At 66.3% G+C, this 449,897-nt stretch carries 425 protein-coding genes, 15 tRNA genes, 1 other RNA gene, 4 pseudogenes and 1 riboswitch (2 of these 446 cut by a window edge); of the genes and pseudogenes, 270 read left to right on the top strand and 175 right to left on the bottom strand.

The genetic code is table 11. The features are described 5' to 3' along the window. The 5 genes from pstB to pstS (E5790_RS02480) form a co-directional block, all read right to left on the bottom strand. Positions 1-708, bottom strand: the 5' portion of a protein-coding gene (gene pstB, locus E5790_RS02500; RefSeq protein ID WP_005408788.1) for a phosphate ABC transporter ATP-binding protein PstB. It extends 123 nt beyond the left edge of the window; only the first 708 of its 831 coding nucleotides appear in the window; its start codon is at positions 706-708; its stop codon lies beyond the left edge, outside the window. A 19-nt stretch (positions 709-727) separates the two neighbouring features. Continuing rightward, complete coding sequence (gene pstA, locus E5790_RS02495; protein WP_014646538.1) at positions 728-1,591, bottom strand: phosphate ABC transporter permease PstA; 864 nt, start codon at positions 1,589-1,591, stop codon at positions 728-730. After that, the gene (gene pstC / locus E5790_RS02490; RefSeq protein ID WP_005412771.1) at positions 1,591-2,559 is read right to left on the bottom strand and encodes a phosphate ABC transporter permease subunit PstC; all 969 of its coding nucleotides are present in this window, start codon (positions 2,557-2,559) and stop codon (positions 1,591-1,593) included. The genes pstA and pstC overlap by 1 nt, the downstream gene beginning before the upstream one ends. Before the next feature lie 79 nt (positions 2,560-2,638). Beyond that, positions 2,639-3,727, bottom strand: a complete 1,089-nt coding sequence (gene pstS, locus E5790_RS02485) for a phosphate ABC transporter substrate-binding protein PstS (protein WP_111205935.1) — start codon at positions 3,725-3,727, stop codon at positions 2,639-2,641. A 416-nt stretch (positions 3,728-4,143) separates the two neighbouring features. After that, positions 4,144-5,160, bottom strand: a complete 1,017-nt coding sequence (gene pstS / locus E5790_RS02480) for a phosphate ABC transporter substrate-binding protein PstS (protein ID WP_014646540.1) — start codon at positions 5,158-5,160, stop codon at positions 4,144-4,146. A gap of 554 nt (positions 5,161-5,714) precedes the next feature. Here pstS (E5790_RS02480) and E5790_RS02475 point away from each other — a divergent pair. Continuing rightward, the gene (locus E5790_RS02475; RefSeq protein ID WP_014646541.1) at positions 5,715-6,947 is read left to right on the top strand and encodes a porin; all 1,233 of its coding nucleotides are present in this window, start codon (positions 5,715-5,717) and stop codon (positions 6,945-6,947) included. Positions 6,948-7,028: 81 nt separating this feature from the next. On the opposite strand, the gene nth is transcribed toward E5790_RS02475, so the two are convergent. From nth to E5790_RS02460, 3 genes are read right to left on the bottom strand one after another with little or no spacing between them, the layout of a single operon-like run. Beyond that, on the bottom strand, positions 7,029-7,721 hold the full coding sequence (gene nth / locus E5790_RS02470) for an endonuclease III (protein WP_111205936.1): 693 nt from the start codon (positions 7,719-7,721) through the stop codon (positions 7,029-7,031). Further along, the gene (locus E5790_RS02465; RefSeq protein WP_049442206.1) at positions 7,721-8,074 is read right to left on the bottom strand and encodes a hypothetical protein; all 354 of its coding nucleotides are present in this window, start codon (positions 8,072-8,074) and stop codon (positions 7,721-7,723) included. The genes nth and E5790_RS02465 overlap by 1 nt, the downstream gene beginning before the upstream one ends. 4 nt (positions 8,075-8,078) lie before the next feature. Next, complete coding sequence (locus tag E5790_RS02460) at positions 8,079-8,861, bottom strand: enoyl-CoA hydratase-related protein (RefSeq protein ID WP_049407492.1); 783 nt, start codon at positions 8,859-8,861, stop codon at positions 8,079-8,081. A gap of 167 nt (positions 8,862-9,028) precedes the next feature. Here E5790_RS02460 and E5790_RS02455 point away from each other — a divergent pair, with 167 nt between their 5' ends. From E5790_RS02455 to E5790_RS02445, 3 genes are all read left to right on the top strand, one after another. Continuing rightward, complete coding sequence (locus E5790_RS02455; RefSeq protein ID WP_014646545.1) at positions 9,029-9,730, top strand: FKBP-type peptidyl-prolyl cis-trans isomerase N-terminal domain-containing protein; 702 nt, start codon at positions 9,029-9,031, stop codon at positions 9,728-9,730. A gap of 166 nt (positions 9,731-9,896) precedes the next feature. Continuing rightward, on the top strand, positions 9,897-10,700 hold the full coding sequence (locus E5790_RS02450) for a CoA pyrophosphatase (RefSeq protein WP_053495261.1): 804 nt from the start codon (positions 9,897-9,899) through the stop codon (positions 10,698-10,700). Continuing rightward, complete coding sequence (locus E5790_RS02445) at positions 10,697-11,599, top strand: sulfurtransferase (protein WP_032960239.1); 903 nt, start codon at positions 10,697-10,699, stop codon at positions 11,597-11,599. The genes E5790_RS02450 and E5790_RS02445 overlap by 4 nt, the downstream gene beginning before the upstream one ends. Positions 11,600-11,849: 250 nt before the next feature. Here E5790_RS02445 and E5790_RS02440 read toward each other — a convergent pair whose 3' ends face one another. Next, positions 11,850-12,416, bottom strand: a complete 567-nt coding sequence (locus E5790_RS02440) for an N-acetylmuramoyl-L-alanine amidase (RefSeq protein WP_032961607.1) — start codon at positions 12,414-12,416, stop codon at positions 11,850-11,852. 72 nt (positions 12,417-12,488) lie between these two features. Here E5790_RS02440 and E5790_RS02435 point away from each other — a divergent pair, with 72 nt between their 5' ends. Both E5790_RS02435 and rlmKL read left to right on the top strand, forming a co-directional pair. Continuing rightward, positions 12,489-13,016, top strand: coding sequence for an alpha/beta hydrolase (locus E5790_RS02435; RefSeq protein WP_032961606.1), 528 nt, complete (start codon positions 12,489-12,491; stop codon positions 13,014-13,016). A gap of 145 nt (positions 13,017-13,161) precedes the next feature. Continuing rightward, positions 13,162-15,300, top strand: a complete 2,139-nt coding sequence (rlmKL, locus tag E5790_RS02430; RefSeq protein WP_111205938.1) for a bifunctional 23S rRNA (guanine(2069)-N(7))-methyltransferase RlmK/23S rRNA (guanine(2445)-N(2))-methyltransferase RlmL — start codon at positions 13,162-13,164, stop codon at positions 15,298-15,300. Positions 15,301-15,420: 120 nt separating this feature from the next. Here rlmKL and E5790_RS02425 read toward each other — a convergent pair whose 3' ends face one another. From E5790_RS02425 to E5790_RS02400, 6 genes are all read right to left on the bottom strand, one after another. Beyond that, on the bottom strand, positions 15,421-15,750 hold the full coding sequence (locus E5790_RS02425) for a DUF3325 domain-containing protein (protein WP_046429772.1): 330 nt from the start codon (positions 15,748-15,750) through the stop codon (positions 15,421-15,423). Next, positions 15,747-17,384 (bottom strand): PepSY-associated TM helix domain-containing protein, encoded by a 1,638-nt coding sequence (locus tag E5790_RS02420; RefSeq protein ID WP_111205939.1) that lies wholly within the window; start codon positions 17,382-17,384, stop codon positions 15,747-15,749. Before E5790_RS02420 ends, E5790_RS02425 begins: the two co-directional genes overlap by 4 nt. Beyond that, complete coding sequence (locus E5790_RS02415; protein ID WP_111205940.1) at positions 17,381-17,695, bottom strand: DUF3649 domain-containing protein; 315 nt, start codon at positions 17,693-17,695, stop codon at positions 17,381-17,383. Before E5790_RS02415 ends, E5790_RS02420 begins: the two co-directional genes overlap by 4 nt. Before the next feature lie 245 nt (positions 17,696-17,940). After that, the gene (locus tag E5790_RS02410; protein ID WP_014646554.1) at positions 17,941-19,227 is read right to left on the bottom strand and encodes a DUF445 family protein; all 1,287 of its coding nucleotides are present in this window, start codon (positions 19,225-19,227) and stop codon (positions 17,941-17,943) included. Between the two features lie 124 nt (positions 19,228-19,351). Next, on the bottom strand, positions 19,352-20,230 hold the full coding sequence (locus E5790_RS02405) for a hypothetical protein (protein ID WP_014646555.1): 879 nt from the start codon (positions 20,228-20,230) through the stop codon (positions 19,352-19,354). Positions 20,231-20,293: 63 nt separating this feature from the next. After that, the gene (locus E5790_RS02400) at positions 20,294-21,646 is read right to left on the bottom strand and encodes an aspartate aminotransferase family protein (RefSeq protein WP_014646556.1); all 1,353 of its coding nucleotides are present in this window, start codon (positions 21,644-21,646) and stop codon (positions 20,294-20,296) included. Positions 21,647-21,749: 103 nt separating this feature from the next. On the opposite strand from E5790_RS02400, the gene E5790_RS02395 reads away from it, so the two are divergent. Both E5790_RS02395 and E5790_RS02390 read left to right on the top strand, forming a co-directional pair. Continuing rightward, positions 21,750-23,246 carry an aldehyde dehydrogenase gene (locus E5790_RS02395; RefSeq protein ID WP_032961594.1) on the top strand — a complete coding sequence of 499 codons (1,497 nt, stop codon included), beginning with the start codon at positions 21,750-21,752 and terminating at the stop codon, positions 23,244-23,246. 200 nt (positions 23,247-23,446) lie between these two features. Further along, a complete protein-coding gene (locus E5790_RS02390; protein ID WP_032961593.1) occupies positions 23,447-24,748 on the top strand; it encodes an MFS transporter in 1,302 nt (433 codons plus the stop codon). Here the strand turns inward: E5790_RS02390 and E5790_RS02385 are convergent. The 4 genes from E5790_RS02385 to E5790_RS02370 all read right to left on the bottom strand — a co-directional run bounded on the left by E5790_RS02385 (position 24,729) and on the right by E5790_RS02370 (position 28,679). Then, on the bottom strand, positions 24,729-25,190 hold the full coding sequence (locus E5790_RS02385) for a bacteriohemerythrin (protein ID WP_004151683.1): 462 nt from the start codon (positions 25,188-25,190) through the stop codon (positions 24,729-24,731). The genes E5790_RS02390 and E5790_RS02385 overlap by 20 nt on opposite strands. Positions 25,191-25,275: 85 nt before the next feature. Then, entirely contained in the window at positions 25,276-26,619 is a 1,344-nt protein-coding gene (locus E5790_RS02380) for a diguanylate cyclase (RefSeq protein ID WP_041863220.1), read from the bottom strand. Positions 26,620-26,715: 96 nt separating this feature from the next. Next, on the bottom strand, positions 26,716-28,278 hold the full coding sequence (locus E5790_RS02375; protein ID WP_049442224.1) for an MASE1 domain-containing protein: 1,563 nt from the start codon (positions 28,276-28,278) through the stop codon (positions 26,716-26,718). Between the two features lie 134 nt (positions 28,279-28,412). Beyond that, a complete protein-coding gene (locus E5790_RS02370; protein WP_136191675.1) occupies positions 28,413-28,679 on the bottom strand; it encodes a hypothetical protein in 267 nt (88 codons plus the stop codon). 88 nt (positions 28,680-28,767) lie between these two features. On the opposite strand from E5790_RS02370, the gene E5790_RS02365 reads away from it, so the two are divergent. Further along, positions 28,768-29,226: a hypothetical protein gene (locus E5790_RS02365; protein ID WP_229767378.1), complete on the top strand. Its 459-nt coding sequence runs from the start codon at positions 28,768-28,770 to the stop codon at positions 29,224-29,226. Positions 29,227-29,384: 158 nt separating this feature from the next. Here E5790_RS02365 and E5790_RS02360 read toward each other — a convergent pair whose 3' ends face one another. Both E5790_RS02360 and E5790_RS02355 read right to left on the bottom strand, forming a co-directional pair. After that, positions 29,385-30,977, bottom strand: a complete 1,593-nt coding sequence (locus E5790_RS02360; RefSeq protein WP_046429789.1) for an MASE1 domain-containing protein — start codon at positions 30,975-30,977, stop codon at positions 29,385-29,387. Positions 30,978-31,202: 225 nt separating this feature from the next. Further along, complete coding sequence (locus E5790_RS02355) at positions 31,203-32,480, bottom strand: FAD-binding oxidoreductase (protein WP_111205941.1); 1,278 nt, start codon at positions 32,478-32,480, stop codon at positions 31,203-31,205. 161 nt (positions 32,481-32,641) lie between these two features. On the opposite strand from E5790_RS02355, the gene E5790_RS02350 reads away from it, so the two are divergent. From E5790_RS02350 to E5790_RS02320, 7 genes are all read left to right on the top strand, one after another. Beyond that, positions 32,642-33,403 carry a gamma-glutamyl-gamma-aminobutyrate hydrolase family protein gene (locus E5790_RS02350; protein ID WP_136191674.1) on the top strand — a complete coding sequence of 254 codons (762 nt, stop codon included), beginning with the start codon at positions 32,642-32,644 and terminating at the stop codon, positions 33,401-33,403. Then, complete coding sequence (locus E5790_RS02345; protein WP_046429791.1) at positions 33,400-34,797, top strand: glutamine synthetase family protein; 1,398 nt, start codon at positions 33,400-33,402, stop codon at positions 34,795-34,797. The genes E5790_RS02350 and E5790_RS02345 overlap by 4 nt, the downstream gene beginning before the upstream one ends. Positions 34,798-34,889: 92 nt before the next feature. Then, positions 34,890-35,999: a polyamine ABC transporter substrate-binding protein gene (locus E5790_RS02340; RefSeq protein WP_014646565.1), complete on the top strand. Its 1,110-nt coding sequence runs from the start codon at positions 34,890-34,892 to the stop codon at positions 35,997-35,999. Between the two features lie 188 nt (positions 36,000-36,187). Further along, the gene (gene potA / locus E5790_RS02335) at positions 36,188-37,324 is read left to right on the top strand and encodes a polyamine ABC transporter ATP-binding protein (protein WP_014646566.1); all 1,137 of its coding nucleotides are present in this window, start codon (positions 36,188-36,190) and stop codon (positions 37,322-37,324) included. Then, a complete protein-coding gene (locus tag E5790_RS02330) occupies positions 37,321-38,253 on the top strand; it encodes an ABC transporter permease subunit (RefSeq protein WP_014646567.1) in 933 nt (310 codons plus the stop codon). The genes potA and E5790_RS02330 overlap by 4 nt, the downstream gene beginning before the upstream one ends. Next, positions 38,250-39,092 (top strand): ABC transporter permease subunit, encoded by an 843-nt coding sequence (locus E5790_RS02325; RefSeq protein ID WP_005415928.1) that lies wholly within the window; start codon positions 38,250-38,252, stop codon positions 39,090-39,092. Before E5790_RS02330 ends, E5790_RS02325 begins: the two co-directional genes overlap by 4 nt. A gap of 83 nt (positions 39,093-39,175) precedes the next feature. Continuing rightward, a complete protein-coding gene (locus tag E5790_RS02320) occupies positions 39,176-40,540 on the top strand; it encodes an NAD-dependent succinate-semialdehyde dehydrogenase (RefSeq protein WP_136191673.1) in 1,365 nt (454 codons plus the stop codon). 166 nt (positions 40,541-40,706) lie between these two features. Here E5790_RS02320 and E5790_RS02315 read toward each other — a convergent pair whose 3' ends face one another. From E5790_RS02315 to E5790_RS02285, 7 genes are all read right to left on the bottom strand, one after another. Continuing rightward, positions 40,707-41,729 carry a magnesium and cobalt transport protein CorA gene (locus tag E5790_RS02315; protein WP_014646569.1) on the bottom strand — a complete coding sequence of 341 codons (1,023 nt, stop codon included), beginning with the start codon at positions 41,727-41,729 and terminating at the stop codon, positions 40,707-40,709. 6 nt (positions 41,730-41,735) lie between these two features. After that, a complete protein-coding gene (locus tag E5790_RS02310; protein ID WP_111205943.1) occupies positions 41,736-42,995 on the bottom strand; it encodes a DUF4105 domain-containing protein in 1,260 nt (419 codons plus the stop codon). Then, the gene (locus E5790_RS02305) at positions 42,992-43,873 is read right to left on the bottom strand and encodes a transporter associated domain-containing protein (protein ID WP_014036584.1); all 882 of its coding nucleotides are present in this window, start codon (positions 43,871-43,873) and stop codon (positions 42,992-42,994) included. The genes E5790_RS02310 and E5790_RS02305 overlap by 4 nt, the downstream gene beginning before the upstream one ends. Positions 43,874-43,937: 64 nt before the next feature. Continuing rightward, a complete protein-coding gene (locus E5790_RS02300; RefSeq protein ID WP_014646571.1) occupies positions 43,938-44,504 on the bottom strand; it encodes a hypothetical protein in 567 nt (188 codons plus the stop codon). Positions 44,505-44,581: 77 nt separating this feature from the next. Beyond that, positions 44,582-45,157, bottom strand: coding sequence for a hypothetical protein (locus tag E5790_RS02295; protein ID WP_227863814.1), 576 nt, complete (start codon positions 45,155-45,157; stop codon positions 44,582-44,584). 77 nt (positions 45,158-45,234) lie between these two features. Beyond that, entirely contained in the window at positions 45,235-45,720 is a 486-nt protein-coding gene (gene ybeY / locus E5790_RS02290) for an rRNA maturation RNase YbeY (RefSeq protein WP_014036587.1), read from the bottom strand. Beyond that, on the bottom strand, positions 45,717-46,703 hold the full coding sequence (locus E5790_RS02285; protein ID WP_032960924.1) for a PhoH family protein: 987 nt from the start codon (positions 46,701-46,703) through the stop codon (positions 45,717-45,719). The genes ybeY and E5790_RS02285 overlap by 4 nt, the downstream gene beginning before the upstream one ends. Before the next feature lie 524 nt (positions 46,704-47,227). Between E5790_RS02285 and E5790_RS02280 the strand changes: the two genes are divergently transcribed. Genes E5790_RS02280 through E5790_RS02270 form a run of 3 tightly spaced genes read left to right on the top strand, consistent with a single transcriptional unit; the run spans position 47,228 to position 50,237 of the window. Then, positions 47,228-48,184 carry an HlyD family efflux transporter periplasmic adaptor subunit gene (locus tag E5790_RS02280; protein ID WP_111205945.1) on the top strand — a complete coding sequence of 319 codons (957 nt, stop codon included), beginning with the start codon at positions 47,228-47,230 and terminating at the stop codon, positions 48,182-48,184. A 20-nt stretch (positions 48,185-48,204) separates the two neighbouring features. Further along, entirely contained in the window at positions 48,205-49,128 is a 924-nt protein-coding gene (locus E5790_RS02275; RefSeq protein ID WP_111205946.1) for an ABC transporter ATP-binding protein, read from the top strand. After that, a complete protein-coding gene (locus tag E5790_RS02270; protein ID WP_032960915.1) occupies positions 49,125-50,237 on the top strand; it encodes an ABC transporter permease in 1,113 nt (370 codons plus the stop codon). The genes E5790_RS02275 and E5790_RS02270 overlap by 4 nt, the downstream gene beginning before the upstream one ends. Before the next feature lie 88 nt (positions 50,238-50,325). Here E5790_RS02270 and miaB read toward each other — a convergent pair whose 3' ends face one another. Both miaB and E5790_RS02260 read right to left on the bottom strand, forming a co-directional pair. Further along, entirely contained in the window at positions 50,326-51,744 is a 1,419-nt protein-coding gene (gene miaB / locus E5790_RS02265) for a tRNA (N6-isopentenyl adenosine(37)-C2)-methylthiotransferase MiaB (protein ID WP_111205947.1), read from the bottom strand. A gap of 187 nt (positions 51,745-51,931) precedes the next feature. Beyond that, positions 51,932-52,549, bottom strand: a complete 618-nt coding sequence (locus E5790_RS02260; protein ID WP_014646578.1) for a glutathione S-transferase — start codon at positions 52,547-52,549, stop codon at positions 51,932-51,934. A gap of 80 nt (positions 52,550-52,629) precedes the next feature. On the opposite strand from E5790_RS02260, the gene E5790_RS02255 reads away from it, so the two are divergent. The 7 genes from E5790_RS02255 (at position 52,630) to E5790_RS02225 (ending at position 58,678) form a co-directional block, all read left to right on the top strand. Further along, a complete protein-coding gene (locus tag E5790_RS02255) occupies positions 52,630-53,598 on the top strand; it encodes a WYL domain-containing protein (protein ID WP_014646579.1) in 969 nt (322 codons plus the stop codon). Positions 53,599-53,644: 46 nt separating this feature from the next. After that, entirely contained in the window at positions 53,645-54,550 is a 906-nt protein-coding gene (locus E5790_RS02250; protein ID WP_111205949.1) for a lytic transglycosylase domain-containing protein, read from the top strand. A gap of 199 nt (positions 54,551-54,749) precedes the next feature. Further along, positions 54,750-55,370 (top strand): ubiquinol-cytochrome c reductase iron-sulfur subunit, encoded by a 621-nt coding sequence (gene petA, locus E5790_RS02245; RefSeq protein ID WP_004151998.1) that lies wholly within the window; start codon positions 54,750-54,752, stop codon positions 55,368-55,370. Next, positions 55,370-56,629 (top strand): cytochrome bc complex cytochrome b subunit, encoded by a 1,260-nt coding sequence (locus E5790_RS02240; RefSeq protein ID WP_111205950.1) that lies wholly within the window; start codon positions 55,370-55,372, stop codon positions 56,627-56,629. The genes petA and E5790_RS02240 overlap by 1 nt, the downstream gene beginning before the upstream one ends. Beyond that, positions 56,622-57,371, top strand: a complete 750-nt coding sequence (locus E5790_RS02235; protein WP_032960911.1) for a cytochrome c1 — start codon at positions 56,622-56,624, stop codon at positions 57,369-57,371. The genes E5790_RS02240 and E5790_RS02235 overlap by 8 nt, the downstream gene beginning before the upstream one ends. Positions 57,372-57,505: 134 nt before the next feature. Next, the gene (locus E5790_RS02230; RefSeq protein WP_005408842.1) at positions 57,506-58,141 is read left to right on the top strand and encodes a glutathione S-transferase N-terminal domain-containing protein; all 636 of its coding nucleotides are present in this window, start codon (positions 57,506-57,508) and stop codon (positions 58,139-58,141) included. Positions 58,142-58,225: 84 nt separating this feature from the next. Further along, on the top strand, positions 58,226-58,678 hold the full coding sequence (locus E5790_RS02225; RefSeq protein WP_014646584.1) for a ClpXP protease specificity-enhancing factor: 453 nt from the start codon (positions 58,226-58,228) through the stop codon (positions 58,676-58,678). Positions 58,679-58,782: 104 nt separating this feature from the next. On the opposite strand, the gene E5790_RS02220 is transcribed toward E5790_RS02225, so the two are convergent. The 4 genes from E5790_RS02220 to E5790_RS02205 form a co-directional block, all read right to left on the bottom strand. Continuing rightward, positions 58,783-59,133 carry a DUF3301 domain-containing protein gene (locus E5790_RS02220; RefSeq protein ID WP_005415950.1) on the bottom strand — a complete coding sequence of 117 codons (351 nt, stop codon included), beginning with the start codon at positions 59,131-59,133 and terminating at the stop codon, positions 58,783-58,785. 67 nt (positions 59,134-59,200) lie between these two features. Continuing rightward, positions 59,201-60,202: a DUF2272 domain-containing protein gene (locus E5790_RS02215; RefSeq protein ID WP_111205951.1), complete on the bottom strand. Its 1,002-nt coding sequence runs from the start codon at positions 60,200-60,202 to the stop codon at positions 59,201-59,203. A 180-nt stretch (positions 60,203-60,382) separates the two neighbouring features. Next, positions 60,383-61,234 carry a carboxylating nicotinate-nucleotide diphosphorylase gene (nadC, locus tag E5790_RS02210; protein WP_014646586.1) on the bottom strand — a complete coding sequence of 284 codons (852 nt, stop codon included), beginning with the start codon at positions 61,232-61,234 and terminating at the stop codon, positions 60,383-60,385. After that, positions 61,231-61,500, bottom strand: coding sequence for a Trm112 family protein (locus E5790_RS02205; protein ID WP_014036599.1), 270 nt, complete (start codon positions 61,498-61,500; stop codon positions 61,231-61,233). Before E5790_RS02205 ends, nadC begins: the two co-directional genes overlap by 4 nt. A gap of 58 nt (positions 61,501-61,558) precedes the next feature. On the opposite strand from E5790_RS02205, the gene purE reads away from it, so the two are divergent. The 3 genes from purE (at position 61,559) to E5790_RS02190 (ending at position 63,674) form a co-directional block, all read left to right on the top strand. Continuing rightward, positions 61,559-62,062 (top strand): 5-(carboxyamino)imidazole ribonucleotide mutase, encoded by a 504-nt coding sequence (gene purE / locus E5790_RS02200; protein ID WP_005412808.1) that lies wholly within the window; start codon positions 61,559-61,561, stop codon positions 62,060-62,062. Next, entirely contained in the window at positions 62,059-63,207 is a 1,149-nt protein-coding gene (locus E5790_RS02195) for a 5-(carboxyamino)imidazole ribonucleotide synthase (protein ID WP_049442243.1), read from the top strand. The genes purE and E5790_RS02195 overlap by 4 nt, the downstream gene beginning before the upstream one ends. 125 nt (positions 63,208-63,332) lie before the next feature. Beyond that, entirely contained in the window at positions 63,333-63,674 is a 342-nt protein-coding gene (locus tag E5790_RS02190) for a carboxymuconolactone decarboxylase family protein (protein ID WP_004152082.1), read from the top strand. Positions 63,675-63,749: 75 nt separating this feature from the next. Here the strand turns inward: E5790_RS02190 and E5790_RS02185 are convergent, their stop codons facing one another. Continuing rightward, positions 63,750-64,328: a superoxide dismutase gene (locus E5790_RS02185; RefSeq protein WP_111205952.1), complete on the bottom strand. Its 579-nt coding sequence runs from the start codon at positions 64,326-64,328 to the stop codon at positions 63,750-63,752. Positions 64,329-64,448: 120 nt separating this feature from the next. On the opposite strand from E5790_RS02185, the gene grxD reads away from it, so the two are divergent. The 11 genes from grxD to E5790_RS02130 all read left to right on the top strand — a co-directional run bounded on the left by grxD (position 64,449) and on the right by E5790_RS02130 (position 77,828). Then, positions 64,449-64,769 (top strand): Grx4 family monothiol glutaredoxin, encoded by a 321-nt coding sequence (gene grxD, locus E5790_RS02180; protein ID WP_111205953.1) that lies wholly within the window; start codon positions 64,449-64,451, stop codon positions 64,767-64,769. Then, the gene (locus E5790_RS02175) at positions 64,766-65,542 is read left to right on the top strand and encodes an SDR family NAD(P)-dependent oxidoreductase (protein WP_111205954.1); all 777 of its coding nucleotides are present in this window, start codon (positions 64,766-64,768) and stop codon (positions 65,540-65,542) included. The genes grxD and E5790_RS02175 overlap by 4 nt, the downstream gene beginning before the upstream one ends. Before the next feature lie 233 nt (positions 65,543-65,775). After that, positions 65,776-68,982, top strand: a complete 3,207-nt coding sequence (locus E5790_RS02170; RefSeq protein WP_229653743.1) for a TonB-dependent receptor — start codon at positions 65,776-65,778, stop codon at positions 68,980-68,982. A gap of 253 nt (positions 68,983-69,235) precedes the next feature. Continuing rightward, positions 69,236-70,624, top strand: a complete 1,389-nt coding sequence (ppnN, locus tag E5790_RS02165; RefSeq protein WP_014036604.1) for a nucleotide 5'-monophosphate nucleosidase PpnN — start codon at positions 69,236-69,238, stop codon at positions 70,622-70,624. A 161-nt stretch (positions 70,625-70,785) separates the two neighbouring features. Continuing rightward, positions 70,786-71,301: a GspH/FimT family pseudopilin gene (locus E5790_RS02160; RefSeq protein WP_111205955.1), complete on the top strand. Its 516-nt coding sequence runs from the start codon at positions 70,786-70,788 to the stop codon at positions 71,299-71,301. Then, on the top strand, positions 71,298-71,771 hold the full coding sequence (gene pilV, locus E5790_RS02155) for a type IV pilus modification protein PilV (RefSeq protein ID WP_032960895.1): 474 nt from the start codon (positions 71,298-71,300) through the stop codon (positions 71,769-71,771). The genes E5790_RS02160 and pilV overlap by 4 nt, the downstream gene beginning before the upstream one ends. 2 nt (positions 71,772-71,773) lie before the next feature. Next, a complete protein-coding gene (locus E5790_RS02150; protein ID WP_032960892.1) occupies positions 71,774-72,934 on the top strand; it encodes a PilW family protein in 1,161 nt (386 codons plus the stop codon). Positions 72,935-72,936: 2 nt separating this feature from the next. After that, positions 72,937-73,452: a PilX N-terminal domain-containing pilus assembly protein gene (locus E5790_RS02145; protein WP_032960888.1), complete on the top strand. Its 516-nt coding sequence runs from the start codon at positions 72,937-72,939 to the stop codon at positions 73,450-73,452. Between the two features lie 11 nt (positions 73,453-73,463). After that, complete coding sequence (locus tag E5790_RS02140) at positions 73,464-77,210, top strand: PilC/PilY family type IV pilus protein (protein ID WP_032960885.1); 3,747 nt, start codon at positions 73,464-73,466, stop codon at positions 77,208-77,210. Positions 77,211-77,248: 38 nt separating this feature from the next. After that, complete coding sequence (locus E5790_RS02135) at positions 77,249-77,671, top strand: type IV pilin protein (RefSeq protein ID WP_049416370.1); 423 nt, start codon at positions 77,249-77,251, stop codon at positions 77,669-77,671. Between the two features lie 80 nt (positions 77,672-77,751). Then, positions 77,752-77,828, top strand: a tRNA-Asn gene (locus tag E5790_RS02130). 72 nt (positions 77,829-77,900) lie between these two features. Here E5790_RS02130 and E5790_RS02125 read toward each other — a convergent pair. After that, positions 77,901-78,473: a GspH/FimT family pseudopilin gene (locus E5790_RS02125; protein ID WP_321186135.1), complete on the bottom strand. Its 573-nt coding sequence runs from the start codon at positions 78,471-78,473 to the stop codon at positions 77,901-77,903. 92 nt (positions 78,474-78,565) lie between these two features. Between E5790_RS02125 and uvrB the strand changes: the two genes are divergently transcribed. The 3 genes from uvrB (at position 78,566) to E5790_RS02110 (ending at position 80,944) form a co-directional block, all read left to right on the top strand. Continuing rightward, positions 78,566-80,590, top strand: coding sequence for an excinuclease ABC subunit UvrB (gene uvrB / locus E5790_RS02120; protein ID WP_014646599.1), 2,025 nt, complete (start codon positions 78,566-78,568; stop codon positions 80,588-80,590). 106 nt (positions 80,591-80,696) lie between these two features. Continuing rightward, a tRNA-Val gene (locus E5790_RS02115) sits at positions 80,697-80,771 on the top strand. 98 nt (positions 80,772-80,869) lie between these two features. Continuing rightward, positions 80,870-80,944: transfer RNA gene (locus E5790_RS02110), tRNA-Val, on the top strand. 132 nt (positions 80,945-81,076) lie between these two features. On the opposite strand, the gene E5790_RS02105 is transcribed toward E5790_RS02110, so the two are convergent. Further along, positions 81,077-81,379: a hypothetical protein gene (locus E5790_RS02105; RefSeq protein ID WP_111205956.1), complete on the bottom strand. Its 303-nt coding sequence runs from the start codon at positions 81,377-81,379 to the stop codon at positions 81,077-81,079. A gap of 182 nt (positions 81,380-81,561) precedes the next feature. On the opposite strand from E5790_RS02105, the gene E5790_RS21895 reads away from it, so the two are divergent. Continuing rightward, positions 81,562-81,702, top strand: coding sequence for a hypothetical protein (locus E5790_RS21895; protein WP_162838510.1), 141 nt, complete (start codon positions 81,562-81,564; stop codon positions 81,700-81,702). An 87-nt stretch (positions 81,703-81,789) separates the two neighbouring features. Here E5790_RS21895 and E5790_RS02100 read toward each other — a convergent pair whose 3' ends face one another. Together E5790_RS02100 and E5790_RS02095 are read right to left on the bottom strand one after the other, a co-directional pair. Continuing rightward, entirely contained in the window at positions 81,790-82,074 is a 285-nt protein-coding gene (locus E5790_RS02100; RefSeq protein ID WP_014646601.1) for a hypothetical protein, read from the bottom strand. Positions 82,075-82,103: 29 nt separating this feature from the next. Further along, positions 82,104-82,871, bottom strand: a complete 768-nt coding sequence (locus E5790_RS02095; protein WP_049442249.1) for a MipA/OmpV family protein — start codon at positions 82,869-82,871, stop codon at positions 82,104-82,106. Between the two features lie 145 nt (positions 82,872-83,016). Between E5790_RS02095 and E5790_RS02090 the strand changes: the two genes are divergently transcribed. The 13 genes from E5790_RS02090 to E5790_RS02030 all read left to right on the top strand — a co-directional run bounded on the left by E5790_RS02090 (position 83,017) and on the right by E5790_RS02030 (position 96,905). Continuing rightward, entirely contained in the window at positions 83,017-83,688 is a 672-nt protein-coding gene (locus tag E5790_RS02090) for a response regulator transcription factor (protein ID WP_005415973.1), read from the top strand. 1 nt (position 83,689) lies between these two features. Next, the gene (locus E5790_RS02085; protein WP_014646603.1) at positions 83,690-85,033 is read left to right on the top strand and encodes a HAMP domain-containing sensor histidine kinase; all 1,344 of its coding nucleotides are present in this window, start codon (positions 83,690-83,692) and stop codon (positions 85,031-85,033) included. A gap of 59 nt (positions 85,034-85,092) precedes the next feature. Then, the gene (locus E5790_RS02080) at positions 85,093-87,492 is read left to right on the top strand and encodes a DNA internalization-related competence protein ComEC/Rec2 (protein ID WP_111205957.1); all 2,400 of its coding nucleotides are present in this window, start codon (positions 85,093-85,095) and stop codon (positions 87,490-87,492) included. Between the two features lie 3 nt (positions 87,493-87,495). Further along, positions 87,496-88,158, top strand: coding sequence for a MotA/TolQ/ExbB proton channel family protein (locus E5790_RS02075; RefSeq protein ID WP_014646605.1), 663 nt, complete (start codon positions 87,496-87,498; stop codon positions 88,156-88,158). Between the two features lie 3 nt (positions 88,159-88,161). After that, on the top strand, positions 88,162-88,584 hold the full coding sequence (locus tag E5790_RS02070; protein ID WP_014036620.1) for a biopolymer transporter ExbD: 423 nt from the start codon (positions 88,162-88,164) through the stop codon (positions 88,582-88,584). Beyond that, a complete protein-coding gene (gene msbA / locus E5790_RS02065) occupies positions 88,581-90,329 on the top strand; it encodes a lipid A export permease/ATP-binding protein MsbA (RefSeq protein WP_014646606.1) in 1,749 nt (582 codons plus the stop codon). The genes E5790_RS02070 and msbA overlap by 4 nt, the downstream gene beginning before the upstream one ends. Beyond that, positions 90,329-91,348, top strand: coding sequence for a tetraacyldisaccharide 4'-kinase (lpxK, locus tag E5790_RS02060; protein WP_032960871.1), 1,020 nt, complete (start codon positions 90,329-90,331; stop codon positions 91,346-91,348). Before msbA ends, lpxK begins: the two co-directional genes overlap by 1 nt. A 75-nt stretch (positions 91,349-91,423) precedes the next feature. After that, complete coding sequence (gene kdsB, locus E5790_RS02055) at positions 91,424-92,197, top strand: 3-deoxy-manno-octulosonate cytidylyltransferase (RefSeq protein WP_111205958.1); 774 nt, start codon at positions 91,424-91,426, stop codon at positions 92,195-92,197. Beyond that, positions 92,194-92,682, top strand: coding sequence for a low molecular weight protein-tyrosine-phosphatase (locus E5790_RS02050; RefSeq protein WP_014646609.1), 489 nt, complete (start codon positions 92,194-92,196; stop codon positions 92,680-92,682). The genes kdsB and E5790_RS02050 overlap by 4 nt, the downstream gene beginning before the upstream one ends. Next, a complete protein-coding gene (locus E5790_RS02045) occupies positions 92,679-94,091 on the top strand; it encodes a hypothetical protein (RefSeq protein ID WP_111205959.1) in 1,413 nt (470 codons plus the stop codon). Before E5790_RS02050 ends, E5790_RS02045 begins: the two co-directional genes overlap by 4 nt. Then, the gene (gene uvrC / locus E5790_RS02040) at positions 94,088-95,932 is read left to right on the top strand and encodes an excinuclease ABC subunit UvrC (protein ID WP_014646611.1); all 1,845 of its coding nucleotides are present in this window, start codon (positions 94,088-94,090) and stop codon (positions 95,930-95,932) included. The genes E5790_RS02045 and uvrC overlap by 4 nt, the downstream gene beginning before the upstream one ends. Before the next feature lie 18 nt (positions 95,933-95,950). Continuing rightward, positions 95,951-96,577 (top strand): CDP-diacylglycerol--glycerol-3-phosphate 3-phosphatidyltransferase, encoded by a 627-nt coding sequence (pgsA, locus tag E5790_RS02035; RefSeq protein WP_012510614.1) that lies wholly within the window; start codon positions 95,951-95,953, stop codon positions 96,575-96,577. A 252-nt stretch (positions 96,578-96,829) separates the two neighbouring features. Beyond that, positions 96,830-96,905: transfer RNA gene (locus E5790_RS02030), tRNA-Gly, on the top strand. Positions 96,906-96,972: 67 nt separating this feature from the next. On the opposite strand, the gene E5790_RS02025 is transcribed toward E5790_RS02030, so the two are convergent. Further along, positions 96,973-97,749, bottom strand: a complete 777-nt coding sequence (locus E5790_RS02025) for a hypothetical protein (RefSeq protein WP_136191672.1) — start codon at positions 97,747-97,749, stop codon at positions 96,973-96,975. Between the two features lie 294 nt (positions 97,750-98,043). Here E5790_RS02025 and E5790_RS02020 point away from each other — a divergent pair, with 294 nt between their 5' ends. The 6 genes from E5790_RS02020 (at position 98,044) to E5790_RS01995 (ending at position 103,957) form a co-directional block, all read left to right on the top strand. Next, positions 98,044-99,150: an NAD(P)/FAD-dependent oxidoreductase gene (locus tag E5790_RS02020; RefSeq protein ID WP_136191671.1), complete on the top strand. Its 1,107-nt coding sequence runs from the start codon at positions 98,044-98,046 to the stop codon at positions 99,148-99,150. Between the two features lie 114 nt (positions 99,151-99,264). Continuing rightward, positions 99,265-99,340: transfer RNA gene (locus E5790_RS02015), tRNA-Gly, on the top strand. 367 nt (positions 99,341-99,707) lie between these two features. Further along, positions 99,708-101,171 carry an efflux transporter outer membrane subunit gene (locus E5790_RS02010; protein WP_049442258.1) on the top strand — a complete coding sequence of 488 codons (1,464 nt, stop codon included), beginning with the start codon at positions 99,708-99,710 and terminating at the stop codon, positions 101,169-101,171. Beyond that, positions 101,168-102,307, top strand: coding sequence for an ABC transporter permease (locus E5790_RS02005; protein WP_111205961.1), 1,140 nt, complete (start codon positions 101,168-101,170; stop codon positions 102,305-102,307). Before E5790_RS02010 ends, E5790_RS02005 begins: the two co-directional genes overlap by 4 nt. Positions 102,308-102,317: 10 nt before the next feature. Continuing rightward, positions 102,318-103,046, top strand: coding sequence for an ABC transporter ATP-binding protein (locus E5790_RS02000; RefSeq protein WP_049404602.1), 729 nt, complete (start codon positions 102,318-102,320; stop codon positions 103,044-103,046). Then, positions 103,043-103,957: an HlyD family efflux transporter periplasmic adaptor subunit gene (locus tag E5790_RS01995; RefSeq protein ID WP_111205962.1), complete on the top strand. Its 915-nt coding sequence runs from the start codon at positions 103,043-103,045 to the stop codon at positions 103,955-103,957. The genes E5790_RS02000 and E5790_RS01995 overlap by 4 nt, the downstream gene beginning before the upstream one ends. Before the next feature lie 2 nt (positions 103,958-103,959). Here the strand turns inward: E5790_RS01995 and E5790_RS01990 are convergent, their stop codons facing one another. Then, positions 103,960-104,409: a hypothetical protein gene (locus tag E5790_RS01990; protein ID WP_014646638.1), complete on the bottom strand. Its 450-nt coding sequence runs from the start codon at positions 104,407-104,409 to the stop codon at positions 103,960-103,962. Beyond that, the gene (locus tag E5790_RS01985) at positions 104,402-104,803 is read right to left on the bottom strand and encodes a hypothetical protein (RefSeq protein WP_046429875.1); all 402 of its coding nucleotides are present in this window, start codon (positions 104,801-104,803) and stop codon (positions 104,402-104,404) included. Before E5790_RS01985 ends, E5790_RS01990 begins: the two co-directional genes overlap by 8 nt. 130 nt (positions 104,804-104,933) lie before the next feature. Here E5790_RS01985 and E5790_RS01980 point away from each other — a divergent pair. The 5 genes from E5790_RS01980 to E5790_RS01960 all read left to right on the top strand — a co-directional run bounded on the left by E5790_RS01980 (position 104,934) and on the right by E5790_RS01960 (position 106,890). Next, positions 104,934-105,009, top strand: a tRNA-Gly gene (locus E5790_RS01980). A gap of 142 nt (positions 105,010-105,151) precedes the next feature. Next, a tRNA-Gly gene (locus tag E5790_RS01975) sits at positions 105,152-105,227 on the top strand. 66 nt (positions 105,228-105,293) lie between these two features. Continuing rightward, a tRNA-Cys gene (locus E5790_RS01970) sits at positions 105,294-105,367 on the top strand. Between the two features lie 121 nt (positions 105,368-105,488). After that, positions 105,489-106,403, top strand: a complete 915-nt coding sequence (locus E5790_RS01965; protein WP_111205963.1) for an ADP-ribosylglycohydrolase family protein — start codon at positions 105,489-105,491, stop codon at positions 106,401-106,403. Positions 106,404-106,620: 217 nt separating this feature from the next. Further along, positions 106,621-106,890: a hypothetical protein gene (locus E5790_RS01960; RefSeq protein ID WP_032959304.1), complete on the top strand. Its 270-nt coding sequence runs from the start codon at positions 106,621-106,623 to the stop codon at positions 106,888-106,890. Between the two features lie 174 nt (positions 106,891-107,064). On the opposite strand, the gene E5790_RS01950 is transcribed toward E5790_RS01960, so the two are convergent. Further along, on the bottom strand, positions 107,065-108,138 hold the full coding sequence (locus E5790_RS01950) for a hypothetical protein (protein WP_111205964.1): 1,074 nt from the start codon (positions 108,136-108,138) through the stop codon (positions 107,065-107,067). Between the two features lie 260 nt (positions 108,139-108,398). Between E5790_RS01950 and E5790_RS01940 the strand changes: the two genes are divergently transcribed. Together E5790_RS01940 and E5790_RS01935 are read left to right on the top strand one after the other, a co-directional pair. Next, complete coding sequence (locus E5790_RS01940; protein ID WP_111205971.1) at positions 108,399-108,917, top strand: ATP-binding protein; 519 nt, start codon at positions 108,399-108,401, stop codon at positions 108,915-108,917. Positions 108,918-109,058: 141 nt separating this feature from the next. Further along, complete coding sequence (locus E5790_RS01935; RefSeq protein WP_111205966.1) at positions 109,059-109,892, top strand: AraC family transcriptional regulator; 834 nt, start codon at positions 109,059-109,061, stop codon at positions 109,890-109,892. A 3-nt stretch (positions 109,893-109,895) separates the two neighbouring features. Here E5790_RS01935 and crcB read toward each other — a convergent pair whose 3' ends face one another. Beyond that, positions 109,896-110,288 (bottom strand): fluoride efflux transporter CrcB, encoded by a 393-nt coding sequence (gene crcB, locus E5790_RS01930; protein WP_014646672.1) that lies wholly within the window; start codon positions 110,286-110,288, stop codon positions 109,896-109,898. Between the two features lie 81 nt (positions 110,289-110,369). Beyond that, positions 110,370-110,433, bottom strand: a riboswitch (Fluoride riboswitch). A 22-nt stretch (positions 110,434-110,455) separates the two neighbouring features. Beyond that, entirely contained in the window at positions 110,456-110,857 is a 402-nt protein-coding gene (locus E5790_RS01925; protein WP_005415999.1) for a helix-turn-helix transcriptional regulator, read from the bottom strand. Between the two features lie 111 nt (positions 110,858-110,968). On the opposite strand from E5790_RS01925, the gene E5790_RS01920 reads away from it, so the two are divergent. Together E5790_RS01920 and E5790_RS01915 are read left to right on the top strand one after the other, a co-directional pair. Beyond that, positions 110,969-111,172 (top strand): hypothetical protein, encoded by a 204-nt coding sequence (locus E5790_RS01920; RefSeq protein WP_014646673.1) that lies wholly within the window; start codon positions 110,969-110,971, stop codon positions 111,170-111,172. Between the two features lie 359 nt (positions 111,173-111,531). Next, on the top strand, positions 111,532-111,768 hold the full coding sequence (locus E5790_RS01915) for a hypothetical protein (RefSeq protein WP_005416001.1): 237 nt from the start codon (positions 111,532-111,534) through the stop codon (positions 111,766-111,768). Between the two features lie 9 nt (positions 111,769-111,777). Here E5790_RS01915 and E5790_RS01910 read toward each other — a convergent pair whose 3' ends face one another. Both E5790_RS01910 and E5790_RS01905 read right to left on the bottom strand, forming a co-directional pair. Further along, the gene (locus tag E5790_RS01910; protein ID WP_111205967.1) at positions 111,778-112,833 is read right to left on the bottom strand and encodes a 4Fe-4S dicluster domain-containing protein; all 1,056 of its coding nucleotides are present in this window, start codon (positions 112,831-112,833) and stop codon (positions 111,778-111,780) included. After that, a complete protein-coding gene (locus E5790_RS01905) occupies positions 112,830-113,117 on the bottom strand; it encodes a hypothetical protein (RefSeq protein ID WP_111205968.1) in 288 nt (95 codons plus the stop codon). Before E5790_RS01905 ends, E5790_RS01910 begins: the two co-directional genes overlap by 4 nt. A 179-nt stretch (positions 113,118-113,296) precedes the next feature. On the opposite strand from E5790_RS01905, the gene E5790_RS01900 reads away from it, so the two are divergent. Together E5790_RS01900 and hemN are read left to right on the top strand one after the other, a co-directional pair. Next, positions 113,297-113,737 carry a group III truncated hemoglobin gene (locus E5790_RS01900; protein WP_041863293.1) on the top strand — a complete coding sequence of 147 codons (441 nt, stop codon included), beginning with the start codon at positions 113,297-113,299 and terminating at the stop codon, positions 113,735-113,737. 44 nt (positions 113,738-113,781) lie between these two features. Further along, positions 113,782-115,191 carry an oxygen-independent coproporphyrinogen III oxidase gene (hemN, locus tag E5790_RS01895; RefSeq protein WP_111205972.1) on the top strand — a complete coding sequence of 470 codons (1,410 nt, stop codon included), beginning with the start codon at positions 113,782-113,784 and terminating at the stop codon, positions 115,189-115,191. 21 nt (positions 115,192-115,212) lie between these two features. Here hemN and E5790_RS01890 read toward each other — a convergent pair. After that, positions 115,213-115,299, bottom strand: a tRNA-Leu gene (locus E5790_RS01890). 132 nt (positions 115,300-115,431) lie between these two features. On the opposite strand from E5790_RS01890, the gene E5790_RS01885 reads away from it, so the two are divergent. From E5790_RS01885 to E5790_RS01870, 4 genes are all read left to right on the top strand, one after another. Next, on the top strand, positions 115,432-115,866 hold the full coding sequence (locus E5790_RS01885) for a BLUF domain-containing protein (protein WP_014646679.1): 435 nt from the start codon (positions 115,432-115,434) through the stop codon (positions 115,864-115,866). A 134-nt stretch (positions 115,867-116,000) separates the two neighbouring features. Continuing rightward, positions 116,001-117,287 (top strand): nucleotide sugar dehydrogenase, encoded by a 1,287-nt coding sequence (locus tag E5790_RS01880; protein WP_111205973.1) that lies wholly within the window; start codon positions 116,001-116,003, stop codon positions 117,285-117,287. A 55-nt stretch (positions 117,288-117,342) separates the two neighbouring features. After that, entirely contained in the window at positions 117,343-118,965 is a 1,623-nt protein-coding gene (locus tag E5790_RS01875) for an FMN-binding glutamate synthase family protein (protein ID WP_049442295.1), read from the top strand. 105 nt (positions 118,966-119,070) lie between these two features. Then, on the top strand, positions 119,071-119,532 hold the full coding sequence (locus tag E5790_RS01870) for a GNAT family N-acetyltransferase (RefSeq protein ID WP_032959291.1): 462 nt from the start codon (positions 119,071-119,073) through the stop codon (positions 119,530-119,532). A 91-nt stretch (positions 119,533-119,623) separates the two neighbouring features. Here E5790_RS01870 and E5790_RS01865 read toward each other — a convergent pair whose 3' ends face one another. Next, positions 119,624-120,871 carry a TIGR03862 family flavoprotein gene (locus E5790_RS01865; RefSeq protein WP_111205970.1) on the bottom strand — a complete coding sequence of 416 codons (1,248 nt, stop codon included), beginning with the start codon at positions 120,869-120,871 and terminating at the stop codon, positions 119,624-119,626. After that, on the bottom strand, positions 120,858-121,292 hold the full coding sequence (locus E5790_RS01860) for an FKBP-type peptidyl-prolyl cis-trans isomerase (protein ID WP_014646684.1): 435 nt from the start codon (positions 121,290-121,292) through the stop codon (positions 120,858-120,860). Before E5790_RS01860 ends, E5790_RS01865 begins: the two co-directional genes overlap by 14 nt. 70 nt (positions 121,293-121,362) lie before the next feature. Here E5790_RS01860 and E5790_RS01855 point away from each other — a divergent pair, with 70 nt between their 5' ends. From E5790_RS01855 to E5790_RS01840, 4 genes are all read left to right on the top strand, one after another. Continuing rightward, the gene (locus E5790_RS01855) at positions 121,363-121,728 is read left to right on the top strand and encodes a DUF6164 family protein (RefSeq protein ID WP_032959288.1); all 366 of its coding nucleotides are present in this window, start codon (positions 121,363-121,365) and stop codon (positions 121,726-121,728) included. Between the two features lie 292 nt (positions 121,729-122,020). Next, positions 122,021-122,788 (top strand): sulfurtransferase, encoded by a 768-nt coding sequence (locus E5790_RS01850; protein ID WP_046429896.1) that lies wholly within the window; start codon positions 122,021-122,023, stop codon positions 122,786-122,788. A 190-nt stretch (positions 122,789-122,978) separates the two neighbouring features. Beyond that, entirely contained in the window at positions 122,979-123,974 is a 996-nt protein-coding gene (locus E5790_RS01845) for an LLM class flavin-dependent oxidoreductase (RefSeq protein ID WP_049442297.1), read from the top strand. 67 nt (positions 123,975-124,041) lie between these two features. Next, entirely contained in the window at positions 124,042-124,539 is a 498-nt protein-coding gene (locus tag E5790_RS01840) for a pyridoxamine 5'-phosphate oxidase family protein (protein ID WP_014646688.1), read from the top strand. 92 nt (positions 124,540-124,631) lie between these two features. On the opposite strand, the gene E5790_RS01835 is transcribed toward E5790_RS01840, so the two are convergent. Further along, complete coding sequence (locus tag E5790_RS01835) at positions 124,632-125,291, bottom strand: exopolysaccharide biosynthesis protein (protein WP_014646689.1); 660 nt, start codon at positions 125,289-125,291, stop codon at positions 124,632-124,634. Then, entirely contained in the window at positions 125,275-126,579 is a 1,305-nt protein-coding gene (locus tag E5790_RS01830) for a hemolysin family protein (RefSeq protein WP_032959200.1), read from the bottom strand. The genes E5790_RS01835 and E5790_RS01830 overlap by 17 nt, the downstream gene beginning before the upstream one ends. A gap of 293 nt (positions 126,580-126,872) precedes the next feature. Here E5790_RS01830 and E5790_RS01825 point away from each other — a divergent pair, with 293 nt between their 5' ends. Beyond that, positions 126,873-127,499, top strand: coding sequence for a DUF47 family protein (locus tag E5790_RS01825; RefSeq protein ID WP_004152833.1), 627 nt, complete (start codon positions 126,873-126,875; stop codon positions 127,497-127,499). 13 nt (positions 127,500-127,512) lie between these two features. Next, positions 127,513-128,634 (top strand): inorganic phosphate transporter, encoded by a 1,122-nt coding sequence (locus E5790_RS01820; RefSeq protein WP_014646691.1) that lies wholly within the window; start codon positions 127,513-127,515, stop codon positions 128,632-128,634. Positions 128,635-128,898: 264 nt separating this feature from the next. Here the strand turns inward: E5790_RS01820 and E5790_RS01815 are convergent, their stop codons facing one another. The 3 genes from E5790_RS01815 to parE form a co-directional block, all read right to left on the bottom strand. Further along, a complete protein-coding gene (locus E5790_RS01815; RefSeq protein ID WP_046429900.1) occupies positions 128,899-130,395 on the bottom strand; it encodes a S10 family peptidase in 1,497 nt (498 codons plus the stop codon). A 110-nt stretch (positions 130,396-130,505) separates the two neighbouring features. Beyond that, positions 130,506-131,084, bottom strand: a complete 579-nt coding sequence (locus tag E5790_RS01810) for a GNAT family N-acetyltransferase (RefSeq protein WP_111205705.1) — start codon at positions 131,082-131,084, stop codon at positions 130,506-130,508. A gap of 178 nt (positions 131,085-131,262) precedes the next feature. Beyond that, on the bottom strand, positions 131,263-133,152 hold the full coding sequence (gene parE, locus E5790_RS01805) for a DNA topoisomerase IV subunit B (protein WP_032959196.1): 1,890 nt from the start codon (positions 133,150-133,152) through the stop codon (positions 131,263-131,265). A 171-nt stretch (positions 133,153-133,323) separates the two neighbouring features. Between parE and E5790_RS01800 the strand changes: the two genes are divergently transcribed. From E5790_RS01800 to truD, 10 genes are all read left to right on the top strand, one after another. Continuing rightward, positions 133,324-133,557 (top strand): hypothetical protein, encoded by a 234-nt coding sequence (locus E5790_RS01800; RefSeq protein WP_014646695.1) that lies wholly within the window; start codon positions 133,324-133,326, stop codon positions 133,555-133,557. A 400-nt stretch (positions 133,558-133,957) separates the two neighbouring features. After that, complete coding sequence (locus E5790_RS01795; RefSeq protein ID WP_014646697.1) at positions 133,958-135,622, top strand: CTP synthase; 1,665 nt, start codon at positions 133,958-133,960, stop codon at positions 135,620-135,622. Positions 135,623-135,711: 89 nt separating this feature from the next. Further along, positions 135,712-136,542 carry a 3-deoxy-8-phosphooctulonate synthase gene (kdsA, locus tag E5790_RS01790; RefSeq protein ID WP_005408999.1) on the top strand — a complete coding sequence of 277 codons (831 nt, stop codon included), beginning with the start codon at positions 135,712-135,714 and terminating at the stop codon, positions 136,540-136,542. Next, entirely contained in the window at positions 136,539-136,886 is a 348-nt protein-coding gene (locus E5790_RS01785) for a hypothetical protein (protein ID WP_032959194.1), read from the top strand. Before kdsA ends, E5790_RS01785 begins: the two co-directional genes overlap by 4 nt. Further along, entirely contained in the window at positions 136,886-137,215 is a 330-nt protein-coding gene (locus E5790_RS01780) for a hypothetical protein (protein ID WP_069117247.1), read from the top strand. Before E5790_RS01785 ends, E5790_RS01780 begins: the two co-directional genes overlap by 1 nt. 96 nt (positions 137,216-137,311) lie before the next feature. Further along, complete coding sequence (gene eno, locus E5790_RS01775; RefSeq protein WP_014646700.1) at positions 137,312-138,604, top strand: phosphopyruvate hydratase; 1,293 nt, start codon at positions 137,312-137,314, stop codon at positions 138,602-138,604. Between the two features lie 4 nt (positions 138,605-138,608). Then, a complete protein-coding gene (gene ftsB, locus E5790_RS01770) occupies positions 138,609-138,962 on the top strand; it encodes a cell division protein FtsB (RefSeq protein ID WP_005412924.1) in 354 nt (117 codons plus the stop codon). Continuing rightward, a complete protein-coding gene (ispD, locus tag E5790_RS01765; protein ID WP_111205682.1) occupies positions 138,959-139,657 on the top strand; it encodes a 2-C-methyl-D-erythritol 4-phosphate cytidylyltransferase in 699 nt (232 codons plus the stop codon). Before ftsB ends, ispD begins: the two co-directional genes overlap by 4 nt. Positions 139,658-139,691: 34 nt before the next feature. Next, positions 139,692-140,189 carry a 2-C-methyl-D-erythritol 2,4-cyclodiphosphate synthase gene (gene ispF / locus E5790_RS01760; RefSeq protein ID WP_014646702.1) on the top strand — a complete coding sequence of 166 codons (498 nt, stop codon included), beginning with the start codon at positions 139,692-139,694 and terminating at the stop codon, positions 140,187-140,189. Beyond that, positions 140,186-141,217: a tRNA pseudouridine(13) synthase TruD gene (gene truD, locus E5790_RS01755; RefSeq protein WP_014646703.1), complete on the top strand. Its 1,032-nt coding sequence runs from the start codon at positions 140,186-140,188 to the stop codon at positions 141,215-141,217. The genes ispF and truD overlap by 4 nt, the downstream gene beginning before the upstream one ends. Before the next feature lie 70 nt (positions 141,218-141,287). Here truD and E5790_RS01750 read toward each other — a convergent pair whose 3' ends face one another. Further along, a complete protein-coding gene (locus tag E5790_RS01750) occupies positions 141,288-141,827 on the bottom strand; it encodes a Smr/MutS family protein (RefSeq protein WP_032959185.1) in 540 nt (179 codons plus the stop codon). Positions 141,828-142,036: 209 nt separating this feature from the next. Here E5790_RS01750 and surE point away from each other — a divergent pair, with 209 nt between their 5' ends. The 5 genes from surE to E5790_RS01725 all read left to right on the top strand — a co-directional run bounded on the left by surE (position 142,037) and on the right by E5790_RS01725 (position 145,731). Further along, complete coding sequence (gene surE, locus E5790_RS01745; RefSeq protein WP_032959183.1) at positions 142,037-142,816, top strand: 5'/3'-nucleotidase SurE; 780 nt, start codon at positions 142,037-142,039, stop codon at positions 142,814-142,816. Beyond that, entirely contained in the window at positions 142,813-143,490 is a 678-nt protein-coding gene (locus E5790_RS01740; RefSeq protein WP_014646706.1) for a protein-L-isoaspartate(D-aspartate) O-methyltransferase, read from the top strand. The genes surE and E5790_RS01740 overlap by 4 nt, the downstream gene beginning before the upstream one ends. Positions 143,491-143,508: 18 nt before the next feature. After that, positions 143,509-144,123: a YqaA family protein gene (locus tag E5790_RS01735; protein ID WP_014646707.1), complete on the top strand. Its 615-nt coding sequence runs from the start codon at positions 143,509-143,511 to the stop codon at positions 144,121-144,123. After that, complete coding sequence (locus tag E5790_RS01730) at positions 144,120-144,905, top strand: peptidoglycan DD-metalloendopeptidase family protein (RefSeq protein WP_046429908.1); 786 nt, start codon at positions 144,120-144,122, stop codon at positions 144,903-144,905. Before E5790_RS01735 ends, E5790_RS01730 begins: the two co-directional genes overlap by 4 nt. 337 nt (positions 144,906-145,242) lie before the next feature. Then, positions 145,243-145,731, top strand: coding sequence for a hypothetical protein (locus E5790_RS01725; RefSeq protein ID WP_046429909.1), 489 nt, complete (start codon positions 145,243-145,245; stop codon positions 145,729-145,731). Positions 145,732-145,758: 27 nt separating this feature from the next. Here E5790_RS01725 and E5790_RS01720 read toward each other — a convergent pair whose 3' ends face one another. Both E5790_RS01720 and yhbY read right to left on the bottom strand, forming a co-directional pair. Continuing rightward, positions 145,759-146,133, bottom strand: coding sequence for an Mth938-like domain-containing protein (locus E5790_RS01720; RefSeq protein ID WP_111205683.1), 375 nt, complete (start codon positions 146,131-146,133; stop codon positions 145,759-145,761). A 13-nt stretch (positions 146,134-146,146) separates the two neighbouring features. Next, a complete protein-coding gene (gene yhbY / locus E5790_RS01715; RefSeq protein WP_111205684.1) occupies positions 146,147-146,452 on the bottom strand; it encodes a ribosome assembly RNA-binding protein YhbY in 306 nt (101 codons plus the stop codon). 65 nt (positions 146,453-146,517) lie between these two features. Here yhbY and rlmE point away from each other — a divergent pair, with 65 nt between their 5' ends. The 15 genes from rlmE (at position 146,518) to E5790_RS01640 (ending at position 161,768) form a co-directional block, all read left to right on the top strand. Further along, a complete protein-coding gene (gene rlmE / locus E5790_RS01710) occupies positions 146,518-147,150 on the top strand; it encodes a 23S rRNA (uridine(2552)-2'-O)-methyltransferase RlmE (protein WP_005409014.1) in 633 nt (210 codons plus the stop codon). Between the two features lie 69 nt (positions 147,151-147,219). After that, complete coding sequence (gene ftsH, locus E5790_RS01705; RefSeq protein WP_005409015.1) at positions 147,220-149,154, top strand: ATP-dependent zinc metalloprotease FtsH; 1,935 nt, start codon at positions 147,220-147,222, stop codon at positions 149,152-149,154. Between the two features lie 99 nt (positions 149,155-149,253). Beyond that, on the top strand, positions 149,254-149,439 hold the full coding sequence (locus E5790_RS01700) for a hypothetical protein (RefSeq protein ID WP_014646713.1): 186 nt from the start codon (positions 149,254-149,256) through the stop codon (positions 149,437-149,439). Between the two features lie 469 nt (positions 149,440-149,908). Next, positions 149,909-150,805 (top strand): dihydropteroate synthase, encoded by an 897-nt coding sequence (gene folP / locus E5790_RS01695; RefSeq protein WP_049442300.1) that lies wholly within the window; start codon positions 149,909-149,911, stop codon positions 150,803-150,805. Beyond that, on the top strand, positions 150,805-151,758 hold the full coding sequence (gene miaA / locus E5790_RS01690) for a tRNA (adenosine(37)-N6)-dimethylallyltransferase MiaA (RefSeq protein WP_014646715.1): 954 nt from the start codon (positions 150,805-150,807) through the stop codon (positions 151,756-151,758). The genes folP and miaA overlap by 1 nt, the downstream gene beginning before the upstream one ends. A 96-nt stretch (positions 151,759-151,854) precedes the next feature. Continuing rightward, complete coding sequence (gene hfq, locus E5790_RS01685) at positions 151,855-152,130, top strand: RNA chaperone Hfq (RefSeq protein WP_004152891.1); 276 nt, start codon at positions 151,855-151,857, stop codon at positions 152,128-152,130. Positions 152,131-152,144: 14 nt separating this feature from the next. Then, the gene (hflX, locus tag E5790_RS01680) at positions 152,145-153,455 is read left to right on the top strand and encodes a ribosome rescue GTPase HflX (protein WP_032962191.1); all 1,311 of its coding nucleotides are present in this window, start codon (positions 152,145-152,147) and stop codon (positions 153,453-153,455) included. Positions 153,456-153,574: 119 nt separating this feature from the next. Then, positions 153,575-154,069 (top strand): nicotinamide-nucleotide amidohydrolase family protein, encoded by a 495-nt coding sequence (locus tag E5790_RS01675; RefSeq protein WP_005409020.1) that lies wholly within the window; start codon positions 153,575-153,577, stop codon positions 154,067-154,069. 34 nt (positions 154,070-154,103) lie between these two features. Further along, on the top strand, positions 154,104-155,786 hold the full coding sequence (gene ubiB, locus E5790_RS01670; protein WP_032962195.1) for a 2-polyprenylphenol 6-hydroxylase: 1,683 nt from the start codon (positions 154,104-154,106) through the stop codon (positions 155,784-155,786). A 222-nt stretch (positions 155,787-156,008) separates the two neighbouring features. Beyond that, positions 156,009-156,644 (top strand): transcriptional repressor LexA, encoded by a 636-nt coding sequence (gene lexA / locus E5790_RS01665; protein ID WP_032962190.1) that lies wholly within the window; start codon positions 156,009-156,011, stop codon positions 156,642-156,644. Between the two features lie 204 nt (positions 156,645-156,848). Further along, positions 156,849-157,886 carry a recombinase RecA gene (gene recA, locus E5790_RS01660; RefSeq protein WP_005412937.1) on the top strand — a complete coding sequence of 346 codons (1,038 nt, stop codon included), beginning with the start codon at positions 156,849-156,851 and terminating at the stop codon, positions 157,884-157,886. Positions 157,887-157,996: 110 nt separating this feature from the next. Next, positions 157,997-158,488 carry a recombination regulator RecX gene (recX, locus tag E5790_RS01655; protein ID WP_005409024.1) on the top strand — a complete coding sequence of 164 codons (492 nt, stop codon included), beginning with the start codon at positions 157,997-157,999 and terminating at the stop codon, positions 158,486-158,488. A 109-nt stretch (positions 158,489-158,597) separates the two neighbouring features. Beyond that, on the top strand, positions 158,598-161,246 hold the full coding sequence (gene alaS, locus E5790_RS01650; RefSeq protein WP_014646721.1) for an alanine--tRNA ligase: 2,649 nt from the start codon (positions 158,598-158,600) through the stop codon (positions 161,244-161,246). 147 nt (positions 161,247-161,393) lie between these two features. Next, positions 161,394-161,597: a carbon storage regulator CsrA gene (gene csrA, locus E5790_RS01645; RefSeq protein WP_004152909.1), complete on the top strand. Its 204-nt coding sequence runs from the start codon at positions 161,394-161,396 to the stop codon at positions 161,595-161,597. A gap of 78 nt (positions 161,598-161,675) precedes the next feature. After that, positions 161,676-161,768 (top strand) — tRNA-Ser (locus E5790_RS01640). Positions 161,769-161,827: 59 nt separating this feature from the next. Here E5790_RS01640 and E5790_RS01635 read toward each other — a convergent pair. Next, a complete protein-coding gene (locus tag E5790_RS01635) occupies positions 161,828-164,158 on the bottom strand; it encodes a TonB-dependent receptor (RefSeq protein WP_111205685.1) in 2,331 nt (776 codons plus the stop codon). Between the two features lie 221 nt (positions 164,159-164,379). Between E5790_RS01635 and E5790_RS01630 the strand changes: the two genes are divergently transcribed. Further along, on the top strand, positions 164,380-164,862 hold the full coding sequence (locus tag E5790_RS01630) for a hypothetical protein (RefSeq protein WP_014646723.1): 483 nt from the start codon (positions 164,380-164,382) through the stop codon (positions 164,860-164,862). A gap of 51 nt (positions 164,863-164,913) precedes the next feature. Here E5790_RS01630 and aceE read toward each other — a convergent pair whose 3' ends face one another. Next, complete coding sequence (gene aceE, locus E5790_RS01625; RefSeq protein WP_111205686.1) at positions 164,914-167,589, bottom strand: pyruvate dehydrogenase (acetyl-transferring), homodimeric type; 2,676 nt, start codon at positions 167,587-167,589, stop codon at positions 164,914-164,916. Positions 167,590-167,909: 320 nt separating this feature from the next. On the opposite strand from aceE, the gene E5790_RS01620 reads away from it, so the two are divergent. From E5790_RS01620 to E5790_RS01605, 4 genes are all read left to right on the top strand, one after another. Next, on the top strand, positions 167,910-168,425 hold the full coding sequence (locus E5790_RS01620) for a sigma-70 family RNA polymerase sigma factor (protein ID WP_041863300.1): 516 nt from the start codon (positions 167,910-167,912) through the stop codon (positions 168,423-168,425). Beyond that, complete coding sequence (locus E5790_RS01615) at positions 168,422-169,444, top strand: FecR domain-containing protein (RefSeq protein ID WP_111205687.1); 1,023 nt, start codon at positions 168,422-168,424, stop codon at positions 169,442-169,444. Before E5790_RS01620 ends, E5790_RS01615 begins: the two co-directional genes overlap by 4 nt. A gap of 141 nt (positions 169,445-169,585) precedes the next feature. Then, entirely contained in the window at positions 169,586-172,519 is a 2,934-nt protein-coding gene (locus E5790_RS01610; RefSeq protein ID WP_111205688.1) for a TonB-dependent receptor, read from the top strand. A 10-nt stretch (positions 172,520-172,529) separates the two neighbouring features. After that, entirely contained in the window at positions 172,530-174,125 is a 1,596-nt protein-coding gene (locus E5790_RS01605) for an alkaline phosphatase D family protein (RefSeq protein WP_053495078.1), read from the top strand. Between the two features lie 108 nt (positions 174,126-174,233). On the opposite strand, the gene E5790_RS01600 is transcribed toward E5790_RS01605, so the two are convergent. The 4 genes from E5790_RS01600 to E5790_RS01585 form a co-directional block, all read right to left on the bottom strand. Next, positions 174,234-176,342 (bottom strand): phospholipase C, phosphocholine-specific, encoded by a 2,109-nt coding sequence (locus tag E5790_RS01600; protein ID WP_069117229.1) that lies wholly within the window; start codon positions 176,340-176,342, stop codon positions 174,234-174,236. 8 nt (positions 176,343-176,350) lie between these two features. Then, positions 176,351-178,729 carry a TonB-dependent receptor gene (locus E5790_RS01595; RefSeq protein WP_111205689.1) on the bottom strand — a complete coding sequence of 793 codons (2,379 nt, stop codon included), beginning with the start codon at positions 178,727-178,729 and terminating at the stop codon, positions 176,351-176,353. Between the two features lie 115 nt (positions 178,730-178,844). Continuing rightward, entirely contained in the window at positions 178,845-179,771 is a 927-nt protein-coding gene (locus E5790_RS01590; RefSeq protein WP_014646731.1) for a c-type cytochrome, read from the bottom strand. Beyond that, positions 179,768-181,114 carry a cytochrome c gene (locus E5790_RS01585; RefSeq protein ID WP_049442311.1) on the bottom strand — a complete coding sequence of 449 codons (1,347 nt, stop codon included), beginning with the start codon at positions 181,112-181,114 and terminating at the stop codon, positions 179,768-179,770. The genes E5790_RS01590 and E5790_RS01585 overlap by 4 nt, the downstream gene beginning before the upstream one ends. 184 nt (positions 181,115-181,298) lie before the next feature. Between E5790_RS01585 and E5790_RS01580 the strand changes: the two genes are divergently transcribed. Beyond that, positions 181,299-182,417: an alpha/beta fold hydrolase gene (locus tag E5790_RS01580; RefSeq protein ID WP_014646733.1), complete on the top strand. Its 1,119-nt coding sequence runs from the start codon at positions 181,299-181,301 to the stop codon at positions 182,415-182,417. Positions 182,418-182,499: 82 nt separating this feature from the next. Here E5790_RS01580 and E5790_RS01575 read toward each other — a convergent pair whose 3' ends face one another. Continuing rightward, entirely contained in the window at positions 182,500-183,639 is a 1,140-nt protein-coding gene (locus E5790_RS01575) for an MFS transporter (RefSeq protein WP_032957729.1), read from the bottom strand. Between the two features lie 184 nt (positions 183,640-183,823). On the opposite strand from E5790_RS01575, the gene E5790_RS01570 reads away from it, so the two are divergent. Together E5790_RS01570 and E5790_RS01565 are read left to right on the top strand one after the other, a co-directional pair. Continuing rightward, a complete protein-coding gene (locus E5790_RS01570; RefSeq protein WP_014646735.1) occupies positions 183,824-184,519 on the top strand; it encodes an alpha/beta hydrolase in 696 nt (231 codons plus the stop codon). Between the two features lie 21 nt (positions 184,520-184,540). Next, positions 184,541-184,786 (top strand): annotated as a pseudogene (locus E5790_RS01565) (TonB-dependent receptor); the annotation flags it as partial. A gap of 115 nt (positions 184,787-184,901) precedes the next feature. Here the strand turns inward: E5790_RS01565 and E5790_RS01560 are convergent. Continuing rightward, entirely contained in the window at positions 184,902-185,603 is a 702-nt protein-coding gene (locus tag E5790_RS01560) for a pirin family protein (protein ID WP_014646736.1), read from the bottom strand. Positions 185,604-185,743: 140 nt separating this feature from the next. On the opposite strand from E5790_RS01560, the gene E5790_RS01555 reads away from it, so the two are divergent. Beyond that, on the top strand, positions 185,744-186,664 hold the full coding sequence (locus E5790_RS01555; RefSeq protein ID WP_111205690.1) for a LysR family transcriptional regulator: 921 nt from the start codon (positions 185,744-185,746) through the stop codon (positions 186,662-186,664). Positions 186,665-187,450: 786 nt separating this feature from the next. Here E5790_RS01555 and E5790_RS01550 read toward each other — a convergent pair. From E5790_RS01550 to E5790_RS01505, 10 genes are all read right to left on the bottom strand, one after another. Beyond that, positions 187,451-187,527: transfer RNA gene (locus E5790_RS01550), tRNA-Arg, on the bottom strand. Between the two features lie 32 nt (positions 187,528-187,559). Next, positions 187,560-187,636: transfer RNA gene (locus E5790_RS01545), tRNA-Arg, on the bottom strand. A gap of 58 nt (positions 187,637-187,694) precedes the next feature. Continuing rightward, positions 187,695-187,771, bottom strand: a tRNA-Arg gene (locus tag E5790_RS01540). Beyond that, positions 187,762-188,688 (bottom strand): alpha/beta fold hydrolase, encoded by a 927-nt coding sequence (locus tag E5790_RS01535; protein ID WP_111205691.1) that lies wholly within the window; start codon positions 188,686-188,688, stop codon positions 187,762-187,764. The genes E5790_RS01540 and E5790_RS01535 overlap by 10 nt, the downstream gene beginning before the upstream one ends. After that, entirely contained in the window at positions 188,685-189,494 is an 810-nt protein-coding gene (thiD, locus tag E5790_RS01530; RefSeq protein ID WP_046429932.1) for a bifunctional hydroxymethylpyrimidine kinase/phosphomethylpyrimidine kinase, read from the bottom strand. The genes E5790_RS01535 and thiD overlap by 4 nt, the downstream gene beginning before the upstream one ends. A 108-nt stretch (positions 189,495-189,602) precedes the next feature. After that, a complete protein-coding gene (locus tag E5790_RS01525; RefSeq protein ID WP_032957720.1) occupies positions 189,603-190,271 on the bottom strand; it encodes a YoaK family protein in 669 nt (222 codons plus the stop codon). Between the two features lie 12 nt (positions 190,272-190,283). Next, positions 190,284-190,790, bottom strand: a complete 507-nt coding sequence (locus E5790_RS01520; RefSeq protein WP_014646741.1) for a hypothetical protein — start codon at positions 190,788-190,790, stop codon at positions 190,284-190,286. Next, the gene (locus tag E5790_RS01515; protein ID WP_014646742.1) at positions 190,787-192,187 is read right to left on the bottom strand and encodes a PhoH family protein; all 1,401 of its coding nucleotides are present in this window, start codon (positions 192,185-192,187) and stop codon (positions 190,787-190,789) included. The genes E5790_RS01520 and E5790_RS01515 overlap by 4 nt, the downstream gene beginning before the upstream one ends. Positions 192,188-192,271: 84 nt before the next feature. Further along, the gene (locus tag E5790_RS01510) at positions 192,272-192,751 is read right to left on the bottom strand and encodes a peroxiredoxin (RefSeq protein ID WP_014646743.1); all 480 of its coding nucleotides are present in this window, start codon (positions 192,749-192,751) and stop codon (positions 192,272-192,274) included. Between the two features lie 91 nt (positions 192,752-192,842). Then, positions 192,843-193,403 (bottom strand): glycine cleavage system protein R, encoded by a 561-nt coding sequence (locus tag E5790_RS01505; protein ID WP_005409051.1) that lies wholly within the window; start codon positions 193,401-193,403, stop codon positions 192,843-192,845. A gap of 163 nt (positions 193,404-193,566) precedes the next feature. On the opposite strand from E5790_RS01505, the gene dapA reads away from it, so the two are divergent. Continuing rightward, positions 193,567-194,460: a 4-hydroxy-tetrahydrodipicolinate synthase gene (gene dapA / locus E5790_RS01500; protein WP_014646744.1), complete on the top strand. Its 894-nt coding sequence runs from the start codon at positions 193,567-193,569 to the stop codon at positions 194,458-194,460. Between the two features lie 32 nt (positions 194,461-194,492). Then, positions 194,493-195,008: a hypothetical protein gene (locus E5790_RS01495; protein WP_111205692.1), complete on the top strand. Its 516-nt coding sequence runs from the start codon at positions 194,493-194,495 to the stop codon at positions 195,006-195,008. A gap of 187 nt (positions 195,009-195,195) precedes the next feature. Here the strand turns inward: E5790_RS01495 and fdxA are convergent, their stop codons facing one another. Further along, positions 195,196-195,519, bottom strand: a complete 324-nt coding sequence (fdxA, locus tag E5790_RS01490) for a ferredoxin FdxA (RefSeq protein ID WP_005409054.1) — start codon at positions 195,517-195,519, stop codon at positions 195,196-195,198. 180 nt (positions 195,520-195,699) lie between these two features. On the opposite strand from fdxA, the gene E5790_RS01485 reads away from it, so the two are divergent. Continuing rightward, the gene (locus E5790_RS01485; protein ID WP_111205693.1) at positions 195,700-197,124 is read left to right on the top strand and encodes a sugar porter family MFS transporter; all 1,425 of its coding nucleotides are present in this window, start codon (positions 195,700-195,702) and stop codon (positions 197,122-197,124) included. A 525-nt stretch (positions 197,125-197,649) separates the two neighbouring features. Here the strand turns inward: E5790_RS01485 and E5790_RS01480 are convergent. After that, positions 197,650-197,724: transfer RNA gene (locus E5790_RS01480), tRNA-Glu, on the bottom strand. A 52-nt stretch (positions 197,725-197,776) separates the two neighbouring features. Here E5790_RS01480 and pcnB point away from each other — a divergent pair. The 6 genes from pcnB (at position 197,777) to pgi (ending at position 203,384) form a co-directional block, all read left to right on the top strand. Beyond that, on the top strand, positions 197,777-199,156 hold the full coding sequence (gene pcnB / locus E5790_RS01475) for a polynucleotide adenylyltransferase PcnB (protein WP_032960826.1): 1,380 nt from the start codon (positions 197,777-197,779) through the stop codon (positions 199,154-199,156). 3 nt (positions 199,157-199,159) lie between these two features. Beyond that, positions 199,160-199,645, top strand: a complete 486-nt coding sequence (folK, locus tag E5790_RS01470) for a 2-amino-4-hydroxy-6-hydroxymethyldihydropteridine diphosphokinase (protein WP_032960824.1) — start codon at positions 199,160-199,162, stop codon at positions 199,643-199,645. 34 nt (positions 199,646-199,679) lie between these two features. Continuing rightward, the gene (panB, locus tag E5790_RS01465; RefSeq protein ID WP_014646749.1) at positions 199,680-200,495 is read left to right on the top strand and encodes a 3-methyl-2-oxobutanoate hydroxymethyltransferase; all 816 of its coding nucleotides are present in this window, start codon (positions 199,680-199,682) and stop codon (positions 200,493-200,495) included. Then, positions 200,492-201,331: a pantoate--beta-alanine ligase gene (gene panC / locus E5790_RS01460; RefSeq protein WP_111205694.1), complete on the top strand. Its 840-nt coding sequence runs from the start codon at positions 200,492-200,494 to the stop codon at positions 201,329-201,331. Before panB ends, panC begins: the two co-directional genes overlap by 4 nt. Before the next feature lie 161 nt (positions 201,332-201,492). Further along, positions 201,493-201,873 carry an aspartate 1-decarboxylase gene (panD, locus tag E5790_RS01455; protein WP_014646751.1) on the top strand — a complete coding sequence of 127 codons (381 nt, stop codon included), beginning with the start codon at positions 201,493-201,495 and terminating at the stop codon, positions 201,871-201,873. After that, the gene (gene pgi / locus E5790_RS01450; RefSeq protein WP_136191670.1) at positions 201,870-203,384 is read left to right on the top strand and encodes a glucose-6-phosphate isomerase; all 1,515 of its coding nucleotides are present in this window, start codon (positions 201,870-201,872) and stop codon (positions 203,382-203,384) included. The genes panD and pgi overlap by 4 nt, the downstream gene beginning before the upstream one ends. A gap of 161 nt (positions 203,385-203,545) precedes the next feature. Here pgi and E5790_RS01445 read toward each other — a convergent pair whose 3' ends face one another. Together E5790_RS01445 and E5790_RS01440 are read right to left on the bottom strand one after the other, a co-directional pair. After that, entirely contained in the window at positions 203,546-204,115 is a 570-nt protein-coding gene (locus E5790_RS01445; protein ID WP_012510702.1) for a response regulator transcription factor, read from the bottom strand. Continuing rightward, positions 204,112-205,338, bottom strand: coding sequence for an ATP-binding protein (locus E5790_RS01440; RefSeq protein WP_032960817.1), 1,227 nt, complete (start codon positions 205,336-205,338; stop codon positions 204,112-204,114). Before E5790_RS01440 ends, E5790_RS01445 begins: the two co-directional genes overlap by 4 nt. Before the next feature lie 114 nt (positions 205,339-205,452). On the opposite strand from E5790_RS01440, the gene ispG reads away from it, so the two are divergent. The 3 genes from ispG (at position 205,453) to E5790_RS01425 (ending at position 208,297) form a co-directional block, all read left to right on the top strand. Then, positions 205,453-206,718, top strand: coding sequence for a flavodoxin-dependent (E)-4-hydroxy-3-methylbut-2-enyl-diphosphate synthase (ispG, locus tag E5790_RS01435; protein WP_041863307.1), 1,266 nt, complete (start codon positions 205,453-205,455; stop codon positions 206,716-206,718). Beyond that, positions 206,699-207,448 (top strand): phosphatase PAP2 family protein, encoded by a 750-nt coding sequence (locus E5790_RS01430; RefSeq protein WP_014646755.1) that lies wholly within the window; start codon positions 206,699-206,701, stop codon positions 207,446-207,448. Before ispG ends, E5790_RS01430 begins: the two co-directional genes overlap by 20 nt. A gap of 201 nt (positions 207,449-207,649) precedes the next feature. Then, the gene (locus E5790_RS01425; RefSeq protein WP_005416124.1) at positions 207,650-208,297 is read left to right on the top strand and encodes a response regulator; all 648 of its coding nucleotides are present in this window, start codon (positions 207,650-207,652) and stop codon (positions 208,295-208,297) included. A 159-nt stretch (positions 208,298-208,456) separates the two neighbouring features. Here the strand turns inward: E5790_RS01425 and E5790_RS01420 are convergent, their stop codons facing one another. The 5 genes from E5790_RS01420 to zwf all read right to left on the bottom strand — a co-directional run bounded on the left by E5790_RS01420 (position 208,457) and on the right by zwf (position 214,370). Then, positions 208,457-209,116, bottom strand: a complete 660-nt coding sequence (locus tag E5790_RS01420; protein ID WP_004153124.1) for a bifunctional 4-hydroxy-2-oxoglutarate aldolase/2-dehydro-3-deoxy-phosphogluconate aldolase — start codon at positions 209,114-209,116, stop codon at positions 208,457-208,459. 116 nt (positions 209,117-209,232) lie between these two features. After that, complete coding sequence (edd, locus tag E5790_RS01415) at positions 209,233-211,149, bottom strand: phosphogluconate dehydratase (protein ID WP_111205696.1); 1,917 nt, start codon at positions 211,147-211,149, stop codon at positions 209,233-209,235. Positions 211,150-211,207: 58 nt separating this feature from the next. Then, positions 211,208-211,933, bottom strand: a complete 726-nt coding sequence (gene pgl / locus E5790_RS01410) for a 6-phosphogluconolactonase (protein ID WP_014646759.1) — start codon at positions 211,931-211,933, stop codon at positions 211,208-211,210. Continuing rightward, positions 211,930-212,937 carry a glucokinase gene (glk, locus tag E5790_RS01405; protein ID WP_014646760.1) on the bottom strand — a complete coding sequence of 336 codons (1,008 nt, stop codon included), beginning with the start codon at positions 212,935-212,937 and terminating at the stop codon, positions 211,930-211,932. Before glk ends, pgl begins: the two co-directional genes overlap by 4 nt. Further along, the gene (gene zwf, locus E5790_RS01400; RefSeq protein ID WP_111205697.1) at positions 212,934-214,370 is read right to left on the bottom strand and encodes a glucose-6-phosphate dehydrogenase; all 1,437 of its coding nucleotides are present in this window, start codon (positions 214,368-214,370) and stop codon (positions 212,934-212,936) included. Before zwf ends, glk begins: the two co-directional genes overlap by 4 nt. Before the next feature lie 352 nt (positions 214,371-214,722). Between zwf and ugpC the strand changes: the two genes are divergently transcribed. Beyond that, positions 214,723-215,805, top strand: coding sequence for a sn-glycerol-3-phosphate ABC transporter ATP-binding protein UgpC (gene ugpC / locus E5790_RS01395; RefSeq protein WP_111205698.1), 1,083 nt, complete (start codon positions 214,723-214,725; stop codon positions 215,803-215,805). Between the two features lie 151 nt (positions 215,806-215,956). Here ugpC and E5790_RS01390 read toward each other — a convergent pair whose 3' ends face one another. Then, a complete protein-coding gene (locus tag E5790_RS01390; protein ID WP_111205699.1) occupies positions 215,957-216,832 on the bottom strand; it encodes a folate-binding protein YgfZ in 876 nt (291 codons plus the stop codon). 39 nt (positions 216,833-216,871) lie between these two features. Here E5790_RS01390 and E5790_RS22170 point away from each other — a divergent pair, with 39 nt between their 5' ends. The 10 genes from E5790_RS22170 to E5790_RS01340 all read left to right on the top strand — a co-directional run bounded on the left by E5790_RS22170 (position 216,872) and on the right by E5790_RS01340 (position 223,800). Continuing rightward, the gene (locus E5790_RS22170) at positions 216,872-217,042 is read left to right on the top strand and encodes a DUF1674 domain-containing protein (RefSeq protein ID WP_005409075.1); all 171 of its coding nucleotides are present in this window, start codon (positions 216,872-216,874) and stop codon (positions 217,040-217,042) included. 56 nt (positions 217,043-217,098) lie between these two features. Beyond that, a complete protein-coding gene (sdhC, locus tag E5790_RS01380) occupies positions 217,099-217,491 on the top strand; it encodes a succinate dehydrogenase, cytochrome b556 subunit (RefSeq protein WP_024958620.1) in 393 nt (130 codons plus the stop codon). Then, positions 217,488-217,874 carry a succinate dehydrogenase, hydrophobic membrane anchor protein gene (sdhD, locus tag E5790_RS01375; protein ID WP_005409077.1) on the top strand — a complete coding sequence of 129 codons (387 nt, stop codon included), beginning with the start codon at positions 217,488-217,490 and terminating at the stop codon, positions 217,872-217,874. The genes sdhC and sdhD overlap by 4 nt, the downstream gene beginning before the upstream one ends. A 31-nt stretch (positions 217,875-217,905) precedes the next feature. Next, positions 217,906-219,696, top strand: a complete 1,791-nt coding sequence (sdhA, locus tag E5790_RS01370) for a succinate dehydrogenase flavoprotein subunit (protein WP_014646765.1) — start codon at positions 217,906-217,908, stop codon at positions 219,694-219,696. A gap of 66 nt (positions 219,697-219,762) precedes the next feature. Beyond that, positions 219,763-220,548 carry a succinate dehydrogenase iron-sulfur subunit gene (locus E5790_RS01365; RefSeq protein WP_005409079.1) on the top strand — a complete coding sequence of 262 codons (786 nt, stop codon included), beginning with the start codon at positions 219,763-219,765 and terminating at the stop codon, positions 220,546-220,548. Between the two features lie 75 nt (positions 220,549-220,623). Next, positions 220,624-220,872, top strand: a complete 249-nt coding sequence (locus E5790_RS01360; protein ID WP_005409080.1) for a succinate dehydrogenase assembly factor 2 — start codon at positions 220,624-220,626, stop codon at positions 220,870-220,872. Then, a complete protein-coding gene (locus E5790_RS01355) occupies positions 220,823-221,272 on the top strand; it encodes a hypothetical protein (protein WP_111205700.1) in 450 nt (149 codons plus the stop codon). Before E5790_RS01360 ends, E5790_RS01355 begins: the two co-directional genes overlap by 50 nt. Before the next feature lie 23 nt (positions 221,273-221,295). Next, complete coding sequence (locus E5790_RS01350) at positions 221,296-222,537, top strand: lipoprotein-releasing ABC transporter permease subunit (RefSeq protein WP_032958619.1); 1,242 nt, start codon at positions 221,296-221,298, stop codon at positions 222,535-222,537. Further along, entirely contained in the window at positions 222,530-223,243 is a 714-nt protein-coding gene (gene lolD, locus E5790_RS01345) for a lipoprotein-releasing ABC transporter ATP-binding protein LolD (RefSeq protein ID WP_005409083.1), read from the top strand. Before E5790_RS01350 ends, lolD begins: the two co-directional genes overlap by 8 nt. Positions 223,244-223,350: 107 nt before the next feature. After that, entirely contained in the window at positions 223,351-223,800 is a 450-nt protein-coding gene (locus tag E5790_RS01340; RefSeq protein WP_032958624.1) for a DUF6491 family protein, read from the top strand. Between the two features lie 74 nt (positions 223,801-223,874). On the opposite strand, the gene E5790_RS01335 is transcribed toward E5790_RS01340, so the two are convergent. From E5790_RS01335 to ftsY, 3 genes are all read right to left on the bottom strand, one after another. Continuing rightward, positions 223,875-224,144: an oxidative damage protection protein gene (locus E5790_RS01335; protein ID WP_049442323.1), complete on the bottom strand. Its 270-nt coding sequence runs from the start codon at positions 224,142-224,144 to the stop codon at positions 223,875-223,877. Positions 224,145-224,149: 5 nt separating this feature from the next. Further along, positions 224,150-225,274 carry an A/G-specific adenine glycosylase gene (mutY, locus tag E5790_RS01330; RefSeq protein WP_111205701.1) on the bottom strand — a complete coding sequence of 375 codons (1,125 nt, stop codon included), beginning with the start codon at positions 225,272-225,274 and terminating at the stop codon, positions 224,150-224,152. Between the two features lie 82 nt (positions 225,275-225,356). Then, positions 225,357-226,688, bottom strand: coding sequence for a signal recognition particle-docking protein FtsY (gene ftsY, locus E5790_RS01325; RefSeq protein WP_111205702.1), 1,332 nt, complete (start codon positions 226,686-226,688; stop codon positions 225,357-225,359). Between the two features lie 129 nt (positions 226,689-226,817). Between ftsY and E5790_RS01320 the strand changes: the two genes are divergently transcribed. Continuing rightward, complete coding sequence (locus tag E5790_RS01320) at positions 226,818-227,117, top strand: hypothetical protein (RefSeq protein WP_014646771.1); 300 nt, start codon at positions 226,818-226,820, stop codon at positions 227,115-227,117. Between the two features lie 216 nt (positions 227,118-227,333). Here E5790_RS01320 and htpG read toward each other — a convergent pair whose 3' ends face one another. Next, complete coding sequence (gene htpG, locus E5790_RS01315) at positions 227,334-229,223, bottom strand: molecular chaperone HtpG (RefSeq protein WP_111205703.1); 1,890 nt, start codon at positions 229,221-229,223, stop codon at positions 227,334-227,336. Between the two features lie 819 nt (positions 229,224-230,042). On the opposite strand from htpG, the gene rsmD reads away from it, so the two are divergent. The 6 genes from rsmD (at position 230,043) to E5790_RS01285 (ending at position 234,858) form a co-directional block, all read left to right on the top strand. After that, entirely contained in the window at positions 230,043-230,621 is a 579-nt protein-coding gene (rsmD, locus tag E5790_RS01310; RefSeq protein WP_014646773.1) for a 16S rRNA (guanine(966)-N(2))-methyltransferase RsmD, read from the top strand. 26 nt (positions 230,622-230,647) lie between these two features. Further along, on the top strand, positions 230,648-231,157 hold the full coding sequence (gene coaD, locus E5790_RS01305; protein WP_014036814.1) for a pantetheine-phosphate adenylyltransferase: 510 nt from the start codon (positions 230,648-230,650) through the stop codon (positions 231,155-231,157). 60 nt (positions 231,158-231,217) lie between these two features. Beyond that, positions 231,218-231,709 (top strand): hypothetical protein, encoded by a 492-nt coding sequence (locus tag E5790_RS01300; RefSeq protein WP_005409092.1) that lies wholly within the window; start codon positions 231,218-231,220, stop codon positions 231,707-231,709. Between the two features lie 132 nt (positions 231,710-231,841). Beyond that, on the top strand, positions 231,842-232,123 hold the full coding sequence (locus E5790_RS01295) for a YfhL family 4Fe-4S dicluster ferredoxin (protein ID WP_004153175.1): 282 nt from the start codon (positions 231,842-231,844) through the stop codon (positions 232,121-232,123). Next, positions 232,120-233,850 carry a gamma-glutamyltransferase gene (gene ggt / locus E5790_RS01290; RefSeq protein ID WP_014646774.1) on the top strand — a complete coding sequence of 577 codons (1,731 nt, stop codon included), beginning with the start codon at positions 232,120-232,122 and terminating at the stop codon, positions 233,848-233,850. Before E5790_RS01295 ends, ggt begins: the two co-directional genes overlap by 4 nt. Positions 233,851-233,970: 120 nt before the next feature. Further along, positions 233,971-234,858 (top strand): MBL fold metallo-hydrolase, encoded by an 888-nt coding sequence (locus tag E5790_RS01285; protein WP_019338337.1) that lies wholly within the window; start codon positions 233,971-233,973, stop codon positions 234,856-234,858. Positions 234,859-234,943: 85 nt separating this feature from the next. On the opposite strand, the gene E5790_RS01280 is transcribed toward E5790_RS01285, so the two are convergent. After that, positions 234,944-235,237 (bottom strand): PsiF family protein, encoded by a 294-nt coding sequence (locus E5790_RS01280; protein WP_046430010.1) that lies wholly within the window; start codon positions 235,235-235,237, stop codon positions 234,944-234,946. A gap of 57 nt (positions 235,238-235,294) precedes the next feature. On the opposite strand from E5790_RS01280, the gene E5790_RS01275 reads away from it, so the two are divergent. Both E5790_RS01275 and E5790_RS01270 read left to right on the top strand, forming a co-directional pair. Next, positions 235,295-235,720: a metalloregulator ArsR/SmtB family transcription factor gene (locus tag E5790_RS01275; protein ID WP_229653747.1), complete on the top strand. Its 426-nt coding sequence runs from the start codon at positions 235,295-235,297 to the stop codon at positions 235,718-235,720. After that, the gene (locus E5790_RS01270; RefSeq protein WP_111206157.1) at positions 235,701-236,180 is read left to right on the top strand and encodes an SRPBCC family protein; all 480 of its coding nucleotides are present in this window, start codon (positions 235,701-235,703) and stop codon (positions 236,178-236,180) included. Before E5790_RS01275 ends, E5790_RS01270 begins: the two co-directional genes overlap by 20 nt. A 114-nt stretch (positions 236,181-236,294) precedes the next feature. Here the strand turns inward: E5790_RS01270 and upp are convergent, their stop codons facing one another. After that, positions 236,295-236,927, bottom strand: a complete 633-nt coding sequence (gene upp, locus E5790_RS01265; protein ID WP_005409099.1) for a uracil phosphoribosyltransferase — start codon at positions 236,925-236,927, stop codon at positions 236,295-236,297. A gap of 169 nt (positions 236,928-237,096) precedes the next feature. Between upp and E5790_RS01260 the strand changes: the two genes are divergently transcribed. The 6 genes from E5790_RS01260 to E5790_RS01235 all read left to right on the top strand — a co-directional run bounded on the left by E5790_RS01260 (position 237,097) and on the right by E5790_RS01235 (position 245,103). After that, on the top strand, positions 237,097-239,658 hold the full coding sequence (locus E5790_RS01260; protein ID WP_111206158.1) for a TonB-dependent receptor: 2,562 nt from the start codon (positions 237,097-237,099) through the stop codon (positions 239,656-239,658). Continuing rightward, the gene (locus tag E5790_RS01255) at positions 239,658-240,773 is read left to right on the top strand and encodes a phytase (protein WP_111206159.1); all 1,116 of its coding nucleotides are present in this window, start codon (positions 239,658-239,660) and stop codon (positions 240,771-240,773) included. Before E5790_RS01260 ends, E5790_RS01255 begins: the two co-directional genes overlap by 1 nt. Continuing rightward, entirely contained in the window at positions 240,770-242,137 is a 1,368-nt protein-coding gene (locus E5790_RS01250; RefSeq protein ID WP_014646781.1) for a metallophosphoesterase family protein, read from the top strand. The genes E5790_RS01255 and E5790_RS01250 overlap by 4 nt, the downstream gene beginning before the upstream one ends. A gap of 10 nt (positions 242,138-242,147) precedes the next feature. After that, positions 242,148-242,762, top strand: coding sequence for an inorganic diphosphatase (locus tag E5790_RS01245; protein ID WP_111206160.1), 615 nt, complete (start codon positions 242,148-242,150; stop codon positions 242,760-242,762). Between the two features lie 89 nt (positions 242,763-242,851). Then, complete coding sequence (locus E5790_RS01240; RefSeq protein ID WP_111206161.1) at positions 242,852-244,267, top strand: deoxyribodipyrimidine photo-lyase; 1,416 nt, start codon at positions 242,852-242,854, stop codon at positions 244,265-244,267. A gap of 140 nt (positions 244,268-244,407) precedes the next feature. Further along, a complete protein-coding gene (locus tag E5790_RS01235) occupies positions 244,408-245,103 on the top strand; it encodes an OmpA family protein (RefSeq protein WP_014646784.1) in 696 nt (231 codons plus the stop codon). A gap of 398 nt (positions 245,104-245,501) precedes the next feature. Here E5790_RS01235 and E5790_RS01230 read toward each other — a convergent pair whose 3' ends face one another. Next, a complete protein-coding gene (locus E5790_RS01230) occupies positions 245,502-246,533 on the bottom strand; it encodes a LysR family transcriptional regulator (RefSeq protein ID WP_032959145.1) in 1,032 nt (343 codons plus the stop codon). Between the two features lie 147 nt (positions 246,534-246,680). Here E5790_RS01230 and E5790_RS01225 point away from each other — a divergent pair, with 147 nt between their 5' ends. From E5790_RS01225 to E5790_RS01200, 6 genes are all read left to right on the top strand, one after another. Beyond that, positions 246,681-246,908 carry a hypothetical protein gene (locus E5790_RS01225; RefSeq protein ID WP_041863314.1) on the top strand — a complete coding sequence of 76 codons (228 nt, stop codon included), beginning with the start codon at positions 246,681-246,683 and terminating at the stop codon, positions 246,906-246,908. Beyond that, the gene (locus E5790_RS01220; protein WP_111206162.1) at positions 246,905-247,675 is read left to right on the top strand and encodes an SDR family NAD(P)-dependent oxidoreductase; all 771 of its coding nucleotides are present in this window, start codon (positions 246,905-246,907) and stop codon (positions 247,673-247,675) included. Before E5790_RS01225 ends, E5790_RS01220 begins: the two co-directional genes overlap by 4 nt. Before the next feature lie 91 nt (positions 247,676-247,766). Beyond that, entirely contained in the window at positions 247,767-248,990 is a 1,224-nt protein-coding gene (locus E5790_RS01215; RefSeq protein ID WP_111206163.1) for an efflux RND transporter periplasmic adaptor subunit, read from the top strand. Between the two features lie 127 nt (positions 248,991-249,117). Then, entirely contained in the window at positions 249,118-252,288 is a 3,171-nt protein-coding gene (locus E5790_RS01210; RefSeq protein ID WP_014646788.1) for a multidrug efflux RND transporter permease subunit, read from the top strand. A gap of 64 nt (positions 252,289-252,352) precedes the next feature. Next, positions 252,353-253,090, top strand: coding sequence for an SDR family oxidoreductase (locus tag E5790_RS01205; RefSeq protein ID WP_049439198.1), 738 nt, complete (start codon positions 252,353-252,355; stop codon positions 253,088-253,090). Beyond that, positions 253,084-254,505, top strand: a complete 1,422-nt coding sequence (locus E5790_RS01200; protein WP_111206164.1) for an efflux transporter outer membrane subunit — start codon at positions 253,084-253,086, stop codon at positions 254,503-254,505. The genes E5790_RS01205 and E5790_RS01200 overlap by 7 nt, the downstream gene beginning before the upstream one ends. 41 nt (positions 254,506-254,546) lie before the next feature. Here the strand turns inward: E5790_RS01200 and E5790_RS01195 are convergent, their stop codons facing one another. After that, entirely contained in the window at positions 254,547-254,924 is a 378-nt protein-coding gene (locus E5790_RS01195; RefSeq protein ID WP_014646791.1) for a VOC family protein, read from the bottom strand. Between the two features lie 140 nt (positions 254,925-255,064). Between E5790_RS01195 and E5790_RS01190 the strand changes: the two genes are divergently transcribed. After that, on the top strand, positions 255,065-255,328 hold the full coding sequence (locus E5790_RS01190; protein WP_032959134.1) for a hypothetical protein: 264 nt from the start codon (positions 255,065-255,067) through the stop codon (positions 255,326-255,328). 19 nt (positions 255,329-255,347) lie between these two features. Here the strand turns inward: E5790_RS01190 and E5790_RS01185 are convergent, their stop codons facing one another. Further along, positions 255,348-256,205: an endonuclease/exonuclease/phosphatase family protein gene (locus tag E5790_RS01185; protein WP_111206165.1), complete on the bottom strand. Its 858-nt coding sequence runs from the start codon at positions 256,203-256,205 to the stop codon at positions 255,348-255,350. 400 nt (positions 256,206-256,605) lie between these two features. On the opposite strand from E5790_RS01185, the gene E5790_RS01180 reads away from it, so the two are divergent. Continuing rightward, entirely contained in the window at positions 256,606-257,832 is a 1,227-nt protein-coding gene (locus E5790_RS01180; RefSeq protein ID WP_111206166.1) for a cytochrome P450, read from the top strand. Between the two features lie 20 nt (positions 257,833-257,852). Here the strand turns inward: E5790_RS01180 and E5790_RS01175 are convergent, their stop codons facing one another. Then, positions 257,853-258,557 (bottom strand): PA1136 family autoinducer-binding transcriptional regulator, encoded by a 705-nt coding sequence (locus E5790_RS01175; protein ID WP_111206167.1) that lies wholly within the window; start codon positions 258,555-258,557, stop codon positions 257,853-257,855. Between the two features lie 4 nt (positions 258,558-258,561). Beyond that, entirely contained in the window at positions 258,562-259,434 is an 873-nt protein-coding gene (hchA, locus tag E5790_RS01170) for a glyoxalase III HchA (RefSeq protein ID WP_111206256.1), read from the bottom strand. A 379-nt stretch (positions 259,435-259,813) separates the two neighbouring features. On the opposite strand from hchA, the gene E5790_RS01165 reads away from it, so the two are divergent. After that, positions 259,814-261,037: a cytochrome P450 gene (locus E5790_RS01165; protein ID WP_229653748.1), complete on the top strand. Its 1,224-nt coding sequence runs from the start codon at positions 259,814-259,816 to the stop codon at positions 261,035-261,037. A gap of 18 nt (positions 261,038-261,055) precedes the next feature. On the opposite strand, the gene E5790_RS01160 is transcribed toward E5790_RS01165, so the two are convergent. Next, a complete protein-coding gene (locus E5790_RS01160; RefSeq protein WP_111206169.1) occupies positions 261,056-263,077 on the bottom strand; it encodes an alpha/beta fold hydrolase in 2,022 nt (673 codons plus the stop codon). A 146-nt stretch (positions 263,078-263,223) separates the two neighbouring features. Here E5790_RS01160 and E5790_RS01155 point away from each other — a divergent pair, with 146 nt between their 5' ends. Continuing rightward, positions 263,224-263,685 (top strand): isoprenylcysteine carboxylmethyltransferase family protein, encoded by a 462-nt coding sequence (locus tag E5790_RS01155; protein WP_049420521.1) that lies wholly within the window; start codon positions 263,224-263,226, stop codon positions 263,683-263,685. A gap of 14 nt (positions 263,686-263,699) precedes the next feature. Here E5790_RS01155 and E5790_RS01150 read toward each other — a convergent pair whose 3' ends face one another. Both E5790_RS01150 and ssrA read right to left on the bottom strand, forming a co-directional pair. Then, positions 263,700-264,185 (bottom strand): hypothetical protein, encoded by a 486-nt coding sequence (locus E5790_RS01150; RefSeq protein WP_032959123.1) that lies wholly within the window; start codon positions 264,183-264,185, stop codon positions 263,700-263,702. Positions 264,186-264,347: 162 nt separating this feature from the next. After that, positions 264,348-264,701, bottom strand: a transfer-messenger RNA (tmRNA) gene (ssrA, locus tag E5790_RS01145). 216 nt (positions 264,702-264,917) lie between these two features. Here ssrA and E5790_RS01140 point away from each other — a divergent pair. Next, a complete protein-coding gene (locus E5790_RS01140) occupies positions 264,918-265,670 on the top strand; it encodes a HipA family kinase (protein ID WP_111206234.1) in 753 nt (250 codons plus the stop codon). Beyond that, positions 265,654-266,544 carry a hypothetical protein gene (locus E5790_RS01135; RefSeq protein WP_111206235.1) on the top strand — a complete coding sequence of 297 codons (891 nt, stop codon included), beginning with the start codon at positions 265,654-265,656 and terminating at the stop codon, positions 266,542-266,544. The genes E5790_RS01140 and E5790_RS01135 overlap by 17 nt, the downstream gene beginning before the upstream one ends. Positions 266,545-266,572: 28 nt before the next feature. Here E5790_RS01135 and E5790_RS01130 read toward each other — a convergent pair whose 3' ends face one another. Beyond that, a complete protein-coding gene (locus E5790_RS01130; RefSeq protein ID WP_229653749.1) occupies positions 266,573-266,866 on the bottom strand; it encodes a tyrosine-type recombinase/integrase in 294 nt (97 codons plus the stop codon). A gap of 84 nt (positions 266,867-266,950) precedes the next feature. Here E5790_RS01130 and E5790_RS22045 point away from each other — a divergent pair, with 84 nt between their 5' ends. Continuing rightward, on the top strand, positions 266,951-267,241 hold the full coding sequence (locus E5790_RS22045; protein ID WP_247594919.1) for a hypothetical protein: 291 nt from the start codon (positions 266,951-266,953) through the stop codon (positions 267,239-267,241). Positions 267,242-267,591: 350 nt separating this feature from the next. On the opposite strand, the gene E5790_RS21890 is transcribed toward E5790_RS22045, so the two are convergent. Next, positions 267,592-268,089 (bottom strand): hypothetical protein, encoded by a 498-nt coding sequence (locus tag E5790_RS21890; RefSeq protein ID WP_111206236.1) that lies wholly within the window; start codon positions 268,087-268,089, stop codon positions 267,592-267,594. 90 nt (positions 268,090-268,179) lie between these two features. On the opposite strand from E5790_RS21890, the gene E5790_RS01115 reads away from it, so the two are divergent. The 3 genes from E5790_RS01115 to E5790_RS22040 all read left to right on the top strand — a co-directional run bounded on the left by E5790_RS01115 (position 268,180) and on the right by E5790_RS22040 (position 269,674). After that, positions 268,180-268,737 (top strand): hypothetical protein, encoded by a 558-nt coding sequence (locus E5790_RS01115; protein ID WP_111206237.1) that lies wholly within the window; start codon positions 268,180-268,182, stop codon positions 268,735-268,737. A gap of 243 nt (positions 268,738-268,980) precedes the next feature. Further along, positions 268,981-269,265, top strand: coding sequence for a hypothetical protein (locus E5790_RS01105; RefSeq protein WP_227864506.1), 285 nt, complete (start codon positions 268,981-268,983; stop codon positions 269,263-269,265). Beyond that, positions 269,225-269,674: a hypothetical protein gene (locus E5790_RS22040; RefSeq protein WP_229653750.1), complete on the top strand. Its 450-nt coding sequence runs from the start codon at positions 269,225-269,227 to the stop codon at positions 269,672-269,674. The genes E5790_RS01105 and E5790_RS22040 overlap by 41 nt, the downstream gene beginning before the upstream one ends. 84 nt (positions 269,675-269,758) lie before the next feature. Here the strand turns inward: E5790_RS22040 and E5790_RS01095 are convergent, their stop codons facing one another. Continuing rightward, the gene (locus E5790_RS01095; protein ID WP_080469275.1) at positions 269,759-271,306 is read right to left on the bottom strand and encodes an N-acetylmuramoyl-L-alanine amidase; all 1,548 of its coding nucleotides are present in this window, start codon (positions 271,304-271,306) and stop codon (positions 269,759-269,761) included. Positions 271,307-271,709: 403 nt separating this feature from the next. On the opposite strand from E5790_RS01095, the gene E5790_RS01090 reads away from it, so the two are divergent. Continuing rightward, on the top strand, positions 271,710-272,327 hold the full coding sequence (locus tag E5790_RS01090) for a hypothetical protein (RefSeq protein ID WP_111206238.1): 618 nt from the start codon (positions 271,710-271,712) through the stop codon (positions 272,325-272,327). Positions 272,328-272,559: 232 nt separating this feature from the next. On the opposite strand, the gene E5790_RS01085 is transcribed toward E5790_RS01090, so the two are convergent. Next, positions 272,560-273,261, bottom strand: a complete 702-nt coding sequence (locus E5790_RS01085) for a response regulator transcription factor (protein WP_168708227.1) — start codon at positions 273,259-273,261, stop codon at positions 272,560-272,562. Then, complete coding sequence (locus tag E5790_RS01080) at positions 273,236-273,511, bottom strand: hypothetical protein (RefSeq protein ID WP_111206240.1); 276 nt, start codon at positions 273,509-273,511, stop codon at positions 273,236-273,238. The genes E5790_RS01085 and E5790_RS01080 overlap by 26 nt, the downstream gene beginning before the upstream one ends. A gap of 633 nt (positions 273,512-274,144) precedes the next feature. Here E5790_RS01080 and E5790_RS01075 point away from each other — a divergent pair. Then, positions 274,145-274,606 carry a hypothetical protein gene (locus E5790_RS01075; protein WP_136191668.1) on the top strand — a complete coding sequence of 154 codons (462 nt, stop codon included), beginning with the start codon at positions 274,145-274,147 and terminating at the stop codon, positions 274,604-274,606. A gap of 169 nt (positions 274,607-274,775) precedes the next feature. Continuing rightward, on the top strand, positions 274,776-275,348 hold the full coding sequence (locus tag E5790_RS01070) for a hypothetical protein (RefSeq protein ID WP_111206250.1): 573 nt from the start codon (positions 274,776-274,778) through the stop codon (positions 275,346-275,348). A 26-nt stretch (positions 275,349-275,374) separates the two neighbouring features. Here E5790_RS01070 and E5790_RS01065 read toward each other — a convergent pair whose 3' ends face one another. After that, positions 275,375-275,806 (bottom strand): GNAT family N-acetyltransferase, encoded by a 432-nt coding sequence (locus tag E5790_RS01065; protein ID WP_014646804.1) that lies wholly within the window; start codon positions 275,804-275,806, stop codon positions 275,375-275,377. Continuing rightward, positions 275,803-276,306: an SsrA-binding protein SmpB gene (smpB, locus tag E5790_RS01060; protein WP_005409231.1), complete on the bottom strand. Its 504-nt coding sequence runs from the start codon at positions 276,304-276,306 to the stop codon at positions 275,803-275,805. The genes E5790_RS01065 and smpB overlap by 4 nt, the downstream gene beginning before the upstream one ends. 57 nt (positions 276,307-276,363) lie before the next feature. Here smpB and E5790_RS01055 point away from each other — a divergent pair, with 57 nt between their 5' ends. Together E5790_RS01055 and E5790_RS01050 are read left to right on the top strand one after the other, a co-directional pair. Continuing rightward, positions 276,364-276,789, top strand: coding sequence for a type II toxin-antitoxin system RatA family toxin (locus E5790_RS01055; protein WP_032959119.1), 426 nt, complete (start codon positions 276,364-276,366; stop codon positions 276,787-276,789). Positions 276,790-276,792: 3 nt separating this feature from the next. Further along, complete coding sequence (locus E5790_RS01050) at positions 276,793-277,050, top strand: RnfH family protein (RefSeq protein WP_014646806.1); 258 nt, start codon at positions 276,793-276,795, stop codon at positions 277,048-277,050. Between the two features lie 33 nt (positions 277,051-277,083). Here the strand turns inward: E5790_RS01050 and bamE are convergent, their stop codons facing one another. Continuing rightward, positions 277,084-277,476: an outer membrane protein assembly factor BamE gene (gene bamE, locus E5790_RS01045; RefSeq protein ID WP_014036847.1), complete on the bottom strand. Its 393-nt coding sequence runs from the start codon at positions 277,474-277,476 to the stop codon at positions 277,084-277,086. Positions 277,477-277,579: 103 nt separating this feature from the next. Between bamE and fur the strand changes: the two genes are divergently transcribed. Continuing rightward, positions 277,580-277,996: a ferric iron uptake transcriptional regulator gene (gene fur, locus E5790_RS01040; protein WP_014646807.1), complete on the top strand. Its 417-nt coding sequence runs from the start codon at positions 277,580-277,582 to the stop codon at positions 277,994-277,996. A 63-nt stretch (positions 277,997-278,059) separates the two neighbouring features. Here the strand turns inward: fur and E5790_RS01035 are convergent, their stop codons facing one another. Further along, the gene (locus E5790_RS01035) at positions 278,060-279,367 is read right to left on the bottom strand and encodes an SGNH/GDSL hydrolase family protein (RefSeq protein ID WP_111206252.1); all 1,308 of its coding nucleotides are present in this window, start codon (positions 279,365-279,367) and stop codon (positions 278,060-278,062) included. Between the two features lie 97 nt (positions 279,368-279,464). Between E5790_RS01035 and E5790_RS01030 the strand changes: the two genes are divergently transcribed. Further along, entirely contained in the window at positions 279,465-280,382 is a 918-nt protein-coding gene (locus E5790_RS01030) for a LysR family transcriptional regulator (RefSeq protein ID WP_032959114.1), read from the top strand. Positions 280,383-280,492: 110 nt separating this feature from the next. On the opposite strand, the gene recN is transcribed toward E5790_RS01030, so the two are convergent. Next, positions 280,493-282,154: a DNA repair protein RecN gene (recN, locus tag E5790_RS01025; RefSeq protein WP_111206254.1), complete on the bottom strand. Its 1,662-nt coding sequence runs from the start codon at positions 282,152-282,154 to the stop codon at positions 280,493-280,495. A gap of 115 nt (positions 282,155-282,269) precedes the next feature. Between recN and hrcA the strand changes: the two genes are divergently transcribed. From hrcA to dnaJ, 4 genes are all read left to right on the top strand, one after another. Further along, positions 282,270-283,334 carry a heat-inducible transcriptional repressor HrcA gene (gene hrcA / locus E5790_RS01020; protein WP_010484463.1) on the top strand — a complete coding sequence of 355 codons (1,065 nt, stop codon included), beginning with the start codon at positions 282,270-282,272 and terminating at the stop codon, positions 283,332-283,334. 63 nt (positions 283,335-283,397) lie between these two features. Then, a complete protein-coding gene (grpE, locus tag E5790_RS01015) occupies positions 283,398-283,913 on the top strand; it encodes a nucleotide exchange factor GrpE (protein ID WP_014646812.1) in 516 nt (171 codons plus the stop codon). 182 nt (positions 283,914-284,095) lie between these two features. Further along, positions 284,096-286,018 (top strand): molecular chaperone DnaK, encoded by a 1,923-nt coding sequence (gene dnaK / locus E5790_RS01010; RefSeq protein ID WP_014646813.1) that lies wholly within the window; start codon positions 284,096-284,098, stop codon positions 286,016-286,018. A gap of 154 nt (positions 286,019-286,172) precedes the next feature. Continuing rightward, entirely contained in the window at positions 286,173-287,297 is a 1,125-nt protein-coding gene (gene dnaJ, locus E5790_RS01005) for a molecular chaperone DnaJ (protein WP_014036853.1), read from the top strand. 60 nt (positions 287,298-287,357) lie between these two features. On the opposite strand, the gene E5790_RS01000 is transcribed toward dnaJ, so the two are convergent. After that, positions 287,358-288,155, bottom strand: coding sequence for a helix-turn-helix transcriptional regulator (locus E5790_RS01000; RefSeq protein ID WP_014646814.1), 798 nt, complete (start codon positions 288,153-288,155; stop codon positions 287,358-287,360). Between the two features lie 72 nt (positions 288,156-288,227). Here E5790_RS01000 and E5790_RS00995 point away from each other — a divergent pair, with 72 nt between their 5' ends. From E5790_RS00995 to E5790_RS00985, 3 genes are all read left to right on the top strand, one after another. Next, positions 288,228-289,427 (top strand): MFS transporter, encoded by a 1,200-nt coding sequence (locus E5790_RS00995; protein WP_041863321.1) that lies wholly within the window; start codon positions 288,228-288,230, stop codon positions 289,425-289,427. Between the two features lie 619 nt (positions 289,428-290,046). Beyond that, the gene (gene pdxY, locus E5790_RS00990) at positions 290,047-290,955 is read left to right on the top strand and encodes a pyridoxal kinase (RefSeq protein ID WP_014646816.1); all 909 of its coding nucleotides are present in this window, start codon (positions 290,047-290,049) and stop codon (positions 290,953-290,955) included. Continuing rightward, the gene (locus E5790_RS00985; RefSeq protein ID WP_111205974.1) at positions 290,952-292,076 is read left to right on the top strand and encodes a prephenate dehydrogenase; all 1,125 of its coding nucleotides are present in this window, start codon (positions 290,952-290,954) and stop codon (positions 292,074-292,076) included. The genes pdxY and E5790_RS00985 overlap by 4 nt, the downstream gene beginning before the upstream one ends. 219 nt (positions 292,077-292,295) lie before the next feature. On the opposite strand, the gene E5790_RS00980 is transcribed toward E5790_RS00985, so the two are convergent. The 5 genes from E5790_RS00980 to E5790_RS00960 all read right to left on the bottom strand — a co-directional run bounded on the left by E5790_RS00980 (position 292,296) and on the right by E5790_RS00960 (position 296,476). Next, positions 292,296-292,490: a hypothetical protein gene (locus tag E5790_RS00980; protein ID WP_014646818.1), complete on the bottom strand. Its 195-nt coding sequence runs from the start codon at positions 292,488-292,490 to the stop codon at positions 292,296-292,298. Positions 292,491-292,560: 70 nt separating this feature from the next. Beyond that, complete coding sequence (locus tag E5790_RS00975) at positions 292,561-294,333, bottom strand: ABC transporter transmembrane domain-containing protein (protein ID WP_111205975.1); 1,773 nt, start codon at positions 294,331-294,333, stop codon at positions 292,561-292,563. Then, complete coding sequence (locus E5790_RS00970; RefSeq protein WP_032960562.1) at positions 294,326-294,922, bottom strand: YigZ family protein; 597 nt, start codon at positions 294,920-294,922, stop codon at positions 294,326-294,328. Before E5790_RS00970 ends, E5790_RS00975 begins: the two co-directional genes overlap by 8 nt. A gap of 40 nt (positions 294,923-294,962) precedes the next feature. Continuing rightward, positions 294,963-295,961 (bottom strand): hypothetical protein, encoded by a 999-nt coding sequence (locus E5790_RS00965; protein WP_069117164.1) that lies wholly within the window; start codon positions 295,959-295,961, stop codon positions 294,963-294,965. Next, entirely contained in the window at positions 295,958-296,476 is a 519-nt protein-coding gene (locus tag E5790_RS00960; RefSeq protein ID WP_229653773.1) for an RNA polymerase sigma factor, read from the bottom strand. The genes E5790_RS00965 and E5790_RS00960 overlap by 4 nt, the downstream gene beginning before the upstream one ends. Positions 296,477-296,723: 247 nt before the next feature. Here E5790_RS00960 and E5790_RS00955 point away from each other — a divergent pair, with 247 nt between their 5' ends. Further along, positions 296,724-299,564, top strand: a complete 2,841-nt coding sequence (locus tag E5790_RS00955; protein ID WP_053495809.1) for an EAL domain-containing protein — start codon at positions 296,724-296,726, stop codon at positions 299,562-299,564. A 19-nt stretch (positions 299,565-299,583) separates the two neighbouring features. On the opposite strand, the gene E5790_RS00950 is transcribed toward E5790_RS00955, so the two are convergent. Then, positions 299,584-300,177 carry a TIGR00730 family Rossman fold protein gene (locus E5790_RS00950; protein ID WP_111205976.1) on the bottom strand — a complete coding sequence of 198 codons (594 nt, stop codon included), beginning with the start codon at positions 300,175-300,177 and terminating at the stop codon, positions 299,584-299,586. Between the two features lie 193 nt (positions 300,178-300,370). Continuing rightward, positions 300,371-301,867: an aminotransferase class III-fold pyridoxal phosphate-dependent enzyme gene (locus tag E5790_RS00945; RefSeq protein WP_049408221.1), complete on the bottom strand. Its 1,497-nt coding sequence runs from the start codon at positions 301,865-301,867 to the stop codon at positions 300,371-300,373. A 209-nt stretch (positions 301,868-302,076) separates the two neighbouring features. Here E5790_RS00945 and queA point away from each other — a divergent pair, with 209 nt between their 5' ends. The 6 genes from queA (at position 302,077) to fabV (ending at position 309,747) form a co-directional block, all read left to right on the top strand. Continuing rightward, the gene (gene queA, locus E5790_RS00940) at positions 302,077-303,144 is read left to right on the top strand and encodes a tRNA preQ1(34) S-adenosylmethionine ribosyltransferase-isomerase QueA (protein WP_014646825.1); all 1,068 of its coding nucleotides are present in this window, start codon (positions 302,077-302,079) and stop codon (positions 303,142-303,144) included. A 98-nt stretch (positions 303,145-303,242) separates the two neighbouring features. Then, on the top strand, positions 303,243-304,373 hold the full coding sequence (tgt, locus tag E5790_RS00935; RefSeq protein WP_014646826.1) for a tRNA guanosine(34) transglycosylase Tgt: 1,131 nt from the start codon (positions 303,243-303,245) through the stop codon (positions 304,371-304,373). Between the two features lie 133 nt (positions 304,374-304,506). Beyond that, the gene (yajC, locus tag E5790_RS00930) at positions 304,507-304,851 is read left to right on the top strand and encodes a preprotein translocase subunit YajC (protein WP_014036867.1); all 345 of its coding nucleotides are present in this window, start codon (positions 304,507-304,509) and stop codon (positions 304,849-304,851) included. A 61-nt stretch (positions 304,852-304,912) separates the two neighbouring features. Further along, entirely contained in the window at positions 304,913-306,769 is a 1,857-nt protein-coding gene (gene secD, locus E5790_RS00925) for a protein translocase subunit SecD (RefSeq protein WP_014646827.1), read from the top strand. 16 nt (positions 306,770-306,785) lie between these two features. After that, positions 306,786-307,766 (top strand): protein translocase subunit SecF, encoded by a 981-nt coding sequence (secF, locus tag E5790_RS00920; RefSeq protein ID WP_014646828.1) that lies wholly within the window; start codon positions 306,786-306,788, stop codon positions 307,764-307,766. Between the two features lie 721 nt (positions 307,767-308,487). After that, a complete protein-coding gene (gene fabV / locus E5790_RS00915) occupies positions 308,488-309,747 on the top strand; it encodes an enoyl-ACP reductase FabV (protein WP_111205978.1) in 1,260 nt (419 codons plus the stop codon). Positions 309,748-309,861: 114 nt separating this feature from the next. Here fabV and E5790_RS00910 read toward each other — a convergent pair whose 3' ends face one another. From E5790_RS00910 to E5790_RS00900, 3 genes are all read right to left on the bottom strand, one after another. Beyond that, entirely contained in the window at positions 309,862-311,931 is a 2,070-nt protein-coding gene (locus E5790_RS00910; protein WP_111205985.1) for an EAL domain-containing protein, read from the bottom strand. A 91-nt stretch (positions 311,932-312,022) separates the two neighbouring features. Next, a complete protein-coding gene (locus E5790_RS00905) occupies positions 312,023-313,207 on the bottom strand; it encodes an NAD(P)/FAD-dependent oxidoreductase (protein ID WP_032960467.1) in 1,185 nt (394 codons plus the stop codon). After that, positions 313,204-313,752, bottom strand: a complete 549-nt coding sequence (locus tag E5790_RS00900; RefSeq protein ID WP_049441891.1) for a YaeQ family protein — start codon at positions 313,750-313,752, stop codon at positions 313,204-313,206. The genes E5790_RS00905 and E5790_RS00900 overlap by 4 nt, the downstream gene beginning before the upstream one ends. Before the next feature lie 124 nt (positions 313,753-313,876). Here E5790_RS00900 and E5790_RS00895 point away from each other — a divergent pair, with 124 nt between their 5' ends. Next, positions 313,877-314,746, top strand: a complete 870-nt coding sequence (locus E5790_RS00895; protein WP_014646833.1) for a pseudouridine synthase — start codon at positions 313,877-313,879, stop codon at positions 314,744-314,746. 13 nt (positions 314,747-314,759) lie between these two features. Here E5790_RS00895 and E5790_RS00890 read toward each other — a convergent pair whose 3' ends face one another. Continuing rightward, positions 314,760-315,248, bottom strand: a complete 489-nt coding sequence (locus E5790_RS00890; protein ID WP_111205979.1) for a YaiI/YqxD family protein — start codon at positions 315,246-315,248, stop codon at positions 314,760-314,762. A gap of 303 nt (positions 315,249-315,551) precedes the next feature. On the opposite strand from E5790_RS00890, the gene E5790_RS00885 reads away from it, so the two are divergent. The 4 genes from E5790_RS00885 (at position 315,552) to E5790_RS00865 (ending at position 319,388) form a co-directional block, all read left to right on the top strand. Continuing rightward, positions 315,552-315,761 (top strand): cold-shock protein, encoded by a 210-nt coding sequence (locus E5790_RS00885; protein WP_005416210.1) that lies wholly within the window; start codon positions 315,552-315,554, stop codon positions 315,759-315,761. A 188-nt stretch (positions 315,762-315,949) separates the two neighbouring features. After that, on the top strand, positions 315,950-316,639 hold the full coding sequence (locus E5790_RS00880; RefSeq protein WP_111205980.1) for a glutathione S-transferase: 690 nt from the start codon (positions 315,950-315,952) through the stop codon (positions 316,637-316,639). Between the two features lie 32 nt (positions 316,640-316,671). Beyond that, a complete protein-coding gene (locus E5790_RS00875) occupies positions 316,672-318,237 on the top strand; it encodes a YdiU family protein (protein ID WP_111205981.1) in 1,566 nt (521 codons plus the stop codon). 614 nt (positions 318,238-318,851) lie between these two features. Beyond that, positions 318,852-319,388 carry an adenine phosphoribosyltransferase gene (locus tag E5790_RS00865; RefSeq protein WP_049405272.1) on the top strand — a complete coding sequence of 179 codons (537 nt, stop codon included), beginning with the start codon at positions 318,852-318,854 and terminating at the stop codon, positions 319,386-319,388. Between the two features lie 174 nt (positions 319,389-319,562). On the opposite strand, the gene dbpA is transcribed toward E5790_RS00865, so the two are convergent. Both dbpA and E5790_RS00855 read right to left on the bottom strand, forming a co-directional pair. Continuing rightward, positions 319,563-320,939, bottom strand: a complete 1,377-nt coding sequence (gene dbpA / locus E5790_RS00860; RefSeq protein ID WP_014646838.1) for an ATP-dependent RNA helicase DbpA — start codon at positions 320,937-320,939, stop codon at positions 319,563-319,565. 184 nt (positions 320,940-321,123) lie between these two features. Next, on the bottom strand, positions 321,124-322,203 hold the full coding sequence (locus E5790_RS00855; RefSeq protein WP_111205983.1) for a YeiH family protein: 1,080 nt from the start codon (positions 322,201-322,203) through the stop codon (positions 321,124-321,126). Between the two features lie 101 nt (positions 322,204-322,304). Here E5790_RS00855 and E5790_RS00850 point away from each other — a divergent pair, with 101 nt between their 5' ends. Together E5790_RS00850 and E5790_RS00845 are read left to right on the top strand one after the other, a co-directional pair. Beyond that, complete coding sequence (locus E5790_RS00850; RefSeq protein ID WP_111205984.1) at positions 322,305-323,180, top strand: LysR substrate-binding domain-containing protein; 876 nt, start codon at positions 322,305-322,307, stop codon at positions 323,178-323,180. 356 nt (positions 323,181-323,536) lie between these two features. After that, positions 323,537-325,435 (top strand): ATP-binding cassette domain-containing protein, encoded by a 1,899-nt coding sequence (locus tag E5790_RS00845; RefSeq protein ID WP_111206119.1) that lies wholly within the window; start codon positions 323,537-323,539, stop codon positions 325,433-325,435. Positions 325,436-325,595: 160 nt separating this feature from the next. On the opposite strand, the gene E5790_RS00840 is transcribed toward E5790_RS00845, so the two are convergent. Together E5790_RS00840 and E5790_RS00835 are read right to left on the bottom strand one after the other, a co-directional pair. Beyond that, on the bottom strand, positions 325,596-326,057 hold the full coding sequence (locus E5790_RS00840; protein ID WP_111206120.1) for a cytochrome c: 462 nt from the start codon (positions 326,055-326,057) through the stop codon (positions 325,596-325,598). A 9-nt stretch (positions 326,058-326,066) separates the two neighbouring features. Continuing rightward, a complete protein-coding gene (locus tag E5790_RS00835; protein WP_111206121.1) occupies positions 326,067-326,456 on the bottom strand; it encodes a c-type cytochrome in 390 nt (129 codons plus the stop codon). 205 nt (positions 326,457-326,661) lie between these two features. Here E5790_RS00835 and E5790_RS00830 point away from each other — a divergent pair, with 205 nt between their 5' ends. The 3 genes and pseudogenes from E5790_RS00830 to E5790_RS00820 all read left to right on the top strand — a co-directional run bounded on the left by E5790_RS00830 (position 326,662) and on the right by E5790_RS00820 (position 334,408). Continuing rightward, positions 326,662-327,807 carry an efflux RND transporter periplasmic adaptor subunit gene (locus E5790_RS00830; protein WP_168708226.1) on the top strand — a complete coding sequence of 382 codons (1,146 nt, stop codon included), beginning with the start codon at positions 326,662-326,664 and terminating at the stop codon, positions 327,805-327,807. 62 nt (positions 327,808-327,869) lie between these two features. Beyond that, positions 327,870-331,325 (top strand): annotated as a pseudogene (locus E5790_RS00825) (efflux RND transporter permease subunit); the annotation flags it as partial. Further along, complete coding sequence (locus tag E5790_RS00820; protein WP_111206123.1) at positions 331,322-334,408, top strand: efflux RND transporter permease subunit; 3,087 nt, start codon at positions 331,322-331,324, stop codon at positions 334,406-334,408. The pseudogene E5790_RS00825 and the gene E5790_RS00820, both read left to right, overlap by 4 nt. Positions 334,409-334,543: 135 nt before the next feature. On the opposite strand, the gene E5790_RS00815 is transcribed toward E5790_RS00820, so the two are convergent. The 6 genes from E5790_RS00815 to ykgO all read right to left on the bottom strand — a co-directional run bounded on the left by E5790_RS00815 (position 334,544) and on the right by ykgO (position 339,039). Further along, positions 334,544-335,776: a TraB/GumN family protein gene (locus E5790_RS00815; protein WP_041863327.1), complete on the bottom strand. Its 1,233-nt coding sequence runs from the start codon at positions 335,774-335,776 to the stop codon at positions 334,544-334,546. Next, positions 335,769-336,299 carry a GNAT family N-acetyltransferase gene (locus tag E5790_RS00810; RefSeq protein ID WP_014646846.1) on the bottom strand — a complete coding sequence of 177 codons (531 nt, stop codon included), beginning with the start codon at positions 336,297-336,299 and terminating at the stop codon, positions 335,769-335,771. Before E5790_RS00810 ends, E5790_RS00815 begins: the two co-directional genes overlap by 8 nt. Positions 336,300-336,313: 14 nt before the next feature. Then, positions 336,314-337,201 carry a carbon-nitrogen hydrolase gene (locus tag E5790_RS00805; protein ID WP_008267821.1) on the bottom strand — a complete coding sequence of 296 codons (888 nt, stop codon included), beginning with the start codon at positions 337,199-337,201 and terminating at the stop codon, positions 336,314-336,316. 160 nt (positions 337,202-337,361) lie between these two features. After that, a complete protein-coding gene (locus tag E5790_RS00800; RefSeq protein ID WP_032960746.1) occupies positions 337,362-338,399 on the bottom strand; it encodes an agmatine deiminase family protein in 1,038 nt (345 codons plus the stop codon). A gap of 39 nt (positions 338,400-338,438) precedes the next feature. Next, on the bottom strand, positions 338,439-338,768 hold the full coding sequence (locus E5790_RS00795) for a hypothetical protein (protein WP_005416228.1): 330 nt from the start codon (positions 338,766-338,768) through the stop codon (positions 338,439-338,441). Between the two features lie 145 nt (positions 338,769-338,913). Continuing rightward, positions 338,914-339,039 carry a type B 50S ribosomal protein L36 gene (gene ykgO / locus E5790_RS00790; protein WP_005409283.1) on the bottom strand — a complete coding sequence of 42 codons (126 nt, stop codon included), beginning with the start codon at positions 339,037-339,039 and terminating at the stop codon, positions 338,914-338,916. A gap of 197 nt (positions 339,040-339,236) precedes the next feature. Between ykgO and cmk the strand changes: the two genes are divergently transcribed. The 8 genes from cmk (at position 339,237) to galU (ending at position 347,523) form a co-directional block, all read left to right on the top strand. Further along, positions 339,237-339,914 (top strand): (d)CMP kinase, encoded by a 678-nt coding sequence (gene cmk, locus E5790_RS00785; protein WP_111206124.1) that lies wholly within the window; start codon positions 339,237-339,239, stop codon positions 339,912-339,914. 198 nt (positions 339,915-340,112) lie between these two features. Further along, positions 340,113-341,798: a 30S ribosomal protein S1 gene (gene rpsA, locus E5790_RS00780; protein ID WP_005416230.1), complete on the top strand. Its 1,686-nt coding sequence runs from the start codon at positions 340,113-340,115 to the stop codon at positions 341,796-341,798. A gap of 87 nt (positions 341,799-341,885) precedes the next feature. After that, on the top strand, positions 341,886-342,191 hold the full coding sequence (locus tag E5790_RS00775; protein WP_005409286.1) for an integration host factor subunit beta: 306 nt from the start codon (positions 341,886-341,888) through the stop codon (positions 342,189-342,191). 77 nt (positions 342,192-342,268) lie between these two features. Next, complete coding sequence (locus tag E5790_RS00770) at positions 342,269-342,553, top strand: LapA family protein (RefSeq protein ID WP_014646849.1); 285 nt, start codon at positions 342,269-342,271, stop codon at positions 342,551-342,553. Positions 342,554-342,559: 6 nt separating this feature from the next. Continuing rightward, entirely contained in the window at positions 342,560-343,738 is a 1,179-nt protein-coding gene (gene lapB, locus E5790_RS00765) for a lipopolysaccharide assembly protein LapB (protein ID WP_014646850.1), read from the top strand. A gap of 3 nt (positions 343,739-343,741) precedes the next feature. Next, positions 343,742-344,731 (top strand): glycosyltransferase family 4 protein, encoded by a 990-nt coding sequence (locus tag E5790_RS00760; protein WP_046430191.1) that lies wholly within the window; start codon positions 343,742-343,744, stop codon positions 344,729-344,731. Between the two features lie 3 nt (positions 344,732-344,734). Continuing rightward, positions 344,735-346,648: a nucleoside-diphosphate sugar epimerase/dehydratase gene (locus E5790_RS00755; RefSeq protein ID WP_014646852.1), complete on the top strand. Its 1,914-nt coding sequence runs from the start codon at positions 344,735-344,737 to the stop codon at positions 346,646-346,648. Continuing rightward, the gene (gene galU / locus E5790_RS00750) at positions 346,645-347,523 is read left to right on the top strand and encodes a UTP--glucose-1-phosphate uridylyltransferase GalU (RefSeq protein WP_032960751.1); all 879 of its coding nucleotides are present in this window, start codon (positions 346,645-346,647) and stop codon (positions 347,521-347,523) included. The genes E5790_RS00755 and galU overlap by 4 nt, the downstream gene beginning before the upstream one ends. A 475-nt stretch (positions 347,524-347,998) precedes the next feature. On the opposite strand, the gene E5790_RS00745 is transcribed toward galU, so the two are convergent. The 3 genes from E5790_RS00745 to E5790_RS00735 form a co-directional block, all read right to left on the bottom strand. Next, positions 347,999-349,207 carry an acetyl-CoA C-acyltransferase gene (locus tag E5790_RS00745; protein WP_019661304.1) on the bottom strand — a complete coding sequence of 403 codons (1,209 nt, stop codon included), beginning with the start codon at positions 349,205-349,207 and terminating at the stop codon, positions 347,999-348,001. A gap of 74 nt (positions 349,208-349,281) precedes the next feature. Next, a complete protein-coding gene (locus E5790_RS00740; RefSeq protein ID WP_111206125.1) occupies positions 349,282-351,654 on the bottom strand; it encodes a 3-hydroxyacyl-CoA dehydrogenase/enoyl-CoA hydratase family protein in 2,373 nt (790 codons plus the stop codon). 39 nt (positions 351,655-351,693) lie between these two features. Beyond that, positions 351,694-352,347 carry a TetR family transcriptional regulator gene (locus E5790_RS00735; RefSeq protein WP_014646856.1) on the bottom strand — a complete coding sequence of 218 codons (654 nt, stop codon included), beginning with the start codon at positions 352,345-352,347 and terminating at the stop codon, positions 351,694-351,696. Between the two features lie 361 nt (positions 352,348-352,708). On the opposite strand from E5790_RS00735, the gene ndk reads away from it, so the two are divergent. From ndk to E5790_RS00655, 16 genes and pseudogenes are all read left to right on the top strand, one after another. Further along, positions 352,709-353,134, top strand: a complete 426-nt coding sequence (gene ndk / locus E5790_RS00730) for a nucleoside-diphosphate kinase (protein ID WP_005409295.1) — start codon at positions 352,709-352,711, stop codon at positions 353,132-353,134. Positions 353,135-353,144: 10 nt separating this feature from the next. Further along, positions 353,145-354,350 carry a 23S rRNA (adenine(2503)-C(2))-methyltransferase RlmN gene (gene rlmN, locus E5790_RS00725; RefSeq protein ID WP_005409296.1) on the top strand — a complete coding sequence of 402 codons (1,206 nt, stop codon included), beginning with the start codon at positions 353,145-353,147 and terminating at the stop codon, positions 354,348-354,350. Continuing rightward, positions 354,337-355,122 carry a type IV pilus biogenesis/stability protein PilW gene (gene pilW, locus E5790_RS00720; protein ID WP_041863329.1) on the top strand — a complete coding sequence of 262 codons (786 nt, stop codon included), beginning with the start codon at positions 354,337-354,339 and terminating at the stop codon, positions 355,120-355,122. Before rlmN ends, pilW begins: the two co-directional genes overlap by 14 nt. Positions 355,123-355,140: 18 nt before the next feature. Further along, positions 355,141-356,013: a RodZ domain-containing protein gene (locus E5790_RS00715; protein ID WP_111206126.1), complete on the top strand. Its 873-nt coding sequence runs from the start codon at positions 355,141-355,143 to the stop codon at positions 356,011-356,013. Between the two features lie 64 nt (positions 356,014-356,077). Then, positions 356,078-356,716 carry a tetratricopeptide repeat protein gene (locus tag E5790_RS00710; RefSeq protein WP_014646859.1) on the top strand — a complete coding sequence of 213 codons (639 nt, stop codon included), beginning with the start codon at positions 356,078-356,080 and terminating at the stop codon, positions 356,714-356,716. After that, positions 356,716-357,924 carry an outer membrane protein assembly factor BamB gene (gene bamB, locus E5790_RS00705; RefSeq protein WP_111206127.1) on the top strand — a complete coding sequence of 403 codons (1,209 nt, stop codon included), beginning with the start codon at positions 356,716-356,718 and terminating at the stop codon, positions 357,922-357,924. Before E5790_RS00710 ends, bamB begins: the two co-directional genes overlap by 1 nt. Before the next feature lie 17 nt (positions 357,925-357,941). Further along, entirely contained in the window at positions 357,942-359,339 is a 1,398-nt protein-coding gene (der, locus tag E5790_RS00700) for a ribosome biogenesis GTPase Der (protein WP_014646861.1), read from the top strand. A 202-nt stretch (positions 359,340-359,541) separates the two neighbouring features. Beyond that, the gene (moeB, locus tag E5790_RS00695; protein ID WP_136191667.1) at positions 359,542-360,678 is read left to right on the top strand and encodes a molybdopterin-synthase adenylyltransferase MoeB; all 1,137 of its coding nucleotides are present in this window, start codon (positions 359,542-359,544) and stop codon (positions 360,676-360,678) included. 297 nt (positions 360,679-360,975) lie between these two features. Next, positions 360,976-362,808 (top strand): monovalent cation:proton antiporter-2 (CPA2) family protein, encoded by a 1,833-nt coding sequence (locus E5790_RS00690; RefSeq protein ID WP_069117135.1) that lies wholly within the window; start codon positions 360,976-360,978, stop codon positions 362,806-362,808. A gap of 177 nt (positions 362,809-362,985) precedes the next feature. Further along, entirely contained in the window at positions 362,986-363,864 is an 879-nt protein-coding gene (gene folD / locus E5790_RS00685; RefSeq protein WP_005416247.1) for a bifunctional methylenetetrahydrofolate dehydrogenase/methenyltetrahydrofolate cyclohydrolase FolD, read from the top strand. A 291-nt stretch (positions 363,865-364,155) separates the two neighbouring features. Beyond that, a complete protein-coding gene (gene guaB / locus E5790_RS00680; RefSeq protein WP_005416248.1) occupies positions 364,156-365,613 on the top strand; it encodes an IMP dehydrogenase in 1,458 nt (485 codons plus the stop codon). A gap of 107 nt (positions 365,614-365,720) precedes the next feature. Further along, the gene (locus E5790_RS00675; protein ID WP_099487872.1) at positions 365,721-366,200 is read left to right on the top strand and encodes a hypothetical protein; all 480 of its coding nucleotides are present in this window, start codon (positions 365,721-365,723) and stop codon (positions 366,198-366,200) included. Further along, positions 366,197-367,762, top strand: a complete 1,566-nt coding sequence (gene guaA / locus E5790_RS00670; protein WP_005413109.1) for a glutamine-hydrolyzing GMP synthase — start codon at positions 366,197-366,199, stop codon at positions 367,760-367,762. The genes E5790_RS00675 and guaA overlap by 4 nt, the downstream gene beginning before the upstream one ends. 299 nt (positions 367,763-368,061) lie before the next feature. Further along, a pseudogene (locus tag E5790_RS00665) lies at positions 368,062-368,715 on the top strand (integrase arm-type DNA-binding domain-containing protein); the annotation flags it as partial. A 416-nt stretch (positions 368,716-369,131) separates the two neighbouring features. Next, the gene (locus tag E5790_RS00660) at positions 369,132-369,818 is read left to right on the top strand and encodes a hypothetical protein (protein ID WP_136191666.1); all 687 of its coding nucleotides are present in this window, start codon (positions 369,132-369,134) and stop codon (positions 369,816-369,818) included. 298 nt (positions 369,819-370,116) lie between these two features. Further along, a complete protein-coding gene (locus E5790_RS00655; protein ID WP_247594923.1) occupies positions 370,117-370,953 on the top strand; it encodes an aminoglycoside phosphotransferase family protein in 837 nt (278 codons plus the stop codon). 204 nt (positions 370,954-371,157) lie between these two features. Here E5790_RS00655 and E5790_RS00650 read toward each other — a convergent pair whose 3' ends face one another. The 3 genes and pseudogenes from E5790_RS00650 to E5790_RS22035 form a co-directional block, all read right to left on the bottom strand. Continuing rightward, complete coding sequence (locus E5790_RS00650) at positions 371,158-371,382, bottom strand: hypothetical protein (protein ID WP_111206129.1); 225 nt, start codon at positions 371,380-371,382, stop codon at positions 371,158-371,160. Further along, positions 371,366-372,037, bottom strand: coding sequence for a hypothetical protein (locus E5790_RS00645; protein WP_181454189.1), 672 nt, complete (start codon positions 372,035-372,037; stop codon positions 371,366-371,368). The genes E5790_RS00650 and E5790_RS00645 overlap by 17 nt, the downstream gene beginning before the upstream one ends. 511 nt (positions 372,038-372,548) lie before the next feature. After that, positions 372,549-372,698, bottom strand: a pseudogene (locus E5790_RS22035) (entry exclusion lipoprotein TrbK); the annotation flags it as partial. Positions 372,699-372,838: 140 nt separating this feature from the next. Here E5790_RS22035 and E5790_RS00635 point away from each other — a divergent pair. Together E5790_RS00635 and E5790_RS00630 are read left to right on the top strand one after the other, a co-directional pair. After that, positions 372,839-374,077: a TrbI/VirB10 family protein gene (locus E5790_RS00635; RefSeq protein WP_111206835.1), complete on the top strand. Its 1,239-nt coding sequence runs from the start codon at positions 372,839-372,841 to the stop codon at positions 374,075-374,077. Continuing rightward, complete coding sequence (locus tag E5790_RS00630) at positions 374,074-374,292, top strand: DUF2274 domain-containing protein (RefSeq protein ID WP_111206833.1); 219 nt, start codon at positions 374,074-374,076, stop codon at positions 374,290-374,292. Before E5790_RS00635 ends, E5790_RS00630 begins: the two co-directional genes overlap by 4 nt. 8 nt (positions 374,293-374,300) lie before the next feature. Here the strand turns inward: E5790_RS00630 and E5790_RS00625 are convergent, their stop codons facing one another. The 4 genes from E5790_RS00625 to E5790_RS00610 all read right to left on the bottom strand — a co-directional run bounded on the left by E5790_RS00625 (position 374,301) and on the right by E5790_RS00610 (position 379,032). Continuing rightward, positions 374,301-375,038, bottom strand: a complete 738-nt coding sequence (locus E5790_RS00625; protein WP_111206834.1) for a hypothetical protein — start codon at positions 375,036-375,038, stop codon at positions 374,301-374,303. A gap of 261 nt (positions 375,039-375,299) precedes the next feature. After that, a complete protein-coding gene (locus E5790_RS00620; protein ID WP_111206832.1) occupies positions 375,300-377,183 on the bottom strand; it encodes an AAA family ATPase in 1,884 nt (627 codons plus the stop codon). Positions 377,184-377,236: 53 nt separating this feature from the next. After that, positions 377,237-377,785: an ABC-three component system middle component 4 gene (locus tag E5790_RS00615; protein WP_111206831.1), complete on the bottom strand. Its 549-nt coding sequence runs from the start codon at positions 377,783-377,785 to the stop codon at positions 377,237-377,239. Next, complete coding sequence (locus E5790_RS00610; RefSeq protein ID WP_111206830.1) at positions 377,785-379,032, bottom strand: dsDNA nuclease domain-containing protein; 1,248 nt, start codon at positions 379,030-379,032, stop codon at positions 377,785-377,787. Before E5790_RS00610 ends, E5790_RS00615 begins: the two co-directional genes overlap by 1 nt. A 760-nt stretch (positions 379,033-379,792) precedes the next feature. Here E5790_RS00610 and E5790_RS00605 point away from each other — a divergent pair. The 3 genes from E5790_RS00605 (at position 379,793) to E5790_RS00590 (ending at position 384,839) form a co-directional block, all read left to right on the top strand. Further along, positions 379,793-381,508, top strand: a complete 1,716-nt coding sequence (locus E5790_RS00605; RefSeq protein ID WP_136191665.1) for a hypothetical protein — start codon at positions 379,793-379,795, stop codon at positions 381,506-381,508. Between the two features lie 690 nt (positions 381,509-382,198). Then, the gene (locus tag E5790_RS00595) at positions 382,199-383,485 is read left to right on the top strand and encodes a type II toxin-antitoxin system HipA family toxin (protein WP_111207087.1); all 1,287 of its coding nucleotides are present in this window, start codon (positions 382,199-382,201) and stop codon (positions 383,483-383,485) included. 376 nt (positions 383,486-383,861) lie between these two features. Next, complete coding sequence (locus E5790_RS00590) at positions 383,862-384,839, top strand: hypothetical protein (protein ID WP_136191664.1); 978 nt, start codon at positions 383,862-383,864, stop codon at positions 384,837-384,839. 66 nt (positions 384,840-384,905) lie between these two features. Here the strand turns inward: E5790_RS00590 and E5790_RS00585 are convergent, their stop codons facing one another. The 4 genes from E5790_RS00585 to E5790_RS00570 form a co-directional block, all read right to left on the bottom strand. Beyond that, a complete protein-coding gene (locus E5790_RS00585; RefSeq protein ID WP_111205408.1) occupies positions 384,906-386,270 on the bottom strand; it encodes a reverse transcriptase domain-containing protein in 1,365 nt (454 codons plus the stop codon). Further along, positions 386,267-386,809: an SLATT domain-containing protein gene (locus tag E5790_RS00580; protein ID WP_136191663.1), complete on the bottom strand. Its 543-nt coding sequence runs from the start codon at positions 386,807-386,809 to the stop codon at positions 386,267-386,269. Before E5790_RS00580 ends, E5790_RS00585 begins: the two co-directional genes overlap by 4 nt. A 347-nt stretch (positions 386,810-387,156) precedes the next feature. Next, the gene (locus tag E5790_RS00575; protein WP_136191662.1) at positions 387,157-387,513 is read right to left on the bottom strand and encodes a hypothetical protein; all 357 of its coding nucleotides are present in this window, start codon (positions 387,511-387,513) and stop codon (positions 387,157-387,159) included. Between the two features lie 551 nt (positions 387,514-388,064). Further along, positions 388,065-388,982: a LysR family transcriptional regulator gene (locus tag E5790_RS00570; protein ID WP_136191661.1), complete on the bottom strand. Its 918-nt coding sequence runs from the start codon at positions 388,980-388,982 to the stop codon at positions 388,065-388,067. A 96-nt stretch (positions 388,983-389,078) separates the two neighbouring features. Here E5790_RS00570 and E5790_RS00565 point away from each other — a divergent pair, with 96 nt between their 5' ends. The 3 genes from E5790_RS00565 (at position 389,079) to E5790_RS00555 (ending at position 391,307) form a co-directional block, all read left to right on the top strand. After that, positions 389,079-389,918, top strand: coding sequence for a type 1 glutamine amidotransferase domain-containing protein (locus E5790_RS00565; RefSeq protein WP_136191660.1), 840 nt, complete (start codon positions 389,079-389,081; stop codon positions 389,916-389,918). Positions 389,919-390,016: 98 nt separating this feature from the next. Then, a complete protein-coding gene (locus tag E5790_RS00560; RefSeq protein ID WP_111205455.1) occupies positions 390,017-390,748 on the top strand; it encodes a hypothetical protein in 732 nt (243 codons plus the stop codon). Between the two features lie 79 nt (positions 390,749-390,827). Further along, on the top strand, positions 390,828-391,307 hold the full coding sequence (locus tag E5790_RS00555) for a hypothetical protein (protein ID WP_247594918.1): 480 nt from the start codon (positions 390,828-390,830) through the stop codon (positions 391,305-391,307). A gap of 126 nt (positions 391,308-391,433) precedes the next feature. Here E5790_RS00555 and E5790_RS00550 read toward each other — a convergent pair whose 3' ends face one another. After that, positions 391,434-392,810: a M1 family metallopeptidase gene (locus E5790_RS00550; RefSeq protein ID WP_136191659.1), complete on the bottom strand. Its 1,377-nt coding sequence runs from the start codon at positions 392,808-392,810 to the stop codon at positions 391,434-391,436. A gap of 136 nt (positions 392,811-392,946) precedes the next feature. On the opposite strand from E5790_RS00550, the gene E5790_RS00545 reads away from it, so the two are divergent. Together E5790_RS00545 and E5790_RS00540 are read left to right on the top strand one after the other, a co-directional pair. After that, positions 392,947-393,456 (top strand): SEL1-like repeat protein, encoded by a 510-nt coding sequence (locus tag E5790_RS00545; protein WP_111205478.1) that lies wholly within the window; start codon positions 392,947-392,949, stop codon positions 393,454-393,456. 61 nt (positions 393,457-393,517) lie between these two features. Next, a complete protein-coding gene (locus E5790_RS00540) occupies positions 393,518-394,300 on the top strand; it encodes a 3-hydroxybutyrate dehydrogenase (RefSeq protein WP_136191802.1) in 783 nt (260 codons plus the stop codon). On the opposite strand, the gene E5790_RS00535 is transcribed toward E5790_RS00540, so the two are convergent. Together E5790_RS00535 and E5790_RS22030 are read right to left on the bottom strand one after the other, a co-directional pair. After that, positions 394,297-395,061: a hypothetical protein gene (locus E5790_RS00535; protein ID WP_136191658.1), complete on the bottom strand. Its 765-nt coding sequence runs from the start codon at positions 395,059-395,061 to the stop codon at positions 394,297-394,299. The two genes, E5790_RS00540 and E5790_RS00535, sit on opposite strands and share 4 nt — an antisense overlap. Before the next feature lie 97 nt (positions 395,062-395,158). Beyond that, a complete protein-coding gene (locus tag E5790_RS22030; protein ID WP_229653753.1) occupies positions 395,159-395,398 on the bottom strand; it encodes a DUF4180 domain-containing protein in 240 nt (79 codons plus the stop codon). Between the two features lie 283 nt (positions 395,399-395,681). Between E5790_RS22030 and E5790_RS00525 the strand changes: the two genes are divergently transcribed. Then, complete coding sequence (locus tag E5790_RS00525) at positions 395,682-396,968, top strand: alpha/beta hydrolase (RefSeq protein ID WP_136191657.1); 1,287 nt, start codon at positions 395,682-395,684, stop codon at positions 396,966-396,968. A gap of 54 nt (positions 396,969-397,022) precedes the next feature. Here E5790_RS00525 and E5790_RS00520 read toward each other — a convergent pair whose 3' ends face one another. From E5790_RS00520 to E5790_RS00505, 4 genes are all read right to left on the bottom strand, one after another. Next, positions 397,023-397,481, bottom strand: coding sequence for an SRPBCC family protein (locus E5790_RS00520; protein ID WP_049440748.1), 459 nt, complete (start codon positions 397,479-397,481; stop codon positions 397,023-397,025). Positions 397,482-397,483: 2 nt separating this feature from the next. After that, positions 397,484-397,816 (bottom strand): metalloregulator ArsR/SmtB family transcription factor, encoded by a 333-nt coding sequence (locus E5790_RS00515; RefSeq protein ID WP_014646883.1) that lies wholly within the window; start codon positions 397,814-397,816, stop codon positions 397,484-397,486. Between the two features lie 10 nt (positions 397,817-397,826). Further along, positions 397,827-398,282, bottom strand: a complete 456-nt coding sequence (locus tag E5790_RS00510) for an SRPBCC domain-containing protein (RefSeq protein WP_111205497.1) — start codon at positions 398,280-398,282, stop codon at positions 397,827-397,829. Positions 398,283-398,465: 183 nt separating this feature from the next. Continuing rightward, a complete protein-coding gene (locus E5790_RS00505; RefSeq protein ID WP_229653754.1) occupies positions 398,466-398,864 on the bottom strand; it encodes a MarR family transcriptional regulator in 399 nt (132 codons plus the stop codon). A gap of 137 nt (positions 398,865-399,001) precedes the next feature. Between E5790_RS00505 and E5790_RS00500 the strand changes: the two genes are divergently transcribed. The 3 genes from E5790_RS00500 to E5790_RS00490 all read left to right on the top strand — a co-directional run bounded on the left by E5790_RS00500 (position 399,002) and on the right by E5790_RS00490 (position 402,732). Next, positions 399,002-400,096, top strand: coding sequence for an NAD(P)/FAD-dependent oxidoreductase (locus tag E5790_RS00500; protein ID WP_136191656.1), 1,095 nt, complete (start codon positions 399,002-399,004; stop codon positions 400,094-400,096). A 199-nt stretch (positions 400,097-400,295) separates the two neighbouring features. After that, the gene (locus tag E5790_RS00495; RefSeq protein ID WP_136191655.1) at positions 400,296-400,820 is read left to right on the top strand and encodes a GNAT family N-acetyltransferase; all 525 of its coding nucleotides are present in this window, start codon (positions 400,296-400,298) and stop codon (positions 400,818-400,820) included. Positions 400,821-400,962: 142 nt separating this feature from the next. Continuing rightward, positions 400,963-402,732, top strand: a complete 1,770-nt coding sequence (locus E5790_RS00490) for an oleate hydratase (protein WP_136191654.1) — start codon at positions 400,963-400,965, stop codon at positions 402,730-402,732. 47 nt (positions 402,733-402,779) lie between these two features. On the opposite strand, the gene E5790_RS00485 is transcribed toward E5790_RS00490, so the two are convergent. Next, entirely contained in the window at positions 402,780-403,619 is an 840-nt protein-coding gene (locus tag E5790_RS00485; RefSeq protein WP_134966714.1) for an oxidoreductase, read from the bottom strand. A 108-nt stretch (positions 403,620-403,727) separates the two neighbouring features. Between E5790_RS00485 and E5790_RS00480 the strand changes: the two genes are divergently transcribed. From E5790_RS00480 to E5790_RS00470, 3 genes are all read left to right on the top strand, one after another. Next, complete coding sequence (locus E5790_RS00480) at positions 403,728-404,672, top strand: AraC family transcriptional regulator (protein WP_136191653.1); 945 nt, start codon at positions 403,728-403,730, stop codon at positions 404,670-404,672. Between the two features lie 122 nt (positions 404,673-404,794). Next, positions 404,795-405,382: a TetR/AcrR family transcriptional regulator gene (locus E5790_RS00475; RefSeq protein WP_049440761.1), complete on the top strand. Its 588-nt coding sequence runs from the start codon at positions 404,795-404,797 to the stop codon at positions 405,380-405,382. Between the two features lie 92 nt (positions 405,383-405,474). Continuing rightward, a complete protein-coding gene (locus E5790_RS00470; protein WP_049440764.1) occupies positions 405,475-405,975 on the top strand; it encodes a hypothetical protein in 501 nt (166 codons plus the stop codon). Between the two features lie 11 nt (positions 405,976-405,986). Here the strand turns inward: E5790_RS00470 and E5790_RS00465 are convergent, their stop codons facing one another. The 3 genes from E5790_RS00465 to ftrA all read right to left on the bottom strand — a co-directional run bounded on the left by E5790_RS00465 (position 405,987) and on the right by ftrA (position 408,092). Continuing rightward, entirely contained in the window at positions 405,987-406,454 is a 468-nt protein-coding gene (locus E5790_RS00465; protein WP_049440767.1) for a chemotaxis protein CheW, read from the bottom strand. Positions 406,455-406,561: 107 nt separating this feature from the next. Next, positions 406,562-406,996, bottom strand: a complete 435-nt coding sequence (locus E5790_RS00460; RefSeq protein ID WP_053494832.1) for a BLUF domain-containing protein — start codon at positions 406,994-406,996, stop codon at positions 406,562-406,564. Positions 406,997-407,090: 94 nt separating this feature from the next. Next, positions 407,091-408,092: a transcriptional regulator FtrA gene (gene ftrA / locus E5790_RS00455; protein WP_014646895.1), complete on the bottom strand. Its 1,002-nt coding sequence runs from the start codon at positions 408,090-408,092 to the stop codon at positions 407,091-407,093. A 330-nt stretch (positions 408,093-408,422) separates the two neighbouring features. On the opposite strand from ftrA, the gene E5790_RS00450 reads away from it, so the two are divergent. The 9 genes from E5790_RS00450 to E5790_RS00410 all read left to right on the top strand — a co-directional run bounded on the left by E5790_RS00450 (position 408,423) and on the right by E5790_RS00410 (position 419,074). Then, the gene (locus tag E5790_RS00450; protein ID WP_111206781.1) at positions 408,423-410,999 is read left to right on the top strand and encodes a TonB-dependent receptor; all 2,577 of its coding nucleotides are present in this window, start codon (positions 408,423-408,425) and stop codon (positions 410,997-410,999) included. Positions 411,000-411,116: 117 nt separating this feature from the next. Continuing rightward, on the top strand, positions 411,117-411,698 hold the full coding sequence (gene msuE, locus E5790_RS00445; RefSeq protein ID WP_032960012.1) for an FMN reductase: 582 nt from the start codon (positions 411,117-411,119) through the stop codon (positions 411,696-411,698). A gap of 153 nt (positions 411,699-411,851) precedes the next feature. Beyond that, positions 411,852-412,211: a DUF3088 family protein gene (locus E5790_RS00440; protein WP_049440770.1), complete on the top strand. Its 360-nt coding sequence runs from the start codon at positions 411,852-411,854 to the stop codon at positions 412,209-412,211. Positions 412,212-412,225: 14 nt separating this feature from the next. Then, the gene (locus E5790_RS00435) at positions 412,226-413,203 is read left to right on the top strand and encodes an MsnO8 family LLM class oxidoreductase (RefSeq protein WP_049440771.1); all 978 of its coding nucleotides are present in this window, start codon (positions 412,226-412,228) and stop codon (positions 413,201-413,203) included. Between the two features lie 18 nt (positions 413,204-413,221). After that, positions 413,222-414,565, top strand: a complete 1,344-nt coding sequence (locus E5790_RS00430; protein ID WP_049440772.1) for an LLM class flavin-dependent oxidoreductase — start codon at positions 413,222-413,224, stop codon at positions 414,563-414,565. 4 nt (positions 414,566-414,569) lie between these two features. Then, complete coding sequence (locus E5790_RS00425; protein WP_080355768.1) at positions 414,570-415,790, top strand: M20 aminoacylase family protein; 1,221 nt, start codon at positions 414,570-414,572, stop codon at positions 415,788-415,790. Further along, entirely contained in the window at positions 415,787-416,338 is a 552-nt protein-coding gene (locus E5790_RS00420; protein WP_014646902.1) for a GNAT family N-acetyltransferase, read from the top strand. Before E5790_RS00425 ends, E5790_RS00420 begins: the two co-directional genes overlap by 4 nt. After that, positions 416,335-418,080, top strand: coding sequence for an amino acid ABC transporter permease/ATP-binding protein (locus tag E5790_RS22165; protein ID WP_111206782.1), 1,746 nt, complete (start codon positions 416,335-416,337; stop codon positions 418,078-418,080). Before E5790_RS00420 ends, E5790_RS22165 begins: the two co-directional genes overlap by 4 nt. A 16-nt stretch (positions 418,081-418,096) precedes the next feature. Further along, positions 418,097-419,074: an ABC transporter substrate-binding protein gene (locus E5790_RS00410; RefSeq protein WP_111206783.1), complete on the top strand. Its 978-nt coding sequence runs from the start codon at positions 418,097-418,099 to the stop codon at positions 419,072-419,074. A 59-nt stretch (positions 419,075-419,133) separates the two neighbouring features. Here the strand turns inward: E5790_RS00410 and E5790_RS00405 are convergent, their stop codons facing one another. After that, on the bottom strand, positions 419,134-422,253 hold the full coding sequence (locus tag E5790_RS00405; protein ID WP_136191652.1) for a discoidin domain-containing protein: 3,120 nt from the start codon (positions 422,251-422,253) through the stop codon (positions 419,134-419,136). 166 nt (positions 422,254-422,419) lie between these two features. Further along, complete coding sequence (locus E5790_RS00400) at positions 422,420-423,496, bottom strand: MBL fold metallo-hydrolase (RefSeq protein WP_111206785.1); 1,077 nt, start codon at positions 423,494-423,496, stop codon at positions 422,420-422,422. 104 nt (positions 423,497-423,600) lie between these two features. Here E5790_RS00400 and E5790_RS00395 point away from each other — a divergent pair, with 104 nt between their 5' ends. Further along, entirely contained in the window at positions 423,601-424,212 is a 612-nt protein-coding gene (locus tag E5790_RS00395) for a TetR/AcrR family transcriptional regulator (RefSeq protein WP_014646907.1), read from the top strand. Here the strand turns inward: E5790_RS00395 and E5790_RS00390 are convergent. From E5790_RS00390 to E5790_RS00375, 4 genes are all read right to left on the bottom strand, one after another. Beyond that, on the bottom strand, positions 424,209-426,155 hold the full coding sequence (locus E5790_RS00390; RefSeq protein ID WP_111206786.1) for an EAL domain-containing protein: 1,947 nt from the start codon (positions 426,153-426,155) through the stop codon (positions 424,209-424,211). The two genes, E5790_RS00395 and E5790_RS00390, sit on opposite strands and share 4 nt — an antisense overlap. A 94-nt stretch (positions 426,156-426,249) precedes the next feature. Continuing rightward, positions 426,250-426,966 carry an SDR family oxidoreductase gene (locus tag E5790_RS00385; RefSeq protein ID WP_111206787.1) on the bottom strand — a complete coding sequence of 239 codons (717 nt, stop codon included), beginning with the start codon at positions 426,964-426,966 and terminating at the stop codon, positions 426,250-426,252. A gap of 28 nt (positions 426,967-426,994) precedes the next feature. Further along, entirely contained in the window at positions 426,995-427,723 is a 729-nt protein-coding gene (locus E5790_RS00380; RefSeq protein WP_111206788.1) for a GNAT family N-acetyltransferase, read from the bottom strand. A 14-nt stretch (positions 427,724-427,737) separates the two neighbouring features. Continuing rightward, on the bottom strand, positions 427,738-428,403 hold the full coding sequence (locus tag E5790_RS00375) for a metalloregulator ArsR/SmtB family transcription factor (protein ID WP_111206789.1): 666 nt from the start codon (positions 428,401-428,403) through the stop codon (positions 427,738-427,740). Between the two features lie 55 nt (positions 428,404-428,458). On the opposite strand from E5790_RS00375, the gene E5790_RS00370 reads away from it, so the two are divergent. From E5790_RS00370 to E5790_RS00350, 5 genes are all read left to right on the top strand, one after another. Continuing rightward, positions 428,459-428,965: a DUF2938 domain-containing protein gene (locus E5790_RS00370; protein ID WP_049440782.1), complete on the top strand. Its 507-nt coding sequence runs from the start codon at positions 428,459-428,461 to the stop codon at positions 428,963-428,965. 41 nt (positions 428,966-429,006) lie between these two features. After that, on the top strand, positions 429,007-429,810 hold the full coding sequence (locus E5790_RS00365; protein ID WP_111206790.1) for an APH(3')-II family aminoglycoside O-phosphotransferase: 804 nt from the start codon (positions 429,007-429,009) through the stop codon (positions 429,808-429,810). A 96-nt stretch (positions 429,811-429,906) separates the two neighbouring features. Then, positions 429,907-430,497: a TetR/AcrR family transcriptional regulator gene (locus tag E5790_RS00360; RefSeq protein ID WP_014646914.1), complete on the top strand. Its 591-nt coding sequence runs from the start codon at positions 429,907-429,909 to the stop codon at positions 430,495-430,497. After that, on the top strand, positions 430,494-431,528 hold the full coding sequence (locus E5790_RS00355; protein ID WP_111206791.1) for a heparan-alpha-glucosaminide N-acetyltransferase domain-containing protein: 1,035 nt from the start codon (positions 430,494-430,496) through the stop codon (positions 431,526-431,528). Before E5790_RS00360 ends, E5790_RS00355 begins: the two co-directional genes overlap by 4 nt. Before the next feature lie 99 nt (positions 431,529-431,627). Then, on the top strand, positions 431,628-432,632 hold the full coding sequence (locus E5790_RS00350; RefSeq protein ID WP_032959991.1) for an aminoglycoside phosphotransferase family protein: 1,005 nt from the start codon (positions 431,628-431,630) through the stop codon (positions 432,630-432,632). 110 nt (positions 432,633-432,742) lie between these two features. Here the strand turns inward: E5790_RS00350 and E5790_RS00345 are convergent, their stop codons facing one another. From E5790_RS00345 to E5790_RS00315, 7 genes are all read right to left on the bottom strand, one after another. Further along, positions 432,743-433,630, bottom strand: a complete 888-nt coding sequence (locus tag E5790_RS00345) for a DMT family transporter (protein ID WP_049406338.1) — start codon at positions 433,628-433,630, stop codon at positions 432,743-432,745. 32 nt (positions 433,631-433,662) lie between these two features. Then, positions 433,663-434,724: a UDP-N-acetylmuramate dehydrogenase gene (gene murB / locus E5790_RS00340; RefSeq protein WP_111206792.1), complete on the bottom strand. Its 1,062-nt coding sequence runs from the start codon at positions 434,722-434,724 to the stop codon at positions 433,663-433,665. An 8-nt stretch (positions 434,725-434,732) separates the two neighbouring features. After that, entirely contained in the window at positions 434,733-435,788 is a 1,056-nt protein-coding gene (locus E5790_RS00335; protein ID WP_032962331.1) for a quinone-dependent dihydroorotate dehydrogenase, read from the bottom strand. 8 nt (positions 435,789-435,796) lie between these two features. Next, the gene (locus tag E5790_RS00330; RefSeq protein ID WP_049440796.1) at positions 435,797-436,567 is read right to left on the bottom strand and encodes a class I SAM-dependent methyltransferase; all 771 of its coding nucleotides are present in this window, start codon (positions 436,565-436,567) and stop codon (positions 435,797-435,799) included. Between the two features lie 4 nt (positions 436,568-436,571). Beyond that, positions 436,572-436,856 carry a DUF4190 domain-containing protein gene (locus E5790_RS00325; RefSeq protein WP_014646921.1) on the bottom strand — a complete coding sequence of 95 codons (285 nt, stop codon included), beginning with the start codon at positions 436,854-436,856 and terminating at the stop codon, positions 436,572-436,574. A gap of 260 nt (positions 436,857-437,116) precedes the next feature. Continuing rightward, the gene (locus E5790_RS00320) at positions 437,117-437,956 is read right to left on the bottom strand and encodes an SDR family NAD(P)-dependent oxidoreductase (protein ID WP_049440798.1); all 840 of its coding nucleotides are present in this window, start codon (positions 437,954-437,956) and stop codon (positions 437,117-437,119) included. Continuing rightward, positions 437,956-439,488 (bottom strand): aldehyde dehydrogenase family protein, encoded by a 1,533-nt coding sequence (locus tag E5790_RS00315; RefSeq protein WP_049440800.1) that lies wholly within the window; start codon positions 439,486-439,488, stop codon positions 437,956-437,958. The genes E5790_RS00320 and E5790_RS00315 overlap by 1 nt, the downstream gene beginning before the upstream one ends. Before the next feature lie 183 nt (positions 439,489-439,671). Here E5790_RS00315 and E5790_RS00310 point away from each other — a divergent pair. After that, a tRNA-Arg gene (locus E5790_RS00310) sits at positions 439,672-439,748 on the top strand. A 45-nt stretch (positions 439,749-439,793) separates the two neighbouring features. On the opposite strand, the gene E5790_RS00305 is transcribed toward E5790_RS00310, so the two are convergent. Both E5790_RS00305 and E5790_RS00300 read right to left on the bottom strand, forming a co-directional pair. Next, positions 439,794-440,285, bottom strand: coding sequence for a hypothetical protein (locus E5790_RS00305; RefSeq protein WP_111206793.1), 492 nt, complete (start codon positions 440,283-440,285; stop codon positions 439,794-439,796). Positions 440,286-440,298: 13 nt separating this feature from the next. Continuing rightward, positions 440,299-441,198 (bottom strand): hypothetical protein, encoded by a 900-nt coding sequence (locus E5790_RS00300; protein WP_136191651.1) that lies wholly within the window; start codon positions 441,196-441,198, stop codon positions 440,299-440,301. A gap of 662 nt (positions 441,199-441,860) precedes the next feature. Between E5790_RS00300 and E5790_RS00290 the strand changes: the two genes are divergently transcribed. Continuing rightward, positions 441,861-442,325, top strand: coding sequence for a GNAT family N-acetyltransferase (locus E5790_RS00290; RefSeq protein WP_041863362.1), 465 nt, complete (start codon positions 441,861-441,863; stop codon positions 442,323-442,325). A 7-nt stretch (positions 442,326-442,332) separates the two neighbouring features. Here E5790_RS00290 and E5790_RS00285 read toward each other — a convergent pair whose 3' ends face one another. Then, a complete protein-coding gene (locus E5790_RS00285) occupies positions 442,333-442,893 on the bottom strand; it encodes a GNAT family N-acetyltransferase (RefSeq protein WP_111206794.1) in 561 nt (186 codons plus the stop codon). A 146-nt stretch (positions 442,894-443,039) separates the two neighbouring features. Here E5790_RS00285 and E5790_RS00280 point away from each other — a divergent pair, with 146 nt between their 5' ends. Then, positions 443,040-443,933: a helix-turn-helix domain-containing protein gene (locus tag E5790_RS00280; RefSeq protein ID WP_111206795.1), complete on the top strand. Its 894-nt coding sequence runs from the start codon at positions 443,040-443,042 to the stop codon at positions 443,931-443,933. An 85-nt stretch (positions 443,934-444,018) separates the two neighbouring features. On the opposite strand, the gene E5790_RS00270 is transcribed toward E5790_RS00280, so the two are convergent. Then, positions 444,019-444,378, bottom strand: a complete 360-nt coding sequence (locus E5790_RS00270) for a response regulator (RefSeq protein WP_014646927.1) — start codon at positions 444,376-444,378, stop codon at positions 444,019-444,021. Next, positions 444,368-445,504 carry a PAS domain-containing sensor histidine kinase gene (locus E5790_RS00265; protein WP_032957663.1) on the bottom strand — a complete coding sequence of 379 codons (1,137 nt, stop codon included), beginning with the start codon at positions 445,502-445,504 and terminating at the stop codon, positions 444,368-444,370. Before E5790_RS00265 ends, E5790_RS00270 begins: the two co-directional genes overlap by 11 nt. 178 nt (positions 445,505-445,682) lie before the next feature. On the opposite strand from E5790_RS00265, the gene E5790_RS00260 reads away from it, so the two are divergent. The 3 genes in view from E5790_RS00260 to E5790_RS00250 are tightly spaced (each overlapping or abutting the next) and all read left to right on the top strand, a layout consistent with a single transcriptional unit that may run on beyond the window. Continuing rightward, the gene (locus tag E5790_RS00260; protein ID WP_111206796.1) at positions 445,683-448,796 is read left to right on the top strand and encodes a response regulator; all 3,114 of its coding nucleotides are present in this window, start codon (positions 445,683-445,685) and stop codon (positions 448,794-448,796) included. Next, positions 448,793-449,617 (top strand): CheR family methyltransferase, encoded by an 825-nt coding sequence (locus E5790_RS00255; RefSeq protein WP_075076806.1) that lies wholly within the window; start codon positions 448,793-448,795, stop codon positions 449,615-449,617. Before E5790_RS00260 ends, E5790_RS00255 begins: the two co-directional genes overlap by 4 nt. Further along, positions 449,617-449,897: the beginning of a chemotaxis protein CheB gene (locus E5790_RS00250; protein WP_046430340.1), read on the top strand. The gene runs 295 nt beyond the window's last position; only the first 281 of its 576 coding nucleotides appear in the window; the start codon lies at positions 449,617-449,619; the stop codon falls past the right edge of the window. The genes E5790_RS00255 and E5790_RS00250 overlap by 1 nt, the downstream gene beginning before the upstream one ends.

The raw sequence follows: 449,897 nt of genomic DNA, 5'->3' as shown, positions 1-449,897 counted from the left end.
GCGAGCGGCCTGCTGCATGTTGTGGGTGACGATCACGATGGTGTACTCGTGCTTGAGTTCTTCCACCAGCTGCTCGATGCGGCTGGTCGAGATCGGATCCAGCGCCGAGGTCGGCTCGTCCAGCAGCAGCACCGACGGGCGCAGGGCCACGGCACGGGCGATGCACAGGCGCTGCTGCTGGCCGCCGGACAGGCCCAGTGCGCTCTGCCCCAGCTTGTCCTTCACTTCGTCCCACAGCGCGCCCTGGCGCAGCGCCTGCTCGACGCGGTCGGCCATGTCGGCCTTGCTCAGCTTCTCGTGGTGGCGGATGCCGTAGGCCACGTTCTCGAAGATGGTCATCGGGAACGGCACCGGCTTCTGGAACACCATGCCGACCTTGCTGCGCAGGCGGTTCATCGGGTACTTCGGCGACAGGATGTTCTCGCCGTCCAGCAGCACTTCACCGCGCGCTTCCAGCTTCGGGTACAGCGCGTAGATGCGGTTGAAGATGCGCAGCAGGGTCGACTTGCCGCAACCGGAAGGACCGATCAGCGCGGTCACGCGCTTTTCCGGGATTTCCAGGTTGATGCCCTTCAGGGCGTGGAACTTGTCGTAGTAGAAGTCCAGTCCACGCGCAGCCAGCTTCACCGGCGACGGCGTGTGCAGGCTCTCGTGCGAGGACGGCACGGCGATGCGCTGCATCGGCACGGCGTTGGAAAGGTCGTTCATGGCGTTATCCACGGAAAGGTCAGTCATGGGAGATACGGTTGCGCAGCAGGATGCCGCGGGCGGCAAGGCTGACCAGCAACACGAAGACAGTCAGCACCAGGGCACCGGCCCAGGCCAGCACCTGCCAGGATTCATACGGGCTGCCGGCGAACTGGTTCATCACCACCGGCACCGAGGCCATCGGCTGGAAGATGTTGTTGTTCCAGTACTGGTTGCCGAAGGCGGTGAACAGCAGCGGTGCGGTCTCGCCGGAGATGCGGGCCAGTGCCAGCAGGATGCCGGTGATGATGCCGGCCGAGGCACTGCGGTACAGCACCTGCACGATCACCTTCCACTGCGGGATGCCCAGCGACAGGGCCGCTTCGCGCATCTGCGAGGGCACCAGGCGCAGCATCTCGTCGGTGGTGCGTACCACCACCGGCAGCACGATGAAGGCCAGCGACAGCGCACCGGCGAACGCCGAGAAGTTGCCGCCGGTCTGCATCACGTACAGGGTGTAGACGAACAGGCCGAGCACGATGGACGGGGCCGACAGCAGGATGTCGTTGACGAAGCGGACCACGGTGCCGGCCTTGCGGGCGTTGCCGTACTCGGCCAGCCAGGTGCCCGCCAATACGCCCAGCGGGGTGCCGATGCCGATGGCCAGCGCACACATCACGGCGCTGCCGAAGAACGCGTTGGCGAGGCCGCCTTCCTGCATCGGCGGCGGCGTCATCTTGGTGAACAGATCCAGGTTGATGCCGGCCAGGCCCTTGGAGGCCAGGGTGAACAGGATCCAGCCCAGGAAGAACAAACCGAACAGCGCGGTGGCGCAGGAGGCGGTGATCGCAACGACATTGCCGATGCGGCGGCGCAGGTACAGGGAGTCAGCGGTGCTGGACATCAGTTGCCCTCCTTGCGGGACAGGCGCATCAGCATCAGGCGGGCGATGGCGAGCACCACGAAGGTGACGATGAAGAGGACGAAGCCGAGCAGCAGCAGGGCCGAACGGTAGGTTTCAGTGGCTTCACCGAAATCGTTGGCGATCAGCGCAGCAATGGTGGTGCCCGGTTCCAGCAGCGACGGCGACAGGCGCACGCTGTTGCCGATCACGAAGGCCACCGCCATCGTCTCGCCGAGGGCGCGGCCGAGGCCGAGGAAGATGCCGCCGATCACCGCCGAGCGGGTGTAGGGCAGCACGATGTCCCAGCTCACTTCCCACTTGGTGGAGCCCAGCGCATAGGCCGATTCCTTCAGGCGGGTCGGCACGGTCAGGAACACTTCGCGCATCACCGAGGAGATGAACGGAATGACCATGATCGCCAGCACGAAACCGGCGGTGAGCATGCCGATGCCCAGCGGCGGGCCCTGGAACATCGGGCCGATGATCGGCCATTCGCCCAGGGTCTCGTTGAGGAACGGCGTGACGTACTCGGTCATCACCGGCACCAGCACGAACAGGCCCCACATGCCGTAGATGATCGAGGGAATGCCGGCCAGCAGTTCGATGGCTGTGCCGACCGGGCCACGCAGCCAGCGTGGCGCGACTTCGGTGAGGAAGAAGGCGATGCCGAAGCTGACCGGCACGGCGATGACCATCGCGATGACGGCGGTGACCAGGGTGCCGTAGATCGGGGCGAGCGCGCCGAACTTGTTTTCGACCGGATTCCAGTCGGCGGAGAAGAAGAAGCTCAGGCCCTGCATCTGCAGGGCATGGCGGCCGCCCCACAGCATCGACAGCGCGGCGCAGGCCAGGGCGATCAGGACGAAGATGACGGTGCCGACCAGCACCCATCGGAACAGTTTGTCGTTGCGGGCATCACGCGCATCACGCGTGGACGGGGCGGCTACAGGCTGGGCGATGGCATTCATGGGGACGGCAGGGCCAGGAAGGGGCGGGGCGGCACGGCGTGGAAGCGGTGCCCGCGCGGGGCGGGCACCGTCGAGTCCGTCACTTCAGGTCGGTCGCCCAGTAGGCCTCGATCTGCTTGACCAGTTTGGCCGGCAGCGGCACGTAGTGAAGTTCGTTGGCCTGGGCCTGGCCGTTCTCGAAGGCCCACTTGAAGAAGGCCAGGGTGTCCTGGTTGCGCTTGGCGTCCTTCGGCTGCTTCTGCATCAGCATGAAGTTGGTGGCGGTGATCGGCCACGCCTGCTCGCCCGGGGCGTTGGTGATGACCAGGTTGAAGTCCTTGGCGCTGGCCCAGTCGGCGCTGGCGGCCGCCGCGGCGAAGGTTTCCGCGCTGGGCTCGACCCAGTTGCCGGCGGCGTTCTGCATGGCGGTGTACGGCATGCCGTTCTGCAGCGCGTAGGCCAGCTCGACGTAGCCGATGGAGCCCTTGATCTGCTTCACGTACGAAGCGACGCCTTCATTGCCCTTGCCACCGACGCCGTCCGGCCACTGCACCGAGGTGCCTTCGCCGACCTTGCTCTTCCACTCCGGGCTGACTTTGGACAGGTAGTTGGAGAAGTTGAAGGTGGTGCCCGAACCGTCCGAACGGTGGACCAGGGTGATCTTGCCGTCCGGCAGCTTCACGCCCGGGTTGGCGGCGACGATGGCCGGATCGTTCCAGGTCTTGACCTTGCCCAGGAAGATGTCGGCCAGCAGGGCGCCGCTCAGGCGCAGCTTGCCGGCTTCCAGGCCTTCGATGTTGACCACCGGCACCACGCCGCCGATGGCCGACGGGAACTGGGCCAGGCCGGCCTGTGCCAGCTCTTCGCTGCTCAGCGGCTTGTCGGAGGAGCCGAAGTCGACGGTGCCGGCCTTGATCTGGGCGATGCCGCCGCCGGAGCCGATCGACTGGTAGTTGATCTTGGCCCCGGTGGTGGCGTTGTAGTCGGCCGACCACTTGGAGACCAGCGGGAAGATGAAGGACGCGCCCGCGCCGGACACTTCGGCGGTCACCTTGGCACCGGCAGCGGCCGGGGCAGCGGCACCGTCGGCCGCCGGCTGCTGCGCGGCCTGCTTGTCGCCACCGCAGGCCGACAGGCCCAGGGCGATGGCCAGGGAAAGGGCGGCAAGGCCGGCCGAGTGCAGTTTCATGGTCACTCCATAGCGGGGAAGAGCCGACGTGGTCGGCGGATGCGGCTATGAAATGATGTTTTTGTTACAGCCGTATTACGACCATGACAGAGGTGTCCTGGATCACGTTCTGACAAGGGTTTCACCGGGTTGGCCCCCATCCGGCAGAGCCCCGGAGACCCCGGATCTGCGCACCGGTATGGCGGCCGGTTGGCCCTTGTGGAGTCAAGCCATGTTCGATAGCTCCCTGCCCTCGGTAGGTGCGGACCGTCGGTCCGCACGCTCCAGCACCCAGCCGAGCGTGGGCTCGGCGCTGCAGAGGCAGATGCATGCATCCCCGAAAACAAGAAGAGCGCGAGATCTCGAGGATCTCGCGCCCGGTTGGGGCCGGCGGGGGAGAGAGGACCCGCCGGCCCCGTTCCTGCGGGGGAACGTGCTTACTTCAGGTTCTGCGACCAGTAGGTCTCGATCTGGCGGACCAGGCTGTCCGGCAGCGGCACGTAGTCCAGCTGGCGGGCCTGGGCGTCGCCGCTCTTGTAGACCCAGCGGAAGAACTCCTGGGTGGCCTTGCCGTTGGCAGCGTTCTTCGGCTTCTTGTGCACCAGGATGAAGTTGGTGGCGGTGATCGGCCAGGACTCGGCGCCCGGGGCGTTGGTCATCACCAGGTAGAAGTCCTTGGCGCTGGCCCAGTCGGCGCTGGCGGCAGCGGCGGCGAACGATGCATCGCTCGGCTGCACGAACCTGCCGGCAGCGTTCTTCATCGCCGTGTACGACAGCTTGTTCTGCAGTGCGTAGGACAGTTCGACGTAGCCGATGCCGCCCTTGATCTGCTTCACGTAGGCAGCAACGCCTTCGTTGCCCTTGCCGCCGATGCCGGCCGGCCACTGGACCGAGGTGCCTTCACCGACCGAGCTCTTCCACTCCGGGCTGACCTTGGACAGGTAGTTGACGAAGTTGAAGGTGGTGCCCGAACCATCCGAGCGGTGCACGACGGTGATCTTGGCGCTCGGCAGGGTCACGCCCGGGTTCAGCGCGGCGATGGCCGGGTCGTTCCAGGTCTTGATCTTGCCCAGGAAGATGTTGGCCAGCACGGTGCCGTCCAGCTTGAGTGCGCCCGGGGCGATGCCGGCCACGTTGACCACCGGCACCACGCCGCCGATCACCGACGGGAACTGGGCCAGGCCCGAGGCGGCCAGTTCTTCCGGCTTCAGCGGTGCATCGGAAGAGCCGAAATCAACGGTCTTGGCCTTGATCTGCGCAATGCCGCCGCCGGAACCGATCGACTGGTAGTTGACCTTGTTGCTGGTGGCAGCGTTGTAGTCGGCCGACCACTTCGACATCACCGGGTAGATGAACGAGGCGCCCGCGCCGGTGATTTCAGCGGCGTTGGCGGCGAACACGGACGACGCTGCGAAGACGGCAACGGCAACGCGCGACTTGAAGGCGTGGATCACGGGGTGGCTCCTGGGTTGATTGGAATGCGGGGTTACCCGCCCGGCGCACATTCCATAACGGTTCGATGACAGCGCGGGGACCGTTGTATGACGCATCCGTTACAGCGCTGGCTGGCGCTTGCGCAGCGCGGGCCGTGAAGGTTTTGCGCAGCGGCTGAGGCGGTCGTGCGGGCACAAGGGAGGTGCGCCGGCGCCGGCTGCGGTCACCTTGCATAGGTGGCCGATGAGGTGACGGCTGCCTCCCTTCGCGCGGTCTGCGCCTGGCGTTGCGCAGGGATTCCGCGTCATCCGCGCGAAGCCGGGCGGTGCGGACCAGGGTGACCCGGCGGCTTGCCCGCGTGTCGGTGCCGATACACCACGCCATGGGGCGCAACGGATCGATAAGCATGTGCGCGCAAATGAGTCGTACGCATGACCGCACGAAGAAATCTGGGGTTGGTGCTCAATCTGTCATTCGGCTGTCATGGTTTTAACGGAACGTTCGCAAAACGCTTGACCGGCCTGCCGGCGTGGCGTTCTGCCCAAGCCATTCCAACCCTCTGGAGAAATCCAAAATGCGTTCCCATTTGCTCGCCGCCGCGGTCGTTGCAAGCCTCGGTCTGGTTTCCGCCGACGCCTTCGCAGCCCCCGCCAGCTCGGGCGTGTCCCAGGCACAGTTGCAGCAGCTGCAGGCACAGATCGCTGCGCTGCAGGCCCAGGTCCAGCAGTTGCAGAACGATTCGCAGGCGCTGCAGGCGCAGTCCGACGCGCAGTCCGAAGTGAACATCACCCAGGCGCAGGCCCTGGAAGGTGCGCAGAAGACCCAGACCAGCGTCGACAAGCTGGCCAAGCTGGTCAATGACAACAAGATTGGCGGTCGCATGTTCTTCGACCTGACCAACATCGACAAGACCAGCAACGGCAAGGACACCGCCGCCAGCGGCACCGGCCTGGACGTCAAGCGCTTCTACCTGACCGTCGACCACAAGTTCAACGACATCTGGTCGGCCAACCTGACCACCGACTTCCAGTACAGCTCGGCCATCGGCAACACCGAACTGTTCGTCAAGAAGGCCTACGTGCAGGGCAGCTTCGACCCGGCCTTCAACCTGCGCGTCGGTGCCGCCGACATGCCGTGGATCCCGTACGTCGAGAAGTTCTACGGCATGCGCTATGTCGAGAACACCCTGACCGACCGCCTGAAGTACGGCAACTCGTCCGACTGGGGCCTGCATGGCTTCGGCAACCTGGGCAACAACTTCAACTACGCCGTCTCGGTCGTGTCCGGCGCCGGCTACAAGAACCCGACCCGCAGCAAGGGCATGGACGTGGAAGGCCGCGTGGCCTACACCCCGAACGAGAACTTCGTGGTCGCCGTCGGCGGCTACAGCGGCAAGCTGGGCAAGGAAACCGACATCCAGAGCGCCGAGAACACCTACACCCGCGCCAACGCGATGGTGGCCTACGCCGACAGCAACTTCCGCGTCGGCGGCGAGTACTTCCAGGCCAAGAACCTCAACAACGTGCTGACCGTTGCCACCGACAAGACCAGTGGCTGGTCGGTGTGGGGCAGCGTGCGCGTGACCGACGGCGGCATCAACGTGTTCGGTCGTTACGATGACACCGACGTCAGCAAGACCCTGGACCCGACCCTGAGCGACAAGTACTGGAACGTCGGCGTCGAGTTCCCGGTCATGAAGAACCTCAAGCTGTCGACCGTGTACAAGTACACGCACCTGGCCAACGCCAGCGACAAGAAGAACGACAAGACCAAGGAATTCGGCGTCTGGGGCGACCTGTCGTTCTGATCTCCTGAAGCACCCTTGTCCATACACGCGGACGGCGGGCCTGGTGCCCGCCGTCTTCGTTTCGTCACAACACGATCCGCGTCACGTCTCGGCTGTGGTCTTTTCCTTGAACCGGCACAGGTCGGCGATCACGCAGCCCGGGCAATCCGGCTTGCGCGCCTTGCACACGTAGCGGCCATGCAGGATCAGCCAATGGTGCGCGTCGAGCAGGAACTCGGCCGGAATCACCTTCACCAGCGTGTCCTCCACTTCGCGCACGTTCTTGCCGGGGGCCAGGCCGGTACGGTTGGAGACGCGGAAGATATGCGTATCCACCGCTATCACCGGCTCGCCGAAGGCGGTGTTGAGCACCACGTTGGCGGTCTTGCGGCCCACACCGGGCAGCGCTTCCAGCGCTTCGCGGTCGCGCGGCACTTCGCCGCCGTACTTCTGCAGCAGGATCGCGCAGGTGGCGATCACGTTCTTCGCCTTGGCGTTGAACAGCCCGATGGTGGCGATGTACGGCTTCAGGCCATCCTCACCGAGCGCGAGGATCTTCGCCGGCGTGTTGGCGACCGGGAACAGGCGGCGGGTGGCCTTGTTGACGCCGACGTCGGTGGCCTGGGCGGACAGCGCCACGGCCACCAGCAGTTCGAACGGCGAGCTGTACTCAAGCTCGGTCTTCGGGTGCGGATTGAGCTCGCGCAGGCGGGTGAACATTTCCACCACGTCGGCGCGCGGCATGCGGCCGCCGCGCCGCGCCGGTGCGCGGGCAGTCTTCTTCGCGGTGGCCATTACGGCTCCTTGCCGGTGACGCGGGCCTTGGCCCGGGCGAGAATCGCGGCCGCCGCGGCGGGCAGGGGGGGCTTCACGTCCGGCGCCGGGGGCGGGGTGCGACGTGCATCGCGCTCGGCTTCGCGGCGGGCCAGGCGCACCGCGCGGGCGCGATAGCGTTCGCGTGCGGCCCAGGCCGTACGCAGTTGCTGCTGGGCCTGCTGCAGCCGCTGCGGAAGGTCCGGGTGGCCAGGCAGCAGCTGTTCGTCGCCGGCTCGGGCGACGTAGTCCATCAGCCCCGCCTGCAGGGCGCCATCGAGATCGTCTGCCTGGACCCGGGCGAACAACTGCGCGGGGTTGGGTCGGGATGCCATGGCGTCAGCGGTTCTGGAAGGCCGGCGGGCGGCGCTGCAGGAAGGCACTGGTGCCTTCACGCATGTCCTCGGTGGCGAACAGCAGGCCGAACTGCGCACTTTCGTATTCCAGCCCGGCCTCCAGGCTGCACTCGCCGCCCACGTGCACCGCGTCGAGCAGGCCACGCAGGGCCAGCGGCGCTGAGCGTGCCAGCTGGCGGGCGACGTCCTGTACACGGTTGTCCAGCGCGTCGGCCGGCACGACTTCGTTGACGATGCCCAGTTCCAGCGCACGCGCGGCGTTGATCGGCGCCCCCAGCAGGCACAGCTCCAGGGTGGCGGCGCGGCCACACAGGCGCAGCAGGCGCTGGCTGCCGCCGAAGCCGGGAATCAGGCCGAGATTGATTTCCGGTTGGCCGACCTTGGCGGTATCGGCGGCGATGCGCAGGTGGCACGCCATCGCCAGCTCAAGCCCGCCGCCCAGCGCGAATCCGTTCACGCGCGCGATGACCGGCTTGGGCATGCGTTCGATCTGGCGCATCAGGGCCTGGCCCAGCAGCGAGAAATCACGTCCCTGAACGGCGCTGAGGGTGTTCATTTCCGCGATGTCGGCACCGGCCACGAAGGCCTTCGGGCCCGCCCCGGTCAACACCACCACGCGCACCTCCGGATCGGCAGCGGCGTCCCTGAAGGCATCGGCCAGCGCCTGCAGGGTCGCGGCGTTCAGGGCATTGAGCTTGTCCGGGCGCTGGACGGTCACGGTGCGGATGGCGCCTTCGTCGGCAACGGCGATCAGGGCATCGGCCACGGGGAAACTCCTGGAACGTTAAAAAAAAGTGATATTGAACTCTGCAAACGCAGACGGGTCATAGCCTGCATCGTGAGTAGCGGTTACACGTTGCGCCCGTTATCCTAACCCGTCGCCTCAGGGCGGCGAAGAACGTCCCTGAGTTACCACCCCTGGAGAACTGTTTGATGAAGTTGCGTTCTATCGCGGTCGCCGTCGCGGCCCTGGCCCTGACGGGCAATGCCTTCGCCCAGGACATCGCGTCCGAGAAGGGCAAGCTGAGTTATTACTTCGGTTACGACTACGGCAACAACCTGGCGGAGCTGACCGGTCGCGGTGAGCAGCTGGACATCAACTCGGTGGTGAAGGGCCTGCAGGATGCCTACGCCAAGAAGCAGCCGGCGATCACCGCCGAGCAGCTGAAGCCGGCCGTTGAAGCGTTCCAGAAGCGCGAGCAGGGCCGTGCCCAGGCTGCCAAGGCCGAGTACGAAAAGGCGGCTGCCGAAAACAAGACCAAGAGCGATCAGTTCATCGCGGCGAACAAGGCCAAGGCCGGCGTGCAGTCCCTGCCGAGCGGCGTCCAGTACCGCGTGATCGAAGCCGGCAAGGGCGCCAAGCCGACCCAGGCCAGCACCGTGCAGCTGGAGGTGGCCGGTCCGTTCCCGTACGGCCAGCGCCCGACCGAAGCCCGCCCTGCCCAGCAGATCCCGTCGATCAAGGTCAGCGAAGTTGAAATGAAGGCCATGCGCGAGACCCTGCTGCAGATGCCGGCCGGCTCGAAGTGGGAAGTCACCCTGCCGCCGGACCAGGCCTACGGTGCCGACCCGCGCACCCCGTTCCCGCCGAACGTGGCTGTGCAGTTCGAGATCAAGCTGGTCAGCGTCAAGTAAATCGAAACAGCAAACGAAACGCGCCGGTGATCCCACCGGCGCGTTTCTGTTTGTGCAGCCCCTGGCGGTGAAACGCCCGCGCTGCGCGCGAGCGTCGACTCTACCGTTGGGCCGGGCCACCCGCGCAAATTCAGCCCGATCGCGCTACTGTTGCCGGGTGCAAACAATGGAAGAAACGGCGCGTGTTGTCGCAAGTCCCTGCATCGGAGTGTGCACGCTGGATCCGCACCGGCAATGCACCGGCTGCGCGCGGCATATCGATGAGATCGCGCGGTGGTCGTCGATGAGCAACGAGGAACGCAGCCGCATCCTGCACCGCGTGCAGCCCCTGCGCGAACAACTGCAGCAATCGCTGCGTGGCTCGCTGGCCGACCACGAGCGACTGATGCGCGCGCTGCACCCCTTGGCCCAACCGCCGGCCGGCGACGGCTGGAACCGCAGTGAGCTGATCGACCTGCTGCCGCCCGGGCCTCCGGTGGAGGCTGCGGTGCTGGCCGGCATCGTCCCGCGCGCCAACGGCGCACAGGTGATCCTGACCCGCCGCACCGAAACCCTGCGCACGCACGGGGGCCAGGTCGGATTCCCCGGCGGCCGCACCGAGCCCGATGACCGTGACGCATTGGCGGCCGCGCTGCGCGAGAGCCAGGAAGAAATCGCATTGGCGCCCGGCCAGGTGCAGGCGCTGGGGTATCTCGATCCCTTCGTCACCATCACCGGCTACCGGGTCACGCCGGTGGTGGCGGTGGTGGATCCGGATTTCGTGCCGGTGCCGCAGCCCAGCGAAGTGGCCGAAGTGTTCGAGGTGCCGCTGGATTATCTGATGGCGCCCGACAGCCTGCGCCAGGTCGAAATCACTCATCGCGGCCGGGTCCGCCACGTCCTGGAGTATGGCTGGCCGGGGCAGCGCATCTGGGGCGCGACCGCCGCCATTCTCTACAACCTGCGTCGTCGCCTGGAGCAAGTGCAATGAAGCCGATCGATCCGCCGTGGACCACCCTGGTCGATGTCACCACCCTTGCCGCTGCGCTGGGCGCAGGCGTGCGCGTCGTCGACGCGCGTGCCACCGCCAGCACCGCCGTGCGCGTGGTCGATGCGCGTGCTTCGCTGGCCGATCCGCAGGCTGCGGGCGGCCAGTATCTGGCAGGGCACATACCGACTGCGGTGCATGCCGATCTCAACCGTGATCTGTCGGATCTGACCCGAAGCGGCCATGGCCGGCACCCGCTGCCGGACAGCGATGCGTTCGCCGCGAAGCTCGGTACGTGGGGCATCGGTCCCGAAACCCAGGTGGTGGTCTACGACGGCAGCGACGGCAGCATGGCCGCCTCGCGCCTGTGGTGGCTGCTGCGGCTGATCGGGCACACCCGGGTGGCCGTGCTCGACGGCGGTATTGCCGCCTGGCAGGCCGCCGGTCACGCGCTGGCGAGCGGGCCGACTGAAGTGACGGTGTTACCTGCCTACCCGGGCCGTTTCGACACCACCCAGATCGCCAACGCCGATGAAATCAGCGCACGGCTGAAGCACGCGCCGGGCTGGTTGGTCGACGCGCGCGCGGGTGAGCGCTTCCGCGGTGACGTCGAGCCGCTGGACCCGGTCGCCGGCCATGTGCCGGGCGCGGTCAACCGCCCGTTCGCCTTGAACGTACTCGATGGCCACCTGCGCGACCCACAGGCGCTGCGCGCCGAACTGCAGGGCGTGATCGGCAACCGCGATCCGCAGCAGGTGGTGCTGATGTGCGGCTCCGGCGTGACCGCCTGCCATCTGCTGCTGGCGATGGAAACGGCGGGCCTGTCCGGCGCGCGCATCTACGCCGACTCCTGGAGCGGGTGGGTCAGCGACAGCAGCCGCCCGGTGGCGACCGGCGCCTGAGCCGCGCGGGGTCGGATCCGTTTTCCAACGGAGAACGGTTCTGACCCCATCAACCGAAAATCGGGTCAGAGCCCGTTGCGTAGCAACGGGATCCGACCCCGTGTCGATTCGAAGGATCGCGGAGAACTGTCGAAGGCGGGGTGGGGCCGGTTGCGGGGGTGTCTGCAACCGGACCCACCCCGCCATCCCTCGGAATGCCAGCTCTTGACGTTGACGTTGCCTCTGCGGGTGCAGGGCGCAGCCCTGCCGCTTACCCAACCGGCTGCAACGGCACCTTCGCCAGCACCCGCGCCCACGGGAACAGCGGCCCCGGATCGCGCTTGCGCGCCACCGTCAACGTCGCATCGTCGCTGGCCGGCACCCGTTCCAGGTCCAGCTGGTCATGCCCGGCAATCCGTCGCAGCGACGGGTAGTGCGCCACCAGCGCCAGCAGCAGCTGTTCCAGCGCCTGCAGCTGTGCCTCGGTGTACGCCTCGTCCATCGCCTGGTGGCGGCTGTCGAACCAGTCCGGATAGCGCCCGGTATTGACCAGCTCGATGCCCAGCGTATGCGCGTTCATGCCGCGCACGTGATGGGCCACGCGTTCCGGTGCCACGTACTGCACCACGCTGCCATCGCGGTCGATGTAGAAGTGCCCGCTGTTGCCGGCGCCGCTGTCGTACAGCACGCGCTCGCCGTACTCGCGGGCCGTCGCCAGATCGGGCAGCTCGGTGCAGTGGATCACCACCATCTCCAGCGTGGCCGGGTCGCGCAGCGGCAGTCGGTCGTGGTAGGGCAGGGGCTGCAGCTGCAGGCCGGGCAGGAGCGGGTTGGGCATCCGGCGATGCTAGCATTGCGGCATGAACCTGCCTTCTCTTTCCTCGTTGGCCCGCTCGCACGGAGCACGTGCATGAGCCGCGGCCACTGCATCCTGTCGCATGGCTTCGAGAGCGGCCCGGAAGCGACCAAGGTCACCGCGCTGGCCGACGTGGCGCAGCGCCTGGGCTGGACCCATGAGCGCCCGGACTACACCGACCTGGACGCGATGAGCGAGGTCAGCCGGGTAGGCGACGTGCCGACCCGCCTGCGCCGCCTGGTCGAGCGCGCCGCCATCGCGGCCCGGCAGGGGCCGGTGGTGCTGGCCGGCTCCAGCCTGGGCGCCTACATCTCCGCCATCGCCTCGTTGCAGGTACCGGTGGCCGGCCTGTTCCTGATGGTGCCGCCGACCACGATGGGCCCGATGCCGGCGCTGGATGCCGCCGCCGTGCCGACCACCGTGGTCCAGGCCTGGCATGACGACGTGGTGCCAGCAGCGGGAGTGATCGCGTGGGCGCAGGCGCGCTCGGCGCAGCTGCTGCTGGTCGACGACGGCCACCGCCTCGAGCGCCACGTGGAGGCTTCCGCGCAGGCCTTCGAGCGCTTGCTGCGGCAACTGTGAAGCCCGGGCGCACGGCGCGCCCGCCCGCATTGACTACAATGGCAGCCCCGCCGCCCCCGGCGCGGGCCTGCCGGCCGTGCCTACGGCCCTCCTTTCCGACCGGCCCGGCCCCTGTGCCGCGCCCGACCACCTGCGAACCGATCCCGTGAAATTCTTCGTCTCCTGCGCCAAGGGCCTGGAATACCTGCTTGCCGATGAACTGTCGGCCCTGGGCCTTGGCAAGGCCACTGCCACCATTGCCGGCGTCAACGCCGAGGGCGAACTGGCGCAGGCGCTGCGGATCGTGATGTGGTCGCGCCTGGCCAGCCGCGTGCTGTGGCCCATCGACGAGTTCGAGTGCCCGGGTGAGCAGGCCCTGTATGACGGCGTGCGTGCGCTGCCGTGGCACGAGCACATCACGCCGGAGATGACCCTGGCGGTGGACGCGCACGTGTCCGGCGACAAGATCACCCACGCCCGCTTCGCCGCGCAGCGGATCAAGGACGCCATCGTCGACCGCATGCGCGATGAAGGCCTGGAACGCCCCTCGGTCAACACCGATCTGCCCGACGTGCGCGTCAACCTGTCGCTGCGCAAGGGCCGTGCCTCGTTGTCGATCGATCTCGGCGGCGGCCCGCTGCATCGCCGTGGCTGGCGTGGTGCCGCCCACGAGGCACCGCTGAAGGAAAACCTGGCCGCCGCGCTGCTGCTGCGCGCGCAATGGCCGCGCCTGCACGCTGCCGGTGGTGGCCTGCTGGATCCGATGTGCGGCAGCGGTACCCTGCTGATCGAAGGTGCGCTGATGGCCGCCGACGTCGCTCCCGGCCTGATGCGTCATGGCAGCCTGCCGCCGAGCCGCTGGCTGGGCTTCGACAAGGCCGCCTGGAAGTCCATCCAGAGCGAAGCACGTGAGCGCGAAGCGGCCGGCCTGGCCGCGCTGAAGCCAGTCATCCACGGCAGCGACATCGATCCGACCGCGATCCAGGCGGCACGCGAGAACGCCGAGGTCGCGGGCGTCGCCCACGCGATCCGCTTCACCCGCGCCGATGTGGCCGACCTGGCCGCGCCCGAACAGGAGATCGGCGCGGTGGTCTGCAACCCGCCGTACGACGAACGCCTGGCCGCCGATCCGGCGCTGTACCGCGCGCTGGGCAACGCCCTGCAGAAGGCGGTGCCGCAGTGGCGCGCCAGCCTGCTGTGCGGCAACGACGAACTGGCCTTCGCCACCGGCCTGCGCGCCGGCAAGAAGTACCAGATGTTCAATGGTGCCTTGGAATGTGCGCTGATCGTCTGCGACCCGATCGCCGTGCCGGGCCGTGACCCGGCGCAGCCGCGCGAGCTGAGCGAAGGCGCGCAGATGGTGGCCAACCGCCTGCGCAAGAACCTGAAGAAGTTCAAGAGCTGGCGTGCCCGCGAAGACATCACCTGCTTCCGCGCCTATGACGCCGACCTGCCGGAGTACGCGGCCGCCATCGACGTCTACGAGGAAGACGGCGGCAAGCGCCGTACCTTCCTGCACGTGCAGGAATACGCCGCACCGGCTGCCATTCCCGAGAACGACGTGCGCCGCCGCCGCAACGAGCTGCTGGCCGCTGCGCGCGAAGTGTTCGGCGTGCCGCCCGAGCAGGTCTCGATGAAGTCGCGCGAGCGCGGCAAGGGCGGCAGCAAGTACGGCCGCTTCGAGCAGCGTGACGAATTCATCGTGGTGCGCGAGAACAATGCACTGCTGCAGGTGAATCTGTTCGACTACCTGGACACCGGCCTGTTCCTCGACCACCGCCCGCTGCGCCGGATGATGGCCGAGCAGGTACGTGGCAAGCGCTTCCTCAACCTGTTCTGCTACACCGGCGTGGCCAGCGTGCAGGCGGCGGTGGCCGGTGCCGCCAGCACCACCAGCGTCGATCTGTCGGCGACCTACCTGCAGTGGTGCTACGACAACCTGGCGTTGAACGGGCAGGGCGGCAACCAGCACCTGCTGGTGCAGGCCGACGCGATGGCGTGGCTGGAGGGCGACCGTGGCCAGTACGACGTGATCTTCTGTGACCCGCCGACCTTCTCCAACTCCGCGCGCGCCGATGACTTCGACGTGCAGCGCGAGCAGATCAAGCTGCTCCGTGCAGCCGTGGCGCGGCTGGCGCCGGGCGGCGTGCTGTACTTCTCCAACAATTTCCGCCGCTTCAAGCTGGAAGAGAACGCCATCGCCGAATTCGCCCAGTGCCGCGAGATCACCGCGCGCACCATCGGCCCGGACTTCGAGCGCAACGCGCGCATCCACCGCGCGTGGGAATTGAAGCGGTTGGGGTAACGCGACGCCCGGGGTCGGATCCCCTGCGCGAAGCGCAGGGGCTCTGACCCCATCCGGATTTACGCACCAGGGGTCAGAGCCCTTGCGCTTCGCGAAAGGGATCCGACCCCGGTGGCCCGGCTACAGCACCGCCACCACCAGCCCCAGCACCGGCAGCACGATCGCCAACGCCGCGATCCACTTCGGCCGGTACGGGTACAGCCCGAACGACAGCGCCAGACCGCCCAGTGTCATCGTGCCCAGCCACAGCACCGGGCCCATCGCCCAGCCGTGGTCGATCACGCACAGCGCGAACGCCACCGTCAGCAGGGCCCAGCCCAGCACGCGCCACTGGGTGCGCCGTGCGGGCGTGGCTGCGGCGCTGCCGTGCAGGTCGTGCTGGTGCTTTTCCATCGCCAGCGACAACGCGGTGAACGCGGAGAACGACAGGGCCAGTGCCAGCAGCATCATGCGCTGGCCTCCGCTTCGGCGGTTTCCGCAGCGTCCACCGGGGCCCTGGGTGCTGCTGCTGCGGCGGCGCGCTTCTTCTTCTCGGCCGCGCTCAGCGGTGGCGTCCAGCGCTGCATGCGCCAGCCGCACAGCGCCAGCATCGCACCGAACGCGATCATCGACAGATCGACGCCAGCCAGTACCCAGTCACCGCTGCGCAGTGTGATGCCAAGATGCGCGTGCGTGGTCAGCGCGTTGACCACCGGTACCAGCGCGAACGCAGCCGCACCCAGGTACAGCTGCCACGCCCACATCATCCGCTTCGGCCAGATGAAGGCGGCCAGCAGCGCGCCGCCCCAGGCGTAGAAGAACACGTTGGCCTCCGCACTCGCGCGCCCGGCGATGTCCAGCGGCAGCAGGCGGTTGCCCCAGAAGTAGGCCGCGAAAGCGATCGGCAGGCCGGCCACGGTGCCGATGTTCAGCGCATCGACCAGGCGCAGGCCGAAGCCGGTGCGGCCGCTCTTGGCATGCCTGGGCCGTTCCTTCACCGCCCACAGCACCACGCCGCTGGCGACCATCAGGCAGCCGACCAGGCCGGACAGGAAGAACAGTGCACGCAGGCCCCAATCGGCGAAGCGCGCCAGGTGCAGGCCGTACAGCACGCCACGGGTGGCGGTGGCACCGCCGGACGGCGGCGTCTCTTCCAGCAGCGCGCCGTTGACCATGTTGTAGCGAACGGCGGGAGTGTCGGTGGACAGGCGCTTGCCGTCGCGTTGGCGGATGTCGATCACCGCATTGGCCGCCCCCGGGTTGGACACGGTGAAGCCGGCCACTTCCACGCCGTGCCAGTGCGCACGTGCGCTGTCCAGCAGCTGCGCGATCGGCAGCGGCGTGGCGCGGCCTTCGGCCGGCGCGGTCACCTCCGGCATGCCACCGAAGGCTTCGCTGAAGAACTTGTCTTCGTCCTGCGGGTAGGCGACTTTCACCCCCCACGGCAGGTACATGACCATCAGGGTGACGATGCCGGTGTAGGTGATCATCGCGTGGTAGGGCAGGGCCATCACCGCGCTGACGTTGTGGAAATCGAGCCAGGAACGCAGGCCCTTGTCCTTGCGGAAGGTGAAGAAGTCCTTGAAGATTTTCTTGTGGGTGATGACGCCGGTGATGATCGCCACCAGCATGAACATCGCGCAGAAGCCGACCAGGTAGCGCGCCCACAGCACCGGGATGTAGTGCAGGTCGAAATGCAGGCGGTAGAAGAAATCACCGCCCCGCGTTTCGCGTGCCTTCAGTGCCTGGCCGGTATTCGGGTCCAGCGTGGCTTCGCCGAAGCCACCGCGACGGCCGCGACTGGGATCGGCCAGCTCCGGTGGCAACCGCCAGAACATCTGCATGGCCGGGTTGCGCGGCTGCGGCAGGGTGACGAACCAGTTCCCGGCCTGCGCCGCATTGGCCTGCAGGTAATCCACGGCGCGCTGCGCGGCGACATCGATGCTGACCTGGTTGGACGGAAGTTCCGGTCGCATCCAGCGGCTGATTTCCTCGCGATAGTAGCTGGCGGTGCCCGCCATGAAGATCAGCAGCAGCAACCAGCCGACCAGCAGGCCGGTCCAGGTATGCAGCCAGGCCATCGACTGGCGGAACCCGTTCTTCATGCCCAGGCCCCCAGCAGGCGCGCAATGGCGGCCACCAGCAGCGCGGGCGCGAGGATGCCCACCCAGGCGCGCAGCGCGCTGCGGGTCGCGAACGCCCACAGCGCTGCGCAGGCGGCCACCAGGATGGCCAGCAGCATGCCGGTCAGCACGGCCTGGCCGCGCGCACCGGGCAGCGCCACCGCGCAGAACACGCTGGTGGCCGAAGCCAGCGCGTAGCCGCCGAAGATCGCGGCCAGCGAGCGTGACAGCACGCCCCAGCATGGATTGGAGAAGAAGGTGCGGGGGCTGGCGGTTGCGGGCGAGCGGTCCACGGCGTTCCTGCAGGTAGGGGAGGGGATGGAACGCGTCCGCGGCCCCCTTGCGCCCTGCGCATGTCGCCCAGCGTGTCCCATCGACGAAGCACTGCCCGCGCAGGCGGGCAATCCAGAGGTCGGGGATGTACACGGGCGATGGGCGCGTCTTCCGCGCCCGCTTGGCTAAGCGTACAACCGATCAGTAAATGATAGGCATTCGCATTTTATGAATCAAGCATGATGATCCGGGGGCGCACCGAGGCCTAGAACCTGAACACCACTGTCGCCGCATGCAGCAACAGGCCGATCAGCCCACCCACCAGCGTGCCGTTGAAGCGGATGAACTGCAGGTCGCGGCCCACGCTCAGTTCCAGCTGTTCGACCAGATGGCGCTCGTCCCAGCCCTTCACGGTCTGCGCGATATGCGTGGTCACACCCTCGCGCAGGCGGCCGGTCAGGCGTTGCGCACCTTCCAGCAGGTGCTGGTTGAGGGCCTCGCGCAGGGCCGGGTCCGCCTGCAGGCTGGCGCCCAGCGAGGCGAGGCTGCGCTGCAGGTGCCCGACCAGCGCCGAGTCCTCGCGCTGCAGGTCGTCGCGCAGGCTGGCGTGGATGCGCGCCCACAGCCCCTGCACGTAGTCCTGCAGGGCGGGGTGGTCGATCATTTCCCGCTTGAGCTGTTCGATGCGCTCGTCCAGGGCCGGGTCCTCGCGCAGGCGCTGCACGTAGTTCTGCAGCCAGGTCTCGTAGTCCTGGCGCAGCGGATGCTGCGGCTCGGCCAATACCTGCTGCAGTTCTTCCAGCACCGCCCGCGCCAGGCGCTCGGCCAGGCTGTCGCCGATCTCATCGATCGGCTTCACCCAGTTCACCGTGCTCGACAGCGTCGGCCATTCGCGCTGGATGTAGCGCACGATCAGCTGCGAGGCGCGTTCCTTTACTTCTGGCTGTTCCAGCCAGCGGCCGAGCCGCTGCAGGCCCTCGTCCAGCACGCGCTGGTGGCGCCCGTCGGCGGTCAGCAGGGCCAGCAGCTCACCGGCGGTGGCGGCGGCATTCCACTGCCGCAGCTGCTGCACCACGAACGCATGCAGCTGCCGGCGCACCGCTGTCTCGTCGAAGAAGTCCAGTGCCTGCAGGGCCCAGCCGCGTGCCATGTCGGCCAGCATCCGCGAGCGCGCCGGGTCGGCCAGCCAACTGCCGAGGCGGCTGGCCGGATCGAACACCTGCAGCTTGGCCAGCAGCACCTGCGGTTCCAGGAACTGGTCACGCACGAACAGGGCGAGGCTGTCGCCGATGCGTTCCTTGCTGCGCGGGATGATCGCAGTGTGCGGAATCGGCAGGCCCATCGGGCGCCGGAACAGCGCGACGACGGCGAACCAGTCGGCCAGTGCGCCCACGGCTGCGGCCTCGCAGAACGCCGACACCCAGGCCCAGATGCCGCGTTCGCCCTGCCAGTGGCTGACCGCGAATCCGGCCAGCATCAACAGCAGCAGGCCCAGTGCGAGGGCTTTCAGGCGTCGCAGCTGAGCGCGGCGCGGATCGTGGGCAGGCGTCATGCCGGAAGTCTAACCGCAGCCCGGTGACGCCTGCCTGTAGAGCCGAGCCCATGCTCGGCTGCCTTGCGCGTGGCAAAGAGCAGCCGAGCATGGGCTCGGCTCCACAGAAGCGCGTCGAGAGCGCTTACAGCGCTTCCAGTTGCTTGCGCAACGCAGCCAGCTGCGCGCGCAGGGTGTCGTTCTCGCGGGTCAGCGCGACGACGCGGCGGCGCAGTGCCGGGGCATCCTCGCCCAGTTGTTCCAGCGCCGACAGCACCTCGGCGTCGCGGCTGGCGATCTGCTCCTCGTCCGGTTCCTCGAAGTCCATCTCGGCCGCTTCCGGCTTCGGTGCGCGCGGCTTGCGCTTGGACTCGCGCACGCGCTTGGCGGCCTGCTTCAGCTCGTCCTTGCCACCGGCGGCGGCGGCGCGCTGCTCTTCTTCCGGCAGGTCGGCCACGGCGGCGGCGGCGCTGATCGAGATCACGCCGGCCTTGACCGCTTCCACCACCTCGGCGGCGGCCTGGGCGTGGATGCGCTCGATCATGCCGACCTGGCTGGTGCTCAGCTTGGCTTCGCGCGCCAGCTCGGCGCGGCTGATCTTCGGTGCCGGTTCCCACGGCGGACTGTCTTCACCGGTCTCATCGGCGACGTCGGCGGTGCCATCGCTCTCGCGCTGCAGCTGCGCCTGCTCGACCTGCTTGCGGGCGGCCAGGATGTCGCGCTTGCGCAGCGCCAGCACGCCGCGCTGGAAGTCGGACACGCTGCGGCGGCCCAGATGCTGTTCGATCATCCACAGGTGCACGTCTTCCATGCTCTGGAAGCGGGTGTTCTGCACGGTATTGAAGGGCAGGCCATGCTTCTGGCAGATGCCGAAACGGTTATGGCCATCGACCAGTACATTCCCCCACAACACCAGCGCATCGCGGCAGCCTTCGGCCAGGATGCTGCGCTCCAGCGCGTCATGTTCGTCCGCGGTCAGCGGGTCGATGTAGGCCTTGAGTTCTTCTTTGACGACGATATCCATGGGCACGGCAGCGAGCAGGAGCGGAACCGCCCATTGTACCCGCTCGCCACCACCGGCCCGGGCTCAGGCGGTGGCCCGGATCATCTCGCCCAGCGTGCCGGTGATCTGGTCGATCTGCGCCTTGTCCACGATCAGCGGCGGCGACAGCGCGATGATGTCGCCGGTGCAGCGCACCAGCAGTCGGCCGTCGTGGAAGCAGCGCCGGTAGACCTCGTAGCCCCGGCTGCCCGGCGCATCGCGGCGAGGCGCCAGCTCAACCGCGCCGACCAGGCCGAAGTTGCGGATGTCGATCACGTTGGGCAGGCCCTGCAGCGCATGCAGTCGTTCCTGCCAGTACTCGCCCAGCTCGATGGCGCGCTCGAACAGACGCTCCTCGGCATAGACCTCCAGCGTCGCCAGCGCCGCGGCGCAGGCCAGCGGGTGCCCCGAACAGGTATAGCCATGGAAAAGCTCGATGGCCTGTGGCGGTGCCTGCATCAGGGTTGCATGCACGGCGTCGCTGGCCAGCACGCCACCCAGCGGTACCGCGCCGTTGCTGACCGCCTTGGCGAAGGTCAGCAGGTCCGGGGTGACCCCGAAGCGCTGCGCGGCGAAGGGCATCCCAACCCGGCCGAAACCGGTGATGACCTCGTCGAACACCAGCAGGATGCCGTGCTGGTCGCACAGTTCGCGCAGGCGCTGCAGGTAACCCGGTGCGGGCAGGATCACCCCGGCTGAGCCGGCAATGGGTTCAACGAATACGGCGGCAATCGTCGAGGCATCATGCAGCGCGATCAGCCGTTCCAGGTCATCGGCCAGCTCCGCGCCCTGGCGTGGCAGGCCCCTGCTGAACGCATTGCGCGGCAGGTCCAGGGTGTGGCGCAGGTAGTCGACGCCGCCCAGCTGCAGGCCGAACGGCTTGCGGTTGTTGGGCAGCCCGCCCAGCGCCATGCCGCCGAAACCCACCCCGTGGTAGGCCTTCTCGCGGCTGATGAAGCGGGTGCGCTGGCCCTCGCCGCGCTGGCGGTGGTAGGCCAGCACGATCTTCATCGCGGTATCCACCGCCTCGGAACCGGAGCTGGTGAAGAACACATGGTTGAGCGGGCCCGGCGCCAAGGCGGCCAGCCGCTGCGCCAGCGCGAAGGCCGGCGGCGAGCCCATCTGGAAGGCCGGCGAATAGTCGAGCGTGCGCGCCTGCTCGACGATGGCCTCGACGATGCGCGGCCGTGCATGGCCCGCGTTGCAGCACCAGAGGCCGGCGGTGCCATCGAGGATCTGGCGGCCGTCGACATCCTCGTAGTGCATGCCCTCGGCACGCACCAGCACACGCGGCGCGGCCTTGAACTGGCGGTTGGCGGTGAACGGCATCCAGTACGCCTCCAATGACTCCGGGCGTCGGGTGGCCAGATCGTGCAGGTCGCTCGCGGAACGCTTCATGCCAGCTCCATCGGGTCCGATGGGGGAAATGTAGCGCAGCCACGTCACGGTGGAGTCGCGGCCGCGCCGGTATAACCGGGGAAACTGTTCCGAGGAGCCCGACATGGCCGACTTTCCCGACCGCAGCCACTGGCAGGCGCTGGCCCAGCAGCTTTCGATACCCGGACAGGCCTTTATCGAGGGTCGTTACACCGACGCTGCCAGCGGCGCGCGCTTCGACTGCATCAGCCCGATTGATGGTCGCGTGCTGGGGGTGGTCGCCGACTGCGATGCACAGGACGTGGAGCGCGCAGTGGGCGCGGCGCGGCGTGCCTTCGATGCGGGCCACTGGTCACAGGCCAGCCCGGCCCATCGCAAGCGCGTGCTGCTGGCGTTGGCGGCGTTGGTGGAAAAACACGCGGACGAGCTGGCCCTGCTGGAAACCCTGGACATGGGCAAGCCGGTGCGTGATGCGCGTCGTATCGACCTGCCCGGCGCGGTGCGCTGCCTGCGCTGGACGGCCGAAGCGGTGGACAAGCTGTACGGTGAGGTCGCGCCCACCGGCCCGCATGAGCTGGGCTTGGTCACGCGCGAGCCCGCCGGCGTGGTGGCGGCGATCGTGCCGTGGAATTTCCCGTTGCTGATGGCGTGCTGGAAGATCGCGCCTGCATTGGCCATGGGCAACTCGGTGGTGCTCAAGCCTTCCGAGCGCTCGCCCCTGAGTGCGTTGCGGCTGGCGGCGCTGGCCGCCGAAGCGGGCCTGCCGGAGGGCGTGCTGAACGTGCTGCCGGGCCACGGTGCGCGCGTCGGTGAGCCGTTGGCCCTGCACATGGATGTGGACGTGCTGGCGTTCACCGGCTCCACGGCCACCGGCGCGCGGCTGCTGCAGTATTCAGGGCGGTCCAACCTCAAGCGGGTCTGGCTGGAGTGTGGTGGCAAGAGCCCGCACGTGGTGTTTGCCGATGCCCCCGATCTGGATGCCGCTGCGAAGGCCGTGGCACGGGGCATCTTCTTCAACCAGGGCGAGGTCTGTACTGCCGGGTCACGGCTGCTGGTGCAGCGCTCGATCCGCGAGGATTTCGTGCACCAGGTGGTTGCCTACGGCCAGCACATGCAGCCGCGCCACCCGCTTGACGCCGACGCACCGATGGGCGCGCTGGTGGATGCCGCGCATCTGGACAAGGTGATGGGGGATATCGTGCGTGCCGAAAGCGAGGGCGCCCGCCTGCTGCTGGGCGGTCATCGCGCCGATGTCGAGGCGGGCGGTTGTTATGTGCAGCCCACGGTGTTCGATCAGGTGAGCCCCGACCAGGCATTGGCGCGCGAGGAAGTATTCGGGCCGGTGCTGGCGGTGCTCGGCTTTGACGACGAAGCCGAAGCGGTGCGCCTGGCCAATGACAGCCGCTACGGCCTCGCCGCCGGCCTGTGGACGCGCGATCTGGGCCGCGCCCACCGCGTCGCACGCCAGCTGCGCGCCGGCAGCGTCTGGGTGAACGGCTGGGATGGCGGTGACATGACCGCCCCGTTCGGTGGCTACAAGCAGTCCGGCAATGGGCGCGACAAATCGCTGCATGCGTTCGACAAGTACAGCGAGATCAAGGCCACCTGGATCCAGCTGTAACGGCGTCGGGGCTTGCGCCCACATGTAGAGCCGAGCCGATGCTCGGCTGCATTTCGTGGAATGTGGTCGAGCAGGGGCGAGAACCTGCAGAACAATGGCGCCTGCCACCCTCGTTGGCATCGGTGTCGGCTGAAACCATCGTCCCGTGCGGCCACCGGCCCGTGGCAGAATCGGGCGATCCGCCGTTACCCGTGTTGCCGATGTCGACGATCACCGCTGCCGCACCGCCCGTGAACTCTCCCCGCCGCGTCCTGTTGGCCAGCCTGATCGGCACCACCATCGAATTCTTCGATTTCTACATCTACGCCACGGCCGCAGTGCTGGTGTTCCCGCACCTGTTCTTCCCGGACAGCAGCGAACAGGCGGCGCTGTTGCAGTCACTGGCGACCTTCGCGGTGGCGTTCATCGCACGGCCGGTCGGCTCGGCGGTGTTCGGCCATTTCGGCGACCGCATCGGCCGCAAGGCCACCCTGGTCGCCGCGTTGCTGACCATGGGCCTGTCCACGGTGCTGATCGGTCTGCTGCCGACCCACGCGCAGATTGGCCTGTGGGCGCCCGCGCTGCTGGCGCTGTGCCGCTTCGGCCAGGGCCTGGGGCTGGGCGGCGAGTGGGGTGGGGCGGTGCTGCTGGCCACCGAGAACGCGCCGCCGGGCAAGCGCGCCTGGTACGGCATGTTCCCGCAGCTGGGCGCGCCGATCGGTTTCCTGTTGTCGGCGGGCATTTTCCTGGCGCTCGGCCGCTGCCTGAGCCAGGACGACTTCCTGCAGTGGGGCTGGCGTATTCCGTTCGTGGCCAGCGCGCTGCTGGTCGGCCTGGGCCTGTGGGTGCGCCTGAACATCCATGAGACGCCCGACTTCAAGCAGGCACTGGAGCGCAAGGCGCCGGTGCGGCTGCCGATGTGGACGGTGCTGCGTGACCATCCGGTGGCGATGCTGCTGGGCACGCTGGGGGCGTTCGCCACCTTCGTGCTGTTCTACCTGATGACCGTGTTCAGCCTCGGCCATGGCACCGCCGTGCTGGGCTACAGCCGCGAGCAGTTCCTGCTGATGCAGATGGCCGGCATGCTGTTCTTCGCGCTGGGCATCCCGTTGTCGGCGCGCTATGGCGACCGCTGGGGCACGCGTCGCACGATGATCGTGGCCAGCGTGCTGATCATCGGCTTCGGCGTGCTGTTCGCTCCGCTGTTCCAGCCGCACAGTCCCTGGCTGGTCACGGCGTTCCTGTGCCTGGGCCTGTTCCTGATGGGGCTGACCTACGGCCCCTGCGGCACCTTCCTGGCCGAGATCTACCCGGTGGAAGTGCGCTACACCGGCGCCTCGCTGTCATTCAACCTGGCCGGCATTCTGGGTGCGGCGCCGGCGCCGTACCTGGCCACCTGGCTGGCGGAACGCTTCGGCCTGGTCGCGGTCGGCTACTACCTGTGCCTGACTGCGGCAGCGACCCTGTGCGCGCTGGTGGCCCTGCACCGGCGCGCGCTGCGGCTCAGCCAAAGAAGCGCTTGAGCGTGCGCCCCAGCCAACCGCCGCCCTGGTGTTCGCGGGCGAACTGGTTCAAGTGCGCCTTGACCTGTTCGGCGTAGGCCTGGTCATCGCCGCGGATGTGGTTGAACAACCAGCGCGAGAGCATGGTGCGCAGTTCATCGCTGATGTCCTCGCCGGCCTGGAAGCGCATGCGGTACTCCGATACCCGCTTGATGAAGACTTCATGCACGCGCTTGTGCGCGGCACAGAACGGATAGCCCGCTTCCTCCATCAGTTCTTCCTCGAACGCGAAGTGCGACATGGTGTAGTCCACCACTTCGTCGATCACCTCGCCCACTGCCGCACGCTGCATGCTGGCCTGGGCCACGTGCAAATGGTTGAGCATCTCGATGATGCGGCGGTGTTGTTGGTCGATCACATCGATGCCGATGTTCAGATCGTCCTGCCAGACCAGTAGTGCCATCCCCGGCTCCCCTTCATGCGTATGTCGGGGCTGACTGTAGAGCTGCCGCGCTGGCGCGGCGTTGATCTGGATCAAGGCTGCCCGGTCAGGTCAGCGCGGGCTCGCGCGGGCGCAGCGGGCTGGCCACCGTGGTGCAGCTGACCCGGTTGCGGCCGCCGGCCTTGGCCAGGTACAGCTGGCGGTCGGCTTCAGAGATCAGCCGGTGCAGTGCATCGCGCTGCGGGCGCAGGCAGCACAGGCCGATGCTCACCGTCATGCGCAGGCTGGCGGTGCCGATGTCCACTTCCAGCGCGGCGATGCGCTGGCGCAGTTCCTCGAAGTACAGCAGGGCCTCGTCCTGCTCCATGTCCGGCACCAGCAGGCAGAACTCCTCGCCGCCGAAGCGGGCGGTCAGGTCGTGGCTGCGGGCATGCGCGGCCACCGCACCGGCCACCGCGCGCAGCGCGTCATCGCCGGCTTCGTGACCGTAGGTGTCGTTGATGTGCTTGAAGTGGTCGATGTCGATCATTGCCACCGCCACGCACTGGCCATGCAGCTGCAGTTGCGGCAGCTGGCGCTGGCTCTGTTCCAGGAAGCAGCGACGGTTGGGCAGGCCGGTGAGGAAGTCGCGGGTGGCCAGGTCCTGCAGCGTGCCGATCAGCTCCAGCTGATCCACGTTCTGCGAGACCCGGCAGAAGAACTCCTCGCGCGAGAACGGCTTGCGCAGGAAGTCGTTGGCGCCGTTCTTCAGGAAGCGCGGGATCAGCGAAGCGTCGGTGTTACCGGAAATGCCGATCACCGCCACCTTGTCGCGCGAGCGCAGGGTGCGCAGGCGGCGGGTGAACTCCACGCCCTGCATGCCGGGCATTTCCTGGTCGACCACGGCCAGGCGGATCGCAGGATGCGCGTCGATCGCGGCCAGGCCCTCGTTGCCGTCAGCGGCCTCGTGCACCTCGTGGCCGTACATGCGCAGCAGGGCGGCGGCATAGCCGCGCGCGGACGGCGAGTCGTCCACCACCAGTGCCGCAATGCGCCGGTTGCGCTCCAGGCGCTGCACCAGCCACACCAGGTAGTCGATGCTGCCCGGCGTGTTCTTCAGCACGTAGTCGATGATCTGCTGCTGCAGTACGCGCTTGCGCAGATCCTCGTCGTAGACGCTGCTGACCACCACGGTGGGCAGGCCGCGCCTGAGGAAGAACTCGACCACCGCGTCGCGGTCGCCGTCGGCCAGCACCAGCCCGGTCAGTACCAGGAACCAGCCCCCATCCTCGCTCAGCAGGCGATCGGCCTCGGCCAGGGTGGAAGCGATCACCACCGGCAGTTCCAGGCGCTGCTCGATGGCCTCGCGCAGCATGCCGGTGAACGCACGGGAGTTTTCGACCAGCAGGATCCGCTGCGGCAGCGGATCGGCCAGGTCGCCATCGACGGCGGCCTGCGGCAGGACGGGCATGATGCGGTGGCTCACGAGGGAGGGACTCGGCACGGATAGCGGCGGTTTCGGGTGCAACTTTAGCCGGAGCAGCGTGCCCTGCGCGTCGTTCACCGATCAGGCAGGCGATGCGAATGCCGCCGCTGTACCCGCAAGCGATTCGTGCAGGACGAGCCGGAGCCGGTTGCCACGGCAATGCACCGTGCCGCCGTAGGCCATTATCCGGCCGGCCAGACGCTCGATGGCCTGCTGAACGGTCCGGTTCGACAGCGTGCGACCGCGGTCAAGCAGGCCAACGACCACCACGATGCCGCGCCGGTCGCCCGCCTGGCCGCTCCGGGCGCGCACGCTGACCTGTCCCGACTCCAGTTCCAGCAGCAGCGACACCGCCTCGATCAGCGAGCGATAGATGGCGAGCTGCAGGTCGACAGTCAGCAGGCAGGGGTTGCCCTCCAGCCGGGGCGGAATCACGCGATGGGAGTTGTCCCAGCTTTCGCATGCGCCGCTAACCCGCAGCGCGATATACAGCCCAACCTGCTCCAGCCCCGTGGGGTAGACCAGACTGGCCTGTTCACGGAACAGCCGCGAGTGCACGGATGAGGCGTGCTGCAGGCTGTTGGCCACCGCATGATGCCCCTGCGCCTTCAGCCAGCTGACCATCTCGCCGAGCGAGCTGTCCATGCCTTCGCCGAGTTGCTTGAGATGGGAGGCGCGCTCGCGAAGCTCACGCTCACGGGTCTGGTGCGAACTACGTGCCAGGCGCAACGTGGTTTCCTCTGCCAGTCCACGGCACCGTGCACGCTCATGGTGATAGCTGATGCTGGACCCCAGGGCGAGCAGTGCGACACTCATCACGGCCATGTTCTGCTGGGTGGCGAAGGTGCCCAGGTCGAACGAGGACGGTAGGCCGGTGCTGGGTGTGGCGAAATGGAGTGGAAGGTTCAACAGCGGAATCGCGATGGCAGCGCCACGCCACCCATGCATGAAGGTCAGGGCGATCGCTGGGAGGGAGGACAGCAGTACCAGGTGGGTGCGTGTGGTGTGGGCGCTGATGGCCGTAAGCTGCATGCACAGGCCCAGGACCAGCATCACCAGGATGGCCGTGACCGTAGGCGCAGCAAAGCGGCGCGTCCAATTGGGGGCCGCGTGTCGTCGCGACCAGAGGAATGCCAACGGCACGAGGGTGATGATGGCGGCGAAGTGGCCAAAGATCGTGCGATCAACTGCGCTAAGCAGGTTGCTCGGCGGTGGGTTCGACCACAGAGCAAATGAAATGCCCATATTGAGAGCCGGGACGAACAACGCCGTGCAGAAGGTCAACGACAGCAACCAGAGGCCGGTGGCGGACTCCGATGGCATTCTAATGCGATGCAGGTAGACCACCAGCATCGCCACCGGCATCAGCAGCGTCGAGGCCAGGATGACCCAGGCCAGGCCGTAGCTGTCGATCATGGGAATGCGCAAGGTTGCGAAGTACGCGTACTCGCCAAGCAGCAGGTAGGGCCACAGGCGGGTCGGGACGATCAGTAGTGCCGCTGCCCGGATGCCCGCGGGCAGGAAGAACTGATCCAGCGAGAACTGACGCGAGGCAAGGCAGCCCAAGGCGTAGACGGCCGCGAGTGCGATTCCGACGGGTCGGATCCGGAAGCTCAGTTCAATTGCTTCTTTGAATCGGTCCAAGCCCGCGCCTCTCGTCTCCCGGCCAATGATGACTGACCACTTCCGCAGACACTATCGACAGTTGGAGATGGGTGCAATCGAGGTGTCTGGCCTCCCTTTGCGCTGCAATCGGCGGCTTCCCATGCTTCGAGGCCCTACATGCCCGGCAGTGCGGCGGCATAGCCACCAGAGGACGGTGAATCATCCACAATCAGTGCGCCCATGTGTCGATCGCGTTTCAGCCGTTGCACCCGCCACATTCGGCGGTTGATGCTGTCCGCTGTGTTCGCCGTCACACAATCGACGACATCCTGCTGTTGCACGCGCCTGTCCAGGTCCTTGTCGCAGATGCCGCTGACCCGCACCGTGCGCGGGTTTCGCCGCGGGTATTGGCGATTTCGGAGGCAGATTCGGCGTGGCATGGGTTTGCATCGATCCAGTGGATTATCTCCGACAGGCACTGCGGAGTCCGCCCGGTATATGCTGATGCGATTGGCGGTAGCATCCTTCTTGATCCGTATTGCATCCAACCTGGAGGTCAGTGTGAGAAGTTTCCGAATTCATGCATTTGCTGGTGCATTGATGTTGGTGCCGGTATCCGTTTTTGCTTTTGCCCCGAGTGACGACCATGGAATCAAGTTGGCCGGCCAAGGACTCGGCCAGTCGATTCCGCAGGCACAAGACCTCAGCGTGGATCCCGGCTGGTTGGTCTATGGGTTCGAGCGCGATGGCATGGATTATTTCCAGGTAAACGATCTCGCAGGGCACGTGCACATCGTGATCGGCAATGCTGCCGGCACGTTCTGGGTGCTGCCGGCAGGTGACCCGTCTGCGAAGGTGTCGTTGCCGGAGCAGCGCCTGCCTGTTCCCGCCAAGGCCACCAGAACGGTTGTCTATCGGGCCCCCGCATTCACGCTGGTCAGATATGCAAGCGGAGCTGATGTGTTGTGGGCAGTAGAGGCACCCTGATACTGACAGTTGCCGGGATATCGGCCAGCTTCAGTATCAGACTGCATGGGCACCCGGTGTTCGCCGGGTGCCCATGACGCCCTGGGCCAGGGGGACGAGCGGGACGTTATGCGATTCTGCTGTGTTGGTTCGATCCGGTCGCTTGACTGTGAAATGCACTACTGCAGCGCAGAGGGTGCGGGGCAGCCGTACCGCGATGGAGTACTGGCTACTGCCTCCAGTCTGGTTTCGCGGTCGAGGAACAGAATCCTGACCCGGTTGCGATAGCAGTCAACGGTCCCGTCATAGGGGAGGGTTCGCCCGGTCAGTCGCTCGAACGCTGCCATCGTTGTCTGCTTGGAAAGGCGTCTGCGCTGTTCCAGCAGTGACACGACCATGAGGATTCCGCGCCTGGAGCCCATTCCGCCGCACCTTGCACGAATGCGAATCTGACCACCTTCATGCTTGAGAAGAATGGAGACCGCATCAATCAGTGTCCGGTAAGCGGCCAATTGCAGTTCCACGCTCAGGTTGCAGGGGTCGCCTTTCAGATCCGGGCGGAGAACGCGCTCCGTCAGCTTCCACGACTCACGGATGCCACCCGCCTGCAGGGCCACGTAAAGCCCAAGATGCTCCAGGCCCGAGGGATAGACCATGCTTGTCTGTTCGCGAAAGAGCCGCGAATGTACATTCGAGGTATGCAGAAGGCTGTTGGCCACTGCGTGATGTCCCTGGGCCTTGAGCCATTCGGCCAGCTCAACCAGCGACGTATCAATGCCGTCGCCGAGCTTGCGAAGGTGCAGGGCACGTTCACGCAGCTCCATCTCGCTGGCCAATTGCGAGCTCCTCGCCAGATGGATGGCGTCCCTTTCCCCCATCTCGCGCAGCCTGTAACGGTGGTAGAAGTGGGTGATGCGTGATCCGAGCAGCAGCAATACGATGCCGCTGATCGCCATGATCTGCTGGGTGATGAAGGCCGCTGGATCGAATGCGGTGGGATGGGTGTTGGGCGTGGTCAGGCCGATGACCATGTTGAGCACCGGCACTGCAAGGGCAGCCCCCTTCCAGCCATACAGGCAGGTAAGCGCGGCCGCGGGGAGTGCCAACAGCAGCAGGAACGTTGCCTTCAATGCAATCCAGTCTGCGGGCAGTTGAGTCGCTGCTATCCCGATCAGCAGCATCGATGAAAGTGCTGCCAGCATCGGGGTCTTTCGTCGAGCGTTCCACTCCTGCCCCACGTCCTGCCGCGCCCACAGCATGGCGATGGGGGCCACCGTCAGAATGCCGATGAAATCACCCACGCTGAAGCGCGCGGCATTGGTCAGGAAGGGTGTGGAAGGAGGTGTTGGCCAGAGCAGATGGGAAAAGCTGAGGTTGAGCAGAGTAATAACGACGCTGGAAGCGGCGGCAATCAACAAGAGGCCGATCGTCTGCGACTCCGCCATCAGTCGCCGTTGCAGCTTCACAATCAGCATCACCGCTGGCATGAGGAATGCGGAGGCAACAATGACCCATGTCAGGCCGTACTTCTCGATCATCGGCACGCGGGACTGTGCAAAGTACGCATATTCGCCCAGCAGCAGGTAGGGCCACAGGCGCGGCGGGCACAACAGCACGGCTGCCACCCGGATGCCGGCTGGCAAATAGAACTGATCCAGCGACAGCTGTCGGGTTGCCCAATAGGCCACTGCATAAAGCAAGGCAATCATCAGGCCAGCCGGACGAATGCGCACCTTCAGCAACAATCCTTCTTTCCACCAGTCCAATCGCACGTCCCCCTCTCCTACGTGTCCCCTGTCAGCATCCATTCGCCGCGGGGCCCGGTTTCTCAGGACGGTATCGGTCTGCGAACGATTATGCAATTGCATAGCTGCGCATTTAGGAAATTGTCCAGCCATCCATCACAGATGTCGCGTGAAAATCTGTGACGTGTGCAGCACGATCAGCGCTGCGGTACGTTTGTCAGAACGTTCAATACAGGTGGAGATGCAGAATCTTCACCACAACGCATCCCGCAGCTTGTACCAGGACATCGCCGCCACCAGCAGCGGCGTGCGCAGCAGCCGGCCGCCGGGGAAGGGCGCATGCCGCAGGCGCTGGAATACGTCCAGGCGCTCGCTCTGGCCCTCGATGGCGGCCGCGATGACCTCGCCGGCCAGCCCGGCGGCGGCCACCCCATGGCCGGAGAAGCCCTGCGCGAAGTACAGGTTGCCGTCAAGCCGGCCCCAATGCGGGGCGCGGTTGCGGGTGATGTCCACATAGCCGCCCCAGACCTGGTCCAGGGCCACGTCGGCCAGCTGTGGGAACACCTGGTGCATGCGCCGCTGCATCACCCCGCGCAGGCCGGGTGGGGGCAGCGCCGAGTAGCTGGCGCGCCCCCCGAACAGCAGCCGATGGTCATGGCTGAGGCGGAAATAGTCCAATGCCCAGGCGGTGTCGGCCACGGCCATGTCGTTGCCGATCAGGGCGCGGGCGCGCTCGGCCCCCAGCGGCGCGCTGGCGCCGATATAGGTGCCGACCGGCATGATCCGCCGTTCCAGCTCGGGCAACAGGCCCTGCAGCCAGGCATTTCCGGCCACCACCAGATGCGCGGCGCGTACGCTGCCCTGCGCGGTGTGCAGGGTGGGCTGCGGTCCGCGCTGCACGCGGGTTACCGCCGAATCCTCGTGGATCACCACGCCGGCCGCGCGCGCCGCATCGGCCAGACCGCGCGCATAGGCCAGCGGGTGCAGGTGCGCGCTGAGCGGATCGAACATCGCGGCACGATAGCGCGGGCTGTCCAGCTGCGCGCGCAGGGCGTCACGGTCCCACCACTGCATGGGGTAGTCGTAATGGCGTTGCAGGTGCTCGCAGTTGGCCCGCAGCTCGCGCTCATGGCGTTCGCGGATGGCGACGCTGGCGTGGCCTTCCACCCAATGGCAGTCAATGCCGTGGCGATTGATGCGGGCGCGCATCGCCTGCACCGCGTCGCGCGACCAGTCGAACAGGTGGCGCGCATCATCACGACCGAGCTGACGCTCCAGCTCATCCACCTCGCAGCCGTAGCCGACCAGCGCCTGGCCACCATTGCGGCCGGACGCGCCCCAGCCGATCCGCTGCGCTTCCAGCACTACCACGCGCCGGCCACGCGCGGCCAGTTCCAGGGCTGCGGTCAGGCCGGTATAGCCGGCGCCCAGCACCGCAACGTCGGCCTGCACATTACCCTGCAGCGGGGGCAGTGCGGGCGGTTCGGGCAGGCTGGCGGCGTACCAGCTGGGCGGGAACGCGGCGCTCACTGCAGGCCTCGCGGGTGCAGGGCGGGAGGGCGGAGCGGGGCAGGTCGATCGGCGTTCACCCCGGTAGTTTCGCCGATGCGTGACGGCTGTGGTGTGACGGCACCGACTTGCCGGCTTCGCCGGGCGACGGGTAACGTGTCGGCACGCCAAGGAGTTTTCCCATGCGCCGCCTGCCCTGGGTGGGCCTGCCCACCGACAGCACCGTGCTCGGCCATCACCGTTTCGCGGTGGCCGGCGAGAAGTACGTGCGCGCGCTGGCCGAGGCGGCCGAGGTGACTCCGGTAGTGTTGCCGAGCCTGCAGCCACCGCTGCCGGCCGGCGACTGGCTGCAGGGGCTGGATGGCCTGCTGCTGACCGGCGCGGTCAGCAATATCGAACCGCAGCACTACGAAGGTGGCCGCAGCTGGCCAGGCAATCCACATGACCCGGCCCGCGATGCCAATGCCTTTGCGTTGCTGCACGAGGCACTGGCGCTGGACCTGCCGGTGCTGGCGATCTGCCGCGGCTTCCAGGAGTTGAACGTCGCGCTGGGCGGCAGCCTGCATCCGCAGGTGCACGCGGTGCCTGGCCTGGCCGACCATCGCGAAGAACCGCAGGCGCCGGTGGAGGTGCAGTATGGGCCGGCGCACGCGGTCACGCTGGCCGCCGATGGCTGGCTGGCGCAGTGGCACGGCAGTGGCCGCGCGCAGGTCAATTCGGTACACGGGCAGGGTGTCGCCCGCCTGGCGCAGGGGCTGCAGGTCGAGGCCGTGGCCGACGATGGGCTGGTCGAAGCGGCACGCAGCCTGCACCATCGTTTCGTGCTCGGCGTACAGTGGCACCCGGAGTGGCGTGTCATGCAGGCGCCGTTCTATCACGCTATTTTCCGTGCGTTCGGCCAGGTTTGCCGGCAGCACCAACAGAACCGACTGGATTCCCGATGAGTTCCCGAACGCGCCCGCGCAAGACGGCCACGCCCCCCGCACCGCAGGAAAGCACGCTGCTGCGCTGGCTGAAGGAGCGGCGCATCACCGAGGTGGAATGCCTGGTGCCGGACATCACCGGAAACGCGCGCGGCAAGATCATTCCCGCCGACAAGTTCTCGCACGACTACGGCACGCGCCTGCCTGAGGGCATCTTCGCCACCACCGTCACCGGCGAGTTCCCTGACGATTATTACGAGCTGACCTCGCCGTCGGACTCGGACATGATGCTGCGCCCCGATCCGGACACGGTGCGCATGGTGCCGTGGGCGGCCGACGCCACCGCGCAGGTCATCCACGATTGCTACACCAAGAGCGGTGAGCCGCACGAACTGGCGCCGCGCAACGTGCTGCGCCGCGTGCTGGCAGCCTACGCCGAGCTGGGCCTGCGCCCGGTGGTGGCGCCGGAACTGGAGTTCTTCCTGGTGCAGAAGAACACCGACCCGGACTTCCCGCTGCTGCCACCGGCCGGCCGCTCCGGGCGCCCGGAGACCGCGCGGCAGTCGTACTCGATCGATGCGGTCAACGAGTTCGACCCGATCCTCGACCTGATGTACGACTACGCCGATGCGATGAAGCTGGACGTGGACACGCTGATCCACGAGTCCGGCGCGGCGCAGCTGGAGGTCAACTTCACTCATGCCGATGCGATGGACCTGGCCGACCAGGTGTTCCTGTTCAAGCGCACCATGCGCGAAGCGGCGATGCGCCACGGGGTGTATGCCACGTTCCTGGCCAAGCCGATGGAAAACGAGCCGGGCAGTGCCATGCACATCCACCAGAGCCTGGTGCGGGTGAGCGATGGCAGCAACGTGTTCGCTGGCGAGACCGATGCCGAGGGCGAGTTCAGCCCGGTGTTCGGCCACTACCTGGGCGGCCTGCAGAAGTACGCACCGCAGGCGATGGCGTTCTTCGCGCCGAACGTGAACTCTTACCGCCGGCTGGTGTTCGGCGAAGTCTCGCCGAGCAACGTCCACTGGGGCTTCGACAACCGCACCTGCGGCCTGCGCGTGCCGCTGGATACGCCGGAGAACATGCGCGTGGAGAGCCGTTTCGCCGGGTCCGATGCCAATCCCTACCTGGCGATGGCCGCGACCCTGGCCTGCGGCCTGCTGGGCATCCGCGAGCGGCTGGCACCGGATGCGCCGGTGACCGGCAGCGCCAAGGAACTGGGCTACGACCTGCCGCGCTCGCTGGGCGAGGCGCTGGACGGGCTGGAGCGGTGCAGCGAGCTGCAGGCCCTGCTGGGTGAGCGCTTCTGCCGGGCCTACATCTCGGTCAAGCGCAAGGAATACGAGACCTTTTTCCGCGTCATCAGCTCGTGGGAGCGCGAGTTCCTGCTGCTGAACGTCTGAGCATCCGGAATAGAAAAATCCGCCGCCGGGGGGTAGGCTGGCACCCGTCGCCGGCCCCGCCGGCCCCCCCTTCCCGCATTCTGGAGCACCCGATGAAGCTGCGTATCCTCACGCTCGGCCTGGCCTCCGCCATGCTCGCCGCCTGTGGCGGTGGCAATGGCGGCGCGCAGGACAGCCAGGTCCTGAACGTCTACAACTACAGCGATTACATCGCCGAGGACACCATTCCGACCTTCGAGAAGGAGAGCGGGATCAAGGTGACCTACGATGTGTTCGACAGTGACGAGATGGTCGAGACCAAACTGCTGGCCGGCAACAGCGGCTATGACGTGGTGGTGCCGACCCTGAACTTCTTCGGTCGCCAGATCCAGGCCGGTGTGTTCCTGCCGCTGGACAAGAGCAAGATCCCGAACCTGGCCAACCTCGATCCGGCGGTGATGAAGCGCATCGCCACCCAGGACCCGGGCAACCAGTACGGCGTGCCGTACATGATCGGCACCACCGGCATCGGCTACAACGTGGACATGCTGAAGCAGCGCTTCGGCGGCAGCGCCGACATCGCCAACAGCTGGGACCTGGTGTTCAAGCCGGAGAACATCAGCAAGATGAAGGACTGCGGCGTGACCATCCTGGACACGCCAGCGGACATGATCCCGATCGCACTGCATTACCTGGGCCTGGACCCGCACAGCGGCGACCCGGCCGAGCTGCAGAAGGCCGCCGACCTGCTGAAGTCGATCCGCCCGTACGTGCAGAACTTCCACTCCTCGCAGTACGTGGGTTCGCTGGCCAACGGTGGTACCTGCCTGGTGGTCGGCTGGTCGGGTGACATCATCCAGGCCCGCGACCGCGCCGAGGAAGCCAGCAATGGCGTGCACGTGGCCTATTCGATCCCGAAGGAAGGCGCACCGCAGTGGTTCGACATGCTGGCGATCCCGAAGGACGCCAAGCATCCGGAAGCCGCGTACGCCTTCATCAACTACCTGCTGCAGCCGAAGGTTGCCGCGGCCAACACCAACTTCATCCACTACGCAAACCCGGTGCCGACCGCGACCCCGCTGGTGGACGAGGCGATCCGTACCGACCCGACCATCTACCCGCCGGCCGACGTGGCCGAGAAGATGTTCACCTACTCGATCAACACGCCGGAGACCGACAAGCTCTACACCCGGCTGTGGACCGAGGTGAAGACCGGGCGCTAAGGGCTGGCTGGCAGGTGGGTGCCGACCGTTGGTCGGCATGCTTTTCCGGCAGGGCCGACCAACGGTCGGCCCCCACCAGATCTGCAGATCCCCCCGGCCCGGTGGTGCCACCCGTTGCCGTCATATCCCCTGCAGCCCCCGGCCGTTAGAATGGCGGCCGCTGTCCACCGCCCGCTCCCGGAGCCCCCATGCCCGTTGAAGCCCAGCCGGTAGCCGCCGTCGTCGACACGACCGGTGCGCCCGGCTATCTCTCCATTCGTGACCTGCGCAAGGAATTCGACGGTTTCGTCGCCGTCGACGACGTCAATCTGGACGTGCGCAAGGGCGAGATCTTTGCCCTGCTCGGAGGCTCCGGCAGCGGCAAATCGACCCTGCTGCGCTGCCTGGGCGGCTTCGAGACGCCCACCAAGGGCAGCATCACCGTCGATGGCCAGCGCCTGGACGCGCTGCCGCCGTACCAGCGGCCGGTCAACATGATGTTCCAGTCCTATGCGCTGTTCCCGCACATGACGGTGGAGCAGAACATTGCCTTCGGCCTGAAGCAGGATGGCCTGGGCAAGGACGCGATCAGCAAGCGCGTCGGCGAGATGCTCGACCTGGTGCAGATGGGCCACCTGGGCAAGCGCAAGCCGCACCAGCTGTCCGGTGGCCAGCAGCAGCGCGTGGCGCTGGCGCGGTCGCTGGCCAAGGGGCCGAAGCTGCTGCTGCTGGACGAGCCGATGGGCGCACTGGACAAGAAGCTGCGCTCGCAGATGCAGCTGGAACTGGTCAGCATCATCGAGTCGTCGGGCGTGACCTGCGTGATGGTCACCCACGACCAGGAAGAAGCGATGACCATGGCTACCCGCATCGCGGTGATGGATGCCGGCTGGATCCAGCAGGTCGGCAAGCCGGACGAGGTCTACGAGCAGCCGGCCAACCGCTTCGTCGCCGAGTTCATCGGTTCGGTCAACCTGTTTGACGGGGTGATCGACGAGGACCTGCCCGAGTACGTGACCGTGCGCTCGCCGCTGTTCCCGGCACCGATCTACATCGCCCATGGCATCACCTGTTACGAAGGGCAGCCGGTCGCATTCGCGCTGCGCCCGGAAAAGGTGATGATCGGCAAGGACGAGCCGGAAGGGCACACCAACAAAGCGCAGGGCGTGATCGAGGACATCGCCTATTTCGGCAGCCATTCGGTCTACCACGTGCGGCTGCCCAGCGGCGCCAAGGTGCTGGCCAACTTCGCCAACTCGCAGCGCTGGGCCAGCGACGGCCTGACCTGGGGTGACAGCGTATGGGTGCACTGGCGTGACAACGACGGCGTGGTGCTGACCTCATGAGCGTCGCCGGCCTGAAGCGCTGGCTGCCGGGGCTGCGTGCCACGGTGATCGGCATTCCGTACCTGTGGCTGCTGCTGTTCTTCGCAGTGCCGTTCCTGATCGTGCTGATGATCAGCTTCTCGCTCAGCCGGGTCGGCTCGCCGCCGTATACCTGGCTGCTGCAGTACGCCGACGGCGGCTTCTCGCTGAAGCTGAACCTGGAGAACTACCTGGCGCTGTTCCGCGATTCGATCTATGCGCAGGCGTTCCTGAGCTCGATCAAGATCGCGGCGATCTCCACCTTCTTCACCCTGCTGATCGGCTATCCGATGGCCTATGCCATCGCGCGCCTGTCGCCGGCCGCACGCAATGTGGCGATGATGCTGGTGGTGCTGCCGTCGTGGACCTCGTTCCTGATCCGCGTGTATGCGTGGAAGGCAATCCTGGACCGCAATGGCCTGCTTGACCAGTTCCTGCAGTTCACTGGCCTGCAGACGCTGATGACGTCGATGGGGCTGCCGAAACTGCAGCTGATCGATACGCCGACCGCCGCCTATATCGGCATCGTCTACTGCTACCTGCCGTTCATGGTGCTGCCGCTGTACGCCAACCTGGTCAAGCATGACCACCGCCTGCTGGAAGCGGCCTACGACCTCGGCGCCAAGCCGTGGCAGGCGTTCCTGCGCATCACGTTGCCGCTGTCGAAGGCCGGCATCATCGCCGGCTGCATGCTGGTGATGATCCCGGCGGTGGGTGAGTTCGTGATCCCGGAAATGCTCGGTGGTTCGGAGACGCTGATGGTCGGCCGCCAGCTGTGGAACGAGTTCTTCAACAACCGCAACTGGCCGGGCGCTTCGGCGATGGCGGTGGCGATGATCCTGTTGCTGCTGGTGCCAATCCTGCTGTTCAACCGTTCCCAGCAGCGCCTGCTGGAAGGGAAGCAGGCATGAGCCCGCGTACCGCCAAGGGCCTGGGGCTGGGCGTGCTGCTGCTCGGCTTCGCCTTCCTGTACCTGCCGATCCTGTTGTTGATGTTCTACTCGTTCAACAGCTCGCGGCTGGCGATGGTCTGGGCCGGGTTCTCCACCCGCGCCTACAGCGACCTGTTCGCCGACCGCGCGCTGATGGACGCGATGTGGACCAGCCTGGTGGTGGCGTTCTGGACCGCCTGTACCGCCACCGTGCTGGGTACGCTGGCGGCGATGGTGATGACCCGCTTCAAGCGATTCCGTGGCAAGCCACTGTTCGGCGCGCTGGTGACCGCGCCGCTGGTGATGCCGGACGTGATCCTGGGCTTCTCGCTGATGGCGCTGCTGGCATCGATGGGCGCGATTCCCGGCTTCCCGGCGCGTGGCCTGGCCACCATCTGGATCGCGCACGTGACCTTCACCCTCTGCTTCGTCACCGTGGTGGTGTCCTCGCGCCTGCAGGAAATGGACCTGTCGCTGGAAGAAGCGGCGATGGACCTGGGCGCCAGCCGGTTGACCGTGTTCACCCGCATCACCCTGCCCATCATCGCGCCGGCGCTGGTGGCGGGTTGGCTGCTGGCCTTCACCCTGTCGCTGGATGACGTGGTGGTGGCCAGCTTCGTGGCCACGCCGGGCTCGACCACGCTGCCGATGAAGGTGTTCGCTTCGGTGCGCATGGGCATCAGTCCGAAGATCAACGCGTTGGCCACGCTGCTGGTGTCGGCGGTGTCGATCGCTGCGGTGATCGGCTGGTACATCAACGCCCGCGCCGAGAAGCGGCGCCAGCGCGACCTGCAGCTGGCGCGGCAGGACAACGGCTGAGTACACGGCCTGTCGACAGTGCCGGCAACATCCGGCTCACGGACAGCGGCGCACAATGGGGGTCTTCCAGATGGAGATCCCCCATGACCGTCGAGATCATCGACCCGGCCACCGGCCAGGTGACCTACCGCCATGAACTGATGGGCGCTGCTGACATCGAGCAGCGCCTGCAGGCTGCCGCCGATGCCTTCCCCGGCTGGGCCGATCGCTCGCTGCAGGATCGCGGTGCCGTCCTTCGCCAGATCGCCGCGCAGCTGCGCACGCGTCGCGACGACCTGCAGCAGGCGATGACCCATGAGATGGGCAAGCTCAAGGCCGAGTCGCTGGCCGAGGTCGACAAGTGCGCTGCCGCCTGCGAGTACTACGCCGACCACGCGGCCGACTATCTCAAGCCGCAGCTGATCGATACCGAAGCCCAGCGCAGCTACGTGCGTTACGAGCCGATCGGCTGCGTGTTCGCGGTGATGCCATGGAATTTCCCGGTCTGGCAGGTGTTCCGTTTCCTGGCCCCGGCGTTCATGGCTGGCAACGTGGCCCTGCTCAAGCACGCCAGCAACGTGCCGCAGTGCGCCGACCTGATCCTGGCGGTGTGTCGTGACGGAGGCCTGCCTGAGGGCGTGTTCGACGTGCTGCACATCGACAACGACCAGGCTGCCGAGGTGCTGCGCGACGCACGGGTGAAGGCGGTGACGCTGACCGGCAGCGAACGGGCAGGGCGCTCGATCGCCTCCAATGCCGGCAGCCAGCTGAAGAAGTCGGTGATGGAGCTGGGTGGCAGCGATGCCTTCGTGGTACTCGACGATGCCGACCTCGACAAGGCCGTGGCGGCGGCGGTGAAGTCGCGTTTCGACAACAGCGGGCAGACCTGCATTGCGGCCAAGCGCTTCATCGTGGTCGATGCGGTGGCCGATGACTTCACCCGAAGCTTCGTTGAAGCCGCGGGCCAGCGCCAGTATGGCGATCCCAGTGAGCGTGGCACCACGCTGGCGCCGATGGCCCGTGCCGATCTGCGCGACGAACTGCACAAGCAGGTGCAGGCCAGCGTCGCCAAGGGCGCGCGCGTTCTGGTCGGCGGCGAGCCCATTGCCGGCACCCATGCGGGCTATCCGGCGACCGTGCTCGATCAGGTCGGCCCAGGCATGCCTGCCTACGACGAGGAGCTGTTCGGGCCGGTGGCTGCGGTGATCCGGGTCAAGGATGAGGCCGAGGCGCTGCGCGTGGCCAACGACACCCGCTTCGGCCTGGGCGGCAGCGTGTGGACGCGCGACCCGGTGCGCGGCGAAGCCTTCGCGCAGCGCATGGAATGCGGCGCCGCGTTCGTCAACGCCATCGTCAAGAGCGACGCTCGGCTGCCGTTCGGTGGCAGCAAGCAGTCCGGCTTCGGCCGGGAGCTGGCCGACCACGGCATCCACGAGTTCATGAACATCAAGACCGTCTACGTGGCTTGATGCCGAACGGTAGTGCCGGCCACTGGCCGGCATTGCCCTGGTTGCCGGCCAGCGGCCGGCACTACCAGAAGCGGGGCATGTGCCACGACCAACGGTCGCGGCCTACCGGATTGCTGGGTATCGACACCCCCGTGCATGGTGCGTATCGACCGTTGGTCGATACGCGCTACAACCACTTCGCGCGCTTGAACAACCGGTACAGGCCCACGCACACACCGCCCACGCCGACAATCATCAGCGGATACGACCACGGCTGGCTCAGCTCGGGCATGTGGCTGAAGTTCATGCCGTACCAGCTGGTGATCAGCGTCGGCGCTGCCAGTAGTGCGGCCCATGCACCCAGGCGCTTGACCGTCTCGCCCTGCGCCAGCGTCACCAGCGACAGGTTCACGCTCAGTGCGGTGCCCAGCATCTCGCGCAGGGTGTCGATCACATCGCTGATGCGTACCGCGTGGTCATGCACGTCGCGCACGTAGAGCTTCACTTCATCGGGAATCAGGTCACCCTGGTAGCGGCGCAGCTGCGCCAGCACATCCTGCAGCGGTGCCACCGCCATCCGCATCTTGTTCAGTTCGCGCTTGAGCTCGTAAAGCCGTACCACCGTGCTGCGCTTGTAGCTGTCGGCAAAGATGTCCTTTTCCAGCAGGTCCAGGGTGTCGCGGAAGCGGTGCACGATCGGCAGGTAGTTGTCGACCACGAAGTCGGTCACCGCGTACAGGCAGTACGACGGGCCCATCTTCAGCAGCTGCGGTTCACGCTCGACCCGTGCACGCACCGGGGCGTAGGACAGCGAGGCGCCGTGGCGCACCGTAACCAGGAAACGCGGGCCGAGGAAGGCGTGGGTTTCGCCGTACTGGATGCGTTCGTCCACCATCTGCGCGGTGGTCACCACCACGAACAGCGAATTGCCGTAGGTCTCGACCTTGGGCCGCTGGTGCGCATTGCGCGCGTCCTCGATGGCCAGGTCGTGCAGGCAGAACTCTTCCTGCAGTTTCAGCAGCACATCGTCGTTGGGGTCGTACAGGCCGACCCAGACGAAGCCGTTGCCACTGGCAATGACATCGCTGATGGCATCCAGGCTGATGTCGTGGCGTTTGCCGTCGTCATCGTAGTGGACGCAGTTGATGACGCAGGCGGGATTGGCCGAGGCAGGGGCGGAAGCGGAGGCGGGCAATGACATGCCCGCCATCGTGCGTCAGTGCCGTGTTTCGGACAAGTGAGGACGGCGCCCCAGTACCCATGCCAGCGCGACGTGGACGGGCAGCAGAAGCACGATCCACTGCACGTTGTACTGCGCCTGCAGGCTCAGCCAGTGCAGCACCAGCGCCGCCACGGCCTGCACCGCCAGCAGCCACAGCACGACCCTGAACATGCGGCCCGGCGCGCGCCGGCGCAGCAGCGCGATCGCGCCTGGCAGCAACAGCACGGCCAGTGGCGAAAGCAGCAGCAGGTTGCGGTTGGCCCAGGCGGCGTAGTGGGTGCTGAAGCCCCACAGGAACACCAGCAGGCTGCCGGCGATGGCACACAGCAGCCAGAACGGCAGGGCCAGCCCGGCCAGCAGGCGCGGGCGGTTGCGCAGCGCCAGCACGCCGCCGGCCACGACCAGCCCAAGCAGCAGCCACGGCCACCAGCGGCGTGCGAATTCCTTCGGCTCCGGGTCGATGCGGTGCGGCAGCAGTTCCTGTTCGGACTGCACCAGCGGCCGGCCATCGCTGTTGCGCGCCTGGCGCAGCGCATCGGCCAGGCGCATCGGCACGAAGGCTTCCTGCCAGCGCGACAGCGGCTGGTCGGCGAACGGCCCGAGGCCGACATCGAAGCCCAGCCACATCCATGGTGCCGGCGAGGCCAGGCGCACCGATTCACTGCGGTAGGTATTGCCGCGCGAGCGCCCCGACAGCTGCGACTGCAGGCCGCCACCCAGCGCCTTGTCCACCGTGTCGCGTACCATCGTGGCGCAGTTGGCGGTGTAGTAGTCGTAGTGGTAGCGCGCGTTTTCCGGCTTGGCCCGCTCGGCCAGGTCGGCGGCCAGTGCACGTGCCTGCTCCGGGCGCAGGTCCAGCCACTGCACGCTGGCGCCACGGCCGGTCTCGTCGTAGTACGACAGATCCTGCTGCAGCGGCAGCGCCACCAGGTAGTACATCATGTCGCCGCGCACGAAGCGGCTGATGAAGTCGTCCTCGGACGGATCGAAGTAGCCGAAGTTGTACGAGGTCGCTTCGCCACTGAGCGGATCGATCACGACGATGGCGTCATGGCCGAAGCGCTCGAAGAACACGGTGCCCGGCTGCATGGTCACCACCCCGATGCGCGGGGCGGGAGCCTCGGCGCTGGTGGCGGGTGCAGCAGGTTCGGGTGCCGCCGGCTGCGCGAAGGCGGCCAGCGGCAGGGCCGTGGCCAGCACGCACAGTGCCAGCCACAGCCTCAGGCGCAGTGCCAGGAGGGAGCCGCGCTTCAAGCGTCGTCCTGCGCGTCCGGCGGCAGCACGGTCACGTGGAAGGCCTGGACCCGGCGCGCATCGGCGCGGGCCACGCGGAACATGAAGCGGTCCAACGCCAGCTCGTCACCGACTTCCGGCAGGTGGCCCACGGCCTCGGTGACCAGGCCACCGATGGTGTCGTAGTCCTCGTCGGAGAAGGTAGCGCCGAAGCGTTCGTTGAAGTCGCCGATCGGGGTCAGCGCGTCGACCACGTACTGGCCGTCGGACTGGATGGCGATCTGCGCCGACGGATCCTCGGCCTCGTCATGCTCGTCGTCGATCTCGCCGACGATCTGTTCCAGCACGTCCTCGATGGTGACCAGGCCGGCGACACCGCCGTACTCGTCGACCACGATGGCCATGTGGTTGCGTGACAGGCGGAATTCCTTCAGCAGCACGTTGAGCTTCTTCGCCTCCGGGATCAGCACTGCCGGGCGCAGCAGCTCGCGCACGTTGGCCGGGCCGTTGTCGGCGACCACGCCGCGCAGCAGGTCCTTGGCCAGCAGGATGCCAAGGATGTCGTCCTTGTTCTCGCCGTGCACCGGGAAGCGCGAATGGCCGGATTCGACCACCTGCTTCATCAGTTCCAGGAAGGGCGCTTCGACCGGCAGCGAAACCATCTGCGAGCGCGAGATCATCACGTCGCCCACGGTCAGCTCGGCCACCGAAATGGCGCCTTCCATCATCTTCAGGGTATCGGCGGCGATCAGGCCCTCTTCCTGCGCGGTGTGCAGGACAGCGACCAGCTCGTCGCGGGTATGGGGTTCGCCGGAGAAGGCGGAGGTCAGGCGTTCAAGCCAGCCGCGCTTCTTTTCACTGGGCTCCTGTGCGGAGCTACTACTGTCGTCTTCTGACATCTCTGGAAAAAGGGCACCCGGCAAGCCGGGCGTTGGCCCAAGTCTAGCAGGATGTGGCGGCCTGTCAGTGACCGTCGCTGCCCGGTCCGGTGATCGGCGGCGGGGCCAGTTCAGGCCGGGCGGGGGCTTCTTCCTCGGGCAGGTCCAGGCTGTAGGTGCAGCCGGCCAGGGTTTTGCCGGGATGGGAGGCCACGGTGGAGACGCTGAGGATGATCGACTCGATCCGGGCCTCGCCGGTCTTCGGATCGGTCACGTCGCGGCTGACCAGCTCGCGGCCGGCCATGAACTTGCCGTCCTGGTCGTAGCCGGTCTCCAGCCCCAGCTGCCTGGCCAGCGGCCGCGGATCGGCCTGGTCGAGGATCGCCATGACGCTGGACCCGGCCACGGCGACCCGTTCGGTGCGGGCGCCGAACACGCTGATCGGCTGGGCCAGCCGGTACTCGCTCATGAACTGGTTGCCCTGCGGCAGCGGCTGCAGGCCGTGGGCGACGGCTTTCAGTGGATCAGCCAGCAGGGGCGCCAACGCGGCCTGCTCGGCCACGCCCTGGCGGCATTCAATCAGGGCCGGCAGGTCCAGGGCAGCGGCCGGGGCGGACACGGCGAGCAGCAGGGGCAGGGCAATACGCAGCACGGGCACGGGATCCGCAACGGGAGGCAGGCCGGTGATCGTACCGGTCCCGGCCAGCCATCGCGAGCGCCCCAAGGCAATCAGGGCGGATACCGGCGCGTGGTCGCAGGGTACCAGCGCAGCCTGACCGGATAGCCCAGTTGCACCTGCAGGTGATCGCGCACGGCCGCCGCCGTCGCGCGGTTGGCCGGGGTATCGCGCAGCTCAACCTCCAGTTCCCCGGTCGTGACATCCAGGCTATAGCCGAACAGGTCGGGCAGCTGGGCCAGCAGCCAGTCCCGCTGTGCGTGCAGGCGGCGCTGCATCTCCGCTTCGGTCATCGCGGCGCCGGTGATGTAGCGCACGCGTTGCGGGCCATCCGCCCCTGGATGTGTCTCATCGGCCGCGGGTGCTGGGCCAGTCAGTCGAACGACGACGTTCCAACCTGCCGCGTTGTCCACCCAGATTCCGGCGAGGCGTGCCGCGTGGCGCGCTTTCAAACGTTCCATCAATGCGTGCTGCTGCGCCTCGGCGACCGCCTGACGCGCCGTCTGTTGGCTGACGTCAAAGAACGCCTGCACCTCGGCGACCTTGGCGGCAATGTCGGCGGCGCTGTCGCTGGCCGGGAACGGCGACGGTCGTTCCCGACCGGGGTCGATGCCCGGGGCAGTGGTCACCTGCAGAAGAGCGGCGATGAGTGCGGGCAGCAGCGCGATGGGCGCGTCCTCCGTGAAGATCCCGGTGTGCGTGGGCCTCAGCGCTCGCCGGCGTAGGGGTCGGCGATGCCGAGCTCGGCCAGGATCTCGCGCTCCAGCTGTTCCATGGCGTCGGCTTCCTTGTCGTCCTCGTGGTCCCAGCCGAGCAGGTGCAGCACGCCGTGCACGGTCAGGTGTGCGTAGTGGGCGTTGAGCGCCTTGCCCTGTTCATCGGCCTCGCGGGCCACCACCGGTGCGCAGATCACCAGGTCGCCCAGCAGCGGAAACTTCACGCCCTTGGGCAGCCCTTCGGGCACTTCGGCCGGGAAGCTGAGCACGTTGGTCGCGTAATCCTTGCCGCGATAATGGCGGTTCAGTGACTGCCCTTCCTTGGCATCGACCACGCGGATGGCCAGGTCGGCCTCGCGGATGCGGCCTTTCAGCGCAGCAGCCACCCACTTGCGGAAGCTGACCGCCGCCGGCAGGCCGGTGCGCGGCAGGGCATAACTGACGGCGACGTCCAGTCGCACGGGACCACGGGTCATGGAGTTGCTCCAGGTTGGATCTGATGCAGGTCACGGCGATCGTAGGCGCTGACGATGCGCGCCACCAGCGGGTGGCGGACCACGTCGCGCGACTCGAAGAAGGTGAAGCTGACGCCCTCGACCTCGCGCAGCACGTCGATGGCATCGCGCAGGCCGGACTTCACGTGCTTGGGGAGATCGGTCTGGGTCAGGTCGCCGGTGACCACGGCGGTGGAACCGTAGCCGAGGCGGGTCAGGAACATCTTCATCTGCTCGATGGTGGTGTTCTGTGCTTCGTCCAGGATCACGAAGGCATCGTTGAGCGTGCGGCCACGCATGTAGGCCAGCGGCGCGATTTCGATGACGTTCTTTTCCAGCAGCTTGACCACCTTCTCCACGCCCATCATCTCGTAGAGGGCGTCGTACAGCGGTCGCAGGTAGGGGTCGACCTTCTGGCTCAGGTCACCGGGCAGGAAGCCCAGCTTCTCGCCGGCCTCCACCGCCGGGCGCACCAGGATCAGGCGCTGCACCCGTGATTCGTTCAGCGCTTCGACCGCGCTGGCCACGGCCAGGAAGGTCTTGCCGGTGCCGGCCGGGCCGATGCCGAAGTTGATGTCATGCGTGGCGATCTGGTGCAGGTAGCGGCCCTGGTTGGCACCGCGGCCGCGCACCGTGCCGCGCTTGACCTTGATCGCCACCTCCTGCGCTTCGTAGGAGCGTTCGGCGATCTGCTCGACGTTGGCCTGCGCCAGGCGCAGGTGGATGGCGTGGTTGTCGAAGGTGGTTTCGCCGGCTTCGGCGTACAGCGCTTCAACCAGCTTCTGCGCCTCGACGATGGCTTCGTTGGGCCCGCTGATGCGGAACACGAAACCGCGGTTGGCGATCTCCACGCCGAGCTTCAGCTCGATCTGGCGCAGGTGCCCATCGAAGGGGCCGCACAGGTTGGCCAGCCGCTCGGTGTCTTCCGGCGACAGGGTGAAGTCTCGATGTTCGATGCTTTTCATTGCCTTGGGTGGGGCGGAAGCCTTCCACCGCAGTGTATTCAGGGAGGACAAGGGTAGCGCGCGCAGCGGGCGCGCGGCCAGCACGGGGTCGATACATGCTTTTCCACACCCGGTGTGGACGGGGGCTGCGGAAACCTGTGGATAGACCTCTACAGTGCTTGTGCCACAAGCGTCATGAGGGGGTGGTGAAAAAATCGTCACGGACCCGGGCGTGCCGGCACCCGCAGGACGGGCGGACCGGGAGGGAGGGCACGTCGCAGCGCGTGGCCGAGAACTTCCCGGGCACGCCGGCGTTCTTCGTGATCGCAGCGCAGGTTCCGCTGCCAGGCGAGCAACAGGATGCCGTGTTGCCGGTTTTCCACACCGGTTGTGGAATGATGCCGAATCAACCTGTGGATAGGTGGCGCGGAGCCTTGCAGCCAAAGGCTCGCCAACGCGTGGTGAAAAAACCGTCAGGGCTGATCGTAATCATAGAGGGTGCACGGGGCGGATGGCACCGTGGCGCCGTCGCAGGAGGGGATGGCATGGGCATCGGCAATGGGATGCGTGGAATCGGATTGGTGGGTATCGGCCTGCTGGCCGGGTGTGGGCAGGCGCCGCCTGCAGCGCTCGGCACGCTGGAGTGGGACCGGATCACGGTGCCGGCGCCGGCGGCCGAAGTGATCGCCACGGTGGAGGTACGCGAGGGGCAGCAGGTCAAGGCCGGAGCAGTGCTGATGCAGCTCGACCCCGCCCGCGGCGACGCGCAGTTCGCCGCGGCGCAGGCCGACACGGTGCGCGCGCAGGCCCAGTTGGAAGAACTGAAGATCGGCCCGCGCCAGGAACAGATCGCGCAGGCCCAGGCGCAGCTGGCCGCGTTGCGCGCGCAGTCTGCTGAAGCCACGGCCTACTACCGTCGGGTGCAACCGCTGGCACGCCAGCGCCTGATCGCCGCCTCCGAGCTGGACCGTGCACGGGCGGCTGCCGGCAGTGCCGAGGCCAGCGTGCGGGCCGCCGAGCAGGCCTGGCTGGAACTGGTGCACGGCAGCCGCGCGCAGGACATCGCCCAGGGCCAGGCGGCCGCCGATGCCGCGCAGGCGCAGCAGGTGGTGCAGGGCGTCAACCTGCAGAAGCTGCAGCTGCGCGCGCCGCGCGATGGTGTTGTCGATGCCCTGCCTTACCGGCAGGGTGACCAGGCGCCGATCGGGGCGCCACTGGCGGTGATGCTGGTCGGCGAGCGCCCCTATGCACGCGTCTACCTGCCGCAGCCGCTGCGCCTGCAGGTCAAGGTCGGGCAGGCTGCGCAGGTGCAGCTGGAAGACGGCAGCACCGTGCTGAAGGGGCACGTGCGCTCAATCCGCAGCGAGCCCTCGTTCACCCCGTACTACGCACTGACCGGTGATGACGTCGAGCGCCTGAGCTATCTGGCCGAGATCGAAGTGGACACGGCCACCGACATGCAGAAGCTTCCGGCCGGACTGCCGGTGCAGGTGCGCTTCTGAACACCGGCGACGACATCGCGGTGCATGCGCAGGGCTTGACCCGCCGCTTCGGCGATCTTCTGGCCGTGGACAATGTCGACCTGACCGTGCCGCGCGGGCAGGTGTACGGCTTCCTGGGGCCCAATGGATCCGGAAAGTCGACCACCATCCGCATGCTGTGCGGCCTGCTGGAACCGAGCGCTGGGCAGATCCAGGTGCTGGGGCTGGCGGTTCCCGAGCAGGCCGAAGCACTGCGCCGGCGCATCGGCTACATGACCCAGCGCTTCTCGTTGTATGAGGACCTGTCGGTGCGCGAGAACCTGGAATTCCTCGCCGCCATCCAGGATCTGCCACGCGCGCAGGCCCGGCAGCGGGTCGACGAGCTGCTGGAGCAGTACCATCTCCTGGACCGTCAGCCACAACTGGCCGGAACCCTCAGCGGTGGCCAGAAGCAGCGCCTCGCCCTGGCCGGCGCCGTCGTGCACGCGCCCGAGCTGCTGTTCCTGGACGAGCCGACCAGCGCGGTCGATCCGGAATCGCGCCGTGATTTCTGGGAAGCCCTGTTTGAACTTGCCAACGCCGGTACCACCGTGCTGGTGTCGACCCACTACATGGACGAGGCCGAGCGCTGCCACCGGCTGGCAATCCTGGACCGTGGTGCGCTGGTCGCCGATGGCACGCCGGCTGAGCTGTGCGCACGGCTGGACGGCCGCACGTTGCAGGTCACGTCGTCGCAGCCGCGGCAGGCCAGCCGCGCACTGTCTGAGCTGCCCGGTGTGCTGAGCGTGGCGCAGATCGGCACCCAGCTGCGCGTGCTGTGCAATGAGGGCGCAGCGGACGTCGCAGTGCTGGCCCGTGCACTTGCCAACGCTGACCCGCAGGCCCGTATCCAGACGGTGGCGCCGAACCTGGAAGATGTGTTCGTGGCCGCCACCCGTGGCCGCGGCCGGGAGCCGGCGGGATGAACCTGCGCCGGCTGTGGGCGATCATGCTCAAGGAGCTGCGGCAGCTGCGCCGCGACCGCATCACGCTGGCGATGATCGTTGGCATTCCGGTGATGCAGCTGTTGCTGTTCGGCTATGCGATCAACCTCAACCTGCGTCATCTCGATGCGGGTGTCGCCGATCAGGCCAACAGCGCCGCTTCGCGCGCGCTGGTGCAGGACATGGTGGCCACCGGCGTGATCACGCCGCGCAGCGAAGCCTACACGCCTGCCCAGCTGATGCAGGCGCTGCGCCGTGGCGAGATCAGTGTCGGCATCGTGGTGCCGGCCGACTTCGAGCGTCGCCGCTTCGATGGACGCGAGGCGGTGCAGGTGCTGGTCGATGGCAGCGACACCGTGGTGCAGAGCGCGGCGATCCAGCTGGCGCAGGTGCCGCTGGACACGCGCCCGACCAGCAACACCCGTCCCCTGCGCGAAGGCAGCATCGCCAGTGGTCCGGTCAGCGTGACCAGCTTCTACAACCCGCAGCGGCGCTCGGCGGTGAACATCGTACCGGGCCTGATCGGGGTGATCCTGACCATGACCCTGGTGATGTTCACGGCGGTAGCGGTGGTGCGCGAACGCGAGCGCGGCAACATGGAACTGCTGATCGCCACGCCGGTGTCGCGCAGCGAGCTGATGGTCGGCAAGGTGCTGCCCTATGCGGCCATCGGCCTGCTGCAGACCACGCTGGTGCTGGTGCTGGGCACCTGGCTGTTCCAGGTACCCATTCGCGGCAGCCTGCTGGACATCTATCTGGCCGCGGTGCTGCTGGTGCTGGCCAACCTGGCGCTGGGCCTGCTGATCTCCACGCGTGCGCGCTCGCAGTTCCAGGCGATGCAGATGACGCTGTTCCTGTTCCTGCCGTCGATCCTGCTGTCGGGCTTCATGTTCCCGTTCGCTGGCATGCCGCGGCCGGTGCAGTGGCTGGCCGAGGTGCTGCCGCTGACCCACTTCCTGCGCCTGGTGCGCGGCATCATGCTGCGCGGCGCCTCGTTGTGGGAGCTGTGGCACGACGCGCTGGCGCTGCTGGCCTTCATCGTGGTGATGATGACCCTGGCCATCCTGCGTTTCCGCAAGCGCCTGGATTGAAGGCAGGGGGTCGGATCCCCGCAGGGGCTCCGACCCCAATTTATCGGGCCGGCGGGTCGGAGCCCCTTTGGGGCTCCGACCCGAAGATTCATTCCGTCACCACCCGCGCGCGCAGCGAATTGGTCAGCGCTTCGGTGATCACCACATCCACGAACTGGCCGATCAGGCGCGCCGGCGCCGGGAAGTTCACCGAACGCATGTTCTCGGTCTTGCCGGTCAGCTCGTTCGGGTTCTTGCGCGAGGGCCCTTCCACCAGCACGGTCTGCACGGTGCCGACCATCTTCTCGGAAATGCCGGCGGCATGCGCATTGATGCGCTCCTGCAGGCGCGACAGGCGCGCGTGCTTCTCGGCATCGCTGATCGTGTCCTCCAGGTCCGCGGCCGGCGTGCCGGGGCGGCGTGAATAGATGAAGGAGAAGCTGTGGTCGAAGCCGATGTCCTCGATCAGCTTCATGGTCTTCTCGAAATCGGCGTCGGTCTCGCCGGGGAAGCCGACGATGAAGTCCGAGCTGATCGAGATGTCCGGGCGCACCGCCCGCAGCTTGCGGATCTTCGACTTGAACTCCAGCGCGGTGTAGCCGCGTTTCATCGCCGACAGCACGCGGTCGCTGCCGGCCTGTACCGGCAGGTGCAGGAAGTTGGCCAGCTGTGGCACGTCACGGAACGCATCGATCAGCGAATCGCTGAACTCCAGCGGATGCGAGGTGGTGAAGCGGATGCGGCCGACGCCATCGATCTCGGCGATGGTGCGGATCAGCAGGCCGAGGTCGGCGAACTCACCGTCACCATAGGGCCCGCGATACGCGTTGACGTTCTGCCCGAGCAGGTTGATCTCGCGCACGCCCTGTGCGGCCAGCTGCGCCACCTCCACCACCACGTCCTCGAACGGGCGGCTGACTTCGGTGCCGCGGGTGTAGGGCACCACGCAGAACGAACAGTACTTGGAACAGCCTTCCATGATCGACACGAATGCCGAGGGTCCTTCGGCGCGCGGCTCGGGCAGGCGATCGAATTTCTCGATCTCGGGGAAGCTGATGTCGACCTGCGGGCGCTTCTGTTCGCGGCGTGCGCGGATCAGCTCCGGCAGCCGGTGCAGGGTCTGCGGGCCGAACACCAGGTCGACGAACGGCGCACGCTTGATGATCGCTTCGCCTTCCTGCGAGGCGACGCAGCCGCCGACGCCGATGATGACTTCACGGCCCTTGTTCTTCAGCCCCTTCCACACGCCCAGCTGGCTGAACACCTTCTCCTGCGCCTTCTCGCGGATGGAGCAGGTGTTGACCAGGATGACGTCGGCGTCGTCCGGGCTGTCGGTCAGTTCCAGGCCATCGCTGGCGGCAAGCACGTCGGCCATCTTGGCCGAGTCGTACTCGTTCATCTGGCAACCGTGGGTCTTGATGTACAGCTTGCCTTTCACCTGGTCGGGCTTGCGCGGACCAGCGGGCAGGGCAACGAGGGGGGTACCGCCCGGTGTGGTGGGCGGAAAGACGTCTGGCGTCCCGGTCATGGCGCTTAATCCATTCGGGTGGCGGGAAAGCGGGTAATTCTACCCGCATCCCGCGCCAGCCGCCGCGCCCGTGCAACCGAGCCCATGCCCAGCGTGGCCATCACTGTAGAGCCGAGCCCGTGCTCGGCTACCTTTGCAAGGCGGAGGAGCAGCCGAGCGTGGGCTCGGCTCTACAAGGGGCCGCTGCTTACGCCGCCAGCTCCGCATCGATCTGCCGCGAACGGTCGAAGGCGGTCATCGCGCTCATCCGTGCGATGTAATCGGCCGTGGCCGGCGCGGGCTGCACCAGGCCGAAGGCCGTGGTCCAGGCCAGCGCATTGCCCCACAGCACGTCGGCGGCGCTCATCGTCTCGCCGAGCAGGTAGGGGCCCTGCGCCAGCTGGGCCTCGATCACCTGCAGCACGGTCTCGGCGTCGTTGTACGGCGACATCAGGCGCGGCGGCGGCTCGCGGTGCATCGCCTTGTCGATCATCGCCGGCTCGAAACAGGCGCCATAGAAGGCCATCCAGCGCAGGTAGGGCCCGCGCAGGGCGTCGCCGATCGGCGGTGCCAGGCCGGCCTCCGGATACAGGTCGGCCAGGTACAGATAGATCGCCACCTGCTCGGTCACCAGCGCACCGTTGTGGACGATCGCCGGCACCTTGCCCATCGGGTTGATGGCCAGGTAGGCCGGGGCCAGGTTGGCGCCCGCCTTCAGGTCCAGCACCTGCATGCGGTAGTCGGCACCCAGTGCTTCGAGCAGGGCCACGGCGCCGCTCGAGCGGGAACGGGCGGCGTGGTACAGGGTGATCTGGCGTGAATTCATGGCATTGCTCCTTGCGGTGGGTGGTGAACTGGAGGCCATCCTGGGGCACTATTGCGGACGACTTCTGTCCTCGATCCTTCATGCGCCATACCGCCCATCGACTGCTGCGCCTGATCGCCCTGCTGCAGGCCCGTCGCCAGTGGTCCGGGGCCGAGCTCGCCGAGCGCATGGGCGTGGACCGGCGCAGCATCCGCCGTGACGTCGAGCGCCTGCGCGAGCTGGGTTATCCGGTCCGGGCCTCGTCCGGGGTTGGCGGCGGCTACCAGCTGGGGGCAGGGGCGCCGGTGCTGCCGATGCTGCTGGACGAGGAGGAGGCGACTACCCTGGCCATCGCCCTGCGCGCGGCCTCTGCGACCGTCGCCGGCATCGACGACACCGCGCGCGGCCTGTTGTCCAAGCTCGATCCGCTGGTGCCGACCCGTCGCCGCCAGCAGGCCGGCGAGGTGCATGCCGCCACCGCCACCCTGTCCGACCTTCCGTCCACCGACGCACGCCTGCTTGGGCAGCTGGCCCAGCACTGCCGGCAGGCGTCACGGCTGGCCTTCGAATACCGCAGTGCCCAGGAAGCGGTGACCCAGCGCGAGGTCGAGGCGCAGCACCTGGTCAACTACGGGCGGCGCTGGTACCTGCTGGCCTGGGACCTGGGCCGGCAGGACTGGCGCACCCTGCGCGTGGACCGGATGGGCGCGGTGCGCGAATGCGCCGAGCCGGGCATGCACCGCCGTACGCCCGCACCGCCGGATGTGATGGTGCGGCAGGCGGTCAGCCAGGCCCCGTTCGCCCTGCAGGCCATCGTCCGCCTGGCCGGCAGCCGCGCCGAGCTGGAAGGCCGCATCCCGCCCTGGTGTGGTGTGCTGGAGGACGATGGGCCCGACCATTGCCTGCTGCGCATGGGCGCCGAGAGCCGCGGCATGATGCTGGCGCAGATCCTCAGCCTGGACCGGGTGCCGGTGGCGGTGTGGACCACGCCGCCGGGCCTGCGCGATGAACTGGCACAGCGCCTGGCCGGATTGGGGCAGGTGCTGGCTGTGCCGCCCGTCACAGGCTGAGCCGCGTCGCTTGGCAAGCCCCGGCGAAGCTGGGACACTCGCCGGCATGAAGGGGATACTGGGGACAACGGCGATCATCATCGCTGCGCTGACCGCTGCGCCGGCCAGCGCGGGCACCCTGTTCAAGTGCCAGGGCGCCGACGGGGTCACCAGCTATGTCAGCAAGCGCCTGGCCGGGGCCCGCTGCAGCGCCATCAGCTACAGCCGCGACCTCCGCCCGGCACCGCGCCCGGTGGTGGCCGCGCCGAAGCCGGCGCCGACCACCGTGGCCAGCATCGAGCGCAACCCGGTGGCGGTGGCGGCCAGCGCTGCGACGCCGGCGGCTGCGCCAGCCGCCGTACCCGCGCCCCCGGTTGCCTCGCGCAGCGGGCGCATGGTCAGCGGCCAGGTCTATTCCTTCATGAAGGACGGCGTGCGCCACTACACCAGTGCGCGCCCGACCCAGGTCGCCAACCTCGGCCCGGTGCGCACCATCCGGTACAGTTTCATGGAGCGCTGCTACGCCTGTGGCGTCAACCCGCGCGTGGACTTCGGTTCGGTGCGGTTGAACACCACCGCGTTCCAGACCGAGATCAGCTCGGCCGCGCGCGAGTTCGGCGTCGACGAAGCCGTGGTGCGCGCCATCATCCACGCCGAGTCGGCCTACAACCCGACCGCGCTCAGCCGCGCCGGCGCGCAGGGCCTGATGCAGCTGATGCCGCCAACCGCGGCCCGTTTCGGAGTCAGCGATTCCTACGATGCCGGGCAGAACATCCGCGGTGGCGTGCAGTATCTTGCGTGGTTGTTGAAGCGTTTCAATGGCGACCTGACCCTGGCCGCGGCTGGCTACAACGCGGGCGAAGGCGCGGTTGACCGCCACGGTGGCGTGCCGCCCTACAGCGAGACCCAGTACTACGTGCGCCGGGTCGGGCAGCTGGCCGAGCGTTACCGCACCGCATTGACGCACCAGTAGTGCCGGCCGCTGGCCGGCAACCTTGGGCAATGGCCGGCACCGACCGGCCACTGGCTGGCAGCCCCGTAATCAATGTTGTTGCAATGCGTTGTGTGGCGCTCGACGGTTCCGCTACACTCGCCCATGATTCAATGCGGCTCTGGCCCCCACCGGATCCGCTGGCAGCCTTAAAGCTACCTAATCAATATCGGAGTGCCGGATGGCCAACGATGGGGTACACGATCCAGTCAACACCGGACGTCGGCGTTTTCTTTCTGCCACCACAGCCGTGGTGGGCGCCGTCGGCGTCGGATTCACCGCTGTTCCTTTCATCAAATCCTGGAACCCCAGTGCCCGTGCCAAGCTTGCCGGCGCACCGGTGGTGGCCGACATCAGCGCCCTGCAGGAAGGCCAACGCCTGATCGTGGAATGGCGTGGCCAGCCGATCTGGATCGTCAAGCGGTCCAAGGCGATCCTCGATGCACTGCACGGGCTCGATGGCCGCCTCAAGGACCCCGAGTCCGGCGAGAAGGACCAGCAGCCGGACTACGTGCTGAAGCAGAACCCCGAGCTGCGCTCGATCAAGCCGGACATTTCCGTGCTGGTCGGCCTGTGCACGCACCTGGGCTGTTCGCCGGAAATGGTCGCCGAGATCCGGCCTGAACCCTATGACCCGCAGTGGAAGGGCGGCTACTTCTGCCCCTGCCACAAGTCGCGCTTCGACATGTCCGGCCGCGTCTTCAAGGACGTGCCGGCGCCGATCAACCTGAAGGTGCCCGCGCACCATTACCAGGACGACAACACCATCATCATCGGTGTCGATCCGCAGGGGGCAGCCTGATGGCCAATATCCTCGCTCGTACCGCCAGCGGCGTGGCCGACTGGGTCAATGCCCGCGCGCCGGGCCTGATGCCGGTCTACCGCAAGCACGTCACCGAGTACTACGCGCCGAAGAACTTCAACATCTGGTACTACTTCGGTTCGCTGGCGCTGCTGGTGCTGGTCAACCAGATCGTCACCGGCATCTTCCTGACGATGCACTACAAGACCAACGCCGCCGAGGCGTTCGGCTCCATCGAATACATCATGCGTGATGTGGAGTGGGGCTGGCTGATCCGCTACATGCACTCCACCGGGGCCTCGCTGTTCTTCATCGTGGTCTACCTGCACATGTTCCGCGGCCTGCTGTACGGCAGTTACCAGAAGCCGCGCGAACTGGTGTGGATCCTGGGCATGCTGATCTACCTGGTGCTGATGGCCGAAGCTTTCATGGGCTACGTGCTGCCGTGGGGCCAGATGTCGTTCTGGGGCGCCAAGGTGATCATTTCGCTGTTCGGCGCGATACCGGTGATCGGCAACGGCCTGACCGAGTGGATCATGGGCGACTACCTGCCCAGTGACGCCACGCTCAACCGCTTCTTCGCGCTGCACGTCATCGCACTGCCGCTGGTGCTGCTGTTGCTGGTGGTGCTGCACCTGGGCGCGCTGCACGAGGTGGGGTCGAACAACCCCGATGGCGTGGAGATCAAGAAGGGGCCCAAGGGCAACCGCTGGTCGCCGAACGCCCCGGCCGACGGCATTCCGTTCCATCCGTACTACACGCTCAAGGATGGCGTCGGTGCCGGCTTCCTGCTGATCATCGCCGCCTTCATCATCTTCTTCGCCCCCGGTTTCGGCGGCCTGTTCCTGGAGCACGACAACTTCACCGAAGCCAACCGCCTGGTGACCCCGGAACACATCAAGCCGGTCTGGTACTACACGCCGTACTACGCGATGTTGCGCGTGGTGCCGAACAAGCTGGGCGGCGTGCTGGTGATGTTCTCGGCCATCGCGATCCTGTTCCTGGTGCCGTGGCTGGACAAGGCGAATGTGAAATCGGTGCGCTACCGCGGCTGGATCTCGAAGGTGATGCTGGGCGTGCTGGCGGTGTGCTTCGTGTGGCTGGGCGTGATTGGTTCCGGCCCGGGCACCGATGTGCACGAGACCTACATCGGGCGGGTGTTGACCTTCCTGTACTTCGCGTTCTTCATCACCATGCCGCTATGGACAAGGTTGGACAGGACCAAGCCGGTACCGGAGAGGGTGACCACGCATGACTGAGCGCTGGATGGTCCGGCTGGCCCTGGCGGCCACCCTGATGCTGGGCAGTTTCCTGGCCTCCGCCGCCGAAGGCGGCACCCCGCTGCTGCAGGCCGGCAACGACCTCGGTGACCGCGCCTCGCTGCAGCGCGGCGCGCAGCTGTACATGAATTACTGCTCCGGCTGCCACGCATTGAAGTACCTGCGCTATTCGCGGATGGCGCAGGACCTCGGCCTGACCGAGGAAGAGGTGATGAACAACCTCAACTTCACCGGCTCGGCGATCGGCGACCCGATCCCGGTGGCGATGCCCAAGGAGAACGCGGAGAAGTGGTTCGGCAAGATGCCGCCCGATCTCAGCCTGATCTCGCGCGTGCGGGGCAGTGACTGGGTCTACACCTATCTCAAGTCGTTCTATCTGGACAGCAGCCGCCCGCTGGGCTGGAACAACGCGCTGTTCGCCAATGCCTCCATGCCCAACCCGCTGTGGGAGATGCAGGGCCTGCAGCATGCGGTGCACGGCAAGGCGGAAGCGCCTGGCATGGACCCGCCGGTGACCGGCCTGAAAATCGAAACGCCCGGGTCGGTCGATGCCGGCCAGTACGATCAGGCCGTTCGGGACATCACCAACTTCCTCGAATACGCCGGTGAACCGGCCGCGCTCAAGCGGCAGCAGCTGGGCGTATGGGTGATCCTGTTCCTGGCCCTGCTGACTTTCCTGCTGTACCTGCTGAAGAAGGAATACTGGAAGGACGTCCACTGATTCTGCCGCCGGCCATCGCCCGGGCCTATTGGCTTTTGTGATGGTCGGTTGCACACTCGGGGTGGAGTCGACCGCTGGCACGGTGCCGGCGGCGCCGATGCGGCAGGCGGTCTCCTGTCGTGGGAGAGCCTTTGATGGCGGCGAGCGTACGCATGCGCAATACACTGACGCTGTTTTCCTCGAACGACGACGTACTGTGCCACCGGGTACGCCTGGTGCTGGCGGCCAAGGGGGTCACCTTCGACTTTGTCCCGGTCGATCCGCAGAACCCGCCTGAAGACCTGATCGATCTCAATCCGTACCACTCGGTGCCGACCCTGGTCGAGCGCGAGCTGGTGCTGTACGCCGCGTCGGTGGTCAGCGAATACTTGGACGAACGCTACCCGCATCCTCCGCTGATGCCGGTCGATCCGCTCTCGCGTGCGCGTATCCGCTTGGCCATGCTGCGCATCGAGCACGACTGGGTACCGCAGGTGCAGGCCATCCAGCTGGGCAACAAGACCCAGGCCGAGGCCGGCCGCAAGCGCCTGAAGGAACTGCTGACCGCCTCGCTGCCGCTGTTCAAGGCCAGCAAGTTCTTCCTCAATCCGGAAATGAGCCTGGCCGACTGTGCAATGGCACCGATCATCTGGCGCCTGCAGTCGCTGGACGTGCCGCTGCCGAAGGACGGCAAGGCGATCGAGGACTACGGCAACCGCATCTTCCGTCACCCGGGTTTCGTCCGCAGCCTGACCGACCAGGAAAAGAAGCTGCGCGATCTGCCGGTCTGATCCGACCTTGCGTAACCCGTCTGCACGCCGACCGGCGTGCAGGCGATCCGCCCCGGCGGGGCGCCGGGCGCGTACACTTCACGCATGACCGAAGACTTCTTCCACATGACCAGCCACCGCCCGTACCTGCTGCGGGCGCTGGTGGAATGGATCAACGACAACCAGCTGACCCCGCACATCCTGGTCGACGCCGGCGTCCCCGGCGTGCAGGTGCCGCCTTCGGCGGTCAAGGATGGCCGGGTCGTGCTCAACATCGCCGAACGCGCCGTCGTGCGGCTGATGATCGACAACGAAATGGTGAGCTTCTCGGCCCGCTTCTCCGGCACCAGCTACCCGGTGCAGGTACCGATCAGCGCCGTGCTGGCGGTCTATGCCCGCGAGACCGGGCAGGGCATGGCGCTGCCGGATGACATTCCGGGCAGCGAGACCGCGCCGACCAGTGACGAACTGCTGCACGAGGACGGCACGCCGCCGGACGATACGCCACCGGCCAGTCCGCCGCCCAAGGGCCGCCCGAACCTGCGCGTGGTCAAGTAACCATTCCGACGCCGCCCCGATGGGCGGCGTCTTCCTTTGCAGGTTTTACCGGTGGGTGCCGGAATTGTGTGGGTGCCGACCGTTGGTCGGCACACCTTCAGTTCTTACACATCCTCGGCATCCTCCACATCCGGCCGGATCTGGCTGATCCGCGCGGCACCGGGGCCGGTGAACGAGATCAGCTGGTCGCCGCGCAGCACCATGCGGCCCACGTGGCGATCGATGCCATCGTAGGAATACTCGAACTTGAAGGTGCGCTCGAAACCGAGCCGTCCGTCCTCGCCACGCGACAGTCGCAGGCCGGTGGCATGTACCGCCTGATCCAGCCACTGCACGTCGGCAGCGCGGCAGGCATTGCGGCCCAGCTCGACCGCGCGCTCGGCGGCCGAACGCGCCGCATTCCAGAAGAAATAGATGATTCCGCCGGCAATCAGCAACAACAGCAGGGTGGGCATGGCGTCAGCCGTCAGAGGTGGATCCGGCAAAGATGGCGGCGAACGCGCGCTGGATCAAGCGCTGCACTCACCGCCGTGGCTGCGGTTCGCTGGACATCGGTGATGCGGGCACGTTAGACGGCGCCGTCGCCGGCACCGTCTGCATCGGCGCGGCGGAGGGCGAAGGCATCACCAATGGCGCGGTCGCCGTCAGCTGCAGCAGCGCTGCCCAGTCCTGGCGGTTGAAGCTGCATTCGTCCTCGCGGCCCGGCGTGCAGCTGGGCTCGATGCCGGTGCTGTTGCGTTCGCGCGCCGGCGGCAGCTTGATCAACCCGGTGCGGTCCAGCGGCAGCAGTCGCATCGCCACCGTGTTCATCACGTTGCCGCCCACCAGGTACAGGGTCTGGTCGCCCCCCAGGTTGGCGGCCACCACTACTTCGCAATGTGATTTCCAGTGGCCCACCGAACCGTTGCCCAGTGCCTGCACCAGCCCACTGTAGCTGAGCGTGGTGCTGCGATCGCGCAGGAAGCACAGCAGGTCGCCCGGTGCGGGCTTTGCGGTCGCGGGATCGACCAGCCGGTACGGCACGCCCGAGGGTCCGCCCTGGTACGCGGCACGGATGTAGTCGATGTGGCGTGGCGACGCGTTGAAGCCGGGGACGCCGGACTGCACCATCACCCAGGAAATGAACGCGGCCGACCACGGGTTGTCGATCAGGAAGGTGCGGCAGTCGCTGTCGGTGTAGCGCGTGCCCAGTGGTGCCAGACAGCTGCTGGCGCCGGCGATGCTGCCCATCGCGTTGAGCGTGCCGCTGTTGCGCCAGTAGCCGGCCACGCGTTGCCAGGCAATCAGCCCGTTGTCGGTCAGATGTTCGTTCTCAGCCTCGGTGACACTCAGGCTCGCCGCGCGGCCATCGCGATCGATGAAAGGCCGGAACCAGAGCCGGTGTTCATTGCAGGCAGTATTGCGGATGGCCACCGCCAATGGGCTCAGGCCGAAACGCGGTGGCACATCGCAGGCTTCGGCCGCCGCTGCGGACAGGGGGGCCGCGGCCAGCAGCAGACAGGCAGGCAAGAGCATCCGGCGCATGCGCGGCTCCTGTGGGGGATGCCGGCAGCGTCGCAGAGGCGGCCGTAGCCGAGCCGTGAAGGCGTCCCGGGTCGTGTAGAGCCGAGCCCATGCTCGGCTCATCGCGCGAAGCGCGCGCAGGGCGTGCCGCAAATCGACAAGCAGCCGAGCGTAGGCTCGGCTCTACAAGTCCTGCAGGCCTCAGCCCGGCGGTGGGCCGAGCTTCAACGACAGATCGATGGCCTGCACGTGCTTGGTCAGGCCGCCGATGGAGATGCAGTCGACGCCATCCTCGGCGATCGAGCGCAGGCCACCCAGGCCGACGCTGCCGGACACTTCCAGCGGAATGCGGCCGGCCGTGATGCGTACCGCCTCGCGGCGCAGGTCGGGGCTGAAGTCGTCCAGCAGGATGCGTTCGCAACCAGCGTCGAGCGCCTGGCGCAGCTGCGCCAGATCCTCGACCTCGACCACCAGCGGCAGCGCAGGCCACTGCCGGCGTGCGCCCGCCACGGCGTCGGCCAGTGAACCGGCAGCGCGGATGTGGTTTTCCTTCAGCATCACCGTGTCGTACAGGCCGAAACGATGGTTCTCGCCACCGCCGCAGCGCACCGCGTACTTCTGAGCCAGGCGCAGGCCGGGCAGGGTCTTGCGGGTGTCGAGGATGCGCGTGCCGGTACCGGCCACCGCCGCCACGTAGCGGGCGGTGGTGGTTGCCGTACCGGACAGCGTCTGCAGGAAGTTGAGCGAGGTGCGTTCGGCGCTGACCAGGCTGCGGCTGCGCCCATGCAGCAGGGCCAGCACGGTGCCTGCGGTAACCGCGTCGCCGTCGGAAACCTGCCATTCGATGCGTACGTCCGGGTCGAGCGCGCGGTGGGTGGCGTCGAACCAGGGGCGGCCGGCGATCACCCCGTCCTGCTTGCACAGCAGGTAGGCGCTGTCGGCCTGGTCGGGCAGCAGGGCGGCGGTGACATCACCGCTGCCCAGGTCCTCGGCCAGTGCACGCGCGACATCGGCGGCGACAACGGCCGCATCCGGCGTCGGCAGCGTGCTCATGCGGTCGGGAAATCGGCGATCTGGGCGGTCGGGATGGCTTCCTCGGCCAGCAGCACCGGGATGCCGTCGTCGACGCGGAAGACCTGCTTGCGGTCGCGGGTGACCAGCGCTTCGCGCAGCGGCTGCGCCAGCGGGTTGCCATCGGCCTTGTTCACCGCGCCGGCGGAAATGGCCTTGTTGAGGGCTTCCAGGCCCTTGCCATCCAGCAGGGACAGGGGCTGGCGGGTGTCAGGCGACACCAGCAGGTCGAGCAGCTTGCGATCCATGGTTCTTCGTCTTGCGTGGAAGATGGCTAGAATACGTCTTTAAGGCAGGTGACGGCCAATGACCCCCAACCCGATCGCGCCGCTTGTCGGCATCGTCATGGGTTCCCGTTCCGACTGGGAAACCATGCAGCACGCCGCCCAGAAGCTTGAAGCCCTGGGTGTTCCGTTCGAAGTGAAGGTGGTGTCCGCGCATCGGACGCCGGATGTGTTGTTCAGTTACGCCGAGCAGGCGGGCCCGCGTGGCCTGCGCGCGATCATCGCCGGTGCCGGCGGGGCCGCCCACCTGCCGGGCATGATCGCCGCCAAGACCGCCGTGCCGGTGCTGGGCGTGCCGGTGCAGTCCAAGGCCCTCAACGGCATGGATTCGCTGCTGTCGATCGTGCAGATGCCGGCCGGTATCCCGGTCGCCACCTTCGCCATCGGCAATGCCGGCGCGTCCAACGCGGCGCTGTTCGCCGCCGCGATGCTGGCCAGCGACCAGCCGGCGATCGGCCAGGCGCTCGACGCCTTCCGTGCACGCCAGACCGAAGACGTGATGGCCCACGACGATCCGCGCCAATGAGCCTGACCGTCGGCATCCTGGGCGGCGGCCAGCTCGCCCGCATGATGGTCCTGGCCGGTGCGCCGCTGGGGCTGCGCTTCGAACTGTATGACCCGGCGGCCGACGCCTGCAGCGGCCCGCTGGCGCCGCTCACCGTCGGTGCCTTCGACGACCGCCAGGCGCTGGCGGACTTCGCTGCCAAGGTCGATGTGGTCACCTTCGATTTCGAGAATGTGCCCGCCGACAGTGCACAGTTCCTGGCCGACCGCGTGCCGGTCTACCCGCCGCCGGCCGCGCTGGCGGTGGCCCAGGACCGGTTGAGCGAGAAGACCCTGTTCCAGCAGCTGGGCATCCCGCTGCCGGCCTTCGCTGATATCCGCAGCCGCGACGAGCTGGCGGCGAAGGCCGCCGAATTCGGCCTGCCGTGCATCCTCAAGACCCGCCGCCTGGGCTACGACGGCAAGGGCCAGTTCCGCCTGCGCAGCGAAGCCGACATTGATGCCGCCTGGGATGCGCTGGGTGCACAGGTCGAGCGCACCGGACTGATCCTGGAGGGCTTCGTGGCCTTCCAGCGCGAGGTCAGCGTGGTGGCCGTGCGTGGCCGCGATGGCAGTTTCGAAGCCTGGCCGATCACCGGCAACTGGCATGTCGACGGTGTGCTGTCGGCCAGCGTGGCCCCGGCCGTGCTGTCCGCCGCCGAGCAGCAGGCAGCCATCGGCTATGCACGCTGTGTCGCCGAACACCTGCAGTACGTCGGCGTGTTCGCGCTGGAACTGTTCTGCCGCGATGGCGAGCTGCTGGCCAACGAGATGGCGCCACGCGTGCACAACTCCGGGCACTGGACCATCGAAGGCAGCGAGACCTCGCAGTTCGAGAACCACCTGCGCGCCGTGCTGGGCCTGCCGCTGGGCAGCACCCGCATGCTCGGCCATGCCTGCATGCTGAATTGGCTGGGCCGGATGCCCGACCCGTTGCCGGTGCTGGCCCAGGCCAGTGGCCACTGGCATGACTATGGCAAGGAGTCGCGCGAAGGCCGCAAGGTCGGCCATGCCACATTGCGCGATGACGATGCCGCAGCACTGGCCGACGCGTTGGACCAGGTGGGCCTGGAACTGGACCGCCAGGCCCAGGTGGCACCGGCGGTGCACGCGCTGCGCAACCGCTGAACGCGGGCGTGCCGGCGTGCTGCCGGCAGACGCCTGTATGGCTGCAACGGTGTGGCGCACCGGTGCAGCCATCGGCGCAACATTCCCGGTGGTAGCGTGGAGCTCCTTTCACAGGAGTCACGACCATGCTCGACTGGAATGCCTACCGCAAGGAACTGAAGGGCCGCATCGGCGAGATCGGCAAGCTCTCGCCGGATACGGTCAAGGGCTACGCCACCCTGGCCAATGCCGGTGCCCAGACCAACCACCTGGATGCCAAGACCCGGGAGTTGATCGCGCTGGCGGTGGCGGTGACCACCCGCTGTGACGGCTGCATCACCGTGCACGTGGACGCGGCGCTGAAGCATGGCGCCAGCCGCGAGGAAATCGCCGAGGCGCTGGGCGTGGCGGTCTCGCTCAACGCCGGCGCCGCGCTGGTGTACTCGGCGCGGGTGATGGATGCGGTGGCCGCGCACGAGAGCGCATGAAGCTTCATCTGTAGAGCCGAGGCCATGCTCGGCTGCTGTCCGGCCAGCCGAGCATGGGCTCGGCTCTACAGGGGGTCAGCGCAGCTGGCTCTCGGCGAATTCCCAGTTGACCATCTGCCAGAACGCGTCCAGGTAACGCGCGCGGTCATTCTGGTAGTCGGTGTAGTACGCGTGCTCCCACACGTCGCAGCACAGCAGCGGGGTGCTGTCGCCGGTCAGGGGCGTGCCGGCGTTGCGGGTGGCCTGGATGCCCAGCTGGCCCCCCGGGTGCTGCACCAGCCACACCCAGCCCGAGCCGAACAGGCCCAGTGCAGTGCGGTTGAATTCCTCGCGCAGGCGCTGCGCGTCACCGAACTGGCGCTTGACCAGTTCGCCCAGCCGGCCCTGCGGTTCGCCGCCGCCGCGCGGGCGCAGGCACTGCCAGTAGAAACCGTGGTTCCAGGCCTGGGCGGCCGCATCGAACAGCGTGCCCTGGGCATGGCGCACGATCTCTTCCAGCGACGCCTCCTCCCACTCGGTGCCGAGGGTGCCGGCGTTGACCGCGTCGACATAGTCGCGGTGGTGGCGGCCGTGATGCAGTTCCACGGTCTGCGCGGACAGGTGGGGCTGCAGGGAGCCGGAGAGGTAGGGCAGGGCGGGCAATTCGACGGGCATGTGCAGGTTCGTGGCCAGGGGACGACGGCAGCCTGTTCCATCCGCTTACAATGGCGGCTACCGTGGGCAGTCTAGCCGACCATCACGGTCGGGTTGTCCGGCGAAGCAAGGAGTGTGGTTGTGGCGGTAATGCAGCAAATCCAGGCCGAGGTCGATCGTTACCCGCTCGTGCTGTTCATGAAGGGTACCCCGCAGTACCCGATGTGCGGCTTTTCCAGCCGCGCCGTGCAGGCGTTGATGGCTGCCGGCGCCGTCAGCCTGCGCACCGTCAACGTGCTCGAAGAACCGGAGATCCGCGCCAACCTGCCGCGCTTCTCCAACCTGCCGACCTTCCCGCAGCTGTTCATCAACGGCGAGTTGATCGGCGGCTGCGACATCGTCATGGAACTGTTTGAATCCGGCGAGCTCAAGCGCATCGTCGAAGAGGCGACCCAGGGATGAGTGCCTGGCCGTCGACGTCACCGACTGACGGGGCGCTCGATGGCCGCCCGCTGCAGGACCGCGTGGTGCTGGTTGCCGGTGCCGGCGGCGGGCTGGGCAGTGCGGCGGCGATTGCCGCTGCGGCGGCCGGGGCTACCGTGGTCCTGCTGGGGCGCAAGCCGCGCCGGCTGGACCGGGTCTATGCCCAGGTCCAGGCGGTCGGCCCGGAACCCCTGCTGTACCCGATGGACCTGGAGGGTGCCGGCCCCGATGACTATGCCGAACTGGCCCAGGCCCTGCAGCGTGAGCTGGGGCGGCTGGATGGCCTGCTGGTCTGCGCCGCGCATTTCCCCGGCCTGACCCCGTTCGAGCTGGCCGACCCGGCCAGTTTCGCCCGTGCGGTCCATGTCACCCTGACCGCCCCGGCCTGGCTGGCCCAGGCCTGCCTGCCGCTGCTGCGGCAGCGCGAGGATGCTGCCCTGGTGTTCGCGGTCGATGCCCCCGAACGGGTGGGGCAGGCCTACTGGGGCGGGTATGGCGTGGCCCAGCACGGCCTGCGTGGCCTGATCGCGAGCCTGCACGATGAGCTGGGCCGCAGCCCGGTCCGGGTCAGTGGCCTGTACCCGGGGCCCCTGCGCACGGCCCTGCGCGCCCGCGCCTATTCCGTCGACCAGGACCCGGCCGCGCAAGGGCCCGAAGCGGCCGCCGCTGCGGCCGTCACCCTGTTGTCCCGGGCCGGCCATGCCTGGCGGGGGACGATTCTCGATGCCAGCGAGGCAGTTCCCCGCGAGTGAGCCCCGGGGAAAGGCGGAGTGAAGAACCCGTCACGATTGCGTTGCGAACCGGTGCCGTTTGTCGCACAACCGTCACATTGATGGCGTAGCGTGTTAATCTAGTGTTAACCGTTATGGCTGCCTTCAGCCAAGCGGTAGGGAACCCCAGATAACTCTCCGACCAGCCACCCGCAGGGCTGTTTGGATGCGCTTTTTTTTCCGCCATCGCCAACTCGCATCGAGGCTACCGAAAAATGACCCACCCACTCCGGATGTCCAAGCTTACCCTTGGTCTCGTGGCTGCACTTGCTGCCGCTCCCGCCTTCGCCCAGAGCACCTCCGCTGGTGTCGGTGGCCAGGTCGTGACCCGCGGCGGCCAGCCCGTCGCTGGTGCTGAAGTCACCATCACCCACACCGAGTCGGGCACGGTTTCGCGTGCTACCACCGATGCGGCCGGTCGCTACAACGCACGCGGCCTGCGCGTGGGTGGCCCGTACAGCATCACCATCACCAAGCCGGGTGAAGGCACCAAGACCGAAGATGGCGTCTACCTGGGCGTGAACCAGACCGGCACCATCAACGCGACGCTGACCGGCGATCTGGCCGGCGCGACCAATCTGGACACCGTGCAGGTCACCGCCGTCGGCGGCGGCTCGGAAGTGTTCAGCGCCACCAAGATGGGCTCGGGCACCAACATCAGCCAGCAGCAGATCGAAGTTGCGCCGTCCGTCGGCGGCAACATCCAGGATCTGATGCGCCTGGATCCGCGCGTCACCTTCATCGATCGCGCCTCGGGCTCGATCTCGGCCGGCGGCCAGAACCCGCGCTTCAACTCGATCAACATCGACGGCGTCTCGGCCAGCGACACCTTCGGCCTGGAAGGCAACAACATGCCGACCCGCCGCCAGCCGGTCGCGATGGAAGCCATCGAAGCGCTGGACATCAACCTGTCCAACTACGACGTCAGCATCGCTGCCGCCGCCGGTGCCACCGTCAACGCGGTGACCAAGTCGGGTACCAATGAATTCCACGGCTCGGTGTACGGCACCTACCGTGATGGCGACTGGTTCGGCGACAACCCGGAAGGCCAGCCGTTCAAGGGCTTCACCAAGGAAGAAACCTACGGCATGACCCTGGGCGGCCCGATCGTCAAGGACAAGCTGTTCTTCTTCGCCAACTACGAAAAGTTCAAGCAGGCCGCCCCGGGCGCCGACCTGAGCGGCACCGCGCTGGGCAAGGCCAACCCGCAGTTCACCCTGGCCGACGTGACCCGCGCGCAGCAGATCGCGCAGGGCTACGGCATCAACGCCGGTGGCCTGGAAAGCAACGGCGACACGGAGATGGAAGAGTACGCGCTGAAGCTGGACTGGAACATCAGCGAGAACCACCGTGCCAACATCCGCTACAGCAAGATCGACCAGAGCAAGCTGCGCATCAACGGCATGGCCACCAGTTCGGCCTCGCTGAGCTCGTACTGGTACCAGCATGACAAGACCAACGAGAGCTACGTCGCCCAGCTGTTCAGCGACTGGACCCCGAACTTCTCGACCGAATTGAAGGCGTCGTACCGCGAGTACTCGGCGATCCGCAACGTGTCCACCGACGCACCGAGCATCCGCATCTTCTTCGGCGGCAACGAGGCTGCACCGTCGGGTGACTCGCTGTACCTGGGTACCGAAGTCAACTCGCAGAACAACATCCTGGAAACCAAGGCGTGGAACTACTACGCCGCAGCTACCTGGACCCTGGGTGACCATGACGTCAAGTTCGGTGCGTCGTACGACACCAACGACATCTACAACTACTTCGGCGCCAACTCGTGGGGTGCCTACACCTTCTACGGCCTGGACAACTTCGCCGCTGGCCGCTGGAGCAGCTACAACTACAATCCGGAGCGCACCCCGGGCTCGATTCCGGCTGACTACAAGTACAGCAACCTGGCCCTGTTCGTGCAGGACACCTGGTATGTCAACAACAATCTGACCCTGACCCTGGGTGTGCGTGCCGACCGTGCCGACACCAGCCCGGCCCCGGCCTACAACGCTGCGGCGTCGACCTTCTTCGGTCGCGATAACAGCGAAGTGCTGAGCAACAAGTTCCTGATCCAGCCGCGCGTCGGTTTCAACTACACCTTCGACAGCGAGCGTCCGACGCAGCTGCGCGGCGGCGTGGGCCTGTTCCAGGGTGATGCGCCGCAGGTGTGGCTGAGCAACAGCTACTCGGCCACCGGCTTCAACAATTCGGTGTACGCCTACACTGCCTACGATCGCACGCTGCCGTTCAACCCGAACAAGGACAGCCAGCCGGTCCCGACCACCCCGGGCTCGAACCGTCAGAACGTCAACTTCGTCGGCAGCGACTTCAAGATGCCGTCGGTGTACAAGGCCAACCTGGCCTTCGATCATGAAACGCCGTGGTACGGCATCGTGGCTTCGGCAGAGCTGCTGGTCACCAAGGTCAAGGATGCCCTGTACTACAGGAACCTGAACCTGGGCCCGGTGCAGCAGCTGGGTCCGGACGGTCGTGAGCTCTATTACGCTGCGTCGCGCAACGGCAACCTGTGGACCAACAACGATGCCCGCTTCGGGCGGAACCGCGGCTACGACGCCGTCTACGAAATCGCCAACACCGACAAGGGCCGCACCTCGCAGTTCACCGTGTCGCTGAGCAAGCCGTGGTCGGACGCCAGTGACTGGTCCTGGAACATCGGTTACACCTACACCGACGCGACCGAAGTGGGCTCGCTGACCAGCTCCACCGCAAGCTCGGGTTGGAACTACCAGTACGCCTTCAACGCCAACAGCGAAACCGAGAACACCTCGCGCTACCAGATCCGTGACCGCCTGTCGGGCTCGCTGAACTGGAAGCACAAGTTCTTCGGCGACTACGAAACCAAGGTCGGTCTGGTGTATGAGGGCCGTAGCGGCCGTCCGTACAGCTACGTGTACTCGAACGATGCCAACGGCGACGGCCGCTCCGCGAATGACCTGTTCTACGTGCCGAACCCGGGCGAGGTTCTGTTCGGCAATCTGGCGGGCAGCACCTTCACCCCGGATGCGGAAATGGAGAAGTCGTTCTACGCATGGCTGGCCGCCAACCCGCAGCTGGCCAAGTACGCAGGTGGCTACGCTCCGGCGAACCAGTTCCGTACCGGCTGGATCAACACCTTCGATATCCGCATCAGCCAGCAGCTGCCGGGCTTCATGAAGGGTCACAAGTCGGAAGTGTGGCTGGACATCCAGAACGTCGGCAACATGCTCAACAAGAAGTGGGGCAACATCTACGACTACGGCTTCTTCGCCGATGCGCGTGTGGCTACCCTGCAGGGCATGAAGGACGGCAAGTACGTCTACAACTTCCGCGGTGCTGACCTGCCGACGGTGGCCAACAACGACGCAGACGGCTTCGACGTCGGTGTCTCGCAGTGGTCGCTGCAGCTGGGCTTCCGCTACCAGTTCTGATGCACTGACGTAGCGCTGCTGTAAACGGAAACGGCCGGGGAAACCCGGCCGTTTCCCGTTCAGGCGAAAGTCCTTGCGGGGCGCTGGGCAACGGCGTAGCATCTGGAAATGTGCGCGGCGTCAACGCCGCCCAGGCGGTCCCGGACAGGCGAACGCGGGCAGCACACATCCAACGGTCGGGCTTCCCGGCCGTTTTGCTTTTTAAGGGGGCGGCAGTACAGTCGGAAACCTTGAAGGAAGCGAAAAATTGGATATGACCACGAACGAAAAATCAGCCCGTGCACTGCCGGTGCAGGATGCGCGGATCTACCCGCGCGGTGGGCTGGATGTGCTGTCGCGCGCCGAGGTCGCACGCCTGCGCGATGCCTCCGCCGGCGGCATGCATGAGCTGCTGCGCCGCTGCGCGCTGGCTGTGCTGACCAGCGGCAGCGCTTCGGACGATCCGCGCGCGGCGCGCGACCTCTACCCTGATTTCGACATCCAGGTGGCGCAGCAGGATCGCGGCGTGCGCATCGACCTGGTCAACGCACCGGCGATGGCCTTCGTCGACGGCGAGATCATCCGCGGTGTCGCCGAACTGCTGTTCGCCGTCGTGCGCGACCTGGCCTACATGGCCATCGAGATGGGCCCGGCCTACGCGGCCGAGCTGGAGTCGTCCGAGGGCATCACCAACGCGGTGTTCGGCCTGCTGCGCAATGCGCGCATCCTCAACCCGGGCGATCCGAACCTGGTGGTGTGCTGGGGCGGCCATTCGATCTCGCGCGACGAGTACCTGTACACCAAGCAGGTGGGTTACGAGCTGGGCCTGCGCGGCCTGGACATCTGCACCGGCTGCGGCCCGGGCGCGATGAAGGGCCCGATGAAGGGTGCGACCATCGCCCATGCCAAGCAGCGCCGCACCGTCACGCGCTACATCGGCCTCACCGAGCCGGGCATCATTGCGGCCGAGTCGCCGAACCCGATCGTCAACCACCTGGTGATCATGCCGGACATCGAGAAGCGCCTTGAGGCCTTCGTCCGCATCGGCCACGGCATCATCGTGTTCGCCGGCGGCGTCGGCACTGCCGAAGAGATCCTGTACCTGCTCGGCATCCTGCTGCGCGAGGAGAACAAGGACCTGCCGTTCCCGCTGATCCTGACCGGCCCGACCGTGGCGGCGCCGTACTTCGAGCAGATCGACCGCTTCATCCGCCTGACCCTGGGTGATGAGGCTGCCGAGCGCTACGAGATCATCATCGGTGACCCGGTCGCGGTGGCCAAGAAGATGGCCAACGGCATCAAGCGCGTGCGCGAGCACCGCCTGGCGCAGAAGGACTCGTTCTTCTTCAACTGGTCGATCGAGATCCCGTGGGAGTACCAGCAGCCGTTCGTGCCGACCCACGAGGCGATGGCCGCGCTGGACCTGCACCACGGGCGTGCGCCGCACGCGCTGGCGGCCGATCTGCGCCGGGCGTTCTCGGGCATCGTCGCCGGCAACGTGAAGGAGGACGGCATGCGCCGCATCGAGCAGTTCGGGCCGTTCCAGATCCACGGGGATCCGGACATGATGCAGGCGCTGGATGCGCTGCTGCGCGCCTTCGTCGAGCAGCGCCGGATGAAGATCTCCGGCGAATACCAGCCCTGCTACCAAGTGCTGGCCTGAACCCGGGCCGGCGCGATGGGGATCGCGCCGGCACGGGCAGGGGAGGGCGGGTCGTCAAGCCTTTGACGCCCGTCGCCCCGGATTGACCGTTCATCCTGCCGCCGCTTGCCGGTGGCGGGACGATGGCCCATCGTGGTCACCAACACGCTGGGGAGCGTCCAATGTCTTTGCGCCGGGAAAGCGGCTTCACCTTGATCGAGCTGATGGTCACCATTGCCGTGGTGGCGATCCTGGCTGCGATCGCCTTTCCAAGTTTCCAGGGCACGATTCGTTCGAGCCGGGTGAGCTCGACCAACAACGAGGTCCTGGGCCTGCTCAGTCTTGCCCGCAGCGAGGCGATCCGCAGCAACCGCGGTGGCGGCGTCTGTGGAAGCAGCGACGGTGCCAGCTGTGATGGTGGCTGGTCGGGCGGCATGCTGGCCTTTGCCGATGCCAATGGCGACGGTGCGCTGTCGGCAGGTGAAACCGTCCTGCGCTTCGTCAGTGGCAATCCCAAGCTGAAGATCACTGGGCCGGCCACGGAGATCGCCTTCGACGGGCGCGGCCGTCGCCGCGCCAGCGCCGAGCAGGAGGTACGGCTGGAGCCGGACGTCTGCAGCAGGGGCGCACTGCACAAGCGCACACTGACAGTGAACGCCTCCGGGCAGATCCGCAGCACCAAGGAAGCCTGTCCATGACCACCCGTACCTTCCGCGCGCGCCAGGCCGGGGGCTTCACCCTGCTGGAAGTACTGATCGCCATCATCGTGCTGGCGTTCGGCCTGCTGGGTTTTGCCCTCTTGCAGACCCTGAACGTCCGCTTCGTGCAGAGCGCCAATTATCGAACCCAGGCCACCAACCTGGCTTACGACCTGACCGAGCAGATGCGCAGCAACCGCTTCCAGGCGGCCTGGTACACCGGCGCGTCGTTCGCGGCAGGCAGCAAGACCGCCGCCACTGCGTGCACCAGCGATACCGGCGACGTCTCCATTGAAAAGAAGATCGCGCGCTGGCAATGCCAGGTGGTGAAGGCGCTGGGCGACGATGCAGGCGCCAATGTCACCTTCAGTGGTGGCGTGGTCAATGTGGCCATTACCTGGGGCGACCAGCGCTGGGATCCGGATGACCCGGACAAGGCCACCACCTTTGCACTGGCTACGGAGCTGTGAGCATGCGCCTGAACCGACGTGCCACCATGGCCGGCCTGTCGCTGGTGGAACTGATGATCGCCCTGGTGATCAGCCTGGTGCTGATGCTGGGCGTGGTGCAGGTCTTCATGGCCTCGCAGGCTGCCTCGCGCCTGTCCGAGGGGGCCTCGCGCGTGCAGGAGAACGCCCGTTTCGCGCTGGATTTCCTTGAGCGCGACATCCGCATGGCCGGGCACATGGGCTGCGTGAACGACCAGGCCCACGTGGTGAAGAACCAGGGCGATCCGGTATCGCACCTGGGTGCATCCTCGGGCGATGGCAGCCCGCTTGATTTCAGCGTTTCCATCCAGGGCTTCGATGCACCGGGAACCGCGCCGGGCGGGAGGCTCGCACTCGGGGCGACATGGTCCGCACCGTCAGCGCTGCCGGCAGCGATCACCCGGCTCAGCCCCGCGCCGGCAGGCGGAAGCGATGTGCTGGTGCTGCGCTACCTGGCGCCTGAGGGGGTGCCGGTGACCGGCATTTCGTCCAGCGGCGGCAATGCGCTTCTGGACATGGACAGCACCCGGGTGGCCCGACTCACCTCGGGGGGCGTGGCGGCACCGACCTTGTTCGGCATCGCCGACTGTGCCCACGCGGACATCTTCGCCGGTACGTTGAGTGCGGCCCGTGTGACCGCGCCCTCGCTGGACCTGTCGCGCTATGCCGCGCAGCCGACCGGGCAGACGATGCTCTACCGGGCCGAGTCGATGGTCTATTACGTCGGCATCAATCCGGAGACCGGACAGCCGGGCCTGCGCCGTGCCCGCGCCAACAGTGCTGGCGCCTATGCGGTCAATGAAGAACTCGTGGAAGGCATCGAAAGCCTGCAGCTGCTGTATGGCCTGGACAGTACCGCCAACATCAGCCTGGGCACGCCACCGGCCGGCAACATCACCAACCTGGCCGCCGCAACTGGCGTCAGCACCAACGCGAACGCGTCCGGTGCCGCGCAGTGGCTGCGGGTCGGGCAGGTGCAGGTGGGGCTGCTGGCACGCAGCCCGACGCCGTCGTCTTCGAGCACACCTGCCAACCCGCTGTCGGTACTCGGCGTGGGCTTTGTCAGCAGCGACAGACCTGACGGCCGCTACCGCTCCAGCTATGAAGTCTCGATTGCACTGCGCAATCGCCTGTTCGGGAACTGACCATGACGACCTTTTCACGTTCGTTCAGGCCCGCCCCCGCTCGCACCCAGCGCGGCGCCGTGCTCTATGTCGCGTTGATCATGCTCATCCTGCTGGCGCTGTTGGGCATTGCGGGCATGCAGGTGGCCGGCATGCAGGAGAAGATGGCTGCGAACTACCGCGCCGCCAACCGGGCCTTCCAGAACTCCGAGGGCGTGGTGCGTGCGGCCGAACGCTCGGTGGAGAAAATCGCCAACCGCCAGGATGTGGGGAGCGGCAGCCTGGTGCAGTCCAGCACTCTGTCGCGGGCCTGCGATGACGGCTTCGATCCGGTTATGTGGGCGGAAAATCGCCGCAACCAGACGCGTCCTGCGGTCAATGTCCGCCAGATCGACAGCTGTGTGATGGGCGAATCGTCGCTCGACATGGGCCGTCCGCTGGAAGACGTCACGCCGATTTACCAGATTACCGGCTTCGCGACCGACGATGCCGATGCGAGCTCGTCGTCGGTGGTCATCGATACCGTATTCAAACTCTGAGGACGCAGGCCATGGCTTCGCGCAAATTCCGTTTCATGGCCGCAGGCAGCGTCGCATTGGCGCTGGGGGGGGGCTATGTCATCTACAGCCTGATGGCGGCCCAGGCCCAGGGCACGCTGGCGCAGGCACCGCTGAACATCCAGGTACAGACGCCGCCGGCCTTCCTGATGGCGCTGGATGATTCCGGCTCGATGTTGTGGGAGACGTTGAACAACACGCGCGATGGCGTGTACCGCTGGGATGGCAGTGGCTTCTACAACCAGGGTGCCGTCAACGGCTACGATGGGTCCGGGCAGCGCTACCTGTACGTCTTCCCCAGCTATGGGCGCGACGACCAGGCAGCCATTCCGCCGCTTGACAGCTTTGGTTTCGCCCGATCACCTGACGTCAACTCGTCCTACTACGATCCGCGTGAGATCTATCCTGGCTGGAAGACGGGCTTGTCCGATACAGCCCTCGCCAACTATCTGGACATCAGGGCGTCCAGTGCGCCGCTGGACCCGCGTCCGGACAATGCACCGAACAAGATCGCCGGCGCCCTGGACCTGACTGTGGACTCGCTGTTGACCAGCATGGACACCGGCGGGCGGACCGGCGCGAACTGGCGCTTCCGCTTTCGTTCCGGCATGACGCTGCCGGTCGGAACCCGTATTGAGCGTGGGCGATGCAACCTGAGCGGGGGGGCTGTCCGGCAGGAAGGCTCGTTCGACAACGTGACGCGCCAGACCACCATCAGCAGCTCAAGCTGCGATGCTGCCGTCGCCTTCTATCCGGCCACGTTCTTCCTGGCAGATCCGTCTACACTGCCGGCGGAATATGGGTACACCGCGGCACCTGTTGCCGTTGCAAATCCTCCGGGCGGCCGTCCAGGTACGTTGTACAAGTACGAAATCAAGATTGCGAACTTCGGCAACAATCAAGCGAAGTACAACGCTGCCATGCAGAGCTTCGCCAACTGGTTCAGCCTGTATCGGACGCGACGCGAAGCGCTGATCGGTGCGGCCACGAACGCGCTGTACGACACTACCAATCTGCGCGTGGGCTGGTTCCGTATCAATGGCCGCCGCGCGGTGACCATGTTCAACATGACCAACGAGCCGGAGAAGCAGCAGCTGCTCAGCCAGATCATCGGCGAAATGCGGGCCAGCAGCAGTACGCCCAATCGTTCCGCCGCACAGTACCTTGGCGAACAATTCCAGCGCACGGATCAGAACGCGCCGGTACTCCTGTCATGCCAGAAGAACGCGGGCATGCTGTTCACCGATGGCTATATCAATGAGTCCGGCAACACGACGCTGATGAAGGATCTCGTGGCGCCGTACTACAACAGTTCTCTCGTGCCGGGCAAGGAGACCAATTCCGTGCCGGTGCCGGCCGAGTGCAAGGGGCCGAATCCAAATCCGTCGCTGGATTGCAAGACCCACCTGCACATGAATTTCTACGGCGTGACGCTGGGCACGCAGGGCAAGGAGTTCGGCGTCCGGTACCTGCCGGATCCGCTGCGCCCGTGGGTGCTCAGCCCCGACCCGTACGTCGTCAAGCCCAACTTCCCGACGACGACGCAGGACCTCAAGCCCGAGGCCGTTGATGAGCTGTGGAACGCGGTCTATGACACCCGCGGTGAAATGGTCAACGCCACGCGCCCGGCCGAAATCACCGCAGCCATGCGCCGCATCATCAGCAACGTCGCCCAGGGCGCCACGCCGTCCGGCTCGCGTTCGCTGACCGGCGCACGCATCGGCGTCGGCTCGTTGTCGGTGGAGCCGTTCTACGAGGCCACCAACAACGGCACCGACTGGTACAGCAAGTTGCGCGCCTTCAAGCTGAGCGTCGAGCCGTCCACCCGCAAGATCGTTTCGGAAGAGGCCTGGGAAGCATCTGCGAAGATGCCGGCGCCTGCATCACGCCGCATCCGGTTCTGGCGCAACGGCGCGCTGGAAGACTTCACCGGCAGCAATGTCAGCCTGGCCAATCTGTGCACCAAGTCATCGACGCTGTATCCGGGCATCCTGATCTGCAGCGCGTCCGAGCTGGCCGGCCTGACAACGGATTCCACCACGGCCGTGGCCTACCTGCGTGGTGAAACCTCCGGCGAGAAGCGCAACGGCGGCAAGCTGCGTGATCGCAGCACGGTACTGGGCGACATCATCACCTCCACCCCGGTGCTGAGTTCGCCTCTGGATGACTATGGGTTTGGCCGCCTCCCGGGCACGATGGGCAGCAGTTACGCCGCCTACATGACCACCAAGCGCAATGGTCGCCGCTACATGGTCTACGCCGGCGCCAACGACGGCATGTTGCATGCCTTCGATGGTGGCATGGGCGCCGACGGCCAGATGGACGCTGACGGTGGCAAGGAGCGGTTCGCCTACATTCCCTCGACCGCGTTGGGCCACATGGGCAACCTGTTGTTGCCCAACGACCCGACCAACCAGAACGCCCAGCGTTTCCAGCACCGTTACTACGTCGATGGCCCGGTGACGATCAGCGACACCTACGGCAGCAACGGGTGGACCACGTCACTGGTGGGCACGGCCGGTGCCGGCGGCCGCAGTGTGTTCGCGCTGGATGTGTCCGATCCGGGCAACTTCGGCGCCACCGGCTCCCTGCTGTGGGAGATCAGTGACCTCGATGCTTCGCTTGACGATGCTGTGCGCGCCAACATCGGCCATGTGCTGGGCAAGCCGGTGATCGTGCCGGTGAAGAATGCCGACGGTTCGGTGGGCTTCAAGGCGATCTTCGGCAACGGCTACGAGAGCAGGAGTGGCAAGGCGGTACTGTTCGTGGTTGACATGGTGGCAGGCCGCACGCCGACCATCCGCATGATCGAGGCGATCGAGTCGGGTACCAACCTGCCGTCGGGCAGCAACGGGCTGGGCAACATCGTGGTGGTTGATCGCTGGGGCGGAACCGGGCAGAACGCGCGGGTGCGCGATGGCCTGGCGGATACGGTCTATGGCGCCGACAAGCGTGGCGTTATCTGGAAGTTCGACCTGCGCGGGACCACCGCGCCGACCGTACCGTTGTTCACCACCAATACCCATGTCGATCCCGCCGACCGCCGGACCTACCGTCAGCCGATCACCGGTGGCATGACGGTGACCACCGGACCGTCCGGTGGCGTGATGCTGATCTTCGGCACCGGCAGCTTCTCCTACTACGGTGACGAGAGCGATACGGCGGTGCAGGCGTTGTACGGTATCAACGACACCGCAGCGGGCCAGCCGACGACGACGCTGACCTCGGCAAACCTGAGCTCGTATACGGCCGAGATCGGTTCCGGCGTGCGGACGTTGCGTGCCGGAACCGTGCCTACGGTCAGCCGCGGCTGGACCGTGGTGCTGGCCAACAAGGAGCGTGCCGTCGGTAATCCGAGGATCGTGTCCGGCGTGGTCTTCTTCCCGACCTATATTCCGTCCGACGCTCAGGGTTGCTCGGTGGACGGTGCGAACTGGTTGCTTGGCCTGCAGGCCAGCACCGGGCAGGCAGCGATGTCGCAGGTGCGCTTCGGTGCCCCCGACGGCCGGTCGCCGGGAGCGGGTACTGCCGGCGTTGCTCTCAACACTGGCGGCAACGCGCCGGTGAGGGATGTGACGACGTCGGTGGTGCCGCGCCTGGCGCCGCCGGACAGCACTCCCGGCAACCCGCCGCCGCAGCCGCCAGGTGAGGCGTGCCTGATGCAGATCTCGGTGGCCGGTGCTGATCCGATGTACCTGCCGTACCCCTGTGGCCGCCAATCCTGGAGGCAGATCCAGTGACCGGCGTCGATCCTTCTCCGGCAGCAGGAGCCCGTGCAATGCGCCAATCTTTCGCGGCGGGTCGCCTGGCCCGCGGTTTCACCCTGATCGAGCTGATGATTGTGGTCGCGGTCGTGGCAATCCTCGCCGCGATCGCATACCCGAGCTACAGCGAACATGTGCGCAAGTCGCGCCGGGCCCAAGCCAAGGCCGATCTGGTGGAATACGCACAGTTGGCCGAGCGCTTCCACACGGTCAACAACACCTACGTCGGTTTCAAGTTCCCGGGCAATGCCGATTCGATCAACTCCCCGCGCGAGGGCGGCACGGCGGCCTACACCCTGTCCATGCAGACTGCGCAGTCCACATTCACCTTCACCGCCACAGCCGTCAACGCACAGGCGAAGGACAAGTGTGGAAATCTGACGCTCAACCAGGCCAACGTGAAGACCGCCAAGACCACGCTGTCCGAGTGCTGGTGACACTGCTGGAAACAGACGACGCAAGCATGTGAACGGGAGTGTTGCACTCCCTGTTCGACGTGATTACAATGCGCCTCCCCGCCCGAATAGCTCAGCCGGTTAGAGCACTTGACTGTTAATCAGGGGGTCGTTGGTTCGAGTCCAACTTCGGGCGCCAAATGTTACACATCAAAGGCTTGTGGACTTCCGCAAGCCTTTTTTGTTGTCTGCTTGAAGGCCAGGGCATCGTTCAGCAGGCTTGCCCGGCCCGCAGGGTGGACGAACGCGCCCGCCCACTGTTGCTGACGATGACCCGCGCGTGCTCGCGTCCCCGCACGCAGATTTGCAGTGTCAGGTTGCTGCCGGGACTGCGGCCATCCGGTTGGAAATAGAGTTGCGGTCGCCCGCTGCTGCTGGCGGCACTGATCGTGACATCCGGGCGGCCGGCCTGATGCAGGACAATGGCATCGGCCGTGGATGGGGGCTGCCACGCGGCTGCGGCCCGGTAGGCAATCCAGCCCTGGCTCCAGTCGTCCCCGCAGCGGTGGCCGTCCGCGCTGGCGCAGAGGCCGATCAGTTCGCGACGCATGATGGCCTGGCTGCGTGCCGTTGCCAAGGCGGTTTGCAGGCTGAACCGGGTGGCTTCCGCGCGCTGGTGCAACAGCAGCGCTCGCAGCGAGGGCCAGCCGGCGGCCAGCAGCACGGCCAGTACCACCGTGATGACCAGGATCTCGATCAGGTGCATGCCGCGCGACGCGGCGCGGCTGGAAGTGTGGTCAGGGTGCATGCATCCAGCCTCCGCGCCCGGCTGCGCGGCCGCCATCGGGAATCCCCGTGGCGGGCTGCCCGGCCACTCCTCAGCCAGCCGTCACCCCTCGCCCCGTATACTCATCCTTCCCGGGAACTGGCAACACCATGAGCGACAGTTTTGAACTTGTCTCGCCGTATTCGCCGGCGGGCGACCAGCCCGATGCCATCGCGAAGCTGACCAGCAACTTCGAGGCCGGCATCGCCAAGCAGACCCTGCTGGGCGTGACCGGCTCGGGCAAGACCTACACCATCGCCAACGTCATCCAGAACATTCAGAAGCCGACGCTGATCATGGCGCCGAACAAGACGCTGGCGGCGCAGCTGTATGGCGAATTCAAGGCGTTCTTCCCGCACAACGCGGTGGAGTATTTCGTCAGCTATTACGACTACTACCAGCCGGAAGCCTACGTGCCGTCGTCGGACACCTTCATCGAGAAGGACAGTTCGATCAATGAACATATCGAGCAGATGCGGCTGGCCGCGACCAAGACCCTGCTGTCGCGCCCGGACGCGATCGTGGTGGCGACGGTGTCGGCGATCTATGGCCTGGGCGCGCCGGAAGACTACCTGTCGCTGCGCCTGATCCTGTCCAAGGGCGAGCGCATCGACCAGCGCGACCTGATCAACCACCTGACCCAGCTGCAGTACACGCGCAATGAGTACGAACTGCAGCGCGGCACCTTCCGCGTGCGCGGCGAAGTGATCGACGTGTTCCCGGCCGAGTCGGACAGTGAAGCGCTGCGCCTCGAGCTGTTCGATGGCGAGGTCGAGAAGATCACCCTGTTCGATCCGCTGACCGGCGAGACGCTGCGCAACATGCAGCGCTTCACCGTGTATCCGAAGACCCACTATGCGACCACGCGCGAACGCGTGCTGGCGGCGATCGAGACGATCAAGGTGGAGCTGAAGGAGCGGCTGGAGCAGCTGTACGCGCAGAACAAGCTGGTGGAGGCGCAGCGTTTGGCGCAGCGCACCCAGTTCGACCTGGAGATGATGGCCGAGGTCGGTTACTGCAACGGCATCGAGAACTACTCCCGGCACCTGACCGGCAAGGCCGCCGGCGAGCCGCCGCCGACCCTGTTCGACTACCTGCCGGCCGATGCGCTGCTGGTCATCGACGAATCGCATGTGACCATTCCGCAGATCGGCGCCATGTTCAAGGGCGATCGCTCGCGCAAGGAAACCCTGGTCGAGTTCGGCTTCCGCCTGCCGTCCGCGCTGGACAATCGTCCGCTGCGTTTCGAGGAATGGGAGGAGCGTTGCCCGCGCAGCATCTACGTGTCGGCCACGCCGGGTCCGTATGAATACCGCGAGGCCGGAGACGAGATCACCGAACTGGTGGTGCGCCCGACCGGCCTGATCGACCCGGTGGTGGAGATCCGGCCGGTGGGTACCCAGGTCGACGACCTGATGAGCGAGGCCAACGCGCGCATCAAGGCGGGCGACCGCGTGCTGGTCACCACGCTGACCAAGCGCATGGCTGAAAACCTCACTGAGTACCTCACCGAGCATGGCATCCGCGTGCGTTACCTGCACTCGGACGTGGACACTGTCGAGCGTGTGGAGATCATCCGCGACCTGCGCCTGGGCAAGTTCGACGTTCTGGTCGGCATCAACCTGCTGCGCGAAGGCCTGGACATGCCCGAGGTATCGCTGGTGGCGATCCTGGACGCCGACAAGGAGGGTTTCCTGCGCTCCACCGGCTCGCTGATCCAGACCATCGGCCGCGCCGCCCGCAACGTGCGCGGCAAGGCGATCCTGTATGCCGACCGGATCACCCGTTCGATGCAGGCGGCGATCGATGAAACCGACCGCCGCCGCGCCAAGCAGGTCGAGTACAACGAAGAACATGGCATCGTGCCGCGTTCGGTGGCGCGCCCGATCGTCGACGTCCTCGAGGGCGCGCGTTCGGATGCCGCGGAGAAGGAAGCCAAGAAGGGCAAGGGCAAGGGCCGGGCGGGCGTGGCCGAAGAGGCGACCGACTATCGTTCGCTGTCGCCGGCGCAGCTGGCTGTCCGTCTCAAGGCGCTGGAACAGCAGATGTACCAGCACGCCAAGGATCTGGAATTCGAGGATGCCGCGCGCGTGCGTGACCAGATCCGCCAGCTGAAGGAAGCCAGCCTGGGCTGAACGCGGCAGTGCAGCATCATCTTCACAAAAGTGTTGCGCTTCCCTGCCGGCATCCGTAATATACGCGGCCTGCACCGACGCAATCGCGGAAATGCAGAAGCAAAACGGGCGGTTAGCTCAGCGGTAGAGCACTACCTTGACATGGTAGGGGTCACAGGTTCGAACCCTGTACCGCCCACCACGAAGTCCTCGCAAAAGGGCTCTCGTGAACTGCAAAGCCCGGCCCTGGCGCCGGGTTTTTACGTAACAAGGCCAGCCTTCGGGCGGCAAGAACAAGATGGGCGGTTAGCTCAGCGGTAGAGCACTACCTTGACATGGTAGGGGTCACAGGTTCGAACCCTGTACCGCCCACCACCTGTTCCCGGCGTTGCCGGTGAAGCGGTGGAAACGATGAAAGCCGGCCCTGGGGCCGGCTTTTTTTCTTTCCAGGGGCAGGACCCCGGCGTTCCCGCGAAGCCACATTCCTGCAGGTTCAGTGGCGTGAAATCAGTGGGTGATGGTGATCGAACGCTGGATCCGCCAGTGGCCATCGACGCGTTCCCACAGCTGCGCTACACCTGCCCGGGCCAGCGCAGCATTCGGGCTGCCGCCATGGTCGCCTGCCAGTTGCTGGCTGCCCAGGCGCAGCACGCGGTCCTGGCGCAGGTGATAGAGCTGCAGGGGCAGCGCTTCATGCGTGTCCTGCGGTCCTTCGGTGCGCAGGATCTGGCTGCGCAGGGCATCCTCGGTGGGCCCGCTGCCGTCGCCGAACAGGCTGGAGAACAGCAGGACCAGGGCAAGCATCGGCATGGCACGGTGCTCCAGCGGGAAAGTGCGTGCAGGCTGGCATGGCCGGCCGGGCACCGCAGCCGGCCTGCGACGAAGACGGGGATTGCGCCGCCAAAGGCGGGCAGGCGGCGATGAATCCGGGACGCGCAGGCGTAGACTCGGCGCTACCGCGCAACCGCGCCGTCACTTCAGCGAGCTGCCGCATGAGCGATCACGTCCCGGTGTCCAGGCCCAATCCGTTCCTGGAACGCCTGTTCGGCGGCAACATGCTGGAAGGCACGTTCAAGGCAGTGATCTGGGTGGCGATCCTGTGCGCGCTGCTGGCGTGGACCACGCTGCGCTGAGCGACGCTACCGCGTGGGCTTGGCTGCTGATGCAGTGAATACGGGTGCCGCGGCAAGTGTGCGGCGGCAGTGTCCGTGCATGTGCCGTCAGGCGCTGAAGGCCTGGCGCAGGCTGCGCAGGGTTGCCTGGCGGTGCTCCCTGGCCGTCGGCTCGCCCATCTCCAGTTCCTGCAGGCGCAGTCCAACCAGGGTCATCGACAACGCATAGCCGCGTGCCGCGTCGGCAACGCGTGACAGGCCCACTGCACGGCGTGCCAGTGCATTCACATGTTCAAGGTCGGGCATCAGTCCCAGATAGACGCGCTCGGCGCTGTCCAGGTCGGGCGCGCGCAGGATCGCGTGGGCTTCGGTGGCGGAGGAGACGGAGGCCATGGGGGTCCTTGTCCGTAGGGGGCGCTCGCTCAGAACGAGCGCATCAGGGAAACGAAGGCCGACGTCTGCGTGCCACGTCGTGCCATCGGGCTGTCCTTCACTGCATCACCGAACCACTGGTTGGCCACCACGCCGGTGGCGCGCCATTTGGTGCCCAGTGGCGTGCTGACCGCGATCTGCAGGCTCGGCGACGTGGTGCTGCCGGGGCGGTAGGCGGCAAGGCCCGAGCGCAGGGCTTCTTCATCGCTGATGCCGTAGTAGTAGTCGAGCAGCCGTGCACTGGAGTGCACCACGCCCGCCCGCGGCACCCAGGTGAAGCGACCCGCCTGGATCGGGTAGCTGTAATGCAGGCGCGACTGGAAACCGCCGCCATGGCCGGTCACTTCGCGCATCACGCTGGCCTCGACCATGCCCCAGTCGGCGCTGTATTCGCCGTTGATGCCGGCCATGGCCGACATCTGCCGGCTGTGCAGGCGGCGCAGCTGAGCATCGTTCACGTCGTTGGTCTTGAAGCGCAGCGTGTAGGGTGTGACCGCTGCCGACAGGCGCAGTCCCTGGCCCTTGTAGAGGTACATGCCCAGCGAGCCGGGGCTGGCGAAGAAGCGCTCGCCCTGCCAGGCAATGGCCGGTACCACCAGCGGTTTGACGTCGTAGTGCGCGTACGCACCGGAGGTCGCGCCAGCGCTGATGCCGGCCTGTACGCCCGGGTTCTGCTCGGCAGCGTGGGCGAGCAACGGCACGCCGAGGGCAGCGGTGAACAGCAGCGGGCGCAGCAGGGTCGGGGACAGCGACGGCATCGATCAGCCACGTTGCGGAGGATGGCTGCGCATGGTGAGGGGGCAACATTGTCAGAACATTGCGCCCGCGTGATCGGCACGCATGGGCGCAAAACCCTGGCGCCAGGCACTATGATCGGCAGCGTTTCCGGCAGACGAGTTCCTGATGCGCATCCTCCTGGTCGAAGACGATCCTGATCTGTCCCGCGCCCTGCAATCGGGCCTGGAGCGGCAGGGCGTGGTCGCCGACGTGGTCGGCAGCCTGGCCGAGGCCGCGCTCGCGTTGCGCGAACCGGTGCACCAGCTGCTGCTGCTCGATCGCCAGCTGCCCGATGGCGATGGCGCCGGATTCGTCGCGACGGCGCGTGCGCTGCGGCCGAACCTGGCGGTGATCATGCTGACCGCCAAGGGCACGCTGTCGGACAAGGTCGAAGGCCTGGACGTCGGTGCCGATGACTATCTGGTCAAGCCGGTGGCGATCGAGGAACTGATGGCGCGCATCCGCGCGGTATCGCGCAGGCCTTCGGCGATGGTGACACCGAGCCTGCGGCTGGGGCGGCTCGAGTTCGATTTCGAATCGCTGCAGGCGCAGGTGGAGGGCCAGCCTCTGGCGCTGCCACGTCGGCAGGTACTGGTGCTGCAGGCATTGGCGATGCGGCAGGGGCGCACGGTCACCCGCAGTGCGTTGGAGGCTGCGGTGTACGGTTTCGACGATGAGATCCAGTCCAATGCGCTCGACGCGCACATCTCCAAGCTGCGCAAGGCACTGCAGCAGGCCGGTGCCGGCGTCGAGATCCACGTGATACGGGGCGTCGGCTACCTGCTGGCGGAGGCCTGAGATGGCCCGTCCGATCCGTTCGATCACCCTTGGCCTGGCCTGGCGCCTGTTCCTGGCGCAGGCCTTCACCGTACTGTTCGCGGTGGTCGCGCTGATCCTGACCTGGGGTGACAAGGACTCCTGGGGCATGGACATGTTCGTTGCCGAGGCGGTGGCCAAGGCGGTGCACAGCGAAGACGGCCGCCTGGTGCTGGACCAGGCGCGCTGGGACAAGCTCGATGCCAACGCCGGGGGAAATCTCTGGTTCGCCGCGGTGGATGACAAGGGTATGTGGCTCGAGCGCGGCACCATCCCCGCGATCCACGCGCCGATGCTCGCGCGGCTGCCGACCGTGGGTGCCACCGAGCTGGGTTCGCTGGTACCGCCCTACCTGGACGTGGCGCGGGTGATGATCCGCAACGAGGATGGGCGCCGCATCACCGTGATGGTCGGTGGAGCACCCAAGGGCGGGCTGCTGGACGGTGCGCTGATGGTGTTGCGCCTGATCGGCCTGTGGTTCTTCCTGCCACTGATCGTGGTCACCCTGCTGGTGATGCCGACCGTGATCCACCGTGCCATGCGCGGTGTGCGCCGTTCCGCGCAGCAGGCCAAGGAGCTGGACATCGGCCAGCCCGGTGCGCGGCTGGATGCGCGGCTGGTCTCCACGGAAGTGGCGCCGCTGGTGGAAGCGTTCAACGATGCCATCGACAAGGTGCAGCAGGGCTACGCCGCGCGCGACAAGTTCCTTGCCGACGCAGCGCACGAGCTGCGCGTGCCGATCGCCGTGGTGCAGGCGCGCCTGTCGCAGCTGCCGCAGGGCGAGCTGAAATCGCAGTTGCTGACCGACGTGGCGCGGCTGGGCAATGTTGCCGAGCACCTGCTTGATCTGCAGCGGCTTGACCGCAATGTCGGCGCATTGCAGCGGCTGGACCTGGCCCTGCTGGTGCGTGAGGCAGCCGCGGACCTGGCGCCGTTGGTGGTGGGCGCCGGCTATGGATTCGAAGTGGACGCGCCGGAAGCGCCGGTGTGGATCCACGGTGACAGCCTGGCGCTGGGGCGGGTGATTGCCAATCTGGTACACAACGCGATCGTGCATGGTGGTGGCCGTGGCACCATCTGTGTGCGGTTGGACACGCGCGGGTTGCTGGAAGTCAGCGACCAGGGCGCGGGCATTCCAGTAGGCGACCGCGAGGCGATCTTCGAGCCGTTCCATCGCCTGCGCGCGGCGGGCAGCGGCAGTGGCCTTGGCCTGCACCTGGTGAAGGAGATCGTGCAGCACCATGGCGGCTCGGTCAGTGTCGGTGAGGCCGCGGGCGGCGGCGCAAGCTTCCGGGTCAATTTCCATCGCGGCAGCGCGCGGCGCTGACGCGTTTGCGGGGCAAGTCCCGATAGGCAACCTGCCGCCGGCAGCGGCAGGCTGGCCTCATGGCCATCGAGCGCTCCCCGTCTCCCTTGCTGGGCAGTGGCACCGCTGGGGCGCTCACACTGGGGGCGTTGGGCTGCGTGCAGCTGTCGCAGCTGCCGCCGCTGTGGGTCTGCACGGTGATGATCGTGCTTGGCATGGCCGGGTGGGGCCTGCGATGGCGGGGGCGCCTGCCGGCGGTCATGCTGCTCGGTGCCGGATGGACGTCGATGCACGGGCACTGGGCAATGCAGGACCAGCTGCCACCGGGCCAACCGGCTCGGGATGTAGTGGTCAGTGGCCGGGTCATCGATCTGCCGGATCATCGGGCCGCGCACACCCGCTTCCTGCTGCAGGTCAGCGAGAGCCGCGAACTGCCATCGCTGCGCGGCAAGCGCCTGCAGGTCACCTGGAACGACGGCTGGCAAGGCAGGTCCAGCGCCGCTGCCGAGGGGCGGCGCAGGCAGGTCCTGGCCGGTGCGCAGTGGCAGCTGGCGCTGCGTGTGCGGGCCCCTCGCTCGCGGATCAATCCCGGGGGTTTTGACAGTGAGCGTCATGCGCTGCTGCGTGGCGTAGCCGGCACTGGAACGGTGAGGGCGCCGGCCAGCGCGCGTGAGCTGCAGGCCGGACATGGCCTGCCGGCATGGCGTGAGCGCACCAGCGCCGCCATCGCGCTGCAAGTGGCCCATCCGGCCGCCCGTTTCGTGCAGGCGCTCGCCCTGGGCGACACGCGTGGCCTGTCCGACACCGATTGGGATCAGCTGCGGGCGCTGGGGCTGACCCATCTGGTGGCCATTTCCGGATTTCATGTCGGGGTGGTGGCGGGGCTGGGGGCGTTGCTGTGCCGAGGGCTGTGGTGGCTGTGCCCCCTGCTGGCCCGGCATTGGCCACGTCCACAGGCGGCGGCCTGCGCCGCGGCGCTGTCCGCAGCGGGCTATGCGGTGCTGGCCGGTGGTGAGTTGCCGACCGTGCGCACGGCACTGATGATCGGGCTGGTGGCCCTGGCGCGCAGCGGGCGGCGCCCGCTCGGTCTCGTGCAGGGGCTTGCGCTGGCGGCGCTGGCGCTGCTGCTGCCGGCGCCCCTGTCGGTGCTGTCAGCGGGCTTCTGGCTCAGCTTCGGCGGCGTACTGTGGCTGGTGTGGTGCTTGCCGCAGGGACGTCCGCGCGGGGTGGCCGCCAACCTGCGCGGGTTCCTGGCCGCACAAGGGGTGGCCAGCGTCGGCCTGTTGCCGCTGGGCATCGCCTTGTTCGGTGGCACCGCCTGGCTGGGGCCGCTGGTGAACCTGCCGGTCATCCCGTGGTGGACATTGCTGGTGGTGCCCCTGTCGCTGCTGGGCACCGCCCTGCAGGCGCTGCACGACGGCGCTGGGCGCTGGGCGTGGCGCGCGGCGGCGTGGCTGTTCGAGATCAGCTGGCAGGCCCTGCAGCCACTGGCGGCGCACCCGCAGGCGATGTGGTGGCTGGCCGAGGCGCCGGCCTGGGCGGTGCCGGCGGCGCTGCTGGGGGTGTTCTGGTGGCTGCTGCCACGGGGGGCCGGGGGCTGGCTGGCTGGCCTGCTGCTGTGCCTGCCGCTGCTGTGGCCGGCGCGTGAGCGCCCGGCCGAGGGGGAGCTGGAGCTGCTGGTGCATGACGTCGGCCAGGGCACGGCGGTGTTGCTGCGTACTGCGCGGCATGCCCTCTGGTACGACGTGGGGCCGCCGAACGGGGGCGAGGGCAGCGAGCGGGTCCTGGTTCCGTCACTGCGGGCCCTGGGCCAGGCGCCGCCCGAGCGGGTGCTGCTCAGCCACGACGATCTCGATCATGCCGGCAACCTGCCGAGCCTGCGTCTTCAGCTGCCGGGGCTGCCATTGCTGGCGCCGCCGGGAAGTACGATCGCCGGGGCCGGCCGTTGCCAGCGCGGCCTGCGCTGGCACTGGGATGGCGTCGATTTCCAGGTGCTGCACCCGGATGCCGGCAGCCAGCGGGCCGAAAACGAAGACAGCTGCGTGCTGCGCGTGGCCGGTGCCCATGGCGTGGTCCTGTTGCCGGGGGACATCGGCCGTCCGGCCGAACAGGCGCTGTTGCGGGCGTCTGCGGCGGCGCTGAAGGCGGATGTGGTGCTGGTGCCGCACCATGGCAGCGGCGGCAGTTCCAGCGCGCCCTGGGTGGCGGCGGTGTCAGCCCGGCTGGCACTGGTCTCCGCCGGCCACCAGAACCGTTTCGGCCACCCGCGCCAGGACGTGGTCCGGCGCTGGCAGGGACAGGGCGCCGAGGTGGTGTCCACTGCGGAGTCCGGGGCGATCCGCGTATGGCTTGGCGCACAAGGGCTGCAGCTGCGTGAACAGCGCATCCATGCATCCCGGTGGTGGGATGCCGCTGGGCGGGCGCGGTCGGCTGCTATCCTATCGCCGATCGAACAAGCGGCCGTTGGGCCGGAGGGTTGAAACGTGTGGGAACTGGTCAAGGCCGGTGGCTGGCCGATGGTGCCGCTGCTGCTGTTGGGCGTACTGGCTTTGGCGATCATCCTGGAGCGTTTCTGGTCCCTGCGGCGAACGGAGGTGCTGCCGCCCGGTCTCGGCCAGGAAGTGCGCAACTGGGCCGCGCGCGGCAAGCTTGACCCCGCGCACCTGCAGACCCTGCGTGCCAACTCGCCGTTGGGTGCGCTGCTGGCGGCCGCGCTGGAAGCCCGCAACCGCCCGCGCGACCAGATCCGCGAGCGCATCGAGGATACCGGCCGCCACCTGGTGCACCGCATGGAGCGGTTCCTCAACGCGCTGGGCACCATCGCTTCGGCCGGCCCGCTGCTGGGCCTGCTCGGCACCGTGATCGGCATGATCCAGATGTTCCTGGGCATCCTCGACCATGGCGTGGGTGATGTGAACCAGCTGGCCGGTGGCATCGGCAAGGCCCTGGTGTGCACCGCCACCGGCATGATCGTGGCCATCCCGGCACTGATGTTCCATCGCTACTTCAAGGGCCGCATCCACGGCTACGTGGTGGAGATGGAACAGGAGGCCAGCGCCCTGCTGGATACGCTCGACGGCCGCCCGGGGGTGATGAACCCGTCCCCGTCGGCGCGCCCGGCCAACGCCGCTGCGGCGAAGGCCTGATCGATGCGTATCGGCAATGACCGATCCCAGGATGAGCCGCATATCGATCTGGTCCCGCTGATCGACGTCATCCTGGTGCTGATCATCTTCTTCGTGGTCACCACCACCTTCGATGCGCGCTCGACGTTGCAGGTGCAGCTGCCCACCGCCAGCCAGCAGCCCAACAACGAACCGCCGCGTTCGCTCAGCGTGCTGATCAACGCCGAAGGCCGTTATTTCATCAATGACCAGGAAGTGCTGCGCAGCGATGTCGAGTCCGTCAAGCAGACCATCGCCGCCGTCGCCGGCAGTGATCGCAGCCAGCCCGTGCTGCTGCGCGCCGACGCGCGTACTCCCTACCAGGCCGTGGTGACTGCGCAGGACGCGCTCGGTCAGCTCGGTTTCCGTCGTATCGCCATTGCAACTGCGCCAGAGGTGCGTCCATGAGTTCCCATCACGCGCCGGTGTGGCCGATCTACAAACGTCTGCTGGGCTACACCCGCACCTACTGGGTGTTCATGGTCGGCGCGGTCATCGCCATGGTGGTCGAAGCCCTCGCCGGCTACCACTTCACCAAGCTGATGGAGCCGCTGGTCAACGAAGGTTTCGTCGATCCGCAGCCGCGCGCGGCCGTGGTGCTGCCGCTGACCATCCTCGGCCTGTTCCTGATGCGCAGCCTGGCCACCTGGGTCAGCGACTACACGCTGGCCAAGACCGGCCGCAGCGTGGTCCGCGACCTGCGTGAGCAGGTGCTGCAGAAGTACCTGCACCTGCCGTCGTCGCACTTCGATACCGAAGCGACGCCGGTAATGGTCAGCCGCCTCAACTTCGATACGGAACAGGTCACCCAGGCCAGTGCCGACGCGCTGAAGACCGTGGTCGCCGATACCCTCACCATCATCGCGATGCTGGCGGTGATGCTGCAGATGAGCGTCAAGGTGACCCTGGCGATGCTGCTGGTGGTGCCGCTGATCGGCGGCATCGTGTCCTACGTGGGCAAGCGCTACCGTCGCATCAGCCGCGGCATCCAGGACGGCATGGGCACGATGGCGCAGACTGCCGAGCAGTCGCTGGCCGCGCAGCAGGAAGTGAAGGTGCACGGCACCCAGCAGCATGAGATCTCGCGCTACTCGCGCCTGGCCAACCGCATGCTGGCGCTGAACATGAAGGTCGAGGTCACCCGCGCCGCCGCGTCCAGCGTGGTGCAGTTCCTGGCCGCACTGGCGCTGGCGGTGATCGTCTGGGTGTCGACCCGCGAAGCCCTGGCCGGCCGCCTCAATGCCGGCCAGTTCATGGGCCTGATGACCTCGATGATGGCCATCATTCCCTCGCTGCGCCGACTGACCAGCGTACAGACCTCGATTTCGCGCGGCGTCTCCGCCGCCGAGCGCCTGTTCGGCATCCTCGACATGCCGGTGGAGCGTGATGAGGGCCAGCACCGCGTGCAGCGCGTGCGCGGCGAACTGGCGTTCGACCACGTCATGCTGCGCTACCGCGAAGACAGCGGCATTGCCCTGGACGACATCAGTTTCGTTGCCAGGCCGGGCACGGTGACGGCCATCGTCGGCCGTTCCGGCAGCGGCAAGACCAGCCTGATCCGGCTGGTTCCGCGCTTCTACGAGCCCAGTGGCGGCGTCATCACCCTCGATGGCGTGGCCCTGGATGACTATCCGCTGGCCGACCTGCGCCGGCAGGTGGCGATCGTCGGGCAGAAGGTGATGCTGTTCGATGACACCATCGCGGCCAACATTGCCTACGGCATGGAGGCGACCGATGAGCAGATCCGTGCGGCGGCCGAAGCGGCCAATGCCTGGGAGTTCATCGCACGCATGCCGCAGCAGCTGCAGACCCCGGTCGGCGAGAATGGCGCGCTGCTGTCCGGTGGCCAGCGCCAGCGCCTGGCGATTGCCCGCGCGATCCTGCGCGACGCGCCGATCCTGATCCTCGACGAAGCCACTGCGGCGCTGGACAACGAATCCGAGCGCCTGGTGCAGGATGCGCTGCAGCGCCTGATGCCGGAACGCACCACGCTGGTCATCGCGCACCGCCTGTCGACCATCGAGCATGCCGACCAGGTGCTGGTGATGGACCATGGCCGCATCGTTGAACGTGGCACCCACAAGGAGCTGCTCGAACTGGGCGGCCTTTACCAGCATCTGCACAGCATGCAGTTCCGCGAAAGGCAGGACTGATGGCCGGCAAGGGTACCCAGACCCCGGCGTACTGGTACGACGGCAGCCCCGTTCCGTGGACGATGCGCCTGCTGGCGCCGCTGTACGCAGGTGTCACCGCGCTGCGTCGGCGCGCCTATCGGCGTGGCTGGCGCAAGCGCCACTCGCTGCCGGTGCCGGTCATCGTGGTCGGCAACATCACCGCCGGTGGTACCGGCAAGACGCCGCTGACCATTGCCCTGGTCGAGCGCCTGCGCGCGGCCGGCTGGAAGCCGGGCGTGGCCAGCCGTGGTTATGGTCGCGAAGACGCCGACAAGCCGCTGTGGGTGCAGGCCGATACGCCAACTGCCAAGGGCGGTGACGAGCCGGTGCTGATCGCCTGGAAGACCGGTGTGCCGGTGCGCGTGGACCGCGACCGTGTCGCCGCCGGCAAGGCGCTGATCGAGGCCGGCTGCGATGTGATCGTCTGCGACGATGGCCTGCAGCACTACCGCCTGGCGCGCGACATCGAGATCGAAGTGGTCGATGCGCAGCGTCGCTACGGCAATGGCCGGATGATTCCGGCCGGGCCGTTGCGCGAGCCCGTCAGCCGCGCCAGCGAATGCGATTTCCGGGTGGTCAACCTCGGCCAGGCCGATGAGGAAACCGCAGCGCAGGCCTGTGGCTTCGGCCAGTGGCCGATGGCGCTGCACATCGACAGTGCACAGCCGCTGGCCGGTGGTCGCGCTCGCCCGCTGGCGTACTTCAAGGGCCAGCGCGTGCATGCGGTGGCCGGCATTGCCCATCCCCAGCGCTTCTTCGACATGTTGCGCGCGCGCGGGATCGGCGTGGTGCCGCATGCGTTCGCCGACCACCAGGCCTACCAGCCGCAGGACCTGTCCTTCGGCAGCCAGCTGCCGGTATTGATGACCGAGAAGGACGCGGTGAAATGCCGTGCGTTCGGCAACGACTGGCACTACGCGGTTCCGTTGCGCGCCGAGCTGCCCGCGGCGTTCTGGGTGGCGCTGACCGATCGCCTGGACAAGCTGCGGCCGAACTGAGTGGTGCGGCGGCGCTTGCATTCACGCGCTGCTGCCCGCATTCCCGTTGTAACGAGCCTGCCGAGTACCGCCTGCATGACTGAATTCGTCGTCGCCATTCCGGCCCGCTATGCCGCCTCGCGGCTGCCGGGCAAGCCGTTGCGCCCGCTGGGCGGCGAGCCGCTGGTGCTGCATGTGGCGCGCCGCGCGCTGCAGGCCGGTGCCCGTGAAGTCTGGGTAGCGACCGACGATCAGCGCATTGCCGATGCGCTGTCCGGGCTGGCCGAAGTGAAGGTGGCGATGACCGCGACCGCGCACGCCTCCGGCACTGATCGCCTGGCCGAATGCGCACGCATTGCCGGCTGGGCCGATGACACGGTGGTGGTCAACCTGCAGGGCGACGAACCGTTCGCACCGGCGGCCGGTATCCGTGCGGTGGCCGATGCGCTGGTCGCAGGCACTGCGACGATGTCGACTCTCGCCACGACCGTCGAGGACGCGCACACCCTGTTCGACCCGAACGTGGTGAAGCTGGTGCGCAACGTGCGCAACGAGGCGATGTACTTCAGCCGCGCGCCGATCGCCTGGCACCGCGACGGCTTCGCACGCAGCCGCGACACGCTGCCGGACGGCCACCACTGGTTGCGCCACATCGGCATCTACGGCTATCGCGCCGGCTTCCTGCAGCAGTTCGCGGCGATGCCGCCGGGCCAGCTGGAGCAGGTCGAATCGCTGGAGCAGCTGCGCGTGCTGGAAGCGGGCTATCCGATCAGCGTGGCGATCTCGCCCGAGCCGTTCCCGCCGGGCATCGACACGCCCGAGGACCTGGAGCGCGCCGAGGGGCTGCTGCAGGCGATGGCGCCGCGATGAGGCTGCTGGTCGTCTGCCTCGGCAACATCTGCCGTTCGCCGATGGCCGAAGGCGCGCTGCGCGCACGCCTGGATGCCTCGCCGCTGGCCGGGCGGGTGCAGGTTGATTCGGCTGGCACCGGCGACTGGCACGTGGGCGAGCCGCCGGACCGCCGCGCGATCGCCTGCGCGGCCGGGCACGGCGTGGACATCGGCGGCCTGCGCGCACGCCAGCTGCAGGCCGTGGATTTCGACCGTTTCGACTGGATCCTGTGTGCCGACGAGGCCAACCTGCGTGATGCAGGGCGCCTGGCGTCGGCGGCCCAGCGTGAACGGCTGGCGTTGTACCTGCCCTGGTCGGGCGTTCAGGGGCGGGTAGCCATCCCCGACCCCTACACCGGCGGCAGCGATCATTTCGAACAGGTCTGGTCGCTGGTCGACGATGCGGCAAAACGTGCGGTGGCACGACTGTTGCATGACGCCGACTCCGGCATAATCGGGTCATGAACGTCCAGCCCGTCCCGGACCTGCCCGAGTTCGCCACCTGGCTCAATGCCACCCCTTGCACCCTGACCGAGCTGCGCGGCCGGCCGGTCGCGCTGCTGTTCGTCAATGCGGCCTCCGCCTGGAGTGCGCAACGCCTGGCCGAGTTCGGCCAATGGCTCTCGCGCCACCCCGGCAAGCTGCAGCCGCTGGTGCTGCAGGTGCCGCGCTTCGATTTCGAGCGCGACGCCAGTGCCGCACTGAAGCTGCTGCGCCGCCAGGGTCTGACCATGCCCGTACTGCTCGATGCCGATTGGGATGGCTGGCGCCGCTTCGGCGTTACCGCCTGGCCGACCGTGGTGCTGCTGGACGCGCAGGGTCGCGAGCAGCAGCGGCTGGTCGGGCAGGGAGCACCCGGTGAACTGGAGCGCGCCCTGAACACGCTGTGCCAGGGCGCGCCTTCGGCGCCGCCGCGCGGCGGCAGCGAACTGCATCCGGAACCACGCCAGGCGCTGCGGTTCCCGCTGGGCCTGGCGGTCAGCACCGAACGCCTGTACATCGCCGACAGTGGCCATCACCGCATTCTCGAATGCAGCCATGGCGGCCGCATCCTGCGCCAGTTCGGCCTCGGTACCGCCGATTTCATGGACGGCAACCTGGCCGAAGCGGCGTTCCACCGCCCACAGGCGCTGGTGCTGGAGCGCGATTCGCTGTACGTGGCCGATACCGGCAACCATGCCGTGCGCCGCATCAATCTGCTGACCGGCATCGTCGACACGCTGTGTGGCAACGGGCGTCCCGGCGCGCCGGTGGAAGGGCCGGTGGCGCAGGCGCGGCAGGTCTCGCTGGACCATCCGGTCGGCCTTGCCATCGCCGACAACCAGCTGCACATTGCGATGGCTGGCGACAACCGCATCTGGAGCTACCACCTCGGCCAGCGCAGCCTGCAGTGGCGCGCCGGCAGCGGCGCCATCGACGAGCGCGACGGCAGCGGCCATCTGGCGGCCTTCGCCCAGCCGACTGCGCTGGCCGTGGTGCAGCAGGTGTTGTACGTCGCCGACGCCTTGGGATCCTCGATCCGTGCACTGCAACTGCGCGGCGACCTGGTGCAGACGCTGGTCGGGCAGGGGCCCTGGCGCTTCGGCAGCGAAGACGGCCCGCGTGCGCAGGCCAGCCTGCAGTATCCGCAGGCGATCGCATTGAGCGCGGACGCTCCGCTGCTGTGGATTGCCGATACCGGCAACGGTCGCCTGCGCACGCTGCGCCTGGGCGGCGGTGAACTGACCACCCAGCCGCTGCCGCGCCGCCTGCATGGCCCGGCCGGATTGGCGGTGGGCGCCGGTGCGGTGTGGATCGCCGAGACTGACGCCCATGCCGTGCTGCGATTCGACCCCGACAGCGGCGTGCTCAGCGAAGTCCCGATCAGCGAATGACCGACGTTCCCGCCCCGGCCTTCGACGGCAAGGCCTTCGCGGCCCAGCTCAGCACCGCCCCTGGCGTGTACCGCATGTACGCCGCCGACGACACCCTGCTGTACGTGGGCAAGGCGCGCGCGCTGCGCAACCGTGTCGGCAGCTATTTCAACGGCAGCCCGAAGAACGCGCGGATCATGTCGATGATCTCGCAGATCACGCGCATGGACGTGACCGTGACGCGCTCGGAAGCCGAGGCGTTGCTGCTGGAAAACCAGTTGATCAAGTCGCTGTCGCCGCGTTACAACGTCTCACTGCGCGATGACAAGACCTATCCGCATGTGCTGCTGACCCGCGAGGACTGGCCACGCATCGCGCTGCATCGTGGCCCGCGTGCCATTCCTGGGCGCTACTTCGGGCCGTATCCCGGCGTCACCGCCGTGCGCGAGACGCTGAACCTGATGCACAAGCTGTTCAAGCTGCGCAGCTGCGAGGACAGCGTGTTCCGCAACCGCTCGCGGCCGTGCCTGCAATACCAGATCGGGCGTTGCAGCGCGCCGTGCGTGGAGCTGGTCCCGGCGCCGGAGTACGCCGAGTCGGTGCGCCGCGCCGCCCTGTTCCTGGAAGGCAAGAGTGACGAGCTGACCCGCGAACTGGGCGAGCAGATGCAGGCCGCCAGCGAGGCGCTGGAGTTCGAGCAGGCCGCGCGCCTGCGCGACCTGATCTCCTCGCTGCGCAGCATGCAGACCCGCCAGTACGTGGATGGCCGCGCCGCGGACCTCGATGTGCTGGCCGTGGCCATGCAGGGCTCGCAGGCCTGCGTGCTGCTGCTGGCCTTCCGTGATGGCCGCAACCTCGGTACCCGCCCGTTCTTCCCGCGCACCAATGGCGAGGAAAGCCCGGAGGAAGTGCTGGCGGCCTTCGTTTCGCAGTACTACATCGAATTCGAGCCACCGCGCGAAATCCTGCTGGATCGCGAGATTCCCGATGCCGACCTCCTTGTCGCCGCGCTGTCGGCCTCGGCCGAGCGCAAGGTGCAGCTGAAGTGGAACGTGCGCGGCGAGCGCGCCGGCTATGTGGAACTGGCCAGCCGCAACGCGCAGCTGACCCTGGCCACCGAACTCAACAGCCGCAATGCGCAGCACGCGCGCAGCGACGCGCTGCGCGAGATGCTGGGCCTGGCCGAGCCGGTCAAGCGTGTCGAGTGTTTTGATATCAGCCACACCCTGGGCGAGGCCACCGTAGCCTCGTGCGTGGTGTTCGACGCCGCCGGCCCGGTGCGCGCGCAGTACCGCCGCTTCAACATCAGCGGCATCGAGCCGGGCGACGACTACGCCGCCATGCGCCAGGCCATCGACCGCCGTTTCCGCCGCGCAGTGGAAGAGCAGGGCGTGCTGCCGGACGTGCTGCTGATCGACGGTGGCGCCGGCCAGCTGTCGCAGGCCCAGGCCGCACTGGCCGATCTGGGCGTGGAAGGCGTGCTGCTGGTGGGCGTGGCCAAGGGCGTGGAGCGCCGTGCCGGCCACGAGGCGCTGGTGATGCCCGATGGCCGCGAGCTGCGCCCGGGCGCGGCCAGCCCGGCGCTGCAGTTCATCCAGCAGGTGCGCGACGAGGCGCATCGCTTCGCCATCACCGGCCACAGGGGGCGCCGCCAGAAGGCGCGGATGACCAGCAAACTGGAGGATATCCCCGGCATCGGGCCGCGCCGCCGCGCCAGCCTGCTCAAGCATTTCGGCGGCCTGGTGGGCCTGAAAGCCGCTGGCGAAGCGGAAATCGCCAAGGTGGAAGGCATCAATGACGCCCTCGCGGCACGTATCTACGCTAACCTGCACGGGTTGGCCACGCCTGATGCGGCCGAGTAGAGAGAGAAGCACGCAAGCATGAAGTTGACCCTGCCCACCTGGCTGACGCTGTTGCGGATCGTGATGATCCCGGTGCTGGTGCTGGTGTTCTACCTGCCCTACACCTGGACCAACTTCGCTTCGGCGGCGATCTTCGGCCTGGCCGCGATCACCGACTGGCTCGATGGCTGGATCGCACGCCGTTACCAGCTGGAGTCGGCCTTTGGCGCCTTCCTCGACCCGGTCGCGGACAAGCTGATGGTGGCGGTGGCGCTGTTCCTGATCGTGCAGGGTCATCCGACGCCGTGGATGGCGTTCTGGGCGGCGGTCATCGTCGGCCGCGAGATCGCGGTGTCGGCGCTGCGCGAATGGATGGCCGAGCTGGGCCAGCGCGCGAAGGTGCGCGTGGCGATGATCGGCAAGGTCAAGACCACCGCGCAGATGGTCGCGCTGCTGTGCCTGCTGTACTCGGTGGCCCCGAACGTGCCGGTGGAAGACATCTGGATGGGCTGGCCGGTGTTCCATATCGGCGACTGGACTCTGGCCATTGCCGCGGTGCTGACCCTGTGGTCGGGCCTGCAGTACCTGCACGCCGCGTGGCCGAGCCTGCGCGACGATGAGCGTGCGGCTCGCGAGCGTGCGCGGCAGAAGAAGCTGGGCAACTGAGCCCGGGGTCTGAGCCCCGGGGTCGGATCCCTTTCCGAAGGAAAGGGCTCTGACCCCACGGTTGCTGCCATCCACGCATGGCGTGGATCTACCCTGGAAATGCCGCATCCACGGAGGGGGCGTATCCATCAGTTTGCGGAGACGCCGTAGTAGATCCACGCCATGCGTGGATGGGCGGTGCAAGACGCCTCGCAGACCCTGAAAAAAAGCGCTTGACGCCATGCTTGGAATAGGTAAAATTTCGCCTCCCAAGCGGGAATAGCTCAGTTGGTAGAGCGCAACCTTGCCAAGGTTGAGGTCGCGAGTTCGAGTCTCGTTTCCCGCTCCAGATTCAAGAAGAACGCTCCCGGAAAGGAGCGTTTTTCGTTCTGGTTTGAATCTGTCCTTTCAACGTTCTAGATCGCCGCAAGGATCTGATCGATGTGACCAGCGGCGTCAGCATCGCGATCGTCCAGCCTCAAGTGCGCCTCGGTCGCGATGAACTTGCTGATCAGTCCAAAGCAGGCTTCGCCAAGTCGCGCTCTCCACAGTGAGAGAAAATCGAATCGAACAGTGAATGCCTGCACGTCGTTAAACACGTACACGGGCGCATCGTCAATTCCATCCATCAACGAAGCAATGTAACGATCCTGCTCGGACTGCGAATGGGTCCAGGCTGCATGCCAATCCACGCAGGGCGGCTCGCGTTGCAGGCCAAGCGGTTCTATCACGGCGATCGCATCAACGAGCTCCGCTGTAATCGGATTGCATAGAGCCTTGCTTTCCAGCCAGAAGAGGTAGCTGGCGATGGACGTGATCGTATCGCACGCGCGGATCGTTGCTGCTCCGGGAGTTGGTAGTGCTTGAATCACAAGTGCAACGTGGTTCTGTAATCGGGCGGAGGCGCCAAGCGAGCGAAGATCGTCGAAGAATGCATCATGAGTGCTTCCTATCCTTGCTTCGCTGAAGCTGGCGCACAGGTAGTAGTTATCTCCTCCATCGACCAGCTGGCTCACTGTCCGCTGTGCTGCAAGCCGCGCAGCTTCAGCATCGCTTCTCGGAAATGTTGAAAGGAGGACCTCCCTGAAACAGTCGGTGGCCAGCAGAAACACGATTTGATCGACTGGAATCGCCATCGTTGAATGCGCGAGGAAGGGGCATGCACCATCAGGCTTTGATGTGGCGCGGTCCATGCAATTTTTCCGAAATGGAAGCAGTGGCTTGGTATTCCTGCCGGAGCTGGCCGCTGGTTTGGGTGACGGTGCCACTCATACATTACGCAGTCAGCTGCTTCAACCGCTACCTTGCCAAGGTTGGGACCGTGGATTCGAGTCTCGTTTCCCGCTCCAGATTCAAGAAGAACGCTCCCGCAAGGGGGCGTTTCTCGTTTGCGTGTTCTACGCTTCATCCCCACTTCACCGCCACCCCATCACCCCGCCACGCTACCGTTCGAAGCTGCATCTCCGTTCCTCCAGGACGATGCAGCAATGCCTCACACTCCCTCCGCCTACGACCACGATGTGGTCATCGTCGGCGCCAGTTTCGCTGGTGCCGCCTGCGCCTTGGCCGCCGCGCAGTACGGTCTGCGCGTCTGCGTGCTGGAACGCAAGGTCGACCCCGGCGAGCGCCTGCACACCACCGGTATCGTGGTGAAAGAAGCGATGGAGGAGACCTGGTTGGGGCGCATGCCCGAACATCTGGTGGACCGGGTCGCAAACGTGCGCCTGTATGCGCCGAACCTGCGCAGCGTGTTGCTGGCCGCACCGGGCTATTACTTCCTCACCACCGATACGCCGAACCTGATGCGCTGGCTGGCCCGTGAGCTGCGCGCGAATGGCGTCGACCTTCGCCTGCAACAGTCCTTCACCGACGCCCATCGCAGTGGTGACGGCTGGCAGGTGGAAGGGGCAGGGCGCTGCGCCTATCTGGTTGGCGCTGACGGCGCACGCTCACGCGTGGCACAACGCACCGGGCTTGGCCAGGTGCGTGACAACCTCTACGGCGTCGAGCGTGAGTTCGCCGGCCTCCAGGTGTCGCAGGGCGATGCACTGCATTGCTTCGTCAGCAAGCGCTACGCACCGGGCTACATCGGCTGGGTCGCGCAGAATCCGACCGGGCTGCAGGTGGGATTGGCGCTGCGTCATGACCCGCAACAGGTACGGCCGCCGGATATCGATGGCTTCCTCGACCACGTGCGCAATGTGGTCGGCATTCCGCCTTCGGCGCGTCCCTCGGCCACCCGCGCCGGCTTGGTCCCGTGCGGCCGGCCGGATGGGCCCTTCACCGGCCAACGCGTGATCCTGACCGGCGACGCGGCAGGCATCGTCTCGCCGCTGTCCGCCGGCGGCATCCACTCCTCGTGGCGGCACGGCTGGGCGGTCGGCGAGGCGATTTCCCGCCATCTGCGTGGGCAAGGGCCGGAAGCGGAACGGGTGGCGGGGCAGGTGGCGCCGGCATTCCATGGCAAGCGCCTGCTGCGCTGGGCGATGGACCATCTGCAGGCCGACTGGCCGCTCAACGCACTGCTGCACACGGGGGCCACGCGGCGCATCGCCGAGCAGGTCTACTTCCACCGCCGTGGCCTGCGAACCTGAGGTGTCGGTCCTGAGGGCCTGAACGCCTCCCGCAATGCCGGTGAAAATTCCTGTTGACGCCGTGCAGCAATATCGACACAATAGCGCTCCTTCGACGCAGGTCGAACGGAATCTGCGGGAATAGCTCAGTTGGTAGAGCGCAACCTTGCCAAGGTTGAGGTCGCGAGTTCGAGTCTCGTTTCCCGCTCCAGATTCAAGAAAAACGCTCCCGCAAGGGGGCGTTTTTCGTTTGTCATGACGTTGGCCAGGCGGGTCGCTACAGGCGGGCCACGACATTTTCATGGTGGGCGTGGTAAGTCTGCAGCTGGGGGGCGATTCCGACATTGGTGTCGCAATCGGCATGACGGGGGCGCAGCGATCGTGGGGACGATCGGAAGCACCTGGCACGAGGGGCTGCAACAGACGCAATGACCTGGAATCCGCACCAGTGTTCCACCTGCTGCAGGCACTGAAAGGCTGGCGAAAGGCCTGCGCCGGCGTTGCCTGAACCGCACGCGTGCTGTGACCTTTTTCGGACCATTTCTCCATGTTCGCTCCACAATCGCACGGTAGCCTTCATGCTCCTTCTACACGTTGGCGGGCTGGTGGTCAGGCGTATCACTTCAGTGGCAGTGCCCAGGACGGGGCGCGGACTCTCCCTGCAGGCAGTGCTGCGACCCGGCGCGCTGCTCGCAAGTCTCGCATTGGCGGGCTGCATGTCGGTGCCGGTTCCGGATCTGCCTGATCGCACGCCCAGCACCTGGACCCAGGTGCCGCAGGGCCAGGGCGTGGCGGTGGACGCCAAACAGTGGTGGAAAGTGTTGTCCGACCCAGCGCTGGATGGACTGGTCGATCAGGCCATCGCCGGCAACCTCGACCTGCAGCAGGCCACGCTGCGCCTGCAGGCCGTGCGGATTGTCGCCGGCACGTCCGATTCGCGCTTCCTGCCGGAAATCACGGCCAGCGCCAAGCAGGTGCAGGATGCCGCTGCGGTCGACACCTACTTCCACGCGGGTATCGAAGCGATCTGGGACCTGGGCCTGTTCGGCGCCGCCGAGAGCGCGCAGTTGAGCGCGCAGGCGTCGGCCGGCAACGCCGAGGCGCTGCGTGGTGCCGCGCAGGTCGCGGTGATCGCCGACGTGGTGCGCAGCTATCTGGATCTGACCGTGGCGCAGGCCCAGCAGGACCTGTTGGCCCGCCAGCAGGCGGTGGACGATCGCGGCGAACAGTTGGCCCTGGTACGCCAGCGCCTGCGCCTTGATGAGCCCGGCGAACTTGATCGCCTGCGTGCACGCCAGGCCGCCACCCGCGCGGCCACGGCGCAGGCACGGGAAAACGCGGACAACGCTGCCCGTGCGTTGGCTTTGCTGCTGGGACGCGATGGCCCGGACCTGGCCTGGCGTGCCTATCGCACGCCGCCGACGCTGGGTGCCTTCTCGCTGCAGCAGGTCCCGGCCGATCTGCTGCGCCATCGGCCGCAGATCCTGCTGGCCGAATCGGAGGTGATGCAGGCTGCTGCCAGCAAGGGTTCGGCACGCGCCGCGATGTATCCGCGTGTCAGCCTCGGTGGCTCCATCCTGTACGCCTACAACCTCACCCAGAACGCCCGCTCCAATTCCGATTCGAGCCCGTCGATCGGCCCGTACATCGATATTCCGCTGTGGGACTGGGGCCAGCGCCGCGCACGCTTCCATGCCGATGAAAAGCAGCTGGATGCCGCCTTGCTGGGTTACCGCAAGGCGGTGCTGGAAGGCGTGAGCGAAGTGGAAGGCGCGCTCGGCAGCCTGGCGCGCCAGGACAGCAGCATCCAGTCGCTGCGCGCGGCCGATGATGCCGCCGGGCAACAGGTCAAGCGGCAGGCGCGGCAGGTGCAGCTGGGGCTGTCCAGCGAATTCGACGGGCTTGACGGGCAGCGTGCGGCACTCGCCGCGCAGGCCGACCTGATCGGTGCACAGGGTGCGCGCGTGCTGGCCTTTGCGTCGCTCTACCGCGCCCTCGGTGGTGCTCCGTTGCCTGTCGAGGGTGAGGGCGAATCGCAATGATCGCGCTGGCCCGCAAGACCCTGGCCTATGAGTGGCGCCGGTTCCTGCCGGTGGTGCTGGCGATGTGCTTCGCCGGTGTGCTGTTGATCGTGCAGGCGGCACTGGTGCTGGGCATCTTCGGTACCGCTGCGATCTACGTGAAAGCGTCCTCGGCCGACATCTGGGCCGGCTTCCCCGGCACCCAGAGCGTCAACTACGGCCATGCGATCAGCGCCGACGTCGAAAGCCACCTGCGCATGGACCCGGATGTCACCCGCGTCGAATCCTACGAGTGGGTCGATGGCGAATGGCGCTCGGGCGCGCAGGGTACCGGCAACGTGTCGGTGTACCTGTCCGGCATCTCCACCGGCGATGACGCAATGATGTTCGCGCGCATCCTGCCTGCCGACCTGCGCGCGCAGCTGCGCGAGCCGGGGGCGGTGATCGTCGACAGCGCCGACCTGGATACGCTGGGCGTGGACCTGCAGAGCAACCGTGCATGGATCAATGGCAAGGCGGTGCGCGTGGTCGCCGCGCAACCCGGCCTGCGTGGCCTCGGTGGCGTCAACGTGCTGGCCTCGCTGGATACCGCGCGTGCCATCGCCGGTACCGATCCGCACGAGGGTAGTACCTATTTCGTGGCGGGCCTGCGCTCGCCGGACCTGGCCGACCGCGTGCGCGACCGCCTCGCTGCGTCGATGGGCCAAGCCACGCCGGTCGAGTTCTGGACCGCGCCGGCGTTCGCCAGCCGTTCGCAGCAGTACTGGTTGTTCGACACCGGCGCCGGCATCGCGGTGCTGTTCATGGCCGTCATCGTCTGTTTCGTCGGCGCGGTGATCACCAACCAGTCGTTCGCCTCGGTGGTGGCTGGTTCGGTGCGCGAGTACGCCACGCTCAACGCGCTCGGCGCAGGTCGCTACGCGCTGGCACGGGTGGTATTCGAGCAGGCATTGCTGATCGGTGGCGTGGGCATGTTGCTGGCGGCGGCGTTCAGTACCGTCGTGCTGTTGATCGCACAGTCCCAGCGCGTGCCGGTGCAGCTGACGCCGATGGTCATCATCGGCTGCGTGGCGCTGGTCGCGGTGATGGCCATGCTGTCGAGCATCATGGCGGTACGCAGCGTGGTCCGCTCCGATCCATCGTTGCTGCTGCGTTGAGGACCGGCCGATGACCTCCAAACATGCCGTCGCCCCCACGTTGCAGGCCGACGCACTGGAAAAAGGCTTCATGTCCGGCGATATGCAGGTGCCGGTGCTGCGCGGCCTGTCGCTGGACATCTATCCGGGCGAGTTGACCCTGGTCTCGGGCCCTTCGGGGTGCGGCAAGAGCACGCTGCTGTCGCTGCTGTCCGGCCTGTCCGCGCCGGATGGCGGTCGCGTGCACGCGCTGGGCCAGGACGTGGGCCACATGACCCGCGGCGAGGTGGAGCGCTTCCGCCTGCACCATGTCGGCTTCGTGTTCCAGGGCTTCAACCTGTTCCCGGCACTGACTGCGCTGGAGCAGGTGCAGCTGCCGCTGGGCTACCGCGGCATGCGCAATCGCGAAAGCGAGCCGCTGGCGCGCAAGGCGCTGGAAGAAGTGGGCCTCAGCCACCGCAGCCACATGCGCCCGGCGCAGCTGTCCGGCGGCGAGAAGCAGCGCGTGGCGGTGGCCCGTGCCTTCGCCAAGTCGCCGACGCTGATCTTCGCCGACGAACCCACCAGCGCGCTGGACGCCGAGAACGGCCAGCGCGTGATCGACATCCTGCACCGCTACGCACGTGCGCATGGCGCCACCGTGCTGTGCGTGAGCCACGATCCGCGCCTGATCCGGCATGCCGATCGGGTGATCGCCATGGAAGACGGCATGGTCCGTGATGACCGCCGCCAGAACGAAACCGTAGAGTCCGCCCCATGACCAAGACGTCGCACCTGCTTCCCCTCAGCCTGGTACTGTCCGCGGCACTGCTGCTTTGCGCCTGTTTCAGGGACGCGCCCGCCCAGGCACCTGCAGGTAAAGCCAGCACTGCCACCGCCGGCAAGGTTGCGGTGGCGCGCGGCATCATCGATGTCGAGGGTGGCCTGATCGCGCTGGCGCCGCCGGTGGATGGTTCGATCACCGCCGCGCTGGTGAAGGAGGGCGCCACGGTGAAGAAGGGGCAGCTTCTGCTGTCGCTGGACGGTGCGCTGCTGCAGCAGGAAGTGGCGATGGCCACCGCTGATCTCGCACTGGCCAATGACCGCCTGAAGGGCAGCCAGGCGCAGCTGCGCGAACTGGAGCGCAATGCCACCCGCCTGTCCACGGGTGCGAGCGAAGGCGTGTCGTCCAACCAGCAGGCCGATGCGGCCAAGCAGCAGCTGGCTGGCGTACGCGCCGATGTCGACCTGGCCGGTGCGCAGGTCGACATGGCCCAGCACAAGCTGGAACACGCCAGGCTGAAACTGCAGCAGATGTCGCTGAGCGCGCCGGAAGCCGGCACCGTGGTCGGCCAGGTGCCGGGCCTCGGCGCCTTCGTGCAGGCCGGCAAGCCGGCGATATCACTGCTGCCGGCGCGCCCGCTGCAGGTACGTGCCGAACTCAGCGCGGCCTACGCCGATGCCGTGCAGGTGGGCATGAGGGCCACCGTGGTGCCAGACAGCGATGGTGCCGAGAACGCCAGCACGCTGCCGCCCGCACGCGTGGTACGCATCAGCCCGGTGTTCGCGCAGGCTCGCCTGCCTGAAGACGCGGGGCGTGGCGTGGCCAAGGTGGTGGAGTGCGTGCTGGAGTTCGATGGCGAGGCCAAGGCGCGCTTCGGCCAGCATGTGCGGGTGGAGTTCCGGAAGTAGGCCTAGTGCTGCAACGGGGGCGCATCCGCGCGCCCTCGACGCCTGAACGCCCGCCACGCGCTCACCGCCGACACCATGCACAGCGCCAGCAGCAGGCCCACGTCCAACAGCAGCAGCCACAGCAGATGCATGCCTTGTACCGGCGGCTGATGCATCGCCGACAGCATCCACGGCACCGACCACAGCAGCAGAAGGGCGAAGGCGATCAGCAGGCGCAGCCACAGGCGTTTCAGTCTCCACGGCCGCACGATCAAGGCGGCTACCACCAGTTCGACCGTGCCCAGCAACGCGAAGACGATGACGGTGCTGGTCGGGTAGGGCAGTTCGGCGCCTTCCAGGTGGTGCAGCAGCCAGTAGTCCGGAGTGAAGCCGGCATTGACCAGTGCGGCGATCAGCGCCAGCCAGGTCAGCGCGACCAGCAGCCAGAACAGGCGGATGTAACGTCTAGGCATCGGTGGTGTCCGTGGTGTAGCGGGAGGTTGCCCGCGACGAATAGCGCAGGCTTGCGGCGATTGCGGCCAGTGCCAGCAGGCCAGGTCCAACGGTGAAGTACACCAGGCGCAGCGGATGGTCGTGCATCAGCGTCCAGCTGGCGAACGCCAGCGGCGCCGCCAGCACCAGCAGCTTGGCGAACAATGGCCGCAACACTGCGATCAGCAGTTGGGCGCCAATGAACATCCAGAACAGATGGAACTGGGCGATGCCCAGGCCGATGTCGCGATGGGCGGTGAAGCCGAAATGGTCGCGATACCAGTTCATTCCCAGCGGAATCAGTGCCCAGTACAGCAGCGCCACCAGCAGATGCAGCAGCAGGGCGATCAACAAGGGTTTGCCGCGAAGGAACATGGGCGCATGGGGCTGGGCGGGGCAGCGTACCCCAGTGCGGACGCCCGTGACCGCATGATGTGAAGACTGTTGACGGCGTGAAGGAATTTGGACACAATAGCGCTCCTTCGACGCAGGTCGAACGGAATCTGCGGGAATAGCTCAGTTGGTAGAGCGCAACCTTGCCAAGGTTGAGGTCGCGAGTTCGAGTCTCGTTTCCCGCTCCAGATTCTACAGGGCCCCGGTAGGGGCCTTGTTTTTCTCCCGCCACGGCAAGGCGGGGCACGTTGAGCCGCAAGGCTTTGCGCGCAGTCAGAAAGGTGAAATCGCTGGTGTGTTTTCCGGATTTCCGGTAGCATGTCGGCTTACGCGGGAATAGCTCAGTTGGTAGAGCGCAACCTTGCCAAGGTTGAGGTCGCGAGTTCGAGTCTCGTTTCCCGCTCCATGTTCCGACAGGCCCCATCATGGGGTTTTGTCTTGTCAGGGTTCCGTTCCTGGCGCGCAGTACGTTGGCCTCATGGCAGAGTGGCTATGCACCGGATTGCAAATCCGTTTACAGCGGTTCGATTCCGCTTGAGGCCTCCAATTGAAAAGCCCTGACTCCGGTCAGGGCTTTTTTGTTGGCTACGATTGCGTTCCCGCTTGCGCGATCGTTGCGCGGCCTGGCGGCCAGTCATGGCGGATCCGGTGGCGCTACACTGGTCTGATGAACCAGATTGATCACTTCCGCGGCGCCTTGCTCGGCCTCGCGTGCGGCGATGCCGTCGGTACCACGCTGGAGTTCAAGCCTCGTGGCAGCTTCACCCCGATCACCGACATGGTGGGTGGTGGGCCGTTCCAGCTGCAGCCGGGGCAATGGACCGACGATACCTCCATGGCGATGTGCCTAGCCGAGAGCCTGGTGCGTTGTGACACCTTCGATGTGCACGATCAGATGAACCGCTACGCCAACTGGTACCGGCATGGGTACTGGAGTGCGACCGGCGAGTGCTTCGATATCGGTATGGCAACGCGGGCTGCGATCGACCGGTTCCTGCAGGATGGCCATCCGCTGGCGGGTAGTGACGACCCACGCAGCGCTGGCAATGGCTCGATCATGCGTTTGGCGCCGGTGGCATTGCGCTACGCCGGGACCCCCGACCTGCAGGCAATGGCCGAGCTGAGTTCGCGAACGACGCACGCTGCGCAGGAGTGCCTGGAGGCGTGCCGCTTGCTGGCGGTCGCGCTGGAGCGGGCGTTGGCAGGTGGCACCCGTGACGCGGTGCTGGATCTCAGCAATGTCCCCGTCGAGAGCGCGCGGCTGCAGCAGATCGCGGCGGGCGGCTACCGCGGTGCCGTGCGTGAGCAGATCCGTGGCAATGGCTATGTTGTCGACAGTGTCGAAGCTGCACTCTGGTGCTTTGATCGCCACGACACCTTTGAAGCCGTCGTACTCGAGGCGGCCAATCTTGGCGAGGACGCCGACACCACGGCCGCCATCGCGGGGCAGCTGGCGGGCGCATTCCATGGTGCGCGCGGAATCCCCGGGCGGTGGTTGCAGCGGCTGGCCCTGCGTGCCGAAATCCAGGCGCTGGCCGATGCGCTGCACGCCTTGAACCAGGGCAGCGACCGCGCTGGGTGAGTCGGGTTCCCTGCCTGTGAATTGCGCCTGCAGGACGCTCCCTGCCGTCGCCATTTCCGACGCCGCGAGGGAACCCGTGCGGCAGCTCGCATGCCGCGGCCGCCAGTCTCAGCCGGCCACGACATGGAAAGGCGCTATGGTCAGGTTCCACGTCTCAGGGAGCCGCAATGGCGAGCAAGGACATCACGCGTCGCTTCAGCCACGGAGCGAAACGGAAATGAGCAAAGTCATGGCAGATGTGCGTTGGCTGACCTTTCGCTTGAAGAACGGGCAATCCATCGGGCCGGAGCGGCTGAAGGACGGATGGGTGATTGCCTCGGAAACCGCCCGCTGCGAGGTCCGCCGCGAGCATATCGAGGGATCGGGCCTGGTGTATGCGCTGTATGCGCCGGCCAGCCTGGCCTCACCGCGGCGCGCGGAAATGCGCATGCGCGAATTCCTGATGAGCTCGGGCTACACCTTCACGATGGGCACGCTGGGCGGCTGACTGGGCCCGTCATGGTTGCGCTCGCACGGTCAGCGCCTGGCCCTGCATGCCGATCGGGCGGCGTGCATCGTGCAGCACCATGCTGGTCAGGCCGAGGCCTTGGCGGCTGAACAAGACACGCCACCCGAGCAGCCCCTTCCGGCACGGTGGTGATGCGTTGGGCACGCGATGGACTCAGCGTTGCACTGCTTTCAAGGCGTCGACCACCTGTGCCCCAGAAAAACCACAGTGTCCTTCGCCCACCGGCGGCAACACGCGTGGCAGCGGGCGTGCGCCAGCCCGTACGGCCAATTGCGGATACACCGTCTGCATGTGCGGCACGATGGTCGGGTCGTTGTGGTTGAACTGGATCACCAGCGGTCGCTTCAGTGCGCCGGTCATTGCCAGCGTGTCGCGGACATGCGCCTGTGCCGCAGGCACGGGATCGATGCGCTGAACGCCGGCATTGAATGCGGCGTCGTCACCGAATCCGCTGTACACCACCCCCAGGTTGCCGACCGGCATGCCGCCGCTGCGCGTGGCCAGTTCGTGCAGCACCAGTGCGTGCAGGCTGATGGCGCCGGCCAGTGCATCAGGGGACACCTGCAGCTGCCGCGCCAGCACTGCGGCGTGCGACGGATCACGTTGCAGGGCATTGGCGATGCCCTGGTACAACTCGCCCTGTGGCAGCGCGGCGGCTTCGCGCGATACCAGGCCGGCGGCCGGCAGCCCATCGGCCTTGCGGAAGAAGTAATCGAACGCGACCAGCGTGGTCAGCAGATCGGTCGCGATCTGTTCGCCACTGAGATTGGCGCCGCACAGCGATACACCGCCGGTGTAGTGCTGCGGGAAGCGTTCGAGGCTTCCGATGGTCACGGCACCGCCCATCGAGAATCCCAGCATCCAGGTGTGGCGGACATGCTTGAGTTCACCCACTGCCTGCTGGCGCAGGCGTTCCATGTCGGTGATCGCATCGGCCACCGCCCAGCCCTGGCTGGCATAGGCGCTCTGCGCGACGGCGTAACCTGCTGCCAGCAGTGGTGCGGTGCTGTCATTGGCCGCCATGGGGGCGGTGCGCGGCACGCCGACCGGTTCATAGCCATGGGCCAGCATTACCAGGTCGCCGTTCCAGTCGGCAGGCACATCCAGCCGCCACGGTGCGCCCTGCCGCTCGCCGCTGAGCGTACGCGCTGCTGGCGGCGGTGCAGCCAGCGATGTCATCCAGGGCAGCAGGCAGAGGGCAAGTGCGCATCGAAGCAAGGTTCGCATCGGGGTCATTCCATGCGGGAATGGCGCCGAGCATAGATCCCTGCACAACCTTGCGCGCGCTGCAGTGCCGCAGCGCATTGCCGGTCGGCGGTGCTGCGCTCTACGCTGGCGGCATGGCTCTGTACAGCATCGCGTCGATTATCCGCATTCCCCACGGGAAGGCGGGGTAGCGTGCGGTCATCACGGCCAAGCAACCTGCCCGGGGAGGCGGGTTGCATGCAGCGCTCTCCCGGGTAATGAATCCACCAAGGAGAATGCAGATGCACGACCTTTCATCGAACGACGCTGCGCCGACGCTGCACCTGGTGTGCGGCAAGATCGGTGCCGGCAAATCCACCCTGTCGCAGCAGCTGGCGTTGAAGCCGCGCCACGTATTGATCAGCGAAGACACGTGGCTGGCGGCGCTGTATCCGGGCGAAATCCATTCCATTGCCGACTATCTGCAGCGTGCAGCCACGTTGCGCAATGTGCTGGCCGATCATCTGCGCACATTGCTGCAGGCCGGTGTTTCGGTGGTGCTCGATTTTCCATTCAATACGCCAGCCAGCCGCGCGTGGGCACGTGAAGTGTTCTCGCCGGTTGGCGCTGCACATCAACTGCATTTCCTCGACATTGCCGATGAGGTCTGCAAGGCGCGGCTGCGCGCGCGCAATGCTCTCGGCGAACATCCGTTCCAGGCCAGCGACGAGGAGTTCGAACGTATCACCCGCCACTTCGTTGCACCGGCCGCGGAAGAGCGCTTCGTGGTGATGCGCTATACCGAGGCAGGCCCGGCGTAGCGCAGCACCAGGCGGCCGTCGTCATGCTGGCGCAGCTGCATGAATTCGAGACGGATCACTCAGCCAGTGCCGCCCCCTCAACCGCCGATTCCGATACGATCTGTCACATTGCGTTAGTCTCGCTTGACCCGGAGTCCCGTCATGGTCGACCGTCTCGCCATTCTGCTGGAACGTTTTTCGGTCACCGCCTCGGTGTTCCATGCCGGCGCGCTGTGCGGCATCAACACGCTGGAGGGCGAGGATGAAGCCGGGCAGTTGCACCTGGTGCGACGTGGCCCGCTGCAGGTCAGCCACGGCCAGCAGACCGTGCTGGTCGAGGTGCCGAGCCTGCTGCTGTACCCGCGGCCGATGCCGCATCGGTTCAGTACCGATCCGCAGCACGGCGCCGACATGGCCTGCGCCAACCTGCATTTCGAGGGTGGACGGCTCAACCCGATCAGCGCCGCATTGCCCGATTTCATCTGCCTGCCGCTGGCCGATCTGTACGGCGGCAACGCAGCGCTGGAACTGCTGTTCGAGGAAGCCTTCGAGCAGCGCTGCGGGCGTGCGGCGATGGTCAACCGGCTGTTCGAGGTGGTGATGATCCAGGTGCTGCGCCAGCTGATGGAAGGGGGCGAAATGCGTGGTGGCCTGTTTGCCGGGCTGGGTCATCCGCGGCTGCGGCTGGCGCTGGTGGCGATGCATGAGGCGCCCGCACAGTCCTGGACCCTGGAAGACCTGGCCGAGGTCGCCGGCATGTCACGCAGCGTGTTTGCTGCCAGTTTCCGTGAGGCGATGGGCACCACGCCCGGTCAATACCTGCAGGGCTGGCGGGTGGGCCTGGCGCAGCAGGCACTGCGCCAGGGCAGACCGCTCAAGCGGATTGCCGACGATGTGGGGTACGGCAGCGAAGCCGCGCTGTCGCGCGCATTCAAGGCGCACACCGGGCAGTCGCCGCGCGAGTGGCGCGGGCAGGCCCGCGCCGGCGCGGCCTGAGTCTCAGCCCAGTACCAGCCGGGCCAGTTTCATGCCACCGAACAGGCCGACCAGGCCCAGTGCCACCGAACCGCCGGCGTACAACGCTGCCAGGCCGTGCTGGCCGCGCTGCAGCAGCACGCCGATTTCCAGCGCATAGGTGGAGAACGTGGTGTAGCCGCCGAGAACGCCGGTGGCCAGCAGCAGGCGCAGTTGCGGCGAGGCGCCATTGCGCAGGGCGAAGGCTTCGACCAGCACGCCCATCAGCAGCGCGCCGCTGATGTTGATCAGGAAGGTCGACCATGGCCACGGGCTGCCGACTGCCACCCGCGTACCGATCAGGTTGCAGGCATGGCGAAGGCAGGCGCCGAGCCCGCCGCCGATGAAGACCAGCAAGTAGTTGTTCAATGCGTGCATCACGTGCCTCGGGTACGGGTTCGCTGATTCGATGGCGAACGCCGAGGGCAGGCACGGCCTGCCATCGACGAACGCCGGTTCGTCCTGGCAGGAGCCATCAGCCCTTTCAGGCGGTTATCGGGGGAGCCCCATCCCCATCGGCGACCATGCTACCAGCGGTAGTGCATTCACGTCATCGAGGTCGTCAGCACCCGGATGACCTTGCTGCGGCTGAAGCCGTCCATCAGCAGTTCGAAGGCCAGCAGGTCCAGGGCCGCGTGGCGGCGGTGGTCGATCTCCAGGCCCTTCTCTTCCACCAGGTGGCTGACCAGTTCGTAGGCGTCCTGCCAGACATCCAGGTGGGCCTGGCTGGGGATATAGGTATTGCCCCGCTCACCGACGCCAAGCCCGCTCACGCCATACAGCAGTTCACGCGCGTCCAGCTTGGCCGCATCGGCGATGCGGAACAGTTGTTCGGCCTTCACATGGGCGGGGCTGACGTGGTCGTTGAGCCAGTTGCTGATGGTTGCCGTCGTCGAATCGGCGGCGCGGGCCAGATCGGCCGGGCGAGGGTGCCCGGCTTTCTTCATGGCAATGGCGAGTCGTTGGCCGAGAGTATTCATCTATGCAAGCCAGCTTAACGCGTGGATCGCAAAGATCCCTTGTTCCAAGAATAAGTCTGGTTAACAGAAGGACCGACCGTGACCGAATTCTGGAGCAAGGGGCAGGTGCGCACCCGGCTGGGTTTCCGCACCGATGCCGAACTGGCGCGCTTCTTTGGCATAAGCCGATCTGCAGTGTCGCAATGGCCCAAGGATTTCCCGATTCCTGCGTTACGCCAATACATCCTGCATCAGCGCTATCCCAACCTGTTCCCGGCAACTGAAGCCACGCAGGGCGAATAAGCCTCAACTGCGCCGCCTTTTGTCGCATATAGCACTCTAAGTGCCATTTGCTAAGTATGCTTAGCAACATAGGAAACTTTGATGGAACAGGGTCGGGCTATCGATGAGGCCTACCAGGGCAGAGGCTGGAGGAATCGGGTAGGTTGTCGGCTCCGGCCCATCCGGGAAGCCTGTCATCCCGTATGTGGTTTCGTGAACGATTAATAATTTCGATCACGAAAGTCGCTGCATGTAATTGACCTGTCGTGAAATCTATGACTAATTGGCATCAACCGGGCGTGAAGCCCGGGAGTCTTTCAGTAGCTCGCAAGTGAGTCGGTAGACCGTCAATGATGCAGAACAAGTCCAACGGAGGTCGTATGGAATACGGCATGCATGGCTTGGCTGAACGGGTACGCCGCGAACTGGAAGCCAGTTATCACAAACACGGATGCGGTCCGGCGTTCTGGGATACCTACCAGCAGGTGCTGGACCGCCTGGTCCCGCAGGGGACCGAGCGTACCGAAGTCACCAATGAAATGGCGCTGATCATCGAACAGCTCGGCATCGTCCGACGTGCGCAGCTGGTGCCGCCGCACGCCAATGGGCCGCGTTGACCCGTTGATTCAAAGCAGGCGCCAGGCGCCACAGGCCAACAGCGCCAGCAGCATTGACAGCAGTGCCAGGGTCCGCGGTCGCCACCATTGCCGCGGTTGCCCGGCCATGGCCTGCGGACTGCAGTAGCGCACCAGCCCCGGGCCGAAACCGGCCTGGTGCTGCTGCCGCGAGCAGGCGTCCAGGCAGGCGCCGCAGGCCAGGCAATCGGCCTGCGGTCCCTGGCGGATGTCCAGCTGCATCGGGCAGGCGCTGACACACGCGGCGCAGTCGGTGCAGTCGCCCAGGCGATCGGCACTGAAGGTGGGCATCGGTCCGGCCAGCAGCGGATGTGCGGCGCGGAACACGTAGTCCTGTGCGGTGGTCGGGTCGAGCAGGCCGCGGCCGCGTCCGAGCACGCCCCCCATGCCCGGAGGGCGCATGCCGCGCGGTTCGCCGCGGCGCGCGTCGTACAGCATGCGTGGTGTATGTGGATCGATCAGCAGTGGTTGCATGCGCGCGAACGGGCACAGCGAACGGCACACCTGCTCGCGCAGGAAGCCGGCATTGCCCCAGGTGGCGGCGGCATAGAACAGCACCCAGAATGTTTCCCAGCCGCTCCAGCCGGCATGCGGAGCGGCGGCCAGCAGTCCGGCGATCGGGCTGAACAGGCCGACGAAGGTGATGCCAGTCCACAGCGACAGCAACCCCCAGGCGACCTGGGTGGCCGGGCGCACGGCTGGCACTGGCAAGACCTTGGCCATGCCGTGCGCGATCCAGTCGAAGGCACGACGCCACAGCGTCTGCGGGCAGGCATGACCGCACCAGATGCGGCCGGCGAGGTGGGTGAGCAGCGCAAGGCCCACCGCCAGCACCGCCAGCAACCCGATCAGCACGCCGACATCGCCGGGCCACAACGTCCAGCCGAACAGGTCGAAGCGCCGTGCGTTGATGTCCAGCAGCAGGGCCTGGTGTCCATTCCAGCGCAGCCATGGCAGGGCATAGAACAGAATCAGCAAGAGCGCGCTGAGCGCGCCGCGCCAACGCCAGGGGCGTGGGGTTCCGGTTCCGGTACAGGGCGTACTCATCCCAGCGGCAGCTCGTCGTCGTCATCGCTCGGCAGGGGCCGCTGCAGGTACCAGGTGACTGCGCTGGAAAGTGCGGTCACCGACCAGAACATGAAGAATCCTGTCGTATAGCCCAGTTCACGGCTGATCGCCTTGCCCGGGAAGCTGATCGCCTGCAACCGCAGCGGGTCGACGAAGGCGAAGAACACCACGCTGGCCAGGCCGGCAGCGATGAAGCTGGGCCAGAGGATGGCGCCCCAGTGCTGGATCAGCTGCTGGCGGCGGCTGGGAGAGGGTCTGTTCATGCTGTCCCGGATCGGAATGAGGGCGGCGCGTATACTCCGCCGAGGCCGGCGCAGCATCCGCAGGGCATGCTTCCTGCAATCGTGGCAGCCTAGGTGCAGCGGACTGCGCCGACATTGATCTGGATCAACGGCGGTGCCGGCCGGCTGCGGCACACTGCCGGCACGCTTTGGGTACCCCGATGAACGCAATACCGCCACCTGTCCTGCCCGTCGCCTCGCCCGGGCTGTGCACCGAGCAGGAAGTGACCCGCCTGGTCCACGACTTCTATGCGCGCGTGCGCGAGGAAGAGCGGTTGGGGCCGGTGTTCCAGGCGCATGTCCACGACTGGCCGGAACATCTGGCGCAGCTGGTCGATTTCTGGTCGGCGATGCTGCGCGGCACGCGCCGCTTCAAGGGCTCGCCGATGTCCAAGCACATGGCCATCGAGCTGGACAAGGACTTGTTCGATCGCTGGCTGGTGCTGTTCCGGATCACCACCGCCGAGTGCGGCAACCCGCCGATGCAGGAGCTGGCCAACGACGTCGCCGCGCGCATCGGTGACACCTTCTGGAAGCGCTACCAGATGCTGCGCTGGCCGCAGGTGGGTCTGCCGGTGCTGGGAATCCCCACCCGCGATTGATCTGGGTCAAGGCGGTCATGGCCGTCCGGCGCGATGCTGGCGGCATGGACACGTTCTCTCCCGCCGCCGGTGGCCTGGCCTGGACCTTCGACCCCGACCTGCTGCGCCGGCATGACCGGCCGGGGCCGCGCTACACCTCGTATCCGACCGCGCCGCACTTCCACGATGGCTTCGACGCGCCGGCGCTGCGCCAGGCGATCGCCGACAGCAACCAGCTGGCGCGCGCGCTGTCGCTGTACGTGCATGTGCCGTTCTGCTCCAGCCCCTGCTTCTACTGCGGCTGCAACCGGGTGATCACCCGCGACCGCGGTCGGGGCCACAGCTACGTCGCGCGCGTGCTGGCCGAGGCCGACCTGCTGGCGCCGCAGTTCGAGGACGGCCGTGAGGTCATCCAGCTGCATCTGGGCGGTGGTACGCCGAACTTCCTCGAGGCCGAGGCGATGACCACGCTGGTGGAGGGGCTGCGCCGGCGCTTCGATTTCAGCGATTCGCCGCAGCGCGATTTCTCGATCGAACTCGATCCGCGCTTCATCGATACCCGCGATGTCGCCATGCTGGCGCGGCTGGGCTTCAACCGGGCCAGCCTGGGCGTGCAGGATTTCGATCCGCATGTGCAGGAATCGATCAACCGCATACAGGGCGTGCAGCAGACGCTGGACATCCTGCATGCCTGCCGCGACAGCGGCATGCGCTCTGTCAACGTCGACCTGATCTATGGGCTGCCTGGACAGAGCCTGCAGGGATTCGGCCGCACCCTGGAACGAGTGCTGGCATTGCGACCGGATCGCCTGGCGGTGTATGGCTACGCACACCTGCCACACCTGTTCCGCGCGCAGAAGCAGATCGACGAGCGCCGGTTGCCTTCACCGGAAGACAAGCTGGCGCTGCTGGGCCTGGCGGTGGAGAAGCTTTCTGCTGCGGGTTACCAGTACATCGGCATGGATCACTTCGCGCTGCCGGAAGAGGACCTGTCGCGCGCGCAGCGTGCCGGCCAGCTGCATCGCAACTTCATGGGCTATACCACCCACGCCGATACCGACCTGCTCGGCCTGGGCGTGAGTGCGATCAGTCATATCGGTGCCACCTACAGCCAGAATCCGCGTGACCTGCCGTCGTGGGAGGACGCGGTGGACCGGGGCCAGCTGCCGGTCTGGCGCGGCGTGGCACTGAGCGCCGACGACCAGCTGCGCGCTGAACTCATCCAGCAGCTGATGTGCCAGGGCGAGGTGGACGGTGCCGTGCTGGGCCAGCGCCATGGCGTCGATTTCGAGCAGTACTTCGCCGAGGACCTGCGTTCGGTGCAGCGGTTGCAGGAAGACGGCCTGGCCGAATACCGCGACGGTGTAGTGCGCGCCAGCGAGCCGGGTCGGCCGCTGCTGCGGCTGCTGGCGATGTGTTTCGACCCCTACCTGCGCGCGGCGCATGAACAGCCGCGTTACTCGCGTGCAATCTAAGGTGTACTCGCGCAGCGCGGTTGGTGCCCGGAGCCGGAATCGAACCGGCATGGGGTTGCCCCCGGCGGATTTTAAGTCCGATGCGTCTACCAGTTTCGCCATCCGGGCCTGCAGCGCGGCGCCGATTGTAGCCCAGCTGCAGAATCGCAGCCGGATTGCCGTGGAGCGGCAGCGTGTTTAACTGTCGCTCCCATTCATGTCATAGTCCCAACCATCGTTCCCAGGGGGGGGAGCCGCACGATGTCGCTGCACGCGATTGCCTATGCCAGTGAGGCCCGCGCCGATCTGCAGACAACCGATCTTGACCGCCTGCTGGCCGATGCCACGGCATTCAACCGTGTAGCCGGTGTCACCGGTGTGCTGATGTTCGATGGCAGCCGTTTCCTGCAGTACCTGGAAGGCCCGGAGGACGGTATCGATTCGGTGTACCAGCGCATCGTCAATGCGCGCAGCCATGGCCAGCTGAAGGTGCTGTGCCGCGCGCCGGTGGCGCAGCGGGCGTTTCCGCGCTGGTCGATGGGAACCCGGCGCATTGATGCGGAGCTGCTGGCACAGATCGTTGAATCGGCGTGGCCGGGCTTCCTGCTTGGCAGCGGTGGCTTCGAGCGCCTGCGGCAGGCCTGGACCGGCGCCGATGGCGAACTGGAACCGGCCGCGGTCGCACTGGGCTCCTGATCCCATCTTGGCGGGCAGGCGCCCGGGCCGTTACGCTGTCGCCTTTCTGGCGTGGAATTACACGGAGTGGTGCAGCGAATGAGCAGGTCGGCCGAATCCATGGCGGCATGCATGCCGTTGCGCGGGACATGCCAGTGAGCGCGTCCCTTGCGGCAGCGGAGACCCCGCGTTTTGCGGTGATCGGCCTGGGCTACGTCGGCCTGCCGTTGGCGGTGGCCTTCGGTCGGCACTGGCCGACGCTGGGCTTCGACATCGATGCCGATCGCATCGCCGAGCTGCGCGATGGCCAGGACCATACGCTGGAGGTGGAGGCCGACGAGCTGGCCAGTGCTCGGCAGCTGCAGTACGGCAGCGATCCGGCCTTGCTTGATGCATGCAACGTCTACATCGTCACCGTGCCGACGCCGATCGATGCCTATGAGCAGCCCGATCTGGAGCCGTTGCGTTCGGCGACGCGGCTGATCGCCAGCCATCTGCGCGCGGGTGACCTGGTGATCTACGAATCCACGGTGTACCCCGGCACCACTGAAGAAGTCTGCGTGCCGCTGCTGGAAGAAGGCTCGGGCCTGCGCTTCAACGAAGACTTCTACTGCGGCTACAGCCCGGAGCGGGTCAGTCCCGGTGACCGCCAGCGGCGCCTGGCCGACATCCGCAAGATCACCTCGGGGTCGACAGCGGAAGTGGCTGCGGTGATCGATGGCCTGTACCAGCGCATCATTGCCGCCGGCACGTTCCCCGCGCCATCGATGCGCGTGGCCGAGGCGGCCAAGGTGGTCGAGAACATCCAGCGCGATGTGAACATCGCGCTGGTCAATGAGTTGGCGCTGATCTTCGACAGGCTGGGCATCGATACCCAGGATGTGCTCGATGCCGCCGGCAGCAAGTGGAACTTCCTGCCATTCCGGCCGGGCCTGGTCGGCGGCCATTGCATCGGCGTGGACCCGTATTACCTGCTGCACAAGTCCGAGAGCGTGGGCTACCACCCGGACCTGATCCACACCGCGCGGCAGGTCAACAACCGCGTCGGTGAGCATGTGGCGTCGCGGGTGCTGGCGATGCTGGCCGAACGCGGCCGCGAACCAGTGCAGTCGCGCATCCTGGTGCTCGGTGTGACCTTCAAGGAGGATTGCCCGGACCTGCGCAACAGCCGCGCGCTGGAGCTGGCGCAGCGCCTGCGTGATGCCGGCGCTCAGGTCGAGGTCAGTGATCCCTGGGTCGGCCCGGCGGCATTGGGCGATGAGGGCGTGCAGTGGCTGGCCGAACCCGTGGCAGGGGCCTATGACGCGGTGGTGCTGGCGGTTGCCCATGCCCGCTTCAAGGCGATGGACGAGGCGGGTATCCGGTCGCTGCTGGCGCCGGGCGGCCTGGTCTACGACGTCAAATCGGCCTGGCCACGCAACGTGGTTGACGATCGCCTGTAAACCCGGGCGGCGGGCAGCACGGTAGACTCGCAGGCAGTTGCAACCAAGGAACGCCATGCACCGGTATATCGTCTACCTGCTCGCCATCCTGATGTTCCCCATCTGCCTGTGGTTGGCCACGATCTGGCCGGCCTGGTACTGGGGCGTCGGCCTGACCGCCGCGATGGTGGCACTGGGGACCTGGGACCTGCTGCAGAAGCGCAGCACGCTGCGCCGCAACTATCCGGTGATGGCGCACTTCCGCTACGGCCTGGAATCGATCGGTCCGGAAATCCGCCAGTACTTCGTGCAGAGCGACCTGGAGGACGTGCCGTTCTCGCGCCAGCAGCGTGCACTGATCTACCAGCGGGCCAAGAACGAGATGGACACGGTGCCGTTCGGCACCCTGCGCAGCACCTACGCGGTGGATTACGAGTGGATCAACCACTCGCTGGCGCCGACCGCCATCGCCAAGCACGATTTCCGCGTGCTGATCGGCGCCAATTGTGCAAAGCCGTATTCGGCGAGCGTGTTCAATATTTCGGCGATGAGCTTCGGCTCGCTGTCGGCCAACGCGATCCGCGCACTGAACGAAGGCGCGCGGCGCGGTGGCTTCTACCACGACACCGGTGAAGGTTCGATTTCGCCCTACCACCGCGAGATGGGCGGCGATCTGGTGTGGGAGATCGGCTCGGGCTACTTCGGTTGCCGTGACGAAAAGGGCGGTTTCAGTGAAGAGCGCTTCGTCGCCAACGCCACCCATGATCAGGTCAGGATGATCGAGATCAAGCTGTCGCAGGGCGCCAAGCCCGGTCATGGCGGCGTGCTGCCGGCGCCAAAGGTGACCGCCGAGATCTCGGTCACCCGTGGCGTGCCGATGGGCGTGGACTGCGTATCGCCGTCGCGTCACTCGGCGTTCTCGACGCCGGTCGAACTGCTGCAGTTCGTCGCCCGTCTGCGCGAACTGTCCGGCGGCAAGCCGGTCGGTTTCAAGCTGGCCATCGGCCACCCGTGGGAGTGGTTCGGCATTGCCAAGGCGATGCAGGAAACCGGCCTGCTGCCGGACTTCATCGTGGTCGACGGTGCCGAAGGCGGTACTGGCGCAGCACCGGCGGAGTTCGTCGACCATGTCGGCGTGCCGATGCACGAAGCACTGCTGCTGGTGCACAACACGCTGGTCGGCCTGGACCTTCGCGAGCGGATCCGCATCGGCGCGGCGGGCAAGATCACCAGCGCCTTCGACATCGCGCGCACCATCGCGCTGGGTGCCGACTGGTGCAATGCCGGCCGTGGCTTCATGTTCGCGCTGGGCTGCATCCAGTCGCTGAGCTGCCACACCGACAAGTGCCCGACCGGCATCGCCACCCAGGACCCGGCGCGCTGGAAGCACCTGGATGCACCGGACAAGGCCACCCGCGTGTACAGCTACCACGAGCACACGCTGCACGCCCTGAAGGAGCTGTTGTGTGCGGCCGGCCTGAACGATCCGGCCGAACTGGGGCCGGAGCACATCCTGCGTCGTGTTTCGCCTGTCGAGATCCGCTCGCTGGCGTCGCTGTACCGCTACCTGGAACCGGGGGAGCTGCTGCACAAGGTGCCGGATCATGCGGTGTTCCATGCATTCTGGGCCGATGCACGCAGCGATTCGTTCCAGCCGCCGCCGAAGATCCAGGCGCTGCGCGCCAGCAAGTCGCGATAATGTGTTGCTGTAGAGCCGAGCCCATGCTCGGCTGCTTCTCTCATCGCGATGTTGGAACGAAGAACAGCCGAGCCGAGCATGGGCTCGGCTCTACAGGGAGATGTCATGCGGTTCAGGACCGGCACCATCGACGATGTCGCCATGCTGTGGGCACTGCGCACGCGTTGCGTTCGCGAGACGTGCAGCAGCCATTACCCGGCGGAGGTGATCGATCCGTGGTCTGCGTCGCCGCCGCCGTCGCAGTACGCACGGCTGCTGGGGCAGGGAGGCTGCGTGGTGGCCGAGGACGGGCAGGGTGTCCTGCTCGGGTTCGGCGTGTTTGATACCGACGCCAATGAAGTCGATGCGCTGTTCGTCGATCCGGATCGTGGCGGCACGGGCATCGGCCAGGCGCTGATGCAGCGTCTGCTGGCGATGGCCGATCGTGAGCGCGAGGTGGTGCTGTCAGCCTCGCTCAATGCGGTGCCGTTCTACCAGCGGCAGGGATTCATTGCCGTGCGGGAGGAAGCCTACCCGCATCCCAGCGGCGTGGCGCTGGCTTCGGTGAGCATGCGCAGACCATGGTGAGCGCCGGGGATTGTTGAGCCGAACCATGCTCGACTGCTTCATCGCCTGAATCAAAGGCAGTCGAGCATGGCTCGACTCCACAATGCGGGCGTCACCGCCCAGCCAGCCACCCGATCACGCCCTCGGCGGCGCGCAGGCCACTGGCATAGCACGCCGTCAGCAGGTAGCCCCCCGTGGGGGCCTCCCAGTCCAGCATCTCGCCGGCACAGAACACGCCGGGTACTGCCCGCAGCATCAGGCCATCATCCAGCGCATCCAGGCGCACGCCGCCGGCAGTGCTGATCACCTCGGCCATCGGCCGTGGACGCAGAAGGCGCAACGGCAGGCGCTTGAGCGTGGTAGCCACGGCAGGCAGGTCGTGGCCCGCATCCTTGCCAAGGATCTCGAAGACCAGGGTGGCCTTCACCGCATCCAGTCCGGCCTGACGGCGCAGATGCTCACCAAAACTGCGACCCTTGCGCGGCCGCGAAAGATCAGCCAGCAGGCGTGCTTCATCGCGTCCCGGCACCAGGTCCAGCCACAGCATGGCATGGCCATCACGGTTGATGGTCTCGCGCAGGTCTGCGGCCAACGCGTAGATCAGGCTGCCTTCGATGCCGTACTCGCTGGCTACGCATTCGCCCTGCAGCGACTGCGGTTGTCCGGCCAGGTCGAGCCAGTGCGCGACCACCGGCTTCAACGGTGCGCCTGCATTGCGCTGGGCGAAGAACGGCGTCCAGTCGATGTCGAAGCCGCAGTTGGCCGATTGCAGCGGCGCAATGTCCACGCCTCGTGCCTGCAAGGGGGCGACCCAGGCGCCATCACTGCCCAGCTGCGGCCAGCTGCCGCCACCCATCGCCAACACGCTGGCATCGGCGTGGACATCGATCTCGCCGGCTTCGGTGGCGAAGCGCAGCGTGCCGTCGTTGCCCCAGCCGATCCAGCGGTGGTTGGCATGCAGGCGCACGCCCTGTTCCTTCAGTCGGCGCACCCAGCCGCGCAGCAGCGGCGCAGCCTTGCGGTCGACCGGAAACACGCGGCCGGAGCTGCCCACATAGGTCTCCACGCCAAAGCCGGCAGCCCAGTCGCGCAGCGCCTGCGCGTCGAAGCCATCCAGCCAGCGGCCCACGGCCGTGGATTGCTCGCGGTAGCGGCTGTCGAACAGCGGCCGCGGATCGGAATGGGTGAGGTTGAGACCGCCCTTGCCGGCGATCAGGAACTTGCGGCCGGGTGAGCCCTTGGCCTCGTACAGGTCCACGTCCAGCCCCGCGGCGCGCAGGCGCTCGGCGGCGAACAGGCCGGCCGGGCCACCGCCGATGACGGCGACCCGATGGGGCAATGCGGTATTACGGCTTGACATCGAGCAGCTCGACATCGAACACCAGCGACGAACCGGCCGGAATCGGCCCGACCCGGCGGTCGCCGTAGCCGTAATCCGGCGGGATCATCAGCGTGCGCTTGCCGCCGACCTTCATGCCGGCCACGCCCTCATCCCAGCCGCGGATGACCTGGCCGGCGCCGAGCGCGAAGGTGAACGGCTGGCCGTGCTTGAAGGAGCTGTCGAAGGTCTTGCCGTGCTTGGTTTCGGTGCGGTTGTCGTAGATCCAGCCGGTGTAGTGCACGGTGACCTTGCTGCCGGGAACGGCTTCGGTGCCGGTGCCAGCGACGGTATCGATGCGCTCGAAGGTGGTCAGGGTGCCGCCCGGCGGCGGACCGGAGGGCTCGCTCGAGCAGCCAGCGGCGGCGAGGGACAGCAGCAGGGGAAGCAGCAGGCGGCGCATCGGGCGTCTCCAGAAGGGCGCAGGGCGAGGGCGGCAAGGGTACCGCATCGGCGCCGGGTATCATGGCGGCATGGCAAAACTCCTGCTCAATCTGCGCAATGTCGGCGACGACGAATATGCCGATGTCTGCACGCTGCTCGACCAGCACGGCATCGCCTGGTACCGCACCGAACCCAGCCCTTGGGGCATTTCCAACGGTGGCCTGTGGCTGCGCGAGGACGCCGATCATCCGCGCGCGAAGGCGCTGATGGCCGGGTACCAGGCGGCGCGCGGTGTGCGCGTGCGGGCCGAGCGTGAGCAGGCGTTGCGGGATGGCACGGCGGAGACCTTTGGCAGCCTGTTCCGGCGGCGGCCGGTGTTCGTGGTGCTGGTGCTGCTGGGCATGGCCGCTGCGGCGGCGCTGGTGCTGCTGCCGTTCATGCTGTTGCGGGGGTAGGGGGCGCGGCCGGGTTGCACCCGGCACCCGCCGATGCAACGGCAACGGCAACGGCAACGTCAAAAGCCGGGCTTCAGTGGGAGGGTGGGGCAGTGTGGGCAGGCGGGGGACGGCAAAAGCTGCTCCTGCGTGCCTCGTAGAGCGCCATCCATGGCGCTCTGCGCCCCCGCCTGCCCACACTGCCCCACCCCTGACAGGTTCCGGCTGGCTGCCGGGGTCGGATCCCTCTGCTGCGCAGAGGGCTCTGACCCCTGAATCTGTCTGTGCGGGCGGGAGGCGCTAAAATGGCAGGATGATCGCCAACACCGCTGCCTACCATTTCGCCGTCATCGACGCCCCCCAGGCCCTGTGCGACCAGCTGTTGGCGCGTGCCCAGGCGGCCGGGTTGCGGGGCACGATCCTGGTGGCGGGCGAGGGACTGAACCTGTTCCTGGCCGGTGAGCCGGAGGCGGTCGAGGATTTCTACGCCGCGCTGCATGCCGATGCGCGTTTTGCCGGGATGCGGGTCAAGACCAGCCTGAGCGAGCACCAGCCGTTCGCGCGGCTGAAGGCCAAGGTGAAGGACGAGATCATCAGCTTCCGCCGCGATGACGGCCAGCCGCTGGACTATCCGCGTGCACCGGCGGTCGATCCGGCCACCGTGCAGCGCTGGCTGCGGCAGGGCCACGATGACGCCGGCAAGCCGGTGGTGATGCTCGATACCCGCAACCTGCAGGAAGTGGAGTACGGCACCTTCAAGGATGCGCTGGTGCTGCCCATCCACAAGTTCACCGACCTGCCCGAGGCGCTGGCGCCGCATCGCGAGGCGCTGAAGGACAGCACCGTGGTCAGTTTCTGCACCGGCGGCATCCGCTGCGAGAAGGCCGCACTGTGGATGGCCAACGATGGCATGGACAACGTGCTGCAGCTCGATGGCGGCATCCTCGGCTACTTCGAGGAGGTGGGCGGCGAAGGTTATGAAGGCCGCTGTTTCGTGTTCGACGAGCGCGTGGCGCTGGATGCCGAACTGAAGCCGATGGTCGACCAGCCGCTGCCGGAGCCGCGCCCCAGCGCGTTCTGACACGCTTCTGTAGAGCCGAGCCCATGCTCGGCTGCCTTTTGTTGATCAACAGCAGCCGAGCATGGGCTCGGCTCTACACGGTCCGGCAGGCCCTGAACCGGCTCCGCGGGAATCAGCATCCCGCCACCGTCACTGGCCGCTGCGCCTGGCCGACCCCATGCAGGGGGGATCCTGAGACGGAAAACCGCTGATGATCCCGTTGTCGATCCTTGACCTGGCCCCGGTCTGCGAGGGCAGTGACACCACCGCCGCCTTCGCCAACATGCTGGAACTGGCCCAGCACGCCGATGCGCTGGGCTACCGCCGTTACTGGCTGGCCGAACACCACAACATGCCCGGCATCGCCAGCGCGGCCACGGCCGTGCTGATCGGCCACGTCGCGGGCGGCACCCGGCGCATCCGCGTCGGTGCCGGCGGCATCATGCTGCCCAACCATGCGCCGCTGCAGGTGGCCGAGCAGTTCGGCACGCTGGCTTCGCTGTATCCGGACCGCATCGATCTCGGCCTCGGCCGTGCGCCGGGCACCGATCAGCCCACCGCGCGTGCACTGCGCCGCTACTTCGACAGCGCCGACCAGTTCCCGCAGGACGTGCGCGAACTGCTGCACTACTTCGAGCCGGTACAGCCCGGGCAGGCGGTGCAGGCGGTTCCGGGCGGTGGCCTGCGGGTGCCGACCTGGATCCTGGGGTCCAGCCTGTTCGGCGCGCGCATGGCCGCCGCGATGGGCCTGCCCTATGCGTTTGCCTCGCACTTCGCGCCCGATGCCATGGACGAGGCGCTGGCGGTGTACCGCCGAGAGTTCCGCCCCTCGGCCACGTTGAACCAGCCGCACGCGATGCTGGCCCTGAATGTCGTCGCCAGTGACAGCGAGGCCGAATCGCGCCGCCTGTTCACCAGCCAGCAGCAGAGTTTCGTCAACCTGCGCCGCGGCCGGCCGGGCAAGATTCCGGCGCCGATCGAGGACATCGAAGCCTTCTGGGAGCCGCACGAAAAGCTCGGCGTGGAGCGGGCCCTGGCCTGCACCGTGCTCGGTGATCCGCAGCAGGTGGCCGATGGCATCGCCGCGTTCGTTGAGCGTCACTCGCCGGACGAGCTGATGCTCACCGCCAACCTGCATGACCACCGTGCGCGCCTGCGTTCGTTCGAACTGGCGATGCAGGCCTGGCATGCCCGCCACGCGGGCTGAACAATGGCGTCACGGCCCGTTGCAGCCGCGACGGGTCTGATGGGGGCTCTTCCCATTGGAGCCTCCCATGGCGGATACCCGCGCCGAACACATCGCCCAGCTGGCAGAACTGATCAAGGACGTGGAGGTGGCGATGTTCACCACCACCGGCGTCGACGGACGACTCTACAGCCGGCCGCTGGCCACCCAGCAGGTCACCTTCGACGGTGACCTGTGGTTCGTCATCACCGCCGACAGCCCGAAGGTTGCCGAGATCGCGCTTGATCCGCACGTCAACGTGGCCTATGCCTCGCCGTCGAAGAACACCTACGTATCGGTGGCAGGGCGCGCGCGCATCGTTGATGACCGCGCGAAGATCGAGGAACTGTGGTCGCCGGCGATGAAACTGTTTTTCCCGGGCGGCAAGGACGACCCGAACCTGCGCCTGATCCACGTGCGGGCCGACTCGGCCGAGTATTGGGATGGTCCGGGCACGCTGCTGGGCAAGGCGTTGAATTTCGTGCTGTCGGCGGTGCAGGACGAGCCGGCGCAATTGGCCGACAATGGCTTCATCGATCTTCGGTGAGGATCGATGTCCGGTATTGGTAGTGCCGGACGCTGGCCGGCAGACCTGGAAACGTGGCAGCCGGCCAGCGGCCGGCTCTACCGGATTCCGGTTCAGAACCAGCGCTGGAACAGGTCCACCGTGTAACCCACCAGCTGCCCCGAACTGAAGCCGAAGAAGGCGATCGCCGCCAACGCGGCGATCCAGTTGAACAGCATCAGCGCGCCATCGCGTTCCAGCAGCGCCAGCGAGAACAGCAGCAGCTGGAAGCCGAACAGGAAATTGGTGAAGGGAATCGGCAACGACAGCAGCAGGCCCAGCAGCACCAGCAGCAGGCCGCTGAAGGCGTGGGCGGGGAGGGGCGTCAACAGCTGCGGCAGGCGTGGCCTCAGCATCCTATCCAGGCGCCGCAGTGGGCGGTCGATGCGGTCCAGGAAACGGTGCATGGTGCCGCGCTTGGGTCCGCGGCGGGCAATGAAGCCGGGCAGCCACGGCCGGCGCAGGCAGAACAGCATCTGCAGGCCGATCAGGATCACCAGTGGGCCGCTGACCGCGCCACCCATGCCCGGGATCGGGATGAACGAGGGCAGGATCGCCACGAACAGGAACACGCCGAACGCGCTCTGCTGCAGGTTGCTCAGGATCTGGCCGAGCGGCATGTGCTCGGCGGGGTCGCCGGAAGCGAACATCTCCAGCAGGGTGCGGATGCCCTCGTTGCGGTAGGCCGGGCGCTCGGCGCCTGGACCCTGGCCGGCCTCAGGCGGTGAGCTCATCGGCCTGCTCGTCGGACAGCGTGCGCAGCAGCAGCTTGTCCACCCGCGCACCGTCCAGGTCGACCACTTCGAAGCGCCAGCCGGCCCAGTCGAAGTACTCGCCTGCGTGCGGGATGCGGCCGAAGTAGTGGATGCACATGCCGGCCAGGGTGTAGTAATCGCCGTCCTCGGCATCGGGCAGCTCGTTGCTGCCGATCAGCTCGCGCAGGTCTTCGATCGGCAGCGAGCCATCCACCAGCAGCGAACCGTCCTCGCGGGTCACCACCAGCGCGTCTTCATCGGCATTCTCCACCGCCTGCAGGCGGCCGACCACGGCGCCCATCAAGTCGCTGATGGTCACCAGGCCCTGGATCTCGCCGTACTCGTCAACCACCAGCGCCATCGACTGCTGTTCCTCGCGGAAGATCTCCAGCAGCTTCATCGCGTGGGTCGATTCGGACACGTAGAGCGGTTCGCGCAAGGTCTGGAACAGCGCGTTGTCGCCGCGTGCCATGCGCGTGGCCAGCGATTTCAATTCAAGTACGCCGACCACGTCCATGTCGTTGTCGCGGTACACCGGGTACCGCGAGAACTCGTGCTCGGCCATGATTTCCAGGTTGCGCTCCAGCCCGGCCTGGGTGTCCAGCCAGGCAATGCGGTTGCGCGGGGTCATCAGGCTGTCGGCGGTGCGGTCGCCCAGGCGCATGACGCGGTTCATCATGTCACGCTCGTGGGCGTCGATCACACCGGCTTCGTGGCTCTCGGCCACCAGCATGCGGATCTCTTCTTCAGTCACCGAGGCGACTTCGTCCTTGCCCAGGCCGAACAGGCGCAGCACCAGCTGGGTGGTCTTGGACAGGAGCCAGACGAAGGGCAGGGCCAGCTTGGCCAGCCAGCTCATCGGCATCGCGACCAGGCCGGCAATGGCCTCCGAGCGGGTCAGCGCCAGGCGCTTGGGCACCAGTTCGCCGAAGATCAGCGTGATGAAGGTGATCAGGCTGACGGCCAGCGCGGTACCGATGTTGCCCGCGTACGCAAACCCCGGCATCAGCCCCTGGATCCAGCCGGCGAAGGCCTCGCCCAGCGCCTCACCGCCGAGGTAGCCGGTCAGCACGCCGATCACGGTGATGCCGATCTGCACGGTGGACAGGAAGCTCTCCGGCTTCTCAGACAGCTCCAGTGCCTTGGCCGCGCGCTTGGAGGTGGCAGCCATCTGCTTCAGGCGGCTCTTGCGCGAGGTCATGACCGACATCTCGGACATGGCGAAGAAGCCGTTCAGCAGAACAAGCGCGAAGACAATCAGGATCATTTCAAACACGGGCGTCGTCCCCGGTTGGTGGCAGGGAGGGCGGGTGCTGGCGATGGCGGCAGGCGCTCAGGAACGGGAGCCGGCGCGGCGCAGGGGGATAAGGGTCGTCGTCCATAAGGTGCGCCCGAAGGCGCGCTGGCATCTTAGCAAAGGGGCATGGCAGGGTGGCAACCGCCTGTTCAGGTTGGGGGTTCCAAGGCCTCGAAAAGGGGGCGGGGATACCCGTGATGGTCATCTAGCCGTCATAATTCCATCTGGTGCCGTCCTTCCCGCGACGGCTGACAGGTTTCTCAATGTTCTCTCTGCAGACCATTTTCGGTTCCGGCAAACAGTTCTACACCCTGCTCGATGAGGCTGCCGTCGCGGCTTCCGACGCCGCCAAGGCGCTGCATTCCATGCTGCGCGAGGCCGACCGCCAGCCCGCGCTGGACGCCTTCAAGCTGGCCCGCCTGCGCGAACGCGCGGCCTCGGACAAGATCAGCCAGGCGCTGGTGGACAGCTTCATGACCCCGATCGAGCGCGAAGACATCGAAGCGCTGGGCTCGGCGCTGTACAAGATTCCCAAGCAGATCGAGAAGTTCGCCGACCGCTATTCGCTGGCCACGACGCACCTGGAGCACATCGACTTCGCGCCGCGCGCGGCGATGCTCGAACAGGCCGCCGGCGTGGTGGTGGAGATGGTGGCCGACCTGCGCCACATGAACCTGGACCGGATGACCGCGCTCAACGAGAAGCTGCGCTCGCTGGAGAACGAGGCCGACCGCCTGATGCTCGAGCTGTACCGCGACATCTATTCGGGCCGCCTGGACAACCTGCAGATGTTCCTGCTGAAGGAATTCTTCGAGATCCTGGAAAAGGCCATCGACCGCTGCCGCGAGGCTGGCGTGGTGGCGTACCAGATCGTGTTGAAGAACAGCTGACGGACGCCGCCGCATGTTGACCCTTGTCCTGGTGGTGATCCTGGCCGCGCTCGTCTTCGAGTTCATCAACGGCTTCCACGACACTGCCAACTCCATTGCCACCGTGGTGGCGACCAAGGTGCTCTCGCCCGGCTGGGCGGTGATGCTGGCCGCCTTCATGAACCTCATCGGTGCACTGACCGGTACCGCGGTGGCGCTGACCATCGCCTCGGGCCTGCTCAACACCAACGTGGTCGAGGTCACCCCGCAGGTGATCCTGTGCGCCCTGCTGGGCGGCATCATCTGGAACCTGATCACCTGGTGGAAGGGCCTGCCGTCCTCGTCCTCGCACGCCCTGATCGGTGGCCTCTGCGGCGCCGGCCTGGCTGCCGCCCACAACAACTGGGACGCGCTGATCTGGTCCGAGCGCCTGGGCAGCTGGGCGCAGAACAAGGGCCTGCTGTGGAAGGTGTTCGTGCCGATGATCACCTCGCCGATCGCCGGCTTCCTGCTCGGCATCGTGGTGATGGTGCTGCTGTGGGCGCTGATCGCCGGCCTGGCCAAGATCGGTGGTGCCATCGGCCGCCTAGCCCGTCCGCGCATCGTCAACGCCTTCTTCGGCAAGGCGCAGATCGCCTCGGCGGCCTACATGGGCTTCGCCCACGGCCACAACGACGCGCAGAAGACCATGGGCATCATCGCCATGACTCTGATCGGTGCCGAAGCCACCGGCGCATTGAACGACCTGCCGTCCTGGCTGGCCTTCATGCACCCGGACGCGCATGCCGGTGACGGCATCGCGATGTGGATCGTGCTGACCTGCGCGGTGGTGATGGCGGCCGGTACCGCTTCGGGCGGCTGGAAGATCATCAAGACCCTGGGCCACAAGATGGTCAAGCTGCACCCGATCCACGGCTTCGCCGCGGAGACCAGCTCGGCCACCATCCTGACCCTGGCGGCCCACTTCGGCATGCCGGTCTCGACCACGCACAGCATCTCCACCGCGATCATGGGCGTCGGCTTCGCCAAGAACCCGCGCTCGCTGAAGTTCGGCGTGATCGAGCGCATCGTCTGGGCCTGGATCCTGACCATCCCGGCGGCAGGCGGCTGCGCGTACCTGATCCTGAAGCTGTTCGAGCTGTTCGGCTGGACCTGATCGCCACGCCAAGGTTGTAAACGAAAAGCCCGCCATATCAGGCGGGCTTTTTCATGGGCAAGAATTTTTCCGCACCCACCGTGTCGACCAAGGTCGACACCTACCAGAGCAGAATCAGGGTCAGGGCCCGTTGCCAAGCAACGGGATCCGCCCCGTGCCGACCAACGGTCGGCACCCACCAACAGCCCTCAGGAAGCCAGCTTTTGCAGTTGCCGTTGCCGTGGCTGTCAGCGGGTGCCGGGCCGCAGGCCCGGCCAAACCCCTTCAATTACGCTGGAACAACGCCTGTACATCCTTGCGGAACGCCGCCTGGCTGTCCGCCCGGCTGTAGAACATGTGCCCGCCCGGATAACTGCGCACCTGCACCCGGTCCGGATTGCTGCCCATCGTCGGCATCTGGTCCACGGTCAGGATCGAGCCCATGAACGGGCACGACAGGTCGTTCCAGCCATGCACGATCAGCACCTGCAGATGCGGGTCGATCGCCACCGCCTGGCGCAGCTGGGTCACCGCACCCTGGCGCAGTTCGCCATTGCGGTCCCACAGCCGGTTCACGTCGTAGTTCAGCGCCTGGTAGCGCGCATCTACTTTCCAGCCGACCACGCGCGTCACGAAGTCGACCATCGCCGTGGTGGTCGGCGCGATGATGCTGTCCAGCAGTGGGTCGTTGGCGCGCTGCTCCGGATCATTCGGGAACGGATCGAACGCGGTCACGTTGGAGTCGTAGCGGCTGCCCAGCGTGCCCTTGTCGCGGAACACTTCACGCAGGTAGGCCTGGGTCTCCAGGCGCCCGCCAGCGCGGCGCACGAACTGCGGGTCCAGTCCGGTCAGCGCGGTGACCCGGCGCAGCATGGCTTCCGTAGCCTGCGGATCGCTGCGGCCCTTCATCAACGCGGTGGCGTAATCGCCACGGGTGTACTCCACCACCTCGCGCATCGCCGCATCGGTCAGCTTGCCCTGGCGCTCCAGGTGCGCCGCGGCGATCGACGGCAGCGTCTGCATCCACGCCATCGGCGAGACATCGGCGTTGTCTTCCAGGGTCGGGCTCAGGTAGGGCGAGACCAGCACCAGTCCGTTCATTGCCACGCCCAGCCGGGTCTGCAGGAAGTGGGTGATGCGCGGGCCGCGGTAGCCACCGTAGCTCTCGCCGGTCAGGTACTTGCGCGAGGCCATGCGCTGGTTGCGCAGCAGCCAGTCGTAGATCGAGCGCGACAGGTATTCGACGTCGGCACTGGGGTTGTAGAGCGCTTTCTTGGCTTCATCGTCGCCGATCCGCGCGCGGCTGAAGCCGGTACCGACCGGATCGATGAACACCAGATCGGTGAAGTCCAGCCAGGTGCCCGGGTTGTCGTGCAGGGTGGCCGGCGCCGATGCGCTGTCACCCTCGGAGCCGAAGGTCACCACCTTGGGCCCGATCGCGCCCATGTTGAGGTACACCGACGACGCACCGGGGCCGCCATTGAGCGCGAAGGTCACCGGCCGGTCCTTGCCCGGCATCGTGTAGGCGGTGAACACCACATCGGCGATCACCTTGCCCTTGGCATCGCGTACCGGCAGGGTGCCGACGGTGGCGGTGTAGTCCAGGGTGCGGCCGGCCAGGCGCATGCTCTGGCGGGCCGAGGCGTCGGCGGGCAGCGCAGGCGCTTCGGTCTTGTCGTCTTTCGGGTCGGGCTTGCCCTCGGCGTCGGACGCGGCCAGCACGCTGGCAGGGGCGATGAGCAGGCCGACGCAGAGCGCGGCAGTGTGCAGCAGGGACTTCATGGCACCGGTTCGGCAGCGGAAGGGGGGGCCGATGCTAGGCCGGTGGCGGGCCATGCCGTATGTGTCCAAAGGCATGGCCGTGCGTTGAGCCCGCTACTGGCCAGATTGGGTCAAGCGGGGAGGGTGGCTGCGGCGGCGTCGTCGGCCAGCAGGCCGTAGACGGCCGAGTCGGCCAGCTGCCCCTGGATGCGCCAGCGCTGGCGCAGCACCCCCTCGCGGTGGAAGCCCAGGCGTTCCAACACGTGCGCGGACGGCGCATTGCGCGGGTCGATCTCGGCTTCCACCCGATGCAGGTGCAGGGTGCGGAACAGGTAGGCCAGTACCTGTTGCAGGGCCTCGTGCATATAGCCCTGGCCCTGGCGATCGGGTGCCAGCAGGTAGCCGATCTCGGCGCGCGCCGCATCGCGGTCCACCGCGAATACCACGCAGATGCCCAGCAGCGGACCTTCCAGCGACTCGCGTACGGCCAGCTTCAGCTGGGTGCCGATGGCATGGGCGGCGAGGTCATCGTCGATCTGCTCGCGCGCTTCGGCCAGTCGCGTCCAGGCTGGATGGTTCCACCATCGCATGACATCCGGGTTGGACTGCAGCGTGAACAGCGCGGCGGCGTCGTCACGACGGATCGGGCTCAGGACCAGCCGTGCACTGTGCAGCGGCAGGCCGGGGAACAGCAGCGAGTGGCTGGCCAATACGATGGTCCACACGGGTGGACGCGCATTATGGCGCTGCCGGGTTTGCCGATGGGGGCGGATGGGGTCGGAGCGCATGGGGTCGGATCCGTTTCCTGACAGGAAACGGCTCTGACCCCACTGCCGCCAACCGGGTCAGAGCCCTTTCCTGCGGAAAGGGATCCGACCCCGCTCCGGATCAGACCTCCAGCGAGGCCAGATCGCCCTTCGACTCCAGCCAGCCCTTGCGGTCGGACGCGCGCTTCTTGGCCAGCAGCATGTCCATCAGCGAACGGGTCTGCTCGCCATCGTCCACGGTCAGTTGCACCAGGCGGCGCGTATCCGGATGGATGGTCGACTCGCGCAGCTGGTTCGGGTTCATCTCGCCCAGGCCCTTGAAGCGGGTGACGTTGACTGCGCCCTTGATCTTCTCGCGCTCGATCTTGTCCAGCATCGAACGCTTCTCTTCCTCATCCAGGGCGTAGAACACCTGCTTGCCCACGTCGATGCGGAACAGCGGCGGCATTGCCACGAACACGTGGCCGGCATCGACCAGCGCCGGGAAATGCCTGAGGAACAGCGCGGTCAGCAGGGTGGCGATATGCAGGCCGTCGGAGTCCGCGTCGGCCAGGATCACCACCTTGCCGTAGCGCAGGCCGGTGATGTCGTCCTTGCCGGGGTCGCAGCCGATGGCCACGGCCAGGTTGTGCACTTCCTCCGAAGCCAGCACGCTGTTGGACGACACTTCCCAGGTGTTGAGGATCTTGCCGCGCAGCGGCAGGATCGCCTGGAAATCCTTGTCGCGCGCCTGCTTGGCGCTGCCGCCTGCCGAGTCACCTTCCACCAGGAACAGCTCGGTGCGCGACAGGTCCTGGCTGATGCAGTCGGCCAGCTTGCCAGGCAGGGCCGGGCCCTGCGTGACCTTCTTGCGGACGACCAGCTTCTCGGTCTTCAGGCGCGCACTGGCGCGCTCGATGGCGATCTGCGCGATCTTCTCGCCCAGTTCCACGTTCTGGTTCAGCAACAGGCTGAACGCATCGTGCGCGGCGCCCTCTACAAAGCCGGCGGCCTGGCGCGAGGACAGGCGTTCCTTGGTCTGGCCGCTGAACTGCGGGTCGGTCATCTTCAGCGACAGCACGAACGACACCCGGTCCCACACGTCTTCCGGGGCCAGCTTGACGCCGCGTGGCAGCAGGTTGCGGAAGTCGCAGAACTCGCGCAGCGCCTCGGTCAGGCCGGTACGCAGGCCGTTGACGTGGGTGCCATGCTGGGCGGTCGGAATCAGGTTGACATAGCTTTCCTGGACCAGCTCACCTTCCGGCAGCCAGGCCACGGCCCAGTCCACCACCTCGGTGTCCTTCTTGAGGTTGCCGACGAACAGGTCGGCCGGCAGCGATTCGCGCTCGCCCAGTTCCAGCTTCAGGTAGTCGCGCAGGCCGTCTTCGTAGTACCAGGTATCGACTTCACCGGTGGCTTCGTCGGTCAGCTTGACGGTCAGGCCCGGGCACAGCACGGCCTTGGCGCGCAGCAGGTGCTTCAGCGCGCGCACCGCGAACTTGGGCGTGTCGAAGTACTTCGGGTCCGGCCAGAAGCGCACGCGGGTACCAGTGTTCTTCTTGCCGACGGTGCCGACCACCTCCAGCGGCGTGGCGCGGTCGCCATTGCGGAAGGTGATGCGGTGTTCGGCACCTTCGCGCTTGATGTGCACCTCCACCAGGGTCGACAGCGCGTTGACCACGCTGACGCCGACGCCATGCAGGCCGCCGGAGAAGGTGTAGTTGTTGTTGCTGAACTTGCCGCCTGCATGCAGGCGGGTGAGGATCAGTTCGACGCCCGGGATCTTCTCTTCCGGATGGATGTCCACCGGCATGCCGCGGCCGTCATCGCTGACCTCCACGCTGCCGTCCTTGTACAGGGTGATCTCGATCGAGCGGGCATGGCCGGCGAGGGCCTCGTCCACCGAGTTGTCGATCACTTCCTGCGCCAGGTGGTTCGGGCGCGCGGTGTCGGTATACATGCCGGGACGGCGCTTGACCGGGTCAAGGCCGGACAGGACTTCAATATCGGCGGCGTTATAGCGGGCGTTCATCTATCTTCTAAAGCGCGGAGCGACGCGCAAGTGTGCGGTCTGGACGGCGATTTTGCACGCCTGCGGTTCAGCCTCGGCGCCGGGGAGGGGGTAAAATGGCAGCCGCTGGAATCTGAACGCCGGCGGCCCCATCGGGTCGAAACATCCAAGCCATACCGCGAGGAGGACCTCATGAAGAAGTTGCTGACCGTTGCAATCCTGGCCGCTGCCGCCGTTGCAGTGCCGCTGGTGGTGGCGCAGAACGCGGGCCAGCCGGCCCCGCAGCAGGGTGACCAGGCCGACAAGGCGCAGGCCGAGGCCGATGCCAAGGCCAAGCGTCGTGCCCAGGCCAATGCCGAAATGAAGGCGCAGGGCCAGCCGGCCCCGCAGAAGGAAGAAGAGGAAGAAGCGCGCAAGAAGCGCTGATCCCGCAACCTGCCAAGCGCCCTTGCGACAAGGGGTGCGCAACGGAACGCCCCGCTCAGCGGGGCGTTTCTTTTTAGGAACGTGGCGTCTGCCCCTTGGGTTGGCGGCCATCAATCTGTAAACTATGGCTTTCCGGGAGTAAGTGCGTGTCCACCCTTTGCGAATGGGCTGGAGCGGCCAAGCGTGGCTTCCAGCATGGCGGGTCGCAGGTGACGGTCGATTTGGCCGGCACGGCCGCCCCGACCTCGCACGATGGTCCCCGTCCGGCGCCTGCCGCCGCACGGATCCGCACCTCCCTCGCTGTCCCAGCGAACCGGAAAACCCCCTCCGAGCACCATGCCCGCCCTCCGGGTGCGCGTGGTGTTGCCGTTTTCCATTTCCAGACAGGATGCTTGCAGCCATGACTCCCTTGATTTTCGTAACCGGCGGCGTGGTGTCCTCGCTCGGCAAAGGCATTGCCGCCGCGTCGCTGGCCGCCATTCTCGAAGCCCGGGGCCTGAAGGTCACGATGATGAAGCTCGACCCTTACATCAACGTCGACCCGGGCACCATGAGCCCGTTCCAGCACGGTGAGGTGTATGTCACCGATGACGGCGCCGAGACCGACCTCGACCTGGGCCACTACGAGCGCTTCGTGCGCACCCGCCTGAGCCGCAAGAACTCGGTCACCACCGGCCGCATCTACGAGAACGTGATCCGCAAGGAGCGCCGCGGCGACTACCTGGGCGCGACCGTGCAGGTCATTCCGCACATCACCGACGAGATCCGCCGCTGCATCGACGAAGCCACCGAAGGCTACGACGTGGCGCTGGTCGAGATCGGTGGCACCGTCGGCGACATCGAGTCGCTGCCGTTCCTGGAAGCGATCCGCCAGGTGCGCACCGAGCGTGGCCCGGAGAAGGCGCTGTTCATGCACCTCACCCTGGTGCCGTACATCGGCGCCGCCGGTGAGCTGAAGACCAAGCCGACCCAGCATTCGGTGAAGGAACTGCGTTCGATCGGCATCCAGCCGGACGTGCTGCTGTGCCGTTCCGAGCAGGCCGTGCCGGATTCGGAGCGCCGCAAGATCGCCCAGTTCACCAACGTCTCCGAGCGCGCAGTGATCAGCGTGCCGGACGTGGACGTGCTGTATCGCATTCCGTCGGGCCTGCACGCGCAGGGCCTGGACGAGATCGTGGTCAACCAGCTGAAGCTGGCCGACAAGGCCGGTCCGGTCGATCTGTCGATGTGGGAGGACGCAGTCGATGCGACCCTGCATCCGCTGGATGAAGTGACCATCGCCGTGGTTGGCAAGTACGTGGATCACCAGGATGCCTACAAGTCGGTCGGCGAAGCACTGAAGCACGGCGGCCTGCGCCAGCGCACCAAGGTCAACCTGAAGTGGCTGGAAGCACAGGATCTGGAAGGCACCGACATGGCCGCACTGGCCGATGTCGACGGCATCCTGGTGCCGGGTGGCTTCGGTGACCGTGGTTTCGAAGGCAAGGTGCTGACCTCGAAGTTCGCCCGCGAGCAGCACGTGCCGTACTTCGGCATCTGCTACGGCATGCAGGCGGCCGTCGTCGATTACGCGCGCAACGTGGTCGGCCTGGAAGGCGCCAACAGCACCGAGAACGACCGCCAGTCGCCGAACCCGGTGATCGGCCTGATCACCGAATGGCGCACCGCCACCGGCGATGTCGAGAAGCGTGACGACAAGAGCGACCTCGGCGGCACCATGCGCCTGGGCCTGCAGGAACAGCGCCTGAAGCCGGGCACGCTGGCCCGTGAGCTGTACGGCAAGGACGTCGTCGCCGAGCGCCACCGCCACCGCTACGAGTTCAACAACCGTTACCGCACCCAGCTGGAAGATGCCGGCCTAGTGATTGCCGGCAAGTCGATGGACGACACCCTGGTGGAAGTGGTCGAACTGCCGCGCGACGCGCATCCGTGGTTCCTGGCCTGCCAGGCGCACCCGGAATTCCTGTCCACGCCGCGTGACGGCCACCCGCTGTTCATCGGTTTCATCCGTGCCGCGCGCGAGCGCAAGGCCGGCGGCAAGCTGCTTTCCGAAGCGCGCGCCTGACTTGTGAATGGGGGCTTCGGCCCCCATCCTGCATGCTTCAACCCCCAGCGCACCGGCCCGGCCGGTGCTGCGGACAACAAGGAAACGCCATGAAACTGTGTGGATTCGAGGTCGGGCTGGACCAGCCCCTGTTCCTGATCGCCGGCCCCTGCGTGATCGAGTCGATGCAGCTGCAGCTCGATACCGCCGGCAAGCTGAAGGAAGTCACCGACAAGCTCGGCGTCAACTTCATCTTCAAGTCCAGCTTCGACAAGGCCAACCGCACCTCGGGTACCGCGTTCCGCGGCCCGGGCATGGAAGAGGGCCTGAAGGTCCTGGCAGAGGTCAGGAAGCAGATCGGCGTGCCGGTGCTGACCGACGTCCATGAGTACACCCCGATGGACGAAGTGGCCTCGGTGGTGGATGTGCTGCAGACCCCGGCGTTCCTGGTCCGCCAGACCGACTTCATCCGCAAGGTGTGCTCGGCCGGCAAGCCGGTCAACATCAAGAAGGGCCAGTTCCTGGCGCCCTGGGACATGAAGCCGGTCGTGGAGAAGGCCAAGGCCACCGGCAACGAGCAGATCATGGTCTGCGAGCGCGGTGCCAGCTTCGGCTACAACAACCTGGTCAGCGACATGCGCTCGCTGGCGGTGATGCGCGATACCGGTTGCCCGGTGGTGTTCGATGCCACCCACTCGGTGCAGTTGCCGGGCGGGCAGGGCACCAGTTCCGGTGGCCAGCGTGAGCACGTGCCGGTGCTGGCCCGTGCTGCCGTCGCGGTGGGCATCTCCGGCCTGTTCGCCGAGACCCATCCGGATCCGTCCAAGGCCCTGTCCGATGGCCCCAACGCGTGGCCGCTGGACCAGATGGAAGCGCTGCTCGAGACCCTGATGGAGCTCGACGCGGTGACCAAGAAGCACGGCTTCTCGCGCTTCGCGTGAGTCGTGACCCGAGGGTGGCGCTGGAAGCCCAGCGTCATCGCCGGCACTGGAAACAGTGGCCCTGGGGCCTGATCGCACTGGGCCTGGCCGTGCTGTTCACCGTGGGCATGTTTGGCCTGGTGCTGATCGGTGCGGCGTCGGTGCGCCCCCCGGGTGATGGCAGCAGCGCGCTTGATCTGCGTGCGTATTTCATTGCGCTGCTGGTCGCGGAGCTGCTCGGTGCCGCGGGCTGCCTCGCGGCCGCGGTGCTGGCCTGGCGGCTGAATCGCGGCAAGGTGGCGGCTGGCTTTGCGATCATCCTGCTTTCGCTGTGGCTCGGCGCCCTGTTCTACGGATTGCTTTGATGAATACGAGCACGTCGGCGCGCGGCTGGCCCTGGGGCCTGGTCGCGCTGGGGCTGTCCGTGCTCGCCTGGGCGTCCCTGCTGCTGGGAGTAATGGCCTTTGCGGCCAGCTTCGGCTCGCCGGGTGACGGAAACCATGGCATCCAGGCCATGCAGTACTGGATCGTGGCCGCGCTGGTCGCGCTGGGTGTGTCTTTCGTCGGCAGCCTGGTGGCGATGGTGCTCGCCTGGCGACGCCGTCGTGGACCCATCGCGGCGGCGGTGGCCGGTGCGTTGCTGGTGATGCTGGTGTCGCTGGCCCTGATCGTGATCGGGTCCAGCTGGGGCTGATGCCGCCCAGGCCATTTGGCAAGTGGCGGGCAGCCGGGGATAATCACGCGGCATTCGTTTTGTCGCCCCCTCTCCAGACAGGTAACCGGCCCGACCATGAGTACGATCCGCAGCATCCACGCCCGTGAAATCCTTGACAGCCGTGGCAACCCCACGCTGGAAGCCGAAGTCATCCTGGAGGACGGTTCGTTCGGTCGTGCCGCGGTTCCCTCCGGCGCCTCGACCGGCACCAAGGAAGCGGTCGAGCTGCGTGACGGTGACAAGACCCGTTATCTGGGCAAGGGCGTGCGCAAGGCCGTCGACAACGTCAACACCACGATTGCCGCCGCGCTGAAGGGCTTTGAGGCTACCGACCAGGCCGGCCTCGACCGTCGCCTGATCGATCTGGACGGCACCGAGAACAAGGGCCGCCTGGGTGCCAACGCGCTGCTGGGTGTTTCGATGGCCGCCGCGCATGCCGCCGCTGCATCGAACAAGCAGGCACTGTGGCAGTACTTGGCCGCCAGGACCGGCGTGACCCCGGCGCTGCCGGTGCCGATGATGAACATCATCAATGGCGGCGCGCATGCCGACAACAACGTCGACTTCCAGGAGTTCATGGTGCTGCCGGTCGGCTTCACCTCGTTCTCCGAAGCGCTGCGTGCCGGTACCGAAATCTTCCATTCGCTGAAGTCGGTGCTGAAGGGCCACGGCCTGAGCACCGCGGTCGGCGACGAAGGTGGCTTCGCGCCGGACTTCCGCAGCAACGTCGAGGCGCTGGACACCATTCTCGAAGCGATCGGCAAGGCGGGCTACACCGCCGGTGAAGACGTGCTGCTGGGCCTGGACGTGGCCTCCAGCGAGTTCTTCGAGAACGGCAAGTACAACCTGGTCGGCGAGAACAAGCGCCTGACCTCCGAGCAGTTCGTCGACTTCCTCGCCGACTGGGCCGCGCAGTACCCGATCATCACGATTGAAGATGGCCTGGCCGAGAATGACTGGGCCGGCTGGAAGCTGCTGACCGACCGCATCGGCAAGAAGGTGCAGCTGGTCGGCGACGACCTGTTCGTGACCAACCCGAAGATCTTCCAGGAAGGCATCGACTCGGGCACCGCCAACGCGATCCTGATCAAGGTCAACCAGATCGGCACCCTCAGCGAAACCCTGGAAGCGATCGCCATGGCCGATCGTGCCGGCTACGCCGCCGTGGTCTCGCACCGTTCGGGCGAAACCGAAGACACCACCATCGCCGACATCGCAGTGGCCACCACCGCCACCCAGATCAAGACCGGTTCGCTGTGCCGCAGCGATCGCGTGGCCAAGTACAACCAGCTGCTGCGCATCGAGGAAGCCCTCGGCGCCGGCGCGCGTTACGCCGGTCGTGACGCGTTCGTTTCGCTGAAGCGCTGAGCCGATGCGCGACTGGCGCTGGATGCTGCTGGTGCTGGCCCTGTTGCTGGGCTGGCTGCAGTACCGCTTCTGGTTTGGTCCGGGCAATTCGGGTGAAGTGATGATGCTCGAAGCCCAGGTCGCCAACCAGGAGCGGGACAATGAGGGCCTGCAGCAGCGCAATGATGCGCTCGCTGCGGAAGTGAAGGACCTCAAGGAAGGCCAGTCCGCCATCGAGGAACGCGCGCGCAGCGAGCTGGGCATGATCAAGCCCGGCGAGAAGTTCTATCGCGTGGTCGAGGATGCGCCGGTCCACCCGGCGCAGCCTGCGGCAGGTGTCAGTGCGCAGGTTGGCGACCACCCGGCGGACGTGCCATGAGTGCGGCGATCTGGGTCGTGGTTCCGGCTGCTGGCCGTGGCACCCGCTTTGGCGCGCCGTTGCCCAAGCAGTACCTGCAGGCGGGCGGGCAGATCCTGCTCGCCCATACCCTGGACGCCCTGCTGGCGCATCCGGCCGTAGCCGGGGCAATGGTAGTGATCGGCCCGGACGATGCCGACTGGCCGGGCTGGAACGAGTGGGCGGGCAAGCCGGTGCTGACCTGCATCGGTGGCGCGACCCGTGCCGCTTCGGTGCTGGCTGGCCTGCAGGCGCTGCCGGAGACGGTGCGCGCTGATGAATTCGTGCTGGTCCACGATGCCGCGCGGCCGAACCTGTCGCTGGCCGACCTTGGCCGCCTGCTTGAAGTCGGTCGTGCCGATCCGGTCGGGGCGATCCTGGCCGCACCGGTGCGTGACACCCTCAAGCGTGCGGGCGACGACGGTGGCATCGATGGCACCGAGCCGCGCGAGCGGCTGTGGCGCGCACTGACACCACAACTGTTCCGCCGCCACCAGCTCAGCCGCGCGCTGTCCGAAGCCGCCGCCGCCGGTGTTGAAGTCACCGATGAGGCCATGGCCATGGAGCGCCAGGGCCAGCGCCCGCTGCTGGTCGAGGGCAGCGAGGACAACTTCAAGGTCACCACCCCGGCCGATCTGGACCGGTTCGAATTCGTACTTTCCCGCCGCGCCGGCTGACCGTCCGCGCGGCCCTGCAGCAAGGGTTGCATCCATGAGCACCGCACCGTTCCCGCCCGTCCGCATCGGCCAGGGCTACGACGTCCATGCCTTCGGTGAAGGCGACCACATCATGCTAGGCGGAGTGAACGTGCCGCACAGCTGCGGTGTGCTTGCACACAGTGACGGCGACGTGATCCTGCACGCCCTGTGCGATGCCATGCTCGGCGCACTGGCGCTGGGCGACATCGGCCAGCATTTTCCGCCCAGTGACGACCGCTGGAAGGGGGCCGACAGCAGCGAGTTCGTGCGCCACTGCGACAGCCTGCTGCGTGAGCGCGGCTGGCGCGTCGGCAACACCGACATCACCGTGATCTGCGAGCGGCCGAAGGTCGGCCCGCATGCGCTTGCGATGCGTGAGCGCATCGGTGGGTTGCTGCAGCTGCCGCTGGACGCGGTCAGCGTCAAGGCCACCACCTCGGAGAAGCTGGGCTTCACCGGCCGTGGTGAAGGCATCGCCGCGCAGGCGGTCGTGTTGCTGGTGGCGGCATGATCCCGCTGCCGTTGGCGTTTGGTGCGCCGTTGTTGACGGCGCGCATCCGCACCACGCCGGACGATTTCCAGGTGGATGAACTGCCGGCGTTCGAGGCGAGCGGTGAAGGCGAGCATCTGCTGCTGCACATCCGCAAGCGCGGCGCCAACACCGTGCATGTGGCCAAGGTGCTGGCAAAATGGGCGGGCCTGCCGGAAATGGCGGTGAGCTACGCCGGGATGAAAGACCGCCACGCGGTCACCACCCAGCGTTTCAGCGTGCACCTGCCCAAGCGCATTGCGCCGGACCTGGCCGAGTTGGCCAGTGACGAAATCGAAGTCATCGAGGCAACCTGGCACAACCGCAAGCTGCAGCGCGGCGCACTGGCCGGCAACCGCTTCAAGCTGGTGCTGCGCGAGGTGCAGGGCGATCCCGCCGCGATCAGCGAGCGCCTGCAGCAGATTGCCGCGCGCGGCCTGCCGAACTGGTTTGGTGAACAGCGTTTCGGCCGCGACGGTGGCAACGTGCCGGCTGCACTGGCGATGTTCGGTGGCCGCCGCATGCGCAAGGACCAGCGTTCGCTGCTGCTCTCTGCAGCCCGTTCGGCGCTGTTCAACCGCGTGCTGGCCGCGCGCGTGGAGCAGGGCAGCTGGGACCAGCCGCTCGATGGCGAAGTCTGGATGCTCGATGGCAGTCGCAGCGTGTTCGGCCCCGAGCCGTACACGGATGTGCTGGCCGAGCGGCTGGCGCGTTTCGACATCCATCCCAGCGCGCCGTTGTGGGGCGAAGGCGAGCTGCGCAGTGCCGACGCGGCACGTGAGCTGGAGCTGGCCGCGCTGGACGACGACGAGTCGAAAGCACTGCGGGCCGGCCTGGAAGACGCGCGCCTGAAGCAGGAGCGCCGCGCGTTGCGCCTGCGTCCGGCGCTGCTGCAGCACCAGTGGCTGGCCGACGACGTGCTGGAACTGTCGTTCGCGTTGCCGCCAGGCTGCTACGCCACCGCCGTGCTGCACGAACTCGGCCCCGTCGAAGACGCCTCGCAGGCCTGACATAAAAAAAGGGGACGGAGGGAATTAAGTCGTTTGTGGCACAAACGACTTAATTCCCTCCGTCCCCTTTTCAACGCCGCGCCAGCAGCACCAGTACCGCGCCGGTGCCGCCTTGTCCGGTCGGTGCCGAATGGAATGCCAGCACGTCGTTGCGCAGCCGCAGCAGGCGATCGACCAGGTTCTTCAGCACCGGTGCGCCGCCATCGGACTGCAGTCCCTTGCCGTGGATGATGCGCACGCAGCCGTACTCGTGTGCATGCGCTTCCAGCAGGAACTGGCGCAGCAGGGCTTCGGCCTGTGCGGCGGTGGCGCCGTGCAGATCCAGTTCGTCCTGCACCGAGTACTGGCCGCGCTTGAGGCGCTGGAACAGGCGTGGTGGCAGGTTGTCGCGGCGATAGCTGGCCACGTCGCCGGCTTCCAGTGGCGCACTGTCGCGCAGCAGCCGGGCGAACTCGCCGGCCGCTTCGGCCTCGTCACGTTCGGCCATGCGCGCACGCGGTTTCGGCCGGGGCGCGGCAGGTGCCGGCTCGGCATCCTTGCGCAGCGGCTTCACTTCGCCGATGGCCGCACGGAACAATGCGGCCGGATCTTCATCATCAGGGTGCGACATGCGCACAGGGTAAACCGCCGGCGCAGGTCTGCCTATGACGGTTCGATGTCGGCCGTGACCGCTGACAGGGTAGGACCGGCGGCCCGCATGCGGCACAATAGACGATGCCCTTGCAGGGTCGACCGCTTCCGCAGGGGAGCGCGACGGTCCCGCCCACACTGCACGGTGATGGAATCGAATTCTTGGAAAATCAAGCGGTTAAATCGAAGATGCGAATCCTGGTCAGCAATGACGATGGTGTCGACGCCGCAGGCATCCGGATGCTTGCCGCGGTCCTGCGCGAGGCCGGTCACGAAGTCACGGTGGTTGCGCCCGACCGCGATCGCTCCGGCGCCAGCAACTCGCTGACCCTGGACCTGCCGATCCGGCTCAAGCGCATCGACCATTACACCGTTTCGGTGGCCGGTACACCCACCGACTGCGTGCACCTGGCGCTGACCGGCCTGCTTGAATTCGAGCCTGACATTGTCGTGTCCGGCATCAACAACGCCGCCAATCTCGGCGACGACGTGATCTATTCCGGCACCGTCTCGGCGGCGATGGAAGGTCGCTTCCTCGGCCTGCCGGCGGTGGCGGTCTCGCTGGTCAGCCGCAACCACGATCCGAAGCACTTCGAGACCGCCGCGCGTGCTGCGGTGGAGATTGTCGCCCGGCTCAAGGCCGATCCGCTGCCGGCCGACACCATCCTCAACGTCAACGTGCCGGACCTGCCGTGGAGCGAGGTCAAGGGCTTCGAGGTCACCCGCCTCGGCAACCGCCATCGTGCCGAAGGCTGCATCGCGCAGAAGGATCCGCGCGGCAACGAGGTGTACTGGATCGGCCCTGCCGGCCGTGAGCAGGATTCCGGTCCCGGTACCGATTTCCACGCGGTGCGCACCGGCCACATCTCGATCACCCCGATCCAGGTCGACCTCACCCGCTACCAGGCGCTGGAGAAGGTCGCCAGCTGGGTCGGCGGCCTCAGCGCCGCGCTGGACCAGCCGGCATGAGCCCACGCCTGCGATTGCAGCCGGAAGCCGTCGGTATCGGCATGACCTCGCAGCGCGTGCGTGACCGCCTGGTCGACCGCCTGCGCGAAGCCGGCATCGTCGACGAGCCGACCTTGAACGCGATCCGGGTGGTGCCGCGCCATCTGTTCATCGATGAAGCCCTGGCCTCGCGTGCCTATGAAGACACCGCGCTGCCGATCGGCCATGGCCAGACCATCTCGCAGCCCTGGGTGGTTGCGCGGATGACCGAGGCAGTGCTGCAGGTCTCGCCGAAGCGGGTGCTGGAAGTCGGCACCGGTTCCGGTTACCAGGCCGCCATCCTTGGCGCGTTGGGCCTGGAGGTCTACACCGTGGAGCGCATTGGTGATCTGCTGCGCCAGGCCCGCAAGCGCTTCCGTGCGCTGGGCATGAACATCCGCACCAAGCACGACGACGGCCGCGTCGGCTGGGCCGAGCACGGCCCGTTCGATGCCATCGTGGTCACTGCGGCGGCGCCGGCACTGGTCGACGCCCTGATCGAGCAGCTGGCCGAAGGCGGCCGCCTGGTGGCGCCGGTCGGTGGCCCTGGGGCGCAGTCGCTGGTACAGCTGGACCGCAAGGCCGACGGCAGCATCGAACAACACGTGCTGGCGCCGGTCACGTTCGTGCCGCTGCTGTCTGGCATGCTCGACTAATCCACGGAGCAGGGTTGCATGAAGATTTTCGGGCCGCTGTACGAGCGGGCGATGAAGTGGGCGGCGCACGAACGCGCGCCGACCTATCTGACGGTGTTGAGCTTCTTCGAGGCGATCATCTTCCCGGTGATGCCGGAGGTGATGCTGGCGCCGATGTGCGTGGCCCAGCCCAAGCGCGGCTGGTGGTTTGCCACCCTCAGCCTGGCCGGCTCGATGGTCGGTGCGCTGGTCGGCTACGCGCTGGGTCACTACGCTTTCGAGGCGATCAAGCCGCTGTTTGAAGTGCTGGGCATGCTGCCGGCGATCGAGCAGGGCATCACCACCGTGCAGGCGAAGATGGCCGAATCGCCGTGGGCGGTGTTCACCTTCCTGGTGCTGGGCGGCTTCATGCCCATCCCGATGAAGGTCTTCACGTGGGCATCGGGTATCGTCGGCGTACCGATGCCGCAGTACCTGTTGAGCATGCTGATCGGTCGCGGCAAGCGCGTGTTCGTGCTGGCTGCGGTCATCCGTATCGGTGGTGCGCGTGCTGAAGCGGCACTGCGTCGCTGGATTGAACCGCTGGGCTGGATCGCCACCGCGTTGGTGGTGGTGCTGATCGCCTGGCTTGTATGGAGGTCGAAGTTCGCATGAGTCCTGATCGTCTGAGCAAGGGAGTGCGCATCGGCGCGCTGGCGTTGCTGGTTTCCACCCTGGCCGCCTGCGGCACCGCCACTGTGGTTCGTCCTGGTGGTGGCAGCACCGGTGGTGGTGTGACCACGCCGAAGACCTCGGTGCCCAAGCCCGGGCAGACCGTGGTGGTGCGCAAGGGCGACACCATCTATGCGCTGGCCCGCATCCATGACATCACCCCGGCCGACCTGATTGCCTGGAACAGCCTGGACAACCCCTCGACCATCCATCCGGGGCAGGTGATCCGGCTGTATCCGGCCGGTGCCAGCGGCGGCCGCGCGCCGACCACGGTGGTCACCGCGCCGCGCCCGGGTGGCAGCAGCGCCGGCAGCACGGCGCCAACTCCGGCGCCGGCCGGTCCGGTGAAGAGCAACATCGCCTGGCGCTGGCCGGCCGATGGCGCGATCGTCGGCCGCTACGTTGCCGGCGATGCGACCAAGCAGGGCGTGGACATCGCCGGTACCAGCGGCCAGCCGGTCAAGGCCACCGCCAACGGTGTGGTGGTGTACTCCGGCGCCGGCCTGGTCGGCTACGGCGAGCTGATCATCATCAAGCACAGCGACCAGTGGCTGTCGGCCTATGGCCACAACCGCAAGCGCCTGGTGAATGAAGGGCAGAGCGTGAAGGCCGGTGAGCAGATCGCCGAGATGGGCCGCACCGGTGCGAACCGCGACATGGTCCACTTCGAGATCCGCTACAACGGCAAGCCGGTCGACCCGCAGCAGTACCTGCCGGCGCGCTGATCGTCGATTCATAATCCGGGCGGATCCCCGGCCCGGCGCAGCGCGCCGGGCGTTCGCCGACGGTGCGGCCCATGGGCCGCAAACACCGCCGGCTCACCCGCTACAACGGCAAGCCGGTCGACCCGCAGCAGTACCTGCCGGCGCGTTGAGGTAGTGGGACGGGTGGCGCCGGGCAATGCTCGGCGTTCCCGACCTGTAGCGTCGAGCCGTGCTCGACTCACTGTACGCTGGCCGCCGTGGGTGGCCGTTTGCGACCTTGAGTGGCACATCTCAAGCTTCCCGACAAGCCAGGGAAGCGGCATGCTTCAACGGAACCAGCCTCCCGATCCGGTGCCGCATGTCTCGCCCAACAGCCCTTTTCGCGCTGCTCATCGTCGCGCCGTTGGCGACCGCCGCCAGCGATCCACGTGACGTGGTCACCCGCCTCTACGACGCCATCCAGGCGCCGCAGTCGAACGAAACGGCGATTGCTCCGCTGCTGGGTGATGCCCTCCGCTCAGCCATCGATGCGCAGCGTGCATATGAACAGGCCTGCACCGCACTGGCCGCGCCCGACGAGAAGCCGCACATGCTCGACCAGAGCCCGTATCTGTTGGCGCCGGACCGGCCGGAGACGATAACGGTGGGAGCGCCAGGATCGAGCGGTGACGCCACCTGGGTCCATGTCGACATGGCCGTGGGCGACTATCGCTGGACCGACCGGGTCCTGCTGCAGCGGCAGGGCCCGGACTGGAAGGTCATGGATATCCGCTGGGGGCAGGGTGGCAACCTGATCGGTCGGCTACAGGCGTTCTCCGCGTTCCGCTGCACACCTTCGGGCAGCTAGTGCCAGGGCGCACCCGGCGGCTCGAACTCAGCCTTCCAGGATGAAGGCGGCCGCGACCTTGCGGCCTTCGCCGGCCAGAATGTTGAAGGTGCGCGCGGCGGCCGGATTGTTCATCACCTCCAGGCCGATGCCACGCGACAGACAGGCGGCCATCACCACCGCGGGCGGGAATACCTGACGGTCTCCCGTGCCGAGCACGATCAGCGCCGGATTCAGCGCCAGGATCGGCTCCAGGTCCGCCAACTGCAGCGCGGCGGCACTTGCCACCGGCCAGTGCGTGACCAGTTGGTCCGGGGTGAGGAAGAAACTGCCGCCCAGCACCTGCTCATTCACCTTGGCCGAGCGGCCATCTGCGGCACGCAGGCTGTAGGCGTAATCCGGCGGTTCGTGGTTCAGCTGCATGACGGTAGGGCGATCAGCCGCGCGGCAGCACGATCTGGCGCTGTTCCTTGCTCGGGCGGTACAGCACGGCGACGTGGCCGATGCGCTGCACCAGCGCGCTTTCGGTGGCTTCGACGATCTCGCCGATCATCTCATCACGGGCGTCGCGATCCTCTGCGGCGACCTTCACCTTGACCAGTTCGTGGCGCTCCAGCACTTCGTTCAGCTCCGCGATGAAGGCTGGGGTCACACCCTTGCCGCCGGTCTGCAGCAGGGCCTTCAGGTCGTGGGCTTGGCCGCGCAGGAAACGGGTCTGGGAGGCGGTCAGGGCGATGGACATGCAGGAAAACACGGTTGAATGGGACGATCAGGGTATCATGAGGACCCCATCAGCCCCTATTTTCAATGGCTACCCGCAGCAAAAGCAGCCAGCGCTGGCTCAAGGAACACTTCTCCGACCCCTTCGTGAAGAAGGCGCAGGCCGAGGGCATGCGCTCGCGCGCCGCCTACAAGCTCGAGGAGCTGCTCGAACGTGACCGCCTGCTGAAGCCGCACATGGTGGTGGTCGACCTTGGCGCGGCCCCCGGTGGCTGGTCTCAGCAGGTCCGGAGACAGATCGGCGACACCGGTCGCGTGCTGGCGCTGGACATCCTGGACATGCCGCCGCTGGCCGGCGTGGAGTTCCTTCATGGTGACTTCAGGGAAGAAGCCGTCCTATCGCAGTTTGAAGCCATGCTCGGGGATCAGCCGGTAGACCTTGTGCTGTCGGACATGGCCCCCAATAAGAGTGGTGTAGGCGCGGTCGACCAGCCGCGGATGATGCACCTGGCGGAGCTGGCCTTGGATTTTGCCGACAACCACCTGAAGACCGGTGGGGCGTTCCTGATCAAGCTGTTCCAAGGTGAGGGCTTTGACGACTACGTGCGCGATATGCGCCGCCGTTACGACAAGGTCTCCATCCGCAAGCCGGAGGCGTCGCGCAAGCGCTCTCCCGAGGTGTATGCCTTGGGTCAGGGAAAACGCGCCCACATGAAGTAAGCTCGCAACGTACGCAAGTTCGACCCCAACGCAACGCCAGCACTGAGAGGAACACCGGAGCCAATGAGGATGAACGACTTGACCAAGAACCTCCTGCTATGGGTGGTCGTCGCCGTCGTGCTGATGGTGGTCTTCCAGAGCTTCTCGCCGAAGTCCTCCGGGGCCGGCGCGCAGGGCGCGTCGTACTCGCAGTTCCTGGACCAGGTGGACAGCGGCAACGTGCAGAAGGTCGCCTTCGGCGGCGACATGCGCGGCGGCACCAGCCAGCTGACCTACACCACCCGCGGTGGGCAGTCGTCCACCATCACCGCGCCGTTCGATCGTGACCTGATCAACGTGCTGCGCACCAAGAACGTGGAGATCGTGCAGGAGGAGCCGTCCAGCGGCATCTCCCTGGGCGCGATCCTGATGAATTTCCTGCCGGTCATCCTGATCATCGGCTTCTGGTTGTTCATCATGCGCCAGATGCAGGGCGGTGGCGGCGGTGCCAAGGGCGCGATGTCCTTCGGCAAGTCGCGCGCCAAGCTGCAGGGCGAGGACCAGATCAAGGTCACCTTCGCCGACGTCGCCGGCTGCGACGAGGCCAAGGAAGAAGTGGGCGAGCTGGTCGACTTCCTGCGCGACCCGTCCAAGTTCACCAAGCTGGGCGGCAAGATTCCGCGCGGCGTGCTGATGGTGGGCCCGCCGGGTACCGGCAAGACGCTGCTGGCCAAGGCCATTGCCGGCGAAGCCAAGGTGCCGTTCTTCTCGATCTCCGGTTCGGACTTCGTGGAAATGTTCGTCGGCGTGGGCGCCAGCCGCGTGCGTGACATGTTCGAGCAGGCCAAGAAGCACGCCCCGTGCATCATCTTCATCGACGAAATCGATGCCGTCGGTCGCCACCGTGGCGCCGGCCTGGGCGGCGGTCATGACGAGCGCGAGCAGACCCTGAACCAGCTGCTGGTCGAGATGGACGGTTTTGAAGGCGGCGAAGGCGTGATCGTGATCGCCGCGACCAACCGTCCGGACGTGCTGGATCCGGCGCTGCTGCGTCCGGGCCGTTTCGACCGCCAGGTGGTGGTCGGCCTGCCGGACGTGAAGGGCCGCGAGCACATCCTGAAGGTCCACATGCGCAAGCTGCCGCTGGCCGACGATGTCGAGCCGATGGTGATCGCACGTGGTACCCCCGGCTTCTCCGGCGCCGACCTGGCCAACCTCTGCAACGAGGCGGCCCTGTTCGCCGCGCGCGGCAACGAGAAGGAAGTCCGCATGGACCACTTCGACCGTGCCCGCGACAAGATCCTGATGGGTGCCGAGCGCCGCTCGATGGCCATGAGCGAGGACGAGAAGACCCTGACCGCGTACCACGAAGCGGGTCACGCCATCGTCGGCCGCCTGGTGCCCGAGCACGATCCGGTCTACAAGGTCACCATCATTCCGCGCGGCCGTGCGCTGGGCGTGACGATGTACCTGCCGGAAGGCGACAAGTACTCGATGAACCGCGTGGCGATCCAGTCGCAGCTGTGCTCCCTGTACGGCGGCCGTGTCGCCGAAGAGCTCATCTTCGGCGAGGACAAGGTCACCACCGGCGCCTCCAACGACATCGAGCGCGCAACCAAGATGGCCCGCAACATGGTCACCAAGTGGGGCCTGTCGGAGCAGCTCGGCCCGATCGCCTATGGCGAAGAGGACGACGAGGTGTTCCTGGGGCGTTCGGTCACCCAGCACAAGAGCGTGTCCAACGACACGGCGCGCCGGATCGACGAGGAAGTGCGCAACATCCTCGACAAGGCCTATGCCCGCACCACCCAGCTGTTGACCGAGAACATCGACAAGCTGCATGCGATGTCGCAGCTGCTGCTGCAGTACGAGACCATCGACGCACCGCAGATCGACGCCATCATGGAAGGCCGCGATCCGCCGCCGCCGGCGGGCTGGAGCAAGTCGAACAAGGACGGTGGCAACGACAAGGGCGGCGACGCCCGCCCGCTGCCGCCGATCGCAGGCCCGGCCGAATCGCATTGACGGCCCGCTGCACGTAACACCAGACGAGGCCGGGGAAACCCGGCCTTGTCGTTTCCGGGCCTTCGGCCCCTTCCGAACCGAACTGATGCTGGAGCCTGCATGTCCGCCCCGAAGCCCGAACCGATTTCCCACACCGCCGAAATGATCATCGCCACCGTGGTCGGCGTGGGCGTAGGGCTGGGCGCCGACAACCTGCTGCTGGGCTGCGTGGTGGGTATCGGTGTCGGCATCGTGCTGAGCATCGCCAGAACCCTGTACGTGGACCGCAAGCGTCGGCGGCGTTGACGGCGCCGCGGCAGGGCTGCGCCCTGCACCCGCGGTAGTGCCGGCCGCTGGCCGGCAACCTCAGCAGCAACAGCAACAGCTGCATTCCGCGATTTGGTGGGGCGGTGTCGGAGGGCGGGGACGCCGTGAACCCATCCATGGGGGCTTGGCAGCCGCATCCATGCGGCTGACACCCCGCCCTCCGACACCGCCCCACCTCTGACAGATTCCTGCTGCTGTTGGTGGTTGTCGACCTTGGTCGACACGGTAGATCCACGCCATGCGTGGATGAATCTCTGTCAGATATCGAATCAATTCGGGGTCAGATCCGTTTTCCGTAGGAAAACGGATCTGACCCCACGCCATCCCTCAGTACACCTGCTGTTGCTTCGGCTGTTGCTTCAGCTGTTGCTGTAGCCCGGGCCTCTGCGGGTGCAGGGCGCCGCCCTGCCGAACTAAACTACCCGCCGTCGTCCCTGCAGGATTGCCCATGTTCGATACCTCGCCCCAGCTCGATTGCGCCGGCCGCATCCTGCGCCTGGACCGTGCCCGGGTCATGGGCATCGTCAACGTCACCCCGGACTCCTTCTCCGATGGCGGCGCGCATGACACCACCGAGGCTGCGGTCGCCCACGGCCTGAAGCTGGTCGAGGAGGGCGCCGACCTGCTCGATATCGGCGGCGAATCGACCCGCCCGGGCGCTGCGCCGGTATCGGTCGAGGAGGAGCTGCGCCGGGTGATTCCGGTGATCGAGCAGCTGGCCGCCCGCACCCGGGTGCCGATCAGCATCGATACCTTCAAGCCGGAGGTGATGCGCGCGGCGGTGGCCGCTGGCGCCGGCATGATCAACGACATCTTCGCCCTGCGCCAGGGCGGTGCGCTTGAAGCTGCCGCCGAAAGCGGCGTGCCGGTGGTGCTGATGCACATGCAGGGCGAGCCGGGCCACATGCAGGCCGATCCGCACTACGACGACGTGGTCGCCGAGGTGCATGGTTTCCTGGTGCAGCGCCTGTTCGCTGCCGAGATGGCGGGCATTGCGAAGAAGAACCTGCTGATCGACCTTGGTTTTGGCTTCGGCAAGAGCACCGCCCACAACATGACCCTGCTGGCGCGTTCGGAGCGCTTCCTGGAACTGGGGGTGCCGGTGCTGGCCGGCCTGTCACGCAAGCGCAGCCTGGGAGAACTCACTGGCCGCGGCACGCCCTCCGAACGCGTGGCGGCTTCGGTGGCCGCGCACCTGATCGCGGTCCAACGTGGCGCGCGCATCGTGCGCGTGCATGACGTGGCGGCCACCGTCGATGCGCTGAAGATCTGGCAGGCAGTGGAGGCCGTGCCGACGCCGCGTGCCGACGCTGCGCCGACGATCCGCTGGCCGGACGAAGACTGATGGGCGTCGATCGGCGGCCGCTGGCGATCGCCGTGATGGGGCCGACCGCCAGTGGCAAGACCGCCACCGCAATCGCTTTGGCACAGCAACTGGACGGCGAAATCGTCAGCGTCGATTCGGCGCTGGTATACCGCCACCTGGACATCGGCTCGGCCAAGCCTGATGCGGCCGAGCGTGCACAGGCGCCGCACCATCTGCTGGACCTGCGCGATCCCTGGCAGACCTATTCGGCGGCCGAGTTCGCCGCCGATGCCGGCCGGGTCGTGGCCGACATCGTGGCACGCGGCAAAACGCCGATCCTGGCAGGTGGCACGGGGCTGTACTTCCGGGCCCTGCTGCAGGGCCTGTCGCCGATGCCGGAGGCCGACCCGGTGATGCGCGAAGCACTCAGCACCGAGGCGGCCGAGCGGGGCTGGGCGGCATTGCACGCAGAGCTGGCCGAGGTCGATCCGGCCGCCGCCGCACGCATCCATGCCACCGACCCGCAACGCATCCAGCGGGCACTGGAGGTCTATCGCCTGACCGGCACGCCCATCACTGAATGGCAGCGCCGTCCGGGCGTGGCGCCGCTGCCGGTGCGCACCCTCAAGCTGATCCTGGCCCCGCGTGACCGCGCGGTACTGCACCAGCGCATCGAGGCGCGCTTCGACACCATGCTGGCGCAGGGCTTCCTGGACGAAGTGCGGGCACTGCGCGCGATGCCGGAAATGGCCGCCGTGGAGGCCCCGTTGGACCTGCCGGCGGTGCGTGCGGTCGGCTATCGCCAGGCCTGGGAGTACCTGGACGGGGAGGGTGATGCCGCCCGTTTCCGTGACAAGGCGATCTTCGCCACCCGCCAGCTGGCCAAGCGCCAGCTGACGTGGCTGCGCGGCGAGCTTGATGCGCGCTGGTTCGACCCCCATATCGACCAGGAGCGCCTTGCCGGCGCGGTGTCGGCCTTCGTCGCACGCTGAACCCCCGCCAGCCGTGTAACATCATCGGTCGGCGGGCGGCTCGGGGGCCGTGGCAACCGTCGGCAACCCAATAAGAACAATAATCAGGAGTGTGCAATGTCCAAGGGGCAATCGCTGCAGGATCCTTTCTTGAACGCACTGCGGCGCGAGCGCGTGCCGGTTTCGGTGTACCTGGTGAACGGCATCAAGCTGCAGGGCACGATCGAGTCGTTCGACCAGTTCGTGGTCCTGCTGCGCAACACGGTCAGTCAGATGGTCTACAAGCACGCCATTTCCACGGTGGTTCCGGCACGCAACGTGAAGGTCGGTCCGGGCGGTGGTTACGTGCAGTCGGGTGAAGGTGGTCAGGCAGGTGATGAAGCAGACGAGTAATACCGGAGCGGTGAATGTTTGACCGCTCGAAAAAGGGCGAACACGCCCTGTTGATCCAGCCCCATTTCGGCAAGCTGGAAGACGATGTGCTGGAAGAGTTCGGTGATCTGGCCCGCTCGGCTGGGGCCAGCATCGCCGCGACGATCACCGCGCGCCTGGACCGTCCGAATCCGTCAACCCTGATCGGCAGCGGCAAGCTGGACGAGATCAAGGCCGCGGCCGATGCCAGTGGCGCCGACCTGATCCTGGTCAACCATGCGCTGAGCCCGGGTCAGGAGCGCAACCTGGAACGCTTCCTCGAGCGCCGGGTGATCGACCGCACCGGTCTGATCCTGGACATCTTTGCCCAGCGTGCACACAGCCACGAGGGCAAGCTGCAGGTCGAGCTGGCGCAGCTGCGTCACCTGGCCACGCGATTGGTTCGCGGCTGGACCCACCTGGAGCGCCAGCGCGGCGGTTCGATCGGCCTGCGTGGCCCGGGTGAGACCCAGCTGGAAACCGACCGCCGCCTGTTGCAGAAGCGGGTCGAGCAGCTGCAGAAGCGCCTGGAGAAGGTTGAAGTGCAGCGCACCCAGATGCGCCGTGCGCGCGTGCGCAGCGAGCTGCCGCGCGTGGCCCTGGTGGGCTACACCAACGCTGGCAAATCGACCCTGTTCAACGCCATGACCGGCGCCGAGGCCTATGCCGCCGACCAGCTGTTCGCCACGCTGGACCCGACCGTGCGCCGCATCGCGGTCCCGGGCGGCAGCGTGGTGCTGGCCGACACCGTCGGTTTCGTCCGCGACCTGCCGCATGATCTGGTCGCCGCGTTCCGCTCGACGCTGTCCGAGGCACGCGAGGCCGATTTCCTGCTGCATGTGGTCGACGCCGCCGATCCGCACCGCGAGGAGCGCATCGCCCAGGTGGACGAGGTGCTGACCGCGGTCGGTGCCGGTGACCTGCCGCAGCTGCTGGTGTTCAACAAGATCGACCGCATCGACGGTGCCGACGTCCGCCACGATGGCCAGGATGGCGTGCCCGACGAGTCGCGTCGTGAACGTGTCTGGATTTCCGCGCGTGACGGGCAGGGCCTTGAGCTGCTGCAGGCAGTGCTGGGCAAGCGCCTTGGCCTGCAGCACGTGACCGGTGAATTGCGCCTGCCGCCGGATGCCGGCCGCCTGCGTGCGCGCCTGCACCAGCTGGAAGTGATCCGCAGCGAACAGGCCGATGAAGAGGGCTGGCTGCTGCAGGTGGACCTGCCGATTGCCGAAGCCGAGAAGCTGGCCGCCGGTGCCGATGGCGCGCCGATCCGGGCGCTGCTGCCGGAGAAACTGCCGGAGTGGTGAGCTAGCGGCCCATGGCTGGTGGTGCCGGCCGCTGGCCGGCAACGCAATCGTGCCGGAGGGGCGCGACATCCGGCTGTCATCTGCGGTACAACGGGGTTCTTCACCCCACCGTCATGCCGATGTCCATCCCCACCGACGCCGATCTCAATGCCCAGTCCGCCGCGCTTGGGCAGCGCCTGCAACAGGCCTCGCTGCAGCTGGTCACGGCCGAAAGCTGCAGTGGCGGCTGGATCGCCAAGTGCATGACCGACATCGCCGGTTCTTCGGCGTTCTTCGACTGCGGCATGGTGGTCTACAGCTATGAAGCCAAGCAGCGCCTGCTGGGCGTGCGTGCGCAGACGCTGGAACAGTTCGGCGCGGTCAGTCGCGAAACCGTTCTGGAGATGGTGTCCGGTGCGCTGGTCAATTCCGGTGCCGGCATCGCCGTGGCGGTGACCGGTATCGCCGGCCCCGGCGGTGGCAGTCCGGACAAGCCAGTCGGCAGTGTCTGGATCGGCTGGAAGCGCCGCGGTGGCTACGCCCGCGCCGAGCTGTTCCAGTTCGATGGCGACCGCGAAGCCATCCGCCGGCAAACCGTGGCGGCGGCATTGCGCGGTATCGACGCCCAGCTGTGACATGCTGCTCCGGTAACCGTCCGGAGCACGCATGATGTGGGAAACGCTGGGCACGGTCCGTGACCTGGGCCGACTGCAGGAAATCGCCGTTGTCCTGATCCGCTACGGCTTCGGCGACGTGGTTCGGCGCATCGGCCTGGCCAGCACGCTGGAGCGGGCAGGGCGCCTGTTGCACTGGAACGAGGACCGGCAGGAGCTGCTGCGGATGACCGCACCGGTGCGCGTGCGCAGTGCGATGCAGGATCTTGGCCCGACCTTCGTCAAGCTTGGCCAGGTGCTGGCAACGCGCGTCGACCTGTTGCCGCCGGAGTGGATTGCCGAGCTGTCCGAACTGCAGAACGCGGTGCCGGCCCTGCCGTACGCCGAGATCCGCGGGCAGCTCGAAGCCGACCTGGGCGCGTCGCCGGCGGAGGTATTCGCCTTCCTTGACGAAACCCCGATGGCCGCCGCCTCGCTGGCGCAGGCCCATCGCGCGCGGCTGCATGATGGTCGTGAGGTGGTGCTGAAGGTGCGGCGTCCCGGCATCCGCGACGTGGTCGAGGCCGACCTGCGGCTGCTGGCGCGGCTGGCCGAGATCGTCGAGGCCCGGTTGCCGGACCTGCGTCGCTATCGCCCGGCCGAGGTCGTGCAGCAGTTCACCGTATCGCTGCGCCGTGAGCTGGATTTTGCCGCCGAATGCCGCAATGCCGAACGCATCGCGCGCAACTTCAGCGGCCGCGACGACATACTGATTCCGAAGGTGCACTGGCAGTGGACCTGCGAGAGCCTGAACGTGCAGGACTTCGTCGACGGCATTCCCGGCCGCGATCTGGCTGGCGTCGATGCGGCGGGCCTGGACCGGCGCGAGCTGGCGCGGCGTGGTGCCGGCATCGTGCTGAAGATGGTGCTGGAGGACGGCAGCTTCCACGCCGATCCACACCCCGGCAACATCATCTACCTGCGTGACGGCCGCATCGGCGTGATCGATTTCGGCATGGTCGGTGCGCTGTCCGAAGTGCGCCGCTTCCAGGTCGCGCAACTGCTGCACGGCCTGGTCGAGCAGGACCCGCAGGGCGTGGCGGACGTGCTGCTGGACTGGGCCGGCGGCGTGGAAGTGGACGAGAACCGGCTGCAGCACGACATCAGCCAGTTCGTCGACCAGTACCGTGGCGTGCCGCTGAAGGATCTGCGCATCGGCCTGATGCTGGGCGACATCACCCAGCTGCTGCGCAGCTACAGCCTGACCCTGCCGGCCGACCTGGCACTGATGATCAAGGCCTTCCTGACCCTGGAAGGCATGGGCCGGCAGCTGGATCCGGATTTCGACATGGCCAGCGCCGCCCGCCCGTTCCTGGAGCGTGTGGTGCTGCAGCGTTATGCGCCCAGGGCGCTGCTCAAGCGCGGCCGGCGCAGCCTGTTGGGCCTGGTCGACTTCGCCGGCGAGTTGCCGCGCGACCTGCGCAAGCTGGTCCAGGCAGCGCGCCGTGGGCGCCTCCAGCTGAAGGTGGAGACCACCGCGCTGCAGGGCTTTGGCGAGCAGGTGAACCGGGCCGCGAACCGACTGGTGGTGGGCGTGATCACGGCCGCGCTGATCATCGGCTCGTCGATCGTGATGCACAGCGTCGGCGGGGTTTCCAGCCGCTGGTTGCTGGCGCTGGGCGTGTGCGGATTCATCGGCGCCGGCTTCTGCGGCGTATGGATCCTGGTTTCGATATGGAGAAGCGGCAAGCACACCTAGTGTGCTTGCCGCAGCGGTTCCCAGCGGGAACCGCGGAATCGCACAGCGATTCCTGTAGCGCCGACTGCCAGTCGGCTGCATTCGCTTTTGCTTTTGCTTTTGCTTTTGCCCGCCGGCCGGGCGTTCGCGCGCTTGCCGAGCATGCCTCGGCCCAACAAGCCCGCACCACCCCGATCGCCCCGGCACTTGCAGTCGCGCATATTAGTAGTAATACTACTAACCATGGACCTGACCGACACCCAGCAGGCGATCCTGCAGTTGATCGCCGAGCGTATCGAGAGCGAAGGCGCACCGCCGTCGCAGACTGAAATCGCACGCGCATTCGGCTTCAAGGGCGTGCGCGCGGCCCAGTACCACCTGGAAGCCCTGGAGCAGGCCGGCGCGATCCGTCGCATCCCGGGTCAGGCCCGCGGCATCCGCCTGGTGCAGGCACCGCCGGTCGAGAAGCTGGCCGAGCCGGGCCTGGCCGACAGCGTGCTGCGGCTGCCGGTGCTGGGCCGGGTTGCGGCCGGCCTGCCGATCGGTGCCGACATCGGCTCGGACGATTTCGTGGTGCTGGACCGGGTGTTCTTCTCGCCGGCGCCGGACTACCTGCTGAAGGTGCAGGGCGACTCGATGATCGATGAGGGCATCTTCGACGGTGACCTGATCGGCGTGCACCGCACCCGCGACGCCCATTCCGGGCAGATCGTGGTGGCCCGCATCGATGACGAGATCACGGTCAAGCTGCTGAAGATCGCCAAGGATCGCATCCGCCTGCTGCCGCGCAATCCCGACTACAAGCCGATCGAGGTGCTGCCGGATCAGGACTTCGCGATCGAGGGCCTCTATTGCGGCCTGTTGCGGCCCAACCGTTGACCCGTTCCGTAGCGCATTACCCCGCGGTCTTTTGTGGCGATTCTCTGGTTCCACTGAGGTTGGTACGGATGTCCGATAATTCTTTTCAGAGCGCCGGGCAGAATCTCAGCCTGTGCGATACGTCCGACTTAAAGTGAGCCCATGGCAAAGAAGACCCCCAAAGACAGCACCTCCAACGACACGACCTCTGCAAGGACCAATCCGATGGACGAGAACAAGAAGCGCGCCCTCGCTGCAGCTCTGGGCCAGATCGAAAAGCAGTTCGGCAAGGGCTCGGTGATGCGCATGGGCGACCGCGTGGTCGAGCCCGTCGAAGCCATCCCGACCGGTTCGCTGATGCTCGACATCGCGCTGGGCATTGGTGGTCTGCCAAAGGGCCGTGTCGTTGAGATCTACGGGCCGGAATCCTCGGGCAAGACCACCTTGACCCTGCAGGCCATCGCCGAATGCCAGAAGATGGGCGGCACCGCGGCCTTCATCGACGCCGAGCACGCGCTGGACCCGATCTACGCCGCCAAGCTGGGCGTGAACGTGGACGACCTGCTGCTGTCGCAGCCGGACACCGGTGAGCAGGCGCTGGAAATCGCCGACATGCTGGTCCGTTCGGGTTCGGTGGACATCCTGGTGATCGACTCGGTTGCCGCGCTGACCCCGAAGGCCGAAATCGAAGGCGAGATGGGCGACCAGCTGCCAGGCCTGCAGGCCCGCCTGATGAGCCAGGCGCTGCGCAAGCTGACCGGCAACATCAAGCGCTCCAACACCCTGGTGATCTTCATCAACCAGCTGCGCATGAAGATCGGCGTGATGATGCCGGGCCAGAGCCCGGAAACCACCACCGGTGGCAACGCGCTCAAGTTCTACGCCTCGGTCCGCCTGGACATCCGCCGTATCGGCGCGATCAAGAAGGGTGACGAGATCATCGGTAACCAGACCAAGATCAAGGTCGTCAAGAACAAGCTGGCACCTCCGTTCAAGCAGGTCATCACCGAAATCCTGTATGGCGAAGGCATCAGCCGTGAAGGCGAGCTGATCGACATGGGTGTGGATGCCAAGCTGGTGGAGAAGGCTGGCGCCTGGTACAGCTACGGTGAAGAACGCATTGGCCAGGGCAAGGACAACGCCCGCGGCTACCTGCGCGACAACCCGACTGTCGCCGCCAAGCTCGAGGCCGAGCTGCGCGAGAAATTCCAGCCGGCCGAAGCGGCCCGCGAGGAAGGCGACGACGAAGGCGAAGACGAATAAGGCTTGCTGTGGGGCAGGGTGGCGCCGTCAGTGACGTCGCCCTGTCCCGCAGGTTCGAATCGCCCAGGGATGGGCTGGGCGCCACGGATGGCGCCACCCTTGGAGTACCCATGTCCGACGCCGAAGACATTCCGACCGGCCGCAAGCGCCGGCCGCGTGAGCAGACCCCCGTGCAACGGGCGTTGGGCCTGCTGGTCCGCCGCGAGCACTCGCGCAAGGAACTCACCCGCAAGCTGACGGCCCGTGGCATCGAAGACGAAGCCGCGCAGGCCGCTGTCGCCAAGTTGACCGAGGCCGGCTGGCAGGACGACACCCGTTTTGCCGAGAACCTGGTGAGGATGCGCGCCAACACCGGTTATGGGCCGATCCATGTCCGCGCCGAGCTGGGGACCCATGGCCTGGACAGTGCCGCGATTGCCGCAGCGATGGACAGCTACGAAGGCGACTGGCAGGAAAACGCCCGTGATCTGGTCCGCCGACGCTTTGGCGAGGCCGGCCCGCAGGACCTGACGCAGCGGCGCAAGGCTGCCGATCTGCTGGCCCGGCGGGGCTTCGACGGCGACAGCATCCGCCGCGCGACCCGCTACGACCCGGATGACTGAGACTGGCGGCGCCGGGCCTGATACCCTTTAGGTTTTCGGCGGTCCCTCGCGACCCTGGCCAACGCGGCCGGTGGTCCGGGTCCGCCGGCCCGCAGACTGCCAGCCCCCAATGAACGCATCCGCCAAATTCACGACATCCCAGATCCGCAGCGACTTCCTTGAGTTCTTCAAGGGTAAAGGCCACACCATCGTGCCGTCGGCGCCGCTGGTGCCGGGCAATGATCCGACCCTGCTGTTCACCAACTCCGGCATGGTGCAGTTCAAGGACGTGTTCCTTGGCGCGGAAAAGCGCAGCTACGTGCGCGCGGCCGACGTGCAGCGCTGCCTGCGCGCGGGCGGCAAGCACAACGACCTCGACCAGGTCGGCTACACCGCGCGCCACCACACCTTCTTCGAAATGCTGGGCAACTGGTCGTTCGGCGACTACTTCAAGAAGGACGCGATCGCCTGGGCCTGGGAGCTGCTGACCCAGGTCTGGAAGCTGCCGGCCGAACGCCTGCTGGTCACCGTGTATCAGACCGACGACGAAGCCTACGAACTGTGGCGCGACATGGTCGGCGTTCCGGAAGAGCGCATCGTACGCATCGGCGACAACAAGGGCGCGCCGTTCGCTTCGGACAACTTCTGGCAGATGGCCGACACCGGCCCGTGCGGCCCGTGCACCGAGATCTTCTACGACCACGGTGATCATATTGCCGGTGGTCCCCCGGGTTCCCCGGACGAAGACGGCGACCGTTTCATCGAGATCTGGAACCTGGTGTTCATGCAGTTCGACCGCCAGCCCGACGGCACCCTGGTGCCGCTGCCGGCGCCGTGCGTGGATACCGGCATGGGCCTGGAGCGCCTGGCGGCGATCCTGCAGCACGTGCACACCAACTATGAGATCGACCTGTTCCAGGCGCTGATCCGCAAGGCTTCCGAGCTGACCGGCACCGCCGACCTGGAGAACAAGTCGCTGCGCGTGATTGCCGACCACATCCGTGCCTGTTCGTTCCTGATCGTCGATGGCGTGCTGCCGTCCAACGAAGGCCGCGGTTACGTGCTGCGCCGTATCATCCGCCGCGCCCTGCGCCATGGCTGGATGCTGGGTGTGCGCCAGCCGTTCTTCAGCAAGCTGGTGCCGACCCTGGTCGAGCAGATGGGCGAGGCCTATCCAGAGCTGCCGGCGGCGGTGGACACCGTCACCCGTGCGCTGCAGGCCGAAGAAGAGCGTTTCGCCGAAACCCTCGACGCCGGCATGAAGATCTTCGAGGACGTGGCCGGCAAGGCCAGCAATGGCGTGATCCCGGGCGTTGACGCGTTCCGCCTGTACGACACTTATGGCTTCCCGCTCGACCTGACCCAGGACATTGCCCGCGAGCGCGACCTGACCGTCGACATCGCCGGCTTCGATGCCGCGATGGAACAGCAGCGCGAAACCGCACGGGCGGCCGGCAAGTTCGGCGGCGGCGTGACCCTGCCGGCCGAGCTGGTGGCAACGCTGAGCCCGACCCTGTTCCTGGGCTATGACCGCCTGCAGGCCGACGGCCTGAGCGTGCTGGCCCTGCTCAAGGACGGTCGTCCGGTGCAGTCGGCCGATGCCGGTGATTCGGTCATCGTCATCACCAACCAGACCCCGTTCTATGCCGAATCCGGCGGCCAGGTCGGTGACACCGGCGTGCTGGCTGGCAACGGCGTGCGCCTGGCGGTGGAGGACACCCAGAAGTTCGCCGGCCAGTTCCATGGCCACGTCGGCACCTTGTCCGAAGGCGGCCTGAAGGTCGGCGATGTGCTGTCCGGCCAGGTCGATGGCGAGCGCCGTGGCGCCACCATCCTCAACCACTCGGCCACCCACCTGCTGCACGCCGCGCTGCGCGAAGTGCTGGGCACCCACGTGCAGCAGAAGGGCTCGCTGGTCGCGCCGGACCGCCTGCGTTTCGACTTCTCGCACTTCCAGCCGATCAGCGCGGAAGAGCTGGCGGTGATCGAGCGCAAGGTCAACCAGCAGGTGCGTGCCAACAACGCCGCTGAAGTGCACACCATGGCCATGCAGGAAGCGCTGGACTTCGGCGCGATGGCCCTGTTCGGCGAGAAGTACGGTGAGCACGTGCGCGTGCTGAAGATGGGTGACTACTCCACCGAGCTGTGCGGTGGCACCCACGTCAACCGTACCGGCGACATCGGTCTGTTCAAGATCACCTCCGAGGGCGGTGTTTCCGCCGGCGTGCGCCGCATCGAGGCGGTTACCGGCCAGGGTGCCCTGGACTACGTGGACGCCGAAGAGGCCCGCCTGGCCGAGGCCGCTGAACTGCTCGGTGGCAGCGCTGCCGACGTGGTCGAGAAGATCCGTGCCCTCGGCCAGCGCCAGAAGCAGCTGGAACGCGAACTGGAGGCGGTGAAGGCCAAGGTCGCCGCCGGTGCCACGGCCGACCTGTCCGGCCAGGCCGTCGAGGTCGCCGGCGTGAAGGTGCTGGCTGCCCGCCTGGAGGGCTTCGACGCCAAGGCCCTGCGTGACGCCATGGACCGCCTGAAGCAGCAGCTGGGCGACGCGGTGATCGTGCTGGCCGGTGCCCAGGACGGCAAGGCCGCCCTGGTCGCGGGTGTGAACGGCAGCGCAATGGGCAAAGTCAAGGCCGGGGAACTGTTGTCCCATATCGCCGGTCAGATCGGGGGCAAGGGCGGCGGACGCCCGGACCTCGCCCAGGGTGGTGGCGAGGACGGGCCCGCCCTTGCCACTGCGCTGGCTGCAGTCGTCGAATGGGTCAGCCCCCGCCTGTGATGAACCCCGCCGTCCCCCTCCTTGTAGGAGCGGGACGGCTGACGGTACCATTGCGAATCTTTTCCCTTTGTCGTGGTAGCGCTTCTTGACGGAGCGTCAAGCCGGTGGGGGATACCCTTCCACACGGTTCCATGGAGACTTACAAAAATGTTGATCCTGACTCGCCGCGTCGGCGAAACCCTGATGATCGGTGACTCGGTGAGCGTCACCGTGCTTGGCGTCAAGGGTAACCAGGTGCGTATCGGCATCACTGCGCCGAAGGACGTCGCTGTGCATCGCGAAGAGATCTACCAGCGCATCCAGCGTGGTGATGAAGCCGGTGGCACCGGTAGCGAAAATTCTGCCGAATAACGCTTTACCTTCGCACTCGATTAACGTTATGATTCACGCCCCGCTGAGGTGCAACGCACCAGACGCGGAGAATACCCCGGAGTGATGCCCGAGTGGCCGAAGGGGCTCCCCTGCTAAGGGAGTATAGGGTCAAAAGCTCTATCGAGGGTTCGAATCCCTCTCACTCCGCCAGATACAAAGAAGCGCCTGCAGATCCTCGATCTGCAGGCGTTTTTCTTTATGGCCGGCCTTCAGAGCCGTATCGTCACGCCGACCTGGAAGCCCCGCCCCGGCAGGGGCGCGATGTACTTCAGCGGCGAGTTGTGCGGCCGCGCTTCTTCATTGAGCAGGTTGCTGCCATTGACGAACACTTCCACGCCTGCGATGTAGCTGTTGCGCACTGGAAGTTCGCGGCTGACCTGCAGGTCGACCAGGTTGAATGCGTCGAGCGGAATTTCCTCACTGACATTGCGACCCAGGTACTTCTGCGCGTCGTAGCAGGTGCTGGACAGTTGTGCCTTCCAGCCTTCGCGCTGCCACTGCAGGTTGGCGCCGTAGCGGTTGGTCGGCATGTTCGGCAGATACTCGCCGTCGTTGTGGGCGCGCAGCGAATCCGGGTGGTCGGCCTTGTTCTTCACCAGGTCGGCGAAGGCGGAGACGTTCAACGTGCCATAGCGGCCCAGGTCCAATGCCTGCGACGCGTCGATCTCGAAGCCCTTCACCGTGGTGTCGGTCTGCTTCCAGTACTTCAGCGGCAGGCGGTTGGCGGTCTGCAGGCCGGAATAGCCGAGATAGAGGTAGTTCTCGTACCGCATCCGGTACGCGGTGGCGGACAGCTCGAAACCGCCGAGGTGGAACAGGCCGGTCAGTTCCAGGTTCTTCGCGCGCTCCGGTTCCAGGTTCTGGTTGCCTTCTTCCTGTGTCATCACGGAATAGTGCGCGTTGCTGGCATACAGCTCGTTGATCTCCGGGGCGCGCTGTGAGGATGAGTAACGGACCTTGGCCGCGAACAAGGGGCCGAGCTCGACGTACGAGCCGAGGCTGTAGCTGTTGAGCCGGTAGTCGCGGTCCTGCAGTTTCGTGTTGGCGGCATTGCGCGCGGTCTTGAAGCGGCTGGGCTGTAGTGCGTGGTCGACCCGTTCGTGGCGTACGCCAGCATCGAAGGTAACCCAGCCGACGTCCACCGTTTCCTTCAGGAATACCGCATTGCTGCGGGTGTCCACGTCCGGCAGGTAGCGCTGCGAGCCGCTGCCGCTGACATCACGCGACTGGTGGCTGAAACCGACCAGGCCGCTGAGCGGGCCGACGCGTTGATGGCTGAGCAGCAACTCGGCCTGGGTGCTCTCGAAATCGTAGTCGTTTGCCCTGGTGGTACCCAGCCGCTCGCCTGAAGTGTTGTCCAGCCTGGACACGCGGAGTTCCGCGCGCTCGAACCACGGCAGCGGATCACGCAGCAGGGCTTCCAGCGCGTAGCGCTGCTGCTTGATCACCACGCCCACCGGCAGGCCATCGGCATGGTTGGAACCGAACGACAGGTTCTGCATCGAGAAGCCCGGCACGCCGTACTCGCTGTCCTTGGCATCGATGCTGACACCGACGTAGCCGCGGTCAAAGAACAGGGTCGAGCCGAAGGCCACCTGCGAGTTGCGCACATGGCTGTTGCCCAGCCGATGATGGTAGTCGGGCGTCACATCATTGTTGATCTGCTTCTGCACGTATGACGGCGTGCCGGCGACATAGGCAGGGTTGACCGGGTTGATATAGGTGCGGCGCTGCCAGACCGAGGTCGGGTTGTTGGTGTAGAACGAGAATTCACCATCGGCCCAGTCAGGATTCTCGGTCATGAACTGGTCGACGTAAGGCTGCGAGGCCTTGTTGTAGATCTGCTGTACGCGTGCTTCCTTCTGGCAGCTGTCGGCCAGCGCCGAGTTGACGCCGCCGGTCGGCGGGAACAGTCGGGTGTTGCAGACACGGGCCTTGCTGTTGCCGGGGATGTCGTAGTGCGAGATGCGCTGGCGCGAGACCTGCAGGTTGGTCGAGAGGTTGCGCTGGTTGTTGAAGTTCATGCGGAAGCCCTGCGCATCGGCGGCATTGAAGCCCTTGCGCAGGACCAGTTCCATCGACTGGTCCTTGTCTTCCATGCTGCGCGAGATCAGGCCCGAATCGATCTCGACGCTGCCGCCGATCGCATTGCCGCCATAGCGCACCGTGTCCGAGGACTTGTTGACGGTGACGCTGCGCACGAACAGTGGATCGAACGGAATATTGATGTCGCCGCTGATCGCGTTCATGCCGAGGATGGACTGGCCGTCCTGCAGGATCTGCACGCGGTTGCCGCTGAGGCTGCGGATGACCGGGGCGCCCGCGTTCGGCCCGAAAGCACTGTTCTGCACGCCGGAGACGTGTTCGAGCAGGCCGCCGAGGGTGCGGTTCTGCGCCTGCGGATTGTCGACGGTGACCCGGCTGTCGATGCGCGAGGGCTGGGAAGCCTGGACCTGGAGGGTGGGGAGGGTGGGTTCGTCCGCGGCCTGGGCGGTGTGGACGGCGAACAGAATGGCAGCAGCAAGCAGGTGGCGACGCATGGCAGGACTCGTGAAGGCGAAGTGAAATGTTATAACGTAACTCTTTGTATCGGCAAGGACGGATGAGACCTTGCCGCCAGACCGAAATCGCGGGGGCGCGAATGAGGTTGCCGCGTGTTCAGCGCCCCGCCTTGCGCCGGGCGCCGATGCTGTGCACGATCCGAGGCGCTGCGCCCCACAACGCGTCACGCAGAATCTTCTTCACTGGAACGGAGCAACGTATGAAGCTGTTGTCCGCTGTGTTGTTGTCTGCGCTTTCACTCCCCGCCGTTCCGGCGCTGGCAGTGGAGACTTCGCCTTCTCCCCTGCTGGGGCGCTGGTCGCTGGATATCGCCACGTCTGCGCTACCCGAAGCGCAGCGCCCGAAGCACGTGGTGCTCGAGTTCAAGGACGCCGGTGGTGGCCGCTGGAGCTCGCACGTGGACATCGTCCTGCACGACGGCAAGACCATGAAATCCGACGGCACGCTGGCCCTGGATGGCACGCCCGGCGCCCTGTCCGGCACCTATGGCGCGGACAAGGCCAACCTGAAACTGCCTGCACCGAACACGCTGGTGATGCAGCTGGTGGACCATGGCACGCCGGCCTCCACCCGCATCTACACCGTGGCGGATGACCAGGCGACGATGACCGAGACCAAGGCGTTCTACGGTCATGACGGTACGCCGATCCTGCAGACCAACCTGTTCAAGCGCATGCCGTAGCGATGCTGCATTCACCGCGCCCGCAGGGCAGGCGTGGTGAATGCAACGGCCTTACACGGCGGCGGCCGGATCGCGCTTGCCGGTGTCGATGCCGTACTTGTCGATCGCGTCCTGCATCCGCGAGCGTTCGATGCGGCCTTCGTCGGCCAGCGACTTCAGGGCCGCCAGTACGATGAAGTGGCGATCCACTTCGAAGAACGTGCGCAGCGATTCACGCGTGTCGGAACGGCCGAAGCCATCGGTGCCCAATGCGGTGAAGCGGCGGTCGTTGATGAAGGGACGGATCTGGTCGCCGACGATCTTCATGTAGTCGGTGGCCACCACCACCGGGCCTTCATGACCCTGCAGGCACTGCTGCACGTAGGGCACGCGCGGTTCTTCGGCCGGATGCAGCAGGTTCCAGCGCTCGGCGGACAGCCCGTCGCGGCGCAGTTCGGTCAGGCTGGTCGCGCTCCACACATCGCTGGCGATGCCGAAGTCCTGCTGCAGCAGGTCTGCCGCGGCTTCCACTTCGCGCAGGATCGAGCCGCTGCCCATCAGCTGCACGCGTGGCTGCAAGGCGTTGTCGGCGGCTGCCGGATGCAGCAGGTACAGGCCCTTCAGGATGCCGGCTTCGGTGCCTTCGGGCAGTGCCGGCTGCGGGTAGTTCTCGTTGAGTACGGTGATGTAGTAGTAGATGTCTTCCTGGTCGACATACATGCGGCGCAGGCCGTCGTGGATGATCACCGCCAGTTCGTAGCTGTAGGTCGGGTCGTAGGACACGCAGCTCGGAATCACCGACGACAGCACGTGGCTGTGGCCGTCATCGTGCTGCAGGCCTTCGCCCATCAGCGTGGTGCGGCCCGACGTGGCACCGAGCAGGAAGCCGCGGGTACGCGCGTCGGCAGCGGCCCAGGCCAGGTCACCGACGCGCTGCAGGCCGAACATCGAATAGAAGATGTAGAACGGAATCGTGGCCAGGCCGTGGTTGCTGTAGGCGGTGCCGGCGGCGATCCATGAACAGATCGCACCGGATTCGTTGATGCCTTCCTGCAGGATCTGACCGTCCTTGGCTTCCTTGTAATAGCTCAGCTGGCCGGCATCCTGCGGGGTGTACAGCTGGCCCAGGTAGGAGTGGATGCCGATCTGGCGGAACAGGCCTTCCATGCCGAAGGTGCGCGATTCATCGGGCACGATCGGAATCACCAGCTTGCCCAGATCCGGGTCCTTCAGCAGGCTGGTGAGGATGCGCACGAAGCCCATGGTGGTGGACTGGCCGCGATCGCCACTGCCCTGCAGCTGGGTGTTGAAGATCGACAGCGGCGGCAGCGGCAGCGGATCCACCTTGGCCAGGCGCGCCGGCAGCTGCCCACCCTGGATGCGGCGGCGTTCGGCGAAGTAGGCGGCCTCGGCGCTGCCCGGTTCCGGGCGCAGATAGGGCATCTCCTCCAGCTGCTCGTCGCTGACCGGCAGGTTGAAGCGGCCGCGGAAGGCGCGTACTGCATCGGCGCTCATCTTCTTCAGCTGGTGGTTGATGTTCTGGCCTTCGCCGGCTTCGCCCATGCCGAAACCCTTGACCGTCTTGGCCAGGATCACCGTCGGCCGGCCGCGGGTGTTCACCGCCTGCTGGTAGGCGGCGTACACCTTCTGCGGATCGTGGCCACCACGTGCCAGCGCCCAGATGTCGTCATCGCTCATGTGCGCGACCAGCTCCAGCAGCTCGGGGTAACGGCCGAAGAAATGCTCGCGCACGTAAGCACCGCTCTGCGACTTGAAGGTCTGGTAGTCGCCATCCACGCATTCCATCATGCGCTGGCGCAGCAGGCCGCTGTGGTCGCGGGCCAGCAGGTCGTCCCAGCCACTGCCCCAGATCAGCTTGATCACGTTCCAGCCGGTCGCGCGGAACGTGCCTTCCAGTTCCTGGATGACCTTGGCGTTGCCGCGCACCGGACCGTCCAGGCGCTGCAGGTTGCAGTTGACCACGAACACGATGTTGTCCAGCCGCTCGCGGCCGGCCAGCGAAATCGCCGCCAGCGATTCGGGCTGGTCCATCTCGCCGTCGCCGAGGAAGGCCCAGACCTTGCGGTCCTGGTGCTGCTTCAGGCCGCGGTACTCAAGGTAACGCATGTAGCGCGCCTGGTAGGCGGCGGTCAGCGGGCCCAACCCCATCGACACGGTGGGGAACTGCCAGAACTCCGGCATCAGGCGCGGGTGTGGATACGAAGACAGGCCGTCACGACCGGCTTCGCGGCGGAAGTTGTCCATCCGTGCCGGATCGATGCGCCCTTCCACGTACGCACGGCCATAGATGCCCGGCGCGGAATGGCCCTGGATGTAGATCATGTCGCCGTCGAAGGTGTCGGTACGGCCACGGAAGAAGTGGTCGAAGCCCACGTCGTACAGCACCGCCGCCGACTGGTAGGTGGCGATGTGGCCGCCGACGTTGGAGTGCTTGCCGGCGCGCAGCACCATCACCATCGCATTCCAGCGGATCATCGCGTTCAGGCGGCGCTCGATGGCCAGGTCGCCCGGGTAGGCCGGCTGGCGCTCCGGCGGGATGGTGTTGACGTAGGCGGTCCACGCGCGCGCATGCAGATCGCCGTGCCGCTGCGCATCCAGCTCGCTGAGCTGGTCGATCAGGTAATGCGCGCGTGGCCGGCCACCGGCCTGCATCACCGCCTCCAGCGATTCACGCCACTCCCGCGTTTCCAGCGGGTCGGTATCGAAGGGGGTCAGGGCTTGGTTCATGACTGTCTCCAGAGGGCGCCGACTCTGCCTGGGCGACAACACCGGCAGGGCGCACAGCACTGGAGCGGGGTCGCAATGGCGGGGCCGTGACGCGAAGGGCGACCGTGGCGGCCACCGGGGAGGCAAGCGTAGGCCTGGCCCCGCGGCTTCGATAGGCGGGCCCGGCTTGGGTCTCTGGCAAGCAAGGGTTGGCACGGTGCGCCATATCATGGGCGAATGTGCCGGGCGGAGAGTGCCTGGCATGGCCGCCTGCTGCAACGCCACTGTCATCGATGGTCGTCACCCTGCGGGGCTTTCCAGCCTCGGGGTGTTGGCCGGCCGTGAACAGCGTGAGGATCTGGGAGAAGAGCTACGCGCTGCGCCGACGGCTGCTGCGTGGCTTCTTCCTGCGTCGCGGTTCTGCCAGCGAAGACGCCGAGGACCTGGCGCAGGAGGTGTACCTGCGGCTGCTGCGGGCCACCGGCGAGAATGCCGCAGCGATCGAGAACCCGGAGGCCTACCTGTTCACGGTCGCGGCCAACCTGGCACGCGAGCACGCGCGCGCGCGTTTGTCGCTGCCGCCGCTGGAAGACGTGGATCAGCTGGCCGAAGTGCTGAAAAGCGAAGAAGACATCGAGGGCGAGTTCGAGCGCGCGCAGCGCTGGAACGATATCCGCAGCACCATCGCACGTCTGCCGGCGACCACGCGACGGGTGATGGAGCTGCATTACCGCGACGGGCTGGACTGCCCGGCAGTCAGCCAGCAGTTGCAGGTGTCGGTGCACATGGTGCGCAAGCACATCGGCAAGGGTCTGGAGGCCTGCAGGAAGGCGCTGGGCGCCAGGGAGCACGCATGAACCGAAACGCATCGCCCATGGCCGACGACACGCTCGCCTGCGAGGCAATGGACTGGTTCCTGCGCAATCGCGAGGGAGTGCTGGACGAGGCCGAGCGGGTTGCGTTCCTGGACTGGATGAAGCGCTCGCCCGAGCACGTGCGCGCCTATATGCACGCCCTCGCGCTGCACCGGCAGGTCGGCGAGGCACTGCAATCGCCGTTGCCGGAAGAGGCGCCGGCGCCGCCACGGCAGGCGGCCGCCAAAGTGGTGCCTCTGTTCGATAGTGCCCCCGCCGCGCCGCACGCCGCGCCGCTGCGCCGCTGCACGCGCGGGTGGGTGATGGCTGCCGCAGCCTGCATCGCCCTGCTCGGCGTGGGCCTGGTTCCGCAGCTGATGCCCACCGAACAGCTGTACAGCGCCGACCATGGTGAACTGCGTGACCTGGTGCTGCCTGACCGGACACAGGTGCGGCTCAACGCGGACAGCCGCCTGCGGGTACGCATGGGCTGGTTCAGTCGCAATGCGGAACTGCTGCAGGGCGAGGCGACGTTCGACATCGCACGCGACCGCCGCCCGTTCCAGGTGCAGGTGAACGGCCTGGAGATCCGGGACATCGGCACAGTCTTCGACGTGTCGCGACGGCTGCAGAGCACGCGCATCGGTGTGGTTTCCGGCGAGGTCGAGGTCTGGAGCCAGGGCGCGGGTGCCCGCCGCCTGGCCCAGTTGGGGCAGGGCCGGGTGGTGCAGGTCGACGCGCGCAGCCATGCGGTGGAGTCCTTGGACATGCCACTGTCGATGCTGCTGGACTGGCAGCAGCGCAAAGTGTCCTTCCTTGACGAACGCTTGGACGAAGTGGCTGCTGCCTTCAACCGGCACAACCAGGTGCAGGTGCGCGTGCTGGACGAGGGCGCGGCATCGGCACGGTTGTCCGGCAGCCTCGATGCGCATCGCATCGGTGCGCTGCAGGCCTTCCTCGAACGTGACCCGCGCTTCGTGGTGAGCCGCGAGGGCGACACAGTGCGGGTTGGCAGCCGCTGAGGCCGAGGTGGCCGTGGACTGTCAGAAAAAATTCATTGAATCCGCGTTCTCCACTTTGGTGGATGCGGGCTCTTACTTGGGAGAAGCCGCTGCCGATCCGCGCAGCGGCGCCTGCTGCCTTCTCTCTTCCAAGGACCCGTGATGCGCAACACGCTCTACCTGTCGATCATCCTCGCCCTGTCTACCGGCAGCATGCCATTGGCCTTCGCCGCCGCCGCCGATGGCCTGGAGGCGCGTGTGTCCACGCCGATCGCGGCACAGCCGTTGGCGCGTGCACTGGAGCAGTTGTCACGCAGTTCCGGGGTGCAGTTCCTGTACTCGGCCGATGGCGATGCCCGCATGGCCGGTGCGGTGCCGCGCGGTGCCACCGTCAGGCAGGCGCTGGATGCACTGCTGGCCGGTACCGGTCTGGGCTACACCGTGGTGGATGGCAATGTCATCGCCATCGATCCGGCACCGGTACGCAACGCGCCGAACCCCGGAGCACCGAAGCCGCGCGAGGCCGAGGCGGTGGTGGCGCCGACCCTGGACACGGTGAAGGTGATTGCCGCGCACGAGGTGATCGACCAGAAGAAGACCTCACCGGTGATCAAGGATTCGGTGGTCTACGACGAAATGGACAGCTACGGCGACGAGACCCTGGCCGAGAGCCTGATGGCCGCTCCAGGCCTGAGTGCGGTGGAGGATGCCGGCGAGCCACGTTACGTGACGGTGCGCGGCGTACAGGCCAATCTCAACTACACCACCATCGATGGCATCGCGATTGCCAGCGTGGGTGGCAGTGGCTCCGGCGAACGCATGAACAACCTGCAGCTGATTCCCAGCGACATCGGCACCCGTACCGACATCTACAAGAGCTTCAGTGCGGAGCAGGCACCGGATGCGATCGGCGGCGTGATCGACATCATCAGCCGCAGTGCCTTCGACCGGTCCGGCAAGTACGTGTTTGCCGACGTGGCAGGTATCTATTCCACGGCCGAGACCAACGTCGAGCGCAGCGCTGGCGGCAACCACGAAACCCTGGGCCACTTCGGCAAGAGCGCCAAGATGGTGTTCTCCAACCAGTTCGGCGCCGGGCAGGAGTTCGGCATCGTTGCGGTGGCACGCTATGAGCAGCGTTCGCGCAACAGCGTCAAGCGCTGGGTGGAGTCGAACTACTACTACAACGACGCCGGCAAGTACCTCACCGACGGCACCACCGGGCCGGATGAGGCCAAGGGTTGGAACGGGCTGCGTGCGCCCGGCAATTTCAGCACCGGCACCTACACCAACTTCATCACCAACTTCGGCGGCTCGGCCAAGCTGGAATGGAAGCCGTCGGACGATCCGTTCTACGCATCGCTGCTGCTGTACTCGTACCGGTTCTACGAGAACTCGACGATGAACAAGACCGATCTGTACGGCAACGCCAAGTTTCCGATCCGCAACCAGACCGAGGACAGCGGCACCACCCAGATCAACAGCATCTACATCAAGAACCGCCACGACCGCTGGGACCGCAGCAACCGTGGCGCCATCGCCAGCTTCAACTGGGACATCGGCGACCGTTCGCGGCTGAGCCTGCGTGGCGGCCATACCGAAGAGACTTTCCACAACAACCAGGTCTACTGGGGTGTGCGCGCCTACCCAAGCAGCCTGTTCGTCGACTACGAGAACGACAGCCACGGTTTCCCCAACGCGGTAGCGGTGTCCGATTCCAGCCTGTTGACCAGCTCGGCGTTCAAGCTCAATCCGGCGCAGGCCTATGTCTCCCCGCGCGATGCCAAGGAGAGCATCGACAACCTGCGCGCCGACTTCAGCTACAACATCGACGCCGATGCGCGTGGCTTCGGCCTGGCCACCGGCGCCGAATACCGCCACCTGAAGATCTGGCAGGACATCGACTTCGACTACTTCAGGAGCAACGCCACGCTCAACGATTACCTGTATCCGGGATCGACGCTGCTGGGCAGCGTGCCGGGCTTCCCGCTGATTGACAACCGCAAGTGGAACGAGGAACTGCTACCGAAACTGGGCAACAACAATGCGGCGTATCCGAATGCCAACTTCACCAGTGACTACAGGTACGTGGAGGACATCACCAATGCGTACGTGTCCGCGCACTACGCCTGGGACCGGCTGCTGCTGATCGGTGGCCTGCGCCATGACCACACCCGCTTCGATGCCTACAGCCCGTTCAGTAATGATGGCGGCACCACCTATACCTCCGCCTTCCGCAACACGAGCGGTGGCTACAACAACCTGTTGCCCTCGTTGAATGCGACGTTCAAGCTGAGCGAGGACCAGCGCCTGCGCTTCTCCGCCAGCCGCACGCTGGGCCGGCCGACGCCGAGCAACATTGCCCAGGCCACCAGCACCAGCTGTGGCGATGACGAGGAGGGCAGGGGCTTCTGCACCATCAAGCAGGGCAATGCGAACCTGCAGCCGCGCCGTTCCACCAACATCGACCTTGCATGGGACCTGTACTTCAACGGCAACAACGGCCTGGTCTCGGTGGCGTTGTTCGACAAGGTAATCAAGGACGACATCTACACCCTGACCACCTTCGAGAACGTGGGCGATACCCGTTACCGGGTGACCCAACCGATGAACACCGATGAGTCCAGGCTGCGCGGCGTCGAGTTCGCGGTGGCCAACCGCAACCTGCAATGGGGCCGCCAGCGCTTCGACATGTACTTCAACGCCACGCGGCTGGAAGGCAGGACCAACTACCGCATCACCGATGGCACCGAGCGACGCCTGGACCGGCTGCTGTACCAGCCGGACTGGTCGCTCAATGGTTCGGTGATCTGGCGCATGCCGTGGAAGAACTCGCAACTGCGCCTGTCCGGAACCTACCGCAGCCGGATGCTGGTCGACTTCGGCGATACCCAGTGGCTGGACTCGTACTACGACCCGTACATGACCTTCAACATGGCCTTCAGCCACAAGGTCAGCAGGCACGTGACGCTGAAGTACGAAGCCAAGAACCTGTTCAACACCCAGCCGACCTACAGCACCGGCCCGAACGGGCGCTTCCGTACCGAGATCGACGACTACGGCCGCTTCTTCTACTTCCACATCATCTACAACTGAGGGCACAGCCGTGGAGACGATCAATCGCAGGCGATTCCTGGCCCTGGCCGGTCTGTCCGCTGCCGGCGCCTGGATGGGCACGGCACGCGCGCTGGCCGCGCAGGCCGATGCCACCACGCTGAACCCGCGCAACCTGCTGGCCAAGCCGCGCTTTGCCAGCACGCCCTTCACCCTGGGCGTGGCCTCGGGTGATCCCACGGCCGACGGCATGGTGCTGTGGACGCGGCTGGCGACGGAGCCGCTGGTGTTCGGCGGTGGCATGCCGACCCGGCCGATGGTGGTCGAATGGCAGCTGGCAGCGGACGAAGGCATGCGCAAGGTGGTACGCCAGGGTTCGGCGCTCGCGCATCCCGAACTCGGCCACGCGGTGCACGTGGAACTGGAAGGATTGGCGCCCGGACGGCCCTACTGGTACCGCTTTACCGTGGGTGGTCACGCCAGTGCAGTCGGTTGTACCCGCACGCTGCCGGCAGCCGCGGCAGCGGTGGATCGCGTGCGCTTTGTGGTGGCCGGCTGCCAGCACTACGAAGAAGGCCACTACACCGCGTGGCGGCGCATCGCCGAGGAACCGCTGGATTTCGTCTTCCACTACGGTGATTACATCTACGAAGGTGAAAGCCAGCCTGGCCTGCGGAAGATGAACGGCCAGCCGTTCACCAACCTGCGCAACCACGTCGGCCCGCAGACCTACACGCTGGATGATTACCGCCGCCGCTACGCCCAGTACAAGAGCGATGCCGACCTGCAGGCCGCGCATGCGTCGGCACCGTGGTTCGTCACTTTCGATGACCATGAAGTGGACAACAACTGGGCCGGCGCCGAAGACCAGGACGATACGCCCAGCGAAGTGTTCCTGCTGCGGCGCGCACAGGCGTTCCAGGCCTACTACGAGAACATGCCGCTGCGTCGTTCGGCATTCCCGCGCGATGGCCACATGCAGCTGTACCGGCGCGCACGCTACGGAACGCTGATGGACCTGCACCTGCTCGACACACGCCAGTACCGCAGCAAGCAGGTGAACATGGCGCTGCGTGAGGACGTGGAATCGCCGGAGCGCAGCATTGTCGGTGCGAAGCAGGAGCGCTGGCTGTTCGATGGCCTGGCCGATGCCGCACCGCGTTGGCACACCATCGCCCACCAGGTAGCGCTGGGCAACTACATGCGCGAGAAGGACGGCGTGGTGCAGTCGTCCGATGACCAATGGTCGGGTTACCTGGACAGCCGCCGGCGCCTGCTCGACCACATCCAGAAGGTCGGCTTCGGCAACGTGGTGACCGCCTGTGGCGACGCGCACCGGCATTACGCCAGCGACCTGGTGCAGGACCATCGTGATTCGGGCGTGGTCTCCAGCGAGTTCCTTGCCACTTCGATCACTTCGGGGGCCGATGGCCAGGGCGTGGACGCTTACGCCCGCAACCAGCTTGCGCACAGCCCCAATCTGAAGGCGACCACCGACAAGCGTGGCTATGTGCTGTGCGATGTCACCCGTGATGCGTGGATCGGCGACATGAAGACGCTGGATACGGTGATGCGACCGAACGGTACCGTGCAGAGCTGGAAGCGCTACGCGGTGGAGCACGGCCGGCCGGGGCTGCAGGAGGCCTGAATCTAGCGGTCTGCGCTGTAGAGCCGAGCCCACGCTCGGCTGCTTCTTTCGGGGCAATGCGACCGGGGCGAAAGCTGCCGAGCATGGGCTCGGCCCTACAGGGATTCTTCAATCGTGCTCGAACCGCAGCGGTTCGGTGCCCATCGCCGGGTCACTGGTGCCGGGGCGACCATCCTCGGCGCGGCCGGCCAAACGCAGCACACTCCCACCCGCGCTGATGCGCAGGTCATACCAGCCGGCGGTAGGCGTTGCATCCCACGCCAATGAAGTCTGCGCATGTGCGGGCAGCGCCAATGTCTGTTCGGGCATGTGTCCTGCATAGGCGCCGCCATGCACGCGCACCTGCTGTGCACTGTCACCCAGATTGCGCAGGTGCAGCCGCAGCTGGCCATCCGCGCGATCAATTGAAGCCTGCACGGCAGGAGCCTTGGCCGCACCCTGGAAGTGGCGGTGGAAGCCGTTCGGACCGAGCAGCCACAGGTCATAGCGGCCCTGGGCGTCCAGCGGCCAACGCTCGCGCAGCGGCATGCCCGGCAGCAGCGTGTAACGGCGCGGCACCGCCTCCAGCCGCAGCCGATCGTAGACATGCAGCACTGCCGCTGCGCCCTCGCAGGACAACGCCAGGTCAACGCCCGCGACGTCGACCGCAGCAATCGATGCCTGCGGTCGATAGGGAAGGGCACGCGCCGGGCGTACACCGCTTTCCTGTTTCGCTGGCTTCAGCCCCTCTGGCAGCGCGGGCACGGTGCGCCCCGGCAAAGCAGCGGCGCGTGCGGCCACCGCGCTCACGTCGGGCAGGCCGCGGACGAACGGGCGGGTATCGCGCTGGGCAAAGTCGAACGCAGTGCTGAGGTCGCCGCAGACCGCGCGGCGCCACGGCGAGATGTCCGGCGCGGACACACCAAAGCGGCGTTCGATCAGTCGAATGACCGAGGTGTGGTCGTACACCTGCGAATCGACCCAGCCACCGCGGCTCCAGGGCGAGATCACGTACAGCGGCACGCGCGGGCCCAGCCCATACGGGCGGCCGCGCAGTTCGGCGAAGTCGTACTTCTCATCTCCCGGTGCCGGATGGCGGTGGTACTCGCCTTCAGTGCTGACCGAGGACGCACCCGCCCAGCCACCGTCCACCGGCGAAGGCGGTGCCGGTGGTGGCATGTGGTCGAAGAAACCGTCGTTCTCGTCGAACATCAGCAGCAGGGCGGTGCGGCTCCACACCTGCGGATCGGCGGTCAGTGCATCCAGCACGCGTGCGGTATAGGCCGCGCCCTGGGCCGGGCTGGAGGGGCCGGGATGCTCGCTGCCGGCCGCGTCGGCGATGATGAAGCTGACCTGCGGCAGGCGTCCGTCGATGACGTCCTGGCGCAGCTGCGCCAGGCCACGCGTGCTGACCCCGCGTGCGCGCAGCTGCGGGTCATGCCCCGGCGCAGCGCGGTAGGCCTGGCGGAACGCCTCGAAACCGGCCAGCGGGTTGTCGGTGAAGTTGTCGGCCATGTCCTGGTAGATCTGCCAGGATACCCCCGCCTTCTGCAGGCGTTCGACATAGCTGGCCCAGCGGTACGACGCAGGATGCCCGCCGTGCTCGGGGAAGTTGTCGTGCGAGTTGGCGATCACCGGGCCGCCGGCGCGGGCGGCAGCATCGTTGTGGCCGGTCCACAGGAACACCCGGTTCGGGTTGGTTCCGGCCTGCATCGCGCAGTGGTAGGCGTCGCAGATGGTGAAGGCATCGGCCAGGGCGAACTGGAAGGGCAGGTCGCTGCGCTGGAAGTAGCCCATCGAGTGGTTCTGCTTGGCTTTCGGCCATTGCCCCATGCGTCCGTGGTCCCAGGCCCGCTGTGCATCCGGCCAGGTGTGCGGCGTGCCTTCCACGCGCATGTAGCCGAAGTGCGCGGCGGTATCCAGCGGGAACGGCGCGATCGCGCGCTTGCCGCTGGCATCGGGCTGCAGCCACAGGCTGCGCGCGCGGGCGCCGGCCTGCAGTGCCTGCGCCGGAGCGACGAAGCGATCGCCGAAACCCCGCACGCCCGGCAGCGTGCCGAAGTAGTGGTCGAACGAACGGTTCTCCTGCATGAACACCACGATGTGCTGCAGGTCTTCCAGGCTGCGGGTTTGCGCGGCGGGGGCGATCGCGGCGGCCCGGGCGATGCTGGGCAGCAGCGGGGAAAGGCCGGCGGCAACGCCGGCCTGCAACAACCGGCGTCGGCCGATATCGGTCACGGGCTCACTCACAGGTCCACACGGAAGGAGATGCCGACGGTGCGCGGAGCGCCGATGAAGGCGTTGTCGCGGCCGTCCACCCCCGCAAGATACCGCTTGTCGGTGAGGTTGCTCACCACCAGGTTGGCACCCATGCCCTTCAGGCGCGGCGACAGGCCCTGCAGGTCGAAGCCGATGTTCGCGTTGAACACGGTGGCCGAGGGCAGCTTGTTGACGTTGGCGGCGTCGAGGTAGCGGGTGCCCAGGTAACGGCCGGACAGGCCGAAGTTCCAGTTCTCGCCCTGCCAGTCCGCCGAGAGTACGAGGGTCTGTTCGGGTTGGCCGATCACCTTGGCGCCGTCGACGATGCCCAGCTGGGTATCACGCGCGGCATCGCCACTGCCCAGGTACTTGGAGCGGTTGTAGGTATAGGCGGCGTTGAGGCGCCAGCCGTTGTCCCAGCCATAGCCGAACGCCGCTTCCAGGCCGTTGCTTTCCACGCCGCCGAAGTTCTCGTAGACGCCGTCGGTCTCGCCCAGGTAGTCGATGCCGCTGACGAAGCCGGCCGGCAGGTAGACGATGCGGTTGTCGAACTTGATGTTGTACAGCGTGACCGAGGCGGTCAGGGGCCAGCGGCTGATGCGCATGCCCATTTCAATGTTGTCGGCGGTCTCCGGCTCGACGTTGCGGAAGCGCTGCGGGTCGGTCTCGCCGAGCACGCCGGAGGGGATGGCGGCGAAGTTCTGCGAGAAGCCCGCGAACAGCTCCATGCCTTCCACGCCGGGCGCCCAGGTGAAGCCGGTGGACAGCAGCGGATCGGACCTGGAGTCGGATGTGACGTGCTCGCTGGCACCGATCACGCGGCGGCGCGACTGGTCCACGAAGAACTGCTTCACGCCGAGGCGCGCGCTGAACGGGCCGAAGCGGGCCACGTCCTCGACGTAGTACATCTGTTCGTCGACCTTGTACTTGTCCTCGAACTGTACCCAGTACGGCTGGTGGTCGAAGGCGATGTCCTGGCCGACGTTGAGCAGGCGATGCCAGTCGCGGCGTGCCGAACGGTCCAGCTTCTCCACCCACAGGCCGCCGCGGATCGTGTTGTCGACTGCGCCGAAAGTCTGGCGCCATTCGCCGTCGGCGGTCACGCCCATGCGGTCGTTGTCGTAGTGGGTGTGGCGATACGACTGCGCGCCCAGCACGTTGCCGGCGTAGCAGTTCGGATCGTACTCGGCGGTGAAGCCAAGGCGCGGGCTGCAGCTGGCCAGGCGCTGCGCGGCACTGCCATCGGGATTGACGAAGAAAATCTGGCCACGGTTGCTGCCGCCGTACACGGTCTTGCCACCGAGGTATTCCGACTCCGGGCGACCGGCTCCGTCATCGCTGACCTGCGCCAGATACGGTGGCAGCCAGTCGCCGCGGCCTTGCATGCGGTGCCCGTAGGCGGCCACCGAGGCCTTGAAGCCGTTGCCACCGTCGAAGGCCGCGCGCAGGTAGCCGAAGGTGTTCTCGCGCAGCGCACGCGAGCCGGAACGGTAGTTCTGGTCCAGGTAGGGAATGCCGGTGAGGGTACCGACCAGGTTGTCGCGATCCGGATTGGTCGCGAAGCCCTTCGGTGAGACGCTGGTGTACTCCGGCTCGTCCGCATCGTTGTAGGACAGGTAGCCGGTCAGGGTCCAGCGATCCAGTTCGGTGATGAACTTGCCGGCGATGTGGTCATTGCTGGTCTTGCCGCTGCCATCGATCCAGTCATGCACGCGCGCCGACGAGGCACTGACCCAGGCGCGGGTGTGGCCGCCGAGCAGGCCGGTGTCGTAGCGCACGTAGTACTTGCGCGCCTCGTTGTCACCGGCGCCGACCACGAAGCGCAGGCGGCTGTCCTGCAGCGGATCGCTGGTGAGGAAGTTGAGGGTGCCGCCCAGGGCCTCGTTCGAGCGCGAGGAGATATCGGCGGTGCCCTGGCTGACTTCCACCGTTTCCAGGTCGAGGGTGTCGATGTAGCGGTTGGCCAGCGAGCCGCCGCCGTAACCCGAGCCACCATTGGGCAGGCCGTCGATAGTGGTGCCGATCTGCTGGGTATCACGGTTGGTGACGAAGCCACGCATGCTGATCTGCGTGCCCCACACCGACGAGCCGGTGGCATCGGCCTCGCTGACCACCACGCCGGGCACTTCGTTGAGCGCGTCGTTGACGCTGCTCATCACGGTCTGCCGGTTCAGCGTTTCCGCACGCACGGAAGTCTTGGCATAGCTGGTGGCCTGGCCGATCACCTGCACCTGGTCGAGGGTGCGGGCCTCACTGCTGCGCGCTTCAGCGGCATCGCCCTGCGGTGCTTCGGCCAGGGCGTCCAGTGCGGGAGCGATCAGCAGGGCAAGCAGCGAGACACGGGGAAAGCGCGCAGACGTTCGCATCGAGACCGGACCTTCAGAGCAGGGAAGCCCCGGAGTGTCGGCAGCGCCAATGACATCGGCATGACGTGGCGATGCAGGAATCGTGTTCTGCGACGGCCGGCACCCGCCGCCTGCTTCAGTACCGTGCGTCCTTGGGCTTCGGGTCACGCGGCCAGTCCTTGCCCTTGTTGGCGAAGTCCGGCCGCGGCTGGTTGATGAAATAGCCGGCGATGTCCACCGCATCCTGGTCCGGCATCACCTGCTGCCCCAGCGGCGGTGCGCGGGTCACTGCCGGTGGCATGTTGTGCTTGATGAAACCGGCCGCCTTGTACAGGCGCGCCATGCCGGCACCGATGTTGAAGCTGTGGTCGCCCCACAGCGGCGGGAAGGCGATGTCACCGCTGGCATCGCGTCGGCCTTCGCCGTTGTCGCCATGGCAGGCGGCGCACTGCACGGCATACAGCGCCTGGCCACGGACCGGGTCCGGAGTCAGCGTGCTGTCGATGGGGCCCTCACTGGGCGCGGCCACTTTTGCACCCTCTGGCACCGGGCTGCTCAGCCACGCCATGTAGTCGAGCATCGCGCGCATCTGCGGTGCGTCCTTCGGCAGCGGCTTGCCGTTCATCGAGCGCTGCAGGCAGCCATTGATGCGCTCGGTCAGCCCGATCACCTTGCCCGGGCGCGGCATGTAGCGCGGATAGGCACCGCCGCCGGTATTGAAGTAGTGGTTGCCGAACGGTCGCTTGCCCTCGGCCATGTGGCACGAATTGCAGTTCAGATCGTTGCCGACGTTGTCCGGAAGCAGGCGCGCGGTCTCGTTGAGGATGCGCCGGCCGAGCATCACCGATTCGGCATTGCCCAGTCCGGCGATCTCCTCGGCACTGGGCGCGTGGTAGTGGGCGACCACCTTGCCCTGTGCATCGAGGATATCGATCGTACTGGCTACGGCGGCATCCAGGCCCGGGTGCAGGTGACGATAGGCGAGGGTGCCCGCACCGGCCAGCAGCACCACGGTGATCGCACTACCGAGCAGCAGGCGGGAACGTTTGCGCGAACGCTTCATCGTGCGGCCTCCTGCGGAACGTAGTGCACCGGCTTGTCACGCACCACCCGGCGCATGCGTGCCACCTCGACCTCGCTCACCGCGCTGGCCTGGTTGCCCCAGCTGCTGCGGATGAAGGTCAGGATCTGTGCCAGCTGCGCGTTCGGCAGCTGCTCGAAGCCGGGCATGGTGAAGGCCATGCGGTCGTGCGGGGTATGCGGCGTGCGACCCCCGATCAGGGTCACCTGCACCAGCGAACTGGGGTCGTCGGCGAACACGATCGAGTTGCCGGCCAGGGCCGGATAGACGCGTGGCATGCCGCGCCCGTCGGCACGGTGGCAGGCCTGGCAGTGCTCGGCATAGGCCAGCGAACCGGCCACGCGATAGTCGCCACTACGCAGCGCGGCGGTGGTGGTGTCGGTACCAGGCGACCACTGCGCACTGCGTCCCTCACGCGCCGGCAGCTGCTTCAGGTAGCGCGCCATGGCCAGCAGGTCAGCGTCGGACAGGTACTGCGTGCTGTGCTCGACCACGTCGGCCATGCCACCGAAGGCTGCCGATCGATCGGTGCGCCCGGTGCGCAGGAAGTCGACGATCTCGCCCTCGCTCCAGCTGGCCAGGCCGGTCGATTCATTGCGCAGGTTCTTCGCATACCAGCCTTCCAGCACCGAGCCGGACAGGAACTGGCGGCTGCCATCGTCGGCCATCGCCTTCTCCTGGAACGCCAGCCCACGTGGTGTATGACAGGCGCCGCAGTGGGCCAGGCCCTCAACCAGCTCAGCGCCACGCTGCTGGCCCACATCCAGCGACGGATCCGGGTTGAAGCTGCGCGGGCGCGCGAACAGCAGCTGCCACCATGCCAAAGGCCAGCGCATGTTGGCCGGCCATGGAATCGTGCTGTCGGCGTTGCTTTGCTTCACCGGCTGCACCGAGCCCATGAAATAGGCATACAGCGCCTTGATCTCGGCATCGCTGGCGATCACGTACGAGGCATACGGCATCGCCGGATACAGCGGCTGGCCGTCGTGGCGGATGCCGCGGCGGACCGCGCGTTCGAAATCGGCGTAGTCGTAGGCACCAATGCCGGAGTCCGGATCGGGGGTGATGTTGGTCGAATAGATCGTGCCCATCGGCGTCTGCATGCCCAGGCCACCGGCGAACGGCTTGCCGCCCGGCGCGGTGTGGCAGGCCGCGCAGTCGGCGGCACGTGACAGGTAGCGCCCCTGCGCGATCAGCGCCGGATCGTGGATGTCGACCTGCGCGGTCTGTCGCGGTGCGAACCAGTAGGGCGTGCTGCGGGCAATGCCGTAGGCGGCGGCTACCGTGGCGGCCAGGGCAATGGCGAGCTTGAACGAGATGCGCATGGCGGCACTGTGGGCACTCCCGGGCGCGCGTTCATTGATCCGGATCAATGACTGAACCGATACAGCTTTTACACCAAACTGAATCGTTCCTGCGTTGTCATCAAGCCGTCATCCGTGCGCGATAGATGGCCGGTCTATTGGGCGTTACCGTCCCAATCTGTCTGATTCACCCCTATGACGTGATATGAAGCGCCTGCTGCTGTTGTTGCTGGCGTGCGCCGGCCTGTGGCTGGCCGCATGCTCATCCTCGATCAACGCCTCGTCCACCTCACTCGCCGATCAGCTGATCGCGCCGGGCGGCGTGTCGACCCTGCTCGATCGTCCGCGCATCGCCGCGGCCATCGCCGAACTGCCCAACCGCCATGGCTTCGCGGCGGGCCGCGATGGCGTGCCGATCTTCTGGCGCGTATTCGATCCGGGCGACTACGGCGCGCGTTACCGCTACCTGCCGCAGCGCCACGAGAACGGCCTGCCGCTGGATACCGGCCTGAGCCTGGCCGTGCCGCAGCCGTTCCGCGCGCAGGCGCCGCGCGGCACCGTGGTGCTGCTGCATGGGTGGATGATGAACGGTGATTCGATGCTGCCATGGTCGCTGCAGCTGGCCGAATCCGGCTACCGCGTGGTCACGCTCGACCTGCGCAACCACGGCCAGTCCGGCACCGGCCCGTCCGGCTATGGCACCTATGAGTCGGATGACGTGGTCGATGTGATCGGCGAGCTGCGCGCGCGCGGCGAAGTGACCGGGCCCCTGTACCTGTTCGGTGTGTCCTATGGTGCGGCCACGGCGGTGTTCACCGCCGACAAGCTGGGTGACCAGGTCGAAGGCGTGGTGGCGATGGAATCGTTCGCCAATGCCGGCGTGGCGATCCGTACCATGATCCCGCACCTGATGGGGCTCCAGCCGGAAGGCCTGAAGGCGCAGGCGGTGGCGTCGTACGCGCGCTGGCGCTACGGCGGCCAGGACATCAACCAGGTGATCGCCGCCGCCAGCCGCCGCATCGACGTCGATCTGGACCGCGTGGACGTCGCGCGTGCGTTGGCCGATACCCGCGCCTGCGTGCTGTTGCTGCACGGGCAGGGCGACCAGCACATTCCGGTCAGCCAGGGCCGCGAACTGGCCCAGGCCAATCCGCGCGCGCACTACATCGAAATGCGCGGCGAGGACCACATCACCCTGCCGCTGCGGCTGGACCTGCTGGCGGGCGTGGTCGATGACTGGATGGCGCGCGACGAGCACCATCCGCAGAGCGCGTGCCCGGCACCGCAGCTGCCGGCCCAGGCTGAGTGGCTGGCGCGCAGCTGAGAAAAAGGGGACGGAGGGGATTAAGTCGTTTCCAGGCCAGGTGTGCGGGAAACGACTTAATCCCCTCCGTCCCCTTTTTCTGTCAGGCCACGCGTCGTGCCAGTGCGCGGGCAGACGCCGCGACGCCGAGCAGCAGCGCGGCCACGCACAGGAAGGCGAAACCGAGGCTGGTGGCATGCGCCAGTGCGCCGATCGCTGCCGGACCGGCGAGGATGCCGGCGTAACCCAGTGTGGTCACCGCGGTGATGGCGATGCTCTCCGGCATCACCCGCTGCTGGCCCGCCATCGAGAACAGCGCCGGCACGATGTTGGCGCAGCCCAGCCCGACCAGTACGTAGCCGGCCAACGCCACCGGGAACGAGGGCACCAGCGTGGCCAGGGTGAAGCCCGCCGCAGCGGTGATGCCGCCGATGACCAGCGTGCGGGTCCGGCCGAGGCGCTCGACGATGCCGTCGCCGAACAGGCGCATCGCGGTCATCGCCAGGGTGAACAACGCAAAGCCGGCCCCGGCCTGGTCGCGCGGTACCTGCCGCACTTCCGCCAGGAACACCGCACTCCAGTCCAGCATTGAGCCCTCGGCAAGGAACACCACGAAGGCCAGCACGCCGATGAACAGGACCACGCCGTGCGGCAGCGCCAATAGCGGGCCTTCGTGCAGGATCCGTTGCGGACGCCAGTGCGGTGCCGACAGCACGGCAACCAGCAGCAGCGCGGCCACCGAAAGCAGCGCGGCCAGCCACAGCGGCGTGCCGAGGATCAGCAGCCCGGTCATGCAGCCGGCGCCGACGAATCCACCGATGCTGTAGAAGGCGTGGAAGCCGGACATCATCGCGCGTCCGGCGTCGCGCTCGACCGCCACGGCCTGCATGTTCATCGCGCAATCCAATGCACCGACGCCGGCGCCGAACACGAACAGCGCTGCGCCCAGCGCCACGGGCGAGGGTGCCAGCACCAGCAAGGGCAGGGCGCCCAGCATCATCGCGCAGGTGATCACCATCACCCGACGGCATCCCAGTCGCCCGGTCAGCGCACCTGCCAGTGGCATCGCCAGCAACGAACCCAGCCCGAGGCACAACAGCACGGCGCCGAGACTGGCGTCGGACAGCCCGGCCTTGGCCTTTGCGTAGGGCACCATCGGCGCCCACGCGGCGGTGGCGAAGCCGGGAATGAAGAAGGCGGCACGGGTGGCGTGCTGCTGGGCACGTGGGGATGAAGGCGTCATGCGAGATGCGAAGCTCCGGGAGAGCTCCATGAAATCGTTATCAGGCCAGGTCGGCAAGTGCCATGCACGACATCAAACGACGCATACGATTGCAGTGACCCGATTGCGTCACCAGCGATTAACGCCACGCACGGACAGTGGCTGCACAGTCGGCATCCCGCCGGCCGCTGCCGGAGACCTGTACATGAGCACGACACCGACCATCCTCCTTGTCCATGGATTCTGGGGCGGGGCCGCACATTGGGCCAAGGTGATCCTGGAACTGCATCGCAACGGCCACGACCGCGTGCAGGCGGTGGAACTGCCGCTTACCTCGCTGGCCGACGACGCAGGACGCACCCGGAAAATGATCCGGCAGATCGACGGGCCGGTGCTGCTGGTCGGCCACTCCTACGGCGGCGCGGTGATCAGCCAGGCCGGTAGCGAGCCCAACGTGAAGGGCCTGGTCTACATCGCTGCCTTCGCGCCTGATGCCGGCGAGAGCCCCGGTGGCATCACCCAGCAGCACCTGCCGGAGGCAGCGCCGAACCTGGCACCCGACAGCGATGGCTACCTGTGGCTGCGTGCGGACAGGTTCCATGAGAGCTTCTGCCAGGACCTGAGCGCCGACGAGGGCCGGGTGATGGCGGTGACCCAGAAGGCGCCGTTGGCGAGCACCTTCGGTGATGCGGTCAGCGATCCGGCCTGGAAGCACAAGCCGAGCTGGTACCAGCTGTCCCGCCAAGACCGCATGATCGCGCCGGACAACCAGAAGGCCATGGCCACGCGCATCCAGCCCAAGCGATTGCTGGAGCTGGATGCCAGCCATGCCTCGCTGGCCTCGCAGCCGAAGGAAGTGACCGCGCTGATCCTGGAGGCCTGCGCCGCCATCGGCGGCTGAGCCTGCGCGGCGCGTCGCACCGCACGACAGGATTCCACCTTCGGCGAGATCACCAACCCGGCCACGCAGGCCAAGGTGGTACATCGCACCCAACCGTATTGGTTGCTGGATGCGATGGCGCGTTATGAATTCAGTGATCGCCTGTCGGCCACGCTCAACGTCAACAACCTGCTGGACAAGCGCTACTACACGATCTTCAGCTGGTACAGCACCTACACCTGGGGTGAGCCGCGCAATGTGCGGCTGGCGATGACGTACAGGTTCTGACGCGGGTCCTGTAGAGCCGAGCCCGCGCTCGGCTGGCTGTCACACCGCAGCCGAGCGTGGGCTCGGCTCTACGGAAATGCGCCCGCGATGCTTTGCGGCATCGCGGGCGTTGTGGTTACAGCGGCAGGTCGAACACCAGCACTTCGGCGTCGTTGCCGTTTTCCAGGGTCAGCTGCGCTTCGTCGCTGACCTGCAGTGCATCACCGGCTTCCAGGGTGATGCCATTGACCTGCAGCTGGCCTCGGGCAACCTGCACATAGGCACCACGGCCATTGCCGAGCGCGTGGTGCAGCTTCTGGCCGCCATCGAGGATGGTGGCGAAGATGCGGGCATCCTGGTGGATGCGCAGCGAACCGTCGGCGCCGTCCGGCGAAGCGATCAGGCGCAGCTGGCCGCGCTTGGTCTCCGGGGCGAAGTGGGTCTCCTCGTAGGACGGCGTGATGTTCTCGCGGTCCGGAAAGATCCAGATCTGCAGGAAGTGCACGGTCTCGTCGGCCGAGTGGTTGAATTCGCTGTGGCTGACACCACTGCCGGCACTCATGCGCTGCACGTCGCCGTAGCGCAGCACCGAGCCGGTGCCCATCGAGTCCTTGTGCTCCAGCGCGCCGCCCAGCACATAGGAAACGATCTCCATGTTGCTGTGGCTATGGGTGCCGAAGCCCTGGCCGCCGATCACCTTGTCTTCGTTGATCACCCGCAGCGGGCCGAAGCTGACGTAGCGGGGGTCGTAGTAGTTGGCGAAGGAGAAGGTATGGCGCGAGGACAGCCAGCCATGCTCGGCCAGGCCACGGGTAGCGCTCTTGCGGATCTGCAGCATGATGGAATCTCCTTGTTCGATGGTTTCGATGGGGCGGGGTGAGGCGGTAGTTGCCGTGTTTCCCCGTTGGAGAGAAGTATCTGCTTGCGCCCGGGGTTTGAAAAACGGATAGTTTTGACGGCCATCATCGAAAAATTCGAATGCTCAAGCTCAGCCTCGATGCCCTGCAGATCCTGGATGCCATCGACCGCCGCGGCTCTTTTGCCGGCGCCGGCAAGGCGCTGCACAAGGTGCCCTCGACCATTTCCTACACTGTGGCCAAGCTGGAGGAGGACCTGGGCGTGCAGCTGTTCGACCGGGTCGGCCCGCGTGCCGAACCGACCGAGGCCGGACGCGCCCTGCTGGACGAGGGTCGGCATCTCCTGCGTGCGGCCCGCGAGCTGGAGCTGCGGGTGCGCCGGGTGGCGTCGGGCTGGGAGACCGAACTGACCCTGGCGGTGGACTCGGTGTTCCCGACTTGGCTGCTGGGCCCGGACATCGCCGCGTTTCGTGAGGCGGAGGCGCCGACCCGGCTGCGGCTGATCGGCGAGGCCTTGTCCGGCACCTGGGAGGCCCTGCTGGACCGCCGCGCCGACCTGCTGGTCGGGGCGCCGGGCGAGGGGCCCAGTGGCGGTGGTTACGTGGTCGAGCCGCTGGGCACGGTGGAGTTCGTGTTCGCGGTCGCACCGGATCATCCGTTGGCCAAGGTGCCGGGCGTGCTCGGTCGCGAGCAGCTGGTCGAGCACTGCGCGATCGCCGTTTCTGATTCGGCGCGGCGGTCGCTGCCGCGCACGGTGGGCCTGTTGATGGGGCAGGAGATGCTGACCGTGCCTGACATGGCCAGCAAACTGAAGCTGCAATGCGAAGGTGTGGGCTTCGGCTTCCTGCCCGAGCCGTGCGCGCGCGCTGCAGTGGCGCGTGGCCAGCTGGTGATCCGCGAGGTGGAGGAACACAAGCCGGAGGAAACGTTCTGGCTGGCCTGGCGCACCGGCGAGGACGGCGCGGCACTGCGGTGGTGGCGCGAGCGCCTGCGCAGGCCGGAGCTGCTGTCGCAGTGGTGGCAGGCAATGGCCAAGGGGTAGGGGTTTGGCAGGGCTGCGCCCTGCACCCGCCGAGGCCAAAGCAACAGCAACAGCAACAGCGTGCATTCCGTGAGGTGGCGGGTTGGGTCCGGCTGCGGGAGACGCCGTAAACCCCCAGGCCGGCCCAGCCGCTGGCGGCTGTGCGTTCGGGCGCTTGCGAAGCAGTGCTTCGCAAGCAAAGCGCCCTCACCCATGGGGGCTTGGCCGCGGCATCCATGCCGCGGACACTCCCGCAACCGGACCCACCCCGCCTTCGACAGTTTTCCGCGATCTGTCGGAACGGCGTACTGCTCTGGTAGGTGTCGACCTTGGTCGACACGGTAGATCCACGTCATGCGTGGATGAATTCACTCGATATCTGACAGATGTGTCGACCAAGGTCGACACCTACCAACAGCCGCGTGAACCTGTCGAAGGTGGGGCGGTGTCGGAGTGCGGGGTGTCAGCCGCATGGATGCGGCTGCCAAGCCTTATCTGATCGGAATCTGGCAGCGTAGGTGTCGAGAGCCGGCGTGGGCCGCCGTGTAAGCCTGGATCTCGACGATCGCCATGTAGCAACTGTGTTGATGGAGGGGCCAAGCCCCTCCATCAACACATTTGCTACATGGACGTACTTGCGGCGTCCCCGCAATCCGACACCGCCCCGCCAACCCACGGAATGCCAGCTTCTGCTGTTGCCGTTGAGGTTGCCGGCCAGCGGCCGGCACTACCAGGGGTGCAGGGCGCAGCCCTGCCGAAAAACACGCATAAAAAAACAGCAGGCCGAGGCCTGCTGTTTCGGTGTAATGGTGCGCCCGGAGAGATTCGAACTCCCGACCGCCTGGTTCGTAGCCAGGTACTCTATCCAACTGAGCTACGGGCGCCAATTACATAAACTTGTTGTGCTGACTGTGTATGGTGCGCCCGGAGAGATTCGAACTCCCGACCGCCTGGTTCGTAGCCAGGTACTCTATCCAACTGAGCTACGGGCGCGCGGTACACAATCAAATTTTACTGCATTTCCAGCGGCGGATGCTGAAAACCTGTCGAGTGGTGCGCCCGGAGAGATTCGAACTCCCGACCGCCTGGTTCGTAGCCAGGTACTCTATCCAACTGAGCTACGGGCGCCCTGCGACAGGAGCGGAATTATGCGGATGTCGGCGCGTACCGTCAACAGTTTTGTGAAAATTTTCATCCAACTGAATGAAAAAGCGGTCCGCCACAGCGTCAGGGGCCTTCAACCAGGCGAAATGATCCGCACGCGTGCCCAGTTCCTGCGCCGACAGCACGCGCAGCTGCGCGTCCACATTCGGCAGCTTGGCCAGCAATGTCTGCATCGATCCGGTCGGTGCCAACCAGTCGTGTTCCATCAACACCGCCTGCGCGCTGCCATGCACGCGCGCCATCTGTGCGTCGAGGTCTTCGTCCATGCCGGCCGAGGCATAGTGGTTGTTCAGGCCCACGCGCGCCCAGTCGGCGATCAGTCCGCGCGCTTCGGTGCCGCCGAAGCCGAGGCGCCGGCCATGCAGCACGCCCTGGCGCTGTGCGATCCACGGCAGGAAGCGGTAGACCAGTGGCAGCAGCCAGCCCCGCGGTGGCGGGAAGCCGCGCCAGAACGGTGAGCCACTGGCCGCCAACCACAAGCGGTTGAAGTGCTGCGGATTGCGGCCGGCATGCACGCAGGCCAGCTGACCGCCGAGGCTGTGGCCACCGATGATCCAGGGCAGCGCGCCGGCCTCGTCATCCGCCGCGACAAGGACCGCCTGGCTGGTGGGCAGATCCTGTTCGAGTACCTCGCGATAGCCCCAGTCCTGCGTGCGCGACGGCCGCAGTGAGCTGCTGCCATTGCCGCGCCACTCGTGCAGGTACACCGCCACGCCCTTCGCCGCCAGCGCCTGCGCCAGCGGCAGGTAGTGGCGCGCGGCCACGCCCAGTGCAGGCAGCCACAGCAGGCGCGCGATGGGCTGTGCAGGCACGCAGGCAATCACTTCATAGCGATGGCCATCAGCGCACTGCACGGCGAGGACGTCCGGTGTGAGGCTCATGCGTGTGGTGCCGCGCCGAAGTGATCGAGCACCAGCACCTCGCTGCGGCCGGGGGCATAGCCCTGCTGCAGGCCGCGTGCAACGTAGTCGATACCGGCTTCGCAGGCATTGGCCAGGCTCAAGCCGTTGCACAGTTGCGCGGCGATGGCCGAGGCCAGCGTGCAGCCGGTGCCATGTGCGTCCAGCGGCAGGCGGGCATGGATGAATTCCTCGCTGCTGACGCCGTCGAAGTAGCGGTCGATCACGCGGTTGCCTTCCTGCAGATGGCCACCTTTGAGCAGCACCGCACCGGCGCCCAGGTCGAGCAGGGCGGAAGCGGCGCGCTCCGCGTCGTCGCCGTTGCCGATCTTCCGTCCGACCAGCAGCTCTGCTTCCGGCGTGTTCGGGGTGATCAGCGTGGCCAGCGGGATCAGCCGCTCGCGCATCGCCTGCAGGGCGCTGTCTTCCAGCAGGCGCGCGCCGCTGGTGGCGACCATCACCGGGTCCAGCACCACGTGTGGCGGGCGATGGCGCTCCAATGCATCGGCGACGGCATTGATCACCTCGGCGTTGGCCAGCATGCCGAGCTTCACCGCGTGGATGTCGAAGTCGTCGAAGCAGGCGTCCAGTTGCGCGCGCAGGAAATCGATCGGCGGCACATGCACGGCGATGACGCCGCGGGTGTTCTGCGCGGTCAGTGCAGCAATCGCGGAAAGGCCATGCACGCGATGCGCTGCAAAAGCCTTCAGGTCGGCCTGGATGCCGGCGCCACCACCGGAGTCGGAGCCGGCGATGGTGAGGGCGGAAACGGGAGTGGTCGGGCTCATCCAGCGATTGTGCCGTGGTCACCGTAAAGGCGGTAGCGTCGCCGCTGATAGATGGGGTCAGATTCCTTTTCCGCAGGAAAAGGGATCTGACCCCCCGGAGCGCCGCCCTCAATGCCGCCAACGCGCCCACTGCTGGTACAGCACATAACCCAGTCCGGTCAGGCCGGTCAGCAGGGCGGGGGCAAGCAGGGCGTCGTACTGCCAGCGCACGAACAGCCAGGCGCCGAGGATGCCGCCGGCGAGGAAGCCGCTGATGATCAGGCCGCTGAGGGTCAGTCGCCGTACCTGCAGTGGCAACCCGCGCAGCAGGTGGCCCAAGCCGATGCCGAGGTCGGTGAACATGCCGCTGAGGTGGGTGGTGCGCACCACCGCGCCGCTGAAGGTGGTGGCCATCGCATTCTGCAGGCCGCAGGCCATGGCAGCGGCCAGTGCACCCCATATCTGGTGCCGTTCGAACAGCGGAATGGCTACCAGCAACAGTGCTGACTCCAGCGCCAGCGCCACGCCGTAGCGTCGGCCCAGCTGCAGGGTGCTGTCCTGGATCAGCAGGCCGCTGAGCATTGCGCCCAGCGAGAACGCGATCAGCAGTCCCCACAGGTGTCCGACCGCGCGCCAGTCACCCTGGGCCAGTGCCATGCCGAGCTGGCTGGTACTGCCGGTCATGTGGCTGACCGCCTGGTGCTCGAAACCGAGGAAGCCGACCACGTTGACCATGCCGGCCACGCACGAGAGCGCGACCGCGCCGATCCAGACCCAGGTGGGCAGGCGTATTCCCATCGGCGGGGCCCCTCAGGGCCCGCCGAAGCCGCCGTTGAACTGCAGCTCGCTGAAGGTGTTGCTGGCCGGGTCGAACACCGCGCCCCAGAACTGCGCGCCGCCATCGCAGACGCGGATCGCTTCGCGGGCCGGATTGATGCCGCTGTCGTCGGGCAGGTGGAAGGCATTGATGTAGATCAGCCGTCGGCCTGCGCTTTCGATGCCGACGTACTGCCGGTCAAAGTCGAGCACCTTCGGCACCTGGGCCTCCAGCGAAGACAGGTTCGCTTCCAGCTGGTCGATCTGCTGCCGGCTGGGTGCCCAGTAGCCGCTGACCCGCCCGGCCTCGCGGCCGGGGCTGGGCCGCGAGCAGGTGTCGAGCACCTGCGCGGCGATGATCGGGCGGGTGACCACCCAGGACTGGCCGGTGCGCTCGGCGGTGGGCACACTGGCCGGGCCGCGCGTAGTGGTGCAGGCGCCCAGCACGGCTGCGAGGGTGATTGCAGCCGTGGGCAGCAGCAGGCGGGTGCGGCGGTTCACAACACCTCCGAAGCGTAATCGGCCAGGCGCGAACGCTCGCCACGGCGCAGGGTGATGTGTGCACTATGCGGCCAGTTCTTGAAGCGATCCACCGCGTAGGTCAGGCCCGAGGTGGTCTCGGTCAGGTACGGGGTGTCGATCTGCTCGACGTTGCCCAGGCAGACGATCTTGGTGCCGGGGCCGGCGCGGGTGATCAGCGTCTTCATCTGCTTCGGGGTGAGGTTCTGCGCCTCGTCCAGGATCAGGTAGCGCGACAGGAACGTGCGGCCGCGCATGAAGTTCATCGAGCGGATCTTGATGCGGCTGGCCAGCAGGTCGTTGGTCGCCTGGCGCCCCCACGTGCCGCCTTCCTGGTTGTGCGTGAGCACTTCCAGGTTGTCGGTCAGCGCGCCCATCCACGGCGTCATCTTCTCTTCTTCGGTGCCGGGCAGGAAACCGATGTCCTCGCCGACGCTGACCGTGGCGCGGGTCATGATGATCTCGCGGTAGCGCTGCTGGTCCATCGTCTGCGCCAGGCCGGCGGCCAGCGCCAGCAGGGTCTTGCCGGTGCCGGCGGTACCCAGCAGCGTGACGAAGTCGATCTCCGGATCCATCAGTGCGTTGAGGGCGAAGTTCTGCTCGCGGTTGCGTGCGCTGATGCCCCACACGGCGTGGCTGCCGTGGCGGAAATCATCGACCAGCGACAGCACCACCTTGCCGTCACCGACCACGCGGCTGACGCGCAGCTCGACTTCATCTTCGCCGGGCAGGTAGACGTACTGGTTCGGGTACCACTCCTCGCCGTCCTGCGCCTGGATTTCGTAATGGGTACGGCCCTTGTCGCTCCAGCTGCGCAGGTCGTCGCCGTGGCGCTTCCAGAAGTCTTCCGGCAGCTCGGTAGCGCCGGTGTAGAGCAGGCTGAAATCGTCCAGCGCGCGGTCGTTCTCGTAGTCCTCGGACACGATGCCGGCGATGGCGGCCTTGATCCGCAGGTTGATGTCCTTGGAGACGAACACCACCGGCAGGTCGGGGGTTTCTTCCTTCAGGGCCAGGATCGCGCCGAGGATGGCGTTGTCCGGGATCACCTTGCCGAAGCTCTTGCCAGCGTCGAAATGGCTGGTCTGGAAGCGCAGCTTGCCGGCGCTCTGCTTGCCGCGCAGCTGCAGCCCATTCGGGCGCTGCAGCGGAATGCCGTCGGCCAGGTTGTCCAGGCCGGAGGCCTGCACCAGCTCGTTGAGGAAGCGGCTCACCTGGCGGGCGTTGCGGCTCGCTTCGGAGGTGCCCTTCTTGCCGTTGTCCAGCTCCTCGATCACCTGCATGGGCAGGTAAACGTCGTGCTCCTCGAATTTGAACAGCGCGGTCGGATCGTGCATCAGCACGTTGGTATCCAGCACGTAGATGCGCTTGCCTCGGGTCATCGTCGATTCCTGGTTACGGACAGGGAAAAACCACCACGGCCTGCTGCCGGGCAGGGTGATGGCAGACACAGTAGGCAGTGGGACTCACTTGGACTGGGAGGCCTTCAGTTCGGCGAGAACGGCATCGGCATGGCCGGCGACCTTGACCTTGCGCCAGGACTGCACGATGCGGCTGTCGGGGGAAATCAGGAAGGTGCTGCGTTCGATGCCACGTACCTGCTTGCCGTACATGTTCTTCATCTTGATCACGTCGAAGGCGCTGCACAGCGCTTCGTCGCCATCGCTGACCAGGGGGAAGCCGAAGCCCTGCCTGGCACAGAAATTGTCGTGCGACTTCACCGAATCGCGCGAGACGCCCAGCACGACCGCGCCGGCCTTCTTGAACTTCGGCAGCAGCGCGTTGAAGTCGATACCTTCGGTGGTGCAGCCGGGAGTGCTGTCCTTGGGGTAGAAGTACAGCACCAGCCACTGGCCGGCATAGTCGCCGAGGGTGGCCTGGTCGCCACCGGACAGCGCCAGCGGCAGGGAGAGGGTGGTGCTGTCCAGGGTATCGCCGTTGTTCATGAGGTCCTTCTGTCGAGCCTGGGTTCTTTCCAAGACAATTGCATGAAACGCCACGCGCCCGTGAGAGGCGCGCGAAAAATCAGGAATTCATTCAGAACTTCATCGGGTCCATGATCGCGTCCAGGTTCAGGTGGTCGCAGAACTCAAGGAAATCGTCGCGCAGCGCGGCGATGTGCATGTTGGCCGGCACGCCGATGGTGACCTGTGCACTGAACATTTCCGCACCGGTCTGCATGGCGCGGTAGCGCGTGCTCTGCAGGTTCTCGATGGTGATGCCCTGGCGGTCGAAGAAGTCGGCCAGCTGGAACAGGATGCCCGGCTTGTCGGCGGCGATCACTTCGACGATGTACGGCAGCAGGTTGGACTGCGCCTGCTTGGCGGCGGTGCGGTACCAGACCAGCTTCAGGCCCTCCTCGCGCTCCAGCCGGGTCAGCATCGCCTCGAGCTTGGCCACCGAGTCCCAGGAGCCGGTGGCCAGGGCGGTGACCGAGACATCGCGGCCGACCGTGGCCAGGCGTGCGTCCACCAGGTTGCAGCCGCTGTCGGCGATGCGGCGGGTGACGGACAGCAGGGGGGACTCCGGATGCGTCGTATAGGCGTTGATCAGGAGGTGGTTTTCGCTCGGCGCGGGGCGCGGGGTGGTGTCGGTCAAGGCGATTCCGGGTAATGCATGCGTGAGTCTGAATGCCCGCCAGAGGCGGGGATCCACCGGTGTCCAGCATACTTGCCCGTGCTTTCGCGCCGCAAGTAACATTCAGGCCGCCCCCAGCCTTTCGTGGCGGGCGTTTCCCTTCCCAGCCAAGAGCAGCACGTCCTTGTCCCTTTCCGGCCTCATCACCGCGCTGGCGACCCCGTTCCGGGCCGACGGCGCCCTCGATCCCGATGGTTGGCAGCGCCTGCTGCACCTGCAACTGGAGGGTGGCGTCCATGGCGTTGTCGTGGCTGGCTCGACCGGCGAAGCGGCGACCCTGACCGATGCCGAGTACGACCAGCTGCTGGCCAGCGCCGTCGAACGCATCGGCGGCCGCATCCCGGTCATGGCCGGCACCGGCCTGTCGGGCACCGCCAAGACCATCGAACAGACCCGCCGTGCCGCCGCCCTTGGCGCCAGCCACGCACTGGTGGTCACCCCGCCGTACGTGCGGCCGACCCAGGCTGGCCTGATCGCGCACTATCGCGCGGTGGCCGACCAGGGCGGGCTGCCGGTCGTGCTGTACAACGTGCCCGGCCGTACCGGCTGCGACATGCAGCCGGAGACCGTGGCCGAGCTGGCCAGCCACCCCAATATCGTCGGCATCAAGGAAGCGGTGGGTGACACCGGCCGGGTGCAGGCGCTGCTGGCGCTGCGCAGCCCGAAGTTCGCCGTGCTCAGTGGCGACGACGGCACCGCCGCGCGTTCGATCCGGGCCGGCATCGATGGCCTGATCTCGGTCGGTTCCAACGTGCTTCCGGGCGCGTATCGCCGGATGTGCGAGCTGGCTGCCGCGCACGACCACGAAGCCACCGAGTCGTGGGACGCGCGCCTGCATCCCTTCCATGATTTCTGTGGCGTCGAACCCAACCCGATCCCGGTCAAGGCGCTGCTGCGCCGCATCGGCATCGGCCATGACCTGCGCCTGCCGCTGCTGCCGCTGTCGGCAGCACATCATCCCGCGGCCGACCACCTTGCCGGCGACATCGCCGCCCTCGAAGCCCTTTCCAGCCACTGACCTTCCGTCTTGGTCTGACCCAGGAGATTCACATGCGTCAATCCGTTTCCACTGTCCGCGTGCTGTCCTACGCCCTGTTTGCTGTAGCTGTTGCGGCCGGCACCACCGGCTGCTTCAAGCGTGGCGTCAAGGGCGACTACGCCCTGGCCCCGGAAATGCGCCCGCTGGAAGTACCGCCGGACCTGAACCTGCCCAACGCCACCACCGACAACAAGGTGCCGACACTGGCCTCGGCCACCAAGCCGGCGGCGCCGGTCGCCGCAGCCCCGGCGGTGGGCAACACCGGTTTCACCATTGCCGGTGGCAAGGATGAAGCCTTCGCCAAGGTCGGTACCGCACTGGAAGGCGTCGAAGGCGTGACCATTGCCAGCCGCGCGCAGCTGCTGGGCTCGTACGACGTGGCCTACGAAGGCAGCAACTTCCTGGTCCGCGTGGTGGCGGTTGATGCAGGTGCCTACATCTCCGCGGTCGACCCGCGTGGCCTGCCGGCCACCGCCGAAGCGCCGGTGAAGCTGATCGCCACGCTGAAGGCGAAGCTGGCTCAGTAAGGGCCGCCCTGGTGGAGGCCGACCTTGGTCGGCGCTTCCGTGCCAACCAAGGTTGGCACCTACCGGAAGACGTGCCTTGGTAGAGGCCGACCTTGGTCGGCGCTTTTGTGCCAACCAAGGTTGGCACCTACCGAGAACAGAAAAGGGCGCCATGGGCGCCCTTTTCCGTTGCCGCCGCGGGCGCTTCTCAGCGCTCCAGCAGCTTCAGCTTGTCCGGCTTGCCGTCCCATTCGCCGGCGTCGGCGGGCGGGTCCTTGCGCACGGTCAGCACCGGCCACTCCTTCGCCAGCTCGGCGTTGAGGGCAACGAAGCCTTCCTGGCCGGCGGGGACGTCGTCCTCGGGGAAAATCGCGTTGACCGGGCACTCCGGCTCGCAGAGGGTGCAGTCGATGCACTCATCCGGGTCGATCACCAGGAAGTTCGGGCCTTCGTGGAAGCAATCCACGGGGCACACTTCCACGCAATCGGTGTGTTTGCACTTGATGCAGTTTTCGGTGACGACAAAGGGCATGGGCTGGGGGTGGATCGATTCCTGAACCCGCCAATTCTAGAACAGGTTGGCCCCCGGTGTCGGGATGGGACGGAAAACGGGCGTCTGGCAGGCGCGGCCATTGGCGGCACGGCAGGGCGTGTGCGAGGCTGCGCGACAACCGGTCCTGGTGGCCGGGCTCCCTTCCCAGCAGGATCGTCCATGTCCCAGGCCCCGTCCCGCACCGCCTCCCACGGTGGTGAAAACACGGCGTTCATCGTCCTGATCAGTTGCGTGGCCACGCTTGGTGGCTTCCTGTTCGGCTTCGACAGTGGTGTCATCAACGGCACGGTCGATGGCCTGCGCCAGGCCTTCAACTCCAGCGAGGCGGCGCTGGGTTTCGAAGTTGCCTCGATGCTGCTGGGCTGCGCGGTCGGTGCATTCCTGGCCGGTTGGTTGGGCGACCGCCTGGGGCGCCGTGGTGTCCTGATCGTGTCCGCGCTGATGTTCCTGGTCTCGGCGCTGGGCGCCGGGGCGGCCCACGCGTCCTGGCTGTTCATCGCGGCCCGCGTGCTGGGCGGCTTTGCGGTGGGGGCGGCCAGCGTGATGTCACCGGCCTACATCGCCGAAGTCGCCTCGGCGCGCTATCGCGGCCGGCTGGCCACGGTGCAGCAGATGGCCATCATCTGCGGTTTGTTCGCGGCCTTCCTCAGCAATTACCTGCTGGCCCGCGCCGCCGGCGCCTCGACCGAGCCGCTGTGGCTGGGCCACGAAGCCTGGCGATGGATGTTCTGGATGCAGGCGCTGCCCTCCGCGCTGTTCCTGCTGTTGCTGCTGGTGATTCCGGAAAGCCCGCGCTTCCTGGTGCTGAAGGGCCGCCAGGGGCAGGCGAGGGCGGTGTTGTCGCGACTGTACGGCGAGGCCGCTGCCCGGGCCAAGCAGGCCGAGATCGAAGCCAGCCTGGAACAGGACCAGCACAAGCCACGCTTCGGCGACCTGCGCAGCAGGGCTACCGGCAGGCTGCGCCCGATCCTCTGGGTGGGCATCGGCCTGGCCATGTTCCAGCAGCTGGTCGGCATCAACGTGGTGTTCTACTACGGCGCGGTGCTGTGGCAGGCGGTGGGCTTCTCTGAAAGCGACGCACTGCTGATCAATGTGCTGTCCGGCGCGCTGAGCATCGGCGCCTGCCTGCTCACCGTGCTGCTGATCGACCGCATCGGGCGCAAGCCGCTGCTGTGGGTCGGCTCGGTCGGCATGTCGGTGGCGCTGGTGCTGATGGTGGTGGCGTTTGCCAGCGGCAGCCTGGCCGGCGGGCGCCTGCAGCTGTCCGATGGCATGGGGCGGCTGGCGCTGGTCGCCGCCAACGTCTACGTGGTGTTCTTCAACATGTCCTGGGGCCCGGTGATGTGGGTGATGCTGGGCGAGATGTTCCCCAACCAGATCCGCGGCCCGGCGCTGGCGGTGGCGGGTGCGGCGCAATGGACCTCGAACTTCGCGATCACCGTGACCTTCCCGATGCTGCTGGCCGGCATCGGCCTGGCCGGCGCCTATGGCATCTACGCGGTCGCGGCGATCCTCTCGATCGTCTTCGTGGTCCGCTACGTACGCGAGACCAAGGGCAAGGAGCTGGAGCAGATGGAAGGCTGACGGCGACTGGCTTCGGTTGCGTTCCGTTGGCGCCTGCTTGTCCAGAGTGTGGGGGGCAGGCCGCCCTCTCCAGGACACGCAAGAGCCCATCCATGGTGCTCGATGGCGCCTTGCTCGCGTGCGCTGTCCTGCGCACTCGGCAAGACCAGGCTTGGGCTCCTGCCCAACCCGTCGGGCGCATGCGCCCAACCCATCGCGCCAACGGTCCTGGAGAGGGCGGCCTGCCCCCTCCTGACAGTTTCATGGTGCGTGCGGATGCGGCGAAGCGCTGGTCGGTTGTTGCCGCAGCTGGCGGGAAACCGTCCAGAGTCGGTGGGGTCACCCAGGGCAGGACCGTTGGCGCCAAGGATGGCGCCATCGAGCCCCCATGGATGGGTTCACGGCGTGTCCTGCCCTGGGTGACCCCACCGGCTCGAGCCGATTGCAGGGAGGCGCCAAAGCGACCAACCCGACCGCAATCACTGCAATCCCGAAAAACAGAAAAGCCCGCACAAGGCGGGCTTTTTCGGTTCCTGCTGCGGCGACTGGCGCTCCCTAGGGGACTCGAACCCCTGTTTTAGCCTTGAGAGGGCCACGTCCTAACCACTAGACGAAGGGAGCGTAACTGTGTCGCTGCCGAGGCAGGAGCGCTAGTATATGCACCTCGATGCCATTGGGCAATCCCGAAACTTCAACCGGAAGCGCCAACATCATTTCCTCTGCTACATCACCGTTCAGCCTGCGCGTCATCCCGCGCGACCAGCACACGATCTCCCGCAAGGACATCAGCCCGAACGCCCTGCGCGTGCTTTACCGCCTGCGCGATGCCGGCTTCGGCGCCTACCTTGTCGGCGGCGCGGTGCGCGATCTGCTGGTCAATGGCCAACCCAAGGATTTCGACGTGGCCACCGACGCCACGCCCGAGCAGGTCAAGCAGCTGTTCCGCAACTGCCGCCTGATCGGCCGCCGGTTCCGCCTCGCCCACGTAGTGTTCGGTCGCGAAATCATCGAAGTCGCCACCTTCCGTGCCAACAGCGATGACGGCAGCGGCGACCGCGAGATGGAAAACGGCATGCTCGTGCGCGACAACGTGTACGGCACCATCGAAGACGACGCCATCCGCCGCGACTTCACCTGCAACGCCCTGTACTACGCCATCGAGGACTTCTCGGTGCGCGACTACACCGGTGGTTTCGAGGACGTGCAGGCGCGCCTGATGAAGCTGATCGGCGACCCGGTGCAGCGCTACCAGGAAGACCCGGTACGCATGCTGCGAGCGGTGCGCCTGGCGGCCAAGCTCGGCTTCCAGATCGAAGAGGGTACTGCCGCGCCGATCCCGCACCTGGCCGGCCTGCTCAACGAAGCCGCGCCAGCGCGCCTGTTCGAGGAAGTACTCAAGCTGTTCCTGTCCGGACACGGCGTGGCCAGCTTCGAAGGCCTTGAGCGTTACGGCCTGCTCGACGTGCTGTTCCCGGAAAGCGCCAAGGCGCTGAAAGCCAACCGCACCGGCGCGCTGCGCCGCATGCTGGTCGAGGGCCTGGCCAATACCGATGCGCGGGTGGCCAACGACGAACCGGTCTCGCCGGCGTTCCTGTTCGCGCTGCTGCTGTGGCCGGCGTTCTGCCGTGCACAGGCGACCCTGCTCAAGCAGGGCGTGGCACCGGAAGAGGCGCAGCGCCGCGCCGCCGACCGCGTCACCGTGCAGCAGTTGAGCACCATCGCGCTGCCGCGCCGCTTCTCGCTGCCGATGCAGGAAATCTGGCTGCTGCAGTCGCGCTTCAGCTCGCGCCAGCGCAAGCGCGTGTTCCGCACCCTGACCCATCCGCGCTTCCGTGCCGCGTTCGATTTCCTCAGCCTGCGCCAGGTGGCGTCGTCCGAGCACGCCGCCGATGTCGAGTTCTGGCGCGAAGCGCAGGCGCAGTCCGGTCGTGAGCTGGAGTCGTCGCTGGATGCGATGCACAGCGAAGATGGCGATGACGAGAGCGGAGCGCCGCGCAAGCGCCGCCGTCGCCGCCGTCGTCCGGGTGCCGCGGCCGGTGCAGCGGGCGAGTAAGCGATGACCCTCGCCTGGATCGGCCTCGGCGCCAACCTCGGCGACGCGGCCGCCACCGTCGGCGCGGCGATTGCCGCGCTGGACGGCCTGCCCGGGACCCGGCTGCGCCAGGCCTCGCGGCTTTACGCAACGCCGGCCTGGGGCAATGAAGACCAGCCGCCGTTCGTCAATGCGGTGGCCTCGGTCGAAACCACCTTGCCGGCCGATGAGCTGCTGCAGGCCATGCTGGCGCTGGAGCAGCGCTTCGGTCGCACGCGTGATCCGGCAGTGCACTGGGGCCCGCGCGCGCTGGACCTGGACCTGCTGCTGTATGGCGCGCAGGCGCTCGACCAGCCTGGGCTGAAGGTGCCGCATCCGTACCTGCACGAGCGTGCCTTCGTGCTGGTGCCGCTGGCCGAAATCGCGCCGGAACTTACAATTCCTGGCCATGGACGCGTGCAGGATGCAGTGATGCGGGTCGATGCCTGCGGGATCGCGCCGATAGGGTGATAATGCCCGGGTTATCTCCCCCGGTTATCAGCACATGAGCACCCACGCAGACAGCAAGCCCTGGACCGTTCCCGCCCTGGCCGAGGCCAAGCGCAATGGCCAGAAGCTGGTCATGTTGACCGCCTACGACGCCGGCTTCGCCCGCACCTTCGATGCCAACGGCGTCGACCTGATCCTGATCGGCGATTCGCTGGGCATGGTCGTGCAGGGTCATGATTCGACCCTGCCGGTGACCGTGGCCGACATGGTCTACCACACCCGGGCCGTGGCCCGCGTGCTGCAGCGTGCGCTGCTGGTGGCCGACCTGCCGTTCGGCGCCGATGCCACCCCGGAACGCGCGCTGGATGCCTCGCTGCAGCTGCTGCAGGCCGGTGCCGAGATGGTCAAGATCGAAGGTGCCGGCTTCAAGGTCGACATCATCCGCTACTTGGTCGAGCGCGAGATTCCGGTCTGCGCGCACCTCGGCCTGACCCCGCAGTCGGTGCTGCGACTGGGCGGCTTCAAGATCCAGGGCCGCGGCGATGCTGCGCGCCAGCTGGTGGAGGACGCCAGGGCCGTGGCCGCCGCAGGCGCCAGCATCATGGTGCTTGAATGCGTGCCGACCCCGGTCGCTGCCGAGGTGACCGCTGCGGTGGATGTACCGACCATCGGCATTGGCGCGGGCCCGCAGTGCGATGGCCAGGTGCTGGTGCTGCACGATTTCCTCGGCCTGGACAGTGGCCATCGCCGTCCCAAGTTCGTCAAGGATTTCCTTGCCGAAGGTGGCTCGGTGGCCGGTGCCACCCGCGCCTTTGCCGACGCGGTGCGCGACGGCAGCTTCCCCGACGAACAGCACGCCTACGCCCAATGATCCAGACCTTCAACGAGCTCGGCGCGTTGCGCGAGCAGATCGCCCAGTGGAAGCGTGAGGGCCTGCGCGTGGCGCTGGTGCCGACCATGGGCAACCTGCATGGGGGGCACCATTCGCTGGTGACCCTGGCCCACCAGTACGCCGACAAGGTGGTGGCGAGCATCTTCGTCAATCCGACCCAGTTCGGCCCCAACGAGGATTTCAGTCGCTACCCGCGCACGCCCGAGGCCGACGTGGCCGGGCTGGAGCAGGTCGGCTGCGATGCCGTGTGGCTGCCCAGCGTGGAGACGATGTATCCGCTGGGCGTGGACAGGACCACGCGCATGCACGCGCCGGGTGTCAGTGAAGTGCTGGAAGGCGCCAGCCGCCCGGGGCACTTCGATGGCGTCTGCACGGTGGTGGCGCGCCTGTTCCTGCAGGTGCAGCCGGACGTGGCCGTGTTCGGCCGCAAGGACTACCAGCAGCTTGCCGTGATCAGGCAGATGGTGGCCGAGCTGTCGTTCCCGATCCAGATCGTCGGTGCTGAGATCGTGCGCGACGAGGATGGCCTGGCCAAGAGTTCGCGCAACCAGTACCTGAGCGACGAACAGCGCCCGGTCGCGACCACCATCCACCGCACCCTGCTGGGCATGCGCGAGGGCTACGTGGCGGGGCAGGCACGTGATCGCATCGAAGCCGACGCCACGGCCGCATTGCAAGCAGCCGGGTTCCAGGTCGACTACGCGGTGCTGCGCACCCCGGAGCTGGCCGAGCCGACCTTCGACGGCGGTGGCCGCGTGGCGCTGATTGCCGCGCGCCTGGGAACCACCCGGTTGATCGACAACCTGGAGTTCTGAGTTCCGGCGGCGCCGCGCGATGCATGGGGTCAGATCCCTTTTCCAGGGGAAAAGGGTTCTGACCCCGGTTTCACCGGCTACCTGAACAGGTTGCCGGCCGTGATGCCCCGCGCTGCGCGGGTGCTAGAATCCGCTCTTTCCTTTGCCGTTGCAGCGCCCCCATGCACCTGTCCCTGCTCAAGACCAAGATCCATCGCGCCACCGTCACCCATTCCGAGCTGAACTACGAAGGCTCGATCGCCATCGATGACAACCTGCTGGCTGCCACCGGCATCCGCGAGTTCGAGCAGGTGCACATCTGGGACGTGACCAATGGTGCGCGTTTCTCGACCTATGCCATCCGCGCCGAAGCCGGCAGCGGCGTTGTCTCGCTCAACGGTGGCGCCGCGCGCCACGTGCAGGTCGGTGACATCATCATCATCGCCGCGTTCGCCAGCATGACCGAGCAGGAAGCTGACAGCTTCAGGCCGAAGCTGGTGTACGTTGATGGCAACAACCAGATCACCCACACCAACGACACGATCCCGACCCAGGCCGCATGACAACGAACAACGGATTCGACTCGCTGCATTCCCACGCCCAGCGCCTGAAGGGCGCAAGCATTCCCAGCCTGCTCGCCGCCGAACCCGGCCGTGTACAGGAGCTGGCGCTGCGGGTCGGTCCGTTGTACGTCAATTTCGCCCGGCAGAAATACGATGCCGCGGCGTTGCAGGCGCTGTTGGCGCTGGCTGCCGAGCGTGATGTCGGTGGTGCCATCACGCGCCTGTTCCGCGGCGAACAGGTCAACCTGACCGAAGGGCGCGCCGCGCTGCATACCGCGCTGCGCGGCGATGTGGTCGATGCGCCGGTGGCGGCCGAGGCCTATGGCACCGCGCGCGCGATCCGCCAGCGCATGGGCGTGCTGGTGCGCGCGCTGGAAGACAGTGGCGTGACCGATGTGGTCAGCGTCGGCATCGGTGGTTCCGACCTTGGCCCGCGCCTGGTCGCCGACGCGCTGCGTCCGGTCAGCGGTGCGCGCCTGCGCGTGCATTTCGTCTCGAACGTGGACGGCGCCGCCATGCAGCGCACGCTGGCCACGCTGGATCCGGCCAAGACCGCCGGCATCCTCATCTCCAAGACCTTCGGTACGCAGGAAACGCTGCTCAACGGCCAGATCCTGCACGACTGGCTGGGCGGCAGCGAGCGCCTGTATGCAGTCAGCGCCAATCCGGATCGCGCCGCCAAGGCCTTCGCGATCGCCGCCGATCGCGTACTGCCGATGTGGGACTGGGTGGGTGGCCGCTATTCGCTGTGGTCGGCGGTCGGTTTCCCGATCGCGTTGGCGATCGGCTTCGAGCGCTTTGAGCAGCTGCTGGAAGGCGCTGCACAGATGGATGCGCATGCGCTGGATGCACCGCTGGAGCGCAACCTGCCGGTGCTGCATGGCCTGACCGACATCTGGAACCGCAACCTGCTGGGCCATGCCACGCATGCGGTGATGACCTACGACCAGCGTCTGGCGCTGCTGCCGGCCTACCTGCAGCAGCTGGTGATGGAAAGCCTGGGCAAGCGCGTGCAGCGTGATGGTGCGCCGGTCACCACCGACACCGTGCCGGTGTGGTGGGGTGGGGCAGGCACCGATGTGCAGCACAGCTTCTTCCAGGCGCTGCACCAGGGCACCAGCGTCGTTCCGGCCGACTTCATCGGCTGTGTGCACAACGATGATCCCTACACGACCAATCACCAGGCCCTGCTGGCCAACCTGTTGGCACAGACCGAGGCGCTGGCCAATGGCCAGAGCAGCGATGATCCGCACCGCGATTACCCGGGCGGGCGGCCGAGCACGCTGATCCTGCTCGACGCGCTCACCCCGCAGGCACTGGGTGCGCTGATCGCCATGTACGAACACGCCGTGTACGTGCAGTCGGTGATCTGGAACATCAACGCGTTCGACCAGTTCGGTGTCGAGCTCGGCAAGCAACTGGCCAGTGGCCTGCTGCCGGCGCTGCAGGGCGAGGATGTGGCGGTTGCCGACCCGATGACCCGCGAGATCCTGGCGCAGCTGAAGCGCTGATGCTCTGGTAGTGCCGGCCGCTGGCCGGCATCTAGGTGATGCTTCAATCGTTCATGAGGTTGCCGGCCAGCGGCCGGCACTACCGCAGCAGATGGGTTGCCGGCCAGCGGCCGGCACTACCGCAGCGGATGGGTTGCCGGCCAGCGGCCGGCACTACCGCGTCACCGGCTCGGGTCGCGCTCCGGGCTTGGCCGCTTGGCCAGTTTGCGCTGCAGCGAGCGCCGGTGCATGCCGAGCAGGCGCGCGGCCGCTGACACGTTGCCGCCGGTCTCGTGCATCGCCTGCTGGATGTGTTCCCACTGCAGGCGGCTGATCGGCGTCATCGCATCGGGCACTTCCATTTCGCCATCGTCGGCCGGGCCGTCGTCTTCCTCGCCGAGGGCGCGCAGGATCATCGGCACCGTGGCCGGCTTCGGCAGGTAATCATCCGCACCCAGCTTGATCGCCTCCACCGCGGTGGCGATGCTGGCGTAGCCGGTCACCAGCAGGATCCGCATGTCCGCGCGCAGCGCGCGCAGCGGCTGGATCAGTGCCAGGCCGGAATCGCTGCCCAGCTTCAGGTCGATCAGCGCGAAGGCCGGTGGATGCTGCCGGGCCAGCGCCAGCGCACTGGCGGCATCCTGTGCGGTCTGCGTTTCAAGCCCCTTGCGGGCCAGGCTGCGTTGCAGGGTACGCAGGTACAGCTCGTCGTCGTCGACCAGCAGGCCCAGGGTGGAATGGTGAAGGCTCATGGGGTGTCCTCGCGTGGGGCCAGCGGCAGGCGGAAGCCGACGCGACTGCCGGCCCCCTGGGCCGGGCGCATCCACATCTCGCCGTCGAGGCGTTCGATGGTGGCATGGGACAGGGCCAGGCCGACGCCCATGCCCTCGCTCTTGCTGCTGCCGAACAGCTTGCCCGGCAGCACGGCGGCACGGGCGTCGAAGCCATGGCCGTAGTCGCGGACTTCGCCGATCAGGTCGTCGCCTTCGATGCGCAGGTCCAGGTCCACGCGTGGCCGGCCGGCTTTCTCGCCGGCATCGGCGGCGTTGTTGAGCAGGACCATCAGCAGATGGCCTACGCCCGGGTCCAGCGGCAGCCGCAGCGGCGCATCATCGTTGCGGTGCAGGTCGATGGTCGGCCGCACCAGGCGCCATTGCTCAAGCACCTGCTGTGCGCTGGAATGGCTGCGGCCCGGTGCGTCGGCCGAGGCCGGAGCAGCCAGCGCCAGCACGCGCTCCCGGCACTGCACCAGCAGCTCGCGCAGGGTTTCCATGTCCTCGCGCACTTCCGGCTCTTCGCTGCGCTCGGCCACATCGTCTGCGAGCAGGGTCATGGTCGCCAGCGGCGTGTTCAGTTCATGCGCCACCGAGGCGGCATGGGTGGCCAGCGCGACGATGCCCTCGTTGCGGGCGAAGCGCTCGCGCAGTGCCGACAGTTCCAGTTCGCGCTCCCGCAGGGCCAGCGCCAGCCGGGTGGAGAAGGCCAGTACCACCGCGGCGGAAATCAGGAAGTTGGCGACCACGCCCCAGCGATTCAGGTCCTGCGCGCGGAAGTAACCGTCCGGCAATGGCTGGCCGAAGATGCCGCTGGCGGCGTAGCCGAGCAGGCAGGCCAGTGCGACCGCCAGTGCCCAGCGCAGGGGCAGGGCGAATGCGGCCAGCGCGATCAGGATCAGGAACAGCGAGCTGAACGGGTTGGCCATGCCGCCGCTCCAGCCGACCATCCAGGTCAGGATGATCACGTCCACTAGGATGTGGCCGAACGCGGTCAGCGGTGCGGTGTCAGCCGCGTCCGGACGCAACTGGGTATAGATGTTGAACAGGGCCAGCACCGCCACGCCGGCCCATAGCGGCAGCTGCGGCAACGGCAGGCCCAGCACCCAGGTGGCAACCAGGATGGTGGCGGCCTGGCCGCCTACGGCAAGCCAGCGCAGGCTGCACAGGGTACGGAGAAACGGGGCGTCGGGACCGGTCATTCACGCTCATCGTATGCGTTCACGGGCGGCTGTGCCTGCGACAATCGGCCGCAGCCGTGCTACCGGCTGAATGCGAGTCACCCGGAATGCGGGGGCGGGCGGTAGAATGCGCCCATGCACGACGCCGTCACCCGCCCGACTCCTCCCTCCGATGCCACCTCCTGGCCCCGCCGCCAGACCCATGCCGTGCAGATCGGCGGGGTCACCGTAGGCGGAGGCAAGCCGGTCGTGGTGCAGTCGATGACCAACACCGACACGTCCGACGTGGCCTCCAGCGTGAAGCAGGTGGCCGAGCTGTGGCGGGCCGGTTCGGAAATGGTGCGTTTGACCGTCAATACCGTGGAAGCCGCTGCGGCGATCCCGCGCATCGTCGACAAGCTGGCGATGATGGGCATCGACGTGCCGCTGATCGGTGATTTCCACTACAACGGCCACCAGCTGCTGACCGCCGAGCCGGCATGTGCCGAAGCGCTGGCCAAGTACCGCATCAATCCGGGCAACGTCGGCTTCGGCAAGAAGAAGGATCTGCAGTTCGCTCAGTTGATCGAGTTCGCGATCCGCTACAACAAGCCGGTGCGCATCGGTGCCAACTGGGGCTCGCTGGACCAGGCCCTGGCGGCGAAGTTGATGGACGAGAACAACCTGCGCGAGCAGCCCTGGGATGCCGGTCGCGTGCTGCGCGAGGCGCTGATCCGTTCGGCGCTGGATTCGGCCGAGCAGGCGGTGGAGCTCGGCCTGCCGCGCGATCGCATCGTGCTGTCGGCCAAGGTCAGTGGCGTGCAGGAGCTGATCGCGGTGTACCGCGACCTGGCCCAGCGCTCCGATTTTGCCCTGCACCTGGGCCTGACCGAGGCCGGTATCGGCAGCAAGGGCATCGTCGCCTCGTCGGCGGCGTTGGGCGTGCTGCTGCAGGAAGGCATCGGTGACACCATCCGCATCTCGCTGACCCCGGAACCGGGCCAGTCGCGCACGCAGGAAGTGATCGTCGCCCAGGAACTGCTGCAGACCACCGGCCAGCGTGCCTTCACGCCGCTGGTCACGGCTTGTCCGGGCTGCGGCCGCACCACCTCCGAGTTCTTCCAGGAACTGGCCAAGGTGGTGCAGAACCACGTGCGCGAGAAGATGCCGCTGTGGAAGATCCACCATCCGGGTGCGGAGAACATGACCCTGGCGGTGATGGGCTGCATCGTCAATGGGCCGGGTGAGTCGCGGCACGCCAACATCGGTATTTCCCTGCCGGGCACCGGTGAAACCCCGGCCGCGCCCGTGTTCGTCGATGGCGAGAAGAAGGTGACCCTGCGTGGCGAGAACATCGCCCAGGAGTTCGTCGCCCTGATCGACGATTACGTCGAACACAAATATGTCCGAAGCGCCGGATAAGCCTGCGATCCTCGCTGCGCCGGAGTCCGCCTCCGGTTTCCGCCACTGGATGGCCCGCAATGCCTGGCGCCTGGTGCTGCTGTTCGGTGGCGTGCTGCTGCCGTTGGCGGGTTTCGTCGCGCTGGCCGACGAAGTGCACGAGTTTGAATCGTTCCATTTCGATGCGCCGCTGCTGTGGCAGATGCATGGCCTGCACTCACCGCTGCTGGACCGCTTCTTCGTGCTCATTTCCAGGCTGGGCTACGAATGGTTCCTGATTCCCGCCGACGTGCTGATCATCGGCGTGCTGCTGGGCTACCGGCGTTGGCGTGAGGCCACCTTCGTGGCGGTCAGCTTCGTCGGCTCGGCGCTGCTGAACATGGGCAGCAAGCATTTCTTCCAGCGCCAGCGCCCCAGCCTGTGGGAATCGATCGCGCCGGAATCGACGTTCAGCTTTCCCAGCGGCCACGCGATGGGCTCGATGACCCTGGCCGTGACCCTGGTGCTGCTGGCCTGGAACACCCGCTGGCGCTGGCCGGTGCTGCTGCTGGCGCCCGCGTTCAGCCTGCTGGTCAGCGTCTCCCGGGTCTATCTGGGCGTGCATTACCCCTCCGATATCCTGGCCGGATGGTGTGCCGCGCTGGTTTGGGTGGTAGGGTGCTATCTGGTCATGTTCAGTCGTCGGCATCCTTGGCGACGTCAGGATTCGCCGCCAGCGACGGCCAGCGAAGCATCATCACAGGGGGATTGACGTGGATGGCCCCTCCGGGGCGTCTACGTAATAGATCAGTTGTTTCGTTGCAGCAGGTTCTGCAAGACAGGGGGCAAGCACAACGCGCGGTACTGTGATGCGCAAGGCAGAATGCCCGGGTCGCATCTCGAACGCGCTTGCAGGGGTATCGGCGCCCTGCCTAGCTTGACCTGCAATGGCCGCATTCGAAGAGGTACGTGAATGACGATTCGAGTCTATCTGGTGGATGACCACGCACTGGTCCGCACCGGGATGAAGATGATCCTGTCGGGGGAGACCGACATCGAGGTGGTGGGCGAAGCCGAGACCGGCGAAGATGCGCTGCGCGACGTCCGCCAGCTGCTGCCGGACGTGGTGCTGTGCGACCTGCACCTGCCCGGCGTGAGTGGCATGGAGGTGACCGAGCGCATCGTCCGCAGCCATCGCAACACCCGCGTGGTGATCGTGTCGGTGCTGGAAGACGGTCCGCTGCCGAAGCGCTTGCTGGAAGCCGGGGCTGCGGGCTACATCGGCAAGGGCTGCGATGCACAGGAGCTGCTGCGTGCGGTGCGCGATGTGGCCATGGGCCGTCGCTACCTGGGCACCAGCATCGCGCAGAACCTGGCCTTGTCGACCGTTGAAGGCAACGGCTCTCCATTCGACAGCCTGTCGCCGCGCGAGCTGGAAGTGGCGTTGCTGCTGACCCAGGGCCTGCGCCAGGAAGACATCGCGCGGCGCCTGAGCCTGAGCGCGAAGACGGTGAACACGCACAAGGCGCGGCTGTTCGAGAAGATGGGGATCCACGACAACATCGCGCTGGCGCGCATGGCCAGCCAGTACGGGCTGGTGGATCCGGCACGGCCGCTGTAAGGGATTCGGCCAACGGCTGAGCCCTCCGCAGGGCCACCGACAGGTTCCGTGCGCCGTCACTGCCGATAGAGGAAATGTAGAGCCGAGCCTATGCTCGGCTGCTTTCCGGCCTGCGGGCGCGGAGCCGAGCAAGGGCTCGGCTCTACAGCTGTGTCGGGCTCAGTGGCCGCGTACGCGCTTGATGATCTTCGCGGCGTCGGCGGCGCTGGCGCGCACCTTGTCCCATTCGCCGTTGGCGATCCAGTTGCCCGGCACCATCCACGAACCGCCGATGCAGACCACGTTCTTCTGCTCGAGGTACTCGGCGGCGGTGTTTTCGGTGATGCCGCCGGTCGGGCACAGCTTGAGGTCGGCAACCGGGCCGGCCAGACCCTTGATCATCGCCAGCCCCCCCACGGCGGTGGCAGGGAACAGCTTGCACACGCGGAAGCCGCGCGCATACAGCGACAGCAGTTCGGTCGGCGTGGCCGCACCCGGCACTACCGGCAGCGGTGCCGCCGCCAGCGCATCGGCCAGCGCCGGTGGCGTACCCGGGGTCACCAGGAAGTCCGCGCCCGCATCGATCGACTGCTGCATCTGCTCCACGGTCAGCACCGTGCCGGCGCCCACCACCACGTCCGGCAGCTCGCGCTTGAGCATCGCCAATGCTTCCATCGCCACTGGCGTACGCAGCGTCAACTCGATCGCCGGCAGGCCACCTTCCAGCAACGCCGCACTGACCGCACGCGCCTGGTCCAGCGTATGAATCGTCACCACCGGCAGGATGCCCGCCGCACGCAACAGCTCCGCCGCCTTCACCTGATGTTGTTCGATACCCATGCTTTTGCCCTTGCCTTTGCTCTTCTAGATTCAGTGGCCGCAGCGCAAATGACGCGCCGGGAATTGTCCAGGGCGCTCTACTGCCCAGGCCGGGAAGCCTGCCGCGGCTTTTCGCTTCAGGCGTCTTTTGCCTCATGCGGCGCCGCCGCCGCTGCGGCATCGTGCCCCAGCTCGTACTCCGCGTCGTATTCCCACGGCCCGCCATCGGCCGCCGCCGGCCCGCACGAAATCGAAATCGCGCCCTGATCAGCCGGCCCCACCACGCGTCGGTTGATCGCGAACAGGTTGCGGCCCAGGTCATGCGCGGCAGGCGCCGTGTTCGGGGCCAGCGGACGCGCGGCCCACTCGGCCGCGTCCACCAGCACTTCCAGCGTGCCGGCCTCGCCATCAAGGCGGATCATGTCGCCCTCGCGGACCTTGGCCAGCGGACCACCGCGCGCCGCTTCCGGCGTCACATGGATCGCCGCCGGAATCTTGCCCGAGGCGCCGGACAGGCGGCCGTCGGTGACCAGTGCCACGCGCCGGCCCTGGTTCTGCAGCAGCCCCAGCAGCGGCGCGAGCGAATGCAGTTCCGGCATGCCGTTGGCACGCGGGCCCTGGTAACGCACCACCGCCACGAAGTGCTCGGGCAGCAGGCCGCCGGCATGCAGCTTGTTCAGCACCTGCGGCGCATCGACAACCACGGCCGGTGCTTCGATCGTGCGGTACTGCGGCTTCACCGCCGACAGCTTGATCAGCGACTTGCCCAGGTTGCCGCGCAGCAGGCGCAGGCCGCCCTGGTGCTCGAACGGGTTGTCGACGCCACGCACCACTTCGTCATCGGCGCTGTGTTGCAGGCCCGGCAGGTAGACCAGCTGGCCGTCGCGCAGCTGCGGCTCGCGCGCGTAGTCGGCCATGCCGCCGCGCGCCACGCTGACCAGGTCACCGTGCATCAGGCCCGCCCTGATCAGCTCGCCGAACACGAAGGCCGGTCCGCCAGCGGCCGCGAAGCGGTTCACGTCGGCCTCGCCGTTCGGATAGACGCGGGCCAGCAGCGGAATCAGCTGCGACAGTTCGTCGAAGTCGTCCCAGGTCAGCACGATGCCGGCGGCACGCGCCACTGCGATCCAGTGGATGGTGTGGTTGGTCGAACCGCCGGTGGCCATCAGCGCGATGACCGCGTTGATGATCGCGCGCTCATCGATGATCCGGCCCAGCGGACGGAAGTCGTCACCGAGCGCGGTGATGTCCAGTGCACGTTCGGTCGCTTCGCGGGTCAGCGCGTCGCGCAGCGGCGTGCCCGGATTGACGAACGACGCGCCCGGCAGCTGCACGCCCATCGCTTCCAGCAGCACCTGGTTGGAATTGGCGGTGCCGTAGAAGGTGCAGGTGCCGGCGCCGTGGTATGAGGCGGACTCGGCTTCCAGCAGCTCTTCGCGGGTGGCTTCGCCGGCGGCGTAGCGCTCGCGCACTTCCGCCTTCTGCTTGTTCGGGATGCCCGGGGTCATCGGGCCGGCCGGCACGAACACCGCCGGCAGGTGGCCGAAGGCCAGCGCACCGATCAGCAGGCCGGGCACGATCTTGTCGCACACGCCGAGGTAGACGGTGCTGTCGAACATGTCGTGGCTGAGCCCGATCGCGGTCGCCTGCGCGATCACATCGCGCGAGAACAGCGACAGTTCCATGCCGCCGCGGCCCTGGGTGACGCCGTCGCACATCGCCGGCACGCCGCCGGCCACCTGTGCCGTAGCACCGAGCTCGCGGGCGATCTCGCGGATCTGCTCGGGATAGGTCTCGAACGGCTGGTGCGCCGAGAGCATGTCGTTGTAGGCGGTGATGATGCCCAGGTTCGGCGTCACGCCGCCGCGCAGGCGGCTCTTGTCGGTACCGCCACAGGCGGCGAATCCATGGGCGAGGTTGCCGCAGCTCAGGCGGCTGCGGAACGGGCCTTCGCGCAGGGAGGCGTCGATCGCGGCCAGGTAGGCGGCACGCGAGGCGGCGCTGCGGCGGATGACACGCTCAGTGATGGCTTGCAATTGCGGATGGAGGCTCATTGGCTACCGGCGTTCAAGGTGGCGAGAGGCAAGCGGCGCCAGGGCGCCGCCGCCGACATCAATCAGCCCAGTGGACGCGCAGGCGCGCGCCTTCCAGGTTGATCGCGTTGAGGATCGGATACTGCTGGGCGTCGTTGCTGTCCAACGCCTGGCGCAGCACCTGCAGCTTCTGCTTGCCGCGCAGCAGCAGCAGGCGCTGTCGGCATTGGCGCAGCCCATGCGGGGTCAGCGTGATGCGCAGCGGCCACTGGTTCGCGCCCGGGCAGCCGGTGGCATCCAGCGCGGCATAGGGCAGGGTGCTTTCCAGTGCGCGGGCGAGGTCCTTCGAGCCCGGGAACAGCGAGGCGGTGTGGCCGTCGTTGCCCATGCCCAGTGCAACCAGGCTCGGCGGCTGGCTGTGCTGTGCCTGCAGGTTGGCGGTGTACACGCATTCGGGCAGGGGCTTGCCGATCCGCACCAGTGGATCGAAATGCGCACCCTCGGCGCGTTTCAGCAGGTGCTCGCGCACCAGCCAGGCATTGCTGTCGCGATCCTGCGGCGACAGCCAGCGCTCGTCGGCCAGGCTCACTTCCACCCGGTCCCAGTGCACGTCCAACTCGGCCAGCGCCTGGTAGACCGGCGCCGGTGTAGTGCCGCCAGACAGCAGGATGCGGGCGCGGCCCACTTCGTTGATGTCGTGGTTGAGGGTGTGCGCCATCTCGGCGGCAACGGCTTCGATCCAGCCATCGGCATCGCCATGGTTGATGAACTCGATGCGGTCGTCGTGGAAGGTGGTGGGGCTCATGCGGCAACTCCAGGTGCGTCACGTTCGGCGTCGGCGGCATAGGCGGCGGCGCCCAGCAGTCCGGCGTGGGGATGCATCACCGCCAACGAGGGCACGCGCGCCATGATGGAAGAGAACCGGCCCTTGTGCTCGAAGCGCTGGCGGAAACCGGAGTGCTGCAGCGAATCGAGCATCTTCGGGGTCAGCCCGCCGGTCAGGAACACGCCGTCCCAGGCGCCCTGGGTCAGCACCAGATCGCCAGCAATGGCGCCGAACACGGCGCAGAACACATCCACGGTGCGCATCGCCTGCGGATCGCCGTGCAGGGCGCGGGCGGTCACGTCCACCGGCTGCAGCTGGCCCGGATCGATGCCGGCCATCTCGCACACGGCGCGATGGATGTTGACCAGGCCGGGGCCGCAGATCAGGCGCTCGTTGGAGACGCGGCCGAACTGCTCGGACAGGATCTCCAGGATGCGGATCTCTTCCGGGGTTCCCGGCGGGAAGCTGACATGGCCGCCTTCGGTTTCCAGCGGATAGCAACGGCCGTGACGCATGATCAGGCCGCCGACGCCGAGCCCGGTACCGGGCCCGATCACCGCGTAGTTGCGTGGCTGGCCGGGCTTGCCCGGTACCCAGGCAGCCCCGCCGACCTGGACCACGTCATCGGGCTGCAGCAGCGAAATCGCCATCGCCTGCGCGGCGAAGTCGTTGATCAGGTGCAGTTCGTCGAACCCGAGCATGGCAGCGGTGCGGCTGCGCGAGATTACCCACGGATGGTTGGTGATGCGTGCTTCGTCACCATCCACGCGACCGGCCACGGCGAACACGCCGCGGCTTGCCGTGGCGCCGATCTGTTCCAGATGGTGGCGCGCGGCATCACCCAGCGACGGGAACTCCGCCACCGCGTACTCGCGGATGCTGTCCTTCTGCAGCGGTGCGTCCAGCGAGGTGTCGGCCAGGGCGAAGCGCGCGTTGGTGCCACCGATGTCGGCGACCAGCACTGGCTGCGAGCTGGCACTCATGCCGACGCTCCGCTGTCGGGCGCGTCCAGGTCCTGCGGCAGGAACCCGCCCGCATTGCCCGGGCCCCATTGGCCGGCGGGGTAGGGCTCCAGCGGCAGCTTGGCGTCCTTCCAGGCGTCGGCGACGCTGTCGATCCAGGCCCAGGCCGCACGCACTTCGTCATCGCGCACGAACAGCGTGTGGTTGCCGTTGAAGGCATCCAGGAACAAGCGTTCGTAAGCGATACGGCGGTGCAGGCCGGTCGGCACCGACAGTTCCAGCTCCAGCGGATGCAGCTCCAGCGCGCCCCATTCCGGGCCTGCCAGGCTGCTCATCAGGCCCAGTTCGATGTTTTCCTGCGGCTGCAGCTGGAACACCAGGCGGTTCGGTGCGGCCTGCGCGCGCTGCGGGCGCTCGAACAGCCAGTGGGTGACCGGCTTCAGCGTGACCACCACGCGGGTGGTGCGCTCGGGCAGGCGCTTGCCGGTGACCAGGTGGAACGGCACGCCGCTCCAGCGCCAGTTGTCGATATGCGCGGTGACACCGGCGAAGGTTTCCACGTCGCTGCCTTCCGGCGGCTGGTAGGGCTGTGCCGGCTGGCCATTGATGGTGCCGGCGGTGTAGCGGCCACGGATGCTGTCACGCGCGGCGTGCCTGGCATCGAGCGGGCGCAGGGCGCGCAGCACCTTGACCTTCTCGTCGCGGATGCGATCGGCTTCCAGCGATGCCGGCGGTTCCATCGCCACCATGCACAGCAGCTGCAGGATGTGGCTCTGCACCATGTCGCGCAGCGCGCCGGAGCGGGCGTAATAGGCATCGCGGCCATCCACGCCTTCGCTTTCGGCCACCAGGATGTGCACCGATTCGATGTAGTTGCGGTTCCACACCGCTTCCAGCAGCGTGTTGCCGAAGCGCAGTGCGATCAGGTTCTGCACCGCGGCCTTGCCCAGGTAGTGGTCGAGGCGGAACACGCGGTCCTCGTCGATCCACTGGCCGATGGTGCTGATGATTTCCTCGGCGCTCTCGCTGTCGCTGCCGATCGGCTTTTCCAGCATCAGGCGTGCCGGCGCGGCGAGGGCGCCGCCCTTGGCCAGGCCTTCGCAGGTGGAGATGTACAGGCCCGGCGGGATGGCGAGGTAGCTGACGCACTTGCGGTGCACGAGGTCGGCGACCGCGGCGGCAACCGAGTCGACGTCGCGCAGGTCCACAGAGCGGTAGTCGATGCGACGCAGCAGGGCGCTGATGTCGTCCTGCGTGGCCATCGGCATGGCCTGCTGCAGGCGCGGCCGCAGGATGTCATGGAAGGCTTCGGTGTCATGCCCGGACAGGGCCAGCGCACGGATGCGGAAGTCCTCCGGCAGCAGGCCGTCGCCAAGCAGGCGAAGCAGCGAAGGGAACAGGTAGCGCTGGGCCAGATCACCTGTGGCACCGAACAGGAAGAGGGTGTCGTGCATCGCTCGAGTTTCAGATTCGGGTGACATCGTTGTCAATCGCTTCATGGCTGGGTTCGGGGGACATCCGCGCAACTGCCTGTCCGAGGTTCGTCAGGGGCGTTCTCCGGGGTGCCGGAAGACCGTTCCATTCGAAACCACTGCCTCGGCGGAACCTTCGTTCAACCGCCGACGCAGATCGGTGCGCACCGATCATCGGATAGTGCCACGTGAAAACGTTTACATGGCAGAATGGGCAACTGTATTCGATTGCAGTGCTCGCCGTCATGCGGCAAGCGCGCAATCATCACTGCCATCGGGAGGGCCGAGGCAGTCCCAAAAGACAGCCCGGCTTCGGGCGGACCGGATAGGTGATATGGCAAAAGTGCAGTTGCAGGGTGTGCGCAAGGTCTATGACAACGGCCAGGTCGCGGTGAAGGACGCCAGCTTCGAGGTCGCCGATGGCGAGCTGATGGTGCTGGTCGGCCCGTCCGGCTGTGGCAAGTCGACCCTGCTGCGGATGGTGGCTGGCCTGGAGGAGATCAGCGGCGGCACGCTGACCATCGGTGATCGCGTGGTCAACGACGTGGCGCCGAAGGATCGCGACATCGCGATGGTGTTCCAGAGTTATGCGCTGTACCCGCACATGACCGTGGCCGAGAACCTGGCCTTTGGCCTGAAGCTGCGCGGTCACGACAAGGCGACCATCGACAAGCGCATCGCCGAGGCGGCGCAGACGCTGGGCCTGACCGAGATGATGGACAAGCTGCCCAAGGCGATGTCCGGTGGCCAGCGCCAGCGTGTCGCGCTGGGCCGTGCGCTGGTGCGCGAGCCGGCGGTGTTCCTGCTCGACGAACCGCTGTCCAACCTGGATGCCAAGCTGCGCCACAGCGTGCGTACCGAGATCGCGCAGCTGCACCGCAAGCTGGGCACCACCATGATCTACGTGACGCACGACCAGGTCGAAGCGATGACCCTGGGCCAGCGCATCGTGGTGCTGAAGGACGGCATCATCCAGCAGATCGATACGCCAATGGCGCTGTACGACCGCCCGGCCAACCTGTTCGTGGCGGGCTTCCTCGGCAGCCCGGCGATGAACGTGCTGCGCGGCACGCTGCAGGGCGATGCCGGTGGCGTGACCGTGGTCGACGGTGACTGGTATGCGCCGCTGGGCCAGGCCACCATCGACCCGGCGTGGCTGCAGAAGCCGATCGCGGTGGGCGTGCGTCCGGAGCATCTGCAGCCGGCGGCCGCCGACGATGCGCATGCGTTCAGCGCGCGGATCGAAGGCATCGAGCCGGTCGGCAACGAGATCTTCGTCAACCTCAGCAGTGGCCAGCACGCGCTGACCATGCGCGTGGCGCCGCAGGCGCTGCCCGAGGTGGGCGAGCAGATCCGCGTGGCGATCCACCCGCAGGGCCTGCATTTCTTCAGCGCGGAAACCGGCGAGCGCCTGTAACGGGTAGGGCCGGCCGCTGGCCGGCAACCTCAACCCTGCATGGTTGCCGGCCAGCGGCCGGCACTACCATTTCAGGCGTGCGGACCAACGGTCCGCACCCACCGGGTCGGTCAGTAGATCCACGCCATGCGTGGATGAGAGCCCTTCAGATTCAGCGTGCCAATCCGTCCAGCAACGGCATGCGCTGCGCCACCGCATCGCCCACCTGCAGGTCAGCGTCGCTGGCCTCCAGTGGCAGTACCGCCAGTGCCAGGTCGCCGGCCACGCTGGCAATCGTGCCCAGCCCCGCGCCATCCTGCTGCACGCCATCGCCGGCCTGTGCCGGTGCTGCGGTATGCAGCAACTGCACCGCACGCTTGGCCTTGCCGAGGAAGTGGGTGCGGGCGACGATTTCCTGGCCGGGATAGCAGCCCTTCTTCACGCTGTAGCCGTTCAGGCGGTCCAGGCCCAGCTGTTGGGGGGTCCACACTTCGCGCTGGCCTTCTTCCAGCCGCGGCAGGCCGTAGCGCAGGTCGGCCTGGCGCCAGGCCAGGGCGAAAGCGGCCTCATCGGCTTCATTGCCGGCCGCGAACGCGTCGGCGCTGCCAATGCGCAGGGTGCGCGGCAGGGCATCGCTGCCCAGGTCCAGCTCCCAGCCGTCGCCTGCGGTCTGCGCAATCGCCGCGCCGCTGGCGGCCTCGGGCGCGGTGAACGCGCCAGCCGCCGCCAGATCGCTGCGCACCTGCACCTTCACCTTGCGGCGGAACACGAAGCGCTGCAGTTGCGACGCAATCGCATCGGCATCGCCGTCAGCCAGCACCAGCATCACGTGGTCGTCGGCCAGCCGAAGCAGCTGGAACACCGCCAGGGTACGGCCCTTGGCGCTCAGCCAGGCACTCCACTGCCAGTGCTGCAGGGGCAGGGCGGTGACATCGCTGCTGAACTGGGCGTGGGCAAAGACAGCCGCATCCGGGCCCTGCAGGCTCAGCAGCTGGTGGCCGGGCAGGCGCGGATATCCGACGAAAGCAGGGGGCAGGTTGTCAGGCACGTGAACGAGGTCTAAAATTTGTGCGTTGCGAGACCGAACATGATAGGCCAAACAACCCCCACTCCCGACGACGAATCTGAAGCCCCGCTGGTCCCCGCGGCACCCGTGCCCGTGGAACAGGAAAAAGCAGAAGAATTCGGCGGCCGCGGCGGACTTGATCCGGTGCGGTATGGCGATTGGGAGAAAAACGGACGCTGCATCGATTTCTGATCAGCATTGAGCCAACGCGGCCGTGTGCCGCCCAGCCGAGACAACGAGCCCAGCGAATGGCGACCAGACAACGCCCACTTTCCCCGCACCTTCAGGTGTATCGCTGGCAGATTCAGATGGCCACCTCGATCCTGCATCGAGCCACTGGCGTCTTTCTGTCTGTTGGTGCCCTCATCATCGCCGCCGGCCTGCTGGCCCTGATGATGGGGCCCGAGTCCTGGAACTGCTTCACCGGCCATGCCGGGGCCTGGTATGGCCGCGTGTTCCTGTTCGCGTGGACATGGTCGTTCGCCTATCACCTGTGCAATGGCATCCGCCACGTCGTGCAGGACTTCGCCATCGGCTTCAGCATCCCCGCCTTCATCCGCAGCAGCTGGCTGTCGGTCATCGGCAGCCTGGTGATCACCCTGCTGGTGTGGGCCTATGTGATGTTCGGAGGTGCCGCGTGAGCAAGTTCCGTACCCCGTTGAAGAACGTGCGCGGCCTTGGCTCGGCCAAGACCGGCACCGAGCACTTCGTGCACCAGCGCCTGACCGCCGCCGCACTGGTGGTGCTGGGCATCTGGTTCCTGGTCTTCGTGCTGGGCCTGCTGGGCTCGGACTACGCCACCGCCGCCGCCGCCGTGGCCAAGCCGTGGAACGCGGTGCCGCTGATCGGCCTGCTGATCGCCATGTTCTGGCACGCGCAGCTCGGCATGCAGGTCGTGCTGGAAGACTACATCCACGAATCGCTGCTGGCCCTGGTGCTGCAGACCGCGGTGAAGTTCGTCGCCGTGCTCGGCATGATCGTCAGTGTGTTTGCGGTGGGCCGCATCGCCCTCGGCGTTGCCTGAGCCCAGGCACCTACACAGGAATCCAGATTAGATGTCCGCTTACAAGATCACCGAACACAAGTACGACATGGTCGTGGTCGGCGCCGGCGGTGCCGGCCTGCGCGCCACGTTCGGCCTGGCCGCCAAGGGCCTGCAGACCGTGTGCCTGACCAAGGTCTTCCCGACCCGTTCTCATACCGTTGCCGCCCAGGGCGGTATCTCGGCCGCGCTCGGCAACATGGGCGAGGACGACTGGCGCTACCACTTCTTCGACACCATCAAGGGGTCGGACTGGCTGGGCGACCAGGACGCCATCGAGTACATGTGCCGTGAGGCCATCCCGGCCATCATCGAGCTCGAACATTACGGCGTGCCGTTCTCGCGCACCGCCGAAGGCAAGATCTACCAGCGTCCGTTCGGTGGCATGACCACCAAGTATGGCGAAGGCCCGGCGGCGCAGCGTACCTGCGCGGCGGCCGACCGTACCGGCCACGCGATGCTGCACACGCTGTACCAGCAGTCGCTGAAGCACGACGCGCGCTTCATGATCGAGTACTTCGCGCTCGACCTGATCTTCGACGAGGAAGGCGCCTGCCGCGGCGTGCTGGCCCTGGACATGTCCGACGGCACCCTGCACCTGTTCCGCGCCCAGGGCGTGGTACTGGCCACCGGCGGCTACGGCCGTGCCTACTTCAGCGCCACCTCGGCGCACACCTGCACCGGCGACGGTGGCGGCCTGGCCATGCGTGCCGGCATCGCCATGCAGGACATGGAGTTCGTGCAGTTCCACCCGACCGGCATCTACGGCGCCGGCTGCCTGATCACCGAGGGTGTCCGCGGTGAAGGTGGCATCCTGCGCAACAGCAGCGGCGAGCGCTTCATGGAGCGTTACGCGCCGCACTACAAGGACCTGGCCTCGCGCGACGTGGTCAGCCGTTCGATGACCATCGAGATCCGCGAAGGCCGCGGCGTCGGCGAGCACAAGGACCACATCCTGCTCGACCTGACCCACCTCGGCCCGGGCGTGATCGACGAGAAGCTGCCGGGCATCGCCGAGAGCGCCCGCATCTTCGCCGGCGTCGACGTGCACAAGCAGCCGATTCCGGTCATCCCGACCGTGCACTACAACATGGGCGGCATCCCGACCAATTACCACGGCGAAGTGGTGCAGAAGGTCGGCGACAACGACAACGCGGTAGTGCCGGGCCTGTACGCCATCGGCGAAGCGGCCTGCGTGTCCGTGCACGGCGCCAACCGCCTGGGCTCGAACTCGCTGCTGGACCTGGTGGTGTTCGGCCGTGCCGTGGCCAACCGCTGTGCCGAGACCATCAAGCCGGGCGCTGCGCACAAGCCGCTGCCGGCCGATGCCTGCGACAAGGCGCTGGGCCTGCTGGACAAGCTGCGCCACGCCAACGGCGATACCCCGACTTCGGTCATCCGCGATCGCATGCAGCGCACCATGCAGGCCGACGCGGCGGTCTTCCGCACCAGCCAGACGCTGAAGGAAGGCTGCGAGAAGATGGACAAGATCTTCGACTCGTTCCAGGACGTGAAGGTCTCCGACCGTTCGCTGGTGTGGAACTCGGACCTGATCGAGACCTACGAGCTGAACAACCTGCTGCTCAATGCGGTGGCGACGATCAACTCGGCCGAACAGCGCAAGGAAAGCCGCGGCGCGCATGCGCACGAGGACTTCCCGGACCGCGACGACGTCAACTGGCAGAAGCACACCCTGGTCAGCGTCGACGAGAAGGGCAAGTGCAGCTTCGACTACCGTCCGGTGCACATGTACACGTTGACCGACGACGTGTCCGTGGTGCCGCCGAAGCCGCGCGTGTACTGATCCGACCCCGCCTACCATGCAATCCGCGCCCACGGGCGCGGGCCGCCTGAGCCAACGAGAGCAGCCATGGCCGAGTTTTCACTCCCCAAGAATTCCAAGATCACGAAGGGCAAGCACTTCCCCGTCAAGAACGGCGGCAAGAACGTGCGCACCTTCAAGATCTACCGCTGGAGTCCTGACGACGACAGCAACCCGCGCACCGATACCTATGAAGTCGATCTGGACGCCTGTGGCCCGATGGTCCTGGACGCCCTGATCAAGATCAAGAACGAGATCGACCCGACCCTGACCTTCCGCCGCTCGTGCCGCGAAGGTATCTGTGGTTCGTGCGCCATGAACATCGACGGCACCAACACCCTGGCCTGCACCCGAGCCATCTCGGACTGCGGCAAGAAGGAAGTGCCGATCTACCCGCTGCCGCACATGAACGTGGTCAAGGACCTGGTTCCGGACCTGACCCACTTCTACGCGCAGTACGCGTCGATCAAGCCGTGGATCCGCACCCAGACCCCGGCACCGCCGGACCGCGAGCGCCTGCAGTCGCCGGAAGACCGCAAGAAGCTGGACGGCCTGTACGAGTGCATCCTGTGCGCCTGCTGCTCGACCAGCTGCCCGAGCTACTGGTGGAACGGCGAGCGTTACCTGGGCCCGGCGATCCTGCTGCAGGCCTACCGCTGGATCATCGACTCGCGCGATGAGGACACCGGTGCGCGCCTGGACGATCTGGAAGATCCGTTCAAGCTGTACCGCTGCCACACCATCATGAACTGCGCCCGGACCTGCCCGAAGGGCCTGAACCCGGCACTGGCGATCGCCGAGATCAAGAAGCTGATGATGGAACGCCGCGCCTGATACACGGCGCAGGGTAGTTGCATGACCCCAGTAGAGCCACGCCATGCGTGGCTTTGCTGTATCTGGAGAAACACGATGGAAGAAGACGTTCTGCTGAAGAAGCTGCGCTGGCGCTGCCGCCGCGGCATGCGTGAGCTGGACCAGCTGTTCGGCCGCTACCTGGACCACGAGTGGAGCACTGCGCCGACCGAAGAGCGCGAGGTTTTCCTGTTCCTGCTCGACTGCGAGGACGATAAGTTGTGGCGCTGGTTCATGGGCTACGAGGCCTGCCCGCATGCGCACGCGATCCCCCTCATGCAGAAGATCCTCGCCCTCAAGCCTTGAGTGGCGCCCCTCGCGGCTGCAGGCCGCCGCCCAGCTGGCGGTGCTGCTGGCTGCGCCGTGGCTGCTGCGCGCATCGGATCTGCCTTCACGGCTGCTGATGCCCGCAGTGGTGCTGGCCTGGTGCGTGGGCCTGGCCGAACTTGCCTGGCGCCAGCGCAGGCCGCGCGTGCAGGTGCTTCTGCCTCCGCTTCCCGAGCCGATTCGGGTGGCCGGGCAGGACGTCGAGGCACCCCGGCTGGTGGTGCGCGGGCCGTGGCTGCTGTTGCGTTGGCATCAGGACCAGCGCCGCCGGTGCCTGCTGTTCTGGCCGGATGTGCTCGATTCCGGGCAGCGACGTGAACTGCGACTGGCCGTGGCCGCACGCGCCGTTTCCCGTCAGCCCCGGACGATGGCACCATAAGCTGAATTGACCGGCGTGCCTGCATGTTCAAACCCATTCCCGTGGCCATTGGCCTGCGCTACCTGCGCGCCAAGCGCCGCAACGGCTTCATCTCCTTCATCTCGATGGCATCGATCCTGGGCATCGCGCTCGGCGTTACGGTGCTGATCACCACGTTGGCGGTGATGAGCGGATTCCAGAAGGAAATCCGCAGCCGCCTGCTGCAGATGACCGCGCACACCACCATCAGCCGCGACGGCGAGCCGATGCCGGACTGGATGCGCGTGGTCGACGTGGCCCGCAAGGATCCGCGCGTGGCCGGTGCCGCGCCGTACATCGAGATCCAGTCGATGATCAGCGGCCCGCGCGTGCAGGGTGCGATCATCCAGGGCATCGATCCGGCGCTGGAGCCGAAGGTATCGGTGATCGACAAGAAGGTCACCAAGGGCAGCTATGCCAGCCTGACGCCGGGCAGCTTCAACCTGCTGCTGGGCAAGGAACTGGCGATCTGGCTCGGCGTCGACGTCGGTGACCAGGTGCTGGTGACCTTCGCCGAAGTGCAGGGCACGCCTGCCGGTGCCGTGCCGCGGATGAAACGCTTCACCGTCAGCGGCATCTTCGAGGCCGGCTACAACGAGGTCGACCGGGGCGTCGGCTTCGCCAACATGCAGGACCTGGAGCGCGTGCTGCGCAGCGACGGCGCCACCGGCGTGCGGCTGAAACTGCACGACATGGACCGCTCGCTGGAAGTGGGTGTGGACCTGGCGCAGAGCCTGGGTGGTGCGTACCGGGTAAGTGACTGGACCCAGCAGAACGCCAACCTCTACCACTCGCTGCGCATGGAGAAGGTGGTGATGGGCATCCTGCTGTCGCTGATCATCGCCATGGGTGCGTTCAACCTGGTGTCCTCGCAGGTGATGCTGGTGACCGACAAGCAGGCCGACATCGCCATCCTGCGCACCCTCGGCCTGACCCCGGGCGGGGTGATGCAGGTGTTCATGGTGCAGGGTTCGCTGATCGGCATCTTCGGCACGCTGGCCGGCCTGATCGGCGGCATCACCCTGACCCTCAACCTGGAACGCATCCTCGGTGCAATCGAGAGCGTGTTCAACGTCAAGCTGCTGCCGGAGGATGTGTACTACATCACCGGCCTGCCGACCGACATGCAGACCGGCGACGTGGTGGCGATCACCGTGGTCGCGCTGCTGATGAGCTTCCTGGCCACCCTGTATCCCGCCTGGCGGGCAGCACGCACCCAGCCGGCGGAGGCCCTGCGTTATGAATAAGGTCTTCAACCGCGGCGATGAGGTGATCCGCGCCGAAGCACTGGGCAAGACCTACGCCGAAGGGCGCATGCAGACCCCGGTGTTCGATGGACTGGACCTGACCGTGACCGCCGGCGAAACCGTGGCGATCATCGGTGCCTCCGGTGCCGGCAAGAGCACGCTGCTGCACCTGCTGGGCGGGTTGGATATTCCGACCGCAGGCGAGGTCTACGTGACCGGCCAGCGCATGTCCGCGCTGTCGGACACCGCGCGTGGCCTGCTGCGCAACCAGGCGCTGGGCTTCGTCTACCAGTTCCACCACCTGTTGCCTGAGTTCACCGCGCTGGAAAACGTGATGATGCCGGTGCTGCTGGCCGGCACCGCCGTGGCCGAAGCGAGCAGCCGGGCCACCACGCTGCTGGAAGCGGTCGGCCTCGGCCATCGCCTGGACCACAAGCCCGGCGAGCTGTCCGGCGGCGAACGCCAGCGAGCAGCCGTGGCACGTGCGCTGGTCAATCATCCGGCCTGCGTGCTCGGCGACGAGCCGACCGGCAACCTGGATGACCGCACCGCTGCTACCGTGTTCGAGCTGATGCTGGAACTCAACCGTGCGCGTCATACCAGCCTGGTGCTGGTTACCCACGACCGCAGCCTGGCGCGGCGCCTGGACCGGGTGCTGGAGCTGCGCGAAGGGCGCCTGCACGCACTGGCCCACGCCGACGTCTGAGCGGCCGGCAACGGCCGCCTCCCGGCGCCTGAACGGGTTTACCTGCCCTCGCGCCGGTTGCACATCGGCCGGCGCATGATCGCAGCAGGTTCCTCGAGGAGATCGCCATGAAGACCCCGATCCTGATCGCCGGACTCTGCCTGGCGCTGGCCGCCTGCGCGACCACCGGCCGGCTCAGCAGTACCGAGAAACTGGATCTGTACCGCGCCCACGCCGGCGCGCCGCAGAACGACATGCAGTTCTTCGGCAGCCTCAATGGCTGGACCGAACTGGGTGACAGCGCGCTGGCGGTGTGGACCCGGCCGAGCGAGGCTTACCTGCTGGAACTGAGTGGTCCGTGCCCGGACCTGTCGTACGCCACCGCCATCGGGTTGACCAGCAGCATGGGCCGCGTGTCATCGCGTTTCGACAAGGTGCTGGTGCGCGACCCGACCGGTGGCCCGCGCATGCCGTGCTTCATCAACAGCATCCGCAAGCTGGACGTGAAGGCACTGCGTGCCTCCGAGCAGGAGCTGCGCCAGGCGCAGGTGCAGGAGCGCGAGGAAAATACGAAATAGCGCGGTAGTGCCGGCCGCTGGCCGGCAACCTGGCATCTGCGCGATGCCGGCCAGCGGCCGGCACTACCTGTGGGTCAGGCTTCCGGGGTGAAGCCGGCAGGCTTTTCCGCGTCCTTCTCGAACAGGAACTTGACCAGTTCGCCCTCAAGGAATGCGCGATGCTCCGGGGTACGCGGCGACAGGCGGTTTTCGTTGATCAGCATGGTCTGGTGCGCAAGCCACGCGGCCCAGGCCTGCTTGCCGATGTTGCTGAAGATGCGCTGGCCCAGTTCGCCGGGGTAGGGCACGAAGTCCAGGCCCTCGGCATCGCGTTGTTCGTACTGGCAGAAGACGGTTCGGGACATGGCACTCACTCGTGGTTGCGGGGTTTCTTGGAATTTCGTTTCGGCGCCTTGATCGTGGCGCCGTCGAGCAGCTTGCGGATCGGCGCTGGCAGGCCCAGCGCGGGCAGCTCGTCGTTGGCGACCCAGCGCAGCGTGGGTTCTTCCACGCGCAGGCCGTGCACCTGCCGCGACAGTACCTGCAGGTGCAGCTTGTAATGGCTGAAGGTGTGCTGCAGCACGGGCAGTTCCTCGGCGTCTTCCAGCGAACCTTCGACGTGCGCGTCGAACCAGTCCTGCAGTACGCTGCCGGCATCGGCCTGCGGCAGCGTCCACAGCTGCGCCCAGATGCCGGTGTCCGGCCGCTTCTGCAGCAGCACGCGCTGCTGGGCGTCGCGCAGCAGCAGGGCCACGGCTTCGCGCTCGGGCAGGGTCCTGCTGGGCTTGGGCGTGGGTAGTTCGGCGGTGCGGCCTTCGCGGCGCGCCACGCACGCGTCCTGCAGCGGGCAGATCACGCAGGCTGGCTTGGCGCGGCTGCACACCGTCGCACCCAGGTCCATCTGTGCCTGGGTGTAGTCGGCCATTCGCCCGGCCGGCACCTGCGCCACGTGCGCCTCGGCAATCGACCACAACTGTTTCTCGATGGCCGGCAGGCCGGGAAAGCCGTCGATGCCGTGGTAACGGCTGAGCACGCGCTTGACGTTGCCATCGAGGATCGCGAACGGATCGTTCCAGGCCTGGCTGAGGATCGCACCTGCGGTGCTGCGGCCGATGCCGGGCAGGGCATGCAAGGCATCGAAATCGCGCGGCAGGTCGCCGTCGTGCAGTTCCACGCAGCGCTTCGCGGCGGCATGCAGGTTGCGTGCGCGGGCGTAGTAGCCGAGCCCGGCCCACTGCGCCATCACCGCGTCATTGCTGGCGGCGGCGAGGTCGGGCAGCGTCGGGAAATGCTGCAGGAACCGCTGGAAGTACGGGATGACCGTGGCTACCTGGGTCTGCTGCAGCATGATTTCCGACAGCCAGACCCGATAGGGGCTGCGTGGGTGCTGCCAGGGCAGGTCGTGGCGACCATGGTCGTCGAACCAGTGCAGCAGGCGGGCGACGAAACCGTCCCGTTCTGCAGTTTCGGCGCTGGCGTGCGGCTGGCGGGGCATTGGAGTTCCAGAGAGGCAGCCACCCGTGGGGTGGCTCTACCAGGCTGCGGTAGAGCCACGCCATGCGTGGCTGCGCGGTGTATCAGGCGCCCAGCGCTTCGGGCAGCAGGGCGTCGACGAACGCTTCCGGATCGAACACGCGCAGGTCTTCCGGGCGCTCGCCGATACCGGCAAAGCGGATCGGGATGCCGAACTCGCGGGCCAGCGCGAACACCACGCCGCCCTTGGCAGTGCCGTCCAGCTTGGTCACCACCAGGCCGGTCACGTTCACTGCGGCATTGAACTGGCGCAACTGCGACAGCGCGTTCTGGCCGGTGGTGCCGTCGATCACCATCAGCACTTCGTGCGGGGCGGTGGGGTCGATCTTGCCGAGCACGCGGCGGATCTTGCCCAGCTCGTTCATCAGGCCGGACTGGGTGTGCAGGCGGCCGGCGGTATCGGCGATCAGCACCGAGGTGCCGCGGGCCTTGCCGGCCTGCAGCGCGTCGAATGCCACCGAAGCGGCATCGGCGTTCTGCCCCTGCGCGACCACGGCTACGCCGTTGCGCTCGCCCCAGGCCTGCAACTGGGCCACGGCGGCGGCGCGGAAGGTATCGCCGGCAGCCAGCATCAGGCTGTGGCCGTCGTCCTTGAAGCGCTTGGCCAGCTTGCCGATGGTGGTGGTCTTGCCGACGCCGTTGACGCCGACGGTGAGCACCACGAAGGGCTTGGCGTTGCGATCGATCACCAGCGGCTTGGCCACCGGCTGCAGGATCGCGATCAGCTCGGCGCGCAACGCGGCCAGCAGCGCATTGGCGTCGGCGAACTCGCGCGACTTCATGCGCTTGCGCAGGCCCTCGACCAGATCGGTGGTGGCGCCCACGCCGACGTCGGCGGTGATCAGTGCGGTTTCCAGTTCGTCCAGCAGATCGTCGTCGAGCTTGGGGTTGCGCGAGAACAGTCCACCGAAGCTGCGCGCGATGACGCTGTTGCGCAGGCGTTCGCGCCAGCCGGGCTTGCCGGCAGGCGCCGGAACGGCATCGATCGAGGCGGCGGCAGGCAGGTCGTCGGTGACCGGTGCCGGGGTGGGCTGAGGCAGTGGTGCGGGTGCCGGTTCGATGGCCGGGGCCGCCACCGGGGCGACGTCGATCCGGGCGGCCGATTGCGGAGCGCTCGGAGCGGGAACGACCGGAGCCGGAACCGCCGGAGCCGGAACCACCGGGGTGGGCTCGAAAGCGACCGGAACGACGGCTGCCGGCGGCGGCTCGGCCGGCGCAGGCGCGGCCGGTACGGCTACCGGTGCTGGCTCTTTGTCCTCGACCGGCGCGGCCGACGGGAACGCCGCCGCCAGCTCTTCAGCCGAGTAGTGCTGGGTCTTGGGTGCCTCCGCTGCGGGGGCATCCTGGGGCTTCTTGCGGCGGAAAAAACTGAGCATTGGCAAAAGGCGCTGAAATCAGGGGGATATGCTACCACTCGGGCCTGTCGGGCCGATGTGGACTCAAGGTCGCGGCCCGCCGGCCGTTAACCGGTCCGGAGGGCTGCGTCGTGCGGCCCGGAGACCGCCATGGACAACGTGATGGGAATTGCCCTCGGCGGGATGCGTGCGTCCCAGCAGGGCGTGCAGGTGGCTGCGCACAACGTGGCCAACCTGGCGACCCCGGATGCCCAGCGCCTGCAGCTGCAGCGCAGTGCTGCCGGGCAGGGTGGGGTGCAGGCCGCGGTGATTCCCGTCGGCGCCGATGCCGGCGCGCCGCTGGGTGACCTGCTGGCCGCGAAAGCCGAGGTGGTGGCCTTCGCCGCCAATGCCGCGGTGATCCGCCGCCAGGACCAGATGCTGGGTTCGCTGCTGGATCGCGACGCCTGAACCCCTTCGGCAGGCGCCAACCGCCGCCCCTGGTGGGTGCCAACCTTGGTTGGCACTCTCCACCCGCGCCGGTAGGTGCCAACCTTGGCTGGCACGCTCGATCCGCCCCGGTAGGTGCCAACCTTGGTTGGCACGCTTTTGGGGCGCCAACCAAGGTCGGCCTCTACCAGAGCACCGCCGGGTAAGCCGGGCCATGCCCGGCGACCACCCTGTCGATCAGGCCGACAGCTCCAGCAGCAGCTTGTTCAGCCTCGCCACGTAGGCACCCGGGTCCTTCAGGCTGTCACCGGCGGCCAGCGCGGCCTGGTCGAACAGCACCCGGCCGAGGTCGTCGAAACGCGCGCCATCGGCTTCGGCATCCAGCTTGGCAATCAGTGGGTGGCCCGGGTTGATTTCCAGCACCGGCTTGCTGTCCGGCACCTTCTGCCCGCTGGCTTCCAGGATCTGGCGCATCTGCAGGCCCAGGTCCTGTTCGCCGATGGCCAGTACCGCCGGCGAATCGGTCAGGCGGTGTGACACGCGCACTTCGGCCACGTCATCGCCCAGCACGGTCTTCAGGCGCTCGACCAGGCCCTGCTTGTCCTTCGCCGCGGCTTCCTGTTCCTGCTTGTCCGCTTCGGTTTCCAGCGCGCCCAGGTCGAGATCGCCACGAGCGATGTCGACGAAGCCCTTGCCGTCGAAATCGGTCAGGTAGCCCATCAGCCACTCGTCGATGCGGTCGGTCAGCAGCAGCACTTCCACGCCCTTCTTGCGGAACACTTCCAGGTGGGGGCTGTTGCGCACCTGGCTGTAGCTCTCGCCGGTCAGGTAGTAGATCTTGTCCTGGCCTTCGGTCATGCGGCCGAGGTAATCGGCCAGCGACACCGTCTGCGCATCGCTGTCGCCGCGGGTGGAGGCGAAGCGCAGCAGCCCGGCCACCTTCTCGCGGTTGTTGTAGTCCTCGGCCGGGCCTTCCTTCAGCACTTGGCCGAATTCCTTCCAGAACGTGGCGTATTGCTCCGGCTTGTCGGCGGCCAGCTTGTCCAGCATGTCCAGCGAGCGTTTGGTCAGCGCCGCCTTCATCGAATCGATGACCGGGCCGGACTGCAGGATCTCGCGCGAGACGTTCAGCGACAGGTCGTTGGAGTCGACCACGCCCTTGATGAAGCGCAGGTACAGCGGCAGGAACTGCTCGGCCTGGTCCATCACGAACACGCGCTGCACATAGAGCTTCAGGCCCTTGGGCGCATCGCGGTGGTACAGGTCGAACGGCGCGCGGCCGGGCACGTAAAGCAGCGAGGTGTACTCCAGCTTGCCTTCGACCTTGTTGTGGCTCCACGCCAGCGGATCGCTGTGGTCGTGCGCCACGTGCTTGTAGAACTCGGTGTACTCGGCGTCGCCGATCTCGGTGCGCGGACGGGTCCACAGCGCGCTGGCGCGGTTGACGGTCTCCAACTCGACGGTGGCGCCTTCCTCGCCTTCCTTCGGCATCTGGATCGGCAGGCCGATGTGGTCCGAGTACTTCTTGAGGATGCTGCGCAGGCGCCAGCCGTCGGCGAAATCATGCTCGCCATCCTTCAGATGCAGGACGATGCGGGTGCCGCGCTCGGCCTTGTCGACGGTGGCGACGTTGAAATCGCCTTCGCCGCGCGAGGTCCAGCGCACGCCTTCACCTGCGGCCAGGCCGGCGCGGCGCGAGGTCACTTCGACCTCGTCGGCAACGATGAAGGCGCTGTAGAAGCCGACGCCGAACTGGCCGATCAGCTGCGAATCCTTCTTCTGGTCGCCGGACAGCTGGCGCAGGAAATCGCCGGTGCCGGACTTGGCGATCGTGCCGAGATGGGCAATCGCCTCGGCGCGACTCATGCCGATGCCGTTGTCTTCGATGGTGATGGTGTGGGCGGCGGGGTCGAAGCTGACGCGCACGCGCAGTTCGCTGTCGCCTTCCAGCAGGGCCGGCTGGGTCAGGGCTTCGAAGCGCAGCTTGTCGGCGGCGTCGGCGGCGTTGGAGACCAGCTCGCGCAGGAAGATCTCCTTGTTGGAGTACAGCGAGTGGATCATCAGCTGCAGCAGCTGCTTGACTTCGGTCTGGAAGCCAAGGGTTTCGGTCTGGGTGGTCTCGGTCATCGATAGGGCTCCATGTGCAATGCCGCGCCAGCGCGTGCGGCCTCGCCAAGGGGTATGGCTGATTGTCCCGAAATCAAGGGGTTGGTCGGCCGGGCGGCGCCCGGCACCTGCAGAGGCCGAAGCAACAGCAACAGCAACAGCAACAGCAACAGCGGGCTATCCGTGGGATGGCGGGGCGGTGTGGGTTGGCAGGACACGCCGTAAACCCCCCTCCGGGGGCCGGCCCAGCCGCTGGCGGCTGTGCGTTCGGGCGCTTGCGAAGCAGTGCTTCGCAAGCAAAGCGCCCTCACCCATGGGGGCTCGATGGCGCCATCCATGGCGCCAACGGTCCTGCCACCCCACACCGCCCCGCCTCTGACAGGTTCACTCGGCTGTTGGTGGGTGTCGACCTTGGTCGACACATCTGTCAGACATCGAAATAAATCTGGGGTCAGATCCGTTTTCCGCAGGAAAACGGATCTGACCCCAAGAGCCGTTCCGACAGATCGCAGGGAACTGTCGAAGGCGGGGTGCATCCAATGGGGTCAGATCCGTTTTCTGCAGGAAAACGGATCTGACCCCAAGAGCCGTTCCGACAGATCGCAGGAAACTGTCGAAGGCGGGGTGGGTCCGGTTGAGGGGGCGTGAGCCGCATGGATGCGGCGACCGAGCTTACATGGACGTACTTGCAGCGTCCCCCTCAACCGGACCCACCCCGCCATCCCGCGGGGATGCCCGCTGTTGCTGTTGCTTCGGCTTCTGCGGGTGCCGGGCGCCGCCCGGCCGAACTACAATCCCGCTCATGCTGAATTTCTCGAATTCCTCCCGCCGGGGGCGCCGATGAGCGGCCGCGGTGGCAATGACGGCCAGGTCCGCATCATCGGCGGGCGCTGGCGCAATACCCGGCTGCCGGTGCCGACCCTGCCGGGCCTTCGCCCCAGCAGCGACCGCGTGCGCGAGACCCTGTTCAACTGGCTGATGCCCAAGCTCGGCGGGGCCCGCGTGCTGGACCTGTTCGCTGGCAGTGGCGCGCTGGGCCTGGAGGCGGTCTCGCGTGGCGCTGCCCACGCCACCCTGGTCGAGCGCGATGCGCAGCTGGGACGCAACCTGACCGCCGCCGTCGCCAGGCTGCAGGCCAGCGACCAGATCACCGTCGTGCAGGCCGATGCCCTGCGCTGGCTGCAAGGGGCGCAGGCGCAGCAGGCCGACCTGGTCTTCATCGACCCGCCGTTTGCCGATGGCCTGTGGCAGGACGTGCTGGCCCAGCTGCCGCGGCACCTGGCCGCCGACGCCTGGCTGTACCTGGAATCGCCGGCCGGCCACGTGCCGGTGCTGCCGCCGGACTGGCTGCTGCACCGCGAGGGTGGCACCCGCGAGGTGCGCTTTGCCCTGTACCGCCGTGCCACTGCTACACTTTGACCTCATCTGAACATCTGCATCCGCCCATGACCGTGGCCAATCGCCGCATTGCCGTCTACCCCGGCACGTTCGACCCCATCACCAACGGTCATATCGACCTTGTGAGCCGGGCCGCGCCGCTGTTCGAAAAGGTCGTGGTCGGCGTGGCGCAGAGCCCGTCCAAGGGCCCGGCGCTGCCGCTGGAGCAGCGCGTGCAGCTGGCGCGTGGCGCGCTGGCCCACCACGGCAACGTCGAGGTCATCGGCTTCGATACCCTGCTGGCCCATTTCGTACGTTCGGTGCAGGGCGGGGTGCTGCTGCGCGGCCTGCGCGCGGTGTCCGACTTCGAGTACGAATTCCAGATGGCCAGCATGAATCGCCACCTGATCCCCGAGGTCGAGACCCTGTTCCTGACCCCGGCCGAGCAGCACAGCTTCATTTCGTCCTCGCTGGTCCGCGAGATCGCGCGCCTGGGCGGCGACGTGTCCGGTTTCGTGCCGGCCGCGGTGCTCGAAGCCCTGCGCAAGGTCCGCGAAGCGAAGTCGGCACAGTCGTAAGCCCCGCTGTACCCGCACCCCATTACGTACACCACCACGCACCATTCCGGGAGGAAACCCATGAACACCACCATGCGCGCGATGCTGATCGCTTCGTTGGCCCTGGCCTTCACCGCCTGCAAGAAGGAAGAGGCCGCTCCGGTCGACGAGGCCAAGCAGGCCCTGGTCGCCCCGGCCAAGGACGACGATGCAGGCTGGAAGAAGTACCTGCAGGAAGTGGCGATCCAGAACATGGGCAACATCACCAACAGCCCGTTCCTGTACTACCTCTCGCCGGAATCGGACCCGGACTTCCAGGCCAAGTACGAGCGCCAGACCGAAAGCGCGACCCAGGCCGTGGCGCGTGGCGTGCAGCCGGGCAACATGCTGGCCTTCGGTTCGTCGGCCTCGGGCAAGATGGCGGACATGATCCAGGCCGTGTTCAAGGACGTGTCGCCGGATTCGATGAAGGGCGTGCGCGTCGTCTTCATCGGCCAGTCGGCCGACAACGCCCGCGTGCAGGCTGCGATCCAGCCGACCGGTGCCGAGTACATTTTCGTCGAAGCCAAGTAATACCGAGCCATGGCGGCCATGCTCCGGCATGGCCCGGGCGGCATCCTGCAAGGGCGCCGCTGATGACCTGACCGGCCCGCGCGCCCGCGCTGGCCGGTCCTTTGTCCCAGGGCGCGGGCGAGGAGTATCGCCGTGTCGCTGAAAATCAACGAGCTCTGCGTCAACTGCGACGTATGCGAGCCGGCCTGCCCCAACCAGGCCATTGCGATGGGTGAAACCATCTACGTGATCGACCCTGCGCGCTGCACCGAATGCGTGGGTCATTTCGACGAGCCACAGTGCGTGGTCGTCTGCCCGGTCGAGTGCATCGACCCGGACCCGGAGATCGTGGAAACGGAAGACCAGCTGCTGGCCAAGCTGCGCCAGCTGCAGCACGATCACCCCGAACTCTACGCGGAGCCCCCATCCGAATGAAGACGCTGATCGTCCGCCCCCTGTTGCTGCTCGGCCTGCTGCTGAGCCCCATGGCCTGGGCTGACAGCCCGGCCCGTGCCGATCGCCCTGATGGCGCGGCCATTGCCAGCGGCCACGCACTGGCCACCCAGGCCGGCATCGACATCCTGGCGCAGGGCGGCAACGCCTTCGACGCTGCAGTGGCGGTGTCGTCCACGCTGGCGGTGGTCGAGCCGATCAGTTCCGGGTTGGGCGGCGGCGGCTTCTTCCTGCTGCACGACGCGGCCACCGGCAAGGATGTGATGCTGGATGCGCGCGAGACCGCCCCGGCTGCGGCGACCCCGCAGGCCTTCCTCGACAAGCAGGGCAACCTGGACCGTGATCGTTCGGTCAACGGTGCCTGGTCGGCGGGTATTCCCGGCCTGCCCGCAGCGCTGGTCGAGCTGTCGGCCAAGCATGGCAAGCTGCCGTTGTCGGCCTCGCTGCAGCCGGCGATCCGCATCGCGCGCGAAGGTTTCCCGGTGTACGACCGCATGGCCAAGGGCTACGCGTCGCGGCGTGAAGTGATGGAGCGCTATCCCGGCACGCGCGAGGTCTACCTGCGCAATGGCAAGCCGATCGCCAGCGGTGACCTGTTCAAGCAGCCGGAACTGGCGCAGACGCTGGAGCGCCTGGCCGCGGGTGGCTTTGATGGCTTCTACAAGGGCCAGACCGGAAAGCTGTTGCTGGCGGGCGTGAAGCAGGCTGGCGGCAAGTGGACCGCTGAAGAACTGGCCGGTTACCGCGTCAAGCAGCGCGAGCCGATCGTGTTCAACTACAACGGCTGGAAGATCACCACCGCGCCGCCGCCGTCGTCCGGTGGCATCGCGCTGGCCAGCATGCTGCAGATCCTGGAAGGCTGGGACATCAGGAAGATGGACCCGGCCCACCGCACCCACCTGGTGGTGGAGTCGATGCGCCGCGCCTACCGCGACCGCACCTTCTTCCTCGGCGATCCGGACTTCGTGCAGATCCCGCAGAAAGTGCTGACCAGCAAGGACTACGCACAGGGCCTGCGGGCGACCATCCATCCGGAGAAGGCCACGCCCAGCGACCTGCTGTCGGGCAACCCGACGCCGCTGGAAGATGACGAGACCACGCACTTCTCGATCATCGACCGCGACGGCAACCGCGTCGGCGCCACCCAGACCGTCAACCTGCTGTATGGCTCGGGGCTGATTCCCAAGGGCACCGGCGTGCTGCTGAACAACGAGATGGACGACTTCGCGCTGAAGCCGGGCACGCCCAATGCGTTCGGCGTGATGGGCTATGAGGCCAATGCGCCGAAGGCCGGCAAGCGCATGCTCAGCTCGATGACGCCGACCTTCATGGAGAACGCCGACAAGGTCGTGGTGCTGGGCACCCCGGGTGGCAGCCGCATCATCACCATGGTGCTGCTGGGCATCCTCGGCTACGACGACGGCCTGGATGCACAGCAGGTTGCCGCGCTGCCGCGCTACCACCACCAGTGGCTGCCGGACCTGATCGAAGCCGAGGACGATGCGTTCGACGCGGCGACGGTGAAGCAGTTGCAGGCGATGGGCCACAAGATCGACCTGCCGGGTGACGTCGCCGCAGGCGGCCGCGGTTCCAGTCACGTGTGGGGCAACCTGCAGACCGTGGAATGGGACCGCAAGGCGAACAAGCTGTTCGGCGGCAGCGACCCCCGCAACCCGGTGGGCAGCGCCCAGGTCGTGCCGGCACGCTGATCCGGTAGCGCCGGCTGCTGGCCGGCAATCCGGCAGATTACCGAAACCCCGCCTTTGCCGGCGGGGTTTTCTGTTTCCTTTCTAGCGATTATTTAACGGGCCGGCGCCGATAATCGACGCATGAAACTCTGGTCTATTCGTGGAAACTCGCAGCGCCTCGATGGCGGCGCGATGTTCGGCAACGCACCGCGTGCGTTGTGGGAAAAATGGGCGGCACCGGACGAGCTCAATCGCATCGAGCTGGCCTGCCGCGCACTGCTTGCCAGTCCGCTGGAAGGCAAGACCGTGCTGTTTGAAACCGGTATCGGGGCGTTCTTCGATCCGCGCATGCGCGAGCGCTACGGCGTGCAGGAAAGCCAGCACGTACTGATCGATTCGTTGCGCGAAGCCGGCTTCGAGCACGAGGATATCGATGTGGTGGTGCTCAGCCACCTGCATTTCGATCATGCTGGCGGCCTGCTGGCGGCATGGAGCGAAGGGCGTGAACCCGAGTTGCTGTTCCCCAACGCGACCTACGTGGTCGGTGCGCAGCATTGGCAGCGCGCCGTGCAGCCGCATCCGCGCGACCGTGCCAGCTTCATTCCGGAACTGCCGGGCCTGCTGCAGGCCAGTGGCCGGCTGGAAGTGGTGGACGGGGAGTACTCGAAGGCACTTGGCCGCAGCGTGCGCTTCAGCTACAGCGACGGGCATACGCCGGGACTGATGCTGGCCGAGATCGTCGGTCACGCGCATGCCGGCGAAAGTGCGCATGGTGGCGTGGTGTTCTGTGCCGACCTGATCCCGGGGCGCTCATGGGTACACGTGCCGATCACCATGGGCTACGACCGCAACGCCGAGCTGCTGATCGACGAGAAGCGGCAGTTCCTTGAAGACAAGCTGGCGCGCAACGTGCGGCTGTTCTTCACCCACGACCCGCAGGTGGCGCTGGCGCAGCTGGGCCGTGATGACAAGGGACGTTTCGTGACCCTGCACGAACAGGGCGAGCTGAAGGCGCGCGCCCTGGGGTAATGAAAAGGCCGGGCAATGCCCGGCCTTTCACTGACGGTGGTAGATCCACGCCATGCGTGGATGGCGTTCGATCCGGACGCGACGATTATGACGACTTCAGGCAGCTGCTCATGAAGGTCTTGCGCGCATCACCGGCCAGCTTCTTCGCGCCCGCGTCAGCGTTGCACTTGCGCATCCGTTCCTGCTGCGGATTGACCGCCTTGGTCTCGGCAGCGTGGCCGCTGAGGCAGGAGCTCTGCGCGGTCTTGTAGGCATCACCCTTCAAGCCCTTGTTCTTGGCCGAGCATTCGGCCATGCGCTGCTGCTGCGGGGTTGTGGCGTTGGCAGCCAGGGGCAGGCCGACCAGCAGGACGGCGGCCAGCAGGAAAGAGGCTTTCATCGGGAGCTCCAAGGGTGGCGGGTGCGCGGAGCATTCGCTTCAGGCCGGCAAGGCCACGTGAAGAATCACGCCAGTGCCGCGCCTGCTTGCGGCAACGTTCAGACCGGCGTATTACTTAGCTATATGGGTAAGTATTATCCTGCCATTGAAGACGTCTTCCAGGCACTGGCCGACCCGACCCGTTGCGCGATCGTAGCGGCGCTTGGGCAGGGACCGCGCACGGTGTCGATGCTGGCCGAACCCTTCGAGATGGCCTTGCCCTCGCTGATGAAACACCTGGCCGTGCTGGAGCGCAGCGGCGTGGTGCGCAGCCACAAGCAGGGGCGCACACGCACCTGCGAACTGGTGCCGGCGCGGCTGGGCCAGGCCGAACAATGGCTCGCAGAACAGCGTGCGGCTTGGGAAGCGCGTTCCGACCGCATGGTCGATTTCGTCGAAACCCTTCACCGACAGGAGCAGGCCCATGGCCGTAGACGCAGGTAACAACCCCGACACCGATCTGGTGATCAGCCGTGTGCTGAACGCACCGCGCGCCGCCTTGTGGCGGGCGTGGACCGACCCGGAACTGCTGCGCCAGTGGTGGTGCCCGAAGCCGTGGACCACCGAGGTACGCGCATTCGACCTGCGCCCCGGCGGGGCCTTCCACACCTTCATGCAGGGCCCCGATGGCGGCAGCAGTGACAATCCGGGCAGTTTCCTGGAGATCGTGCCGCAGCAGCGCCTGGTGTTCACCTCGATGCTGGGTGCGGGCTGGCGACCGCAGTCACCCTGGCTGGGCTTTACCGCCGTGATCACGATGGAGGACGAGGGGCAGGGCTGCCGCTACACCGCGCGGGTGATGCACCCGGACAAGGCCCTGCGTGACCAGCATGAGCAGCTGGGCTTCTTCAACGGCTGGACCACCGCCATCGACCAGCTGGAAGCCTTCGCCGCCGGGCTGTAGGCAGGAATGCGGGGTGGTGGGGTCAGGGCCCTTTCTGCGAAAGGGGTCCGACCCCCGCGATGTTGGGGTCAGATCCCTTTCGCTGTGAAAGGGCTCTGACCCCGGTTCACCGGATCAACCGACGCGGGTACCGAAGATGCGGTCGCCGGCGTCGCCCAGGCCCGGCAGGATGTAGCCCTTGTCGTTGAGCTGGGCATCGATGGCTGCGGTGTAGATCTCCACGTCCGGGTGCACGGCCTTGACCGCTTCGATGCCTTCCGGCGCGGCCACCAGGAAGATGCCCTTGATGCGGCGGGCACCGGCACGCTTGAGCATGTCGATGGTGGCGATCAGGGTGCCGCCGGTGGCCAGCATCGGGTCCAGGATCAGCGCGTCGCGCTCTTCCAGGCGGCCGGTCAGGCGCTCGAAGTAGGGCACCGGCTGCAGGGTTTCCTCGTCGCGCTGCAGGCCGACCACGCTGACACGGGCCGCCGGGATCAGCGACAGCACGCCGCTGAGCATGCCCAGGCCGGCACGCAGGATCGGCACCACGGTGATCTTGGCGCCGGCAATACGCTGCACCGTCACCGGGCCGGCCCAGCCGGGCAGGGTGTGCGGCTCGGTGTCCAGGTCGGCGGTGGCCTCGTAGGCCAGCAGCGTACCCAGCTCGTTGGCCAGTTCGCGGAAATCCTTGGTGCTGAGCGCAGCGTTGCGCATCAGGCCGATCTTGTGCTGCACCAGCGGGTGGCGCACTTCGACGATCTTCATGGTCGGGAAGGGGGGAAAGGAGAGAGGAGGCCATTTTGCCGGATTGGCGTGTCGAATCCCAAACCGGGCCTGGATCTGATGTACATGAAATGTGCAGGCGCATGTCACGGCCATGCAACCTTGCGGACATACCGTGCAGACCCATTCTTAACAGGAATGGGGATTCCCAGTGCATATCAAGACTCCGTTGGCCGTTGCCATCACCCTGACCCTGGCGATGGGGGCCGCGGCACCGCTGCAGGCTGCCGGGCAACAGGCGGTAGCCGCTACCGGCGCCGTGGCGGCCGACGCGGTCGACCTGGACCGTATCGAAGTGCGCGCCCAGCTCGAATCGCAGATCCGCGCGGTCGACCTCAAGCGCAGCAGCGACGCCATCGAGGACGCGGTGTCCTCCGATGCCCTGGGCCAGTATCCGGACAAGAACGTGGCCGAATCACTGCAGCGCCTGCCGGGCGTCAGCGTGACCCGCGACCAGGGCGAAGGCCGCTTCGTGGTCATTCGCGGCCTGGATGCCAATCTCAACAGCGTCAGCGTGGATGGCATCGCCATCGGTACGCCGGAAGATTCCAGCCGCGCCGCGCCGCTGGACGTGATCCCATCGGACTCCACCGAGCGCCTGCGCGTGGTCAAGTCGCCGACCCCGGACATGCCCGGTGATGCCATCGGCGGCGCCGTGCTGGTGGAATCGGCGTCGGCCTTCGACCGCGACGGCCGCAGCCTGCGCGGCAAGATCGAGGGCAGCCACCAGCAGCTGTCCGGCGAGACCAGCCCCAAGGCCGCCTTCAACTACAGCGAAGTGTTCAACGACACGTTCGGCGTGGCGCTGGGCGTGAACTACCAGAAGCGGAAGTTCGAGTCGGACAACACCGAAGTGGAATATGACGGCGAGGACGATGCCGCCCCCGGTGACGTGACCGCGATCAACCTGCAGCACCGCAAGTACGAGATCGAGCGCAAGCGCATCGGTGCCAACCTCAACCTCGACTGGCGCCCCAACGAAGACAGCACGTACTACCTGCGCACGCTGTACAGCCAGTTCGACGATGCGGAGACCCGCCAGCGCGTGATCTTCAACTTCGACGACGCGAAGATGGTCAAGACCGGCACCGACCAGTACCGGCTCGATGGCATGCCGAAGGACTCGATCGACAAGCGCATGCGCTACCGCACCAAGAAGGAGAACACCTTTGCGGCCAGTCTTGGTGGCGAGAACAAGCTGACCAACGCCGTGGTCGATTACCGGATCGGCTACACCCGTACCGAAGAGCGCGTGAACGACGAGATGGAGGCGCGCTTCAAGCTCAACGGCAAGGCCTTCAATGGCACCCTGGACCAGAGCAGCCGCCTGCCCAGCTACAGCTTCGATAACCCGCAGTGGCTGGACAACGGCAACTACGCGTTCGACCGCGTCGTGCTTTCGCCCAAGCAGGTGAACGACAAGGAACACAGCGCGCAGGTCAACGTGCGCTTCGACGGCGACAGCAGCAGCATCAAGTTCGGCCTGCTCGGCCGCTGGCGCGACCGCGACGTGAATGTCGATGAGCGCGAACTGCGCGTCGGCCCGAAGGTGGTGCTGTCGAGCTGGACCACCTCTTCGCCGGAGCATCGCCACGGCAACATGGGGGATGGCATGGACTCGGCTGCGATGCGCGCGTTCTGGGCCGCCAATGGTGGCCAGTACAGCGCCCGCCCGCAGGATGTCGGCGGCAATGCGATGACGTCGCTGGAAGAGGATTACGTGGCCAGCGAGGACATCTTCGCCAGCTATGCCATGGGTACTTGGGATGTGGGCGCGCTGCGCATCATCGGCGGCGTGCGCGTGGAGAACACCCGCTTCAAGGCAGTCGGCAACCAGGTGGACGTGGCCGCCAACGGCCGCAGCTTCACCGTCACCCCGCGCGTGGCCAACAGCAGCTACACCAACGTGCTGCCGGGCCTGCATCTGCGCTATGACGCGGCCGATGACTGGGTGCTGCGCGCCTCGGCCAACAAGACCGTATCGCGCCCGTCCTTCGGCGACGTCTCGCCGCGCGTGGGTTACAGCCGCGGTGACGAGGAAGTGCGCCTGGGCAACCCGGAACTGGATCCGTACGAGTCGAAGAACATCGACCTGTCGGTGGAGAAGTACATCGGCAGCAGCGGCATCGTTTCGCTGGGCCTGTTCCACAAGTCGATCGATGGCTACATCGTGGAGACCGTGCGGACCAATGATCCGGCCTACGGTGGATTCGACGTGACCCAGCCGATCAATGGTCGCAAGGCCACCGTGCGTGGCGCGGAGTTCAACTGGCAGCAGCAGCTGGCCTTCCTGCCGGAGGGCCTGGATGGCCTGCTGATCGGTGCCAGTGGCACCTGGCTGGACACCACGTTCGATGCCGGCATCAAGGGACGTGAGGGCGAGGACTTCACCCTGCCGCGCGCTTCCAAGCATGTCTACAGCGCACACATCGGCTATGAAAAGTACGGTGTAAGCACGCGTCTGGCGGCCGTGTACCGCAGCGAGTATTTGGACAGCATCGGCAAGGGGCGTGCATTCGACATCTACGTGGCACCCAACACCCAGCTCGATTTCTCGCTGGACTACAAGTTCACCCCGCGCGTGAGCATGTACTTCGAAGCGCAGAACCTGCTGGACAAGCCGCTGGAGCTGTACCAGGGCACCCGCTCGCGCACCCTGCAGATGGAAGAGTACGGCCGCACCTATGCGCTGGGCCTGAAGGTGGCGCTGTGATGGGGCGTGGCGTCACTGTCCTGGCCGCCGCGCTGGCGGCTACGCTGGTCGCCGGCTGCACGCCGGCCACCGGCAACGATCCGGTTGCGGGAGCGGCCGCGCCGGCCGCCAATGGCGAGCGCGTGGTGAGCACCATCGCCGAAGCATTCCTGTCACCGATGACCCCGGCCGACAACATCGACTCGCCGGCGGCCTGGCGCGCGCCGGACGGCGCGCTGTGGCTGATCGCCACCGCCAAGGCCACCGACAAGCTGGTGGTCTACGACGGCAGCACCGGCCAGCACCTGCGTGACGTCGGCAGCAGCGGCACCGCACCGGGGCAGTTCGACCGCCCAAACGGCATCGCGGTGACCGACGACCTGCTGTGGATCGTCGAGCGCGACAATCACCGCGTGCAGGTGCTGAGCCTGCCGGACTTCGCGCCGCTGGCGACCTTCGCTGCGGACGACCTGCGCAAGCCGTACGGTCTGTGGGTCGACCGCCGTGCCGATGGCTACAGCGTCTACGTCACCGATTCCTGGGACAACGGCGAGGATGCGCAGGGGCGTGACATCCTGCCGCCGCTGGCCGAGCTGGACAAGCGCGTGCGCCAGTACCATGTGACCCGCGACGGCGCGAAGGTCGAGGCGAAGCTGGTGGCCAGCATCGGCGATACCACCGAGGCCGGTGCACTGCGCGTGGTCGAGTCGATCTGGGGCGACCCCGAGAACGACCGGCTGCTGATTGCCGAAGAGGACGAGCGCTACGCCAGCGAGTTCAAGGTCTACACCCTGGCGGGCCGCTTCACTGGCACCACCTTTGGCCGCGACGTGTTCAAGGCCCAGGCCGAAGGCGTGACCCTGCGCACCTGCGGCAAGGACGGCTGGTGGATCACCACCGAACAGGGCAAGCAGCGCAGCGTGTTCCACCTGTTCGACCGGTACACGCTGAAGCCGGTCGGCGCGTTCCAGGGCAATACCGTGGCCAACACCGATGGCATCTGGATGATGCAGCAGCCCAGCGCGCGCTTCCCACACGGTGCGCTGTATGCAGTACATGACGACCAGGGCGTGGTGGCCTTCGATTGGGAGAGCATCGCCAAGCAGCTGGCGTTGCCGCTGGAGTGTGGCGCATGAGCGGGCAGTGCGTAATGCGCGCGCTGGCGCTGGGCCTGCTGCTGGCGCTGCCGTCGCTGTCGTTCGCGGCGGCCGAACCGAATACCCAGGTGCCGGCAGGTAGCCGCCACTACGCGGCGACGACGGTGCCGGACCGCATCGTCGCCTCGCCGGCGGTTGATTCCAGCCATGGGTTCGCCGTGGCCTGGCGTACCGACGACAGCGTGCAGGCGCCGCTGCTGGAAATCGCGCTGGCCGCAGATTCGCCGGCCATTGAAGGCATCCGCCAGGTGCGTGCGACGACCCGCGCGCTGCAGACCGAGAACGGTCTGTCGCACCACCATCGGGCAGATATCGATGGCCTGCAGCCGGATACCCAGTACGTCTACCGTGTGCAGGGCAATGGCAGCTGGAGCGCCTGGAACCAGCTGCGCACGCTGGCCAGCGCCGATCAGCCGCTGACCCTGCTGTACTTCGGCGATACCCAGAACAAGAACGTCAGCCATGTCAGCCGCGTGGTGCGTGCCGCGCAGAAGGCTGCGCCGCAGGCGCGCATGAGTCTGTTTGCCGGTGACCTGGTCAGCGGAGGCGACAACATGGATGACAGCGAGTGGGGTGAGTGGTTCGCTGCGACCAGTTGGCTGGCGCAGGAAACGCTGGTGGCGCCGGCCATCGGCAACCACGAGTACTTCGAGGAATTCGAGGACACCCCGCAGGAGCGCCGCGTGCTGGGCCGCCACTGGCCGGTGACGTTCGCGCTGCCGGGCAATGGTGCCACCGCCGCGCAGCAGACCAGCTACTGGTTCGATGCGCAGGGCGTGCGCGTGGCCGTGGTCGATGGCACATCGGCACTCGACCTCGGCACCGCCAAGGCGCAGGCACAGTGGCTGGACAAGGTGCTGACCGGCAATCGGCAGGCGTGGACCATCGTGCTGCTGCACCAGCCGTTCTACTCGCCGCGCGAAGGGCGCGAGAACGCCGCGTTGCGTGACGTGCTGCTGCCGGTGGTACGCCGCCACAACGTAGATCTGGTGCTGCAGGGCCATGACCACACCTATGGCCGCCGTGGCGAAGGGCAGGCCGCGACGCCGCAGTATGTGGTGACCGTGGCCGGACCGAAGCAGTACCGCCTTTCCGACGAAGCGCGCAGGACGATGGACCCGGTGGCCGAGGACACCCAGCTGTTCCAGGTGCTGAACATCGACCCGCAGCACCTGCGCTATGAAGCACGCACCGTGACCGGCCGTCTTTACGATGCCTTCGAATTGCGTCGTGATGCCAAGGGTGGAAAGCAGCGCACGGAGCTGACCGAAGGCCGCATTGCTCCGCGCGACTGCCCGCGCGCGCAGACCGCCAAGGGTCGCGCCGACCGCTGCTGGGAATGAGGAGACGCCGATGACCACACCCCGCCGCATCATTCCATTGGCTGCCATCGGCGCGTCCCTGCTGTTGCTGGCCAGTGCGGTAACCGCCGCCGATACCGTGCTGCATCCCTTCCTGGTCGCCCAGCCGGCGCAGGCCCCGCAGGAGGTGAACCTGGCGGTGGAGATCCCGGCCGGCAGCTTCACCAAGTACGAGATCAAGGAAGACGGCCTGGTGCACGTGGACCGCTTCCAGTCGATGCCGGTCGCCTATCCGGCCAACTACGGCTCGATGCCGCGCACCCTGGCCGGCGACAACGATCCGCTGGATGCACTGGTGTTGACCCGCGAACCGCTGCATCCGGGCGTGATCGTGCGTTTCCGGCCGATCGGTTACCTGAAGATGATCGATGGCGGCGAGCACGACGAGAAGATCATCGGGGTGCCGACCGACAAGGTCGACCCGACCTACGCCAACATCCGGGACCTGGCGGACCTGCCGGAGGCCGAACGGCAGCGGATCGAAGCGTTCTTCCGCTTCTACAAGGACCTGCCGGCCGGGCGCAACCCGGTGCAGCTAAATGGCTGGGGCAACGCCGCCGAGGCACGGTCAGTGATCCGCGAGGCCATGCAGCGGTTCAAGCGCTAGAACCCCGCCGTGGGTGGGTGGCCGGACGCGCGCATCACCTTCACCGCCCCTGGCTATCATGTCCGCCTTCCACATCGAAGGCGGTGCATGTGTCGGTAGCGTTGGTATGGTTCCGCCGTGATCTGCGGCTGCAGGACAATCCGGCCCTGCAGGCCGCGCTGGATGCGGGTCACGACGTGGTGCCGGTCTATCTCCACGCGCCGCACGAGGAAGGCGAGTGGGTGCCTGGCGCGGCCTCCGATGCGTGGCGCCACCGTTCACTGGGTGCCTTGGACGCCGACCTGCGCACGCGCGGTTCGTCGCTGGTGCTGCGTAGTGGTGACAGCCTGCCGGCCCTGCAGTTGCTGATCGGGCAGACCGGCGCCGAGGCGGTGTACTGGAACCGCAAGTACGAGCCGGCTACGCAGGCACGCGACGCCACCATCAAACGCACGCTGCGCGAGCAGGGCATCGACGCACAGAGCTGCAATGGCAGCCTGTTGTTCGAGCCCTGGGACATCGCGACACAGCAGGGTCAGCCGTACAAGGTGTTCACTCCGTACTGGCGCAACGTACTCAGTCATTGGCGCCTGCCGACGCTGAGTGCCGCGCCGAAGGCACTGACCGCGCACTCGGTCGACGGCCTCGCATTGGACGAGCTGCGGCTGGCGCCCACGCTGGACTGGGATTCCGGCTTCTGGGAGCACTGGCAGCCGGGCGAGGCCGGCGCGCTGGAGGCGTTGTCCGTGTTCGAGGACGGCGCGTTGCGCGGTTACCGCGAGCAGCGTGACCTGCCGGACCGGGTCGGCACCTCGCGGCTGTCGCCGCATCTGCATTTCGGTGAGATCGCACCGTGGCGCATCGCGCATGCGCTGGAGAGATTGCGCAGTGCCGGCACTGATGCCGACATCGACGGCTATCTGCGCCAACTGGGTTGGCGCGATTTCGCCTACCACCTGTTGCATCACTTCCCGAAGACGCCGACCGACAACCTCAATCCGCGTTTCGACCGCTTCCCTTGGGCCACGCCCACTGCAGCGCAACTGCATGACTGGCAGCGCGGCAACACCGGCGTGCCGATCGTCGATGCGGGCCTGCGCGAGCTGTGGCACACCGGTTACATGCACAACCGGGTACGGATGATTGTTGCCAGCTACCTGTGCAAGCACCTGCGTGCGCACTGGCTGCAGGGCGCGCGCTGGTTCTGGGACACCCTGGTCGATGCCGACCTGGCCAACAACACGATGGGCTGGCAGTGGGTGGCAGGCACCGGCGCCGACGCGGCCCCGTACTTCCGGGTGTTCAACCCGGTCAGCCAGGCCGAGAAGTTCGACCCGCAGGCCCGCTACATCAGCCGCTGGGTGCCCGAACTGGCGGCGCTGCCGGTGAAAGCGCGCTTCGCGCCGTGGCAGCATCCGCTGCTGCTGGCGGCGCATGCCCCGGGCTATCCGCGTACGCCGCTGGTGGATCTGGCCGTCGGCCGCGATGCTGCGCTGGCCGCCTACCGGCAGACGGGGGCTGGGTAAAGCGCGGGCTGAGCGTTCCAGTCAGTTAGCTGAACGCGGCCCTGTTGCCGCGACCGATCATCATCCCGACATCGCATCGGGCTGTTTATTCTCTCTGCGCCCGTAAGCCGCCGACCCGACCGGAAAACAAGGAGAACCACATGATCCGCAACACCACCCGCAACGTCGCACTGGCCCTGATGAGTGCGGCCGTCCTGTCGGCCTGCGCCACCGGCGGCTCCTATGTGCAGAGCGACCAGTACGGCAACCCGACCGAACAGCAGAACCGTACCGGCCGCAACGCGCTGATCGGTACCGCCATCGGTGTGGCTGCCGGCCTGCTGACCGGTGACAGCGCCACCGAGCGTCGTCAGCACGCGCTGATCGGAGCTGGTATCGGCGCACTCAGCGGTGCCGCCGTCGGCCAGTACCAGGATCGCCAGGAACGCGCGCTGCGCGAGCGCACTGCCAACACCGGCATCGATGTGCAGCGCCAGGGCGACAACATCATGCTGAACCTGCCGGACGGCATCACCTTCGACTTCGGCAAGGCCACCCTGAAGCCGCAGTTCTACGGCTCGCTCAACGGTGTGGCCGGTACGCTGCGCGAGTACAACCAGACCATGATCGAAGTGGTGGGCCACACCGACAGCATCGGCAGCGACGCGGTCAACAACCGCCTGTCGAAGGAACGCGCCGATTCGGTGGCGCAGTACCTGATCGGCCAAGGCGTGCAGAGCGTGCGCATCGAAACGCTGGGGGCCGGCAAGTCGTATCCGATTGCCGACAACAGCACCGATGCCGGCCGTGCCAAGAACCGTCGCGTTGAAATCCGCGTGATTCCGCTCAAGCAATAACGCGTAGCGTTGTTGCTGTTCCGGCCTGGCCGGAACGAAAATGCCGCCCTTGCAGGCGGCATTTTCTGTAGGTGCCGAGCTTGCTCGGCACGCCGATAGCGCTTCCGGTTGCGGCTTCTCCGAACGGCGCCGACCAAGGTCGGCATCTACCGAAAGCCACGCAGCCGGAACGAGAATGCCGCCCTTGCAGGCGGCATTTTTGTGGGTGCCGAGCTTGCTCGGCACGCCGACAGCGTTCCCGTTCGCGGCTTCTCCGAACGGCGCCGACCAAGGTCGGCATCTACCGGACGCCCGGCGCAGTCGGAAGGAAATGCCGCAACTCATCTCCTGGTAGATGCCGACCTTGGTCGGCGCCGTTCCAACCGCAGTCGAGCATGGCTCGACTCTACAGAAGCCGGTTACACCGCCGAGGCGGCGACCTTCTCCAGGATGCGCTTGCCGCTGCTCTCCAACGCCGCGTCTTCCTGGGCCTTCTGCTGCTGTGCCAGCTTCGCACCCGGGCACTGCGCCAGCATGTAGTTGGCGTCGAAGTTGAGCTTTTCCACCAGGAAATCGACGAACGCCCGCACCTTCGGCGAGACCAGGCGGCCACCGGCGAACACGGCGTTGAAGTCCACTTCCGGGCCGGTCCAGCCGGCCAGCACGCGCCGTACCATGCCGGACTCGACGAACGGCTTGGCCATCACATCACCGGTCAGCAGCAGGCCTTCGCCACACACCAGTGCACCATTAAGCGCAGACATGTCGTTGGCGGTCATCAGCGGGGTGACCGGGAAGTCACGCAGCTCGCCGCCGTTCTCGCCCAGCTGCCAAGTGAAGCGCGGTGAATTGCCAGTGTGATACGGCTTGCGCATCGCCAGGATGCGATGGAACTGCAGTTCTTCCGGATGCAGCGGCTCACCATAGCGCTCGATGTAGGCCGGGCTGGCGAACACCTGCGTGCGCAGGCTGCCCAGCTTGCGCGCGACCAGGTTGGAATCGGGCAGGGCGCCCACACGCAGCGCCAGATCCGCTTCGCCGGCAATCAGGTCCAGCTTCTCGTTGCCCATGTGCATGTCCAGGCGGATTTCCGGATACTGCGCATGGAACTGGCCCAGCAGCGGGGCGATCCAGGTGATGCCGATCGAATAGGGCACGGTGAAGCGCAGCCAGCCGCGCGGGCCGGACTGCAACTGGCTCACCGCGCTTTCGGCTTCTTCCAGCTCGCGCGCGATGCGCTGGCAATGCTCGTGGTAGATCGAGCCGGCTTCGGTCAGGCCGAGGCGGCGGGTGGTCCGGTGCAGCAGCCGCGCGCCCAGGCGCGTTTCCAGCTCCTGCACTTTGCGGCTGACCGTGGTCTTGGGCAGGCCGAGCGATTTGGCAGCGGCAATGAAACTGCCTTGCTCGACCACCTTGACGAAGATCAGCGTCTCGTTGAGATCGTGGGACATGGTCGGGGATCCTGGACGTCGGGGATGGGACAATCGTGACAGAACGATTGGACCGGGAGCGGGATGATTATTCCCCTTAATCAGGACTAATCAAGTAAAGGTTTGAGGTCTATCGTGGCGCCATTCGTGAAATGGAGCCCCCTCGCCATGAGCCTGCGCAACATTCTTGCCCGCTTTCGGCATGTCGGCCAGAACACCCTGGACCTGGCGATGACCGTCGAAGCCCGTCCGAGTTCCTTGGTACACAAGGACTTTCGTGAGTTTACCGCGCCCATGCGTCAGCAGCGTGGCGGTGCCATCCGCCTGGCCCCGCACAAGGGTGACCGGCTGCGCCGGATCGGGACTATCCCGGATTTGGGAGGAAATGTCCCGTGAATGGGATACTGACGCCCGAAGTCCTGGTCCTCGGCGGCACCGGTGCCGTCGGCCAGGGCGTGGTCGGCGCATTGCTGGAAGCCGGCAGCCCTGTGCTGGTGGTTGGCCGCGACCCGGGTCGGCTGGCGGCGCTGCATGAGCAGTTCGCCGATGAGCCTGGCCTGGAGACGCTGCTGGGCTCGCTCAGCGATGACGGCTCGGCACGTGCCTTGGCCGAACGCATCGCGCAGCGCCCGCGTCCGCTGGCGGCGGTCATCGCCGCAATGGGTGGCCCCTACCGTCGCGGCCGGGTGACCGACCGCAATGGCGATGAGCTGTTGGGGGCGATGCAGGCCGACCTGATGCCGCACGTGCACGCGGTGCGTCACCTGCTGCCACTGCTGCAGGACAACGTGCATGCACGCCGCTACGTGATGATCGGCAGCCCCGCCAACGCCAAGCCCTGGGCGGGCTACGGCGAGACCTCGGTCACCACCGCCGCGCTGCGCATGTACGCGCAGGTGGTGCACCAGGAAGCGCAGGCACTAGGTGTGCGCGCGCAGATGCTGGAAGTCTGCAGTCCGGTGTGCACCCCGGCCAACGCGGCCAATGCGTGCATCGAGTGGCCAAGCTCGTTGCTGGTCGGTCGTCGTGTGGTCTCCCTGCTGGACGGCTGCCGCGACAACCGCGCCATCGTCCGCTGCGACAGCAGCGATGCCGAACTGCCGCGCGGCCTGCTGCACCTGGATGTCCCTCCACTGTGGCGCGATACCGCGGGCATCGCTTGACCTCGACCATGGTTGAGGTCGCAGTATGCGCCGCCGATTTTTGCAACACGTTCTCATATAGCTGTACCACCCCTCCGTACGGATGCATGCCATGACTTCCCCCAATACCACCCCACATCGTTTCGGCCATCGCATCGCGATGGTCGGCGTGTCGATCCTCGCCGCGGCCGTGCTTGCGGCCTGCAGCGGCGGCCATGCCGAAGAGGCCGGTGCTCCGCCGCCGCCGCAGGTCAGCGCCGCGCCGGTGCTGGTCAAGCAGGTCAGCCAGTGGGACGAGTTCAGCGGCCGCGTCGAAGCGGTGCAGAGCGTTGAACTGCGCCCGCGCGTGTCCGGCTACATCGACAAGGTCAACTACGTCGAAGGCCAGGAAGTGAAGAAGGGCGAAGTGCTCTTCACCATCGACGCGCGCAGCTACCAGGCCGAGTACGATCGCGCCGCCGCCGAGCTGGCCCGCGCCCGCACCCAGGCCACGCTGGCCCGCAGCGAATCCGAGCGCGCCAAGCGGTTGTCCGAGCAGCAGGCGATCTCCACCGAGACCGCCGAACAGCGTCGTGCCGCGGCCGACCAGTCCGGAGCCGCCGTGCAGGCCGCGCAGGCGGCGCTGGATGCCGCCCGCCTCAACCTGGAGTTCACCAAGGTGCGTGCACCGATCGACGGCCGCGCCGGCCGCGCGATGGTCACCGCCGGCAACCTGGTCACCGCCGGCGACAGTGCCAGCGTGCTGACCACGCTGGTCTCGCTGGATACCGTGTTCGTCTACTTCGATGCCGACGAAAGCACCTTCCTGCGCTATGCACAGATGGCACGCAAGGGCGAGCGCCCCAGCGAGCGTGACAGCGCGCTGCCGGTGAAGGTCGGCCTGTCCGGCGAAGAGGGCTACCCGCATGCGGGCAAGGTCGACTTCCTCGACAACCAGGTGGCCCGCAGCACCGGCACCATCCGCGTCCGTGCGCTGCTGGACAACGCCGACCGCCAGTTCACGCCGGGCCTGTTCGCCCGCGTGCAGCTGCTTGGCAGCGGCCAGTTCCAGGCCATGCTGATCGATGACAAGGCCGTGCTGACCGACCAGGACCGCAAGTACGTCTACGTGGTAGACAAGGATGGCAAGGCCCAGCGCCGCGACATCCAGCTCGGCCGCACCGCCGACGGCCTGCGCATTGTCGAGCACGGCCTTGCCGCCGGCGACAAGGTGATCATCGACGGCGTGCAGAAGGTCTTCATGCCGGGCATGCCGGTGCAGGCCAAGGCCGTGGCGATGCAGCCGCAGGCTGCGCCGGCACGGGGCCGCGATGCCACCGCCGCCCTGAACCACTGATCCGCCGGCTCCTGATCCGCGTCCCCGCTTAGCTGCCGGCGCCAGCGGCAGCCTTCCCTGCCTTCGTCATCCCGGCGAGGGGCAGGGTGGCTGTTGCCCGCCGGACGCCTTTCCCAGGAATTCCTCCATGGACTTTTCCCGTTTCTTCATCGACAGGCCGATCTTCGCGGCGGTGCTGTCGATCGTGATCTTCGCCGCAGGCCTGATCACGATTCCAATCCTGCCGATCAGCGAGTACCCCGAAGTGGTGCCGCCGTCGGTGGTCGTGCGCACGGTGTATCCGGGCGCCAACCCCAAGGTCATTGCCGAGACCGTCGCCACGCCGCTTGAAGAAGCGATCAACGGCGTCGAAGGCATGATGTACCTGAAGTCGGTCGCCGGCTCGGACGGCGTGCTGCAGATGACCGTCACCTTCCGCCCGGGCACCGATCCGGACGCGGCGGCGGTGAAGGTGCAGAACCGCGTGGCGCAGGCGCAGGCGCGCCTGCCCGAGGACGTGCGCCGGCAGGGCGTGACTACGCAGAAGCAGTCGCCAACCTTCCTGATGGTGGTGCACCTGACCTCGCCGCAAGGCAAGTACGACACCCTTTACCTGCGCAACTACGCCCGCCTGCACGTCAAGGATGCGCTGGCGCGCATTCCGGGCGTGGGTGACGCGCAGATCTTCGGTGGCGGCGACTACGCCATGCGTGCTTGGCTGGACCCGGACAAGGTGGCTTCGCGTGGCCTGACCGCCAGCGACGTGGTGCGTGCCATGCGCGAGCAGAACGTGCAGGTTTCGGCGGGCCAGCTCGGCGCCGAACCGTTGCCGAACAGCCAGTTCCTGACCCTGATCAACGCCCAGGGCCGCCTGAAGAGCGAAAAGGAATTCGGCGACATCGTGCTCAAGAGCGGCACCGATGGCGAGATCGTGCGCCTGGCCGACGTGGCCCGCCTTGAACTGGGTGCCGGTGACTACACCCTGCGCTCGCAGCTGGATGGCAAGAACGCGGTCGGTATCGGTATCTTCCAGTCGCCCGGTGCGAATGCGCTGGAGATTCGTGACCAGGTCATCTCGACGATGGACGAGATGCAGAAGACCATGCCGGCCGACGTGAAGTACGAAGCCGTGTATGACACCACCATCTTCGTGCGCGACTCGATCAAGGCCGTGGTCTCCACGCTGCTGGAAGCCATCGCCCTGGTGGTGCTGGTGGTGATCCTGTTCCTGCAGACCTGGCGTGCCTCGATCATCCCGTTGATCGCGGTGCCGGTGTCGGTGGTGGGTACCTTCGCCGCGTTGTACCTGCTGGGCTTCTCGATCAACACGTTGAGCCTGTTCGGCCTGGTGCTGGCGATCGGCATCGTGGTCGACGACGCGATCGTGGTGGTGGAGAACGTCGAGCGCAACATCGAGGAAGGCCTGTCACCCACCGCTGCGGCCCACCAGGCCATGCGTGAAGTGTCCGGCCCGATCGTGGCGATCGCGCTGGTGCTGTGTGCCGTGTTTGTGCCGATGGCCTTCCTGTCCGGCGTCACCGGCCAGTTCTACAAGCAGTTCGCAGTCACCATCGCCATCTCCACGGTGATCTCGGCGATCAACTCGCTGACCCTGTCGCCGGCCCTGGCCGCGCGTCTGCTGAAAGCCCATGGTGCTCCGAAGGATGCGCCGAGCCGCCTGATCGACCGCCTGTTCGGCTGGGTGTTCCGTCCGTTCAACCGCTTCTTCAAGTCCAGCTCGGAGAAGTACGAGCGTGGCGTAGCCCGCATCCTCGGCCGTCGTGGCGCGGTGTTCGTGGTCTACGCGATCCTGCTGGTCGGTACCGGCGTGATCTTCAAGCTGGTGCCGCCGGGCTTCATCCCGACCCAGGACAAGCTGTACCTGATCGCCGGTGTGAAGCTGCCGGAAGGTTCGTCGATCGCGCGCACCGATGAAATGCTGCGCAAGGTCGCCAAGATCGCCCAGGAAACCGATGGCGTGGCCCACACCATCTCGTTCCCGGGTCTGAACGCGCTGCAGTTCACCAACACGCCGAACACCGGTGTGGCGTTCATCCCGCTCAAGCCGTTCGCCGAGCGCCATGGCCGCACCGCCGCACAGATCAATGCCGAGATCAACCAGAAGATCGCCGGCCTGCAGGAAGGCTTCGCGTTCGCGATGATGCCGCCGCCGATCCTCGGCCTGGGCAACGGCAACGGCTACCAGATGTTCATCGAGGACCGTGGCAACCTGGGTTACGGCGCGCTGCAGAACGCGGTGCAGGCAATGCAGGGCACCGTTGCGCAGACGCCGGGCATGGCCTTCCCGATCAGCAGCTACCAGGCCAACGTGCCGCAGCTGGATGCCGAAGTGGACCGCGTCAAGGCCAAGGCGCAGGGCGTGCAGCTCACCGAGCTGTTCGACACCCTGCAGACCTACCTCGGTTCGGCCTACGTCAACGACTTCAACCAGTTCGGCCGTACCTGGCAGGTGATCGCCCAGGCCGACGGTCCGTTCCGCGAGACGGTCGAGGACATCGGCAAGCTGCGTACCCGCAACGACCGCGGCGAAATGGTGCCGATCGGTTCGATGGTCACCATCAAGCAGACCTTCGGCCCGGACCCGGTGCTGCGCTTCAATGGCTATCCGGCAGCAGACCTGGCCGGTGAGGCCGACCCGCGCCTGCTGTCCTCGGCCGAGGCGATGAACAAGCTGACCGAGATCGCCGGCAAGGTGCTGCCGGTGGGCATGACCACCGAATGGACCGACCTGAGCTACCAGCAGGCGACCCAGGGCAAGGCGGCCTTCATCGTGTTCCCGGTGGCGATCATGCTGGCCTTCCTGGTGCTGGCCGCGCTGTACGAGAGCTGGTCGCTGCCGCTGGCGGTGATCCTGATCGTGCCGATGACCCTGCTGTCCGCGCTCTTCGGCGTGTGGCTGACCGGTGGCGACAACAACGTGTTCGTGCAGGTCGGCCTGGTGGTGCTGATGGGCCTGGCGTGCAAGAACGCGATCCTGATCGTCGAATTCGCCAGAGAGCTGGAGATGGGCGGCAAGGGCATCGTTGAAGCCGCGCTGGAAGCCTGCCGCCTGCGTCTGCGCCCGATCGTGATGACCTCCATCGCCTTCATCGCCGGTACCGTGCCGCTGGTGCTGTCGCACGGCGCGGGTGCCGAGGTGCGCTCGGTGACCGGTATCACCGTGTTCGCCGGCATGCTGGGCGTGACCCTGTTCGGCCTGTTCCTCACCCCGGTGTTCTACGTGGCCCTGCGCAAGTTCGTCACCCGCAACGGCGGTGGCCAGCTGGTGCAGCACGGCGAGCCGACCATCCACCACTGACATGGAACCCCGTCGCCGCCGGTCACTGGCCGGCGGCGGCTTTCCACCCACAAGGCATGCATCCATGAATACCCATCAGAACAAGATCGCGCTGGTCACCGGCGCCACCCGTGGCATCGGCCTGGAAACCGTGCGCCAGCTGGCCCAGGCAGGTGTGCATACGCTGCTGGCCGGTCGCAAGCGCGATACGGCGGTGGAGCTGGCACTGAAGCTGCAGGCTGAAGGCCTGCCGGTCGAAGCCCTGCAACTGGACGTGACCGACGCGGCCAGCATCGCCGAAGCGGTCGAGCAGGTGCGCCAGCGTCACGGCCGCCTCGACATCCTGGTCAACAATGCCGGCATCATGATCGAGAACCCGGCGCAGGCGCCGTCGGAGCAGTCGCTCGACACCTGGAAGCGCACATTCGACACCAACGTGTATGCGCTGGTCGCAGTAACCCAGGCATTCCTGCCGCTGGTCAAGCAGGCCAAGTCCGGGCGCATCGTCAACGTGTCGAGCATGCTCGGCTCGCAGACCCTGCACGCGGATCCCTCATCGGGCATCTACCACTTCAAGATTCCCGCCTACAACGCGTCCAAGGCCGCGGTGAACAGTTGGACCCTGAGCCTGGCCTACGAGCTGCGCAACACCCCGATCAAGGTCAATACCGTGCATCCCGGTTACGTGAAGACCGACATGAACGGCGGCAACGGCGAAATCGAAATCGCCGAAGGCGCGCGCTCCAGCGTGCAGATGGCGCTGATCGGCGAATCCGGTGCCAGCGGCAGCTTCACCTACCTGGGCGAGGTGCTGCCATGGTGATCCGCACGTTGGCGATGGCCGTCTCCAGCCTGGTGCTGGCAGGCTGTGTCAGCGTCGGCCCGAACTACAAGGCCCCGGTGCAGGAACCGGTGGTCCTGCAGAGCGCACAGCAGCCGGTCTTCAGCAGCGTTTCGCCGGTGGCCAGCTGGTGGGCGCAGTTCGATGATCCGGTGCTGGAACAGCTGGTGCATGGCGCCCTGTCGGACAACCTGGACCTGCGCGTGGCCGTGGCCCGCGTCAGCCAGGCCCGCGCGGTGTTCGTCGAAAGCCGTTTCGACCAGGCGCCGCACATCACCGCTGGCGGCAGCTACGACCGCCGCAAGCAACCCGATCCGCAGCTGGGTGGGCAGCGGGTGTTCAGTGAAAGCTACCAGCTCGGCTTCGACGCCGGCTGGGAGCTGGATCTGTTCGGCCGCAAGCGCCGTGCCGCTGAGGCCGCACGCGCCGACCTCGGTGCCGAGCAGGCCAACCTGGCCGATGCGCAGGTACTGGTCGCCGCCGAAGTGGCACGCAATTACTTCGAGCTGCGCGGAACGCAGAAGCGCATCGCGGTGGCCCAGCACACGCTGGAAAACCTGCGCGATACGCAGAAGCTGACCGAGGCGCGCTGGGAACTGGGCGCGGGAAGCGAGCTGGATGTGCAGAGCAGCCGCGCCCGCCTGAAGGCGATCGAGGCCGACATCCCGTTGCTGGAAGTGGCCGAGGCGCAGTCGCGCAACCGGCTGGCCGTGCTGCTCGGCCAGCGCCCGGAAGTGCTGACCGACATGCTCGCGCCGCACGACGTGCCGGCCTTCGCCAAGGCGCTGCCGCTGGGCGATACCCGCGAACTGCTGCGCCAGCGCGCCGACGTGCGCGTGGCCGAGCGTCGCCTGGCCGCTGCGACCGCACGCGTGGGCGTGGCCACCGCGGACCTGTTCCCGCGGTTGTCGCTGTCCGGCTTCGTCGGGTTCCTCGGCGGCGATGCCAGTGGCCTGGTCAATGGCAACAACAAGGCCTGGTCGCTGACCCCGTCGCTGAGCTGGGCAGCATTCGACTTCGGTACCGTGCGTGCACGCCTGCGTGCCAGCAAGGCTGAAGCCGAAGGCGTGGCCGCGCAGTACGAGCAGGCCGTGCTGCTGGCGCTGGAAGATACCGAGAACGCGCTGACCCGCTATTCCAAGCAGCAGGCACGGCTGGCGATCGTGGTCGAGCAGGCACAGGCCGCACGGCGTGCCGAATCACTGGCACAGATCCGCTATCGCGAAGGCTCGGAAGACTTCCTGACCCTGCTGGATGCGCAGCGCACGCAGCTGGCGGCCGATGACGCCCTGGCGGCGGCCGAGTCCGAAGTCAATGTCAGCGTGGTGGGCGTGTACAAGGCGCTGGGCGGCTGGGGGCAATCACCGCAGCAACCGAGCGTGGCGCAGGTGCAGTAACCGCAGGGGACGGAGGCAGTGGCTTCCGTCCCCTCCTGCTTTCAGGGCCACTGATTGGCCGGCACCTCGCGCTCGCGCATGCGCACGATGCAGAAGCGATGGCCGGTCGGTGCTTCCATCACCCACCAGCGTTTGACGAAGCCTATCCGGCGCGCGCCGAGCTTCTCCAGGCGGTCGGCCTCGGCATCGATGTCGTCGCTCTCGATGTCCAGGTGCACCCGTGACGGGTGATCGACCCGCTGGACTTCCACGTTCAAGCCCGCCGGTGCACCCAGCAGGTCGGCATACTCGGCGCCCCCTTCGACACGCGCCGCCTGTGCCTGCAGGCCGAGCGCGGCGGCCCAGAAGCCGGCACCTGCGTCGGCGGGAAGGTCCTGGCAGTCGATGATGAATCCAGCCAGCCGGCTCTGGTGGGCCATGTCCTGCTCCGCAGTTCGGGGGAGGAGGCAGGGTAACGCGATGCGTTCCGCGTACATCTTCACCTTCGTGACGTTTCTGACTCTGCCGGAATGCCGGCCCGACGTGTAACAAGTGGGTCAGGCACTCGGGAGGACAGGCGATGGCGGATGGAAGGCGGGATACCCAACGGATGTTGTTCGGCGATCCGGGTCCACCCGGTGCGGGTCTGTCAGTGGCGGTCGTGGTGCTGCTGGTGCTGGCGACGATGGCGGCGGCGGTCGGTTTCCTGCGCCTGCAGGATTCGATGTTGGGGCTGGGCCTGATTGGCGTGGCCGTGTTCCTGGCGATCGGGGCCCGCATCTGCCAGGCGCGCGACCAGCATCAGGCGCTGTATCGCCTGCTGTCGCGGCAGCCACCGCCGTAGCGGCGGCTGCCGTGGCTGCTCAGTGCCTGGGCCAGTCCAGTTCGACCACCAGCGGGAAATGATCCGATGGCAGCACGCCACCGATGCGGCGGTCATCGGTCAGGAAGCTGCGCGCATGGAAGCCGCGCACCAGGACCCAGTCCAGCTGCACGGTGGCCTTGCCGGTGAAATCGTGGAAGGTCAGCCGCGGGCCCTGCGGAGCCTTCACCTGGGTACGGGTGTCCTGCAGCACGCGGGTGAATGCCTTGTAGGTGTCGCCGCCGGGTTCGCTGTTGAAGTCGCCGGTCAGCACGACGGGCAGATCGGCCGGCAGGTTGGCCACGCGCTTGCCGATCAGTTCGGCACCCTTGACCCGCCGCGGCTCGTCTTCGTCGCGGTAGGGCAGGTGGGTGTTCATGAAGTAGAAGCGGCGGCCGTCGTCGATGCGGCGGAACAGCGCCCAGGTGACCATGCGTGGATACAGGTTGCCCCAGGTGATGCTGCCGGGCACATCGGGTGTATCGGACAACCAGAAGTTGCCTGATTCCTCGATCGCCAGCACCTTGCTGTCGTAGAACACGCCCATGTGCTCGTCGCCGCTGCCGCCGCGGCGGCCCTCGCCGAACCAACGGTAGCCGGGGAGGTGTCCTGCCAGGTACTCGGCCTGCTCCTGCACCAGTTCCTGGGTGCCGATCACCGCCGGGTGCGCATCGAGGATGACCTTCACCATCGCGTCGCGACGGTCGGGCCAGCGCTTGCCCGGCTCGGTATCGGCCGGGGTGCGCACATTGAACGACATCACCTTCAACGGCGCGGGGGCTGCGGCCCAGGCGCTGGTCGCAGGCAGGGCAAGCGTCAGCAGCGCAGACAGTACAGGGCGACGGAAACGCGACAACATCGTGGAATCCCTCCATTCCATGAAAACGGTTTCATGGAGCATCGCACGGATTGCCTGTTCATGGCTGTGCGCGCGCTGGCGGTATCCGCCGGTCGCCGCGGCGTATTCAGCAGGGCCTTGACAGCGCATTGACCCGCCCGCGCGGGCCTGCGTGCTAGAACGGCGCTGCCGGCCACTGAACCCGGCACCGCAGCAACCATCCACGGAACCACAAGGAGCTGTGCCATGACACGATTGATTCGCGCCCTGCAGGTGTCGCTGAACCTGCGTTCGGACAATTCCACGCAGTGCATCCGTTCCAAGTATCGCTACTGGAATATCTTCTGACCGGAAGGACTCCACGTATTCGATGACATCGCCAGGGAGGGTCGATGATCTTCCCTGGCATTGGAGGCAGGGCATGGATGAGCGTGCAGCGGATGCGGAAGTGGTTTCCATCGACGACCTGCTCGAACGCGTGCGTCGCGAAGGGCCGGTACTGCGCTTCAACAATGATGTCGTCGGCATCTTTGATCCGGCCCTGGCGGTCAGGATCGACAAGGCCAACACCGACCAGCACACCGTACCGGATTCACTGATTGATTTTCTCGGGCTGCGCAGTGGCAGGGACCCTGTTGCGTGGCGCGAGGTGCGGGCGTTGCTGAGCGAGCAGGCCGGGCGGCTGGCCAGTCCCGGCCACATGCGCGACCTCTACACGCGCATGCACGGCTTCCTTGCCCAGCGCGCGGACAGGCCGCATGACCTCAGCGAACTGAGCTGGTGGACGATCTCGCAGTCGCTGTTGCCGATGCTGATCGACGGCCTCAGTCGATCCGACGTCGATGCGCTCATCGGTGAGCAGAAGACCCGATACAACGCCATCGTGCTGCAGAACTTCTCGTTCTGGCGGCGGATCATCGACTTCCATCTTTCCCGCCGCGCGGCCCGCACGGTGTCGCGGCACATCCGGCGTCGTGCGCGCCAGACCGTGCCGCGCGAGGACTTCCTGCAATCCCTGCTGCCGCTGGCGCAGCGGGTCGGGGTGGACCGCGTGGCCTATCTGGTGTCGATGGTGCTGGCCGGCATGTCGGGCCTGCCGGGCATCACGGCGGCCAGCCTGCTGTACGCGATGCATCGATTTCCGCACTGGCAGGCGCGCATCCGCGAGGAAACCTCGGCGCTCAGCCTGGAGCAGTTGTATGCGCTGCCGATCAAGTCGCTGCCGTGCACGTCGCGTTTCGTCAAGGAAACCCTGCGGCTGTGGCCGGGACTGTTCGCCCTGCATCGTCCGGCCTCGCACGATATCGATATCGAGGGCGTGTGCATCCGCAAGGGCGGGGCATACGAGTTGTCGTCCTACTTCCAGCATCATTCGCCGGAGTACTGGCAGAACCCGGACAGCTTCGATCCTGATCGCTGGTTGCCGGAGCGACGCCAGGCCAACAAGGGGGCCTACGTGCCCTTCGGATTTTCCTCGCGGGCCTGCATCGGCAGTGCGGTCGGCCACGCGCAGCTGCTGCTGTTCTGCGCATTGGTGACCCGCGATTTCGAGTTGACGGTACAGGATGAGCCCACACCGTGGATGCAGCTGGAAGGCTTTGCCATTCCGGTCGATTTCATCGGTACGCTGACGCCGCGGCACGCCTGACAGCATCTGTACTGCCTGGCTCAGTCTTCAATCTCGCCACGGCGGCCTGCCGCGCGCACCGCCTGCGCGGTGGTGGCCACGCCGAGCCGTTGTCGCGCTCGCCGCAGGTGGTTCTCCACCGTGCGTGCAGACAGCCCCAGCGTGGCCGCGATCTCCGCCTGGCGCCGTCCAGCGGCGACCCAGCGCAGCACCTCGCGTTCGCGTGCGCTCAACGCGCCTGCGCGAACATCCGCGGGCGCCTCGGCGAGCTGGCGCGCCGCACGGAAGGCTGACCTTCCGACCATTTCCAGCAGCAGGCGCGCGCTGGCGGATGCATCAATCGAGGTGCCGGCGAAACTGACCGCACCCTCCAGGCCGGTCGGGCCGAACACCGGCACCTGCAACCCATGCAGGCCATCGCCGCGCGGCTGCTTCACCACCTGATAGCGTTCGCCGCGCACGCCCTGGCGCTTGCTCCAGAAGAACGGCGCATTGCTGTCCAGTACATGGCGGTTGACCGGGCAGGCATGCAGGTAGCGGGCGAGTGCGGTATCGCTGCCGTCGCCGAACCAGTCACCCTCGATCCAGTACACGCGCTGCGCGTCGCGTTCCAGCCCGGTCCCGGTGGCAAACACCAGCAGTCGATCGTAGCCCAGGGGGGAGGCGGCGGCGCGCAGCACGCCGCCCACCGCGGGCAGTGACCGCGCCTGTTCCAGTTCCAGCAGCGGGGGCACCAGCGCAGGCATGGGTTCAGCGCCCCGCCAGTGCATCGAGCAGCGTACGTGCGGCCAGCTTGCCAAGCGCGTTGCCGGCCAGCGGGCTGTCGCCGGTCAACAGCAGGCGATCCTGCAGCACGCTGCCATCAATCCCCTCGTTGACGATCTGCACGCCCTGCTGCGCCAGTCGTTCACCGAAGAACCAACGCAGCTGCCCCGGCATGTAGCCGATCTCCGGTGTCTGCCGGTCCATTGCGTCGGGGAAGGCGCAGATGCGGTAACCACGGAACAGCGAGCCACCGTCGGCTTCGTCGACGCCCGCCGCCAGCAGCGCCGCCGGGCCATGGCAGAGCGTGATGATGTGGCGCTGCCCGGCCATGGCCCACTGCAGCGTGGCCTTCACCGCCGCGCTCTCCGGCAGGCCGATCAGTGCGCCGTGGCCACCGGGAATGAAGATGGCGGCATAGTCCGAATCGGCTCCCAGGCCGGCCACCACCTCATCCAGCTGCAACGGCTGGCGGAAGCGCGCCTCATAGCGTTCGTACAGGGCGCCGATCTCGCGGTCCTCGCGCGGGAAGGCCCACCATTCGAACTTGACGGCGTTGCCGGACAGCGTCGCCACGTCGATGTCGAAGCCGGCCTTGTCCAGGTGGTACATCGGCAGCAGGGTTTCCACCGGGTGGTTGCCGGTGGAGAACAGGTGGCCATTGGCGGTCGGCAGATAACGCTCGTCGGCGGCGATCATCAGCACCTTCCAGCGGCCATCGCGGCGTGCATCCGGATAGTCGGCCCCGGACAGGTCGCTCTTGGGCGAGGTGAACTGCGAAAGCGAGTATGGCGACGGGAAGAAGGCATCGCGCTCGGCCGGATCGGGGCTGGGCTGGCGGCTGGGCTCTTGCGTGTTTATGCGGACCTCCGTTGGGGGAAAGTGAGCCCAGCATAGGAGGCCGCATGCGCAGGCGCGATGAGGGATTCCCCTCAATGGACCACCACCCGGATGCTGCGGTGCGCCACCCGGCCGGTTGGACAGGGGGATTATGTCGTGTTATCTAGCCGGTGCCGGGATAATCCCGGCATAACCACACAGCAAGCAAAGGAATGAAAATGAAAAGATTCGCCCGAGCATTGCGCGTCACTCTGAATATCCATCCGAACGAGAAGAGCAGTGTGTGGAATACCTGGCCGCTCTGGGTCGAGTTCTGATCCTGCGGGGCAACCCCGCGATTGAGCGGTAGCAAGACGAAGGGACTCGTCTTTCGAGTCCCTTCCTGCCGGAGACGCACTGCATGCAAGGGATGTCGAATGAAGGCAGCGCCATTGCTGCCGAGCGCTTGGCTGCGCGGGTGGAGCGCGAAGGACCGGTGCTGAAACTGGAAACCGGCGGTATCGGGGTGTTCTGCCCAGAACTGGCCGGCAAGCTCGACAAGGAGAATTCCGAGCACCTGTTCGTGGTCGAGTCGCTGGCCGACCTGTTCCGCCGGCACGAACGCGTGCGCTGGACCGAAGTGCGCAGCCTGATCGCGACCCGCAGTGCTGAGCTTACCGGAGCGCAGACCCTGGAGGCGCTGCAGTCGCGCATGCGGCAGGCGTTGGACGCACTGTGCGGGCGCGAGCTGGATGCCACGCCAGCCGTGTGGAAGGTGATGGCGCATCCGCTGGTGCCACTGGTGATCGACGGGCTCGACGCGCGCGGTACCGAGGCCATCGAACGCGCCCTGCATCTGCGCTACACCACCCAGGTCGAGCAGGTCATCCATCGGCGTCATCTGCTGCGCAACTTCCTCATCGGTCGTGGCGAATCGCGGGCGATCGCCGCCGAACTCAGGCGCCGGGTCCGCAGCGGACGTTCGCCGCTGGACTACGCGCAGTCATTGTTGACCCTTCGCGAGCGCATCGGCCTGGACAAGGTCACCTACCTGGTCACCGTGCAGCTGATCGCCATTTCCGGGGTGCCCGGCATGATGGCCGCCTGCCTGCTGCTGGCGATGCAGATGCATCCACACTGGCGCCAGCGCATCGAGGAGGAATTCGCGCCGCTCTCGGATGCGGAGATCCATGCGCTGCCGATGGCCAGGATTCCCTGCACGATGCGCTTCCTGAAGGAAGTGATGCGGCTGTATTCCACGCCCTTCAACAACCGTCGGGTGGCCGCCTGCGATCTGCAGGTGGAAGGGCAGGCCATCGCCGAGGGCACGGTGTTCGAGCTGAGCTCGTTCATCCAGCATCGCTCGGCGAAATACTGGGATGACCCGCTGCAGTTCGATCCCGATCGCTGGCTGCCTGAGCGGCGCAAGCGCACCGCCGGCATCTATGTGCCTTATGGCTTCCCCACGCGCTCGTGCGTGGGATCGGCGGTGGGCAACGCGCAACTGTTACTGCTGTGTGCGCTGCTGGCGCGCGAATTCCGTTTCACCCCCAGCGCCGACTACCGGCCCGAGGTGCGCATGGAAGGCTTCGCGATTCCCGCGGCGCTGCACGGCACGTTCTCGCGCCATAAGGCCGGTGCCTGATCTGCAGGGGCGGGCGGCTTACTTTGCCGTACGCACGTGTTCCTGCATGTCCTCATGCAGGATCCGCCGCAGCTCGACGATGGCCGGCGTGGCTTCCTGCACGCTGTGACCGGACACGATCACCTTCTCCGAAACGGCGTGTGGCAGGTGCGAGCTCCAGTAGGGCACCAGCCCGTCATCGGTTTTTTCCAGTGGGCCATCGGCCTTGGCGCGGGCGATGATCGAGTGGTAGTGCACCTTCGGTGACATCGGCAGGTCGGCCACGGCGCGGACGAACGGGTCGTCCTTGTCCAGGTTCTGGATGCTGTTCATCTGGTAGCCGTGCTTGCCATCGTTGCGATCGATCTGGCCGTCGTTGGCCAGCGTCGCCACGTCCTCCAGCACGGTCAGCGGCAGCCGTACCAGGCGGCCGATCCAGCGGCCGAGGCGGGTACCGGCCACGTCGGTGCCGCGATGCGGTGTGGCGATGAACACCACCCGCGATACTTCCGGTTCCGGCAGGAAGGTCAGTACCGGCGCGCCCTTGGTGCGCAGCAGCTCGCGCTGGGCGGGCGTCATCTGCGCGGTGGCCAGCAGGGTGTCGACCAGGTGGTCGCCGGAGGAAGAGACCATCAACCGCGCGATCACCCCGCCCATGCTGTGCCCGACCAGCACCATGTCATGCGAGGCCTGCGCCTTGCCGCTGGGGTCGAAGTGCTTGAGCACTTCGGCCAGCGTGTGGCGTATCGCATCGTGGCTCATCGCGATGGGCATGTTGGTCGGGTAGTAGAACTGCCAGACCTGGAAGTCCTGGCGGATCTCGTCGTCGCGCATCAGTTCGTTGGCCACGTTCACCCAGGCCTCGGGACTGCTGGCCAGGCCATGGATCATCAACAGCACGCGGCGGTTCGGGTCGTAGGGCTGCATCATGTACAGATGCGGCGCGTCGATGCCGCCCTTGCCACCAAACAGCGAGCGCAGCGACTGGTGGCTGAAGTTGGAGCGCGCCAGCCACAGTGCGTAGCCCGCAGTGAAGTTGGCCGCCAACGGCACCTGCTGGCCGTGCAGGGTTACTTCCGAGACCTGGTAGGGATCGTGGATCTCCAGTTCCGGCTCGTCGTCGTGCAGCACTTCCCACAGGTTCTTTCCCGAGAAGCGCAGCAGCACCGTCATCGAAGGCGAGGGCATCTCGCTCCAGCTCTGCGCGGCCGGGGTGCTTGCCTGCGCGGAGGGCGTCGCTGCCGAAGGCGGGGTGGCCGTGCTGCCAGCCGGATCGTCCATCACCGCCACCAGCTCGGCACCGAAGCCATCGCGGCGATGCACGCTGCGCAGCGTACCGGTGAACGACAGCGAGGCCGCCGGTACCAGCTCGGTGGGGGTGCGCGTGTCCAGCGGCGATGCTTCGCCCGAAGGGGCCAGCACGAAGGTCCAGCGGCCCAGCTGGAAATGGCTGGCCTGGCTGTGCACGCGCCCGGTGGCGTACGCGTTGTACAGCTGCACCGAGGCTTCCTGCACAGCCAGGTTGTAGTAGTCGCGCACCTGGGTCTGGCGGTCCTCGAAACCACGCTGGTTGGCGGTGCGCTCGGTGAAGAACAGATAGGCATAGGCCTGGCGCGCGACCTGCATCCACGCATCGAGGCGCGGCTGGAAGTCGGCATCCAGTTCGGTGATCGCGGTCTTGGCGCGGCCGGATGCCGAGTACTCGCGCTTCGGTGCCGGCAGGGTCATCGCATGCTGCAGCCACAACTCGGCCAGGCTGGAGCGCTTGTCTTCCTCGCGCACCACGATGCTGCTTTCCAGGGCCTCGATGCAGGGCAGGCCGGGCTTGGCACAGACGCCCTCATCGAGCCCGGCCACGCGCAGGGTCTCGGTGGTCGCCGCGCTGAGCTTGCCGGAGGTGAGGATGTCACCGCGCTTGAGCGCGATGTACTGGCCGGGCGTGACCGAGGCGACCTGCACCGACGGTCCGAACTGGCGCAGCGTCGCGCAGCCCCCCAGGGTGAGCAGCACGGTGATGATGAGGGTCGTGCGGCCGATGAAGCCCATGCCCGTGGTAGCCATACGATGCTCCTGCGCGGTGGCGTCACTCTAGCGGCCGGCCTGTCAAAGCGGAATAGACCGAACGGTCGGTTTGGGCCTGGCCGCCGTGGGCGATTCAGCCATTCCCGTGTGACACTGCGGCGAATGGAAGGGACACGGTGATCGCGATGGCCTGGCTGGAAACCCGCATTCCCCCGCCCGTGGTGATGCTGCTGTGCGCCGCTGCGGGCTTTGCAGCACGCTGGCTGTGGCCGGGTTTCCACCTTCGGGTGCCGGTGCCGGTTCTGCTCGCAGGCGTGACGGTGACGCTGGGTGTCGTGCTCAATCTGCTGCCCAAGCTGTCTTTCCAGCGCGCCGGTACCACCGTCAATCCTCTGCGACCTTCGGCGTCGAGCGCGCTGGTTACCAGCGGAATCTACCGCCGCACGCGCAATCCGATGTATCTGGGCCAGGCGTTGGTCCTGCTTGGCGCCATGGTGTACCTGCAGAACCTGATCGCGCTGCTGGTGGTGCCGCTGTTCCTGGTGTACATCACCCGGCTGCAGATCCTGCCGGAGGAGCGGGCACTGATGGCCCGCTTTCCCGAGGCGTACGCGCAATACCGTCATCGCGTGCCGCGCTGGCTGTAGCGTCGCCTACGCCATCAGCGGCTGATCTGGCACTTCACCGCAGCCGAATAGCCCTCGTAGTCGTCGCCCGCGATCACGTGCAGGGTGTGGCGCTTGTCGATGCGCTTCACGTACGACGGCTCTTCGGTGTTGGCATGCTCGTTGACCTCGGTCACCGACCAGGCCTTGGCCAGGCGCTTGGAATCGACGCCGTTCAAGTACACGAAGAGGCTCTTCTCGCCTTCGGCCACGTTTACATCGGCACTGGTGACCGTGCCGCCAAACAGCGCGACCGGCTTGTCCTCCGGCTCGAAGGTGCCGCCCGGTTTCTTGGCCAGGCCGGCGGCCTGCAGCGCATCGATGGCGTCGGCCGCACTGAAGTTCGAGCCGGCCTTGCAGGCCAGCAGCGCTTCCAGCGTGGCGGTGCCGGGGGGCGCGATGGCCGGCGCCGCAGCGTGCGTGGCTGAGGCTGCGGCGAGGGTGGTGAGGAGCAGGACGAGCGTGGTTGTGGCGGTTTTCATTGCAGATCCTTCTGGCGGCAGCAGGCCGGGGCAATGCAGCGATGGAGCGAAAGCTCCATCCCGATTATGCCCCACGCTTCCCGCACGACGAGCAGGCACAAAAAAGCCGGAACCCCCTCGACGGGAGATCCGGCTTCTTGCGGCCTCGACAGGCCATACAGATGGTGGAGGTGGGCGGAATTGAACCGCCGTCCGAAGGCACTCCATCCCCAGCACTACATGCTTAGCTCACCGTTGGATCTCGTCCCCGAACAGCACGGTGCGCAAAGCGCATCCGGGAACCAGCCTGTTGTGTTCTAGTGCCGGACTGACAGGCAGCCATCCAGCGCGATTCCATGATAGTGACTCTACACCGCGAGCATGGACACAAGCGGTTTCGAGGCTTAGGCCTTAAGCGGCCAGAGCGTAGTTGTCGTCGTTGGCAACTAGAGTTTTGCAGCTGGATTTACGAGGAAAGCTACCCCCTCGGCATGCGCCAGGCGACTTCACAACCCCCGTCGAAACCAATGCACCCCCGGTTTCTTCAAGTATTGCAAGGCTTTTGGGGTCAATGCTGGCAAAAAGCTGGCACTGACCCTGCCCAACGACCCGAATACTACGGCAATCTTCCTGAACAGTCACGCTCGCCCCCTCCCAAGGCGCGCTATCCGCTGGGACGATCGACAGTGACGGTAGTCAAGCCCTGAGATATGCTCACGAAATCGTTCAGCAAGGGATGCTGAAGGGGGATCGATGCTGCAGTTTGGCACCTTGGTGAATTCGCTGGGCTTGGCTGGCACCGGCATTAATGATGCCGTTAGGGCGGTTGTCCGGACATCGTCGGGCGATGTCGAGGCCTATGTGAAGAGGCTGGCTAGCTCCCGGGAGGTCCTGGTGGAGGTCGCCTGCGCGGTTATCGCTCGCCAATTGGATCTCCCAGTACCCCAGCCGTTGCTTGTGTACGTCCCAGAGCATATGGGGGGGGCGTACGTGGCCTACGGCAGCGTGGCCGCGGGGAATGGGGATCTGTCTGCCTTCATAGAAGCCGGGCAGCTTCAGGCGATACTTGATCAATTGCGTGCCTGGCCTGGTCTGATCAAGGCTGCCTGCTTTGACGAGTGGATCGCAAACTGCGATCGACATGAGCGCAACATCCTCTATAGCGGCACCGGCGAGTTCTGGCTGATCGACCACGGCTTGGCCGTGAACGCCACGCTCCCTGTGGATAAATTGGCGCCGCAGAACATCCTTTTTGACGTGGCGGTACGCGGCAGAGCGGAGAACGAGCTGCTCCGAATTCGGCCGGTTGCTTTAGGCGTAATGGAGGCGTTTCAGGAGAAGCCGACCTCTCAGAGCGATCTTGGCCTGCCCGCGGGACTATGGCCTGACGAAGAGGCAGATTCGGTCCTCGTGTGGCTTGCGTCCAGACAGGCGCATCTGATGCGACTGGCTAGCGAGAGAATTCCGGCAATGCAGAGCGAGATGTTCGATGGCCATCACCGCTGACTTCCGGATGTTCCCACCTGCTCCTAACGTCCAAGCGATCTGGGCGCCCTTGTACATCGAGCCGATGCACGGAAGCGGAGAGCGAATTGTGATTGCCACTGCCGCCGTGGATGGTAGTGGCGCTTTCCACGTTCAAGCCACGCTGTCGGGTCGAGTTCTGCAGTGCATGTACGGCGACAGGGCAGAAGTGCTCGACGGACTAATAGATTTGGCCATTGATGTCCTTCAAGCCTACCTGGCCACCGGCGGAGCGCTGGACAGTTGGGTGCCGCCTTTCCGATCCTGTCATTTGGGGCCTTGCCGCACCGCAATGGGAGCTGACCTCGAGCAGATCGCCCGCAGCGGAGCGATCTTGACTTCGAGCTTGGCAGCGAAGTTGGCGAACAGCAGCGTCGAGCAGACCTCGGAGTCGGTTGGAACTGGGCTAGATATTGATAGGTGGGTTCAGCAGATTCGCGATCGGGTTTGCGGCCAGAGTCCGCACCTGGATGTACGCTTCAACGGCGAGGTCGTCGTTCGGAAAGGGGCCGCCCCTACGAGAATCGGATACTTGGGGGAACGAATTGCCGCCAATTTTGACATGCTGATTCCAGGATCAAATCTCTCTACCAGGCGCATCCGATCGAAATCCCGCTTGGTGGATCTGCAGATTCTGAAAGATCAGTTGGATGTCCTTGCGCCAAGGACTACCTATGAGCTTCTGCTTTGGATTCCGGAGAAGGACTCGCCGGGCTTCTCACAAAGGCAACTGGATGCCGCCCATGGCGCTCTGTCGGAACTTGAGGCATTCGCCGATGAGCATTCGCTCATGGTGCGTCCCTACAGTCGCGCCGAAGATGCGGCACATCGCATTCTGAAGGCGGAACTCGTTTAAAGCCCGCATCTGGCATCCATCGTTTGACCTAGGTCCCCAATGCCCAGACTGCAGCGGCTTTGGCGCCGGCATCGGGGACTATCGAAGGGATCCATCGGCCGTACTTCTTGGCGGTGATCGTCCAGTCGCGGTGTCCCATCTGCTTCGCCACCCACATGACGTTCTCGCCCGCGCTGAGCGCTTGGGAGGCAAAGGTGTGGCGCATCTGGTAGGGGTACCGGTACCGGACGCCAGCCTTGCGCAGAGCGCGCTGCCATTCGCCGGCGCGGATGCTCTGATCCGACCGCGGGGAGCCATCTTCGACAGCAGCGCGCCAGTCCAATGCGGCAGCTGTGGTGCCGCCCCGACCGGCCTGTTCCCGCGCGGCGCACAGATCCAGTGCTGCAGCTGCGGGGCATCCTCAGCCGTGTTCGTTGGCCACGATCCTGCCGGTGCTCTGGCGGCGGCGCTGGATGTCTGGTGCCGTCGCTCACCAGTTCTTCCGTCGCCGGCGGACGACAGTGCAGGCCAGCGGCGCCGTGGCGCAGCCCCGGATGGATTCGACGACGAGGGCAATGGTGACGTCCTCGAGCTGCTATCGCGTCTGCTGGTCGGCGGGAGCTACCGCATGCCAGTGGAGGGGCGCAGCGCCTTGGCGCCGCTGGGCAGTAGCGACATCGCCGGCGCGGTCGGCTATATGCGCAATCCGCTGGAGTAGCACACCGCGCTCGCCGTAGCGACGCGGATGGGCCCCGCCCCGATCGCAAGGCTATCCCTCGCTGCCTACCGTCAGGTGGCCAAGGCGTGCGTGCAATGCGGCCGCGGCCGCTGGACCTGGGCAAGCCCGCTGATCGCTGGCGCCTTCGTCTGGTGATCTACGACGCGGCGCACGAGCTGGTGTGGCCAGAGCGGCGTCAGTCGTTCGCCGGCCTGGCCAAGTCCGCGAAGATGCGCAAGGGCAACTACATCAAGGGCCACAAGTTCGCCAGCGCTGTCCTGCAGGAAGCGCTTCACGGTGGCAGGACGGGATTTCGGAAAGCGCTGTGGAGCGCCCAGAGCTCGCGATACTCAGTGCTTGAGGGTGAGATGGTCGGCAGTTGCTGCGATGGCCTGAGTATGCAGGGTGTGAAACTCCGTCATCATTGCGGTGATCTTCTCTTGTGCTTCCTTCCATCGCTCAAGGCTTACGGGATCTGAGTCCTGCCCGAGCAGGCCAATCGGAACCTCGACGGCGCTCGCCTGCACAGCGACGCGCATAGCAACTCCTGCCATGTGCCGAACCAAAATGCCGCTGGGTCGCCCAAACAGATAGCGAAACGTCGGCTCCAACGCCAAGATTGCGTCCGCATCTTGCATCTGCCGTTTGCCCCGAAACGAGGTTGCGAGGCGCCTGAGCTCTTCGTGGGCCGCGAATCGGCGATCGAACATATCGAGTTTCAGTTTGTGACGCGCCGTCCTCCACTGCTGGAAGGCAATGTAAGCCACTGTCGTAGCGAGCGCCAACTGACCGAAGGCGGTCACCGCCTTCATCTGCAAATCCGTCAAGCCGAGAACCGTCTCAACCATTGCGACACCCTCCCTGTATTGGCCGGCATTGTCGCATTTGTTAAGGTTTGTTAGGGGCGAATCGCGTCTCGTGGTCCATGGAGAAGTAAGGTGAAAAGGGATGAGTATGTGTTGGCAGTTCTGGAGCGCGCGGACAGACTAGCCGCAGCCTATGGGGCTGCGCGTAAGGTCGTTCACGACAGCTCGGGGCAGCTGACTGACGCTATTGGCGCAAGGGATCTTAGGTCCGTCAAAGCGATCGCGGCATCTGCAATTTCCGCTTTCGAGACTGCCGAGGAACCGTATAAGTGGCTCGCCGCTCAGCTGGATCATATCCAGCAGCTGTGCGGTGCTCTGCCCAGGGAAGACGCACTGGTTGTTCTGAAGGTCTTTCACGCAATGCATGCCAGCGCCGATGGCCTGCTGCGGTACGCAGATGCAGCTGAGCGTATGGATGCCAACCTTGGCAGTGGACACGCGACCTCCCAAGACAGGGCCTTTCGCACGGTGCTTGATAGCAACATGAATGTGCTGATTAAGCGCTTGGCTGGGCAGCCCGAAGACGGGCTCCCTCTTAATGGCATTGCGGGATGGGCGGTAAGCAATCTGAGGGCGTCGCTGCCGATGATTCAGGCTGTCGACGCGGACGGCGGGCATTCACCTGGCTGACCTCACTTGTTCCTCATGAGGGAGATTTCTTCCTCATGAGGAACCGCAGTTGCCTCGGGCACCGAAAGTAGGTTTGAACTCCTACAAGCTCGCGTGGCTCATAACCACGAGGTCGGCGGTTCGAATCCACCTCCCGCTACCAAATGGCCGGTAGTCATGGCCACCACTCAAGCCAGCACATAGGCCGTCGTGAGACGCGCCGCTGGTGTCCGCGCGACCTTGCAACCGCGGTAGTGGTGGGCCATGCCGGCCTCCTTTCACTGGGGGAACTGCGGTGAGCATCAAAGAACAGATCACAACGGACTGGCGGTCGCAGGTTCGAAGATCGGGGCGGCAGCCAGCGCCACCGCAGCGACCTACTCGCCGGGCTACACGTTGAGCGACTGGGCGCTGACCGGCGCGATCGTGTTCACCGTCGTCCAGATGTTCACCGTCAGGTTGAAGAACTGGGGCGACTGGTCCGCTTGGTGGTCCGCGCGCATGGGCAATGCCAAGCGCCTCTGGACGTGGATCCGCCGCCCTGGCTGACATCACGCCCAACACCAAGCAGCGGATCGGGTTCGCCGCCGCACCGCTGACGCTGATCGGCGCGTTGGTGGCCGCCCTTGCCACGAACGGCTCGGCGCACGAAGGACGCCGCTACACGCCGTACTACGACTCGGCCGGCATCCTGACTGTCTGCGCAAGCGTCACGGGCCCGGCGGTGGTGGACGGCAAGCGTTACACCGACGACGAGTGCACCCGGGTGGGGCATATCTTTCCGAAGTTGCTGGAGATGTACGACCAGCTGACCCGCGACCAGCACGCGCTGGTGCGGACCTCGATCGTGCTCGTGGTTGGCGCTGCGGAGGCGGCTGGGCCTGCCGCACCTGTAAGGTCCATGGGGCCGCCACGGCAGCCCCTTCCTAGAAGCCTCTTTCAATCGAGGCATGAGTGAAAAGGCCTCCCTGACGAGGAGGCCTTGGCAAACGGTTCATGCTTTAGCGCGAACTCAGGTAACTAGCGCGAGTTCTCGGCCGCCTTACACCTGGCAGGTCACGGCTGATTCGACAGACTTTGCGAAGACACCATCGGCATCATAGAGCTTCGTCCTTACTGTATGCGTCGCGTTTGCGCCGACGTTGCCACATGTAAAGTTCCATGACAGCTTTCCATCGGCGAGTGTGACCGGAAGGCCTTTCGCGCCGTTGCAGGTGTTGCCCGGTGCGCACTTAACAATCTCCACATCTGCCTTCATTGCTCCCTGCGGATAACCCACATAGGTGAACGCCACAGGTACTTTGCCGGGGGACTTGCCTGCAGCCGGACCTACCGATGTAATGGCAAAAGGTATGCAGGCCTTCCCCTCTCTGTACATGCGATAGCCCTTTTCGATACCTCTCATCGAAATGGTACGGAACTCTGTGGTCTGAAGTAGTGCAGCGTCTTCGGCGTTGCTATGGAAGCCCACCTCAACCAACACGGTCTCCATATCCGCCTCCCGGACCTCCCCGTAGCCCACTCCATCATTGGGACCTGAGCGGATGGGGAATGTTGGGTAATCAGGGCGCTGTTTGATTTGCTCCTGCACGTAGCACTTGACGCTCTCGGCAAGCGCTACAGATTTTGGATCGTTGAGATTCGTGAAGACAGACAGCCCTCGTGCTGACGGGTTCGTGTCGCTACCATCCGTGTGGATGGAGATCATTGTTTCAGCGTTTAGGAAGTTTGCAAAATTTGGGCGAACAGCAATATCGTCATCATACTCACGGAGGTCTGCACGGTTCGGTTTTCCATTAGGATACTGATTCCACATCCCGGTTTCATTGGGATAGAGCCTAGCCAAGTAATAGCGTGCAGCGAGCTCTGCCCATTTCAAGCCGCTGTTAGGATCAATCGCAGTGTTGCCAATGTCTCGAGTCTGACGTATTGACGTGGCATGCGTCGGGCTCCTCAATGTCAGAAGGCTCTGCAGCATCGAGGTGTAGCCCGGGGTAATAGTGTCCTCATGGACGACAGTGGAGTTCACATAGAGCGGGCGCTGATACTCCCATTTGTTACTGCCGTAGTGAAAGTATTTTCCGTGCGATGGACTGAGCACGACTAAGCCATCTACTGGGGTAGTCAGTTGTGAAGTGGCGCGTGCCCTCTGCTTGGATTTGTAGCGAGGAGGATAAATCTCATCCAGGCGCTTGCCATCGACCCTGATGACGACGGCCTTGAACTCTACGATGCCTGTAAGAAGATCCACGACATGGTTCTGAATATCCCTAATGAGTTGCCCAAGGTCCTCCCCCATTTCGCTTCGGCCCTTGGGTAGAAAGGCACCATCAAGATCCACATAAATCCACTGGCGCGACGGATCTGGGGTGATCCGAGCCAGTATATTCTTGCCTTGTCCATCGATTCGCTTCTGGGCATTGACGAACCGCTGCACATCATTCTGAATCTCTGACGTGACAAGCAGCTTATTCTGATCCGATAGCATCGGGACGGCCTCGGGATCCTGTTGCGCACCTGCTGTGTAGGTGCTGCCCAAGGTCAGTCCGACCGAAAGAGCCAAAATTCCCCACTTCCTATCCATTCTCATGCGCTACAGCTCCCTATTGGAAAAGGTAATCAGGTTTCGTGCAGAACGTGTTCTTTTGTCGATGCCTCCGCTTGGGTTTGCAGCTGCATAAGGCTGCGCCCACGTTCTCAAGTGCGCTATCGGAGTCTATGCCTCTTACTCGTAGGAAAAACCCTATAGCAGTCACAGGATTAGGAATGCGGCTCGACAGAGGTGTGGTGGTCGGTGACCTGGCTGTGGTCGCATTGGCGAGAGCGAGGAGGCTGGCACTGGACTACCTGATCGGCCAGCTGCCGGGCGCCAGCTCGGGGGCGCGATCTGAAGGAGTTACTACCGCTGCTTTGGCGATTTGCACGCACCGCCGACTTAAACTATTCGTCAGATCGTTCAGGCAAACTTGTGACAGGATCTAGGGGAACTGAAGATGCGGGAAGCTCTTTTCCTGGCGACCGTCAAGGCCGCGCCGGCGGCCAGTGCAGCGGCGAGCGCTGGCGACGACTGGAAGTGGCTGGTGCCGGTGGCCACGCTGATTCTCGGCTTCGGTCTGAAATGGCTCCAGGACCACCTGACGGAAAAAGGTCGCCGGAGGCACGCGAAGGAGTTACGGCGAGAGCAACGCTACGACGCCCTACGCATGCGGCGCATAGATGCTGAGCGCGCGAACCTCATCTCCGTTCAACCCCTATTGCTGAAGCTCATGCGGACGGCGGCAGTTGTTCACCTCGAGGACATCAAAGCGTACGACAGGACCGGCGAGTGGGGGACGTACAAGTTACCTCCTCAGGTTGCGGAGGATTTCAGGCTCGCTATAGCCGAGGTCGTGCCGATACACGCGAGAATTCACACGCGCACTGTTTATGAACAGCTCTCTGAGTACCGGGAGCTGCTGTATCAAGTGACCAACTCGGTGGCGAAAGCCGAAGCGCGAGCTTTATGGGAGCAGGTGCACCCGATCTATGACCGCCTGCACATAGCTCTGGGTGATGAGATAAGGAAGCTGGAAGACGAGAACCTGCAGCTCGGAGATCCATCGGCGCGCTGACGACGGCAACGGTCAACATCGAATGTTGACTAAGAAGTTGACCAAACGCTGCCAATCGATGCCCATTTCTGCACATCCGGCAGGCGTGAACGAAAAAGTCCATAACGCTAAAGCATTGATGGGCCGCGTTATTCTGGCGTTTGCGAAACCGGCGCCGATGGCGCCACGGGGAGAATGTACCGCCGGTTTCTACAGCGCTGCAAGGTACAGGGCCGATAGGGCTGGGCCCAGCTCAAAGCCCGCCCGCCTCCGGCCATTCGGGCGGGGGGAAGGTCGTGGCCAGAAGCACCAGCTCCTGGTTGCTCGATACCCCGAGCTTTTTCATGGTGCTGATCTTCTGCGCGCTGATGGTCTTCTTGCTCCGCTGCAGCAGCGTTGCGATGGCGGTGACGTTCATGCCGGAAAGATAGAGTCGAAGGACCTGCTGCTCGCAGGTGGACAGGGCACCGGTGCCGACGATCACTGGACGCTGGTTGTCGGCAGCAGCGGGAGCGCCGCTCTTGAGCGTGTCGATCACGCCCCGGATGAGGGTGTTGATGGGGCAGGTCTTGTCCTGCACGAGGTGGGCACCCGCACGAAGAATGCGCCGGTGCAGCGCGTCGCTCGGTTGCGATGTAATGGCGATGATGCGGGTGCTCGGCGACAAGCGGCCGATATCCGCGATCGGTGCGTGGCCGGGGTGCGTGCTGCCTTCCACCTGCAGGGTGTAGCCGGTGATGACCACGTCGGGCTGCTGCTGTTCCACCAGTTCCAGCAGGACGGTGCGACGGGTGGTCTGGCCGGTCACCACAACCTGCGGAAGCACCCGCAGCGAGCTCACCATGCCGAGCACGAAGATGGCATGCTCGTCCGCCACCACCACGGTCTTGCCGGTCGCAGCGGTCTGGGAGCCCGTACCCTGCAACCGTTCACCCCGATGCAGCGCGCGCAGCACGGGGGCGCAGCAGCCACGAGAACACGCCATATCCGGCAGGGCGCGCCGGTGGCGTTGTGCCGACAAACGCCGGCCACGCTTTCCTGGCCTGTTTCAGGCCGTGCAGTGCGAGCTGTACATCCTGCAGTCGCATCTGCGTGCGGCGCGCAATGTCGTGCGCACTGGCACCCTTTTCCAGCATCGGCGCGACCCGGTCCAGGAAACGCTGGAGCTCCAGTGGAAGCGCGGCCTTCTTGGCCTTGATCAGCATGAACACCGTGTCCGGATCGGATAGCGGGCCCGTCACCGGGTCTGTCGCTGAAACGGTCGGCTGTCGGCGCGGAAACAGCTGCAGCAGGTCCAGATGCAGGGCCTTGCGTCGCGTTGATCGGCTTCTGTTCGAAACTGAAACTGCAGCGGTGCCTGGAGAACCACCGGGCAAGTTTGAAGATCCGGTCCTTGCCCTCGATGTTCTGCTCGATGGAGAACGATGCGACCAGTCCCGCGGCCACATGCAGGTTCAGGGTTTTTCCCTGGATCGGGCCGAGCGAAAGCACGCCCGACCGTGCGCCAATCAGCGCGATGATGTCTTCCAGGTCGATGCCGTCCAGGTCGCCATGAAACGCCATGCCTCTGCCCTCCCGATCCATTCCATGTTGCGGTCCCGGACACTGCAGGAACGCCGCGACTGTGAGGTGGCGAGAATAATGCGGGGAGCACGTTGGCCCGCATGAGACCATTCCGATTCTGGCGTGCCGCACCCTGCTGCAAGGCCTGGAGTACCTGCAATCAACGCTGTTTTCGGGGTTGTCTTATTGGGTGCCGGCATGCGCGTGCCTACCATTTTCTCCTTCACTGGAGTCCCTGCTTTCGGCGGCGGGCACACGTAGGGAAGGAGTGGGTGATGGCCTCGATCAGGGTCCTGCTGGTGGGTGAGCGAACAATGGAGCGACTTGCGATGGAGTCGCGCCTGTCGATCGATGCGCGGGTCAGCGTTGAAGTGGTCGGCGACGCGTGCAGCGCGGCAACGCTGGTGGAATGGCGGCACTACAGCCTGCTGGTGGTGAATGTCGTCGGTCTGGGGCGGTCGCTGGTAGACCTGATCAACACGTTCTCCGAGCACTCGCGCGAATCGCGTATCGCCTTCTTCGGTGGCAGGTCCACGGCGATGGTGAAGGCCGCAGAGCTGATTGCCCAGGCGCGGGGGCTGGACCTGCTGAAGGTTCCCGGGCTGGATCAGCCCGAGGATGGCAACCGGGAGTACCGCCGGTTCGTCGGTGAGCGTGTCTGCGCCGTACCGGTCGGCTCTGTGCATGAACGTTGCCAGGCGCTGCCCGTCGTGACGCGACCCTCGCTTCCGGCCTGAGCTGATCCGGCGCTCGGTCCCGGCTGTGGGGGCGACGGTGCGCGCGCAGCGTTGTCAATTTCCAATAAGTTGCACTGCATTGGCCATAGCGGATTGGTAACTTCATTGGCACGAATTTGCGACACACTGGCGGCGACCATCCGGGCCAGGACAGACACGGAGACTGTGGGTGACCGATGCAAGCCAACAACGCAGCCTTCGGCAGCTGATCGGGCCGGTCGGTGCCGACTACCAGCGGCGCGCCCTGCCGCCTGGCTGGGTCTGGGTGGTGCTGGCGGTGTTGCTTGCGGCCACCGCGCTGACCGAGCTGCCGGCGACTGCGGCCGCGGCATTGGTGGCCAGTGCGGTGGTTGTGCACTGGTCGCAGCGCGGTCGCATCCATTGGCTGGGCTGGCGCCTGCCGGGCCTGGCCGTGTTGGCGGCCCTGCTGTGGGGGCCGGAAGTGCTGTCGCAATGGTTCGAGCACGGGCTGGCCGTGGTCCTGATGTCGCTGGCCAGCCTCAGCATCGGCGTGCATGTATGGCAGGCGCGACAGATGGCGCGGCAGCTCCAGGGCGCGGCCGATTCGCTGGATGACGCCCAGCTGCTGGCCCTGCTGCCGGCCGACGCGGCCCAGCTGGCGCAGCGGTGGCGCGCCGGCGATGACCGGCATGCGCCGGAACTGGCAGTGGTGATGCACCTAGCCGTGATGCACGCAGCGCTGGCACCGCGCATGCGCGGGCAGGGCGTGCTGGCAGGGTGACCGGTCGGCGGTTTCCGCGGCCGCGGTCAGGAACCTGACAATGGCTTGCGCAGGTAGATCCGCTCGTGCCCGGGCGGGCAATCGGGCAGCCGCCCATAGACGGTGTAGCCCTGCCGCAGGTAGAAAGCTTCGGCCTGCCAGTCGAAGGTATCCAGCATCACGTTGCGGGCGCCAAGCTGGCGCGCGGCGGCTTCTGCTTCCGCCAGCAGGCGCTGGCCGATGCCTTGCCCGCGCAGTTCCGGATCCACCCACAGCACATGTACCTGCAGCCAGCCAGCACAGACGTCGGCCAGCACACCACCGCGCAGCGCGCCGTGCTCGTCATGCCAGGCCAGGCGGACTGGAGTCTCATCGAGTGAATCGCCGCCGTGGGCCTGGTTGAAGGCCAGCAGGCGCGCGCACAACGTGCGCGTTTCATCGGCGCTGGCAGTCACCATGGCGCCGATGGGGGCGGTCATGCGTCGCGGTTGCCGCGACGCATCACACGCTGCTTCTCGATCGCCCAGTCGCGGTCCTTGGCGGCATCGCGCTTGTCGTGGGTCTGCTTGCCCTTGGCCAGCGCGACTTCGAGCTTGATCTTGTTCTTGCTCCAGTACATCGCAGTGGGCACGATCGTGTAGCCATCGCGCTCGACCTTGCCGACCAGCTTGTCGATCTCGCTCCGGTGCAGCAGCAGCTTGCGCTCGCGCCGGTCATTGGCCACCACGTGGGTGGAGGCCTGGATCAACGGGGTGATCTGCGCGCCGATCAGGAAGATCTCGCCGTGCTTCACATAGGCGTAGGCGTCGATGATGTTGCCGCGGCCAGCGCGGATCGACTTCACCTCCCAGCCCTGCAGGGCCAGGCCGGCCTCGAAGCGCTCTTCGATGTGGTACTCGTGGCGGGCACGCTTGTTCAACGCGATGGTTTTGTTGGCCGTCGCGCTCTTTGCTTTATCCTTGCCGCTGTTCTTGCTCATTTCCGTATTGTCTCCGATTCGGGCCCGCCCGGTCGATTGCCGAAACGTCCTGTATTCATGCCTACTATCCGCCGCAGCGCCCTGGTCGAACATTCGGCCGCGCGCATGTTCGACCTGGTCAACGACGTCCAGGCCTATCCGCGCCGTTTCCGCTGGTGCTCGGCTGCCCAGATCCTGGAGCAGGGCGAGGACCGCCTGGTGGCGCGCCTGGACTTGGGCCTGGGCTCGTTCAGTACCTGGTTCCAGACTGAAAACACCCTGCAGCGCCCGCACAGCATCGACATGCAGCTGCGCGATGGCCCGTTCAAGCAGCTGCACGGCCGCTGGGAATTCCATGCGCTGGCCGAGGATGCGTGCAAGGTCACCCTGACCCTGGAGTTCGAACCCAGCTCGCGCCTGCTCGGTCCGGCCCTGGCGATCGGCTTCCAGGGACTGGCCGATCGCATGGTCAATGATTTCGTCCGCGTCGCCGACGAGGGCTGAGCGATGATCGAGGTCGAGGTGGTGCTGGCCTGGCCGGAGCGCGTGCTGTCGCGCCACCTGCAGCTGGAAGAGGGAGCGACCGTGGCCGACGCCATCGCCGCCGCTGCGCTGGAAGGTAGTGCCGACTGTCCGGCCGCCGCGGTGCATGGCGTGCTGGCCCGTCCACAGCAGGCGCTGCTGGACGGGGACCGCATCGAGCTGCTGCGCCCGCTGCTGGCCGACCCCAAGGACAACCGCCGGCGTCGCGCGCTCGGCGGTTGATCCCGGCAACCCGTCCCTGCGGACGGGCAGGCCTCAGCGGCCCTTCTTCTTCTTGTCCTTCGGCAGGTTGCGGCCGAACTGGCGCACCGTCTGCTGGGCCAGGGCCTTGTCGTTGCCCGGGAAGTAGTCGCCTTCCCAGCGGGTAACGGCGTCATTCTCGAAGAACACCACGAAGTTCTTCACTTCGGTGCGGCCGAGGCGGTTCACGCGCTGGCTGGAGGTGTAGTCCCAGCGCTGGGCGTGGAACGGGTCGGGGATGGACGGGGTGCCCAGCAGCGCGGTGACCTGCTGCTTGCTCTGCCCGACCTGCAGCTTGGCCACGGCATCTTCCCGGATCAGGTTGCCCTGATAGATGGGTTGCTTGTAGATGATGCCGCACCCGGTGGTGGACAGGGCGACGGCGGCGACCAACAGGAGATTGCGCATCGGGACTGGCGGTTGGGGAAATCAAACCGATGATACACTCCCGGCGTGCCACCGCGACCCAATCCGAGGCAGCTGGCGCTAAATCGCCAATGAACGGAGACCTATGGAAACCCACGACCTGCGTAAAGTCGGCCTGAAGGTGACCCATCCGCGGATGCGGATCCTGGCGCTGCTCGAACAGCGCAATGCCCAGCACCACCAGCACCACATGACCGCCGAGGACATCTACCGCCAGCTGCTCGAGCATGGCGACGAGATCGGCCTGGCGACGGTCTACCGGGTGCTGACCCAGTTCGAGGCCGCCGGCCTCGTGCTCAAGCACAATTTCGAGGGTGGCCAGGCCGTTTACGAGCTGGACCGTGGTGGCCACCACGACCATATGGTCGACGTGGACAGCGGCAAGATCATCGAATTCGAAAGCCATGAGATCGAGGAGCTGCAGCGCAAGATCGCGGCCGATCACGGCTATGAGCTGGAAGAACACTCGCTGGTGCTCTACGTGCGCAAGAAGCGCAAGTAGGCCGTTCCGGCCAGCCGCTAGCGACGAAACCCCGGGCTTGCCCGGGGTTTTTCGTTGCCGGGGTCAGGGCCCTTTCCCTCCAGGAAAGGGGGCCGGCCCCGGGCGCTCTGCGGGGTCGGATCCCTTTGCGCCAGCAAAGGGCTCTGACCCCATGCAACCGAGCAGGATCTCCAGGTCCACCGCCTCGGCCATCGCCCGGTTGCCGGCATCCCCCGGGTGGAGGTGGTCGCCGGAGTCGTAGGCGGCGGCCATCCGTGACGGATCGGCCGGGTCGCGCAGCGCCGCGTCCAGGTCGATCACCGCGTCGAACGGGCTGTTGCTGCGCAGCCATGCATTGAGCTGTTGGCGCAGGGCCTCCTTGTCCGGGTGGTAGTAGTCGTCCAGCGGCGTGCCGGGCAGGGCGCCCGCGAACGGCATCAGGGTGGCGCCGAATATGCGTAGACCCCGCCGGTGGGCCTGTTCGGCCAGGGCACGATAGCCGGCCTGCAGCTCGGGCAGGCTGGGCCGGGGCTGCGCGCGGGCGAAGGCAGTACCGGGCCAGCTGATGTCGTTGATGCCGATCAGCACGATGACGCTGGCGACGCCGGGCTGATCCAGTGCGTCACGCCGCAGGCGGGCCAGAACCGACTCGCCCATGCCGTCGCTCAGCAGCCGATTGCCGGAAATGCCCGCGTTGACCACCGCGACGCCGCGCGGTGCCAGACGCGCGGCCAGATGGTCGGTCCAGCGCTGGTCCTGGTCGAGGCTGGCGGTGGCGCCGTCGGTGATCGAGTCGCCAATCACCACCACGCTACGCGCACTGGCGGCGGCCTCGACCTCGATCCCGGTGAGGAACAGGCGTGCGGTAGTGGAACTGGCACCCTCCAGGTCGCGCGCCCGGGCCTGATTGCCGCCGGCGATCCAGCTGGTCTGGCGGCCGTCCCAATGGAACGCCTGCACCGGCGTCGGCCCCGCCACGAAGACGCTGACCTGCAGCGCCTGGTGGTCTTCCGTGGCCACCGCCAGCGGATCGCTCAGCCGTTCCTGACCGGCACCGATCAACACCCCAGGCTGGCCGTCGAAGCTGAGCGGTTGCGGGGTGGCGCCCGCGCCCGCGGCCACGCTGGCCGCCCCGATCCGCAGCGGCTGGGTGCCGTAGGCATTGCTCAGCCGCACCCGCAGCCGGGGCCCGCCCAGGCTGATGCGCGCGGTCTGGCGGAAGGTCTGGTCCTGCAGCGTGGCCGGAACCAGGGTCGGGAACAGGAAATCCGCGTCCCAGACCGGTTGCGGGCTGGCCTGCCAGCTGGCGACCCAGTGCGGGGCGGATGCGGCACTGGCGACGCCGGACAGGGCGAGCAGGGCGGTGGCGGTGAGCTGGCTCAAGCGGTTCATCGGGCAATCCAGGTGGGAGGGAACGCCATGGTGATTCCGGGGTCATCTGTGAACTAGACTGCGCATGGACAATCATCTGTGAACTGGATTCATCGTCATGGCGCGACCCGACATCAACCGATCCGGCGAACTGGAAGTGTTCGTGCGGGTGATCGAGACCGGTGGCTTCTCCGCCGCCGCCCGCACCCTGGACATGACGCCGTCAGCAGTGAGCAAGCTGGTGGCCAGGCTGGAGCAGCGGCTGGGTACGCGCCTGCTGCAACGCTCCACCCGCCAGCTGCAGCTGACCCCGGAAGGCTGCGCGTTCTACGAGCGCGGCCTGCGCGTGCTGGCCGACCTGGAGGAGGCCGAGCGCTGTGCCAGTGCCCATGCCGAGCCGCGTGGACGGTTGCGGGTCAACTCCAACGTGCCGTTCGGCCAGCATTTCCTGCTGCCGCTGCTGCCGGCGTTCCTCGAACGCAACCCGCAGGTAGGCGTGGACCTGACCCTCAATGACGAGGTGATCGACCTGCTTGAGCAGCGCACCGACGTGGCGGTGCGGGCCGGTCCACTGAAGAGTTCCAGCCTGGTGGCGCGGCGGCTGGGTGCGACGCGGATGATGATCGTGGCTGCACCGGCCTACGCGCAGCGGCACGGGCTGCCACGCACTGCCGAGGAGCTGCAGTCGCACAACCGGCTGGATATCGGCCATGCGCGCGCGATGCAGGGCTGGCCGTTGCTGCAGGACGGGCGCGAACGCATGCTGCTGCCCAGTGGCAACGCGCGCGCCAGCAACGGCGATGCGCTGCGCCAGCTGGTGCTGGGTGGGCTGGGCATGGCGCGGCTGGCAGCATTCCAGGTGCAGCAGGACATTGCCGCCGGGCGCTTGCTGCCGGTGCTGGAGGACGCCAATCCCGGTGACCTGGAAGAGGTGCACGCGGTGTTCCTGGGGCAGGGCGGCTACCTGCCGCTGCGGGTGCGCGCGTTTCTTGATTTCCTGGTGGAGAACGTCGATCTGACGCAGCCACAGGGGTAGTGCCGGCCGCTGGCCGGCAACCTCATGATCTTCATCCACCCGCATCGGGGTGCCGGCCAGCGGCCGGCACTACCGTGCGGAAGCCGAGCCAATGCTCGGCTCGGCCGGCGTTACACCTGCAGCAGCTTGCGTGCGGCGGCGCGCGCTTCCTTGCTCACTTCCACGCCGCCGAGCATGCGCGCCAGTTCTTCCTCGCGCGCCTTGCTGTCCAGCTTTTCCACTGCGCTCTGGGTCATGCCTTCCACCGGGGCCTTGCTGACCCGGTAATGGGCATGGCCCTTCGAGGCGACCTGCGGCAGGTGGGTCACGCACAGCACCTGGCGCTTCTCGCCAAGGGCGCGCAGCTTCTGGCCGACGATGTCCGCCACCGCGCCACCGATGCCGGAGTCGACTTCGTCGAACACCATGGTCGGCACTGCATCCAGGTCCAGCGCGGCCACTTCGATGGCCAGCGAGATGCGCGACAGTTCGCCACCCGAGGCCACCTTGCGCAGGGCACGCGGTGGCTGCCCGGCATTGGCCGCCACCAGGAATTCCACGCGCTCGGCACCCTGCGGGTCGGGCTTGCCGGCGTCCTGCGGTTCCAGCTCGATCAGGAACTGGCCGCCGCCCATGCCCAGCTCGGCGATGATGCCGGTGGTGGTGGCCGACAGCTCGGCAGCGGCGGCGCGGCGGCTGGCGGTCAGCAGCCCGGCCTGCACGCGCCACGCCGCAGCGGCCTTGTCGATCTCGCCGGCGAGGCGCTGCAGGCGTTCGTCAGCACCACGCAGCTGTTCCACTTCGGCGTGCATGCGCTCGCGCTGCGCGCCCAGCTCGTCCATCGGCACACGGTGCTTGCGGGCCAGGTCGTGCAGGCGGCCGAGGCGACGCTCGTTCTCCTCGAACTGTTCCGGGTCGGCGTCGAGGTCGTCATGCACGCGGTCCAGCAGCGACAGGGCTTCGTGCAGCTGGATCGAGGCGTTCTCGATCAGCCCGTCCACCTCGCCCAGGCGCGGGTCGTGTTCGATCAGGCGCGACAGCTCGTGGCGCACCTGCTGCAGCAGGTCCAGCGCGGAACTGCCGTCGTCGCCGTTGAGCTGGTTGCTGGCCGCCTGGCAGGCACTCAGCAGGGCACTGGCATGGGCCTGGCGGCGGTGGCTGGCGCCCAGCGCGGCAATTGACTCCGGTTCCAGATCCTCGCGGTCCAGTTCGCGCAGCTGGTGCTCCAGGAAGCCGATCCGGTCACTGACGTCGCCCTGCTGCGACAGCGCCAGTGATTCATCGACCAGGGCCTGCCAGGCCGCAGCGGCGCGGCGCACCTGGCGGCGCTCGTCCTCGTTGCCGGCATAGGCATCCAGCAGGGCCAGCTGTGATGGGCGTGCCAGCAGGGCCTGCTGCTCGTGCTGGCCGTGGATCTCCACCAGCAGCGAGGCCAGGTCGGCCAGCTGCGCCAGGGTCACCGGGCGGCCGTTGATCCAGGCCCGCGAGCCGCCATCGGCACGGATCACGCGGCGCAGCTGGCACTGCTCCTCGTCGTCCAGCTCGTTGTCGGCCAGCCACTGGCGCGCGGCCTGCAGCTGGTCCAGCGCGAACTCGGCCGACAGCTCGGCGCGCGCGGCGCCGTGGCGGACCACGCCGCTGTCGGCGCGCAGGCCGGACAGGAAGCCCAGCGCGTCGACCATCAGTGACTTGCCGGCGCCGGTCTCGCCTGAAACCACGGTCATGCCTGGCCCGAACTCCAGTTCGGTGGCGCGGACGACGGCGAAATCCTTGATCGAAAGATGTCTGAGCATGGGTAAGGGGGTGTCAGCAGCCGCGCAACGCTAGCACGCGGGCGCGGGAGGTCCAATGACTTGCCAAGGTGATCCGCCGCCATTATCTAGTGTCCGTGTCTCACAGGTTGATTCCATGCACGGTTCTCCCGACCAGCTTGCCCCGCGTGCGCGCCATCTGCTGCGCACGCTGATCGCGCGTTACATCCAGGACGGTGAGCCGGTCGGCTCGCAGACGCTGGCGCGCGTGGCCGGGCTGGAGGTCAGTCCGGCCACCATCCGCAACATCCTGGGTGACCTGGAAGACCTGGGGCTGCTGGCTTCGCCGCACACCTCGGCCGGGCGCGTCCCGACCGCACATGGCTACCGGGTGTTCGTCGACAGCCTGCTGCAGATGCAGCCGCCGGGCGAAGGCGAGCTGGCCCGGCTGCGCCAGGAACTGGCCGGCGGCGGCAGCACCCAGGCCCTGCTTGGCAGCGCCTCGGAGCTGCTGTCGGCGATGAGCCACTTCGTCGGCGTGGTCAGCGCCCCGCGGCGCGAGCAGTTCGCGTTCCGCCAGATCGATTTCGTGGCGCTGGACGGGCGCCGGGTGCTGGCGATCCTGGTGTTCGCCGACAACGAGGTGCAGAACCGGGTCATCGAGACCCGCCAGGAGTTCGCGCCGGGCCAGCTGGAACAGGTCGCCAACTACCTCAACGCGCATTTCGCCGGCCTGCCGATGGCCGAGATCCGCACCCGCCTGCTGCTGGAACTGCGTGATGCCCGTTCGGAGCTGGAGCAGCTGCTGGCGCACAGCATCGAGCTGGCCGAGCAGGCCCTGCAGCCGGCGGCCGACGACATGCTGGTAGCCGGGCAGACCCGTCTGATGGGGGTGCAGGACCTGTCCGACCTGGAGCGGCTGCGCGAGCTGTTCGAGCTGTTCTCCAGCAAGCGCGAGATCCTGCAGCTGCTGGAGCGCACCATCCAGGCCCCGGGGGTGCGCATCTTCATTGGCGAAGAGACCGGGATGATGCCGTTGCAGGGGGTGTCGCTGGTCACCGCCCCCTATACCGCCAATGGCCAGGTGCTGGGCGTGCTGGGCGTGATCGGCCCCAAGCGGATGGCCTACGACCGGATGATCCCGCTGGTCCAGGCTACTGCCGATGTACTCGGCGCGGCGTTTTCGCCAGCCGGGCGCACTCCTGGAACATCCGACGCTTGAAACGCAGCATCCCGCCCACACTAGGGTGGGTGGAGGCGGAGACTGACCGCCAGGGACCCAGACATGAACCACGAACATCCAGATATCGAATCCCAGCAGACTGCCGCCGATGCGGCCGCCGCCGCCGGCGTCAACGACGAAGTGGAGCGCCTGCGCGCCGAGGTCGAGCAGATCAAGGCCGATGCGCTGCGTGAGCGCGCCGACCTCGAGAACCAGCGCAAGCGCGTTGCCCGTGACATCGAGCAGGCCCGCAAGTTCGCCAACGAGAAGCTGCTGGGCGAGCTGCTGCCGGTGTTCGACAGCCTGGATGCCGGCTTGAAGGCGGCCGGCGATGACCCGCATCCGCTGCGCGAGGGCCTGGAGCTGACCTACAAGCAGCTGCTGAAGGTTGCCGCCGACAACGGGCTGGTCCTGCTGGACCCGATCGGCCAGCCGTTCAACCCGGAACACCACCAGGCCATCAGCCAGGTGCCGGCCCCAGACGCCGCCCCGGGCAGCGTGGTGACCGTGTTCCAGAAGGGTTACCTGCTCAACGAGCGCCTGCTGCGGCCGGCGCTGGTGGTGGTGGCCGCCGACTGACCCCTCCAGGGCCGGAAGGCGGGAATGTCCCGTCACCCGGCCCGACGCTGAACGCGCCGGGCGACCGGAAACACAGCGTTCGGGAGATGGCTTGAATGTTCCACGAGCCTCCCCCACATCGTATTCATCCACCGGCCGAACGGCCGGACTGACCCCAACAAGCATCCTCAGGAGTCTCCCCCATGGGCAAGATCATTGGTATCGACCTCGGCACCACCAACTCGTGCGTGGCGATCATGGACGGCGGCAAGGCCCGCGTCATCGAGAATTCGGAAGGCGATCGCACCACCCCGTCGATCGTCGCCTACACCAAGGACGGCGAAGTCCTGGTGGGCGCCTCGGCCAAGCGCCAGGCCGTCACCAACCCGAAGAACACCTTCTACGCGGTGAAGCGCCTGATCGGCCGCAAGTTCACCGACGCCGAAGTGCAGAAGGACATCGCCCACGTCCCGTACAGCATCCTGGCCCATGACAACGGCGATGCCTGGGTGTCGACCAGCGATGGCAAGAAGATGGCCCCGCAGGAAATCTCGGCCAAGGTGCTGGAGAAGATGAAGAAGACCGCCGAGGACTTCCTCGGTGAGAAGGTCACCGAAGCGGTCATCACCGTGCCGGCCTACTTCAACGACAGCCAGCGCCAGGCGACCAAGGATGCCGGCCGCATCGCCGGCCTGGACGTCAAGCGCATCATCAACGAGCCGACCGCGGCCGCGCTGGCCTATGGCCTGGACAAGGGCGACAACAAGGATCGCAAGATCGTGGTGTACGACCTGGGCGGCGGCACCTTCGACGTCTCGGTGATCGAGATCGCCAACGTCGACGGCGAGAAGCAGTTCGAAGTGCTGGCCACCAACGGCGACACCTTCCTGGGCGGCGAAGACTTCGACAACCGCGTCATCGAGTACCTGGTTGAAGAATTCAACAAGGACCAGGGCATCGACCTGCGCAAGGATCCGCTGGCCCTGCAGCGCCTGAAGGACGCTGCCGAGCGCGCCAAGATCGAGCTGTCCAGCGCCCAGCAGACCGAAGTGAACCTGCCGTACGTCACCGCTGACGCCTCGGGTCCGAAGCACCTGAACATCAAGCTGACCCGCGCCAAGCTGGAAGCACTGGTGGAAGACCTGATCAAGAAGTCGATCGAGCCGTGCCGCGTCGCCCTGAACGATGCCGGCCTGCGTTCGAGCGACATCAGCGAAGTGATCCTGGTCGGTGGCCAGACCCGCATGCCGAAGGTGCAGCAGGCGGTGACCGAATTCTTCGGCAAGGAACCGCGCAAGGACGTCAACCCGGACGAAGCCGTGGCACTGGGCGCTGCGATCCAGGGCGGCGTGCTGGGCGGCGACGTCAAGGACGTGCTGCTGCTGGACGTGACCCCGCTGTCGCTGGGTATCGAAACCATGGGCGGCGTGTTCACCAAGATCATCGAGAAGAACACCACCATCCCGACCAAGGCCTCGCAGGTGTTCTCCACCGCCGAGGACAACCAGTCGGCCGTGACCGTGCACGTGCTGCAGGGTGAGCGCGAGCAGGCCCGCTTCAACAAGTCGCTGGCCAAGTTCGACCTGTCCGGCATCGAGCCGGCTCCGCGTGGCCTGCCGCAGGTGGAAGTGTCCTTCGACATCGACGCCAACGGCATCCTGCACGTGTCGGCCAAGGACAAGAAGACCAACAAGGAACAGAAGGTCGAGATCAAGGCCGGTTCGGGCCTGTCCGAGGAAGAGATCGCACGCATGGTCGCCGACGCGGAAGCCAACCGCGAAGAAGACAAGAAGTTCCAGGAGCTGGTGCAGGCCCGCAATCAGGCCGATGCCCTGATCCACGGCACCCGCAGTGCCATCACCGAGCACGGCAGCAAGGTCGGCGGCGATGTCATCGGCAAGGTCGAGGCGGCCCTGGCCGACCTGGAAACCGCGATGAAGGGTGACGACAAGGCACAGATCGAAGCCAAGTCGAAGGTGCTGGAGGAAGCCGGCCAGTCGCTGTTCGCCGCTGCTTCGGCCGACCAGGGCGGTGCCCCGGGTGCCGACGCCGGCAACGCCGGCAAGGCGCAGGACGACGTGGTCGACGCCGAGTTCACCGAAGTCAAGGACGACAAGAAGTCCTGATCCGGACCGACACGGGACGCTGGCCATCAGCGTCCCGTTGTCGCATCAGGGTCCTGACCGCCCACCGGCGTGTCGGGGCGCCCGACGCAAGAGCGGACCTGGTTCCGCTCTTCCGCTTTGACGAATCCCGACTTTCCGGAACCAGATTCACCATATGAGCAAGCGCGATTACTACGAAGTGCTGGGCGTTGCCCGCACCGCCACCGACGACGAGCTGAAGAAGGCCTACCGTCGCTGTGCGATGAAGTTCCACCCGGACCGCAACCCGGGTGATGCGGCGGCCGAAGCCTCCTTCAAGGAGTGCAAGGAAGCCTACGAAGTGCTGTCCGATGGCAACAAGCGCCGCATGTACGACAGCCACGGCCACGCCGCGTTCGAGCACGGCATGGGCGGTGGTGGTCCGGGCGGCCCGGACATGAACGATATCTTCGGCGATATCTTCGGCAACATTTTTGGCGGGGGCGGCGGTGGGCCGCGCCAGGCCCGTCGCGGCGCCGACATCGGCTACGTGATGGAGCTGGACCTGGAAGAAGCGGTACGCGGCGTTGAGCGCCGCATCGAGATCCCGACCCTGGCCGAGTGCGGCGACTGCGATGGCAGTGGCTCCGAAGACGGCAAGGTCGAAACCTGCAATGTGTGCCATGGCCGCGGCCAGGTGCGCATCCAGCGCGGCATCTTCGCCATGCAGCAGGCCTGCCACAACTGCGGCGGCCGTGGGCAGATCATCGCCAAGCCCTGCAAGACCTGCCACGGCAACGGCCGTGTCGAGGAAGACAAGGTGCTGTCGGTGAAGGTGCCGGCGGGCGTCGATACCGGCGACCGCATCCGCTTGCAGGGTGAAGGTGAGGCGGGTCCGGCCGGTACGCCGCCGGGTGACCTGTACGTGGAAGTGCGCGTGCGCGAGCATGCGATCTTCCAGCGCGATGGCGACGACCTGCACTGCGAAGTGCCGATCCGCATCTCGCAGGCAGCGCTGGGCGACACCGTACGCGTGGCGACCCTCGGCGGCGAAGCGGAAATCCGCATCCCGGCCGAGACCCAGACCGGCAAGCTGTTCCGCCTGCGCGGCAAGGGCGTGCGTTCGGTGCGCAGCCGCAGCGAGGGCGACCTGTACTGCCGCGTGGTGGTGGAGACCCCGGTCAACCTCACCAACGAACAGCGCAAGCTGCTGGAGCAGTTCGAAGCCACCTTTGTCGGCGAGGAAGCACGCAAGCATTCGCCGAAGTCGGCGACGTTCATGGATGGCGTGAAGGGCTTCTGGGACCGGATGACGTCCTGAGTTTTTCAACCGAAGCGTTGAGCGGTAGCGCCGGGCCATGCCCGGCGTTTTCGTTTGCGATCAGCGGAAAAACGCCGCGGGCGTCTGCCCCAGTTGGCGCTTGAACATGCTGGTGAACGCGCTGGGGCTGTCGTAGCCCATCGCCAGCGCCACATCGATGACCTTGTCGCCGACTGCCAGCCGCTCCAGAGCGGCCAGCAGGCGCGCCTGCTGCCGCCACTGCCCGAAGGTCATGCCCAGTTCGCCGGCGAAATGGCGCTGGATGGTCTTCACGTCCACCTGCAGGGCCTGGGCCCAGTCCTGCAGCGTGGCGTCGTCGGCGGGATGCTTCTGGATGTGCTGGCAGATTCTCTGCAGGCGCGGGTCGGTGGGCGACGGCAGGTGCAGCGGCAGCACGTCCATGCGGTGCAGCTCGTCCAGCAGCAGGCGCACCACGCGACCGTCGCGGCTGTCGTCCACGTGCGCGGACTCGATCAGGCTGGCCGCCAGCAGTAGTTCGCGCAGCAGCGGCGCCACCTGTACTGCGAACGCCCCATCCGGCAGTTGCGGCGCGAAGTCCGGTTCCACGTACAGGCTGCGCATGTGCACCTCGGCGATGCAGTCCACCGCATGCACCATACCGGCCGGAACCCAGATCGCGCGGGTGGAGGGCACGACCCAGCGGCCACCGTCCGCGCGCACCACCATCAGGCCGGACATGGCGAAGACCAGTTGGTGACGGCGATGCCGGTGTGGCGCGATGTGGGTACCGGGCGGGTAGTGCCGGGCGCGGCTGGTCACCGGGCGGTGTACCGGCACTTCGTTCCACGGCGCGGTCTCGCGGATCGGGCAGGGAGTGTCCTTTTTGCGATAGGCCATGACCCGAACGCGGCAGAAGGGAGTGGGGGCCCACCGTAGCATGCGTGGCTCGCCCCCAACCTGACTGTGTCCATGTCGACCCTGGCTTCTCCCGCAACGACCTCACGCCCGGTGGCTCCCGGCGTGCTGGCCGCCATCTCCACCTCGCATGTCGTCAACGACATGATGCAGTCGCTGATCCTGGCCATCTATCCGGTGATCAAGGGCGGCTTCAACCTCAGCTTCACCCAGATCGGCCTGATCACGCTGACCTACCAGCTCACCGCGTCGATCTTCCAGCCGTTGATCGGCATGGCCACCGACCGCCGCCCGGCACCGTACTCGCTGCCGATCGGTATGGCCTCGACCCTGTGCGGCATGCTGCTGCTCGGCTTTGCGCCGAACTACGCGGTGGTGCTGATGGCTGCGGCGATGGTCGGCATTGGTTCGGCCATCTTCCACCCGGAGGCCTCGCGCATCGCCCGGCTGGCCTCGGGCGGTCGCCATGGCTTCGCGCAGTCGGTGTTCCAGGTGGGTGGCAACTTCGGTACCGCGCTGGGGCCGTTGATCGCTGCGGCCGTGATCGTGCCGTATGGCCAGCGTGCCGCATCATGGTTTGCCGGCGCCGCGCTGATCGGCATCGCGCTGCTGACCTATGTTGGCCGCTGGTATGCACTGCACCTGGGCACACCGCGTCCGGCCAGCACCGCGTCTATGGCCCCGCGGCATTCGTCGCGCACCGTGGCCAAGGTGCTGGCGATCCTGCTGGTGCTGATCTTCAGCAAGTACTTCTACATGGCCAGCATCGGCAGCTACTTCACCTTCTACCTGATCCACCACTTCGGCATTCCGGTGGCACAGGCGCAACTGCATCTGTTCGCGTTCCTGGTGGCGTCTGCCGCCGGTGGTTTCCTCGGCGGCCCGCTGGGTGACCGCATCGGCCGCAAGCCGATCATCTGGACCTCGATCCTCGGCGTGGCCCCGTTCGCGCTGATGCTGCCGCACGCCGATCTGCTATGGACCACAGTGCTGGCAGTGCTGATCGGCTTCGTGCTCTCCTCGGCGTTCTCGGCCATCGTGGTGTACGCGCAGGAGATGATGCCGCACCGCATCGGCATGGTGTCCGGCCTGTTCTTCGGCTTTGCATTCGGTATGGGCGGGCTTGGCGCGGCCGTGCTGGGCATGCTGGCAGACAGGACCAGCATTGAATTCGTCTATCAGCTGACCGCGTTCCTGCCACTGCTCGGTATCGTCGCAGCGTGGCTGCCACCGTCGCGGCCTGCTGCTCACTGAGGGGGTTGGGTTGCAGGGCTTGCAGCCCTGCACCTGCCGAAGCAACGTCAACGTCAACAGCAGAAGCTGGCTATCCGTGGGATGGCGGGGTGGGTCCGGTTGAGGGGGACGCTGCAAGTACGTCCATGTAAGCTCGGTCACCGCATCCATGCGGCTCACGCCCCCTCAACCGGACCCACCCCGCCTTCGACGGCTTTCCGCGATCTGTCGGAACAGCTCGTGGGGTCAGATCCGTTTTCCGAAGGAAAACGGATCTGACCCCGATTTATTTCGGTATCCCACAGATGTGCCGACCAACGGTCGGCACCCACCAAAAGTCGCGGGAATCTGTCAGAGGCGGGGCGGTGTGGGTGGGCAGGACCGTTGGCGCCATGGATGGCGCCATCGAGCCCCCATGGGTGAGGGCGCTTCGCTTGCGAAGCACTGCTTCGCAAGCGCCCGAACGCACAGCCGCCAGCGGCTGGGCCGGACCCCGGAGGGGGGTTTACGGCGTGTCCTGACCACCCACACCGCCCCGCCATCCCACGGAATGCGGCTCTTGATCTTGCTTCGGCTTCGCCTTCGGCAGGTGCAGGGCTGCAAGCCCTGCCGAAAACTCCCTTGGGCGTAGAATGCGGCCATGAGCGAATCCCTTGATAACCACCTGGTCCACGGCCGCCGCCAGCGGCCGGATGGGCCGTCGCCGATCGATGTCATCTCGGTCCAGTCGCAACTTGTGTACGGCCACGCCGGCAACAGTGCCGCCGTCCCGCCGATGCGCGCACTGGGCGTGCGCGTCGCCGAAATCCCGACCGTGCTGCTGAGCAATGCGCCGTTCTACGACACTACGCGGGGCCGCGTGCTGCCCGCCGACTGGTTTGCCGACCTGCTGCTGGGTACCCACGAGCGTGGCCTGCCGCAGCGGGCGAAGATGCTGGTGTCCGGCTACTTCGGCAGCACCGCCAACGGTGCGGCCTTCGCCGACTGGCTGGACAACATCCTGCCGGCCTGCCCACAGCTGCGTTACTGCCTGGACCCGGTGATCGGTGATACCCATACCGGACCCTACGTGGAACCGGGCCTGGAAGCGATCTTCGCCGAGCGCCTGCTGCCGCACGCCTGGCTGGTGACGCCCAATGCCTTCGAACTGAATCGCCTGACCGGCATGCCGGCACTGGCCGAGGCCGATGCCATCGCCGCCGCGCGCACGCTGCTGGATCGTGGCCCGCACTGGGTGATCGCGCACAGCGTAGGCGGCAACCCGGGTGAGCTGGTCACCCTGGCGGTCGGGCACGAGGAAACCTGGCGCTGGACCTCACCGCTGCTGCCGGTGGACGTGGCCGGTACCGGTGACGTGCTGATGTCGCTGGTGGTGTCGTTCCTGCTGCGCGGTGAGTCGATGCAGCAGGCGATTTCGCGCGCGATTGCCGGCACCCATGCGGCGCTGGAGGCGACCCTGGACAACGGCTTCGAGGAGTTTGACGTGATCGCTGCCGCGCCGGCGGCGCTGGCCGAAGGAACGCGCTTCCGCGCTGAACGCGTGGCATGAGCGGCCTGGATCCACGCACGCCGCGCACGGTCGGCATCGTCGGCAGTGCTGGTGCCTATGGGCGCTGGCTGTGCCGCTTCTTCCAGCAGCACCTGCAGCTGCAGGTGATCGGCCATGACCCGGCCGACCCGGACTCGCACACGCCGGAACACCTGCTGGCGCAGGCCGATGTACTGGTGTTCTCGGCACCGATCCGGCACACGCCGGCGTTGATCGCCGAGTACGTGCGGCAATCGGCGGGCCGCGAGCAGGGCAGGCTGTGGCTGGATGTGACCTCGGTAAAGGAGGCACCGGTGCAGGCGATGCTGGCCTCGCAGGCCGAAGTGGTCGGACTGCACCCGATGACCGCGCCACCCAAGGCGCCGACCCTGAAGGGGCGGGTGTTGGTGGTCTGCGAAGCGCGGCTGCAGCACTGGCGGGCATGGGTCGATACGCTGTGCACCGCGCTGCAGGCCGAGTGCGTGCGCGCGACGCCGCAGCACCACGACCAGATGATGGCGCTGGTGCAGGCGATGGTGCATGCCACCCACCTGGCGCAGGCAGGCGTGCTGCGCCAGTACCAGCCGCAGCTGGGCGATCTGGCCGCGATGATGCCGTACCGTTCGGCGTCGTTCGAGCTGGACACGGCGATCATCTCGCGCATCCTGTCGCTGAATCCGGCGATCTACGAAGACATCCAGTTCGGCAACCCGTACGTGGCGCCGATGCTGGAGCGGCTGGTGGGGCAGCTGCAGGCCCTGCAGGTGCAGGTCGGACAGGGCGACGACGGCGCACGGGCTGCATTCCGTGAGCAGCTGCTGTCAGCCAATCGCAGTGCCTTCGGCGAGCAGGCCCTGGCGGATGGCAACTACACGTTCGAACGCGTGGGGTATCTGCTGGCCGATCTGACCGAGCGCAACGCGCTGTCGGTGCACCTGCCGGAGGACCGGCCTGGCTCGCTGCGCGAGCTGTTGAACGTGTTCGAGCAGCATGGCATCAGCCTGGCTTCGATCCATTCCTCGCGCACGCCCGGCGGTGAAGTGCACTTCCGCATCGGATTCGTGGCCGGCAGCGATCCGGCGGCGATCACCCGGGCCGCGGCCGACGTGGACGCCAGCGGCATCGGACGGGTGCTGGGCTGAATTCATCCACAGGCGGTGTGGATGGTTTCTGAGCAAACGTGTGGATAACCCTGCGCAGCCCTTGTCAGGCAAGGCTGTCAAGATGCTTGGTGAAAAATTGATCACGCCTTCTTGTGGAGTCGAGCCGTGCTCGACTGCCCTTGGCAAAGCGCGTGTCGACCGAGGTCGACACCTACCAGAGCAGGGCGACACGGCCAGTGCCCACCAAGGTGGGCAGCGCTAGATCATCAACCGCAGTTCGCCACCGCTGGTGGTGAATTCGCGGCCATTGCGAACCAGATGACGCCCGTCATCCAGCTCGTAACGCGGCGTGGATTCAGAGTGATGCCCGCTGCCATTCGCCTCGGGCTTGAACTCGATGATGATGTGGCTTTCGCCATTGCTGTCGACTGCAGGGAACTGACGGAACGACATCGCGTACCTCCTTCAGCGGATGCTGCTGATGCGAGGCCAGCTTGGTCCGGCCGATGTTAGCCGGCCGTCATCAATCGATGAACTGCAGTCGTGCCAGTTCAGCGTACAGTCCGCCTTCGGCCAGAAGCTGGGCATGGGTACCTTCGGCGACGATGCGGCCCTGGTCCATCACCACGATGCGGTCGGCCTTGAGCACGGTGGCCAGGCGGTGGGCGATGACCAGCGTGGTGCGACCGGCCATCAGCCGCTCCAGCGCCTGCTGCACGCTGTGCTCGCTCTGTGCGTCCAGCGCGCTGGTGGCTTCATCGAGCAGCAGGATCGGCGCGTCCTTCAGCAGTGCGCGGGCAATCGCCACGCGCTGCTGCTGGCCACCGGACAGGCGCGCACCGCGTTCGCCCAGCTCACTGTCGTAGCCCTGCGGCAACGCGCGCAGGAAGCCGTCGGCCTCGGCCGCACGCGCGGCAGCTTCGACCTCGGCGTCACTGGCCTGCAGGCGGCCATAGCGGATGTTGTCGCGCGCACTGGCCGCGAACAGCGTCGGCTGCTGCGGCACCAGCGCCAGCTGCGCGCGCAGCTCGGCCGGATCGACCTGGCGAACGTCGATGCCATCCACGCAGATGCGGCCGCTGGCCGGATCGTGGAAGCGCAGCAGCATCGACAGCACCGTGCTCTTGCCCGCGCCCGACGGGCCGACCAGGGCCACCGTCTCGCCCGGGCGGACATGCAGGTTGAAGTGGTCCAGCGCGGCCTGGTCCGGACGTTGCGGATAGTGGAACACCACGTCGTCGAACTGGATTTCGCCGCGCAATGGTTGCGGCAGAATGTGCGGCTGCGCCGGCGCACGGATCTCGATGTCTTCCTGCAGCAGCTCGCCAATGCGGCCCATGCCACCGGCTGCACGCTGCAGTTCGTTCCACACTTCGGCCAGCGCGCCCACCGAGCCGCCGCCGATCAGCGCGTACAGCACGAACTGCCCCAGCGTGCCGGCACTGAGGCGCCCGTCGATGACATCGTGCGCGCCCAGCCACAGCACGCCAACGATGGCGCCGAACACCAGCAGGATGGCGCTGGCGGTGACCAGCGACTGCGCACCGATGCGTCGGCGCGCGGCGCCGATGGCATCGCCCAGTGCCTTGTCGAAGCGTCCGCGCTCGTAAGGCTCGCGTGCATGTGCCTGCACCGTGCGCACGGCGCCCAGCGTCTCGCTGGCCAAGCTGTTGGCATCGGCGATGCGGTCCTGGCTGCTGCGTGCAACCGTGCGCAGCTTGCGCGCGCCGATGATGATCGGCAGTACCGCCAGTGGGATGCCGAGCAGCGACCATGCCGCCAGCCTGGGGCTGGTGACGAACAGCATGGCCAGGCTGCCGACCACGGTGACGCTGCTGCGCAGGGCGACCGACATGGTCGAGCCGACCACGCTGCGCAGCAGTTCGCTGTCAGCGGTCAGGCGCGAGACCAGTTCGCCGCTACGGCTGCGGTCATGGAAACCGGCACCGAGCTGGATCAGGTGTGCGTACAGGCGGCTGCGCAGGTCGGCCACGACTTTTTCGCCAAGCAGCGACACGAAGAAGAACCGTGCGGCCGTTGCCAGTGCCAGCACCACCGCCACCAGCATCAGCAGGGCGAAGGCACGGTTGATCTGGCCACCGCTGGTGAAGCCGTGGTCGATCATCTGCTTCACGGCGGGGGGCAGGCTCAGCGTGGCGGCCGAAGAGACCGCCAGCGCCAGCAGCCAGGCGGTGAACAGCCCGCTGTGGCGGCGCACGAACGGCCACAGCGTCCTCAGGCTGCCGAGGCGGCGCAGCGGTGGGGCCGAGGCGGGGGCGTCGTCCTTGTCAGTCATCCTGGTCGTCGTCTTGTATGCGGATACGGTCACGGGTGGCGTCGCGCAGGCGGATTTTCAATGCATCGACCTGATCGGCCGGCAATTCGACCCGCAGGCACACGCCGTTGGCATCGAACTGTTCATCGCGCTTCACGGCGCCGAAGCTGGGAAGGGTGGCATGCAGGGTGCCCAGATCCTCGAAGCCGGCCAACAGCTGCAGCCGGGCCATCGCCACCAGCGGCAAGCGCGGGGCGGTACGCAGGCATTCGGCGGCGGCGCCACCGTAGGCGCGCACCAGTCCACCGGCGCCCAGCTTGATGCCGCCGAACCAGCGCGTCACGACCACCATCACCCGGTCGAAGCCCTGGCCGTCGATCGCAGCCAGGATCGGCCGCCCAGCGGTGCCGGCGGGCTCGCCATCGTCACTGGAGCGGTAGTCCTGGCCGTGCCGGTAGGCCCAGCAGTTGTGGGTTGCGTCGGCTACGGCCACCTGTTGCAGGAACGCCAATGCTGCCGCGGCGCCATCGATCGGCGCGGCATGGGCAATGAAGCGGCTGTGTTTGACTTCCAGCGTGTGGCTTACCGGCTGGGCGAGGGTATCGGGCATTCCCGCCATTCTACGGGGTCGCCGGAGGTCACTGCCCGCTTCAGTCGTCCAGCAGCGGGCGCAGGTCGCGCGGCAGGCGTGCTTCCGGATACTGCTGCACATAGCGCTCCAGGCTGGCGCGGGCCAGGTCGCGCTGGCCGTCATCGCGGCGCGCGCGGATCTTCTGCAGCCACTGCCGTCGCGGCAGCTGTGCATCGGCGTCCACCTCGGCCTGCACGGCATCCGCACTGAGCCGCGCGTCGGCGCCGCGGCGCATGACGCCGGGCGCGGAGCGGCTCGGGGCCTGCCGCTTCATCGAGGTGATCTCTACCCGATCCAGTGCCTGCGCCCGTTCTGCATCGGCAGCGTTGGCCACTGGCGCCTCGGCGGTGCGTGCTTTCAGCGCCCCTGCCGGGGCCGGCGCCAATGCCGGTGCAGGTGCCGAATAGGCAGCCGGTGCGGGAGGCGCGGGCGGTGCCGCTGCCGGTGCGGTGGCCGGACCAGGCGGGAGCGCCGCAAAGGACGTATCGGCGGCCGCATCCGCCGCCATCGATCGTGCAGCCTGGGCCGGAGCTTCAGCAGTCTCGGTCGGCGCAGGCTTGGCTACCCGCGCGACGGACGGCGCCGGGGGAGCGGCAACAGGGGCCGCCTCGGGTGCTGCAGGTTCGGTGGCCGTTTCCGATGCGGCAACCGCGCTGTCGGCTGGACTGCTCCCCGCGGCCTGATCGGCGGCCGCGACGTCTGCCGCAGCGGGCGCCGCGGCAACAGCGGCCTCGCCTGCCGGAACCGGCGGCGGTTCCGGGCGCAGCTGCCAGGCGATGCCGATGGCGAACACCATCGAGGCGGCGATGCCGAACACCGCCGGCCAACGCGGACGTGTGCGCTGCCTGCGCGGCGCCTCGGCGGGGACAGCAGCATCGGCCGCCGGTGCGTGCACGGCAGCGCGCGCCGCGGCCAGGATGGTGGCGTCCAGCGCGGCCGGCGGGGCCTGTTCGACGCGACGGCCGAGCAGGCGCGCCAGCTCGCGTTCTTCCGGCGTCAGCGGTTCGTCTCGGTTCATGCGTTCAATCCCGCACGCAGCTTGTCCATCGCATAGCGCAGCCGCGATTTCACGGTTTCCCGGCCTACGCCGGTGATCTGGCCGATCTCCTCCAGGCTCAGTTCCTGATCCAGCCGCAGCTGCAGCACTTCGCGCTGCTCGGGCGGCAGTTGCTCCATCGCCAGCTGGATGCGGCGACGTTGTTCGAATTCGGAAAGCTCGGCTTCCGGGGTCTGCCCGTCCTCGATCGCGGCCAGGCGCAGGTCGGCGTCGGCCGGTGCGGCAGGGCGATGGCGAGCGGCCCGCCAGTGGTCGTTCAGGCGGTTGTGGGCGATGCGGAACAGCCAGGTGCTGAATGCAGCGTCAGGCTGCCAGCCCGCGCGCGCGCTGATCACCCGCTGCCAGACATCCTGGAAGATCTCCTCGGCCAACGCGTTGTCGCGCAGTTGCCGCAGCAGGAAGCCGAACAGGCGCTTGCGATGGCGTGCATACAGGCTTTCGAACGCGCGCAGGTCGCCACCGGCCCAGGCCAGCATCAAGGCTTCATCGGTTGGCAGTGCGCTGGCTTCCACGGCGTACAGGGTAAGGCCTGCAGGCGGTGGCGCATAGCCGGTGACGGGGGCGGGCAGGGCGAGGTTCATGGCGTGGAAGCGGCTACGGGCAGGAGGAAAAACGTACGGGCGCACGATTCGGGGTTTACGGGCTTCCATTGCCCCCCGGGTGGCGCGCTATGCTCGGCGGCTCAGGGGAGGCGACGCACAGACGGCGCCGAGAGATTGTCATTTGTCCACGCACGTTGAACCGGCGGAAGAGCCACCACACGAGGCCGTGCTGAGCGCGGCGCTGGTGCGCGCATTGCATGCGCTGCTGCCGGACTCGGCCGTGGTCCGCGTTGGCTGGGATGACCCGCAGCTGGGCCGCGGACAGGGCGGCTGGCCGGCTGTCGCGGCGGCCGACGCGTTGACGGTGCCCGGCGTGGGCAACGGTTGCCATGGCTGGGAATATGACGGTGCCCGCCTGCAGTTGTCGGTCGAAGGTGCCGTGCCTTCAGCGGCGTGGTGGGGGCTGGCCCGGCAGGCCATGGAGCTGGCGCTGCAGCGCGGTCGCCAGGCCGGGCAGATCAAGGCGCTGGAAGAAGCTGAACGGCTGCAGCAGGCGCTGTTCCAGATCGCCGATCTGGCTGGCGCCGACCTCGAGATGTCGGAGATGCTGCGTCACGTGCACGGCGTGCTTGGCACGCTGATGTACGCGGAAAACTGCTACATCGTCGAGTACGACGATGTCCGCGACCAGATCCGCTTCCTGTACTTCGCCGACCAGGTCGATGACTTCGTCGCCGATCCGTCGCAGAGCCATGACGCCGATGAGATGCCGCGCAGCCTGACCGTGGCGTTGCTGCGCCACGGCAAGCCGCTCAGCGGCCCCTCGCGCGAGTTGCTGGCGCGCGTGGTCGAGCAGGAGCACGACCCGCAGCGTGGACCGGAGAGCCTGGACTGGCTGGGCGTGCCGATGCTGCGCGATGGCCGGGTATGCGGCGCCATCGTGGTGCAGAGCTATGAGCTGGCGGCCCGTTATGGCGAGGCCGAGCGGGCGCTGCTGGGTTTTGTCGCGCAGCACGTGCAGACCGCGATGGACCGGCGCCAGGCGCAGGTCCGGCTGGAACAGCAGGTGGAGCGGCGCACGCTGGAGCTGCAGCGTGCCAACCACAGCCTGCAGGATGAAGTGGCCGAGCGCCGCCGCGCAGAGCAGCTGCAGACCGCGCTGTACAACATCGCCGAGATGGCGATGTCGGCCGACAGCCTGGCCCAGTTCTACGGGCAGGTGCATGGCGTGGTCGGGCGCCTGCTTGACGCGCGCAATTTCTATATCGCGCTGGTGAACGGGGCCGGCAGCGGCCTGGACTTCGTCTACTCGGTGGACGAGCACAACGCCAGCCGTGCGCCACGCCCGTTCAGCCGCGGCCTGACCGAGTACGTAGTGCGCAACCGGCGTCCGTTGCTGGCTTCGCGGCAGCAGATCGACGCACTGCTGGCCAGCGGTGAAGTGCGCGAATCGGGCGCACGTTCGCATTGCTGGCTGGGTGTGCCGCTGCTGCGCGATGACGAGGTGGTCGGCGCGATCGTGGTGCAGAGCTACAGCGAGAACAGCACGTTCAGCGTGCACGATCAGCGCTTGTTGACCTTCGTTGCACAGAACATCGGAACCGGGCTGGCGCGCCAGCGCGACCAGCAGCAGCTGCGTTCGGCGCATGCCGAGCTGGAAAAGCGCGTGGAGGAACGTACCCGCGAGCTGGCCGAGGTCAACGAGAAGCTGCTCGGGCAGATCGGCGAGCGCCTGCGTGCCGAGCAGCGCCTGACCCATCAGGCCATGCACGATGCGCTGACCGGCCTGCCCAACCGCCTGCACCTGCTCGATCGCCTGCAGGATGCGCTGGCGCTGGCCAAGCGCGAGGGTGGGCCGGTGTTCGCCGTGCTGTTCCTCGACCTGGACCGCTTCAAGCTGGTCAACGACAGCATCGGCCACGCTGCCGGCGATCGCATGCTGGTGGAGGTGGCCAAGCGCATCGTATCGATGGCCGGCACCGATGACGTGGTGGCGCGGCTGGGCGGCGATGAGTTCGCGGTGCTGCTGCAGTGTCCGCAGGGGCTGGCACAGGCGCTGGAGTTCGGCCAGCGGCTGTTGCTGGCACTGCAGGAATCGATGTGGATCGCCGGGCGCGAACTGTTCCCGTCCGGCAGCCTGGGCATCGCCTTGTGGAACCCGCGCTACCGGACCGGTGAAGAACTGCTGCGCGACGCAGACGCGGCGATGTACCGGGCCAAGGCGCAGGGTCATGACCGCTGCGCGATCTTCGACGAAGACATGCGCGAAGAAGCGATGCGCAGCCTGGACCTGGAAGCGGATCTGCGGCGTGCGATCAACAACCGCGACTTCGTGCCGTTCTACCAGCCGATCGTGCGCCTGTCCGATGGCGAAGTGGTGGGGCACGAGGCCTTGCTGCGCTGGCGCCACGAGCGTCGTGGCCTGTTGCTGCCCGGGGCGTTCCTGGAGCTGGGCGAGGAAAGCGGCCTGATCGAGCAGGTCGACTGGCTGATCTACGAACAGGTCATCGCGGGACTGGCCGAAGGCGGCCACGGCTATGTCTCGGTGAACGTATCGCCACGCCATTTCCGCTCGGCCGAGTTCAGTGGCCGCCTGTTCGGTCTGCTCGATGCATGCGGTGCCGACCCGCGCCGGCTGCGCCTGGAGATTACCGAGGTGGCGCTGCTGGATGATGGCCCGCACACGCTGCGCATCCTGCAGGGCCTGCGCGAGCGTGGCATCCAGGTGCAGCTGGACGATTTCGGTACCGGCTTCTCGGCGCTGTCCTACCTGCACCGCTTCCCGATCAGCACGTTGAAGATCGACCAGAGCTTCATCGCCGGCCTGCATGGGCCGGAAGTGCAGAGCACGCGCGCGCTGGTCGAGGGCGTGCTGTCACTGGCCCGCACCTTGGGCATCGAAACCATCGGCGAAGGCATCGAGACCGAAGCGCAGCGGCAGACGCTGCGCGAACTTGGTTGCGACTACGGCCAGGGCTACCTGCTGGGCCGCCCGGCGCCGTGGGACGGCGCGGTGGCCTGAGCCACCGCGCCGGGTCGCCTCAGCGCAGGGCGGAGCGACGCTTCTCGTCGATCCACTTGGAAGCCTGGGCCGGCTGATAGTTCTGCATCCACTCCAGCATTTCCTCGATGTCCGAGCCGTACCACAGGTCCTGGCGCTGGTCCGGATGCAGGAAGCGCTCTTCCACCATGCGATCGATCATGCCGATCAGCGGGGCGTAGAAGCCTTCCACGTCGAGGAAGGCGCATGGCTTGTTGCCGATGCCCAGCTGGCGCCAGGTCAGCATCTCGAAGATCTCTTCCATGGTGCCGAAGCCGCCGGGCAGGGCGATGAAGCCATCGGCGAGGTCGAACATGCGCGACTTGCGCTCATGCATCGAACCGACGATCTCCAGTTCGGTCAGGCCGCGGTGGGCCACTTCCCAGTCGGCCAGCTGGCGCGGGATCACGCCGGTCACCTCCCCGCCGGCGGCGAGCACGGCATTGGCCACGGTTCCCATCAGGCCGACGTTGCCGCCGCCATACACCAGGCGCAGGCCGTCACGGGCGATGCGATCACCCAGGGCAATGGCGCGTTCGGTGTAGGCCGGCTTGCTGCCAGCGTTGGAACCACAGTACACACAGATCGATTTCATGGATCTTCCTGTCTCTTGGCCGGAAACGAAAACGCCCCGTCGCCAACCGCAGGGCGGTCAGGGACGGGGTGTCGGTGGATTATGAGGCCTTGACAGGCCTTCTGTAGAGCCGAGCCACGCTCGGCTGCGCTTCGTTCAGATCGCGGCAAAGGCTGAGTCGAGCATGGCTCGACTCTACAAACGCCAAGCAGGCTTACGCGGCAGCCGCCTGTTCGCGGCGCGGGCCTTCACGCAGGGCGCGGCCCACCATGCCGACCAGCAGGTCCAGCTCATCGCTGTCCATGCCGAAGTGCGGGGTGAAGCGCAGCGAATTCTCGCCGCCGTGGATCACGTTGATGCCGTGCTGGCGCAGCCATTCCTCGGTGGAATTGGCGCCGTAGCACTTGAACTGCGGGGCCAGCTCGCAGGAGAACAGCAGGCCGGTGCCCTGCACCTTGGTGATCAGGCCACCCAGTTCGCTCTTGAGCTGTTCCAGCTTGCGCACGGCCTCGGCACCGCGTTCGGCGATGTTGGCACGCACCTGCGGGGTCAGCTGCGCCAGGGTGGCACAGGCCACGTCCAGCGCGCGTGGGTTGCTGGTCATGGTGTTGCCGTAGATGCCCTTGCGGTACAGCTGCGCGGCGTGCTCGGTCACCGCCAGCACCGACAGCGGGTACTGCGCGGCGTTGAGCGCCTTGGAGTAGGTCTCCATGTCCGGCGGATCCAGGCCTTCGAAGCCCGGGTAATCGACCACCGACAGCACGCCATGCGCGCGCAGACCAGCCTGGATCGAGTCCAGCAGCAGCAGGCTGCCGTGCGCACGGGTCAGCTCACGGGCCACGGCATAGAACGCCGGCGGCACCGAACGGCCCGGGTCGCCTTCGCCCATTACCGGTTCCAGGAACACCGCCTCGATGAACCACTGGTTGCGTGCGGCGTCCTCGAACACCTTGCGCAGGCCGGTCTCGTCGTACGGCGCCACGGTGATCACCGAATCCTCGCCGCGGTAGCTGGCCAGGTGCTGCATGTAGCTCTTGCGGCTGGAATCGGAATACAGGGCAGGGCGGTCGGTACGGCCATGGAAGCTGCCCTTGACCACCACGCGCTTGATCGTGGCGCCGGCGTGGCGCGCGCCCGGGTCGGTCTGCAGCTTGGCGTTGACGTCGGCGATGCGCGCGGCCAGGCCAACCGCCTCGGAGCCGGAATTCAGGCACATGAAGCGCGCGAACGGGCAGCCGCCACGGCGGTGGCCGATCTCGGCGCGCAGGGCCGTGATGAAGCGCTGCTGCGACAGGCTGGGGGTCATGATGTTGGCCATCACCTGTGGGCGTGCCATCGCCTCCAGCACGGCATCCGGGGTGTGCCCGAAGCCGAGCATGCCGTAGCCGCCGGCGTCGTACAGCACCGCGCCCTTCAGGGTGACCACCCAGGGGCCACGCGCGGCCAGCGCCACGTACGGGGTCACTGCATCATCGGCGTAGAAATTGACGAAGCCGTCCTGCATCGCGTCGATCTGCGCCTGTTCGTCCTGCGCCAGCAGCGGCCCCAGGTCGGCCTGCACGCGCGCGAACTCCTCGGCGGCGGCATCCACTGCGGCGATCAGCTGCGGGTGGCGGACGGACAGGGCGGTCAGGGTGGCGTCGTCCAGGCCGGTGGTGAGGCGGGTGCCGGGCTGGGTGCGCAGGGGGGCGAGGCGTTCGATGAAGCTCATTGCAGATCTCCTGAAACGATGGGTCGCACGGGCCTTCAAAAGCAAAACGCGCGTCAACGCGCGCTTGGGGGCAGGCTCGTGCAGCGGACTTCCGACTCGATGCTAGCACTTGTTTTTTTGCGCGATAACCCCGCAAAAACCTGCTGCATAGCAGCATTTTGCGCGACGTTCGCCGCGAAGCACGCCGGCTCGCAGACGCTGGACGTACAATGCGCGCCATTGTCGACCTGTTGCCGCCCACTGCCTTGAAGAAGTCCGATTTCAACTACGACCTGCCGGCCGAACTGATCGCGCAGGCGCCCCTGGCCGAGCGTTCCGCCAGCCGCCTGCTGCTGGTGCCGCAAGCCCCCGCCGCGTTCACCGACCTGCAGGTGCGTGACCTTCCGTCGCTGCTGCAGCCGGGCGACCTGCTGGTGTTCAACGACACCCGGGTGATCCCGGCGCGCCTGTTCGGGCAGAAGGCCAGCGGCGGCCGCGTGGAGATCCTGATCGAGCGCTTGCTCGGCGGCCAGCAGGCCCGTGCCCAGGTGGGCGCCAGCAAGTCGCCGAAGGCCGGCAGCCGCATCGCGCTGGATGCCGGTGGCGAAGCCGAGGTGCTGGGCCGCGATGGCGAGTTCTACGTGCTGCAGTTCCACGTGCCCGAGTCGCTGGAGCAGTGGCTGCTGCATGCCGGCCGCCTGCCGCTGCCGCCGTACATCCAGCGCGAGCCGGGCGTGGACGACCGCGAGCGCTACCAGACCGTGTTCGCGCGTGAAGTGGGCGCGGTGGCGGCACCGACCGCGGGCCTGCATTTCGACGAACCGTTGCTGGCCGCACTGAAGGAAAAGGGCGTGGAGTTCGGCCACGTCACCCTGCACGTGGGCGCGGGCACCTTCCAGCCGGTGCGTGCCGAAGACCTGAAGGACCACGTGATGCACCGCGAGTGGCTGAATGTCGGTGCCGAACTGGTGCAGCAGGTGCGGCGCACGCGCGCCGCCGGCGGCCGCGTGATCGGCGTCGGCACCACCGTGGTGCGCGCGCTGGAAAGCGCGATGCGTGATGGCGAGCTGCTGCCGTTCGCCGGCGAGACGCAGATCTTCATCACCCCCGGCTACCGCATCCGCAGCGTGGACGCGATGGTGACCAACTTCCACCTGCCGGAAAGCACGCTGCTGATGATGATCTCCGCGTTTGCCGGCAAGGAGCGCGTGTTCGAGGCCTACCAGCACGCGATCGAGCAGCGCTACCGCTTCTTCAGCTACGGCGACGCGATGCTGCTGTTCCCGCAGGCGGGGTAGCGCGCCCCGGGAGGGCAGGGGCCCCCTGTGGGTGCGCACCTTGGTGCGCACGCCTTCTTGGGAGACAATGGGCAACTATTTGCCCCAATGACCGCTCCATGTCCCGACTGCAGTTCCAGCTCCAGACCCGCGACGGCCGTGCCCGCCGTGGCCGCCTGACCTTCCCGCGTGGCACGGTGGAAACGCCGGCCTTCATGCCGGTGGGGACCTATGGCTCGGTCAAGGGCATCCTGCCGGACCAGGTGCGCGCGCTGGGCGCCGAGATCATCCTCGGCAATACCTTCCACCTGTACCTGCGCCCGGGCCTGGACATCATCGCCGACCACGGCGGCCTGCACGGCTTCTGCCGCTGGGATGGCCCGATCCTGACCGACTCCGGCGGCTTCCAGGTGTTCTCGCTGGCGCACCGCCGCAAGATCACCGAGCAGGGCGTGACCTTCGCCTCGCCGACCGACGGCGCACGGGTCTTCCTCGGTCCCGAGGAGAGCATGAAGATCCAGAAGGTGCTCGATTCGGACATCGTGATGATCTTCGACGAATGCACCCCGTACCCGGCCACCGAGGACGTTGCCCGCCGTTCGATGGAGTTGAGCCTGCGCTGGGCGCAGCGCAGCCGCAACGCGCATGACGAACTGGGCAACGACGCGGCCCTGTTCGGCATCGTCCAGGGCGGCGTGCATACCGACCTGCGCAGCCGCTCGGCCGACGCCCTGCAGGCGATCGGCTTCGACGGCTACGCCATCGGCGGCCTGGCCGTGGGCGAGCCGGAGCACGAGCGCAACGCCATGCTCGACCACCTGGACCCGGAGCTGCCGGGCGACCGCCCGCGCTACCTGATGGGCGTGGGCCGGCCGGAGGACCTGGTCGAGGGTGTCGCACGTGGCGTGGACATGTTCGATTGCGTGATGCCGACCCGCAACGCCCGCAACGGCCACTATTTCACCTCGTTCGGCACCGTCCGCATCCGCAACTCCCAGTACGCGCGGGACATGGACCCGATCGAGCCGGGTTGTGGCTGCGTGGCCTGCACCGGCGGCTACACCCGTTCCTACCTGCGCCACCTGGACCGCTGCAACGAGATGCTGGCGCCGATGCTGGGCACCCTGCACAACCTGTTCTACTACGAAAAGCTGATGGCCGACATCCGCGCGGCGATCGAGGCGGGAACCTTCCTGGCCTTCCGTGAGTCCTTCTACGCGGCACGCGGGGCGGTGGCCCCGCCGCTGTAACCCGAACGCCCCCTGCCAAACGGCCCAAGGACGAACGCCCGGGGCCGTGGCATACTTCAAGGCTGACCCAGATCCGCGGTCGACACCCCCGTCCCTGAAGGGACGGGAGCGCCGCCCAACCAAAGGACCAACGATGAACCTGCTTGCTTTCCTGATTCCCGCCGCCCACGCCCAGGCCGCCGGCGGCCAACCGCAGGGCATGGGCCTGACCACGCTGCTGTTCCCGATCATCCTGATCGCCATCATGTACTTCCTGATGATCCGCCCGCAGATGAAGCGGCAGAAGGAACACAAGTCCATGCTGGAGAAGATCAAGCGTGGCGACGAAGTGCTGACCAACGGTGGCATCGCCGGCAAGGTCACCGACATCGGCGACAACTTCATCACCATCGAAGTGGCCGAGAACGTGCGCATCCGCGTGCAGAAGGGCGCTGTCGGCAGCGTGCTGCCGACCGGCACCCTGGATTCGGCCAAGTAAGCCACTCCCTTTCCGAAGCACAACCGCGGCGCCGGGGATGGCGCCGCGCGGGACCCAAGCAATGCTCGAATTTCCACGCTGGAAGTACGTCGTCATCCTGATCGTACTGGCGCTCAGTGCGCTGTACGCGCTGCCCAACATCTACCAGAAGGACCCGGCCATCCAGATCACCGCCAACCGTGGCGGGCAGATCGACGATGCGCTGCGCGACCGTGTGCTGGCCGACCTGAAGAAGGCCGGGGTCACTGCCATCGGTGCCGAAAAGGAAGGGGAAAGCCTGATCGTCCGTCTGCCGGACCTGAAGTCGCAGTCTGCGGCCAGCGATGCCCTGCGCGACACCGTCGGCGAGAAGTACACGGTGGCCCTGAACCTGGCCTCGACCGTGCCGGACTGGCTGGCCCGGCTGGGCGGTCGCCCGATGGTGCTCGGCCTGGACCTTCAGGGTGGCGTGCACTTCGTGCTGCAGGTCGACCAGAAGGCCGCCCTCGACAAGCGCCTGGATGCCTACACCGAAGACGTGCGCAGCACCCTGCGTGACGCCCGCATCGCCTACCAGTCGGTGGAGCGCCGTGCGGACAACAGCATCGTGGCCAACCTGAGCCCGTCCGCCGGTGACGACGCCGCGCAGCGTGCCCGTGCCGCCCTGGTCAAGGCACAGCCGACGCTCGGCTATGACGTCAGCGGCAACCGCATCACGGTCACCGTGCCGGAGACCGAGATCACGCAGATCGCCAACGGCGCCATCGAGCAGAACATCAACACCCTGCGCAACCGCGTGAACCAGCTCGGCGTGGCCGAGCCGATCATCCAGCGCCAGGGTGCCGACCGTGTGGTCGTGCAGCTGCCGGGCGTGCAGGACACCGCCGAAGCCAAGCGCATGATCGGCGCCACCGCCACCCTGGAGTACCGCGCGGTGGTCGAGGGCAATGCGCAGGACGCCATCAATTCCGGCCGCATCCCGCCGGAAGCGAAGGTCTACCAGCAGCGTGATGGCCGCGGCCCGATCCTGCTGAACAAGCGCGTGATCGTCACCGGTGACCAGATGGTCGGCGCGCAGGCGGTGACCGATTCGAATAGTGGCTCCCCGGCCGTCAGCGTGACGCTGAACAATGTCGGCGGCCAGCGCATGTTCGACTTCACCAGCGCCAACGTGAACAAGCCGATGGCGGTGGTCTACACCGAACGCGTGCCGACCGTGACCGTCGTCGACGGCCAGGAAGTGCGTGGCTTCAAGGTCAACGAGGAAGTGATCTCGGTGGCCAACATCAACGGCGTGTTCGGCAAGAACTTCCAGACCACCGGCCTGCAGAAGAAGGAAGCCGAGGACCTGGCCAAGCTGCTGAAGTCCGGCTCGCTGGCCGCGCCGATGGACTTCGTCGAAGAGCGCGTGGTCGGCCCGAGCCTGGGCGCCGAGAACGTCAAGAACGGCATGCGCGCGGTGGTGTTCGCGTTCCTGTTCACCCTGGTGTTCTTCAGCATCTACTACCGCATGTTCGGTGTGATCACCTCGGCGGCGATGCTGTTCAACCTGCTGATCGTGGTGGCGGTGATGTCGCTGTTCGGCGCCACCATGACCCTGCCGGGCTTCGCCGGCCTGGCGTTGTCGGTGGGCCTGTCGGTGGACGCCAACGTGCTGATCAACGAGCGTATCCGTGAAGAACTGCGCGCCGGCGTGCCGGGCAAGACCGCGATCGTGACCGGTTACGAGCGTGCCTCGGGCACCATCCTCGACGCCAACCTGACCGGCCTGATCGTCGGCGTGGCGCTGTTCGCATTCGGTACCGGTCCGCTGAAGGGCTTCGCGCTGACCATGATCATCGGTATTTTCGCCTCCATGTTCACTGCGATCACCGTGTCGCGTGCGCTGGCGACGCTGATCTACGGCCGTCGCAAGAAGCTCCAGAACGTGGCCATCTGACGGGACGACACGCACAATGAAACTGTTTCCGCTGCACATCCTCCCGAACGACACCAAGATCGACTTCATGCGCTGGCGCCATGTCGCCATGGCAGTCACCATCGTGGTGTTCCTGGCCTCGGTCGCCATCATCGGCATCAAGGGCTTCAACTACGCACTGGACTTCACCGGCGGCACCCTGATCGAAACGCGTTTCGAGAAGGCCGTGGACGTCGAGCAGGTCCGCGCCAAGCTGGAGCAGAACGGCTTCGACGGTGCCCAGGTGCAGAGCGTCGGTGGCAATACCGACCTGCTGATCCGCCTGGCGCCGCACGGCGAGCATGCGCCGGGCACCGGTGATGCCGCTGCCGAGGACAAGGCCACCGCCGCGGCCGTGGTGAAGGTGCTGTCCAGCGCCGACAACCAGGCCACGGTGATGAGTACCGCATTCGTCGGCCCGCAGATCGGCAAGGACCTGGCGAAGAACGGCCTGTACGCCACCATCTTCATGCTGGCCGGCTTCCTGATCTACATCGCGGTGCGCTTCGAATGGAAGTTCGCGGTCACCGCCAGCATCGTGGCGATGTTCGACCTGATCGTGACGGTCGCCTACGTGTCCCTGCTGGGCCGTGAGTTCGACCTGACCGTGCTGGCCGGCCTGCTGTCGGTGATGGGCTTTGCGATCAACGACATCATCGTGGTGTTCGACCGCGTCCGCGAGAACTTCCGCAGCCTGCGCGTGGACTCGATGGAGGTGCTGAACCGTTCGATCAACCAGACGCTGTCGCGTACGGTGATCACCGCGGTGATGTTCTTCCTGTCGGCGCTTGCCCTGTACCTGTACGGCGGTGCGTCGATGGAAGGCCTGGCCGAGACGCACATGATCGGTGCGGTGATCGTGGTGCTGTCCTCGATCCTGGTCGCGGTGCCGATGCTGACGATCGGCTTCCTGCGCGTCAGCAAGCAGGACCTGCTGCCGAAGGCGAAGGACGTCGAGGCCCTGGCCCGTCGCCCGTAAGCATCTGCTGCATGCGGCACACAGAGAACCCCGCGCAAGCGGGGTTTTTTGTGTGCAGGGCTTGCAGCCCTGCACCCACGGTAGTGCCGGCCGCTGGCCGGCAACAGCAACAGCAACAGAGTGCATTCCGTGGTTGGGCGGGACGGTGTCGGAGTGCGGGGACGCCGCAAGTACGTCCGTGTAGGCTTGGCAGCCGCATCCATGCGGCTGACACCCCGCACTCCGACACCGCCCCGCCTCTGACAGATTCCTGCGGCTGTTGGTAGGTGTCGACCTTGGTCGACACATCTGTCAGATATCGATAATCAGACTGGAATCAGATCTACCGTGTCGACCAAGGTCGACACCCACCAGAGAAGAATGCTGTCCCGACAGGTCGCGGAAATCTGTCGAAGGCGGGGTGGGTCCGGTTGCGGGGGCGTGAGCCGCATGGATGCGGCGACCGAGCTTACATGGACGTACTTGCAGCGCCCCCCGCAACCGGATCCACCCCGCCAACCCACAGGAACCCCGCTTTTGATGCTGCTGTTGAGGTTGCCGGCCAGCGGCCGGCACTACCGCGTGTGCAGGATGCAACCCTGCAAAACAAACCTCACCCTACGCCAGCGTCGGTTGTGCAATCGTCCCCCGCGCACTACGATCCTGCGGTTCGCGCGCGCAGGCGCGCGCCCGTATTCCTGCTGAGCGCCCCGTGCGCCGCATCTGCCAACCCGAGGTATCCATGGTCATCAAACCGCGCGTCCGCGGCTTCATCTGCGTCACCACCCACCCGACCGGCTGCGAGGCCGCGGTCAAGCAGCAGATCGACTACATCCGCTCGCGCCCACCGATCCAGAACGGTCCCAAGCGGGTGCTGGTGATCGGTGCCTCGACCGGCTACGGCCTGGCCGCGCGCATCACCGCTGCCTTTGGCAGTGGCGCCGCCACCCTCGGCATCTTCTTCGAACGGCCGGGCAGCGAGACCAAGCCGGGCACGGCGGGCTGGTACAACTCGGCTGCGTTCCACAAGTACGCCGACGAAGCCGGCCTGTATGCCAAGAGCATCAACGGCGATGCCTTCTCCGATGAAGTGAAGGCGAAGACCATCGAAATGATCAAGGCCGATCTCGGCCAGGTCGACCAGGTTGTCTACAGCCTGGCGGCGCCGCGCCGCAAGCATCCGAAGACCGGCGAGATCATCAGCTCCTCGCTGAAGCCGATCGGCGAGCCGATCACCCTGCGTGGCCTGGATACCGACAAGGAAGTGCTGACCGAGACCCACCTGCAGCCGGCTACCCCGGAAGAGATCGCCGGTACCGTCGCGGTGATGGGCGGTGAAGACTGGCAGATGTGGATCGACGCGCTTGCCGATGCCGGCGTGCTGGCCAACGGCTGCACCACCACCGCCTTCACCTACGTGGGCGAAGAGATCACCCAGGCGATCTACTGGAATGGCTCGATCGGTGCGGCCAAGAAGGACCTGGACACCAAGGTGCTGGGCCTGCGCGAGAAGCTGGCCAAGATCGGTGGCGATGCACGCGTATCGGTGCTGAAGGCGGTGGTGACCCAGGCCAGCTCGGCCATTCCGACCATGCCGCTGTACCTGTCGCTGCTGTTCAAGGTGATGAAGGAAAAGGGCACCCACGAAGGCTGCATCGAACAGCTGGACGTGCTGTACGACATCCTCTACGGCGGCAAGGCCGACGGCGTGGCGATCGATCGCCTGCGCCACGACCTGGTCGATGGCGATGGCCGCACCGTTGCGCTGATCGATGAGGAAGGCCGCCTGCGCGCCGATTACAAGGAAATGGCCGCAGATGTGCAGGGCAGGGTGGTCGCGCTGTGGCCGCAGGTGACCAACGAGAACCTGTACGAGATCAGCGATCTGGCCGGCTACAAGGCCGACTTCCTGCGCCTGTTCGGCTTCGGCGTGGAGGGCGTGGACTACGAGGCCGACGTCAATCCGGACGTGAAGATCGAAAATCTGGTCGACATGACCTGATCAACGAAAAGGCCGGCGAACGCCGGCCTTCTCGTTTGTGTAGAGCCGAGCCATGCTCGGCTGCTCTTCGCTTGAGTCCCGCAGCCGAGCGTGGCTCGGCTCTACAGAGAGGCGTCACCCGAACTCGAAGCCCATCTCCGGCAGCGCCGGGCCGACGAAGTCGCCCTGCACGTAATCCACGCCGGCACTGAACAGCAGCGTCATCGAGTTGGCATCGCTGACGAACTCGGCAATGGTGCGGATACCCGCTTCCTGTGCACGCGCGGTGATCTGGCTGATGCGGTCGATGTTCTCGCGCGTGGCGGCCAGGTCGCTGGTGAAGCCCCGGTCCAGCTTGAGGAACTGCGGCTGGAAGTGGGCCAGCAGCTGGAATGAATCCAGCCCCGAACCGAACTGCTCCAGGCCGATGCGGCAGCCCAGCGGCGCCACTTCGGCTAGGAACTGCTGCGCACTGCGCAGGTGGGTGAAAACCTTCGCTTCCGGCGCATGCAGCCACAGCCGTTCGCCGGGCACGCCCTGTGCCTGCAGTTCGCGGCGCAGCGTGGCGATCATCTGCGGGTCGTCGAACGATTCCGGCGTCACCTTCACCAGCACCTGGGTGGCGTTGCCCTCGCGTGCCCGCTGGCCGAGCACCGCGATGGCCTGCGAGACCACCCAGCGGTTGATGTCGGCCAACAGGCCGTGTTCCTCGGCGATGCCCAGGAACGCGGTCGGGCTCAGCAGCTCGCCATTGTTCTCCAGGCGCAGGTAGGCCTCGTACAGCTCCAGTGGCTCGCCCTGCAGGTTCAGCACCGGCTGGTAGTGCAGCTGGAAGCCGTCGCCGGCCAGCGCCTCGCGGATGCGCGCAACCCAGCGCTGTACGCGTTCTTCCTCGACACGGTCGGCGGCAGCCGGGTCGAAGATGCGGCAGGTGTTGCCCAGTTCGGCGGCGGCCTGGGTGCAGTCGCTGGCGCGCGCCAGCACCTGGCCGATGCTGGCGATCTTCTCGCCCACCTGCACGCCACCGATGCTGACCGTCACCGTGGCCGAGCGTGCGCCGATGCTGAAGACATGTGCGGCATAGGCTTCGCGGATGCGCTCGGCCAGCGCCACGGTCTGCGCGTAGGGCCCGGCCTGCAGCACGGCGAAATTGTGTTCGCCGAAGCGGGCCAGTTGCGCGTCCTCGCCGACCACCTCGGCCAGCAGGGCGGCGAGAGCGCCGATCAGGATGTCGGCCGACGCCAGGCCGATATCCGGCAGCAGGCGCGCGTAGTGGTCAGGCTCGATCAGCAGCAGGCCGAACTGACCCTCGCTGCGCCCGGCCTGGGCCACCGCGCTTTCCAGCTGCAGCATGAAGGTCGGGCGATTGAGCAGGCCGGTGACCTGGTCGCGCTGGCGCAGGTCCTCGACCTCGCGTGCCAGCTCGGGGTCGAACTCCATGCGGCGGCGGAGCACCACCTGCAGGCAGGACTCGCCCTCGTAGGTGGCCGCGGCAAATTCCATCGTCGCCGGGAAGGAACTGCCGTCCTCGTGGCGCGCGTCGAGCTGGTACTGCGGCGGCGGCGCCTCGCCACGGCTGAGGCCTTTGAGCAGCTGTTTGAAGCCCTCCACGTGCTGGGCGGCGACCATGTCCAGCAGCGAAATGCCTTCGATGTCCTCGAAATGATCGTAGCCGAACATCTCCAGATAGGCGTCGTTGGCGCGGATGTGCATGCCTTCATGCACATAGGCGATGGGGTCGCGCGAGGAGGCGATCAGCGCGTCGCAGCGGCGCTCGGTCTCGCGCATCTGCGCCTCGATCCGGCGCAGGCCGCGACGCGCCTGCAGGTCGACCCACTGGTCACGGACCACGGCGAGCAGATGCTCGGGGCGCTGGCGCAGGGCGAGGGCGCGGATGCCATGGCTGCTGGCCTGCACCAGTTCGTCCTCGTCGATGCGCTCGGCCAGCAGCACCAGCGGGATGTCCTTGCCGCTGGCGGCGATGTGCTGGGCCGCCAGCTGCAGCGGGATGCCCTGCGAAGGCGAGGCCAGCACCAGGTCGATGGCCTGGCTGGCCAGCACCTGGGCCAGCTCGGCCGCATCCTGCGGACGCCACGGGCGTACCGCGATGCCGCTGTTGCGCAGGGTGCTGACGATGGCTTCGGCATTCTCGCCGCTGTCATCGACGATCAGCAGGCGGATGGTGATGTCGTTCGCGTTCTGCATGCACTGCTCCCCAATCTGCGAATCTAGATACACGATGCGCGGCGAACCGTCCATGCGCGCACCCCTGGCGCGCGTCGAACGGCGAAGTGGTTCACACCACGCCGCCCGCTGCGTGGCCGCTGGCCCAGGCCCATTGGAAGTTGTAGCCGCCCAGCCAGCCGGTCACGTCCAGCACCTCGCCAACGAAGTGCAGGCCGGGCACGCGCTTGGATTCCATCGTCGAGGATGACACTTCGGCGGTGTCCACGCCGCCCAGGGTGACCTCGGCGGTGCGGTAGCCTTCGGTGCCGCTGGCCACCAGCGGGAATGCGCCCAGCAGCTGCGCGGCCTGGCGCAGCACCGGCTCGTCCAGCTGGCGCACGGGCCGGTCGGGCAGCCAGTGCTCGCACAGGCGTTGCGCCAGCCGCTTCGGCAGTACCTCGCCCAGCACCGTGCGCAGCTCGGCGGCCGGGCGGTCGCGCTTCATCTGGCGCAACCACTCGCCGGCATCCTGGCCCGGCAACAGGTCCAGCTCCAGCGCATCGCCGGGCTGCCAGAACGACGAAATCTGCAGGATGGCCGGGCCGCTTACGCCACGGTGGGTCAGCAGCATGAAGTTCTGGAAACTCTTTCCGTTGCAGCGCGCCTCGATCGGCAGTGCGACGCCGCTGAGGTCGGCCAGCCGCTCCTGGTGCTTGCCGCTGAGGGTCAGCGGCACCAGCCCGGCGCGGGTCGGCAGTACCTGGTGGCCGAACTGGCGGGCCACCTCATAGCCAAAGCCGCTGGCCCCCATGCTGGGAATCGACAGGCCACCGGTGGCAACCACCAGCGAGGCGCAATGGAACAGGCCCTGGGTGGTGTGCACGCGGAAACCATCGCTGCCGTGCTCGATGCGCTGCACGCTGCACTCGGTACGGATCTGTACGCCGGCCGCCTGGCACTCGTCCACCAGCATCTTCACGATCTGCTTGGACGAGATATCGCAGAACAGCTGCCCCAGTTCCTTTTCGTGATAGGCGATGCCGTGCTTGTGCACCAGCTCGATGAAATGCCAGGGCGTGTAGCGGGCCAGCGCCGACTTGCAGAAGTGCGGGTTGGCCGACAGGAAGTTGGCCGGGGTGGTGCCGGTGTTGGTGAAGTTGCAGCGGCCACCGCCGGACATCAGGATCTTCTTGCCGACCTTGTTGGCATGGTCGATCACCTGCACCTGGCGGCCGCGCTGGCCGGCAGTGATCGCGGTCATCAGCCCGGCTGCGCCGGCACCGATGACCACCACATCGCAACGGATGGTGCTCATGCCTTGGCGCGCTTGCGCCAGTCCGGGATCACGTCGAGCTGGATCTGGTCGTTGAGCAGCTGCACTTCGCCGTCCTGGATCAGCACGCTCCAACGCATGGCACGCTGGATCTGCTGGCCCCAGCGCTCGACGAATTCGCCGTCCAGATCAACCACCGAAAGATTGTCGAAGCGCGCCAGACCCTTGCCTTGCTTGCCCCACCAGATCTCCGAGGCGTTGCCGCCGTAGTTGACCACCTGCACCTGGCGGCTGCGATTGCTGGCCTTGCGGATGCGCGATTCGTCCGGATGGCCCAGGTCGATCCACTGCAGGATGTCGCCGGTGTAGTCGTGTTCCCACAGATCGGGCTCGTCATCGGTACTCAGGCCGCGGCCGAACTCCAGGCGATCGCCGGCGTTCAGCGCGAAGGCGAGCAGGCGCACCATCAGGCGCTCGTCGGTCTCGGACGGATGCTGGGCCAGGGTCAGGTTGTGGGTCGCGTAGTAGCCGCGATCCATGTCGCTGATCTGCAGTTCGGCCTTGCGGATGGTGGCGGTAAGAGCCATGGGGGATCCGTGGACTAAAGAGGACAATGATAGAGGTTTGCTCCGGGGGTGTCCGTGGCCGGACTGTCTGCGCACCGTCAACGGTGGCACTCTTGCGCTCTTTCCCGTGGCCGGAGTGGACGCCATGAGCTTGCCCAGCCGGTTGCAGCTGCCGCCCGGCCCCTGGGCCACCCTGCTGGATGGCCTGTGTGCACGTTTTCCGCGCATCGCGCGCGCGCAATGGCAGGATCGCTTCGCGCGCGGCCGCGTGCTGGACGCACAGGGCAGGGCGCTCACTGCGGACATGCCCTGGCAGGTCGGGCTGGACATCCAGTACTTCCGCGAGGTGGCCGACGAACCGGTGATCCCCTTCACCGAAACCATCGTCCATCTGGATGCGCACCTGCTGGTGGCCGACAAGCCGCATTTCCTGCCGGTGACACCGGCGGGCGGGCATGTACGCGAGACGCTGCTGGCGCGGCTGGTCGCCCGCACCGGCAATGCCGATCTGGTGCCGCTGCACCGGCTGGATCGGCTGACGGCCGGGTTGGTGCTGTTCTCGACCCAGCGTGCGTCGCGCGATGCTTACCAGCGCCTGTTCCGTGAGCGGCGCATCGAAAAGACCTATGAGGCCTTGGCACCGGCGCTGCCGGGGCGGGAGTTTCCGCTGCAGCGGTACAGCCGCCTGGTGCCGGGCGAGCCGTTCTTCCGCATGGCCGAAGTGCCCGGCGAGGCCAATGCGCGCAGCCGGATCGAGCTGATCGAGGCCGAAGGGCCGATCTGGCGCTACCGGCTGCTGCCGGAAACCGGCCGCAAGCATCAGCTGCGCGTGCACATGGCCATGCTGGGGGCGCCGATCATGGGTGACGACCTGTACCCGCAGCTTCGGCAACGGGCACCGGACGTAGCCGAGGCGCCGCTGCAGCTGCTGGCGCGGGCCCTGGCTTTCGATGACCCGTTGAGTGGTGCACGACGGATGTTCAGCAGCGGCCGCAGCCTGAGCCTTCCGGCTTAGGGCGGCCAGGCGCTCAGCGGGCCGGGCGTCGCGCCAGCCAGCGGTCCAGCTCGGCGGCGAACAGCTGCCGGTCGCGGGGGGCCAGGGGCGGCGGTCCGCCGGTCTGGACCCCGGCGCCGCGCAGTTCCTCCATGAAATTGCGCATCGACAGTCGCTCGGCCATGTTGTTCGGTGTGTACAACTGGCCGCGCGGGTTCAGCGCGACGGCCTGCTTCTCCAGCACCAGCGCGGCCAGCGGGATGTCCTGGGTGACCACCAGGTCCCCCGCGGCGACCCGCTCGACGATGGCGCTGTCGGCCACGTCCAGCCCCTGCGGCACCTGGATCGAGCGCAGCCAGCGCGAGGGCGGGGTGCGGATCCACTGGTTGGCGACCAGGGTCAGTTCGATCCCGACCCGTTCAGCCGCACGGAACAGGATGTCGCGGATGACGGTGGGACAGGCGTCAGCATCCACCCAGATGCGGGGAGAGGCGTGTTCAGCGGGGGTTTCAGCTTCAGTCATTTACCCAGTGTAGGGTAGGAAAAACCTGAATGGGGACTCGGAGTTAGCCGCGAGAGGCTGCCAACCCTTGTCACGCCTAGCGGGTGACGTATTCCCATGAACGTCGGGGCTATCGCTTTTTGCAGAAAACACGCGTATCGTGCGACCCACTGTGTTTGCTAGGGTCACCGTGAATCGTGGCCTGGTGCAGTTGATCTCACGATCCGCTCATCGATCCGCTTTACCAACGCCTGCAACTCAGTCTCGGCCCCGATACCCGGTGGCTGCGATTTTTTTCAACATGTGTTTCAGGAGTTAGTAAAAATGTCTGAACGTCAGACCGGTACCGTCAAGTGGTTCAACGACGCCAAGGGCTTCGGCTTCATCACCCCGGAAAGCGGCCCGGACCTGTTCGTGCACTTCCGCGCGATCCAGGGCACCGGCTTCAAGACCCTGCAGGAAGGCCAGAAGGTTACCTTCATCGCCGTCCAGGGTCAGAAGGGCATGCAGGCTGACCAGGTGCAGGCGGTCTAATCCGTCTGCTACCGTTGGGTAGCCAGAACGCCGGAAGCGAAAGCTTCCGGCGTTTTTTATTGCCCGCCGTTTTTTTGTAGAGTCGAGCCATGCTGGACTGCGCCCAAAGACAGTCGAGCATGGCTCGACTCTACAAAGGACATGCAGCCGGCGCGGTACGATGCGCGTCTCCCCAAGGGATCACCCCCATGCGCATCGTCCACCACCTGGAAAACTCCCGTTCTCTGCGCGTGCTGTGGATGCTGGAGGAGCTGGGGTTGGACTACGAACTGCGCCGCTATCCGCGCGATCCGAAGACGCTGCTGGCGCCGCCGGAACTGCGCAGCGTGCATCCGCTCGGCAAGTCTCCGGTACTGCAGGATGGTGAGCTGGTACTGGCCGAGTCCGGCGCGATCCTCGACTACCTCGCTGACCGTTACGACACGCAACGCCAGCTGTCGCCGTCACCAATGCCGGCAGACGGGGCCGAACGCATCGCTTACCGCTACTGGCTGCACTACGCCGAAGGCTCGGCGATGCCACCGTTGCTGCTGACCCTGGTGATGGGCCGCATACGCAACGCGCCGATGCCGTTCTTCGCGCGCCCGATCGCACGCAGCATTGCCGACAAGGCCGAGCGCGGCTTCATCGGCCCGCAGCGGCGCCTGCACTTGGACTGGATGGAGCGCCGTCTGGCCGAAAGCCCGTGGTTTGCCGGCGAGCGTTTCAGTGCGGCCGACATCCAGATGAGCTTCCCGATCCAGGCCGCTGCCGCGCGCGGTGGTGGCCTGGACGACAAACCGGCACTGCGTGGCTTCCTCAAGCGTATCGGTGAACGCCCGGCCTACCAGCGTGCCGAGGCCCACGGCGGCCACCTGCAGGCGCTCGGCGGCAATTGAGGAGGGCGGCCGTCGCCCTCATCTCCAGCACCATGGATACCGACACTCCCCGTTTCGACAACCGCCTGCTGCACACCCTGCCGGGCGACCCCGAATCCGGCCCGCGCAGGCGCGAAGTGCTGGGCGCCGCCTGGTCGCCCGTGATGCCGACCCCGGTGACGGCGCCCACGCTGTTGGCCTGGGCGCCGGACGTCGCCGAAATGCTTGGCTTCGATACCGCTGAAGTCGAAAGCGAAGGTTTCGCGCAGGTATTCGGCGGCAATGCGCTGTACGCCGGCATGCAACCGTGGGCAGCCAACTACGGTGGCCATCAGTTTGGCCACTGGGCCGGCCAGCTCGGCGACGGGCGTGCGATTTCGCTGGGTGAGCTGGTTGCGCCGGATGGCCAGCACTGGGAGCTGCAGTTGAAGGGGGCCGGCCCAACGCCGTACTCGAGGGGGGCCGATGGACGGGCAGTGCTGCGCTCATCGATCCGCGAATTCCTGTGCAGCGAGGCGATGCATCACCTTGGCGTGCCGACTACGCGCGCGTTGTCACTGGTCGGCACCGGTGAGGACGTGGTGCGCGACATGTTCTATGACGGCCATCCGCGTGCCGAGCCAGGCGCCATCGTATGCCGGGTCTCGCCGTCGTTCCTGCGCTTCGGTTCGTTCGAACTGCCGGCCTCGCGCGGTGAAACCGCCCTGCTGCAGCAGCTGGTGGATGCCTGCATCGCCCGCGACTTCCCCGAACTGCAGGGGCAGGGCGAGGCGCTGTACGGCGACTGGTTCGCGCAGATCGCGGTGCGCACCGCCGAGATGATCGCGCACTGGATGCGTGTCGGCTTCGTGCACGGCGTGATGAACACCGACAACCTGTCCGTGCTCGGTGTGACGCTGGATTACGGCCCCTATGGCTGGGTCGAGGACTTCGATCCGGACTGGACGCCGAACACCACCGACGCCCAGGGGCGCCGCTACCGCTTCGGCACCCAGCCGCAGGTGGCGTACTGGAACCTGAGCCGATTGGCGCAGGCGCTGTCGCCGCTGTTCGCCGATGTCGAACCGCTGCAGGCAGGCCTGGCGGCTTACCAGTCCACGTTCGTGGCCTGCACGCGTCGCGATGCTGCAGCGAAGCTGGGGCTGGCTGCTGCCGACGATGATGACCTGCAGCTCTACCAGCGCTGGCAACAGCTGATGCAGGAGGGCGCAATGGACATGACCCTGGCTTGGCGCGCACTGATGCGCATCGACCCGGCGGCAGCAGATGCGACGGTTCTGGACGCGGTGTACTACGACGAGGCGCGGCGACAGGCAGTGCAGGCACCGCTGCAGCACTGGCTGCAGGACTACGCAGCGCGCCTGCGCCGCGATCCGCTGGCGGCCAGCGAACGCCAGGCGAAGATGGCAGCGGCCAACCCGCTGTACGTGCTGCGCAACTGGCTGGCCCAGGAAGCGATCGACCGCGCAGAGCAGGGGGATCTCGGCGGCGTCCATGCACTGCAGGACGTGCTGCGCGACCCGTACACCGAGCGTGCCGGCCTGGAACACTTCGCTGGCAAGCGCCCGGCGTGGGCCGACAATCGCGCCGGTTGCTCGATGCTGTCCTGCAGTTCCTGAGGGTGGGTTTCGGCAGGGCTGCGCCCTGCAGCTGCGGAGGCCAGATCAACAGCCAGAGCAAAAGCGGATTCCGTGGTTTGGCGGGGCGGTGTCGGAGTGCGGGGACGCTGCAAGGTGCGGGGACGCTGCAAGTACGTCCCTGTAAGCTTGGCAGCCGCATCCATGCGGCTGACACCCCGCACTCCGACACCGCCCCACCTCCGACAGATTCCCGCGGCTGTGGGTAGGTGTCGACCTTGGTCGACACATCTGTCAGATATCGAATGAAATTCCGGGGTCAGATCCGTTTTCCTTCGTAAAACGGATCTGACCCCATGAGCAATTCCGACAGATCGCAGGAAACTGTCGAAGGCGGGGTGGGTCCGGTTGCGGGGAGGTGAACGCCATGGATGGCGCGACCGAGCCTACGCGGACGTATCTACGGCGTCCCCCGCAACCGGGCCCGCCCCGCCATCCCCCGGGATGCAGGCAGTTGCAGTTGCAGTTGCTGTTGAGGTTGCCGGCCAGCGGCCGGCACTACCGCAGGTGCCGGGCGCAGCCCGGCCGGACACCACCAGCAGGCAGGCGACGCCCGGAACAGGTACCCTATGCCGCCATCAGATAGCCAATGTGACATGACCGACGCCATCGTCGCTCCGCAGTGGGCCTCCCGCCTGCGCGACATCGCCGACTTCCCCAAGCCCGGCATCCTGTTCAAGGACATCATGCCGCTGCTCGCCCATGGCGAGGATTTCCGCGGCGCGATCACCGCGATGGCCGACCGTTGGCGCGACCAGAAGCTGGACGCAGTGGTCGGCATCGAATCGCGTGGGTTCATCCTCGGTGCCGCGATGGCGCTGGAGCTGGGCGTCGGCTTCGTGCCGGTGCGCAAGCCGGGCAAGCTGCCGGGCCAGGTCCTGCGCGAGGAATACACGCTGGAATACCGCAGCGACTGCATCGAAGTGCATGCCGATGCGCTGCCGGCCGGCGCCCGCGTGGTGATCATCGACGACGTGCTGGCCACCGGCGGCACGCTGGTCGCTGCGCTGTCGCTGGTGCGCCGCCTGGGCGTTGAAGTGGTCGGCGCCGGTGTACTGGTCGAACTGGACGGCCTCGGAGGTCGCGCCCGCTGGGAATCGGACCTGCCGCTGCACACCGAACTGGTGTTCTGATCGGGGGGCAGGTGCCAACCAAGGTTGGCATCTACCAGAGCGAATGGCCGGGAGCCGGTCGTTGCCAACCTTGGTTGGCAGCACTTTTCGCGACGGGTGCCATGGACGGGCCAACCAAGGTTGGCCGCTACCAGGCCAGATCGTTACCAACCGTAGTTGGCAACGCTGCTTCAATCACATCATCCGCACGCGGAAACGACGGCCCTTGATCTTGCCGGCTTCCAGCTTGGCCACGGCCTTGTTGGCCTGCTCACGCGCGATCGCCACATAGGAGCGGGTCGGGAAGATCGCGATCTTGCCGATGAACTTGCTCGACAGGCCGGCATCACCGGTCAGCGCACCGAGGATGTCGCCCGGGCGCAGCTTGTCGGTCTTGCCACCGTCGATGCGCAGCGTGCGCATCGCGGCCTGCGGCAGTTCGGCCGGGCGCGAGGTTGCCAGCGGCGTCTTCTGCCAGTCCAGCGGCTGCCCCATCTGCGCTTCGATGGCGTCGGCGCGGGTCTTCTCGCGGCCGGCCACCAGGCTGATCGCCAGGCCGCTGGCACCGGCGCGCCCGGTACGGCCCACGCGGTGCTGGTAGCTCTCCACGTCGGTCGGCAGTTCGTAGTTGATCACCGCCGCCAGCTCTTCCACGTCCAGGCCGCGCGCGGCGACGTCGCTGGCGACCAGCACGTTGCAGCTGCGGTTGGCCAGCAGCAACAGCACTTCCTCGCGGTCGCGCTGCTCCATGTCGCCGTGCAGGGCCAGTGCGGAGAAGCCGAACTGCTGCAGCGAGTTGGCCACTTCGTCCACGTCCTTGCGGGTGTTGCAGAACACGACCGCCGATTCCGGCGTGTACTTCAGCAGCAGGCCGGCCAGCGCCTTCTGGCGATGCGCCGGTTCCACCTCGCAGAACAGGTGGCGGATGGCCGGTGCCTGGTCGGCGCCTTCCACGGTCACTTCCACCGCGTCGCGCAGCAGGTCACGCGCCATGGCGCGGATGCTGTCGGGGAAGGTGGCGGAGAACAGCAGGCTCTGGCGGTCCCTATGGGTGCGGCCGGCGATCTCGCGGATCGGCTCCTCGAAGCCCATGTCGAGCATGCGGTCGGCCTCGTCCAGCACCAGCGTGCGCACCGCGCCCAGGTTCAGCGCGCGCTTGCGTGCCAGCTCCTGCACGCGGCCGGGCGTGCCGACCACCACATGCGGATCGTGGCCTTCAAGCGAGGCCAGCTGCGGGCCCAGCGGCACGCCGCCCACCAGCAGCAACAGCTTCAGGTTGGGGATGCCGGTGGCCAGCTTGCGGATCTGCTTGCCGACCTGGTCGGCCAGTTCGCGGGTCGGGCACAGCACCAGCGCCTGCACGCGGATCAGGCTGGGGTCGATGGCCTGCAGCAGGCCCAGGCCGAAGGCGGCGGTCTTGCCGCTGCCGGTGGGTGCCTGTGCGATCACATCACGGCCATCGAGGATGGCCGGCAGGCTCTGCGCCTGCACGGGGGTGAGGGTGGTGTAGCCGAGGGCATCCAGGCCGGGCTGCAGGGCCGGGCTCAGCGGCAGGGTCGAGAAGTCAGTCATGGCGCATTGTACCTGCCTGCGCGGCCGGTCCCGCCTGATCGGATGGGGTCGAATCCCTTTCCGCAGGAAAGGGCTCCGACCCCATCGGAGTCGTCATCCACGCAGGGCGTGAATACACCCGGGGGGCATCCACGCATGGCGTGGATCTACGGGTGGATGCCGACCTGGGTCGGCACGCTCCTGCTCAGCCAAGCACCGCCAGTACACCCTGATGGATCGCCAGGCCACCGAACAGCAGCCAGGCGAACAGGATCAGCGCCAGCAGCAGCGGCTTCAGCCCGGCCTGGCGCAGCGCCGAGACGTGGGTGGTCAGGCCCAGCGCGGCCATCGCCATCGCCAGCAGCACGGTATCCAGCTGCACCAGCCCCGCCTGCAGGCCCGCCGGCAGCAGATGCAGCGAGTTGAACCCGGCCACCGCCACGAAACCAAAAGCGAACCACGGCACCACGATGCGCGCCTTGCTGCCGTCGGCGCTGGCCTTGCCGCCACGCGCCAGCCACAGCGACAGCGCGACCAGGAACGGCGCCAGCAGCATCACCCGCACCATCTTGGTGATCACCGCCGTGTCGGCCGCTGCTTCGTTGACCGCGCGGCCTGCCGCCACCACCTGTGCCACTTCATGCACCGTCGCACCGGTGAACAGGCCGTACTGCCGCGCGTCCATTGCCAGCCAGCCGTGCGACTGCACCAGTGCATACAACGCCGGGTAAAGGAACATCGCCAGCGTGCCGAACACCACCACCGTAGAGACCGCGACGGTGACCTGCGCAGCGCGGCCGCGCACCACCGGCTCGGCGGCCATCACCGCCGCCGCGCCGCAGATCGCGCTGCCGGCGCCGATCAGCATCGCCGCTTCGCGCTCCATCTTGAACACGCGCATGCCCAGCCAGCAGGCCAGCCCGAAGGTGCTGGCGACCACCAGCACGTCCATCAGCACGCCGGCCACGCCGACGTGGCCGATGTCCTGGAAGGTCAGGCGCAGGCCGTACAGCACGATGCCGACGCGCAACAGCCAGTGCTTGGAGAAGCCGACACCGGCCGCGCTGCTCGGCGCCAGCCGCGGGTAAAGGGTGTTGCCGACCACGATGCCGGCGACGATGGCCACGGTCAGCGCGCTCAGGCCATGCGCCTGGAGCCAGGGAAGCTGGGCCAGGTACAGCGACGCCGCCGCGATCAGGCCCACCAGCAGCAGGCCGGGCAGGCGAGGCTGCCAGCGTTGGCGCAGGGCGGGCAGGGACCAGGAGGAGAGAGCGGTGGCGTTCATGGCGCGACAGGACTGGAGTGATGGGCCAAGCGTGCGCCTGTGTCACTGACCTGTAAAACGAATAATATGGGTGAAACCTACCTATAAAGCGGGTACATTCGATGCGCCTGACCTTGCGCCAGCTGCAGGTCTTCGTCGCCATCGCCGACCATGGCACCACCACTGCCGCCGGCCAGGCCGTCGCGCTCTCGCAGTCGGCCAGCAGCGCCGCCCTGCAGGAGCTGGAGGCGCACTTCGGCACCCCGCTGTTCGACCGCATCGGCCGCCGCCTGGCGCTGAACGGGCACGGCCGCGCGCTGCTGGAGCCGGCGCGCACCTTACTGGTCAACGCCGCCGATCTGGAGCGGCAGCTGGCCGCCGGCGGCGACCCGTCGCAGGGCGCACCGCTACGGCTGGTGCTGGCCGCCAGTACCACCATCGGCAACTACCTGCTGCCGCCACGCATCGCCGAACTGCTGCGGCAGGCGCCGCAGGCCGAGGTCGATCTGCGCATCGACAACAGTGCCGGCGTGGTCGCCGCGGTACAGCGCCTGGACGTCGACGCCGGCCTGATCGAAGGCCCGTGCCATGAGCGTGGCCTGCAGGTGACCGCCTGGCAGCACGACCCACTGGTGATCGTGGCTGCCGCCGATGCCCGCGCACGCTGGTCGCTGGATGAACTGCGCCGCGCACGCTGGCTGCTGCGTGAGCCTGGCTCCGGCACCCGCGAAGCCGTGGAACAGGCCCTGCTGCCGCACCTGCGTGGCTTCGCGCAGACCCTGCAGCTGGGCAATACCGAAGCGATCAAGCAGGCCGCCATCGCCGGCCTCGGCCTGGCCTGCCTGTCGCGCCACGCGCTGGAAGAGCCGCTGGCCCTGGGCCGCCTGCGCGTGCTCGAGACTCCGCTGCCGGCCCTGCAGCGCACCCTGTGGCTGGTGCGCCACCCCGGCAAGCAATGGCTGCCGGGGTTGCAGGCGTTGCTGGGGGAGGTGGGGTAGCCATCAGATTTCCAGTCGACTCCATCCATCGACCCTTCTTGTAGCGCTCATCCACGCATGGCGTGGATCTACCGTGTCGACCAAGGTCAACACCCACCAGAGCAGAATGTAGTTCCGACAGATTGCAGGAATCTGTCGAAGGCGGGATGGGTCCGGTTGCGGGGGTGTCCGCGGCATGGATGCCGCGGCCAAGCCCCCAGGGACGGGTTTACGGCGTCCCCCGCGACCGGACCCATCCCGCCATCCCACAGGAAACCAGCTTTTGACGTTGCCGTTGAGGTTGCCGGCCAGCGGCCGGCACTACCGCGGGTGCCGGGTGCAACCCGGCCGACGCCCCCAACCCGTACAATATCCGGATGCCTCTGATTACTCTGCAGAACGTCGACTTCAGCGTCGGCGGCCCGTTGTTGCTGGAAAAGGCCGAACTGTCGATCGAGCCGGGCGAACGCATCGCCCTGATCGGCCGCAACGGCGCCGGCAAATCCACCCTGCTCAAGCTGCTGTCCGGCGACCACAAGCCCGATGACGGCGAAGTCCGCGTGCAGCAGGGCGTGCGCGTCACCCGCCTGGAGCAGGAAGTGCCACACGGCGCCGCCGGCTCGGTGTTCGACGTCGTTGCCGATGGTCTCGGTGAACTGGGCCAGTGGCTGGCCGAGTTCCACCATCTCAGCCATGCCGAGGTCTTCGATGGCGAAGCGCTCGGCAACGTGCAGGCCAAGATCGACGCCGCCAACGGCTGGGGCCTGGACCAGCGCGTCAGCGAAACGCTGACCAAGCTCGACCTCGACGGCGATGCCGAATTCGGCCGCCTGTCCGGCGGCATGAAGCGCCGCGTGCTGCTGGCCCGTGCACTGGTCTCCAGCCCGGACGTGCTGCTGCTGGACGAGCCGACCAACCACCTGGACATCGAAGCCATCGACTGGCTCGAAGCGTTCCTGAAGGGCTGGAGCGGCAGCGTGGTGTTCGTCACCCATGACCGCCGCTTCCTGCGTGCGCTGGCCACCCGCATCGTCGAGATCGATCGCGGCCAGGTCACCAGCTGGCCGGGCGACTGGGCCAACTACGAGCGCCGCCGCGAGGAACGCCTCAATGCGCAGGCGCAGGAAAATGCCCGCTTCGACAAGCTGCTGGCGCAGGAAGAAGTCTGGATCCGCCAAGGCATCAAGGCCCGTCGTACCCGCGACGAGGGCCGCGTGCGCCGCCTCAAGGCGATGCGCACCGAACGCTCGCAGCGCCGCGACCTCAGCGGTAACGTCAAGATGGAAGCCGCGCAGGGCGTCAGCTCCGGCAAGAAGGTCATCGACGTCAAGGACATTTCGTTCGCCTTCGGCGAGCGCACCATGGTCCGCGATTTCACCACCACCATCCTGCGTGGCGACCGCATCGGCCTGATCGGCCCCAACGGCAGCGGCAAGACCACGCTGCTGAAGCTGCTGCTGGGTGAACTGCAGCCGGCCAAGGGAGAGGTCAATGCGGGCACCAACCTGCAGATCGCCTATTTCGACCAGTACCGCGCGGTGCTGCGCGAAGACTGGAGCGCGATCGAGAACGTGGCCGAAGGCCGCGATTTCCTCGAGTTCAACGGAAAGCGCAAGCACGTGCATGCCTACCTGCAGGACTTCATGTTCACCCCCGAGCGCGCGCGTGCGCCGATCACCCGCCTGTCCGGTGGCGAGCGCAACCGCCTGCTGCTGGCCAAGCTGTTCGCGCAGCCGTCCAACCTGCTGGTGATGGACGAACCGACCAACGACCTCGACGTGGAAACCCTGGAGCTGCTGGAAGAGCTGCTGGGCGAGTACACCGGTACGCTGCTGCTGGTCAGCCACGACCGTGACTTCATCGACAACGTGGTGACCTCCACGCTGGTGATGGAAGGCGACGGCGTGATCGGCGAGTACGTCGGTGGCTACAGCGACTGGCAGCGCTATGCGGCCAGCGTGGCTGCGCCTGCTGCGGCCCCGGCTGCCAAGCCGGCGACTGCTGCACCGGCTGCTGCTGCACCGGCCGCTGCTGCGGCCGCGACTCCCGCACCCCCCAAGCGCAAGCTGGCGTACAAGGAAGCGCGCGAGCTGGAGCAGCTGCCAAAGACCATCGAGAAGCTGGAAGGCGATGTCGAAGGGCTGACCTCGGCGATGAACGACCCATCGTTCTACACCCGCAGCAGTGCTGAAGTGACGGCGCACACCCAGCAGCTGGCCAAGGTGCAGGCCGAACTGGATGCCGCTTACGCGCGCTGGGAAGAGCTGGAAGGCTGAGCGTTGACCGGCGCCAGCGATCGCGCCGATTGATGTAGAGCCGAGCCCACGCTCGGCTCAGCAGATCCACGCCATGCGTGGATATCCGGAATCTGTGCGGACCAACGGTCCGCACCTACCAACCGACGGTCCGCACCGACCGGGGGGGGGGGGGCGGCGGTCATTTGACCCCGTGCAGATCCCGCAGCTGGCTCGGCCGGCTGCCGAAGTACGCCGCCAGATCGGCGATGTCCTGATCACTCAGGTCCTTCGCCTGCGGCGTCATCAGCGCATGCTGGCGGTCACCGGCGCGGTAGGCCTGCAGCGCGTGCGCCAGGTAGTCACCGTACTGCCCACCCAGTTTCGGATAGGTCGGATCGATCGGCGCGTTGCCGTCGGCCCCATGGCAGTCGATGCAGCTCTGGCTGGTGGCCTTGCCCTTCACCTTGGCGCGGGCTTCACCGGCGGCCTCGCGACCTGCCGGCAGGCCGGCGGAGGACGATGAACCGTGCTCGCCGCTGGCATGGCCCGGGTCGGCGGCCGATTTTTCGCTGTTTTCCACCTGCGACTGTGAGCAGGCGGCCAGCAGCAGGGCAACGGACAGGGCGATGGCGTGACGCATCGGATGCGCGGCTTTCGACATGGGCGGGCCTTACTTGACGGTGGACAGGTAAACAGAGAGATCGGCGATCTCCTGTTCGCTGAAACTCATCGACTGCGCCTGCATCGTCGGATGCCGGCGCTTGCCCTGGCGGTACTCGGTCAGGGCCTGGGCCAGATACTGCTGGGTCTGGCCGCCGATCTTCGGCACCCGGTAACTGGGGTAGGCGTTCTTGTAGCCGGTGATCCCGTGGCAGCCCTGGCAGGTGTAGGCCAGGATGCGGCCATTGTCGAAGTTGCCGGTGGGTGCGGCGGGCGCTGGCGCAACGGCGGGAGCCGGGGCCGGGGCGGGTGTGGCAGGAGCAGGAGCGGGCTGTGCGGCGGCCCCAAGGGGCAGGAGGACGGCCAGAGCGAGACAAGCGGCGAGCGGCTGCGGGCGCATGGTGTCGTTTCCGGGGATTCGGGTCTGGTCGTTCCGGCGTGGGGTACGGAACGACCCGAGTATAGCCTCAGGTTTCATCTAGCTGAAATGGGGGCGCGCCGACCAGCGGCGTGAAGGCACCATGACCTTTGGGATATGGTGTTGCCGTGAAGTGGTGCATTACTTTGCTACCACACCTGTCCACGCATCCTTCAGGGACCCGACGATGTTGCACCCAACCTTCCTGTCCGGCCGTCGCAGCGGAATCTGCGCTGCCGCACTGCTGATCTCCACCTCCCTGCTGCTGGGCGGTTGCGCCGCAGGGCCCAATTCCGAAGCCAAGGCTGCCGAGACCAAGGAGGAGAAGAAGGTCGACGCAGTCCCGGTCGAAGTGGCGGTGGCCAGCCATCGTGCCGTCGCGGCCAGCTACACCGGCACGGCCGCGCTTGAACCACGCGCCGAGTCGCAGGTGGTCGCCAAGACCTCCGGCGTGGCGCTGGCGGTGCTGGTCGAGGAAGGGCAGCGGGTCACCGCCGGCCAACCGCTGGTGCGGCTGGACCCGGATCGTGCACGGCTGGCCGTTGCGCAGAGCGAAGCGCAGATGCGCAAGCTGGAAAACAATTACCAGCGCGCACAGAAGCTGGTCGGCCAGCAGATGGTCAGCGCCGCCGATGTCGACCAGCTGCGCTACGACCTGGAAAACGTCCGTGCGCAGTACCGGCTGGCCACGCTGGAGCTGTCCTACACCACGGTGGTGGCGCCGATCTCCGGCGTGATCGCATCGCGCTCGATCAAGACCGGCAACTTCGTGCAGATCAACACGCCGATCTTCCGCATCGTCGACAACTCGCGGCTGGAAGCGACCCTCAACGTGCCCGAGCGTGAACTGGCCACCCTGCGCGCCGGCCAGCCGGTGACGCTGGCGGCCGACGCGCTGCCGGGGCAGAGCTTCACCGGCACCGTTGATCGCATCGCGCCGGTGGTGGATTCGGGCAGCGGCACGTTTCGCGTGGTCAGCGCCTTCGACGGCGCCGCACACGCGCTGCAGCCCGGCATGTTCGGTCGCATCCGCATCGACTACGACCAGCGTGCCGATGCGCTGGTCGTACCGCGCCTGGCGTTGCTCGACGACGGTGAGCCGGCGGTGTTCCGCGTGCGCGAAGGCAAGGTCGCACGCGTTCCGGTCAAGCTGGGTTACGCCGAGGGCCCGTGGGTGGAGATCCGTGATGGCCTGGCGGCCGGTGATCAGGTGGTCACCGCCGGCAAGGTCGCCCTGCGCGACGGCACCACGGTGCAGGTGATTGCCGATCCGAAGGCGAAGACGGTCGCTGCGGCCGCCAAGCCCGCAGACAAGGCCGGGAGCAAGCAATGACCGCCCCGGGCCACGACCACGGTGCCTCGCCGGCGAGCGACGGCGCCGCCGCCGGCATGCGCGGCGGCCTGGTGGAGTTTGCCACCCGCCGCCGCGTGACCATCGCCATGTGCACGGTCACGCTGCTGCTGTTCGGCCTGATCGCGCTGGGCAATCTCAAGGTCAACCTGCTGCCCGACCTGAGCTACCCGACGCTGACCGTGCGCACCGAATACACCGGTGCAGCGCCGACTGAAATCGAAACCCTGATCACCCAGCCGGTCGAAGAAGCGGTCGGCGTGGTCAAGAACCTGCGCAAGCTGAAGTCGGTCTCGCGCACCGGCCAGAGCGACGTGGTGCTGGAATTCGCCTGGGGCACCAACATGGACCAGGCCAGCCTGGAGGTGCGCGACAAGATGGAAGCGCTGAACCTGCCGCTGGAGGCCAAGGCCCCGGTGCTGCTGCGCTTCAATCCGTCCACCGAGCCGATCATGCGCCTGGTGCTGTCGAACAAGACGGCACCGACCAGCGATGCCGATGCGGTCCGCGAGCTGACCGGCCTGCGCCGCTATGCCGATGAAGACCTCAAGAAGAAGCTGGAGCCGGTCACCGGCGTGGCGGCAGTGAAGGTGGGCGGCGGCCTGGAGGACGAGATCCAGGTCGACATCGACCAGCAGAAGCTTGCCCAGCTGAACCTGCCGATCGACACCGTCATCAAGCGCCTGAAGGACGAGAACATCAACATTTCCGGCGGCCGCCTGGAGGAGGGCTCGCAGCGCTTCCTGGTGCGTACCGTCAACCAGTTCGCCGACCTGGAGGAGATCCGCAACCTGCTGGTGACCACCCAGGCCGCCAATGGCAGCGCGGCGGACTCGGCGCTGCAGCAGATGTTCAACATCGCCGCGTCGACCGGTTCGGCGGCCGCCATCGCGGCGGCGTCGGCGGCACAGAGCGCATCGTCCGGCGGTGGCTCCAGCGTGGTTGCCAACGGCGTGCCGGTGCGCCTGAAGGACGTGGCCACCGTGCGCCAGGGCTACAAGGAGCGCGAAGCGATCATCCGCCTGGGCGGCAAGGAGTCGGTCGAGCTGGCCATCTACAAGGAAGGCGACGCCAACACCGTGTCCACCGCTGAAGCGCTGCGCAAGCGCCTGGAGCAGATCAAGGGCACGTTCCCGTCCGATGTCCAGCTGACCACCATCGAGGACCAGTCGCGCTTCATCGAGCACGCCATCGCCGACGTCAAGAAGGATGCCGTGATCGGCGGCCTGCTGGCGATCCTGATCATCTTCCTGTTCCTGCGCGATGGCTGGAGTACGTTCGTGATCAGCCTGTCGTTGCCGGTCTCGATCATCGCCACGTTCTTCTTCATGGGCCAGCTCGGCCTGAGCTTGAACGTGATGTCGCTGGGTGGCCTGGCATTGGCCACCGGCCTGGTGGTGGATGACTCGATCGTGGTGCTGGAGAGCATCGCCAAGGCCCGTGAGCGTGGCCTGGGCATCCTGCAGGCGGCGATCGCCGGCACCCGTGAAGTGAGCATGGCCGTGGTCGCCTCGACCCTGACCACCATCGCGGTGTTCCTGCCGCTGGTGTTCGTCGATGGCATCGCCGGGCAGCTGTTCCGCGACCAGGCGCTGACCGTGGCGATCGCCATCGCGATCTCGCTGCTGGTGTCGATGACCCTGATCCCGATGCTGAGCTCGCTGAAGGGGCGGCCGCCGCTGGCGTTCCCGGAAGAGGCGCCGAACGCAGCATGGCAGCCGCAGAAGCGTTGGCAGAAGCCGGTTGCACTGGGCCGCCGTGGCCTGCTCGCCAGCGTGCGCTGGAGCTTCTATGCGCTGGCCTGGCTCGTGGTGCGCCTGTGGCGCGGCGTGGTGGCGGTGGTCGGCCCGGTGATGCGCAAGGCCAGCGACCTGGCGATGAAGCCCTATGCAGGCGCCGAGCGAGGCTACCTGCGCCTGCTGCCGAGTGCGCTGGCGCATCCCGGCAAGGTGCTGGGCGTGGCAGCCATCATTTTCGTGGCGACCATGGCGCTGGTGCCGATGCTTGGCGCCGACCTGATCCCGCAGCTGGCGCAGGACCGTTTCGAAATGACGGTGAAGCTGCCGGCCGGCACGCCGCTGAAGCAGACCGATGCGCTGGTGCGCGAGCTGCAGCTGGCGCATGGCAAGGGCGAAGGCGTGGCCTCGCTGTATGGCGTCAGTGGCAGCGGCACCCGGCTGGATGCCAGCCCGACCGAAAGTGGCGAGAACATCGGCAAGCTGACTGTGGTGATGGAAGGTGGCGGCAATGCGCACACTGAAGCGGCGATCACCGAGCGCCTGCGCGGCACCATGAGCCAGCACCCGGGTGCCCAGGTCGACTTCGCGCGGCCGGCGTTGTTCAGCTTTTCCACGCCGCTGGAAATCGAACTGCGCGGGCAGGACATGGCGACCCTGGAAGTGGCCGGCCAGCGCCTGGCGGCGATGCTGCGCGGCAACGCCCACTACGCCGACGTGAAGTCGACGGTGGAAGAGGGCTTCCCGGAAATCCAGATCCGCTTCGACCAGGAGCGCGCCGGTGCACTGGGCCTGACCACCCGCCAGATCGCCGACGTGGTGGTGAAGAAGGTGCGTGGCGACGTCGCCACCCGCTACAGCTTCCGTGACCGCAAGATCGACGTGCTGGTGCGCGCCCAGGAAGGTGACCGCGCCAGCGTGGAGAGCATCCGCCGGCTGATCGTCAATCCGGGCAGCACCCGCCCGGTGACCCTGGACGCGGTGGCCGACGTGGTCGCCACCACCGGCCCCAGCGAGATCCATCGTGCCGACCAGACCCGGGTGGCGGTGGTGTCGGCCAACCTGCGCGACATCGACCTGGGCGCCGCCATGCGCGAAGTGCAGCAGATGGTGGCCGAACAGCCGCTGGGCGCAGGCGTGGGCCTGCACATCGGTGGCCAGGGCGAGGAGCTGGCGCAGGCGGCGAAGTCGCTGATTTTCGCCTTCGGCCTGGCGATCTTCCTGGTCTACCTGGTGATGGCCTCGCAGTTCGAATCCCTGCTGCACCCGTTCGTGATCCTGTTCACCATCCCGCTGGCGCTGGTCGGCGCGATCCTGGCGCTGATGCTGACCGGAAAGCCCATCTCGGTGGTGGTGTTCATCGGCCTGATCCTGCTGATCGGCCTGGTCACCAAGAACGCGATCATCCTGATCGACAAGGTCAACCAGCTGCGCGAGGCCGGCGTGGCCAAGCATGAGGCGCTGGTGGAGGGTGCGCGTTCCCGCCTGCGCCCGATCATCATGACCACGCTGTGCACGCTGTTCGGCTTCCTGCCGCTGGCGGTGGCGATGGGCGAGGGCGCCGAAGTGCGTGCACCGATGGCGATCACCGTGATCGGTGGCCTGCTGGTGTCGACGCTGCTGACGCTGCTGGTGATCCCGGTGGTGTACGACCTGACGGATCGTCGCGGCGACGCCTACTACCGTGAGCGCGGCCGCAAGCACGCCGGTGAAGGCCTGCATGGCGACGAGGGCGGCACAGCGGGTGTGGAGGAACCGGCATGAGTGTTGCCGAGTTCTCCATCCGCCGTCCGGTCACCACCATCATGTGCTTCGTGTCGCTGGTGGTGATCGGCCTGATCGCTTCGTTCCGGCTGCCGTTGGAGGCGCTGCCGGACATCTCCGCGCCGTTCCTGTTCGTGCAGATTCCCTACACCGGCTCGACCCCGGAAGAAGTGGAACGGACCATCATCCGTCCGGTCGAGGAATCGCTGGCGACGATGACCGGCATCAAGCGCATGCGCTCGTCGGCCACCTCCGAGGCGGCGCTGATCTACATCGAGTTCAGCGACTGGGACCGCGACATCGCCATTGCCGCGTCGGACGCGCGCGAGCGTATCGACGCGATCCGCAGCGACCTGCCCGACGACCTGCAGCGCTACAACGTGTTCAAGTGGTCCAGCAGCGACCAGCCCGTGCTGAAGGTGCGGCTGGCCAGCACCACCGACCTGACCACCGCCTATGACATGCTCGATCGTGAGTTCAAGCGGCGCATCGAGCGTATTCCCGGTGTGGCCCGCGTCGATATCACCGGTGCGCCGCCGAACGAGGTGGAGATCGCCATCGATCCGAACCGGCTCAACGCGCATGGGTTGAGCATCAACGAGCTGAGCGAGCGCCTGCGCACGCTGAACTTCTCGATCTCGGCCGGGCAGATCGATGACAACGGCCAACGCGTGCGCGTGCAGCCGGTAGGCGAGATCACCGACCTTCAGGAGATGCGCGACCTGGTGATCAACGCCAAGGGCCTGCGCCTGGGCGACATCGCCGACGTGCGCCTGAAGCCGGCGCGGATGAACTACGGGCGCCGCCTGGACGGCAACCCGGCGGTGGGCCTGGACATCTTCAAGGAACGCAGCGCCAACCTGGTGGACGTTTCGCGTGCGGCACTGGCCGAGGTCGAGGCGATCCGCGCGCAGCCGTCGATGCGCGACGTGCAGATCAAGGTGATCGACAACCAGGGCAAGGCAGTGACGTCCTCGCTGCTGGAGCTGGCCGAGGCCGGCGCGGTCGGCCTGATCCTGTCGGTCACCGTGCTGTTCTTCTTCCTGCGCCATTGGCCGTCGACGCTGATGGTGACCCTGGCCATTCCGATCTGCTTCACCATCACCCTCGGCTTCATGTACTTCGTCGGGGTGACACTCAACATCCTGACCATGATGGGCCTGCTGCTGGCCGTCGGCATGCTGGTCGACAACGCGGTGGTGGTGGTGGAGAGCATCTACCAGGAGCGCGAGCGCATGCCGGGGCAGCCACGGCTGGCCTCGATCATCGGCACCCGCAACGTGGCCATCGCGCTCAGCGCCGGCACGCTGTGCCACTGCATCGTGTTCGTGCCGAACCTGTTCGGCGAGACCAACAACATCAGCATCTTCATGGCGCAGATCGCGATCACCATCTCGGTCTCGCTGCTGGCCTCGTGGCTGGTGGCGGTCAGCCTGATCCCGATGCTGTCCGCGCGCATGGCCACGCCCAAGCTGGTGCACTCGCAGACCGGCCTGATCGCGCGCCTGCAGCGACGCTATGCGCAGCTGCTGGACTGGTCACTGCATCACCGCGGTTGGAGCCTGCTCGGCATCCTGCTGGTGGTGCTGGTCAGCCTGGTGCCGATGAAGCTGACCAAGGTCGACATGTTCGGTGGTGAGGGGGGCAAGGACATCTTCATCGGCTACATGTGGAAGGGCGCCTACACCTACCGCCAGATGTCCGAGGAAGTGGCGCGGGTGGAGAACTGGATCGACCAGAACCGCGAACGCCTGCACGTGAAGCAGGTGTATTCCTGGTACAGCGAGCAGGAAGGCAGCTCCACGGTGGTCACCCTGGACGAAAAGTACGCCAAGGACATCAAGTCGCTGCAGGAGGAACTGCGCAAGGGCCTACCGAAGTCGGCCCGCACCGATTACTTCGTCGGCAACCAGGGCGGCGATGGCGGTGGCGGCAGCAACCAGGGCGTGCAGGTGCAGCTGGTGGGCGACTCCAGCTCGATGCTGCAGGAGATCGGCCAGGAAGTGGTGCCGTTGCTGGCGCAGCGTGCCGAGCTGCGTGACGTGCGCATCGACAACGGCGAGAAGGGCGGCGAGCTGAAGGTGCGCGTCGACCGCGAGCGTGCCGCAGCGTTCGGCTTCAATGCCGAGCAGGTGGCCAGCTTCGTCGGCCTGGCGCTGCGCGGCGCGCCGATGCGCGAGTTCCGCCGCGGTGACAACGAAGTGCCGGTGTGGGTGCGCTTTGCCGGCGCCGAGCAGAGCAGCCCGGAAGACCTGGCCGGTTTCACCGTGCGCACCGGCGATGGCCGCAGCGTGCCGCTGCTGAGCCTGGTCACCGTGGACGTTGGTTCGTCGGCCACCCAGATCGGCCGCACCAACCGCCAGACCACGTTGACCATCAAGGCCAACCTGGCCGAGAAGGTCACCGCGCCGGACGGGCGCAAGGCGATCGAAGCCGTGCTCAAGCCGATGAACTTCCCGGCCGGCTATGGCTTCACCTTCGACGGCGGCGACTACGGCAACGACGACGAGGCCATGCAGCAGATGGTGTTCAACCTGCTGATCGCATTGGTGATGATCTACGTGGTGATGGCGGCGGTGTTCGAGTCGCTGCTGTTCCCGGCGGCGATCATGAGCGGCGTGCTGTTCTCGATCTTCGGCGTGTTCTGGCTGTTCTGGATCACCGGCACCTCGTTCGGGATCATGTCCTTCATCGGCATCCTGGTGCTGATGGGCGTGGTGGTGAACAACGGCATCGTGATGATCGAGCACATCAACAACCTGCGGCGCAGCGGCATGGGCCGCACCCAGGCGCTGGTGGAAGGCTCACGCGAACGCCTGCGCCCGATCATGATGACCATGGGCACGGCGATCCTGGCGATGATCCCGATCTCGCTGACCGATACGCAGATGTTCGGCAATGGCCCGGAGTATTCGCCGATGGCGCGCGCGATTGCGGGCGGCCTGGCGTTCTCGACGGTGGTCAGCCTGCTGTTCCTGCCGACGATCTATGCGGTGCTCGATGACCTGCGCAATGCCGTGACGCGGTTGATCCGCCGTGCACGCGGGCTGGAGAGGATGGAGCCGGGCGCTGCCCGGCTGTAATGCGCGCCAACGTGTTGTGGTGTGGGGGAGGCCGGTCGTAGTGGGGCGGTCTCCCCCTTTTTTTCTGCTCGCCGCGTCGCCGCGTCGCCCGAGCATGGGCTCGGGCGCTACAGATTCTGTGGCCGGTTGAGAGGCTTACCCCGCCACCTTGCCCCACACCTTGAAGGTGGTCAGCCACAGGCCGAGCATGCTGCCGATGTTGGTCAGCATGAAGGTCAGCACCACGCGGGTAACGCGATTGCGGTACCAGCCCTTCAGGCTCTGCGCATCGTCGCGCAGCTTCAGGAAGTCTTCGTAGGCCGGCTTGCGCAGGCGCGCTTCCACCAGCGCCGAGAATGCGCCGGTCGGGATGCTCAGGCGGAACGGCTTGAACGGGGCCACCGCGATCGCGGTAAGAATGCTCAGCGGGTGACCGCCTGCCAGCAGGCAGCCCAGGCCCGCCAGGCCGCCGGTATACATTGCCCAGGTCGCCAGCAGCTCGGTGCCCACGCCCAGGCCGCCGCGGTAGAAGCCCACACCGATGCCGGTCGCCACGATCGCCAGGATGCCGAGCGTGAACCACGGGATGTTGCGCTTCTTCGGCACCGCCTCCAGCTCGGCGCGCAGCGGCGCCGGTGCCTCGGTATCGGTTTCCAGGTAGCGCGCCAGCCCGGCCAGGTGACCGGCGCCGACCACCGCCAGCACTTCACGCTGCTGCGGGGTGTGCTCCTCGCGCAGGCGCGTGGCCATGTAACGGTCGCGCTCACCGATGATGGTCTCGTACAGCGCCGGGCTCTCGCTGGCGAACTCACCAAAGCTCGATTCCAGCATGTCGCCCTGCTTGAGCTTTTCGATCTCGTTCTCGCCCACTTCCTCGGACGAGAACAGGCCGGCGCCCAGCCCGGCAACCAGCTTCAGCTTGCCGAAGAACCCAAGCCGCTGCGACGCCCGGCGGAAGGTCAGGCCGACCTCGCGGTCGATCAGGTGCACCGGCAGGTCGCGTTCGCGCGCCAGTTCCACCGCGCGTTTCAGTTCCGCGCCCGGCTCGATGTCGAGCTGTTCGGCCAGGCGGCGCTGGTAGGCGGACAGGGCCAGGTTGGCGGCGAACAGGGCGACGCGGCCCTTGCGGATCACCTCGACCAGGTCGAGCTTGGCCAGCGTGTCCGGGTCGCTCAGCGCCTGCAGGCGCTGCGGGTCCAGCTCGACGGCAACCGCATCGAAGCGGCCGCTGTCGATGGCTTTTTCCACGGCCTCGACGCTGGCGCGGGAGACGTGGGCGGTGCCCAGCAGGGTGTAGCGCACGCCGTCGCGTTCGACGACGCGCACCGGCTGGCCGGCGAACAGGTCGTCACCGGTCTCGGGAAGGGTTTCGGTCATGGGTTCATTCATTGGAAGGTGCGGTGTCGGCGCCATCGCCGAGCGCGCGCTGCATCTGCACGGTGTCCAGCCAGCGGCCATGCTTGCGGCCGAGGCCACGGAACACGCCGACCAGCTCGAAGCCGAAGCGTTCGTGCAGCTTGATTGAAGCGGTATTGGTCGGTTCGCCGATCACCGCCACCATCTGCCGGTAGCCACGCGCCACGCAGGCGTCGATCAACGCCTGCAGCAGGCCGGTGCCGACGCCCTTGCCCTGGAACGCGGCATCGACGTAGACCGAGTTTTCCACGGTCCACTGGTAGGCAACGCGGGTGCGGTAGGTGTTGGCGTAGGCATAGCCGGCCACCTGGCCGTCAATCTCGGCGACCAGGTAGGGGAAGCCGCGGTCGATGATGTCGCGCATGCGGCGCAGCATCTCGGACGCGTCCGGGATGTCGTACTCGTAAGTGTTGACGAAGTCGGTCACTTCCACCGCGTAGATCGCGGTGATCGCGTCGATGTCGGCCGGGCCGGCATCACGGATGAGGACGGCCATGCGCGGGCTCCGGCTCAGTCGATGTAGCGCTTGAGCAGGTCGCCGTAGGCATCGATGCGGCGATCACGCAGGAACGGCCAGATGCGGCGCACGTGCTCGCTGCGCTGCAGGTCGACGTCGCACAGCAGCACGGTGGCCTCGGTGCCGGCCTCGGCCAGGAACTCGCCCTGCGGGCCCAGCACGTGGCTGTTGCCCCAGAACTGGATGCCCGACGCGCCCAGCGGCGAGGCCTCGTGGCCGACGCGGTTGCAGCTCAGCACCGGCAGGCCGTTGGCCACCGCATGGCCGCGATGGCTCAGCACCCAGGCGTCGCGCTGGCGGGTCTTCTCGTCCTGCACGTCGTCCGGATCCCAGCCGATCGCAGTCGGATACAGCAACAGCTCGGCGCCGGCCAGCGCCATCAGGCGCGCCGCTTCCGGGTACCACTGGTCCCAGCACACCAGCACGCCCAGGCGGCCCACCGAGGTATCGATCGGCGTGAAGCCGATGTCGCCCGGGGTGAAGTAGAACTTCTCGTAGAAGCCCGGGTCGTCCGGGATATGCATCTTGCGGTACTTGCCGAGCAGCGTACCGTCCTTCTCGAACACCACGGCGGTGTTGTGGTACAGCCCGGCAGCGCGGCGCTCGAACAGCGAGCCGACCAGCACCACGCCATGCTTCTTCGCCAGCGCGCCAAGGCGCTCGGTGCTCGGGCCCGGAATCGGCTCGGCCAGGTCGAACTCGTCCACCGATTCGTGCTGGCAGAAGTACGGGCCGTTATGCAGTTCCTGCAGCAGCACCAGCTTGGCACCCTGCGCAGCCGCCTCGGCCACGCGTGCTTCGATCACCGCCAGGTTGGCGGCGGCATCACCGTGGTTGCGCTCCTGGATCAGGGCGACGGTAAGGGGGCTGCGCGAGTTCATGCGGGGCGTTCCTGCGGGGGAAAACCAGCATGTTAGCGCGGATGGGCGGCGACGGCGTGTCGCGCGCTGAATGGCGCAGCGGGTAGTGCCGGCCGCTGGCCGGCAATCCCGTGGATCCATCAGGCATTGCAGGGTTGCCGGCCAGCGGCCGGCACGACCGTTACGCCTTCAACAGCCCGGCCGGCAGCTGCATGGTGATGCAGTGCAGGCTGCCGTTCTGCCAGATCAGCGAGCGGCAGGGCACCTGCACGATCTCTCGGCCCGGGTGCGCCTGTGCCAGCACGTCGCGGGCCAGGTCATCGGCCGGGTCGCCATAGGCCGGCATCAGCACCGCGCCATTGACGATCAGGTAGTTGGCGTACGAGGCAGCCAGGCGACGGCCTTCGTCGATCACCGGCCGGGCCCACGGCAGCGGGAACAGGCGGTACGGCTGGCCATCCTTGGTGCGTAGCGCGGCCAGCTCATTGCCCATCGCCTGCAGTTCGGCGTAATGCGAGTCGCTCTCGTCGTCGCAGGCCTGGTAGACGATGCTGTCAGCCGAGGCGAAGCGGGCGAGGGTATCGATGTGCGCGTCGGTGTCGTCGCCTTCCAGGTAGCCGTGGTCCAGCCACAGCACGCGGTCCTGCTGCAGCCAGTCGGCCAGGTCGGCGCTCAGGCTGGCGCGGTCGCGGTCCGGGTGGCGCTCGTGCAGGCACTTCCAGGTGGTCAGCAGGGTGCCTTCACCGTCGGTCTCGATGCCGCCGCCTTCCAGCGCGAACGGAATGCTGCGGACCGGCGCATCGTTGAATACGCCGGCCTGGTCGAGCACGCCCACCAGCTGGTCATCCAGGGTGGCGTCGAACTTGCCGCCCCAGCCGGTGAAGCGGAAATCCAGCAGCTGGAAGCCGCCGTCGGCACGGCGCAGGGTGATCGGGCCGGAGTCGCGCAGCCAGGTATCGTCGTAGGCCGCCGTGGTGAAGTGGACCTTGTCCATGTCGATGCGGTTGGAGCGCAGTCGCATCTCGGCGTAGGTCTCCACATCGTCGTCGGCCACGCAGATCAGCACTGGCTGGAAGCGGGTGATGGCCGCGACCAGGGCGATGTAGGTCTCTTCCACCTGGCCCAGGCGGTCAGCCCAGTCGGTATCGGCGGTGGGCCAGGCAATCAGGACGCCGCTCTGGGCTTCCCACTCGGCAGGAAAACGAAGGGTCTGGTTCATGGTCTCGCTACACAGGCCCGCCCACGGCGGGTAATGGGATCAACGGATCGGCGGTTTCGGGCCGATTTCGTTCGGGTCCGCCTGGTTGGCCACCACGTCGATCACCTTCTGCTTCTCGAAGTAGACGGTGAACTGCGGGTACACCCAGCGGTTGATGGTCGGCCATTGCCGTTTCTGCCCGCCACGCGGCTGCAGCTGCTCGCTGGGCGCGCCGAACTGCGCCTGCACCTGCTGCATGCTCTGGCCGCGCACGGGCAGGGCACCGGCCGGCTTCTCGCGGGCGCGGTCGACAAGCAGGGTATCGGCCAGTGCCGGTGTGGCGGCGGCCAGGGTGGCCATCACGGCCAGGGCGGACAGGTAACGCTTCATCTCGATCTACTCCCCAGTGGTCAAGAAAGGCGATTACAGCAAAAACGGCAGGAAAAAGCCGCATAAACAAAAAACCGCCCGAAGGCGGTTTCTTGCATCGGGTCGGCCCCGCGTAGGGCCAGCCGCAGCCGGAAGGCTGTGAGGCTTAGCGCTGACGCGCCTTGAAACGCGGGTTCGACTTGCAGATGACGAAGATCTTGCCACGACGACGCACGACCTTGCAGTCACGGTGACGGGCCTTCGCCGACTTCAGGGAGGACAGGACTTTCATGGCATACCTCGGCGTAAACAGTAGTTGTTCGGGTGGAGCGTGGCCGCGATATGCGAAAGACAATCGGCAGTTGACGCTCGTTCAAGCCCGCCATTCTACCGGGCTTTTCCTCGTGGTTTCAAGTGGTTGCACAAAAGATCCCGCTGGGGGCGTCTGGCAGGGGCTAGAATGGCCTCTTCACACGCTCTGGGACCCCCATGAATCCACTCGCTCCCGTCCTGACCATCGACGGCCCATCCGGGGCCGGCAAGGGTACCATCAGCCGCATCATCGCGCGCCGGATGGGCTGGCATTACCTGGATTCGGGCGCGCTGTACCGGGCGGTGGGCGTGGCCGCAAGCTGGGCCGACATCGATACCTCCGACGCCTCGGCGCTGGTGCGTTGCACCTTCGATACCCACGTTCAGTTTGTCGAGCAGGGCGATGCCATGCGGGTCATGGTCAACGGCACCGATGCCACCGACGAGCTGCGCCTGGAGACCACCGGTGCGCTGGCCTCGGCCATTGCCGCCATTCCCGAGGTCCGCGCTGCCCTGAAGGAGCGCCAGCGCGCATTCAGGGAGCTGCCGGGCCTGGTCGCCGACGGCCGCGACATGGGCACGGTGATCTTCCCGGACGCCTCCTACAAGGTCTTCCTGACCGCCAGTGCCGAGGAGCGCGCCCAGCGCCGGCATAAGCAGTTGAAAGACAAGGGGGTTTCTGTTAACTTTGATGATCTCCTGCGCGAGATCATGGCCCGCGACGCCCGTGATGCCCAGCGTACCGTGGCGCCCCTGAAGCCGGCAGACGATGCTGTCCTCATCGACACCACAGGCATCGGCATCGATGATGTCGTTGCCAGAGTGATGGATCTGCTTCCGGTTCCGGCTGCCTGATCCGTTCGCGCGGGAGCGCTGCCAGCAGCATCGGCGGTGGTCGCGCATAGCAGTGCTGTACCAGCTCCGTCGCGCAATGATGCGTGGCGGTTTTCCTACTACACACGACCTGCGTTTCCGGGGTCGACCAACAGGCGGGCGGTCGCCATTCCCCTGAAGGGGACGCCACCGACCCATGTGTCCAACAGAGTAAATCTAATGACCGAATCATTTGCCGAACTGTTTGAAGCCAGCCAGGCCAATCTGGCCAAGCTGAAGCCGGGCGCCATCGTCAGCGGTACCGTTGTTGAAGTCCGCGGCGACGTCGTGGTGATCAACGCTGGCCTGAAGTCCGAAGGCATCGTGCCGATCGAACAGTTCCGTAACGACGCTGGCGAAATCGACGTCGCCGAAGGCGACATCGTCAAGGTCGCCCTCGACTCGATCGAGAACGGCTTCGGCGAAACCGTCCTGTCGCGCGAGAAGGCCAAGCGCGCGATGGTGTGGGACGAGCTGGAAGAAGCGTTGGAAAAGAACGAAACCATCACCGGCCGCATCAGCGGCAAGGTCAAGGGTGGTTTCACCGTGGACATCAAGGATGTCCGCGCCTTCCTGCCGGGTTCCCTGGTCGATGTGCGCCCGGTGCGCGATCCGGCCTACCTGGAAGGCAAGGAACTCGAGTTCAAGCTCATCAAGCTGGACCGCAAGCGTAACAACGTCGTGGTCTCGCGCCGCGCTGTCGTCGAAAGCGAGCACTCGGAAGAGCGCGAGCAGCTGATGGACAAGCTGCAGGAAGGCGCGATCCTGAAGGGTGTCGTCAAGAACCTGACCGATTACGGCGCGTTCGTGGACCTGGGCGGTATCGACGGCCTGCTGCACATCACCGACATGGCGTGGAAGCGCGTGCGTCACCCGTCGGAAGTCGTGAACGTCGGCGACGAGCTGGACGTCCGCGTGCTGAAGTTCGACCGCGAGCGCAACCGCGTTTCGCTGGGCCTGAAGCAGCTGGGCGAGGATCCGTGGGACAACATCGGCCGTCGTTACCCGGCCAACAGCCGCGTCTTCGGCAAGGTCTCCAACGTCACCGATTACGGTGCGTTCGTTGAGATCGAGCCGGGCGTCGAAGGCCTGGTGCACGTCTCGGAGATGGATTGGACCAACAAGAACGTCAACCCGTCCAAGGTTGTCCAGGTTGGTGATGAAGTCGAAGTGATGGTGCTGGACGTCGATGAAGAGCGTCGCCGTATCTCGCTGGGCATGAAGCAGGTTGCCGCCAATCCGTGGGAAACCTTCGCTGCCACCCACAAGAAGGGTGACAAGGTGTCGGGCCAGATCAAGTCGATCACCGACTTCGGCATCTTCATCGGCCTGGACGGCGGCATCGACGGCCTGGTCCACCTGTCCGACATCAGCTGGAACACCACCGGCGAAGACGTCGTTCGCAACTTCAAGAAGGGCGATACCCTGGACGCCGTCGTCCTGGCTGTCGATCCGGAGCGCGAGCGCATCTCCCTGGGCGTGAAGCAGCTGGAGCAGGATCCGTTCGGCCAGTACATGGCTGCCAATCCGAAGGGCTCCAAGGTTGAAGGCGTGGTGAAGGAAGTCGACGCCAAGGGCGCGATCATCGAGCTGGCTGACGGCATCGAAGGTTACGTCTCGGCCCGCGACATCGCCAACGAGCGCGTTGACGACGCCACCCAGCACCTGAAGGTCGGCGACAAGGTCGAAGCCAAGTTCGTGGGCATGGACCGCAAGGGCCGTACCCTGCAGCTGTCGATCAAGGCCAAGGACGACGCGGAAATGCGCGAAGTGCTGGAGGAATACCAGTCCTCTTCGGCTTCCAGCGGCACCACCCAGCTGGGCGCGCTGCTGCGTGCACAGCTGAACGGCAACAAGTCCGAGTAATCGGCCTTACGCTGTTCGTTGTTTCCTGGACGGCCCGGGCATTGCCCGGGCCGTTTCAGGCTGAGATGCCCCTGATGTGAGCCGGTAATGACCAAATCCGAACTGATCGAAATCCTTGCGCGCCGCCAGGCGCACCTGAAGGCCGATGATGTCGATCTGGCGGTGAAGTCGTTGCTGGAAATGATGGGCGGATCGCTGTCCGCCGGGGATCGCATCGAAATCCGTGGATTTGGCAGCTTCTCGCTGCACTATCGTCCGCCGCGCCTGGGTCGCAACCCGAAGACCGGCGAATCGGTTGCCCTGCCGGGCAAGCATGTCCCCCATTTCAAGCCGGGCAAGGAACTGCGCGAGCGGGTCAGCAGTGTGCTGCCGCTGGACGCCGATCCGGCCTGAGCCTTCCGTCGCGCCACCGCGTGCGAATCCAGCCGCGAGTCGGATAAGCTACGGACTCCTGCCACTGGAGCTGTCGCATGAAGGTTTTTCGTCTGCTGGTCCTGCTGGCGGTACTCATTCTTGGGTTGATCATCGGTGCCATGAACATGGACGAGATGACCATCAACCTGCTGTTCACCCAGCTTAAGACCTCGGTCGGCGTGGCCATCATTGCCGCGTTGCTGATCGGCGTCATCGTTGGCGCTGGCCTGGTGCTGGTGAGCGTGGTCATTCCGCTCTACAGCCAGCTGCGCCGCGCCAACAAGTCCGCTGCCGCCACGCCGGCACCGGTTGCTTCCCCTCAATCTTTTGATGGACGCTGATCGAAGATGGATTTCGTCACCGAGTGGTTCTGGTTCTTCCTGTTCGTTCCGCTGGCCGCCCTGGCTGGGTGGGTGATCGGGCGGCGCGGTGGTCAACGCCACGGTGACAGCCAGGTCAGCCGCCTGTCGAGCACCTATTTCCGTGGCCTGAACTACCTGCTCAACGAGCAGCCGGACAAGGCCATCGAGCTGTTCCTGCACATCGCCGAGCTGGACAAGGAAACCTTCGAGACCCAGGTCGCGCTGGGCCACCTGTTCCGCCGCCGCGGCGAAGTCGACCGCGCCATCCGCCTGCACCAGGGCCTGGTCAACCGCCACGACCTCAGTGATGCACAGCGCGTGCAGGCCCTGCTGGCGCTGGGCGAGGACTACATGAAGTCCGGCCTGCTGGACCGTGCCGAGACCGTGTTCACCGAGCTGGCGCAGCTGGATCAGCGTGCACCGCAGGCACTCAAGCACCTGATCGGCATCTACCAGGCCGAGCGCGACTGGGAAAAGGCGATCGACAACGCGACCCGTTTCGAGGACGTCACCGGCGAGCCGATGGGCAAGCTGATCGGACAGTTCGAATGCGAACTGGCCGAACGTTTCCGTGGCGCCGGCAAGCTGGAAGAGGCGAGGGCAGCGATCGCCCGCGCCTACCAGGCCGACGCGATGTCGGTGCGCGCCGGCATCATCGAGGGCCGGCTGGAAACCGACGCGGGCAATCCAGAGGCCGCCGTGCGCGCCTTCGAGCGCGCCGCGCGCAACGACCCCGAATACCTGCCGGAACTGCTGCCGGCACTGATGCAGAACTATCGCAGGGTCGGCGATCTGGCAGGTGCACGCGCGTTCCTGTCGGAGATGACCGAGCACTACCGCGGCATCGCCCCGGTACTGGCGCTGACCCGGTTGATGGAAGAGCAGGAAGGCGTGGCGCCGGCCCGTGCCTACCTCGGTCGCCAGCTCAAGGATCGCCCGTCGGTACGTGGCGAATCCGCGCTGATCGATCTGACCCTCGCCGAGGGAGCCGATTCCACCGCCACCCTGCATGACCTCAAGCACATCACCGACCAGCTGCTGGTGCGCAACCCGGCCTATCGCTGCACGCGCTGCGGCTTCGGTGCGCGTACCCACCACTGGCAGTGCCCGAGCTGCAAGGAGTGGGGGACGGTCAAGCCGCTGCTGAACTACGCGGTGCTCTGATCCATGCCCTGGCTTGTGATGGGCGCGCTGCTGGGGCTCGCCCTGCTCAGTGCGTTGCTGACCTGGGCTGCGCGGGGCTATGCACTGCGCCAGCAGTTGATGGACCAGCCGGGCGAGCGTCGCAGCCATAGCGTTGCCACCCCGCGCGGTGGCGGCATCGCCATCGTCATCAGCCTGCTGGTGACCGCCGGCGTGGCCATCTGGGCCTGGCCCGAAAGCACGCCGACGGTGCTGGTGGCCAGCCTTGGGCTGGTGCTGGTGGCCGGTATCGGCTGGTGGGACGACCACAAGCCCCTGCCGGCGATGCGTCGCCTGCTGGTGCATTTCATCGCCGCAGCGCTGTTGGCCGGCCTGGTCAAGGTGAATGGTGGCAGCTGGCTGTTGGCGGTGCTGGTGCTGCTGTTCACCGCGTCGCTGATCAACATCTGGAACTTCATGGACGGCATCAATGGCATCGCCGCCAGCCAGGCCGTCGTGGCGATGCTGGGGCTGGCGCCGGTGCTGCCGTGGCCCTATTCACTGGCCGCCGTGGCGCTGGGCTTGGCCTGCCTTGGATTCCTCCCGTTCAACTTCCCTCGCGCCCGGATCTTCATGGGCGATGTCGGAAGCGGTGCGCTGGGGTATGCGGTCGCAGTGGTGCTGGCGATCGCCAGCGTGCGTACCGATATCAACTGGATCCTGCTGCTGGTACCGGTTTCGCCGTTCCTCGTGGACGCGGGCTTCACACTGCTGGCGCGCATCATTTCCGGACAACGCTGGATGGAACCCCATACCCAGCATGTCTACCAGCGCGCGGTGCAGGCAGGAGCCAGTCACCCGCAGGTGACAGGGATGTACTTTGCTTTGGGTCTGTTCAGTATTACAGTGTTCAATGTCTGCTCCAATTTGCAGCCGAGGTGGGAGGCTGTCGTGGCGATCGCGTGGTTCATCGCGCTGAGCGTCCTCTGGCTCCTCCTGCGCAATGGAATGCGCCACCGACAAGGAATTACCTGAATTATGGCTTCACCCTGGCGGGACAGAATCCTCGGCCTGATGCCGCGTTCGGCCATCGTCTGCCACGACCTCTTCATGGTCTGGGCATGCTGGCAGCTGCTCCATGCAGGGCGTTACTCGATCCTGCCCAACGCCCCGGCGCTGCCCCTGTGGAACGTCGATACCACCCTGGTCCTGCTGCTGCAGGGCCTGGTGTTCTGGCGCGTGGGCCTGTACCGCGGCCTGTGGCGGTTTGCCAGCGTCAGCGACCTGCTGAACATCTTCAAGGCCAGCTTCATCGGCATGGTGGCCATCATCCTGGTGCTGATGTGGAAGCGCTTCGACGGCGTACCCATGTCGGTGCTGGTGATCTACCCGTTCGCGCTGTCGGCACTGCTCGGCGCGCCGCGCCTGCTGTACCGCGCCTGGAAGGACTACCAGGCACTGCAGTCCGATTCCAGCGCCCGCCGCGTGCTGATCCTCGGCGCCGGCCAGGCGGCCGAGACCCTGGTGCGCGACCTGCGCCGCTCCGGCAACTTCGAGCCGGTCGGCCTGCTCGACGATGCACCGCACCTGCGTGGCGCCAAGCTGCAGGGCCTGCCGATCCTGGGCACGCTGGATGACGCGCCGACGGTGGTCCGCGAGACCGCTGCCAAGCTGCTGGTCATTGCCATGCCGTCGCTGGACGCCGCAGGCATGCAGCGCGTCGTCGCGATCTGCGAAAGCACCGGCGTGCCGTTCCGTACCGTGCCCAAGCTCAGTGACATCCTGCAGGGCCAGTCGCTGCCGGGCCAGCTGAAGGAAGTGGCGATCGAGGACCTGCTGGGGCGCAAGCCGATCATGCCGGACTGGAACCTGATCCGCGGCTGGTTGGGTGGGCGCACCGTGATGGTTACCGGCGCCGGTGGTTCGATCGGCTCGGAGCTGTGCCGCCAATGCGCGCGGCATGGTGCCGGTCGCATCATCCTGCTGGAGATCAGCGAACTGCTGCTGCTGACCATCGAAGGCGAGCTGCGTCGCAGCTTCCCCGATGTCGAGATCGAGGCGGTGCTGGGCGACTGTGGCGACCCGGCGGTGATCCGCCACGCGCTGTCGCTGCACCCGGTCGATACCGCTTTCCATGCGGCCGCCTACAAGCATGTGCCGGTGCTGGAACGCCAGCTGCGCGAAGCGGTGCGCAACAACATCCTGGCGACCGAGAACGTCGCGCGCGCCTGCCTGGAAGCCCGCGTGGAGCATTTCGTGTTCATCTCCACCGACAAGGCGGTCGACCCGGTCAATGCGCTGGGCGCGAGCAAGCGCTACGCCGAGATGATCTGCCAGAGCCTGGACCAGAAGTCCACGCATACCCGTTTTGTCACGGTGCGCTTCGGCAACGTGCTGGCGTCGGCCGGCAGCGTGGTGCCGCTGTTCCGCGAGCAGATCCTGCGCGGTGGCCCGGTCACGGTCACCGACCCGGAAGTCAGCCGCTACTTCATGACCATTCCCGAGGCCTGCCAGCTGATCCTGCAGGCGGCCGCATCGGCGTCGCATGGTGCGATCTATACCCTCGACATGGGCGAGCCGGTGCCGATCCGCGTGCTGGCCGAACAGATGATCCGCCTGACCGGCAAGCAGCCGTACAAGGACATCCAGATCATCTATACCGGCCTGCGTCCGGGCGAGAAGCTGCACGAGACGCTGTTCTATTCGGACGAAGATTACCGCTCCACCGCGCACCCGAAGATTCTTGAAGCCGGCGTGCGTACGTTCTCGCGCGACCTGGTGCTGGGCAACGTTCCGCGCCTGCGCGAGGCGATTGCCAGCTACGACACCGCCCGCATCCAGGAAATCCTGTTTGCGACGATGCCGGAATTCTCGCCAATCGAACAGGATGCTTACATTTCATCCGCTAAAGTCGTGCCTTTTCCGGCACGTGAGGCCAACAGGCACCAATGAGCAAGCGAATTCGCAAAGCAGTTTTCCCGGTGGCAGGATTGGGGACGCGTTTTTTGCCAGCAACCAAGACTGTGCCGAAGGAGATGCTGCCGATCATTGATCGGCCGCTGATCCAGTACGCGGTGGATGAGGCGATCGAAGCCGGCTGTGACACGCTGGTGTTCATCACCAACCGCTACAAGCACGCCGTTGCCGACTATTTCGACAAGGCGTACGAGCTGGAGCAGAAGCTTGAGCGCGCTGGCAAGCAGGAGCAGCTGGAACTGATCCGGCACGTGCTCCCCAATGGTGTGCGCGCGATCTTCGTGACCCAGGCCGAGGCGCTGGGCCTCGGGCACGCGGTGCTGTGTGCCAGGTCGGTGATCGGTGACGAGCCGTTTGCCGTACTGCTGCCCGACGACCTGATCTGGAACCGCGGTGCGGGCGCGCTGAAGCAGATGGCCGACCTCAACGAAGCCAGTGGCGCCAGCGTGATCGCGGTCGAAGACGTGCCGCACGATAAGACCGCCAGTTACGGCATCGTCGCCACCGACGCGTTCGATGGCCGCAAGGGCCGTATTTCGCAGATCGTCGAGAAGCCGAAGCCGGAGGACGCGCCGAGCGACCTGGCGGTGGTGGGTCGTTACGTGCTCAGCCCGAAGATCTTCGAGCTGCTGGAACAGACCCAGACCGGTGCCGGCGGCGAGATCCAGCTGACCGATGCGATTGCCGAGCTGCTGAAGACCGAAGAAGTCGATGCCTATCGTTTCGAGGGCACCCGCTTCGACTGCGGCACGCACCTGGGTCTGGTGGAGGCGACGATCCGCTTCGCGCTGGACAACCCGAAGCTGGCTGGCCCGGCGCGGGAGAAGCTGGCGGCGATGCTGGCGGAATAAGGGTTTTATCAAGCGCTCCGTGCGGCGCCTTGATTGATACGTGGGGGAGAGGGCGGATGGCCCTCTCCAAAACACGCCAAAGCCCTTCCATGGTGCTCGATGGCGCCATCCATGGCGCCAACGGTTTTGGAGAGGGCCATCCGCCCCCTCTCGACAGTTTCCGTGTGGCGCGGACGGGAAGGGCGGAATCAAAGGCAGAAGCAAAAGCAAAAAGGCAGCCACTGGCTGCCTTTTTTCGTGGGTTGGGGTCAGATCCCTTTGCGCAGCAAAGGGATCTGACCCCAGCCTTTGACCCTGCCTTTGCTCATCCCTCCGCCGCGGGGAGGCTGGAAGGGCCGGGTTGGCAGGGCTTCCCGGGACCGTTGGCGCCATGGATGGCGCCATCGAGCCCCCATGGAAGGGTTCACGGCGTGTCCCGGGCAGCCCTGCCAACCCGACCCACGCCATGAAGCCCAACGAGGCAACGCCTTGAACCTTACAGCGCCTCGAAAATACCCGCCGCACCCATGCCGGTGCCGATGCACATCGTCACCATGCCGTACTTCTGCTGGCGACGACGCAGGCCGTGCAGCAGGGTTGCGGTACGGATCGCACCGGTCGCACCCAGCGGGTGGCCCAGGGCAATCGCGCCGCCCAGCGGGTTGACCTTGGCCGGGTCCAGGCCGCAGTCACGGATCACCGCCAGCGACTGCGCGGCGAAGGCTTCGTTGAGCTCGATCCAGTCCAGCTGGTCCTGGGTCAGGCCGGCCTGCTTCAGTGCCTTCGGGATCGCGGCGATCGGGCCGATGCCCATCACTTCCGGACGCACGCCGGCCACCGAGAAGCTGACGAAACGGGCCAGCGGGGTCAGGCCGTAATCCTTGATCGCCTGCTCCGAGGCCAGCAGCACGGCGCCGGCGCCGTCGCTCATCTGCGACGAGTTGCCGGCGGTGACGGTGCCGCCGAACTGGCCGTTGCGGAACACCGGGCGCAGCTTGGCCAGGCCTTCGGCCGAGGAATCCGGGCGGGGGCCTTCGTCGGTGTCGGCGATCTTGTTGCGGGTGATGATGCGCTGGCCGTCGGCCAGGTCCGGCAGGTGCGAGACGATCTCGTACGGGCTGATCTCGTCCTTGAACTCGCCGTTCTGGATCGCGGCCATGGCCTTCTGGTGCGAGGCCAGGGCAAAGGCATCCTGGTCTTCGCGCGAGACCTTCCACTCTTCGGCGACCTTCTCGGCGGTGATGCCCATGCCGTAGGCGATGGCAACGTGGTCGTTGTCGAACACGCTCGGCGCCATGGCGATCTTGTTGCCCATCATCGGCACCATCGACATCGACTCGGTGCCGCCGGCCAGCATCAGGTCGGCGTTGCCCAGGCGGATCGCGTCGGCGGCCTGCGCCACGGCCTGCAGGCCGGAGGAGCAGAAGCGGTTCACGGTCTGTGCGGCGATGGTGTTCGGCAGGCCGGCCAGCAGCACGCCGATGCGGGCCACGTTCATGCCCTGCTCGGCTTCCGGCATGGCGCAACCGATGATGGCGTCATCGATGCGGTTGACGTCCACGCCCGGGGCCTGGGCGACGACGCTGCGCAGCACGTGCGCAAGCATGTCGTCGGGGCGGGTGTTGCGGAACATGCCCTTGGGCGCCTTGCCAACCGGGGTACGGGTGGCGGCGACGATGTAGGCGTCCTGGATTTGCTTGGTCATTGCAGTGATCTCTTGAATTTTTTAGCCGGAGTGCCGACCAACGGTCGGCACCCACCGGAAGCAGGGATGGGCGATCAGTTACGCAGCGGCTTGCCGGTCTTCAGCATGTGCGCGATGCGGGCCTGGGTCTTTTCCTGCTGGGCCAGTTCGACGAAGTGCTTGCGCTCCAGGGTCAGCAGCCACTCTTCGTCGACCAGGGTGCCGCGGTCGACCTTGCCACCGCACAGCACGGTAGCGATGCGCTCGGCGATCTCGTAGTCGTACGGGCTGATGAAGCGGCCTTCCAGCATGTTGACCAGCATCATCTTGAAGGTGGCGATACCCACGTCACCGGCCACCTGGATGCGGCGTGCCGGCAGCGGCGGGCGGTAACCCGCTTCGGCCAGGGCGCGTGCTTCGGCCTTGGCGATGTGCAGGGCCTCGTAGCTGTTGAACACCACCTTGTCGGTGCTGCGCAGCAGGCCCAGTTCCTTGGCGTTGACCGCCGAGTTGGACACCTTCGCCATCGCCACGGTCTCGAAGGTCTTCTTCAGTTCGGCGAACACGTCGCCGCCCGGGCCCGCGGCCTGCGAGGCGCGCACGGCCAGTTCCTTCAGGCCACCACCGGCCGGCAGCAGGCCGACGCCGGCCTCGACCAGGCCGATGTAGCTTTCCAGGAAGGCCACGGTCTTGGCGCTGTGCATCTGGAACTCGCAGCCGCCACCCAGGGCCAGGCCGCGCACGGCAGCCACCACTGGCACCAGCGAGTACTTGATGCGCTGGCTGGTGCGCTGGAAGTTGGCAACCATTTCTTCGAACTGGTCGACCTTGCCGGCCTGCAGCAGGCCCAGCGCGCCGGCCAGGTCGGCACCGGCGGAGAAGGGTTCCTTCTGCTGCCAGATCACCAGGCCCTGGAAGTCCTTCTCGGCGCGGCTCACGCATTCCTGCAGGCCGTCCAGCACCTGGTCGGACACGGTGTTCATCTTGGTCTTGAAGCTGACCACGGCGATGCCATCACCGTCGTGCCACATGCGCAGGCCGTCGTTCTCGAACACGGTCTCGCCCGGCGCGAACGTCTCGCCCAGCAGCGGATCGGGGAAGCGCTGGCGCTGGTACACCGGCAGCGACGAGCGCGGCAGCTTGGCGTTGCGCGACGGGCTGTAGCTGCCTTCGGCGGCATGCACGCCGTCGCGGCCATCGAACACCCAGTCCGGCAGCGGCGCGTTGCTCATGCTCTTGCCGGCGACGATGTCATCGGCGATCCACTGCGCCACCTGCTTCCAGCCGGCGGCCTGCCAGGTCTCGAACGGGCCCAGCGACCAGCCGTAGCCCCAGCGGATGGCCAGGTCGACGTCGCGCGCGGTCTCGGCGATGTCGGCCAGGTGGTAGGCGCTGTAGTGGAACAGGTCGCGGAAGGTCGCCCACAGGAACTGCGCCTGCGGGTGCTGGCTCTCGCGCAGCTTGGCGAACTTCTCGGCCGGGTTCCTGATCTTCAGGATCTCGACCACTTCCGGCACGGCAGCGCGATCGGCCGGACGGTAGTCCTGCTTCTCCAGGTCCAGCACCACGATGTCCTTGCCGACCTTGCGGAAGATGCCGGCACCGGTCTTCTGGCCCAGCGCGCCCTTGGAAATCAGCGCGTCCAGCCACTTCGGCGACTTGAAGAATTCATGCCACGGGTCATTCGGCAGGGTGTCGCCCATGGTCTTGATGACGTGGGCCATGGTGTCCAGGCCGACCACGTCGGAGGTGCGGTAGGTGGCCGACTTCGGGCGGCCGACCAGCGGACCGGTCAGGCCGTCCACTTCATCGAAGCCCAGGCCGAACTGCTGGGTGTGGTGGATGGTGGACAGGATCGAGAACACGCCGATGCGGTTGCCGATGAAGTTCGGGGTGTCCTTGGCGTACACCACGCCCTTGCCCAGGGTGGTGACAAGGAACTCTTCCAGGCCTTCCAGCACGGCGGCGTCGGTGGTGGTGGCCGGGATCAGCTCGGCCAGGTGCATGTAGCGCGGCGGGTTGAAGAAGTGCACGCCGCAGAAGCGGTGGCGCAGCTGCTCGGGCAGCACGTCGGCCAGCTTGTTGATGCCCAGGCCCGAGGTGTTGGAGGCCAGCACCGCGTGGTCGGCCACGAACGGCGCGATCTTCTTGTACAGGTCCTGCTTCCAGTCCATGCGCTCGGCGATGGCCTCGATGATCAGGTCGCAGTCCTTCAGCTGCTCCAGGCCGGACTCGTAGTTGGCCGGAGTGATGGCTTCGGCCAGCGACTTGCTGGCCAGCGGTGCCGGGCTCAGCTTGCCCAGGTTGGCGATCGCCTTCAGCACGATGCCGTCGGCCGGACCCTCCTTGGCGGGCAGGTCGAACAGCACGGTGTCGACGCCAGCGTTGGTGAGGTGGGCAGCGATCTGGGCACCCATGACGCCGGCACCCAGCACGGCGGCGCGGCGGACTAGCAGGGAATTGGACATGGTGTAGGGCCTTTGTTGGTCAGCAGTTACTGGGTGGAATCAAAGGGAAGCGGGCAGGGCGCTGGCGCGAGCGGCGGCGCGGAACCCGGCTTCGGCGAAATGGATCAGTTCGTGGGCGGCATGGGCACGATGCGCCGCTTCAGTGACACCGGCGGGACGCTTGATCAGCCCGAAGTCGGCCATGGCATAGGTGAGCGAGCCGGCCAGGAAATCCAGGCGCCAGTACAGCTCTTCCTTGCTCAGGTCGGGTACGCACTCGCCGATGGCCTTGCCGAACGCACGCAGCACGTGGCCGTAGTGGTCGGACAGGAACTTGCGCAGGTTGTCGTTCTTCTCGGCGTAGGCGCGGGCGATCACGCGCACGAAGGCACCGCCGTTCTGGCGGTCCTGGGCCAGCGCCAATGCCGGCTCGACGAACGCGGCCAGCACCGGGCGCAGCTGCCCGGGGTGTTCGCTGCGGGCGCGTTCGAGCTGCGACAGGCGGGCGCCGGTCATCTCGTCCATGCGGCGGCGGAACACCTCGTTGACCAGGTTCTCCTTGGAGCCGAAGTGGTAGTTGACCGCTGCGATGTTGACGTCGGCCTGGCTGGTCACCTGGCGCAGCGAAGTGCCGGCGAAGCCGTGCTGTGCGAACAGCTCCTCGGCCGCGCCGAGAATGCGGTCCTTGGTCGAGAAGTGGGCGGGTTTGGCCATCGGCGGGCGGACCTTAATCAAACGATTGTTTGATACTAGGACCAGACGGTAGCGTATGGCATTTTGCAGTGCAGCAAAATCGGCCGGTCCGGTCAGATTTCACTCAGGTGGGTGAATGGGGTAGGGGTCGGATCCCCGCAGGGGCTCCGACCCCGACACTGGGCCCGGAACGGGGTCAGAGCCCCTGTGGGGATCTGACCCCTGCCATGAGGGTTTGCCGGCCGGCGACCGGCACTACCACGCCAGCGCTTTATCTTTTACAATTCGCCTACGTTTATCAGGCTAAGCCCGCGTCCCGACGCGGGTTTTTTTCATGTTACCCTTCGGGCCATCAGCGGCCCGATTCCATTGGAGACATCCCATGGCGCTGGAGCGCACCCTTTCGATCATCAAGCCGGACGCCGTTGCCAAGAACGTCATCGGCGAAATCTACGCCCGCTTCGAGAAGGCCGGCCTGAAGGTCGTGGCCGCCAAGTACAAGCAGCTGTCGCGCCGTGAAGCCGAAGGCTTCTACGCCGTGCACCGCGAGCGTCCGTTCTTCAACGCGCTGGTCGAGTTCATGATCTCCGGCCCGGTGATGATCCAGGCCCTGGAAGGCGAGAACGCCGTCCTGGCCCACCGCGACCTGCTGGGCGCCACCAACCCGAAGGAAGCCGCGCCGGGCACCATCCGCGCCGACTTCGCCGAATCCATCGATGCCAACGCCGCCCACGGCTCGGACTCGGTCGAGAATGCCGCGATTGAAATCGCCTACTTCTTCGCCGCCACCGAAGTCGTTTCGCGCTGAGAGTAATGCCGTGAACGAGGTCGTACAGTCCCCCGCCATCCAGCCGCTGCCGAAGTCGGCACCCACGGCTGGCAAGCAGAACCTGCTCGACCTCGATCGCGCGGGCCTGGAGAAGTTCTTCGTCGAGGTTCTCGGCGAAAAGAAGTTCCGTGCCCACCAGGTGATGAAGTGGATCCACCATCGCTACGTCACCGATTTCGATGAAATGACCGACCTCGGCAAGGTCCTGCGCGCCAAGCTGCAGGCCCATGCCGAGGTGCTGGTTCCGAACATCGTGTTCGACAAGCCCTCCGCCGACGGCACCCACAAGTGGCTGCTGGCGATGGGCGTGGATGGCAAGAACGCCATCGAGACCGTGTACATCCCGGACAAGACCCGCGGCACGCTGTGCGTGTCCTCGCAGGTCGGTTGCGGCCTGAACTGCACGTTCTGCTCCACCGCCACCCAGGGCTTCAACCGCAACCTGACCACCGCCGAGATCATCGGCCAGGTGTGGGTTGCCGCGCGCCACCTGGGCAACGTGCCGCACCAGATGCGCCGCCTCACCAACGTGGTGATGATGGGCATGGGCGAGCCACTGATGAATTTCGACAACGTCGTGCGCGCCATGAGCGTGATGCGCGACGACCTGGGCTACGGCCTGGCCAACAAGCGCGTGACCCTGTCGACCTCCGGCCTGGTGCCGCAGATCGACCGCTTGTCCGCCGAGAGCGACGTCTCGCTGGCGGTGTCGCTGCATGCGCCGAACGATGCGCTGCGCGAAACCCTGGTGCCGCTCAACAAGAAGTACCCGATCGCCGAGCTGATGGCCTCGTGCGCACGCTACCTGCGCGCCAACAAGCGCCGCGAATCGGTCACCTTCGAATACACCCTGATGAAGGGCATCAACGACAAGCCCGAGCATGCCCGCGAATTGGCCCGCCTGATGCGCCAGTTCGACAACGCGGTGCAGGCCAAGGATTCGGGCAAGGTCAACCTGATTCCCTTCAATCCGTTCCCGGGCACCCGCTACGAGCGTTCGGAAGAAGCGCACATCCGCGCCTTCCAGAAGATCCTGCTCGACAGCAACGTGCTGACCATGGTCCGCCGCACCCGTGGCGACGACATCGACGCCGCCTGTGGCCAGCTCAAGGGCCAGGTGATGGACCGCACCCGCCGCCAGGCGGAGTTCAACAAGACGCTGCAGGCGGGGAAGGGGAGCGATGCCGCGGCCTGACCGCCTCTGGCTGGCGCTTCTCGCAGGCGTGCTGGCCGTTGCGGTCGGCGGCTGCAAATCCCATCCCAAGGCCAAGCTCGGTCCGAGCCAGGCGCCGGTCTATTCGGTGGGTGACCCGGAAAGCGTGCGGCGCGAAGTGCGCTGGCGCGACCTGTTGACGCTGGCGACCCGCGACATGCAGGTCGGCAATCTCGATGCCGCCGAGCGCAAGGTGCGCGAAGCACTGAAGCTGGCGCCCGAGGCGCCCGATGCGCTGGTGCTGCAGGCCGGCATCGATGACCGTCGTGGCCGCACCCGCCAAGCCGGTGAGAACTTCCGCAAGGCCGCCGAACTGGCGCCGCAGCGCGGCGACGTGCTCAACAATTACGGTGCCTGGCTGTGCCAGCAGGGCCAGCCGGCCGAATCGCTGGTCTGGTTCGACCGCGCGTTGCAGGCGCCGGGTTATGCCACCCCGGGCGAAGCCCAGGCCAATGCCGGCAGCTGCGCACTGGACGCGGGCCAGCTTGAACGCGCCGAACGCGACCTGCGTGCGGCGCTCGTGGCGGCCCCGGCCAACCCGGTCGCGCTGGAGTCGATGGCCCAGCTGAGCTACCGCCAGGGCCGCTACATGGAGGCCCGGGCCTTCGCCGAACGTAGGATTGCGGCTGCACCCGCAACGCGTTCCGTGTTACAACTTGCGTCTCAAATCGAAGTGAAGCTGGGCGATCGGGCGGCATCTGATCGTTATCTGCAGCGGATTCGACAGGAATTTCCGCAGGACGCGGGCTCCTAACTCCAGGGTTGATGCATTGTGATTGATGACCAGACTGTGAGCGCTCTCGAGACTGCGGCCGGCTGCGGCACCCGCCTGCGCCAGGCCCGCGAAGCGGCCGGACTGACCCTCGAAGATGTCGGCTCGCGCCTGCGCATGCCGGTCCAGGTGGTCAAGTCGCTGGAAGAGGAACAATGGCAGAAGCTGGGGGCGCCGGTGTTCGTGCGTGGCCAGCTGCGCAGCTATGCGCGCCTGCTCGACGTGGATGTCGGCCAGCTGCTGGAACAGGCCCAGGTCGGCCCGGTGGTTCCGCCCACCCTGGTCAGCCATACCCATACCCCGCGTGCGCGCCGCATCGCCGAGAACCTCGGTCGCCGCGTGCTGTATGTCGGCATCACCGCGGTGCTGGCGGTGCCGGTGTGGTTCGCCACCCGTGGCCACTTCGACGGCAGCGCGACCCCGTCGCCGAGCACCGCCTCGCTGGATGTGATCCCGGCCGCCGTGCCGGTCACCCCGTCCACGGCCGGTGCCGAGGCTGTCCCGCCGGCCGAAGCGGCCACCGCCCCGGCCGGCAAGCCGGCGGCCACCCCGTACGTGGCCTCGCTGGCCCCGGTGCCGCGCCCGGCGCCGGCTCCGGCGGCTGCCGGCAACGCGCTGGAAATGCAGTTCAGCGGCGACAGCTGGGTCGACATCGGGGGGCCGGACGGCAGCACCGTCGAGAAGGCGCTGATCAGGTCCGGCGAGACCCGCAGCTTCACGCCGGGCCAGGTGACCCGGGTGACCCTGGGCAACGCCTCGGCGGTCCAGGTTCAGCAGAACGGCGCTATCGTCGATCTGACCCCCTACCAGCGAGCCAACGTGGCACGCTTTCAGGTATCCTCTGAAGGCTCCGTTGTCCCGGTTTCGCACTGAGGCGCGGTTTCACCACCTTCGATAATCCCAATGGTCCCACCCGACGGGCGGGGCGAGAGTACGCATGGCGATCGACGATCTGCTCGACGAGCACGAACAAAGTGAACGCGTCCGCAGCTGGCTGCGGAAGAATGGCGCCAGCATCCTCGGTGGCGTAGTCATCGCCATCGGTGCCATTGCTGGCTGGCAGTGGTACCAGAAGGATCAGGGCGGCAAGCTGGCCTCGGCCAATGTCGAGTACCAGAAGGCCCTGCAGGGCCTGCAGCAGAACAAGCTTGACGACGCCGCCAAGGCGGTCAAGGCGCTCGAAGCCGGCCCGTCCAGCATCTACGGCGACCTCGCGGCGCTGCAGCTGGCCAAGGCCCAGGTCGACGCCGGCAAGAATGAAGAGGCACTGGCAACCCTGCGCAATGTGAAGGTCGAAGGTGACCTGCAGCGCGTGGTCGACCAGCGTGTGGCCCGCCTGCTGGTGGCCACCGGCAAGAGCGACGAGGCCATCAAGCTGCTGGGCAGCGCGACCGACAGCAGCAGCCTGGAAATCCATGGCGATGCGCTGATGGCGCAGGGCAAGCGTGATGAGGCCCGTGCACAGTACGAGAAGGCGCTGAAGACGCTGGACGTGGCAGCGCCGCAGCGGCGCCTGCTGGAAACCAAGGTTATGGACGCCGGCGGCACCGTCGCCGCCCCTGCGGAGTCGGTTTGATGAGTCAGAAGGTCATGATCACCCGCGTCGCCACCGTGCTCCTGATGGGCATGGCCCTGACCGGCTGCAGCACCATGAAGGGCTGGTTCGCCGGCAAGGACGCGGCCGCGAAGAAGGCACAGGAACCGGCTGAGCTGGTCAAGTTCGAGCCGACCGTGAAGGTCAGCAAGGTCTGGTCGGTCAACCTCGGCAAGGGCGAGCGCCGCATCGGCGTGCGCCAGGGCCCGGCGGTCGCCAACGGCCACGTGTTTGCTGCCGCGATCACCGGTGGCGTGCACGCCATCGACCTGCAGACCGGCAAGAAGGTCTGGACCTGGGAGCCGAAGAAGGAAAAGAAGAAGGCCAAGCTGCGCCTGTCCGGCGGCCCGGGTGTCGGTGAGAACCTGGTCGTGATCGGCACGCTGGATGGCCAGGTCATCGCGCTGGATATCAACGATGGCAGCGAGAAGTGGCGCGCCCGTGTTCCGGGTGAAGTCATCGCCGCGCCGGCCGTTGCCCAGGGCATGGTCTACGTGCGCAGCAACGACGGCCGCGTTACCGGCTTCGATGCCGGCAACGGCACCCAGAAGTGGTTCAACCCGAGCGAGCTGCCGGCGCTGACCGTGCGTGGCAACGCGCCGGTGGTGACCGGCCCGGGCGTGCTGTTCATCGGCAAGGACGAGGGCGCGGTTGCCGCTCTGGCCCAGCAGGATGGCCGCACGCTGTGGGAACAGAACCTCGGCAACGGCGAAGGCCGCACCGAGCTGGAGCGCATGGCCGACGTCGACGGCGCTCCGGTGCTGGAGGGCAACACCCTCTACGTGAGCAGCTTCAAGAACCAGACCATGGCCATCGAAGGCCCGACCGGTCGCCCGCTGTGGGCGCGCGACCATGGCGGTGCCGGTGGCGTGGCGGTGTCGTCGGGCAATGTGTTCGTCACCGACAACAAGGGCGGCGTGTTCGGCCTGGACAAGGCCAGCGGCGCGGCCATGTGGTCGCAGACCGCGCTGGCCCGTCGATCGCTGACCGGCCCGGCGCTGCACGGCGACTACGTGGTGGTCGGCGACTACAAGGGATACGTGCACTGGTTGCAGGCGTCCGATGGTGCGATGGCGGCACGGGCAAAAAGTGGCGGCGACGCCCTGCTGGCCCAGCCGGTCGTCGCAGACGGGGTGCTGCTGGTGCAGAACGTTGATGGCAAGCTGACCGCCTTCCGGTTGGCAAATTAAAAATTGGAGTAATCGCGATGCTGCCTTTGGTCGCCCTGGTTGGACGGCCGAATGTCGGCAAGTCGACTATTTTCAATGCGCTTACGCGCACCCGTGACGCGCTGGTCCATGACCAGCCCGGCGTCACCCGCGACCGCAACTACGGTGTCTGCCGTCTGGACGAGGACAATCATTTCCTTGTCGTCGACACCGGCGGTATCGCGGAAGAGGAAGAGGGGCTGGCAGGGGCTACCACCCGCCAGGCCCGCGCCGCTGCAGCGGAAGCCGACCTGATCCTGTTCGTGGTCGACGCCCGTGAGGGCACCTCGGCGATGGACGACGAGATCCTGGCCTGGCTGCGCAAGCTGTCGCGCCCGACGCTGCTGCTGATCAACAAGATCGACGGCACAGACGAGGACACCGTGCGTTCGGAGTTCGCCCGCTACGGCTTCGGCGAGATGCTGACCGTGTCGGCCGCGCATCGCCAGGGCCTGGACGACCTGCTGGACGAAGTGATCCAGCGCCTGCCGGAAGAAGGCAGCGGCGAAGAGCTGGACAACGATCCGAACCGCATCCGCATCGCCTTCGTCGGCCGCCCGAACGTGGGCAAGTCGACCCTGGTCAATCGCATCCTCGGCGAGGAGCGCATGATCGCCTCCGACGTGCCGGGCACCACCCGCGACTCGATCGCGGTGGACCTGGAGCGTGACGGCCGCGAGTACCGCCTGATCGATACCGCCGGCCTGCGCCGTCGGTCGCGCGTGGACGAGGTCGTCGAGAAGTTCTCGGTGGTCAAGACCATGCAGTCGATCGAGCAGTGCCAGGTGGCCGTGCTGATGCTCGACGCCACCGAAGGCGTGACCGACCAGGACGCCACCGTGCTCGGTGCCGTGCTCGACGCCGGCCGCGCACTGGTGATCGCCATCAACAAGTGGGATGGCCTGACCGAGTACCAGCGTGAGCAGGCCGAAACCATGCTGTCGCTGAAGCTGGGCTTCGTGCCGTGGGCCGAGTCGGTGCGCATCTCGGCCAAGCATGGTTCGGGCCTGCGTGAGCTGTTCCGCGCGGTGCACCGCGCGCACGAATCGGCGAACAAGACCTTCACCACCAGCGAAGTGAACAAGGCGCTGGAAGTGGCCTACGAGACCAACCCGCCGCCGACCATCCGCGGCCACGTCTCCAAGCTGCGTTACGTGCACCCGGCCGGTTCCAACCCGCCGACCTTCATCGTGCACGGCACGCGCCTGAAGGAGCTGCAGGAGTCGTACAAGCGCTACCTGGAGAACTTCTTCCGCAAGCGCTTCAAGCTGATCGGCACGCCGGTGAGCTTCATCTTCCGCGAGGGTACCAACCCGTACGAGGGCAAGAAGAACGTCCTCACCGAGCGGCAGGTCAAGGCCAAGCGGCGCTTGATGAAGCACGTCAAGGGCAAGTGATTCACGAGAAGGCGGCCGCAGGGCCGCCTTTTTCGTTGCGGAGAATCGGGTCAGATCCCATTTCCTCCGGAAAAGGGATCTGACCCCGGGTGCAGGGCGGGCGCTACCGCAGGCCTGCGGTGGACCCGTAGAGCCGAGCATAGGCTCGGCTCTACAGATGCTGGTCAAGGCGGCCTGCCGCCACGTGCGCGATAATGCCGCCATGAGCATCCAAGAGCTTTCCCCCGCGCAGGCACGCGAGCGCCTGGCCCATGGCGCGGTGCTGATCGATGTGCGCGAGGCACACGAACGGGCCGGCGGCATGGCCGAGGGCGCGCGCGGCGTGGCCAAGGGCGAGCTGCAGGCCGACCCGGCCGCACACCTGCCGCGGCACGACCAGGAGATCCTGCTGATCTGCCAGAGCGGCAAGCGCTCGGCCGACGCCGCGCAGTTCCTGCTGGAGGCCGGCTACACCCGCGTCGCTTCCGTGACCGGCGGCACCGTGGCCTGGCGCGAGCAGTCGCTGCCGCTGGTGCAGCCGCTGGCCAGCGCCGCCGACCGCGACTTCTACGATCGCTATTCGCGCCACCTGCTGCTGCCACAGGTGGGCGAGGCCGGCCAGCGCCGGCTGCAGCAGTCGCGCGTGCTGGTGCTGGGCGCGGGTGGGCTGGGCGCACCGGCTGGGTTCTACCTGGCCGCCGCCGGGGTAGGGCACCTGCGTTTTGCCGACCACGACCGCGTGGAGCGCAGCAACCTGCACCGGCAGATCGTGCATACCGAAGCCAGCGTCGGCCAGTTCAAGGTCGATTCGGCGCGCGAGCGGCTGCTGGCGTTGAACCCGTCGATCGACGTCGAGGCGGTGCCTGAGCGGGTCACGTCCGAGAATGTGGATGCGCTGCTGGCCGGGGTGGATGTGGTGCTGGATGGCTCGGACAACTTCCCGCTGCGCTACCTGCTCAACGACGCCTGCATCAAGCACGCCACGCCGCTGGTGTATGCCGCCATCGAGCGCTTTGACGGCCAGGTAAGCGTGTTTGACGCTGGCCGCCAGCGCGGCGTGGCGCCGTGCTACCGCTGCCTGTTCCCGGAGCCACCGCCGCCGGAGTTCGCGCCGAACTGCTCCGAGGCCGGTGTGCTGGGTGTGCTGCCGGGATTGGCTGGTGTGCTGCAGGCCACCGAAGTGCTGAAGCTGCTGCTGGGCATCGGCGAGCCGCTGGTCGGCCGACTGCTGCGCTTCGACGCGCTGGGCATGCGCTTCCGCGAGACCGGCATCCGGCCGGACCCGCATTGCCCGGTGTGCGCGCCGGGCGTGCCGTTCCCGGGATATATCGATTACGCCGCGTTCTGCCGGGGTGGGTGAGGCTGGCCGGGGCGTCATCCGCGCATGGCGTGGATCTACTGTAGAGCCGAGCCCGTGCTCGGCTGCTTCTGGCCTCGGCACGAAGAGCAGCCGAGCGTGGGCTCGGCTCTACAGGTTGTGGTTGTGCCAACCAAGCTTGGCACCCACCGACGCGGATGCATGGTTTCGGGATGATGCTGGGGGTCACTCCCGGTATCGTTCCATCTCCAAGACAATCCGGCGCAACATGCGTGCTATTGCCGTCATCGGCATTGCTCTATTGTTGAACGCGATTCTGGATCTTGGGGAAAGCACCGCATGGCGGTAGAAGCAGCGACCAGCGAGCTGGTCAAGGTCGTCGCCCTGTTGGGCGCGGCGGTGGTGATGGTGCCCTTGTTCCGCCGGGCCGGCCTGGGCTCGGTGCTGGGCTACTTCGCCGCTGGCCTGGCGATCGGACCGTTCGGGCTGGGCTGGTTCTCCGACCCGCAGGCGATCCTGCATACCGCCGAGCTCGGCGTGGTGATGTTCCTGTTCGTGATCGGCCTGGAGATGCGGCCCTCGCACCTGTGGAGCCTGCGCAAGGAAATCTTCGGGCTGGGCACGCTGCAGATTGTCACCTGTGCGCTGGTGCTGACCAGCATCGCCAAGCTGTTCGGGTTGCCGTGGCAGGTGGCCTTCATCGGTGCCACCGGCTTTGTGCTGACCTCCACCGCAGTGGTGATGCAGCTGCTGGCCGAGCGCGGTGACATCGCGCTGCCGTCGGGGCAGAAGATCGTCTCCATCCTGCTGTTCGAAGATCTGCTGATCGTGCCGCTGCTGGCGCTGGTGGCGTGGATGGGCCCGAGCGCGGGCAGTGCCGATGGCGAGGGTTCGCGCTGGCTGTCAGTGGCGATCGGGGTCGGCGCCATCGTCGGCCTGGTGCTGGTCGGCCGCTTCCTGCTCAATCCGCTGTTCCGCGTGCTGGCCGAATCGAAGGCGCGCGAGGTGATGACCGCCGCCGCATTGTTGGTGGTGCTGGGCGCGGCGCTGCTGATGCAGCTGTCCGGCCTGTCGATGGCGATGGGCGCGTTCCTCGCGGGCGTGCTTCTGAGCGAGTCGACCTTCCGCCACCAGATCGAGGCGGACATCGAACCGTTCCGCGGCATCCTGCTGGGCCTGTTCTTCCTCAGCGTGGGCATGGCGCTGGACCTGGGCGTGGTGGCTGGCAACTGGCAGCTGATCCTCGGCCTGGTGCTGGCGTTGATGGTCGCCAAGGCGCTGTGCATCTACGTGGTGGCGCGCATCATGGGTAGCGACCACGCGCAGGCGCTGGACCGCGGCGTGCTGATGGCGCAGGGCGGCGAGTTCGCCTTCGTGCTGTTCTCTGCCGCGGCATCGGCCGGTGTGATCAACCTGGAGATCAATGCCAACTTCACCGCCGTGGTGGTGTTGTCGATGGCGCTGACCCCGCTGGTGGTGCTGGTCTACAAGCGCATCGCGCCGAAGCCGACGGTGAACATGGACGGCGTGGACGAGGCCGAGGGTCTGTCCGGCAGTGTGCTGCTGATCGGCTTCGGCCGCTTCGGCCAGGTCGCCAGCCAGTCGCTGCTGGCGCGCGACGTGGACGTGACCATCATCGACAACGATGTGGAGATGATCCAGAGCGCCGCGCGTTTCGGTTTCAAGATCTATTACGGCGACGGTACGCGACTGGACGTGCTTCATGCCTCGGGCGCGGCCACCGCGCGTGCGATTGCGGTGTGCGTGGACAAGGCCGAGGCCGCCGACCGCATCGTCGAACTGGTGTCGCACGAGTTCCCGCAGGCCAAGCTGATGGTGCGCTCGTTCGACCGCGAACATTCGCTGCGGCTGATCCATGCCGGCGTCGATTTCCAGATCCGCGAGACGTTTGAATCGGCGGTGTTGTTCGGCCAGGCCGCGCTGGTGGAACTGGGTGCGGATGAAGACGACGCGGTGGAGATTGCCGAGCAGATCCGTCGCCGCGATGCCGAGCGTTTCGAGCTGGAGATTGCCGGTGGTGGCTTGAATGCCGGCGCCAAGATGGTGTTCGGCAATTCAGCCCAGGGCGTGCCGACGCCGACGCCGTTCACCGCGCCGAAGCGGGCAAGCAAGACGTTGAACCCGCAGGACGTGCCGGAAGAGGAAGAATGAGGTTTGCGGGTCGGATCCCTTTCCAGCGGAAAGGGCTCTGACCCGCTACGTCGTGCTGGGGTCAGAGCCCTTTGCCTGTGGCAAAGGGATCCGACCCCGCCAGGACCCCATCCTGCGGTGGGCGAGGGGGCCTGAATCAGGGACAATAGCGTCCCCGCCGCCCCACGCCTGCTCCCGATGACTGATTCCGCCGCCCCGCATCCTGCCCGCATCCTCGATGGCCGCCGCATCGCTGAGGACCTGCTCGACAGCCTGAAGGTGCGCGTCGACGCCCGCGTGGCCGCCGGTGGCAGCCGCCCGGGTCTGGCCGTGGTGCTGGTCGGTGGCGACCCGGCCTCGACCGTGTACGTGCGCAACAAGCGCCGTGCCGCCGAGAAGGTCGGCATCGAAGCACATGACTACGACCTGCCGGCCGGTACCACCGAAGCCGAGCTGCTCGACCTGATCGACCAGCTCAACGCCGACCCGAAGATCAACGGCATCCTGATCCAGCTGCCGCTGCCGGGCATCCCCGACGCGCGCCGGCTGATCCAGCGCATCGACCCGCGCAAGGACGTGGACGGCTTCCACCCGGAAAACGTCGGCCACCTGGCCCTGCGCGAGTTCGGCCTGCGCCCGTGCACCCCGCGCGGCATCACCACGCTGCTGGGCCACACCGACCAGCCGGTGCGCGGCCGCAACGCCACCATCGTTGGCGTGAGCAACCACGTCGGCCGCCCGATGGGCCTGGAGCTGCTGATTGCCGGCTGCACCGTGACCAGCTGCCACAAGTTCACCCCCAAGGACGTGCTGGAACAGGCCGTGCGCAACGCCGACATCCTGGTGGTGGCGGTAGGCCGCCCCGGCATCGTGCCGGGCGAGTGGGTGAAGCCGGGCGCGGTGGTGATCGACGTCGGCATCAACCGCTTGGATGACGGCCGCCTGGTGGGCGATGTCGGGTTTGAGGCGGCTGCCCAGCGGGCGAGCTGGATCACCCCGGTGCCGGGTGGCGTGGGCCCGATGACCGTGGCCACGTTGATGCAGAACACCCTGGAAGCGGCGGAAGCGCTGAGCTGACCTTTTGGGGTGGGGGCAACCGTTGGCCTGCTCCTGGTAGGTGCCAACCTTGGTTGGCACACATCCATCGGGGCCATCGGCCCATCTGGGGTGCCGGTGTCGGACGGATCGTGCCAACCAAGGTTGGCACCTACCAAAGGCGGTTCCGTGGGGGTTCCCAGGCGGCGCGTGGCCCCGGTCCGTCGCCCTGAACCAATCGCCGCCGGCGCGACACTGCGTCGCATCTACCCCCTGCCACGCGGCGCGGAAAAGGGGTAAAATGTCGCGCTTCCCCACATCTCGGGTATGCCGATGCTGCGCATCCAGGCTGAAGCACTCACTTACGACGACGTCTCGCTCGTCCCCGCCCACTCGACCATCCTGCCCAAGGACGTCAACCTCGAAACGCGGTTGACCCGAGACCTGAAGCTGAAGCTTCCGATCCTGTCCGCCGCGATGGACACCGTCACCGAAGCCCGCCTGGCCATCGCCATGGCCCAGCTCGGCGGCATGGGCATCATCCACAAGAATCTCAGCTTGGAACAGCAGGCCGCGGAAGTGGCCAAGGTCAAGAAGTTCGAGGCCGGTGTCATCCGCGACCCGATCACCGTCGGCCCGGAAACCACCATCCGCGACGTGCTGGCCCTGACCCAGGCGCACAACATCTCCGGCGTGCCGGTGGTGGGCAGCGACGGCCAGCTGGCCGGCATCGTGACCCACCGCGACATGCGCTTCGAGACCGAGCTGGACGACCCGGTCCGCCACATCATGACCAAGAAGGATCGCCTGATCACGGTCAAGGAAGGCGCCGCGTCTGATGAAGTGCTGCAGCTGCTGCACCGCAACCGCATCGAAAAGGTGCTGGTGGTCAATGATTCGTTCGAACTGCGTGGCCTGATCACCGTCAAGGACATCCAGAAGAACACCGACTTCCCGAACGCTGCCAAGGATCTGTCGACCCGCCTGCTGGTCGGCGCTGCCGTCGGCGTGGGTGGCGATACCGATCGCCGCGTGGAAGCGCTGGTCGCCGCCGGCGTGGACGTGATCGTGGTCGATACCGCGCACGGCCACTCGCAGGGCGTGCTGGACCGCGTCAGCTGGGTCAAGAAGAACTTCCCGAACGTGCAGGTCATCGGTGGCAACATCTGCACCGGCGAAGCCGCACTGGCGCTGCTGGACAGCGGCGCGGACGCAGTGAAGGTCGGCATCGGCCCGGGCTCGATCTGCACCACCCGCGTCGTCGCCGGCGTCGGCGTGCCGCAGGTCACCGCGATCGATCTGGTGGCTGAAGCCCTGCAGGACCGCATCCCGCTGATCGCCGACGGTGGCATCCGCTACTCGGGCGACATCGGCAAGGCGCTGGCCGCCGGTGCCTCGACCATCATGGTCGGCGGCCTGCTGGCCGGTACCGAGGAATCGCCGGGCGAGACCGAGCTGTACCAGGGCCGTTCGTACAAGAGCTACCGCGGCATGGGTTCGCTGGCTGCCATGGAGAAGGGGTCGAAGGACCGCTACTTCCAGGACGCCGCCACCGCCGACAAGCTGGTGCCGGAAGGCATCGAAGGCCGCGTGCCGTACCGCGGCCCGGTGGGCGGCATCATCCACCAGCTGATGGGCGGCCTGCGCGCCACCATGGGCTACGTGGGCTGCGCCACCATCGAAGACATGCGCAGCAAGCCCAAGTTCGTGAAGATCAGCGGCGCCGGCCAGCGTGAGAGCCACGTCCACGACGTGACGATCACCAAAGAGCCGCCGAACTACCGCGCCTGATGCGCTTGCGAACTGCTCTTGCGATTACGGGCAGCCTGCTGATGGCAGGCTGTTCGTTGTCCGAACCGCCGCCGCGCTCCGGGTCTCCGGGCGCGGCGGTTTCGCAATTGCAGGACGTGCAGGCCTGCCAGAACGCGTTCTCGCTGCCGAAGGGCTGGCAGGTGCAGCCCGCAGGCGAACAGCGCTGGCTGCTGAAAGGTACCGGCGAGCGCCCGCTGCAGGTCATCCTGCGGTGCGTTACCGATCTGGGTGACAGGCTTGAAGATCCCGTGGTCATCGCCGAGCTGGGGCCGCTGGAGCCGAAACGGATGAGCGCGCAGTCCGCGTTCTGGGGCAACGCCGTGGATTCCGGTTACCCGATGCACGCCATGCAACGGCGCATCGTGCCCGGCACCGAAGTGCAGGAAATCGCCGAACTGCCGCGCGCCGACCGGGCCAACCCCAACGCGCCGCACAGCCTGCTGATGCTGCGCTGGGACGAGGAAGACCCCTCACATATTCAACAACGCGAGGCGTTCATCGCCACGCTGACGCAGAGCCTTGAAGCGCCGGGCGCTGCGAAAAACACCACTGGAACGGCACCATGACCAACATCCATAACGACAAGATCCTCATCCTCGATTTCGGCGCGCAGTACACGCAGCTGATCGCCCGCCGCATCCGCGAGCTGGGCGTCTACTGCGAAATCTGGGCGTGGGACCACAACCCGGCCGAGATCGCCGCGTTCGGCGCCAAGGGCATCATCCTGTCCGGTGGCCCGGAATCGACCACGCTGCCGGGTGCGCCGGCCGCACCGCAGGAAGTGTTCGACAGTGGCCTGCCGATCTTCGGCATCTGCTACGGCATGCAGACCCTGGCCGCGCAGCTGGGCGGCGCGACCGAAGCGGCGGATCAGCGCGAATTCGGCCATGCCGAAGTGAACGTGATCAACCCGGATGCGCTGTTCAAGGGCCTGAGCGACCACGGCGGCGAGCCGAAGCTGAATGTCTGGATGAGCCACGGCGACCATGTCTCCGTTGCACCGCCGGGCTTCACCATCACTGCCACCACCGACCGCATTCCGGTGGCCGCCATGGCCAACGAAGAGAAGCGCTGGTACGGCGTGCAGTTCCACCCGGAAGTGACCCACACCCTGCAGGGCCAGGCGCTGCTGCGCCGCTTCGTGGTGGACGTGTGCGGCTGCCAGACCCTGTGGACCGCCGCCAACATCATCGACGACCAGATCGCCCGCGTGCGCGAACAGGTGGGCGATGACGAAGTGATCCTGGGCCTGTCCGGCGGCGTTGACTCGTCCGTGGTGGCCGCACTGCTGCACAAGGCCATCGGCGAGAAGCTGACCTGCGTGTTCGTGGATACCGGCCTGCTGCGCTGGCAGGAAGGCGACCAGGTGATGGCGATGTTCGCCGAGCACATGGGCGTAAAGGTGGTGCGCGTGAATGCCGCCGACCGTTACTTCGCCGCGCTGGAAGGCGTGAGCGACCCGGAAGCCAAGCGCAAGATCATCGGCAACCTTTTCGTTGAGATCTTCGACGAAGAGTCGAACAAGCTGAAGAACGCCAAGTGGCTGGCGCAGGGCACCATCTACCCGGACGTGATCGAGTCGGCCGGCAGCAAGACCGGCAAGGCGCATGTGATCAAGAGCCACCACAACGTGGGCGGCCTGCCGGAGCACATGAAGCTGGGCCTGGTGGAGCCGCTGCGCGAGCTGTTCAAGGACGAAGTGCGCCGCCTGGGTGTTGAACTGGGCCTGCCGCGCACCATGGTCTACCGCCATCCGTTCCCGGGCCCGGGCCTGGGCGTGCGTATCCTGGGCGAAGTGAAGCGCGAATACGCCGAGCTGCTGGCCAAGGCCGATGCCATCTTCATTGATGAGCTGCGCAAGGCGGACCTGTACGACAAGACCAGCCAGGCGTTTGCCGTGTTCCTGCCGGTGAAGTCGGTGGGCGTGGTGGGTGATGCGCGCGCTTATGAGTGGGTGATTGCGCTGCGGGCCGTGGAGACGATTGATTTCATGACCGCGCATTGGGCGCATCTGCCGTATGAGTTCCTGGGGACGGTGAGCAACCGGATCATCAATGAGTTGCGGGGGGTGTCGCGGGTTGTTTATGACATCTCGGGGAAGCCGCCGGCTACTATTGAGTGGGAATGAATTTAGGTCTTTCGAGGACTATCGCCAGCTATCGAAAAACTGCCGTAACGCGTTGAAACTGAAGTAAATTCGTTGCGGCACTTATTGGTGACTATCGCTGAGCAGCAGAAAAGATTGGCGGTAGAGCTGACGGTAAAAATCGCGGCCAGATTAAGACACTCTCATTCACTACTCAGACTTTTACCGTCTTTGACGGTAAAAGTCTTCTCGGGAATGCTTGTTTTATGGGGCTTTCCGGGCATCAACAGGTCTCCTGACCCCTGACGGTAAAAGCCGTCACCAACAGGAGGAAAACCTCGATGCTTACCGACATCGCGCTGCGTGATTTGAAGCCTAACTCATTGACTTATAAGGCTTCTGGTCGGGGCGGGATGTACGTGACGGTATCGCCCACCGGTACCGTCACCTTCCGCTACGACTACCGTCTCAACGGCCGCCGCGAGACCCTGACCATTGGCCGCTACGGGCCGGCGGGCATTTCGCTGGCGATGGCCCGCGAAAAGCTGATCGACGCCAAAAAGGCCGTCGATCAGGGCAAGTCCGCCGCGCTGGAGAAGCAGCGCGAAAAGCGCCGCCTGACCGCCGCCAAGACCTTTGGCGACGTGACCGAGAAGTGGTTGGCTGGCGCTCGGATGGCCGACAGCACCAAGGCGATGCGTAAGAGCATCGTCGATCGGGACGTCCTGCCGGCCTTCCAGAACCGGCAGCTCAACGAGATTACCGCCGATGACCTGCGCGCCCTCTGCAACAAGGTGAAGGCGCGCGGTGCGCCCGCCACGGCGGTGCACGTCCGCGACATCGTGAAGCAGGTCTATGCCTTCGCCATCCTGCACGGTGAGAAGGTGGACAACCCGGCTTAGGGTGTCAGTGCCGCGTCGATTGCGACCTTCGTGCCGAAGGATCGCGCCTTGTCGCCTCTGGAGATCCGGCTGATGGCGCGGCAGATGGAATCGGCATGGGTTCGAACGGGCACATTGATCCGAGTCGCGGATCCTTCCGCCGTGAATGCATGGATCTATGCCAACGTCGGCAATGGAGACTCCTTGTCGTACGATCTGGCTCCATTCCATTCGGCGTATGGAAACGGACTTCAGGTAATAGCCGGTCAAGCCAAGCAGGAGGGCGTGACCAAAGCGAGTTACTATCTTGAATTTGAAGGGCGCGACTGTGTCAAACATCCGTCGCCGCACTTGTGCATGGAAATGTAGTACCTGTTAAGTTGTTGGAGCGGGGGCATCAGCCCCCGCTTTCATGCGGGGATAGGATGCATAGAATCGCACTCTTCTTAGTCGGGGTTGGCGCCATGGGCCTTTCAGGCTGCGCGACCACTGTACTCCCGAAAGGGCTTGCCTCCGCCGGATACACTGAAGTGGTTTCCGTCCCCCTAGGCCCTTTCCGCTACTTCCATACGGCGTCCATGCTTCCTGGGAAAAACGCCGTAGGCACCACCTACTTCGTCCGCTGCGCGAACACGGAGCGGGCCATCAACCTACAGATCGCGGATGGGCTTGCAATTGACGCCGAAGAGGCCTGCACGCGTGTCGATGCGGCGGCTGCCTTGTCCGAATCATGGATACCGGCAGCATCAAACCGCTATCGGATCCTCCTTGCACAAGAAGGCACGGCAGCAGGCGTGCGGACAAGATCGCTCGGTCGCTTTGCCACGGGAAGGACGCTTGCACTCGCGTCAGCCGTCTACGGCGATCCGCATCAGACCTTCGCGAATCTGGTTGACCTGGTGGCGCACGAGGGCCTTCATGCATTGGGCCACGCTACAAGGCATCCTCGAGCGCTCGACGAAAGAAGCGCTTACTACGCGGGTCTATGCGCGCAGCTTCAGATCAAAAACGGCCTCATCACCGAGGAGGGCTTGCCGGGTGCCCCTCTCGCGTCCGGTGACCGGGCGGTACGCTACTCCTCGCAGGCGGCCTATCGCGTGCGACTGGAAACCTACCCGTTGCTGGCGGGCGAAGGCATTCGGCTCGGGGCTCCATCCGGAGAGTCGATGCTGCAACGGTGCCAGGAGGTCAGACGCGAGATGCATCGGCTTCAGTAAGGGCGCGTCGATCGACACGCCGACAGCAAACGGACGCCGTCCGTTGCACAGAACTCTGTGAGAAGGCGAACGCAGAGCATGACAGCTGACAAGGATTTCACTCACTACATCGACCGGTGGGCGCTGCTGCCCAACGGTGATCCGATCATCACGCGTTCAAGTCGACTTCTCCCGGTTCTTCACGATCGCAAGCCGGCCATGTTGAAGATCGCGATCGAGCGAGAGGAAAAATGGGGCGCTGGCCTTATGATCTGGTGGGCCGGGATCGGTGCTGCTCGCGTTCTTAAGCGCGAGGGCGATGCAATCCGTCTTGAACGGGCGACAGGCACTCGCTCACTGGGTGAGATGGCGAAACACGGGAAGGACGACGAAGCGAGCCGCATCCTCTGCGAAACCGTGGCAACACTTCACGCACCACGCGAGGCAGCGCCTCCGACCCTTATCCCGCTGTCTGACTGGTTTTCAGGCGCTGATCGCCGGACGCGAAGGCGAAATACTCGCCCGTTGTGCCGACACCGCGCGGAGGCTTCTTGCCGATCCGGGCGACGTGGTCCCGCTGCACGGTGACATACACCACGGGAACATTCTCGATTTCGGAGACAGAGGTTGGCTCGCCATCGATCCGAAACGGTTGAAGGGCGAACGGGGATTCGATTACGCCAACCTCTTCTGCAATCCGGATCATCCGATCTTGGGGGAGCACCGCATGGCGCTGTGCGCTTCGCCGGCGTTCCTGGCGCAGCAAGCCCTGCCGGAGAGCCTCGAGGCGCTACAGGCGTTGGACGCCGTGGCGTACAGCCGGCATGGGCGAGGAGCGGAGTGGAAGGTGGTGGTCGACGGCCGGACGCATGCGCTCCGGCCGAAGGCGCGGATGCTGCTGGACGACATGCAGGGGGTGCTGGTTGCGGCCGTCGCAGGGCTAGGTGTGGCGTGGTTGCCGTACTGGCTGGTGCGCGATGCGCTGATGGATGGGCAGTTGCAGGAGGTGTTTCCGGCGGCGTCCAGTCCGGTCTATCCGATCCACGCGGTCTGGCAGCGCATGCCGCACCTGCCGTTGAAGACGCGCGTCACCGTGGACGCGCTGCTGCAACAGCTGCCCGGGCGTTTGCAGGACGTGGAGGGGCCGCGGGCCTGAGTCTTCCTCTTCCCATGCGGGCTGTGTCTCCGCCAGGATTGCCGGACCGCTCGCGTCGACGAGGCTGGGCGTGGCACGGTCGTGGCGATGCGCGTCCCGGCCCGATCGACGAGTCCGCCGCGCACTGGCGCGCTCGCGACGCGGCGTCCGAATGGCGTGCTCCCTGGAGCGTCTTGCGGACCGGCGCCGTGGGCGGCGGGATGCTCAGCTGAACAGCTCCGCCAGCCAGGCGCCTATCGGCAGGCGCGATGCGCCGAAGACGCCGGATAGGGCAAGGACGAGCGTGGTCAGGACGATGCGAATGTCACGCGAGATCAGGGCGTGCAGGCGTGCCCGGTCATCCTTGAAGGCACAGTAGGGCGCCTCCCCGGATCGCGGGACTCGCGCCTGGCTCCTGCGCGGCGTCGGCGGTTCATGGGTGTTGGCCATGATCCGTCTCCGCCACTTGGCTCTTGGCCGGGTTCTTGCCCTTGGCGCGCTTTGGCTTCTTGCCTGGGGTGACCGGCGTGTCTGGCGATTCGTCGGCCTGCTCGGCGGCGTCCAGTTCCGCCATGCGCTGCTGGTATTCGTGAATGTCGCGCTTGGCGCCAATCTCGGTCAGCCGGTCCTCGAAGCGGTCCGCCAGGCCGGCCTGCAGGGCGTTCTTCTCATCCAGCTGCGCAAGGACCACATTGGGATTGAGCAGCAGCACATAGTGGAACTCGCCGCTGGTGCCCTTCTTGGTCCGAATGAAGCCCAGCTCGCGCAGACGCTTCATGCGCCGGCGCCACGTGTCGGTGGCGCGCTCGCCGGTGTAGCCCGCTTCTGCCGCGAACATGGCCGGCGACTCGATGACGATGAGCGGATGGTCGGGTGCGCGCGCCCAGAGGCAGAACAGGGTATGCCCGGCCGCGTTGCCCTTCGATTGCATGTCGATCGCCTGCATGGCGATGGGAAGCGTGCGGGGAATGGTGGAGTAGCCGTCGTTGGTCTTTCGGTTCCACAGCGGTTCGCGGATGTAATCCGGGAAATGCTTCGCCATTTGCTCCGCCGCGCGTTCGGCCATCTTGGGGCGCGGGAGCCGGATTTTGGTCTTCGTCGTCATCGCTGTGTACGGGTAGGGGCCTGGGAACTATTACAGGCCACCGATGCCCGGATTGCCAGCCGTGAGTAGACGCAAGTCAGACTGTACTGGGGCAATGATCTCTCCCCATAACAAGCATTAGGCCGCGAGATGTGCTGCGTCGAAACCCGGTCCAGTTCGCACTATTCCGCAGGCTTGATGGCGCAAACACCTTTCTTTTCAATTGGTTGGGGCAGTTTGGTGGTGCTCGCGGTACTCCAGTGCTCGAGGTGCTCGGCGTGCTCCCGGCTCCCGTGCCGGGGAGGATTGGCAGGGAGGGGGGGGGAGCGGGCGGCCTCCGGGGAGGAAAAAGGGCCTCCGGAATGCCTTTGCGGGCGCCGATCCAGGACCACCCGTGCGCTTGGTCGGTGGCGGGCTGCGCTCCAACAGGTGCCCTCGCTCGCGGGTGGAATGCGAGCGGCTGGGTTGTGGCCGCGGTCCCGCCCAAGGCGCACGACCGGTCGACGTGGCTGCGGTCGAGCCGCCCCAACGATCAGAAGGCCGGTGGCTCTTTCGGTGGTGTGTAGGGCACCTTGCCGTCGCCGAGGAAGATCTTGGTGTTGGCAGCCCCGACTCGATTGCAGAGAACGTCGCCCACGTGGGGACGATCCGTCCTGCACTTGTCGCGCAGATGCCTCAATCGGACACCGGCATGGACAGCGGACCCGCATCGTCGCTCGGCGGGGCGTGATTCTGGCTGCAGGCGGGTTCGACCACAACATGCGGATGCGAGCGGACTACCAGTCGCCCTCGCTGAACCGACGGCACGCGAGGGAAGGGGCCATGAGCCTGTCGGACAAGGTCAGCGCCGAGACCTTGGCGCTGCGGGCGAAGCCACGTACCGTTACGCGCCTGAACCGCCGAACGCTGGTCTTCCTCGTGGGCGGCCTGTCGGCCGCAGTCCTGGCAGCGACGTTGTGGGCTTTGCAGCCCCATCGGCGCATCGTCGAACATCTGACCGAGCTGTACAACGTCGAGCGAGTGTCCAAATCCGAAGGACTCGACACCCTGCCTTCGGACTATTCGAAGCTGCCGACGAAAGTGCCGGAGCTGGGTCCGCCGCTGCCCGGTGACTTGGGGTCCGCCATCGTAGCTTCGCAGCAGCCGGTAGTGCCCACCTATGCGCCGCCAGGTCAGGATCCGGAAGACACCTTGCGCAGAGAATCCGAGGCCGCGGCCGCCTCGTCGGTGTTCTTTCATGCCGGCAAGCAGGGCCAGACTGCAGCAGCGGCGTCCGGGGAGGGCGCGGCGATCCCGTCCTTGTCGACCTCCGTCTTCGACCCGATGGCGGCCGGCCCGCTGTCGACCTCCGCACAACCGGTCGATCCGAGCGTTGTGCAGAACCAGCACGACCAGGAAGCGGCCTTCCTGAAGTCCGGGTCTACGGAAACTCGCAACAGCGGTGACCTGCGCATGCCTGTCTCACCGTACCAGGTGATGGCCGGCACGGCGATCTCCGCAGCGCTGATAACGGGCATCCAGTCCGATCTGCCGGGCGATGTGATCGGAACGATGACCGAGCCGGTCTACGACACCGCCACTGGCAAATTCCTGCTGATCCCGCAGGGATCACGTCTCCTTGGCCGCTATAACAGCCAGGTCAGCTACGGACAAAGCCGCGTACAGGTGGTCTGGAATCGGGTCATCCTTCCCGACACCTCCTCGCTCGCCCTGGACGGACTCGTGGGAACCGGCCCTGCGGGCTACGCCGGGCTCGAAGACGGCGTTGACCGCCATTGGGGACGCATTCTGTCGACCGCGGCGCTGACGACCGTCCTCGGCGTCGGCGCCGAGCTGGCAGCTCCCGAGAACCGCCAGGACGGCAATCGGGTCGTGCTCGCCGGCAGGAACAGCGCACAGGACAGCATCAACCAGCTCGGGCAGGAGATGACCCGGCGCAACATGAACGTGCAGCCAACCCTGACCGCGCGGCCAGGCTTGCCGGTGCGCATCATCGTTGCCCGCGATCTGGTGTTGCGTCCTTATCAGCCGCTATTTCTCAATCGGGGAGCGATGCGATGAGCGCCACCAAGAAGTTGCGCCTTGGGCCGTTGCCCAAGCTCGAATCCACGCGGGTGACCTTTGTCTGCCCCGGTGGCCTGAGGGCGGATCTTGATCGGTATGCCGCGCTCCACGCGCAGACCTATGGAGAGCCGGTGGACGCTGTGGTCCTGATTCCGCTGATGCTCGAGGCGTTCATGGCGAGGGACCGGGGATTTAGGCGCCGGAATCTGTAGACGTCCCTTCAGCGGTCAGGATCGTTGCGGCCGTTTCTGAGAATCTCCAGCGCTGCCTGAAGGTGTCGCTCTTCTGGCCCCAAAGCGGAGAGCGACGAGAACACCGCCTTTGTTTGGTGCCAATAGATGGCGTGACTGATTGCGGGGCGCAGCGCGTCGAGTTCTTGGCTCGTCAGAGATGCAGCAAACGCGCGAAGCCGAATCTCCGCTTTCTCTCGCCGTATGTGACACTCGCGACACAAGGCGCGCAAGGCACTAAGTGGATATTCCCAAGGCTCAAAGCCTTCTCGCATAGTCGCGTAGTAGCAGTGGTGGGCATCCAAGGGCTTCGTGGCTCCGCAATCCTGACATTGATGTCCTGCGCGAGCTTTTACAGCCGCTGCCTTCTTGCGCCATCTTTCATCTTGCAGCTTGGACGAATAGCTGCCTGAGAGGCGAGAGTAGTCATACCCTTCGATAGGGTAGAAGCCCATGCTCCAAGAATGCCCAAGCTCATACCCGAAGCCGAACGAATCAATCAGGTCGTCGAATTCTTCGGTGTCCCCCCCGGAGTTCAACATGGTATGAAGTGTGCTGCCATCGAAAGCCAAGACTAGGAGTGAGTCGTCACCATAGGACTCGCCTCGCGATCGCCAGGTTTCGATGTCGACGAAGAACGCGTCTCCTAGTATTTCCTCTTTAATCATCCATTCGGTGAGAGCGGCGCGCATGCGCTCCAGGTTTCTGCCCATTGAGGTGAAATGCATCTTCTGCTCCAAAGGGAAGGGGCGGAGTTGGGTAGCGGCTGAGCATCTCATTGCGTCGGAGCAGGACATCCCGAGATTGTCGGCCGGCTGAGGATCTATATTGCCAACACCTGCCTTTTCCGGGGGGTGACATGTAGATTCGAGTTGCGTGAGGAGAGGTAGGGTGGCTGGGAGACCCGATCGACATGGCCGACCAACGGGGGGCTGGCAAGACCAGGGGGGAGATCGCAGCGTGGGGCAACAAACGTCCCCACGGCACCCCTACGGTCCCTCGTAGTAAGGGATCAGACTCGGAGCACCCTCAACTCCGGCCATCCCCCTTTGCAGAAAGTTTGGAAGATATTCCTCAGGCTCCACTACGTCGGAGTCGATGAGCAGGAACTGGATAGCCTTGTCGCCGGCGCCAGACGCAAGACGATAGATTTCTCGATACAGCGATTTGACCAAGTCGGGATTCATGTCTTCGCTGATGTTCTTGGTAGGGCTGTCGATGATCAAGACATTCGGCACAGGCAAATTGCGGTCCCTAGCTGTTTCGTGGACAGCCAATGCGTAGCAAACATTGAAGAGCGTCTTCTTGCCACCACTCCCTGCTTCCCAGAAAGTCCATTCCTGATCATCGTGCAGGATAACGGGGCGCCATGAGCGCGGATCGACAATGACTTCATCTTCTTCGGAAACCCCTGGAAAGCCGACGGACAACATGACTGCCTTGAAATTAATGGCAATGGCGGCTGCATTCTCATCGGCATTCTGCAAGTGCTTACCCTCCAGTTCGATGGCCGCCCTCAGACGGTCGATCTTACCCTGAAGTTGGGCCGCCTGATCTTCTAGCTCGCTGATTGATTCCGGCATCTTTCTGAGCTTCTCGAGTGAACGGATGCGCTCAGTCAACGTCGCATTCTCACGGTCCAGAGAGCGAACGCTCTCGATGAAGGCGGAGTCGTAGTGGGAGAGCTCTTGCTGCAAAACGCGGTCAAGGTCGATCTTCTCGGCTCTGAGTATATTGAAATTTCGAATTGATTGCGCCAGTGCTCGCTCTCGTCGTTGAATGGAGTCGTTGAGCTGATCGATGCGATCATTCAACTCGCGGCGAGCAGCTTCAAGTTCCAAGCTATCCATAGGGCCGTTAAGCTCTGTCTCCGAGCAGCACAGCCTGCATTTGCCCGTTTCGACCTGCCGCAGAGAGATATCGGTTGAGCAATCGGGACAGCGCATGTAGCTGACGCCGTCAAGGAGCTTGCCTGCTTGCTCCGTACGGTCGGCCTTTACTTTGGCTGTGATCAGCTCGGCCCGTAACGCGCGCTGCTCAGAAATGGCAATTTCGGTTTCCTTGATCGCTGCGCCAAGATCAGAAAGCTCCTCGCTCATTTCCCGCAACTTCGTGCGCTTGGGATCTGTCGGATGGATAATTTCTAGACGCTCGCGCTCCAGCTTGCTCCTGCGGCTCTCGCTCTCGGAAAGCTCCCGTCTGGCATTCTCGATGCGGCTTTCGACGTCGAGCTCGGAGCCCAACTCGAACCGATCCATGAACTCACGGATCTGATGTGCGGCCTCGCGCTTTCCCTTCTGCTGGTCGATCGCGCGGTACAGCTCCGTTTCTAGTTCGCTAAGTCGTTCGGAATGAAGCCCCGTAAAGAAACGCATGGCATCCTGGCTCTTGCGACTTCGGAACGGATCCTCCATTCTGAAGAATGACGAGTCCAAATGGGTCTGATCAAGGTAGCAGTACCACCAAATGTCGCGGAAGCTGAGCCGGATCATCGGAGAGTCCGGGTCTCGCATTCGCTTACGCACCTTAATGGGAGTTACGCCGCACAGATGGAATAGCAAGTCGCTAAGATTGTACACGCTGTCCCCAAGGATGGGCGTGGCGGCATCGGCCTCGAGCGGGGCATTTATCGACTCGATCTCATTGTCGCCAACTGACCAGGAGACACGTACGTACTGAGTGTCTGTTGCTGACCGCTCAAACGTGCATGTGTGGACATCAAAATCCGCGAACAATTGTGCTGAGACAAATTCCTTCTGGACGGCTGGTGTGCGCTCCAGCTCCCCGCCGAGGCAGTAGTCGATGAGACGTGCAACGGTTGATTTCCCAGTTCCCACCGGGCCATACAAGAACGTTACGGATGGCGAGAACATCACAACTTCCGTTGTGTGGCGAGTTGTCACGATCAGTCTTTTAAGTCGAATCTTCACGTGGGGATGGCCTTGTTTGAACGAAGCGAAACGATTTCTGGGAAAGTCTGATAGATGAAGCGCATCAGGTTAGTGCCTGTCAAATCGAAGTTTCGCTTCAGTAGTGCTGACCTTCGCGCGTAGGGCTCGAACAAGGGGTCCTCCGCAAGCTGGCGTGCGATCTCCCGACCGTTCTTGGTCAGTAGTATCACTACCTTTCTGCCTTCGATAGACACCGCAACAAGATTTTTGGCTATCAGAATGTTCAGGAATTCGCGGTAACGATGGTCCCAAGGCCCAAATCGGTATCGAACCATCTCGGATTCCACGCTCTGCCGCTCGTGATCTTCCAACTGAACCTCTCTCGTGCTCTTCCCCTTTGCCTGAAGTGCCCTGTCGAGCATCACCGGGTAGCGCAGGAGAAAGTCCAGCTTGGCGAGCTTCGTCAGTCCCTCTATCGAACCTTCATCATCTTCTTTAGAAAAGGCATTTAACAATAAGAGGATTCTTGCTAAATGCAATCCCGGGGCAGCGTCAAGGGCGGCGACTGCTTTAACGATGTCCATCAATCATCTTCCCAAGGCCTGTCAATGCTCCACTGCACCTTGCACTGAGAGGTGAGTGAATAGGTGAATCCCTCAAGGTGCTCAATGCTGCAATCGAACAGTTGTTCGCCTTGCGCTTTACGCTTCTGGAAGCGCTCTAGCAGATCTTTCTGCATGGTGGGTCCAAATGGATCACCATGGCTCTTGGTATTTTCGAAGGCCCGTGCAGCGTCGGTAAGAGCGATTGATCGGATATGGTCGTATCGCTCAAGTCCTTTGTCGCGACCTAGCTTCTTCGTCCACGTAATTCCGAGGTAATCGGCTTTATCCCGTAAGTTCTCCGCCGAACTCCGGGAGACAGCCGAGAATCCGCCCGCATCAAGCTTCTTGAACATCAAGTCGGTGCTGCCCTGTCCAGGCTCGATCCACTTTGAGGGCTCGCCAGACAATGGGGCAGGGGCGTTTATTCCATCGTCGAGAATAGCCAATAGGCGATCAACGGTAATGCGCTTGCCATTGATGCGTGATAGGACTTTGACTTCTTGTGCTTCATTTGAAATTATATAAGCGGGAAGCAGTTGCTCATGATCAAGGGATGATGCTCTCGCGCACTCATCGATTAAGGAATGAGCGGCACGTGAGACAGATGTGTGTACACAATCAGAAGCTGTCGGCCAACACTCAACCAAGGTTTGGATAAGGCGCATGTGTGAGTCCGTCAGCTTGGGTAGCTTATCTGTCGCCGAGCACTTCTTTAGCGCTTGAAATGCCACGGATTCCGTAACTTTTGCGTCGCGCGCGATGCGCTTGACCCATGTGCTTGCGTTGGATGGGAGATCCGAAAGCGCTTGCGCTTTGGCAATCGTCGCGATGATGTATCCGAGTGACTGGGCGTTCTTCGCCACGTAGAGGGGATGGTTGGTGAGGAATCGGTAGGCACAAAAATGATCGGGGTATTGATCTTCCATTTGGGCAAAGCGCGCAAATGCGCCCATTACTTGCGGGTCGCTCGCTTTCCAGATGGGCTGATTCGATTCTCGAGTCTTTACCTGCTCGCCGGTGAAGGTGTTATTGCGATGCTTGATTAAGATATCTTCATGATGCTCGCAGAAAACCTCAACGACATCTTGTGTTTCATCCAAGAGCATGCAGCAGTCTATTGCTGCCCAAGTGTACTGAAACCTGTATCGCCGCGCCGTTTCATCGCCCGGATCATGAGATGCAAGAACTTGATCCGGCGCGGGATTTGCAGAATCCTTTGTCGACATGTTTCCCCCTATTTGTCGTTACAGGGCCATTGCTTCCAAGCATGCATGCGTGCGAAGTGAGTGCCCCCTGCCTGCCGGCGGGGGCTTTCACATCCCCAATGGCACTCATTTCATCGTTAAATTGCCAAATTGGCAAGTTGCTGATGGATTCGCATAAGCGCTCTGAGTAGCCGCACTGTGAGCGCTGGTTGTCGGGGCACTCTGCAGGCAGTTTCGTCTGACGCTCGAAGACCTCGGGCCATGACTTTGGCGAAGACTTCGGGCGCGACCGTCAGGAGCAGTCGGAAAGTATTGGGATGTGTCTTTCGATATAGAGGTAGTCGCAGTAGCGGTCCGTCCTCCAGGCGGGCCGTCCAGACCATTAGCCACCGGTCGGCAGCGTGTGGTTGGACTGTAGGGTGGCGACGTCAAGCAAGTTGGTTTCGCTCGCTAGGTTAGGAAAAGATGTACAGTCTTAACGTTCTTTCGAAATGGCAGCAGGCGCACCAGTAGTTCCTTGGCGAATCAAGCAGTTGACGTGTCTATTCTGGGCTCTTGGGGGGGGGGGGGGGCTACTTCGTAGAGCAGTTCAAGAACGGTTCGCTATGGCAGCCGAAACGCAAATGGTGGAGATCGAAAGCATCAATCGGCTGGTGATGAACCGCGTGGCCTATGAGTTCCATCATGGACCGGCAATCGCCTAGTCTCGATTGGAGAGTAATGGGCGCGATTACCTATTGGGCCTTCGAGCAAGTTGGCCGGGCACTTGGAGACCAATGACGTGAGACGATTTGACCAGAAGGAATTTCGTGCCATCGCCTGGGCGGCCGAGCCGGACAAAGCCGCCTGGTTGCTGGATGCCGAGGGCGCCATTGAGTTCCTGAAGAGTAACGCGACTTGCGAGGAGCTGGTGATCTACGCCAGCGCGGGCGCGGTGCTGATCCATGGGGTCCTGGCCCCGACGGCGCAGGTTACTCCGGCAGATCAGACCGACCTGCTCGGTGCGCACGTGATGTCAGACGACAGTTGGTGCATCCAGAAGTCATGGGGTGGAGGGCAGGGGCACAGGATCTATCTCGAACCGCCACTGACGCATCCGGGATGCAAGTCGCTGGTCGGAGGCGAGAAGCTGATCTTCCGCCGCTCGTTCACAGGTGTGGATACCGGCCCAGCACCTATCGAACTGAGCCAGAAGCTGGTGCACAGCCTAGAACTATACTGGGTGCCCGAGCGTAGCGCTTACTCGCGCCTCGATAGTAAGGGAGATATTGAAGACGTAATCAGGGTGATCTGGCTCAAAGCCCCGGAATCGGAAACCGGCGCGGTTGTTGTGACGATGCTGATCAAGGAACTGGCGACCTACATGGCGTTGTCGGACCTGTCGCTGGTCATCAAGTTCGATTTCACTCGATTCGATCCCGATAACTTCGCTGGATGGGCGCAGGATCGCCAATCGAGCCGCAAGCTGGGCCCCGATCTGTTTTACAGCGCCGGCCGCTCGACAAATGCGAGCTATGCCAACGGTTGCATGATCCTGAGAGCGGCCGTCACTGTGGATGAATTGATTCAGCAGTGGAAAGAGGAAGAGGACCCGACAACGAAGCAGTATGCGACGTTCAAGATCCAGGACTGGAAGAATCAGCGCAGTGTCGAGACCTCCTGCGCGCCAGAGTTCTTGTCCAACTACTTCACTCAGTCCGATAAGCCCTATGAAATCTCGCCCGTCTTCTTCCGACCCGATGTACTGGCTCGTTTCAAGAACGATCCGGAGAAGTACGACTTGACCGACCGCACCATCAGCTGTCGCAACGCCTGGTACCTCAAAACGTACGACATCAACGAAGCAGGCCAAGTGCACACCTATATCGGCTATCTGGCTGACTTGCCTTACGAAGAGCAGTTGTACTGGCGGTCCTTCAACGAGTGGCCCAAGGCGCCAATTTCGAAGCGGGCGTTGGAGAACGATTTCCAAGGCCAGTTCAGTAGTGAATACGACCCGCTGCAGATGCTCAAGTACAAGATCCGGCAACTCGACGAGGCGCCGCCGCCGTGGTGGAAGCCACGCGGAAGCGAGCTTTCGGATGCGGCTCGGTATCCCGCGACCGACTCGGTATCGGAGTGGGGCGATGAGATCCTCGCGCTAGACCAGCTTCTGGTGGAGGGCTTCCTGCAAAGGCCGCTGCAGAAGCTTGCTGCCGAAGCTGGACGCATGATCGACAAACAGTGGCAATCCCTGCGGCTGTTGCAGGACTATCTGGAAGCCCAAGGCTGTAACGCAGAGGAGGCGAAGGTGGTGATGGAGCCTCTTGCCCGGCTGCACAAGCTGCGTAGCGTTCTGAAGGGCCATGGGGCGCCATCCGAGCGCACGGCCGCGTCCAAGCAGGCGCGTACTGAACATGGCACGTTGCGTGCGCACTTCACAGCGCTGGCAGGGGAATGCGACACAGCCTTCATAAGGATCCTCACCATCTTCGGTGTCGCTATCAAGCTCGATTGACTACCAAGCCGCTGCATCGGTACGGCGTCTGCCTTTGGCCGAAGTCAGGCAATAACGTCCCGGTCAACGGACCGCCAGCCGCTCGCGAATTAGTGTCTGCAAAGGATCAGGATCTTGGGTGTGCACACGGTCTGCGCAGTTGAGGGCCGGATCGGCTAGTTCTAGGTTCACATCACCATGAAGTTCCGGGTCGTGGTGCGCCTTACTATTGAAGCCCCGCCATTGAGAGCGACAGGCGGGGTGCCTTAGGTGTCCAATGGCATACGTTAAGTTCATTTTTAAGGTATGCGTTGACATACTTTAAAGTGAGCGCTATCATTGTGCAATGAAAAATCTAGACGACCTCCTAGGGGGGGGCAGGGGCAACGAGCCGACGTTCAGCACCATGTCGGACGTCTCGGAGCAGATTGGAGAGCGCCTTCGACGCCAGCGCGTGGCTTTCGAGTGGCGTCAGTCGGATGTCGCGAAGCGAGCAGGCGTGTCCGTGCAAACCGTAAAGGCGATGGAGAAGGGTGACCCTATCTCGGGTGAGAGCCTTTTCCGCTTGCTGCTTGCGTTTGGGCATGGCCCGGACCTCCTCAGGGTGCTTGAATCCCCCCACTTTCCAAACCTCAACGCTCACAAACGCTACGTGGAAAATGCCAGTTCGGCCGCTTCGCTTCAGAAGCGGGTCAGGAGCAAGGTGGGGGCATGATTCTCGAAACCGCCTGGCTGGAGTCTCCGGTCCATCGATTGGAGGTTTGGACCCATCACCTGCCGCTGCCGGTACTGGTGGGTCACCTGAACTACGAGGTGCGTGCTGGACGGAGCTTTTTTGAGTGGAGCCATCAGGCAATTCAGCTGGGTATCAATCTGTCTCCGCTCAAGCTGCCGACCGGTGCCGGCGTCTGGTCTAGCGAGCAACAGCCCAACCTTCCATTGGATTACGAGGGGTTGCCAGGCCTGTTGAACGACGCCCTTCCAGATGGCTGGGGGCGCTATCTAATGGACAAGGCCATGGCCCGGCGGCGGATTGACCCGCAGTACATCTCGCCAGCTGCTCGATTGGCTTTCATTGCCGATCGGGCCTGGGGCGCCTTGAGCTTCCGCCCGGCCATGGAGGAGGAGGTCGAAGGGGAGGTGTCCCTGGTGGCTTTGAGTGAGGAGGTGGAGGCTGCAATCGAAGGGATGCTGGACGACGTCTCCAACGAGTTGCTGACCGCCGGCAGTTCTCCCCAAGGCGCTCGACCGAAGCTCATGCTCGATCTGGATGCCGGCATGAAGCAAGCTCGCACGAGCTCCCGAACCCCTTCGCCTGGCTACGCCTCTTGGCTGATCAAGTTTGCGGCGCGTGATGAGCCGCTTGATGCGCCGATACTGGAACAGGCCTGCATGGAATGCGCTAGGGAGGCGGGAATCGCGGTGATGGATAGCAGTTTGCTGGACATCAATGGTCAGATCGCGTTTGCCACGCGACGCTTCGACCGCGCGGGGCCGCATCCCACCTTCTGCCACACCCTTGGAGGGTTGATGCACTTCTCGCACAGACAGATCGGCCTGGACTACGTCAACATCGCGCAGGTCATGACGCGTCTAGGCATGTCCGGAGCGGCATTCAAGCAGGCCTACAGCCGGGCGGTCTTTAATGCCGTCATGAGTGTTCGCGATGATCATGCGAAGAACTTTGCCTTCATCCTTGATGGAGGGCAGCAGTGGGGGCTATCGCCGGCCTATGACTTGACCTACATGCAGGGGCCGGGCGGCTATCACACCCTGACATTTGCGGGTGGGGACGCAAGGGATCCCACCAGGAGCGATCTTCTGCGCTTGGCCGACTCCTATGGGATCGAAGCACCCGATGCGTCCAGGATCATCGATGGGATGCTTCCCCAGGCGGCCCGTTTCGGCGTCCTGGCAAAGCAGTTCGGCGCACGGTCAACGGTAGTCAATCCCGTGGTCAAGCGCCTGGGCGAAATTGGCAAGGGTCTGAAGCGATGATGGCGGAGGGGGAGTTCTCAGACCCTGTCTCTGCGCACTATCATGAGAGGTGATCGACAGTCTCAAGGTGCCGCCTCGGCGCCATGAGGTGAGCTGCCGCAGAAGATATATGCTCTCGACGGTAAAATGGGCGGTACTCACTCATGTCAATCACCGAAAATTCCTTTAACTACACAGACTTGCGCGATCTGTTGATGATCGAGTGGGAGTGATTTGAGAGAATGAGGGCGCCGAGAGGCGCCCTTGTTGTTTACATGGCTTCGTGGATACATTTCGAAAATGTTCTAAAGTGGAAAGAACTTGGGCGATCCAGAACTTCGGGCAAATTCTGGCGGGGATTGCGGATCGAACACGGGCTAGGAGAAAGGGGTTTAGGATGCAGCATCCCCGCGAATTATCATTGGCGATCGCAAATTCTCGAGGAGGCGTTCAGAAAAAGGCTCGATTGATGATCTTCCGTGCGGAAGGAGGGGCATATCCGTTCGGTACTTTTTTCTGTGAGGACGGCTTCTTTCATGCGGATGAAGATATCGCATTTTCTGTCGTAAAGTGCGGCGGATGGAGGTCGGTTGCCGACGAATTGCCATTTTCGGAATTTGCATGGGCATCTCCCGCGCAAGTTCGAATATTGGGGTCATTACTATTCTGTCAGGTGATTGACGAAGCTTGGGTGCGGCTGTACCCAGTAATTGGTCGGCATTTGGTTTTGGAGCCGGACGAACTCGATCTGGCGGACGTTAATGTCGTCCAGTTGATCAGATCTCGTATTTTGAATTCTTCGGATTTCCTATTGAATCCGAACGGAACTGCAGGTACTCCCGCATCCATTGGTTGTGCGAGATATGATCTGCTGAGCTCGGAATCCGTAGCGATGAGTAGATTTCCAAGCTCATATCGTAGTATCGATCCGGGAAATCTCGTCCTTATGCGCGGCATTCAGGCGCTGGTGAAGTCTGACATGCTTGGGTGCCATCAGGAGTTTGGCGAGGAGTCCGTCCTCTCCATTTATATCGCGATGGATGCTTCGTTCTCCCTGATCCAGAGGGAGCTAATCAAGGCAGGGAACCCAAATCCCTCCGCGAACGACGCCGCCAGATGGTTGCACAGAGTCTTTGACGAACCCTATGGCTTTGATGCACCTGGTGATTTTGAGAAATATCTTGGTGAGTTCTATGAGAACAGGATATCTGCAATACATCCGGCCAGTCGCTTTGGGGACTGTCCATTCCCTCCGGCGATTTGGGGTGATGCGATTCATCTAAGATCTATTCTTCGTCAGGTTTTTTCCTATCTTGTGCATGGAGCGCATTTTGACGACTTTGATTCTGCGGTTTCAAGGTTTCATTGCGCGTGATTTAGTGTCTAGGGACTGAAGGGGCAATTGATAATTAATTATCAATTACATGAAATTTTAGAAATTCTAGTACGCGTGCACGATGTCGGACTCCAAGTCTCTCACTGCCTTTGTAATTTTTAAAGTGAGGAGTCGGTCTACTTTCTCGTCTGACATTGCGGCTACGCGCTCTCCAAGCCACATTGATAGGCGCTCGCGCTTCTGTGCGGCGCTAAGATTGTCGAAGTTTGGGATGTAGCTCCCAGCCTCCAAGCTCTTTCCACTGAGCTCGTAGTATGTCTTGATAAGGGACTTGGGTTTGAATTTATCCTTTAGCCCAAAGCGATTCATTAGCTTGGAGATTGTCCAGTTTACGGCGCGCAACTGTGATGTTTCTGTGATCTGTGAAAAATAGCAAACCCATCCGAGTCTTTTGTTGTTGAAGGTGCATCCCGTGATTCTTAGATTTATTTTCCACTTGCAGTATGCGAGGGCTCTGGATCTCTCGGCATCGCTCCGGGCTGCTGAGGCCTTGTGCTTGTAGGCTGTAAGAATTTTCGCAATTGAAGATTCAAATCTCAGTATGCTCTCGCGTCGAATTCGAATTCTATTGCTGCTGATGAGGTAGCCTAAAAAGCTGAACTCTTGGTTTAGTTTATCTATCTTTGTTTTTGAGTCTCCTCCTGGCTCATGGGCCTTGAGACCCATTTTCTTAAGCCTAGTGATGATCTCACTGGCGGTCGGTGCTGCCTGATCACTTGACGTCAGAATGAGTATGTCGTCGACGTATCTGCAATACCAGATTCCCTCAATCGAATTGAAGTGTTTATCTACTTCAATCATTGATATCTCGGCCAGTAGATTGGAAACTGCGAGGCCTTGGGGCACACCTATTGCGGTAGGCTTTAGGCCCTTCGATGTTTTTGATTCTGGCACTGTCGGTGTCGTGATGGCACTTCGGATTAGAGATCGAATTTCGATTTTCCTGATTCTCTTCCAGGTGCTTCCAAGAACTAGCTTGTGCGGAATGGATGGATAAAATCCTTGAAGATCTATCTTAGCGAACTCGGAAAATTCGCCGGATGATAGTTTCTCCTTGAGTGTCTCGATCGCGATGTGGGGCAATTTAAGCTTGGCTTCGGGATAGACGTCGCCCAAGCATTCGCAAAGTGCGCGCAATGTTATACGGTCTCGGACAGTTGGAATTGAAATTTGTCGCGGCTTTGAGTTGTAGCCTTTTGATATGAGCTTCTCTTTATAGGCCGTAAACTTGTACTTGCCTTGGATGATCTTTGAATTAATTAACGAAATTTCATCCCCGAGTCTTTCTCCTAGGGTCGAAGGCTTTACTCGGTCGATTCCGATGGCTGAAGACTTTGATATGCGCTCCGCGTATATCTCGATCAAGTGATCCTTCGAGAACCTGGCTCTGAAACTCTCAGGGGCCTTCATTGGTAAGTATCCATTGCGCAGTACGCTGCAATTAAAGGGGTGGCATAGAGGGTTATTATCAATATGTACCTAAGTATTATTGATGCGATGCCTCTTGCGTACTCAATTTTGGTGGGAATTCTGCTTGTCAGACCAGTGGATAACACTCGCGCCAAGATGTCATCCATTGATGTATGATTCTCGCTGTCCCTGAGCAGTCCGGCGTACAAATCTTGCTCTGCGAGAGTTGGACCGGTTGGCTGGATGTCGTTGTAAAGTTTCTGCAAATGCAAGTAGTTCCCTCGCATCAGCATGGCACGGCCTCTGAAATCCCTGTTCGTTACAGATAGTGAGATTGCTAGTAGGCCAATTGAAAGTATGGCGCCCAATATGTCGGTGTTATCGCCAAGTATAGTTGGATATCTGATGCTCAGAATGGCTAGGATCGAGCTCAGAATTGCGTACCAGACCAAAAGGAGTTGCGAATGGAAATCCATTCGCTCCAGTCGTTCGTGAGCTTTTATTCGAGCCTTGTAGGTGAACCAGATCTTGTCCCTCACGACCCTCTCCAAGAAAAAGAAAAAGAGGGGGCAGGGAGTCTTGGTTACCGTTGAACATCCCAAAGGATCAGTAGGCCGGAGCCCAACAGCCGAAGCTGTTACTTATTAGTGCCGCCCTCGCCTAGGCGAGAGGAAATGCCTGCCCCCGAGGCCGATCTTACGGTTAAACCTTCTGAATAGGAAGATGGGTGCCCAAGCCAAAGTGGGGCGGGCATATGGTGCGATCACTCGGCCTAAGCTGCCATAGTCGGGGGCATCTAGGACGCTTGCCTACTCCTACAGCTATTGCAAATGAAGTGAACCTAATATCGTCGGTAATAGTGGCATGGGGCAGATGAGCACCACACCTACTCCGGCCTAATCTCCCGACAACCCCACTCAACCAACCCCCGACAAGCTAGAAACAGCCCATCCACAACCCCCTCATCCAAATGCCGCTCCGGGTCCGCTGCCACCCGGCAGCGGTCCGCCGCGTGCAGTAGCTCCAGCACCGTCAGCGCTCCCACCATCGCGCGCTCGCTCCTGGCCAGGCTGACGCGTCGGCCGGGTGATACATCGGTTTCTGGCCACGGGTGCCCATCGGCGCCCTCGCAGCCGCGCATGCGCTTGAGGATGCCGAGCAGGGAGTTCAGGTCGGGCAGGGGAGTGTCGTCGTTGATGGGTTCAACAACGGTGTACGAGGAGAAGGTGTCGGATTCGTTCATGGCGTCGGCTTCCGTGGCTGTGCTTAACAGCGCCACCGTGAAGAGGTGGCGGACGATGCATGGCTGCAAACCGGGATGATGTAGCGTCATAGAACCGGTGGATCCGAAGATCCCCACGCACCGCCCGCCAGAAAGGCCGACGGATTGCCCGCCGGCACCGGTTAAGGGCGGTGCCGGCGGGCAAGCGCAAACTACAGACGCGTACATCAATGCGGGTTTGCAGACCCGGCCACCCGTTGTCGGTGGCGCGTCATGGTGTTTACGCCGCCGCTCTGAATGCCAATAGAAATTCGCGAGGGAATCGCGGAATCCGAGAGCGAAGAACTATTGTTGCACGCACCATTCGTGCAGCACGCGACGCCTGCAGACGCATTCGCGCAGCTGCTCTGCTGATGGCGAATCAAACTGGCGCAATCGCCCACGCCACAAGCGAATAGCGCGACAGCCTGCTTTGCAACAGTTCTTAGTCCGGCTCCCCAAGTAACGGCGCGCGATCAGCCGCACATCCCGAAAAGCGGTTCAAACCCGACACTGTTAACAAGCTCGCAGCTTCAAACAACGCCAGCCTCCGCCGCATTCCCCACCAGCAACTCAATCATCGCCCGCGCCGCCGCCGACTGCCGCCGATGCGGCGCATAGATTACTGAGAACGGCCTAGACCGCCCGCTCAGCTGCGGCAGCACTTCCACCAGCTGCCCGCGCTGTAACCGCTCGCGCACGATGAACGCATAGCTCTGGCAGATGCCAATGCCCTGTTCGGCCAGCGACACCACGCCCAGCACATCGTCGGAGGTTTCGATGGACGAGCGCGGCAGCCAGTCCACGTCGCGCCCACCGTCGCGGAACACCCACGGCGCCAACCGCCCGGTGCGCGGCATCACGAAGGGCAGGCACAGGTGCTGCTGCAGGTCGTCCAGCGTCTGCGGCGTGCCGCGGCGCTGCAGGTAGTCCGGCGAAGCCACCAGCACCAAAGGCGCATCCTCCAGCTTCCGCCCCACCAGCCCGCTGTCCGGCAGCTGGCCCAGGCGGATGGCCAGGTCGAAGCCTTCGGCCACCAGGTCCACGTTGCGGTTGGTGATGTTCAGTTCCACCTGCACCTGCGGGTACTGCTGCGCAAAGCGCGCCAGCACGGGCGGCAGCCGGTAGTGGCCATAGGTGGTGGGCACGCTCAGGCGCACGCGGCCGGCCAGGGCACCGTCCTGGGCCAGTACGTCGCGCTCGGCGTCGTCCAGCAGGCCGAAGGCGATGCGCACCTGTTCCAGATAGAGCCGCCCGGCGTCGGTCAGGCCCACGCGGCGGGTGGTCCGCTGCAGCAGCTGCCGGCCCAGCCGCGCTTCCAGACGGGTGACCGCGCGGCTGAGCACCGAGGGCGTGGTGGACAGCGCCACCGCGCCGGCCGTGAACGAGCCGTGCTCGACCACCGCCAGGAACACCTCCACATCGCCCAGGTAGTCGAACTTGCGGCTCATTTGGCTCTCCGGGGAACAGATGTTTTGCGATGGGGCCAATTTATCGCCGCTGGGGCGATGAATAAAGTGGCGGCCATTCCCCGATAGGAGCTCCCCATGAACCTGATGACCCGGCTGGCCGCAGCGCTGGCCCTGACCCTGGCCGCGACCGGCGCGCATGCCGCCAACGTGCTGGTGGTGCTGTCCGACGAAAACCACCTGGACCTGAAGTACGGCAAGGTGCTGTCCACCGGCTTCTATCTCAACGAGCTGATGCAGCCGGTCAAGCTGCTGCTGGACGCGGGCCACGAGGTGACCTTCGCCACGCCGCAGGGGCGGGCGCCGACGGTGGATGCGTCCTCGGTGACGCCGGCGTACTTCGGCAACGATGCCGCGCAGCTGAGGCTGCACAAGGAGCTGCTGGAGGAACTGGTGCTGACCTCGCCGACGGCCTCGCCGGTGGTCAGCCTGGCGCGCATCGAGCAGCAGGGCTACGCGCGTTTCGATGCGGTCTACATTCCCGGTGGCCACGCGCCGATGCAGGACCTGCTGAAGAGCCCGGCGCTGGGCCGGTTGCTGGCCGACTTCCACCAGCGCAGCAAGACCACCGCGCTGGTCTGCCACGGGCCGATCGCGCTGCTGTCCACGCTGCCGGATGCCGCTGGGTTCGTGGCGAAGCTGGAAGCGGGTGCGATGCCGGCCATGCCGAAGTGGATCTACAGCGGCTACCAGATGACGGTGATCAGCAACCAGGAAGAAGCGCAGGCCAAGCCGCTGCTGGGCGGCGGTGAGATGAAGTTCTACCCGCAGACCGCGTTGCAGCGGGCGGGTGCGCGGTTCAGCAGCAACACTACGCCGTGGACGGGGCATGTGGTGGTGGACCGCGAGCTGATTACCGGGCAGAACCCGGCTTCGGCGCTGGAGGTGGGGCAGCGGTTGGTGGAGCGGTTGAGGTAAGGCGGTTTCTGCATCGCATGCGGTGCCGTGGCACCATGATGGGCTGGCCTCGCCCTTCCGGGCGGGGCCGTTTTCCCAGGGAAGCCCTCGAACACGACATGCGAACGTCTTTTTTCATTCTCTCCGCCCTGTGCCTTGGCTTGCTGTCCGGCTGTGCCAGTGGCCCGGAGGAGCACGCCTCAAGCCGCGAGATCACCAGTGCGTTCGTGGCCGACGACGGCCAGCTGTACCTGTTGCCGCACTATGACGAGCCGATGCGCTTCAATGCCGCGCCGTTCCGCGAGTACCGCGCGCTGATGGACAGCCCGCTGCGCGAGGCGGTGGCCTGCGCGCAGATGTACTTCCATGAAGACTGGCGCGACCTGGCCAACAAGGCCAAGGTGCACGGCAGCTATGCGCTGCTGCTGCGGCCGGAGCAGGTGACGGCGGAGCAGGCCGCGCAGTTCAAGCTGGAGCGGATTGAGGTCCCCCCGCGTGAGGCCAAGGCCGTGGAGGAGCGGGCGCGCTACTACCTGCCGATGGACCGGACCCGCTACGCGCTGGCGTTTGATCGCGCCTGCAATCTTTCAAGGAAGGGCGGCAGCTATTACAGCGCGCTGTTCGAGGGCGACGGCGAGCAGGTGCAGTTGCCGGATGCTGTGGCACTGGCGGAGAAGGGGAAGCTGGCACAGCCGATCAATGCGCGGGCGCAGCGGATCCTGCCGGAGAGGGAGGACAAGCCGGGTGTGGGGTCGGCGGCGGGCAAGGTGCTGGGCGCGGCGCTGGTTCCTGTGGCGGTTCCGGTGTTTGTGTTGAGCCTGCCGTTCCTGGGGCCGGATCATTGGAAGTGAAAAGGCGTTGAGGGAGAGTCATCCACGCGTGGCGTGGATCTACTTGGGTATCGCCTGAAAGTTCATCCTGGAGATCTGTGTGCCCAGCACGATGGAAACTGTTTTGAAGACCGTAGGTTTCATTGTCCTCGCGGCCCTTCCGTTGGTGATCCTCTGGTTCACCCTTCGGCGGATGTCAGCAACTGCTCGCTCGTCTGTGAAATCGGGGCTGCATTTGCATGCCCCGCGCCGGATTTCCGGCAGGTCCATGACCTTGGTGATGGTGGATGGAAAAGAGGATCGGGAGCACTACTTCTTTGATGCGGAGTTCTTCTACCTGCGGCGTGGCCCGGTGCCCACGGCGGTTCCGCTTTCGCACATCACCTCAGTCACTCGCACCTCCGACAAGATCTACGGGCGCTATGTGTGGCAGGTGTGCTTCAGCAAAGCATCGGGCAGAAAGTGCGTAACGTTCACCAACAACCTGACGCTGTTCAATCGCGATTTCCTGCTCTTCCTGGAGGCGGTGCGGAAGGCCAATCCACTGGCGACTGTGGATCAGGCGGGTCTGTTCTTCTGATTGCGCGGGGACATCAGCGGCGCTGATTGGCAAATGGAGGGCCAGGGGGGCGAGTTGCCTTGGCCACGGTGCTGGGCGATTCAGTTGTGCGGGCGTTGAGGGAGTGAATCCACGCATGGCGTGGATCTACTGGCACCTCTGCCTGCCGCCAGCCACACAGCTTGCCCGCCAGCGCTCCCAGGTCTTGCCATCGATGCCGGCCTTCAGCGCAATGCCCTGCAGCTCGGCCCAGTTCCTCGGCGACGGCGCGGCCAGCAGCCCGCGCATGAAGGCCTGCATCTTCGCTTCCCCCACCTGTTTCTCCAGCGAGAGCAACAGCAAGGGGGCATAGACGTAGCGATACATCTCGCCCAGATCGGAGTTGCTGTCGATGGCATCGAATGCTGGCAGCGGCTTGTCCTGCGTGTCGATGGCCGATTGCAGTCGCGCAATATAGCGATCGGCCGCGGCATCGCCACTGATCTCGCGCAGCGCCTTGATCGACAGGAACTCGGCGCTGGACTCCAGCAGCACCCAGAAATACGGCCCCTGCGGATGGTTCAGTGTGCCGAAATAGTAATGGCCCATTTCGTGTGCGATGTACTGCACGCGCCGTTCGGCATGTTCGCCACCAGTCAGCAGAGAGTCGGCCACGTTGCTGATGCTGCCGCTCATGGCGATGGTGGGCCAGGTGGCAAAGCCCCATTCGCTGCCTTCGCGATCGCGCTCGATCTGGTTGAGCGTGACCATGCGCAGGAAGGTGGGGCGGTCGGCCAGCGGCATGCCCATGTAGCGGCTGTGCACGTCGGCTACCTTCTGCACCGTGCTGGACAGTGCATCGACCTTGGCCGTGGGCAGGGTCTCGTTGAGGATGGTGACCTGCGCGGTGCGGGTGATCGGGCCGCTGCCGCCGAACAACAGGATCGGCCGCGCGTTGTCGCTGCGGAATCGCCCCTGCGCGCCTTCGATGGCCGGGCTGCCGTTGAGATACAGGAAGCGGCAGCCGGCGCAGTCCACCTGCAGGTCGTAGCGGCTTTCGTTGCTGCGCACGCGGGCCGTGGGGTCGAATGACTGCGGCAGCCACGCGGACTGTTCGGTGAAGCGGGCGCTGTCGCCGTTGAAGGCCATCATGCCCTTGAAGTCGCCCAGGGCATCGTGCTTCGGGTACAGCGGGAACGCGCCCACGTACTGCACGCAGAGCGTGGCGTTGGGCCCGGCCAGGGTGTAGACGCGTGCCTCGCCATCCACGCCCGGGTCGTACCAGCCATCGAACCCTACCGGCTTGCCGTCACCGTCGGAGACCCGCGCGACGTTCAGGCCGGCGTTGAGTACGAACGCGCCCCTTGATTCGGCTGGGAGGTTGGACATGCAGACCTCGCCCTCGACACGGCCGCTGGCAATATCCAGCCGCACGCTGCCGGTGGTGAGCGGTGTGGCCGGTTGTGCGGCCGGTGCGGCCACGCTGGTAGCGGGAGCGAGCAGCGCGATCAGGGCGGCAGGCAGTAGGGCGTTGCAGGGGTTCATCGGGCCATCCTTGGGTGGATGGCGTTGACTATAGGGCCAACATCGATGGACGCGGAGAGTCTTCTGGTCACCCGGTCTTGTGGGGCTGGCGCAATGCCCTGGCCTGGTGCAGGCATACTGTCAGCCGGGCGAATGGATGCCCGCGAACAGGAAGGACGCCTGCGCCATGACGAACATGCCAACCCAGCTCACAACTGACTTCGATGCGGTGCTCGACCGTGGTGACATTGCCGAGGCGCGGCGGCTGTTGGCCCCGCAGCTTGCACGCGGCTGTGCTGAAGCGTTGTTTCTCTCTTCCTCGATGCCTGTGGGGGAGGACCACGCACATGCCGAGGCGGACAGCTTCGCGACCCTCAAGCAGGCCGCAGACAAGGGCTATATCCCGGCGATCCATGCGGTAGGGCTGTGCCTGCTGACCGGTGACCGCGTCGAGCAGGACGTCATGCGGGCGGCCGCGCATTTTGAGCGGGCATCGGAGGCCGGCTATCCGTCGGCCATGTACGAGTTTGGCCTGGCGCTGTTCCATGGCAAGGGTGTCCCCAGTGACGTGCCACGTGCGGTGTACCTGATCCGCGCTTCGGCGCAGGCGGGGAATGAGTACGCCAGGGAGTTCCTGCTGGCGTATTCATTGGACGTGGGCACGTAGGAGGAGGGTGCGGCGGCCGGTGACGTTACACTGGCTGCCTATGCCCGACGGAAGCTCACCCATGTTCTCTGGAAAGGTTGCGGTGGTCACCGGCTCCACCAGCGGTATCGGTCTTGGCATTGCGACCGCGCTGGCCCGGCAAGGCGCCGATATCGTGCTGAACGGCTTCGGCGATGCGGCGGAAATCGAACGCATCCGTTCCAAACTGGAAGCCGAGTTCGGCGTGCGCGTGGCGCATGACGGCGCCGACCTTTCCCATGGCGAGGCGGTGCGCGGGATGATCGATCGCGCCGTCGCGACGATGGGGCGCATCGACATCCTGGTAAACAACGCGGGCATCCAGCACACCGCGTCGATCGAGGAATTCCCGGTCGAAAAGTGGGATGCGATTCTGGCGCTGAATCTCTCGGCGGTGTTCCATGCAACGGCGGCGGCCTTGCCCCACATGAAGCAGCAGGGCGCCGGCCGCATCATCAACATTGCGTCGGTGCACGGGCTGGTGGGCTCGGTGAACAAGTCGGCCTACGTGGCGGCCAAGCATGGCGTGGTGGGGTTCACCAAGGTGACCGCGCTGGAGAATGCGGGTACCGGCATTACCGCCAATGCGATCTGCCCGGGCTGGGTGCGGACGGCGCTGGTCGAGCAGCAGATCACCGCGTTGGCCGAGCGCGAAGGCACGGATCAGGAGACCGCCGCGCGTGCGCTGCTGGCTGAGAAGCAGCCGTCGTTGCAGTTCGTGACGCCCGATCAGCTGGGTGAGACGGTGGTGTTCCTGGCCTCGGACGCTGCGGCGCAGATCACCGGAACGGCGCTGCCGGTGGATGGGGGCTGGACGGCGCGCTAGCTGGCTGGCTGCGCCTTGCGCTGCAGCATCGGCAGTGCCACCAGCGTGGCGAGCAGGGTGAACAGCACCAGCGACGAGCCGACTGTGCCGAAGCCCAGGCCGCCCTTTTCCAGCGGCTTTGTGAGCAGATCGCCGAAGGTGGCACCGAACGGGCGGGTGAGCACGAAGGCGATCCAGAACAGGATGACCCGGTCGATGCCCTTGATGCGGCTGGCCAGTGCGGTGAGCGCGATGAGGGTGCCGATCAGCAGTGCGCCGCCGGTGAAGCCCAGCCCGGAATCGTCGGCGAGGAAATCACCCAGCGCGGTGCCGAGCGTGTTGGAGAACAGCACGGCGGTCCAGTAGAAGCCTTCGGCGCGGCGCGATGCGATGTTGCTGACCGAGATCGACTTTTCCGACACCCGCCAAGCCAGCAGCACCAGCGCCAGGCAGCCGGCTAGCAGACTGGCGCCGGTGGCGTAGCCCAGGCCGAGCGTGCGGTCGATCAGGTCGGACAGGGTGGTGCCGGCGGTGCTGGTCGCCAGCACCACCGACCAGAACAGCACTGGGTGGAAGCGCCGCGCCGACAACTGCATGCCCAGCAGGCCGGCAAAGATTGCCAGCAGGATGGCCGAGCTGGCCACGTAACCGAGGTTGAGCGTCATCGACAGCAGGTCACCCGCAGTCTCGCCGAGGGTGGTGGCGGCGATCTTCATCACCCAGAAACCGAGAGTGACCGCCGCCACTTTGCTGTGCAGGGAATCTGCGTCTGGAGCACGCATCGAACGTCGCCCGGGGAGCCTGCCGGTGATGCTGCAGCGCGCGGCGTCGGAGCCCGGTCGGAACCCGGTTCGGTGAGGGTGAGCGTGGGGGCGGCGTTCAGCCGGCGCTGGCGGGGGCCGAAAGGCGCGCCAGCAGGGCGTCCCAGCCGGCCACGAAGCAGCCGTCGCGGCCGCGGTTGCATTCGGTGATCCACGCGTCCAGTGATTCGCTCTGTGCGCGGTAGCCGCTGACATCGCCCAGGACGGCGAAGTGCAGGCGGTAGTTCACCAGCATCTGCAGCCATTGCCCGGCCATGCCGGAGCGCAGCTCGAAGAAGTCTGCCGGAAGGCGCTGCACCGGCACGGCGATCCACTCGGCCTAGTGCCCAAGGGCATCGCCGACCAGGTCGCGCAGGGCGTTGCCATCCAGCAGCGGGCCTGTATCGGCGCTGCGCAGGACGCGGGTGCTGCCGATCTGTTCGACATGTGTGTGCATGGTGCGCTCTGAAGTTCGTATCGTCCGCCCAGTATGGCCATGGGAGAGGCCAACAGTAAGCAGATGCAGCATGAATCTGGCGAACGAACGCGTTAGGCTGCGCCGGGCGCCCGCACGAGGCGGGTTCACGATACCGGGAAAGGGCATGGCAGGGTGGAAAGGACGTTCGTTGTTGATGGCGGTGCTGGTGTGCTCGGGTCTGCCGGCTGCGGCCGCCGAGCTATGCACGGCCAGTGCCTACGGTGACGGGCAGGGCAACATCGTGGTGCTCGGCGCATCCGCTGCGGCACCGGCCACGGGGCAGCGCTATCTGATGGTGGACGGGCGACGTGGCGCCACCGGTGATGCCAACGCGCCGGTGAGCTGCAGCGACGATGTGGTCAGCTTCAGGTCGTCTGCGGGAGCGACGCAGCGCTGGCAGCGACTGCCGACCCGCGATACCGATGCAACGTTCATCAGCGCGGGAACCAAGCTGGTTGGGCAGTTGATCGAGCCGGCAGGGCCGGCCGACCCGACGCGACCGCTGGTGGTGCTGGTGCACGGCTCGGAACGCACGATGGCGGCGGCGGCCATCTACCAGCGCATGCTGGTGGCGCAGGGGATTTCGGTCTTCGCTTACCAGAAGCGTGGGACCGGCGATTCGGAAGGCGAGTACACACAGAACTTCGAGCTGCTGGCCGACGACGCGGCGGCGGCGCTTGCCAAGGCGCGCGAACTGGCGAGAGGCCGGTTCGGCCGCGCCGGCTACTTTGGTGGCAGCCAAGGCGGCTGGATCGCGCCGCTGGCGGCGACCCGCTCGCAGGCGGATTTCGTGGCGATCGGCTTCGGGCTGGTGGTGTCGCCCATCGAGGAGGACCGCGAGCAGTTGTTCGATGAGGCACGGCGCATGCAGCTGGATGCGGCGGCGTTGGCGCAGGTCGGGCAGCTTTCAGACGCGACCGCGCAGTTGATGCGCACGCATTTCAATGAAGGGTTCGAGGCGCTGGCGAAGGTGCGTACGCAGATCGGTGCCGCACCGTGGGCAAAGAACATCAGCGGCGAATACAGCGGCGACATGCTGCGCATGAGTGACGCTGACCTGCGCCGGATCGGTCGCGCGCGATTCGACAACCTGGAGCTGATTTGGGACTACGACGCCGAGGCCGCGCTGCGCCGCCTGAAGGTGCCGTTGCTGTGGCTGCTGGCCGAGCAGGACCGCGCCGCGCCGATTGCCGCCACGCGTTCGATCCTGTCGCACCTGCGCGCGTCGGGGCAACCGATCGACACCTACCTGTTCCCGGATACCGACCACGGCATGGTCGAGTTCCGCACCGATGCCGAGGGCAACCGGGTGTCGACGCGGATCACCGACGGCTACCTGCGCCTGTTGGCCGATTGGATCAAGCAGGATGTGCGTGGCAGTTATGGGCGTTCGCGCAGATTGAGCGATTGACCGGCCAGGGAGCGCTGGCGGCGGGTGGCGCTCCGCCGCCGATTGCGGCACGACTCAGTTCGGCTTCGCAAACACATCCAGCCCCTTGCCGGTCTCCAGCAGCGACTTCAGGCTCGACAGCACGATCGGCCAGCCCTGGCGGATGCCGGTATCCATGCCGCTGCCAGGTTCCAGCTCCTCATGGGTAACCGTCAGCCGCACCATGTCCTGGTAGGGCACGATCTCGAAGGTCACCCGGCTGTAGGCGTCCGGGTTGTCGGCCTGCGAGGCGGCGGCCCAGGTGATGACCAAGCGCGAGGGCGGGGTGCTTTCCACCACTTCGCCGACCAGCTCGACCGAGCGCGTTTCGTTGGCGCGCACGTGCTGCCAGCGCGAGCCCGGTTTCCAGTCCGAGACGTTCTCGTGACCCCAGTAGCGACTGGCGATCTCGGGGCGGGTGATGGCCTCGAACACCTTCTGTGGCGTGGACGCGATATAGATCACGTGGATGAAGCGGGTTGACTCTGCGGACATCGTCATTCTCCTTCCAGTTCGCGTTTCAGGTCATGCAGCAGGCTCAGGCGCTGCTGCTCGAACTTGCGTACCCAGCGCTCATAGACTTCATGCAGCGGCACCGGATTGATGAAGTGCAGCTTCTCGCGGCCACGGCGCACGGTGCTGATCAGGTTGGCGTCTTCCAGCAGGCCCAGGTGCTGGGTGACCGATTGCCGGGCCATGTCCAGGTGTTCGCACAGCTGGCCCAGCGTCTGCCCGTTGTCCTTGCAGAGCAGATCCAGCAGCGTCCGGCGCGTGGGATCGGCCAGTGCCTTGAACACCTTGTCTGCGTCGCGCAGGTGGTCTACCGCCATGGGGAGGTCTTCAATTCCAGTTGTCGATCCTGACGTCGTGTGGGTTGGGCTGGCCCTTGCCGGTTTCCAGCAGTGCCTTCAGGCTCATCAGGAACACCGCCCACTTGGTGCTGCAGTGGGAGGTGAACTCGACACGCTCCTTCCAGCCTTCGTGCGTGAACAGCACGATGCAGTAGTCGCCTTCCTGCTTCAGCGCGAAGCGCGCGTAGGTGCCGATCCATTCGGCGGGGCCGGCGAGGAACCGCCACAGCACGAGCTCGCCTCGAACAAGCTGCTCAAGCTTCATCTCCATGGCGCCGATTTCCTGGCCGTTGTTGGTGAAACGGACCTTGACCGTGCCGCCGGCTTCGCGGTCGCCGTGCGCGTCTTCGGCCCACCAGGCGGCCACGCCTTCGGGGGTGGCCAGCGCCTGGTACACCTGGCTTGCGGGGGCCTTGATGCCGACCCTGTGTGCGATATCCACCATTGCAGGTTCCTCGCGATGGGCCGGCAGGCGCCGCCCTTGAGTGGACTATATGCAGGTAAATGCCTGCATGTCAAACCCCGCCACGAACGCCCGGGCGTGGTAGTGCCGGCCGCTGGCCGGCATCCCGGTGGCGTTGGGTGCGTGCAGTTGCCGGCCAGCGGCCGGCACTACCGGGGCGATGCTTCAGTTCTCGCCGTCCTGAAGGGCGGCATGCAGTTTGTCGGTGATCCGCTGCAGTGCGGCACGATCATCCGCGGAGAGATGGTCGAGAAAATACCGGCGGACACCGGCGGCGTGTACCGGCCGTGCCGCGCGCAGCTGCGCGTGCCCTTCTGTGGTCATGCGGATCACTACGACGTTTTCGCTGTCGGTATCGCGTTCGATCAGGCCACGGCCCGCCATGCGGGTCAGCTGGTGCGAGAGGCGCGTCTTGTCCCATTCCAGGTAGTCCAGCAGTTCGCGCTGGCGGCGGCAGCGATCCTTGGACTGGTTCAGCTCCATCAGCACGATGAAGTCGGCCCTTGAGAGCCCGGTGCTGCGGGTGATGTCCTGGACGATGCGGCCGGAGGTGATTTCTGCCATGCGCCGGAAGCCGCGCCAAGTGGCCCATTCGTCGGGTGTGATGCTGGGGGAGGTCATGGCCGAACGTTGCCGGGCAATGGTTGACATGTCAACCCTCGCGGCATACGGTTGACGTATCAACTAACCTGGATCGCGCCATGCAGCACCCTCCCCGTATTGCCGTCATCGGCGCAGGCCCCGCTGGCCTCACCGCTGCGCTCATCCTGCATCGGGGCGGTCACCCCGTGAGCGTGTACGAGGGCGAAGCATCCGGGCAGCAGCGCACACAGGGCGGCACGCTGGATCTGCACGACGATTCCGGGCAGGTGGCGCTGCAGCGCGCGGGCCTGCTGGAGGCCTTCCGTGCGGTGGCGCGGCATGAGGGGCAGGAGGCGCGGATGGGCGACCCGTGGTCCGGGGAGATCACCACCGGCGGGTTCGGGCCGGAAGGGAGCAAGGACAAGCCGGAGATCGACCGCGGCGACCTGCGCCAGCTGCTGCTCGACGCGCTGCCGGCGGACACGGTGCAGTGGGGCCACAGCCTGACCGCGCTGGTATCTGCACAGGCGAACGGCCACGGCCTGCGATTCGCCAACGGCGTGCAGCGCGAGGCGGACATCGTGATTGGTGCCGATGGTGCGTGGTCGAAAGTGCGCGCGGCCTTGAGTACGTGCCAGCCGGTGCCCACCGGCATTACCTTCTTCGAAGGTTGGATCGCACAGCCTGCTGCGGACATCGCAGCGATGGTCGGGCAGGGCAGCCTGTTCTGCTTTGGCGGCGAGGAGGCCCTGTTCGTGCAACGCAACAGCCGCGATCGGCTCTGCGTGTATGCGGCGCTGAAGCGCTCTTCCGAGTGGCTTGATGCGCAGATCGCGCAGCAGGGCATACGGACGCTGGTGACAGGCTGCTATACCGGGTGGGCCCCGAACCTTCGGCGCCTGCTGGAGGCCTGCACGGACTTCGTGCGGCGGCCGATCTACAGCCTGCCAGCGGATTTTTGCTGGACTCCGCGCGATGGCGTGACCTTGATCGGCGATGCGGCGCATCTGATGCCGCCGGTGGGCGTGGGCGTGAACCTGGCGATGCTGGACGCGTCGGATGTGGCGATGGCGTTGTGCGCGCGGCCGGATGCGATCAGCGCGATGCGCGACGCCGAAGTGTTGGTGCGTGAACGCGCCCGCGCCCTGATGCCGGATGCGATCGAGGGGTTCCAGCGCTGGTTCACTACCGGAGGGGATGCTCCACGCGGTTGATGAAGCATCGAGTCTGTACGCACCTGCGACACTGGGAACAGCAGCAGATTCCTGGCGGCGCGCTGGAAGTCACATGGACTTCCGACTGCTTTGGTCCGGTACAGGTAGCCACGCTGGGGCACGCGCTAGACTGGTTGAACCGGCCGACGCTCCCCTGTTTTCCAGGGTTGGGGAGCGTGGTATGACAGGAGCGGAACGCATGACTGAAATTGGAAAGGACGCCTTGAACATCCGCCGCGCCAGCGCGGCCGATGCCCCCGCAGTGTTGGGGCTCTTTGACGAGGTGATCGAGTGGTTCGTGTCGATCGGCAATGTGCAGCAATGGGGCAGCGAACCGTGGTCGACGATGCCGCGCCGGATTGCCCAGGTCACCGAGGCGTGTGCACTGCCAGGCGCATGGGTGGCGCAGAACGAGCAGGGCGACGTGCGGGCGTTCCTTGCACTGGGCGAGTCGATGCCCTATGTGCCGGCGCCCACCGGGCCGGAGCTGTATGTGCGGGTTCTGGTGGCCTCGCGTGATGTGCGCGTGCGTGGCATCGGCCGCCGCCTGATGGCGTTTGCCGACGAGCAGGCGCGCGCTGCCGGTGTCGACCATCTGCGTGTGGACTGCTACGCCGGAGGCAGCGGCGACCTGGTGCGCTTCTATGAATCCTGCGGGTATACGCGCATCGCGCCGTTCAACGTGGACGGCTGGCCAGGCATGCTGCTGGGAAGGACGCTCTGACGCGGCTGCGTCAGAGCGTCGCAGCCTGCGTGCAGGAAACGATACATCGGTTCGGCGCTAGAGTAGGGGCATGACTTGCATCGGATGGCTGTGTCATTCCGCTGCCGGTTCCTGATGACCCCCCTCCAGGAAGGTGCAACGCATGTATTACAGCAGTGGCAACTACGAAGCCTTCGCGCGCCCGCGCAAGCCGGCCGGTGTGGATGGCAAGCGCGCCTGGTTTGTGGGCTCGGGCCTGGCCTCGCTGGCCGGCGCCGCGTTCCTGGTGCGCGACGGCCGCATGGCCGGTGAGCGCATCACCATTCTCGAGCAGCAGCAGATTCCCGGCGGCGCGCTGGATGGCCTGAAGGTGCCAGAGAAGGGCTTCGTGATCCGCGGCGGCCGCGAGATGGAAGACCACTTCGAGTGCCTGTGGGATCTGTTCCGCTCAATTCCGTCGCTGGAGATTGAAGATGCCAGCGTGCTGGACGAGTTCTACTGGTTGAACAAGGACGACCCGAACTATTCGCTGCAGCGTGCCACCATCAATCGCGGCGAAGATGCGCACACTGATGGCCTGTTCACGCTGACCGAGCAGGCCCAGAAGGACATCATCGCGCTGTTCCTGGCCACCCGGAAGGAGATGGAGAACAAGCGCATCGACGAGGTGCTAGGCCGCGACTTCCTGGACAGCAACTTCTGGCTGTACTGGCGCACCATGTTCGCGTTCGAGGAGTGGCACTCAGCGCTGGAGATGAAGCTGTACCTGCATCGCTTCATCCACCACATTGGCGGCCTGCCGGATTTCTCGGCGTTGAAGTTCACCCGGTACAACCAGTATGAATCGCTGGTGCTGCCGCTGGTGAAGTGGTTGCGGGACCAGGGCGTGGTGTTCCAGTACGGCACCGAGGTGACCGACGTCGACTTCGATCTGCAGCCGGGCCGCAAGCAGGCCACGCGTATCCACTGGATGCGTGATGGTGTAGCCGATGGCGTGGATCTGGGCGCCGATGATCTTGTTTTCATGACGATCGGTTCGCTGACCGAAAACTCGGATAATGGCGATCACCACACCGCGGCGCGTTTGAACGAAGGACCGGCGCCGGCCTGGGACCTGTGGCGCCGCATCGCCGCGAAGGATGCGGCGTTCGGGCGCCCGGATGTGTTCGGCGCGCATATCCCGCAGACCAAGTGGGAATCGGCGACAGTGACGACGCTGGATGCGCGCATTCCGGCTTACATCCAGAAGATCGCCAAGCGCGACCCGTTCAGTGGCAAGGTAGTGACCGGCGGCATCGTCAGCGTGCGCGACTCGCGCTGGCTGATGAGCTGGACGGTGAACCGCCAGCCGCATTTCAAGAACCAGCCCAAGGACCAGATCGTGGTCTGGGTGTACTCGCTGTTTGTGGATACGCCGGGCGACTATGTGAAAAAGCCGATGCAGGAGTGCACCGGCGAGGAGATCACCCGCGAGTGGCTGTACCACCTGGGCGTGCCGGTGGAAGAGATTGATGCGCTGGCCGCGACCGGTGCGAAGACGGTGCCGGTGATGATGCCGTACATCACGGCGTTCTTCATGCCACGCCAGGCCGGTGACCGCCCGGACGTGGTGCCGGACGGTGCGGTGAACTTCGCCTTCATCGGCCAGTTTGCCGAATCGAAGCAGCGCGACTGCATCTTCACCACCGAATATTCGGTGCGCACGCCGATGGAAGCGGTGTACACCCTGCTGGGGATCGAGCGCGGCGTGCCGGAGGTGTTCAATTCCACGTATGACGTGCGCTCGCTGCTGGCCGCCACCGGTCGCCTGCGCGATGGCAAGGAACTGGACATTCCCGGGCCTGCGTTCCTGCGCAATCTGCTGATGAACAAGCTGGACAAGACCCAGATCGGTGGCCTGCTGCGCGAGTTCAAGCTGGTGCAGGAAGACTGAGCGGGCAGGGGGAGGCCGCCGGTGAGGGCATCGGCGGCCTCAAGATCTCACGCTACGCCGTCGGTCGAACGGCTCAGCTGTTCCCACGCGTCGATGCTACCGGCCATCGATGCCAGCTTTGCCCTCACCAGCTGCAGTGCATCACTGCCCAGCAGCAAGTGGCGGGGAGGAGCGTCGCTGTCGATGACCTGCAGCATGGCCTGCGCAGCCTTCACTGGATCACCGGGCTGGTGGCCACTCTTCGCCTCACGCGCGTTGCGGATGGGATCGAACAATGCGTCGTAGTCGTCAATGCTGCGCGGTGCCCGCACCATCGAGCGGCCTGCCCAGTCGGTGCGGAAGGAACCCGGCGCGACGGCCGTGACGTGGATACCAAACGGCGCGACTTCCTTGCCAAGCACTTCACTGATGCCCTCCAGCGCGAACTTGCTGCCGCAGTACCACGCGATGCCCGGCATCGTGATGAAACCGCCCATGGAGGTGATGTTGAGGATATGGCCGCGGCGCCGGGCGCGCATGTGCGGCAGCACGGCCTTGATCAGCGCGGCCGGAGCGAACACGTTCACCTCGAATTGTTGCCGCAGCTCGGCGAGCGTGGATTCTTCGAGGATGCCTTCGTGGCCGTAGCCAGCGTTGTTGACCAGCACGTCGATGCTTCCGATGTTGGTTTCGATATCGGCGACGAGCGCATTGATGGCGGCGGTATCGGTTACGTCCAGCAGGCGACCGAATGCGCGGCCGGGAGCGAGCGCTTCGAGTACCTGGCGGTCGGTTTCGTTGCGCACGGTGCCGACCACGCGGTGGCCGGCCAGCAGGGCCTGCTGGGCAAGGGCGCGGCCGAATCCACTGCTGACACCGGTGATGAGGAGAAAGCGGGAAGGGGGCATGAGGGGGCGTTCGTGGTGGGCAGGGCTTGCACGTTAGTTCTTGAACGACCGGGGTCACAGGCCTAGGATTCGGCCATTCTTGCCTATTCCTCTGGAGTGCCTGTGCCTGTGGTCGATTCCCTGCAACGGCAGGTGCAGGCGCGCATGGTCGGCCTGCTGAAGACGCTGGCGGTGGAGGAGGGCTATACGCTCACGCGCCTGCCGGGGGTGCGGTTGCTGCGATCGGACCGGCCACTGGCGCGCACGCCGGTGTTGTACGACCCCGGCATCGTGATCGTCTGCCAGGGGGTGAAGCGTGGCTATCTGGGCGGGCAGGTCTACCAGTACGACGCGCAGCACTATCTGGCAGTGTCGGTGCCGGTGCCGTTCACGATGGAAACCGATGCGTCGGCCCAGGCGCCGCTGCTGGCGATCTATTTGCATCTGGATCTGCAGCTGGCGGCGGATCTGCTGATCGAACTGGGTGAACAGGAGGGCACCCCGGCGACACCGGCGCAGAGCATGATGTCCAGTCCGATGCAGGCGCCGATGCAGGCCACGGTGCTGCGCCTGCTGGAGGCACTGGCTGAACCGTTGGAGGCTGCCGTGCTCGGCCCTGCGTTGGTGCGTGAGGTGTACTTCCGCGTGCTGACGGGTGCACAGGGCGGCGCAATGCGCGAGGCGCTGGCCATGCGCGGGCGCTTCGGCAGCATCGGCAGAGTGCTGCGGACGATCCATGCCGGATATGCCACCACCCTGGACGTGGGGCAACTGGCCACCGAAGCGGGCATGAGTGTGGCGACCTTCCACGACTACTTCCGCGCGATTACCGGCACGTCGCCGAAGCAGTACGTGAAGTCGACCCGCCTGCACCAGGCACGGTTGCTGATGCTGCGGCAGGGGATGACTGCCGAAGCGGCATCGCTGGCGGTGGGGTATGCCAGCCCGTCGCAGTTCAACCGTGAGTTCAAGCGCCTGTTCGCGTTGCCGCCGGCGGCCGAGGTCGCGCGGATGCGGCGCAGTTTCGCGCTGCCACCTCCGCCAGCCGATGCGGTATACGTGTCTTCGCATTGAGGGGCAATCGAAGGTCACGTTGCCAGCAAGCCGGCCAGCGGCCGGCTCTGCCGGGAATGATGCCTGGCGGGTGCAGCAGAGAGGGGTTGACAGGCCGTCTACCTACTAGTAGGTTTATTTCCATGAAAGAGTCGCTCTCGCCCAAGGCCCAGGAAATCCTGGCGCATGCCCGTGCGCTGCTGGAAGCCGGTGGCTACAACGGCTTCAGCTACGCCGACGTGTCGGCGCGGGTGAACATCAGCAAGGCCAGCATCCATCACCACTTCCCCAGCAAGGCGGATCTGGTGCGCACGGTGGTCGAGCTGTACCGGGCCGAGGCGCGCGAAGGCCTGGCGCTGCTGGACCGGCAGCTGGCCGACCCGCTGCAGGAGCTCAACGCCTATGTGGATTACTGGTCCAGCTGCATTGCAGGGGGTACGTCCTCGTTCTGCATCTGCGCGATGCTGGCCGCCGAAGCGCCGATGATTCCGGCAGAGATCGCTGAGGAAGTGCGCGGCCATTTCGAGGACCTGAGCGGTTGGCTGGCAGTGACGCTGGAGAAGGGCGTTTCGATGGGCCAACTGCAGTTGCAGGGCTCGGCGGCCGATGAGGCCAAGGCGTTCATGTCATCGGTGCACGGCGCGATGCTGGCCGCGCGCGGTTTCGGTGATGCGGCGACCTTCGCGGCACTGGCGCGGTTGGCGATCGCGCGGGTGAGCGCGGCGTCCTGAGAAATGTGTGGTGGGCCTGCGGCGACGCGGGCCTTCTTTTTGAGTCCTATGCCTACCTACTAGTAGGTTCATTCTGTCCCTGGAGATGTCCCATGTCCCACCCTCTGTCCACACTTGGCGTGATCCATACCGCTGTCAGCCTGATCCCGGTGTTGAGTGGCCTGTATGCCTTCATTCGCCACCGCGCAATCGATCCCGCCACGCGCGCGGGCAAGCTGTACCTGGTGGGGCTGGTGCTGTCGGTGGCCACCTCGTTCACCGTGTCCAGCACGGGCGGGATCAACGCCGGCCACGCATTCGGGGTGATCGTGCTGCTGGTGGCATTCGGCGGCGTGCTGGCCGCGCGGCTGCGCTGGCTGGGGCGCGCCGCGCGTTACCTGTCGACCTTCGCACTGTCGTTCAGCTTCCTGCTCTCGTTGGTGCCCGGCGTCAACGAAACGCTGACCCGCCTGCCGGCAGCGCATCCGATTGCGGCGGCGCCGATGGCCCCGGTGGTGCTGCACACGCTGCTGGCCTGCCTGGTGGTGTTCGTGATCGGCTTTGCCGCGCAGTGCTGGAGGCTGCGAAACCGTGGTTTGGCAGGACGATCCTGAGACGCCGCCGGTCAACCCGGCGCGGCAAGTGCGCCCAGCAGTGCCGCCGGTTCGATCAGTGCAGCCGAGCGCGCCGGATCGAGTTGAATGTGCCGGCTGCAGAAGCAGAACGATTGGCCCGCTGCAGGCTCGGGGGTGTTCGCGCTCGCGTCCGGCGTCTCGATCTCCAGCACTTCGTCCACGGCCAGCGCCAGGGTTGCGGTGCCGGCGTTGATCAACAGCATGGCCGGGCTGCCACCCTCGAATGCCGGTTGGCCGCTCATGCGGCGCAGGTCGACGACGGGTAATGGCTGCCCACGAACTTCCAGGGTCGGCCTGCCGTTGCGGTCTGCAGGGCCGAATGCCTCCGGACCGCGGATTTCGACCGCTGCCTGGATGTCGATGGCGAACAGGACGGTGCCTGCACGCACGACGACGATCTCGAACAGGTCGGCAGGCGATGCGCGTGTTTCCGTTACAGGGTGGGCGGGTACGGGCATGCGATGAGCGTGGCGAAGACGATGGGAAAGGAGATCTGGATGATGACGCCTGGACGCAACGCGCGGCCGCGTCGGCGTGCGCGTGCAAGGCGATGGTTCAGTGTCTATCAGGCGGCTGCGCGTGGCGCGCCGACGGTGCCGACGCGTGGAAAATGCGGACGCAGCAGGCCGACGAGCTGGTCCATGCCCGGAATGGAGTGGCCGAACTCGTCCCAGCGCGCATTCACCAGGCCGGACACCACGATCTGCCCGGTCTCGATGTGGGTCATTGCCCAGTACGGAACGGCACGCGCGCTGATGGCCATGTCCAGTACCGGCACGACGGCAGCATGCGAGCGGCTGTCATGGATGCGGCGCTTGACTGCTTCCAGGGCGTCGGGCGGACCTTCGATGTACTGGAAAAACCGCTGCCCGTCGACGATCAGCGCACCGGTAACGTCCACCCGGCGATTGAACGTGGCAGATTGCGAGACGATCTGGTGGAGGGCTTGATTGGACAGCCCAGCCGACATGCGGCTGGAGTAAGCAAATGCATGGAGCATGGAAGGGGCTTCTTGTGACGCACGTCACTATACGCACGCAAGCCCGGACCGTCGTGAGGCTTTGCTCACGCCACGCCTGGCTCCGCGCACTGGATCAACAGCCCACCAACCGGTCGGCACCGAGACCGCCGCGATGCTGGCTGCGGTACTCGGTAGGGCTCGCGTCGACCTGACCGCGGAAGTGCCGACGGAACGATTCCTGCGAACCAAAGCCGGCCTGTTCTGCAATCCACTGCAGCGGTCGGTCAGTGGTTTCCAGCAGCTCGCGCGCGAAAGCCACGCGTTCGCGGATCAGCCAGTCGATCGGCGACAGGCCGGTGGCGTCCAGGAACTGCCGCTGCAGCGTGCGTTGGCTGAGCGCGGCCTGCTCGGCGAGGCTGCCCAGTGAGTGGGGCTCGCGCAGGTTGCGGCGCATCCATTCCATCAGCTTTGCCAAGCGGGTGGGCTCGCCGTGGGGAATGGCGCGGCTGACGCGCTGGCTGCGCCCGGCATCACGCCACGGTGCCAGGACCAGCCGTTCGGCCACCAGGTTGGCCACGCGCGCGCCGTAATCCTTGCGCACCATGTGCAGCATCATGTCCATGCCGGTGGCCGAGCCGGCCGAAGTGATGATGCTGCCGGTATCCACGTACAGCGCATCCTCGCGCACATCGATGCGTGGGAACTCGCGTGCCAGCGCTTCGGTGAGGCGCCAGTGGGTGGTGGCCTGGCGGCCATCGAGCAGCCCGGCCCAGGCCAGCACGAAGGCACCGGAGCAGATCGAGGCGATGCGCGCGCCACGTGCGTGGGCACGGATCAGTGCATCGAGCAGTGCCTGCGGTGGGCGCTCGCTGGGTTCGCGCCAACCGGGGATGACGATGATGTCGGCGTCATCAACCGCGCTGAGATCGTAGGGAAGCTGCACCTGCGCATTGCCGAGCATGCGCAGCGCACCGGGTTCGCCCGCGCACAGCTGGGTGCGGTACCAGGCCACGCCGAGTTCCGGCCGCACCGGCGCGAACAGGCCGACCGCGCAGCCGAATTCGAACAGCCCCTGGCCGTGGCAGGCGACGATGGCAACGAGCGGCGCGGTGGGATCGGCGGGTGGGCTGGGCATGGCCTGATGCTACGGGTGGCGGTGCGTGGCGTTGCGTGATGCGCGGGCATGAGGTGATGCCGGGCGGGCATATGGGAACCGGGGTCGGATCCCTTCCGCAGGAAGGGCTCTGACCCCGTGGTGGGGAGGCGTGCGTGAGGTCAGAGCCCTTTCCTATGGAAAGGGATCCGACTCCGTGGGGGACCCCGTGCGTGTGCGCCGCCTAACGTCATTACCAGCGGTCATGTGGGTGGCCGGATGTTACGGCTGGGTGACGCGATCGCGCCTGTCGCACCAAGTGAACAGGCCCTTGAATGGAAGCGTGTTTCCGGCCCACCCCCACGAGCCCCCATGCCTGCCGCCCACGCCCCTGTCCTGAGCACTCTCGCTGTTCTGATCACAGCCATCCTTGCCGCCTCGCCCAGCCATGCGGCTGAAGCAGACGCAGATCCTGCTGCCACCGCCGCGACGGCCAACGTGGCCGCGTCCACGCTGGATGCGGTGGTGGTCACCGGCTCACGCACCAGCACGCGCACGGTGAAGAACAGTTCCACGCCCATCGATGTGATCTCTGCAGAGGACCTCGCCGCCACCGGGCAGGGCAACCTGCTGGAAGCGCTGCAGCGCAGCCTGCCGTCGCTGAGCCAGATCGGCGGCTACCAGAGCGACCAGGAGAGCCTGATCCGTGGCTACCAGCTGCGCAACCTGTCACCGGGCTACACGCTGGTGCTGGTGAACGGCAAGCGCCGCAATGCCAGCGCCTATGTGAGCGGTGCCAATGGGGGCGGCTTCCCAGGCCATGCGTGGGCGGACCTGGCGTTGATTCCGGTGTCGGCCATCGACCACGTGGAAGTGCTGCGTGATGGTGCGTCGGCCATCTATGGCTCGGACGCGATCACCGGCGTGGTCAACGTGATCCTGAAATCGCAGGCGCACGGTGGCGATGTGTCGGTGGAGAGCGGGCAGAGCATCGATGGTGATGGTTCGCGTACCAGCGTGCGCGCCAATGTCGGCCTGCCGTGGGGCCAGGATGGCTTCGTCAACCTGTCCGGCGAGAACACGCGGCAGCACCACGCGATCCGCACCCGTCGCTACATCGATGGCTACCTGAGCTATCCGGCAGTAGATGCCAACGGCAACCGGGTCGCACTGCGCCCGAACAATCGCTTGCCGACGGGTGCATCGCCGAACCCGGCCGAGGCCAACCGCGATGCCGAGGCCAACACCATCCTCAGTTCGCCGTCGTACGCGTTGAAGGCTTTCGCAGTGAATGCAGGCCATGGCCTGGGCGAGAGCGCGCAGTTCTACGCCAACGCCACGGCCAGTGACCGCACCGCGCAGGCGATCCAGAACTTCCGCCTGCCGGCGACCATCTTCACCACCTACAAGGCACCCGGCGTGCTGAGCGTGTTTCCCGATGGCTTCCTGCCGGTGCTGGAGACCAAGGAAAAGCAGTACACCGGCACTGCGGGCGTGAAGGGGCAGATCGCGGGCTGGGATTACGACGCCAGCCTGACCGGCAACCGCAGCACGGTGCGCACCTATACCCGCAATTCGGTGAATTACTCGCTGCCGTATCCCGGTTCGCCCACTGACTTCTATGACGGCAAGCTGGACTACCAGCAGGGGATCGCCAACCTCGACCTGCGCCGTGGCTTCGAGGTGGCGGCCTTTGCGTCGCCGCTGGAAGTGAGCGCAGGCGCCGAGTACCAGCACGAACAGTACGAACGCGGGGCCGGGCAGTGGGAGTCGTACACCGGCTTCGGTGCCGCGGCGTTCGTGGGCTACTCCACCGCCGATGCGGCGAAGGCGACGCGCAACAGCAAGGCGGTCTATGTGGGCGCGGCCAGCAACATCACCTCGCGCTGGTATCTGGATGCGGCGGCGCGCTGGGAAGATCATTCCGACTTCGGCAGTGTCTCCACTGGCCGCCTGACCACGCGCTTCGACTTCACCGACGCGTTGGGTGTACGCGCGACGGTCAGCAACGGCTTCCATGCGCCCAGCCTGGGCGCACAGTTCTACCAGGCCACGGGCAGCTGCCCGTGCGGGACCACGCTGGTGGCGCAGGTGTCTTCACCGGCGGCGGTTGCGCTGGGTGCTACGCCGCTGAAGCCCGAGAAAGCCACCAACTACAGCCTGGGCGTGACCTGGGACCCGAGCCCTGCATTCCATCTGGCCGTGGATGCGTACCAGATCGACATCCGTGGCCAGCTGGGCCAGTCCAGCCAGATCGGCTACAACGCGCAGGATCCGGCGCGCATCACCGACAACAGCGGTACGGTGCTGAGCGCGGCGCAGAAGAACACCATCGATGCGCTGCTGGGTTCGGCCGGCATCAGCATCCTGCCGGGTGATGCGTTCTACGCCAGCTACTTCACCAATGTGGGCAATACCCGCACGCGCGGTGTCGAGCTGACCCTGGAAGCCAACCAGGACACTGCGTGGGGCAAGCTGCGCTGGAGCTACGCGGCCAACGTCGGCCGTACCACCATCCAGAAGGTGAGCGACATTCCGGCGGCGCTGCAGGGGCTGCCGAACATCAACCTGCTGACCAAGAGCAGCGAATACGCGCTGCGCTTCCGCACGCCCAGCTACACCCAGGTAGCCGGGCTGGGCTGGCAGAACGGGCGCTGGCGCTCGAACGTCGATTTCACCTACTACGGCCCGATCAAGCGCCTGAACAACGGCGTGGAGTACAAGCAGCCGCCGGTGCTGGTAACCAACCTGTCCGGCGGCGTGGAGCTGGGGGCGGGCTGGAGCGCGGCGCTGGGGATCAACAATGTGTTCGACAAGCGCACGCGCAAGGTGCCGGAGTACGCGCGCAGTGCTACCGATGTGGCCAGCATCGAGACGACCTGGGACAACGGCGACGTGTTGGGCAACGTCGGGGCGTATTGGTATGGGCGGATCAGTTACCGGTTCTGATCTGGGGCAGCCGAGCATGGCTCGGCTCTACAAAGGCGGGAAGCAGCCGAGCATGGCTCGGCTCTACAAAAGACGAAGGGCGGCCGGAGGTAGTTCGGCATTATCGAGGAGCAGTTCATGTCTTCTGCATTGAAGGTGGTTGCATTGGTGGGGTCGCCGACCAGTTCGGCGACATCGCGCACGTTGCTGCTGGTGCGACATCTGCTGGCGTCGCTGCAGCAACGCGTGCATGCCAGCGTGGAGCTGGTGGAGCTGGCGCCGATCGCGCGCTCGCTGGGCCAGTCGTTGTCGCGCGATGAGGCGGGGCCGGAGGTGGAGCAGGCGCTGCAGAGCATCGAGGCCGCAGAGCTGCTGGTGGTGGCCGCGCCGGTCTATCGCGGCTCGTATCCCGGGTTGTTCAAGCACCTGGTCGACTTCGTCGGGCTGGAGGCGCTGGTGGATACGCCGGTGCTGCTGGCAGCGACCGGTGGCAGCGAGCGCCATGCGCTGGTGATCGACCACCAGTTGCGGCCGTTGTTCAGTTTCCTGCAGGCGCACACGCTGCCGATCGGGGTGTACGCCACGCCTGCCGACTTCGACGGCGAGCACATCAACAGTGCTGCCTTGCAGGCACGCATCGCGCTGGCAGCCGAGCGTGCGGCCGGCCACCTGGCGACGCAGGCGCTGGCGGTAGCGGCGCCGCTGCGACGCATCGCCTGACGCCATAACCGGCGGCGCTTTGCTTATGGCCACGCTGCATCTGCATGGCCGGATCTGACCGCCGATTGTCGCCAGGCGTCGCTGCCGCAGCCGCCGGCATCTCTAGCATCGATATCGAAGCGGCATCGCATTGCCGGCCCAGATGAGGACCCCATGCTCGACGCAGCAAGCAAACCCATCCTGTTCCTGCTCGATCGCGAGTTCGAGGACGGCCAGATTCCCGGCCAGCGCTTCTTCTGCCGACACAGCCTGTTGCTGGAAGGTGCACTGTCGAGCATCGACGGCCTTGATGCGCAGCTGGACGTACGTCGCATCGGCTTCGCGCGGCCGCGCCGCGAGGTGATCGCCGAGATCGGCGAGCAGGACCAGTCGTTGCCCAAGCTGGTGCTGCCGCAGGGCGTACGCAGCGACCTGGCCAGTGGCGCGCACCAGGACCGGCAGTACATCTCCGGTGCCGAACCGATCCTGGCCGCACTGAACGGATTGCTCGGCATTCCCGTGGCCCACCCCTGAGCGAGGACGCGACCGTGAGCTATCAGATCAGCGTGCTGGACAAGAGCCCGGTGGCCGAGGGCGCTTCGCCGGAGCAGGCGCTGCGCAACAGCCTGCAGCTGGCGCAGCGCGCCGAACAGCTGGGCTATCACCGCTACTGGTTTGCCGAGCACCATGCCGCACCGACGTTGGCCAGCCCTGCACCGGAAGTGCTGGCGGCCTGGGTGCTGGCGCAGACCCGGCGCATCCGCATCGGCAGTGGCGGGGTGATGCTGCGCCACTACGCGCCGTACAAGGTGGCGGAGAACTTCAACCTGCTGGCGGCGCTGGCGCCGGGGCGCGTGGATCTGGGCGTGGGCAAGGCCCCCGGCGGCCTGCCGGCCTCGACTGCCGCGCTGGCAGCCGGGCGTCCGCCGTTCGCTGATTTCGACCAGCAACTGCGCGACCTGGAGGGTTATCTGGCCGGCGCCGAAAGCGAGGCGCTGGCGCGGCCGCTTCCGCAGCAGGCGCCGGAGCGTTTCCTGCTCGGCGCAAGTCCACAGAGTGCAAAGCAGGCGGCCGAACTGGGCTGGCGCTTCGTCTACGCCGCGCACTTCGATGGTGACCCGAAGCACATCGAGGCCGCGTTCGACGCCTACCGCAGCGTCGCCTCGCAGCCGCCGCTGCTGGCCACGGTGGCCTTCGCCGCACCGACTGCGGAAGCCGCAGCGCGTCACATCGGTGCGCTGCGCGTCTACAAGCTGCACCTCGGTCCCGGGCAGGCGGTGAACCTGCCCAGCGCCGAGGCAGCTGCCGAGTACGCGCGCCAGGTGGGGGTGGCCGACTTCCGCATCGAGGAAACGCGCCCCAGCGTGCTGTCCGGTGATGCGCAGCACGTGCGCGGCGAACTGGATGCGCTGCACCGGCGTTTCGGCGTGGGCGAGTTCATCCTCGATGCGCCGGTGGCCGACCTCGACGCACGCCTGACATCCCTTGAACTGCTGTCGCCCGCGCCGCGCGCGGCGGTGGCCTGACCTGCAGGAGCGTTTCCCATGAGCACGACCCCGCGCCACGTTCCGTTCGGCATCATGCTGCAGGGCCCCGGCAGCCACATGCATGCCTGGAAGCACCCGTCCAACCCGGCCGATGCCAGCGTCAACCTGCAGTTCTACATCGACATCGCTCGCACCGCCGAAGACAATGGCATCGCCTTCGGCTTCGTGGCCGACGGCCTGTACATCAACGAGAAGTCGATCCCGCATTTCCTCAACCGCTTCGAGCCGATCTCGCTGCTGTCGGCGCTGGCCACGGCCACGAAGAAGATCGGCCTGGCCGGCACGCTGTCGACGTCCTACAGCGACCCATTCACCGTCGCCCGTCAATTCGCCTCGCTGGATCTGCTCAGCGGCGGCCGCGCCGGCTGGAACGTGGTGACGTCGCCGTTGGAGGGCTCGGGTCGCAATTATGGCCGCCCACATCCCGAGCATGCACTGCGCTACCAGATCGCCGACGAGTACCTGGAGGTGGTGCAGGGGCTGTGGGATTCCTGGGATGACGATGCCTTCGTGCGCGAGCGCGACAGCGGTACGTTCTTCGCGCCGGAAAAGTTCCGCCGCCTCGACCACAAGGGCCGCTTCTTCCAGGTGGAAGGCCCGCTCAACATCCAGCGTTCGCCACAGGGCCAGCCGGTGATCTTCCAGGCCGGTTCGTCCGACGATGGCATCGCGCTGGCCGGCAAGTACGCCGATGCGGTGTTCACCCATTCGCCGTCGCTGGAAGAAACCCGCGCGTTCACCCAGAAGGTGAAGAACTCGGCGATCGCGCATGGCCGCAGCGGCAACGACGTGAAGATCTTCCCGGGCATCGGCCCCATCGTCGGCCGTACCGCAGAGGAGGCCGAAGCCAAGTACCAGGCAATCGCCGCACTGGCCACGCTGGAGGATGCACTGGCGTACCTGGGACGCTTCTTCGATCACCACGATTTCAGCCAGTACGATCCGGACGCGCCGTTCCCGGAGCTGGGTGAGATCGGCAGCAACTCGTTCCGTTCCACCACCGATCGCATCAAGCAGGATGCGCGGGAGAAGGGGCTGAGCCTGCGCCAGGTGGCACTGGAAGCCGTGAGTCCACGACCGAACTTCATCGGCACGCCGGAGCACGTGGCCGATGAGTTGATCCGCTGGTTCGATGCCGGTGCCAGCGACGGCTTCATCCTCGGTTTCGCGGCGCAGCGCGAAGGCCTGGACGATTTCGTGACCCAGGTGCTGCCGATCCTGCAGGCGCGCGGCTACCACCAGCGCGAGCTGGAAGGGCAGACCCTGCGCGAGCATCTGGGCCTGCCGTACAAGGCCAGCCGCCATTCGACCGATGCCGAGCCGGCGCGGAAGGCGGGGTAGGGCAATGAGCGGAGACACTGCGGTAGCACCGGGGCATGCCCGGCGGATTTCCCAATCGACGGGCATATTGCCCGAGATCGCGGCACGCGCCGAGGCCACCATCGCGATCCGCCATGACCTGCACCGCCACCCGGAGCTGGCCTTCGAGGAGCACCGCACCAGCGCCCGTGTGGCCGAGTTGCTGCAGCAGTGGGGCTATGAGGTGACCACCGGTCTCGGCGGCACCGGCGTGGTCGGCACGTTGCAGCGTGGGCAGGGCAGCCGTCGGCTGGGGCTGCGTGCGGACATCGATGCCTTGCCGATCCACGAAGACTCGGGGCTGGCCTACGCCAGCCAGACCGACGGCCTGATGCATGCCTGCGGCCATGATGGTCACACCGCCATCCTGCTGTCTGCCGCGCATTACCTGGCCCATCACGGCACTATCGACGGCACCTTGCAGCTGGTGTTCCAGCCAGCCGAGGAAACCGGCTCGGGTGCATCGAAGATGATTGCCGACGGCCTGTTCGAGCGCTTCCCGGTGGATGCGATCTATGGGCTGCACAACTGGCCCGGCGTACCGGTCGGCCACTTCGGCTTCGTCGACGGCCCGGCGATGGCGTCGGTCGACTGGGCGCGGCTGAAGGTGATCGGCAAGGGCGGCCACGGTGCCGAGCCGCAGGGCAGCGTGGACCCGATCCTGGTCGCCGCGCACATCATCACTGCATTGCAGAGTGTGGTATCGCGCAATGTCGACCCGCGGCAGATGGGCGTGGTCACCGTCGGTTCGATCCACGGTGGGCAGGCCGCCAATGTGATTCCGGACGTGGTCGAGCTGAAGCTGACCGTGCGCGCCTACCTGCCCGAGGTGCGCGACACGCTGCGCCGCCGGGTGACCGGGATTGCCGAGCAGACCGCTGCCGCTTTCGGGGCACGCGCCGAAATCGAGTTCCCGCGTGGCTTCCCCAGCGTGATCAACCACCCGCAGCAGACCGCCTACATCCGCGACGTGGCGGTGCAGGGCTTCGGCCACGAACAGGTGGTGCCGGAGTTCGCGCCGCGCACCGCCAGCGAGGACTTCGCTTTCCTGTTGCAGGCACGGCCCGGGAGTTTCGTGTTCGTCGGCAACGGCGACAGCGCACCGTTGCACAGCCCGCGCTATGTGTTCAACGACGCGGCCATCGCACCGGCCGCCAGCCTGTGGGCGCGACTGGCCGAAGACTATCTGGTGAAGGACGTGGCATGAGCAGCAACGAACGCTTCCTCTATACCTCGGTGGATGATCCATTGGCGCGGCCGCTGTTCGATGGCCTGGAGCAGGAGTACGACAGCCGTTACGCCGACGTGCGCCGACGCATCGGCGGCAGCGCCCGCGAGGAGCTGCAACGCTATCCGGCGCAGGCCTTCGCGGCGCCGGTAGGCGCGTTCGTGCTGCTGCTGCGCGATGGTGTGGCGATCTCCGGCGGCGCCTTCATGCCGCACCGCGATCCGGACACCGCCGAATTCAAACGCATCTGGACGCTGCCCGGGCTGCGCAGGCAGGGCATCGCGCGTCGCGTGCTTCAGGAACTGGAAGACCAGGCGGCGCGGCAAGGGTACCGTCGGGTGTTCCTGACCACCGGCTTCCGCCAGCCTGAAGCCGTCGGCCTGTACCTCAGCCACGGCTATACCGCGCTGTTCGACCTGCAGGCCGACCCGGAAACCATCGCGCACCTGCCGTTCGAGAAGCATCTACGTGCGCCGGCGCCAGTGCTTTCGCCGTCGCAGACCGTGCTGCACGGAGCCCACGCATGAGCACGCCTTCGACTGCGCTGGATGGCATTGCCGCACCCCCCGCGCCAGCACCGGCGTTGAAGATCGTGCCGGCCCGGCATCCGCTGCAGGTGGTCGGAACCCTTCTGGCGTTGGCGTTGATCCTGATCGGGCTGCAATCGGTGCTGGGCAATCCGCGCTGGGGCTGGGGCACGTTCGCCGAGTGGTTCTTCGCGCGCCCGGTGCTGGAAGGCCTGGGTCGCACGCTGCTGCTGACCGCACTCGGTACTGGCCTCGGTTTCGCGCTGGGCACCTTGCTGGCGTTGGCCCGCGTGTCCGGCTCGCCGCTGCTGTCGGCGGTGTCGTGGGGCTATGTATGGCTGTTCCGTTCGATCCCGCTGCTGGTGCTGTTGCTGCTGCTGAACAACCTGGGCTACCTGTACAGCACCATCGAGCTGGGCGTGCCGTTCACCGGCATCAGCCTGTTCTCGTACCCGACCACGCAGCTGATCGGCGTGTTCACCGCCGCAGTGCTGGGCCTCACCTTGAATCAGGCCGCGTTCTCGGCCGAAGTGATCCGTGGTGGCATCCTCTCGGTCGACCATGGCCAGTACGAGGCGGCAGCGGCACTTGGCCTGCCGCGTGGCCGCCAGGTGCGCCGCATCATCCTGCCGCAGGCGATGCGTTCGATCCTGCCGGCCGCGTTCAACGATGTGATCGGCCTGGCCAAGAGCACCTCGGTGGTCTACGTGCTGGCGCTGCCGGAGCTGTTCTACACCGTGCAGGTGATCTACCGCCGCAATCTGGAAGTGGTGCCGCTGCTGATGGTGGCCACGGTCTGGTACCTGGTGATCCTTACCGTGCTGTCGCTGTTGCAGCGGCGCGTGGAGCAACGCTTCGCGCGCGGCCAGCTGCAGCGCGAGCGCTCGGTGTCGCGGGTGTCATCGCCCCCGCGTGTGCAGGGCGAAGCCGCACCGCGCGTAGCAAGCCGCCCGCGTATCGCCACCCAGGTTGAAGCGGGCGAGGGCGCGGCGGTGTCGCTGCATGGCGTAGGCAAGGTGTTTGGCGACCAGCCGGTGCTGGAAGACGTGAACCTGGACCTGCGCGCCGGCAGCGTGACCGTGCTGATCGGCCCTTCGGGCGCCGGCAAGTCCACGCTGCTGCGGCTGATCAACCACCTGGAACGCGCCGACGGCGGTTACGTGACTGTCGGCGGCCAGCTGATCGGCTACCGCCGCGAGGGCGACACCCTGTACGAGCTGCCCGAGCGCGAGATCCGACGCCGCCGTGCAGAAGTGGGCATGGTGTTCCAGGGCTTCAACCTGTTCCCGCACCTGACCGCGCTGGAGAACATCATCGAGGCACCGATCGCGGTGCGTGGCGTGCCGCGCGCGCAGGCCGAGCAGCAGGCGCGCACGCTGCTGGAACGGGTCGGCCTGGCCGACAAGGCCGATGCCTTCCCGCGCCAGCTGTCCGGTGGCCAGCAGCAGCGCATCGCGATTGCCCGCGCGCTGGCCCTGCAGCCGAAGGTGCTGCTGTTCGACGAACCGACGTCGGCGCTGGACCCGGAACTGGTGGCCGAGGTGCTGAGCGTGATCGAGGAGCTGGCCCGCTCCGGCACCACGCTGGTGATCGTCACCCATGAGCTGAGCTTCGCCCGCCGCGTAGCCGACCACGTGGTGATGATGGACCAGGGCCGGGTGATCGAGCAGGGCACGCCCGAGGTGCTGTTCGAACGCCCGCGCCAGCAGCGCACCGCCGATTTCCTGGCCAAGACCCTGTAACCGAGAAAGGAACACCATGAGCCCTGCAGCACCGCGTCGTCCCTCGCGCAGCACCCTGTTGATCGTGGGCGTGCTGGTCATCGGCATCACCGGCATCGTCTATTCGCGCGTGCGGCAGGCACCGGATGCCGGCGCCGTGGCCGCGACCAGCCTGGCCGGTGCGAACACGGCGGTGTTGAAAGGCACGTTCGATCCAGAGGCGCAGGCATTGATCCCCTCGGGGTATCGCTTCGTCACGCCCGGGTCCTTCACCGTGGCCACCCATCCAGGGCAGCTGCCGCTGGCCGACTACGGGGCCGACAGCAAGGACGTTGTGGGCATCGAGCCCGACATCGCGCGCCTGATCGCCGATGCGCTGGGCCTGAAGCTGGTGATCGTGCCGGTGGCCTGGGCCGACTGGCCGCTGGGTCTGGAATCAGGCAAGTACGATGCGGTGCTGTCGAACGTGACGGTTACCGAAGAGCGCAAGAAGAAGTTCGATTTCTCCAGCTACCGTTTCGACCTGCTGGGCATCTACACGCGCGCAGACGGGCCGATCCAGAAGATCGAGAAGCCGGCCGATGTGGCCGGGCTGAAGGTGGTGGTGGGTGCCAGCACCAACCAGGACCAGATCCTGCGGCAGTGGGACCAGCAGAACATCGCGGCGGGATTGAAACCGGTGGAGTACCAGTACTTCGATGACGCCGTGGTCGGGCGGCTGGCGGTGATCACCGGCCGCGCCGATGTGTCGTTCGAGCCCAACGCCACCGGCGCCTATTCCGCACGCGACGGTAAGGTGCGGCGCGTCGGCCTGTTCCCCGGTGGCTGGCCGAACGCTGCGGCGATCTCGGTGACCACGCGCAAGGGCAGCGGCCTGGCTGATGCAGTGACGCAGGCGCTGAACACCCAGATCGCCAGTGGCACCTACGCGCAGGCGCTGAAACGGTGGAACGTGGCCGAGGAAGCCGTGCCGCAGTCGCAGACCAACCCGCCGGGATTGCCGACGTTGCAATGACACCGGGCGTGGCCCGGCGCGACCTCCGCTTTTGTAGAGCCGAGCCATGCTCGGCTGCTTTACCAACGCGCCTCCAGCGTTCTGAACGGTTTCGCCAGGCGCACGCCCTCGGCGTCGAAGTCGGAAACGCTGCGTCCGTCCACACGCACCGTCTTCGGCATCGTGCGCGCCGGCCACCAGACTTTCACCGCCGTTCCGCCGCGCAGCCCTTTGCCAAGCCCCACCGTCAGCACCCCGTCGCGCTGCCGCGCCTGCATCTGCAACGTGCCATACGCCGTCGGCAGGCGTTCCACCGCCAATCCATCCCCCGCCACCCACGAGGGCGGTGTGCCCGGCAGCAGCGAGAGCGCATCATCGTCTTCGCGCATCAGCATGCCGAACAGGGTGCGGCCGTATTCGGCGCCGATCCAGGTATGCGGCATGTCGCCGAGGTAGCGCGGGAAGCGCAGCCGTGAATGCACTACTTCGGCCAGCACCTGCCATTCAAGCGGGCGCCGGTCATGAAGCAGGCCCTGCAGCAGCTCGTCAGCCACGTCTGGCTGGCCCAGGTGCACATAGCTCAGCACGTTGCGGATCTCGTACGGCGTGTAGGCATACAGCGCACCGGGCTGGCTGCGCTTGCGCACGTCTTCCAGGTAGCGGGCGAAGGTGGTCCGCAACGCATCTGCCGGCAACACGCTCTGCGCGCCGGTCGGGTCCAGGGCGATCGACACGCCCGTGGGGTCACCATCGCCAAGATCGGCCGATGACGGAATGAAGTCGATGCCCTTCCACGCCATCGTTGCGCGGATCGAGGCACGCAATGCGTCGTACAGCGCTTTGTACTGCTCGCGCGCCCAACGGGCGGTTTCGTGGTCGCCCAGTGCCTCGGCCAGCCACGCGCCGTCGTGCCACCCCTTCAGGCCCCAATAGTCATCCCAGTAGCTGTGGGTGGGTGATGGATAGCCCTCATGGCTGATCGATGGTGCAAGGATGCCCGCAAAGCGTTCCGGGGCAGGCTGGTCAGCCTTGTATCCGGGCACCAGCGTGCGCTCGCGCAGTTCCTGCAGGAAGTGCAGCGCGGCCTTCACCTTCGGCAGGTAGTCACGCACCGACTCGGGTCCGCCATCCAGCCGTGCAACGTCGGCGACCAGCGCCACGTACTGGCCCTGGCTGTCGTACTCGATGTCCGAACCGAAGCCGGTGTTGACGCTGCCATCGTCATTGAGGATCGGCGAGACCAGGCCGTTGGCATGTACGCCGTGTTCGCTGTACCAGGCCAGGTAGTCGCGCGCGACCTTGGCCTCGCCCATGCGCAGCAGCACGGCCGATGTGGCCATGCCGTCGCGGATGAAGGAGCGGTTGTAGTTGCGCGGGCCGGGCTGCATCGCCGGGCCGGTCTGGTTGATCAGCATGTAGGCGGCCTGCGCGCGCAGCATGTCCACCAGTGATGGATCGGGCAGGCGCAGGCCGACCTGGCCCAGCCGTGCCTGCCAGTCCGCGGACGCCTGCGTGGCCAGTGAATCGAACGCCGCATTGGCATCGCGGGGAAGCGTGGCCAGATCCAACGCAGGCGCTTCGGGCAGCACGCCATTGGCATCCGCGGCGGCGGTGCCCAACGGGAACGCGACCACGATGGCATCGCTGGTTCCCGGCGCCAACGAGACGCGGTAGTCCAACGCAGCCGAGGCAAGACCCTGGTCATCATGCGCCTGTTGCGCGGAAGGCAGTTGGCCGGCAGCGATGTCCGCGGTGATTTCCGTGGCGCCATCCCTGCCGAACGGCGCCGCGCCGGACGCAGCCACTGGCGTGAGCGACTGCAGCAGCGTGCGGCCATTGATGCGCACGGATTGCCTGTCGATGGCCACATCGCGGATCGGCGACAGCCCGCCGTTCTGCCATGGCGGGTTCATCTGCATCGGGCGCACGACCAGGCTGAGCGTGCCGTCGATCCGGGTTTTTCCGGTGTTGTGCAGGCGATGACGCAGGAACGTTACCGGCTGGCCGTTGCGCTCGATGGCGAATACCTCGCTGCGCAACTCCAGCCCGGGCTGCGGTGACCACGTAGCGGAGGGCATCGGCTTCCAGCCGTCGCGCAGGGCATGCTGCATGGCCTGCGCGGCGGCGCCGGCGGTTTGGCCATCGGCATTGCGCCAGATCGGCTGCACCAACGGCGCGCCCTTGAAGGCTTCAAGATTGCCGTACTCGTCGAAGATCGATTTCTGTCGTCCTGCGTGCACACCGACGGCCGTCCAATAAGTCTGCTGCATCTGCAGCGACGCCGGGAACAGCGCACGCTGCGCGCCGCTGGCAGCGATCTGGTAGCGCTTCATCGGCGTCATCACGGCCTTCGGGCCGAGCAGGCGCAGGCGCGCGATCTGCGGTGCAGCGCCGTCCACGCTCAGGCGGAATGTACGTAACGGTTGTGCTGCAGTGGCGGCCAGCCAGCTTTGTCGATGATTGGCCGCTTGTGCATCGTGTGCGAGGTCCTGCCAACGGCCCTGTGCATCCTGCACCTGCAGTCGCGCGGCGCCGCGCGCGCCATCGGCCCAGTCGACGACCAGGCCAGCCGTTGATTGGGCCCGCGGCAGCGTGATCTCGAACGTATGGGATCCATTTGCCCCGGCCGGCATCGCGACGGTGCCGCCCCCTTGCCAGAGCGCCGCTGCCTGCGTTGCATCGATACCGCTGATGCGTGCGCTGAGCGTGCTGTCCAGTGGCTCCATCTCGAAGATCGACACGCCCCAATCGGAGGTGCGCTGCGGGCTGGCCAGCCGCAGGTAGCGTGCCTGCCGCGGCGCGAAGTACAGCGTTTCCACGTCGCCCAGCGAATCGGCCATCGTGTACGCGGTCTGCCACTGCGTGCCGTCCAGCGAGGTCTGCAGTGAATAGCCTTCCGGATTGGAGACATCCCAGGTAAGGCGCGCACCGGCCAGCAGGGTGGGCGCGCCCAGATCGATTTGGAACCAGTGGCCGGGGCTGAAGGCGCCGCCGGTCACGGTCTTCGGGTCGCCGTCGATCAGGTGGCCGATCGCCATCGCCGGTACCTGCTGCGAGGAACTGCTGGCCTGCCATTGGTTGCGCGGGGGGAGGGTCTGTGCCTGTGCGCTGGAGGCCAGGGCGGCCAACAGCAGGGCGGCGGCAGATCGCCATGGGATAGCTGAGCGGGAGACCTTGGAGCGTTCGGCGCGCAACGTCATTACAGACAGCCTCGCAGGTTCGACCGGAATCGGGCGAGTGCTACGCTAGCAAGGGATGTAATCGGTTACATGACGCACTGCAGCGCCGCAGGCCGCTTCCGTGGTTGACGCAGCCGAGCATGGCTCGGCTCTACATGGCTTCCGGCAGGTCAAACGGCATCCCCCGCTAAAGCTCCACCGTCTCCCACCATCGCGTACCCGCCTGCGGCGCCTGCATGTCCAGTGCTTCGCCCATCATCGGCGTGGCCACCGGCACATTCTTTGCGGCGGCCAATGCAGTGATGCGCTCGAACGGCTGCTGCCATGCGTGCAGGGCCAGGTCGAAGGTGCCGTTATGGATCGGCAGCAGCCACTTGCCGCGCAGGTCCAGGTGCGCCTGCAGGGTCTGTTCCGGCTGCATGTGCACGAACGCCCAGCGCGGATCGTAGGCGCCGGTCTCGATCATGGTCAGGTCGAACGGTCCGTACTTCTCGCCGATGGCCTTGAAGCCATCGAAGTAGCCGGTGTCGCCGCTGAAGAAGATGCGGAAGTCGCCGTCCTGGATCACCCATGACGCCCACAGGCTGCGGTCGCTGTCACCCAGCCCGCGGCCGGAGAAGTGCTGGCCCGGGGTCGCGGTCAAGCGCAGGCCACTGGCTTCAGTCGACTGCCACCAGTCCAGCTGTTCCACCTTGCTGGCGTCCACACCCCATGCAATCAGCTGGTCGCCGACGCCGAGCGGTGCGATGAAGCGCGCGGTCTTGCCGGCCAGCTGCATTACCGCGGCATGGTCGAGATGGTCATAGTGGTTGTGCGAGAGGATCACGCCGGCGATGGGCGGCAGTTCGTCGATGCTGATCGGCGGTGCGTGGAAGCGCGCCGGCCCCATCCACTGCACCGGTGAGGCGCGCTCGGAGAACACCGGGTCGGTCAGCCAGTACTGGCCACGCAGCTTCAGCAGGATCGTGGAGTGCCCAAGCCGGAACAGGCTGCGATCCGGCGCAGCATCCAGGGAGGCGCGGTCCAGCGGCTTCACCGGAATCGGGTGGGCGGGCACGGTGCCCTTGGGCTTGTTGAACAGGAACGTCCACCAGATCTCCGCACCGTCGCGCAGGCCCATCGCCGGACGGGGCAGGGCATTGCGGAACTTGCCGTCGCGGTACTGCGGCGAATCGGGGAAGTCGGGGAGGGACCAGGACTTGCAGAAGGTGTAGGCGGTCACGGCGAGGATTCCAAGCAGGAGGACAAGGAGCAGGCGCTTCATGGGTGACGTCCGCTGGGTACACTGCACAGTGTAGTTTCGCATTTTTCAAAAGTACACTGCTGGGTGTAAAATGGTGGCGTCCGTTCAGCTATCCGGTCTCCGCCATGCCCCGTGCCCCACAACGCCTGACCGACCGCAAACGCGAGGCCATCGTGCGCGCGGCGGTGGAGGAGTTCCGTGCATCGGGCTACGAGGCGACCAGCATGGACCGCATCGCCGAGGTGGCCGGGGTCTCCAAGCGCACCGTCTACAACCACTTCCCGAGCAAGGAAGCGCTGTTTTCGATGATCCTGGAGGAGCTGTGGGAACGCAGCGTGGCCAGCGACGCACTGCCGTATCGCGCGGACCAGCCGTTGCAGGCGCAGCTGCTGCAGTTGCTGGGCCAGAAGCTGGAACTGCTCAGCGATGCCAACTTCATCGACCTGGCACGGGTGGCGATGGCCGAGGTCATCCACTCACCGGAGCGGGCGCAGGCCATCGTCTGCCGCATGGGCGAGAAGGAAAGTGGCGAGAGTGCGTGGATCCGCGCAGCGATCGCCGATGGCCGGTTGCGAGAGGTTGATCCGGAATTCGCCGGCCACCAGCTGCATGGGCTGGTGAAGAGCTTTGCGTTCTGGCCGCAGGTGACGATGGGGCAGCCACCGTTGACCGCGCAGGAACGCGCACGCGTCGCCGAATCGGCGGTGGCCATGTTCCTGGGTTTCTACGCGGTCTAGCTGGCGGCGAAGCGACGGAACTCGTCGGCCGGCAGTGCGGCCGAGTACAGATAGCCCTGGCCGACATCCACGCCCAGCGCGCGCAGGTGCTGTTCCTGCGCCAGGGTTTCGGTCCCCTCGGCCACCACGATCGCGCCGCAGCGGTGCGCGACTTCGACGATGAAGCGAACGATCGACTGCGACTTGGCGTCGGACAGCGTGGCGATCAACGCCTGCTCGATCTTGACCTCGGCGATGGCCAGCTGCGAAAGCAGGATCAGGGTCGAATAGCCCGCGCCGAAATCATCCAGCGACAGGGTGACTCCGGCCGCCAGCAGCTGTGCGATGTTGGCATCGACCAGGTCACGCTCGACGATCTCGGTCCACTCGACGATTTCCAGCCGCAGCATCGCGCCGGGGATGTCGTGCAGCTGCAGCAGTTCCTGCAGGCGCAGGCCGAAGTCGGGCAGGCGCAGGGATTCGGCTGACACATTGACTGCGATGGTCAGCGCCGCGCCGTCCTGCCGGCAGTGCTGCAGGAAGTGCACCGCCGACTGCAGCGTGGCCCATTCCAGGTCTGCCAGCCGGCCCTGCCGGCGCAGCAGCGAGATCACCCGCATCGGTGCGATCGGCCGGCCTTCGCCATCGCGCATGCGCAGCAGCGCTTCGGCGCCGACCAGCTGGCGGTCCTGCAGGCGATGCTTGGGCTGGTAGCACAGCGGTGCGTCGCCCTGCTGCAGCCAGCGTTCGAGGGCGGCTTCGATCAGGGCGTCGATCTCGCCGTCGCGCTGGATCGGGTCGTCGAAGAACACGACGCCGGATTCGATCGCGCTCAGTGCCACGGTGATCGCGCGGAACGGAAGATGTCCTTCGTCGGCATCAACGGGGGGCTTCAATTCAACCACCGCACAACGGAACAGTGGCCGGAAGCCAGGCCAATCGCGGCCGACCCGATCGGCCAGGTTGCTGGCCAGCTCGGTGATCTGCGGTTGTATGCGCAGTTCGGACAAGGTCATGCCGCGCACCAGGATCGCCAGCGCGGCATCACCGAACTGGTAGACCTCCACGTCGTCCACCGCCAGCGATGGCAGCAACCGGTGGACGTCGGCCGGTGTATCGCGCTGCCACAGGCCGTTGTCCTGCAATGGCCCGTAGCGCAGGCGCAGATCGCGCAGGTTGCCCATCTCGGCCACGATCAGGCTGGCCTTGCCGATGCCGTCGTTGTCGCGCCAGTACCGCTGCAGGCGTTCACCGAGCGCACGCATGTTGGGCAGGCCGCTGATCGGATCGATGCGCAGCCACGCCTGTTCGCGCTGGCGCTGCGCATCGATCTGGGCATCGTTGTAGACCAGCGCGAACACTGCGCCGAGTACCAGCAGCGAGACCGGCAGTGCCAGCACGCGCTGGATCGCCAGTTCGGCCACCGGTAGTTGATCGGCCCCAATGATCGCCACACCCAGCGCCAGGCCCAGAGCGGTCATCCCGATACGCACGGACCACGCCTGCAGGATCATGCGTGGCGAGAGTTCGTTGAGCATGCGCGGGTGCAGGCGCCTGCGCAGCCAGACGCCGGCCACCATCTGCAACACGGCCTCGAGGCTGGCAGGCAGGAAGAACTGGGTGCCGACGAACTGGTAGCGGGCGAGCAGGGCGGCGGCCAGGCAGGCCAAGCCGCCGCGCCAGCCACCGAGCAGGCCACTGACCAGCAGGATGTCGAAGCCGAGGTGCAGCTTGACCACACCCTGGGTGTAACGGGCCACGAACCAGGAATTGAACAGGTAGATCAGGCCCAGCGCTACGCCGACATACAGGCGCCGTCCTTCAATGGCGTGCCCGGCGCGACGGGTGGCGATCAGCAGCACGCCGATCATGCCGATCACCGCCGTGGCCTGCAGCAGGTACAGCGGCAGGCTGGGCAGGGCGCTGTCCAGGACCTGGGCCGAGACCCGTGAAAGCGCATCCATAGCAGGTTCCCGCCTGTGACCGACGGCCAGTGACGAGCAGGGTAAACCACAGGCGCCTGTGCGGCCACCAAGGGCCAGGCCAAGGTCCCTGCGGTCAGTAGCGCGGGTCGGCGATGGCGGGCAGCACCAGTTCGCGCACGAAGGAGGACGGTGACAGCTGCAGCAGGGTGCGTACCATCGCCACGACATCATGGACCGGCACCAGTTCGCCGTCGCCGCGCGCTGCGGCGTCCGCTACCGGCACTGACAGTGCATCGTCGGTGTTGAGGTAGCCCAGCTGCAGGCTGGTTACCGCCAGGCGCCGATCCCGGAAGCCTTCGCGCAGCGCATCGGCGATGCCGTTGAGCGCGAACTTGGATGCGCCGAACGCCACTTCCGGGCGGCCGCTGCGCGGCAGCGCCGAGGTCGAGCCGGTCAGCACCAGCTGTGGACGTGCTGCGCCCAGTACCCTCGGCAGCAGGCGCCGCAGCAGCACCAGGGTGGCGGTGATGTTGACGTCGACCAGCTGGGCAAGCGCGGCATCGCTTTCGTCGAGGAAGGCGTACCCGTCGCTGAAGGCCGTCTCTTCCCAGATGCCCAGGTTGTGGATGAGCACATCCAGATCGGCCGGCGCCTGCGCTGCGATGTGATTGGCAGCAAGGGTGGGCTGGGACAGATCCGCTTCGATCCACTGCAGGGTGACGCCCTCGGGGCATTCGAGGTCGTGCGGGCGGCTGCGCGAAACGCCGATGACGGTGTCGCCCGCACTGCACAGGCCTTCGACGAACGCTCGACCGAGGCCCCTGCTGGCGCCGATGACCATCAATTTCATGTGGCTTCCTTGTTGTGCTGCGGCGGCCTCAGTCGGCCGCCAGAATGGTGTCCCAATCGGCGAACGCGCGCAGGCCGCTGCGTCCGGCGGTGATGATCGAGGCGGTGTTGTCGAGCTGGCAACGGTATTGCGGCTGCAGCCCGGACGCCCGCGCGGACACGGCCATGGCGTGTACCAGCTGTCGCGCGTGACCGCGACCGCGGGCCTCGGGCAGGGTCAGTACGCCCATATCGGCGAAGGCTGGATCCAGGCTCCAGGGGTACATGCTTCCCGCAGCGACCAGGCGCTCGCCGTCGAAGGCACCGAACACCTGCCAGTGATCCAGCTCGACCCAAGCGGCATCGAGATCGTCCTCGCTGGCCGTGGCCTGGAACGCGCTGAACGCTGCCGCGTCGGTCGCGCCGAGGCGGCGGATATGCGGTGGGGCAGGGTGTTCGGCGAGGGCGGCGAGTGTTGCGGTGGGGAAGTGGAAGACACGATCCGCGCCGTGCGTATGCTGGCCGAGCTGCTGCAAGCGCTGTTGCAGCTGCGCCAGTGTCCAGTGCGGTTGCGCACGCAGTTGCAGGCGAGCGGCCAGGGCAGGACGCAACAGCGCTCGGGCGGGGCCCGCGACCGGCTGTAACAGCATGCCGTCCTCACCCTCATCGACATCATCGCTGCACGCCAGGTGCAGCTGCGGCCCCTGCTGCAACGTGCGCTGGCCGGCGAACACGCGCTTCCAGGCAGCATCGATCAACGGGGAAATCGCATCATCCATGACAAACGGTTCGCTCAGTGTCGGGGCAGTTCAACCTGCAGGCCTGCGGCCTTCCATTCGGGATAGCCGGCGGCCAGTCGCTGCGCGCTGAGGCCGGCTTCGCGCAGCATCATCACTGCATCGTTGGACAGCACGCAGTAGGGCCCGCGGCAGTACGCGACAATGTGGACGGCGCGCGGCAGTTCGTCCATCCGCGCGTGCAGTTCCGTAGCGGGAATGTTCAGCGCGCCGGGCAGGTGGCCCAGATCGAATTCCTCGCGCGGCCGCACGTCCAGCAGTACCACGCTGTCGCGTTGCTCCAGCAGCTGCTCGACGGTCAGCCCTTCCAGTGCATCGCGGCGCTGCAGGCTGTCGGTGAGGACGCCCTGCATTTCGCTGCGCTGGTGGTCGGCATAGTCGCGCAGCGCGGCCAGCAGGTTGGCCAGTGGGCCGTCAGCGCTGCGGTAGAGGATGCGCTTGCCGTCACGGCGTGTCTGCACCAGGCCGGCACGACGCAGCTGCTGCAGGTGCTGGGAGGTATTGGCCACCGACAGGCCGCTCAGTTCGGCCAGGCGCTCGACCGCACGCTCGCCCTGGGCGATGTGCTCCAGCAGGGCCAGGCGGTGCGGGTGGCCCAGGGTGCGGGCGATCTCGGCCAGCGCTTCCAGCGTGGACGGCGGCAGCTCGGTTGCAGCGTTCATGCCGGGCACGCTAGCATCGCTCCATCATTCAATCAAATAATTGAGGGTTGGCGGAATGAGTGGCTGGGCGACGACATTGGTGATCGATGCGGTAGTGATCGGCGTGGGCGCGACCGCGCTGATGGATCTGTGGGCGTTGCTGCAGCGCAGGCTGCTCGGCATTCCGTCGCTGGATTTTGCGATGGTCGGCCGCTGGCTCGGCCACCTGCGGCGTGGGCGCTTGCGCCATGAGGGCATTGGTCGTTCGCTGCCGGTGGCCGGCGAGCGCGCGCTGGGCTGGACCGCGCATTACGTGATCGGTGTGGTCTTCGCCGTGTTGTTGCTGGCCGTGGTCGGGAACGGTTGGGTGCAGGCACCGACCCTGTGGCCGGCGCTGGCCTTCGGCGTTCTCAGCGTTGCCGCGCCGTTCTTCATCCTGCAGCCGGGCATGGGCGCCGGCATTGCCGCTTCGAAGACCCCGGCGCCTGGCAAGGCGCGGCTGCGCAGCCTGGTGGCACACAGCGTGTTCGGCGCAGGCATGTACCTTTCCGCGCTGCTGTTGGCCGGGGTCCGTGCAGGATGAGCGAGAATCCGTGGGGTCACCGGCAACAGGAACATCCCCGCATGGAAGTACCCGATCCTTTCACTGATGGCATGCCGCTGCCGTGGGCGTGGCGGGAAACATTGGCCGATGCGCGCATCGAGCGACAGTCGATCGGCGTATCGCGCGCAGACGTCGCCCGTGTGCATCGCCCGGGACAGGCTGATGCCTTCCTGAAATCGGAAGTGATCGATGCCTTCAGTGAGCTGGGCGACGAGATCGCGCGCCTGCGCTGGCTGCAGGCGCAGGGCCAGCCGGCACCAACGGTAATTGCCACCGCCGAAGAAGCGGGCCGGCGCTGGTTGCTGATGAGCGCGCTGCCCGGCCGCGACTTGGCCTCGTCGCCTGAGCTTCCGCCCCAGCGCCTGGTGGAACTGCTGGCCGATGCGCTGCGGGGCCTGCATGCCATACCGGTGGCGGCCTGTCCGTTCGACCAGCGGCTGGCCTCGCGCCTGCAGGCCGCGCAGGAACGGGTCGAGGCGGGCCTGGTCGACGCCGATGACTTCGATGACGAGCGCCTGGGGCAGAGCGCACAGCAGGTGTTCGCCGAACTGCGCGCTACCCGGCCCGATCACGAGGATCTGGTGGTCAGCCACGGCGACGCCTGCCTGCCGAACCTTTTGGCAGCCGAAGGCCGTTTCAGCGGTTTCATCGACTGTGGCCGGCTGGGTGTGGCCGATCGCTACCAGGATCTGGCGCTCGCCGCGCGCAGCCTGGTCCACAACTTCGGCGACACGCGCTGGGTCGCGCCGCTGTTCCGGCGCTATGGCGTTGTGCCCGACGAACGGCGGCTGGCGTTCTACCGTCTTCTCGACGAGTTCTTCTGAAACCTCGGAGGGCAGCGTAGGCAGGGCTGAACGGTGCCCTGCCGGCGGATCCGGGCGCCCTTAAAAGTGGACGAACGTTCGTTCACTATTTGTGGCATGAACCGAGCCGACCGCAACGAGCAACGCATCGCGCAGATCCTGCAGGCCGCCCTGCAGTGCTTTCTCGTGAAGGGCTTCCACCAGACCAGCATGCGTGACATCGCGCAGGCGGCCGGCGTCAGCCTCGGCAATCTCTACAACCACTTCCCGGGCAAGGAGGCGATCATCCTTGCGGTGGCCGTGGCCGAAGGCGAGGAACTGGCACCGTTGCTGCAGCGACTGGCCGCGTCCGATGGCGAGCGCGCACGGGTGCTGGTTTTCCTTCAGGACTTCCACGCACTGTGCCGGCAACCGGAGTGGGCAACGCTCGCCGTCGAAGTGCTGGCCGAGAGCGCACGCAATCCGGCCGTGGCCGAGGCATTTGCGGCCAATCGCAGGCAATTGCAGGCGACGCTGGCCGAAGCCCTGCAGCAGGTGGCACGGCGCGAACGTCGGCGCCCCGTGCTGGCCCCGGCACTGCAGGCACAGGTGCTGCTGGATGCCATCGAAAGCGATGCCCTGCGCCGAGGGCTGGGCGAAGCCGGGGGCACCGATGAGGCATCGCTGGATCTCGGCCTGCTTGCGCTGCTGCTGGGCGCACGCGCATGAGCGCCGTCGACCGGCGACTGCACGGCGTTGATCTGGCGCGTTACCTGGCCTTGGCCGGCATGGTGCTGGTCAACTTCCGCCTGGCGATGGCCGTGCCGGCAGAGGGCGCCGGATGGTTGGCAGGCGTCTTCCACTTTCTGGAAGGCAAGGCTTCGGCGACGTTCGTTACGCTGGCCGGGTTGGGCCTGGTACTGGGCACGCATCGGCAGGGTTGGTGGCCGGCCAGTGTGCAGACCTGGCGGCGCGCACTGTTCCTGCTGGTGCTGGGCCTGCTCAACCTGACGCTGTTCCCGGCCGATATCCTGCATTACTACGCGGTGTATTTCGCGCTGGCCGTGCTGTGGCTGCGGGCCTCGCCGCGGGTGTTGCTGGCCAGCATCGTGGGGATCGCGGCCTGTTCGTTCTGGGCGTTGCTGCACTGGGACTACAGCCAGGGATGGAACTGGCAGACGCTGGAATACGCCGGTCTGTGGCAATGGCCGGGCGCGGCCCGCAACCTGCTGTTCAATGGGTTCCATCCGCTGCTGCCGTGGCTGTGCTTCTTCCTGCTGGGCATGCTGCTGGCGCGGCTGCAACTGTCGCAACCGCGGGTCCAGCGCGCGCTGCTGGTGCTGGGCCTGATGCTGATCGTGGCTGGACATGGCGTGCAGCAGCTTGCGCAGGGGACGCCCTGGCAGGCGTGGCTGGGAACGCAGCCGATGCCACCGGGACCGGCCTACGTACTCACAGGCGCGGGCGCGGCCTGCAGTGTCATTGCAGCCTGCCTGTGGCTGACGCGTGTACGACCGGGTGACTGGCTGGAACCGTTCACCGCGGCCGGGCGCATGACCCTGACCCTGTACGTCGGCCATATCCTGCTGGGCATGGGCACGCTGGAAGGCCTGGGCCTGCTTGATGGCAGCGCGTCGCTCGCGTCGGTGCTGCTGTGGGCATTGTTGTTCCTGATGCTGGCCACGAGCGCAGCGTGGCTGTGGTCCTGGCGGTTCGCGCGGGGCCCATTGGAAGCGGTGATGCGACGCGTCGCCGGCTAGCACTTTGGTCGCGCAGGCACGATGTTGTGACGGACATGTCTGTGTCGCGGCCCGCGCATCTGCGATAGTGGCGGCAGGTAATACTCTCCGCTTGCATCCATGTCATTCGCTTCGGCGCAGCATCTCGGCGAAGTCCTTCAGCAGTCCTATGGCATCACCGCCAATGCCGTGGTGCCACGCCCGGTTGGCGCCGATGCCAACGCCAGTGTGTATCGCATCGATGCACGGCGCGGGCAATGGTGGTTGAAGTGCCGCAGTTACCAGGTTGCCCCTGCCGTCTGGGACACCCTGCATTGGCTGCGCGGCACGCTGGGCATCGAGGAAATCGTCGCGCCCTGGCCGGCCCTGACCGGTGGAGCGTCAGTGCAGCGCTGGGGCCTGCAGTTCACCCTGTTCCCGTATGTGGAAGGCCAGTCCGGCTTCGAGGCGGCGTTGAGCCGCACGCAGTGGCAACGATTGGGCGAGGTGCTGCGGCGCCTGCACGAGGCGTGCCCGCCACCGGCGCTGCAGGAGGCGCTGCCGAGCCTGCGGATGGAAACCGCGGCGCTTGATACGGTCGGGCAATGGCTGGCCGGCGAGGGCCTGGCGGCCGCCAGGGATGGGCTGGGCCGCGCCTTCGTATCCGTCTGGGACCAGCAGCATGCGCGCATCGCGGCGCTGCATGCGCAGGCACTGCAGCTGCACGCGGCGTTGCAGGATGTCCCGGTGCGGCTGCACCTGTGCCACACCGACCTGCATGCCGGCAATCTGCTGATGGGCAATGACGGCAGCCTGCACCTGATCGATTGGGATGGCCTGTCGCTGGCCCCGCGCGAGCGCGACCTGATGTTCATCGGTGGCGCGGTCGGTGGGCGCTGGGGGCGCGAGAACCCGTTGGGATTCGAGGAAGGCTATGGCAGTGACCGCGGCGATCCACGCTGGATCGCCTGGTACCGGCACTGGCGCATCCTGCAGGACCTGATCGAGTTCCAGCAGGTCCTGCTGGGCAGTGATGGAGAGGACCGTTCGCCGCAGCTGCGCCGGCAGTCGCTGCATTTCCTCAGCGAACAGTTCGCACCGGGCAATGTATTCGACGCGGCAGAGCGGGTGTATCGCGCGCTGTAGATCCACGCCATGCGTGCATGGCATTTTCTACGATGAACCCTCACGCTGCGCGATGAGTCGAGCATGGCTCGGCTCTACAGGGGGCCGCGGTGTCTGCGCGGGGTGTGGATCTACTCTGCGGGCTTGGCCGCTGCAGAGGCCGCCGCGCTTGCAGCGCGGCGTGACAGCACGGCTTCGCGGTGGGCGATGTAGGCGTTGGCGGCGAGGATGATGCCGGCACCGATGATCGTCCAGCGGTCCACCGTTTCGTTGAACAGCAGCCAGCCGAACAGCGTTACCAGGGGCAGCTGCAGGAAGCTGATCGGGGTCAGGGCGGAGACTTCGCCCAGCCGTAGCGCGCGGGTCCACAACAGCTGGCCGACGGTGCCGAGCACGCCGGTGGCCAGCAGCCACAGCCAGGCCGACCCGGTTGGCCAGGCCCAGACGAACAGCGCCGGCACCAGCGACAGCGGCACCCAGAACACGTAGGTATAGAGCACCACGGTATCGGCACTGTCGACGCGGGTCAGCTGCTTGATCTGGATCGCCACCAGCGAGCTGAGTACCGCCGCACCCACCGCGACCAAGCTGCCGGCGGTGAAGCCGGCGGTGCCGGGACGCACGATCACCAGCACGCCGATGAAGCCGACCACGACCGCGGCCCAGCGGCGCACGCGCACGGTTTCACCCAGCCACAGCACGGCGGCAATCGTGACGAACAGCGGCGTGGAGTACGACAGCGACACCGCCTGCGCCAACGGCAGGTGGCCCAGTGCCCAGAACGCGCACAGCATCGAGCCCAGGCCAATCGCACTACGCACGAAATAGCGCGGCAGCTGCTGCGTCTTCAGCGGCGCACGGCCCGGCCGCAGCAGCATCGGCAGCAACGCCAGCAGGCCGAAGGCATTGCGGAAGAACGCCACTTCCTGGGTCGGAACGTAGCGTGTGGCATAGCGGATCGCTACCGCCATCAGGCCGAACGCCATCGTACTGCCGAGCATCAACAGCGCCGCCCGCATCGGAGTGGCGCCGGGGGAGAGGGCGAGAGTGTTCACCACTGTGCGCCGAGCAGGCGGGGCTCCGGTTCGATCGGCACGCCGAACTTCTCCAGCACCGAGGCCGAGATGCGGCGCGCCAGCGCCAGCAGTTCAGCGCCGCTGGCATTGCCGTGGTTGACCAGCACCAGCGCGTGGCTGGGAGCCACGCCGGCATCGCCGTCGCGGAAGCCCTTCCAGCCGCAGGATTCGATCATCCAGGCCGCCGAGACCTTGCGCTTGTCGTCCTGCTCGGCCGGGAACACCGGCAGGTCGGGGAAATGCTGCAGCAGCACGTCGACCTGCTCCAGCGGCAGCACCGGGTTCTTGAAGAAGCTGCCGGCATTGCCGAGTACCTCCGGGTCGGGCAGCTTGCGGCGGCGGATCGCGATCACCGCATTGGCCACGTCCACCGCGCCCGGCAGCACCACGCCCTGCGCCTGCAGCTCTTCGCGGATGCCGGCGTAGTCCATGCGCAGGTCGTGCAGCAGTGGCAGTTTCAGTTCGATGGCGGTGATCAGGTAGCGATCGGGCTGTTGCTTGAACACGCTGTCGCGGTAGGCGAAACCACACTGTTCGTTATCCAGGCGCACCCAGGCCTGCTCCTGGCAGTCCCAGGCTTCGACCGCCTGGATGAACTCGCCGACCTGCGCGCCATAGGCGCCGATGTTCTGGATCGGTGCGGCACCGGCGGTGCCGGGAATCAGCGCCAGGTTTTCCAGGCCGGACAGGCCTTCCTGCAGCGACCACATCACCAGGCCATGCCAGGGCACGCCGGCGCCGGCGCGGATCACGGCATGGTCGGCGCGGTGTTCAAGGAAACTGATGTCGCGGTTGCCGAACACCAGCACGGTACCGGGCAGATCCTCGGCGATCAGCACGTTGCTGCCGGCGCCCAGCACCAGCAGCGGGCCGTTGGCCACCTCGGGCAGTGCCAGCACCTCCGGCAGCAGCGCGGCATCGTGCAGTTCCAGCAGCTGTTCCGCATTGGCCTGCACGTGGAAGGTATTCAGTGCCTGCAGCGGCGCATTGCGGGTGAGTGTCCAGCGCAGCGGGGCGTTGTCGTCGGTGGTGTCCATGGGCGCGCTCACAGTGGGGCCACCGCGCCGCGGCTCGGCGCTTCGCGGCGGCGACGGATCGCCTCCACGCATTCGGAAACCAGCGCCGGTCCACGGAAGATCAGGCCGCTGTAGCACTGCACCAGCGCGGCACCGGCCGCCATCTTGGCCACGGCATCGGCACCGGACAGGATGCCGCCGACGCCGACCAAGGGCACCGACTCGGGCAGGCGCGAGCGCAGGCGGCGCAGCACCAGCGTGGACTGCTCCAGCACCGGCGCACCGGACAGGCCACCGGCCTCGTTGGCCAGCGGATCGCCGGCCACCTTGCTGTGGTCGATGGTGGTGTTGGTGGCGATCACGCCGTCCACCTGCAGCTCGCCCAGCACGCGGGCGGCGGCATCGATGTCGCGCTCGCTGAGGTCCGGCGCCACCTTCACCAGCATCGGTACGCGGCGGCCGTGGCGGGCCGCGAGCTCTTCCTGGCGGTCACGCAGCTGGCTGACCAGCTGGCGCAGCGCGGTTTCTTCCTGCAGTTCACGCAGGCCGGCGGTGTTGGGCGAGGAAATGTTGACAGTGATGTAGTCGGCCAGCGCGTACACCTTGTCCAGGCAGGCGATGTAATCGTCCACGGCCTGTTCGTTGGGGGTGTCCTTGTTCTTGCCGATGTTGATGCCGAGCAGGCCGCGGCGGTTGCGCGCGCGCTCGACGTTGCGCACCAGCGCGTCCACGCCCGCATTGTTGAAGCCCATGCGGTTGATGATCGCGTTGTGTTCCGGCAGGCGGAACAGGCGCGGCTGCGGATTGCCGGCCTGCGGGCGCGGGGTGATCGTGCCGATTTCGACGAAGCCGAAGCCGAGCGCGAACAGCGCATCGATGTGCTCCCCGTTCTTGTCCAGGCCGGCGGCCAGGCCGACCGGGTTGGGGAACGTCAGCCCGAACACCGTGCTGGGCATCGGCGCGATGCGTGCGGCCAGCAGCGGCGTGGTGCCGGTGCGATAGGCCAGGTCCAGTGCGGACAGGCCAAGGCCGTGGGCGCGCTCGGCGTCGAGCGAGAACAGGAAGGGGCGGGCAAGCGAATACATGCGTCGGTTCAGTCCAGCGTGCCGAGGAAGGCTCGGGTTCGATATTCAAAAGCGACCTGGCCGTCGACCGCGTGGGCGGCGAACAGGTGCTGCAGAGCGTCGATCATCGGTGCGTGGCGCGGATGACCGGATTGAGGGGCGTAGGAGGAGGACAGCAGGCGCCCGCGCAGGGCGTCGAAGTCCAGGTGCTGCACGTTCGGCAGCTCCACCCTGCCGCGCAGGCCAGCGCCGAACCAGGCCTGCATGGTGGCGTCGTCCTGGTAGCGCTCGGCCACGGCGGTGTAGTCGGTGCCGTAGTCCAGCAGCAGCTGTTCGTAGCCGACCAGGAACGGGCTGGCATCGAGCAGGCGAGAATTCCAGTAGATGAGGGCCTGGCCGCCGGGGCGCAGGATGCGCTGCCACTCGGCGCGTACCGCCACGGTGTCGAACCAATGGAAGGCCTGCGCGACGCTGACCAGATCGATGCTGGCATCGTCCAGTGCGGTGGCCTCGGCGCGGCCGTCCACCGCACGGAACTGCGGGTACTGCGGTGCCAGCCATTCTTCCGCCGCGCCCCGCATGGCCGCATTGGGCTCAACCGCGACAACAGGATGGCCGCTGGCCAGGAACAGGCGGCTGGAAATGCCGGTACCGGCGCCGATGTCAGCCACACGCGCCTGCTGGCTGACACCCATCGGGCCATGCAGCCACTCCAGCAGCGCGGGTGGGTAGTCGGGCCGGTAGCGGACGTAGTCGGCGACGCGGCTGCTGAAGCGTTCAGTGCTGTCGGAGGCGGTCATGGCGTCAGTTCGACACCGCCGCCAGCCACGCCAGGCCGCCGAAGAACAGGATGAAGACCACGATGGCGGCAAGTGCCGCGCCGACCATGACCCAGCCCAGCACCAGTCCGGTGACGGCCAGGCCATCGCCTTCCAGTTCGTGCGGGCGGCGGCGGATTTCGGCGCGGGCCATGTGGCCGGTGATGATGGCGACGATGCTGGCCACGAAGGGCAGGACGGTCCAGCTGGCGATGCCCATGACCAGGCTGACCACGGCCAGGGCGCTTGTCTGTCGGGGTGCCACGCTCATCGGGGTCCTCCTTGGCAGTGTGCACATGATAGTGCCTCTGCCCCGGCAATCCCATGCCCGGCGGATGCGATGGCAGGCGTCGACCCTGGCCGACGAATGGGATTTTGGCCCTGGTAGGCGTCGACCTTGGTCGACGAAAGGGATTTCGGCCTTGGCAGGCGTCGAGCTTGGTCGACGAAGGGATTTCGGCCCTGGTAGGCGTCGACCTTGGTCGACGAAAGGCATGCCAACCAGGGTTGGCGGCTACCGAAGTGCCGGTATCAGCCCATCAACACCTGGCCGCCATCCACATTGAGCACGCTACCGGTGACCCAGCGCGCCAGCGGCGAGCACAGGAACAGGGCGGCGTCGGCGATCTCGCGCGGGTGGCCGAAGCGGCCGAACGGAATCTTCGCCAGGGTGCCGTGGTACAGCTCAGGGTCCTCGACGCGGCGACGGTCCCAGAGGCCGTCATCGAACTCGATCGAGCCCGGGGCGATGGCATTGACCCGGATCCGCTCCTTGGCCAGCGCCAGCGCCTGTGACGTGGTGTAGTGCGAAAGCGCCGCTTTGGCCGCAGCATACGGCGCGCCACCGGGGCGCGGCTGCTGCGCGGCAATCGACGACAGATTCAGGATGCAGGCGTCGCTGGAGGCACGCAGCCATGGCAGTGCCAGGCGCGAGGCACGCACGGCCGCCATCAGGTCGATCTGCAGGCTGGCCGCCCAGCCGTCCTCGTCGTCGGCCATGCCGTAGCCGGTGGCATTGTTGACCAGTACATCGATACCGCCGAGGGCATCGGCAGCGGCCTGCAGCCAGGCCTGGATCTGGCCGGGATCGGCCAGATCGGTGGAAAACGCGTGCAGTTCGAAGCCCTGCGCCCGTGCATCGGCACGCAGGGCATCCAGGCCGGCCTGGCCGCGGGCGCAGACCGAGACCTGTGCGCCGGCGCCGGCAAAGGCCAGCGCCATTTCACGGCCAATGCCCTTGCTGCCGCCGGCGATGAGCACGCGGCGGCCGCTGAAATCGAGGGTCGGAGCCCCTGCGGGGATCCGACCCCTCGCTGGGGCCAGGTCCCCGGAGGGGCTCTGGCCCACGGACGTGTCTGCGTCGTTTGCCATCACAGGTCGAACTTGATGCCCTGGGCCAGCGGCAGCGAATCCGAATAGTTGATGGTGTTGGTCTGGCGGCGCATGTAGACCTTCCACGCATCCGAACCGGATTCGCGGCCACCGCCGGTGTCCTTCTCGCCACCGAAGGCGCCGCCGATCTCCGCACCGGACGTGCCGATGTTGATGTTGGCGATGCCGCAGTCGCTGCCGGCAGCCGACAGGAACTTCTCGGCAGTCTTCAGGTTCTGGGTGAAGATTGAGGACGACAGGCCCTGCGGCACGCCGTTCTGCATGTCGATGGCTTCATCGAGGGTGTCGTACGGCATCACGTACAGGATCGGCGCGAAGGTCTCGTGCTGGACCACGGCGTCGCTGTTCTTCAGGCCGGAGACGATGGCCGGCAACACGAAGTTGCCCGGGCGGTCGATGCGGCTGCCACCGGTTTCGATGGTGCCGCCGGCCGCCTTGGCCTGGGCGATCGCATCGAGGAACTGCTGCACGGCGCCTTCGCTGTTCAGCGGGCCCATCAGGTTGGCCGCATCGGTCGGGTCGCCGATCTTGCCTTCCACCTGCTTGTAGGCCTTGACCAGGGTGGCCAGCACGTCGGCGTAGATCGAGCGGTGCACGATCAGGCGGCGGGTGGTGGTGCAGCGCTGGCCGGCGGTGCCGACGGCGCCGAACACGATGCCCGGCACGGCCAGCTTCAGGTCGGCGGTTTCGTCCAGGATGATGGCGTTGTTGCCGCCGAGTTCCAGCAGGCAGCGGCCGAGGCGGCGCGCGACCTTCTCGTTGACGGTGCGACCGACCTGGGTCGAGCCGGTGAAGCTGATCAGCGGCACGCGTCGGTCATCGACCATCTTTTCCGACAGCGCGGTGCCGGCATCGTTGATCAGGAAGAAGATGTCCGGGAAGCCGGCTTCGCGCAGGGCGTCGTTGCAGATCTTCAGCGAGGCGATGGCGGTCAGCGGCGTCTTGTTGGACGGCTTCCAGATGCACACGTCGCCACAGATGGCGGCCAGGAACGAGTTCCAGCTCCACACCGCGACCGGGAAGTTGAAGGCCGAGATGATGCCGACCAGGCCCAGCGGGTGGTACTGCTCGTACATGCGGTGGCCGGGGCGCTCGGAATGCATGGTGTAGCCGTACAGCATGCGGCTCTGGCCCACGGCGAAATCGGCGATGTCGATCATCTCCTGCACTTCGCCGTCGCCTTCCGGCTTGCTCTTGCCCATTTCCAGCGCAACCAGCGAACCCAGGGCGTCCTTGTGCCTGCGCAGTGCTTCACCGCAAAGGCGCACGGCTTCACCGCGGCGCGGGGCCGGCGTGGTGCGCCAGACCTTGAAGGCTTCCTGGGCGCGGGCAACGACGATCTCGTACTCGGCCTCGGTGGTCGCGCGGACCTGCGCGATCGGCTCGCCGGTGGTCGGGTTGACCGGGGTGATCAGCTCACCGCTGGTCGCGCTCGACCACTCCCCGTTGCCCAGGTACGTGCCAGCGTTGATCGCGTCCAGGCCAAGGGACTTGAGCAGCTCGGAAGACATGCAGACTCCTGTATTTCGTTACGTTGTTTGGCGCCATCGCGGGCAGGTGGGGGACGCGATGAACTGAATCGCCGATGGTAGCAGAGCGCCCCGGCCAGCCATGGTGCAACGCGCCAGCCAGGCCTGGCCGAACATGAATGCTTGGAGGGCGGGGCACGTTGCCTGTAAACTTCCCGGCTGCATGGCCCCGTAGCTCAGCTGGATAGAGCGTCCCCCTCCTAAGGGGAAGGTCGCCCGTTCGAATCGGGCCGGGGTCACCAGAATCAATGGAACAGGGCGAGCGGCGTCGTCGGGCTTGAATGGGTCTACTTCGGACGGACCGGGATGATGGGTTTCACCGTGACAATCCCGCTGCCACCTCCTCCGCAGCTTCCATAGCAGCCTCCGCCAGGGTTAAATCCGCCGGTTCCACCAGCACCTCCGCCGCTGCCACCGCCGGCACCTCCACCGCCACGGCTGGGCGGCTGCTGAGTTCCCGGCAGGGGCTGGACGCAAGGGCTTCCAGTGAGGCAAGTAACAGCGGCTTCTTCGACGGACCCGTCACCCCAGGTCACCTTGATCCTGCTGCCGACAGGCAAAGACGCAATGCCATGCGTGATTCGGTACATGCCCGCCAAACCGACAAGGCCGGCGCGTCGCAGCTCCACCATTTCGTAGGCGGACAAATTCTGCGCAACTGCAACCTGGTTATACGGATACGAACTGGCGTTGATCGATACTGTTGCAGCAACGGCGGCAAAGGCCGTGAAAACCAGCCCGGCGATACTCCACTTCGTTCTTCCGGAGATTCGATTCACTGCGGCGTCCTTTTCAAGATGGCTTCTTCCCAACTGCTCTGTTTACTTCTCCTATTGCTCTATCAAGCGACTCTTGCTGTCCAGCAGGAACCACCCTGCTCCTGATGGCGTCTTCAAAATTCTCTGATCCGCACACGCCCGAATTGACACATAGTGAATCCATGCGGAATGAGCCGGCTCCGCAATCTGCCCCCATTCGGCAGGCGACGATGCCCCAGGCATAGTTGGCGTATGGACCCGTAGCGCTTGCATTGAAGGCACCGAGATCGGTTCCCTCTGGCGCGAGCGCTAGCAGATCTCCCAGTGCAAAAATTGCCTCCGGGTCTGCAGAATTGACCGCATCGCGTGCCAGTAGCTGATAGTCACCAGGTTTGAGGCTGGTCCACTTGCTGGATGCCATGTAAATCCTGGCGTAAGGATCGCCGTGATCTGCCGCGCGTTCAAACCATTTTGTATAGTGCTCTTCGAGTATCACGTCGCCGCCGTCAACGACCGAGCAGGTCGCTGCGAAGCGCTTCTTGATGTCATCGTATGCGCCTTGCGTTTTCCCGCTGAGGCGCGCGTATGCGTCCAACGTCGCATACATGTTCGAATGGGAAATGCTGAAAACGGAGCAATGCTGATAAATCTGCCCCAGCTTGCGCTGTGCTGCTACGTCCCCGGCTTCTGCACGTGAACGAAGTTCAAGAAATCCGGCTGCTGCATCCTGTGTGTTGGAACTCAACTCAGGACCTGTGAGGGATGAGGCGGTATGGCTAGAGTTGGCCTGATCCTTGGAGTTTGGCTGATTGGTTTGAGAATCAGGTTTGCGCTGTTGTGTGTCCGCTTTGGTTGGGACATACCAAAAACTGACTCCCGCCAAGACGATCAGTATCAATGCAGAGAAGCTCAGGACTTTGACTCGTGGAGACATGGCGTTCCTTCATGACCGATCAGCGCGGTACGCGTGCAGGGATTGTCACGGTGCCCAATCAGGGGCTGGGCTCCGACCGCCGCGCACTTTGGCAGGTCCCATGCCTACAAAACGGGATGGGGCGACGCTCCCCCCATCAGGCCATAGGTCTAGTTCAGTATTTGTTTATGTACTGGACGCTGAGTGGAAGCCTGGACACGCCTAATCCTGGTTCAGGCCGAGCCCCACCTTCGCTGGGGTGGATCTTTGACGATAGAGGGCACTTGTTCGAATCGGGCCGGGGGCGCTATTGCATGCACCGCGCGTGATGCCCCTTCGCGCAGGCTACAGAGCAACTCCAGGCCTCGCAGCACCTCCGCCACGTGCGCCTGCTCTTCGCCTCGCAACCCAAGCAGCGGCCGCGGCAGGCAGTCGTAACTGCACAGGCCCATCAGTGCCGCCGCGCATGCCATGACGCGGACGCCGCCGAAGCGGTTGTACAGCGCCCAGAGCGGCTCCGCCGGATCCCGAGGGCAGAAGGAAAAGAGGGGTTGTCAGGTGTGGCGGCGGTGGACGATCGGCATTGCTTATTGCCCTGGGACAAAATTCAAGCGCTGCCGTGCAACGTGATCCGGCCACCGGGATCGCGCACCATGGCGGCCATCCTTCCTTGCGGGCACGCCATGAGTGAGTACCTTCGCCCCGTGCAGCCTCCGCACTTCGCCGCCATCGGCGCGTGGCTGGATTCGGCCAGCGCAACCCGGCGCTGGGCCGGTCCCGGCGTGGCGTATCCGCTCGTGCCGGACGCATTCGCGCACGCACTGCAACTGCAGCAGCGCCCGGGCTGGGTGCTGCTGGATGCGCATGGCCACTGCCTTGGTTTCGGCCAGTACTGGCCAACGACCTCCGGCACGCTGCACCTGGGCCGCATCATCGTTTCGCCGCGGGCACGCGGGCGTGGACTGGGACGTGTACTGATGCAGGCGCTGATGGCGCAGGCGTTGCAGTCGCCCGGGGCGGAGCGGCTGACCCTGCGTGTCTATCGTGACAACGTCGCGGCGGTGACCCTGTACCGCGACCTGGGCTTTCAGCCGATGGAAGACGCTTCGACGCCGGAACTGCTGTTCATGCAGCACCGTGCCGGCTGAGTGGTGATCACGCGCGCAGCACGGAAGCCTGTTGCGCTTGCCATTGCTCGCGGGTGATGCGGCTGATGTGTTCGGTGCGGTAGTCGCCGAGGAAGCTGTTGAACTTGTTCACTTCGGTATGGTGATGCTGGAAACCGCATTTGCTCTGTACGCTCAGGGACTGCAGGTTGTCGGCGAAGTAGCCGCACCACAGTGCGTCCAGGCGCAGGCCGAGGAAGGCGTGCCGCATCACTTCGCGCACTGCTTCGGGCACCAGGCCGCGCCCCCAGTACGGTACGCCGATCCAGTAGGCGATCTCGCCTTCGCGTTCGCCGATCTCGAAGTTGCTGTCGGCACCGATCAGGATGCCGACGCAGCCGATGGCGTGGCCATCTTCGCGGCTCTGCAGGGCATAGACCTCCGGCCGGTTGAACACGGTGCGGATGATCTCGGTACTTTCCTCGACGCTGGTGTGGGCTGGCCATCCGGCGATGGGCCCGACGCGCAGGTCGCGGGCGTATTCGTACAGGTCGGCGGCGTCGGTGTCGCGCCAGGGGCGCAGGATCAAGCGTTCGGTATGCAGCGGCATGGCCGTTCCAGGGGCAGGGAGAGAGCGCACAGGCTAGGCCGCGTCGGGCGGAGGGCACAGGGCGGGACCTTGATGGTTTCGGTACTTTTCACAACTCCCCGGCGTTGCCCGGTATGCTGTGCCGCGGAATGCAGCCGGATCGGCCAATGGACCGTATACCCCAGCTTCTGGATCAGGACGAATCGATGCGCCTGGAGGTCAGTACGCTGGCCGAGGGGCAGGGGGTTCCGCTGTCGTTCGGGCACGCGTATCTGGCGGTACTGGTGTGCGTGTCCGGGCGTGCGCGCTTCGCACTGAACTTCCGTGAGGTGGCGGTGCAGCGGCACGACGTGCTGGTGCTGGCCGAGGACACGCTGGCGCTGCTGCGGAAGCGATCGCGTGGCTTCCTGGCGGTGGTCTGCCTGATGCCGAAGGCGCTGGCGTCGGAGGTGGCCTACGTACTGCCCAACGCGCTGTTCAAGTTCCTGCATGAGCATCCCCATTGCGTGCCGTCGCCGCTGGAGGTGCCGCTCCTGCAGGGCTGGCTGCAGCAGCTGATGGACGCGCAGCATACTGGGGGCCGCTATCGGCACGTGATGCTGCGCAATCTGCTGCAGACCTTTTTCCTGAAATTCGCCACGCTGTTGCCGGCACAGAAAGGGGCCGCAGCGCCGGTCAGCCGGCGCGAGCGCCTGGCCTGGAATTTCTGGGAACTGGTCGGCCAGCGCAGTACCCGCCAGCGCGACGTGCAGTCTTATGCCGATGCGTTGTGCATCACGCCGTTCTATCTTTCGCAGCTGACCCGCGAGTGCTTCGGTGAAACACCCAAGGCGTTGATCGACCGCCAGGTGGTGCTGGAGATCAAGGCGCTGCTGAGCTACAGCGAGCTGCCGATCGGGCGCATCGCCGAGCGATTGTGCTTCGAGGATGCGTCCTACCTGTGCCGCTACTTCCGGCGGCACACCGGGCAGTCGCTGACCGGCTACCGCCGTGCGGGGCAGGGCGGCGCTAGTGGGATACGAACAGCGGTGCCGGCACTTCGGGCAGCAGATCCTCGGTAGCCCCGCCCAGCACGCGTTCGACCACGCAGTCGCGGCGGTAGGGCCCCAGCACCCGCAGATCGGCTTCGCCAGTCCTGGCGAAAGGTCAATCCTGCTTCAACAGCTCGACCAGCTGGCGCAGGCGATAGGGCTTGGGCAGGAACTCCACCTGCTCCGGCAGCGGCGGCAGCTGCGAGCGCGCGTAGCCGGAGGACAGGATCATGCGTGCCTGCGGCTGTTCGCGGGCGACGTGCTCGCTCAGTTCGATGCCGGACATGCCGTTGGGCATGCTGACATCGCTGAACACCACGTCAAAACGCGCCTCGCCCTTGAGCAGCTCCGCCGCCTCGTGGCCATCGGCGGTGGTGGCGACCTCGATGCCGAAATCGCGCAGGGCCAAGCCGATCATCTCGCGCAGATCGTTCTGGTCCTCCACCATCAGTACGCGGATGGGTTCATCGGTCATGGGTTGCTTCCTCTGATGCGGGTAACAGCAGGCTTACCGTCGTGCCGACACCGGGCGTGGTGGACACATCGACGAAGCCGCCGCTCTGGGTAGTGAATCCGAACACCTGGCTCAGGCCCAGGCCGCTGCCCTTGCCGATGTCCTTGGTGGTGAAGAAGGGCTCGCTGGCGCGCTCGGCGATGTCGGCCGCCATGCCATGGCCTTCGTCACAGACGCTGAGGGTGACATAGCCGCGTTGCAGCGTAGTGTCCGCATCCGGGTCGAGTCGATGTTCCAGCGCGGTGCCGATCAGGATGCGCCCGCCATCGATGGTGGCCTCTACGGCATTTGCCACCAGGTTGGCCAGGGCAGCCTGCAGCTGCATCGCGTCGGTGCACACCTGCGGCAGGCCCGGCGTGAGGCAGGCGTCCAGCGTCACCGTGGGTGGGCAGGCGCGCTGCAGGCCCGGCAGCCATTGCTGTACCAGCGTGTTGATGTCCAGCGGTTCGCGGATCAGGGTCTGGCCCGTGCTGAAGGCCAGCAGCTGGCGGGTCAGCAGGGCGCCGCGGTCGGTGGCCGCCTGCGCAGCGTCCAGCAGCTCGGCGGCGCGTGCATCGTCACCGCGGACGCGTAGCGACAGCAGGTCCAGCGCGTTGCCGATGGTGGTCAGCAGGTTGTTGAACTCGTGCGACAGGCCGCGGCTGAGCCGGCCGACCGTCTCGAACTGCTGGGTGTTGCGCAGCGCACGCTGGGCATCGCGCAGCAGTCGCTGTGCCTGCCATTGCTCGGTGATGTCACGGGTGATCTTGACGAAGCCAAGCAGTTCGCCCGCTTCGACGACCGGCTCGATGACCACGCTGGCGCGGAACGAGGAGCCGTCGCGGCGTACCCGCCAGCCCTCGCTGGCAACATGGCCCTGCTGCGCCGCGAGGCGGAGCAGGCGCTGCGGTTCGCCGGCCTCGCGCTCGGTGGCCAGGTAGAAACGACCGAAGTGCGTACCCACCACTTCATCGGCTGAATAGCCCTTGATGCGCTCGGCGCCCGGGTTCCAGCTGCAGACGATGCCTTCAGGATCAAGCAGGTACAGCGCATGGTCGCGCACGCTGTCGATCAGCAATCGCAGTTGTCGGGAAGGGTCCGTCAGCACGGACGTCGTAGAGGCAGCTGCGTCCACGTGTAGATAAGTGTTACCCCTGTGAGGGACGTGAAGCTAGGCATTCAAGTGTGAAGGATGCGTGCACACCTGACACGTGCCATTTGTCCTGTGCGGCTGAATGCGACACGGAGTACCATCTTCCACCCTTTGCCTTCTGGAACCGACCTGCATGCGTCCTGGTGCGACTACGCGTGACCGCTGGATCTGGATGACCTCTGCCGTATTGCTGGCGGCGACCATCGCGCTGGAACTGGTGGTGCCGCTGGGATACGCGGTCTGGCTGGCCTATTTCCTGGCCGTGGGCGTCACGGTGTTCCAGCGCAGTGCGCGCGCGCCGTTCGTGGTCGCGATGATCGCCTGTGTCCTGCTGGTGATCGGCTTCAACGTGGCGCCCGCCAGCAACAACTCGTCGTTCTCGTTCGTCAACCGCACCATCGGTGGCTGCGCCTTCCTGATGATCGCGCTGATCGTCTCGCGCGCCATCCAGGCCCGCCGCCAGGCCATGCGCGCGCTCTGGCTGCAGGAGGCCGAGAACGCGGTGGCGTCGAGCCTGCGCGGCGACCTGGGGCCGGAGCAGATCGCCGAGGCGGCTGCGACGAGCCTGGCCGGGCAGCTGGACGCGGAGGTCGGTGCGGTCTATCGGCTGGAAGGCGGACGGCTGCAGCTGACCGGTGGCATGGCGCTGCCTTCGGGCGCGCCGGCCTCGCTGGCCCTGCACGAAGGGCTGGCCGGGCAGGTCGCTCGTGATGAACGGATCCGCCACCTGCATGGCGACGATGCCGTCGTGCTTGAACTGCAGACCAGCCTGGGCCGGCTGCCGGTGCGCGAGCGCATCCTGGCGCCGCTCAGCAGCGATGGTGCCGTGGTCGGCATCATCGAACTGGGCCGCGCCCGGGTCGGTGAACAGCGTGATCTGGATCGCGAGCTGCTGGAGCGCTGTGCCGAGACCATCGGCATGGCGCTGCGCGCATCGCTGTTGCGTGCGCAACTGGTGGTGCTGCTGGAAGAGTCGCAGCGCCAGGGCGAGGAGCTGCAGGCCCAGCAGGAAGAGCTGCGCGTGGCCAACGAGGAGCTGGAAGAGCAGAGCCGCAGCCTGCTGCAGTCGCAGAGCCACCTGGAAGAACAGCAGGCCGAGCTGGAACAGAGCAACGTGCAGCTGGAAGAGCGCACCCACGAGCTGGAGGCGCAGAAGCAGGCGCTGCTGGTCGCGCAGAGCCAGCTGGTGCGCAACAGCAACGAACTGGCCGCGACGTCGCGCTACAAGTCCGAGTTCCTGGCCAACATGTCGCACGAACTGCGCACGCCGCTGAACAGCTCGCTGATCCTGGCCAAGCTGCTGGCCGACAACAAGGACGGCACGCTCACCGAAGAACAGGTGAAGTACGCCCGTGCGATCCTTTCGTCCAACAACGATCTGTTGGCACTGATCAACGACATCCTCGACCTGTCGCGCATCGAGGCCGGCCATGTCGAACTGTCCGATGAAGTGGTGGTGGTCGACAGCGCGCTGCAGCGCCTGCGCGAGACCTTCGAGCCGATGGCGCGGCAGAAGGGCCTGGCCCTGCAGATCGAAGCCGATGCGCTGGCACCGAGCCAGCTGGTGGTCGACAGCCAGCGGCTGCAGCAGATCCTGAAGAACCTGCTGGCCAACGCGGTGAAGTTCACCGAGCACGGAAAGGTCAGCCTGCACGTGCGTGCGGCCGGCAATGGCCGCATCCGGTTCGAGGTCTGCGACACCGGCATCGGCATCGCCCGCGAGCAGCTGGACGTCATCTTTGAAGCCTTCCGCCAGGCCGACGGCAGCACCCGCCGTCGCTACGGCGGTACCGGCCTGGGCCTGTCGATCTCGCGCGATCTGGCCGAGCGCATGGGCGGCCAGATCCAGGTCGACAGCGAGCCCGGGCGCGGCAGCTGCTTCATCCTGGAGCTGCCATTGCAGGGCGCCCCCGCGGCGAGCGCAGCCGAGGCTGCCGAGGCCCCCGTGGCAGTGCCGGCGCCGGCACGGACACCGGCCGTGCTGCCGCCGGCGCCGGTGCGCGCTGCCACTGCGTCGGCGCCGGCCACTGCGTCGGCCGGCGTGGCCGACGACCGCGGCCGCCGCCAGCGCGCCGGGCGCCTGATCCTGGCGGTCGAGGACGATGCCACGTTCGCCGAGGCACTGGTGGCCCTGGCCCATGAACTGGACTTCGACTGCGTGGTGGCGGGTACGGCGGAAGAAGCGCTGACGCTCGCCAGTGAGCTGCGTCCGAACGGCATCCTGCTTGATATCGGCCTGCCGGACGTGTCGGGCCTGAGCGTGCTGGAGCGCCTGAAGCGCAACCCCGAAACCCGGCACATCCCGGTGCATGTGGTCTCGGCAACGGACCGCAGCCAGGTGGCGCGCGAGCTGGGCGCGATCGGCTTCGCGATCAAGCCGACCACGCGCGAGCGGCTGGTGACGGCCATCGAGCAGCTGGAACAGACCAGCCAGCGCGACGTGCGGCGCCTGCTGATCGTCGAGGACGACAGCGAGCTGCGCAGCAACCTGGAACTGCTGCTGGGCCGCGACCAGCTGCAGATCGTCGCGGTGGGCACCCTGGCCGATGCACTGGAACAGCTCAGCACGGTCACGTTCGACTGCATGGTGATGGACCTGTCGCTGCCCGACGGCAGCGGCTACGACCTGCTTGAACACATGGCCGGCAACGATGAGGTCGGTTTCCCGCCGGTGATCGTCTATACCGGCCGCGCGCTCAGCCGCGAGGAAGAGCAGCGCCTGCGCCGCTATTCCAAGAGCATCATCATCAAGGGTGCGCGTTCGCCGGAACGCCTGCTGGATGAAGTGACCCTGTTCCTGCACAGCGTCGAGGCCAGCCTGCCGACCGACCAGCAGCGCCTGCTGCGCGAAGCGCGCCGTCGCGACACCGTGCTCGATGGCCGTACCGTGCTGCTGGCCGAAGACGATGTCCGCAACATCTTCGCGCTGTCCAGCGTGCTCGAACCGCTCGGCGTCACGCTGGAGATCGCGCGCAATGGCCAGGAAGCGGTGGATCGCCTGGCCGAGCGCGAGGTCGATCTGGTGCTGATGGACATCATGATGCCGGAGAAGGATGGGCTGGCCGCGATGCGCGAGATCCGCGCGCAGCGCCACCTGCAGGACCTGCCGATCATCGCGCTGACCGCCAAGGCCATGCCGGACGACCGTGAGCGATGCCTGCAGGCCGGTGCCAACGATTACATCGCCAAGCCCATCGATGTCGACAAGCTGGTCTCGCTGTGCCGTGTCTGGTGCTCGCGGCAATGAACGAGCAGGCGCTGTTCGACCTGGAACTGAAGGTGCTGCTGGAAGCGCTGTACCAGCGCTACCACTACGACTTCCGCAGCTACGCGGTATCGTCGCTGCGGCGGCGCATCCGCCAGGCCATGCAGCGCTACGAGTGCGAGCGGCTGGCCGACCTGCAGCACCGCCTGCTGCACGAGCCGGACCTGTTCGCGCAGGCGATGCAGTTCTTCACAGTGCAGGTGTCGGAGATGTTCCGTGACCCGGCCTATTTCCGTGAGCTGCGCGAGCAGGTGGTGCCGGTGCTGCGCACCTATCCCTCGGTGAAGCTGTGGGTGGCTGGCTGCAGTACGGGCGAGGAAGTGTGGTCACTGGCGATCCTGCTGCACGAGGAAGACCTGCTCGAGCGCAGCATCGTTTACGCCACCGACATCAATCCGGCAGCGCTGGCCACCGCCGAAGCCGGCGCCTATGGCATCGACCGCATGGCCCAGTTCAGCCGCAACTACCTGGCGGCCGGCGGCACCGCTTCGCTCTCCGACTACTACGCCACGGCCTACGATGGCGCGGTGTTCAACCGCCAGCTGCGCCGCAACGTGGTGTTCGCCGACCACAGCCTGGCCACCGACACCGTGTTCTCCGAAGTGCACCTGGTGTCGTGCCGCAACGTGCTGATCTATTTCAACCGCGACCTGCAGGATCGCGCGGTGGGCCTGTTCCGTGATGCGCTGGTGCATCGCGGCTTCCTTGGCCTGGGCAGCAAGGAGTCGCTGCAGTTCGGGCGCCACCACGGTGCGTTCGAGGTCTGCTCGCGCGAGCATCGCCTGTACCGGAAAGTCGCCTGATGAGCCTGCCGATACGACCGGCCGTGCTGGTGATCGGGGCCTCTGCGGGTGGGGTCGCAGCGCTGCAGACGGTGCTTGGCGCGCTGCCTGCGGCACTGCCGGCGCCGGTGCTGGCAGTGCTGCACCTGCCACGCGATCGCAGCAGCCGCATCGCCGAAGTGCTGGCGCCGTACTGCGCGCTGCCGGTGCGCGAGGCCGAAGACAAGCAGCCGCTGCAGCCTGGCACGGTGACCTTTGCGCCACCGGACTATCACCTGCTGGTGGAAGACGCCGGTTCGCT

The organism is Stenotrophomonas sp. PAMC25021 (assembly GCF_004795795.1).
Taxonomy (GTDB): domain Bacteria; phylum Pseudomonadota; class Gammaproteobacteria; order Xanthomonadales; family Xanthomonadaceae; genus Stenotrophomonas; species Stenotrophomonas muris.
The sequence above is the reverse complement of the archived record's forward strand: the minus strand, read 5'-3'. Positions and strand labels throughout refer to the sequence as shown.

Coding starts and splice junctions, on each gene's coding strand:
- pstA (WP_014646538.1), bottom strand. CDS start 1,591: ATGTCCAGCACCGCTGACTCCCTGTACCTGCGCCGCCGCATCGGCAAT.
- pstC (WP_005412771.1), bottom strand. CDS start 2,559: ATGAATGCCATCGCCCAGCCTGTAGCCGCCCCGTCCACGCGTGATGCG.
- pstS (WP_111205935.1), bottom strand. CDS start 3,727: ATGAAACTGCACTCGGCCGGCCTTGCCGCCCTTTCCCTGGCCATCGCC.
- E5790_RS02475 (WP_014646541.1), top strand. CDS start 5,715: ATGCGTTCCCATTTGCTCGCCGCCGCGGTCGTTGCAAGCCTCGGTCTG.
- nth (WP_111205936.1), bottom strand. CDS start 7,721: ATGGCCACCGCGAAGAAGACTGCCCGCGCACCGGCGCGGCGCGGCGGC.
- E5790_RS02465 (WP_049442206.1), bottom strand. CDS start 8,074: ATGGCATCCCGACCCAACCCCGCGCAGTTGTTCGCCCGGGTCCAGGCA.
- E5790_RS02455 (WP_014646545.1), top strand. CDS start 9,029: ATGAAGTTGCGTTCTATCGCGGTCGCCGTCGCGGCCCTGGCCCTGACG.
- E5790_RS02450 (WP_053495261.1), top strand. CDS start 9,897: ATGGAAGAAACGGCGCGTGTTGTCGCAAGTCCCTGCATCGGAGTGTGC.
- E5790_RS02445 (WP_032960239.1), top strand. CDS start 10,697: ATGAAGCCGATCGATCCGCCGTGGACCACCCTGGTCGATGTCACCACC.
- E5790_RS02440 (WP_032961607.1), bottom strand. CDS start 12,416: ATGCCCAACCCGCTCCTGCCCGGCCTGCAGCTGCAGCCCCTGCCCTAC.
- E5790_RS02435 (WP_032961606.1), top strand. CDS start 12,489: ATGAGCCGCGGCCACTGCATCCTGTCGCATGGCTTCGAGAGCGGCCCG.
- E5790_RS02425 (WP_046429772.1), bottom strand. CDS start 15,750: ATGATGCTGCTGGCACTGGCCCTGTCGTTCTCCGCGTTCACCGCGTTG.
- E5790_RS02420 (WP_111205939.1), bottom strand. CDS start 17,384: ATGAAGAACGGGTTCCGCCAGTCGATGGCCTGGCTGCATACCTGGACC.
- E5790_RS02410 (WP_014646554.1), bottom strand. CDS start 19,227: ATGACGCCTGCCCACGATCCGCGCCGCGCTCAGCTGCGACGCCTGAAA.
- E5790_RS02405 (WP_014646555.1), bottom strand. CDS start 20,230: ATGGATATCGTCGTCAAAGAAGAACTCAAGGCCTACATCGACCCGCTG.
- E5790_RS02400 (WP_014646556.1), bottom strand. CDS start 21,646: ATGAAGCGTTCCGCGAGCGACCTGCACGATCTGGCCACCCGACGCCCG.
- E5790_RS02395 (WP_032961594.1), top strand. CDS start 21,750: ATGGCCGACTTTCCCGACCGCAGCCACTGGCAGGCGCTGGCCCAGCAG.
- E5790_RS02390 (WP_032961593.1), top strand. CDS start 23,447: ATGTCGACGATCACCGCTGCCGCACCGCCCGTGAACTCTCCCCGCCGC.
- E5790_RS02385 (WP_004151683.1), bottom strand. CDS start 25,190: ATGGCACTACTGGTCTGGCAGGACGATCTGAACATCGGCATCGATGTG.
- E5790_RS02380 (WP_041863220.1), bottom strand. CDS start 26,619: ATGCCCGTCCTGCCGCAGGCCGCCGTCGATGGCGACCTGGCCGATCCG.
- E5790_RS02370 (WP_136191675.1), bottom strand. CDS start 28,679: ATGCCACGCCGAATCTGCCTCCGAAATCGCCAATACCCGCGGCGAAAC.
- E5790_RS02350 (WP_136191674.1), top strand. CDS start 32,642: ATGCGCCGCCTGCCCTGGGTGGGCCTGCCCACCGACAGCACCGTGCTC.
- E5790_RS02345 (WP_046429791.1), top strand. CDS start 33,400: ATGAGTTCCCGAACGCGCCCGCGCAAGACGGCCACGCCCCCCGCACCG.
- E5790_RS02340 (WP_014646565.1), top strand. CDS start 34,890: ATGAAGCTGCGTATCCTCACGCTCGGCCTGGCCTCCGCCATGCTCGCC.
- potA (WP_014646566.1), top strand. CDS start 36,188: ATGCCCGTTGAAGCCCAGCCGGTAGCCGCCGTCGTCGACACGACCGGT.
- E5790_RS02330 (WP_014646567.1), top strand. CDS start 37,321: ATGAGCGTCGCCGGCCTGAAGCGCTGGCTGCCGGGGCTGCGTGCCACG.
- E5790_RS02325 (WP_005415928.1), top strand. CDS start 38,250: ATGAGCCCGCGTACCGCCAAGGGCCTGGGGCTGGGCGTGCTGCTGCTC.
- E5790_RS02320 (WP_136191673.1), top strand. CDS start 39,176: ATGACCGTCGAGATCATCGACCCGGCCACCGGCCAGGTGACCTACCGC.
- E5790_RS02315 (WP_014646569.1), bottom strand. CDS start 41,729: ATGGCGGGCATGTCATTGCCCGCCTCCGCTTCCGCCCCTGCCTCGGCC.
- E5790_RS02305 (WP_014036584.1), bottom strand. CDS start 43,873: ATGTCAGAAGACGACAGTAGTAGCTCCGCACAGGAGCCCAGTGAAAAG.
- ybeY (WP_014036587.1), bottom strand. CDS start 45,720: ATGACCCGTGGTCCCGTGCGACTGGACGTCGCCGTCAGTTATGCCCTG.
- E5790_RS02285 (WP_032960924.1), bottom strand. CDS start 46,703: ATGAAAAGCATCGAACATCGAGACTTCACCCTGTCGCCGGAAGACACC.
- E5790_RS02280 (WP_111205945.1), top strand. CDS start 47,228: ATGGGCATCGGCAATGGGATGCGTGGAATCGGATTGGTGGGTATCGGC.
- E5790_RS02270 (WP_032960915.1), top strand. CDS start 49,125: ATGAACCTGCGCCGGCTGTGGGCGATCATGCTCAAGGAGCTGCGGCAG.
- miaB (WP_111205947.1), bottom strand. CDS start 51,744: ATGACCGGGACGCCAGACGTCTTTCCGCCCACCACACCGGGCGGTACC.
- E5790_RS02260 (WP_014646578.1), bottom strand. CDS start 52,549: ATGAATTCACGCCAGATCACCCTGTACCACGCCGCCCGTTCCCGCTCG.
- E5790_RS02255 (WP_014646579.1), top strand. CDS start 52,630: ATGCGCCATACCGCCCATCGACTGCTGCGCCTGATCGCCCTGCTGCAG.
- E5790_RS02250 (WP_111205949.1), top strand. CDS start 53,645: ATGAAGGGGATACTGGGGACAACGGCGATCATCATCGCTGCGCTGACC.
- petA (WP_004151998.1), top strand. CDS start 54,750: ATGGCCAACGATGGGGTACACGATCCAGTCAACACCGGACGTCGGCGT.
- E5790_RS02240 (WP_111205950.1), top strand. CDS start 55,370: ATGGCCAATATCCTCGCTCGTACCGCCAGCGGCGTGGCCGACTGGGTC.
- E5790_RS02235 (WP_032960911.1), top strand. CDS start 56,622: ATGACTGAGCGCTGGATGGTCCGGCTGGCCCTGGCGGCCACCCTGATG.
- E5790_RS02230 (WP_005408842.1), top strand. CDS start 57,506: ATGGCGGCGAGCGTACGCATGCGCAATACACTGACGCTGTTTTCCTCG.
- E5790_RS02225 (WP_014646584.1), top strand. CDS start 58,226: ATGACCGAAGACTTCTTCCACATGACCAGCCACCGCCCGTACCTGCTG.
- E5790_RS02220 (WP_005415950.1), bottom strand. CDS start 59,133: ATGCCCACCCTGCTGTTGTTGCTGATTGCCGGCGGAATCATCTATTTC.
- E5790_RS02215 (WP_111205951.1), bottom strand. CDS start 60,202: ATGCGCCGGATGCTCTTGCCTGCCTGTCTGCTGCTGGCCGCGGCCCCC.
- nadC (WP_014646586.1), bottom strand. CDS start 61,234: ATGAGCACGCTGCCGACGCCGGATGCGGCCGTTGTCGCCGCCGATGTC.
- E5790_RS02205 (WP_014036599.1), bottom strand. CDS start 61,500: ATGGATCGCAAGCTGCTCGACCTGCTGGTGTCGCCTGACACCCGCCAG.
- purE (WP_005412808.1), top strand. CDS start 61,559: ATGACCCCCAACCCGATCGCGCCGCTTGTCGGCATCGTCATGGGTTCC.
- E5790_RS02195 (WP_049442243.1), top strand. CDS start 62,059: ATGAGCCTGACCGTCGGCATCCTGGGCGGCGGCCAGCTCGCCCGCATG.
- E5790_RS02190 (WP_004152082.1), top strand. CDS start 63,333: ATGCTCGACTGGAATGCCTACCGCAAGGAACTGAAGGGCCGCATCGGC.
- E5790_RS02185 (WP_111205952.1), bottom strand. CDS start 64,328: ATGCCCGTCGAATTGCCCGCCCTGCCCTACCTCTCCGGCTCCCTGCAG.
- E5790_RS02175 (WP_111205954.1), top strand. CDS start 64,766: ATGAGTGCCTGGCCGTCGACGTCACCGACTGACGGGGCGCTCGATGGC.
- E5790_RS02170 (WP_229653743.1), top strand. CDS start 65,776: ATGACCCACCCACTCCGGATGTCCAAGCTTACCCTTGGTCTCGTGGCT.
- ppnN (WP_014036604.1), top strand. CDS start 69,236: ATGACCACGAACGAAAAATCAGCCCGTGCACTGCCGGTGCAGGATGCG.
- E5790_RS02160 (WP_111205955.1), top strand. CDS start 70,786: ATGTCTTTGCGCCGGGAAAGCGGCTTCACCTTGATCGAGCTGATGGTC.
- pilV (WP_032960895.1), top strand. CDS start 71,298: ATGACCACCCGTACCTTCCGCGCGCGCCAGGCCGGGGGCTTCACCCTG.
- E5790_RS02150 (WP_032960892.1), top strand. CDS start 71,774: ATGCGCCTGAACCGACGTGCCACCATGGCCGGCCTGTCGCTGGTGGAA.
- E5790_RS02145 (WP_032960888.1), top strand. CDS start 72,937: ATGACGACCTTTTCACGTTCGTTCAGGCCCGCCCCCGCTCGCACCCAG.
- E5790_RS02140 (WP_032960885.1), top strand. CDS start 73,464: ATGGCTTCGCGCAAATTCCGTTTCATGGCCGCAGGCAGCGTCGCATTG.
- E5790_RS02135 (WP_049416370.1), top strand. CDS start 77,249: ATGCGCCAATCTTTCGCGGCGGGTCGCCTGGCCCGCGGTTTCACCCTG.
- E5790_RS02125 (WP_321186135.1), bottom strand. CDS start 78,473: ATGGCGGCCGCGCAGCCGGGCGCGGAGGCTGGATGCATGCACCCTGAC.
- uvrB (WP_014646599.1), top strand. CDS start 78,566: ATGAGCGACAGTTTTGAACTTGTCTCGCCGTATTCGCCGGCGGGCGAC.
- E5790_RS02105 (WP_111205956.1), bottom strand. CDS start 81,379: ATGCCGATGCTTGCCCTGGTCCTGCTGTTCTCCAGCCTGTTCGGCGAC.
- E5790_RS21895 (WP_162838510.1), top strand. CDS start 81,562: ATGAGCGATCACGTCCCGGTGTCCAGGCCCAATCCGTTCCTGGAACGC.
- E5790_RS02100 (WP_014646601.1), bottom strand. CDS start 82,074: ATGGCCTCCGTCTCCTCCGCCACCGAAGCCCACGCGATCCTGCGCGCG.
- E5790_RS02095 (WP_049442249.1), bottom strand. CDS start 82,871: ATGCCGTCGCTGTCCCCGACCCTGCTGCGCCCGCTGCTGTTCACCGCT.
- E5790_RS02090 (WP_005415973.1), top strand. CDS start 83,017: ATGCGCATCCTCCTGGTCGAAGACGATCCTGATCTGTCCCGCGCCCTG.
- E5790_RS02085 (WP_014646603.1), top strand. CDS start 83,690: ATGGCCCGTCCGATCCGTTCGATCACCCTTGGCCTGGCCTGGCGCCTG.
- E5790_RS02080 (WP_111205957.1), top strand. CDS start 85,093: ATGGCCATCGAGCGCTCCCCGTCTCCCTTGCTGGGCAGTGGCACCGCT.
- E5790_RS02070 (WP_014036620.1), top strand. CDS start 88,162: ATGCGTATCGGCAATGACCGATCCCAGGATGAGCCGCATATCGATCTG.
- msbA (WP_014646606.1), top strand. CDS start 88,581: ATGAGTTCCCATCACGCGCCGGTGTGGCCGATCTACAAACGTCTGCTG.
- lpxK (WP_032960871.1), top strand. CDS start 90,329: ATGGCCGGCAAGGGTACCCAGACCCCGGCGTACTGGTACGACGGCAGC.
- kdsB (WP_111205958.1), top strand. CDS start 91,424: ATGACTGAATTCGTCGTCGCCATTCCGGCCCGCTATGCCGCCTCGCGG.
- E5790_RS02050 (WP_014646609.1), top strand. CDS start 92,194: ATGAGGCTGCTGGTCGTCTGCCTCGGCAACATCTGCCGTTCGCCGATG.
- E5790_RS02045 (WP_111205959.1), top strand. CDS start 92,679: ATGAACGTCCAGCCCGTCCCGGACCTGCCCGAGTTCGCCACCTGGCTC.
- uvrC (WP_014646611.1), top strand. CDS start 94,088: ATGACCGACGTTCCCGCCCCGGCCTTCGACGGCAAGGCCTTCGCGGCC.
- pgsA (WP_012510614.1), top strand. CDS start 95,951: ATGAAGTTGACCCTGCCCACCTGGCTGACGCTGTTGCGGATCGTGATG.
- E5790_RS02025 (WP_136191672.1), bottom strand. CDS start 97,749: ATGGACCGCGCCACATCAAAGCCTGATGGTGCATGCCCCTTCCTCGCG.
- E5790_RS02020 (WP_136191671.1), top strand. CDS start 98,044: ATGCCTCACACTCCCTCCGCCTACGACCACGATGTGGTCATCGTCGGC.
- E5790_RS02010 (WP_049442258.1), top strand. CDS start 99,708: ATGCTCCTTCTACACGTTGGCGGGCTGGTGGTCAGGCGTATCACTTCA.
- E5790_RS02005 (WP_111205961.1), top strand. CDS start 101,168: ATGATCGCGCTGGCCCGCAAGACCCTGGCCTATGAGTGGCGCCGGTTC.
- E5790_RS02000 (WP_049404602.1), top strand. CDS start 102,318: ATGACCTCCAAACATGCCGTCGCCCCCACGTTGCAGGCCGACGCACTG.
- E5790_RS01995 (WP_111205962.1), top strand. CDS start 103,043: ATGACCAAGACGTCGCACCTGCTTCCCCTCAGCCTGGTACTGTCCGCG.
- E5790_RS01990 (WP_014646638.1), bottom strand. CDS start 104,409: ATGCCTAGACGTTACATCCGCCTGTTCTGGCTGCTGGTCGCGCTGACC.
- E5790_RS01985 (WP_046429875.1), bottom strand. CDS start 104,803: ATGTTCCTTCGCGGCAAACCCTTGTTGATCGCCCTGCTGCTGCATCTG.
- E5790_RS01965 (WP_111205963.1), top strand. CDS start 105,489: ATGAACCAGATTGATCACTTCCGCGGCGCCTTGCTCGGCCTCGCGTGC.
- E5790_RS01960 (WP_032959304.1), top strand. CDS start 106,621: ATGAGCAAAGTCATGGCAGATGTGCGTTGGCTGACCTTTCGCTTGAAG.
- E5790_RS01950 (WP_111205964.1), bottom strand. CDS start 108,138: ATGCGAACCTTGCTTCGATGCGCACTTGCCCTCTGCCTGCTGCCCTGG.
- E5790_RS01940 (WP_111205971.1), top strand. CDS start 108,399: ATGCACGACCTTTCATCGAACGACGCTGCGCCGACGCTGCACCTGGTG.
- E5790_RS01935 (WP_111205966.1), top strand. CDS start 109,059: ATGGTCGACCGTCTCGCCATTCTGCTGGAACGTTTTTCGGTCACCGCC.
- crcB (WP_014646672.1), bottom strand. CDS start 110,288: ATGCACGCATTGAACAACTACTTGCTGGTCTTCATCGGCGGCGGGCTC.
- E5790_RS01925 (WP_005415999.1), bottom strand. CDS start 110,857: ATGAAGAAAGCCGGGCACCCTCGCCCGGCCGATCTGGCCCGCGCCGCC.
- E5790_RS01915 (WP_005416001.1), top strand. CDS start 111,532: ATGGAATACGGCATGCATGGCTTGGCTGAACGGGTACGCCGCGAACTG.
- E5790_RS01910 (WP_111205967.1), bottom strand. CDS start 112,833: ATGAGTACGCCCTGTACCGGAACCGGAACCCCACGCCCCTGGCGTTGG.
- E5790_RS01905 (WP_111205968.1), bottom strand. CDS start 113,117: ATGAACAGACCCTCTCCCAGCCGCCGCCAGCAGCTGATCCAGCACTGG.
- E5790_RS01900 (WP_041863293.1), top strand. CDS start 113,297: ATGAACGCAATACCGCCACCTGTCCTGCCCGTCGCCTCGCCCGGGCTG.
- hemN (WP_111205972.1), top strand. CDS start 113,782: ATGGACACGTTCTCTCCCGCCGCCGGTGGCCTGGCCTGGACCTTCGAC.
- E5790_RS01885 (WP_014646679.1), top strand. CDS start 115,432: ATGTCGCTGCACGCGATTGCCTATGCCAGTGAGGCCCGCGCCGATCTG.
- E5790_RS01875 (WP_049442295.1), top strand. CDS start 117,343: ATGCACCGGTATATCGTCTACCTGCTCGCCATCCTGATGTTCCCCATC.
- E5790_RS01870 (WP_032959291.1), top strand. CDS start 119,071: ATGCGGTTCAGGACCGGCACCATCGACGATGTCGCCATGCTGTGGGCA.
- E5790_RS01865 (WP_111205970.1), bottom strand. CDS start 120,871: ATGTCAAGCCGTAATACCGCATTGCCCCATCGGGTCGCCGTCATCGGC.
- E5790_RS01860 (WP_014646684.1), bottom strand. CDS start 121,292: ATGCGCCGCCTGCTGCTTCCCCTGCTGCTGTCCCTCGCCGCCGCTGGC.
- E5790_RS01855 (WP_032959288.1), top strand. CDS start 121,363: ATGGCAAAACTCCTGCTCAATCTGCGCAATGTCGGCGACGACGAATAT.
- E5790_RS01850 (WP_046429896.1), top strand. CDS start 122,021: ATGATCGCCAACACCGCTGCCTACCATTTCGCCGTCATCGACGCCCCC.
- E5790_RS01845 (WP_049442297.1), top strand. CDS start 122,979: ATGATCCCGTTGTCGATCCTTGACCTGGCCCCGGTCTGCGAGGGCAGT.
- E5790_RS01840 (WP_014646688.1), top strand. CDS start 124,042: ATGGCGGATACCCGCGCCGAACACATCGCCCAGCTGGCAGAACTGATC.
- E5790_RS01835 (WP_014646689.1), bottom strand. CDS start 125,291: ATGAGCTCACCGCCTGAGGCCGGCCAGGGTCCAGGCGCCGAGCGCCCG.
- E5790_RS01830 (WP_032959200.1), bottom strand. CDS start 126,579: ATGATCCTGATTGTCTTCGCGCTTGTTCTGCTGAACGGCTTCTTCGCC.
- E5790_RS01825 (WP_004152833.1), top strand. CDS start 126,873: ATGTTCTCTCTGCAGACCATTTTCGGTTCCGGCAAACAGTTCTACACC.
- E5790_RS01820 (WP_014646691.1), top strand. CDS start 127,513: ATGTTGACCCTTGTCCTGGTGGTGATCCTGGCCGCGCTCGTCTTCGAG.
- E5790_RS01815 (WP_046429900.1), bottom strand. CDS start 130,395: ATGAAGTCCCTGCTGCACACTGCCGCGCTCTGCGTCGGCCTGCTCATC.
- parE (WP_032959196.1), bottom strand. CDS start 133,152: ATGAACGCCCGCTATAACGCCGCCGATATTGAAGTCCTGTCCGGCCTT.
- E5790_RS01800 (WP_014646695.1), top strand. CDS start 133,324: ATGAAGAAGTTGCTGACCGTTGCAATCCTGGCCGCTGCCGCCGTTGCA.
- E5790_RS01795 (WP_014646697.1), top strand. CDS start 133,958: ATGACTCCCTTGATTTTCGTAACCGGCGGCGTGGTGTCCTCGCTCGGC.
- kdsA (WP_005408999.1), top strand. CDS start 135,712: ATGAAACTGTGTGGATTCGAGGTCGGGCTGGACCAGCCCCTGTTCCTG.
- E5790_RS01780 (WP_069117247.1), top strand. CDS start 136,886: ATGAATACGAGCACGTCGGCGCGCGGCTGGCCCTGGGGCCTGGTCGCG.
- eno (WP_014646700.1), top strand. CDS start 137,312: ATGAGTACGATCCGCAGCATCCACGCCCGTGAAATCCTTGACAGCCGT.
- ftsB (WP_005412924.1), top strand. CDS start 138,609: ATGCGCGACTGGCGCTGGATGCTGCTGGTGCTGGCCCTGTTGCTGGGC.
- ispD (WP_111205682.1), top strand. CDS start 138,959: ATGAGTGCGGCGATCTGGGTCGTGGTTCCGGCTGCTGGCCGTGGCACC.
- ispF (WP_014646702.1), top strand. CDS start 139,692: ATGAGCACCGCACCGTTCCCGCCCGTCCGCATCGGCCAGGGCTACGAC.
- truD (WP_014646703.1), top strand. CDS start 140,186: ATGATCCCGCTGCCGTTGGCGTTTGGTGCGCCGTTGTTGACGGCGCGC.
- E5790_RS01750 (WP_032959185.1), bottom strand. CDS start 141,827: ATGTCGCACCCTGATGATGAAGATCCGGCCGCATTGTTCCGTGCGGCC.
- surE (WP_032959183.1), top strand. CDS start 142,037: ATGCGAATCCTGGTCAGCAATGACGATGGTGTCGACGCCGCAGGCATC.
- E5790_RS01740 (WP_014646706.1), top strand. CDS start 142,813: ATGAGCCCACGCCTGCGATTGCAGCCGGAAGCCGTCGGTATCGGCATG.
- E5790_RS01735 (WP_014646707.1), top strand. CDS start 143,509: ATGAAGATTTTCGGGCCGCTGTACGAGCGGGCGATGAAGTGGGCGGCG.
- E5790_RS01730 (WP_046429908.1), top strand. CDS start 144,120: ATGAGTCCTGATCGTCTGAGCAAGGGAGTGCGCATCGGCGCGCTGGCG.
- E5790_RS01725 (WP_046429909.1), top strand. CDS start 145,243: ATGTCTCGCCCAACAGCCCTTTTCGCGCTGCTCATCGTCGCGCCGTTG.
- E5790_RS01720 (WP_111205683.1), bottom strand. CDS start 146,133: ATGCAGCTGAACCACGAACCGCCGGATTACGCCTACAGCCTGCGTGCC.
- yhbY (WP_111205684.1), bottom strand. CDS start 146,452: ATGTCCATCGCCCTGACCGCCTCCCAGACCCGTTTCCTGCGCGGCCAA.
- rlmE (WP_005409014.1), top strand. CDS start 146,518: ATGGCTACCCGCAGCAAAAGCAGCCAGCGCTGGCTCAAGGAACACTTC.
- ftsH (WP_005409015.1), top strand. CDS start 147,220: ATGAACGACTTGACCAAGAACCTCCTGCTATGGGTGGTCGTCGCCGTC.
- E5790_RS01700 (WP_014646713.1), top strand. CDS start 149,254: ATGTCCGCCCCGAAGCCCGAACCGATTTCCCACACCGCCGAAATGATC.
- folP (WP_049442300.1), top strand. CDS start 149,909: ATGTTCGATACCTCGCCCCAGCTCGATTGCGCCGGCCGCATCCTGCGC.
- miaA (WP_014646715.1), top strand. CDS start 150,805: ATGGGCGTCGATCGGCGGCCGCTGGCGATCGCCGTGATGGGGCCGACC.
- hfq (WP_004152891.1), top strand. CDS start 151,855: ATGTCCAAGGGGCAATCGCTGCAGGATCCTTTCTTGAACGCACTGCGG.
- hflX (WP_032962191.1), top strand. CDS start 152,145: ATGTTTGACCGCTCGAAAAAGGGCGAACACGCCCTGTTGATCCAGCCC.
- E5790_RS01675 (WP_005409020.1), top strand. CDS start 153,575: ATGTCCATCCCCACCGACGCCGATCTCAATGCCCAGTCCGCCGCGCTT.
- ubiB (WP_032962195.1), top strand. CDS start 154,104: ATGTGGGAAACGCTGGGCACGGTCCGTGACCTGGGCCGACTGCAGGAA.
- lexA (WP_032962190.1), top strand. CDS start 156,009: ATGGACCTGACCGACACCCAGCAGGCGATCCTGCAGTTGATCGCCGAG.
- recA (WP_005412937.1), top strand. CDS start 156,849: ATGGACGAGAACAAGAAGCGCGCCCTCGCTGCAGCTCTGGGCCAGATC.
- recX (WP_005409024.1), top strand. CDS start 157,997: ATGTCCGACGCCGAAGACATTCCGACCGGCCGCAAGCGCCGGCCGCGT.
- alaS (WP_014646721.1), top strand. CDS start 158,598: ATGAACGCATCCGCCAAATTCACGACATCCCAGATCCGCAGCGACTTC.
- csrA (WP_004152909.1), top strand. CDS start 161,394: ATGTTGATCCTGACTCGCCGCGTCGGCGAAACCCTGATGATCGGTGAC.
- E5790_RS01635 (WP_111205685.1), bottom strand. CDS start 164,158: ATGCGTCGCCACCTGCTTGCTGCTGCCATTCTGTTCGCCGTCCACACC.
- E5790_RS01630 (WP_014646723.1), top strand. CDS start 164,380: ATGAAGCTGTTGTCCGCTGTGTTGTTGTCTGCGCTTTCACTCCCCGCC.
- aceE (WP_111205686.1), bottom strand. CDS start 167,589: ATGAACCAAGCCCTGACCCCCTTCGATACCGACCCGCTGGAAACGCGG.
- E5790_RS01615 (WP_111205687.1), top strand. CDS start 168,422: ATGAACCGAAACGCATCGCCCATGGCCGACGACACGCTCGCCTGCGAG.
- E5790_RS01610 (WP_111205688.1), top strand. CDS start 169,586: ATGCGCAACACGCTCTACCTGTCGATCATCCTCGCCCTGTCTACCGGC.
- E5790_RS01595 (WP_111205689.1), bottom strand. CDS start 178,729: ATGCGAACGTCTGCGCGCTTTCCCCGTGTCTCGCTGCTTGCCCTGCTG.
- E5790_RS01590 (WP_014646731.1), bottom strand. CDS start 179,771: ATGAAGCGTTCGCGCAAACGTTCCCGCCTGCTGCTCGGTAGTGCGATC.
- E5790_RS01585 (WP_049442311.1), bottom strand. CDS start 181,114: ATGCGCATCTCGTTCAAGCTCGCCATTGCCCTGGCCGCCACGGTAGCC.
- E5790_RS01580 (WP_014646733.1), top strand. CDS start 181,299: ATGAAGCGCCTGCTGCTGTTGTTGCTGGCGTGCGCCGGCCTGTGGCTG.
- E5790_RS01575 (WP_032957729.1), bottom strand. CDS start 183,639: ATGACGCCTTCATCCCCACGTGCCCAGCAGCACGCCACCCGTGCCGCC.
- E5790_RS01570 (WP_014646735.1), top strand. CDS start 183,824: ATGAGCACGACACCGACCATCCTCCTTGTCCATGGATTCTGGGGCGGG.
- E5790_RS01560 (WP_014646736.1), bottom strand. CDS start 185,603: ATGCTGCAGATCCGCAAGAGCGCTACCCGTGGCCTGGCCGAGCATGGC.
- E5790_RS01555 (WP_111205690.1), top strand. CDS start 185,744: ATGCTCAAGCTCAGCCTCGATGCCCTGCAGATCCTGGATGCCATCGAC.
- E5790_RS01535 (WP_111205691.1), bottom strand. CDS start 188,688: ATGAGCCTCACACCGGACGTCCTCGCCGTGCAGTGCGCTGATGGCCAT.
- thiD (WP_046429932.1), bottom strand. CDS start 189,494: ATGAGCCCGACCACTCCCGTTTCCGCCCTCACCATCGCCGGCTCCGAC.
- E5790_RS01525 (WP_032957720.1), bottom strand. CDS start 190,271: ATGGGAATACGCCTGCCCACCTGGGTCTGGATCGGCGCGGTCGCGCTC.
- E5790_RS01515 (WP_014646742.1), bottom strand. CDS start 192,187: ATGACCCGAGGCAAGCGCATCTACGTGCTGGATACCAACGTGCTGATG.
- E5790_RS01510 (WP_014646743.1), bottom strand. CDS start 192,751: ATGAACAACGGCGATACCCTGGACAGCACCACCCTCTCCCTGCCGCTG.
- E5790_RS01495 (WP_111205692.1), top strand. CDS start 194,493: ATGCGTCAATCCGTTTCCACTGTCCGCGTGCTGTCCTACGCCCTGTTT.
- fdxA (WP_005409054.1), bottom strand. CDS start 195,519: ATGCCCTTTGTCGTCACCGAAAACTGCATCAAGTGCAAACACACCGAT.
- E5790_RS01485 (WP_111205693.1), top strand. CDS start 195,700: ATGTCCCAGGCCCCGTCCCGCACCGCCTCCCACGGTGGTGAAAACACG.
- folK (WP_032960824.1), top strand. CDS start 199,160: ATGACCCTCGCCTGGATCGGCCTCGGCGCCAACCTCGGCGACGCGGCC.
- panB (WP_014646749.1), top strand. CDS start 199,680: ATGAGCACCCACGCAGACAGCAAGCCCTGGACCGTTCCCGCCCTGGCC.
- panC (WP_111205694.1), top strand. CDS start 200,492: ATGATCCAGACCTTCAACGAGCTCGGCGCGTTGCGCGAGCAGATCGCC.
- panD (WP_014646751.1), top strand. CDS start 201,493: ATGCACCTGTCCCTGCTCAAGACCAAGATCCATCGCGCCACCGTCACC.
- pgi (WP_136191670.1), top strand. CDS start 201,870: ATGACAACGAACAACGGATTCGACTCGCTGCATTCCCACGCCCAGCGC.
- E5790_RS01445 (WP_012510702.1), bottom strand. CDS start 204,115: ATGAGCCTTCACCATTCCACCCTGGGCCTGCTGGTCGACGACGACGAG.
- E5790_RS01440 (WP_032960817.1), bottom strand. CDS start 205,338: ATGACCGGTCCCGACGCCCCGTTTCTCCGTACCCTGTGCAGCCTGCGC.
- ispG (WP_041863307.1), top strand. CDS start 205,453: ATGCACGACGCCGTCACCCGCCCGACTCCTCCCTCCGATGCCACCTCC.
- E5790_RS01430 (WP_014646755.1), top strand. CDS start 206,699: ATGTCCGAAGCGCCGGATAAGCCTGCGATCCTCGCTGCGCCGGAGTCC.
- E5790_RS01425 (WP_005416124.1), top strand. CDS start 207,650: ATGACGATTCGAGTCTATCTGGTGGATGACCACGCACTGGTCCGCACC.
- E5790_RS01420 (WP_004153124.1), bottom strand. CDS start 209,116: ATGGGTATCGAACAACATCAGGTGAAGGCGGCGGAGCTGTTGCGTGCG.
- edd (WP_111205696.1), bottom strand. CDS start 211,149: ATGAGCCTCCATCCGCAATTGCAAGCCATCACTGAGCGTGTCATCCGC.
- pgl (WP_014646759.1), bottom strand. CDS start 211,933: ATGAGCCCCACCACCTTCCACGACGACCGCATCGAGTTCATCAACCAT.
- glk (WP_014646760.1), bottom strand. CDS start 212,937: ATGAGTGCCAGCTCGCAGCCAGTGCTGGTCGCCGACATCGGTGGCACC.
- zwf (WP_111205697.1), bottom strand. CDS start 214,370: ATGCACGACACCCTCTTCCTGTTCGGTGCCACAGGTGATCTGGCCCAG.
- ugpC (WP_111205698.1), top strand. CDS start 214,723: ATGGCAAAAGTGCAGTTGCAGGGTGTGCGCAAGGTCTATGACAACGGC.
- E5790_RS22170 (WP_005409075.1), top strand. CDS start 216,872: ATGATAGGCCAAACAACCCCCACTCCCGACGACGAATCTGAAGCCCCG.
- sdhC (WP_024958620.1), top strand. CDS start 217,099: ATGGCGACCAGACAACGCCCACTTTCCCCGCACCTTCAGGTGTATCGC.
- sdhA (WP_014646765.1), top strand. CDS start 217,906: ATGTCCGCTTACAAGATCACCGAACACAAGTACGACATGGTCGTGGTC.
- E5790_RS01365 (WP_005409079.1), top strand. CDS start 219,763: ATGGCCGAGTTTTCACTCCCCAAGAATTCCAAGATCACGAAGGGCAAG.
- E5790_RS01360 (WP_005409080.1), top strand. CDS start 220,624: ATGGAAGAAGACGTTCTGCTGAAGAAGCTGCGCTGGCGCTGCCGCCGC.
- E5790_RS01355 (WP_111205700.1), top strand. CDS start 220,823: ATGCGCACGCGATCCCCCTCATGCAGAAGATCCTCGCCCTCAAGCCTT.
- E5790_RS01350 (WP_032958619.1), top strand. CDS start 221,296: ATGTTCAAACCCATTCCCGTGGCCATTGGCCTGCGCTACCTGCGCGCC.
- lolD (WP_005409083.1), top strand. CDS start 222,530: ATGAATAAGGTCTTCAACCGCGGCGATGAGGTGATCCGCGCCGAAGCA.
- E5790_RS01340 (WP_032958624.1), top strand. CDS start 223,351: ATGAAGACCCCGATCCTGATCGCCGGACTCTGCCTGGCGCTGGCCGCC.
- E5790_RS01335 (WP_049442323.1), bottom strand. CDS start 224,144: ATGTCCCGAACCGTCTTCTGCCAGTACGAACAACGCGATGCCGAGGGC.
- mutY (WP_111205701.1), bottom strand. CDS start 225,274: ATGCCCCGCCAGCCGCACGCCAGCGCCGAAACTGCAGAACGGGACGGT.
- ftsY (WP_111205702.1), bottom strand. CDS start 226,688: ATGCTCAGTTTTTTCCGCCGCAAGAAGCCCCAGGATGCCCCCGCAGCG.
- E5790_RS01320 (WP_014646771.1), top strand. CDS start 226,818: ATGGACAACGTGATGGGAATTGCCCTCGGCGGGATGCGTGCGTCCCAG.
- htpG (WP_111205703.1), bottom strand. CDS start 229,223: ATGACCGAGACCACCCAGACCGAAACCCTTGGCTTCCAGACCGAAGTC.
- rsmD (WP_014646773.1), top strand. CDS start 230,043: ATGAGCGGCCGCGGTGGCAATGACGGCCAGGTCCGCATCATCGGCGGG.
- coaD (WP_014036814.1), top strand. CDS start 230,648: ATGACCGTGGCCAATCGCCGCATTGCCGTCTACCCCGGCACGTTCGAC.
- E5790_RS01300 (WP_005409092.1), top strand. CDS start 231,218: ATGAACACCACCATGCGCGCGATGCTGATCGCTTCGTTGGCCCTGGCC.
- ggt (WP_014646774.1), top strand. CDS start 232,120: ATGAAGACGCTGATCGTCCGCCCCCTGTTGCTGCTCGGCCTGCTGCTG.
- E5790_RS01285 (WP_019338337.1), top strand. CDS start 233,971: ATGAAACTCTGGTCTATTCGTGGAAACTCGCAGCGCCTCGATGGCGGC.
- E5790_RS01280 (WP_046430010.1), bottom strand. CDS start 235,237: ATGAAAGCCTCTTTCCTGCTGGCCGCCGTCCTGCTGGTCGGCCTGCCC.
- E5790_RS01270 (WP_111206157.1), top strand. CDS start 235,701: ATGGCCGTAGACGCAGGTAACAACCCCGACACCGATCTGGTGATCAGC.
- upp (WP_005409099.1), bottom strand. CDS start 236,927: ATGAAGATCGTCGAAGTGCGCCACCCGCTGGTGCAGCACAAGATCGGC.
- E5790_RS01255 (WP_111206159.1), top strand. CDS start 239,658: ATGGGGCGTGGCGTCACTGTCCTGGCCGCCGCGCTGGCGGCTACGCTG.
- E5790_RS01250 (WP_014646781.1), top strand. CDS start 240,770: ATGAGCGGGCAGTGCGTAATGCGCGCGCTGGCGCTGGGCCTGCTGCTG.
- E5790_RS01245 (WP_111206160.1), top strand. CDS start 242,148: ATGACCACACCCCGCCGCATCATTCCATTGGCTGCCATCGGCGCGTCC.
- E5790_RS01235 (WP_014646784.1), top strand. CDS start 244,408: ATGATCCGCAACACCACCCGCAACGTCGCACTGGCCCTGATGAGTGCG.
- E5790_RS01230 (WP_032959145.1), bottom strand. CDS start 246,533: ATGTCCCACGATCTCAACGAGACGCTGATCTTCGTCAAGGTGGTCGAG.
- E5790_RS01225 (WP_041863314.1), top strand. CDS start 246,681: ATGAGCCTGCGCAACATTCTTGCCCGCTTTCGGCATGTCGGCCAGAAC.
- E5790_RS01215 (WP_111206163.1), top strand. CDS start 247,767: ATGACTTCCCCCAATACCACCCCACATCGTTTCGGCCATCGCATCGCG.
- E5790_RS01210 (WP_014646788.1), top strand. CDS start 249,118: ATGGACTTTTCCCGTTTCTTCATCGACAGGCCGATCTTCGCGGCGGTG.
- E5790_RS01205 (WP_049439198.1), top strand. CDS start 252,353: ATGAATACCCATCAGAACAAGATCGCGCTGGTCACCGGCGCCACCCGT.
- E5790_RS01200 (WP_111206164.1), top strand. CDS start 253,084: ATGGTGATCCGCACGTTGGCGATGGCCGTCTCCAGCCTGGTGCTGGCA.
- E5790_RS01195 (WP_014646791.1), bottom strand. CDS start 254,924: ATGGCCCACCAGAGCCGGCTGGCTGGATTCATCATCGACTGCCAGGAC.
- E5790_RS01190 (WP_032959134.1), top strand. CDS start 255,065: ATGGCGGATGGAAGGCGGGATACCCAACGGATGTTGTTCGGCGATCCG.
- E5790_RS01185 (WP_111206165.1), bottom strand. CDS start 256,205: ATGTTGTCGCGTTTCCGTCGCCCTGTACTGTCTGCGCTGCTGACGCTT.
- E5790_RS01180 (WP_111206166.1), top strand. CDS start 256,606: ATGGATGAGCGTGCAGCGGATGCGGAAGTGGTTTCCATCGACGACCTG.
- E5790_RS01175 (WP_111206167.1), bottom strand. CDS start 258,557: ATGCCTGCGCTGGTGCCCCCGCTGCTGGAACTGGAACAGGCGCGGTCA.
- E5790_RS01165 (WP_229653748.1), top strand. CDS start 259,814: ATGCAAGGGATGTCGAATGAAGGCAGCGCCATTGCTGCCGAGCGCTTG.
- E5790_RS01160 (WP_111206169.1), bottom strand. CDS start 263,077: ATGGCTACCACGGGCATGGGCTTCATCGGCCGCACGACCCTCATCATC.
- E5790_RS01155 (WP_049420521.1), top strand. CDS start 263,224: ATGGCCTGGCTGGAAACCCGCATTCCCCCGCCCGTGGTGATGCTGCTG.
- E5790_RS01150 (WP_032959123.1), bottom strand. CDS start 264,185: ATGAAAACCGCCACAACCACGCTCGTCCTGCTCCTCACCACCCTCGCC.
- E5790_RS01140 (WP_111206234.1), top strand. CDS start 264,918: ATGCTGCAGTTTGGCACCTTGGTGAATTCGCTGGGCTTGGCTGGCACC.
- E5790_RS01135 (WP_111206235.1), top strand. CDS start 265,654: ATGGCCATCACCGCTGACTTCCGGATGTTCCCACCTGCTCCTAACGTC.
- E5790_RS21890 (WP_111206236.1), bottom strand. CDS start 268,089: ATGGTTGAGACGGTTCTCGGCTTGACGGATTTGCAGATGAAGGCGGTG.
- E5790_RS01105 (WP_227864506.1), top strand. CDS start 268,981: ATGCCGGCCTCCTTTCACTGGGGGAACTGCGGTGAGCATCAAAGAACA.
- E5790_RS22040 (WP_229653750.1), top strand. CDS start 269,225: ATGCCAAGCGCCTCTGGACGTGGATCCGCCGCCCTGGCTGACATCACG.
- E5790_RS01095 (WP_080469275.1), bottom strand. CDS start 271,306: ATGAGAATGGATAGGAAGTGGGGAATTTTGGCTCTTTCGGTCGGACTG.
- E5790_RS01090 (WP_111206238.1), top strand. CDS start 271,710: ATGCGGGAAGCTCTTTTCCTGGCGACCGTCAAGGCCGCGCCGGCGGCC.
- E5790_RS01080 (WP_111206240.1), bottom strand. CDS start 273,511: ATGCTGATCAAGGCCAAGAAGGCCGCGCTTCCACTGGAGCTCCAGCGT.
- E5790_RS01075 (WP_136191668.1), top strand. CDS start 274,145: ATGGCCTCGATCAGGGTCCTGCTGGTGGGTGAGCGAACAATGGAGCGA.
- E5790_RS01065 (WP_014646804.1), bottom strand. CDS start 275,806: ATGACCGCCCCCATCGGCGCCATGGTGACTGCCAGCGCCGATGAAACG.
- smpB (WP_005409231.1), bottom strand. CDS start 276,306: ATGAGCAAGAACAGCGGCAAGGATAAAGCAAAGAGCGCGACGGCCAAC.
- E5790_RS01055 (WP_032959119.1), top strand. CDS start 276,364: ATGCCTACTATCCGCCGCAGCGCCCTGGTCGAACATTCGGCCGCGCGC.
- E5790_RS01050 (WP_014646806.1), top strand. CDS start 276,793: ATGATCGAGGTCGAGGTGGTGCTGGCCTGGCCGGAGCGCGTGCTGTCG.
- bamE (WP_014036847.1), bottom strand. CDS start 277,476: ATGCGCAATCTCCTGTTGGTCGCCGCCGTCGCCCTGTCCACCACCGGG.
- fur (WP_014646807.1), top strand. CDS start 277,580: ATGGAAACCCACGACCTGCGTAAAGTCGGCCTGAAGGTGACCCATCCG.
- E5790_RS01035 (WP_111206252.1), bottom strand. CDS start 279,367: ATGAACCGCTTGAGCCAGCTCACCGCCACCGCCCTGCTCGCCCTGTCC.
- E5790_RS01030 (WP_032959114.1), top strand. CDS start 279,465: ATGGCGCGACCCGACATCAACCGATCCGGCGAACTGGAAGTGTTCGTG.
- recN (WP_111206254.1), bottom strand. CDS start 282,154: ATGCTCAGACATCTTTCGATCAAGGATTTCGCCGTCGTCCGCGCCACC.
- hrcA (WP_010484463.1), top strand. CDS start 282,270: ATGCACGGTTCTCCCGACCAGCTTGCCCCGCGTGCGCGCCATCTGCTG.
- grpE (WP_014646812.1), top strand. CDS start 283,398: ATGAACCACGAACATCCAGATATCGAATCCCAGCAGACTGCCGCCGAT.
- dnaK (WP_014646813.1), top strand. CDS start 284,096: ATGGGCAAGATCATTGGTATCGACCTCGGCACCACCAACTCGTGCGTG.
- dnaJ (WP_014036853.1), top strand. CDS start 286,173: ATGAGCAAGCGCGATTACTACGAAGTGCTGGGCGTTGCCCGCACCGCC.
- E5790_RS01000 (WP_014646814.1), bottom strand. CDS start 288,155: ATGGCCTATCGCAAAAAGGACACTCCCTGCCCGATCCGCGAGACCGCG.
- E5790_RS00995 (WP_041863321.1), top strand. CDS start 288,228: ATGTCGACCCTGGCTTCTCCCGCAACGACCTCACGCCCGGTGGCTCCC.
- pdxY (WP_014646816.1), top strand. CDS start 290,047: ATGAGCGAATCCCTTGATAACCACCTGGTCCACGGCCGCCGCCAGCGG.
- E5790_RS00985 (WP_111205974.1), top strand. CDS start 290,952: ATGAGCGGCCTGGATCCACGCACGCCGCGCACGGTCGGCATCGTCGGC.
- E5790_RS00980 (WP_014646818.1), bottom strand. CDS start 292,490: ATGTCGTTCCGTCAGTTCCCTGCAGTCGACAGCAATGGCGAAAGCCAC.
- E5790_RS00975 (WP_111205975.1), bottom strand. CDS start 294,333: ATGACTGACAAGGACGACGCCCCCGCCTCGGCCCCACCGCTGCGCCGC.
- E5790_RS00970 (WP_032960562.1), bottom strand. CDS start 294,922: ATGCCCGATACCCTCGCCCAGCCGGTAAGCCACACGCTGGAAGTCAAA.
- E5790_RS00965 (WP_069117164.1), bottom strand. CDS start 295,961: ATGAACCGAGACGAACCGCTGACGCCGGAAGAACGCGAGCTGGCGCGC.
- E5790_RS00960 (WP_229653773.1), bottom strand. CDS start 296,476: ATGCTGGCCTGGGCCGGTGGCGACCTGCGCGCGTTCGAAAGCCTGTAT.
- E5790_RS00950 (WP_111205976.1), bottom strand. CDS start 300,177: ATGAAATCGATCTGTGTGTACTGTGGTTCCAACGCTGGCAGCAAGCCG.
- E5790_RS00945 (WP_049408221.1), bottom strand. CDS start 301,867: ATGAGCTTCATCGAACGCCTCGCCCCCCTGCGCACCCAGCCCGGCACC.
- queA (WP_014646825.1), top strand. CDS start 302,077: ATGCGCGCCATTGTCGACCTGTTGCCGCCCACTGCCTTGAAGAAGTCC.
- tgt (WP_014646826.1), top strand. CDS start 303,243: ATGTCCCGACTGCAGTTCCAGCTCCAGACCCGCGACGGCCGTGCCCGC.
- yajC (WP_014036867.1), top strand. CDS start 304,507: ATGAACCTGCTTGCTTTCCTGATTCCCGCCGCCCACGCCCAGGCCGCC.
- secD (WP_014646827.1), top strand. CDS start 304,913: ATGCTCGAATTTCCACGCTGGAAGTACGTCGTCATCCTGATCGTACTG.
- secF (WP_014646828.1), top strand. CDS start 306,786: ATGAAACTGTTTCCGCTGCACATCCTCCCGAACGACACCAAGATCGAC.
- fabV (WP_111205978.1), top strand. CDS start 308,488: ATGGTCATCAAACCGCGCGTCCGCGGCTTCATCTGCGTCACCACCCAC.
- E5790_RS00910 (WP_111205985.1), bottom strand. CDS start 311,931: ATGCAGAACGCGAACGACATCACCATCCGCCTGCTGATCGTCGATGAC.
- E5790_RS00905 (WP_032960467.1), bottom strand. CDS start 313,207: ATGAGCACCATCCGTTGCGATGTGGTGGTCATCGGTGCCGGCGCAGCC.
- E5790_RS00900 (WP_049441891.1), bottom strand. CDS start 313,752: ATGGCTCTTACCGCCACCATCCGCAAGGCCGAACTGCAGATCAGCGAC.
- E5790_RS00895 (WP_014646833.1), top strand. CDS start 313,877: ATGAGCTTGCCCAGCCGGTTGCAGCTGCCGCCCGGCCCCTGGGCCACC.
- E5790_RS00890 (WP_111205979.1), bottom strand. CDS start 315,248: ATGACTGAAGCTGAAACCCCCGCTGAACACGCCTCTCCCCGCATCTGG.
- E5790_RS00885 (WP_005416210.1), top strand. CDS start 315,552: ATGTCTGAACGTCAGACCGGTACCGTCAAGTGGTTCAACGACGCCAAG.
- E5790_RS00880 (WP_111205980.1), top strand. CDS start 315,950: ATGCGCATCGTCCACCACCTGGAAAACTCCCGTTCTCTGCGCGTGCTG.
- E5790_RS00875 (WP_111205981.1), top strand. CDS start 316,672: ATGGATACCGACACTCCCCGTTTCGACAACCGCCTGCTGCACACCCTG.
- E5790_RS00865 (WP_049405272.1), top strand. CDS start 318,852: ATGACCGACGCCATCGTCGCTCCGCAGTGGGCCTCCCGCCTGCGCGAC.
- dbpA (WP_014646838.1), bottom strand. CDS start 320,939: ATGACTGACTTCTCGACCCTGCCGCTGAGCCCGGCCCTGCAGCCCGGC.
- E5790_RS00855 (WP_111205983.1), bottom strand. CDS start 322,203: ATGAACGCCACCGCTCTCTCCTCCTGGTCCCTGCCCGCCCTGCGCCAA.
- E5790_RS00850 (WP_111205984.1), top strand. CDS start 322,305: ATGCGCCTGACCTTGCGCCAGCTGCAGGTCTTCGTCGCCATCGCCGAC.
- E5790_RS00845 (WP_111206119.1), top strand. CDS start 323,537: ATGCCTCTGATTACTCTGCAGAACGTCGACTTCAGCGTCGGCGGCCCG.
- E5790_RS00840 (WP_111206120.1), bottom strand. CDS start 326,057: ATGTCGAAAGCCGCGCATCCGATGCGTCACGCCATCGCCCTGTCCGTT.
- E5790_RS00835 (WP_111206121.1), bottom strand. CDS start 326,456: ATGCGCCCGCAGCCGCTCGCCGCTTGTCTCGCTCTGGCCGTCCTCCTG.
- E5790_RS00830 (WP_168708226.1), top strand. CDS start 326,662: ATGTTGCACCCAACCTTCCTGTCCGGCCGTCGCAGCGGAATCTGCGCT.
- E5790_RS00820 (WP_111206123.1), top strand. CDS start 331,322: ATGAGTGTTGCCGAGTTCTCCATCCGCCGTCCGGTCACCACCATCATG.
- E5790_RS00815 (WP_041863327.1), bottom strand. CDS start 335,776: ATGAATGAACCCATGACCGAAACCCTTCCCGAGACCGGTGACGACCTG.
- E5790_RS00810 (WP_014646846.1), bottom strand. CDS start 336,299: ATGGCCGTCCTCATCCGTGATGCCGGCCCGGCCGACATCGACGCGATC.
- E5790_RS00805 (WP_008267821.1), bottom strand. CDS start 337,201: ATGAACTCGCGCAGCCCCCTTACCGTCGCCCTGATCCAGGAGCGCAAC.
- E5790_RS00800 (WP_032960746.1), bottom strand. CDS start 338,399: ATGAACCAGACCCTTCGTTTTCCTGCCGAGTGGGAAGCCCAGAGCGGC.
- E5790_RS00795 (WP_005416228.1), bottom strand. CDS start 338,768: ATGAAGCGTTACCTGTCCGCCCTGGCCGTGATGGCCACCCTGGCCGCC.
- ykgO (WP_005409283.1), bottom strand. CDS start 339,039: ATGAAAGTCCTGTCCTCCCTGAAGTCGGCGAAGGCCCGTCACCGTGAC.
- cmk (WP_111206124.1), top strand. CDS start 339,237: ATGAATCCACTCGCTCCCGTCCTGACCATCGACGGCCCATCCGGGGCC.
- rpsA (WP_005416230.1), top strand. CDS start 340,113: ATGACCGAATCATTTGCCGAACTGTTTGAAGCCAGCCAGGCCAATCTG.
- E5790_RS00775 (WP_005409286.1), top strand. CDS start 341,886: ATGACCAAATCCGAACTGATCGAAATCCTTGCGCGCCGCCAGGCGCAC.
- E5790_RS00770 (WP_014646849.1), top strand. CDS start 342,269: ATGAAGGTTTTTCGTCTGCTGGTCCTGCTGGCGGTACTCATTCTTGGG.
- lapB (WP_014646850.1), top strand. CDS start 342,560: ATGGATTTCGTCACCGAGTGGTTCTGGTTCTTCCTGTTCGTTCCGCTG.
- E5790_RS00760 (WP_046430191.1), top strand. CDS start 343,742: ATGCCCTGGCTTGTGATGGGCGCGCTGCTGGGGCTCGCCCTGCTCAGT.
- E5790_RS00755 (WP_014646852.1), top strand. CDS start 344,735: ATGGCTTCACCCTGGCGGGACAGAATCCTCGGCCTGATGCCGCGTTCG.
- galU (WP_032960751.1), top strand. CDS start 346,645: ATGAGCAAGCGAATTCGCAAAGCAGTTTTCCCGGTGGCAGGATTGGGG.
- E5790_RS00745 (WP_019661304.1), bottom strand. CDS start 349,207: ATGACCAAGCAAATCCAGGACGCCTACATCGTCGCCGCCACCCGTACC.
- E5790_RS00740 (WP_111206125.1), bottom strand. CDS start 351,654: ATGTCCAATTCCCTGCTAGTCCGCCGCGCCGCCGTGCTGGGTGCCGGC.
- E5790_RS00735 (WP_014646856.1), bottom strand. CDS start 352,347: ATGGCCAAACCCGCCCACTTCTCGACCAAGGACCGCATTCTCGGCGCG.
- ndk (WP_005409295.1), top strand. CDS start 352,709: ATGGCGCTGGAGCGCACCCTTTCGATCATCAAGCCGGACGCCGTTGCC.
- pilW (WP_041863329.1), top strand. CDS start 354,337: ATGCCGCGGCCTGACCGCCTCTGGCTGGCGCTTCTCGCAGGCGTGCTG.
- E5790_RS00710 (WP_014646859.1), top strand. CDS start 356,078: ATGGCGATCGACGATCTGCTCGACGAGCACGAACAAAGTGAACGCGTC.
- bamB (WP_111206127.1), top strand. CDS start 356,716: ATGAGTCAGAAGGTCATGATCACCCGCGTCGCCACCGTGCTCCTGATG.
- der (WP_014646861.1), top strand. CDS start 357,942: ATGCTGCCTTTGGTCGCCCTGGTTGGACGGCCGAATGTCGGCAAGTCG.
- moeB (WP_136191667.1), top strand. CDS start 359,542: ATGAGCATCCAAGAGCTTTCCCCCGCGCAGGCACGCGAGCGCCTGGCC.
- E5790_RS00690 (WP_069117135.1), top strand. CDS start 360,976: ATGGCGGTAGAAGCAGCGACCAGCGAGCTGGTCAAGGTCGTCGCCCTG.
- folD (WP_005416247.1), top strand. CDS start 362,986: ATGACTGATTCCGCCGCCCCGCATCCTGCCCGCATCCTCGATGGCCGC.
- guaB (WP_005416248.1), top strand. CDS start 364,156: ATGCTGCGCATCCAGGCTGAAGCACTCACTTACGACGACGTCTCGCTC.
- guaA (WP_005413109.1), top strand. CDS start 366,197: ATGACCAACATCCATAACGACAAGATCCTCATCCTCGATTTCGGCGCG.
- E5790_RS00655 (WP_247594923.1), top strand. CDS start 370,117: ATGCAATCCGTCTTGAACGGGCGACAGGCACTCGCTCACTGGGTGAGA.
- E5790_RS00650 (WP_111206129.1), bottom strand. CDS start 371,382: ATGGCCAACACCCATGAACCGCCGACGCCGCGCAGGAGCCAGGCGCGA.
- E5790_RS00645 (WP_181454189.1), bottom strand. CDS start 372,037: ATGACGACGAAGACCAAAATCCGGCTCCCGCGCCCCAAGATGGCCGAA.
- E5790_RS00635 (WP_111206835.1), top strand. CDS start 372,839: ATGAGCCTGTCGGACAAGGTCAGCGCCGAGACCTTGGCGCTGCGGGCG.
- E5790_RS00630 (WP_111206833.1), top strand. CDS start 374,074: ATGAGCGCCACCAAGAAGTTGCGCCTTGGGCCGTTGCCCAAGCTCGAA.
- E5790_RS00625 (WP_111206834.1), bottom strand. CDS start 375,038: ATGCATTTCACCTCAATGGGCAGAAACCTGGAGCGCATGCGCGCCGCT.
- E5790_RS00620 (WP_111206832.1), bottom strand. CDS start 377,183: ATGTTCTCGCCATCCGTAACGTTCTTGTATGGCCCGGTGGGAACTGGG.
- E5790_RS00615 (WP_111206831.1), bottom strand. CDS start 377,785: ATGGACATCGTTAAAGCAGTCGCCGCCCTTGACGCTGCCCCGGGATTG.
- E5790_RS00610 (WP_111206830.1), bottom strand. CDS start 379,032: ATGTCGACAAAGGATTCTGCAAATCCCGCGCCGGATCAAGTTCTTGCA.
- E5790_RS00595 (WP_111207087.1), top strand. CDS start 382,199: ATGATTCTCGAAACCGCCTGGCTGGAGTCTCCGGTCCATCGATTGGAG.
- E5790_RS00590 (WP_136191664.1), top strand. CDS start 383,862: ATGCAGCATCCCCGCGAATTATCATTGGCGATCGCAAATTCTCGAGGA.
- E5790_RS00585 (WP_111205408.1), bottom strand. CDS start 386,270: ATGAAGGCCCCTGAGAGTTTCAGAGCCAGGTTCTCGAAGGATCACTTG.
- E5790_RS00575 (WP_136191662.1), bottom strand. CDS start 387,513: ATGAACGAATCCGACACCTTCTCCTCGTACACCGTTGTTGAACCCATC.
- E5790_RS00570 (WP_136191661.1), bottom strand. CDS start 388,982: ATGAGCCGCAAGTTCGACTACCTGGGCGATGTGGAGGTGTTCCTGGCG.
- E5790_RS00565 (WP_136191660.1), top strand. CDS start 389,079: ATGAACCTGATGACCCGGCTGGCCGCAGCGCTGGCCCTGACCCTGGCC.
- E5790_RS00560 (WP_111205455.1), top strand. CDS start 390,017: ATGCGAACGTCTTTTTTCATTCTCTCCGCCCTGTGCCTTGGCTTGCTG.
- E5790_RS00550 (WP_136191659.1), bottom strand. CDS start 392,810: ATGAACCCCTGCAACGCCCTACTGCCTGCCGCCCTGATCGCGCTGCTC.
- E5790_RS00545 (WP_111205478.1), top strand. CDS start 392,947: ATGCCCGCGAACAGGAAGGACGCCTGCGCCATGACGAACATGCCAACC.
- E5790_RS00540 (WP_136191802.1), top strand. CDS start 393,518: ATGTTCTCTGGAAAGGTTGCGGTGGTCACCGGCTCCACCAGCGGTATC.
- E5790_RS00535 (WP_136191658.1), bottom strand. CDS start 395,061: ATGCGTGCTCCAGACGCAGATTCCCTGCACAGCAAAGTGGCGGCGGTC.
- E5790_RS00525 (WP_136191657.1), top strand. CDS start 395,682: ATGGCAGGGTGGAAAGGACGTTCGTTGTTGATGGCGGTGCTGGTGTGC.
- E5790_RS00520 (WP_049440748.1), bottom strand. CDS start 397,481: ATGTCCGCAGAGTCAACCCGCTTCATCCACGTGATCTATATCGCGTCC.
- E5790_RS00515 (WP_014646883.1), bottom strand. CDS start 397,816: ATGGCGGTAGACCACCTGCGCGACGCAGACAAGGTGTTCAAGGCACTG.
- E5790_RS00510 (WP_111205497.1), bottom strand. CDS start 398,282: ATGGTGGATATCGCACACAGGGTCGGCATCAAGGCCCCCGCAAGCCAG.
- E5790_RS00505 (WP_229653754.1), bottom strand. CDS start 398,864: ATGGCAGAAATCACCTCCGGCCGCATCGTCCAGGACATCACCCGCAGC.
- E5790_RS00500 (WP_136191656.1), top strand. CDS start 399,002: ATGCAGCACCCTCCCCGTATTGCCGTCATCGGCGCAGGCCCCGCTGGC.
- E5790_RS00495 (WP_136191655.1), top strand. CDS start 400,296: ATGACTGAAATTGGAAAGGACGCCTTGAACATCCGCCGCGCCAGCGCG.
- E5790_RS00490 (WP_136191654.1), top strand. CDS start 400,963: ATGTATTACAGCAGTGGCAACTACGAAGCCTTCGCGCGCCCGCGCAAG.
- E5790_RS00485 (WP_134966714.1), bottom strand. CDS start 403,619: ATGCCCCCTTCCCGCTTTCTCCTCATCACCGGTGTCAGCAGTGGATTC.
- E5790_RS00475 (WP_049440761.1), top strand. CDS start 404,795: ATGAAAGAGTCGCTCTCGCCCAAGGCCCAGGAAATCCTGGCGCATGCC.
- E5790_RS00470 (WP_049440764.1), top strand. CDS start 405,475: ATGTCCCACCCTCTGTCCACACTTGGCGTGATCCATACCGCTGTCAGC.
- E5790_RS00465 (WP_049440767.1), bottom strand. CDS start 406,454: ATGCCCGTACCCGCCCACCCTGTAACGGAAACACGCGCATCGCCTGCC.
- E5790_RS00460 (WP_053494832.1), bottom strand. CDS start 406,996: ATGCTCCATGCATTTGCTTACTCCAGCCGCATGTCGGCTGGGCTGTCC.
- ftrA (WP_014646895.1), bottom strand. CDS start 408,092: ATGCCCAGCCCACCCGCCGATCCCACCGCGCCGCTCGTTGCCATCGTC.
- E5790_RS00450 (WP_111206781.1), top strand. CDS start 408,423: ATGCCTGCCGCCCACGCCCCTGTCCTGAGCACTCTCGCTGTTCTGATC.
- msuE (WP_032960012.1), top strand. CDS start 411,117: ATGTCTTCTGCATTGAAGGTGGTTGCATTGGTGGGGTCGCCGACCAGT.
- E5790_RS00440 (WP_049440770.1), top strand. CDS start 411,852: ATGCTCGACGCAGCAAGCAAACCCATCCTGTTCCTGCTCGATCGCGAG.
- E5790_RS00430 (WP_049440772.1), top strand. CDS start 413,222: ATGAGCACGACCCCGCGCCACGTTCCGTTCGGCATCATGCTGCAGGGC.
- E5790_RS00425 (WP_080355768.1), top strand. CDS start 414,570: ATGAGCGGAGACACTGCGGTAGCACCGGGGCATGCCCGGCGGATTTCC.
- E5790_RS00420 (WP_014646902.1), top strand. CDS start 415,787: ATGAGCAGCAACGAACGCTTCCTCTATACCTCGGTGGATGATCCATTG.
- E5790_RS22165 (WP_111206782.1), top strand. CDS start 416,335: ATGAGCACGCCTTCGACTGCGCTGGATGGCATTGCCGCACCCCCCGCG.
- E5790_RS00410 (WP_111206783.1), top strand. CDS start 418,097: ATGAGCCCTGCAGCACCGCGTCGTCCCTCGCGCAGCACCCTGTTGATC.
- E5790_RS00405 (WP_136191652.1), bottom strand. CDS start 422,253: ATGACGTTGCGCGCCGAACGCTCCAAGGTCTCCCGCTCAGCTATCCCA.
- E5790_RS00400 (WP_111206785.1), bottom strand. CDS start 423,496: ATGAAGCGCCTGCTCCTTGTCCTCCTGCTTGGAATCCTCGCCGTGACC.
- E5790_RS00395 (WP_014646907.1), top strand. CDS start 423,601: ATGCCCCGTGCCCCACAACGCCTGACCGACCGCAAACGCGAGGCCATC.
- E5790_RS00390 (WP_111206786.1), bottom strand. CDS start 426,155: ATGGATGCGCTTTCACGGGTCTCGGCCCAGGTCCTGGACAGCGCCCTG.
- E5790_RS00385 (WP_111206787.1), bottom strand. CDS start 426,966: ATGAAATTGATGGTCATCGGCGCCAGCAGGGGCCTCGGTCGAGCGTTC.
- E5790_RS00380 (WP_111206788.1), bottom strand. CDS start 427,723: ATGGATGATGCGATTTCCCCGTTGATCGATGCTGCCTGGAAGCGCGTG.
- E5790_RS00375 (WP_111206789.1), bottom strand. CDS start 428,403: ATGAACGCTGCAACCGAGCTGCCGCCGTCCACGCTGGAAGCGCTGGCC.
- E5790_RS00370 (WP_049440782.1), top strand. CDS start 428,459: ATGAGTGGCTGGGCGACGACATTGGTGATCGATGCGGTAGTGATCGGC.
- E5790_RS00365 (WP_111206790.1), top strand. CDS start 429,007: ATGGAAGTACCCGATCCTTTCACTGATGGCATGCCGCTGCCGTGGGCG.
- E5790_RS00360 (WP_014646914.1), top strand. CDS start 429,907: ATGAACCGAGCCGACCGCAACGAGCAACGCATCGCGCAGATCCTGCAG.
- E5790_RS00355 (WP_111206791.1), top strand. CDS start 430,494: ATGAGCGCCGTCGACCGGCGACTGCACGGCGTTGATCTGGCGCGTTAC.
- E5790_RS00350 (WP_032959991.1), top strand. CDS start 431,628: ATGTCATTCGCTTCGGCGCAGCATCTCGGCGAAGTCCTTCAGCAGTCC.
- E5790_RS00345 (WP_049406338.1), bottom strand. CDS start 433,630: ATGCGGGCGGCGCTGTTGATGCTCGGCAGTACGATGGCGTTCGGCCTG.
- murB (WP_111206792.1), bottom strand. CDS start 434,724: ATGGACACCACCGACGACAACGCCCCGCTGCGCTGGACACTCACCCGC.
- E5790_RS00335 (WP_032962331.1), bottom strand. CDS start 435,788: ATGTATTCGCTTGCCCGCCCCTTCCTGTTCTCGCTCGACGCCGAGCGC.
- E5790_RS00330 (WP_049440796.1), bottom strand. CDS start 436,567: ATGACCGCCTCCGACAGCACTGAACGCTTCAGCAGCCGCGTCGCCGAC.
- E5790_RS00325 (WP_014646921.1), bottom strand. CDS start 436,856: ATGAGCGTGGCACCCCGACAGACAAGCGCCCTGGCCGTGGTCAGCCTG.
- E5790_RS00320 (WP_049440798.1), bottom strand. CDS start 437,956: ATGGCAAACGACGCAGACACGTCCGTGGGCCAGAGCCCCTCCGGGGAC.
- E5790_RS00315 (WP_049440800.1), bottom strand. CDS start 439,488: ATGTCTTCCGAGCTGCTCAAGTCCCTTGGCCTGGACGCGATCAACGCT.
- E5790_RS00300 (WP_136191651.1), bottom strand. CDS start 441,198: ATGTCTCCACGAGTCAAAGTCCTGAGCTTCTCTGCATTGATACTGATC.
- E5790_RS00290 (WP_041863362.1), top strand. CDS start 441,861: ATGAGTGAGTACCTTCGCCCCGTGCAGCCTCCGCACTTCGCCGCCATC.
- E5790_RS00285 (WP_111206794.1), bottom strand. CDS start 442,893: ATGCCGCTGCATACCGAACGCTTGATCCTGCGCCCCTGGCGCGACACC.
- E5790_RS00280 (WP_111206795.1), top strand. CDS start 443,040: ATGGACCGTATACCCCAGCTTCTGGATCAGGACGAATCGATGCGCCTG.
- E5790_RS00270 (WP_014646927.1), bottom strand. CDS start 444,378: ATGACCGATGAACCCATCCGCGTACTGATGGTGGAGGACCAGAACGAT.
- E5790_RS00260 (WP_111206796.1), top strand. CDS start 445,683: ATGCGTCCTGGTGCGACTACGCGTGACCGCTGGATCTGGATGACCTCT.
- E5790_RS00255 (WP_075076806.1), top strand. CDS start 448,793: ATGAACGAGCAGGCGCTGTTCGACCTGGAACTGAAGGTGCTGCTGGAA.